Source organism: Mesorhizobium sp. PUT5 (assembly GCF_052216645.1).
Lineage (GTDB): Bacteria > Pseudomonadota > Alphaproteobacteria > Rhizobiales > Rhizobiaceae > Mesorhizobium.
This window is the reverse complement of sequence record NZ_JBQOSO010000003.1, coordinates 2,237,620-2,681,954: the sequence shown is the minus strand read 5'-3', so window position 1 is coordinate 2,681,954 and position 444,335 is coordinate 2,237,620. Positions and strand designations below refer to the sequence as shown.

The following is a 444,335-nucleotide window of genomic DNA, read 5'->3' as shown; positions in this document are numbered from 1 at the left end:
ATCGGCACGGAAGGGCAGGCCTATATCGCCGGCCTCGGCGTGGCGCTGGTATGCCTGGGTCTCGACAGCGTGGCGCCCTGGTATGTGCTGTTTCCGCTCGCCATCCTCGCTTCCGCCGCCTTCGGCGCGCTGTGGGCGCTGATCCCGGCCTATCTCCAGGCCAGGCGTGGCTCGCACATCGTCATCACCACCATCATGTTCAACTTCATCGCGGCTTCCGTGATGGTCTACATGCTGGTGGACGTCATCAAGCCGCTCGGCTCCCAGGCGCCGCAGACGCGCAATTTCCTGGAAGGCGCGCAACTGCCGCGGCTGAACTGGATCATCGAGCTGTTCGGCGCCAAGGTGCGTTCCGCCCCCTTCAACATCACCTTCCTGCTGGCTCTGGCCATGGCCTGGCTGGTGTGGGTGCTGATCTGGCGCACCCGCCTCGGCTACGAGATGCGCACCTATGGCTTCAGCCCCAAGGCGGCGCGCTATGCCGGCATTTCGGAAACCCGCATCATCATCGTCACCATGATGATCTCGGGCGCGCTGGCCGGCATGATGGCGCTGAACCCCACCATGGGCGACCAGCACAACGTCGCGCTCGACTTCGTTTCCGGCGCCGGCTTCGTCGGCATCGCCGTGGCGCTGATGGGCCGCTCGCATCCGGTCGGCATCGTGCTGGCGGCGATCCTGTTCGGCATGCTCTATCAGGGCGGGGCCGAGCTTGCCTTCGAGATGCCGGCGATCAGCCGCGACATGATCGTCATCATCCAGGGGCTGGTGATCCTCTTCGCCGGCGCGCTGGAGCACATGTTCCGCCCTTACGTGCAGGCGCTGTTCGCCACCCTCAGCCCGAAGACCGCCGGGCTGGCGCCGGCCGGCCAGACGGGCGGTCCTGCCGGCAGGGGGGGCTGACATGGACCTTTTCAACATCGTCGTGCAGACGCTGGGCTCCACCATCCGCCTTTCGGTGCCGCTGCTCTTCGCCTGCCTTGCCGGGCTCTATTCGGAGCGCTCGGGCATCTTCGACATCGGGCTGGAGGGCAAGATGCTGGTGGGCGCCTTCGCGGGCGCTGCGGCCGCGGCGGTGTTCCACTCCGCCTGGATCGGGCTCGGCATGGCCGTGCTGATCTCGGTGGCCTTCGCGCTGGTGCACGGCTTCGCCTCCATCACCCATCGCGGCAACCAGATCGTGTCCGGCGTGGCGATCAACTTCATCGCCGCGGGCTCCACCATCATCCTGGGGCAGGCGTGGTTCCGGCAGGGCGGGCGCACCCCGGCCCTGGCGCCGGGCGAGCGCTTCGAGGCCATCATCTTGCCGGGCGCCGATGCACTGCGCGGCGTGCCCGTCGTCGGGCCGATCTATGCGCAACTCATCTCGGGCCACTCGCTGCTGGTCTATGTCGCGTTCCTCGCCGTGCCCTTCACCTGGTGGGTGCTGTTCCGCACGCGCTTCGGGCTGCGGCTGCGCGCCGTGGGCGAGAATCCGGCGGCGGTCGACACGGCCGGCATCTCGGTGACCTGGCTGCGCTACCGGGCGTTGATCTGCACCGGCATCCTCACCGGATTCGCCGGGGCCTATCTGGCCATGGTGCAGAATGCCGGCTTCGTGAAGGACATGACCGCCGGCAAGGGCTATATCGCGCTCGCCGCCCTGATCTTCGCCAAGTGGAAGCCGGTCAACGCCATGTTCGCCTGCCTGCTGTTCGGCTTCCTCGACGCGCTGTCCATCCGCCTGCAAGGCACGCCGCTGCCGCTGATCGGCAAGGTGCCGGCGCAGTTCATGCAGGCGCTGCCCTATGTGCTGACCGTGGTGCTTCTGGCCGGCTTCATCGGCAAGGCGATCCCGCCCAAGGCGGGCGGCGTGCCCTATGTGAAGGAGCGGTGAGATTACCCGGGCATATGCTTTGATCAAGTTACCCCCACCCCTAACCCCTCCCCACAAGGGGGAGGGGGATCGGCTACGCCGGACTTCTCTGAGGACCGTTTTCAGGCGCGAGCCGCATGCCCGGAAGAATTCCCCCCCTTGTGGGGAGGGGTTAGGGGTGGGGGCCTTCCTAGATCGAGGACATTGTTATGTCGCATGACCTCTTCCTCGCCGCGAAGGCGGCCATGGCCAAGGCCTACGCGCCCTATTCTAAATTCCCGGTGGGGGCGGCGCTGCGCACCGGGGACGGCCGCGTCTTTGCCGGCGCCAATATCGAGGTCGCCTCCTATCCCGAAGGCTGGTGCGCGGAGACCACAGCGCTCGGCCACTACGTCATGGCCGGCGGCGGCAAGATCACAGAGATCGCCGTGGTGGCCGAACGCATGGCCAGATGCACGCCCTGCGGCGGTTGCCGGCAACGATTGGCCGAGTTCACCCAACCCGAAACCAGGCTTTATCTGTGCGACGAGACCGGCGTGGTGGAGACAGTGACCATGGGCGAGATGCTGCCCTACGGCTTTCGCGGCGACATGCTGAAATGAAGGCGGCGGTCGATTTCCTGGTCGAAAGGCTGGGCGGGCTGGCGCCCAAGGTTGCGCTGGTTCTGGGCTCCGGCCTGGGCAATCTGGTCGACGAGGTCGAGCAGGCGGTGCGCATCCCCTATGCCGACCTGCAAGGCTTTCCCCGAAGCGGCGTTACGGGCCATGCCGGTGAACTGGTGGCCGGTCTGCTTTCCGGCCGCCCGGTGGTAATGCTTTCCGGCCGCGCGCACTATTATGAGCATGGCGACGCGGCCGCCATGCGGCCGGCGCTGGAGGTGCTGGCGGGCATCGGCATCACCCACCTGATCCTGACCAATGCCGCAGGCTCCCTGCGGGACGACATGCCGCCCGGCTCGGCCATGCTGGTCACCGACCACATCAACTTCTCCGGTTCGAACCCCTTGTTCGGCGAGCCGACGGACCGCCGCTTCGTCGGCCTGACCGAAGCCTACGACGCCGGCATGCGTACGAGGCTCGAAGCCGCGGCGATCGCCACGGGCACCACGCTGCACCGGGGTGTCTATATGTGGTTTTCCGGCCCGTCCTTCGAGACGCCGGCCGAAATCCGCATGGCACGCACCCTGGGCGCCGATGCCGTCGGCATGTCCACCGTGCCGGAGGTGATCCTGGCGCGGTTCCTGGGCCTCAGGGTGGCCGCCTGCTCGGTCATCACCAATCTGGCGGCCGGCATGACCGGGGCGGAGCTTTCGCACGCCGAGACCAAGGACATGGCCCCGCTCGGCGGCGCCCGGCTGGCCACGGTGCTGAAAAGGGCATTCCACGACGGCATGCTGGACGGGTGAGGCCCCATGCTGCCGCAGGAAATCATCCGCAAGAAGCGCGACGGCCATAGGCTTTCAGGCGAGGAGATCGGCGAATTCATCGCCGGCCTGACGTCGGGCAGCGTTTCGGACGCGCAGGTGGCGGCCTTCGCCATGGCCGTGTTCTTCTGCGGCATGACCCGCGACGAGGCCGTGGCCTTGACGCTGGCCATGCGCAATTCCGGCACGGTGCTCGACTGGTCGGACCTGCCCGGTCCCGTCACCGACAAGCATTCCACCGGCGGCGTCGGCGACAACGTCTCCTTGATGCTGGCGCCGATCGTGGCGGCCTGCGGCGCCTATGTGCCGATGATCTCCGGGCGCGGGCTCGGCCACACCGGCGGCACGCTGGACAAGATGGACGCCATCCCCGGCTACGCCAGCCAGCCGGACCTCGCATTGCTGCGCAAGGCGGTGCTGGAGGCGGGATGCGCCATCATCGGCCAGACCGGCGATCTGGCGCCGGCCGACCGGCGCCTCTATGCCATCCGCGACGTCACCGCCACGGTGGAATCGGTGCCTCTGATCACCGCCTCCATCCTGTCGAAAAAGCTGGCGGCGGGGCTCGGATCGCTGGTGCTGGACGTGAAGGTCGGCAACGGCGCCTTCATGGAACGGCCGCGCGAGGCCGGCGCCCTGGCCACCAGCCTGGTCGAGGTCGCCAACGGCGCCGGTCTCAAGACGTCCGCGCTGGTCACCGGCATGAACGAGCCGCTGGCCTCTGCCGCCGGAAATGCGGTCGAGGTGCTGAACGCGGTGGAGTTTCTCACCGGCCGCGCCCGCAACCGGCGGCTGGAAGAGGTGACCCTGGCGCTCGCCGCCGCGATGCTGCAGGCGGCCGGCATCGCCGCCTCCACGCAGGACGGCATGCGCCGGGCCGTCGAGGCGCTGGACAGCGGCCGGGCGGCGGCCGTTTTCGGCCGCATGGTGGCCGCACTTGGCGGACCTCCCGGCTTCGTCGAGGCTCCGCGCAAATTTCTGCCTTCAGCCCCCGTCGAACTCGCCGTGAAGGCGCCGGAAAGCGGCTTCGTGGCCGGCGTCGCCACGCGCGAGATCGGTCTTGCCGTGGTGACGCTGGGCGGCGGGCGCCGCCGGCCCGAAGACCGGATCGACCACGCGGTCGGCATCACGCGGCTTCTGCCGGTCGGGGCCGAGGTGCGGGCGGGCGAGGCGCTGGCGCTGGTCCATGCCCGGTCGCAAGCGGATGCCGAGACTGCGGCTGCGGCGGTGCGTTCGGCCTATACGCTCGCCGCCTCGAAGCCGCCTGCCGAGAAGGTGGTGTTGCGGCGCGTGCTGCCGCGCTGAAACTAAAGCGAGATGATCTCCTCTGGAAAATCTTTGCCTCGCTCCAAGCTTTTGTTCTCTGAGCATGATCTTGTCCGAAAAGTCTGCAACTTTTCGGGATCATGCTCTATTGCGCCAGAAGCAGCGCGCCGTCCTCGACCTGGTATTTGCCGAGCCGCCTGAGGAAGCTCATGCCGATCAGGTTGGTGCCCAGCGCCTTGTCGTCCAGCACGACGGCTTCGACGTCCTCCAGAGCGATTCTTCCGATCTCCAGCCTGTCCAGCCGTATCACGGCCGCCCTGGTGCGTCCGTTGGCGGTGTCGACTTCGGCGCGGAAATCGGCCGGCGAAAGAGCGATTCCGGCTCGTCGCGCAGTCGAGACGGTGAGTGCCACGAGAGTGGCGCCCGTGTCGATCATGCCGTCGGCCGGGCGGCCGTTGATCTTGAAGGTCGCCAGAAAGTGGCCGCGCGCGTCAGGCTGAAGCAGAACCTTGCGGCCGAGGGGCTGAGAGACGGGTCTTTGCTCGATCGTCGACAGGTCGTCGGGTGCCGCCATCTCGACGGAGGCCGGCCGCAGGAAACGCTCCAGCCTCTGCGGATCGTTCTGGAAGGCGATGGCCAGCGCCGCCGAAGCGACGGCAAAGGTGACGAGGATGAACAGGTTGCGCAGCATGGCCCGGCCTTGTGGAACGCACGAGCTTCAACCCGCAAACGTATGCGCCGCCTTAAGATCCGCGGCGTGGTTCGCGGATTTCAAGGCTGGCGTAAACGCAAGGTAAAATCCGGCTTCGCCAGGCCGTCTTGCTCAACCCGTCTTACCGCGCAGGAAATTGATGATGCCGGAGAAATCCACGCCGGCATTGCCCTGCGCGTTGAACAGCCCGTAGATCTGGGTCGCCTCCGCGCCCAGCGGCGTGGCCGCACCCGCGGCCTGCGCGGCCTCCTGCGAAAGCTTCAGGTCCTTCAGCATCAGGGCGGCGGCGAAGCCCGGCTTGTAGTCCTTGTTGGCGGGGGAGGCGGGCACCGGCCCCGGCACCGGGCAATAGCTGGTCAGCGACCAGCACTGGCCCGACGAGGTGGAGGCGACGTCGAACAGCGCCTGGTGCGACAGGCCGAGTTTTTCGGCCAGCACGAAGGCTTCCGCCACGCCGATCATGGAGACGCCGAGGATCATGTTGTTGCAGATCTTGGCTGCCTGGCCGGAGCCGTCGCCGCCGCAATGCACGATGCGGCCGGCCATGGGCTTCAGCACAGGCTCGGCGCGCGCAAAGGCACCGTCGGACCCGCCCGCCATGAAGGTCAGCGTGCCGGCGGCGGCGCCACCGGTGCCGCCGGAGACCGGCGCGTCGATGGAGGCGTGGCCGTGCTTCTGCGCGATCGCATGCGCCTTGCGTGCCGAATCGACGTCGATGGTGGAGCAGTCGATCAACAGCGCGTCTTTCTTCGCCTTCGGAGCGATGTCGTCGTAGACCGACAGCACATGCTTGCCGGCCGGCAGCATGGTGATGACGACGTCCGCCTCCTTCACCGCGGCGCTTGCATCGGCCATGACGGTGATGCCGTGTTCGCGTGCCACGTCAAGGTTTTCCGGCACGAGATCGAAGCCGAGCACGGCGTGGCCGGCCTTGACGAGATTGGCGGCCATGGGATTGCCCATATTGCCGAGGCCGATGAAGGCGATGGTGGTCATTGGTTGCGCTCCCTTGCTCAGCGGCCGATCAGGTTTCGCGCCACGATGACGCGCATGATCTCGTTGGTGCCTTCCAGAATCTGGTGGACGCGCAAATCGCGCACGAGCTTTTCCATGCCGTAGTCGTGCAGATAGCCGTAGCCGCCGAAAAGCTGCAGCGCGCCGTTGGCGACCTCGAAGCCGGTGTCGGTGACGAAGCGCTTGGCCATGGCCGACCATTTCGAGGCGTCGGGCGCCTTGGCGTCCAGCTTCGATGCGGCGGCGTAAAGGAAGATGCGCGACGCCTGCAGTTCCGTTTCCATGTCTGCCAGGCGGAACTGCAGCGCCTGGAACTGGTCGATCGGCTTGCCGAACGCCTTGCGCTCCGCCGTGTACGCAAGCGCCTTGTCCAGCGCCGATTGCGCGCCGCCCAGCGAGCAGGCCGCGATGTTCAACCGGCCGCCGTCCAGCCCGGCCATGGCGATGGAAAAGCCTGCGCCCTCGTCCGAAAGCAGGTTTGCGGCCGGCACGCGGCAATCCTGGAAGATGACCTGACGGGTGGATTGCATGTGCCAGCCCATCTTGCGCTCATTGGCGCCGAAGGAGAGGCCGGGCGCGTCCTTCTCCACCACGAAGGTGGAAATGCCTTTCGGCCCGTCGGCGCCGGTGCGCGCCATCACCACGTAGAGGTCGGTGTCGCCGGCCCCTGAAATGAACTGTTTCGTGCCGTTCAGCACGTAGTGGTCGCCGTCCCGCACGGCCCTGGTCTTCAGCGCCGCCGCGTCCGAGCCGGAACCCGGCTCGGTCAGGCAATAGCTCGCCAGCCATTCCATGGAGGTGAGCTTCGGCAGGAGGCGTTGCCGCTGCTCTGCGCTGCCGAAGCGGTCGATCATGGAGGCGGCCATGTTGTGGATGGAGATGAAGGAGGAAAAGGCCGGGCATGCGCGCGCCAGCGCCTCGAAGATCAGCACCGCGTCCAGCCGGCCCAGCGCCGAGCCGCCGACGTCGTCGCGGACATAGATGCCGCCGAGGCCGAGCGGGCCGGTCTCGCGGATCACGTCGGCGGGAAAGTGCTTTTCATGGTCCCATTCCAGCGCATTCGGCGCGACGCGCTCGGCCGCAAAGGCTTCCGCCATGGCCTGGATGGCGCGCTGGTCCTCGTTGAGCTCGAACTGGCCGCCGGTTGCCGTGGTGGCTATGTCCATGGCGTCCTCCTCTGGTCCGATGTTTTCGGCTATGCGCAGCGCACAATCTAGACCAATGATGCGGGCCCGCATACCCGACCTTATGGGAACCGGGTGTGCGCAAAATGATATTCCGGAGCAAGCCGTGACGACAAATTTCCATCAACCGTCCGCTGCGTGGCAGGGAGCCTGAGGAATGGCGCGCGCGATCATGCTGCAGGGTACCGGCTCGGACGTCGGCAAGACGGTTCTGGTGGCCGGCCTGTGCCGGGCCGCACGCCGGCGCGGCCTCGTGGTGCGGCCCTTCAAGCCCCAGAACATGTCGAACAATGCCGCCGTCGCCGATATTCCCGGCGAGGCGCAAGGCGGCGAGATCGGGCGGGGGCAATGGCTGCAGGCGCTGGCCTGCGGGGCCGCGCCCACCGTCCACATGAACCCGGTGCTGTTGAAGCCGCAGACCGATGTCGGCGCGCAGGTGGTGGTGCAGGGCAAGGTGTTCGGTCAGGCGGGTGCGCGCGACTACCAGGACCTGAAAGGCCGGCTGATGGCGGCGGTGCTCGATTCCTGGGGCAAGGTGGGCGAGGGCGCCGATCTCGTCATCGTGGAAGGTGCGGGCTCGCCGGCCGAGATCAATCTGAGGCCGCGCGACATCGCCAATATGGGCTTTGCCACCCGCGCGGACGTGCCGGTCGTCCTCGTCGGCGACATCGATCGCGGCGGGGTCATCGCAGCGCTTGCCGGCACGCATCTGATCCTGCCGGAGGCAGACCGGCGCATGATCGTCGGCTGCATCGTCAACAAGTTCCGCGGCGATGTGAGCCTGTTCGACGAAGGGGTTGCGGCAATTGAGAAATTCACCGGCTGGCCCTGCTTCGGCGTGGTGCCGTGGCTGAAGGCGGCGGCACGGCTGCCTTCCGAGGATTCGGTGGTGCTGGAGCGGGCGGCGGCAGGCGGGAAGAAGGCGCTGAAGATTGCCGTGCCGATGCTGTCGCGCATCGCCAACTTCGACGATCTCGATCCGCTGAAGGCGGAGGCGGGCGTCGAGGTGGTTTTCGTCCCGCCGGGCCGCAGCCTGCCGGCCGACGCGCGGCTCGTCGTCATCCCCGGCTCCAAGTCCACCATCGGCGACCTGATCCGCTTGCGCGAAAACGGCTGGGATCGCGACCTTGAAGAGCATCATGCCCGTGGCGGCCATGTCGTCGGCATCTGCGGCGGCTACCAGATGCTGGGGCGTACCGTGCGCGATCCCCACGGCATCGAGAGCGGTGCCACCGAGGCCGAAGGGCTCGGCCTGCTCGACGTCGAGACGGTGATGGAGCCGGAAAAGACGGTACGCAACGTTTCCGCCCGCTCGGTTGCCTTCGATGTGCCGCTGGAGGGCTACGAGATCCATCTCGGCCGCACCGCGGGGCCGGATTGCGCGCGGCCCGTGGCGCTTGTGGACGGCGTGGCGGACGGCGCGACATCGGCCGACGGCAGGGTGTTCGGCACCTATCTGCACGGATTGTTCGGAGCCGACGGGTTCCGGGCCCGGTTCCTGCAGGAACTGGGCGTGGCGGGCGCCGGCATCGACTACCGCGGCGCGGTCGAGGCCGCGCTGGACGAGATCGCGGCCGAACTGGAAGCGTGCCTGGATTGCGACGCGATCTTCGGCCTGGCACGGTAGGCGAGGCCGGCGAAGGCGCTCCGCCTGTTGCGTCCAGGTGCGGGGGAAGGGCCAAGGGCGCGCAGCGGAGGTTCAGCCCTGCTCCTGCATCCTCCTGGCGATGGCCCGGTGCAGGTCGGGTGCCGCGGCCACCAGTTCGCGGGCGGCATCCGAGACCGGATTGCCGAGCACTTCGGCGGTGCGGCCGCGTTCCACGATGCGGCCTTCATGCATGACCATCACCTCGTCGGTGATGGCGCGCGCGACGGTGAGGTCGTGGGTGATGAAGAGATAGGCCACGCCGAGCTTGTCGTTCAGGTCGGCGAACAGGTCGAGAATCTGCGCCCGGATCGACACGTCGAGCGCCGAGACAGGCTCGTCGGCCACCACCAGCTTCGGCCGCGTGATGATGGCGCGCGCGATCGACAGGCGCTGGCGCTGGCCGCCGGAAAATTCGTGCGGATATTTGTCCATGTCGGCCGGGGTGAGCCCCACTTCGGCCAGCGCATGCGCCACCATCTCGCGCCGCTCGGCGCGGCCCGGCTTCCTGTCCAGCACGTGCAGCGGCTCGGCCAGCAGCCTTTCGACCTTCTGGCGGGGGTCGAAGGAACCATAGGGGTCCTGGAACACCACCTGCATGTCGCGTCGCGCCGCCCGCAACTCTCCTTCGTTTCTGTCGGTTATCGTCTCCCCGCGGAAGCGGATCGTTCCCGATGTCGGCCGGTCCAGCGCCAGGACCATGCGCGCCAGGGTGGACTTGCCGCAGCCCGAGCGGCCGACCAGCGCCACGGAGCTGCCGGGCGCGATGGAGAAGGAAACGTCGTCCACCGCGCGCGCCGGCTCGCCGCGCCGGAACAGCGAGGGCCGGCGGCCGGGATAGTCGCGCGTGAGGTTTTCCGCCGCAAGCAGAGGCGGTGCCTGGTTGCTTTGCGCAGGAGAGGGCGAGGCACGGCGCCGTTGCGGCACATGCATGGATGCCTGCGCCAGTTGCCGCGTATAGGGATGGTCCTGCTCCGACAGCGTGCGGGCCGTCTCACCGGTTTCCATCACCTCGCCGTGCCGCAGGATGGTGATGCGGTCGGCCATCTCGGTCACCACGGCAAGATCGTGCGAGATGAGCAGCAGGCCCATGCGGTTTTCCCGCACCAGATCGCGCAACAGGTCCAGGATCTGCGCCTGCAGCACCACGTCCAGCGCGGTAGTCGGCTCGTCGGCGATCAGCAGCTTCGGCCTGAGCGCGCAGGCGATGGCGATGACCACGCGCTGGCGCTGCCCGCCCGACAGTTCGTGCGGATAGCGCGACAGCGGGAATTTCGCCGCGGGCAGGCCGACCCGGTCGAGCATGTTGCGCGCGCGCTCCTCGGCCTCGGCGCGGCCGGCGCGCGTGTGCCGGCGTATGCCTTCCGCCACCTGTTCGCCGATGGTCTTGAGCGGGTTGAGCGCCGTCATCGGCTCCTGGAAGACCATGCCGATGTCGTCGCCGCGCAGCGCGCACATCTGCTCTTCGGTGGCCGCCAGCAGGTCGATGCCGTCGAAGGCCACGCGGCCGGAGGCATTGGCACTGAAAGGCAGAAGCTGCATGACGGTGAGCGCCGTCATCGACTTGCCCGACCCCGATTCGCCTACCAGGCCCATCACCTCGCCCCGGGCGACCGACAGGTCGACGCCCTTGAGGATCGGCACGGCGCCGATCGACAGCGTCAGCTTCTCGATCTCCAGAAGGCTCATCGGCGCCGCCGCGATTTCGGGTCCAGCAGGTCGGCGAGGCCGTCGCCCAGCAGGTTGAGCGCCAGCACGGTCACCACGATGGCGAGGCCCGGAAAGATCGCCATCCATGGCGCCACGGCCATGCGCGTCTGCGCGTCGAACAGCATGCGCCCCCAACTCGGCATCGGCGGCTGGGCGCCCAGTCCGACATAGGAAAGACCGGCCTCCGCCAATATGCCGAGCGCGAACTGGATGGTGCCCTGCACGAAAAGCAACGTGGCGATGTTCGGTAATATGTGCTCCAGCGTGATCAGCGTCTTGCCTTTGCCAGCCGCGCGGGCGGCCAGGATGAACTCGCGCGGCCAGATGGAAAGTGCCCCGGCACGCGCCACGCGCGCGAAGACGGGAATGTTGAAGATGCCGATGGCGATGATGGCGTTGACCGCGCCCGGCCCGAAGATCGCCGTGATCATGACTGCCGAAAGCAGGGCGGGGAAGGCGAAGACGAGATCGTTCAGCCGCATCACCGCCTCGTCCAGAACGCCGCCGCGCGCCGCCGCCAGGCAGCCCAGCGGCACGCCGACGCCCATGCCGATGCCCACGGCCACCAGCGCCACGGCGATGGAATTGCGCGCGCCCAGCATGATCATCGAGGCGATGTCACGGCCGAAATGGTCGGTGCCGAACCAGTGCGCCGGGGAGGGCGCCTGGTTGCGGTCGGCCACGATCAGCCTGGCTACGTCATAGGGTGTCCACAGGAAGGAGATGAGCGCCATCGCCGCAATCAGCGCGGTAACGACGAACCCGATGAGGAAGGAGCGATTGGCAAAGGCCTTTGCCATGGTGTGTCTTGCGCCGGCTTTTTCCTCGGGCAGGGAAGCGGGCAGCGTCATCGGCCGCGCCTCAGGCGCGGGTCGACCAGTGCGTAGGACAGGTCGACGATCAGGTTGACGGCGATGACGCTGGCGACCAGGAGCATGACCACGCTTTCCACCACGATCAGGTCACGCTGGGTGATGGCCTGGAACACCAGCCGTCCGAGGCCGGGCAGGTAGAAGACGTTCTCGATGATGACGGTGCCGGCGAGCAGGAAGGCGAACTGCAGGCCCATGATCGTCACAACCGGGATCAGCGCGTTGCGCAGCGCATGCCGCCACAGCACGGCCCGCCAGGGCAGGCCCTTGGCGCGGGCTGTCCGGATGAAATCTTCCGAAAGCACCTCCACCAGCGCCGAGCGCGTGACGCGGGCCAGGATGGCGGCCTGCGGCAGGGCTAGTGCCACCGCCGGCAGGACGAGCGCCTTCAGCGCCGGGCCGGCACCCGCGCTCCAGCCGGGAAAGCCGCCGGCCGGCACCCAGCGCAGCCACACGGCGAAGAGGTAGACCAGAAGCAGCGCGAACCAGAAATTGGGCACTGCCACCCCGAACTGTGCGGCGCTCATGGCCAGGGCGTCGCCCATGCGGCCGTGGCGGCTGGCCGAATAGATCCCGACCGGCAGCGCGATGGCGGTGGACAGCGCAAGCGCGATCAGTGCCAGCGGCAGCGACACCATCACGCGCTCGCGCACGAGGTCGATCACCGGCACGGAATAGGTATAGGAGCGGCCGAAATCGAGGCGCAGGATGCCGCCGGCCCAGTGGAGATAGCGCAGCAGCAGCGGGTCGTTGAGGCCCATCTGGCTGCGCAATTGCTCAACCTGCCCGGCGCTGGCGTTCATGCCCAGCATCAGCCGGGCCGGATCGCCCGGCACCACCTCCAGCACGGCGAACACCACCACCGACGCCAGCGCCAATGTGACGATGGCGGTGACGAGGCGCTTTGCCAGATAGGCGCTCATGCGGCTGTCCCCTTGCCCTCCCCATCGGGGGAAGGACAGGCGCTCAATCCGCCCATTTCACCTTGGTGAGGTCGTTGGCCTGGATCGGCGCGTTCTGCCACATGCCTTCGAGCTTGGCGTCCCACACGCCCACTTTCGGCAGCTCGAACAGGAAGCCCACCGGGGCGTCGTCGGCCAGGATCTTCTGTGCCTGCTGGAGCAGTTCGGTGCGCTTGGCCTCGTCGGAGGTCAGGTTCAGCTCGTCGATCACCTTGTTGAACTCGGGGTTCTGGTAATTGAAGTAATATTCCGGCCGCGAATAGATATCGATATCGTTGGGCTCGGTGTGCGAAACGATGGTCAGGTCGTAGTCCTTCTTGGTGAAGACCTGATCCAGCCATTGCGCCCATTCCACCGGGATGATCTCGGCATCGATGCCGATCTCGCGCAGTTCGGAGGCGATGATCTCGCCGCCGTCGCGCGCATAGGGCGGCGGCGGCAGCTTCAGCGTCGTCTTGAAGCCGTTTTCGAGGCCCGCTTCCTTCAGTAGTTCCCTGGCCTTCTCGACATCGTGCGGGTAGCGGCCGGTGAGATCGACATAGGCCTTGTTGGAGGGCGCCATGTGCGAGCCGATCGGCACGCCGAACCCGCCCGAGGCGCCGTCGATGATGGCCTGGCGGTCGAGCGCATAAGACACGGCCTGCCGCACCTTGAGCTGGTCGAAGGGCGGCTTCTTGTTGTTCATGGCAAGGATCGTCTCGCCCTCCGTCGCGCCGACGACCACCTTGAGGTTCGGGTCGTCCTTGATCTGCGCCACTGCATCAGGCGGGAAGAAGGGGAATGCCTGAACGTCGCCCGAAAGCATAGCCGGCACGGCGGCGGCTGCGTCCGGGATGATGCGGAACTCGGCCTTGTCGAGGAAAACGGGTTCCCCCCAGTAATCGTCCGATTTCACCAGCGTGATGGAGGCGCCCTTGGCCCAGTTCTGGAACTTGAAGGGGCCGGTGCCTATCGGCTTTTCCTTGTTGGTGTCGGCCGACTTCGGCGAGACGATCACCGCGTCGCCCCAGCCCATATTGTAGAGGAAGGAACCCTGCGGATGCTTCAGCGTGACCCTGACGGTGGCCGGGTCGACTGCCTCGACCTTGTCGATGGCGGCAAACAGGCCCTTTTGCGCGTTCTGGGAATCGGGCGCCATGGCCCGCTCGAGCGAGAACTTCACATCATCGGCCGAGAAATTGGTGCCGTCGTGGAACTTTACCCCCGAATGTAGGTGGAACTCGTAGGTCTTGCCGTCTTCGGAAATGTCCCAACTCCTGGCGAGTGCCGGCAGCACCTCGCCATTGGGGCCGATTCGGGTGAGGCCCTCGAACACGTTGGCATAGAGTACCTCGTCGATCGCAGCCGCGGCTCCCGCCGTGGGGTCGAGATGCGGCGGCTCCAGCACCACGCCAAGCACCAGGTCGGTGCGCACGGCTTGTGCCGCCGTTGCCGACGCAAGGGCGATCGCTGCCGCGCAAAGAGCCGTCTTCCAGATTTTCATGGCCAACTCCCATGTTCCCGAGCCGCGCGGATAGAAGCGTGAAATCGATGCGGAGTAAACCGCATTGTCGCGCGGCGGCGGGTTTGGTTGGGGCTGTCTGGCGCCGCCGTTTTAGTCCGCCCCTCCGCGCAGCAGCACGTTGAGCCCCGTCGCCATCACTTTGGCCGATTGCACCATGTCCTCGATGCCGACCCACTCGTCCGGCCGGTGGGCAAGGTCGAGTATCCCAGGACCGTAGGCGATGCAGTCGTAAAGCCGGCCGATGCGGAATATGTGCTTCTGGTCGTAGGTGCCGGGCGAGATGACATAGTCCGGCTCGCGGTCGAATATCTCCATGATGCCTTGCGCCACCGCCCTGACCACGGGCGCATCGCGGTCGGTCATGGTGGGCTGCACCTCCATGATGTCGCGGATGGCGTAGTCGAAGTTTTTGCGATCGCGCTTCAGCCGGTCGAGGATCGAGACGACCTCCCCCTTCACGTCCTCTATGGTCTCCTCGAGCAGAAAGCGCCGGTCGATGGTCAGCCGGCACGAATCCGGCACGTTGGGCGAGGGCAGGCCGGGCCGGAAGTCCTCGGTCTGGCCGCCATGGACGGAGTTGAGATTGAGCGTCGAGCGCCGTGCCCCGGGCGGCACCACCGGCATGGTCGTGCGCCTGGCGTCGAGCGCCGGGAACAGCTCTTCCTCGAAGGCGGCCAGCACCGCCCCCATGTGCCGCACCGCGCAATCGCCGAGGAACGGCATGGAACCGTGGGCGATCTCGCCTGTGGTCTCGATCTCGGCCCACCACACACCGCGATGGCCGAGGCAGATGCGGTCCTTGTTGAGCGGTTCGGGGATGATGACGTGGTCGACCCTGGGCTTCGAGAAATAGCCTTTTTCCGCCAGATAGCCGACGCCGCCGAAACCGCCCGATTCCTCGTCTGCCGTGCCGGAAATCTCGATCGCGCCGGGAAAGTCGGGAAAAGTTTCCATGAAGGCTTCTGCCGCGATGATGGAGGCGGCCAGCCCGCCCTTCATGTCGCAGGCGCCGCGGCCATAGACCCGGCCGTCCTTCACGACCCCTGCGAAGGGGTCCATCGTCCATCCCTCGCCGGCTTCCACCACGTCGATATGCGAGTTGAAATGCACCGTCTGGCCGGGCACGCGGCCGTCGAAGCGGGCGACCATGTTGACGCGCGGATAGCGGTCGGTGTCGCCCGGCGTGCCCTCGGCACGGATCAGCTCGGCCTCGAAGCCGAACCTGCGCAGACGGGCGGCGAGATACTCCGCGCATGGTCGGTAGGCGTCGCCCGGCGGGTTGACAGTGGGGAAGCGGATAAGATCGGCCGTCAGCGCCACGAGGTCTTCGGTGCGGCGCTCGACCGCTTCGAGCAGTCGTTCCTTCATGGCTTGAGTTGAGCAGGGAAGGGGGGCGCATGGCAAGCCCCGGCCGGTGGAGAAAGCCATCGTTCAAATTCGCCCGCCGGCGGTAAGCATTTCCGCAATGGTTTGTCGCGTACCGTGTCTATCTGCACCGCAAGGAAGCAAAAGCCCGCTGTCGCCAAGAGCATCGGGCGGTTGGAACGAAAAGAGGGACGGGAAAGACGATGAGGAAGTCCATTTTGACGGCCGCGGCATTGGGAGCGATGCTTTTTGGTGCTGTCGCGCAGGCAAGATCGGGTAGCCTGGAAGCGCGGATCGACGTGGGCAGCCAGATCATGACCGTCTCCCGCCAGGGACAGGTGCTGTACCGGTGGAAAGTGTCGACTGCGCGCAAAGGCTATGTCACGCCACGCGGCACATACCGCCCGCAGCGCCTGCATCGCATGTGGTATTCGAAAAAATACGACAACTCGCCCATGCCCTATTCGGTTTTCTACCATGGCGGCTATGCCATCCACGGTACCGGTGCCGTCAAGCAACTCGGCCGCCCGGCCTCGCACGGCTGCGTGCGCCTGAACACGACCCATGCAGCAGCCTTTTATGCGCTGGTGCGCGAGGTCGGCATGAGCAACACCCGCATCGTCGTCACCAACTGAATTAGCGGCGCCGCTCCGCCGATCGGCGGCAGAGAGCATAGGCTCCCTGTTCGACCGGCATTTTGCGGACATATTTTGCGCTTGAAGGTTATTGCCGGGCATTTCCTTTCCCACCGCTGCCCGCTACGACTTGAGCGGGGGAGGAGCTTTGCCGATGAAACCCAGGGAGCGGGTCGCGCTTTCAAGGCCGGTCGCGGACGAGGTGCGCAAGACCACCTGCTACATGTGCGCCTGCCGCTGCGGCATCAACGTTCACATCAAGGACGGCAAGATCCGCTACATCGAAGGGAACCGCGACCATCCGGTCAACAGGGGCGTGCTGTGCGCCAAGGGTTCGGCCGGCATCATGCAGCACTACGCGCCGGCGCGGCTCAGAGCGCCGTTGAAGCGGGTGGGCCCGCGCGGCTCGGGCGAGTTCCAGGAAATCTCCTGGGAGGAGGCGCTGTCACTTGCCACGGAATGGCTGGGAAAGGCGCGCGCCGACGACCCGAAAAAGCTCGCCTTCTTCACCGGCCGCGACCAGTCGCAGTCGCTCACCGGATTCTGGGCGCAGCAGTTCGGCACACCGAACTATGCCGCCCATGGCGGCTTCTGCTCGGTGAACATGGCTGCGGCCGGCATCATGACCATCGGCGGGGCCTTCTGGGAGTTCGGCGCGCCGGACTGGGAGCGGACAAAGCTGTTCGTCATGTTCGGGGTGGCCGAGGACCACGATTCCAACCCGATCAAGATGGGCATCGCCAAGCTGAAGAAGCGTGGCGCCCGCTTCGTCTCGGTCAATCCGGTGCGCACCGGCTATTCGGCGGTGGCCGACAACTGGATCGGCATCCGCCCCGGAACCGACGGGCTGTTGATTCTGTCCGTGGTGCATGAACTGCTGAAGGCGCGTAGGATCGATGTCGATTATCTGGTGCGCTACTCCAACGCCACCTGGCTGGTGATCGACGCGCCCGGCACTGCCGATCATGGCCTGTTCGCGCGCGACGGCGAAGGCAGGGCTCTCGTCCACGAGACCGTGACCGAGCATATCGTGCCCTTCGGCACCAAGGGTGCGCGGGCGGCACTTTCGGGTCGCGTGCAACTGGATGACGGCCGCTTCGCCGTGCCGTCCTTCAAGCTTCTGGCCGAAAAATATCTCGACGAACAATATGCGCCGGAGGTGGTGGCCGAGGAAACCGGGGTGGCGGCCGAAACCATACGCGGGCTGGCTGCCGAGATCGCGCGGGTGGCCTTCGACGAGGAGATCTTCATCGAGCAGCCGTGGACGGACGTGAACGGCCGACGCCACCAGCACTATGTCGGGCGGCCGGTATCGTTCCACGCCATGCGCGGGCTTTCGGCCCATTCCAACGGCTTCCAGACGGCGCGCGCCCTTCACATGCTGCAGGTGCTGATCGGCGCGGTCGACTGTCCGGGCGGCTTCCGCTTCGAGCCGCCCTATCCGAAGCCTCTCTCCGCGCATCCCACGCCGCATGGAAGGGCCGAGCATTTCGGCTCCAACAAGCCGCTTTCGGGGCCGCATCTCGGCTTTCCGCGCGGGCCGGAAGACCTTCTGGTCGACGACAAGGGCCAGCCTGCCCGCATCGACAAGGCGTTCTCCTGGGATGCGCCGATCGCCGCGCACGGAATGATGCACATGGTGATCGCCAACGCCCATGCCGGCGATCCGTATCCGATCGACGTGCTGTTCATGTACATGGCCAACATGGCATGGAATTCGTCCATGAACACGGCCGGCACCATCGAGATGCTGGAGGACAAGGACGAAGCGACCGGCGAATACCGCATTCCGAAGATCATCTATGCGGACGCCTACGCCTCGGAAATGGTCGCCTATGCCGACCTTGTGCTGCCCGACACCACCTATCTGGAGCGCCATGACTGCATTTCGCTTCTCGACCGGCCGATCTCCGAGCCCGACGCCGTGCAGGATGCGATCCGCTGGCCCGTGCTGGAGCCCGACCGCGACGTGCGCGGCTTCCAGACGGTTCTGCTCGATCTCGGCGCACGGCTTGGATTGCCGGGTTTCGCCGACAGCCACGGCAAGGCGCTTTACAAGGACTATGCCGACTACATCGTGCGCCACGAACGTCGCCCCGGCATCGGCCCTCTGGCCGGCTTCCGCGGGCGGGACGGCGACAGGGCGGGGCGGGGTGCGGCCAACCCCGACCAGTTGCGGCGCTATATCGAGAACGGTTCCTTTTTCTCGGCGCATATCCCGATGGAAGCGCAGTTCTTCAAGCACGCGAACCAGGCCTACCAGGACTTCGCCGTGCGCATGGGCTTCTTCGACACGCCGCAGCCGGTGACGTTCCAGCTTTATCAGGAAACGCTGCAGAAATTCCGCCTGTCGGCCGAGGGGATACGCGAGCCGAAGGCTCCGGAAACCCATCGCCGGCGCATTCTCGACGCCTTTTCGCCGCTGCCGGACTGGTATCGCCCGCTCGGCGAGGCTCTGGTCGAGCGCGAAGCCTATCCCTATCACGCCATCACCCAGCGGCCGGCGGCGATGTATCACTCCTGGGGGTCGATGAATGCGTGGCTCAGGCAGATCCACACGAGGAACCCGCTCTATGTGCCGGGGCCGATCTGCGATCGCCTCGGCCTCAAGGACGGCGACTGGGCCTGGGTGCTCTCCCATCACGGCCGCATCAAGGTCGAGGTGGCGCGCATGGAGGCGGTCAATTCCTCGACCATGTGGACCTGGAACGCCATCGGCAAGCGCTCCGGTACGTGGGCGCTGGATGCCGATTCGCCGGAAGCGAGAAAAGGCTTCCTTATGAATCACTTGATCCATGAGCTTCTGCCGCCGCGCGAGGATGGATTGCGGCTTTCCAATTCCGATCCGGTGACCGGGCAGGCCGCCTGGTACGACCTGCGCGTGCGCATCGAAAAGGCCGAGGCGGGCGATGCGATCAGCCTGCCGCATCTGCCGGCCGTCGCGCAGCCGGAACCGGAGCCGCACCCGGCCCAACTGCGCTACGGCCAGGAGTGGGCGCAATGAGTTCACTTATGCACTGGGTGACATGTGGTTCTACCCCTCTCTGGCCTGCCGGCCATCTCCCCCACAAGGGGGGAGAGAAGCTGTCGCGCCGGCTTTCGCTAATCGTTAGCGGTGCAGAAGAAGCGGTGAGGCCGAAGCTGCCAGTCTCCCCCCTTGTGGGGGAGATGGCCGGCAGGCCAGAGAGGGGTAGATTGCGGGGGCAATCGAAATGACCAGCCTTCCCACCCTGCCCACGCCGAAGAAGATGGGTCTCGTCATCGACCTCGACACCTGCGTCGGCTGCCATGCCTGCGTGGTCAACTGCAAGGAATGGAACACCGGCGGCTACGGCGCCGCCCTTTCCGATCAGGACCCCTATGGCGCCGATGTTTCTGGCGCGTGGCTCAATCGCGTGCATTCCTTCGAGGTGTTGCCGGAGGGCGGCGAACTGGTGGGCGAAGCGGGCGAGGCGCGCATCGTGCATTTCCCGAAATCCTGCCTGCATTGCGAGAACGCGCCTTGCGTGACCGTGTGCCCGACAGGCGCTTCCTACAAGCGCGCCGACGACGGCATCGTTCTGGTGGACGAGGACATGTGCATCGGCTGCGGCCTGTGCGCCTGGGCCTGCCCTTACGGCGCGCGCGAGATGGACCTCGCCGCCGGCGTCATGAAGAAATGCACGCTGTGCATCGACCGCATCTACAACGAGACGTTGGAAGAAGCGGACCGCCAGCCGGCCTGCGTGCGCACCTGCCCGGCCAATGCCCGCCATTTCGGCGATCTCGGCGATCCGAACTCGGCCGTTTCCATTCTTGTGGCCGAGCGCGGCGGCATCGACCTTATGCCGGAGCAGGGCACGCGGCCGGTCAACAAGTACCTGCCGCCGCGCCCGCGCAAGGCGTTGACCGAAGCTGCGCATGGGCTGCCGAAGGACGACATTTCCGGCGCCACCGGCTTCTTCGCCTGGCTGGACAACATGCTGGACCGTATCTGACATCATGCATCCAGCGCTTTCCATCATCGTCTTCACCACGTTTTCGGGTCTCGGCTACGGACTTGCGGCCGTGCTCGGGCTCGGCCTGCTGGACCCGACGGCGGTGGCCACCAAACTGGCTCACCTTCTGGCGCTCGCGCTGATCGGCGCGGGCCTTTTGTCCTCCACCGCCCATCTCGGCAATCCGCAGCGCGCCTGGCGGGCGCTCAGCCAATGGAAGTCGAGCTGGCTGTCGCGCGAGGGGGTGATGGCCATCGTCACCTTCGTGCCGCTGGTCGTTTCAGCCTGGCTTTGTGTCTTCGAAGGTCGCTATCTCGCCCTGCCGGGCCCGCTCGGCGCTGCGCTGTGCCTTGTGACGGTCTATTGCACGTCGATGATCTATGCCTCGCTGAAATCCGTCGATGCGTGGCATACGCCCCTCACGCCGGCATGCTATCTGCTGTTTTCGCTGGCAGGCGGTTTGCTGGCCGCAGGCTTCTTCGCGCTGTGCGCCGGGGCCTCCGGGCGGGGCCTGGTTTTCGCCGCGCTCGTGGCGCTGGCGGCGGCATGGGCGGCAAAAAACGCCTGGCGGCGAAGGATGGAGGCGCTGGTGCCGCTCTCGTCGCCGGAAACGGCCACCGGCCTCGGCCCCATCGGCAAGGTGCGCCTGTTCGAGCGGCCGCACATGACCGAAAACTATCTCACCCGGGAAATGGGTTTTCGCGTGGCGCGCAAGCATGCGGCGAAGCTGTGGAAGATCGCATTTGTGCTCGGCGGCGCGCTGCCGGGCCTTATCCTGCTTGCTCTATTGATGGTCGGGCAGGGCGGTGGCGTGTCGGCTTTCCTGGCAGGGGTGGCGCTTCTTGGCCATGTCGCCGGCGTTCTCACCGAACGCTGGCTGTTCTTCGCCGAGGCCCGCCACGCGGTGATGAATTATTACGGCGGCTGAAGAAGAGGTCAGTGCCGCGGCTGCACGTTGCGCGGTTTGCCGCTGATCTGCCAGCGCTTGTGGAACCACATCCACTGGCCAGGGTCTTCGCGCACCCAGCGCTCCACCACGTCGGCGAGCATCTGCGTGGTGGCCGCCACATCGACATTGCCGCGCGGGCCGCGCGGCAGGGCAAGCTTGTCCTCGATCTCCAGGCGGAAGCGGTTGCCCGGCAGGCGCACGCAGCGCGCCGGATAGACGTCGCAGTCGAACTGGCGCGCCAGCATGCCCAGCACCGGGTTGCTCTGGCAGGTGCGGCCGAAGAAGGTGGTTTCCACGCCGCGCGTAAATTTCTGGTCCACCAGCACGCCGATATTGCCGCCCTTTTCCAGCACCGAAGCGAGCGCGAAGGAGGCGCCGGTTGCCGAAGGCAGCAATTCGCCCATGGTCGAGCGGCGCGTCGACAGGATGTATTCGGCCAGATACGGGTTGTTGGGCGGGCGGAAAAGCGCCGTGATCTTCATGCCGAAGGTGGCGGCGGCCACGGGCAGAAGTTCGAAATTGCCGAGATGGCCGGTGAAGACGATATGAGGCTTGTCGTCGCCGGCAATGCGCTCGAAACGCCTGATGCTTTCCTGGGACACCTCGATGCGGCCGTGGACCTGCGCGGCGGGATCGAAGTCGAAGAGCTGGTCGAGGAACACATATTCGGCGGCAAGGCGGGCCATGTTGCCCCACATGTCGAGCGCGATCGCCCTGATCTCTGCCTCGCTCTTGTGCGGATAGGCCTGCCGCAGATTGTCGAGCGCCACGCGATGGCGGCCGACCAGAGGCCCGATGCGGCGCGCCACGCGGTCGGCAAAATCAAGCGCGCTGTCGGGCGGCAGCCGGCGCAGCAGGGCCATCGCACCCATCGCCACCTTGGCCACCAGCCAGTAGTTCAGCTTGCCGAGGCGCAGGCCCAGGCCGAACCTGAGATCCCTGGAAAGCTTGGCGAGAGAACCGCCGCTCAACGCGTGTCAGCCGACATTGAGGATGATCTTGCCGAACACGTCGCGGCCTTCCATGCGCTTCAGCGCCGCGTCGATGCCGTCGAAATCGACGGCCGTGTCGATGACGGGGGCCACCAGCCCCGCCGCCATCTTCTGCATGGCGTTGGCCATGTTCTCCATGCGGCAGCCGAAGGAGCCGAGCAGTTTCAGTTGCTGCTGGAACAGCATCATCAGGTTCATCTCGGTCGAAACGCCGGAGGTCGAGCCGCAGGTGACGAGGCGGCCGCCACGCTTCAGGCACAGCATCGAACCGGCCCAGGTGTCCTTGCCGACATGCTCGAACACCACGTCGACACCCTTCTTCTTGGTCAGCTTGCGCACCACGCCCTCGAAGCGGTCCTGGCGGTAGTTGATGACATGGTCGGCGCCGAGCGCCTTCGCCTTCTCGATCTTGTCGTCGGAGCCGACCGTGGTGATGACGGTGCAGCCCATCTTCTTGGCAAGCTGGATTGCTGCCGAGCCGATGCCCGAGCCGCCGGCATGGATGAGAATCGTCTCGCCCGGTTCCAGTTTCGCATTGTCGAACAGCATGTGCTCGACCGTGCCGAAGGTGACGGGCGCGACCGCGGCCCCTATGGCGTCGACGCCGGGAGGGGCCGGCACAAGAAGGCGCGCGGGGAGATTGATTTTTTCCTGGGCAAAGCCGTCGAGATGAAAGCCATGCACGCCCGAGACATGCTCGCAAAGATTGTCGCGGCCCTCGCGGCAGGCGCGGCACAACCCGCAGGTGCGCGCCCCGTAGATGGAGACGATCTGGCCCGGAAGTAGGTTCGACACGCCGGGACCGACCGCCTCGACCTCGCCGGAGGCTTCCGCGCCGACGGTGAGCGGCAGCTTGCGCTTGGCGAACGCCATGCCGCGCCAGCCCCACACGTCGATATGGTTGAGAGCCACCGCCCTGATCCTCAGCGTCACTTCGCCCAGCCCGGGGGCGGGCGGCTCGGCGATGTTGACCGTCTCCAGCCGACGATCTTCGATGAGTTGCAATGCGCGCATGAGGCTTACCGGGCGAATGGTGAATAGTGAATGGTGAATGGCAGACAGATGTCCAGCCCGAACGCCAGCGGCAACCGTCCCGCTTCCTTCATCCGGCCATTTACCATTTTACCGTTCACCATTCACTTTTCGCCATGACAAGGCAGGTGTTCTGGCCGCCGAAGCCGAAGGAATTGGACAAAACCGTGCCGACCTTGGCTTCCCGCTTCACATTCGGCACCACGTCGAGCGCGATGGCCGGATCGGGGTTGTCGTAATTGATGGTGGGCGGGATGACGCCCTCGCGCATGGTCATGAGCGAGAAGGCGGCCTCGATAGCGCCGGCGGCCGACAGCGTGTGCCCGATCATCGACTTGTTGGACGAGATCGGGATGCGGCTGATGCGCTCGCCGAACACGGTGGAGAGCGAAAGATGCTCCATCTTGTCGTTTTCCGGCGTCGATGTGCCGTGGGCGTTGATGTAGTCGATCTCGTCTTCACTCAGGCCGGCATCGGCAAGTGCGGCCTTCACCGCGCCGATGGCGGGCGAGCCGTCGGGCTTGGAGCGGGTGCGGTGGAAATCGTCGGCCTTCTCGCCGCAGCCGCGAAGGATGCCGAGCACGGTGGCGCCGCGCGCCAGCGCGCTTTCCAGCGATTCCAGCACCAATGCGGCCGAGCCTTCGGCCAGGACGAATCCGTCGCGATCCTTGGAGAAGGGTTTTGAGGCCTTCTCCGGCGCATCGTTGCTGGTCGAGAGCGCCGACAGCAGCGAAAAGCGGATCAGCGCCTCGGCGGTCGCCGAGCCATCGGCGCCGATGGCAAGCGCGCGGTTCGCCTCGCCGCGGCGGATCGCTTCCACGCCGAGCTGGATGGCGGTGGCTCCGGAGGCGCAGGCGGTGGAAAGCGTGATCGGCAGGCCGGCGGCGCCGAAGCGCTCGGCCAGCCGGTCGGCGATGAAGCCGAATTGCGAGGTGTCGAACATGTCGAGCGAATTTTGGCTGCGCGCCACTTCCAGCAGGCGGGCGGACGCGTCTTCGTTGGTGCCGCCCTTGTAGAGCGCCAGCCGATCGTGCCAGTCCAGCTCCACCGGCGGGGAGGCGAGGAACAGCGGGCCGCCGAAATCCTCCAGGTCGAGCCCGGCTTCGGCGATCGCCTCCTCGGCGGAGGTTTCCGCCAACTCATAGGTCAGCGCGCTGGCGCCCTTGCTGCTGGAGGCGAGGAAGTTGACCGTGCCGGCGATGCGCGTGTTGAGATGCTCCACCGGAAAACGGGTGATGGGGTGGATGCCCGACCGGCCGGCCGTCAGCGCCGCCCAGTTTTCCTGCTTGCCCTTTCCGAGCGACGTGACCAGGCCGATGCCGGTGACGGCAACGACGGGCCTGCCCAGGTGATCCTTCAACTTGGTCATTTCGACACCTCAACCGGCGGCGGAGACGAGCGCCAGGCCCTCGAACTGGTGATAGCCGATCGCCGTCGCCAGCACGTGCTCCGGCACGCCTTCATATGGGCGCTCGGACGCCGCGTCGAAAGCCGGGTAGGGCTCCTTGTTGGCCACGGCCAGCGCCGCCAGCGCCACCGCGAAGGGGAATTGCGCCTCCTTCAGATGCCCGGTCAGTGTACCGAAGCCCCGCACGGCGAGGCCGGTACGCGCGTCGAGCGCGGCCTTCTCGGCAGCGGTGGCGGCATGGCCGCCCGAGGCGCCGGAGACGGCCAGCAATTTTCCGGCCGGCAAATTCGCCGCATCGAGCATGGCGGAAATCGTTCCGCCAAGATCGCCGCGGGTCCGGCGGGCGCGTCCGGAGGAAATGGGGCCGAGTCCGGCGTAGATCTTGCGGCCGCGCGCCTCGGCATGGGTGCGGCTCTCGAGAACCAGGAAAGCCGCGCCCGAGCCCGAGACCACGCCGCCGCCCTGCATGCCCTGGCGCTGCCAGACCGGCTTCCAGGCATCGCGGTGCAGATATCCGGCAAGCTCGTAGCCCAGCAGCATATCGGGATGTTCGGTCTGGAAAGCGCCGCCGACCAGCATATGCGTGGACTGGCCGGAACGGATGCGCGCGGCGGCCGTCTCCACTGCGGCAACCCCGGCGCCCTCTTCGCCCATGAAGGTGCGCGACGAGCCGGTGACCTTGTGGACGATGGAGATGTTGCCGGCGAGCAGGTTGGAAAGCTGGGCCAGGAACAGGGTAGGGCGCAGCTCCGTGGTCAGCTTCTCGTTGAGCAGGACGTCGAAGTCGGGACGGCTTTCGGATGCGGCAAGGATGGTGTTGTCCACCGCCACGTCGCGCTCGCCGCCGCCGGCGGCCACCACCATGTCCATGCTGGCGCACAGGGCTTCGTCGCCCTTTATGCCGGCGTCGTCCAGCGCCAGGCCCGCGCTATAGGTGCCGAGCCTCTGCCAGGTTTCCATCTGGCGCTGGTCGCCGCGCTTGGCGATCTGCTGGTTCCAGTCGATCTCCGGCAGCGGATGCACGATGTAGGGTGAAAAGCGCGCGGCATCGAACACCGGCTCCGGAGCCGGGGCGGTCAGCGCGCGCCAGTGCGCATCCGGGCCTTCCCCCAGCGAGGAGACAAGGCCGATGCCGGTGATGACGACGTCTTGGGAATCCATGGAGGGCTTTGTGGGTCAGCGGGCGGCGCCCGTCAAGGCGACAGCCGCGATTGAGGGCCGCAGCGGCGCGCCGCCGCCGTCAGGCGTTCTTGGCCGCGACCAGTCCGTCGATCTTGGCGCACAGGTTCTTCATGACGAAATACTCGTCGGTCGAGACCTTGCCGTCGTTGACTTCCTGCGTCCATTTCTCGAGCGGCACCTTGATGCCGAACTCCTTGTCGATGGCGAAGACGATGTCGAGGAAGTCGAGGCTGTCGATGCCCAGATCGTCGATCGTGTGGCTTTCTGGCGTAATCGTGTCGAGGTCGATCTCGCTGGTGTCGGCGATGATCTTGGCGACTTTTTCGAACGTGGTGGCCAAGGTTTCTTCCTTCGATTGCAGGCGGTTCGGTCCGGATATGTTTTGCGCTGTCTAGTCGGTTTTTCCTGGCAGGAAAAGGCCGAATATGCTGGCTGCCCGGCGGCATGCGGCGCGGGCGGCGTCCCGTGCGCCTAGAAGGCGATGCGGCCAAGCACCCGAAGTCGCTCGCCGTCGGCCTCCACGATGACGGCTTCGCCCTCGCGCGGCGAGATGCCGGTCAGTTCCTGGATGTCCTCCAGATGGGTGACCATCACCAGATTGTCGGCGCCGGAAAAGTCACGGACCTCGTCGACGATCGCCGCGATCTGCGCGGGTCTGGCCGTGTCGTCGGCGGGGGGCGGATCGAGCGGGGCAAACTGCTCGGGTTCCTTGCCGAAGGCGATGCGGGCTGTTTCCAGGCAGCGGCAATAGCGGCTCGACAGGATGCGCTCGACAGGAGCGGCGCGAGCAGCGAACAGCGCGCCGATCTTGCGCGCCTGCTGGCGGCCGCGGTCGGAAAGGTTGCGCTGGGTGGCGCATTTGTCGATGTCGAAATTGGCCGATTCCACCGTGCCGGTGATATTGGCGTGGCGCAGGAGCACCACATGGCCGCCGTTGCGCAACAATGCCCAGCCGGCCTCCGTTGCCTTGGCAGGCGCCAGCGCCAGAAGCAGAATCAGCAGGGTCGTTGCTACGCGCATCCATCTTTCCCACATGGTTCGCCGGTATAGGGATGGGAAAGCCACGGGAAACGCAAGGCGTCACATTGCCATGCGTGGCTATCGCGCCGGGCGTCGCTGGACCATCAAGTCATGGTATAAGGCGATTGATCCAGATGTCGGGCGCGGGTTATGAGGTGGCGGGCTTGCGGGCAACGCCATATATTGGTGGCATATCGCGCAACCATCGACCGGACGAATGCCTGCGGGCCAGCCTGCCGGCCGTGATGAATTCCAGAAGATCCGGCATGTCGCGACGCCGGACGAGAGGCGAGACGAATGCTCCAGAAAACCAGTCATTTCATGCGCCAGGCAAACCTCATCAACGGCGAATGGGTGCAGGCCGATTCCGGCAAGACCGTGGACGTGGTCAATCCGGCCACCGGCCTCGTCATCGGCACGGTGCCCTATTCGGGCAGGGCTGAAACGCGACGCGCCATCGAGGCCGCGCACCAGGCCTTCCTCTCCTTCCGCAAGACCTCGGCCCTGGAGCGCTCCAAGCTTTTGCGCAAGCTTCACGACGCCATCATGGACAATCAGGACGCGCTGGCCGAGCTTCTCACCCTGGAGCAAGGCAAGTCGCTCACCGAAGCCAAGGGCGAGATCGGCTCCTCGGCCGCCTATGTGCTGTGGTTTGCCGAGGAAGCGCGCCGCGCCTATGGCGACGTGGTGCCTTCGCCGTGGGCGGATCGTCGCGTTCTGGTGACGCGTGAGCCGGTCGGCGTCATTGCCGCCATCACGCCGTGGAACTTCCCCTCCTCGATGCTGTCGCGCAAGATCGGCCCGGCGATCGCCGCCGGCTGCACGGCTGTCGTCAAGCCGGCCACGCAGACCCCCTATTCGGGCCTTGCCTGGGGCGCGCTGTGCGAGGAGGTCGGCATCCCCAAGGGCGTCGTCAATATCGTGACCGGTGCCGCCGGCGAGATCGGCGACGAGGTTTGCACCAATCCGCTGGTCAAGAAGATCACTTTCACCGGCTCGACCGAAGTCGGCAAGATGCTGATCGCCAAGTCGGCCTCGACCGTGAAGAAGGTTTCTATGGAGCTTGGCGGCAATGCGCCGTTCCTGGTCTTCGACGACGCCGATCTCGACCGTGCCGTCGAGGGCGCCATCATGGCCAAGTACCGCAATTCGGGCCAGACCTGCGTGTGCACCAACCGCTTCTTCGCGCAGGCCGGCATCTACGACAAGTTCGTGGAGAGGCTGGCCGAGGCTTCCAACAAGCTCAAGGTCGGCCCCGGCGTCGAGGCCGGTGTGCAGCAAGGCCCGCTGATCGACGTCAAGGCCGTCGAGAAGGTGGAGGAGTTTATCCAGGACGCCACCGCCAAGGGCGGCAAGGTGGTTGCCGGTGGCAAGCGCCACGCGCTGGGCGGCTCCTTCTTCGAGCCTACCGTCATCTCCGGCGCCACGACCGAGATGAAGTTCATGAAGGAGGAGATTTTCGGCCCGATCGCGCCGGTCTTCAGGTTCGAGAAGGAGGAAGAAGCGATCGCGCTCGCCAACGACACCGAATTCGGCCTTGCCGCCTATTTCTATACCGGTGACCTCGGCCGCGCCTTCCGTGTCATGGAAGGGCTGAAATACGGTATGGTCGGCGTCAATGAAGGCCTGATCACCACGCCGGAAGCGCCTTTCGGCGGCGTGAAGGAGTCCGGTCTGGGCCGCGAGGGTGGTCATCAGGGCATGGACGACTATCTCGACACCAAATATGTCTGCATAGGCGGCCTCGGCCTCTAAGCGACCTGTCGGTAGGGCGGACCTCCTTGCGAGGACCCGCCCTGCCTTTGACTTCGGCTGACTTTACGGGTCGCGGATTCGGGTAGATTCTCGGGGACGAAACCGGCTGCAAGGAATGGCGTGCATGAAGGATGGCGAGGTCTTCGGCACGACGCAGACGGGCGAAGCGGTACGGCGCTTCGCCATTCGCGGCGGTGGCCTGAGCGCCAACATCATCGGCTGGGGCGCCGCCGTTCAGGATCTCCGTCTGGACGGGCACGATGCGCCGCTGGTGCTCGGCTTCGACCGCTTCGAACCCTATGAGGCCGATCAGGCCTATTTCGGCGCAATTGTCGGCCGCTATGCCAACCGTATCCGCGACGGGAGGTTCGTCCTTGCCGGCCGGCATCATCAGACGGACCGGAATTTTCTCGGGCGGCATACGCTTCACGGCGGCTCGTGGGGCTATTCCCGGCGCCCATGGACGGTATCCCTGCATGGGCGGGACTACGTCACGCTTTCCCTTCACGATCCGGCGGGCACGATGGGCTTTCCCGGCTCGCTGGAGGTGACGTGCACCTATCGCCTGAAGATTCCCGGCACGCTTGCCGTGGAGATCAGCGCGACCTGCGACGAGCCCACGCCATGCAATCTGGCGCAGCACTCCTATTTCAACCTCGATGACGGCGGCGCCGGTGACGTGCTCGACCATCGTGTGGCGATCTTTGCCGGCGCCTATCTGCCGACCGATGCCGACCAGATACCCACCGGCGCGGTGCTGCCTGTGGATGGCACATCGCTCGATTTCCGTCAGGCCCGGCCGATTCGTCTCGAGGGTGAAGCCGGCCACGTCCGCTACGACCACAATTTCTGCCTGGCGCCGGCGCGCGGCCCGCTCAGGCAGGCGGCCTGGGTGCAAGGCGCGACCTCCGGCGTCGAAATGGAGGTGTGGACCACGGAACCGGGCGTCCAGTTCTACACCGGCCAGCATATCGGGGCCCGCGCGCCGGGACTCGGCGGGACCGGCTACCATCCGTTCTCGGGCTTCTGCCTCGAACCCCAGGTGTGGCCGGACGCGCCGAACCGGCCCTATTTCCCGCAGGCGACGCTATTTCCCGGCGATGTCTATCACCAGGTCACGGAATATCGTTTCCGGCTGCCGTGACGCAGCCGGCTCACGGTCGTGCTGCGAAAGCCGCCCTCAGCACCTCGAACGGAGCCAGCGCGCCGCGCACCTGCACCACCGCCGCGGCAACGCGATGCGCCCGCCGAGTGGCTTCGGCCGGCTCGTGATCGGCCAGGCGTGCCGCCAGATAGCCGCCGTTGAAGGAATCGCCCGCGCCCGTGGTGTCGACCGCATCGGCGACATGCACGGCAGGCACCTGCTGTGCCCCGCCTGGGGCAGCGACCAGTGCCGGCGCCTCGCCGTTCTTGACCACCACTTCGCCGACCTGCCGCGCCAATCTTTCCACGGTTGCCTGCGGGTTGGCGTCGCCGAACAGCGCCTGCTCGTCGGGGAAGGTGGGCAGGGCGATGTCGACGACGGCAAGCGCCGCGGCGACGGCGGCTTGCGCCTCCGCGCGGTCGCGCCACAGGCCTGGCCGGTAGTTCGGGTCGAAGGCGATCAGGCTGCCCGCAGCGCGTGCGTTGCCCACCGCCCTCAACAGGACCTCGCGGGCCTCCGCTTCGAGAATTCCCAGGGTGATCCCGGAGAAATACACCAGCTTCTGGCCCTCAAGGCTTTTTGCCAGGGCGGCCGGATCCGACGCCAAGCGGCGCGCGGCGGCGTCCGAGCGCCAGTAGGTGAAGGAGCGCTCCGCTCCGGTCAGCGTGATTGCATAGAGGCCCGGCCGCGCGCCGGGGATGATCGGGCTTGCGCCGATGCCGACGCCGTTCTCCCTGAAGAATGCGATCTGGTCGCGCGAGAATGGGTCGTCGCCAAACGCCGAAACATAGGTGGCGGGTCGCCCGTCGCAGAGCGCCGTAAGCGCCCATAGGGTGTTGAACGTATCGCCGGCAAAACCCATGTGCCATTGGCTGCCGCTGCGACCCGACAGTTCCAGCATGCATTCGCCGATCGAGGCGATTCCGGTGCGAGACAAGCGACCCTCCTGTTTTGTTTCCGCTGTAGCTTCTCGCCGGCTTCGACGCCATGCTTGATGTGGCGGATTCTTGTTCCGCTTCGGCGTGCACGGGAGGGGCCGGTGCATTCGCCGGCAGGAAAGGAGCAGCGTGACACGGTTCTGGCGTTACATTGCAGCGGCGCTCGGGCTTGCGGTGGTTCTGGCAGGTGTAGCGGCGGCGATTCATCTGGCGGCGCCCGGTCGGCAAGGATCGGATTTCTCGCGCTCCAAGGCCACTGTCGCGGGCCTGTTCGTAGTCACTATCGGGCCGGAGGGCGGGGCAGTGCGGCTGGGCGAATCACAAGCCTGGACGCTGAGGCTCAGCACGCCTCAAGGCGCGCCGGTCGAAAACGCAGCCATCGACGTCTCGGGCGGCATGCCGCAGCACGCTCACGGATTGCCGAGCAGCCCGCAGGTGACGGAGTATCTGGGCGACGGCCGCTACCGCATCGAGGGCGTGAAATTCTCGATGCATGGCTGGTGGCAATTGCGGGTAGGCGTCTCGGCGGCGGCCGGTTCGGACACGGTGGTCTTCAACATCGCCCTGTAGCCTCCCTTACCCGCCGGTTGCGATGGTCAGCACCTTGAACGGCGTGGTGACGATGATCTCGGCCACCGAGCCCACGGTCTTGCCGATGCCCTGGCCCAGCGTGTCGATGGGCTTTGCTTCGATCTGGTCGGAGGCCAGGCCGGCCGGCATGTTGAGGCGCTCTCCCAGCAATTGCACCAGGAAGGGGTTGTTTGCGAACTTGGTGTGGTTGAGCCGGTCGCCGCCCTTGGTCTGGCTGAGATCCGCAACCGTCACGCCGTAGGCGGCGAGATCGGCGGCGTCGCCATAGTCGCCCACGCGCGGCTTGTCGCCGGAGATCAGGCTCGACAGCCGCAGGGCCCGGTCGTCGCCTGACAGCAACACGGTGAAGGGTCGGTCCGGCTTGCCATAGCGAAGCATCTGCTTCTTGAACACGTCCACATCGATGTCGGGCGAGGCCAGAACCACGTTGCCGAGCTTGCCGGAAAGGTTGCGGTCGCCTTCGATGGCGAGCTGGCGCAGCGCCTCCATCGTTACCCACGTGCCCATGGAATGGGCGATGATGTCGATGCTTTTCGCGCGCGTGCGCGCCAGCATCTTGAGCGTGGCCTCCAGGTCGTCGCGGGCGGCGTTGGCGCTTTCCTTGTCGTAGATGTAGCCGGTTGTGGCACCGGCCGACGCCCAGGAAAACAGCACCGGCGTGCCCGGATAGCCGGTATCGTGGACGATTTGCGTGACGCGGTAGACGCCGTCGTCGAAGCCGTTGTTGAAGCCATGCACGAACACCAGCACGCGACCGCCGCGCCTGGCGACGTCTGCGCCGACCGCGTTGGCGAACACCTGCGCGTCGCGATAGTAGGCCACTCGCGCGGCGGCGAAATGCTTGGCGGGATCGTTGGGGGCGGCACCGGCGGCGCGCTCGATGCGGCCGGCCTGGTGCAGCTTCGGCACCGTCATGTCGACACGCGCATAGCTGGTGGTCAGCGAGCGTTCCCCGTCGAACACCTGCCGCGGTTCCTTGGCGGCGCGCTTGCGCGTCGTGGCCACGAAGACCTCGTGCGCGGCCGCGATCTCGGAAGCGGGAGCCTCGATCGCCGTGTGGTTTAGCAGGTCATGCGTGCGCGAGCCCATGCAGCCCGCCAGCGTCAGGGCCATCGTGACGAGGAGGAGGGTCTTTGCGCGCATTGATCCGGCTCCCGCTGCCGGCGCCCGTAGCAGCGCCGAATATCCGAATGGGAAAATCCCGAATAGGGCTTGCCTGCCGCGGCGTCCAGTGCGGACAACCGCAAATCCTAGAAGATACCGCTTCTCGCCTGCTGGTTGAGAAGGTTGATGCGGTCGGTGACCTCGCGGTCGGAGGCGAAGCCGTCATCCGCGCGCAGCCGCTGGCCGAGCTGCCGCACCAGGGCCGGGTTGTCGGCGAACTTGGTGTGGTTGAACGTATCGGCGCCCTTGGCGCTGGTGAGGTTGACCACGGTCACGCCGTAGTCGGCCAGGTCGGCGGCGTTGCGATAGTCGCCGACGCGCGGCCGCGAACCGGCCAGCAGCCCCGACAGCTTCAGCGCGCGGTCGTCGTCGGAAAGCAGCAGGATGAAGGGCTTGTCCGGCTTGCCGTAGCGGCGCATCTGGCTCTTGAACACGTTGACGTCGATGTCGGGCGAGGCGAGCACCACGTCGCCCAGCTTGCCGGAAAGGTCGCGGTCGCCGGTGATGGCGAGCTGGCGCAGCGTTTCCATCGTCACCCACGTGCCCATGGAATGGGCCACGATGTCGATGCGGCGCGCGCTCGTCTGAGCCAGCATCCTCAGCGTCACCTCGAGCTGGTCGCGCGCGGCGCTGGCGCTTTCCTTGTCGTAGACATAGCTGGTGGTGGAGCCGCCCGAAGCCCAGGAAAACAGAACCGGCGTGCCGGGATAGCCGGAATCATGGACGATCTGCGTGAGGCGGTAGACGGCGTTGTCGAAAGAGGTGTTGTAGCCGTGCACGAACACCATGACGCGATCGCCCCGCGCCGCCGTGTCGGCGTTGAGCGCCGCCTGGAATTTCGGGCCCGTGTCGTAGCCGGTTGCCGCCGTGGCCGTGAAATACTGGGCCGGGTCGTCCGGTTTGCCGCGCCCCTTGCGTTCGATCTGGCCGGTCTTGTGGACGTTCGGCACGGTGACGTTGACGCGTGCGAAATTGAGCGTCGCCGAGCGTTCGCCTTCGAACACCTTGCCCGGATCTGCCGAGTGCTTGCGCGTGGTGGCGATGAAGATGGCATGGCTGCCGGCGATGTCGGTGACCGATGCCGTGACGATGGCGCTGCCGAGCAGCGCCTCGGAGCGCTGCCCGACGCAGCCGGCGACAAGCAGCGCCAGAAGGGCAATGATGATCGTCTTGGAATGCACTGTCGGGAAATGCACTTTCGGGCCGTCCTGAATCCGCCGTTGTCCCCGCGATCCTCTGGGCCGTGCGGGCGAAGACCTTGCCAGCGGCCAAGTGCGGCGGAAGCAAGGCGAATGCCCTCAAAAAGCGGTACGGCGCGAAATGCGGGCCGGGCACTGTTGCACAAAAGCCGAAATGGCGGCAGGAACCGCGGGCATCGTCAACGAAGGATGGCCATCATGAGCTTTGCCGAAAGGGTCTCCGCTGCGGCCGAGGCCGTGCGAGGCCTCTTCCCCGAGACGCCGCCGCTGCAGGAAAACGACTACCTGTCCAGGAAGTTCGGCGCGCATGTGTACCTGAAGCGTGAAGACCTGACGCCGGTGCGCTCCTACAAGATCAGGGGCGCCTTCAACTTTTTCCGCAAGGCGCTTGCCGCAGGCAACAAGGCGGAACTGTTCGTCTGTGCCTCGGCCGGCAACCACGCGCAGGGCTTTGCCTATGTGTGCCGGCATTTCGGCAAGCGCGGCGTAGTGTTCATGCCGGTGACGACGCCGCAGCAGAAGATCGACAAGACCCGCCTGTTCGGCGGCGAGTTCGTCGAGATCCGGCTGGTGGGCGACTTCTTCGACGATTGCTATCGCGCGGCTTTCGATTTCACCGAAGAGTCCGGAGCGCACATGGTGCCGCCCTTCGACCACAAGGACATCATCGAGGGGCAGGCCACCGTCGGCTGGGAGGTCGCCGCGCAGATGCCGGGCGGGCGCATGCCGGACCTGATCGCGCTGCCGATCGGCGGCGGCGGGCTGGCCGCCGGCATAACGCACTATTTCGCCAGCATGCGCCAGGAAACGCGCTTCCTGTTTTGCGAACCGGCAGGGGCGCCGAGCCTGAAGGAGAGCCTTGCCGCCGGCAAGCGGATCAAGCTCGCCAAGGTGGATAATTTCGTCGACGGCGCGGCGGTGGCCGAGATCGGCCGCGAGCCGTTCCGGCACCTGAAGGAATTCTCGGCCGACAGCGTGCGGCTGATCCCGGAGAACCGGCTCTGCGCCACCATGATCGAGATGCTGAATGTCGAGGGGGTGGTGCTGGAACCGGCCGGCGCGCTGGCCATCGATGCGCTGAAGGATTTTTCCCGCAAGGAGATCAGGGGCCGCACCATCGTGGCCGTGGTGTCGGGCGGCAATTTCGACTTCGAACGCCTGCCCGACGTGAAGGAGCGCGCGCTTCGTTTCGAAGGGCTGAAGAAATATTTCGTCATCCGCTTCCCGCAGCGGCCCGGCGCGCTGCGGGACTTTCTGGATATGCTCGGCCCCGACGACGACATCACCCGCTTCGAGTACCTGAAGAAGTCGGCACGCAATTTCGGTTCGGTGCTGATCGGCATCGAGACCAAGGACCGCCGCAACTTCGATCTGCTCAAGGCGAATTTCGACGCAGAGGGCGTGCAGTATCAGGACATCACCGACAACGAGACGCTGGCGGGTTTCATCATATGACGGAAAAGGCCGGAGGGACGTTCGTCGCGCTGTTCTCCGGCATCAATGTCGGTGGCAACCGCATCGTGAAGATGGCGGAACTGCGAGCTTTCTTCGAGGATCTGGGCTTCAGCGACGTCTCCACCTACGTGCAGAGCGGCAACGTGGTGTTTTACGCGGCACAAGGCGATGCGGCCTCATTGCAGCGGGATCTGGAAGCGGCCTTCGAAAGGCGCTGGGGCTTTGCTTCGCGCATCATGGTGTGCGACGGCGCGCGGCTGGAGCGGCTGGTCGCCGAAAACCCCTATCCCGAGGTCGCGGCCGAGCACACCAAGCTGCATACGTATGTGCTGGAGCGCGAGCCGACGTCCGAGGAGATCGCCAGGCTCGCCGAAACATGCACCGGCCCCGAGCGCTTCGAGGTCAGGGGCGAGGTGCTCTACCTGCATGCGCCGGACGGGCTCGGCAGGTCGAAATTCGCCGGGGCGCTGCCGCGGACCCTGAATGTGCCAGGCACGGCGCGTAACTGGCGCACCGTGCTGGCACTGCTGGAGATGGTGCGGAAAGCGTCATCGGCGGCCACGGCCCCCTGAGGGTCACCAGCTTCCGGTATTGGCCATGGAGGCCCAGGGCTCGGCCGGTTCCTTGGCGTCGCCCTTCTGCAGAAGCTCGATCGAAATGCCGTCGGGCGAGCGCACGAAGGCCATGTGGCCGTCGCGCGGCGGGCGATTGATGGCGACACCCGCGTCCATCAGCTTCCGGCAGAGCGCGTAGATGTCGTCCACCTCGTAGGCGAGGTGGCCGAAATTGCGCCCGCCCTGATAATCTTCCGGGTCCCAGTTGTAGGTCAGTTCGACGAGGGGCGCCTTTTCGGAGATGCCGGCCTTCTCGTCCTCGGACGCCGCCAGGAAGACCAGCGTATAGCGGCCTTTCTCGTTGTCCATGCGCCGGACCTCCTTGAGGCCGAGCTTGTTGCAGTAGAAGTCGAGCGAGGCGTCGAGATCGGCGACGCGGACCATGGTGTGGAGGTAGCGCATGTTCTTACTCCGATGGGGACCTTGCGGCGAACATAGGGGCGCTCGCCTGCCGGGGCAACCGGCCAAGCAGGCTCTCGGTCGACGCCAAGCAACGGGCGAGTAAATTCTGAATGATCCGTAAAAAAGCCGCGCGAGGTCTTGCCACCGCCGGAAGCTGCGGTGTTAATCTGATGTCAAGAATCAGTGTGCGGCAATTTCGACGAAAGGGGGCGTCTCATGGGGGAAAAGGCCTCTTTGACAGGCCGTAACGTAACCGTTGGCGGAGCCGTGAAGCAGGACGAAGGCAGCGAGGCTGTCGATCTGATCGAAGTGTCCGGCGCCATAAAATGGTTTGACGTGGCCAAGGGCTACGGCTTCATCCTTCCTGACAGCGGTGTTTCGGGCGACGTTCTCCTCCATGTCACCTGCCTGCGCCGGGACGGCTTCCAGACGGCGCTGGAGGGAGCGCGGGTGGTATGTCTGGTGCGGCAGGGCGAACGCGGCCTGCAGGCGTTCCGCGTGCTTTCCATGGATACGTCCACGGCCGTGCATCCGGCCGAGATGCAGGAACCGCGCACGCATGTCACGGTGACGCCCGAAAGCGGGCTGGAGCGCGCGCTGGTGAAGTGGTTCAACCGTACCAAGGGCTTCGGCTTCCTGACGCGGGGCGACGGCACGGAGGACATCTTCGTCCATATGGAGACCCTGCGGCGCTATGGCATCACCGAGTTGAGACCCGGCCAGGTGGTGCTGGTGCGCTTCGGCCGGGGCGAGAAGGGCCTCATGGCTGCCGAGATTCACCCCGATATGGGAACCCTGCCGGTCTCGCACTGACGGCGTGCCGGCCGACCAGGCCGGGTTTTCTCCGGCAAGCGCGTGCCGGAATGGAATTCACATGGTCCGAAAGATTTCTCCGGCGGCGTTCAGGCTTTGCGTGGTGGCCGCCTTTCTGGCGTTGGCCGCCGGCTTCGCTGCGCGGCAAACCGCATCGGCCGGCGGTGAGGCGATGATATTGCCCACCGATCCTGCGCCGCTGGTGGTGGAAACCGCAAAGGGTGAACACAGCTTCACCATCGAGGTCGCCAGCGAGCCCGCCCAGCGATCGGCCGGGCTTATGTTCCGCCGCGCCATGGCCGACGACCACGGCATGCTGTTCGTGTTCGAGCGGACACAGCCGGTCGGCTTCTGGATGAAGAACACGCCCATGCCGCTCGACCTGATCTTCATCGGAGAGGACGGGCACATCGCGGCCATCGGCCGGGGCGAGCCGCAATCGGAAGCCGTCATCTCCCCGGGGGCGCCGGTGCGCTTCGTGCTGGAACTGAAGGCCGGCACCGCCGCGCGCGAGGGCATCGCCGATGGCGATGCGGTGAAGCATCCGGCGATCGCCGCCGTCTCAGGCGCCGAGTGACCATGGCGCAGGAGACCGGGATGCAGTTCTTCCGCCATGACGGCTTCGAGATCGCCTTTCTCGACCGGCAGCCGGCGTCGGGGCATGGCGATCCGGTGCTGATGATCCACGGCTTTGCTTCCAGCCACTATGTCAACTGGGTGTCGCCGGGTTGGTTCAAGACGCTCAACGACGCCGGCTACCGGGCCATCGCGCTGGACAACCGCGGTCATGGCGCGTCCTCCAAGAGCTACGACGAGGCCGACTACACGCCGGCCAGGATGGCTTCGGATTCGGCCGCGTTGCTGGACCATCTCGGCATCGGGCGCGCCCATGTCATGGGCTATTCGATGGGCGCGCGGCTTGCGGCCTTCCTGGCGCTTTCCAATCCGGACAAGGTGGCCACTCTGGTGCTTGGCGGACTCGGCATCGGCATGGTCGACGGCGTCGGCGACTGGGACCCGATCGCCGACGCGCTGGTGGCGGAGGATCCCGCGGCGATCACCCATGCGCGTGGAAAAATGTTTCGCGCATTTGCCGACCAGACCCGCAGCGACCGTCATGCGCTCGCCGCCTGCATCGCCACCTCGCGCGAATTGCTGAGCGAGGACGACGTGGCGCGCATTTCCCAGCCGACATTGATCGGCGTGGGCACCACGGACGACATCGCCGGCTCGCCCGACGAGCTTGCCGCCCTGATGCCGAACGCCGTGGCTTTCCACATCGAAAGCCGCGACCATATGCTGTCGGTGGGCGACAGGAGCTTCAAGCAGCGCGTGCTGCAATTCTACGCCGACAATCCGCTATAGGCAGACCGGCCGCTATAGGCGACTTGGCCGCTATGGGACTTGGCCGGCGTCCAGCACGGCCAGCGAGCAGGTCATGTTTTCGCGCGCCTGCCGCTCGAAGCGGTTCCTGAACTCCCTGGTGTGGAAGATGTGCGGACGGGCCAGGAAGGTTTTCAGCACCACGGCGCGCCCGGCGCGCCATGCGGGCTCCGCCACCCACCCATATTCGCGCCGCACCGCCTGCTCGTAGGCGTCGAAGGTGGCCGGCGCGGCGCCGAGGATGGACAGGTCCATGTCGAGGAAGAGGGCCGCGTCGCGCCTTGCGGCCGCGTCGGCAAGGCCGGGCACCTCATGCGTGGCGGTGGCCTCGATCATGACGGCGATGCGCGCCAGCCGCTCGCCCGCGATGCGTGGGGCCAGCTTTTCTAGGGCCAGGGCGGCGCTGCGCGCCTCGTTGTCCTTGGCGCGGCTGTCATAGATGGCGTCATGGAACCAGATGGCGGCCTCGACGGCCTCCGGGTCGGACAGGGCAGTGCGGTATTCGCCGGCTAGTGCCAGCAGCGCCTCGATATGCGCAAGGCCATGATAATGCCGGTGCTCCGTCCCGTATAGCGCCGACAACTCGCGCTTCAGGTCCTCGTCCAGGAGCGGAGCGTTCATCGGCCGGAGAACTCCGGCGCACGCCGCGCGGCAAAGGCGGCGCGGCCTTCCGCATAGTCGGCGCTGCGGAAGGTGGCCGCGCCCGCTTCCCGGGCTGCATCCGCATCCGCCGCCTCGCCGCTCAATACGGAACGGATCGCCAATTTCGAGGCATGCACGGACAGCGGTGCATTGGCGGCGATGGCGCTCGCGATCTGCGCCGCCCGAGCGTCCAACTGCCCGTCGGCAACGACTTCCAGCAGGAAGCCCGCGGCCAGCGCCACATCCGCATATATGCGCGCGCCGGTGAAGGCCAGATAGCGTGCCATTTGCGGGCCGGCGGAAAAGACGATGTCCTGCATGGCGTCCTGGGGATAGGCCAGACCGAGCTTCGCGGCCGGCACGCAAAACTGCGCGCCATGGGCCGCCAGGCGGATATCTGCCGCAGCGGCAAGCCCGAAGCCTCCGCCGAAGCAGATACCGCGTATGGCGGCGATCACCGGCACGCGGCAAGTGCGCACCGCCGCAAAGGCGGCAGAATTGGCGACCTCGTATTCGCGCGCATTGTCGGCGTCGCGCAGCGTTGCAAACTCGCCAATGTCGGCGCCGGCGGAGAAATCGGCTCCGGCGCCGCACAGCACGACGACGCGAACATCGGGGTCGGCGGAAAGCGTCCCAAGCTCTGCGGCGAGCCGCCGCCACATCTCCTGCGTGATCGCGTTCTTCTTGTGCGGCCGGTTGAGCCTTATGTGGGCGACGCCGGCGGCAACGGTCACGATCAAGGTTTCAGCTTCCATGGCCTGTCGATTTCCCGGGAACCACGTCCATTTGAATCTGCGCTCAGGAAAATTGAGTTCGCTCGCGCCGCAAATTGACTTATATGAGCAACCGGGGAAGGCAAGCCGGAACCGGAGGCAGTCATGAACAGCATCACCCTCGCGCGTCAAGGCGCGTTGCAGCCCGTGGACCCGATCTGGCGCTCTATTCGCGAGGAGGCCGAGGAAGCGGTCGCGCGCGACCCTCTGCTGGCCGCCTTCGTCTATGCCACCATCCTCAACCAGGAGAGCCTGGAGGACGCGGTCATCCACCGGCTGGCGGAGCGCCTGGCGCACCAGGACCTGGGTGCCGACCTGATCCGCCAGACCTTCGCGGCGATGCTGGCCGACGAACCCGATTGGTCGGCCATCGTGCGCGTGGACATCCAGGCCTATTACGACCGCGATCCGGCCTGCGACCGCTTCATCATGCCGGTACTCTATTTCAAGGGCTTCCACGCCATCCAGACGCACCGGCTGGCGCATTGGCTGTGGAACAAGGGGCGGCAGGATTTCGCGCTCTATCTGCAAAGCCGCTCCTCCTCCATCTTCCAGACCGACATCAACCCGGCCGCGCGGATCGGCAAGGGCATCTTCCTCGACCATGCCACGGGGCTGGTCGTGGGCCAGACGGCGGTGATCGAGGACGACGTGTCGATCCTGCATGGCGTGACGCTCGGCGGCACCGGCAAGGCCGGAGGCGATCGCCACCCGAAGATCCGCCACGGCGTGCTGATCGGCGCGGGCGCCAAGATCCTCGGCAATATCGAGATCGGCCACTGCTCCAAGATCGCGGCAGGCTCCGTGGTGCTTTCGCCCGTCCCGCACAACAAGACCGTGGCGGGTGTGCCGGCGCGTGTCGTCGGCGAGACGGGCTGCGAGCAGCCGTCGCGCCAGATGGACCAACTCCTGCCGGCACCCTCGGCCGAGCATCCCATCAGCTACGACATCTGACCGCCAATTGCCGGTGGGCATCCGATCGAGGATGTCGCCCGGCATCTGTGGTCTTGTCGCGGGCTTGCCTTTACATCGCCGTGTTCACCGTGCCAGAAGCGGTTCCAACGCAAAGCACGGCCGTATCCGGAGTAAGTCTCTTGAAGCCCGACGAAATCAGAAAGCTCGACGCCTATTTCAAGCGCGTCTTCCAGAATCCGCAACTGCAGGTGAAGGCGCGCCCGCGCAAGGAGGATTCGGCCGAGGTCTATGTGGGCGACGAATTCCTCGGCATCGTCTTCAAGGACGAGGATGATGGCGACTACAATTTCTCCATGGCCATACTGGACGTGGACCTGGGCTGATTCGCCCGTCGGGCGGCTGCCTGTCACTGAGGGCCGGCGCCCGTCTGCAGGACGCGGGCGGCTTGTGCGGCCACGGCTGCGTCGAGCGCGTGCCAGTCTGCCAGCAGTTGTTTCGGGAAGCGGTAGGTGAGGCTTAGCCGCTCGCCCACCAGCAGGTCGCGCTCGCAGGGCGCCAGCGACTGCTCGGCGCTGGCGCCGGCAAGGCAGCGGGCCACGAAAGGCGTTGCGCCCGGACGGTCCGCAACGACCAGCGTCTCGTTCAGATAGCCCGACTTTTCCGAAAAATCGTGGATCGTGGTTCCGCCGGGGCCGGGGGGTCCCGGCTGCACGATGAGCGCGCTGTAGATGGGTGCGAAGCGGCCGCTCATGTCGCGCGACATGATCTGATCCTCGAACGACAGGAAGATGATGTTCCTGCCCGAGCCGGTGCGGTTGAAGTCGGTACGGGTGGCCTCGCTGTAGCCGTCCATCTCGGGATAGCGCAGATAGAGGTCGAGGCGCGAGGCGACGCCGTCATGTCGGGCGCGCTCGAAGCGGATCATGTTGGCCGGGACGTGGATGACGTTGTTGCCGATGACGATCTCGCGCGGGCTGGTGTCTTCCGTGTGGCCGCCCATGGCGATCGAATGGCCGAACCACTTGCCGGCAAGGCTGATGCCAGCAGAGAGAAGGGCCATCGCCGTAAAGGCGAAAAACACCTTGCGCATCAATTTCGAGTCGACGACCCGGAAAGCCGTGGCTTCCGCGGCGGCTGGGCTTGCCATCATGCCTCCTGTGGCGACGGTGGCATGGCCGCGATCACGGCCGGTGCCGGAGGCGACTGTGCTGCTTCATGGTAAATGCGAGGTAAAGAAGCCGCCGTCGCCGTTGCATCCCCACGCGCGGGCACCTACAACGGCCGCAGCCGAACGGGAATTGATGTCGCCAGGAGAGAAGATGCCGATTTATGCGATTGACGACAAGTCGCCGCGCTTCGAGGACGCCGACAGCAACTGGATCGCGCCCGATGCCGTGCTGATCGGCAATCTGGAGATCGGCCGCAATGCCGGTTTCTGGTTCGGTGCCGTGCTGCGCGGCGACAACGAGCCGATCGTGATCGGTGCGGACACCAACATGCAGGAGCATGTGGTGGTGCACACCGACCCGGGCTTTCCGGTCACGGTGGGGCAGGGCTGCACCATCGGCCACCGCGCCATGCTGCACGGCTGCACCATCGGCGACAACAGCCTTGTGGGCATGGGCGCCATCGTGCTGAACGGCGCGCGCATCGGCAAGAACTCGCTGGTCGGCGCCGGGGCGCTGGTCACGGAAGGCAAGGAGTTTCCGGATAATTCGCTGATCGTCGGCTCTCCCGCGCGCGCGGTTCGCTCCCTGGACGAGGCGGCGGTCGAGCGCCTGCGCGCCTCGGCGGCGCACTATGTGGCCAACGGCGCCCGCTTCAGGCGCGGCTTGCGGCCGGCCTGAGCGTCTTTTCCGAACCGGCTCCGACCGGCTGCCAAAAAAAGCGGAGCCGGCCCGGGGACGGGGCCGGCTCCTTGACCCGGTCGTTGGGGACGGGGAGGGTGGGGACTCGACCGGGTGTTCCGTTTCGCCCCGGAGCTTGCGCTACCGGACGCTGGCGACCGCGTCGGCGTTGCCGTTGTTGATCGTCACCCAGACCCCGGAATTCGTCTGCGATTGGCGCTTGAGATAGGTGTAGGGCGTGTCGGCCCAAGCCTGGACGCGCGGCTCCAGATTGTCGAGGATGAACTCGCCCATGCTGGTGCGCACGGTGAGCACGGCGTGCCCGTCGCCGTTCGGCTGCCGCACGACCGTGATGAGCAGGTCGCCGGCCGGCATGCCTGCCCGCATGAGTTGCCGGCGCTTTTCCAGCACGTAGTCTTCGCAATCGCCATAACCGCTGTCGGGATAGGCCCAATATTCCTCGACACCATAGATTTCCATGTCGGTGCGTGGCTGCACCTTGGTGTTGATGCTGTTGTTGACCTCGACGATCTGCGCCCACAGATTGCGCGTCATCTCGGTCGGCGCCCGTTTCGGTGTCGTCTGCCGGCATTCCTGCGGCAAACGCTGGCAGAACTCGTAGTGACCGACCGGCTGCGTGGTTCGTCCGCCGATCTGCATGAAGCTGCCTGCGGCCTGTGCGGCGCCCCAACTGCCGAATTGCATCGCGGCGGCCACAATCAGCAGCTTGCCCCAAGTCTTGAACATGTTCTTGTCTCCCCGTTTGAAGAGACAATGACAGGCTCGGCTTTATTTGACGCAAAGGTGCGATGCAGAGATTAAATAAAACCCCGAGTTACTTTTCGCAAATGTTGAACAGAACAAATATAAAATAAGAATAGAATTTGCCTAAAATTGTAACGATCGGCCTGCGAGGCGGGCCGCAGACGGGCGGCGGCCGACCGGCCGTGGGAAACGACCGCGCAGTGCGAATCCCGTGCCGCCAGGCAGGATCAGGGATTGGACTGATTGAACTCGGAATCGAGCGTTTCGGGACGCTGGACCACGGCGAATTCGATGGCGACGCCGTCCTCGAAATGGCGCACGACCTGGCCGCGCATGGTGCCCAGCACCACCTGCACGCCGATGGCCGGCTTGACGTCGATCTCCACGGCGGCGCCCGACAGCGACAGGTCGACGATGCGGCACTGGTATTGGCGCCCGTCGGCCAGTTGCAGCACGCTCAAGGGGTTGCGCGGCGCCACGCGCTCGTGGCGGCGGTCTTCCGGCAGATCCAGTTCGTGCTTGTTGGCCAGCCAGGTGAGCTGCGCGGCCAGCTTGTCCTTCTTGCGCTCCGAGGCGATGACGGTCATGGCGAAGCCGTCCTGCAGGGTGCGCGTCACCACCCCTTCGATGCGGCCGATATGGTCTATATAGGCAATGACCTTCTCGCCCGGCTCGCCGACACGGTCGGTGCGCAACGCCACGTTGCCGGGTGACATGTCGATAACCTGGCACGGGTGCTCCGTCCGGTCCTCCAGCATGAAGCGGCCGTAGATCTTGACCCGTACCCGTTGAAAGCTGCGCCTTTCAACATTGGACGGCGCGTGATCGAACGCCGCTAGCCTCATTGCCTGCACCCCGTTGGCATTTCCGCGCGCATGCTCGGAATTTCTTTCGGAAACTACGGCAGGAAAGGTTAATAAATCGGGAAAGCGGCGCCTTGGCCGTTTACTCGTCGCGTCCGCCCTCGAACACGACAAGATGGCGCACCCGCCGGGCGCGGCCGAATTCGGAAATGGTTTCGGGCGCACCCAGTTCGGCCGGCGCGAGAGAAGGAACCGCGATTTCGGGGCGGGTTTTCAGGAACATGGGCTCGGCGTCCGGATCTATGACGCGGATGGAATCGACGAGCGCGTCGACGATCGGGTCGGCGCCATGCCAGAACGGCCTCTCAACCGCGGAGATCGCGCCGAGGCAGCGCGGATGCTGCGCGCCGCCGTCCAGCGGCAAAGCCAGCAGTTCGAACCTGCTGGACCGCCCGGTGCCGCTGAAACCCTCATAGGCGATCAGCACCACCGACTTCTGCTGGAACACGCCGTGAATCAGCCGGGCGATCAGCCTCTGGTCGCGGACGCGCCAAAGCGAGGGGAAGGAAAAACCCTTCAGCTCGCGGCCGTAGACGGCGCACAGCCGGGTGCCGGCGAGCCGGAAGACGGCCTCGCCACGGGTGTCTTTTTCCAGGATGAAGGTGTCGGCGAGCAGGCTCTTGATATTGGCGGGCTCGACTTCCGTGCGCCGGGGGGCAGGGCGCCCGTGGCGCAGCCGGTTCCAATATTGGAACAGTGCGATCGATCCTTCGAGTTTCATCTATGACCCGCTCCGCGCGTTCCGCCGTCTCTGATGTGCCATCGGTGAACAGAAGGACGCCTTTCGGTGACCTACATGCGGTGCCCAGCAGGTTGCGTGCCAGCCTGGATAGGAATTGTTAACGGGTGGGGGCCATTAAGGTTAACGAAGGGTTTACGTTGCTTTTTGCCTTTCGCCATGGTTGATTGATTTCACTCCAGTTTTCGCTGCGGCGCCACGGCGCTCAGGCCAAAAGTTCTTGGGGGAGCCAGGGGGGCTCGACCGGCCGTCCAGGAGAAATCCTGGACGGCTTTCTTTTGATTCGAGCCGCGATTCGTCATTTGTGAATCGCCTGCGCCTGCCTTACATGCCGAAAATCGGCAAATCGGACCCGGAGCGGACATGAACAGACCGGCAGGCAGCGAACCGGCGAAATCGGAGGCCGGCGACAGGGGTGCGCCCGAGCCCCGTGCGCCTCGCGAACCGGTGTTCAACATGCCGCCGGTCGTGCTGGCGATCATCGCGCTGTGCATCGGGGTGCATCTGCTGCGGGTCTACTGGCTCACGCCGGACGAGGATTTCGCCTTCCTGGTCCGCACGGCGTTCATCCCGGTCCGCTATTCGGGCCATTTCGAAATGGATGTGTGGACCTTCACCAGCCCGTTCACCTATACCTTCCTGCATGGCGGTGTGGCCCATCTGGCCGTCAACATGGTGTGGCTGGCCGCTTTCGGCTCGCCGCTGGCGAACCGCTTCGGGGCGCTGCGGTTCTCGCTGTTCTACCTTGTGACGGGCCTGGCGGCGGCCTTCTTCTTCTGGGCCATCCATCCGCTCCTGCCGGTGCCCCTTATCGGCGCGTCGGGTTCGATCTCGGGGATGATGGGGGCTGCCGCGCGTTTCGGCTTCCAGATCGACCGCAGCAGCGGCCGGCCGGCCTTCGCGGGGGCCCCGCTGCCGTTTTCGCAGGTGTTCCGCTCGCGTGCGGTGGTTGCCTTCCTCGGCGTGTGGATGATCATCAACCTGGTCACCGGCCTGGCCGGCTTCGCGCCGGGGGTGGAGGACCAGATCGCCTGGGAGGCGCATATCGGCGGTTTCCTGGCGGGTTTCCTCGGCCTGCGCCTTTTCGACAGGCCGCGGCGCGGCGCAGCCCTTCCCGGCACTTGAAATGCAACCAAGCTCGGCGCACCATGTTCAAGGAAATGTGAGCGCCGGGGAAGGCAGGCTCCGGCAGGAATGCAGAGGAGGTCGCCATGACGGTCAAGGCAATTCTTGCGGCGAAGGGGCATGACGTCGTCACGCTCGGGCCGAACGAGAAGCTTGCGGAAGCCATCCGCATACTCGCCGAGCGCAAGATCGGCGCGCTGGTCATCACCAACGGCGACCGTAAGATCGTCGGCATCCTCTCGGAGCGCGACGTCGTACGGGTGATCGCCAAGGAGGGCGTGGCTGCGCTCGACATCACCGTTCGCGCCGCCATGACGCCGAAAGTCAAGATCTGCAACGAGAACCACACGGTCAACGAGATCATGGAGATCATGACCACGGGTCGCTTCCGCCATCTGCCGGTGGAAAAGGACGGGCTGCTCGACGGCATCGTCTCCATCGGCGACGTGGTCAAGCGACGTATCGAGACGGCCGAGCGCGAGGCGGAGGAGATCAAGGCCTATATTGCGACGGCGTAGGCCGCCTGGGCGTTGTCGGTGGGCGAATGCGCCCGCAAACCGGCGATGGGGGAGGGCTGCCGATGCAGCCTGGCCCTTGCCTCGCATGGCGCTTTGCACTAGCGAAGTCGCATATCGAGATTGCGTTCGCGCAATCCTCCCAACAGCGATTTCGTAGGCGCTCATGACCATCATCGACACCCGCACGCCCGACCCCAAACGTCTGATTCCCGGCGCCACCGGCGACTGGGAAGTCGTCATCGGCATGGAAGTGCACGCGCAGGTCACCTCCAACGCCAAGCTGTTCTCGGGCGCTTCCACCGCCTTCGGCGCCGCGCCCAACGCCAACGTGTCGCTGGTGGACGCGGCCATGCCCGGCATGCTGCCCGTCATCAACGAGGAATGCGTGAAGCAGGCCGTCCGCACAGGCCTGGGACTGAACGCGCAGATCAACCTGAAGTCGGTCTTCGACCGCAAGAACTACTTTTATCCCGATCTGCCGCAGGGCTACCAGATCTCCCAGTTCAAGCAGCCGATCGTGGGCGAGGGCACCGTCACGGTTTCGGTCGGCCCGGACCGGGAAGGCAAATTCGAGGATATCGACGTCGGCGTCGAGCGCCTGCATCTGGAGCAGGACGCCGGCAAGTCCATGCACGACCAGCACCCGACCATGTCCTATGTCGATCTAAACCGCTCGGGCGTGGCGCTGATGGAGATCGTGTCCAAGCCCGACATGCGGTCTTCCGACGAGGCCAAGGCATATCTGACCAAGCTGCGCACGATCGTGCGCTATCTCGGCACCTGCGACGGCAATATGGACGAAGGCTCCATGCGCGCCGACGTGAACGTATCGGTGCGCAAGCCGGGCGGCGAATTCGGCACGCGCTGCGAGATCAAGAACGTCAACTCGATCCGCTTTGTCGGCCAGGCCATCGAATATGAGGCGCGCCGCCAGATCGCTATCCTGGAGGACGGCGGCTCGATCGATCAGGAAACGCGTCTGTTCGACCCCAACAAGGGCGAGACGCGCTCCATGCGCTCCAAGGAAGAGGCGCACGACTACCGCTATTTCCCCGATCCCGACCTGCTGCCGCTCGAATTCGACCAGGCCTATGTCGACGCGCTGGCGGCCGACCTGCCGGAACTGCCGGACGACAAGAAGAACCGTCTGGTCGACGCACTCGGCCTGTCGGCTTACGACGCGTCGATCCTCGTCTCGGAAAAGGCCATTGCCGACTATTTCGAGAAGGTCGCGGCCGGCCGCGACGGCAAGGCGGCGGCCAACTGGGTGATCAACGATCTTTTGGGTGCCTTGAACAAGGCCGGGCGCGACATCGACGACGCGCCGGTTTCGCCGGAGCAATTGGGCGCGGTCATCGACCTCATCAAGGAAGGCACCATTTCCGGCAAGATCGCCAAGGACCTGTTCGAGATCGTCTGGAACGAGGGCGGCGACCCGCGCGAGGTCGTGGAAAAGCGCGGCATGAAGCAGGTGACCGACACCGGCGCCATCGAGAAGGCGGTTGACGACGTGATCGCCGCCAATCCCGACAAGGTGGAGCAGGCCAGGGCCAAGCCGACGCTTGCCGGCTGGTTCGTTGGGCAGGTGATGAAGGCCACGGGTGGCAAGGCGAACCCGCAGGCCGTCAATGACCTGGTGAAGGCCAAGCTGGGCCTGGAATAGGATGTTCGTGCGCACCGCCGGCGAGCGTGACCTCGAGGCGGTCCGTGCCTTGCTGGTGGAGACATGGCACGCGACCTATGACGGCATCTACGGCCATGATGGCGTTCGCGCCATTTCCGAACGCTGGCACTCGATAGTCTGGCTCAGGCAGTTGCTGCGCCGGCCGCGGTCGGAATTCGTGGTCGCCGATACCGGCGCCGAACTGGTCGGGATGGCCTATGCCGCTATCCCTGAAGGCGATCCGGATGCCGTGGAGGTCGAAGAACTCGACGTGCGGCCGGGCAGGCAGGGCACCGGCGTGGGCAGCCTGCTTCTCGGGGAATTGGAGGCTTCATTCCCGGAGAGCCGGCTCATGCGGCTGGAGGTCGAGGCCCGAAACAGCCGGGCCCTGAATTTCTATCGAGGCAAGGGATTTACGGAGCGTGGCCGGCGCGCCGCCACCCAATGGGTCGATGCGACCATCGTCACGCTGGAGAAGCGGTTTTGCTGATCGTCGCGCCGCTCGTTGCCGCAATCATGCTGCCGGTGAAGTCTCGGCAGCGATGCCGGTTCATATTTCCAGATTGTCGATCAGGCGCGTATTGCCGAGGCGCGCGGCGGCAAGTATGCGGCCGGCGCGGTCGCGCTTCCAGGGCGTAAGTGTCAGGCTTTCCCGCGCTTCGACATAATCCACCGCGTCGAAGCCGGCATCCAGTATTCCCTGCCGTGCCGTTGCAAGCGTATCCGCTGCCTGGGCGCCTGAGCGGAGCGCTTCGGCTGCCCGCCGAAGCACCTTGTTCAACTGGCGGGCGATGCCGATTTCGGCCGGCGAGAGATAGGCGTTGCGCGAGGACATTGCGAGCCCTTGCTCGTCTCTCACCGTGGGAGCGCCGATGATCTCGACGGGGATATCGAGGTCGCGGCACAGTTGCCTGACCACGCAGAGCTGCTGGTAGTCCTTCTCGCCGAAAACCGCACAGTCCGGCGCGGCCTGAAGCAGCAGCTTGGCGACGACGGTTGCGACGCCCTCGAAGAAGTGCGGCCGGAAATCCGTCTCCAGGCCTGCTGACGGGCCACCGACCGAAATTCTGGTGGCGAACCCTTCCGGGTACATTTCGGCGGCCGACGGCGTGAACGCCACATGGACGCCTGCATGTGCGAGGCTGTCGAGATCGGCGGCGAGTTGCCGCGGATATTTGTCGAGATCTTCCGTCGGAGCGAATTGCGTGGGATTGACGAAGATGGACACGATGCAGCGGTCGGCGCGCTGCAGGGCAAGCTTCGTCAGCGAGATGTGGCCGGCATGCAGCGCGCCCATCGTCGGCACCAGGCCAACGCGCAATCCCTCCTGGCGCCACGCTGCCACCGTGGCGCGCAGGTCGGCAATCGTTTCCACTGTCTGCGGGCGTGTCATGGCGCGGACTTGCCTTTTGGCTGGAAGACATGCTCCGGACCGGGAAAGCGGCGGGCGCGGACATCGGCGGCATAGCGCTGGGCGGCATCGGCAACGGCGCTGCGCAGATCGGCATACTCCCTGACGAATTTGGGCACCCGGTCGACCGTGAGGCCGACCGCATCGTCGATCACCAAGATCTGCCCGTCGCATTGCGCGCTTGCGCCTATGCCGATGGTGGGAATGGAAAGCCGGCGGGTGATGTCGGCCGCCACCGGCTCGACCGTGCCTTCGATCACCACGGAAAACGCGCCGGCCTTTTCAACCGCCTGCGCATCGGCCAGCAGCCGTTTCGAGTCTTCCTGCGTGCGGCCCTTGATCTTGTAGCCGCCTTCCTTCTCGACGGATTGCGGCTGGAGGCCGATATGGCCCATGACCGGAATGCCGGCATAGACGATCGCGGCGATCCGGTCCGCCATGTCGGTGCCGCCCTCCAGCTTCACCGCGTGGCAGCCGGTTTCGTCCATGATGCGGCGCGCGGAGGCGAGCGCCTGCCCGGCGGAGTGTTCGTAGCTGCCGGCCGGCATGTCCACCACCACGCAGGCACGCCGGCAACCGCGCATGACGGCCTGACCATGCATGATCATCATCTCCATGGTGGCGCCCAGCGTGGTGGCATGGCCGTGCAGCACCATGGCCACGCTGTCTCCGACCAGCAGCAGGTCCGCATGCGGGTCGAGCAGCCGTGCGATTGGATAAGTGTAGGCGGTCAGGCACACGATCGGCGCGCCGCCCTTGCGGCCGCGAATGGCCTCGGGCGTGATCTGCACTTCGGCTGGATGCTCCGCCATGGTCTTCCTCCCCGGCCAGGAATGCGCCGTCGGCAGTCAGCCGGCCCGGCGCATCGGTCGAACCGTTCCAATTCGTCACAACGACCTAGAAGCATCGGCCTCGCTTGACAAGATGTTGCAGTGCAATAAGGAGCGGCGGGCAGGGGCAAAAGCCTTGCCTTCCGGCCAAGGTGGCGCCATAAGCAGGGCGACGGAGCACGCCCGCGAGGACCAGCATGAAAGCCTTCCTTCTGCAGTTTTTCACCTGGTGGAACGGCCAGACGCTGAACACCCGCTGGCATACCTGGCGCCATGGCAAGGAAGTCGGGCGCGACGAGTTCGGCAACATCTATTACGAGGGCGGCGTCAACTCCGACGGGCTGACCCGGCGCTGGGTGATCTACAATGGCCAGTCGGAGGCCTCCGCCATCCCGCCTGGCTGGCATGGCTGGATGCACTATCGCGTGGACACGCCGCCTTCGGCCGAGACCTACAAGCCGCGCGAATGGCAGAAGCCGCACCAGCCCAACCTGACCGGCTCGCCGGCCGCCTATCGCCCCAAGGGCTCCCTGCTGGGCAACCGGCATCGTCCGCAGGTGACCGGCGACTATGATGCCTGGACGCCAGGGTCCTGATACCGGCAGCCGGGTGTTTTGTCGCCACAATTGACGTTTAGCTGCTTGTGCGGATGGCCGTCAGGGATAGCCTTGGCGGCGGCGAATCATTGTGGGCATGTTTTTGCATGAGCTTTTGGGGTCGAATTTCCTTGGCGGCGATGCTGGCGGCGGCCTCGACCAGCGCGTTCGCCGCGGCGGCCACGGACGCGCCGCGCGTCAATAACCCCGTTGCCGAATTCACCGGGGTCGACAAGATCACCGGTCGCATCATCACTTTCGACGTCTACATCAACGAGACGGTGCAGTTCGGCGCGCTGCAGGTCACGCCGCGCGTCTGCTACTCGCGGCCCGGCGCGGAGGAGCCGAAGACGGATTCCTTCGTCGAGGTGGACGAGATCACGCTGGACAGGAAGATTCGCCGCATCTTCACCGGCTGGATGTTCGCCGAAAGCCCAGGCCTCAATGCCGTCGAGCACGCGGTCTATGATGTGTGGCTGAAGGCCTGCAAGCAGAAGTCGGATGTGCCGGCGCCGGGCGCGGCCGAAGCGGGAAGCGCTGGAACCGACTGATCTCTCGCATTAACTTTGGCGGCTATGCGTTGCGCTATGGCGCGAAGACCGCCTGCCCCTGCAGAGCTTCCGCCAGCATCTTCTCATAGCGCGCGCGCGGCACGTCCACTGCGCCGAAGCGCTTCAGGTGCTCGGTTGTGAATTGCGTGTCGAGAAGGCTGAAGCCGCGCGCCTTCAGGCGCTCCACGAGGCTGACCAGACAAACCTTGGAGGCGTCGGTTTCTCTGGAGAACATGCTTTCGCCGAAGAACACGCGCCCCATCGACACGCCGTAGAGCCCGCCGACCAGACGGCCGTCGCGCCACGCTTCGACCGAGTGGCAATGGCCCATGCCGTGCAATTGCACATAAGCTTCGCGGATCGGCCCGTTGATCCAGGTCGAGCGGCGGTCCTCCCTGCTTTCGGCGCAGGCCTCGATGGTCGCTTCGAAATCGAAATCGAAACGGATCTCGAACAGCCCCTTTCGGATCGTCTTCCTCAGGCTTTTCGGGACATGGAAGGAGCCCAGCGGAATGATGCCCCGGGTTTCCGGCCTCACCCAGAACACCTCCGGGTCGGACGCGCTTTCGGCCATGGGAAAGACACCCGACGCATAGGCCTTCAGCAGGAGGTCGGTCGGGATGCGGAAACCGGGAGCGAAGGGACGAGCCATGACGCCCCTGTGATCAGCCCTGCTCGGACGCAGCCAGATATTTTTCCAGCCAGTGGATGTCATAGTCGCCGTTCGCGATGTCGGGATTGCCGACCAGATCGCGGAACAGCGGCAGAGTGGTCTGGATGCCGTCCACCACGAATTCGTCAAGCGCTCGGCGCAGGCGCATCATGCATTCCACCCGGTTGCGGCCATGCACGATCAGCTTGCCGATCAGGCTGTCGTAGTAGGGCGGGATACGGTAGCCGGAATAGACGCCCGAATCGACGCGGATGCCCAGGCCGCCCGGCGTGTGGAAATGGGTGATGGTGCCGGGCGAGGGGGTGAAGTTGCGGGGGTCTTCAGCGTTGATGCGGCATTCTATGGCGTGGCCCTGGAAGCGGATGTCCTCCTGCCGCACCGACAGGCCTCCGCCCGAGGCGACGCGAATCTGCTCGTGCACGAGGTCGATGCCGGTGATGGCCTCCGTTACCGGGTGCTCCACCTGGAGGCGGGTGTTCATCTCGATGAAATAGAACTCGCCGTCCTCGTAGAGGAATTCGATGGTGCCGGCACCCGAATAGCCGAGATCAGCTACCGCCTTGGCGCAGATATTGCCGATACGGGCGCGCTGGGATTCGTTGAGGGCCGGGGAGAGGCCTTCTTCCCACACCTTCTGGTGGCGGCGTTGCAGGGAGCAGTCCCGCTCGCCGAAATATACGCCGGCGCCGGCGCCGTCGCCGAACACCTGTAGTTCGATGTGGCGAGGCTTCTCCAGATATTTCTCGATGTAGACGGCATCGTCGCCGAAGGCCGCGCCGGCTTCGGAGCGGGCGGTGTTCAGCGCCATCTCCAGTTCGGCTTCGCTGCGTGCCACCTTCATGCCGCGGCCACCGCCGCCGGCGGATGCCTTGATGATGACCGGATAGCCGATATCGGCCGCGATGCGCTTGGCTTCGCGTTCGTCCGACACCGCGCCTTCGGAGCCGGGCACGACCGGAATGCCAAGGCGCCTGGCGGTGCGCTTGGCCTCGATCTTGTCGCCCATGACGCGGATGTGGTCGCCCGAAGGGCCGATGAAGGTGATGTTGTGGGCAGCCAGTATATCGGCGAACTTGGCGTTCTCGGCCAGGAAGCCGTAGCCGGGATGCACGGCATCCGCACCGGTGATTTCGCAGGCGGCGACGATCTGGTGGATGTTGAGGTAGCTGTCGCGCGAGGGCGGAGGACCGATGCACACGCTCTCGTCGGCGAGGCGCACATGCATGGCGTCGGCATCGGCGGTAGAATGCACCACCACGGTCTGGATGCCGAGTTCCTTGCAGGCGCGCAGCACCCGAAGGGCGATTTCGCCGCGGTTGGCGATGAGGATTTTCTGGAACATCCGCCCCTTCCCGGCCTATTCGACCACGATCAGCGGCATGCCGTACTCAACCGGCTGGGCATCCTCCACCAGGATGGCGGTGACGGTTCCGGCGCGCGGCGAGGGTATCTGGTTCATCGTCTTCATCGCCTCGATGATCAGCAGCGTCTGGCCTTGCGTGACCTTCTGCCCCACCTCGATGAAGGGCCGGGCATCGGGCGCGGGCGCCAGATAGGCGGTTCCGACCATCGGCGAGGGCACGGCGTTCTTCGACGCGTCCGCAGCCGGAGTTGCCGGGGCGGATGCCGGCGCCGCGCCTTGGGCCGGCGGCGGGGCGAAGGCCATGGGTGGGGCCGCCACGGCGTGGACGGCTGCCGCATGGCGCGAGACGCGCAGCTTGAGATCGCCCAGCTCGACCTCGATCTCGGTCAGGTTGGTGTCGTTCAATATGCCTGCCAGATCGCGGATGAGCTGCTGGTTGACGTCGGTTTTCCTTGAGGTCATGATCGGCCTTTCCTTTTTCCGCCCGGTCAGAGGCGGGCGGCGAGTGCCCGCAGCGCCAGCACGTATCCGAGCGGGCCGAAGCCGCAGATCATGCCCAGTGCGTGCGGCGCGACCTTGGATACGTGGCGGAACGGTTCCCGCGCGTGAATGTTCGAAAGATGCACTTCCACCACCGGCACGGGCTGGGCCGCGCGTATCGCGTCGTGGATGGCGATGGACGTATGGGTGTAGGCGCCTGCATTGAGCACGATGCCGGCCGCCTTTTCGGTTGCTTCCTGGATCCAGGTGACGAGATCACCCTCGTGGTTGGACTGGCGGAAGTCGATCGAAAGCCCCAGTTCGGTTGCGGCCTTCCGGCAGTCGGCGGCGATGTCGTCCAGCGTCTGCGTCCCATAGATCGATGGCTCGCGCCGGCCGAGCATGTTGAGATTGGGACCGTTCAGAACGAAAATCGTTTTCAAAGTAGACCTTTTCCGGCGCCTGCCGGCGCGCAAACCTCCATCAAGAGGCCTCTATAAAGGGCATAGGCCGCTGCGAAAAGAGCACAAGTGCCTTCTCGCGCTGTCCACAGCGGCTCGCAACAGGCGAACCGGGCCGTCAAAGCGAAGGCTTGGCCGCCGCCTCGATCTTTTCGGCCAACACGTCCTTGCCGAGTGCGCCGAACACCACCTCGTTGCCGATCACGTAGGAGGGGGTGCCGGTGATCGCCAGCTTGGTGGCAAGTTCGTAAGTCCGGGAGAATTCCTCGTTGATCGCGGGGTCCTTCATGGCCTCCCGCAGCTTCTTCTCGTCGGCGCCGAGCGACAGCGCCACCTTGATCGCCGCCGCTTCGGTGGCGCGGCCTTCGCTGCCCAGAAGCGCGGTGTGGAATTCGCCGTATTTTTCCGGCATCAGCTTGTGGAAGGCCTGCGACACGATGCTGGCCTTGTGCGAATCGGGGCCGAGGATAGGAAATTCCTTGAGCACGAAGCGCAGGTCGGGATTCTCCTTGGTCAGCGCCTGCATGTCCTCCATCGCACGTTTGCAGAAGCCGCAATTGTAGTCGTAGAACTCGACGATCGTGACCTTGCCCTGGGGATTTCCGACGACCCCGTCAAACGGGGAGTTGAATATCTCGTCCTTGTTCTGGGTGATGACGCCGAGCGAGGCGAGGCGCTGTTCTTCCCTTTGCTTGGCCTCCAGCGCGTCCTGCACTTCAAGCATGATCTCGGGGTTCTTCAGCAGGTAGTCGCGCACGATGGCCTCGATCTGGGTTCTGTCGATCGTGCCGTCGGGCGAAACCTGCACCGACGCCGTGGCGCTCCCGGCGCTTGCCGTGCCGGGGCTCCCCGCAGTGAACCCGAACGCCAGCATCGCAAGGGCGGCCACAGAGGCTGTGGTGCCCGGAAGTAGCGTTTTTCTCATCTTTTTGATCCTTCAGTCGGTGCCGCCCCGCAGGCGGGGGCGTTCACTTGGTCTTGCCCGTTTGCCTGTAATTTATGATGTCCTGGGCCCGCACCCAGCCGGGCTCGCCCTGCTTGAGACCCCGTTGCGCGCGCAGCGCGAAAATCTTGGCGTCCTGGTAGGCGCCGCCGTAGTAATAGCCCTCCGCAGTGGCCAGGTCCGCCTTGGAGATTTCGCCCAGTTCGCCGTAAGCCTGGGCAAGGTAGCGATAGCCGGCCGCGTTCTCGCGATCCCGCTCCAGCCCGGATGAGATCTGCCCCACCGCCTTCTTGAGGGCGTCGGGCGTGCCGACGGCCATCAGCGCCTGGCCGTAGGAGACGGGCAGCAGGCCGGATTTGACCGGGTCCAGGCTGACGGCCTTGGCGTAGGCGCTGGCGGCGTCGGCGGGCTTGTTGGCCTTCATCAGGATATCGCCGCGCAACTCCTGGAAATAGGGGTTCTTCGGCTGTTTCTTGAGGAGCGCATCGGTCTTGGTCAGCGCCGAGCGCGGGTCGCCGTTCAGGTAGGTGGAGATCGCGTCGCCATATTGCACGGCGAGCGGGTCGGGGCTCTTGCGCAGCAGGCGCGAAGTGGCCGCCTGGCCTTGCGTGAAGGCCGAGATCTTGACCCGCATCATGTCGTGGCGTTGCTGAAGGGCGGCAGGATCGGTCTTGCCGAAATACGGGCTCTTTTCGACCAGCGTCTGCAGGCTGGCGATGCGGTCCTGCGGCATGGGATGGCTGATGCGGTAGGGGTCGATCTGCGCGCCCGAAAGCGAAAGCGCGCTCTGAAAGCGCTCGAAGGTCTTCAGCATGCCCTTGCCGGATTGACCGGTGGCGTTGAGATAGGTGATGGCCGAGCGGTCGGCAGTGGTCTCCTCGCCGCGCTGGTAGGTGAGCAGAGAGCGGCGGGCCAGTTCGCTGCCGCCGGTGGCCAGCCCCATGCCGGCGCCGGCAAGGCCGCGATTGTTGCTGGCCGCGCCCGCGGCGAGGGCTCCTGCGCCGAGCAGGCCGGCCACGATGGCCATGGTCTTGGCCCGTTCGAGCTGGTCGCGCAACCTTTGCTGGTGTCCGCCGGCCAGATGGCCGCATTCGTGCGCGATGACGCCGATGATCTCGTTTGGCGTCTCGGCCTGCAAAAGGGCGCCGGTGTTTATGAACAGGCGGCGACCGGCGACGAAGGCGTTGAAGGTCGGGTCGTTCACCAGGATGATCTGGATGCCGGCGTTGGAAAGGCCGGCGGCCTTGAAGATCGGTCGTGCATAGTCGCGCACCAGCGCCTCGATCTCGGCATCGCGGACCACCGGCACGCCCTGCGCGAAGGCGCTGAAGGAGGCGGAAACCGCCATCGCGGCGCCGAGCGAAAGAGTGGCCAGGGCGCGGACTGCCCTTGCGATCACATATGCGGGTCTTGGCAGGCTCGACATGATGCGCTCACTGGTAGACGACGTGGCCGGGGATGAAAAGCCGGAACGGGAATCTTCCTCGCCTTGTGATCCTCACATCAATCGGGCATTTGTGCGGCGCCGGCACGAACGGCCGGGTACGAGTGAGGTCGAAATGGTCATATCGCTTTCGCGGCGCGGCGCAGTCGAGCCTTTCCACGCCATGGATGTCCTGGCCGAGGCCAACCGGCTGATAGCGCAGGGGCACGACGTGATCTCCATGGCGGTGGGGCAGCCTTCCGATCCCGCGCCGCTGGCCGTGCGCGAGGCGGCGGAGCGGGCGCTGCAGGCCGGCCGCATCGGCTATACCGACACGCTCGGCCTTCCGGCATTGCGCAAGGCGATCGCGGCGCACTACGCCGATCATTACGGCGTGCATGTGCCGGCACGGCGCATCGCCGTCACCACCGGCTCTTCCGCGGCCTTCAACCTGGCGTTCCTGGCCATGTTCGATGCCGGGGACAGGGTGGCGATCGCCGCGCCCGGCTATCCGGCCTACCGCAACATCATGAAGGCGCTCGGTATCGAGGTCGTCGAGATCGAACTGGAAGGCGAGGCATGGCTGCATGCCGGGCATCTGGAGGCGGCCCATCGCGAGAAGCCGCTGAAGGGCGTGCTGTTCGCCAGCCCGGCCAATCCGACCGGCGCGGTGGTCCCGCCGGACGAATTGAAGAGGCTTCTGGAGACCGCCGAAGGCCTCGGCATCGCTGTGATCTCCGACGAGATCTACCACCGGCTGGCCTATGATGCGCCCGACATCACCGCGCTTTCGCTCGACCCGAACGTGACGGTCATCAATTCCTTCTCGAAATATTACTGCATGACGGGCTGGCGCGTCGGCTGGATGGTGCTGCCGGAAAAAGCCGTGCGGCCGGTCGAGCGCATCGCTCAGAGCCTCTACATCTCCGCGCCGGAACTTTCGCAGGCGGCGGCCATCGAAGCCTTCGGTGCCACGCCCGAACTGGAAGTGGTGAAGCAGCGTTACGCCGAAAACCGCATGCTCCTGATGAGCCGGCTGCCAGAGTTGGGCTTTGCGCTCGCCGCCCCGATGGACGGCGCTTTCTACGCATTCTGCGATGTCACGCGCCACACCAACGACAGCATGGAATTTGCGCGCCGCATGCTGGCCGAGGCGCATGTCGCGGCCACGCCCGGTCGAGATTTCGATCCGCTGCAAGGGCACCGCACCATGCGCTTTTCCTATGCCGGCAGCCATGACGAGATGGTCGAGGCGCTGGCCAGGATCGAACGCTGGATCGGATAGGCCGTCACCGAACGTTGCAGCCGTTCACAAAGCCGCGATTGGTACGGAACCGAGCGGTTCCGCCTTGCGTTTCTGGTCAGGCAACATCGAACTCATGGAGGCACCAATGCGCGCCATGAACCTTATCACCTTGATTCTCGTCATCATCGGCGGCCTGAACTGGCTGGTGATGGGGATTGCGAACTTCGACGTGCTGGGCGCCTTGTTTGGCGGCGCTGGCGGCCATGTGGCCCGCGTGGCCTATGTGATCGTCGGCCTTTCCGCCGTGTGGCAGCTCATGCCTTTCGTCCAGGCCTTCAGCGAGGGCGAAGTCTCGGCGGAACGCCACATCCGGCATCAGTGAAGTGATCGCGACAGAATGACGAACGGCGGCGAAGCCTTGCTCCGCCGCCGTTCTTTTACTGGTTTCCCGCCAGATCGCCATGCGATCCTAGGGCCCCGATATTCCCGACTCAGAAAAATCCCTTGCGCTGCCACCAACCGACCCGCTTGGGCTTTTCCCCGGTCGGCTGTCCGGCCCCAGGCTCGGCATCGCCGGTCGAGGAAACCACCACCGGCTCGACCGGAGCGGCCGCTGCCGCTTTGCGGCGCGAGGCGCGGGCCTTGGGCTTCTCGGCGGCGGCAACCGCCTCCGGCTCCTCTTTCGCGGCCGGCTCTTCTTCCCTGGGCGCTGCCTCCTCGGCAGTGGCCGCTGCCGGCTCGGCAGCGGTTTCGGTCGCCTCCACCGGCACCTCGGCGGTCTTTTTCGCGCGGGTGGCGCGGCGCGGCTTCTTCGGCTTTTCGGCCGCCGCCGGGACGTCGTCATCGGCCGGGACGGGCGCCTCGACCAGCGTTTCCGTCTCGATCTCGGCCGCTGCCGCGGCCTCCCCGGCGGTGGCGGCCTCGGCCGTCATCTCCGGCTGGACGGGCTCGCTCCCTTCCTCGGCCTCGGCGCCATCGGCGAGTGCCGCCTCGTCCGTTTCCTCGTGACGGTTGCGCTTGCCGCCGCGCTTGCCGCGCCGCCGCTTCTTGGCCGGGCCGCCATCCTCGACGGCTTCGCCGGCCGGCTCTGCTTCGGCCGCGGCCTCGGCGGCGGCTTCTGGCTCCAGTTCCTCGGCATCCTCGGCGAACCCTTCGGGCCCTTCCGATACGGTCTCGCCATCGCCGTTGGCGGCTTCGGCATCCTGCCCGTGGTCCTGGTCACGATCGCGGCCGCCGCGGCGGCGCCGGCGCCGCTTGCGTTTGCGCTGGCTGTCACCGTTCTCGCCGGAAGGAGCCTGCTGCTGGGGCTGGGAAGGTGCCGCTTCCGCTGCTTCTTCCTCGTCCTCCTCGGCGACGATTTCCTCCTCCGGCTCTTCCGGCTCGATATAGACCGGCTGCGGCTGGATCGGGACAAAGCCTTCCGGCTTCTCGGCCAGCGCGCCGCGAGAGATGGCGTAGTGCTGCGAGCCGATCGAATCGTCGGCTTCGATGGTGATGGTCAGGCCGAAGCGGCGTTCCAGTTCCGTCAGCGTGCTGCGCTTGTGGTTGAGCATGTAGAGCGCGGTGGCGATCGGCGTCCGCACGATGATGTGGCTGCGCGAATCCTTCAGCAGGAAGTCCTCGATCGCGCGCACCACCAGCAGCGCCACCGACGAATCGGAGCGCACATGGCCGGTGCCGCCGCAATGCGGGCAGGGCTTCATGGTCGATTCCAGCACGCTCGCGCGGATGCGCTGGCGGCTCATCTCCATCAGGCCGAAATGCGAGATGCGGCCGACCTGGATGCGCGCGCGGTCGTTGCGGAGGCAATCCTTCAGCTTTTTCTCGACGGCGCGGTTGTTGCGGTTCTCCTCCATGTCGATGAAGTCGATGACGATGAGGCCGGCAAGGTCTCGCAGCCGCAATTGCCGCGCCACTTCCTCGGCCGCTTCCAGATTGGTCTGGAGGGCGGTGTCCTCGATCGAGTGCTCCTTGGTGGAGCGGCCGGAGTTGACGTCGATGGCGACCAGCGCTTCCGTCTGGTTGATGATGATGTAGCCGCCGCTCTTCAGCGTCACCTGCGGCTGCAGCATCTTGTCGAGCTGCGCCTCGATGCCGTTACGGGCAAATATCGGCGAAGTGTCGCGATAGGGCTGCACCACCTTGGCATGGCTGGGCATCAGCATGCGCATGAAGTCCTTGGCCTCGCGATAGCCCTCCTCGCCGGAGACGAGAATCTCGTCGATGTCCTTGTTGTAGAGGTCTCGGACGGAACGCTTGATGAGTGAGCCTTCCTCGTAGACGAGGGCAGGGGCGCTGGACTGGAGCGTGAGGTTGCGCACGTTCTCCCACAGCCGCATCAGATATTCGTAGTCTCGCTTGATCTCGGCCTTGGTGCGGCTTTCGCCGGCCGTGCGCAGGATGACGCCCATGCCCTGCGGCACGTCGAGATCGGCCACCACTTCCTTCAGCCGCTTGCGATCCTGTGCGTTGGTGATCTTGCGCGAGATGCCGCCGCCGCGCGCCGTGTTCGGCATCAGCACGGAATAGCGGCCGGCGAGCGACAGATAGGTGGTGAGCGCGGCGCCCTTGTTGCCACGCTCTTCCTTGACCACCTGCACCAGGAGAATCTGGCGGCGCTTGATGACCTCCTGGATCTTGTACTGGCGGCGCGGCGGCTTGCGGCGGTTGCGCACCTCTTCCAGCGCGTCCTCCGCTCCGACCGATTCGATCTCGTGATCGTCGTGGTGGGGCTGATGCACCTCCTCGACCATGCCGTTGTAGAGGCCGTTGTCGCCCTCGCCGGAAGTCATGGCCTCGGCCGAAACCTCCTCCGAGACCACATGGGCGTCGGCTGAGGCGGCCATCGAGCCATTGGTCTCGGCCTCGACGACGGCGTCTTCGGAGCCCTCGGCTTCCGGTGCCGTCCCGGTTCCGGCGTCGCTGGCGGCTTCAGCTGCCGCGGGCTGTTCGCCGGGCGCTTCCACCGTCTTAGGCTCGTCGCCGGGCGCCTCCGCCGCGACGGTTTCCTCGCCGACGGTGTCCGCCGCTTCCGCCTGCTCTACGCCGGCTGCCTCGCCGTTGTCGGCGGCCTCGACCTGCTCGTCGGCGGTTTCCGATTCGCCGGTGTCGCGCTTGTGCTCTCCGCGCTCGCGGTTGCGGCCGCGACGGCGTCCGCGCCGTCCGCGGTTGCGGTCGTCGTGTTCGTCGCCATTCTCGTCATCGTCGTCCTCGTGCTCTTCCGCCTCGGCGCGCAGCAGCGCCTGACGGTCGGCGACCGGGATCTGATAATAGTCGGGATGGATTTCGCTGAAGGCGAGGAAGCCGTGGCGATTTCCGCCATATTCGACGAAGGCCGCCTGAAGGGAAGGTTCGACGCGGGTTACGCGGGCGAGGTAGATGTTTCCTTTGAGCTGCTTCTTGTCCTGAGATTCGAAATCGAATTCTTCGATACGGTTACCGCGAACGACGACTACGCGTGTTTCCTCCGGGTGGGAGGCGTCGATTAGCATCTTGTTGGGCATTACTTCGTTTCCCGCCGGCGGCCGTCGGCTGCGGCCCGCGAGGCAAGGCCCGCTGCCGTGAAAGCCAATTCTGACGGATGCCGGACAATTGGATGGCCGCTGCGGGATGGCTCGGCGTAAAGGCGGTACCGCCCGCTGCCACGGGGGCGCGGTTTGACGCGGACCTTTCCAAGATTGCGCCTGATGCCATCTGGACCCAGCGGACCTTTTTGAACCTAGGCCCGGAAAAACCGGACCAGCTTGTTGCTCATACAGAGCCGGCAAGGGAAGACCCTCGCCGTTTTCCTGAACGCAGGCGCTCGCCCCGTCACGGGTGCGCGCCTGCGGAATTCATCGCGATCGCCTGATGCCTTTTTCGCTCAATGCGAATGGAACCGTCCAGTGAGGGGCCTGCGGCAGAAGTTGCGCAGGGAGACGGATCCAGGATTGCAGCGATCCACCATCGCTTTTATGATTTGGCAGGAGGGAAGGCAACCCCGATTTCCATGCCGGCAAAAGCCCTGCCGCCGCAAACCGCCTGCGAAAAGGCTTGGTTAACCTTCTCTGGATACCAATCGTTAATCGACTTTGCGGACGTCCGCATTTCGCCGGAATCACTGCCCGCCTGCCGAATCGACGCGACTGGAACTGAGATGGGGTTGAAGACGATCGTAGACAAGGTCTTTGGCACATGCCGCCGGGCTGCGCCGTGCCTGTTTGCGCTTTTTCTGGTGTTTGCCTGCATGGCGGCCGTGCAGCGGGCGCAGGCGGCGGACGCGGGGGCAGGTGCCGTGCAACCAGTGCGTGCCGTCGATTACAAGATGGCCGGCGATGCGGTGAAGGTCCGCGTCGTCGTCGATTTCGACCGGGAACCCATCCCCAGATGGTTCCTGCTGCGCAGCCCGCATCGCCTCGTCATCGACCTGCCCGATACCCAGATGGCGCTCGATCCGAAGGACTTGAAGGCACACGGGCTGGTGAGCGGCGTACGCTACGGTCCGGTCGGCGAGGGCATGTCGCGCCTCGTCCTGGCGGGGAAGGGCCCCTTCAAGGTAGACAAAATCGACGTGCTGAAAAATCGGGAGGGTGCGGGCTACCGTCTGGCCGTGGACATTTCGGCAGCGTCCGACCGGGAATTCGATGCCGCGCTGGCCGACCAGGCGCTCACCACGGCTTCCACCGTGTCGACCGAGAAAAGCGCCAGGGTCGGCAAGGGGCCGCTCAGCACGGGCCATCGCTTCACCGTCGTGCTCGATCCGGGCCATGGCGGCGTCGACGGCGGCGCTGAGGGCCCCAACGGCACGGTCGAGAAGGACGTGACGCTGGCCTTCGCCCGGGAATTGCGCGACAAGCTCACCGCCACCGGAAAATACGACGTGTTCATGACGCGGGACGCGGACGTCTTCCTGCGCCTTGACGAGCGCGTGCGCATCGCGCGCCAGCATGGCGCGGACCTGTTTATCTCCGTCCATGCCGATACGATCAGCCTCAAGGGCATTCGCGGCGCCACCGTCTATACAGTTTCCGACAAGGCCTCCGACCCGGAAGCGCAGGCGCTGGCCGATCGCGAGAACCTGTCCGACCAGTTCGCCGGCATGGAGATCAAGGACGACAGCCAGGAGGTGACGGATATCCTCATCGACCTTATCCGTCGCGAGACCCATTCCTTCTCCATGAGCTTCGCTCATACGCTGGTCGGGCAATTGTCCACGACCGTCGGCCTCATCAACAATCCGCATCGCTCCGCGGGCTTCAGGGTGCTCAAGGCTCCAGACATTCCCTCCGTGCTGGTCGAACTCGGCTACCTCTCCAATGCCAAGGACGAGGCGCAACTGGCCGATCCGAGCTGGCGCGGCAAGGCCGCCGAGAGCATCACCAACGCGATTGCGCTGTTTGCCTCGGCAAAGGCCGCCAAGACCGATACCGGCGGCTAGGGAGCGGGCAGCGCCATGATGCAACCGGAAGAGGCGTTGCGCATGGACAACATCCCCCGATATTATTGCGCGCTGCGGCGGCCGAATTCCATTCTTGCCGCATTTTGCCCACATCGTCGCGACATTGGGCGTGAAATGCGCAAAGGGAGGCTCCGGAAACCTTGCGCGACCTGCTGCATGGTTTAGGCAGTCCCCCGACCACGGACTGGAGTGGGCATGATTCGTCTTATCGGTTATTTCTTCGGCATCGGCACCACGCTGGCGCTCCTGATTGCGGCGGGGGCGGCGATCTACGTCGGCCATCTGACCAAGGGCCTGCCTGACTACGAGGTGCTGGCCAAGTACGAACCGCCGGTCACGACCCGCATCCATGCCACGGACGGCTCGCTTATGGCCGAATATGCGCGCCAGCGCCGGCTCTATCTGCCGATCCAGGCCATACCCGACCGCGTCAAGGCGGCGTTCCTGTCGGCCGAGGACAAGAGTTTCTACAGCCATCCCGGCGTCGACATCACCGGCCTCGGCCGCGCGATCATCGTCAACCTGCAGAATTTCGGTTCGGGCCGCCGCCAGGTCGGCGCCTCCACCATCACGCAGCAGGTGGCCAAGAATTTCCTGCTCACATCGGACCAGACCTACGAGCGCAAGATCAAGGAGATGATCCTGGCCTTCCGCATCGAGCAGGCCTATCCGAAGGACCGAATCCTCGAGCTCTATCTCAACGAGATATTCTTCGGCCTGGGGGCTTATGGCGTGGCGGGTGCCGCCCTGACCTATTTCGACAAATCGGTCAACGAGTTGACCGTGGCGGAAGCCGCCTATCTCGCCTCGCTTCCCAAGGGGCCTTCCAACTATCACCCCTTCCGGCATCCCGATCGCGCAATCGAGCGGCGCAACTGGGTGATCGGCCAGATGGTCGAGAACGGCTATGTCAGCAGCGAGGAGGGCGAGAAGGCCAAGGCCGAGCCCCTCGGCGTAAAGCCGCGCCGCAACGGCACCTATCTGTTCGCCGGCGAGTATTTCACCGAGGAGGTGCGCCGGCAGATCATCGCGCGCTACGGTGAGAATGCGCTCTACGAGGGCGGGCTTTCGGTGCGCACCACGCTGGACCCGAAACTGCAGCTCTTCGCGCGCAAGGCCATGCAGAACGGCCTCATCAAGTTCGATACGCTGCGCGGCTATCGCGGGCCGGCGAGCCATATCGACGTCTCCGGCGACTGGGGCGAGGCGCTCGGCAAGGTCAAGGGGCTCGACGACGTGCCCGAATGGTCGCTTGCCGTGGTGCTGGACAGTTCCGATTCCGGTCTTTCCATCGGGCTCCAGCCCGCGCGCCAGGCGTCGGGCGAGCTGGTCAAGGAGCGTGTCGAGGCAACCGTCGCCAAGGAGGACATGGCCTGGGCCATGCGCTACAAGCAGGGCGGCAAGACGCTCAAGGCCAAGTCCCCCGCCGAGGTGCTGAAGCCGGGCGACGTCGTCTTCGTCCAGAAGAAGGGCGATTCCGGCAACTACCTGCTGCGCCAGGTGCCGGAGGTGGAGGGCGGCCTTGTGGCCATGGACCCGCATACGGGCCGCGTGCTGGCCATGGTGGGCGGCTTCTCCTACGCCGAATCCGAATTCAACCGTGCCACGCAGGCCATGCGCCAGCCGGGCTCCTCCTTCAAGCCGATCGTCTATTCGGCCGCGCTCGACAACGGCTACACGCCGGCCTCCGTCATCATGGACGGGCCGATCACCATCCAGAGCGGCAACACCACCTGGACGCCGAAGAACTATGACGGCCGCACCGCAGGTCCGGCCACGCTGCGCTCCGGCATCGAGCGCTCGCGCAACCTGATGACGGTGCGGCTCGCCAACGACATGGGCATGAAGCTGGTGGCCGAATATGCCGAGCGCTTCGGTGTCTACGACCATCTGGCGCCATATCTGCCGATGGCGCTCGGCTCGGGCGAGACGACGGTGATGCGCATGGTCACCGCCTATTCGATCATGGCCAACGGCGGCAAATCGATCAAGCCGTCGCTGATCGACCGCATCCAGGACCGCTACGGCAAGACCGTGTTCAAGCAGGACGAGCGCACCTGCGAGAACTGCAACGCCGCCGAATGGGACAATCAGCCGGAACCGGAGCTGGTCGACAATTCCGAGCAGGTGCTGGACCCGATGACGGCCTACCAGATCACCTCGATGATGGAGGGCGTGGTGCAGCGCGGCACCGCCGTGACCGTGTCCGAGCTGGGCTATCCGCTCGCCGGCAAGACCGGCACCACCAACGACGAGAAGGACGCCTGGTTCATCGGGTTCACGCCGAACCTCGTGGTCGGCCTCTATATGGGCTACGACACGCCGCGCCAACTCGGCAAGGGCGTGACCGGCGGCGGCCTGGCGGCGCCCGTGTTCAAGGATTTCATGAAGGACTACCTCGTCGGTCAGCCGAAGATCGAGTTCAAGGTTCCGGAAGGCATGAAGCTGATCGCGATCGACCGCAAGACCGGCATGCGCGCCGCCGACGGCGCGCCCGGAACCATCATCGAGGCCTTTAAGCCCGGCACCGGCCCGGCCGACAGCTACTGGGTCATCGGCATGGGCGAGGACGGTTCCAACGGACCGGGCGGCGAGCTGTCGCCGCAGGCTTCGCAGGCCATCCAGTCGGGCGGCGGCGGCCTTTATTGATGGTTCCTAGGCGTGCCGGGGGCCTGGCTTTGCCCGGGCCATCCGGCGGGACCTGCCGGCCGCAGGTCCATTTCGCTTTACACGCTCCGGCGCGCTGCCTATGTATCGCGCCGACCAGTCAACCCCTTGCAGCAGGACAGCATCGTGCGCGCGGAAACGCAGACCATCGTCGACGAAATCAAGCAGGCCATAAGCCTGCTGAGGAGGCATCTTTGACTGGGATCAGGCTGTAAAGCGGCTTGAATATCTCAATGTCCGGGCCGAGGACGCAAGCCTCTGGAACGATCCGGCCGAAGCGCAGAAGCTGATGCGCGAGCGCCAGAACCTGGAAGACGGGATCGGCGCGGTGAAGGGCCTGACGCAGGCGCTTGAGGACAATATCGGCCTGATCGAGCTCGGCGAGGAAGAGGACGACGGCAGCGTCGTCGCCGATGCCGAGGCGGCGCTGCGCTCCATGCTGGGCGAGGTCAAGGCGCGGCAGGTGGAGACGCTGCTCTCCGGCGAGGCCGATGCCAACGACACCTATCTGGAAATCCACGCCGGCGCCGGCGGTACCGAGAGCCAGGACTGGGCCTCCATGCTGCTGCGCATGTACACGCGCTGGGCCGAGCGCCGCCGCTTCAAGGTGGAGGTGCTGGAAGTTCACGAGGGCGAGGAGGCCGGAATAAAATCCGCCACCGTGCTCATCAAGGGCCACAACGCCTATGGCTGGCTCAAGACCGAATCGGGCGTGCACCGGCTGGTGCGCATCTCGCCCTACGATTCGAACGCGCGGCGCCACACCTCCTTCGCCAGCGCCTGGGTCTATCCGGTGATCGACGATTCGATCGTCATCGATATCCCGGAATCGGAAGTGCGCATCGACACCTATCGCTCGTCCGGATCGGGCGGCCAGCACGTCAATACCACCGACTCGGCGGTGCGTATCACCCACATCCCGACCGGCATCGCCGTGGCCTGCCAGGCCGAGCGCTCGCAGCACAAGAACCGCGCCAAGGCGTGGGAGATGCTGCGCTCGCGCCTCTACGAGGAGGAGTTGAAGCGCCGCGAGGCGGCCGCCAACGCCACCGAGGCGACCAAGAGCGACATCGGCTGGGGCCACCAGATCCGCTCCTACGTGCTGCAGCCCTACCAGCTGGTCAAGGACCTACGGACCGGGGTCGAGAGCACCAGCCCGTCGAATGTCCTCGACGGCGACCTCGACGACTTCATGGAGGCGTCGCTTTCGCAGCGTATCGAGGGCAGCTCGGGCCAGCCCGTGGCCGATCTGGACTGAGCGGCGGCGCGCAAGTCGCCCGCCGGATCACTTGCGTCTAAATTAGAAGGCAGGAACCTAAGGCGGAAAGGAGCGTTCTTCGGACGGGCGATGGCTTCATGCTCGTTCGAAAGGATCGAACCATGTCCGCTGCCTCGACGCAACCGGTCACCCGGGTTTTGCGCGCTGTGCTGGCGGCTGCGGCCGTCTTGTCTGTCGGTCCGGTGGCGGCCCATGATGCTCCGCCGACCGCCGCGCAACCGCTGGGATGGCGGTATCCCTTCTCCTGCTGCGCCGGTTACGACTGCCGGGCCGCGACCAAGGGCGAGATATTGGAGCGGCCGGAAGGCTACGTCATCACCGACACCGGCGAGGTGGTGCCGATGACCGACAGGCGCGTCAAGGACAGTCCCGACGGTCAGTATCACTGGTGTGCCCACCGGGCGGGGCTCGATGCAGGGCGGACGATCTGCCTGTTCGTGCCGCCGCATTCGTTCTGATGGGCGCGGAAATGTGCACGCGAAATGTGCGCTCCAGGAAAATCAGGCATTCGCACCCGCCACCTATGGAAGCTCGTCGGGCGCGCGCTATGATTTTCAGGACAGGGCGTTCAGGGGCCGAAAAAACCACCTGACTAGGAGGTTGCCATGAGGCATCAGACACTGGATCAACTGCACAAGGTAGCCGAGATCCAAACCGAGCCGTCTTCCCGGGGAATGGATCGTACCCAACGTCTCCAACGTTGGGCTGAACTTCTGGAACGCCAGCCGGCGCGTCTTTTGTCGGCGCTTCCAGGCACCGAATACTATCCGCTGCAGGAGCGCGACCTGATGCGCTGCCACGGCTCGCCGTTGTCGGTGGCCTTCGAGGACCCGCTGCTGCGCACCGAAGGGCTGCAGAACGATAGCTACGGGGAAGCCAAGCGCTTCTTCGAATTGAGCGATGGGCAGCTTCACAACATCGTGTGCCATTGTCATGTCGGCGAAACCATGCACGCCTCGCGCGCTGCGCTGTGCGTGCGCGCCGCCATCGGCGGTCGCGGCCTTCTGGCCAGCCTGTGGGCGCTGTTCCATTGGCCGGCACACCCGGTGAGCCGGGCGGGCTAGCAGGACGGCGCGCAAGCGCGAACGAAAAGCGGATTCCACAGGAGTCCGATGCCCAAGCAACATGTGACGGCGTGCGGGCGTATGCGCACGCCGCGCTTCTTGGTTTTCTGCGGCCCGTCGATCGACCGCACGCAAGCCGAAGCCAAAATTATTCTGGCTTGAACATACCGGAATGCCTATACACGCCGAGCCCAATTTCGGGCTGGGGGTAATTTGCATGAAATCTTGGATATTCGCCACGACGGTCGCGGCCGCGGCTGCTGTCGGCGTCAACGTGGCCAAGGCCGATGATCTTGTTTTCGTTTTGAAAAACGGGACCAACTCGGTCATCAACGCATTCTACACGTCGCCCGTGGGTGAAAACAGTTGGGAAGAGGACGTGTTCGGCAAGGACGCGCTCGCCCCCGGCGAGAGTGTCCGCATCACCGTCAAGGACGGGCGACGCGCCTGCAAATACGACATGCGTTTCGAGTTCCAGGGCGATGATCTGGAAGACCTTGAAGATACCCAGGACCTCTGTGAACTGGGTGAATACACCGTTACGGAATGATACCGAGACAAACGGGCCGCCCGTGACCGCCATGGGAGCCTGAGGAGGTCAGTGGGAGACCCTGGGTAGCGTCCTGCAAGTTCTTCTTCTGGAAGGACCGAGCCGGGGGAGATCTGGGGTTTGCCCATTGTCTTTGCCGAGATTTACCAGCCCCCTGTGCAGGGGAGGGGCGACTACAGGCCTTTGAGGTCAGGCAACTCTTTGAGCCGACATGGAATTGGAAAAGGCTGGTGCGGATGAAGGGACTCGAACCCCCACGCCTTTCGGCACCGGAACCTAAATCCGGGGCGTCTACCAATTCCGCCACATCCGCATAGGCGGGAAATCCCACGTAGCCATCATTCTGTCAATGTCGGCGGCAGGAATGAGCCGGCGGTAACGGCAGGCGAGCCTTGGCCGAACGCGAAGATGGTTGAAAATAGGTCAAGCCTGTGACAAAAGGCGTGTCGAATGTGACGGGATGCTGCGATCCGCTTCTATGAAATGTGAAAAGAAGTAGGAAAAACAAAGACTTATTCACATTTTGGAGCGTCGTTTGGAGTTTGTGAACCGCGCATGCGGTCTTCTCTCCGGGACCCGCGCCACAGCCATCCTGGCCAAGACTGTCCGGCAGGCTGCGAACGGCGAGGCCGTTTGGCGGCCTCATTGGTGAAGATAAAGGTTTGATATGCAGGTCACCGAAACGCTCAATTCCGGCCTCAAGCGCGAGATCAAGGTCACTGTACCTGCCGACGACATGGAAGCCAAGCTGATGGCGCGGCTGTCGGAGGCCAAGGACAAGGTCCGCATCAACGGCTTCCGCCCCGGCAAAGTGCCGGTGCAGCACCTGCGCAAGGTCTACGGCAAGTCGTTCATGGCCGAGGTGGTCAACGAGATTCTGAACGATTCCCGCAGCATCATCACCGGCCGTGGCGAGAAGGCGGCCATGCAGCCCGAGGTCATCATGACCGAGGACGAGAAGGAAGCCGAGAAGATCCTGGCCGGCGGCGCCGACTTCGAATTCAGCCTGAACTACGAGGTCATCCCGGCGATCGAGATCAAGGACTTCTCCGACGTCAAGGTGACGCGCCCGGTTTATGACGTGCCGGAGAGCGAGATCGAGGAGCAGGTGAAGCGCATCGCCGAATCGACGCGCTCCTTCGAGCCCAGGGACGGCGCGGCGGCCGAGGGCGACCGCGTGACCATCGACTATGTCGGCAAGATCGACGGCGAGGCATTCGCTGGCGGCGCCGGCAGCGACCAGCCGCTGGTGCTGGGCTCCAAGGAATTCATCCCCGGCTTCGAGGACCAGCTTGTCGGCGCCAAGGCCGGCGAGGAAAAGACCATCACGGTGACCTTCCCCGAGGAATACCAGGCGCCGCACCTGGCCGGCAAGGAAGCCACCTTCGACGTCACCGTCAAGGAAGTGGCCAAGCCCGGCGAACTCGAGATCAACGACGAAACGGCCAAGGCGCTCGGCCTGGACTCGCTCGACAAGCTGCGTGAGATCGTTCGTGGCCAGATCGAGAGCCAGTTCGGCTCGATGACCCGCCAGAAGGTCAAGCGCCAGCTCCTCGATCAGCTCGACGCCGCCTACAAGTTCGAGGCGCCGTCCAAGCTCGTGGACGCCGAGTTCAACAACATCTGGAACCAGGTCAACCGCGACCTGCAGGCTGCCGGGCACACCTTCGCCGACGAGGAGACCACCGAGGAAGAGGCGCGCGAGGAATACACGCGCCTTGCCGAGCGTCGCGTGCGTCTCGGGCTGGTGCTGGCCGAAATCGGCGAGAAGGCGGGCGTGACCGTTGCCGACGAAGAGTTGCAGCGCAGCCTGTTCGAGCAGGTTCGCCGCTTCCCGGCCAACCAGCAGCAGGAAGTGTTCGAATTCTACCGCAGCAATCCTGAGGCGCTGAACACGCTGCGTGCGCCGCTGTTCGAGGAGAAGGTGATCGATCATCTGCTCGGCCAGGTTTCCGTCACCGACAACAAGGTGAGCAAGGAAGAGCTGATGGCCGAGGATGACGAGGCCGAGGGCGAGAAGAAGGCCAAGCCGGCCAAGAAGGCCGCGGCCAAGAAGGCGGAAGAAAAGCCGGCCGAAGAGGCCGCCGACGAGTCGAAGAAGAAGGCGGCTCCGAAGAAGAAAGCCGCCGCCAAGGACGCCGAGTAAGAATCGGCAGTTGTTGCGAAAAAAAGGCCGCCCTGAGCGGCCTTTTTTTTGTGGCTTCGCTGCGGTGCTTCAGCCGGCCAGCGCCTGTCTGATCTTGTCGGCATTGGCCGCCAGCACCTCCGGCTTTTCCATAGCGCCCGTATGCGGCTTCAGCGGCACCCCGTCGAAACGGGGGATGACGTGGACATGCAGGTGGAACACGGTCTGGCCAGATGCCGGTTCGTTGAACTGCATGACCACGACGCCGTCGGCGGCGAAGGCTTTCTTGACTGCCTGGGCAATCTTGCGCACGGCGGCAAAGAGGGGCCCCAGCGTCGCGGGATCGGCGTCGAGCAGGTTGCGGGAGCCAGCCTTCGGGACCACGAGCGTGTGTCCCGTGCCCTGGGGCATCACGTCCATGAAGGCGATCACCGCCTCGTCCTCATAGACACGGTGCGAGGGCAGTTCGCCACGCAGGATCTTCGCGAAGATGTTGGTATCGTCGTAGTTCATGGTCTGCCTCTCGCCGTTCATGCGTCGATGTCCTATTCGTGGCGGCCATATCATCCGGTGCGTCGCACCAAATCAATGGGCTTCGAACGTCGCATGTCGTGGAATTACGTCTACCTTCTGGTCGCCATCCTGTTCGAGGTGCTGGCAACCACGGCGTTGAAGGAAACGCATGGCTTCACCCGCCTCGTGCCGTCGCTGGTGACAGTGACCGGGTATGCGCTGGCCTTCTATTTCCTGTCGCTGACGCTGCGCGTCATGCCGGTGGGCATCGTCTACGCTTTGTGGAGCGGCGTCGGCATCGTGCTCGTCACGGCCATAGGGTGGGCCTGGTTCCGCCAGGCGCTCGATCTGCCGGCGCTGGTGGGCATAGGGCTCATCATGGCCGGCGTCGCCGTCATCAACCTGTTTTCCAGGACAGTCGTGCACTGAGGCCGGTCAGGCGATGTCTGAAGGGTCTTCCTTGCGGAACGGCGTGTGCTCTTCCAGATAGGCGCCCATATGGGCGACCTCCCGGCGCTCGCGTTTGAGATAGTCCTCAACGGCGCGCCGCAGGCCGGGATGGGCGATATAGTGGGCCGAGTGCATGGTCACCGGCCGGTAGCCGCGCGCCAGCTTGTGCTCGCCCTGCGCGCCGGCTTCGACCACCCTCAGCCCCTTGTCGATGGCGAAGTCGATGGCCTGATGGTAGCAGACCTCGAAATGCAGGAAGGGGTGGTCCTCGATGCAGCCCCAGTTGCGGCCGTAGAGCGCATCGGAGCCGATGAAGTTGATGGCGCCGGCGATATAGCGGCCGTTGCGCCTGGCCATGACCAGCAGGATGTCGTCGGCCATGCGCTCTCCGACCAGCGAGAAGAAGCTGCGATTGAGGTAGGGGCGCCCCCATTTGCGGCCGCCCGTATCCATGTAAAAGGCGAAGAAATCGTCCCAGACGCGTTCGGTGATGTCCTTGCCGGACAGCCAGTCGATGGAGATGCCGTCGGCCAGCGCCTCACGCCGCTCCTTCTTCAGCGCCTTGCGCTTGCGCGAGGCGAGAGTGGCGAGGAAATTGTCATAATTTGCAAAGCCTTCGTTGAAGAAATGGAACTGCTGGTCGGTGCGGTGCAGATAGCCGGCCGCTTCCAGAACTCCCACGTCCTGGTGGGGCAGGAAGGTGATGTGGGCCGACGAGATGCCGAGCTTGTCGGTGACCGCCTTGAGTGCGGTGGCCAGCCCGGCCTTTACGGATGCCTCGTCTTCGCCTCGCGTGACGAGAAGACGAGGGCCGGTGACCGGCGTGAACGGAACCGAGCATTGCAGTTTCGGATAGTAGTGGCCGCCGGCCCGCTCCAGCGCGTCCGCCCAGCCATGGTCGAAGACGTATTCGCCCTGGCTATGCGACTTGGCATAACAGAGAATGGCGCCGAGCAGGCGCCCCCCTGCGGTTTCCAGCCGGATGTGGTTGCCCTGCCAGCCGGTGCGCGGCACGGCGCAACCGGACTCTTCCAGTGACGTCAGAAAAGCATAGGAAAGGAAAGGGTTGTAGCCGGATTCTGAAGTCCGGCCGGTGCCGGTCAAGCCATTCCATTCGGCTTTGGTGAAGGCGCTTACGCCAGCGGCGACGCGCACCACAAAGCCCGCGTCGCCTTCATGCCTGCTGCCGTCGCCCACATCCATGCGGCTTTACTTAAGCGCCATTCTGCCGCGCGCAAGGCCGCAGTTCATGCCGTGGCGGCCGCTTGCGGCTCGAAGCCCTCGAAAGTCATCTGATCGGCATAGCGGAAGGTCAGATCCACCGCCGGCTGGTCGCGCACCGTCCAGGTGATGACCGGCATCGCCAGTTTCTCGCGCACGAAGCTGATGAAGCGGTTCGGCAGATCGCCGGCCGCATAGGAGACGAAGGCGATGTCGTGCGCAAGCATGGTGAAATGCGCCTCGATGTCCTGGTTGCGGGTGCCGCAGGCGGTGAGTCCGCCCGGAATGCCCGGCGCTTCCGCGGAAAACTGGCGGATCAGCCAATGGTCGAACGACATGATGGCGGCCATGCCGTCATAGGTCGCCAGACGCTGCGCGACGGCGGACACAAGCCCGTCGTCGCGGCCGGGCGTGCCCTTCAGCTCGACAACCAGTGGCACGCGGCCGTTCACCAGCGCAAGCAGCTCATCCAGCGTCGGCGCATGATCGGCCGTGCCTCCGATGCGCAGGGCGGCCATTTCGGCCGCCGTGCGCTGCCACACATAGCCGTCCTGGCCGGCAAGGCGCCCGAGATCGTGGTCGTGGAAGACCACCGGCACGCCGTCCGAGGTCAGGTGCACGTCGCATTCGATGGCGTAGCCCTTGTCGGCGGCGCGCGCGAAGGCCGACAGGGTGTTCTCCCAGCACGCCTTGTTGAGGTCGTGCAGGCCGCGATGCGCGATCGGGCGGGCGGTCAGCCAGGAAAGATCGGTCATGACAGGTTACTCTACCTCGATGACGGCGTCGATCTCGACGGCTGCGTTGAGCGGCAGCACGGCCATGCCGATCGCGGCGCGGGCGTGTTTGCCACGCTCGCCCAGAACCTCGGCCAGAAGGTCCGACGCGCCGTTGGCGACCAGATGCTGCTCGGTGAAGTCGGGGGAGGAGGCGACGAAGACGTTGATCTTCACCAGCCGGCGAATCTTCTCGAGATCGCCCAATGCGGCCTTTGCCTGAGCCAGGATGTTGATGGCGCACAGCTTCGCCGCTTCCTTTCCTGCGGCCGTGTCGAGGTCGCGGCCGAGCAGGCCGGCGGCGGCCAGCTTGCCGTCCTTCATGGGCAACTGGCCCGACGGGAACAGCAGGTTGCCGGTGCGCACGAAAGGCACGTAGTTGGCTGCCGGTGCTGCCGCCGCGGGCAGGGTGATGCCGAGATCGGCCAGCCGCTTTTCGATTGTCTCGCTCATGGTAATTCCCTATTGCTTGAAGCTGCGGTGTCGGTGGGGCCGAAATTGCTGTTTTTGCCTCGCTTCCGCCACGACTTTTTTTAAACTTGGCCCTCTGCGGTCCTGCCCGGACCGCGCGACCGGAGTCCATTCATGCAGGCAGTGCGCCTCCTTTTCAATGCCGCGCTGCTGGCGGTCGTGTCGACGGCACCTGCCCTGGCCGTTCCCATGCTGCAGCCGCACCGGGCCGTCTACGACCTTTCCCTCGACAACGCGTCCGACCGCTCCGACATTACCGGCATCACCGGCCGCATGGTCTACGAGTTCAACGGCTCGGCCTGCGAGGGCTACACGGTGAAATTCCGCTTCGTCACGCAGATCAGCACCAGCGACAACAGCCAGGTGACCGACCAGCAGACGACCACCTTCGAGGACGGGAAGGGCAAGACGTTCTCCTTCGTCACCAAGTCCTTCATCGATCAGAATCTCAACAAGGAGGTCAAGGGTACCGCGACGCGGGACGCCAAGGGGCTGCGGGTCGATCTCGACAAGCCCAAGCCGAACACGCTGGAGCTTGCCGCCACCCAGTTTCCCACCCAGCATCTGGTCGAATTGATCGACAAGGCCAAGAAAGGCGACACCTTCTACGAGACCAGCCTGTTCGACGGCTCGGAGGACGCCGACAAGGTCATGACCACCACCGTGATCGTCGGCAAGCCGGTGGCCGTGGCCAAGGACGATCCGGAGCGGACCGCGCTGGCCGGGCTTGCCGAGGACAAGTACTGGCCCGTCGACATCGCCTATTTCGATCCCACCGACACGTCCTCGGGCGAAGAGGTGCCGCAATACCGCATCTCCTTCAAGCTGAACGAGAACGGCCTGACGCGCGATCTCGTCATGGACTATGGCGACTTCTCGATGCGGGGGAGGCTGGTCAATCTGGCGCTGTTCAATTCCGCGCCGCAGAAAACCTGCAACCAGTAGGCCGCGCGCGGCGGCCGGCTCGATGGCGGTCTATGTCGATGCCGCGATCTGGAAGCATGAAGGCCTCTTGTGGTGCCACATGCTCGCCGACGACCTGGCGGAACTGCACCGGTTCGCCACACACCTCGGCCTCAAGCTGTCGTCCTACCAGGGGCCTCCCAAGACCTCGGCGCCGCACTACGACATTACCGGCTTCGAGCGTGACCGGGCGGTTCGGCTGGGCGCCGTCGAATGCAGCCGCGAGGAGATCGTGGCGGTATTCCGGCGCGTGAAGGTGCCGAACGGCAAGGCCATGCGATAACCGCCGCGCCCGGTGGGACGCGGCGGTTGGTTGCAGGAGGGCCGGCAGTCATCCGGCCTTCATCGTCTGATGCGGGGCGGGGGGCGCCGATCCCGTGCGCAGCACCGAATGATTGCGGCCGTATGAGAAGTACACCACGAGCCCGATCACCAGCCACACGACGAGCCGCATCCAGGTTTCGATCGGCAAACCGGCCATCAGCAGCAGGCAGAACAGGATACCCAGGATCGGCACCACCGGCACGCCGGGGGTGCGGAAGGGCCTGGCCACGCTGGCGTCGCTCCTGCGCAGGTAGATGACGGCGCCGCACACCAGGATGAAGGCAAACAGCGTGCCGATGCTGACCATCTCGCCGAGGATGCCGATCGGAGTGAGCGCGGCGACGATGGCGACGATGGTGCCGATCATCATCTGGCTCTTCCACGGCGTCCTGCGCACGGGATGGACCTCGGAGAACACCTGCGGCAGCAGGCCGTCCTTGGCTATGGTGTAGAAGATGCGGCTCTGGCCGTAGAGCAGCACCAGTATCACGGTGGTCAGTCCGGCCAGCGCGCCGATCTTGATCAGCACCGAGAACCAGGTGAGGCCGATGACGTCCACCGCCTTGGCGATCGGGTCGGCGACGTTGAGCTGTCCGTAGGGCACGATGCCGGTGAGCACCGCAGAGACGGCGATATAGAGCACGGTGCAGATGAGCAGGGAGCCCAATATACCGATCGGCATGTCGCGCTGCGGGTTCCTGGCCTCCTGGGCGGCGGTGGACACGGCGTCGAAGCCGATGAAGGCGAAGAACACCACCGCCGAGCCGCGCAGCAGGCCGCTCCAGCCGAAATGACCGAATTCGCCGGTGTTGGCCGGCACCAGCGGGTGCCAGTTGGCCGAGACGACATAGGCCGAGCCGACCAGGATGAAGGCCAGCACCACGGCGAGCTTCACTGCCACCATGATGTTGTTGACACGTGCCGATTCGCGCGTGCCCATCACCAGCATGTAGGTCAGGATCGCGACGATGAACGCCGCCGGCAGGTTGACGATGCCGTGCACAATCGTGCCGTTGGCCAATGTTTCGGCCACCGTGCCTGGCGCCGCCGCATAGGCCGGCGGGATGTGCATGCCGAAATTGGCCAGCAGGCTGACCACGTAGCCCGACCAGCCGACGGAGACGGTCGCCGCGCCCATGGCATATTCCAGCACCAGATCCCAGCCGATGATCCAGGCGACCAGTTCGCCCAGCGTCGCATAGGTGTAGGTATAGGTGCTGCCGGCAACGGGCAGCAGCGCCGCCAACTCGGCGTAGCAAAGGCCGACGAAGGTGCAGGCGATGCCGCCGAGCACGAAGGACAGCATGATGCCCGGCCCCGCATATTGCGCCGCAGCAGTGCCGGTCAGGACGAAAATGCCGGCGCCGATGATGCAGCCTATCCCCAGCGAGGTGATGGAGAGCGCCCCCAGCGTCGGCGCCAGTACGTGTTGTTCCGCTTCGCCGACAATGTCGGCGATCGGCTTCCTGTGCATATATTCTGCGATCGACATGGCAATTATTCCTCCGCATAGGGCGCCATGCCGCATGCGGCCATAGCCACCCGCCGGTGGTGAAACCGCCTGATGTCGATCGCCTTCGAACGGCCTTGCCCTGGAAGATGCAGATCTGTCGTTTCGGGCCGTTCGATTCTGGATTGCTTCTTGGGAGCGTTGCCGGACCGCGGAAGGCTTGGCGGGCAATTGGGCGGCTTGCACCACGAGTTGCGCATCTTCGTCGCGTTCAACTCGCCCGTTTCATCCGGGTTCCGCCCGGTTGGACCGATATCGCGGTTTCGTGTAGGCAGCATCGCGAAATCGTGTGGCGCGGCAGGCCAAGGTGGGCGGGTTCCGCCTGGCGGCTTGCATTTCGGCGCCATCCCTTCTATATGCCGCCGCATTCCACACACGGGCTTCGGTGTCCGGCCGGGAGAAATCCGGCGGAGACCTCCGGTGGCGGCGCAGGCGAACCTTCCGAAAAGCTCGAGCTTTCGTTTCGGTTTTCCGAGGCCGTCGGATGCCCGTGGAGGCCAACCGGAAAGGAAACAGAGAATGGCTCTGCCTGATTTCAGCATGCGCCAGCTTCTTGAAGCTGGCGTTCACTTCGGCCACCAGACCCACCGCTGGAACCCGAAGATGGCGCCCTACATCTACGGCGCCCGCAACAACATCCACATCATCGACCTGTCGCAGACGGTGCCGCTGCTGCACCAGGCGCTCAAGCAGGTTTCCGACGTCGTCTCCCGCGGCGGACGCGTGCTGTTCGTCGGCACGAAGCGCCAGGCGTCCGACATCGTCGCCGACGCCGCGCAGCGCTCTGCGCAGTACTACGTCAACTCGCGCTGGCTCGGCGGCATGCTGACTAACTGGAAGACGATCTCCAATTCCATCCAGCGCCTGCGCAAGCTCGACGAGATGCTGGCCGGCGAGGCCCAGGGCTTCACCAAGAAGGAGCGTCTCAACCTCGACCGCGAGCGCGAGAAGCTCAACAAGGCCCTCGGCGGCATCAAGGACATGGGCTCGACCCCGGACCTGATGTTCGTGATCGACACCAACAAGGAAGCGATCGCGCTTCTGGAGGCCAAGCGCCTGGGCATTCCGGTGGTGGCCATCGTCGATTCCAACTGCGATCCGGACAAGGTCGATTTCCCGATCCCCGGCAACGACGACGCCGCCCGTGCCATTCAGCTCTACTGCGATCTTATCGCCAGGGCTGCCATTGACGGCATCGCCCGCCAGCAGGGCGCGCTCGGCATCGACGTCGGCGCCTCGGCCGAGGCGCCCGCGGAGCCTGCGCTGGACGATGCTCCGGTCGCCGGGGAAGGCGCAGGCGAGCAGCCGCAGGCCTGACGCGGAGGCCGCGCCGCGGCCTTCATTCTGGTGAAGTTCTGACGCCGCAAGGCGTCGTATCGCGGCGCATCGTCGGGTTCGATGGTGCGCCTGCGCTGTTAAAGACAAAGAGGCGACTATGAGCATTTCAGCAGCACAGGTCAAAGAACTGCGCGACCTGACCGGCGCGGGCATGATGGACTGCAAGGCAGCCCTGGCCGAGACCAACGGCGACATCGAGGCGGCGGTCGACTGGCTGCGCAAGAAGGGTATCGCCAAGGCCGACAAGAAGGCCGGCCGCACGGCCGCCGAGGGCCTGATCGGCGTGGAGCAGGGCCTGCGCGAAGCAGCCGTGGTCGAGGTCAATTCCGAGACCGACTTCGTTGCGCGCAATGCCGCCTTCCAGGAGATCGTCAACAACGTCGCCAAGGTCGCGCTGGCCTTCGGCGACACCGAATCGGTCGCCAACGCCAAGTATCCGGGCTCCGACAAGAGCGTCACCGACACCATCAAGGACGCTGTCGGCACGATCGGCGAGAATCTGGGCTTCCGCCGTTCGGCCAAGCTCACCGTCCCGCATGGCGCGGTGGCGAGCTATGTCCACAACTCCGTCGCCGACAATCTCGGCAAGCTCGGCGTGCTGGTGGCCGTCGAGACGACGGGCGACGCCCACAAGGCCGGCGCGTTCGCGCGGCAGGTCGCCATGCACGTGGCCGCCACCAACCCGCTGGCGCTGAACGTGGACGAACTCGACCCCACCGAAATCGAGCGTGAGAAGGCCATCTTCTCCGATCAGGCGCGGGCCTCGGGCAAGCCGGAGAACATCATCGAAAAGATGGTGGAGGGCCGCCTGCGCAAATTCTACGAGGAGGTCGTGCTGCTCAAGCAGGCTTTCGTCATCAATCCCGATGTGACCGTGGAGCAGGCGCTGAAGGATGCGGAGAAGGAAATCGGCGCGCCCGCCAAGATCGTCGCCTACCTGCGCTATGCGCTGGGCGAGGGCATCGAGAAGGACGAGAGCGATTTCGCCGCGGAAGTCGCGGCTGCCGTCAAGAAGTAACGGCGCTTCGGAAGGTTTCCGGAATTTCCGGCAGACCGGACATTTTGGACAGCATTGCGAGGGGCGCCGCGTGACATCGCGGCGCCCTTCGTGTATCGGGACGCACATCATGACGAGTGTGGCGGGAACGCCTGTGCCGGTGTACGGCAGGGTAGTTCCGCGGGCGGTTTCGAGGACCAGATGACGGACAAACCCCTTTACCGGCGCGTGCTGTTGAAGGCGTCGGGCGAGGCGCTCATGGGCGAGCAACATTTCGGCATCGACGTCTCCGTCGTCGACCGCATTGCAGCTGACATCGCCGAGGCGCGCTCGCTGGGCGTCGAGGTGGGCGTGGTGATCGGCGGCGGCAACATCTTCCGCGGCGTGGCCGTCGCTTCCAAGGGCGGCGATCGCGTCACCGGCGACCATATGGGCATGCTCGCCACCGTCATCAACTCGTTGGCGCTGCGGACCTCGCTCATCAAGATCGGTGTCGAAGCGGTGGTGCTGTCGGCCATCGCCATGCCGGAATTGTGCGAGAGCTTCTCGCAGCGGCAGGCAACGGCCTACATGAACGAGGGCAAGGTGGTGATCTTCGCCGGCGGCACCGGCAACCCGTTCTTCACAACCGATTCGGCCGCGGCACTGCGCGCCGCCGAGATCGGCGCGGATGCGCTGTTCAAGGGCACGCAGGTCGACGGCGTCTATTCGGCCGACCCCAAGAAGGATCCTTCCGCGGAGCGCTTCGAGCGCATCACCCACGAGGAGGTCATCCGGCAGGGGCTGTCGATCATGGACACCGCCGCAATTGCGCTTGCACGCGAAAACAACATTCCGATAATCGTCTTTTCCATCCACGAGAAGGGCGGGTTCGGAAAGATATTGAAAGGTGGCGGCCGTTGCACGATCGTTGCCGACAATTGATCCACAGGGTTTTCCCTGAAGCACAGTGCCTGTCGGGAACAGGCCGGGGAGATAGCGATGAGTAACGACTATGACGATCTGAGGCGGCGCATGGATGGCGCGATCGGCGCCTTCAAGCACGACCTCGCTTCGCTGCGCACGGGGCGCGCGTCGAGCAACCTTCTGGATGCCATCCAGGTGCAGGCATATGGCACGGCCATGCCCATCAACCAGGTGGCGACGGTCTCGGTGCCGGAACCGCGCATGCTGTCCGTTTCGGTGTGGGACAAGTCCATGGTGGGTGCGGTCGACCGCGCCATCCGCGAATCGAACCTCGGCTTCAACCCGATCGTCGACGGTACCAACCTGCGCATTCCGCTGCCGGAACTGAACGAACAGCGCCGCAAGGAACTGGTGAAGATCTCGCACAACTATGCCGAGAACGCGCGCGTGGCGGTGCGTCATGTGCGGCGCGACGGCATGGACTTCCTCAAGAAGGCCGAAAAGGACGGCGATATCAGCGAGGACGATCACCGCAAGGAGGCCGACCGCGTCCAGAAGCTGACTGACGAGACGATCGGCACCATAGACAGCCTGCTTTCCGAGAAGGAAGCCGAGATCATGCAGGTTTAGGCCGGTCGGCCTTTTAGCGTGGCCGCGCAAAGCCGGCTCGAAAGCGAGACCATGACGACACTGGGGGCAATGCCCGCGCATGTCGCGATCATCATGGACGGCAATGGACGCTGGGCCAAGGCACGCGGCCTGCCGCGTGTTGCCGGCCATCGGGCGGGTGTGGAGGCGCTGCGCCGCACGGTGCGTGCCGCGCCCGGCTTCGGCATTTCCTGGCTGACGGTCTATGCCTTCTCCTCCGAGAACTGGTCGCGCCCGAAATCCGAGGTCAGCGACCTGATGGGGCTGCTCAAGATCTTCATCCGCCGCGATCTCGCCGAATTGCACCAGAACGGTGTGCGGGTGCGCATCATCGGCGACAGGCAGGGGCTTCAGCCCGACATCAAGGCGCTGCTGGAGGAGGCCGAATCGCTTACCGCTGGCAACGCGGCGCTGACCCTGGTCATCGCGTTCAACTATGGCGGCCGGGACGAGATCGTGCGGGCGACACGCAAGCTGGCCGCCGCCGCCGCGCGCGGCGAGATCGAACCTGAAGCCATCGACGCCGACATGTTCGCGGGTGCGCTGGACACGGCGGGCATTCCCGAACCGGAGCTTGTGATCCGCACCAGCGGCGAACTGCGGCTTTCAAATTTCCTGCCTTGGCAGACTGCCTACAGCGAACTGGCCTTCCTGCCCTGCTACTGGCCCGATTTCACGCGCGAGCATCTGGTGGAGGCCTTGCGCGATTTCGCCGGTCGCGAGCGCCGATTCGGCGGTCTGGCAGCGCAAGACATCGCCCTGTGAGCGGCATGAGCAATCTCCAGCTCCGAATCGTTTCGGCCGTCGTGCTGGCGGCGGTCGTGCTCGGCCTGACTTTCCTCGGCGGGCTGCCGTTCCGGCTGCTGTCGGCGCTGATCGCGGCGGCGGTCTTCTACGAATGGACGCGCATGTCGCGCCCCGGGACAGTCTCCGGCGGGGCCGGACTTGTCTTCGACCTGATGATGGCGGTGTTCGTCGCCGCACTTGCATGGGGCCTGCCGGCGGCGACGCTGCTCGTGCTGCTGGCCGTATTGGCGGCCGTCTGCGCTGGCGTGACGGCCTTGCGCGGGGCAGGGCGCTGGGAAGCTCCCGGCTTGCTCTATGCAGGCCTGTCGGGCTTCTGCCTGGCGCTGCTGCGCGACGGCGACCGCTCCGGGCTGGTGGCGATCCTGTTCCTGTTCGCGGTGGTGTGGGCGACCGACATCTTCGCCTATTTCGTCGGTCGCGCCATCGGCGGGCCGAAGCTGGCGCCGTCGATCTCGCCCGGCAAGACCCAGAGCGGCGCGCTGGGCGGGCTGGCGGGCGGCGTTGCGGCGGGCGTTCTGCTGGCGGCGGCGGCGGGTGCCGGCAACCTTGCGGCATTGGGGCTGGTGGCGCTTTTCCTGTCGATCGTCTCGCAGGCGGGCGATCTCTTCGAATCCTGGATCAAACGGCGCCACGGATGCAAGGATTCGGGCGCCGTCATCCCCGGTCACGGCGGCGTGATGGACCGGGTGGACGGGCTTGTCGCGGCGGCGCTCGCCCTGTACGTCATCGGCTGGATCGCGGCTTCGGCCGAGAATCCGGCGCACGGGCTGTTTCCTGCCTGAGCGCCGGCGCGGCGGCTGTCACGGATTTGCCTGGTTTGGCACGAAAGACCGACCGTCAGGAAATGAGGGCTTGAATTGAGCGAAATCCTGCGCGCGGCATTCGGCACGGAAAGCCTCATCATCGGCACGCTGGTGCCTTTCCTTTTCGTGCTGACGGCGGTCGTATTCGTGCACGAGATGGGCCATTATCTGGTCGGACGCCTGTGCGGCATCGGCGTGCGGGCGTTCTCGATCGGCTTCGGCCCCGAATTGATCGGTTTCAACGATCGCCACGGCACGCGCTGGAAACTGTGCGCCATTCCGCTCGGCGGCTACGTCAAGTTCGTCGGCGACGTGAGCGCCACCTCCTCCCAGCCTGGCGCCGAAGAAGCCGAGACGCTGAGCGAGGAAGAACGCAAGGTCGCCTTCCACACCCAGCCGGTATGGAAGCGCGCGGCCACGGTGGTCGCCGGGCCGCTCTTCAATTTCCTGCTCACCATCGTGGTCTTCGCGGTGCTGTTCGGTGCCTATGGCCGCTACGTGGCAGAGCCCATGGTGGCGGAGGTGACCGCCGGCAGCCCGGCCCAGGCGGCCGGCATCGAGCCCGGGGACCGCTTCGTCAGCGTCGACGGCGAGAAGGTGGAGTCCTTCGCCGACGTCCAGCGGCTGGTCTCCGGCCGGGCGGGCGACACGCTCACCTTCGTCATGTTGCGCGACGGCAAGGAGATCACCGTCAGGGCTACGCCCCGGCCGGTCGAGCAGGAGGATGCGCTCGGCAACAAGGTCAAGGTTGCGGTGATCGGCGTCGTCAACAACAGGGAGGTCGGCCAGCCGCGGCACATCGCCTACAGCCCGGGCGGCGCCGTGGTGGCGGCGGTGGAGGAGACAGGTTACATCATTTCCCGCACCGGCCAGTTCCTGAAGCGATTCGTCGTCGGCCGCGAAGACAAGTGCCAGCTCGGCGGTCCGGTGAAGATCGCCGGCATGGCCGGCCAGGCCGCCAAGCTGGGCTTCGAATGGCTGGTGCAGCTCGTGGCGATGCTGTCGGTCGGCATAGGCATACTGAACCTTCTGCCGATTCCGCCCCTCGACGGCGGGCACCTGGCCTTCTATGCGGTGGAGGCGGTGATCCGGCGTCCCGTATCGGAACGGGTGATGGAAGCGGTTTATCGCACCGGCCTGTTCCTGGTGCTCTGCTTCATGGGATTCGTATTCTGGAATGATCTGTTTGGGTGCTGAAATCATGAAGAAATTCGATTTCGGCACTCCCTCTGGCAAGACCGCGTTTACCATGACCGGGGATATGCGTGACGCGAAAGCCACGCCGCATGGGGAAGTAAATGCAAATTAACCAGAAGCCTTGCGTGTAGGGAAAATCCGGTTAATACGGTACGAGAATTGACCCGACGTCCGGTTTTCTCGCCGTGGGGACTTCGAGAAAAAGGTTAAGTAGCCCGATGAAGGCAGCATCCAAGTTTCTGAGCGCCGCGTCCGCGGCGGCGTTGTCCGCCGCTGTGGCCCTGCCCGGTTCGCTCGCAGTACAGTTTGTTGCCGTCTCGACCGCCGAGGCCGCGGTGGTCAGCCGCGTGGAGGTGCAGGGCAACCGGCGCATCGACGCCGAAACGATCCGCAACTATGTGCAGATCAAGCCTGGCAAGTCGTTCTCCAGCGCCGACATCGACGCGGCCGTGAAGGCACTGTTCGGCACCGGTCTGTTCTCGGACGTGCAGATCACGCAGGTCGGCTCTGCGCTGGTCGTCAAGGTTTCCGAGTACCAGGTGGTCAATCAGGTCCTGTTCCAGGGCAACAAGAAGATCAAGGATGCGCAGCTCTCCATGACGGTGCAGCTCAAGCCGCGCAGCTCTTTCTCGCAGGCCGCGCTCGATGCCGATGTCGAGGCGATCAAGGCAGCCTACCGTCATATCGGGCGCGACGACGCGCAGATCACCACCCAGGTCATGGATCTGGGCGAAAACCGCGTGAACGTCGTCTTCCACATCAACGAAGGCGGGCGCACCAAGATCGCGGCGATCAACTTCGTCGGGAATCACGCCTATTCGAGCCGCCGCCTGGCCGACGTCATCAGCACCAAGCGCTCGAACGTGCTGTCCTTCATCCTGCGCGACGACGTGTATGACGAGGACAAGCTGCGTGCCGACGAGGAGCAACTGCGTCGCTTCTATTACAATCACGGTTATGCCGACTTCCAGGTCGTGTCCGCCTTCGGCGAACTCGATGAGGCCACCAACCAGTACACGATCACCATCACCGTGCAGGAAGGCGACCGCTACACCTTCGGCGACGTCAGCGTCAACAGTTCGATTCCCGAGGTCGACAGCAATGCGCTCATGTCGGTGGTCGAGACCCGCAAGGGCGACGTCTACAATGCCAAGGATGTCGAGGATTCAATCATCGCGCTGACCGAGAGGGTGGCCGGCCAAGGCTACGCCTTCGCCCAGGTCACGCCGCGCGGTGACCGCAATTTCGAGAATCACACCATTTCGGTGGTCTATACGATCGACCAGGGCGCCAAGGCCTATGTCGAGCGCATCGAGATTCGCGGCAACAACCGCACGCGCGACTACGTCATCCGCCGCGAGTTCGACGTGAGCGAGGGCGACGCCTTCAACCAGGTGCTCATTCAGCGCGCGAAGAAGCGGCTGGAAGCGCTTGATTATTTCGAAAAGGTCGACATTTCCACGGCCCCCGGCTCCGAGCCGGACCAGGTGATCCTGGTGGTCGATGTCGTCGAGAAGTCGACGGGCGAGTTCTCGATCGGCGCTGGCTATTCGACCGGCGGCGAGACCCCCGGCGCCACGATCTCCGGCTCCATCACCGAGCGCAACTTCCTCGGCCGCGGCCAGTTCATCCGCCTGTCGGCGGGCGGCGGCAGGCACTCGCGTGATTACGCCATCTCCTTCACCGAGCCCTATTTCCTGGGCCGTCGCATTGCCGCGGGCTTCGATATCTACAGGTCGACGCGCCGCTACAATTACACCTACGATTCGGAGACGACCGGCGGCACGGTGCGCTTCGGCTTGCCGATCACGCAAAACATCACCACCCAGGTCGCCTACAATCTCTCCAAGGAAGAGTATAAGTACGACGATAGCTGCCTGAACGAGTTCGGCGTGTTCGATCCCGCCAAGTGCAACATCTCGCAGGCGATTCAGGACGCAATCATCGATCCGACCACGGGCGAGGCGCGCGGGCCCTGGATCAAGTCGTCGGTCAGCGGCAACGTGATCTACAACACGATCGACGACATGAAGAACCCGCACTACGGCATCTATGCCAATGCGGGCGTCGAGGTGGCCGGTCTGGGCGGCGACGCCAAGTTCGTGAAATACACGGCACGCGGTTCGGTTTACCAGACCCTGTCGGACGAACTGGACATCGTCGGCCTGGTGTCCGGCGGTGCCGGCTTCATCCAGGGTTACGGCCACAACGGCCTACGGGTGTTCGACCACTTCGAGAACAGCGATCGCATGATTCGCGGTTTCGACTACAACGGCATCGGGCCGGTCGCGTCCAACGGTGCGGGCGGGTTCGACCACCTGGGCGGCACGACGTATTTCAACGCATCGGCTGAAGCGCAGTTTCCGCTGCCCGTCGTGCCGGAGAGCCTCGGCTTGCGTGGTGCGGTGTTTGCCGATGCGGCGACGCTCTACGGCAACAAGGTCGCTGGCGTCGATCCTTCCAGCGTCGGCATGAAGTGGCGCGCGTCGGTTGGTATCGGCCTGATGTGGGCCTCGCCTTTCGGGCCGCTGCGCATCGACTATGCGAAGCCGGTCAAGAAGGAAGCGACCGACGACGTTCAGGAATTCAATTTCGGCATATCGACCCGCTTCTAATTTGCGGGTATAGCGGCGCGACCGGGCCATGTGGCCCGGGACGCAGCCACGCGATCCAGCAGGATATTGCTCTGGAATGACCGATCCGGTGTTCTTTGTGCCTTCGCGCCGGTACACGGTAGCTGAAGTCGCGAGTCTGACCGGGGCAGACCTGACCAATCCCGCCTATGCCGACGCCGGCATCGCAACCATCGCTTCTGCGGGCGACGGGGGCCAGCATGCGCTGGTCTTCGTGGACGGCAAGCGCAATGCCGCGCTGATGCCGGGATTGAAGGCGACCGCGGTGCTGTGCACCTTGGAGATCGCGGACAAGGCTCCTTCGGGGGTTGCCGTCCTCGTCCATGCGCGGCCGCAACAGGCGTTTGCCATGATCGGCCGCCTGCTTTTCCCCGCTGCCGCCACGCCCGTGCCGCTGACGTCGGAAACAGGCATTTCGGACCGTGCCTTCATCGATCCTCTCGCCAAGGTGGAAAAGGGCGCCGTGATCGAGGCCGGTGCGGTCATCGGGCCCCATGTCTCGATCGGCAGCGGTACCGTCGTGGCCCCGAACGCCGTGATCGGAAGCCAATGCCAACTCGGCCGCGATTGCTACGTCGGGCCGGGGGCCAGCCTGCAATACGCGCTGCTCGGCAACCGTGTCATCGTCCATGGCGGCGCCAGGATCGGCCAGGACGGCTTCGGTTTCGTGCCGGGCGCCAAGGGGCCGGAGCGCGTGCCGCAGATCGGCCGTGTCGTCATCCAGGACGACGTCGAGATCGGCTCCAACACCACGGTGGACCGCGGTGCCATGGCCGACACGGTGATCGGCGAAGGCACCAAGATCGATAATCTGGTCCAGATCGCCCACAATGTGCGCATCGGTCGCGGCTGCATCATTGCCGGCCATTGCGGCCTTTCCGGTTCTGTGACATTAGGCGATTTCGTCATGCTGGGCGGCAGGGTCGGCATCGCCGACCACATCACCGTGGGGGACCGGGCGCAGGTGGCGGCGTCTTCCGGCCTGATGTACGACATTCCGGCAGGTGAGCGCTGGGCGGGCCTGCCGGCACAGCCGATGCGCGATTTCTTCCGCGAGCTTTCGGCGATCCGGGCCTTTACCAAGCACGGAAGAGGGGACAAGAATGGCTGATCCGGCCGGAACCACGCTTGAAGCGGCCGACATATTGGGGCTGATGAAGCTCCTGCCGCACCGCTACCCGTTCCTGATGATCGACCGCATCATCGACATCGATGGCGACGATTCCGCGATAGGCGTCAAGAATGTCACCATCAACGAGCCGCATTTCCAGGGTCATTTCCCCGAGCGGCCGGTAATGCCCGGCGTGCTCATCGTGGAGGCGATGGCCCAGACTGCAGGCGCCATCTGCATTCGCGCAGCCGGCGCGACGAAGCCTTCGCTGGTTTATTTCCTGACGATCGACGGAGCCAAGTTCCGCAAGCCGGTCGTCCCCGGAGACCAGCTGATGCTGCATGTGCGAAAGCTGAAGAAGCGCGGCAACCTGCTCAAGTTTGCCTGCGAGGGGATCGTGGACGGCGCGAAGGTGGCAGAGGCCGAGATTCAGGCCATGATGGTCGACGACGACTGAGACAAGGGTGTTCATGAAGACCGAGACCGTCATCCATCCCTCGTCCGTCGTGGAGCCGGGCGCGCGCCTCGGGGCCGGCGTGCGCATCGGCCCGTTCTGCCATGTGAGCGCCGATGCCGTCCTTGGCGATGGCGTCGAGCTCGTCAGCCACGTGGCGGTTCGTAGCGCTACGACCATCGGCGCCGGCACCAAAGTCTATCCCATGGCAACCCTTGGCGCGCCGCCTCAGAACATGCGCCACAAGGGCGGCCGCACGACGCTGACCATCGGGGCCAACTGCACGATCCGCGAAGGCGTCACCATGCATGTGGGCACCGACAGCAGCCGCGGCGCGACAGAGGTGGGCGACAACGGCAACTTCCTCGCCTATGCGCATATCGCGCATGACTGTATAGTCGGGAAAAACGCGACCTTCGCCAATGGCGCCACGCTCGGCGGCCATTGCGAGATCGGCGACAACGTCAATATCGGCGGGCTGACTGCAGTGCACCAGTTCGTTCGCGTGGGCGACAATGCCTTCCTCGCCGGTTGCTCGGCGATCGTGGGCGATGTCATCCCGTTTGCGATCGCGTCCGGCAACCGGGCCAAGCTGCGCGGCCTGAACATCATCGGCCTGAAGCGCTCCGGCCTTTCGCATTCGGAACTCCACTTGCTGCGCCGGGCCTACCGCACGGTATTCGACCGCTCGCATCTCATCGCGGAAAACATCGTGCGGGCCAGGGTCGAGTTCGCGGACTCGCCGTCCGCCATGAAGATCATCGACTTCATCTCCAGCCGCGGCAAACGGCAATACACGATGCCGCCGCTGAAGGCCGGTGCCGATGACGATTCCGACGACGACGTCTGACGGCTCCGATCTCTTTCGGCTGGCGCCCGGCGCCAAGGTCGGCATCATAGCCGGCGGCGGCAAGCTCCCCATCGAAGTCGCCGATGCATTGGCCGTCCAGGGCCATCCCCCCTTCGTGCTGGCGGTTCAGGGCGAGATGGATCGCGTCGCCGAACTCGCCAGGCACGAGCATGTGGTGATGCCGCTTGAGGAGATCGGGTCGCTGATCGGCGTGCTGCGCCGCCATCGCGTCACCCATGTGGTGCTGGCGGGCGAGATCCGGCGGCGCCCGCGGCTTCGCGCCATGCGCATCAATGCCGGGCTTTTCGCCATTGCCCTACACGTGGTGTCGGCGCTGGCGCGCGGCGGCGACGACGGCCTGCTGAAGGTGGTGGTGCGCGCCTTCGAGGCGCGGGGCTTCAAGGTTGTCGGTGCGCATGAGGTGGTGCCCGAGCTGGTCGCCAGCGAGGGATTATGGACCAAGGCCGCGCCGCAAAAGGCCGACTGGCGCGACATCGAGGCCGCCCGTGCGGCAGCCGAGGCGATCGGCGCACTGGATATCGGCCAGGGCGCCGTGGCGATAGGCGGACGCGCCATCGCGCTGGAGGGCATCGAGGGCACGGATGCGATGCTGGAGCGGGTAAGGGACCTGCGTGGGCACGGCCGTCTCGGCGGAAAGGCGCGCGGCGTGCTGGTCAAATGCGCAAAGCCGGGACAGGAGATGCGTGCGGACATGCCGGCCGTCGGTCCCCAGACCGTCGAAGGCGCGCATGCCGCCGGTCTCGCCGGCATTGCGGTCGAGGCGGGCTGCTCGCTGGTTCTGGACGGGCCGCAGATGATCGCTCATGCCGATCGGCTCGGCCTGTTCGTGCTTGGTCTGCCGGCGAAGGGCAAGCCGCATGACGGATGAGCGGCCGCTGAGGATAGCCATCGTCGCCGGCGAGGAATCGGGCGACCTGCTCGGCGCCGATCTTGTAGCGGGGCTCCAGCGTGCCACCGGCCGCCGGATAGAGCTTATCGGGCTGGGCGGCAGGCATCTGGAGGCGTTGGGCCTCGTTTCCCTGTTCGATGCGGGCGAGATCGCACTGATCGGCGTCAGCGCCATATTGCGCGGCCTTCCGCGGCTGATGCGGCGGATCGGGCAGGCCGCCGCCGCCATCGCTGCCGCCAGGCCCGATTGCCTCATCACCATCGATAGCCCGGATTTCTCGCTGCGCGTGGCAAGGAAGGTCCGTGCCGCCGATCGCACGATCCCCATCGTTCACTACGTTTGCCCCAGCGTGTGGGCCTGGCGGCCGGGCAGGGCGCCAGCCATGCGCTCTTATGTCGATCGTATCCTGTGCATCCTGCCGTTCGAGGTGCGGGAACTGGAACGGCTTGGCGGCCCGCCAGGCACCTATGTGGGCCATCGCTTGCGGCATGACGACAATGTCGAGGCCGCCGCCGCCGCGCAAGCCGGGGCCCGCGACCTGTCCGACGCCCGCGTCAAGACGCTTCTGCTTCTGCCGGGCTCGCGAAGGAGCGAGGTCGGGCGACTGCTCGGGCCGTTCGGCGAGACGGTCTCCCTGTTGCGCGCGCGGGGCCATCGTCTGCGGCTTGTCTTGCCGACCGTGCCGCACGTTGCCGAGGCAGTTCGGGCAGGGGTGGCGGGCTGGGCCGAGAAGCCGCAGATCGTCACGGATCCGGCAGGCAAGTGGCGCGCCTTCGGCGAGGCCGACGCGGCCCTGATTTCTTCCGGGACGGTTTCGCTGGAACTGGCTTTGTCCGGCGTGCCGATGATTTCGTGCTACAGGCTGGACCCGATCATGCGCCTGGTGGCGCCGCATCTTCTCAAGGTCTGGTCGGCCTGCCTGCCGAACCTGATCGCTGATCGCGCCCTGGTGCCTGAATTCTACGACCAGTTCGTGCGGCCGCAGATACTGGTCCGCCAGATCGAGGCGCTGTTCATGGACGACGGCATGCGCGCCTGGCAGAAGGCGGGCTTCGCCGAAGTGCGCCGACGCATGGACACGCCACGGCCGGCCGGCGAGATCGCGGCCCAAGCGGTGCTCTCGCACATCAAATGAAAAAGCGCCCCGAAGGGCGCTTTTTCCTTTTCGTTTCACCGCTTGGCGATCGGCACGTAGTCGCGCTCGGTCGCGCCGGTGTAGAGCTGGCGCGGACGGCCGATCTTCTGGCGCGGGTCCTCGATCATCTCCTTCCACTGCGCGATCCAGCCGACGGTGCGGGCCACCGCGAACAGCACGGTGAACATGGTGGTGGGGAAGCCGAGCGCCTTGAGCGTGATGCCGGAATAGAAGTCGACGTTCGGGTAGAGCTTCTTCTCGATGAAATATTCGTCGGTGAGAGCGATCTTCTCAAGCTCCATGGCGATGTCGAGCAGCGGATCGTCCTTGATGCCCAATTCGCCCAGCACCTCATGCGCCGTCTTCTGCATGATCTTGGCGCGCGGATCATAGTTCTTGTAGACGCGGTGGCCGAAGCCCATCAGCCGGAAGGGGTCGTTCTTGTCCTTGGCGCGGGCGATGAATTCGGGGATGTGGTCGACATGGCCGATCTCGGCCAGCATGTTCAGGGCCGCCTCATTGGCGCCGCCATGGGCCGGGCCCCACAGGCAGGCGATGCCGGCCGCGATGCAGGCGAAGGGGTTGGCGCCGGAAGAGCCTGCCAGGCGCACGGTGGAGGTGGAGGCGTTCTGCTCGTGGTCCGCGTGCAGGATGAAGATGCGCTCCATGGCGCGCGCCAGAACCGGGTTGACCTTGTATTCCTCGCACGGAACCGCAAAGCACATGTGCAGGAAGTTGGCGGCGAAGTTCAATTCGTTCTTCGGATAAACGAAGGGCTGGCCGATATGGTACTTGTAGGCCATCGCCGCGATGGTCGGCATCTTGGCGATCAGCCGCATCGACGCGACCATGCGCTGGTATGGATCGGATATGTCGGTGGAATCGTGGTAGAAGGCCGAAAGCGCGCCGACCACGCCGCACATCACCGCCATCGGGTGCGCGTCGCGGCGGAAGCCGGTGAAGAAGCGCGACATCTGCTCGTGCACCATGGTGTGGCGCGTGATGCGGTAGTCGAAATCGTCTTTCTGCGCCTTGGTGGGCAGTTCGCCGTAGAGAAGCAGGTAGCAGACTTCCAGGAAGTCGCCGTGCTCGGCCAGTTGGTCGATTGGATAGCCGCGGTGCAGCAGCACGCCGGCGTCGCCGTCGATGTAGGTGATCTGCGATTCGCAGCTTGCGGTGGAGGTGAAGCCGGGGTCGTAGGTGAAGGCGCCGGTTGCCGCGTAAAGCGAGCTTATGTCGACGACGTCCGGTCCGATCGTGCCGCTTCGCACGTTGAATTCGTGAGTTTTGCCGCCCAGTTCCAGTTTCGCAGTCTGTTCGGTCATTGCAAACTCCTTCTCATGTTCTCTTGCCCGCAAGGCAAAACCATCCTGCATCGCAATTGCTGGGAACTCTCGAAAATCGAAAATGCCCCTCGGCCGGGGCCTAACTCGATTGGTCCAGCGCTAATGTTGCACCGCAAAATGCGCGTTTCAATGTCAATCTTCTTGGTCCAGAATTCCTAATCGATTTGATCCCTGAGGCGGCCGAGGCTTTCCTCGCGCCCCAGCACGGCCAGCACATCAAAGACACCGGGCGACGTGCTGCGGCCCGTCAGCGCGGCACGCAAGGGTTGCGCTACTTTGCCGAGCTTCAGTCCGGCGCCCTCGGCATAGACGCGCACGACTGCCTCGGTGCTGGCGGCGGTCCATTCGCCGAGCGCCTCGAAGGCGGGCAGAACCGCCTTGAGCACCGCCCGGGCGTCCGTATCGAGGATGGCCTGCGCCTTCTCGTCGAGCTTCAGGGGGCGGTCCGCGACGATGAAGCCAGCGCTGTCGGCAAGTTCGACGAGGGTCTTGGCGCGCTCCTTCAGCCCCGGCATGGCCTGGAGAAGCTGGGCCCTGGCGTGCGCGTCGAGCTTCGCCGTCAGAGCCGCGCCGTCGGGCAGGTGCGGCAGGGTCTCGATCAGCAGGCGAGCGAGTTTCTCGTCGTCCATGGCGCGCATGTGCACGCCGTTCAGCGCTTCCAGCTTGGCGAAGTCGAACCGCGCGGCGCCCTTGTTGACGTCGACAATATCGAACCAGTCGATCATCTGCGGGATCGACATGACCTCGTCGTCGCCGTGGCTCCAGCCGAGCCGGGCCAGATAATTGAGCAGCGCTTCCGGCAAATAGCCCATGGCGCGGTAGGCTTCCACGCCGAGCGCGCCGTGACGCTTGGACAGCTTCGCCCCGTCGGCGCCATGGATCAGCGGGATATGCGCCATCTTCGGCACCGGCCAGCCCATGGCGTCGTAGATCACCGTCTGGCGGGCGGCGTTGGTGAGGTGGTCGTCTCCCCGGATGATGTGGGTGACGCCCATGTCGTGGTCGTCCACAACCACCGCATGCATATAGGTGGGGTTGCCGTCGGAGCGCAGGATGATGAAATCGTCCAGGTCCTTGTTGGGGAAGCGCACCTCACCCTGCACGAGGTCGTGCACCAACGTCTCGCCCTCGGAAGGCGCCTTGATTCGGATGGCGCCGCGCACGCCCTTCGGCGCTTCGGACGGGTCGCGGTCGCGCCAGCGCCCGTCATAGCGCGGCGGGCGCCCCTCGGCGCGGGCCTTCTCGCGCATCTCGTCCAGCTCGGCCGGCGTGGCATAGCAGTAATAGGCCTTGCCGAGGCGCACGAGTTCCTCTGCGACCTCGCGGTGGCGAGGCGCCCGCTCGAACTGCGACACTGGCTCGCCGTCGCAGTTCAGGCCCAGCCACGACAGGCCCTCGAGAATCGCTGCCGTTGCGGCTTCGGTGGAGCGTTCGCGATCGGTGTCTTCGATGCGCAGCAGCATGGTGCCGCCGGTGTGCCTGGCATAGAGCCAGTTGAACAGCGCCGTTCGCGCGCCGCCGATATGCAGGAAGCCGGTGGGCGAGGGGGCGAAGCGGGTGACGACCTTGTCGGACATGGGGCTCCCGGTGGGGCGGGTGGAGGTATGAGCTTTCGAAGCTCGGGCGTTCATGTAGCATAGGAGGTCGGTGGCGCAAGGGGCGAGACCGTGGCCGGAGGGGACCGAGGCACGGATTGGAGCGGAAACGCGGCGGCGAACGACGTCAGCGAGCGCGATCTGCTTGGCCGCGGGCCGGGGGCGGCGGTTTTGTTTGCTCCGGTTTCCCCGCCTGTGCCGAACCGCGGTCCCGCGCAGGAGGCGACGCCATCCGCCCAGGAGGCCAGGGCGTCATTCCTGAAAGCCGTGCACGGCCGTCGGAGCCGGCTTTCCGTCAGGCGTCTGCGGGCCGGCGTGGCCGAGGCCGCCGAACTGGAACTTGACCGTGGCGCGGCCTTCCTGCTTGTGCCGGTGTTTTTGGGCGCAGGCATAAGCTGGTATTTTGCGCTGCCGCAGGAGCCCGGTTTCCTCCAGCCGGTGGCGATCTCGCTGGCGCTGGCCGTGATCGCATTCACGGCGCGGTCGCGGCCGCGTGCGTATCTGCTGTCGATGGCCGCGTTGATGTGCGCGCTGGGTGTGCTGGCCGGCAAGCTGGAAACCTGGCGTATGGACACGGCCATGCTGGGCGCCGAGATTTCGACCAGCGTCACCGGCAGGGTTGTTTCCATCGATCGGATGGCGAGCGGCCGGGTTCGGCTGACCGTCGACGTGACGCAGACGGCCCGGCCCAAATTGCGCTACGCGCCCGAACGGGTGCGGCTTTCGGCGCGCAAGGTGCCGGATGGACTGCGGCCCGGTATGACCGTGAGCGGCTTCGCCCGGCTGCTGCCGCCCACCGGGCCGGTGCGGCCAGGCGGCTATGACTATTCCTTCCAGAGCTTTTTCGACGGAATAGGTGCAACCGGTTTCTACCTGACCGACCCCAAGCTGCTGGCCTCGACCGACATTCCTGCCCGAGCGTTCATGTCCACCGCCATCGAGAGCGCGCGAGAGACCGTCGCGGCTCGCATCCGGGCCGGCATCGGCGGCCCCGAAGGCGAGATCGCGGCTGCGCTGATCGTGGGCGTGCGCGCCGGCATTCCGGAAGAGATCAATGAGTCCATGCGGCGCACGGGCATCTATCACATCATCTCGATCTCCGGCCTGCATATGGCGCTGGTGGCCGGAACGATCATGGGTCTGCTGCGCGGGGCGTTCGCGTTATTCCCGGAATATTCCTCCCGCCATCCGGTGAAGAAATATGCGGCTTTCGCGGCGCTGGTCGCCACCGCCGCCTATTTGCTGATCTCTGGCATGGTGGTCGCGGCCGAGCGCAGCTTCGTCATGCTGGCGGTGATGCTGGTGGCCGTGCTGTTCGATCGCGCGGCACTCACGCTGCGGAACCTTGCCATATCGGCACTGGTCGTCATCCTGGTTTCGCCCCATGAAGTGGTCGGGCCGAGCTTCCAGATGTCGTTTGCGGCAACCGCGGCACTGGTGGGCGGCTTCGCAGCCTGGACGGACTATCGGGCCGGGAAGGTTCGCCGGGTCCGGGCACACGGGCCAGGACGCGGATTGGCGGGCGTCGTCGCCGGCTGGTTCTGGAAGAGCCTGCTTGCGGCAGCGGCCACCACGATCGTCGCCGGTACCGCCACCACGCTCTACGCGGCCTGGCATTTCCAGCGGGTGTCGCCGCTCAGCCTGTTCGCCAATCTCGCCGTGATGCCGGTGGTGTCGCTCGTCGTCATGCCCTTCGCCGTGTTCAGCGCCCTTTTGATGCCGTTCGGACTCGACTGGCCCTTCCTCTACGTGATGGGCAAGGGGCTGGCGGCGATGATCGCCATCTCGAACTGGCTGTCGGAGCGTTCTCCGGTCGACGGCATCGGCCTGATCTCGCTCGAATCGGTGCTTCTGACCACGGTGGCGCTGGTGATCGGCACCATGGCCACGACGCGGCTGCGACTGGCCGCGATACCATTCGTGGTTCTCGGGCTGCTGACGCTGCGCGCGGTGCAGGCACCCGACGTGCTGGTCTCGGAAGATGCACGGCTCGTCGCAGTGCCGATCGGAGGCGGGGAGATCGCGGTCAACCGGGAGCGGCCGAACGCGTTCACCATGGAGAATTGGAGCCGTGCGCTGAATGCGGAGATCGCCGTCCCGCCGGAGGCGCTGAAAGGGCGCGACCTGCGCTATGCGGGCGAGGGTGCGCCGGACCTGCCGCCGGGATCGCCCTTCATGTGCGCCGCCCGATCGTGCGTGGCCCGCCATCCTTCGGGGGCGATTGTCGTGCATGCGGCAAATACGGCAGCGGCGCGGCCGGCCTGCGCGTTTGCCGCGCTCATCGTCATAGATGACGCGACGGCGGCCGATCCCTGCAGCGATCCGCTCGTGGCCGTGCTGACCAAGCGCGATCTCGCCCGGTCCGGCAGCGCGGCCATCCGCTTCGACGCGAATTCCGCTGCCGCGCCTGCCGAAATCCGGTTCGCAGTCGAAAACGACTATCGTCCGTGGCATCTCCAGCGCCGGTTTTCGCGCGAGGCGAGAGGTCTGGCGCCCTATCAGGCCAATTCCGGCCCCAGAAGTCGCGCTCAAGGAATCTCCAGAACGGCCAACCGCAACGAGAACAGTTCCAAAGCGCCCCATGGCAGCCAGGGCGATCGCGGCCGAGGCGATGACGAAGCCGACGACGGCTGAGATGGCAGGCGCATCGAGCAACCTTCCAGGCCGGTGGTGGAGGGAGCCTCGCGCTCTGAACGATATCAAGGGACGTATCGGCATGCGGACGGCAAGAGAGCCCGCCCGATAGCGCTGCCAGCCACATTCGCTGGCTGCCTGAGCCCGCAGCTAGGCAACAACACGGGGCAATCACGGGGCAATATGGAATCTCTGCCCGTGATTTCCGCGCGCAAGGGACCGGACGGCCCGGAGAACCTCCCGAATGGGGCAGGCCATCGGCAACTGTCGTCAATATCGCCGGATCAGCCCGACCAGCTTGCCCTGGACCTTCACCCGGTCCGGCCCGAAAATGCGCGTTTCATAGGCGGGGTTAGCCGCTTCCAGCGCAATCGACGCGCCCTTGCGGCGGAAACGCTTCAGGGTAGCTTCCTCCTCGTCTACCAGCGCCACCACGATTTCACCCGGATTGGCGGTGTTTGCGTTGCGGATGATGACCGTATCTCCATCGAAGATGCCGGCCTCGATCATCGAATCGCCCTTGACCTCAAGCGCATAGTGCTCGCCGCCGGCGATCATGTCCGGCGGCACCGAGATGGAATGGGTCTTGTGCTGGATGGCGTCTATGGGCACGCCGGCTGCGATCCGGCCCATAACCGGGATGGAAATGGAGGCCGTGGCCTCGTCGTCGTTGCCCGGCGCCTGCCGCGGCGCCTCCCTGGCCGGCCGGCCGAGACTGCCCTGGATGACGCTGGGCGAGAACTTGCGCGCGGCATTGAGGCCCGGCGCGATCGAATCGGGCAGCCGCAGCACCTCAAGCGCGCGCGCGCGGTTGGGCAGCCGGCGGATGAAGCCGCGCTCCTCCAGTGCCGTGATCAGCCGGTGGATGCCTGATTTCGACGCAAGATCGAGCGCTTCCTTCATTTCGTCGAAGGAAGGCGGAATGCCGCTCTCCTTCAATCTTTCGTGAATGAAGAGGAGAAGCTCGTGTTGCTTGCGCGTCAGCATGGTGCCCCCGAATGATCGGAATCGGAAAAACAAACCCGGAACAAACACTATCTGTTCCAGTTGTGTTCCGCAACGCTTAAAGTTCGATGAATGTTTGGGAGGGCGGGTGGCATTATCCTGCGCCGAGGCTCCGCCAGAGGCCCGGCTCCGTCCGGTCCCTTTCGCCGGTCGCCGAGCCGCTTCAAATCATCGTGAAGTAGCCGGGAGGGCAAGAACCGGCCGGTGCGCGCTCTAGCTATTCGTCCGGGGGATTTCCAGAGGTGCCATCTTTCACAGGAGAATAGCATGATCAAGACAGTTCTGATCGCTGGTTCGCTGACGGCTATTGCCGCCTTCCCGGCATTTGCCGCAACGGATTACTGGGTGGCGCAGGATGCCGGCACCAAGAAGTGCCAGGTCGTGTCCAGCAAGCCCGACGGCAAGAAGATGATGGATGTCGGCAGCAAGATGTATACGGCCAAGGCGAATGCCGAAAAGGCCATGAAAATGCTGTCGGCTTGCAAATAGCCTGCTCCGTGCCTGCCCGGCTATGCGCGCCTATGCGCCGGCCGGGCTTCTCGTCTGTGCTGCAGGACGCTTGGCCGATGGGCCGCGCAGGCGCATGATAGGCTCCCATGCGGGTCGAACTGTTGGAAAGGCGGGCGGTGCGATGGTCAGGCGTTTGGCATGCATAACGGCTGCGGCACTTGCCGTCGTTCCGGCCTCCATGGACGGTGCCCGCGCCGGCGACACCGTTGCGGCCATGGAGACCGCCCGGCCGGGTTCGCCGGATGCAGGCGTTCCGGCTGGAACGAAACTAACCACCTACACCGGCCCGATGACGATCACGCAGGCTGGAACCGTCATCGAAGGGCAGATCATCAACGGTTCTCTTCGGATTACTGCTCCCGACGTCATCATCAAGAACTGCGTCATCAACTATGATGGCTGGTGGGGCATCGACGCCGAAGGCGCCAAGAACATCACCATCCAGAACTGCGAGATCACCGGCCCCGGCTATGCCAAGAACGCCAATGCGGCCATTCTCGGCAGCGGCAACTTCATCGGCAACGACATCTCCAAGTCGGAGAACGGCATTGTCCTGACCGGCGGCGCCAGCACGGTGAAGGGCAACTATATCCACGACCTCGCCGCCGCCGGCGCCGACCCGCACTATGACGGCATCGCCGTGCAGGGCGCCCAGAACGGAGTGCTGATCGAGGGCAACACGGTGATCGGCCGCGATACCTCCGACATCTTCATCAAGAACAATTTCGGGCCGATCAACGACGTCACCGTCAAGGGCAACCTGCTGCTCGGCGATGCCGGCTATCAGGTCTATGTCGACGGCCGTGACAAGGGCGGCGCCATCACCGGCGTCACCATCGCAGACAATTACGTGCAGAAGGGGGGATATGGCTATTATTCGGTGGACAACAGCAAGCCCCTGATTTCCGGCAATGTCGAATTCCTGCCGGGTAAGATGCCGCGTTCGATGCTGGAAACGGGAGTGCATCCGGCTGGGTGGCCGGCAACGCCCGAATAAAAGATGAGGTCCGGCGCCACCGGGCACGCTTCGGCAGAAGCGCCCCGGTGCGGCGCGTGACCATCGCGAAAATAGGCAAGTTGACTCCCGAGCAGGCGCGATAGGTCGCAAAGGATTTGCTGGCGTCCGTAAGGCGACGTCGGTGCTGCCCGCGGATATTGCAAGTTTGCATTTTTCCTTGCGGAAGAAGCCGACAACGGCGAACCGTGTGGGCAATCATTGGTGCCATGTATTCAGAGCGACTACTGTCCCCGCCGGACGCTTCCGTAAGGCCCCGAGGGGCACAATTTTTCGAAGCCGTAAAAAGGGCGTGCTTAAATGCGTCTCACATTGAGACGTTTGACCCGGACACCGCCTTGCCTTTGGCTTAAGTCAGTCACACCCGCCGCCCCAATTCGGGGTGCCACCGCCGATTGCGCAGGCAAAGTCGTCTTGCGACTGCCGCATTTCCCAATAATTCCGCTCGTCGCGCAGGCGGTCGGCATAGAGTTCTGTGTCGGCCGATGGCTCGCCTTCGGTTGCGGGATTTGCAATCGCAATGGCCATGACCAGCCCGACGATGGCCATCGATACCAGGACCGGATCGATATCTCCTGCCTTGGTTCCGGCAACTGTTTCGGGAGGCTCGGAATAGGAGTCCGCGAATGGCGTACCGATGGAAATCCCATAGCGTTGACTGAGCCTGGTCGATGCATAGCGGTCGCCCAGCTTCGCCGCTGCTGTCAGCCATGCCACCGCCTTCTTGTCATCACCCGTGTCGGAAAAATACTTGCCGACGCGTTCCATTGCCCGTGAGTGGCCGAGAAGTCCTGCGCGCTCATGCAGGCCGAGTGCCTCTTTCTCCGTATCCTTGAAGACAAGCCCGTCGCGTCTGCCCTGCGCTCTGCCTTTATCCCTATCGAGGTCGTAAAGCGTCGCCAGCATCTCCATGGCGTCGATGTCGCCCTGGGCCGCTGCGGCTTTCAACAGCCTTTCGGCGAGCGCCGCATCCTTGGGGATGCCAAGGTGGTCGGTGATGCTGTCGTAGTCGGGGATGAGGAAGCGCGCCGCGGTGGCCTCCGCCATGGCATCGTTCTTCTTTATCAGGGGATCGAGCCCGTTCCACGCCTTTGCGAGGTAATTGTCGCTGGTTTGTCGGTCGAAAGCCGGCGCTCCCGCCAGCGGATCACTGTTCCCATACATGAGCCCAAGCCGGTAAGACGCCTCAGGCCGCCCCTGCGCGTCCGCCTTGGATAGCCAATAGAACGCCTTCGCGGCATCGACCGGCACACCTATGCCGTCATAATACATCACACCAAGCGCGCCCTGGACCGCCGCGTTTCCTTCCATGGCCGCTTTCGCGAAAGCAGCGTTCGCATCCACCGGGCGCTTGTCGGTCAAGGCCTGCAACGCGATATCGATGGAGTTCTCGCCTTGTCCCGCAGCTGACGCGAATGTTTCACCCGCGAGCAACACAAAAGCCGCCATCACAGGGATGCATCCGGCATGATGGAGCGCCTTGGCGGCACGACGGATTCTCATCTCGCTTTCCTCCAAAGCTTAGCCAAGAACCGTCCTCGCCCGCTGAGCCAATCGCATCGTAGCCACCAACGGGCGGGCACCGACCACGTTAGCCATTTCCGCGCGCGGTGGCCTTAAATGAGGTCATGATCCATGTCAGGGCCAGGCCCAGAAAGGCTCCCAGAACCGCCCACACCAAAATCGACCAGATCGAGAAGGGCGAATTCAGGCGACTGGCGGTATTCAGAAGGGTCATGTCGATAAAATTTAGGACGATGGCGCCAACTACGGCGGCCCGTGCATATCTCGATCGATCGCCACGAGGCCGGCTGACAGCTTCCGTCGCCGTTTCGGGTGCTGGCCCTCTAATGAATCTATTTCGTATCCATACAATTATGGACGCAATTAGCGCTCCCCCTATGGCTGATCCAAACACCGACCCCGGCGTAGTTATCACTTCGGTACTGCCGGAAGGTTCAAAGTATGGAGATAGCAGGTTTATTGCGGCTCCAACTGCCGCACCAGCTATCGCGGGCCACTTATAATTCCATCTCATCTGGATTCGGTCCCCACACGCGACGCCTCGATGAAGAGCGCATTTCCGGCCAATACGTCGCCAAACCGGCTCAAGGAGACCCCCGCCGCCGTTCCATCAAATTCGAGTCGCCGAAATGAAATGATCTGAGGGCCGGCAAGCCCCATCGCAATACGGTAGGCGCGGGGCCGGCATCGCGCAATAAATCGTGGCTAGACTTTTCGGGCTACCGCTTCGCCTTGTCCAACCCCGTCGCCCGCAAGCATAGGGCTTGCCCCTGGCGTCCTTGCCGCCTCGCAGTTCGCTCCGCTCTCCAGGAGATGGATATCCACCTGCGATACCTCTTTTGAGCATGCTGTTGGAGAACCGATTATCGGTCAATGTAGCCCGCGCTAAAATTCCGCTACGCAAACAGAACATTCAAGGGGGCAGAATGTCAGCGTCTGAATGGATCGGCGCCGCCATCATCGTCGGCGGGCTTGCGATGACAAACCCGACAGTCGAGGATACAGAAAGCGAAGTTCGCCAGCTAATACTCGCCGAGATTGCCAACACCGGCATAACGCAAGATGCCGATGCCGGCACCAACATCGTAACCGGCCTTTGCAAGTTGGCGATAGAAGACTGTTACAACCTCATCCGGGCAACACTGACCATAGAAACACGAAGTTTCTTCGTCGCAAAAGACATCACGATCCACGGCGCGGGCGGCATCAATCTCCGCTGCATCGGTGCTATTAAACACCTTTGGTGCCCAAAGTTCCTGAACGATAGTCCGGCGTCGAAGCAAACTTGATTTGGCAGACAACAAGAGCGAAGCTATATGGCGAGGCTGCCGGCTCCCGGTTTCAGCACGCAGCATATGGACACTTGCCGCCGTCGCTGTTCGCGTCGTGATGGATGGGCCGCCGTCGGCGGGTGGGGCTGACAACGCACGCACCCACCTTGCCCGTGCAACAGCGCACGGGCAATCCGTGTTACCTCCCTCAATACCCGGCCGCCATCTTTGGGGGTGGTAGTATGCGGGTGAGGTGGCCCGGGGGCGACTGATCACGGCGACGGCAAGGGCGAAGGTCTTCAGCGGCGCGGCGCGCCCTGGTAGAGTTCGGCGCGGCTTTCGGCAGAGGCTCGGGCGACGCGAATGTCAGTGGTCCATGAGAGTCCGTAGGCTCGCCTGCACCGATTTGGAAATCCTTCGCCTCGTACAGGATTACGTCGCCTCCCCCTTGCGATATGGTGGCAAGAGCGCCAGCAAGCCCGTCGCAAGTGCAACGTCGTCGCCGACACTGGAGCGAAGCGTATCCCGTCCTGCCGCCATACCGCCACGAAACGGCACCTAAACCCCGCAGGGGCGTTCACGCCAGCAAGGCGCCTGAATGGCCGCCTGCCAATGCGGCGAGGTTTCTGCGCAGTACGCGAGGATGGCGACCGGGGCCGCCCGCCACTACGCCCGCCTGTCGCAGCCCATTTCTCGGATCGCCAGCGACCGGCCGATGTCACTATCCGAAAATCGAACACTGAACTTTTTGCCACGACGATTGGAGGCAAGTCGCCGGGGATGTGGGCGCATTGGCAGGTTGCCATGAATTACGCGCGGTATTTGAAGCCGCTATTCGCCGCGCACCCGCTTGCAAGGCGGAGCGCCCGCTGATGCGGCTGGTGCTTTGACGCACACTGCGCCAACGTGGCTCACCATTGCCCGGTGCGGTGCCACTTCCAGCGGGAGTAGCGGAACCGCAGCCCGCGCGCGACCCGCTCGGCGACATGGACGGGATGGCGTCGCGCACGCGCCGCGCTCATCGCGATGCGGCGCTCCAGGCCCGCCCATCCGGGAACGGCTTCGATATCGGCGGCAAGCGAGCGCGCCATGTCGCGCAGCCTGTCGATTTCGCCGCGGTCGGGCAGGCCGCGGTCGTACTGGCGCACGGCCAGTTCCACCGCCTGCGCCGCCAGGGCGGCTCTTGCCGCTGCGTGGAGCGACGCAGCTTGCGCAATCCCAGCCGCCTTTCCGTGGAAGAGGGTGTCGAAGGCGTCCCTGCGTTCGGCAAGGTCGCGAAAGCTGTCCACCTCGCGTGCCGACAGGCTTTGCGGATGCTCGCGGTGCCAGGCCTGGTCCGCGCCCTGAATATAGGCGACGTCGGCGAATGCCGCGATGCGCAGCCACATCTCCATGTCATGGGTGTGGGCGAGCGGCATCTGCCCCCCGATCACGTCGACGACGGATCGGCGCATCAGTACCTCGGGCGAGGTGATGGCGTTATATCCGCTCCGGCAGCGCGCGGCGAGCCAGTCGCGGCCGGGCCAGACGGCCCATGAGGTCGCCCTGTCCCTATGTGCCGGAAGCGCGCCATCGATGAAATGGATCGGGTGCCCGTAGGCCAGCCCCACGCTGGGAAAGTGCTGCATGACCGCAAGCGCCCGCCGCAGGGAACCGGGGGTCAGCATGTCGTCGGCGTCCAGGCGCACCAGAAACTCGCCCCGGGCGGCCGCTAGCCCGTCGTTGAACGTTTGCACCGGCCCGGCATTCGACTCGTGCGCGATGACGCGGACGCGCGCGTCGGCATCTGCCAGTTCCCGTGCGACCGCCAGGCTGTCGTCCGTAGACCGGTCGTCCACGACGATCACATCGACATCGGCGGCCTCCTGCGAAAGGGCGCTTGCCACGGCCGCCGGCAGGTATCGCGCGTAGTTGTAGCACGGGATGACGACGGTGACCGTCGCCGGCATGGCCGACGGAACGGCCCTGACTTTCAGCTTGGAGGTCATCGGTGCCGGGGCGGCGGGGCTGGAGTCCCTATCCGCAGGCACCGAGGCGGGTTTTGCGAGTTCCGCATGCATCCATAGCCGCTCCAATGCAGCGCAGTCTAGCCGCCGCCGGGTATCGCAGACAGGTTGTCCTTTAGGCGACCCCGCGAGCGGCATCGCCATGGCGATACCGCTAAAGGGTTAGCGGCTTGGCGCTTGTTTCGGGCGCCCGATCCTCCACAATCCGCTCGCTGGCGCGGACAATGGGCGAACACGGTATGGCAACGGTCCAGGTTCTGGTTCCCTGCTACAACTACGCACGCTATCTGGAGCAGTGCGTCGAGAGCGTCCTGAGCCAGACAGGCGTCGGGGTCGATGTCCTCATCATCGACGACTGCTCGCCCGACAACACGCCCGAAATATGCAGCCGGCTCATGAGGCGGGATTCGCGTGTTCGCGTCATCCGCCATGAAACCAACCGGGGACATATCGCCACCTACAACGAAGGGATCGCGCAGATCCGCGGCGATTATTTCGTGCTGCTGTCGGCGGACGACCTTTTGACGCAAGGCGCGCTTGCGCGGGCCACTGCGCTGATGGAGGCGCATCCGAAGGTGGGTATGACCTATGGCCAGCCGATCTCGTTCACCGATGCGCTTCCGCCCGCGCGCATATCGTCCACCGGCATGTCGGTCTGGAACGGCCGTAACTGGATGCGGCAGGTCTGCAGGTCGGGAAAGAACTTCATCGTCTGCCCGGAGGCGGTGGTTCGCACCGAGGTTCAAAAGCAGATCGGCGGCTACAATCCTGAGCTTCCGCATTCGGGCGACATGGAGATGTGGCTGCGCATCGCTGCCATATCCGATATCGGGCGCGTGCGCGGGGCGGACCAGGCCTATTATCGCGTGCATGCGCTCAGCATGCAGCAGACCGTCCACGCCGGCTTTCTGTTCGACCTCGTCGGCCGGCACCGGGCTTTCCAGTCCGTGTTCGAGAAGGAGGGCGCGTCCTTGCCGGAGCGTGATGAACTCTACGGCCTGGCGAAGCGGGCGCTGGCCCTGACGGCGATCCGGCGTGCGCGCAGGCTCTGCGACTTCCCGTTCGAAGACGACCTGCCGCCGGCAAAGTATCGCGATTTCGCCGTTTCGCTCTGGCCGGAAATCGTCGGTACGTTCAGCTATCGCGCGCTGCAGTCTGCCGAGAGCCGGGACAGCACGGCCGGCGGGTTCCGAAGAAGCGTGGCCCGCCAAGCGGCGCGGTTCCGCAAGTTCGTGGACGGCGAGATATTCAACAGGATCGAATGGCGCTGGGCGCGATACACCGGCACCTACCTTCCGCGCCATTTCTTCTGATAGCCTCAAGACAAGCCGTGCTGCGGCATCGGACGTTTTTTTGCGCTGGGCCGTCGGGCTGGCTGCGGCAAGGCATGCCACCGGCTGGCTGACCCGAGTCGAACATTGCTCTTCAGACGAATGGGCCCAGGCGGGAACTGAGAAGGCAGACGGTTCGTAACTGGTATGAGATTGCCTGTGCCGAAGTTCGGCTGCCGTGGCGGCGGCTACAGCCATTTTGCCGAGATTGTTCCTCGGGGTGCCCCGAATAAAGATGAGGTCCGGCGCCAGATTGGCGCCGTTTCTCAATCTCTTGATTTCTCAAGGAGAAAAATGGTCGGAGTGGCGGGATTCGAACCCACGACCCCTTGACCCCCAGTCAAGTGCGCTACCGGGCTGCGCTACACTCCGAACCGCTGGCGATGTACGTGACAACCACGCCGCGGTCAACCGAATTCGGAAACCGTTTCAACAGCCGGCGCGGCGGTGCGCAAATGCGGGCGTGTTTGCCGCTGATGCCGGTATTCCAGGGCGATCGCGCCCCAGATCAGGCCGAGCAGCAGGTAGAAGTGGCGCCAGTGGTCGGTGTCGATCACGGTGCCGAGCCCGATATGGCCGACATAGACCACATAGGCGCATAGCAGATAGGGCTGCCAGGGACGGTCGCGCAGCAAAAGGCGGAAACCCGCCGCCAGCGTCCACAGCGTCAGGGCGAGGTAGGACAGGAAGCCGAGCCAGCCATAGTCCATCAGTGCCTTCAGCCAGATGTCGTGGGTGTCCTCGCCGTAGATCTGGCCGAACACCAGCGGGCCGATGCCGAGCGGCTTTTCCAGTGCGAGCTGGAAGCCGATGGCGTAGCGGGCGAAGCGCCCCAGCCGGGCCGAATCGTAGTCCTGCGTCAGCTTGGCGCGCACGGTCAGCATCTCGGCCACGCTGGGGATTTGCAGAAGCACGATCAGCGTGAGCACGAGGAGGGCGATCGCCGCGACGGTCATCACCACGATGCGGAGCTTGAACGCGCCGCTACGGCTCTGCAGGAATAGCGCGCCGGTAAGCAGGATGGCGGCCACGCCGAACAGCCCCCATGCGCCGCGCGAGAAGGAGAGGAAGATGCCGGCCAGGATGACCAGCAGGGGCATGGCCACCACGGGCATGCGGTGCACTGGTCCGGTCAGCAGCCGGTGCAGCAGATAGATGCCGGGCAGGACCAGGAAGGGGCCGAACACGTTCGGGTCCTTGAACACGCCCGTGGCGCGGTCGTAGCGGGTGAATATCTCGGCGCCGGGAAAGAGATGGAAATAGCCGGCGATGCCGAACAGCGAGGTAACCACCGCCGAGACCACATAGGCATTGAGGATCAGGCGATAGGTTTGGGGCCGCGCCTCGGTGACGGCAGCGTAGAAAACCGCCGTGAGAGCCAGGAAGAAGGAGACCGCCAGGTAGAACGGCGTGTCCATCAGGTTCTGCATCTGGGTCATGGCGATCAGCCCGCCGACGTTGAACAGCACGAGCAGCCCAAGCAGCGGTGTGATGGCGCGCGAGATGCGCAGGCCGAACAGCGCCCACATGCCCATGAGCCCGGCCATGTAGATGTCATAGGGCGTCGGTTCGCGTTGCACGAAGCCGGAAAGCAGGATGCCCAGCACGATCGCACCCGAAGCGACCAGCGAGATCAGCTTGGCGTTGATCGCCTCCCGCGGGAAATCGTGGGTTGCCGCGCTCAATAGGCGTTTTCCGTGTCGAGCAGGCGGATCGGGGTGAGCAGCAGAATCTTCAGATCGAACAGCATCGACCAGTTCTCGATATAGAAGAGGTCGTATTCCGTGCGCATCCGGATCTTTTCGTTGGTATCCATCTCACCGCGCCAGCCATTGATCTGGGCCCAACCGGTGACGCCCGGCTTGACGCGGTGGCGGGCGAAATAGCCGTCGACAACCTCGTTGTAGAGCAGGTTATGCGATTGCGCGGCCACGGCATGAGGGCGCGGGCCGACGAGCGAGAGCGAGCCGAATAGGGCATTGAAGAACTGCGGCAACTCGTCGATGGAGGTCTTGCGGATGAAGCGGCCGACGCGCGTGACGCGCGGATCGTTCTTGGTCACGGTCTTTTTCGCCGTCGGGTCGGACTGGTCCGCATACATGGAGCGGAACTTGTAGACCTCGATCACCTCGTTGTTGAAGCCGTGGCGCTTTTGCTTGAACAGCACCGGCCCTTTCGAGTCGAGCTTGATGGCGATGGCGGTGGCCAGCATCACCGGCGAGAAGAGGGCGATGCCGATCAGGCTGAAAACGATGTCGAACGCACGCTTGGCGACCGAATCCCAGTCGTTGATCGGTTTGTCGAAGATGTCGAGCAGCGGCACCGAGCCGATGAAGGAATAGGAGCGCGGGCGGAACTGGAGCTGGCTGGAATGGGCCGAGAGACGGATGTCCACCGGCAGCACCCACAGCTTCTTCAGAAGCTGCAGCACACGCCTTTCTGCCGTGATGGGCAGCGACACGATCAGCATGTCGATGTGCGCCACGCGCGCGAATTCGATCAGTTCGGGAACGGTGCCCAGCTTGGGGTAGCCGGCGACGATGGGCGGCGAGCGGCGGTCGTCGCGGTCGTCGAAGATGCCGCAGATGCGGATGTCGTTGTAGGGCTGCTTCTCCACGGCGCGGATCAGCGTCTCGGCCGCCTTGCCCCCGCCGACGATGACGGCGCGGCGCTCCATGCGCCCGTCGCGCGCCCAGCGCCGAATCAGCAGCGACAAAATCAGCCGGAAGCCGAAAATCGACGCGATGCCCGCCACGAACCAGATGCCGAACAGAAGCCGCGAATATTCCCCCGACATCTTCATGAGGAAGGCTGCCAGCGCCATCAATCCGAAGCTGGTTGCCCACGCCAGGAGCAAACGTCCGAAACTGGCCAACGGCCGCATCAGCGCCGCCACCTGATAGCCGTCCGCGACCTCGAACAGCACGACCGCGAGCGCAGAAGCAAGCCCTATGACCAGCGGATACTGCCATGCCAGGTGCGTGAAAAAGCCGATATAGCCCCAATACACGGCAAGGCCCGACACAAACAGGATCGCGAACTCGGCCAGCCGGAGCACGCCGCCGACCATGGCAGCCGACATGGTGTCGCGCCGGTACTGCGTGGCGACCTGCCGTGCGACCTCGTTCATGCCGCCGGCATGCGGTTGTTCCGCAGGCGCCTCGAATTTGCGCACCGCGTCCATGGAAAAGCGGCGCGCAGGGTCGATTTCGTTCATGGCCGTGTCCGTGGGTTCGCTCCCTTGCTACCAAAAGAGAGCTAAGAAAGGCTTGCGGCAACGAATTGCTTTGGAACGGTTTTTGCTCAGGCCTGCAGGCGGCTATTGCTTCAGCGCAGCGAAATAGGCCTGCTCGATCCGTGCGGCCATAACGTCCGCGCCGAAACGCGCCTTGAGGCTCGCCGCGTCAGGCATGAGATCGCTATAGGCGCCGAGGTCGGCCAGGGCGGTGACCATCTTGCCGCCGATTTCGTCGGCGGTTGGCCGCACGAGAGCAGGGGAACCCGCGCCGAATATCTCCGGTATGCCGCCGACCGCGGTGGCAACCATCGGCTTGCCGGCCGCCAGGGATTCCAGCACGATATAGGGCATGGCCTCCGCGCGCGAGGGAACGACCACGAGCCTGGCCAGGGCGAAGGCCCGGCGGGCCGGCATCGGCGGCAGGAAACGCACCCGTTCGGCCAGGCCCAGGCTTTGCGCCTGTGCGCGATAGCGCGGCAGGTCGTCGCCGGCGCCGACCATGACCGCGGCGAGAGTGCGGCCGAGGCGCGCTTCGGCGAGCGCCAGTGCGTCGAGGAAGAGGTCGGGGCCCTTCAGGTCGCGCATCATGCCGATATAGAGCATATCCGCGGCGTCCGGCCCCGCCGGCACGGGCTCGAACTCGGCCGCCAACAGCCCGTTATGGACCTGGGCGTTGGGAATCGGCGGCTCGCCGATCTTGCGCCGGTAGGCACGCTGCTCGTAGTCCGACACGAACAGCAGGCAGTCGGTGAAGCGTGCCATCGCCCGCTCGATGGCGAAGAACAGCTTTCCCGTCGCCGTGTTCTCGTCATAGTGCAGGCTGCCGCCGTGCGGCGAATAGAGGCGGGCTACGCGAGACCTTGAAACCCGCAGGAGTGAGCCGAACAGACGCGCATAGGTGCCGCCCTTGGCACCATGCCCGTGCAGCACGTCCGGCTTCAATTCCTTGATGATGGTGTATGTGCGCCATGCGGAAGCGGCGTCGCCCGGCCCAATGTGGCGCTGCATGGGCGTGCGATGGATGCCGAGCGCAAGGTGGGGTCGTATCTCCTCGAACAGGCGTTCCTCGAACGTGCCCCCGGTGGTGGAATCGCACACGATTCCCACCGCGTGCCCCTGTGCCACCTGCGCCTCGGTAAGGTCGCGTACATGGCGAAAGATGCCTCCCACCGGCGACCGGAAGCAATGGACGACGCGCAGCATGCCTGTCACGACGTCAGAACAGGCGCTCGCGGACGTAGATGGTGTCGCCTGGCAGCAAGGGGTCGGAGGTGCGCACGCGGCCGGTCATCACCTTGCCGTTTATGTCGCGCGTGATGTCGACGCTTTCCTGGTTGGCGCGCGGCGTGTAGCCGCCGGCGATCGCCACCGCCTTCTGCACGGTGAGGCCCGGCACGTAGGAATATTGGCCGGCCGCGCCCACCTCGCCCATCACGAAGATCGGCCGATAGCGGTCGATCTCGACCGAGACGTCGGGATCGCGCAGGTAACCCTGGCGCAGCTTGGTCGCTATCTCGCCTTCCAGTTGCTGTGCCGTATGCCCGCGAGCCGGAATGGCGCCCACCAGCGGGAAGGCGATGTAGCCCGACTGGTTGACGCTGTAGGTGTTGGTCAGACCCTCCTGCTCGAACACCGTCACGCGCACGCGGTCGCCTGCGCCGAGTTGGTAGGGGTGGTCCAGCACCTCGTGGAAGGCGGCGGGGGTCGGCCGGTAGCTCGAGCAGCCCGCCAGCAGCGAAGCTGCGAGCATTGCGCGAAACAGCGGAGCAAAGCTTTTCATGGCCGGACACATACCTTCGGCTGACGGCCCGCCGTTCCGGCAGGCATCAAGATCACGTCCGTTATCGTCCTATTAGGGTTAATGGGCGGTAAAAGGGAGCGCTGTCGCCACCTGCGGCGGCCGTGTCGGCGGCTTCGACATCTTAACCAGCAGGTTACCATGATTGTTTACTGTGGCCCGTGCCCAATTCGGGAGCGGAAGACATGTCAGGCATGCAATCAACGGTAGCGGATCTCGACGTCGATCTGAGGCAGCTTTTTGCCTCTCTGGCGCGGCATTGGAAGCGCATAGCAGCGGTAACGCTGGCGGTGACGGCGGTGGCGTTCATCGGTGCATGGCTGGCGACGCCACATTACAAGGCCGAGACGCGCCTTTTGATCGAGGCGCGCGAATCGGTCTTCACCCGGCCGAATGTCGGGCCCGAAAGCGACCGGCCCATTCTCGACGAGGAGGGCGTGACCAGCCAGGTGGAGGTGGTCTCCTCGACGGAGATCCTCAAGCAGGTGGCGCAAAGGCTCGGTCTTTCGAAATTGCCGGAATTCGACGATGCCGCCGCGATGTCGCCGTTGGGAAAGCTTCTGGTCACCGCCGGTTTGAAGAGCGACCCGGCCGAAATCCCGCCCGAAGAGCGGGTGCTCAAGAAGATGCGCGAGAAGCTCACCGTCTATCGGGTCGAAAAATCCCGCGTCATCGTCATTGAATTCTCCTCCGAAGATCCGGTGCTGGCAGCGGAGATCCCCAATGCCATTGCCGACGCCTATATCGCGGTCCAGCGCAGCGCCAAGCAGCAATCCAACTCCGAGGCCACCGATTGGCTGGCGCCCGAGATCGCCGATCTGTCGAAGCGGGTGAAGGATGCGGAGGCCAAGGTCGCGGCCTATCGGGCCCAGGCGGACCTCTTGATCGGCCAGAACAATTCGGTTCTGGCCACCCAGCAACTTTCGGAAATGGCGAGCGAGCTTTCGCGCGTGCGTGCAAGCCGTGCTGCAGCCGAGGCTACCGCCCAGAGCATGCGCAGAGCGCTCCAGAGCGGCGGCTCGATCGATGCGTTGCCCGAGGTGCTGTCGTCCGGTCTGATCCAGCGCCTGCGCGAGCGGCAGGTGCAGTTGAAGGCCGATATCGCCGACCTGTCGACCACGCTGCTCGACAATCATCCGCGTATCCGCGCGCTGCGAGCCCAGCTTGCCGATCTCGATCGCCAGATCCGCGCCGAGGCGGGGAAAGTGCTGGCGGGGGTCGACACCGAAGCCCGCACCGCGCAGGCGCGGGAGAACCAGCTTGTCGCCGATGTCAACACGCTGAAGGCGCAGTCGGCCCAGGCCGGCGAGCAGCAGGTGGAACTGAACGCCCTGGAGCGCGAAGCTGCCGCACAGCGGCAGTTGCTGGAATCCTACATGACCCGCTATCGCGAGGCCTCCTCGCGCGAGGACCGCAACTACCTGCCGGTTGACGCGCGCATCTTCTCGCGCGCGGCGACGCCTGTGGAGCCCTATTTCCCGAAGATCGCTCCCATCGTCGGCGCCGCCTTCATCGCTTCGCTGCTGCTGACGGCTATAGTCACGCTTCTGCAGGAACTGTTCTCCGGCCGTGCCCTGCGCCCTGCCGCCGGCACGCAGCCGGAGCCGGTAAGAGAGGTGGTGATAGCTGAGGCGCCGCAGGCGCGGGAGACAATGCCGGAACCTGTGCCGCCTCCGGTCGCGACGAGCGAACCCGTGCGTGACGAAGCGGCAGAACGCCAGGAAGCGGAAGCGTCCGCACAAGCCGAAGCTGCCCGGCCCGATCTTGGGCAGGTCGGCATTGAAAAGGCAGCTGAGAAGATCGTGGCCGGCGGCGCTTCCTGCGCGATCTTCGTGTCTCCCGAGGGCGACGAGGCTGCGGCCAGCTCGGTTCTGGTGGCGCGCGAGATCGCCGACGGCGGCTTGCGCGTGCTCCTGCTCGACCTCACCGTTTCGGGCGCGGCATCGCTGCCTATGCTGGAGACCGGCCGCCTAGCCGGAATCACCGATCTTCTGGCGTCGGAGGCGCAGTTTGGCGATGTGATCCACGGCGATCGTTATTCGGACTGCCACGTCATCCCGACCGGAACGGCCGATCCCGCGCGCGCCATGCGCGGCGCCGACCGGCTGCCGATCATCATGCAGTCGCTTACCACGGCCTATGACGTGGTCGTGGTGGAGTGCGGGCCGACCGGCGCGGAGGGAATCCGGCGGCTGGTCACAGACGGCACCGCGGTCTTCGTCAGCATGGTGGAAGCCAGCGATGCGGTAGCGGATGCAGCAGTCAGCCTGATCAGCAGCGGCTATCCGGACCTGACGCTGGTCTCGCCGGCGGGCCATGACAAGCCCAAAACGCCGGACCGCTCGGCGGCATGACCCCGGACCCGGCCGGGACTATTCCTCGCCTGGAATTGGCTCCCTGCCGGCCGCCCTGCGGCGCAGCTTCTTGGTAAGCTGCCAGATGACGGGGCTTTTCTTGACGAAGGATTTCAGCCTCGCGTCCTGCCGGAGCAGGAACGCAAGGGCGCGGCCCTTCGCCGTCAGCGGCACCAGAACGTCGAGGTGCTGGGTCTCCAGATCGCACCACTGTCGCTTGTAGGGTTCGTCGCCGACGGAAAAGTCGTAGATTTCCAGCCCTTGCGCGCAGGCCTCCTCAATATTGGCGAAGAACAGGAAGTCGCCCGGGCTGGCGAAGGCCAACTCGTCGTCGGCGATGGAACCGAATTCGCAGATGAGGCGCATTCCGGCGCGGCTCGAGCCGGTCACCGCGCGCAGCTTGCCGGCCACATCCAGCCCGTGCAACACGAAGGGCGGGGGCCTTTGCGCCAACGCGCCCGCAAACAGCGCTTGGAAGAAGGCTCGTACCTTCGCGTCGCCGAACACATTGGCGATGCCCATGCGCCGGAAGCGCGCCTCCTTCATGGCGAAGAAGGCTTCCAGCAAGGCGTTCACTTCCTGCGGGCTTGTCGCCTCGATGCGGCGGAAGCCGCCGGCAGCCTCGAGCTTGCGCATCTGCGAGCGGTTCTTCTTGCGCTTGCGCTTGCCGCTGGTGCGCGAAAGCACCGCCTCGAAGCCGCCCGTCAGATCGATCGCCAGCGACGGGTTCGGGCTGGCAAAGGCCGGCAGCGCCGCCAGCGGGTTGGCCACGCCTTCCAGTTCGGGCGCCAGCCGCTGGAGCGCAACCACGTCGACATCCGGACGGGCCTCGGCGATCGCGTCAAACAGCGGCCGCAGCGTGCGGCAGGTGAGCGCCTCGGGCCGGGCCGCGTCGATCGGGGCGAAATTGCCGTTGGCATGCCCGCCTCCCATGAAGCGGGCGACGCGGAAGGGACCGGAGCGCTCCACCTCCAGCGCCAGCGCCAGCAGCGGGCGCCCGTCCAGATTCGAGGTGGCGAGAATGGCGTCGGGACCCATCGTGCCGGCCCAGTGGCGCACCCACAGCCCGCTCTGGGCCGGTGCGAACAGAGCGGTGCGGCAGAAGGCGTCATAGGCCGCCAGAGCTTCCGGCGAGGCGGGCGAGACGGCGGCAGCGGTCGCTCCGTCCGCTACCCTGGGGTACGGCGTGGTGTCGGCCCCGAGGCCGCTGCCGTCGAATGACGCTGTCGCGTTGACCATCTCATTCGCCTCTGGAGCCTGTTTCCCGGGGTTTCCGGAAGGCAGATCGCGCGGGCAGGCTAGGCGCAAAAGATGAACGAATAATCGACGGGCCGATGGGAGTGCGGGCCTTTCAGCCTTTCGGCTTGGGCTCCAGGATCAGCCACTTGATGATGGCCATGGCCGGCAGCACCCACAAGAGGCCGCTGATCAGGAAGAAGGCGAGATGGACGAGTGGCCCGGATTGCGAAAGCTGTGCCACGGCCACGATGGTGGCCACCACGGCATAGATCACCACCAGCGCCACCAAGAGCACGGTTCCGATGAGCTTCTTCAGGCGAATGGGCACGGGCGCGATCCTTTCACCGGCGTCTCATAGCTCATGAGGCCGGCATCTGGAAGCGATACTATGGCGCCGCGGCGCGACGGCGTGCCGCGCTGGCTGGCCTTGCCAGCATCGGCGCGATGGTCCATCTCGTCGCAGATCTTCAAAGCCGGGAACATGCCATGGCCGCCATTGCCGAGACTGTCGCTTCGCCTGCTGGCCGCGACCCGCGCAACCGTGCCCTCGTGCGCGGCTGGCTCTATGTGGTGCTGGTGGTGCTGGTGGCGCTGGTCATGGTCGGCGGCGCCACCCGCATGACCGGATCGGGCCTGTCCATCACCGAATGGAAGCCGATCCACGGCGTCGTTCCGCCTCTCAACGATGCCGAATGGCAGGAGGAATTCGCCAAGTATCAGCAGATCCCGCAATACCAGCAGATCAACAAGGACATGACGCTGGGCGAGTTCAAGCACATCTTCTGGTGGGAATGGGCGCACCGCATTCTCGCGCGCGGGGTCGGCTTCCTGGTGGCGCTGCCTCTCGCCTTCTTCTGGCTGGCCGGGCGCCTCGAGCGCGGGCTGAAGCCGCGGCTGGTGGGCCTGCTGGCGCTTGGCGCCCTGCAAGGCGCCATCGGCTGGTGGATGGTCGCCTCCGGTCTGGTCGAGCGCGTGTCGGTGAGCCAGTACCGGCTGGCCACGCATCTGACCATGGCGTGCGTCATCGTCGTGGCGGTGGCCTATATCGCGCGCGGTCTGGCCACCTATTCCCAGGGGCCTGCAATACGGAGCGTGCAGCGCTTCGCCGGCATATTGGTGCTGATGGTGCTGGTGCAGATCTATCTCGGCGGCCTGGTGGCTGGCCTGCATGCCGGCCTGACCTACAACACCTGGCCGCTGATGGATGGCGCCGTCATTCCGGGCGACCTGTTCGCGATCGAGCCCGCGTGGCGCAACCTGTTCGAAAATCCCAAGACCGTGCAGTTCATCCACCGCATGTTCGCCTACGCGGTGCTGGCGGCGGCGCTCTGGCATGCGGTGGCGACCTCACGGGCGCTGCCGGGTTCCACCCATGCGCGGCGCGCCTGGGTGCTGGTGGCCATGGTCGTCGTGCAGGCCGCGATCGGCGTGGCCACGCTGCTCATGCAGGCACCCATCGATGTCGCGCTGACGCATCAGTTCGTCGCGCTGCTGGTGCTGATTTTCGCCACCGCTCACTGGCGCGGCACCAAGGGCGCCTACGAATTGCCGTCGCAGGCCGCCCTGGTGCGATAGGACAGCGCCGTCAGCGGCGGCCGGCGAGCATCAGGTCCAGGTTCTGCACCGCCGCGCCCGAGGCGCCCTTGCCGAGATTGTCGTAGACGGCGACAAGCAGCGCCTGCGCCCTGTCGTCGTTGGCGAAGACATGCAGCTTCATGCGGTTGGTGCCGTTGCAGGCCTCCGGCTGGAGATCGGGCACGCGCTCGACGACCTCGTAAGGGGCCACTTCCACCACGCCGCCCTCGATGGCCGAGAAATGATCGGCAAGCGTCGCATGCAACTCCGCACCCTTCGGCACGCGGGGCAGGGCGCCGAGCTGGAGCGGCACGACCGTGATCATGCCTTGCGCGAAATTGCCGACCGCCGGCTGCATGATGGGATCGCCTGAAAGTCCCGCATATCTGCGCAGTTCCGGCAGGTGCTTGTGCTTCAGGGTCAGGCCGTAGAGCAGGAATTCGGGGGCCTCGTCGCCCCTGGCCTCGTAGTCTTCGATCATCGGCCGGCCGCCGCCGGAATAGCCGGAAATGCCGTTGACGGTGACGGGATAGTCCCCCGGCAACAGGCCGGCGGCGATCAGCGGCCGCAACGTCGCGATCGGGCCCTGCGGCCAGCAGCCGGGATTGGCGACACGCATGGCCGCGGCGATCCTGGCGGGCTGTTCCCGGTCCATCTCGGCGAAGCCGTATTCCCAGCCATCCGCCACGCGGTGCGCGGTCGAGGCGTCGATCACGCGCGTGGTGCCGTTGGAAATCAGCGACACGCTTTCCCTGGCCGCATCGTCCGGCAGGCAAAGGATCGCCACATCGGCGGCGTTGAGGAATTCGGCGCGCGCGGAGGCTTCCTTGCGGCGCTCGGCCGGAACCGAGATGATCTCGAGGTCGGCGCGGTCGGCCAGCAGCGCCCTGATCTGCAATCCGGTCGTGCCGTGCTCGCCGTCGATGAAGATTTTCGGTTTCATTTTCCTGTAATTCCCGGGATGTCGTCAGATGTCGATGCCGTTGTTGGTGCCGCCTTCCTCCTGCCGTGCCTTGCGCTCGGCGAGAAGGCCCAGATAGTGCATGGCGACGGTCGATCCGGCGATGGCCGTTATATCGGCATGATCGTAGGGCGGCGCAACCTCGACCACGTCGGCGCCGACGATATCGACCTGGGTGAGCTGGCGCAGCACCGAAAGCATCTTGGCGGAGGAGGGGCCGCCGGCCACCGGCGTGCCCGTGCCCGGCGCAAAGGCAGGGTCCAGGCAGTCGATGTCGAAGGTGACATAGCTCTTCTTGCCGCCGGTGCGCTCGACGATGGCGTAAGCGATGTCGGAGGTGCGCATCTCCTCGATTTCGTGGCCGTAGAGAATCTTGATGCCGCAGGTGTCCGGCGCATGGGTGCGGATGCCGATTTGGATCGAGCGGTCGGGGTCGATCAGCCCTTCCTTGACCGCGCGGCCGACGAAGGAGCCGTGGTCGATGCGCCTGCCATCGTCCGGCCAGGTGTCCTGATGCGCGTCGAACTGCACCAGCGCCAGCGGCCCGTGGATCGCGGCATGGGCCTTCAATAATGGCCAGGTGACGAAATGGTCGCCGCCGAGCGTCAGCAGGAAGGCGCCGGATTTCAGGATCTTCGCGGCCTCGCGCTCGATCGTTGCCGGGGTTTTCGTGTGGTTGCCGCTGTCGAGCAGGCAGTCTCCATAGTCGACCACGGCGAGCGTCTCGAACAGGTCGCGGCCGAACGGATATTGCGGGTCGTTGTCGAGGATGACGGAGGCGCGGCGGATGGCCTGCGGCCCGAAGCGTGCGCCGGGCCGGTTGGTGACGGCCGCATCGAAGGGGATGCCCCATACCACCGCGTCCGCGCCCCTCACGTCCTTGGAATAGCGCCGTCGCATGAAGGACAGCGCCCCCGCATAGGTCGGCTCGAATGAAGCGCCGGTGCGGGCGCGGGCCGTGAAGGCGTGATCGATGTTGCGGTTCGCCATGCGCAGATTCCCCTGCTTCACTGAAGGGTGAACAACTACAGAATTGGCATGCGACTTGCCAGTGCCGTGATGGCCGGCGCGGCCATGCGTGCCGCACAAAGCGCTTCCGAAAAAATGCGCGGCAGGTGATAGGCTGCGCGAGCCTCAGATGCGGAGCCCACGAACATGTCCCAGGCCGAAGCGAGCAGCAGTGCCTTGACGGCGACTGCCGACAATGACGCCAAGCTGAAGGCGCTGCGGTTTACCAAGCTGGTCGCCACGGCTGCGCTGGCGCTCTGCGTTGCCGTTTTCGCCGTCGCCAAATCCTTCGAGGCCCGCCATCCCTGGCTCGGCTTTGTCGCCGCCTTCGCGGAGGCCGCCACGATCGGCGGCCTTGCCGACTGGTATGCCGTGGTGGCGCTGTTTCGCCGACCGCTCGGGCTGCCCATTCCCCATACCGCCATCATCCCCAGGAACCAGGAGCGCATCGCCGACAATCTCGGCCGCTTCATCGAGGTGAACTTCCTGGCACCCAGCCCGGTGCGCGAGAAACTGGAAGAGGTGGATTTTTCCGCCCTCGTCGCCGACTGGCTCGCCGACAGGAGCCGCGCCGAGGGCCTGTCGCGCTTCGTCGTCAAGCTGGTTCCGCAGGCGCTCTCTGCCATCGGCCAGTCGGGCCTGCGCGACTTCGTTTCCGCCCGCATGCTGGAACAACTGGACAAGGTGCAGGTGGCGCCGCTGGCGGCCGACCTGTTGACCGCCTTCACCGACGACCGCCGCCACCAGAAGCTGTTCGACCAGCTTATCCGGGTGCTCGGCCGCTTCCTCAAGGACGAGCAGGCGCTGGAAGCGCTGCGCGGCAAGATCCACGATGAATTGCCGACGCTGTTCAACCTGTTCAGGGCCGACGCCTATCTCCTGAAGAAGATCGTGGCCTCGGCCGGCGCATTGCTGGAGGAAGCGGGCGCCGACCCGCATCACCCGCTGCGCGAGGAATTCGACCGCTTCGTCATGGGCTTCATCGACAGCCTGAAGACCTCGAAAGCCTATGCGCGGCGGGCCGAGCAGTTGAAGCGCGGCCTGCTCGAGCGGCCCGAGATACGCGACCTTGCCCGCGACATGTGGGAAAGCCTCGGCCGCTTCGTCGAGCAGGATTCCACCCTGCCGGATTCGTCCGTGCGTGCCCATCTGGCGGACCTGTTGGTGGAAGCCGGACGCCAGCTTTCCCGAGACGAGCAGATCCGGGCGGACATGAACCAGGGTTTTGTCGTGGCGCTGTCGGCCTTCGTGGAAACCCAGAAGAGCGGCGTTTCGCAGTTCATCGCGGACCAGGTTAAGCGCTGGGATCTTGCCCAACTCACCCGCCTGATCGAGGTCAATATCGGCCGCGACCTGCAATATATCCGCTTCAACGGCATGATAATCGGCGGGCTTGCGGGGTTGGCGCTCTACAGCTTCGAGCGTTTCGTGCTCTGCGGTTGACCCTGGGGATGACGCCTCTATTCCTGACTGGCGCATCGAACGAATCGGCGGTTTCGACCGTTGATGCTTCGAAAGGCAAAAAAGGGAGAGAAAGGGCGGCATGAACAAGCCACCACCGACATTCGAGCAACTCAGGGCCATGACCGGCCAGGAACTCGGCGTTTCGGACTGGGTCGTCATCGACCAGGACCGCATCGACCGTTTCGCCGACTGTACCGAAGACCGCCAATGGCTGCATGTAGATGCCGAGCGGGCACGGCGCGAAAGCCCGTTCCGTGCAACGATCGCGCATGGCTATCTCAGCCTTTCGCTCATCGGCGGCCTGAGCCAGACGTTGAACGTGGTGCCCGAAAACACCCAGGCCGTCTTCAACTACGGGTTGGACCAGGTGCGGTTTCTCAATCCGGTCAAGGCCGGTGCGCGGGTCAGGCTGCGCGCCACGCTGCTTTCGGTCGAGGACAGGGGGCCGGGCCAGTATCTGATGAAATTCTCCAACGCCATCGAGATCGAGGGAGGCGAGAAGCCTGCTTTGATCGCCGAGACACTGGCCATGTTCTACGAGCGCCGCAGGAAGACGGCGGGCTGAAGCCTCGCCTCGATGCCGGGGGATAGCCGGGAATGACGGACCCCGGCGCGATGGCGCCGGGGTCCGTCTTTTTGTTCGGTCGTTCAGACCGAGTAGTACATGTCGAACTCGACCGGGTGCGGGGTCATCTCGAAGCGCATCACCTCGGCCATCTTCAGTTCGATATAGGAATCGATCTGGTCGTCGTCGAACACGCCGCCGGCCTTCAGGAAGCCGCGGTCCTTGTCGAGGTTCTGCAGCGCCTCGCGCAGCGATCCGGCGACGGTCGGGATCTTCTTCAGTTCCTTCGGCGGCAGGTCGTAGAGGTCCTTGTCCATCGGCTGGCCGGGATGAATGCGGTTCTTGATGCCGTCGAGACCGGCCATCAGCAGTGCCGCGAAGCCGAGATAGGGGTTGGCGCCCGGGTCGGGGAAGCGCACTTCAAGCCGCTTGGATTTCGGCGACGAGCCGAACGGGATGCGGCACGAGGCCGAGCGGTTGCGGGCCGAATAGGCCAGCAGCACCGGCGCCTCGTAGCCCGGCACCAGCCGCTTGTAGGAGTTGGTCAGCGGGTTGGTGAAGGCGTTGATGGCCTTGGCGTGCTTGATGACGCCGCCGATGAAGTAAAGGCAGCTTTCCGACAGGCCAGCATATTCGTTGCCGGCGAAGGTCGGCTTGCCGCCCTTCCAGATCGACATATGCACATGCATGCCCGAACCGTTGTCGCCGAAGATCGGCTTCGGCATGAAGGTGGCGGTCTTGCCGTAGGCGTTGGCCACCTGGTGCACGACATACTTGTAGATCAGCATCTTGTCGGCGTTGCGCACCAGCGTGTCGAACCTGATGCCAAGCTCGTGCTGGGCGGCGGCCACCTCGTGATGGTGCTTTTCCACGCGCACGCCCATGTCGGTCAGTACGGTGAGCATCTCGGAGCGCATGTCCTGGCACGAATCGATCGGCGGCACCGGGAAGTAGCCGCCCTTCATGCGCGGACGGTGGCCGAGATTGCCGGTCTCGTAATCGGTGTCGTCGTTGGAGGGCAGTTCGGTGGAGTCCAGCTTGAAGCCCGTATTGTACGGATCGGCCTTGTACTTCACGTCGTCGAAGACGAAGAACTCGGCCTCCGGGCCGACATAGATGGTGTCGCCGATACCCTCGGCCTTCATATAGGCTTCCGCTTTCTTGGCGATGCCGCGCGGGTCGCGATTGTAGGCTTCGCCGGAGACCGGGTCGAGGATGTCGCACAGGACGACCATGGTCGACTGGGCGAAGAACGGGTCCATGTGGACCGTCTCGGTGTCGGGCATCAGCACCATGTCGGACTCGTTGATGGCCTTCCAGCCGGCGATGGAGGAGCCGTCGAACATGACGCCGTCGGCGAACATGTCCTCCTCGACCTCGGCGACGTCCATCGTCAGATGCTGGAGCTTGCCCCGCGGGTCGGTGAAACGCAGATCGACGAACTTCACGTCGTTGTCCCTGATCTGCTTCATGATGTCGGCGGCTGTGGTCATTTCAGGCTTTCCTGTACGTTGGGAGGGAAGGAAATTGCTTTGAAGGGTAATGGATCAGATGGCGTCGAGGCCGGTTTCGCCGGTGCGGATGCGGATGACTTCCTCGACATTGGACACGAATATCTTGCCGTCGCCGATGCGGCCGGTCTGGGCCGCCTTGCGGATCGCCTCGATGGCGGCCTCGACGGCGTCGTCGGCCAGCACCAGCTCGATCTTCACCTTGGGCAGGAAGTCGACGACATACTCGGCCCCGCGATATAGTTCGGTGTGACCCTTCTGGCGTCCGAACCCCTTGGCCTCGGTGACGGTGATGCCTTGTAGGCCGGCCTCCTGAAGCGCTTCCTTGACCTCGTCGAGCTTGAACGGCTTGATGATCGCCTCGATCTTCTTCATCGAACTGAACCTCCGGATTGGCAATGCCGGGCGCAGGGCCCGCTCGCGCATCCTGAAGCATGTCTCGTGCCAGTTCGTGGAAACATCGTTTCACACGCTTTTCGCCCGCCTATATTGGATCAATATAGTCCGACTGCATAAATTATGTGCAACTGCCTATTGTAAGGGCATACGATGCCGGCTTGCCGGAATGCCCGCGATTTCAGGACTTCCACGGAGAGACGAGTTCGATCTCCACCGCGCGGAAATCCGCCAGATTGCGGGTGGCGAGCCGTCCGCCATTGACCGTGGCGATGGCGGCGATCATGCCGTCGGGCGCCGACATCGATGTGCCGTGATGCGCCGCCCGCCCCATGATCTCGCCATAGGCCAAGGCCGCCTCTTCGGTCAGCCCGAAAATGCGGTCGGCAAACCGACGCCGCCAGTCGGCAAGCCCCTGCTCCAGGCGCAACGCACGTTCGTCCGGACGGATTTTGGCAATGCCGTAGGCAATTTCGGCAATAGTTACGGTCGGCAGCGCGAGTTCGGCATCATGTCGCACGAGCCAGGCGATCACTCCTTTATCCGGCGACTTTCGCAGCGTCTCCGACACGACATTGGTGTCGAGGAAGATCAAAGCTCCGGTCCCTTGTGAGCGCGCCGCGCCTCGCGGATGATCGTTTCGAGGTCTATGTCTGTCCCGTGTACGGTCGTCAGCCGCGAATAGAAATCCACGGCCGGTTCGCGTCCCGCCTCGCGGGTCTCATACGCTTCCAGCGCCCGCTCGACGATGTCGGCGACGGTACGGTTCTCGCGCCGCGCAAGGCGATGGGCAAGGTCCCGCGCTCGGGCGCTTCGGACGGAAAGTTGCGGTTCAGCCATGCGAACTTCCTTAATCTGATAGTAGAGTAATACTCCCCGTGTCTGCCATCAAGATGGCAGGCCGTGTCTAGCCAACCCTCACTCAGGACAGCGAGTCATGCGCATCGAACTCCTCTCCCCGGCGGAAATGGCCGAGGCCGACCGGCTGGCCATCGCTGCCGGGCCGTTCGAAGGCATCGGCCTGATGCGCAATGCCGGTGCTGCGGTCGCCTCCGAGGTGCTGGCGCGTTTTCCGGCGGCCGCGCGCGTGCACGTGCTGGCCGGTCCCGGCAACAATGGCGGCGACGGATACGTCGTGGCGCGCCTTCTGGCCGAGAGCGGCGTGTCCGTTTCGCTGTGGACGTCCGGCGAGCCGCGCGCTGGCAGCGACGCTGCGCTGGCCGCCGGCGAATGCCCGGTCGCGGCCTTGCCTTTGGGGGATTTTGCGCCAGGCGCGCGAGAAATCGTCGTCGACGCTCTTTATGGCGCCGGCCTGTCCAAACCGCTGGAAGGAGATGCGGCCCGCGCGGTCGATCTGGTGAACGGGCTCGGCCTGGCGGTCGTGGCCGTGGATTTGCCCTCGGGCGTGTCGAGCGCGAGCGGCCAAGTGCTGGGCCGTGCCTTCCGTGCCGCCGTCACGGTGACGTTCGCGCGCAAAAAGCCCGGCCATCTGCTCCTGCCCGGCAGGGAAATGTGCGGCGAGACCGTATTGGCCGATATCGGCATCGGCGACCGCGTCATCGCGGGCGTGGGCGCGCGCACCTATGAGAACGTTCCGCTTCTGTGGAGGAAGATGCTGCCCTTTCCGGCCGTGGACGCGCACAAATACAAGCGCGGCCATGTCGGCGTCTTTTCCGGCGGGCCGGCGGCCACCGGCGCGGCACGCCTGTCGGCGCTGGCGGCGGCACGTGCGGGGGCGGGCGCGGTCACCGTGCTGTCGCCGCCGGCCGCCATGCAGGTGAACGCCGCGCACCTCACCTCCGTCATGCTGCACAGGGTCGGCACGCCGGAAGAACTGGGCGCCTTTCTCGACGACCGGCGCCCCTCCGCCTTCGTGCTCGGCCCCGGCTTCGGCGTCGGCGAGAAGGCGCGCGATTTTGCGCTCGCGGTGCTGGAGGCGCGCAGCGGCGCCGAGGGGCTGGTGCTGGATGCGGATGGCATCACCTCGTTCCGCGACGCGCCTGCTTCGCTGTTCATCACGGCTGGCGCGGCCGGTGCGCCGGCGCTGGTGCTGACGCCGCACGAGGGCGAATTCGCCCGGCTTTTTTCCGACATTGCGGCGGATGCTGCGCTGTCGAAGCTGGACAAGGCGCGCAAGGCGGCCGCGCGGGCGCATGCCGTGGTCGTCTACAAGGGCCCCGACACGGTGATCGCCGCACCGGACGGCCGCGCCGCGATCAATTGCAACGGTGCGCCGTGGCTTGCCACCGCCGGCTCCGGCGACGTGCTGGCGGGGCTGGCCGCAGGGCTGATCGCGCAGGGCATGCCGGCCTTCGAGGCGGCCTGCGCCGGCGTCTGGCTGCACGCCGAAGCCGGCAGCCGTTTCGGCCCCGGCCTGATCGCGGAGGACTTGCCTTTGGCGCTGGTGCCGGTACTGGCGGAACTGCTGGGCGCGGCTCGCGGTTGACTTGAAGCCCCCCTTCCGATTTACCGTGGCCGGCAAATTCCCCGACAGTTCGGACCCTTTTCCATGCTCGAAAAAACCTACGACGCCAAAACCGTCGAGCCGAAGATCGCCAGACTCTGGGACGAGGCGGACGCCTTCCGTGCCGGCGCCGGTTCGGAGGAGGGGGCGGAAGCATTCGCCATTGTCATTCCGCCGCCCAACGTCACCGGCTCGCTGCATATGGGCCACGCGCTGAACAACACGCTCCAGGACATTCTGGTGCGCTTCGAGCGCATGCGCGGCAAGAACGTGCTGTGGCAGCCCGGCATGGACCATGCCGGCATCGCCACCCAGATGGTGGTGGAGCGCCGGCTGATGGAGAAGCAGATCCATCGCCGCGACCTCGGCCGCGAGGAATTCATCGAGAAGGTCTGGGAATGGAAGGCCGAATCCGGCGGCGCCATCTTCAATCAGTTGAAGCGGCTCGGCGCTTCCTGCGACTGGTCGCGCGAGCGCTTCACCATGGACGAGGGCCTGTCGAAGGCCGTGCTGGAAGTGTTCGTCACGCTCTACAAGCAGGGGCTGATCTACAAGGACAAGCGCCTCGTCAACTGGGACCCGAAGCTTTTGACGGCCATCTCCGACCTGGAGGTCGAGCAGAAGGAGATGGACGGCAATCTCTGGCACTTCCGCTATCCGGTCGAGGGCGTGGCCTTCGATCCGGAGAACCCGGCGACCTATATCACCGTCGCCACCACGCGGCCGGAGACGATGCTGGGCGATACCGGCGTTGCCGTTCATCCGGAAGACGAGCGCTACAGCCGGCTCGTCGGCAAAAATGTCGTCCTGCCGCTGGTCGGGCGCAGGATACCGGTCGTGGCGGACGAATATTCCGACCCGGAAAAGGGCACCGGCGCGGTCAAGATCACGCCCGCGCATGACTTCAACGACTTCGAGGTCGGCAAGCGCCACAAACTGCCGGCGATCAATATCCTCACCGTCGAGGCGGCGGTGAAGCTCAGCGACAACGAGGAGTTCCTCGAGGGCCTGGAACCGACGGCAGAGCAGCGCGCCATCTGGGACGAACTGGACGGGCTCGACCGCTTCGCCGCCCGCAAGCGCATCGTCGAACTGATGGAGGAGGGCGGCTTCCTCGCCAAGATCGAGCCGCACCGGCACACCGTGCCGCATGGCGATCGCGGCGGCGTGCCCATCGAGCCGTTCCTGACCGATCAGTGGTACGTCAACGCGGAAGAACTCGCCAAGCCGGCGATCGCCTCGGTGCGCGAGGGGCGCACGAACTTTGTCCCGAAGAACTGGGACAAGACCTATTTCGACTGGATGGAGAACATCCAGCCCTGGTGCATCTCGCGCCAGCTCTGGTGGGGCCACCAGATTCCCGCCTGGTACGGCCCGGACGGGCAGGTCTTCGTGGAAAAGAGCGAGGAGGAGGCGCTGGAGGCCGCCATCCAGCACTATCTCGCGCTCGAAGGCCCGTGGAAGGCATGGGTGGAGGAGAAGCTCGAAAACTTCAAGCCGGGCGAAATCCTGACCCGTGACGAGGATGTGCTCGACACCTGGTTCTCCTCGGCCTTGTGGCCGTTCTCCACGCTCGGCTGGCCCGACAGGACCCCGGAACTGGAAACCTATTACCAGACCGACGTGCTGGTGACCGGCTTCGACATCATCTTCTTCTGGGTCGCCCGCATGATGATGATGGGCCTGCACTTCATGCACGAGGAGCCGTTCCACACGGTCTACGTGCATGCGCTAGTGCGCGACAAGAACGGCGCCAAGATGTCGAAGTCGAAGGGCAACGTCATCGACCCGTTGGAACTGATCGACGAATATGGCGCCGATGCGCTGCGCTTCACGCTGGCCATCATGGCCGCGCAGGGCCGCGACGTGAAGCTCGACCCGGCCCGTATCGCCGGCTACCGCAATTTCGGCACCAAGCTGTGGAATGCGACGCGCTTCGCCGAAATGAACGGCGTGGCGCGCAACGACGACTTCTGGCTGAACGACGCCAAGCTGACGCTCAACCGCTGGATATTGACCGAACTGACGCGCGCTGCGCACGCCGTCACCGAGGGTATCACCAGCTATCGCTTCAACGAGGCGGCGGCCGCGGCCTACAAGTTCGTCTGGAACCAGTTCTGCGACTGGTACCTCGAACTGCTGAAGCCGGTGTTCATGGGCGACGACGAGGCCGCCAAGGCCGAGAGCCGCGCCTGCGTGGCCTTCGTGCTGGACGAGATCTACAAGCTGCTGCACCCCTTCATGCCGTTCATGACGGAGGAACTGTGGGCCGAGACAGCTGGCGAGGACCGGGAGCGGTCGTCGCTGCTGTGCCACGCCACATGGCCGGCGCCGGATTTCGAGGACGCGGAGTCGGCCGCCGACATCAACTGGCTGATCGATCTGGTCTCCGGCATCCGCTCCGTGCGCTCGGAGATGAACGTGCCGCCGGCCGCTATCGCTCCTCTGGCGGTGGTGGATGCCAGCGAGGCGACGCGCGAGCGCCTTGCCCGGCACGACGCCGCCATCAAGCGGCTGGCGCGCGTCGGCGACATTTCGCTGGCCGATGCCGCCCCGAAGGGCTCCGCGCAGATCGTGCTCGGCGAGGCGACGGTCTGCCTGCCGCTGGGCAGCCTGATCGACCTCAAGGCCGAAGCCGCCCGCCTGCAGAAGGAGGTGGCCAAGGTGACCGAGGAGATCGCGCGCCTGCACAAGAAGCTGTCGAACGAGAAGTTCGTGGCCAACGCACCCGACGAGGTCGTGGCCGCCGAACGCGAGAAGCTGGCCGAATATGGCGAATCGCAAGCCCGTTTGGCGGTGGCCCTGGAACGGGTGCGTGACGCGGGCTGACGGCCGTTTCACGAGGGTTTTTCCGCCGCGATCCGTCGCGAGACAGGCCTTCCGCAAGGTGAGCTTACGTAAACGGAAAAGAATTGGCCCTGTTGTTGCCGTAATGTAACAATGGGGCCGAAACCTCCGAAAGCCGAGGGTTTCCACGGCGCTCGCCGCCCAATTCCCATCCCCATCGGGCCGGAAAACCTGAAAAATCGCAGGTTTCCAGCCCTTGTCGCCCTCGCGGTCCGTCCTTCGGTCTAGTTTTGCAAGGGCGTTGTACTTGTACGCGGGAAAATCGTTATTGCTTCGTAAAGATGATTTGGCTCTAGCTTGAAGAACTGATTTCGGGGAGAGGTTTTTCATGAGCAACTCGCATTTGGGGGCACTTCTGGGGGCAGGGTGCGTCTTGCTGGCGGTTGTGGGTGCCGTCCAGGCCGGCGGTTTTTCGCGTGGCAACGCCGATACCGACATTCTGTTCGATTCCGGCAATTTTAACATGCGCGCCGGCGTCACCTACGTCGCCCCGCACCGGGAATTCGACAAGAGCCCCGTGGCCGGGCTCCTGGGCACGAGCTATACGGAAGACTATGCCATCCCCTCCGCTGCGGCGAAATTCAATCTGGCCGACAGTTTCCGCTGCGCGGGCACCATGGTGGACAACAATGGCGGTTCCGCCAGATACGCCGTGCCCAAGCTCAGCGGCAAGCTGATCGAGGACTTCACCACCAACGAGAAGGCGCTGACCTGCGGCGTGAAGTTTCAGGCCGGGCAGGGCAATTTCTGGCTGCTCGGCGGCGGCTTCATGGAAGATTTCAGGTATCACCGCGAGAATGCGCTTGGCTCCCTGCCGGGACCGACGGGCCCCGTCGCCCTTTCGAACATCAATCTGAACTTGGACGGGAAGGAGTATGGCTACCGGATCGGCGCGGCCTACGAGATTCCCGATATCGCGCTGCGCGCGCAGGTGATGTACCGCTCCGGCACCAGTTATGGCGCGACCGGTTCCGTGGTCATGCCCGCGGCCGCGCTGTTCGCCGCACAGGCCAAGTCGCTGCAAGCGCAAGCGGAGGCCGCGCTGGCAACCGGCAATGTGGCGCAGGCCCAGCAGCTCGGTGCTGCCGCCCAACAGGCGCTGCAGCAAGCGTTGGGTGCCGCGGCGGCTGGCATCGACCAGGAATATGATGCGATCGGCGTCGGCAATCTGCCGCAGAGCGTCGAGTTCAAATTGCAGAGCGGCATTGCGCCGGGCTGGCTGGCCTTCGGCGCGGTCAAGTGGACCGACTGGAGCGTGCAGAAGGAGCTTCTGGTCCGGACCGCGAACCCGATGATCGGCAGCGAGGACATCTACAACTGGCGTGACGGCTGGACCGTGACCGGCGGCGTCGGCCATGCTTTCAGCGATCGCGTTTCCGGCCTCGTCAGCTTGACCTGGGATCGCGGCGTCGCCACCGGCTGGGATCTTTCGAGCGATTCCTACACTCTCGTGCTCGGTGGGCTGGTCAAGGATTCCCTCGGCGGCGAACTGCGCGGCGGCGTCGGCTTCAGCTATCTCGCCGCGGCTCACGAGACGCAGTATTTCGGCGCCAACGGCGAGGATTTGAACCAGTCTGTGAAGGCGGGTTACGCCGTGGCTCTGAACCTCGGCTACAACATCAGATGGTAAGCGCTTGGCATATCTGAAGGAAAAGGCCGGATCGTCCCGGCCTTTTTTGCTTATGGCGCTTCTTGCGGCTGCGGCCGGCTCACGAATTGTTGCGTTTCGGCAACATCTGCCCGGCAACGCTGCCGAGGGGCGCCGCCGGGCATGGCAACCGCCCCTTTCCCGCCATAAACCCGGAGCACTTCGATAGGGGTCCGGGAACGTACCGTTGGGTGCGCTGAAGGGACGGCCGCAACCCCTGCGGCAAGGATGAAGATGAACGCCAGATCGAGTTCCCTTTCCGGATTGTTCGAGTGTGTGGCCGAGGCTTCGGAACGCGCTCCTTCCGGCACTTGTTGCGCGTGGGCCTGCGTTTTGCCTGCCGCAGACGGGGCGATCGGGCCGCATGACGGCGGCGCGGTGTTATGCGCATAGCCGGTTCCCCCCGCGCCTCGCTGCTGTCGGCGCTGGCGTTCCTGGCGGTGCTCGCTGCCGCCGACAGCGCGCTTGCCTTCGATGACAAGGTGTTCGACGACAAGATCGGCATCAAGCCCCAGTCGAATCCCTGGGCCGTGTTCCAGTTCGGTTTTTCCGCCTACAAGAACGGCCACAAGGACCAGGCTGTAGAGGCTTACAAGTATGCGGCCGAGAACGGCCAGATCGGCGCCACCTGGAAGCTGGCCCGCATGTATGCGGAAGGCGACGGCGTCACGCAGGACGACTACGAGGCCTTCAAGTTCTTCTCGGAAATTGCCGACCAGGACGTCGAGCCCGGCTCGCCGGAGGAAAGCTACGTGTCCGACGCGCTGGTGGCGCTGGGCAACTATCTGATGACCGGCATTCCCGGCACGCCGGTGGGGGCCGACGAGGTGCAGGCGCAGGAATACTACATGCGCGCCGCGGCCAACTACCGAAACCCGAACGCCCAGTTCGAGATGGGCCGCATGTTCCTGAAGGGCGAGGGGGGCGTGAAGGCCAGCATCAAGCAGGCGGCGCGCTGGTTCCAGCTTGCCGCGGAAAAGGGACACGCCGGCGCGCAGGCCACGCTCGGCAACCTCCTTTTCCAGAGCGGCAAGATGGTGCGCGGGCTTGCCATGATGACGGCGGCGCTGGAACGGGCCGCTCCCGCCGACCGGCCCTGGATCCGCTCCATGCAGGAGGAGGCATTCGCCGTGGCGCCCGAGGCCGACCGCCGCACGGCGATCTCGCTGGCTGACGACATCCTCACCAAGGGCATCAACCAGTAGGCACGCGCCGTCCGAGCCGCAAAGGCGGCCGGCCGCTATGCCGCCGCGAGGTCGAGTTCGACCGCCACCGGCACATGGTCCGATGGCTTTTCCCAGGCCCGCACGTGCTTTTCGATCGAGGCGGACGAAAAGCGGTTGGCTGCCTCGGGCGATAGCAGCAGATGGTCGATGCGGATGCCGTTGTTCTTCTGCCAGGCGCCGCCCTGATAGTCCCAGAACGTGAAGGTGGCGGGGGCGTCGGTCACGGCGCGAATCGCCTCGGTGAAGCCGAGATGCTTCAGGCGCCGGAACGCCTGCCGCGTCTGCGGCTGGAAAAGGGCGTCGCCCACCCAGTTTTCCGGGAACCTGGCGTCGATCGGCTCGGGAATGACATTGTAGTCGCCGGCCAGCACCAGCGCCTCCTCCAGCGCCAACCGTTCCGCCGCCCAGGCTTCCAGCCGCGCCATCCACGACAGCTTGTAGGGAAACTTGACCGGATCGTCGATCGGGTTGCCGTTGGGCAGATAGAGCGAGGCGACGCGCAGGCTTCCCCTGTCGGTGGAGAACACGCCCTCGATGAAGCGCGCCTGCTCGTCCGCCTCATCGCCCGGCAGGCCGCGACTGACCTCGTCGAAGCGCAATTTCGACAGGATGGCGACGCCGTTGAAGCCTTTCTGGCCGTGGGTCTCGACATTGTAGCCCAGCGCTTCCACCTCGGCGCGCGGGAACTGCTCGTCGACGGACTTGATCTCCTGCAGGCACACGATGTCGGGCTGGCTCTCGCCCAGCCAATGCGTGAGATTGCCGATGCGGGCGCGCACGCCGTTGATATTCCACGTCACGATTTTCATGAAAATCCCGGAAGAATCCCGATTGCCGGCGGCGATCCTGCATCATCGCCGCCGTGATTGGAACCGGCTTTCGCCGAAACTTGTCGGAAGCTCAGACCGAGAAACTGGTGCCGCAACCGCATGAGGCGACGGCATTGGGGTTCCGAATCTGGAACGACTGACCCATCAGGTCGTCCACGAAGTCGATGACCGAACCGCCCATGTAGACCAGCGAAAGATCGTCGATCAGCACGGTCGCCCCATCCTTCTCGATGGCAACGTCGTCGTCGTTGCGGTGATCGACCAGGTCGAATTTATAGGAAAAGCCGGAGCAGCCGCCGCCTTCCACCGACACGCGCAACGCCGTCTTGCCGGGTTCTTTGGATACGATCCCCGCTATCCGCCTTGCGGCGGCATCTGTCACTTCTACATTGATTGCGGTGCTGGCATCCGCGCTCATCGGCTTCACCTTGCGTTCGGTTGCCCTTGATAGGTATGAAGCATGGGCGGCCAAGTCAACAAGCTCGATGACGGGTGGCGGCGTCCGCCGACGGGTGAGATCATGGAAGAGCGGCAGGCCGGGCAAGGACTTGGCGATATCGGCTTCGGCTATCGTCCCCGTGTGCCCTACGCCTGCGACCCGGCCCGCTCTAGGGGGCGGCTGGTCGACGAGGCCGAGAGCCCGACCCGCACGCCTTTCCAGCGCGACCGGGACCGTATCGTCCATTCCACTGCCTTCCGCCGGCTGAAGCACAAGACGCAGGTGTTCGTGGCCCACGAAGGCGACCACTACCGCACGCGGCTCACCCACACCATCGAGGTGGCGCAGATCGCGCGTGCCCTGGCGCGTGCCCTGCGCGGCGACGAGGATCTCGCCGAGGCGGTGGCGCTGGTGCACGATTTCGGCCATACGCCGTTCGGCCACACCGGCGAGGACGCGCTGAACGAGAAGATGGCGCCGTGGGGCGGCTTCGACCACAATGCGCAGTCGCTGCGCGTGGTGACGCGGCTGGAACGCCGCTATGCCGAGTTCGACGGCCTCAACCTGACCTGGGAAACGCTGGAAGGGCTGGTCAAGCACAACGGCCCGCTGGTCGACCATCAAGGCAACGGCTTGCACGGGCCGCTGCCGCGCACCATCCGCGACTATTCGGCCCTGCACGACCTCGAACTCGACCGCTTCGCCAGCCTCGAAGCGCAGTGCGCGGCGATCGCCGACGACATCGCCTACGATACGCACGACATCGACGACGGCATCCGCTCCGGGCTGCTCAGCCTCGACATGCTGGAAGGGCTGGCCTTGCCGGGCTCGATCCTGAAGGCGGTGCGCCAGCGCTATCCGGCCCTCGACCTGGTGCGCACCGGCCACGAACTGATGCGCCGCCAGATCACCGCCATGGTCGAGGACGTGATCGCCACGGCGTCGGCGAATCTGGCGCGGCTCAAGCCGCAAAGCCCGGACGACGTGCATATGGCCGGGGAGGCCATCGTGACCTTCTCGCCGCGCATGGCCGAGGAGGAAAAAGAGCTGAAGGCGTTTCTGTATACGCATCTTTACCGCCATCCCGACGTGATGCGTGAGCGCGTCGGCGCCGAAAGGATCGTGAAGGACCTGTTCGACGCCTATTTCGCCGACCCGCGCGCCATGCCGGAAGGCTGGCGCGAGGGGCTGGACCGGGCCGACGACCGCGTCAAAGCGCGCTCCGTCGCCGACTTCCTCGCCGGCATGACCGATACCTATGCGCTGAAAGAACACCGGGGTCGGTTTGACCGCACGCCGGAATTGGGTTAGCGCGGTAAAAAACAAGTCTTAGCAGACATGTCACGCGAATGTTGACAGTCCGAACCGTTTCAAAGCTTGAAGAAAGCCCGACATGAACATCTTCGCCGAGTTCACCGTGCGGATCATCAGGGCCGTAGAAGCCCTTGATCTGAAAGACAAGGAGGGTGGTGCGCCCGACCTGTCGCGCCTTGCGGTCGAGCCGCCGCGCGACGCCAGCCACGGCGATCTCGCGACAAATGCGGCTATGGTTCTGGCCAAGCCGACGGGACAGAACCCGCGCGCATTGGCCGAAAGGATCGCCGAGGTGCTGCGCGGCGACGAAGACGTCGCAGTCGCCGAGGTCGCCGGTCCCGGCTTTGTCAACCTCCGGCTCAAGGACAGGTTCTGGCAGGCGCATCTGGCCGATATCCTGGGCGAGGGGCGGGACTACGGCCGCTCGACGGTCGGGGGGAATCGCAAGGTCAACGTCGAATACGTCTCGGCCAACCCGACCGGGCCGATGCATGTCGGCCATTGCCGCGGCGCGGTGGTCGGCGACGCGCTGGCCAATCTGATGGCGTTTGCCGGCTACGAGGTGACCAAGGAATACGTCATCAACGATGCCGGAGCGCAGATCGACGTGCTCGGCCGTTCTGCGCTGCTGCGTTACCGCGAGGCGCTGGGCGAAGACATCGGCGAGATTCCGGCTGGCCTCTATCCCGGCGACTATCTCGTTCCGGTCGGGCAGGCGCTGGCGAAGGAATTCGGCCGCAAACTCCTGGACATGCCCGAGGAGGAGGCGCTCGCCCTGGTCAAGGACCGTACCATCGACGCCATGATGGCGATGATCAAGGAAGACCTGGCGCTGCTCAACGTGCATCACGATGTGTTCTTCTCCGAACGCACGCTGCACGCCGACAACGCCGCGAAAATTCGTTCCGCGATCAACGACCTGACGCTGAAGGGGCACATCTACAAAGGCAAGCTGCCGCCGCCCAAGGGCGAGAAGCCCGACGACTGGGAGGATCGCGAGCAGACGCTGTTCCGTTCCACCGAAGTCGGCGACGACCTCGACCGGCCGCTGGTGAAATCCGATGGCTCCTTCACCTATTTCGCCGCCGACGTGGCCTACATGAAGGACAAGATCGACCGCGGTTTCGAGGACCTGATCTATGTGCTGGGTGCCGATCACGGCGGCTACGTCAAGCGGCTGGAGGCGCTGGCCCGCGCGCTGGCAGGCGATCGCGTGAAGCTGACCGTGCTGCTTTGCCAGTTGGTGAAGCTCTATCGCGGCGGCGAACCGGTGCGCATGTCCAAGCGTTCGGGCGACTTCATCACGCTGCGCGAGGTGGTGGAGGAGGTGGGGCGCGACCCCATCCGCTTCATGATGCTCTATCGCAAGAACGACGCGCCGCTCGATTTCGACTTCGCCAAGGTCACCGAGCAGTCGAAGGACAATCCGGTGTTTTATGTGCAGTACGCTTCGGCGCGCTGCCACTCGGTGTTCCGCCAGGCAGGCGAACAGTTTCCCGGCGAGGTTTTCTCCCGAGAACGGCTCGGAAGCGGACTGTCTCAGCTTACGGACGAAGGCGAGATCGGTCTGATTCGCAAGCTGGCCGAATATCCGCGTTTGATCGAGCAGGCGGCGCTTTCGCTGGAACCGCACCGGCTGGCCTTCTACCTCTACGACCTCGCCAGCACCTTCCATGCGGCCTGGAACAGAGGGCACGATGCGCCGGACTTACGTTTTGTTAAGGTTAACGACCCACAATTGACCATTGCCAGACTAGGGCTGGTGCAGGCTGTATCGGATGTTCTGACGTCCGGCCTGACGCTGATAGGAGCGGATGCGCCCACCGAGATGCGTTAGGCTGCACTGAAAAACCTGTCACCTTTTGCCCACATTGCGCTGGTAGGGCCAACCCTGCGCGACGTCCATGGCGTCCGATTGAGTGCGAGTTCGGGAACGACAATGGCAGACAGACCCCAACGCAAGATCGCCGATCACAACGACATCGCCTCCGACGATCCCTTCGCGGAACTGACCAGGATCATGGGCTTCGACCCGCGCGAGCCTGTCGCTCCACGCGCGGAGCCCCGGCTCGTCGCCATCGAGCCCGCCCTGGACGATTTCGACATCGACCTGGAAAAGGAACTGATGGGCGAATTCGGCGATTTCGAGGCGCCGCAGGCGCTGTCCGCCGAGGTCGCGGCGCCGCAGCCGCCGGCCATTCCTGAGGCGATCGGCGAACCCACCGTGTATGATGCCCCCGCAATGGATGACCACCTCGCTCCGGCATCGGGCGAGGATTTTGACCTCGACGAGGATTTTTCCCGCGAGGCGGATGTATACGCCGCCCACGGCGCCGATGACGTCGCCGGCCGGGAATTCGATCATGCTGTCGCCGAGGCGTTCGGTGAACTCCACGGCGAAGCCGAAATCGGCCACGAGAGCCACGGCCATGCGTCCGCCGAAGTCGAGGATTTCGACGCGCATTTCGACCAGGCGATGGCCGCAGCCGAGATGGATTTTCCCGCTGCTGCGATAGAGGCGCATGAGCCGGTTTCGCCATCGGAGGCGCATGAGCACGAGTGGCGGCAGCCGGCAACGCCCGAGCCTGTTGCCGAAGTGGCCATGCCGGTGCAGGAGGCCGTGCCGGCCCCGGCCGCTGCTGTCGCCGGCTCGGACAGTCTGGAAGACGAACTGAATGCGCTGCTGAATCGCATGAGTGCGCGCCCCGTCATGGCTGCGTTCTCCGATCTGCCTGCCGACGACCGATCGGCCGCACCGGTCGACCAGGAGCCGGCAAACACCGACGAGCTGGACTGGGCGCTAGATAAGGCGGCGATGGAGGCCGAAGGCGAGCCCGCGGAACCGGATTTCGAGGCTGAGCTTCTGGCCGGTCTCGAGGCGGAGGCTTTCGAGGATGCTCCGGAAGAGGGCGACCGGTACCGGCCCGAACATTCAGAGCAGGAAGCGCCTCCTGTGGAAGCGTATGCCGATGTGCATGCGTCCGACGAGGCGGCCGAGGAGGAGGAGGCATCGTTCGACGGCGAGGCTTTCGATGCCGCACTTGCCGCGCAGATGTCGGCCGAGGACGAAGCGCCGGTCGATCCGGTCGCATCGGACGAGCCCGAGGACCCGATCGAATCGCTTCAATGGCTGAGTTCCCGTCCGGCGCCGCAATTCGTTGCGGAGCCGCCGGCACGGGTCTGGGGCAGAGGCACGCCTGTCGCGCCGGTGAGCAGTCCGGCGGAGGCGCCGGTGCGGGCCGAAGCCCAGGCACCAGCGGCTGCGGCGCCTGTCGATGCCTACGATTACGCCGCGCCCGAACAGGACGAGACCGAGGCCTTCGAGGAGCCCGCGGCCGAAGCCGCTGCCGGCTACGACGACGTGCCCGATATCGAGACCGTCGATGTGCCTGAGCGCGTGGTCGCATTGGCCGACGATCTCGACATTCCCGAGCTTGCCTTCGAGGAAGATCAGGCGGAAGCGCCTGCTTTCGACGATCTCGACGCCGAGTTTGCCAGCCTGCTCAACGAGATGAACGCCGCCGAGCCGGTGCAGGCCCAGGCACGCGCCACCTCATACGAGGACGAGCCCTATGCCGCAGGTTTCGGCCGCCACGCCGCCGACCAGCGCGCCTATGCCGATTTCAGTGCCGCGGTTGCACCGGTCGCGGCCGCCGCGGCTGCCACGGGGCTTTCCGGTGGCGGTGCCCCGCGCGGGTTCGCCGCGCAGCAATTTGCGGGCGGGCAGGTTCCGGCCGAGGCCGATCCCTTCGCCGTCACCGACGATCTCGACTTTGATCCCGACCTCGAAGAGGCCATGGCCATTCCCGCTGCGGCGCAAATGGAGGCTGCCGGATCCTCGCGCCGGCGCGGCCTGCTGATCGCCGGTGTGATCGGTGCCGTAGCGGTCGTGGGCGGGCTCGGCGCATTTGCCCTGTCTTTCGGCGGCAAGGGCGCCAGTGATGCGCCGGCCATCGTCAAGGCCGACAACCAGCCCATCAAGGTCAAGCCGGAGAATCCGGGCGGCACGGTCATCCCGAACCAGGACAACAAGGTTTACGACGCCGTGGCAAAGGGCGCCAAGCCGGCCGCGCCGGCCCAGCAGACGCTGGTTGCCAAGGCGGAAGAGCCGGTGGACGTCACCGCACAGGAACCGCAGGCGCGCATCGTCAACCTTTCGGCGCAGGAGGAAGTCGACGCCGCAGCTCCGACGATGCCGGCGCAGGCAGGGAAGTCCGAGGATCGCATCGTGCAGACCGACGACGCTGCTGCCCCGGCCGGCCAGGACACGCCTCTCGTGACCCCGCGCAAGGTGCGCACCATGGTGGTCAAGCCCGACGGATCGCTGGTTCCGCGCGAGGAGGCTGCGCCGGTGCAGGTCGCTGCGGTCGAGCCGATCGATCCGGCGCCCCAGCATGTGGCCGCACCGGCTGCGCAGGATGCCGATGCCGTCGCTCCCGCCGCGCAGGCGCCGGCAAAGCCGGCCGCGCAGTCCCAGTCCGTCACGCCCGCGCGTGCGCCGGTGGCGCCGCAGCGCCCGTCCGACCAGCCGGTCAACGTCGTGGGCGAGGTCAAGCCCGACCAGGTGGCTTCGATCGATTCCGGTGCCGCCGCTGCCGGTTCCTGGTCGGTGCAGATCGCTTCCCAGCCGACCGCCGAAAGTGCCCAGGCCACTTACGACGACCTTGCGCGCCGCTATGCCGGCGTGCTGCAGGGCCGCAGCGCCAGCATCGTCAAGGCCGAAGTCGCGGGCAAGGGCACCTTCTATCGCGTGCGCGTCGCCACCCAGTCGCGCAACGACGCCATCGCCCTGTGCACGAGCTACAAGGCCGCCGGCGGCAACTGCTTCGTGTCGAAGTAGCCCTGTCTTCCATTGACTGCAACGGCGCGGCCTCTGCCGCGCCGTTCTGCTTTCCGGGCCGAGACAATCGCTTCCGGCGAGGCTAAAATCTGTCGGAATTGCCGGGGCTCGTGCGTCATTTGTCGTGATGGCGCACGATCCGCCGTGCGCCCCTTGCGGTTTGTCCAAGGGAGACAAATGACATGGGCACTTCCTATCGCTGGGTGATTGTTGTCGCCGGCGCGCTGATGACGTGCGTGGCCCTCGGCGCGATGTTTTCGCTGGCCATTTTTCTGGAGCCGATGGCGGCCGGAACCGACTGGTCGCGTGCCGGCATTTCAAGCGCCATGACGCTGAACTTCCTCGTCATGGGCGCAGGCGGCTTCGCCTGGGGCGCGGCCACCGACCGTTTCGGCCCGCGCATCGTCGTGCTGAGCGGTGCGGTCCTGTTGGGGTTCGCGCTGGTGGTGGCCAGCCGGGCCCAGTCGCTGCTGGCGTTTCAATTGACCTACGGCGTGCTGGTCGGGCTTTCCGCCAGTGCTTTCTTCGCGCCGATGATCGTGGCCACGACGGCCTGGTTCGACACGCATCGCAGCCTCGCCGTTTCGCTGGTTTCGGCGGGCATGGGCGTGGCGCCCATGACCATCTCGCCTTTCGCGCGCTGGCTCATCACGGCCTATGACTGGCGCACGGCCATGTTCGTCATCGGCGTGATGGCCTGGGCGCTGTTGGTGCCCGCCGCACTTCTCGTGCGCGGCGCCCCCGCCGCGGCTCATCCCGAGGCTTCGGCGGCACAAGCCCCGCAAGAAGCGGGAATGACGCTGCGGCAGGCCTTCGGCTCCGTGCAGTTCCTGGTGCTCGCCATGACGTTCTTTGCCTGCTGCGCGGCGCATTCCGGCCCGATCTTCCACATGGTCAGCTATGCCATGGCCTGCGGCGTGGCGCCGATGGCCGCAGTAAGCATCTACAGCGTCGAAGGCCTTGCAGGGCTGGGCGGGCGCATATTGTACGGGGTTCTCGGCGACCGGATCGGCGTCAAGCCGGTTCTGGTCGTCGGCCTGCTGGTCCAGGCGGCGGTGATCGCGGCCTATCTCACGGTTCGCAATATTGGGGAGTTCTATGCCCTGGCCGTCATCTTCGGCGGCACCTATGGTGGGGTGATGCCGCTCTATGCGGTTCTGGCGCGCGAATATTTCGGGCCCCGCATCCTCGGCACCGTATTCGGCGCTGCCACCATGGTTTCCAGCCTCGGCATGGCCATCGGCCCGGTGGCGGGCGGCTGGGTGTTCGACGCTTATGCCAGCTATTCCTGGCTGTTCGTCGGTTCGGCGCTCGTCGGGCTGGGCGCGGTGGCGATCGCACTGGCCTTCCCGCCGCTGCCAAGGACGCGTCTCCAGCCAGCGTAGGGCGGCGCCGGGGCGGGAGGGCCGGTTCGCGGGCGCGATTTTCTTTGCGGCCGCGACCTTCTAGACTTCGTCCATGACCGAATCACAAACGCTCATCCTCGGCTGTTCCGGAAAATCGCTCACCCGCGAGGAACGGACCTTCTACCGCAACGAATGCCCCTGGGGCTTTATTCTGTTCGCGCGCAATGTCGGCGAAGCGGAACAGATCCGCGATCTCGTGGCCGACATGCGCGACTGTGTCGGCCGCGAGGATGCGCCCGTATTCATCGACCAGGAAGGCGGCCGGGTGCAACGCCTGCGCCCGCCGCTGGCGCCGAATTATCCCGCTGCGGGTGCGCTGGGAGCGCTCTACCGTGACGACGAGGAGGCCGGCCTGCGCGCCGCCTGGCTGCTGTCGCGGCTTCATGCCTTCGACCTCAGGCGCTACGGCGTCAGCGCAGATTGCCTGCCGGTTCTCGACGTGCCGGTGGACGGCGCCAGCGACGTCATCGGCCAGCGCGCCTACGACAGGGAGCCGAAGATCGTGGCGGCCATGGGCCGCGCGGCGGCGCAAGGTCTGATGGATGGCGGGGTGCTGCCGGTCATGAAACACATTCCCGGCCACGGCCGCGCCACTGCCGACACCCATTTCGAACTGCCCACCGTCACCGCGTCGTTGAAGGAATTGCTCGACCACGATTTCGCCCCCTTCCGGGCGTTGAACGATCTGCCGATCGCCATGACCGCGCATGTGATCTACAGCGCTGTCGACCCGCGCAACCCCGCTACCACTTCCGGAAAGGTGGTGGAGGAAATCATTCGCGGCGAGATCGGCTTCGACGGGCTTCTGGTCAGCGACGACACCTCCATGAAGGCGCTTTCTGGGGATTTTCCGACGAAAGCCGCATCGATCCTTGCAGCCGGCGTCGATCTGGTCCTTCACTGCAACGGCGTGATGGAGGAAATGGCGGCGGTCGCGTCGCGGGCGAAGCCCCTGGAGGGTATGGCGCTGGCGCGCGCCGAGCGTGCGATGGCCTCGGTCAGAGACAGCGACGGCAGCGACGAGGCCGAGATTAGGGCCGAGTTCGCGCAATATTTCGAGGCGAACGCAAAGGCGGCAGGGAGAACGGACGGACGAGGTGGCGCAGGCAGTTGACCAGAAGGCCGCGAAGGCCGTGCCGATGGATCGCCTGTGGGCCGAGGGCGACGGCTCGCGCGCCGTCAGCGACCCAGAACTGGTGGTCGATGTCGACGGCTTCGAAGGCCCGCTCGATCTTCTGCTCCATCTGGCCCGCAACCAGAAGGTGGATCTGGCGCGCATCTCGGTGCTGGCGCTGGCCGAGCAATATCTCGCTTTCGTCGAGAAGGTGAGAGCGATGCGGCTGGAACTGGCCGCCGACTATCTGGTCATGGCGGCGTGGCTGGCCTTTCTCAAGTCCAGGCTGCTGATCCCCAAGCAAAAGGGCGAGGAGGGCGAGAGCGGCGAGGAAATGGCCGCGTTGCTCCAGTTCCGCCTGCAGCGGCTGGAAGCCATGCGCGAGGCCGCCGCCCGCCTGGTCAACCGCAACCGGCTGGGCCGCGACGTGTTCGCGCGCGGCATGCCGGAAATGGTGATCGTGGAGAAGCGCAACGAATTTTCCGCCACGCTCTATGACCTTCTCACCGCCTATGCTTCGCAGCGCCAGCGGCGCGCCGTCACCAATGTGCAGATCGCCAAGCGCGGGGTGTGGTCGCTCAAGGAAGCGCGCGCCATTTTGACGCGGCTGGTCGGCTCGCTGTCCGACTGGACCGCGCTGGACGCTTTCCTCATCGACTACCTGGCCAGCCCGCAGGACAGGCGCACGGCTGTCGCCAGTTCGTTCGCCGCGACTTTGGAACTGGTACGCGAGGGCACGATGGAGATGCGCCAGGAAGAGGCTTTCGCGCCCCTCTATCTGCGCGGGCGACGGCGCGCTAAAGCGGCCGAGACCGCATCATGAGCGAGGGCGGAAAGGCTTCCGTCGTTCCTTTCCGTACCGGCGGCGCGACGCCGCAGGACGAGTTGCCGGCGGGCGACGCCGTGGCCCGGCTGCGCCTTGCCGAGGCCGTGCGCATGGCAGAGGCGATCGTCTTCGCCAGCGCCGAGCCGGTCAGCGACAAGCAGCTTGCCGCGCGCCTGCCGGAGGGCGTGGACGTGCCGGCGGCCATGGCCGAATTGCGGCAGATCTATGCGCGCCGCGGCGTCAATCTGGTGCGCGTGGGCGAGGCCTGGGCCTTCCGCACCGCCGGGGACCTGGCATTTCTGATGAGCCGCGATGCCGTGCAGCAGAGGAAGCTGTCGCGCGCCGCGCTGGAGGTGCTGGCCATCATCGCCTACCACCAGCCGGTGACGCGCGCCGAGATCGAGGACATACGCGGCGTCGAGACCTCCAGGGGCACCTTGGACACGCTGCTGGAGACGGAATGGGTGAGGATGCGCGGCCGTCGCAAGACCCCCGGCCGGCCGGTGACCTACGGCACGACCGAAAAATTTCTCGACCATTTCAATCTTGAGGAGATTCGCGATCTTCCGGGCATCGAGGAACTGAAGGGCGCGGGCCTGCTGTCGGCCCGCATGCCGTCCAACTTCTCGGTGCCGCTGCCTCCGGCCGATCCGGACGAACTGACGGAGGACGAGGACCCGCTGACCGACATCGACCTGGAGGAACTCGGCCTTTTGACGCCGCGCGTCACGGAAGAGTGAGCGCTTCGGGGGCACGAATCCGGCCCCTGCGGCGATCATACACAGGCTCGGTCGTAGTTCCGTTTGAATCGGAATGAAAAAACGCATAGATCAGGTCGAGGGAAGCAGTTCGAGAGAGACATACAATGGGTTCGTTTTCGATTTGGCACTGGCTGATCGTCCTGGTGATCGTTCTTCTGGTGTTCGGCCGTGGCAAGATCCCGGAACTGATGGGTGACATGGCCAAAGGCATCAAGAGCTTCAAGAAGGGCATGGCCGACGACGATGAAGAAACCGTCGATGCCAGCCGCACCGTCGAGCACCGCGCCGACGAAACCGTGACGACGGCGAAGGAAAAGGCCAGCAAGAGCTGAGCCTGTGAACGGTTTGCTTCTGGTCGGAACGGTTAGCCATGTTTGAAGTCGGCTGGAGCGAGATGCTGGTGATCGCGGTCGTCATGATCGTGGTCGTCGGCCCCAAGGACTTGCCGAAAATGCTGCGGACGATGGGCCGCATGACGGCGAAGCTGCGCGGCATGGCCGGCGATTTCCAGCGCCAGTTCAACGAGGCGCTCAAGGAAGCCGAACTCGACGACGTCAAGAAGTCGGTCGATTCCCTGCGCAGCCTCAACCCGATGGCGGAGATCAGGAAGCAACTCAATCCGTTTGAAGATGCGGCCGCCGACGTGCGTGCCGGCCTCGATCAAGCCATGAAGCCGAAGCCTGCCGAGCCGACCGTCCCGGACGCCACCGAGGCGGCGCAGCCCGCCGAGCCGCTCAAGAACGGCGCCGCCGCGCTGCCCGACGGGCTCGATACGCCGGCGCCGCAGCCGCAGGCAACTCCTGCGACGCCGGCACAGGCGCCTGCTGCGCCGGCCGTTGCCGTGGCACCGGAGCCGGCGAAGAAGGGCAAGGCGGCCTCTGAGAAGGCAGCGTCTTCCGGCCCGGCGCCTGCCGCCGCAAGGAAAGCAAGGGCCACGGCCGCGAAATCGGCCGCCGTCACATCTGCCGGCAAGCGCGCTGCGCCTGCGGCCAGGAAAGAATCTGCTGCGAAAGTCGCCGAAAAGGCTGGCAAGGCCGAAAAGGCCGGCAAGAGGGAAGCTAAGGGAACCCCCAAGTGAGCCTTACCGAACGCGACAAGGAAGAGATCGAGAAATCGTCGGCGCCGCTCATCGAGCACCTGATCGAGCTGAGGAAGCGGCTGATCTGGTCCATCGTCGGCTTTTTCGTTGCATTCCTGGTCTGCTTCTTCTTTGCCAAGAAGCTGTTCAACCTGCTGGTCATCCCGTTCAAATGGGCGACGCAATGGGCGGGGCTCGACCCGCACAAGGTCGAGCTGATCTATACCGCTCCGCAGGAATTCTTCTTCACCCAGATCAAGCTTGCCATGTTCGGTGGCATGGTCATCGCCTTTCCGCTGATCGCCACGCAGATCTACAAGTTCATCGCGCCCGGTCTCTACAAGAACGAGCGCGCCGCGTTCCTGCCCTTCCTGATCGCCTCGCCGATCCTGTTTTTGATGGGCGCGGGCCTCGTATATTTCTTCTTCACGCCCATGGTGATGTGGTTCTTCCTGGCCATGCAGCAGACCGGCTCTGACGGGAACGTCCAGATTTCGCTGCTGCCCAAGGTGTCGGAATATCTCAGCCTCATCATGACGCTGATCTTCTCCTTCGGCCTCGTGTTCCAGCTTCCCGTGGTCACCAGCCTGATGGCGCGGGTCGGCTTGCTGTCGTCGCAGGCGTTGGCCGACAAGCGCAAATGGGCGATCGTGCTCGCCTTCGTGGTGGCCGCGGTGCTGACCCCGCCCGACCCGATGAGCCAGATCGGCCTCGCCGTGCCCACCATCCTGCTCTACGAGGTGTCGATTTGGGCCGCTCGCATGATCGAGCGCGACCGCGCCCGCCAGCAGGCCGCTCGCGAGAAGGAAGATAACGGCTCTTCCGCTTCCTCCACCTGACCGGGACGACGCTTCACGCTTGCCAGTGAGGCGCGAACCGGCTTGCATCCGCCGCGTATGCGGTTTACCCCCGCGCTTGCGCCGGTTGAGGATGGGACAATGCTTGACATAAAATGGATTCGCGAGAACCCGAAGGCCCTTGCCGAGGCGCTGCTGCGGCGCTCGTGGTCGCCGGCGGAGGCGCAATCCACGGTTGCTTCCCTGGTCGATGCCGACGAGGCGCGGCGCGCCCATGTCGTGAAGCTGCAGCAGATGCAGGAACGTCGCAATGCCGCCTCCAAGGAGATCGGCAATGCCATGCGTACGGGCGATGCCGGCCTCGCAGAGAAGCTGAAGGCCGAGGTCGGCGAGATCAAGGCCTTCATCCAGAACGGCGAGGCCGAGGAACGCCGTCTCGACAAGGAGTTGAACGACATCCTTGCCGTGTTGCCCAACGTGCCGCTGGACGATGTGCCGGTGGGCAAGGACGAGCACGACAATGTCGAGATCCGCAAGGTCGGCCGCGTGCCGCCGCGCCCCAACTGGGCAAGGGAGCACTTCGAGATCGGCGAGGCGCTCGGCATGATGGATTTCGAGCGCGCGGCGAAGCTGTCGGGCTCGCGCTTCACCGTGGTCAGGGGTCAACTGGCGCGGCTGGAGCGTGCGCTCGGCCAGTTCATGCTCGACCTGCACACCACCGAGCACGGCTACACCGAGGTGCAGCCGCCGCTGCTGGTGCGCGACGACGCGCTGTTCGGCACCGGCAACCTGCCCAAATTCGAGGAGGATTTGTTCTTCGTGCGCCACGGCGAGGGCCGGCTGGGCCTCATCCCCACCGCGGAGGTGCCGCTGACCAACCTGGTGCGCGAGGAGATCACCGCCCACGAGAAGCTGCCGCTGCGGCTCACCGCGCTCACGCCCTGTTTCCGTTCCGAGGCAGGTTCCGCCGGGCGCGACACGCGCGGCATGCTGCGCCAGCATCAGTTCAACAAGGTCGAGCTGGTGTCGATCACCGATGCGGAAAGCTCGATCGCCGAGCACGAGCGCATGACCGAATGCGCCGAAACGGTGCTGAAACGGCTCGGCCTGCCGTTCCGCACCGTGGTGCTTTGCACCGGCGACATGGGCTTCGGCGCCCGCAAGACGCATGACATAGAAGTATGGCTGCCCGGCCAGAACGCCTATCGCGAAATCTCGTCCTGCTCAGTCTGCGGCGACTTCCAGGCGCGCCGCATGAACGCCCGTTACAAGGACAAGGACGGTAAGGGCAACCTGTTCGTCCATACTCTGAACGGCTCGGGCGTGGCCGTGGGCCGCGCGCTGATCGCCGTCATGGAGAACTACCAGAACGAGGACGGCAGCGTAACCATTCCTGAAGCCTTGCGGCCTTACATGGGCGGGCTGGAAAAGATCGAAGCGAAATAATGCGCATCCTGCTCACCAACGACGACGGCATCCATGCCGAGGGCCTTGTTTCGCTTGAGCGCATCGCCCGCACGCTATCCGACGACGTATGGGTGGTGGCGCCGGAGACCGACCAGTCCGGCTACGCGCATTCGCTGTCCATCTCGGAGCCGCTGAGGTTGCGGCGCATCGGCGAAAAGCACTTCGCCGTGCGCGGCACGCCGACCGACTGCGTCATCATGGGCGCGCGCAAGATCCTGCCGGACCTGCCCGACCTCATCCTGTCCGGGGTCAATTCCGGCGCCAATGTCGCCGACGACGTCACCTATTCCGGCACGGTGGCCGGCGCCATGGAAGGAGCGCTGCTGGGCGTGCGCTCGATCGCGCTCAGCCAGTCCTACTCCTATGTCGGCGAGGATCGCATCGTTCCCTATGCCACGGCCGAAACATTGGCCCCCGCCTTGCTGGAGCGCCTGATCGCCACGCCGCTGCCGCACGGCGTGCTGCTCAACGTCAACTTCCCCAATTGCGCGCCGCAGGAGATTGCCGGCACGGTCGTGACCTCGCAGGGCAAGCTGGTGCACAGCCTGTGGATCGACGAGCGCCGCGACGGGCGGGGCATGCCCTATTTCTGGTTGCGTTTCGGTCGCGAGCCGGCGGAGGGCAAGGCCGGCACCGACCTGCACGCCATGCGCAACCGCCTGGTTTCGGTGACGCCGCTGCAACTCGATCTCACCGCGCACGAGCTGCGCGACCAACTCGCCAAGGCGCTTGCATGAACCAGGGCCTGGCCGACGAAGAGGATCGCGAAGGCTTTGCTGCCTTCCTGCTGAGGCTTCGGGGCAAGGGCATCGTTCCGAAGCCGCTCGTCAGCGCTTTCGAGGCAACGCCCCGGCGCGCCTTCCTGGCGGCCCAGTTCCATTCCGTCGCCTGGACCGACCGCATGCTGCCGATCGAGTGTGGCGAGGCCATGGAAGGCGCCGACCTGCAGGCGGCGGTGATTGCGGCGCTGGCGCCGGAAGCAGGCAGCCGGGTGCTGGAGATCGGCACGGGGTCCGGCTTCACCGCCGCCGTGATGTCGAGGCTGGCCGGACGCATCGTCACCATCGACCGCTACAAGACGCTGGTGGAGCAGGCGAGGCAGCGCTTCGAGGCGCTCGGCATCACCAATGTCATCGCGCGCCAGGCCGACGGCTCCAACGGCCTGGTCAACGAAGGGCCTTTCGACCGCATCGTCGTCTGGGCGGCTTTCGAGAGCCTGCCGCGTTTCCTGCTGGAGCAACTGTCCAGCGGCGGCACGGTCATTGCTCCGATCGGCCCGGCAGAGGACGAGCAGGTGGTGGCAAAGCTCACCAAGGTCGGCAGCCGCTTCGAACGCGAAGACATCGGCACCGTGCGCCTGCAGCCTGTGCTGCCGAGCATGGCCGCGGTCATGTGACCACATGTTTTAAGAAAATTTTCGCCTGATTCTAACAGCTTAACCGACAAGTAACATTAACGCGCTTTAATCATACCCAGTCAGTACCGGGTATGCGGGTTAAAGCGATGCGACTCAGTGTTTTGAAGGCCAACGGACGCAACCTGGCGCGTAGCTGCGCCATGCTGGTCGTCGCCGGCGCCCTGGCCGGGTGCAGTTCCGGGGTTGCGCGGTTCAGCGACGCCGTCGACGGAATCTCCACCGGCTCGACCGCCAACCAGCGCTCCATCATCAACAAGCAGCCGGTCAACCAGCCATATCCGGGCGACACCTGGGCGGCACCGTCACCCGCATTGGCGCCTGCGCCGGCGGACCCCAGCTACAGCCATTCGGTCGCCCGTTCCAGCTTGACCCCCGTTACCGCCCAGCCCGTTGCAAGCGCTCAGCCCGCGCCGGCGGCCGCAGCCGCAGTGGCGGCCGGCCCCGCCAAGCTCGACAAGACCGTGACCGGCACCGTCAACGCTGCACAGCAGCCGTTCAAGAGCGCGGAACCCGAGGCGGTGCGTGCGGCAAGTGCCGCCGGTGCTGCGCATGGATGGTCCAGCGTCGGCGGCACGGTGATCACCGTCACTGACGGCGAGACGCTTACCGGGCTGTCCCGCCGCTTCAACGTGCCCGCCGATGCCATCAGGTCGGCCAACGGCATGGGGGAGGCCGGCGTTCTGAAGTCCGGCCAGAAAATCATCATACCGGTGCCGGCGAAGGCCGGTTCGGCCGTCGCGGCTGCCGGCAAGGCAGACGAGGCGCCCGGCAAGGCGCCGCTGCCGCAGAAGGCACCCGCCCAAGACGTGGCCGTGCTGCCGCAGCAGCCCAAGCCGAAGGAGGTCAAGTCGGCGCCGCCGGTGGATGCCGCCGCCGATGCCAAGGACCCGACGGCCAAGCCGCAGGTGGCAAACGCCGCTGGCCAGGCCAAGGGCACCTATACCGTCCAGCAGGGCGATACCCTGTCTGCAATCTCGCGCAAGACCGGCGTCAGCGTCCCGGCGCTCAAGCAGGCGAACGGCATGCAGGACGGCCTCGTGCGGATCGGCCAGGTGCTGAAGGTCCCTGCCGCCGGGGCCGCCGCTCCTGCTGCGGCAGTCGCCGCGGCCAAGCCCGCCGCGCCGGTCGATCCGGTGCAGACGGCTTCGACACCGAGCCAGCAGAAGGCGACGCCGAGCGAGACGCTCGCCTCCTATACGCCGCCGAAGAAGACCGACAAGGTCATAAGCCAGGCCGAGCAGGAAGACGTTGCCGCGCCCGACTCCACCGGCATCGGCAAGATGCGCTGGCCCGCCCGCGGCCGCATCATATCCGGTTACGGCAAGGGCAGCGACGGCATCGATATCTCTGTGCCGGAGGGCACGCCGATCAAGGCCGCCGAAAACGGCGTCGTCATCTATGCCGGCGATGGGCTCAAGGAGTTCGGCAACACCGTGCTGGTGCGCCACGAGGATGGCCTCGTCACCGTCTACGGCCATGCCAACTCACTGGAGGTCAAGCGCGGGCAGAAGGTCAAGCGCGGACAGGAGATCGCCACATCGGGCATGAGCGGCAGCGCGGATGCGCCGAAGCTGCACTTCGAAGTGCGCAAGAATTCCGCGCCTGTCGACCCGAGCAGCTATCTCGAATAGAATAAATAATAAAATTGCGGGCCGCCGGGACCTCCAGTCCGGCCCGCCGGCTTTGCCCGTTCCGCAAGGAGCGGGCTTTTTCACATCGAATGTGGCCTTGTGCGCCGCGACCTCGCGGAAACGCCGCCGAAGCCTACAGCGGCTTGCCGAGCCGGCCGGCCAGATCCTGCGTGAACTGCCAGGCGACGCGTCCGGAGCGGCTGCCGCGTGTCGTCGCCCATTCCAGCGCCTCGGCGCGCAGCCGCTGGCCGTCGATGTCGAGCCCGTAGTGGCGCACATAGCCGTCGACCATGTCGAGATAGTCTTCCTGCGAGCACTTGTGGAAGCCGAGCCACAGGCCGAAACGGTCTGACAGCGACACCTTCTCCTCCACTGCCTCGGACGGGTTGATGGCGGTCGAGCGCTCGTTGTCGATCATGTCGCGCGGCAGCAGATGGCGGCGGTTGGAGGTGGCGTAGAATATGACGTTGGCCGGCCGCCCCTCCACGCCGCCCTCGAGCGCAGCCTTGAGCGACTTGTAGGAGGTGTCGTCGTGGTCGAAGGACAGGTCGTCGCAGAACAAGATGAAGCGATGCGGTGCGGTCTTCAGCAAGGCCATCAGCTTCGGCAGCGTATCGATATCCTCGCGATGGATTTCGATGAGCTTGAGCGGGCCTTCCGTCTTGCCGGAGGCGTTGATGGCGGCATGCACGGCCTTGACCAGCGAGGACTTGCCCATGCCGCGCGCGCCCCACAAGAGCACGTTGTTGGCGGCGAAGCCGGCCGCGAAGCGCTCGGTGTTGTCGAACAATATGTCGCGCACGTGGTCGACGCCTCGGATGAGGCCGATGTCGACGCGGTTCACCCTGGCGACCGGGTCCAGGAAGCCGCCCTCGGCCTGCCACACGAAGCAGTCGGCCGCCTCGAAATCGGGGGCAGGGGCCGCGGCCGGCGCCAGCCGCTCCACCGCCGCGACCAGCCGGTCGAGCTTTTCGGACAGCGCTGCGATGCTTTTGTCGGGCATGATCGTCCTCGGAAATGAATTGGCGGAAGGTGCGCTTGCATGCGTACCGTACGGTACGGTTCTCTCATAGCGTTTCGCCTTTTGCAAGCGGCTGCGTCGCCGTGGCCATTTGCCCCCGCAAGAGCAGGAGAACAAGGCACGCGAACGGTTGCATTGGCGGCTTGACCGACTATATTCCGCGCAAATTTCATGGGCCGGTTGCGGCTTTCCTCATGTTTCAGGAGTTCTTGATGTTCGTCACACCGGCATACGCCCAGGGCGTCGGCGCAACGCCTGATGTTTTCATCAGCGTCTTGCCGTTTGTGCTGATCTTCGTGATCATGTATTTTCTCATCATCCGGCCGCAGCGCACCCAGATGAAGAAGCGCGGCGAGATGCTTTCGGCCATCCGTCGCGGCGACACCGTGGTCACCGGCGGCGGATTCGTCGGCAAGGTGACCAAGGTGATCGACGACAACGAACTCGAGGTCGATCTCGGCGGCGGCACCAAGGTCACGGCGCTGCGCTCTACGATCGCCGAGGTGCGGGTCAAGGGCGAGCCGGTGGCGAACCAGAACGCCAAGAAGTGACCGCCGGAAATTTGCCGCATTGGCGGCGGATTTGCGCCTGAACGGATAACAGCACATGCTCTATTTCTCGCGCTGGAAGACGATCTCGATCTGGGCGGTCGTCCTGCTCGCAGTCCTGTTCGCGCTCCCCAACATCTATCCGCAGAAGCTGCTCTCGGCTTTGCCGGACTGGGTGCCGAAGAAGCAGCTTACACTGGGACTGGATCTGCAGGGCGGTTCTCATATCCTGCTCAAGATCGACGCCAGCGATCTGATCAAGGAAAGGCTGAATAGCGCCCGCGACGAGATTCGCGTGCAACTGCGCGACGCCAAGATCGGTTATACCGGCCTGTCCGGGACAGCCAAGGCCGTACAGGTGCGCATTCGCGATGCTTCGCAGATCGATGCCGCAAAGCAGGCGCTGAAGTCGCTGACGGATCCGGTCTCGTCCGGCATGTTCACCGGCGGCTCCATCTCCGAGATGACCATGGACGAGCCGGAGCCGGGGCTCCTGCGCTTCACGCTGACCGATGAGGGTATCAAGTATCGCACCTCGACCGCGCTGAGCCAGTCGATCGAAGTCGTCGGCCGCCGCGTCAACGAACTGGGCACTACGGAGCCCATCGTGCAGCGCCAGGGCGACGACCGTATCCTGGTTCAGGTTCCCGGCCTTCAGGACCCGCAGCGTCTGAAGGATATTCTGGGCCAGACCGCCAAGTTGACCTTCCAGATGGTCGACCAATCCGTGCCGGTGCAGGAAGCCGTCAATGGCCATGTGCCGCCCGGCGATACGATCATGTATTCCAAGGACGATCCGCCGGTTCCCTACCTGATAGAGAACCGGGTCATCGTTTCGGGCGAGAATCTCGTCGATGCGCAGGCGACCTTCGACCAGCGGACCAACGAGCCGGTCGTTTCCTTCCGCTTCGATTCCAAGGGTGCCACGCGCTTCGGCCAGGCAACCCAGCAGAATGTCGGCAAGCTGTTTGCCATCATCCTCGACAACCACGTGATTTCCGCGCCCCAGATCCGCGAGCCGATCCTGGGCGGAACAGGGCAGATTTCCGGCAACTTCACAGCCCAGAGCGCCAACGATCTCGCAGTGCTGCTGCGCGCGGGCGCGTTGCCGGCGACCTTGACGGTGGTGGAGGAGCGGACGGTCGGTCCGGGCCTCGGCCAGGATTCGATCCAGGCAGGCAAATTGTCGGCGATCGTCGGCTCGATCCTGGTCGTCCTCTTCATGGCGGTCGCCTACGGCCGGCTTGGCTGGATTGCCAACATCGCCTTGGCCGCCAACGTTGCGATGATCATCGCCGTGCTGACCCTGGTGGGCGCCACGCTCACATTGCCCGGCATTGCCGGTATCGTGCTCACGATCGGCATGGCGGTCGATTCCAACGTGCTGATCTACGAGCGCATTCGCGAGGAACGGCGCGAAGGACGCTCTATCGTTCAGGCCCTAGACGCGGGCTTCTCCAGAGCGCTCGCTACGATCGTGGATTCCAACCTCACCACGCTGATTGCGGCGGTCGTGCTGTTCTTCCTCGGTTCGGGACCGGTCCGCGGCTTCGCCGTGACGCTGGCCATCGGCATCATCACCACCTTGTTCACGGCGTTCACGCTGACGCGCTGGCTGACCGCGGAATGGTTCCGCCGCTGGCGGCCGAAGGAAATCCCGAAAGGATATATCCGCCTCGTCCCGGAGGTGACCCGGATACCGTTCATGCGGGTCCGTATCCAGGCGTTCTTCCTTTCGGTCATGCTGTGTGTGGCCTCCGTCGCGCTGGTGTTCACGCATGGCTTCAACCTGGGCATCGACTTCACCGGCGGCACGCTGATCGAGGTGAGGGCGAAATCGGGCGAGGCCGATGTCGGCGACATTCGCTCGCGCCTGTCGCAGATCGGGGCGGGCGAAGTCCAGGTTCAGGGTTTCGGGGACCACAGCGACGCGCTCATCCGTATCGGCGTGTTGCCGGATTCGGGTGAGAATGCCGGCGATACCGTCGTCCAGAAGGCCCAGGCGTCGCTTGCCTCCGACTATGACATAAGGCGCACCGAACTGGTCGGGCCCACAGTTTCCAACGAACTGGCCTGGACGGCCATCCTGGGCACACTGGCGGCCATGGGCGGCATCCTCATCTATGTCTGGGTGCGTTTCGAATGGCAATTCGCCATCGGGGCGATCACATCCACGGTCAACGACATCATACTGACATTGGGCTTCCTTTCGCTCACGGGATTGCAATTCGACCTGTCGACGGTTGCGGCGATATTGACCATCGTCGGCTACTCCCTCAACGACACGGTGGTCATCTACGACCGCGTTCGCGAAAACCTGCGACGCTTCAAGAAGATGCCGCTCGGGCAATTGCTCGATCTTTCCGACAACGAGATGCTGGCACGAACGGTCATGACCTCGGTCACGACGTTCCTGGCGCTTCTTGCGCTGTATCTCCTCGGGGGTGAGGTCATCCGATCCTTCGTGGCGTCGATGTTGTTCGGTGTCTGCATCGGCACCTTGTCGTCGATCTTCATCGCGGCTCCGGTCCTGATCTTCTTCCACCTGCGGCCGGTGACGCAGAAGGAGATGATCGCCGCCGAGAACGCCGCGCATCAGTTGCCGGCCAAGTGATGGCCGGCCGCGGCATCATCGTCCGGGAAGCCCATTTCCCGGGCCGAGCGGCGATCGAAGCCTACGGCAACGGCGGCTTCCGCTTCGCCGACATGTCGCATCGCGGCTCGCTCCTTTGCCTGCCTTCCGGCATCCATGGCTGGGAGCCGGCCGACCCCGCCGCCCTGACGGTGGACGATTTCGCCGCTGTGCTGGCCGAGGCGCATGGGATCGAGATCCTGCTGGTGGGAACGGGAACGGAGCTGCGGCCTCTGCCCGCAGCCCTGCGCGCGGCGTTGAAGGACGTCCGCATCGCCGCCGAGCCGATGTCGACGGGCGCGGCCGTCAGGACCTACAACGTGCTTCTGGCCGAAGAGCGCGCGGTGGCGGCTGCTTTCGTTGCCGTGGACTGACGTGAGCGACGGTGTCGATGTCGTGACCGAGGCGGTTCGTACCGCCGACCACGACCGTTATCTGTCCGCGCTCTATGCGCCGCAGGGCAAGCGCGGCGCCTTGCTTGCCCTTTATGCCTTCAACGCCGAGATCGCCGGAGTACGCGACCGTATCCGCGAGGCACTGCCGGGCGAGGTGCGTTTGCAATGGTGGCGCGACGTCATCGCCTCCGACGACGCGGATGCCGGCGCCGGCAATCCGCTGGCCGAGGCGTTGAAAGCGGCGACCGTCGCCCACAACCTGCCGAAGGCGGCCTTCGACAACTATCTCGAAGCGCGCATTTTCGACCTCTACGACGATCCCATGCCCTCGCGCACGGACCTGGAAGGCTATTGCGGCGAGACGGCGTCGGCGCTGATCCAGCTTTCTTCGATGGTGCTGGACCCGGCCGCCGCACCGGATTTCGCCGAACTGGCGGGCCGGGCGGGATGCGCGCAGGCGATCACCGGACTGCTGCTTCTGCTGCCGCGGCACCTGGCGCGCGGCCAATGTTTTATTCCGGCCGATCTGCTGGCTGCGGTGGGCACCTCCCGGGAAGAGTTCCTGTCGGGCGACGGCGGCCCGGGCGCTGCCCGCGCCGTTTCGGCCATGATCGCGCTGGCACGCGAGCATCTGGGCGCCTTCGAGCGGGATGCTTCCCGCCTGCCGCAATCGGTGCGGCCGGCTTTCCTGCCGCTTGCCCTTGCCGGCGCCTATCTCGACCGCATCGAGCGGCCCGGCTTTTCCGTGCTGAAGCAAACGGCGCGGCTTTCCACGCTGCGCCGGCACTGGCTGCTGCTGCGCCGCGCCACCAAAGGGTGGTAGGTCTATTCTGCACGCATCAGCGTCTCGAAATCACGACCGCCATAGAAGATGTTGATGATACGCACGCCATCTTCATCGATCACATAGGCGATGACCGCAGAGCGCTCGAAAGGCACGACGCGCAGCCCGGGAAGCAGGTCGTCGCGCGACTGTCCGCCGCGCGGCGCATCGCCGATCTTCTGGCACCGATCTTCGATCCGCAACACAAAGCCCAACGCGGCGTTGGGGCTACCCCCTCGTTCAACTATGTATGCGAAAATATCGGCAAGGTCCTTTTCGGCACTGGCGCTGTAGCTTACCTCAAGCCGCTGTATCATCGTTGCCGCGCGATTGTCGGTCGAATAGGCCTTGAAGGCGAGCGCGGACTTCCGAACTGGAAAGGGAGGGGCTCTTATCCTCTATCGATGCCTTGAGGCGCGCCTTGATCGCGGCAATGCGCTCGGCACGCTCTTCCTCCTCCCGCTGGAGGGCACGTAGAGCTGCGCGCACAACCTCACTGGCTGAGCCGAAGGAGCCGTCCGCGACTTTCTCGCGGATCATGCGCGCCATGGCCGGCGTGACGGTAACGGAAATCTTCTCGGCGGATTCCATGCGGCAATCCTCAGCACAATGAAGTAGGATAATATCCGACTTCGCTCGCGCAACCAAGCTCGCGCAGTCAATCGTAGCGCCTCTACTCCGCCGCCTGCGCCGGTGCGGCAAGCCCCAGCCATGCCCGGCAGTCGGCAAGCGCACGCGCCGTCGTCGCCTTCTTCTTGGCGACGGTCTTTTCCTTGCCGCGCAGGCGCTTGCCCTCGGATTTCGGGGATTCGACGGGCGGAAACAGGCCGAAATTGACGTTCATCGGCTGGAACGAACGCTTGCCGGGCTCGTCGTCGGACAGAATATGGCCGCCGGTGATGTGGTTGAGCAGTGCGCCGAAGGCTGTCGTGGCCGGCGGTGGCGCAATCGGGCGGCCGAGCCGCTCGGCGGCGGCGAAACGTCCGGCCAGCAGTCCGATTGCGGCGCTCTCGACATAACCCTCGCAGCCGGTGATCTGGCCGGCGAAACGCAGGCCGTGCCGGCCCTTCAATTGAAGCGTGCCGTCGAGCAGGGAAGGCGAATTGATGTAGGTGTTGCGGTGCAGCCCGCCCAGCCGCGCGAACTCGGCATTTTCCAGTCCCGGAATGGTGCGGAAGATGCGCACCTGCTCGGCATGCTTCAGCTTGGTCTGGAACCCGACCATGTTGTAGAGCGTGCCGAGCGCGTTGTCCTGACGGAGCTGCACGACGGCATAGGCCTTCACGGTGGGATTGTGGGCGTTGGTGAGACCCATGGGTTTCATCGGCCCGTGCCGGAGCGTTTCACTGCCGCGCTCGGCCATCACCTCGATCGGCAGGCAGCCGTCGAAATAGGGCGTGCCTTCCCACTCCTTGAACTCGGTCTTGGCACCGGCAAGCAGGGCCGCCACGAAAGCTTCGTATTGCGGCTTGTCGAGCGGGCAGTTGATGTAGTCCTTGCCCGTTCCGCCGGGCCCGACCTTGTCGTAGCGCGACTGGAACCAGGCCACGTTCATGTCGACCGTGTCGAAATGCACGATCGGGGCGATGGCGTCGAAAAAGGCAAGCGCATCGGCGCCGGTCTCGGCCGCAATCGCTTCCGCCAGCGAAGGGGCCGTCAGCGGGCCGGTGGCGATGATGGCCTGGCCCCATTCGGGCGGGGGCAATCCGCGGACCTCCTCGCGCACGATGGTAACGAGCGGATGCGCCTCCAGCCGTGCCGTAACGGCCTGCGAGAAGCCGTCGCGGTCGACGGCAAGCGCGCCGCCCGCCGGCACCTGATGCGCATCGCCGGAGGCCATGATGAGCGAGCCTGCCAGCCGCATCTCGGCGTGCAGCAGGCCCACCGCATTGCTCTCGGCGTCGTCGGAGCGGAAGGAATTGGAGCAGACGAGTTCGGCCAGCCCTTCGGTCTTGTGCGCTTCGGTGCCGCGGACGCCGCGCATCTCGTGCAAGATCACGGGCACGCCGGCCTCGGCCGCCTGCCAGGCGGCTTCCGAACCGGCAAGGCCGCCGCCGACGATGTGTATGGGGTCGATGCTCATGCGGCGGGAGATAGTCTCTTGGCTGCGCGAATGCAATCGGCGTCGGGGGGAAGGGCGCGGACAAAAAACAACACCCGCCGGGGGAGGAGGTCCGGCGGGTGTCGTTTTGGTGGTCGACCTCAGGGAGGAGGAGGAGGTCGACCGTATTCGCCATCGCCGGGGAGGAGGTCGGCTCTGGCGAAATTCTCTTCGCCGTTTGAAAGGGGGCGAAACCCTTTTTAGAACAGCGCCCGCCGAGGGAGGAGGTTCGGCGGGCGCCGTTTTGGTGGTCGACCTCAGGGAGGAGGAGGAGATCGACCGTATCCGCCGGGCTCTGGGAGGAGGTAGACCCCGGCGAAATCCGTTGTCAGATCACCTGACGGGCGATCTGCTTGATCTCGGAGCGCTTGATGCCGAGATCGTCGAGTTGGCGGTTGGAAAGGCGACCCAGTTCGTTCACAGTGTCGCGGTAAGCGCGCCAATTGCGATAGTTGCGGATCAGGTTCATTTTCGTACTCTTGTCAGGGCCCCGTCATTCGGCCCGGGAAATTCAGGAAGCCTTGCGGGCGACGAAGGGGATGTCGCTGCGGCTGATGCCGAGATCGTTCAGTTCGCGGTTGCTCAGGCGGCTCAGTTCGGACACCGTCTCGCGGTAGCGGCGCCAGTTGCGGTAATTGCGGATCAGGTTCATGGTCGTTTCTCGTCTGTCTTCTTCAGGTCGCTTCATCTGTGTACGAAGCCTAGATAGGACCGACCGCTTTCATTTAAAAGTGTCGTTGGTGCATGGCAGCAATGCAAATTGTGCAATGCAACATTAATGGGCTTTCACGCCTTTGACACAAAGATGCCCGAATCGAAAAATGCTTTCAGGTCAGGCGCTTGCCGAAGCACTCTGATCCATGCCTAGCTGACGTTGGGAGACGCGAATGGCCAACTATGCCTCGAAGGTCCGGCAGGACATCATGCGCTGGCAGCAGGCCGGCCTGGTGGACGCTGCCACGGCCGCAACGCTTCTGTCGGACGTGGAAGCGAACGAGCGCAGGGCGCTGAGCTTCGGTGCGATCCTGGCCATGATGGCCGCCTTGCTGCTGGGGGCGGCGATCCTGATCTTTGTCGCCGCCAACTGGGAAGCGATCCCGCGTCTGGCGCGGGTGCTTCTGCTGTTTGCGGTCATACTGGCCGGTTATGTCGGCGGCGCGCTGCTGAAGCTGCGCGGCCAGGCGGCTGCTGGCGAGGCGCTCTGGATCGTGGCCGCGGCAGCCTTCGGCGGCTCCATCGCGCTGATCGGCCAGATGTATCATCTGCCCGGCGACGAAACCTCGGCGCTGGTCACATGGGGCATCGGCACGGCCGTGGCGGCCATTGCACTGCGTTCCAACCCGCTGACGGTTGCCACGGTGGGCATTGCCGATGCATGGCTGGTGCTGAAGGTCGCGTATGGCTTCGACATGTATCGCAGCTTCGCGTTTCCGCATCTCTTCGTCGTCATGGCGGCAGCGCTCTACGGCATCTCCTTCTGGACACGCAGCCAGCAGGCGCGGCATCTGATCATGCTGTCGCTCATTCTTTATGCCGTGCTGCTGGCGCTGGACCACGACACGCTGGTGATCGCGATCGGGCTTGCGGTCGTCTCGGCCGCCACCTTTGCCGCCGCAGTGGCGGCGCCGGAGCCTGTCGAGCGCATCGTCGGGCTTGGCGGGCGACTGCCCCTGCATGGGTTCATCGGCTTCCTCACGGCCCTGGTCATCATCCAGTTCGACCGGGCGGCCGGCAGCGGCTTCGGGTTGGCTGCCGCCGTGGCATTGGCGGGCATTGCCGCCGCGATCGTGTTCGGCGGGCGTGAAAGCCGGGGGCTGCGCTGGCTGGCCTATCTCGGCTTCGCCTTCGAACTGCTCATCATATACGGCGTCATGATGGAAACCATGCTCGGCACCGCGGGCTTCTTCCTGGCCGCAGCCCTTATCCTGGGGCTGCTGGCCTTCGTCATCATCCGGGTGGAGCGGCGCATGGCGGGCGAGGCAACGCAGGCAGGAGCAGCGCAATGACCGGAAAGAGACTGATCGCCGCCGCATTGATACTGGCGCTTGCCCAGATCGGCTTCCTCGGCTGGATCATCGCGGGCAGGGCCGCGATATTGCGCGACGGCAAGGAGGTGCTCCTGAAGGTCGAGCCGGTCGATCCGCGCGATCTCCTGCGCGGCGACTATGTCAACCTCGGCTATGACATCTCCAGCATAGCACCGGACCTCATCGCCAACCGGCCGACAGGCCAGCCCACGAGCAGCGACGGCTGGCTGACTGTGCGGCTGAAGAAGGGGGACGACGGCTACTGGCGGCCCGTCACGGCATGGCTCGGCAGGGCGCCGTCCCCGGCGGCGTCGGACGACGAGGCAGATATCGCCGGCCATATCGCCGCCGGCTGGGACCTTGGCGGCAACGCCCCGATCTCGGCCGACTACGGCATCGAGCGCTTCTATCTTCCGGAAGGCGAGGGCATCGCGATCCAGAACGACATGCGCGTGCGGCCCTTCGGCATGCGTGTCGCCCTGGCCGGGGACGGGACGGCGCAGATCAAGGCGCTGGTAGATGGGGACAGGACCCTGTTCGAGGAGCCGCTTTATTAAAGCGGGTGTCACAGCGCGCGACGAAAAGCGAAAAAGGCGGTTTTGGGGTTCCGTTTTTCGCCGCATTTCGTGTTACAAGGCGCGGAAAGGACGGCCAGGCGCGCATTCTGCGCAGCCAAATTATGGAGAGGGACCATCCTATGAAGAAGACCGTGATCGCCGCGGTGGCGATGGCTGTGTTTGTCGGGGGCTGCACCACAGACCCGTATACGGGCGAGCAGAAGGTTTCCAACACGGCCGGCGGCGCCGTTATCGGCGCACTGGGCGGTGCGGCCCTCGGCACGCTTGCCGGCGGCAATGACCGCCGCAACGCGCTGATCGGCGCGGGCATCGGCGCGCTTGCCGGCGGCGCCATCGGCTCCGTCATGGACCAGAACGAGAATGAACTGCGCGCGCAGCTTCAGGGAACGGGCGTCAGCGTCACCCGCGTCGGCAACCAGATCATCCTCAACATGCCGTCCGACGTTACCTTCAATGTCGACCAGGATGCGGTGAAGCCGGAGTTCTACTCGGTGCTGAATTCGGTGGCGCTGGTGTTGAAGAAATACAAGCAGACCACCGTCGACGTGTTCGGCCATACCGATTCGACCGGCAGCGCCCAGCATAATTTCGACCTGTCGCAGCGACGGGCGCTGTCGGTGGCGAATTATCTCACGGCGCAGGGCGTCGATTCGCGGCGCTTTGCCGTTACCGGCTTCGGCAAGACGCGACCGATCGCATCCAACGATACGGCGCAGGGCAGGGCCCAGAACCGCCGAGTCGAGATCCAACTCACGCCGCTCACCTGAGACGGCGGCCCGGGATACGAAAACGGCCCCGTTCGGGGCCGTTTTTTTTTGGATATATGCCGGAAGAGGTCAGACGCGGCCTGCGACGAGCATGAACGCCGGCACGTCGTCGCCGAAGCCGACGACCTTGTCATCGTCCTCGTCGCGGTGCTTACGGCCGAAATGCGCGGCACCGCGCTCCTTGTGCCCCGTGCCCTTGCCTTCGGCTCCCCTGCGCTCTGCCCCCTTGCGCTCTGCATTGTCGGCGCGGATGGCGTCCCTGCGGCTGTGCCGGCCCTCGGCTTCCGCCGGTACGGCCTCGGCGGTCTCGGCATCGCCGCCGCGGGCAGTCGCCTTGCGGCTGCCGTGCCTGCGCTCCCCGTCGTCCTTGCGGCCGGCCCGGCGCGGGGCGCCGCGACCCCGGCGGGGTGCGTCGTCCTCGCTTTCGTCGGCTGCGGTCAGGGTCGAAAGATCGCCATCGTGCCATTCGATGCTCTTGCCGATCAGTTTCTCGATGGCATCGATATATTTGCCGTCGGACTTGGTGGCGATGGTGAAGGACTTGCCCGAACGGCCGGCGCGGCCGGTGCGGCCGATACGATGGACGTAATCCTCGGCATGAATCGGCACGTCGTAGTTGAAGACGTGGCTGACGTCGGGAATATCCAGCCCGCGTGCGGCGACATCCGAGGCGACCAGCAGCTTGAGCTTGCCGTCGCGGAAATTGGCCAGCATTGTCATGCGCGCGCGCTGATCCATGTCGCCGTGCAGGGCGCCGGCGTTGAAATCGTGCTTCACCAGCGAGCGGAACAGCTCCGACACCTCGACCTTGCGGTTGCAGAAGATGATGGCGTTCTTCAACCCGTCCTCTTCCTCGCGGATGAGCCGGCGCAGCACCGCGCGCTTGTCCCACGGCTTGGAGCCGGACTTGACCAGCCGCTGCGTGACGGTGGAGGCAGTGGTGGCGGCCTTGGCTACCTCGACACGCACCGGCGCATGCAGGAACTGCTCGGTGAGCTTGGTGATCTCCGGCGGCATGGTGGCCGAGAAGAACAGGGTCTGGCGCGTGAAGGGGATGAGCTTGCAGATGCGCTCGATGTCGGGGATGAAGCCCATGTCGAGCATGCGGTCGGCCTCGTCGATAACGAGGATGTCGACGCCGGTCAGCAGCAGCTTGCCGCGCTCGAAATGATCGAGCAGGCGGCCTGGCGTGGCGATCAGCACGTCGGCGCCGCGTTCAAGCTTGCGCTCCTGATCGTCGAAGGAAACGCCGCCGATCAGCAGGGCGACGGTGAGCTTGTGGTTCTTGCCGTATTTGACGAAGTTCTCCTCCACCTGCGCGGCAAGCTCTCGCGTCGGCTCCAGGATGAGCGTGCGCGGCATGCGCGCGCGCGCCCGGCCCTTTTCCAGGCGGGTGATCATCGGCAGCACGAAGGCGGCCGTCTTGCCGGTGCCGGTCTGGGCGATGCCCAGCACGTCCTTGCCGGTGAGCGCATGGGGGATCGCGCCCGCCTGGATCGGCGTCGGTTGCGTGTAGCCCGCGTCGGTGACTGCGGAAAGCACCTTCGGCGAGAGGCCGAGGTCTGTGAAGCTCAAAGCTTCCTGAGCGGTCTGCGTGTCTGAGGACAAGTGTCTTGGCTGTCTTCGGCTGTTTCGGGAGCGTGGCGGCTACCGTCGCGGCAAGCGCCTCGCGCTTGCAATATGCTGCATTGCGATAGGCGCAAGCCCACGATTTGTCAACAGAAACAACTCCATTGACGAATGGTGCGGCGATATAACCTTAATGGCAATGATTAATCGCGTCGAGGAGCAGTATCAATACCTGAATTGCTCGGTCAATATGCGCTCATTCCACGAATGGCTCGGATCGAACAGGAGCGTGGCCGTGGCGCTGGGCGATTCGCGCACGGTCACCGTCGTCACCGCTTTCACCTCCGTATGGTCGGCGGCGGCGTTCACCGGGCGCTTGTCGGCTTCGAGGATGTCGAAACGCACCGTGGACCTGTTCGACAGCAGCGCACCGCGCCAGGCGCGGGGACGGAACGGACTGACCGGGGTCAGCGCCAGAAGCGGCGCATCCAGCGGCAGGATCGGGCCGTGCGCCGACAGATTGTAGGCGGTTGAACCGGCGGGCGTGGCCACCATCACCCCGTCGCAACTCAGTTCCTCCATTCTGACCTGGCCGTCGACCGAAATGCGGATCTTGGCGGTCTGGTACGATTGACGCCACAACGCCACCTCGTTGATGGCGAGCGCGGAGACCTTCTCGCCGCCGGAGGTGACCGCTTCCATTTCCAGCGGGCGGATGGTTTCAGCCTGGGCGGCGGCGATGCGCTCGGGCAGGCCTCCGACGCGATATTCGTTCATGAGGAAGCCGATGGTGCCGCGGTTCATGCCGAACACCTTCTTGCCGGTGCCCATCGTCTCGCGCAGCGTTTGCAAAAGGAATCCGTCACCACCCAGGGCCACCACGATGTCGGCCTCGGCCACCGGTCGTTGGCCGTAGCGTGCCGACAGGTTTTCCAGCGCCGCGCCGGCGTCGGGCGTATCGGAAGAGACGAAGGCGAAACGGCTGGCTTTGCTCATGGCTCCCCTGGCCGGGCTGTCTGGGAAGGCGTCCCGGCGCTGGTGCCCGGGCGCGCCGACCGCGCCGAGGTAGCATGGCCGCACCGCTCCTGCATAGCCGGTGGGCCACGGTGCCTTGCCGGGCCCGGCCATGTGTCGCTTCATCGGGTCGTTTCGTTCTGCATTCCGGCGGTCACGCCATCGTAAAGCCGCATCGTTTGTGTTAGCTGGGTACAACGGGTGGCGGGGGCGGCCCGTTTGGGGAGCGGCCATTGGTCTTGGCGCGTCTTTTGATCGTAGTCCTGCTGTTGGGAAGCTTCGCTCTGGGCTTCACCGAGCTCCTGCGCAAATCCGATGCGCTGAGCACAAGGCCGCTGTCGACTGCCGCGACGTGCGGCGACGCCGTGGGGAGGCCGTGCCCAACCCAGAAGGAATTGTGAACCGCGGCCAGCCGGAATCGAAAGACCGGGCGCAGGCGCCCGGTCCAGCTTCAAGCGCTTGTGCCATATCCCGCGGAAGGGCATGGCGTGCGTCTGGAAATTTCTATTTCAGCCGCTTCGGCCGCGGGTCGGCAAGTTCGCCAGCCAGCCGACGGTCGAGGTAGTCCGAGCATTCCTCGATCAGCAGTTCGGCATCGTTGGCGAAGAAGTGGTTGGCGCCGGGCAGGATCTTCTGCGTAATGGTAATGCCCTTCTGGGTGTGCAGCTTGTCCACCAGCCCCTGCACGTCCTTGGCGGGCGCCACCTTGTCGGCATCGCCATGGATGATGAGGCCGGACGAGGGGCAGGGCGCCAGGAACGAGAAATCGTAGATGTTTGGCTGCGGCGCGATCGAGATGAAGCCTTCGATCTCGGGCCGGCGCATCAGCAATTGCATGCCGATCCACGAACCGAAGGAATAGCCGGCCACCCAGCAGCTCTTGGAGTCCGGGTGCAGCGATTGTACCCAGTCGAGCGCGGCGGCGGCGTCCGACAATTCGCCGGTGCCGTGGTCGAACTCGCCCTGGCTGCGGCCGATGCCGCGGAAATTGAAGCGCAGCGTGGTGAAATCGCGCTTCTGGAACATGTAGAAGAGGTCGTAGACGATCTTGTTGTTCATCGTGCCCCCGAACTGCGGGTGCGGGTGCAGGATGATGGCGATCGGCGCGCTCTTTTCCTTGGAGGGCTGGTAGCGACCTTCCAGGCGACCGGCCGGACCGGCGAAAATGACCTCTGGCATCGATAACTCCACTTGCCGTACTATGCGCGGCGGCGGTCCGAACAACCCTGCCTCCGGCCGTTCCGGGGCCTTGACGGCGGGTGAACGTCTTCTTAGAAGCTAGTTTAGAATTGTTCAAAACTTGGCGGCCAAGTCATGCGTCTGGCCACCCGTGCCGCAAAGCGCGTAGATAGGATGGGTCGCCTTGGAATTTCAAGGAAATAACGCGTCCTCCTCGCCAAGCGGTCGATAAAAAGGAAACATCGGACGGAAATGGCCGGCCAACGCGCCTATCTCGACTACAATGCCAGTGCGCCGCTACTGCCGGCGGCGCGCGAGGCGATGGTCGCGGCGTGGGGCGCGGCCGCCAATCCGTCCTCGGTCCACGCAGAAGGACGCCTCGCGCGCCGCCTTGTGGAAGATGCCCGTCGCGACGTGGCGGCGCTGGTGAACGGCAAGGCGGCGCATGTGGTGTTCACCTCCGGCGCCACCGAGGCGGCGACGATGCTTCTCACCCCCGACTGGCGCATGGGCCGCGGCGCGCTCCCCATGGGCAGGCTCTATGTGTGTGCGGCCGACCACCCCTGCCTGCTCGGCGGCGGCAGGTTCCCGCCGGAGATGGTGACGCGCATCGGCGTGGATGGCGAGGGCCTTCTGGACTTCGATGAATTGAATGGCGCTCTGGCCGGACATGACAAGGCAGGGGGCCTGCCGCTGGTGGCGGTGCACGCGGCCAACAACGAGACCGGCGTGATCCAGCCGCTGGAGCGCATCGCCGGGATCGTCAAGGCTGCGGGCGGCGTTCTGGTTCTCGATGCGGTGCAGGCAGCGGGTCGCATTCCGCTCGATATGTCAGCGCATTGCGCCGATTACCTGATCCTTTCCTCGCACAAGATCGGCGGTCCGCAGGGCGTGGGCGCCATCGTCGCGGCTTCCGACCTGATGATGCCGGTGCCGCTGATAGTCGGCGGCGGGCAGGAGAAGGGTCATCGCGCCGGCACAGAAAACCTCGCCGCGATCGCCGGCTTCGGCGCTGCCGCGCGCGAAGCGCTGGGCGGGCTTGCAGGCCGATCGGCCGTGCGGGGGCGCCGCGACGGCATCGAAGAGATCTTGCTTTCGCTCGTGCCGGACGCAGAGATTTTCGGCGCCGGCGCGCCGCGACTGGACAACACGACCTTCTTCGCCGTTCCGGGCCTGAAGGCGGAGACGGCGCAGATCGCCTTCGACCTTGCCGGGGTGGCGCTGTCGGCCGGCTCGGCCTGCTCGTCGGGCAAAGTGGGACCCAGCCATGTGCTGAAGGCCATGGGGCGCGGCGAGGGGCAGGGCGCGTTGCGCGTGTCCATCGGCGCGGCCACCACAGCGAGCGACATCGAATTGTTCCAAAAGGCGCTCGCGGGCATCGCCTCGCGCCGCGCCGGCCGGAATGAAGCCGCCTGAAGGCGGCCGAGTGCAGGCTTCGGCCTGGTAGAGCGGTGCGGACCTTTTGGCCGGGTGCATTTCCGGTCGGGAAGCACTATATGGAACTTACGCTGCCTCGGACGGCGCATTTGCGCTGTCCTGCGGTGCCATAGTTTGAAAACGGCCGGGCCTTGACCCCGGCATGGACGGAGAACGCTGATGCCTGCAGTGCAGGACACGATCGATCGGGTCCGCCAGATCGACGTCGACCAATATAAATACGGCTTCGAGACAGAGATTGAAACGGAGAAGGCACCCAAGGGCCTCTGCGAAGACACCATCCGTTTCATCTCGGAGAAGAAGGGCGAGCCGGAATGGATGCTGGAATGGCGCCTGGGCGCCTACAGGCGCTGGCTGACGTTGGAGGAGCCGACCTGGGCGCGGGTCGAATATCCCAAGATCGACTTCCAGGACATCCACTATTACGCTGCGCCGAAGAACCATGCCGGACCGAAATCCCTCGACGAGGTCGATCCTGAACTGCTGCGCACCTATGAGAAGCTCGGCATTCCGCTCCGCGAGCAGGAAATCCTTGCCGGCGTGCAGAAGCCTTCCGCCGATGGCGAGGCGAGCGGAAATGTCTATGCGTCCGGCCGTGTGGCAGTGGACGCGGTGTTCGATTCCGTTTCCGTCGTCACCACCTTCAAGAAGGAACTGGCCAAGGCCGGCGTCATCTTCTGCTCGATTTCGGAGGCGATCCGCGAGCATCCCGAACTGGTGAAGAAATATCTCGGCTCGGTCGTGCCGGTCACGGATAATTTCTACGCCACGCTGAATTCGGCGGTGTTCACCGACGGTTCGTTCGTGTTCGTGCCCAAGGGCGTGCGCTGCCCGATGGAGCTCTCGACCTATTTCCGCATCAACGAGAAGAACACCGGCCAGTTCGAACGCACGCTCATCATCGCCGAGGAAGGGGCATATGTCTCCTACCTGGAAGGCTGCACCGCACCGCAGCGCGATGAAAACCAGCTTCACGCGGCCGTGGTCGAGCTGATCGCGCTGGACGACGCCGAGATCAAATATTCGACGGTGCAGAACTGGTATCCGGGCGACGCACAGGGCAAGGGCGGCATCTACAATTTCGTCACCAAGCGTGGCGACTGCCGCGGCGACCGCTCCAAGATTTCCTGGACCCAGGTCGAGACCGGCTCCGCCATCACCTGGAAGTATCCGTCCTGCATCCTGCGGGGCGACGACAGCCAAGGCGAATTCTATTCGATCGCAGTGTCGAACGGCTACCAGCAGGTGGATTCCGGCACCAAGATGATCCATCTCGGCAAGAACACCAGGAGCCGCATCATCTCCAAGGGCATTGCCGCCGGCTTCAGCCAGAACACCTATCGCGGCCAGGTTTCGGCCCACCGCAAGGCCACCAATGCGCGCAACTTCACCAATTGCGACAGCCTGCTGATCGGCGACCAGTGCGGCGCGCACACCGTTCCCTACATGGAAGCCAAGAACGCGACGGCCCAGTTCGAGCACGAGGCGACCACCTCCAAGATTTCGGAGGACCAGAAGTTCTACGTCATGCAGCGCGGCATTCCCGAAGAGGAGGCCATCGCGCTCATCGTCAACGGCTTCGTCAAGGACGTCATCCAGGAACTGCCGATGGAGTTCGCCGTGGAGGCTCAGAAGCTCATCGGCATCAGCCTCGAAGGCTCGGTCGGCTGACCCAACGAATTTTCAGGAAGAAGAAATGCTTGAGATCAAGAACCTGCACGCCCGCATCGTCGAAGACGGCACCGAGATCATCCGCGGCCTGAACCTTACCGTGAAAGCCGGCGAGGTCGCCGCCATCATGGGCCCGAACGGGTCGGGCAAATCGACGCTTTCCTATATCCTCGCCGGCCGCGAGGACTACGAAGTGACCGAGGGCGAAATCCTCTACAACGGCGAATCCATCCTGGAGATGGACCCGGCCGAGCGAGCCGCCGCCGGCATCTTCCTTGCCTTCCAGTATCCGATGGAGATACCGGGCGTGGCCACCATGGAGTTCCTCAAGGTGGCCATGAACGAGCAGCGGAAGGCGCGCGGCGAGGAGCCCTTGAAGGTTCCGGAATTTCTGAAGCGCGTGAAGGACGTGGCCGGCACGCTGGAAATGGACATGGCCATGCTGAAGCGGCCGCTCAATGTCGGTTTTTCGGGGGGCGAGAAGAAGCGCGCCGAAATCCTGCAGATGAAGCTGCTCCAGCCCAAGCTCTGCGTCATGGACGAAACCGATTCGGGCCTGGACATCGACGCGCTGAAGATCGTTGCCGACGGCGTGAACTCGCTGCGTTCGCCGGAGCGCGCGATCATCGTCATCACCCACTACCAGCGCCTGCTGGAGCACATCGTGCCCGACAGCGTGCACGTGCTCTACAAGGGCCAGGTCATCAAGTCGGGCGACAAGTCGCTCGCGCTCGATCTGGAAGCCAACGGCTATGCCGGCGTGATCGGCGAGGCCGCTTGAGGGGAACGCCATGAATATCCAGATACAACCCCAGCGCACGGCGGCGGAAGCGGCCCTGGTCGACGCTTTCGGTGAGCGGCTTTCGTTGCTGCCGGGCAACGGCGAAGTGATGCTGAAGCGCGACGCGGCGATCGAGGCGCTGAAGGCCGGCCTGCCGACGCGCCGCATCGAGACCTGGCACTACACCGATCTGCGCCGCCTGCTCACCACCGTTCCGGCCTTCGAGCCGACTGCCGAGGCCAAGGCTGTCGCACCGCTCGTCGAGGGATCGTCAGTGCTTGCGCTGCTGAACGGCGCCGCCGTCAAGGCCGCCACCATAGACGGCGTCAAGGTCTCGCCGGTTTCCGAAAAGCTCGGCGACGGCACTTATGCACCCGCGCTCGGCCCCCAGGGCGCCGACGACGCCATCGGCGCGCTGAACAGCGCCTTCGTTGCCGACGGCTGGCTGCTGGATATCGCGGACGGCACCGTGCTGGACAAGCCGGTCGAGCTTCAGAACGTTCAGGCCGGAGGGCAGGTTCATGCGCGGCTCGCGGTCAAGGTGGGGGCCGGCGTGACGGCCACCGTCGTCGAACGGCAGACCGGCACAGGCGCTGCGTTCGTCTCCTCGGTCGGCAATGTGACGATCGGCGAAGGTTCGGACATCACCTGGGTGATCGTGCAGGAGCAGCCGGAGACGGCGACCTATCTCGGCCAGTTCAACGCCTGGATCGGCAAGGATGCCCGGCTGACGCTGTTCGTGATGAACGCCGGCGGCAAGCTTGTGCGTCAGGAGATCCGTGTCGTCGCAAAGGGCGAAGGCTCCGATTTCCAGTTGCGCGGCGTCAACCTTCTGGCCGGCGACACGCACACCGACGTCACCATGGTGCTGGACCACGCGGTGCCGCATACGGGCTCGCGCGAGATCGTGCGAAACGTGGTTACCGGCAAGGCGCACGGCGTCTTCCAGGGCCGTATCAACGTGCATCAGAAGGCCCAGAAGACCGACGCCAAGATGGCCTGCAACACGCTGCTTCTGTCCGACGACGGCGAGTTTTCGACCAAGCCGGAACTGGAGATCTTCGCCGACGACGTGCAGTGCGGCCATGGGGCCACCGTCACCGAGATTCACCGCGATCATCTGTTCTACCTGATGGCGCGCGGCATCGAGGAGAAGACGGCGCGCGGGCTGCTGGTGCGGGCCTTCCTGGCCGAAGTGATCGAGGAACTGGAAGACGAGGCCATCGTCGAGACCCTGGAGGAAAAGCTGGTCGAGTGGTTCCAGCGCCATGGCTGATCTGCCGGTATCGCTCGATCACTGCGTGATCCATGTCTCGGACTGGGATCGAGCGAAGGCGTTCTATACTCGGGTCATCGGCGCCGAGGCGATCGCACGTGGCGCGGGCTATGTGTTCCGCCTCGGCGACCGCCAGTTGAATTGCCACGGCAAGGGCGTTCATGCCGAGCCGGTGGCCCGCTTGCCGGTCCAGCCCGGGAACAGCGACCTCTGCTTTTGCTGGGACGGCCCGATCGAGGACGCGATGGCGCATCTGGCCGCGCATGACGTGGCGATCGAACTCGGGCCGGTGCCGCGGTTCGGCGGGCAGGGGAATGGCATGAGTGTCTATTTTCGCGACCCGGACGGTTCGCTGATGGAGTTCATCAGTTATCATGGATGATCGGCGCACGATTGCTGCCTACGACGTCGAGGCGATCCGCCGCGACTTCCCGATCCTTGCGCGCGAGGTCTACGGCAAGCCCCTGGTCTATCTCGACAACGGCGCGTCGGCGCAGAAGCCACAGGCCGTGCTCGATGCCGTCCAACGCGCCTATGGCATGGAATACGCAAACGTCCATCGTGGCCTGCATTTCCTGTCCAACGCCGCCACCGACGCCTACGAGAAGGCTCGCGAGACGGTGCGCCGCTTCCTCAATGCCGGCAGCGTGGACGAGATCGTCTTCACCTCCAATTCCACCGCCGCCATCAACACGGTGGCCTATGGCTGGGGCATGCCCCATATCGGCGCCGGCGACGAGATCGTCGTTTCCATCATGGAGCACCATTCCAACATCGTGCCGTGGCATTTCATCCGCGAACGGCAGGGCGCAAAGCTGGTGTGGGTGCCGGTGGACGACCTCGGCGCCTTCCATATCGAGGATTTCGAGAAGAGCCTGACGGCAAGAACGAAGCTGGTCGCCATCACCCACATGTCCAACGCGCTGGGCACGGTCACGCCGATCAAGGAGATCTGCCGCATCGCGCATGCGCGCGGCATCCCGGTGCTGGTGGACGGCAGCCAGAGCGCCGTGCACATGCCCATCGACGTGCAGGACCTCGATTGCGACTGGTTCGTGTTCACCGGCCACAAGGTCTACGGGCCTTCCGGCATCGGCGTTCTCTACGGCAAGAAGGAGCGGCTTGAGGCCATGCGTCCCTTCATGGGCGGCGGCGAGATGATCGAGGAGGTGACGGAAGATGTCGTCACCTACAACGAGCCGCCGCACCGTTTCGAGGCCGGCACGCCGCCCATCGTACAGGCGATCGGGCTCGGGGCCGCCCTGGAATATATGGAAAGCGTCGGCCGCGAGCGTATCGCGGCGCATGAGGCGGACCTCAAGGATTACGCGCATGAACGCCTGCGGGCGATCAATTCGCTGCGCATATTCGGCGACGCGCCCGGCAAGGGAGCCATCGTTTCCTTCGAACTGCAGGGCATCCACGCGCATGACGTTTCGATGGTCATCGACCGCCAGGGCGTGGCCGTGCGCGCCGGCACCCATTGCGCCCAGCCGCTGCTGAAGCGCTTCGGCGTCACCTCCACATGCAGGGCGTCGTTCGGCATGTACAACACCAGGGCCGAAGTCGACGCCCTGGCCGACGCATTGGAAAAGGCGCGGAAATTCTTCGGGTGATGATGATGGAAGACGCAAGCATCGAAACTGCCGCTCCCGCTTCGGCCCCGGCCATTCCCGCCGACGAACTGGCGCGGCTGACCGACGACATCGTCTCGGCGCTGAAGACGGTCTACGACCCGGAAATCCCGGCCGACATATACGAACTCGGCCTGATCTACAGGATCGACATCGAAGACGACAGGTCGGTCAAGATCGACATGACGCTGACGGCCCCCGGCTGTCCGGTGGCCGGCGAGATGCCCGGCTGGGTGGAGAATGCAGTGGGCGCGGTGGAGGGCGTTTCCAGCGTCGAGGTCAAGATGGTGTTCGATCCGCCGTGGACGCCGGACCGCATGTCGGAAGAGGCGCAGATCGCCGTCGGGTGGTATTGAGCGCCTTGCCGCGGGTTGAAATCTTCACCATCTTAGGCGCAGAACCGTTCCGTGGGCCTTGAACCCGCGCGAGAGTGGAGAGCGATATGGGCTTCGCCGTCATGAGCATGACCGACCGGGCCGCCGAGCGGGTATGCGAGATCGTTGCGACGCGCGAGAACGCACAGGGCATCCGTGTCGGCGTGAAGAAGGGCGGTTGTGCCGGCATGGAATACACGATCGATCTCGTCACCGAGCCCAACCCGAAGGACGACCATGTCGAGCGTGGCGGCGCCCATGTGTATGTCGCACCCGAGGCCGCGCTTTTCCTGCTCGGCACGGAGATGGATTTCGAGGTCACCACGCTGCGCACCGGCTTCACCTTCCGCAACCCGAACCAGTCTTCCGCCTGCGGCTGCGGCGAATCCGTCGAACTCAAGCCCGCAGACCTCAAGGCGCTGGCAGAGGCGAGGGCGGCCGGGTGACGGGCGGCCGGATGGAGTGAGGCAGATGCGTCACTCCACCCACATGCCGGTTCGTCGGTGCCAGCCGGCGATCGATTCTTGCGGGTAGAGGTCGAACGCCTTGTCGCCCCGCCGAATATCAGGTTCCACCCAGTTGGCCTTGTATTTCAGCATCAGGTGCGTGCGCTCCCTCGGCACCGGCAGGTCGGTATCGATCGCGGACGCGAAGGGATGCACCAACTCCGGCCAGGTCGGGTCGTAGAGCCATAGGGCCGAGCCGCATTTCGTGCAGAAATTGCGTTCGCCGGTCGAGGTTTCGCATACCGGCCTCTCCTCGTCCTCGATCTCCGCGCGATAGACCCCAAGGGCGTCATCGCCCATGACCTCCAGGGTTGCCGAATCGGCGCCCAGGTTGATGGCATATCCGCCGCCGCCCTGCTGCTTGCGGCAGATGGAGCAGTAGCAGAGCTGGTAGGGCACGGGCGTGTGGCTCCGCACGCTGAAGCGCACGGCGCCGCAGCGGCAGGAGCCTTTCAGCAGAAGCGGCATCTCATCGACTCCGGGCTTGCAACAGGTCAAGCCAATATGGTTGCCTCCTGCTGGATGACAAGCTGTGGAAACCCATGGACAATGAGCGCATCGCCGAGCTTTTCGACGGCCTCGGCCCGGTCACCATCACGCGCCTGTTCGGCGGCAAGGGCATCTACCATGGCGGCGTCATCGTTGCCATCGTGCTGCACGGCGAGCTGATGCTGAAGGGAGACGACCTGATCGGCCACGAATACGAGGCGGCCGGAAGCAGCCGCTGGACCTATGTGGGCAAGCGGCACGGCAAGACCGTCGCCATGCCCTACTGGACCGTGCCGGACGGCGCCTTGGACGATCCCGACGAGATGACCCGCTGGGCGCGAAAGGCTTACGAGGCGGGACTGAGGACGGGAAAGTGAACGGCAGCTCTACAGCGCGCCTGCGATCCTTGCGGCCAGCCGGGCGTTGTTCTCCACCAGCGCGATGTTGGTTTTCAGGCTGCGGCCGCCGGTGAGCTCGAGGATCTTGCCCAGCAGGAACGGCGTCACCGCCTTGCCGGACACGCCCCCGGTTGCGGCTGCCTTCTGGGCGTCGGCGATGTAGCCGGCCATTTCCGCTGACGGAATCTCGTCCGCGACCGGTACGGGATTGGCCACCAGCATGCCGCCTTGCAGGCCGAGCGCCTGCCTCGTCATGTGGAGACGGGCTATCCCTTCCGGTGCGGCGAGCGTCAGCGGCGCCCTGAACGGCGACTGCCTGGACCAGAAGGCCGGCATCGTCTCGCTGCCATAGCCGATGACCGGCACGCCGCGGGTTTCCAGCACCTCCAGCGTCTTTTCGATGTCGAGGATCGCCTTGGCGCCGGCTGAAACCACGATTACCGGGGTGCGCGCCAACTCGTCCAGATCGGCGGAGATGTCGAAGCTGGTTTCGGCGCCCTTGTGCACGCCCCCGATGCCACCGGTGGCAAACACCGTGATCCCGGCCAGATGCGCGCAGATCATGGTGGCGGCGACGGTGGTGCCGCCGGTGCGCTCCTCGGCGACTGCGAAGGCGAGGTCGGCGCGCGACAGCTTCATGGCGTCTTTGGCCTGGGCCAGGTCCTCGCGCTCGGCATCGGAAAGCCCGATCTTGATACGCCCGGCCACCACCGCGATGGTGGCCGGCACGGCGCCCTCGTCGGCGATGATCGTTTCCACGTTCGCCGCCATGGCGGCATTGTCGGGATAGGGCATGCCGTGGGTGATGATGGTGGATTCCAGCGCCACCACGGGTCGGCCGGCGGCCAGCGCTTCGGCCACGGGCGGGTGGATGTCTATGAAGGAACTCGCGGTCTCGGGCGTCATGATCGTCTCCGGCAGGGGCCGTTCATCGATAAGGATTGCGCCGTCATGTCATGTCCTGCGCCTGCGGCACAAGGGCGAGCGCGGCCTCGAATGTCGTGGGCGTGAAATCCGGAGCGGCTTCGGGGCTTTCGATGGCGAGCATCGCCGCCGCCGCGCCTTCGCGCAAGGCCTGACGCAACCCGAGCCCGCGCATGAGCGCCGCCGTGGTCGCGCCCGCCAGGGCGTCGCCGGCGCCGGTCACGTCCGCAACGTGGCGGGGGAGAGGCGGGGCCAAGGTGAAGGAGCCTGGCGCGTCGAAGCCGATGACCGGGCCGCTGCCGGAGGTTATCACGCCAGCTGCGAGCCCCGCTTCGCGCAGGGCGGCAACCATGTCCCGGGCCGGCGCGTCCTGCGCACAGCCCGCGAGCGCCGCCGCCTCGCGCCGGTTCATGAACAGAAGCGCCAACCCCTCGGCAAGCGGCTTCAGCCGCTCCACCTTGGCCGGCGAGACGGCGATGGCGAAGACCGGCTTTTGCGCCGCCAGCGCTGCCAGATGCTCCAACGCCGCAGCCGGCAGGTTCGCGTCGACCAGCAGCGCGTCTGCCGCCGCGACGGCCTCGCGCACCTTGGCGCGCCGCACCTGCCGTGGAAACGCCAACTCGTAGAGGCCCATATCGGCAAAGCCGGCGATCAGCTCGCCGTGGCGATCGAGCAGCGCCGTATAGCTCGGCGTGTTGCGGTCGAGGAAGACGGCCGAAAGGTCGCCGATGCCGGCGCGTTCGATCGCGCGCGCCACCGTCTCGCCGGCGCCGTCGCCGCCGCGCACAGAAAGCAAGGCGGCGGCCATGCCGCGCCGCACCGCCGTGCGCAATGCGTTGAAGACGCCGCCGCCGACATCCTCGCGCATCGTGCCGGGATTGGAGGCGGCCGGCACATAGGTGCCGGAAACCTGACCGCGCCGGTCGATATGGGCGCCGCCGGCGGCGAAGATGGTCAAAGGCTTGCTCATGCCGGCTGAATATCCCCTGGCCGCGTTCGCGTACAGGCTACCCGGCTTCGCCGCGCCACGGCAAGCAAGGGGCGATTCGCTCGCCATGCGCATGCCGCTTTGTCAGGAGGCATCTCGTGCCGGCGACAGCGGTTCATGGCAAAACAAAAAAAGAACAAATAGATATTATCAATTTTTTACAAAGACTTGCGAGTCTTGCCAAAATGGAACAAAAGAGGTACATATTTGTGAAGATCACCGGGATGTCCGGCCTTCATTGACGACCAAGGGGTGATGTATCATGGCTCAGAACAGTTTGCGGCTCGTAGAGGACAAATCGGTGGACAAATCAAAGGCTCTGGACGCGGCGCTGTCGCAGATCGAGCGCGCCTTCGGCAAGGGCTCGATCATGCGGCTGGGTGCCAACGAGCAGGTGGTGGAAATCGAGACGGTGCCGACCGGCTCGTTGGGGCTGGATATCGCGCTCGGCGTCGGCGGCCTGCCGCGCGGCCGCATCATCGAGATTTACGGGCCGGAAAGCTCGGGCAAGACGACGCTGGCGCTGCACACGGTGGCCGAGGCGCAGAAGAAGGGCGGCATCTGCGCCTTCGTCGACGCCGAGCATGCGCTCGACCCCGTCTATGCCCGCAAGCTCGGTGTCGATCTGGAAAACCTTTTGATCTCGCAGCCCGATACCGGCGAGCAGGCGCTGGAGATCTGCGACACGCTGGTGCGTTCGGGCGCCATCGATGTGCTGGTGGTGGACTCTGTCGCCGCTCTCACCCCGCGCGCCGAGATCGAGGGCGAGATGGGTGACTCGCTGCCGGGCCTGCAGGCCCGCCTGATGAGCCAGGCGCTGCGCAAGCTGACGGCGTCGATCTCGCGTTCCAACACCATGGTCATCTTCATCAACCAGATCCGCATGAAGATCGGCGTCATGTTCGGCTCGCCCGAGACCACCACCGGCGGCAACGCGCTGAAGTTCTATGCCTCCGTGCGGCTCGACATTCGCCGCATCGGCTCCATCAAGGACCGCGACGAGGTCGTGGGCAACCAGACGCGGGTGAAGGTGGTCAAGAACAAGCTGGCGCCGCCCTTCAAGGTGGTCGAGTTCGACATCATGTATGGCGAGGGCGTGTCCAAGACCGGCGAACTGATCGACCTGGGCGTCAAGGCCGGAGTGGTGGAGAAGTCCGGCGCGTGGTTCTCCTACAATTCGCAGCGTCTCGGCCAGGGCCGCGAGAACGCCAAGCAATTCCTGCGCGACAACCCCGAAGCCGCGCGCGAGATCGAACTGGCGCTGCGCCAGAACGCCGGTCTGATCGCCGAAAAATTCCTGGAGAATGGCGGCCCGGGCGAGGACGGTTTCGAGGGCGAGGCCGACGTAGGATAGACCGGGCGGTCCGGCCGGACGGTTTCGGAACGAGTTGTGGATCGCCGGTCATGATGGCCGGCGATTTTCTTTTTCCTTCGCCCGTTTCGCGTTCTCGACGGGACTTCGGAATTCGGCAGCCCCGTGTTTCTGGACAGCGGTCGGGCCGGCGGATAAAAGGCCGTGTTCGGTACGCTGGCGAGGCCGGCGACTTTCGCGAAAAGGCAGCTTTTGATGAGTGGCGTCAACGAGATCCGGTCGGCATTCCTCGACTATTTCCGCAAGGAGGGCCACGAGGTCGTCCCGTCGAGCCCGCTGGTGCCGCGCAACGACCCGACATTGATGTTCACCAATGCCGGCATGGTGCAGTTCAAGAACGTCTTCACCGGGCTGGAGACGCGTTCCTACAGCCGCGCCACCACCTCGCAGAAATGCGTGCGCGCCGGCGGCAAGCACAACGACCTCGATAATGTCGGCTACACTGCCCGCCACCATACTTTCTTCGAGATGCTCGGCAACTTTTCCTTCGGCGACTATTTTAAGGATCGCGCCATCGAGCTGGCGTGGAACCTGATCACGCGCGAATTCGGCCTGGCGAAGGACCGCCTGCTGGTCACGGTCTACCATACCGACGACGCGGCCGCCGAATTCTGGAAGAAGATCGCCGGCCTGCCGGACGAGCGCATCATCCGCATTGCGACCAGCGACAATTTCTGGGCGATGGGCGATACCGGCCCCTGCGGCCCCTGCTCGGAAATCTTCTACGATCACGGCGAGGGCATCCCCGGCGGCCCGCCCGGCAGCCCGGATGAGGACGGCGACCGCTTCATCGAGATCTGGAACCTCGTCTTCATGCAATTCGAGCAGGTGACGAAAGAGGAGCGCATCGAACTGCCGCGTCCCTCCATCGACACGGGCATGGGGCTCGAGCGCATTGCCGCCGTCATGCAGGGCGAGCATGACAACTACGACATCGACCTGTTCAAGGCGCTGATCCGCGCGTCGGTCGAGGCGACGGGCGTGCCGGCCGAAGGCAAGAACAGGGCCAGCCACCGCGTCATCGCAGACCATCTGCGGGCTTCGAGCTTCCTCATTGCCGACGGCGTTCTGCCGTCGAATGAAGGGCGCGGCTACGTGCTGCGCCGCATCATGCGCCGGGCCATGCGCCACGCTCAGTTGCTGGGCGCGGCCGAACCCCTGATGTGGCGTCTGGTGCCGGCGCTGGTGCGCGAGATGGGCCAGGCCTATCCCGAGCTGGTGCGCGGCGAAAGCCTGATCACCGAGACGCTGAAGCTGGAGGAGACCCGCTTCCGCAAGACCCTGGCGCGCGGCCTGGTGCTGCTCAACGACGCCACCGAGAGCCTTACGGGAGGCGCGCGGCTGGACGGGGAGACCGCCTTCAAGCTCTACGATACCTATGGCTTCCCGCTCGACCTTACGCAGGATGCGCTGCGCCAGCGCGGCATCGGTGTCGACCTTGAAGGTTTCGATGCCGCCATGGCCCGCCAGAAGGCGGAGGCGCGCGCCAACTGGGCCGGCTCAGGCGAGGCGGCCACGGAGGCCGTGTGGTTCGGCCTGCGCGAGAAGGTCGGCGCCACGGAGTTCCTGGGCTACGAGACCGAGCAGGCGGAAGGGATAGTCCAGGCGCTGGTGCGCGACGGCGCTGCGGTCGACAGTGCGAGCGCCGGCGACACGGTCGGCGTGATCGTCAATCAGACCCCGTTCTACGGCGAATCCGGCGGCCAGATGGGCGACACCGGCACGATTTCAGGAGAGAACTTCGCCATCGAGATATCCGATACGCAGAAAAAGGCCGACGGCCTGTTCGTGCATTTCGGCAAGGTCGTGCGCGGCACGGCCAGTGTGGATGCTGCGGTGGAGCTGAAAGTCGATCACGCCCGCCGCACGGGGCTGCGCGCCAACCATTCGGCCACGCATCTGGTGCACGAGGCGCTGCGCGAGGTGCTGGGCACGCATGTGGCGCAAAAGGGCTCGCTCGTCGCGCCGGAGCGGCTGCGCTTCGATTTTTCCCACCCCAAACCCATCTCGGCGGAAGAGCTTGAGAAGGTGGAGGAAATGGCCAATGAGATCGTGGTGCAGAACACGCCTGTCGCCACGCGGCTGATGAGCGTCGACGACGCCATCGCCGAGGGCGCCATGGCCTTGTTCGGCGAGAAATATGGCGACGAGGTGCGCGTGGTCTCCATGGGCACGGCGCTGCACGGCGACAAGGCGGGCAAACCCTATTCGGTGGAACTGTGCGGCGGCACCCATGTCCGTGCGACCGGCGACATCGGCCTGGTCCGCATCGTGACCGAGGGGGCGGTCGCCGCCGGCGTGCGCCGCATCGAGGCGCTTACCGGCGATGCCGCCCGCCACTACCTCGACGAACAGGAGCGGCGGCTGAAATCGGTGGCCGCCACGCTGAAGATCTCGCCGGCCGACGTACCGGCGCGGGTCGAAGCGTTGCTGGAGGAGCGCCGCAAGCTCGAGCGCGAGCTTGCCGATGCGCGCAAGAAATTGGCGCTCGGCGGCGGCAGCGGCGCGGTCGGGGCGGATTCCGACATCAAGGAAGTCGGCGGCACGAAATTCCTCGGCAAGGTCGTGGAGGGCGTGGCGCCGCGCGACCTGAAGTCCCTGGCCGACGACGGCAAGAAGTCGCTCGGTTCCGGTATCGTCACCTTCGTCGGCGTAGGCGAGGACGGCAAGGCCAGCGTCGTGGTCGCCGTCACCGACGATCTGACAGCAAAATTCTCGGCGGTCGATCTGGTGCGCAAGGCATCCGCCGCGCTCGGCGGGCAGGGCGGCGGCGGCCGGCCTGACATGGCCCAGGCCGGCGGGCCGGAAGGAGCCAGGGCTGGTGCCGCGCTGGCGGCGGTGTCGGAGGCGATCGCCAGCGCCTGACCCCTATCGGCAATGATCCCGATAGCAAAAAAAAAGGCGGTCCTTCGGCCGCCTTTTTGTTGTCATGGGCAGGGCGGCTCACTCGTCGCCGAAAAGCACTTTCCACACGGCCGCGCCAATGGCGGCACCGATTATGGGCGCTACCCAGAACAGCCAGAGCTGGCCGATCGCACCCGTCTCTGCAAACAGCGCCGCGCCGGTGGAGCGCGCCGGATTGACGGACGTGTTGGTGACCGGGATCGCAACGAGATGGATCAGCGTGAGCGTCAGTCCGATCGCCAGCGGCGCAAACCCGGCCGGCGCCCTGGGTGCCGTGGTGGCCAGGATGATGAAGATGAAGAAGGCGGTCATCACCACTTCGATGACCAGGCCGGAGAGCAGCGAATATTTGCCGGGCGAAAGGTCGCCGTAGCCGTTGGAGGCGAAGCCGCCGGCCTCGAAACCCGGCTTGCCGGAGGCGATAAGATAAAGGACCGCAGCCGCCGCCACCGCGCCGACCACCTGCACGATGATGTAGCCGATCAGTTCACCAGCGGGCAAGCGGCCGCCCACGGCCATGCCGACCGAAACGGCGGGGTTGAAATGGCCGCCCGAGATGCCGCCGACCGCATAGGCCATGGTCACGACGGTAAGCCCGAACGCGAGCGCCACGCCGAGAAAGCCGATACCGAGATCCGGAAAGGCGGCTGCGAGCACCGCGGCGCCGCAGCCGCAGAAAACAAGCCAGAATGTGCCGAAAAATTCGGCGGCGAGCTTCTTTTGCATACTTCCCTCCTCGTGACAGAATGTCGCGGACGGAACTTATGCTGAGTCGCGATGCCCGCAAAGCGGGTGTGGCGCGGGCCCGCAACCTCCGCGCGCCCTATTTTATTAGCATAATCTAAGATAACTTAGGAAATCCAGTTCCCGCTGCCCCGACCCGCCCCGTCGCCGGCTTGCAAATGGCGGCGCCTTCCTTTACGTCCCCGCAATGATCGTCACCGTCCGTTTCGCCCCGTCGCCGACCGGCCGTATCCATATCGGCAATGCCCGCACTGCGCTGTTCAACTGGCTTTTCGCCCAGAAGCATCGCGGGCGCTTCATTCAGCGCTTCGACGACACCGACACCGCCCGTTCGAAGCAGGAATTCGCCGACGCGATCCTCTACGACCTGCACTGGCTGGGTATTTTCCAGGACGCCACCGAATATCAGTCCCGGCGTATCGGCGCCTATGATACGGCGGTGGAGCGGCTCAAGGCGGCGGGTGTCCTTTATGCCTGCTACGAGACGCCGGAGGAACTCGACCTGCGCCGCAAGGTGCGGCGCACGCGCGGCCTGCCGCCGGTTTATGGCCGCGAATCCCTTGCACTGACGCCCGAAGAGATTGCGCAGCACGAGGCCGACGGGCGCCGGCCACACTGGCGCTTCCTGCTGCCCAACTTCACCTCCGACCCCGCGCAGCCGGAGCGCACGGACATTCACTGGAACGACCTCGTGCGCGGGGAAGAGACGGTGGACCTCGCCTCCGTGTCGGACCCCGTGCTGGTGCGCGAGGACGGCACCTACCTTTACACATTGCCTTCGGTGGTGGACGACATCGACATGGGTGTGACCCATGTGATCCGCGGCGACGACCACGTCACCAACACAGGCGTGCAGATTGCGCTGTTCAGGGCACTGGGTGCGCAGCCGCCGGTGTTCGGCCACCACAATTTGCTGACCACCACGTCGGGGGAAGGACTTTCCAAGCGCACCGGCGCGCTGTCGATCGAGGGGCTGCGGGAGGCCGGGATAGAGCCGATGGCGGTGGCGTCGCTGGCGGTGCTGATCGGTACGTCGGAGAATGTCGAAGCGGTGCCGACCATGGCGGAACTCGCCCGGCGCTTCGATCCCGCGGCAACGTCGAAATCCGCCGCCAAGTTCGATCCGGACGAGTTGCAGGTGCTGAATCGCGCGCTGCTGCATCACATGCCCTTCGGCCAGGTCCGCGACCGGCTGATGGTGCTCGGTATTTCCGGCGAGCGGGCGGAGCCGTTCTGGATGGCCGTGCGCGGCAATCTCGACAAGCTCGCCGATGCGGCGTCCTGGTGGCGCATCGTCAATCAGGGTCCGCAGGAGCAGCCGGATTTTTTGGAAGAGGACCGCGAATTCCTGCGCATGGCGTTCGACCTCCTTCCCGAGGAGCCGTGGAGCGACACGATCTGGAAGGACTGGACGGCGAAGGTGAAGGAAGAAACGGGCCGCAAGGGCAAGGCGCTGTTCATGCCGATGCGACTGGCGCTCACGGGGTTGCCTTCGGGGCCGGAGCTTGCGGATCTGCTGCCGCTCCTGGGTCGGGAAGGAACGCTGGCCCGACGACCCTGACCTTGCGGTCTTCTTCGGCCGGCGGCAGAAAAACCGCCGGCTTTTTCGCCAGCGTGCGCAATGCGTCGAGGTCGAGTCCGCCATCGCGGTTGGCGAGCGTTTCCGGATCGGCGGCCGGGTCCGGCCGTGCGACAGGAACGGGCAGGAACGACGACAGTTCCTGCGCGTCGGACCGGCGCGAAGGCTCCGTTGACGGCTTGCCGGCGATGACGCGGAAATCCTGGGCGGCGGCGTTGCAGCCGCAGCCCGGCGGAACGGAGGCGCCCGGCCGTTTGTACAGATAGGCGGTCGATAGATTGCCATAGGGCTCGCCCGTGGCGGTAGAGATCATAGTGGCCGAATCCGCGCCGATGCCACGCGCGTAGAAAAGCTGCATGCGCGTGCCGGGGCAACTCGCCTCGCAGTTCTTCTGGTCGCGCTCGAAATTGCCGACTGACGCGGCATTGGACATCGGGAAGAAGTACCCATCGCAGGTGCGTACGCACATCGTGCGGTATTCGCCAGGGGCTATCCGTGCCGCACCCTGCCATTCGATGACGGTGCCGCTTACCGAACCATCGCCGAGAGGCTGCGGCGAGGTCAGGTCCATGCCGCCGCCGTGGATGCGTACCTGCTGCTCCGGCCAGCTCGCAGCGGCGGCCGCTTCCGCTCCAGGCGGGTTGTTGCAGCCATTTGCGTCGAGCTGGGCCCGAATCCGGGCGCGATCGCGGCGCGAGCCGCTTCCAGCAAGCGCGGCGCGCTTCCTTTCCAGGGCGTCCAGATTGCGGTTCATGCGGTCCTGCGCCGCGTTCAGCGCTGCGCATTGGGCGACGGTGCCGCCCAACAGGAAAAAGCCGCAGCCGGCGGCGCGGGCCCGCGAACGGGCCTTTTCCAGTTCGCGCCGCTGCCTGGCGATGGCGTCGTCATATTTGGCCAGCAGTTTCGGCCCGCCGCTGCCCTGCGAGGAGACCGATGCGAGTTCGGCCTGAAGCTGGCGGCAGACGGACGGTGCGGCTTGGGACCGGGCGATGCCGGCCGAGAAGGCGGCGACGCCAACAAGCGCGCCCGCTACCGCCAGCTTCCAGTCGATACCCCGCATGAGCCCCGTTCCACGGCCTGTTCGGCCGGGAGTCTATCGTCGGCCGGGTTAACTCTTTGCTTACCTCGCCGCGCCGCCGGGCGGGATCGCATCGCGGCTGGCCTGCTGGGTCGCCTGCGCGCGATGGGAGCACTCCGCAACCGCGATCGCGGTCATGTTGACGATGCCGCGGGAGGTGACGGAAGGGGTCAGGATGTGCGCCGGCATGTCGGTGCCGAGCAGGATGGGGCCGACATGCAGTGCGTCCAGCATGGTGCGCAGCGCCGACATCGTGATGTTGGCGGCGTCGAGGCTGGGGAAGACCAGCAGGTTGGCCTCACCCTTGAGCCGGCTGTGCGGATAGACCCGCTGGCGCAGGGAGACGGAAAGCGCGGTGTCGGCATGCATCTCGCCGTCGCATTCGAGATCCGGCGCCATGCGGGCCAGGAGAGCCGCGGCCCTGGCCATCTTCTGCGCGCTGGGCGCCTCGTGCGAACCGAAATCGGACAGCGAAACCAGCGCCGCCTTCGGCTCGATGCCGAAGCGGCGGATTTCCTCGGCCGCCAGCATGGTCATCTCGGCGATCTGCTCGGCCGACGGATCGACCGTGACATAGGTGTCGGTAAGGAACAGCACGCCACGCTGCGAGATCAGCATGGACAGCGCCGAAAGCTCCTTGACGCCTTCGCGCAGGCCGATCAGCCGGTTCACGTTGCGCAGGTGGCGGGCAAAGCGCCCCTCCAGGCCGCAGATCATGGCGTCCGCCTCGCCACGTTTCATAGCAAGGGTCGCGATCACCGTCGGGTCGGTGCGCACCATGTTGCGGGCGGCTTCCTGCGTGATTCCGCGTCGCCCGCCCAGTTCGATAAGCAGATCGACATAGTGGCGGTAGCGTGGGTCGTCCTCGGGGTTGATCAGCCCGAAATCGACGCCGGGCCGGATGCGCAGGCCATAACGCTTCAGCCGCACCTCGATGACATGCGGGCGGCCGATCAGGATCGGCTCGGCGAGCCCTTCCTCCAGCACCACCTGGGCCGCGCGCAGAACGCGCTCGTCCTCGCCGTCGCCATAGATGACGCGCTTGGCGCTCGCGGTCTTGGCGGCGGAGAACACGGGCTTCATGACGAGGCCGGAGCGGAAGACGAAGCGGTTCAGCTTGTCGATATAGGCGGCCATGTCGGTGATCGGCCGCGTGGCGACGCCGGTCTTGCCCGCGGCTTCGGCAACGGCCGGCGCCACGCGCAGGATCAGTCTCGGATCGAAAGGCGAGGGTATGAGGAAGTCCGGACCGAAGCCGGGCGTTTCGCTGGAATAGGCGCGGGCTGCGACGTCGGAAGGCTCTTCGCGCGAGAGCGCCGCGATCGCCCGCACTGCGGCCATCTTCATCTCCTCGTTGATGGCGCTGGCGCCGCAGTCCAGCGCGCCGCGGAAGATGTAGGGAAAGCAGATGACGTTGTTGACCTGATTGGGATAGTCCGAACGGCCGGTGCAGATCATGGCGTCGGGCCGCGCCGCGCGCGCCACCTCGGGCATGATTTCAGGCGTCGGATTGGCGAGTGCCAGGATGAGCGGCTGCGGGGCCATCGATTGCAGCAGTTCCGGCTTCAGCACGCCGGCGGCCGACAGGCCCAGGAACACGTCCGCCCCCGGCAGCACGTCGGCCAGGGTGCGATGCGGCGTGTCCTTGACATAGGTGTCCTTCCAGCGGTCCATCTCTTCGGTGCGGCCACGCCAGGCGACGCCGAAGCGGTCGGTGACCCAGATGTTTTCGACCCTGGCGCCGAGCGAGACGAGAAGGTTGAGGCAGGCGAGTGCGGCCGCGCCCGCTCCGGAGGTGACGATCTTGATGTCCTCGATCCTCTTGCCGGCCAGTTCGAGCCCGTTGAGGATGGCGGCGGCCACGATGATGGCGGTGCCGTGCTGGTCATCGTGGAAGACCGGAATGCGCATGCGCTGCTTCAGCTGCTCTTCGACCTCGAAGCATTCGGGCGCCTTGATGTCCTCCAGGTTGATGCCGCCGAAGGTCGGCTCCAGCGCCGAGATGGTGCCGACCATGCGCTCGATCTCCGGCGCGTCGATCTCGATGTCGAACACGTCGATGCCGGCGAACTTCTTGAACAGCACCGCCTTGCCTTCCATCACGGGCTTTGAGGCCAGCGGGCCGATATTGCCGAGCCCGAGCACGGCAGTGCCGTTGGACACCACGGCCACGAGATTGGCGCGCGCGGTGTATTCGGCGGCCATGGCCGGATCGTCGCGGATGGCAAGGCAGGGAGCCGCCACACCGGGCGAATAGGCCAGCGCAAGGTCGCGCTGGTTGCCGAGCGCCTTGGTGGCCTGGATTTCGAGCTTTCCGGGCGTCGGATACTTGTGGAAGAAGAGCGCCGCCTCGTCGAGATCCGAGTTTGCCGCTGTTTCGCCTTCACTTCTCATGCTGGCCCGTCCTCACTGGTTCCGTATTCCTTAGCATGCCGGGTCGCTTTTCGAGACGTGAAAACGCTACCCTGGGCGTCGTCTGTGCTGCCAGAAAAGCATCCGTGATCAGCAACTTGCCGCCAAAAGCTGCGGAAATGAATCAGGCTTTTGGCCGCAGCCTCAGAATGCGCTGACGTAGAGGCCGCCGTCTACCGGAATGTTCTGGCCAGTCAGGTATCCGGCATGGACCGAGCACAGGAACGCGCAGATCTGTCCGAATTCCTCCGGCGTGCCGAGCCGTTTGGCCGGAATGTCGGCGCTGATGCGCGTCTTGCGGGCGGCGGCCGCTGCCGGATCTTCCGGCGTGCCGGCCTCGTGCGGGCCGCGAAGCCGGTCGGTGTCCAGCTTGCCGGGCAGCAGGTTGTTGATGGTGACGTTGCGGTCGGCCACGGTGCGGGCCACCCCGGCGAGGAACGAGGTGAGCCCGGCGCGGGCGCCAGAGGACAGGTCGAGGCCCGGGATCGGCGTGTAGACCGACAGCGAGGTGATGTTGACGATGCGGCCGAAACCGCGCGCCGCCATGCCGTCGAGCACTGCTTTGACCAATTCGATCGGCGTCACCATGTTGTTGGTCACGCCTTCCAGGATTTTTGCCCGGTCGAGTTCGCGGAAATCGCGGAAGGGCGGGCCGCCATTGTTGTTGACCAGTATGTCGGGCTCGGGGCAGGCGGCGAACAGGGCGGCCTGCACCTCCGGCCGGGAGACGTCGCCAACCACCTCCGCCACGTTGACGCCCCAGCTTTGCCGCAGGTGCTGCGCGGTGCTTGCCAGCACCTCGGCATTGCGGCCGTTGACCACGAGGTCGCAGCCGGCTTCGGCAAGTGCCGCAGCGCAGCCTCGCCCCAGCCCCTTGCTGGAGGCGCACACGATCGCCTTCCTGCCGCGAATGCCGAGATCCATCTTCAAATCCTCCGAGGTTTCCTTGCAGGCCGTTGCAGACTTACTCCTTGTGCTGGTGCAGGGGCAACCGCCAAGGGCGCGGCCCTTTGCGGCTGTTAATCGACTAGGGTCAGGACCTGTTAATTTGGCTGGAATGGCGTTCGAGATGGCAAGAGATGCGAGGAAAAGTCCGAAGAGCGGGGTGGTTCCCCCGGTCGAGGACTTTGACGCGGCAGATCGACGCCAGCTCGATCGTCCTTCGGATCGGGCGGATTTGCACGGGCTGCTTTGTCGCAAGGCCTTGAAAGGCTCCAGCCTTCCTGCGGCCTTGCTTCGCGCATCCGCACAAATCCGCTCCGACCATTCCAACCAAATTAACAGGTCCTGACCCTAGGCCAGGCAGTTTCGCGGTAATCGGGGCCATGCTATGCGGATGCCGCGCTGGCCGGCCCGGAACCGCGCCCGACGGTACAGATTTGCGATGCTCCTGCCGCCGCTTTCACCGCAACAGAAGATCAAGCCGCGCTGGTTCGAGCCACGCATGGCGGCGCTTTTCTTCACGCTGCTGGTGCCGGGCGGCATCTATCTGCCTTATTTCCCGCTCTGGCTGGAAGCGAACGGCTTCGGCCCGGAAAAGATCGCCGTCATCCTTTCGGCGCCGATGTTCCTGCGTGTCGCCACCACGCCGCTGCTGACCGCGCTTGCCGACAAGGTGCGCGACCGGGCCGACGTCTACATCGCGCTGGTGGCGGCGTCGGTGCTCGTCTCGGCGGGGTATTTCCTGGCACCGGACTATGTCGTCGTGCTGGCGGTCTCGCTCGTGCTTGCCGTGGTGTGGACGCCGCATTCGACGATCGCCGACTCTTTGGCGCTGTCCGGCGTGCGCCGCTTCGGCTCGAACTATCCGGCCATGCGCATCTGGGGCTCGATCTCGTTTCTCTGCGCCAACCTCGCCGGCGGCCTTATCCTGGCCCATACGGGTGCCGGCGCGGTTCCCGGCGTCCTGTTCCTGTCGTTCTGCGCCGCGTTGGCCGCTGCCCTGTTCACGCCGCGCCTCGGCCGGCCGCGGCTGGCCTCGCCGCTTTCGGCTGCCGACATGCAGGACCAGGCGCCCAAGCTGCTTGAGCCCTACTTCCTCTATTTCGTCACCGGCGCCGGCGTCATCGTCGGCAGCCACGGCTTCATGTACGGTTTCGCCTCCATCTACTGGAAGTCGATCGGCATCGGCGATTCGATGGTCGGTTTGCTTTGGGCGTTCGGCGTCGTGTGCGAAGTGTGGATGTTCATGGTGTTCAACCGCATCTTCGGCGCCGTTTCCGTGGAAAGGGTCATGGTGATCGCCGGAATCGGCGCGGCGGTGCGTTGGGTCGCCTATCCGCTGGTCTGGCCGATGGGCCTCGGCCTGCCGGGCTTCTTCGCGGTGCAGGGGCTGCACGCGTTCTCCACCGCCCTGATCCTGATCGGCTTGCAGAAGATGATCGCCGAGACCATTCCCGAAGAACGCACCGGGGCTGCCCAGGGCATCGCCTATTTCGCCAATGGCGTGTGCATGGCCGGCGCCACGCTCGCCTCCGGCCCGCTCTACGACCGTCTGAACGTCGGCGGCTTCTGGGCCATGGTGCCGGTGGCGCTGGCGGGCCTGTGGCTGATCTGGCTTGCCGCGCGTTCAGCCCCACAGCGCCGGAAAGGGCGGTGAGACCAGCGAACCTTCATAGGCAAGGCCGGGTTCGCGGTCGCGGGCAAGCAGCAGCGGCCCGTCCAGATCGACATAGTCGGCGTCCTGCGCCAGCAGCAGGGCGGGCGCCATGGCCAGCGATGTGCCAACCATGCAGCCCACCATGACGCCGAAGCCCATTTCGCGGGCCCGCTTGTGCAGGGCGAGCGCCGCCGTAAGTCCTCCGGCCTTGTCGAGCTTGATGTTGACCGCGTCGTAGAGGCCGGCCAGCCGATCCAGATCGCCCGCCTCGTGCACGCTTTCGTCGGCGCAGATCGGGACAGGGCGGTCGATGCGGCCCAGGATTTCGTCCTGCCCGGCCGGCAGCGGCTGCTCGATCAGTGAAACGCCCAGCGCAGCCGCCGCAGCCATGTTCGCGGCGATGTCGTCCTCGCTCCAGCCTTCGTTGGCATCAAGAACGAGGCGGCTTTGCGGTGCTGCTGCCCGCACCGCACGGATGCGGTCGATATCGTCTTTGCCGCCGCCGAGCTTGACCTTGAGCAGCGGGCGCGCCGAATTCGCGCGTGCCTGGGCGGCCATCGCCTCAGATGCCGCGAGCGACAGGGTGTAGGCGGTTTCGAGTCTGCGTGGCACGCTGCCCAGCCGTTCGGCCACGGAGATGCCGCTGGCCTTCGCCTCCAGATCCCACAAGGCGCAATCCACGGCGTTGCGTGCCGCGCCGGCCGGCATCGCCTGCAGCAACTCCACGCGCGTCATGCCTGCCGACAGCGATGCGCGCGCAGCCTCGATGGCCGCCGCCACTCCCGCGCTCGTCTCGCCATAGCGCCGGTAGGGAACGCATTCGCCGCGTCCGGCGTTGCCGCCTTCGCGGATCGTGCAGGTGACGACTTCCGCCTCCGTCTTGGAACCGCGCGAAATGGTGAAGCTGCCGGCAATGGGAAAACGCTCGATCTCGACCGAAATGACACGCGGCATGTTTTTCTTCTCCGGCGACGACGCTGGCGGATGGTGTCGAAATCGACAGGCAGCTTGCGTCGGGCTAAACAGGGCGCCATGTTGACCATCGGCAAACGCGACGCAAGCAGCAAGTCGGCCGCGCAGGACGCGCGCCAGCCGCGCGTCGTGACGGGCAGGGAAGATGACGTGCTCGGTTGCGCCTTTTCCGGCAACTGGATCACGCGCCGGGTCGCAGCGGTCGATGCCGACATGCGCAGCATCGAAAGGCAAGGCGACTTCAAGCGCCTGGCGCTCGATTTTTCCAATGTCGGCAAGATGGACACTGCTGGTGCCTGGCTGGTCGACCGGCTGATTTCCTCATGCAGGCAACGCGGCGTGGAGGTGAGCATCCAGGGAGAGAGCCAGACGATCTCCACATTGCTCGATGCCGTGAATGAAGCGGTTCACGGCCGTGACGCAGTTCAGGTCACCCAGCAGCCCAACATCGTCATCAGGCTGCTGGAAAGGACAGGGCGGCGCGTCTGCGAGATGGGCGAGGATTTCCTGGCTGCCATGAACATACTGGGCGCCACAATCGGCGGCGCGCAGTTGAAGCTCGGCCGCGGCCACGCGATCAATCCGGCCGCCATCTTCAACCAGCTCGACCGCATGGGCGTGGGCGCCGTTCCGGTGGTGGTGCTCATGTCGTTCATCGTCGGCGCCATCGTCGCGCAGCAGGGCGCCTATCAACTGCGCTATTTCGGCGCCGACATCTTCGTGGTCGATCTGGTCGGCGTTCTGGTGCTGCGCGAACTTGGGGTGCTGATGACGGCGATCATGATCGCCGGCCGCTCCGGCAGCGCCATCACGGCCGAGATCGGCTCGATGAAGATGCGCGAGGAGGTGGACGCACTCAAGGTCATCGGCCTCAACCCGATCGGGGTTCTGGTGTTTCCGCGCCTGGTGGCGCTGGTGATCGGGCTGCCATGTCTGACGATACTGGCTAATTTTGCGGCGCTCGCCGGCGGCATGCTCGCGGCGTATCTGTATTCGGACATCCCGCCGGCCGCCTTTCTCGACCGGCTTCGCGCGGCGATCGACCTCAGCACCATTTTCGCCGGTCTCATCAAGGCTCCGTTCATGGCCATCATCATCGGCACGATCGCCTCGGTCGAGGGCATGAAGGTCGGCGGCAGCGCCGAATCGCTCGGCAGGCATGTGACCGCCTCCGTGGTGAAGTCGATTTTCGTAGTCATCATCCTCGACGGCTTGTTCGCCATCTTCTACGCGGCGATCAATTTCTGACATGGCGGCGGCGGCGGAGAAGCAGACAGGGATGGCGGAAGAGACCGGGCATGAGGAGATCGTGCTGTCGGCCTCCGACATCACCGTGGCGTTCGGCGACAACGTCATCCTCGATGGGCTCTCGCTGGACATCAGGCGCGGCGAGATCCTGGGCTTCGTGGGGGCCTCCGGCGGCGGCAAATCGGTGCTGCTGCGCACCATCCTGGGCCTGGTGCGCAAGCGCTCGGGCACGATCCGTCTGTTCGGCATCGACGTGGAGAAGGCGAGCGACGCCGAGCGGCTGGCCCTCGACATGCGGCTGGGCGTGCTGTTCCAGCAGGGGGCGCTGTTCTCCTCGCTGACGCTGAAGGAAAACGTGCAGGTTCCGATGCGCGAATATCTCGACCTGCCGAAGAAGCTGATGGACGAGCTGGCGCTGCTCAAGATCGAGCTGGTCGGCCTGTCGCCGAACGATGCCGCAAAATATCCGTCGGAGCTTTCCGGCGGCATGATAAAGCGCGCAGCACTGGCGCGGGCACTGGCGCTCGATCCCGACATCGTCTTCCTGGACGAACCGACCTCCGGGCTCGATCCGATCAGCGCGGCCGAGTTCGACGAGCTGGTGGTGAAGCTGCGCGATACGATGGGGCTCACCGTCTACATGGTCACCCACGATCTCGATTCGCTGTTCACCACATGTGACCGCGTGGCCGTGCTCGGGCGCAAGAAAATCCTGGTCGAAGGCACGATCGAGGACATGCTCAAGAGCGAGGAACCGTGGGTAAAGTCGTATTTCCGGGGCAAACGGGCGCGGCAGCTTGATCTTGCCGCCCGGCAGTAGCGATAAGTAAGCGATGGAAACCAGAGCCAACTACGTCATTGTCGGCATCTTCACGCTGGTGGCGATCCTCGCCGCGTTCGCTTTCGTCTACTGGACCGCCGGTATTGGCGAGCGGGGGGAGACAGCAATGCTGCGCGTGCGCATTCCCGGCTCCGCCTCCGGCCTTGGCCGCGGCAGCTTCGTGCTGTTCAACGGCGTGAAGGTGGGCGACGTGCGCCGCGTCTACATCGACGTCAACAATCCGACCGTCGCCATCGCCGACACGGAAATCGACCGAAACACCCCCATCACCAAGTCGACCCAGGCCGACATCGGGCTGGCCGGCTTGACCGGCCAGGCGAATATCGAGCTCAAGGGCGCAAATCCGAAGGAGCCCAAGCTGCTGGACGAGGCCGAGGAAGAGGGAAAAGTGGCGGAGATCGTTGCCAACCCCTCGGCGGTCACCAACCTGCTCCAGTCGGCGCAGGACATCTTCAACCGGGCCGACAAGGTCCTCACCAATCTGGAGGGCTTCACCCAGGACGTGCGGGGGCCGCTGACGCAGACCGTTCAGAACGTCCAGAAATTCTCCGACGCGCTGGCGCGCAATTCCGACGGTGTCGACAAGTTCCTGACCAGCGTCAGCGCGCTTGCCAATGAGTTGCAGGGCGTGTCCGGCAAGCTGGACGGCACGCTGAAGGCGGCGGAGGGGCTGCTCAACGCCGTCGACAAGGACAAGGTCCGGGAGATCGTGGCCAATATCGACGCGGTGAGCGCCAATCTGAAGCAGACCAGCAGCCAGCTCGACGGAATGCTCGACAACGTCAACAGGGCGGTGGGATCGATCACCGACTTTTCCCAGAAGACCCAGGGCACGCTGGCCAAGGTGGACGGCCTGCTGGACAGCGTCAATCCGGACGACGTGCGCACCGCGCTCGCCAATATCAAGCAGGCGAGCGAGAGCGCCGACAAGGCCGCCGCCGATATTGCCAAGGTGACGGAAAAGGTCGGCAATCGCGCCGACGACATCGACCAGACAATCAAGGATGCCCGCCAACTCGCCCAGCGCCTCAACGACGCCTCCGTGCGCGTCGACGGCATTCTGGCCAAGGTCGATCAGTTGCTCGGCTCCGGCGAGGCCAATGGCGTCATGGCCGACGCCAGGGCCACGCTGAAATCCTTCAAGCAGGTGGCCGACACGCTGAATGCGCGCCTGGGCACCATAACCGACAATCTGGCCCGGTTCTCGGGGGCGGGGCTGCAGAACATCGAAGCCCTGGTGCAGGACAGCCGCCGCTCGATCAACCGCATCGAGCAGACGGTGACCGATCTGGGGCGCAATCCGCAGCGCATCCTTACCGGTGGGGAAGGCGAGGTGCGCCAGTATGACGGGCGGGCGCGGCGTTGATGTCGATGTCGGCAGAAGGGGCGGGTCCGGGCGCGCTACCTGGAGTTGACATCGAGCCGGGCGCGCCGCAAAAAACCAAGGTCGACGCGCCGGCAACGGCGGCGCGACCGACGCACAAACGGGGATCGCGCGTGAAGTCCATCGTGTCCGGATCGGGAGCGGCATTGCTGGCGCTTGCCATTGCGGGCTGCGCCGCCTTGCCGGGCGGCGGGCCGCCGCCGCTCGACACGTTCGAGCTTTCGGCGGCCAGCGTTGCCGGGCAAAGGCATAGCAGGCGGCAGATACTGATCGCCGAGCCTTCGGCGCTGAAGGCGCTGGACAGCCAGAACATCGTCATCAAGACGGGCGCCCGCTCGATCGAATACCTGAAGGGTGCCCAGTGGGCGGACCGGCTGCCGCTGGTCGTGCAGGCCAGGCTTGCCGAGACCTTCCAGCGCTCCGGCAGCTTCGCCGGCGTCGGCAAGCCGGGCGAGGGGCTGGCCATCGACTATCAGGTCATCACCGAAATCCGAACCTTCGACGTGCGCGTCGGGCGAGGCGAAAACCGCGCCGTGGTCGAGCTTTTCGTGCGTCTGCTCAACGACCGCAACGGCGAGGTTCGCGCGCAGCGCTCCTTCACCGCGAGCGCGCCGCTGTCGGGCGCCGGCAACCCGGCCTATGTCGCGGCGCTCGACGCCGCATTCGGCCAGGCAGCGCAGGACATCGTGCGCTGGACCGATTCCACCATCTGACTGCGCCTGCTGACTGCCGGCACGCATCCGGTATTGTCCCCCCCAACGACACGGCAAGGGCTGTACCTCATGAAAAAAGGCGGGGAATTTCCCCGCCTTTTTCTTGTTGCTCATGCTTCCGGTCAGCGCAGGCGGCCGCTGGCGTGCGCCAGCATGGTGTAGACCTTGCCGGTGTCGGAGGACAGGTAGGTCTGCGTCATGACATTGTCGCGGTCGTTGCGCGACACATCCTTCAGCAGCTTCTCGAAGTCGTCGCAATAGCGGTCGACCGCAGCGCGGAATTCGCCCTCGGCCTGATATTTGCGGCGGATCTCGTCGAACGTCTGCTGGCCCTTGAGCGTGTAGAGACGGCGCGTGAACACATCGCGCTCGCCGCGCCGGTAACGGTTCCACAATTCGATCGAGGCTTCGTGGTCGATCGCCCGGGCAATGTCCACCGAGAGCGAGTTGAGCGATTCCACGACATGCAGCGGCGAACGCTGCACAGGCGTGGCGCGCGGCGCCTCCGTCGGCACCGGCCGCGGCTCTTCCTCGCGCGACGCGCCGCTCAGCAGGTCGCGCACCCAGGCGCCTTGCTGCGGACGCTGGGCGGGCTCGCGCGGGCGAAGCGTCGTTTCCGTGGCCGTGTCCAGCGATCCGCGCAGCGGGGCTGCAGCCGCTGGCGGCTGCGGGGCAGGCGCCCGGCGCGGTGGCTCGGGCGTGCGTGGCGCCGGAGGCTGCGGGGCAGGGCGCAGGCTGCGCGGCTCGGAAACGTTGACGGTCCGCCCCGACTTGGCGACGATCTCGGACAGTTCCTTGAGCGCGTTGATCTGCTCGGAAACCGCCCGGCGAATCGCGCTGGTCGATTCCTTGGCCTCCTGCGGCATCTCCACCACGCCCTTCTTCAATTCGGCGCGGGTGAGATCCAGCTCGCTCTTGATGGAGCCGGCGGTGCGCCGCATCTCCTCGGTCGCGTCAGCGAAGCGCCTGGTGGCCGATTCCATGACCTCGGCGATGGAGGTGCGGATCTTGTCGGCCGATTCCAGCGTGCGGCCTTCGGCCTTCTGCAAGGTCTGGCCGACCAGCCCCTCGAAGGAGCGCATGACCCGTTCCAGGTCTTCCGACTTCTTGACCAGGCCGACGGCGAGGTCCTCGAGCGAGGACTGACGCTCCAGAGTGTGCTCCAGATTGCTCTGTGCCGAGGACAGAAGCTCGGATGCGCTGGCCAGCAGGCGGCCATGCTCGTCGAAGCGCGTGGCGATCGAGGCCACCTCGCGCAGCGTTGCCGAGGACAGCTCGGTGAGCCGCGACGTGTTGGAGTCGACCAGACGCGCCGAACTGGCGAAGGTCTGAGCCGCCTTTTCCGTCGTTGCCGCGAAGCTCTGCGTGCTGCCGGTGAGCTGGCCCTCGACCCGGCCCAGATTGGCGGCTGCCTTCCCGATCAGATCGTTGAGCTGGGCGCTGGATGTGGACATGCGGCCGATGAGGTCGGTGACATTCTCGGCCAGCGTCGAGCGGGCGCCGTCCACGGCCGAAAGGGTTTCGGCGGTGCGGCTGGCGAGCGCGTCGACCAGAACCGCATTTTCCCGGCGCAGCTTCTCGGTGGCGCGTTCGGTGGCTTCCTCCATGGATCGCTGCAATTCGGCGCCGCCATCGGCAAAGCGCTCGACCAGGGGTCGTGCGGTCTCGTCGAGAATCTTCGACAGTTCCGCCGAGCGGGCAGCCAACATGGAATTGAGCTCGCGCGTGTTGGCGCCGATCGTGCGGGCCGCCTCGTTCGTGCTCTGGCCGATATGCTGGCCGACCGCGGCGAAGGTCTCGGCGATGACGTTGGCGCGCGACGCAAGCTGGGTCTCGGCCAGGGAGACATGCTCGCCGAGCTTCTGGCCGGCGGCTTCTGCCGAGCTTGCCAGGCGGTTTTCGGCGCTTGCCACATGCTCTTCCACGCGGGCGGCTGTTGCCGCGGCGTTGGCTGCAAGCCGCTCGTCGGCGCCCGCCAGCGTCTGCTCGATACCGCGCGCATGAATTGTCAGTTGCTCGCCCGTCTGCCGCACACGCTCCGCCACGCGCTGTTCCGTTTCGGCAAAGGCGCCGACGATCTTCTCTGCGTGGCCATCGAGCGCGGAGGCGCTGTCGGCAATGCGCGACACCAGCCGGCTGTCGGCCTCCTCGAACACGCGGCCGATCTCCGAGGCGCGACCGGACAGGTTTTCGGCGCCTTCGGCGATGCGCATGGCGAGTTGCCGGTCGGCGTCGTCGAAGATGCGGCCGAGATCGCTCGCACGCGCGGCGAGCGCCTCTGCCGATTCGCCGATACGCGCGCCAAGCCGCTGGTCGGCATCCTCGAAGTTGCGCAGGATTTCGCCTGCGCGCGTCGCCAGCGACTGGGCGGTTTCGACAGCGCGCGCCACCAGGCGCTGGTCTGCGGTGTCGAAGGTGGCGGCGATCGCCTGAGCGCGGGCGGAAAGCTCTTCCGCGCTCTGTTCGGCCCGCGCCAGCATGGCGTCCGACGTGCCCTGGGCGCGTGCCGCCAGCCGGTTGTCGGCTTCCTCGAAGGTGCGGGCGATGTCCTCGGCTCGCGCCATGAGTGCTGCCGATGTCTGCTCGGCCCGCTCCGCGATGCGGCGGTCGGCGTCGCTGAAGGTGGCGCCGGCCTGCTCGTGCAGCGCCGCAGTAACCTCCAGGACCTTGTCACGCAGTTGGGCGGCGACGACCACGGCGCTCTGTTCCAGCGCACCGCGGATATTCTCGACGCCGGCAGAAAGCGCGCGCTCCATCGTGCTCGCGCGCTCCTCGATGACACCGGTCTGCCGGCTGAACGCGTCTTCGATCCTGCCGATATCGGCAGCGATGGCGTCCGAGACGCGCGTGCTGCTGGTGGCGATCCGGTCGATATGACCGGACACGGCAGCGTCGATCTCGCGGCGCGCATCGGCCAGCTTGCCCAGATCGCCCTCCAGCACGCGGGTCAGCATGTTGCGGCCCTCGGCAAGCTTGCCGACGTGGCTGGCAATAGCTCCGTCGATGTCGCCACGGGTTTCCCCGATCTTTTCGAGATCGGCTTCGAGCGCGCGGCGCAGGATATCCCGGCCTTCGGCCAGTTTCTCGACCTGGCCTGCGACCAGCCCGTCTATGCTCTGGCGGCTCTCGGCCAGTCTGGCGAGGTCGTCCTCCAGCGCCTTGGCTAGCAGCGAACGCTCGGAAACCAGCTTTTCGGCGTGGCCGCTCACCAACTCGCTGACGCCGCGGATATCTTCCTCCAGCGCCTGCGAGAAGCGGGCGCGATCGTCGGCCAGCGTGCGCGATTGCGCCGTGACGGTGTCCTGGATGGTGGCGAGATCGCTTTCCAGGGCGCGCTTGAGGATATCGCGGCCTTCGGCGAGCTTCTCGACCTGGCCGGCGACAAGGCCATCGATGCCCTGGCGGCTTTCGGCCAGTCTGGCGAGATCGTCCTCCAGGGCTTTCGACAGCGTGGCGCGGTCGGCGGACAGCCTTTCCATGTGGCCGCCCACGAGAGTGTCCACCTTCTGGAGATCGCCTTCGAGGGCGCTCGAGAATTCGGCACGGTGGTCGGACAGCTTGCGCGCGTGTTCGCCAAGCGCATCCTGAACAGTAGCGAGATCGCTTTCCAGGGCGCGTCGCAGGATATCACGGCCTTCGGCGAGCTTCTCGACCTGGCCGGCGACAAGGCCGTCGATGCTCTGGCGGCTCTCGGCCAGCTTGGCGAGATCGTCTTCCAGCGCTTTGGAAAGGGTCAAACGGTCGGCCGCCAGCCTGTCGGCGTGCTCCTGCACGACAGTGCCGACATTCTGCAGGTCGCCATGCAGCGCCGCCGAAAACTGGGCATGATTCTGGCTCAGCCGGCGCGACTGGTCGGCGATCGCTCCCTGGATGGTGGCGAGGTCGTTTTCCAGCGCGCGGGCAAGGATGTCGCGGCCTTCTGCGAGCTTCTCCACCTGGCCGGCGACCAGGCTGTCGATGCCCTGGCGGCTCTCAGCCAGCTTGGCAAGATCTTCCTCCAGCGTCTGGGAGAGGGTGGAGCGATCGGCGGCCAGCTTCTCCCTGTGCTCCTGGACGAGCGCATTGACGCTCTCAAGGTCGCCTTCAAGGGCGCGGGAGAATTCGGCCCGATCGCCTGCCAGCCTGCGTGAATGGTCTGCGATCGCGTTCTGGACAGTGTCGAGATCGCTCTCGAGCGCGCGCTTGAGGATGTCGCGGCCTTCGGCCAGCTTCTCGACCTGGCCGGCGACAAGGCCGTCAATGCTCTGGCGGCTCTCGGCCAGCTTGGAGAGGTCTTCCTCCAGCGACTGGGAAAGGGTGGAGCGATCGGCGGCCAGCTTCTCCATATGCTCGTGGACGAGCGCGTTGACGCTGCGGAGATCGCTTTCCAGGACATGCGCGAACTGGGCGCGGTCGTCGGTCAGCTTGCGCGACTGGTCGGCTATGGTTTCCTGGATGGTGGCGAGGTCGCTTTCCAGCGCGCGCCGCAGGATGTCGCGGCCTTCTGCCAGCTTCTCGACCTGGCCGGCGACAAGCCCGTCGATGCTGGACCGGCTCTCGGCCAGCTTGGCAAGGTCGGATTCCAGGGTCTGGGAAAGCAGGCCTCGCTCATCGGCCAGCCGGTTCGCATGTTCCTGAACGGCCTGGCTGATACGTGAAAGATCGCTTTCCAAGGCGCGGCCCAGCACGTCGCGATCCTCGCCAAGCTTGACGGAGTGGTTTTCCATCAGGCCTTGAATGCGGCCGACGTCTGCTTCCAGCGCCCTGGCCAGCACCGCACGGCCCTCGGCTATCTTCTCGACCTGGCCGGCGACGAGGGCATCGATGCCGGACCGGCTCTCTTCAAGCTTCGTGAGGTCGGCCTCCAAGGCGCGCGCGAGGATGTCCCTGCCTTCGGCCAGCTTGCCGACGTGGCCGGAAACCATTTCATCAATGATGGTGCGAGTTTGAACCAGTTTTTCAGAATCATGGTTCAATGCCTCGGTCAGCCGCTTGCGACCATCCTCCAGACGTTCGAGATGATCGCCGAGCGAAGCGTCGATCGCCGCGCGGGTCTCGTTGACCTTGCGGAGGTCCTCTTCCAGGGCGCGCGCGATGAGGCCTCTGCCTTCGGCCAGCTTCTGCACCTGGCCGGTGACGGCGGCGTCGATCTCGGCGCGGCCCTCGGCGAAGCGGGCCAGGTCCTCATGCATGGCGGCCGCCATGCGCTCGCGGCTTTCGGCCATCTCGCGGCTGTGATGCTGGACGGCTTCCTCGATGCCGGAGCGGGCTTCGGCAAGCCGCTGGATATCGGTGTCGAACGCACGTGAGACGCTCTGCCCGGCAAGCTCGAGGCGACCGGTGAAATCGCTGGCCCGCGCCTCCAGCATGGCCGAGGTCGAGGTGACCATGTCGGCCATATCGGAACTGATGCGGGAACGGCTCTCGTCGATCAGCGCCGAGAGCGAATCCTTGCCGTGGGTGAAGGTGTCGGCGATCTCGCGGGCGCGTTCGACAAGCGTCTCGTTGATCTGGCGGGCACGGGCTTCGAGGGCGGCGTTGAGCTTCTGGGTGCCGGTGTCGAGCGCTTCGGCGCGCGTCTCGAACTGGCTGATGAGCGATTGGCCGCGTTCGGCCAGGGTGCGCTCGATGCCCGAAAGGCTGGTCTCGAATTCGGCGCTCAGCGTGCGCGCGGCGCCGCCCAGGAGGGAGACCATGCCGGCGGTGCGGTCGTCGAGAAGTTCGGTGAGCGACCGGGTGAGGCCGTCGGTGGAATCGGTAAGCTTGGCGATACGCGTGTCGAGCAGGCTGGCGAACGCCTCGCCGGACGTGGACAGCCTGTCGGTGATGGAATCGAGACGGCTCTCCATCGAATCGAAGACCGACATGGAGCTTTCATTGATCCGGTCGATCAGCGAGTCGCCGGAACTGGTGATGGTCATCGACAGCTTGGTCGAGGCGCCCTGGATGCTTTCGCGAATGAGGTCGCCGGCCGAGCTGATCTCGTCGCGCAGCGTCTCGTGTGCGCCGGCGATCGACGCGCGCACGCGTTCGGCATGGCCGACAACGGCCTCCCGCTCGCTGCCCAGGCCATCCACCAGCGAGCGGATGCGGGCCTCGTTCTCGGAATAGGAGCGTTCGAGCTGGCTGACCTCGCTATGGACGAGCGTCTCGAGCTCGACGGCGCGCGCCAGGGTCCGCTCGATGCCTTCGCCCATGGCGGCCACCTCGCGGCGCACCGCCTGGCCGATCATCATCACGCGGTCCTGCGCAAGGTTTTCCGGTTCGGCAAGGCGGAAGGCCACCTCCGTCATCGACTGGGCGGCCAGGCGCATGTCCTGCGCGCGGCGAATCATGGCGGCAAACGCCCAGAACAGGATAACCGGCACCAGCGCGGCAACGGCCATGCCGATCAATTCGGGGCGGGCGAGCAACTGGCCGACCGAGCGAATCTGCCAGATGCCGGGACCGAACAGAAGATGCGCAAGGGCTGCGGCACCGGCGATCCAGGCGACGGAGATGAGGGTGACGATCCAGTAGACGGTGTTGGAAGCGCGGCGGTTGAGGCCGTGGAGGAGGGTGCGGTAGTCCTTCTGGCGATCGTCATTGGCCGGCGCGAAGCCGGCCGGCTGGCCGCCATTCGGTTCGGCGGGGCGCAACTCGGCCGCATTGGACTGGCTGGCCGCAGGTGCGGGCTGCTGGGGGGCGGAGCTTTTTCCGGCGCGCGCAAGTTCGTCGGCAGCCTGGGAAATCTGCGCCTCCAGATCCTCCATCGAGGCGGCGATGTCGAGGTCGCCGCTGTCGGCCTGGGCGAAGTCCAGATCCAACGCCTCCTCGAGTTCGCGGGCGACGTCGCTGTCGAGCGTCTTGCTTGTGGTTGTCTTCTTCGCCATGCGTTCGCTACCCTGTACTGGCCGCTGCGGAACGTATTATTGTGACTTTAAGTGCCCCGCGCCTGAGGCTGAAAATCGACCTTCGTATCGTAATGACACAGGGGGGTAAAGAAAACATGCATTCGGCCGCATACGTAAAACTTTAAATATAAGGTTAACGAAGGCGTGAGTTGGGCGTGTCGGCCCAACATTTTTCACATGCCCGCATTAACGCCTTGTCCATCGTGTTTGACGAGGATGGACGGCTGCCATGCCACAAGAGAGGTTTCATGCGTGAAGAGGACGATGCGGCTTTTTCCAGGCCCGGCGGCGAGGCGTGTGGGGCAGCGCCCGCGCGACCCATCGATCTCGCCCATCTGGCGCGCCAGACCCTGGACGACCGCGACCTGGAGCGCGAGGTACTGGGGCTGTTCGTCCAGCAGGCGATTTCGGTCCGCGACAGCATCGCGGACGCCGACACGCAACAGCGGCGCCTGTTGGCACACGGGTTGAAGGGAGCCGCACGCGGTGTTGGCGCCTTCGTCATCGCCGATTGGGCCGCCGAGGTGGAGAAGGACCCGCAGGACGTTTCGGTCCTGCCGCGCCTGGGCGAACTGATCGAGCAGGTCCGCGATTTCATCGCCGCCATCGACCGCTGACCGCATTTTTGGAAAAGCGTCACCATACGGCGATTTTGCGCCGCAGTTGACTTGTCCGTATGAGCGATTATCTCGGGCGCGGATCTCCATCAGGTGACGGAATGACTAAGCTGACCTACATCGCCTTCGACGGCACTCGCTATGACGTGGAGGCCGAGAACGGCTCGACCGTGATGGAGAACGCCATTCGCAACGCCGTCCCCGGCATCGAGGCGGAATGCGGTGGTGCCTGCGCTTGCGCTACCTGCCACGTCTATGTCGACGAGGCGTGGACCGAACTGGTCGGCGAACCGGAGGCCATGGAAGAAGACATGCTGGACTTCGCCTATGACGTCCAGCCCAATTCGCGGCTGTCCTGCCAGATCAAGGTGCGCGACGAACTGGACGGGCTCGTGGTGCGCATCCCCGAGCGGCAGGGCTGATCCCGCTATTCGACAAGCACCGGGCTTTCCGTCTGGTTGCTGCCGCGCAGCGGCTTTTCCGGCATCAAGAAGAACGCGATCAGCGAGGCAACCAGCATCGCCGCGCAGACCAGGAAGATCATCGCGAAGGGGGCGGCGGAGGCGAGCGAGATGCTGATCTGGACGCCTTCGCCCATCAGCGGCAGGTCATAGGCCAGCGCGACCGCGCCCAGCAGGGCCACGCCGAGCGCGGCGCCCAGCGAGCGCAGGAATGTAAGCACGCCCGTCGCCACGCCCAGGTGCCTTTGATCGACCGCGTTCTGAACCGACACCGTGGCGACCGGGAACGTGGCGCCGGTGCCGATGCCGACGCCCACGGTCAGGATTTCCACAACCGTCAGCGAGGCACCATCGGCCAGATAGGCCAGCCCCAGCAGGCATACTATGGCGAAGGCGGCGCCGAAGATCGCGATTCGCTTGTAGTGCACGAAATGCGCAACAAGGCGTCCGCTCATGGTGGCGCCGAACACGGTGCCCAGCAGCAGGCCGAGCAGGGCCGTGCCCGATTCGCTGGCGGTGAGATTCAAATAGGACTGAAAATAAACCGGCAGGTAGACGGCAAGGCCGACATTGGCCGCCTGCAACACGAACATCGACAGCGTGCCGGCCAGCACGATCGGATTGCCCAGCACTTCGAGCGAGATCAGCGGCTCGACCGCATGCATGACGCGCAGCGCAAAACCGGCCCAGAACAGCGCCGACAGGCCGATCAGGCCGAGGACCTGCGGTGAACCCCAGGCATAGGTGGCGCCGCCCCAGTTGAGCGCCAGCAACAGCAGCGCGGTGGCAACGACGAGCAGCAGCGCCCCCAGGCCGTCGATGCGGTGGCGGTGAGCCGCCACCGGCAACTTCTTCAGCGGGTTGTTGATGATGGCCATGGCCAGCATGCCGAGCGGAATGTTGATCCAGAAGATCAGCGACCAGTGCAGATGCTCGGCGAAGGTGCCTCCCAGCAACGGCCCGGCAACGCTTGCGACGGCCCATGTGCCGGAAATCCACGCGGCATAGCGCGCCCTTTCGCGCGGTGGGACGAGATCGCCGATGACCGTCTGCGACAGTGCGAAAAGGCCGCCGCCGCCAAGGCCCTGCACCGCGCGGCCGATGATCAGCACGAGCATGTTGGGCGCCAGCGCGCTCACCAGCGATCCCGCGAGGAAGATCAGGATGGCCGCATAGATGGTGGGGCGGCGGCCGTAAACGTCGGAAATCTTGCCGTAAAGCGGAGCCATGGCGGTGGCCGTCAGGAGATAACCGGTCACGATCCAGGGCAGATACTGCGCGTGACCCAGCGCGTGGGCGATGGTGGGCATGGCCGGCGCGACGATGGTCTGGTCCAGCGCGGCCAGGAGCATGGACAAAAGCACGCCGCCGATGATGGCGTTCTTCTCGCTTTCCGTTATCGCCGGTGCCGCCCCGGCGGGGGCCGCATTCTGTCTGACGGGCTTGTCCATCGATTCGTCTGCCGCGCTGTTCGTCCACTGTCCGATGCGGGTTGCCCAAGAGCCTATGCGGCTCATGGGACCGGCACATGGTCTTGGCTGTGGGCCTCGCAAGGGACACGAGGCTTCGAATCCCTCGGCGGGATCGCCGGACTACCAACCGGCGCGCGTTTCCTTGAAACAGCGGCGCGGGAGATAGCAGACCGGCGCGGGAGTGTCGAGAACGGCTTCGGCCGCGTGCCGAAAACGTGACTCCGGCCCGGCTTGTTCCAAAATGGCTCAGGTCCCGAAGGCGCCGACGGGGTGCTGCACCTGTCATGGTGCGGTTTCGGCAGGCCAGGCTGGCGTTTTCGGAGTCCGGCCCGGCACTTTTTGTTCAAAAAGAAGTCATCGTGCCGCCACACCCTACAGCGACGGCCGTAGCACCCTAGTTGTGTGGGCAAGGCCCCGCGGTCCTCTCATCGTCATATTTTACCGGCCGCGCGTCTATGGATTGCCCAGGAACAAATCGGAAACATAGAGGAGATTGACCATGATCCGGGATCGTGAAGACGACACGTGCGGGCAGGCTCTGGCCGCCACGCGGCGCACGCTGCTGCAGGTTGCGCTCGGTGCCGGCGGGGCTGCCACGCTCGCGGCGCTGGGCGCCTTGCCGGCCTCCGCTGCGGCCGCCGCCAGGGAAGGAGACTTTCCCAAGCACAAGGAGTGGAAGTTCGCCTTCGTCAACCACGTCACCACCAATCCGTTCTTCGTGCCGACGCAATACGGCATCGCCGATGCCTGTGCGTTGCTCGGCTGCACCTCACAATGGACGGGCTCGCAGAAGTCCATCGCTTCCGAAATGGTAAATGCCATGAATACCGCCATTGCCGCCAAGGTGGACGGCATCGCGGTCTGCCTCGTGGACGAGCACGCCTTCAACGATCCGGTCAAGAAGGCGCTGGACGCCGGCATCCCGGTGTTTGCCTATAATGCCGACGCCAAGGGCAACGGCCGGCTGGCCTATATCGGCCAGGATCTTTATCTCGCCGGCAAGGCGCTGGGCGAGCGCATCGTCAGCCTGGTGGACGAGGGCGAGGTGGTCGGCTTCATCGCCACACCCGGCCAGCTCAACATCCAGCCGCGTCTCGACGGCGCCGCCGACGCCATCAAGGCTTCGGGCAAGAAGATCAACTTCACGCAGATCGCCAGCGGGCCGACCGTCAACGAGGAGGTTTCGCGCGTCGACGCCTACTATGTCGGCCACAAGGACGTGAAGGGCATGTTCGCCGTCGATGCCGGCAGCACCATGGCGGTGGGCAAGACGATGGAGAAATACGGGCTGCACGGCAAGGGCGTGCGGGCCGGCGGCTTCGACCTGCTGCCCGAGACCCTCGATGCCATCGACAAGGAGCATCTCGACTTCACCATCGACCAGCAGCCCTATCTGCAGGGTTTCTACACGGTCATGCAGATGTTCCTGTTCCAGATGTCGGGAGGCCTTACGGGACCCGCCGACATCAATACCGGCCTGAAGTTCGTTACCAAGGACGGCGTCCAGCCATATCTGAAGACGAAGAGCCGCTACGAGGGCAATTCGAAGGAAGAGAAGCTGGTCGAGCGCTCCGGCCCGATCGCCGGCTGAGGATGCGCAGATGAACGAGGACGGCCGCGTCGGGCTTCGGCAGAGCGAGGGGAGCCGCGCAGCCGACGTGAACGGGGCAGGGCAGGGCGGCCTGCCCCCGCAGCGCGGGGCCTGGAGCCGTGTCGCGGCCGCGGTGTTCCGCTACCGCGAGGCCAGCATCGTGATCGCCGGGCTGCTGCTGGTCGTCTATTTCCAGTATTCCAGCGCGGCCTTCCTGTCCCCGGACAATTTGCAGAATCTCGTCCAGTTCACTGCTACCACCGCCATCATCGCCGCCGGCGAAGTCATGGTGCTCGTGTGTGGCGAACTGGACCTGTCGGTGGGCATGGTTTACGCGCTGTCGCCCTTCATCATGTATTTCGCCGCCGACGCCGGCGTGCCGGACTGGCTGGCGGTGGTCGCCGGAGTGGCGGCCGCGGGCGTGGTGGGCGCCCTCAACGGCTTCATCACCACGTTCCTGCGGTTGCCCTCCTTCGTCACGACGCTGGGCATGCTCTTCCTCATCAACGGCTTCACGCTCACCATTTCGGGCGGCTTCCCCGTGCAGCCGCAGGCGGGCGACACCTTCACGCAGATCTTCGGCGCCAATCCGTGGGCGGAATTGGCCTGGGCGGTGGCCATCGCCCTCGGCCTGCAATTCGTGCTGATGAAGACACGCTGGGGGCTGCACACCATCGCCACCGGCGGCAACCCGACCGGCGCGGCCGAGGTCGGCATCAAGATACGCGTCATCAAGACCGGCAATTTCATCCTGTGCAGCGCGCTTGGCGGCTTCGCAGGCATTCTGGATGCCTTCCGCATCGGTTCGATCGACCCGCTGGCCGGAGGCAACGAGATCATGTTTGCGGCCATCGCCTCGGCGGTCATCGGCGGCACGCTGCTGACCGGGGGACTGGGCACCACGGTCGGCGCTTTCCTCGGCGCGCTCGTGCTGGCCATTCTGAAGGACGGCTTCACGCTTCTGGGCGTCAGCGCCTTCACCTTCGACATGATCCTGGGGGCTGCGATCCTGGTGACGATGGCGATCAATATCCATCTCAGCCGGTTGCGCGATTAGGGAGGCACCGATGGAAAAGGCGGTTTCAGGCGAGGTGCTGCGCGCCGAGCATGTGGCCAAGCGTTTCGGCCAGGTCACCGCGCTGCGGGACATAAACCTGCGGTTGATGCGCGGCGAGGTTCTGGGGCTTCTGGGCGACAATGGTGCGGGCAAGTCCACGCTGGTCAAGATATTCACCGGCTATCTGCAACCCACCAGCGGCCAGCTCTATCTCGACGGCGTGCCGGTGACGTTGCGATCGGTGGCGCATGCGCGCAGCCTCGGTATCGAGGCGGTCTACCAGGACCTTGCGCTGGTCAACGAGCTGAACGTTTACCGCAACATGTTCCTCCAGCGCGAGGCCGTGTTCGGCGGCCCGCTCGGCATCCTCGACGACAAGACCATGCGGCGCGCTGCGCTGGCGCATCTGGAGCGCATGGGCGTCAACATCCCCTCGGTGGACGCCGAAGTGTCGCGGCTGTCGGGCGGGCAGCGCCAGGCGATCGCGGTCGCCCGTTCGGTCTACCAGAAGGCCAGGATATTGCTTCTTGATGAGCCGACGGCGGCGATGGGCGCCAAGGAATCGGCGCTGATCCTCGACGTCATCCAGCAACTGAAGGAAGACGCGGACATGGGCATCGTCATCATCGCCCACAATTATGCCCAGATTTTCGATGTCTGCGACCGCATCAACCTAATCGAGGGCGGCACCATCGTTTTCGACAAGCCGACCTCCGAGACTTCCGTGCAGGAACTGACCGACATGGTGGTGCGCGAATATCGCAGCGCGCGCCGCAGCGTGCGGGCCGGCCGCTGATTCGCCGCGATTTCATCGCCCACAATGATTGAGGGGACCGGAGACGCCGCATGGCGCCACCACAAGCGGGTCACGGCCCCGGCTGCGGGTCGACTGCGGCACTTCCGCTTGCCTCGGGGCGGGGAACCGGGTAGGCGCCGTCCGGTATTCCGCAGGATTCGGGACGATGACACCGCGACGGGCTTTTGTGTTTCCCAGGGAAAACCTCGCCGTGGCGGGCATCGCGATCATGCTGCTCGGCTATTTCATGTTCGCCCTGAACGATGCGATGGGCAAGTGGCTGGTGGCGAGCTTTTCGGTGGGGCAGGTTCTTGCCGTCCGCTCCCTAGGCGCATTCGTCATCCTTGCCCCGATGATCGCCAGGCAGGGGCTGTCCAGCCTCACGCGCCACGAACGCCCTGAACTGCAGTTCCTGCGGGTTGTGTTCGCCACCGCAGATACCGCGCTGTTTTATGCCGCGGTCGTCTATCTGCCGCTGGCCGACGTGATGACCTTCTACATGGCCGGGCCGATCTACATTGCCGCGCTGTCGCACGTCTTTCTCCGCGAGAAGGTCGGCTGGCGGCGCTGGCTGGCCATCGTCGTGGGTTTCGGCGGCGTGGTGGTGGCGCTCAGGCCGTCGACGGCGTCCCTGTCGCTGCCGTCGCTCTTCGCGCTTGTCGGCAGCGTGTCCTTTGCCATCTCGATGATCCTCGGCCGGCGGCTGCGGGGAACCAGCGACACGGCGCTGGTGACGTGGCAGACCCTGGGCTCGCTCGTGCTGGGGCTCGCGCTGGCGGCCACGGACTGGCGCGGCGCCGACGCGCTCGACTGGTCTGCCATGCTGCTGCTCGGCATAGTGTCCTGCCTGGCGCATCTCATGATCACGCGTGCGCTCAAGCTGGCACCGGCCTCGACGCTTGCTCCCCTGCAATACACGCTGCTGCTGTGGGGCATCGTCTTCGGTTTTGTTTTCTTCGGCGATGTGCCCGACAGCCAGTTGCTCGTCGGCTCGGCAATCATCGTGCTGGCGGGCCTGTTCATCTTCCACCGCCGCAAGGTGCGGGCGCAAAGCTCGCCTGAAGACGTCCAGCGTGGTGCGCACTGAAACGGGAACTTCCGCGTCAGAGGTAGTTCTCGATCTTCTTGCCGACGGCGAGAAAGCGCAGCGGATTGATCGCCTCGCCGTTGCGCCGCACTTCGTAGTGCAGATGCGGGCCGGTCGAGCGGCCGCTGCTACCGGTCTGGCCGATCACGTCGCCCGCTGCGAGCTGTTGGCCGACCGAGACCAGGATGCTGCTCAGGTGGCCGTAGCGTGTCGTGAAACCCTGGCCGTGGTCTACCTCGACCATGCGCCCGTAGCCGCCGTTCCAGCCTGCCTTGACGACGATGCCCGGTGCCGTGACCCTGGCTTGCATTCCGGTAGGGGCACGGAAATCCATGCCCGAATGCAGCGCTGCCGTGCCTAGCAGCGGATCGGTGCGCACGCCGAAGGGGCTGGTGACGGCATGGCCCGGCGCCGGGTTGGCGAGCGGCAGGCGGCGGGCCTCGTGCTTGAGCCGGTCGAGCGCGTCGAGCGCGTCGTCCAGTTCCTTCACCTTGGTGTCGAAGACGGCGGAGGGATCGAGCGGCACCAGCGGCCCGCCGACGTCGGTTTCGCTCTTGCCGAGGTCGTTGTCCACCGGCAGGCCGGCCGCTTCCAGCGCCTCCGAGATGGCGTCGGCGTTTTCGTAGGCTGAATCGGCCAGTCGGGTCAGCCGGTCGATTTGCTCGTTCTCGATGCTGCGCAGCGAGCGGTTGATGGATACGAACAGCTTGTCGGCGCGATCCACAGCACTTTCGCCCGCCGGGAGCTGGCCGCGCGTGGACCAGAAGGCGAACGGCCGCGCCTCGCCGGTGGCGAGGCTGGCAAGCTGCGCCTGCGGAGCGGCGTCGTCGATCGTCGTCGTCTGCGCCCGCACGTCGGGTTTTTCGCCGGGCGCCGGCACGGCATCCGGCAACATTTTCCCGACCTCGCTTTCGGCGCGCTCCAGCAATGGTCCGAGGCGGCCGTGGCGTTTGGAGAGCTGCGTCTGGCGCTCCAGCAATTCGCCGACCTTGGTTTCCATGATCTGCTGGTCGAGGAGCTGGCGGCTGGTGATGCGGTCGACCTGCGCGCGCAGTGCGGAGATGCGGTCCTCATAGGCCTGCTGCATGCGCGCCTGCCTTGCGTCGGCCGCGCCGATGAGGTCGTCTCGGAATACCAGATAGGAGGTGGCCAGCAGATAGCCGACCGCTGCGGCGGCCAGCGCCGAGCCGGCGAAGGTCGCCAGCCACGGGCGCACGGTGAAGTGCCTGATTTCGTCGCCGCGCGCGATGATGACCGTGTGCGGCTCCTTGCGCTTGCCGAATACCGCGGACTGACCGGATGCGTTCACGGGAATCAAGCTTTCGTATGCAACGTAAAACGATGGCTTGATTACAACCCGTTAAGGTTAACAAAGCTTTGCCGGTTGCATCTCACGACGCGAAGGCTGTCGCTGCATGAGGCGTCAGAGCGCGCGCACGGCCTCCAGCACTGCTTCGGCGTGGCCCTTGACCTTCACCTTGCGCCAGATGCGGACGATCCGCCCGTCCGCGCCGATCAAGAATGTGGCGCGTTCGACGCCCATATAGGTGCGGCCATAGAGCTTCTTTTCCACCCACAGTCCATAGGCTTCGATCGCTTCGCGTTCCTCGTCGGCGACGAGATCGACGCCGAGACCGTGCTTGGCCTTGAATTTGTCATGTTTTCGGGTGCTGTCGGGAGACAGGCCGATGACGGCCGCGCCGGCTTTCTCGAAATCCGGTTTGAGCCGGCTGAAATCGAGCGCCTCGGCGGTGCAGGAAGGTGTATCGTCGGCCGGGTAGAAATAGAGCACGACCGGTCTGCCGGCGAGGCCTGTAAGAGCCAGCGCGCCGCCGCCGTCGCGTGGAAGGTGAAAATCGGGCGCCGGATCGCCCACCTCGAGATTTGCCATGCCCAGTATCCTGCTTCTGGAACCCGCCAGGTTGCGTGTAAGGGGCATCGATATATGGTCGATCGGGGATTCGTCCACAGGTCCGGGATGATGATGCGGAAGCGCTTGGATAGGAAGCTTGGATAAGGAGCCGCCCCGGCACGAGAAGATCAGGTTCAGGCGCGGCGAGATCGCCGATCTCGGCGCTTTGCCTTCGGCCTGCGTGGTGCCGCCGCTCGGCAAGGCGGCCATCGGCCGCCGAGCGCGTCTGCTTGCCCGTCTGGCGCTTGCGGCAGGCGGGTTCGTGCTGCTTCTGGCGCTGGCCGTCTATGCGCTCGGGGCTTCCGGCATCGGTGCCGAGCGTCTCCGGACGGAGGCCGAGGCGGCCATCGAGAAGATGGCGGGTGTCGATGTCGCAGTTTCGCTTGGAGCGGCACGCATCACGCTCGACGGGTCGAGCTTCCTAGCGCTCCAAGTTCGCGACGTCACATTGAAAACGGCTGCTGGTGTGCCTGTCGCGGAGGCCGGTCTGGTGCGTTTCGGCGTGCGCCTCATGCCGCTGCTGTCGGGCGAGATCAGGCTGACCAGCGCCAGGGTTGCGGATGCCCGCTTCTACGTCGATGCCATACCTTCCAGCAGGGGAACCGACTGGCTGGCCGATCTGCGCAATCACGACGGTCTCGTCGATCCCGACAAGGTGATCGCCGCCGTGTTCGGCTGGGCCAACGGAGCGCTGGACGCAGTGCGGCTGGATTCCCTGCGCGAGGTGCGGCTCAGGCGGGTGGTCTTCGTGCTGCCGCAGGACACGCCTCTCAGGCAACTCGCCATCGCCGACGCGACCCTTTCGCAGAGCGGTCGCGACCGGATGGAGCTATCCACCGACGCCGACATCGACGGTCGCGCCGTCACCCTCGATGCCGCCGCCGAGCGCGACCCCCAAAGCCGCCGCGTGACGTTGCTGAACGCCGAACTGGACATCGAAGGGCCGGGGGACACCGTTCCTGGCGGTGGCCGCATGGGCACGTTTGCGTTGCGGCTGTCCGGCTCGGAAGGGGGCAGCACTTCCCCGTCGAAGCTGGCCATAGCAGTGTCGTCTGCGGGCTCGGTTCTCGATCTCGGCAAGGAGGGCCTTTTCAGCGCCGACATCGATATGGCGGCGGCGCTGGAGGCGGGCAGCGGAAAGCTTTCCGTTGATCGCCTGCAGGTGACGAGCGGGCGCTCCCGCTTCGATTTCGAAGGCTCGATCGGGCCGAAGCCGGCAGAAGGAACCCCGGGAGAGGAACCTTCCTACCGCTACGATTTCGTCACCAACGCCTCGACGCTTGCCCCGGCGGATTCGCCCGAACCGGCGATGCAGTTCATTGCGCGCGTCGCCGGCAACTATGCGACGGCGAGCCATGTGCTTTCGGCCGACGATATCGCCTTGAAGACGGGAGCGGAGGGCGGTGTGCTGGGCCATGCCCAGGTCGACTTCGCCGATGCAGGCTCGCCGGGCATCCTGCTCGCGCTCACCGTGCACAATATGCCGGTCTCGCATGTAAAGCAGCTCTGGCCCTGGTTTTCCGCCACCGGCGCCCGCAAGTGGGTCATGGAGAACCTGTTCGGCGGCCGCGTGGCGGAAGCCCAGCTCCAGTACAAGGTCGCGCCGGGTCGCCTCGGCAATGGCATTCCGCTGAGCCGGGACGAGGTGTTCGGCCGCTTCGAGGTCGAGGGATCGCGCTTTGACACCGCCGGCCGCATCCCGCCGGTGCGCGATGCGGTGGGCGCGGTGGAATTCCACGGCAGCGATGTCGAGATTTCGCTGAAGTCGGGCACGGTCTACATGCCGAGCGGGCGCACGGTTGCGGCCAGCGCCGGCACGCTGAAGGTCCAGCAGGCCCATGTGCGTCCGGTGATCGGGGCGCTCGATATCGACGTGGCAGGCGAGGCGCCGGCGGTGGCCGAACTCGCCTCCTACGAGCCGATCAATGCCATGCGCCGGGTCGGTATCCTGCCGGAAGAGCTGTCGGGAACGGTTACCGGCAACGTCAAGGCCGACATTCCCTTGCAGGCCGGCGTAGACAGCGACCGGCTCGGCTGGCTGGTGGCGCTGGATTATCAGGGCCTTTCGCTGGCCAAGCCTGTCGATGGCCAGACGGTGACCGCCGCCGACGGCTCGATCGTGGTCGATCCCGACAAGGCGGTGATCAAGGCCGGGGCCAGGCTCAACGGTATTCCCGCCGAGATCGATCTTGTCGAGCCGCTGGCGCCGGAGGGGCCGCCGCGCAGTCGCAAGGTTGCGCTGGTGATCGACGACAAGGCACGCGAAGCCTTCATGCCGGGCCTTTCCGCGCTGGTGTCCGGCACGATCAAGGTTGCGCTGGACAAGCGGCAGGACGGCAGCCAGAAGGTGGCGGCCGACCTCACCGGTGCACGGCTTACCATTCCCTGGGCCGGCTGGAGCAAGGGGCCGGGTGTGCCGGCCGACGTCTCTTTCACGGCGAGCAGTTCCGGCAGCACCACGACGCTCTCGGATTTCGGCCTGCAGGGCAAGAGCTTCGCCATCGACGGCTCGGTGTCGCTGTCGGGCGGTAACCTGGCTTCGGCCAATTTCAAGCGTGTGCGGCTGAACCGCGGCGACGATGTCGCTGTCTCGGTGCAGCGTTCGGGCGGCGGCTATGCGGTGAAGATCAGTGGAAATTCGCTCGATGCGCGGCCGCTCATCAAGCAGTTCCTGTCGGACGGCCAGACCGCCACCAAGGCGGCGGGCGGGGAGAGCATATCGGTCAGCGCCAATGTAAATGCGCTGACCGGCTTCCACGACGAGCAGCTTTCGGACCTGTCTCTGAGCTACAGCGCCGCCGGTGCGAAAGTGAACGGGCTGAAGGTGAGCGCGATGGCGGGTTCGGGCGGGGCAGTCACCCTTTCCGATACGTCCGGCGCCGATGGCCGCACGCTGAACATGCGATCGGCGGATGCCGGCGCGATCCTGCGTTTCCTCGACATCTATCCGCATATGCGCGGCGGCGGCATCGCGCTGAAACTGTCAGGTGCCGGGGCAGGGCCGCTGCACGGCAGCGTGGATGCGCGCGACTTCCTCATCGTCGACGAACCCAAGCTGGCCTCGATCGTCTCAACCCCGCCCGCGGGCGATAACCGCAGCCTCAACCAGGCGGTGAAAGGCAGCATCGATACGGCGAAAGTCCAATTCGAGCGCGGCTATGCCGAGATCGAGAAGGGGCATGGCTACCTCAAGCTCGCCAACGGCGTGCTGCGCGGGCCGCTGATCGGCACCACCTTCCAGGGCACGCTCTACGACGAGAACGACCGCATGGACATGACCGGCACCTTCATGCCGGCCTATGGCATCAACCGCATATTCGGCGAGCTGCCCCTGGTGGGCGCGCTGCTCGGCAACGGCCGCGACGGCGGCCTGATCGGCGTCACCTACCGGCTGAAAGGCGACGCCAGCAAACCCGACCTGCACGTCAATCCGCTGTCGGCGATCGCGCCGGGCATCTTTCGTTCGATCTTCGAATACCGGTGAGAGCGGCGGCGCTCAGGCCGCCCGCACCAGAATGTGCTTCTTCTTGCCGAGGGAAAGCTTTATCGCGCCTTCCTCACCCAGATCCTGAAGGGTGACCATGCGCCGCTCGTCCGTGACCGGCGCGTCGTTGAGGCGCACCGCGCCGCCCTGCACATGCCGGCGGGCTTCGCCGTTCGAACCGGCAAGCCCGGCCTTCACGAACAGGGAAAGCAGGCCGATGCCGGCCTCCAGTTCGGCGCGGGGAAGGTCCACGCCGGGCAGCGTGTCGGCGGTGAGGCCCTGCTCGAAGGTCTGGCGCGCGGTTTCCGCTGCCTGTTCGGCCGCGGCCCGGCCATGCAGCATCGCCGTCACCTCGGTGGCCAGCACTTTCTTGGCCTCGTTGATCTCGGCCCCGCCGAGGGCGGCCAGTTTCGCGACCTCATCGAGCGGCAGGGTGGTGTAGAGCTTGAGGAAGCGGCCGACGTCGGCGTCCTCCGTGTTGCGCCAGTATTGCCAGAAATCGTAGGGGCTCAGCATGTCGGCATTGAGCCAGACAGCACCGGAGAGCGACTTGCCCATCTTGGCGCCGGAGGCCGTGGTCAGCAGCGGCGTGGTCAGCGCGTAGAGCTGCGGCGTGCCCAGCCGATGGCCGAGGTCGATGCCGTTGACGATGTTGCCCCACTGGTCGGAACCGCCCATCTGCAGGCGCACGCCGTAGCGCCGGTTCAGTTCGACGAAATCGTAGGCCTGCAGGATCATGTAGTTGAATTCGAGGAACGACAGCGACTGGTCGCGCTCCAGCCTCAGCTTCACCGAATCGAAGGAGAGCATGCGGTTGACCGAGAAATGGCGGCCCACGTCGCGCAGGAATTCCAGGTAGTTGAGGGGCAGCAACCACTCCGCATTGTTGACCATGAGCGCGTCGCGCGGGCCGTCGCCGAAGGTCAGGTAGTTGGAAAACACCCTCTTGATGCCGTCGATGTTCGACTGGATGGTCTCCGGCGTCATCAGCTTGCGCGCCTCGTCCTTGAAGGAGGGGTCGCCCACCATGCCGGTGCCGCCGCCCATCAGTGCCACCGGCCGATGGCCGGTCTGCTGCATCCAGTGCAGCATCATGATCTGGATCAGCCCGCCGGCATGCAGGCTGGGCGCGGTCGGATCGAAGCCGATATAGGCCGTCACCGTCTCCTTCGCGAACAGCTCGTCGAGGCCCGCCTCGTCCGAAATCTGGTGGAGGAAGCCGCGCTCGCTCATGATGCGCAGGAAATCGGATTTGAAGCCGGACATCTTTGTCGTTCCCGAAGAGTGCCGGCATGGCGGGCCGGCATGGCAAGTGTGATGGCGCGCGTTTAGCATCTGCGGGCAAGGAATCACAAGGACGGCGGCATGACCTGCGCGATAGGGCTGATGAGCGGCACCTCCATGGACGGCATCGACCTGGCCATGTTGCGCACCGACGGCGAAAGCAGCGTCGAACGCGGCCCGGCCTTCTTCGTGCCCTACGAGGCTGAGTTCCGTCGCCGTCTCGAAGCAAGCCTGGAGCCGGCCAAACGGATCGAGCGGCGCGAGGAGCGGCCGGACGGCCTGGCCACGCTGGAGCGCGAGATCTCGCTGCGCCATGCCGAAGCGGTGAAGACCTTCCTCCAGGGGGCGGCAAGGGAGTGGGGACGCCCGGACGTGATCGGCTTCCATGGCCAGACGGTGCTGCACCGTCCGCACCTCGGTCTCACCGTCCAGCTCGGCGACGGTCCGCTTCTTGCGAAGCGCACCGGCCTGCCGGTGGTCTACGACATGCGCGCCAACGACATGGCCCATGGCGGCCAGGGGGCACCGCTGGTGCCGGCCTATCACGCGGCGCTCGCCCGCGGTCTGCCGCAACCCCATGCGCGGCAGTTTCCGGTCGTGTTCGTCAATATAGGCGGCATCTCCAACATCACCTGGGTGCCGGAGCAGGGCGATCCCGTCGCCTTCGACACCGGCCCCGGCAATGCGCTGATCGACCAATGGGTGGCGCGCGAGGCGGGCATTCCCTTCGATGCCGGCGGCGCGATCGCCAGCGAGGGCGGGGTGGTTGCGGAAGTGGTGGCGTGCTATCTGAACAAGCCATTCTTCGGAAGATCCGGCCCCAAGTCACTGGACCGCAACGACTTTACCCTCGCCGACGCCGAAGGCATGGGCCTTTCCGACGGCGCGCGCACGCTGGCCGCCGTGTCGGCTGAAGCCATCCTGGAATCGGCCCAGCACCTGCCGCTGCCGCCGAGGCTTTGGATCGTGTGCGGCGGCGGGCGCAAGAACCCGCACATCGTTGCCGACCTGCGCGAAGGCGCGCAGAAGACCGGCGCCGATGTCGTTCTGGCCGAGGATGTCGGCATGGACGGCGACGCGACCGAGGCGGAAGCCTGGGCCTATCTGGCGGTCCGCTCCCTGGCCGGCCGGCCGCTCACCTTTCCGACGACGACCGGCTGCCGCAAAGCCGTGACCGGCGGCGTATTGGCGAAACCCTGATCCGTCAGGTGCCGCGCCTGTCCTTGGCGTCGCGTTCGTCGCTGTAGCGGCGCACCAGTTCGGCCATTTCCGGCGCCTCGTCCGCAAGCCCCGCCACCACGCCTGCGCGGTCTGCGGCCGGGCGGTTCTGGCTCACCTTCCACTTTCCCTGCAACTCGACGATCTCGATTTCGAGCCCGATGATTCCCTTGATCTGGGCCTCGATGTAGGAGGCCGGGGCATCCGTAACGTGCCATTCCTCTGGCTTGCGGCCATTCTCGTGGCCGCGGGTCAGTTCGTCGATCTGGGCGGCGAGCCAGTCGCGGTCGTCCACCACGCGCGCCCTGCCGCGCGCCTGCACCATGGCATAGTTCCAGGTCGGCACCACCTTGCCGGTCTCGCGCTTGGTCGCGTACCAGGAAGGGGTGATGTATGTGTCCACGCCCTGGAAGATCACCAGAACCGGCGTGTCCGGGTTGGCCGCGATCTCGCGCCACTGGCCGTTGGCGCGCGCCATATGGGCGCGCAGCCGCCCCTTCGGCCCGGCATCCGCATCGAGCAGGAAGGGCAGCGCATTCGCGGTCGGCCCCTGCGGGCCGGCGGAAACGAGCAGCCCCAGCGGATGCGCGCGGATCAGCGCGTGGATGACCTCGAGGCGGTCTTCGACATGGTGGGGTGGCTGGTACATCTTGCAGGTTCCTTTAGAGGGCGAGCATACACCCATTCGGACCTGCCCGCTTGGGCCTGGGGCCGCAGGCGGCCCGGCCAACCGCTCCATTCGCGCGGGGTGCGCTTGCGTCGCATTTCCCGCTGGCGTAATGGTGCGCCGCCTCGAAACATTCGCGGCATCATGAGCATCGGGCCGGCGTGCGCGCGGCGCCCATCGCAATCGGACAGCCGGCGAGCGGACCACGAACCTCATGGCGGATGCGCTGATTTCCATTGTCATTCCCTGCCGCAACGAGGCGGCGAACCTGCCACTGCTGCTGGACGAGATCGCCGTGGCCATGCAGGGACGCGATTTCGAGGTCGTCGTCGTGGACGACGGCTCGACCGACGACTCTGCGGCGGTGCTTGCCGCCCAGGCGGCGTCACGGCCGTTTCCGGTCCGCCATCTGCGGCACGAGAAATCCTGCGGGCAGAGCCTGGCGGTGCGCTCGGGCGCCTGGGCCGCGCGTGGCAGCATCGTCGCCACCATAGACGGCGACGGGCAGAACGACCCGCAATACATTCCCGTATTGGTCGATGCGCTGGTGGAGGCCGGGCCGCAGGCGGGCGCTGCACAGGGCCAACGCCTGAAGCGCCGCGATTCGAAAGCCAAGCAGCTTGCCTCGCGCTTCGCCAACTGGCTGCGCAACGCCATCCTTCACGACAAGACGCGCGACACGGGCTGCGGGCTGAAAGCGGTGCGCACCGACGTGCTGCGCAGGCTGCCCTTCTTCGACGGCACCCACCGCTTCGTGCCGGCGCTGGTGATCCAGGAGGGGCTCGCCGTCGTTCACTGCGACGTGCTCGACCGGCCGCGCCGTCACGGTAAGTCGAATTACGGCATATTCGACCGCGGCCTGCAGGGCGCGCTGGATCTCGCCGGGGTGTGGTGGCTGCGGCGCCGACGCCGGCGCATGCCGAAGGTAGAGGAAATCAGCCATGGGTAGCGTGTTGCAAGGCCTGCTCGACTGGCTTCACCAGGTCTTCATCCTGCAGTTCGACGGCTGGGTGCTGCTCGGTTTCGTCGCGCAGTTCTTTTTCACCATGCGCTTCGTGGTGCAGTGGCTGGCTTCGGAGCGGGCGAAGCGCTCGGTGGTGCCTGTGGCTTTCTGGTTCTTCTCGCTGTTCGGCGGCGGCCTGCTGTTCGTCTATGCCATCCAGCGGCGCGACCCCGTCTTCATCGCCGGGCAGGGGCTGGGACTGGTCATATATATCCGCAATCTGTGGCTCATCGCCAACGAGCGCAAGGCAGCCATGAGCAAGGTCGACTGAGCAGCCGGGGACGGCGGACGGGGAGGCGCGATGAAGACGCGGTATCTGCTGCTTTTCCTGTTCAGCCTGCTGCTTTCGGCGTCGGGGCTGGCAAGCCTGCCGGTGGTGGACCGTGACGAGGCGCGCTTCGTGCAGGCCACCAAGCAGATGGTGGAGACCGGCGACTATGTCGATATCCGCTTTCAGGACCAGGCGCGCTACAAGAAGCCCATAGGCATCTACTGGCTTCAGTCGGCCGCGGTCGGGCTGAGCGGGCAGGGGGCGCAAGCGCCGATCTGGATCTACCGGCTGGTGTCGGCTTTCGGCATCGCGCTTTCGGTCGTGGCTGTCGCCTGGACCGGCGCGCGATTGTTCGGCGCGGCTGCCGGCGTGGCGGCCGGGCTGGTGCTGGCCGCACTGTTCGCCGTAGCCTTCGAGGGCCGCATCGCCAAGACGGATGCGGTGCTTTTGGCCTGCTGCGTGGCAGCCCAGGGAGCGCTGGCCCAGATCTATGTGGCCTCCCACCGCAACGAGCCCGTGGCCGGCTTCCTGCCCTGGCTGTTCTGGGCCGCGCAGGGGTTTGGCATCCTCGTCAAGGGGCCGATCGCGCCGCTGCTGTCGGCGCTGACGGTGGCCACGCTGTTCGCCTTCGAACGCGACGGCCGCTGGCTGAAGAAGCTGAAGGCCGGGCGCGGCGTCCTGCTCGCCGCGATCATCGTTCTGCCCTGGCTGGCGCTGATCACCTGGAAGAGCGGCGGCGCCTTCTGGCAGGAGGCGGTGGGCAAGGACATGCTGGGCAAGGTGGCGCAGGGCGAGGAATCGCACGGCCAGCCGCCGGGCTTCTACGTGCTCACCTATTCGCTGTTCATGTGGCCGTTCGGGCTGGCGGCGATCGGCGCCGCGCTGGTTGCCCTGAACCAGGTGCGCAAGGATGTTCGCCTGCGCTTCTGCCTGGCCTGGTACATTCCTTTCTGGCTGCTGTTCGAACTGATCCCGACCAAGCTGCCGCACTACGTGCTGCCGGCCTATCCGGCGCTGGCGCTGCTGATCGGCTGGCTGCTGGCGGCGCCGCCAGGCATGGCGCAGGAGAAGCTGAAGCGGTGGCAGACCCTGCTGTGGTGGGCGACGGCCTTCGGCCTTGCCGTGGTCACGCTGGGGCTCGCCGCAATCTGCATAGGCGCGCCGCTCTATCTCGACCATGCCTTCAATTTCTGGAGCATCCCGGCCGCGGTGGCCGTGCTCGCCGCCGGCTGGCTCGCTTTCCCGCGGCCTGCGCCGCTGTCCATCAGCCGAATCGGAGCAGCGGCCGCCGCCGCCGGCATCGGCTATGCGTTGCTGTTCGGCACGATCGCTCCCTCGCTCCAGCCGATCTGGCTCAGCCCGCGCATCGAGGCGGAGGTGCGCGCCTACAGACCGTGCGAGACCACCGTGCTGGCGGCATCGGGCTACCATGAGCCAAGCCTGGTATTCCTGGCCGGAACCGATACGGTGCTGACCGACACGCAAGGCGCGGCCGCGCATCTGGCCTCCGATCCCGCCTGCGCGCTTGCGCTGGTGCCGGTGGGCGAGGAGGGTGAATTGACGGCGGCGCTCGCCGCATCCGGCAGGACCGTGGCGCGGCTGGCCGAGATCGACGGCGTCAATTATTCCTCGGGCAAGGCATTGGCGCTGGGGCTCTATCATGTCGCCGGCCAGTGAAGCGGAGCACCCGGTTTCGTCGCCTCCGGCAGGCGTGATCGCGCGCTCGCTCGCCAATCTTGTGGACACGTGGCGCATCGTGCGCGGCCGTTTCGCCCGACGCCCGGGTTTCTATCCGCGCCTGCCATGGGGGACGTGGATCGCCGCCGCGGCCATTCTGGCGGCGTTGAGCGCGATCTTCCTCGATTCGCGGGCCGGGCAATATGCAGGCGGCTTGCCGGAGGCGTTTCGAACCCTCGCGAATGTCTTCACCTTGCTGGGGCTGGGGCAATGGTATCTGCTTCCGGCAGCGGCCTGGCTGCTGGTGGCAAACCAGATCGACTGGCGCCGCTTGTCGCGCCGCCAACTCATGGCAGCCTATGAAAGAACCTGCCTGGCCTTCTTCGTTCTGGCCGCGGTGGGCGTGCCAGGCATTGTCGTCAACGTGGCGAAGATCTTCGTCGGCCGGGCGCGCCCCACGCTTTTTGCCGAACTCGGCGCGTTTTCCTTCCATCCCTTCGAGATGACCTATCGCTATGCCTCCTTCCCGTCGGGCCATGCCACGACGGTGGGATCGGTGGCGGCGGTGCTGGTCCTGCTGTTTCCGCGTGCACGCTATGCTGCGCTGCTCGTCTGCATCTGGATCGCCTCGACCCGCGTGTTCGTCGGCGCGCACTATCCGAGCGACACCGTTGTCGGATTCGGGCTGGGCTACGGCCTTGCGGTGCTGACGGCGCTGGTGTTTGCCCGGCTGGGCTTCCTGTTCCGGCAAATGCCGTCCGGCCTGCCGGTGCTGCGCAGGAGCTTCAGACCGCGCCGGGATTGATTGCGTCGTGCCCGACAGGGTCGGCGCCGCCGGTCGCCATATATTCTGGGAACGACGCCAAACGCCGCCTAGCCTTGGAACTACTCCAGGGCAGTCGATTGGCGTCAGCTTCTTGGAAAGTGGCTCGCCAGGTCTGGCGAAACCTTACAATACGAATGCGTGATCCCGCTACCCACGAACCCGCGCAAGCGCGAAGGAGTGCGCAAACGGGACCGTGATCGCGCAGAGGTTCTACGACTGGCCGGTGGCCGGAAACCATCTCTTAGGGAGCGCGCAATTGCGTTGATTCGTGCGAAATGAACCGCCCCGGGTTTGCCGGAGGCCTTCTGGTTTAAGTTATGCCGCGATGGCCGGTTCTTCCAGCATGGCGTAGTAGCGTTCCTCGGCTTCGGCCGGCGGGATGTTGCCGATGGGTTCCAGCAGCCGGCGATTGTTGAACCAGTTGACCCAGGTCAGCGTGGCGAACTCGACCGCCTCGAAGCTTCGCCATGGTCCCCGGCGATGGATGACCTCGGCCTTGTAGAGGCCGTTGATCGTCTCGGCCAGTGCGTTGTCGTAGCTGTCGCCGACACTGCCCACAGACGGTTCGATGCCGGCTTCGGCGAGACGCTCGGTGTAGCGGATGCTGACATATTGCGATCCGCGGTCCGAATGATGAACCAGACCACCGCGATGAACGGGTCGGCGTTCGTGCAAGGCCTGTTCGAGAGCGTCGAGCACAAAGCTCGCATGGGCGGTCCTGCTCACCCGCCAGCCGACAATACGACGGGCGTAGGCGTCGATGACGAAGGCCACGTAAACGAAGCCCGACCAGGTGCTGACATAGGTGAAATCCGAAAGCCAGAGCATGTTCGGGGCCGGCGCGTGGAAGACCCGGTTCACGCGGTCAAGCGGGCACGGCGCGGCCTTGTCCTGCACCGTGGTGCGGATCGGCTTGCCGCGAATGACGCCGTGAAGGCCGAGGTCGGCCATCAACCGCTCGACCGTGCAGCGCGCGACATCAAAGCCCTCGCGCAGCATCTGCCGCCAGACCTTCCTCGCGCCGTAGACCTCGAAGTTCTCGGCGAAGACGCGCTCGATCTCCGGCTTCAGCGCGAGGTCCCGCTTCGCCCGCGTCGACAGCTTCTCGGGATCGGCGCGCTTGGCGACATGATCGTGGTAGGTCGACGGGGCGACCGGCAGCACCCTGCAGATCGGCTCGACCCCATGCGCCTCGCGGTGATCGTCGATGAACGCGATCATCGTTTGAATGGGCGGTCGAGCTCCGCCTGGGCAAAATAAGCGCTCGCCTTGCGCAGTATCTCGTTGGCCTGCCGAAGCTCCCGGTTCTCCCGCTCAAGAGCCTTCATCTTCTCGGCCATGTCTGTCGGAACGCCGGCTCGCTTGCCAGCATTAATCTCGGCCTTCTTCACCCAATCCAGCAGCGTGTGCGCCGAGCAGCCGATCTTTGCCGCTATCGACTGGCAGGCAGTCCAGCGCGAAGAATGATCAGCCTCGTGATCGAATACCAACCGCACCGCACGCTCGCGCACCTCAGGGGAAAACTTGTTCGTCGTTTTGCTCATCATGGCTCCATCCTATTGGGAAGTTGGAGCCTCCGGCAAACCCGGGGCGGTTCAAAAGGCGAAGTGCGTACTGCGGAACTGGCAGCCATTGGCATTCCAAGGTGCTATCTCTCGCGTATGTGCGAGGAAGGCTTGATTGTGAGGGTGGCGTATGGGCGCTATCGTTTGGCCGTACCGAAAGCGGCTTAATGCATCCCCGCTTTCGATGAGGCTCGAACTTCCACCCATGCGGGATCGCGAGAGGGATAAAAATACGAGTGCCAGATCGTCAAATTGCAGAATCTCCTTCACGTTCACAAGTTGTTTAACGGAGATTTGGTTTTATAGTTCTGCCTGTCTATGGAAGGAGGCTGTCGATCGAGGGAGGGCGGACCAGCAATCATGACCAGCAGTACCGTGGCTCCCGGAGTCGCTTCCCAAACCTTTGCCACTCGCGCGCGAACGATCGACCATCTCGGACGCGAGCAGATTGCCGACTGCCCTACCGCGGTATCCGAGCTCTGGAAGAATTCCTGGGACGCATATGCTCGCAACGTCAGGCTACGAGTCTTTCCCGAAGAAGCTCCGGTTGCGGTGCTGACCGATGACGGTCATGGCATGCGGCAACGAGATTTGTTCGAGCGCTGGCTCGTCATCGGCACCGAGAGCAAAATTTCCGATGCTCGGCCTACGCCGCCCGACGATCGAAACGGGTTGCCGATCCGAGCGCGGCAAGGGCAGAAGGGCATCGGTCGCCTGTCGAGCGCGAAGCTCGGATCAATACTCCTTCTGATAACCAAACATCGCAGTGAGGATTACGTCGCCGCGCTCATTGATTGGCGAATGTTCGAGAACCCGTATGTGAACCTTTCCGACGTCGCTGTGAGGTGGACCCGCTTGGTGAGACAGTTTGGCGGCTTGGCTAAGGTGGATCGGGTTGGTTTTTACGCCGCCAATTTCTCCATCATTTCTGCCGTAGCATAGACCTCGTCGGGTGTCCTGCCGCCGAAGGTCGAGTGTGGGCGTCGCCGGTTATAGTAGTCGATCCAGGAGCCGATGCCGCTGCGAGCTTCGCTTCCGGTCTCGAAGGCGCTGAGGAAGACGCACTCGTATTTGAGGCTGCGCCACAGCCGCTCGATGAAGACGTTGTCCATCCAGCGGCCTCGCCCGTCCATGGAGATGCGGATGCCGGCATCCTTCAACGTCGTGGTGAAGGCGAAGCTGGTGAACTGCGATCCCTGGTCGGTATTGAAGATGTCGGGCCTGCCGTGGCGGGCGATCGCCTCTTCCAGAGCAGCGACGCAGAAGTCGGCTTCCATCGTGTTCGACAGCCGCCAGGCCAGCACCTTGCGGCTGAACCAGTCCATGATGGCGACAAGGTAGAGGAAGCCGCGCCGCATCGGAATGTAAGTCACATCCGCACACCAGACGTGATTGGGCCGCTCGATCGCCAGATGCCGCAGCAGGTAGGGATAGATGCGGTGCTGGGGATGCGGCTCGCTGGTCTTCGGAGCCTGGTAGATCGGCGACAGCCCGATCTTGCGCATCAGCCGTCGAACCCGCTTGCGGCCGACACACCAGCCTTGACGCCGCAGATGCCGCGCCATCTGCCTGGAGCCATACCAGGGCATTTCCATGAAGGCCTCGTCGATGATGCGCATCAGTTCCAGGTTCTCGAGCGTCTCGCCGGCAGGCTGTCGATAGAACGACGCCCGCGAGATCGAGACCAGTTCGCACTGGCGGCGGATCGAGAGCCGGTTGTGATCGGGATCAATCATCATTCTCCTCCGATCCAGGCTCAGCGATCGAAGGCCTTGGCCAAAAAATCCCGCTCCACGACGAGCTGGCCGATCTTGGCGTGCAGCTTCGTCACCTCGGCTTCCCGGCCGACCTGCGCATCCGAAGCCCTGTCGTCGAACGCCTTGGCCAGGTTCTCAATGGCCTGCCGTTTCCACTGGGTGATCTGGTTGGGATGAAGCTGGTGCTTCGTCGCCAGCTCCGAAATCGTCCGCTCGCCGCGGATCGCCTCAAGCGCGACCTTGGCCTTGAACTCGGCCGTAAACCGTCTGCGTGTCTTCATGCTGGATCGTCCTTCTCATCGGAAGATCCACCTTAGGCCCCTGTCTCGGAAACCGGCACCACCTCAGACAGCTTGCATCAACCCTTCGAAGGGCCGCTTCGTGCATCCCGTTGAACACCACGGCATCACCGCGCGTCAAGCCGCGCGTTTGCAGACTTTCCCGGACGATTTCGTATTCGACGGTGGGCTGATGGCCGCTGGCGTGCAGATCGGAAATGCAGTTCCGGTGCTGCTTTCGCAGGTTTTGTGTGAGCATTTGCGTGCAATGCTGGAAAGGCCGTGATCGTACTCTAAGGGTTTATGAGGCGTTGCAGCTACCATATCGCTTAACGGATTGACTAATTTCGAATCAGTCTTTTGCCGCAGCGACCTGGTGCAGGGCGCTAACTATGTCGCTCATAAAGTCACGAGATGCTTTCAACTCGCATGTCCATATAGTTAGGACCTGCCAGCCGCGCGCTTCCAGTGCTTTTTTGTTGCGTGCGTCGCGCGCTTGATTACCGCGAATTTTGGTTTCCCAGAACTCTGTTCTCGTCACCGGGAGCCGGCCCCGAGGGCAGTCATGCCCATGCCAGAAGCAGCCATGTACGAATATTGCGGATCGATAGCGCGGCAAAACAATGTCCGGCGTTCCCGGTAAGTCGCGGCGATGAAGTCGAAATCTGTATCCTGCCGCATGTAGTGCCTTGCGAACGGTAAGCTCGGGTGCAGTGTTTTTTCCGCCGATGCGAGACATTAGGCGTGATCGGGATTCTGAAGTAAGCTTGTCGGGCATCTAGCCAAATCCTTTCAAAGCCGACGTTATTGGCAGAAGCGCTTCCTTATACAGCATCTCTGGAAAGTATGATGTGCTGTTTACCGCGAATGGTGCGTGATCGCCTCCGACGCATCGATAATACCGGAAGACGGCTCGAACCTCCGATTTTAGATAGCAGATCAACCTTTCCCTTCCAGCTCCGCATATGCTCAAGCCGGATCAGTTTGCTATGGGCTCCGCCCTCGCGCACCACAAGAAAACTCCCCGGCCTTTCGCGGCATAAACGGCTCGCCCCCGCAAGCGGGTCCCCTCCATTTATTCCACGGTGCCAAAGACTTTCCTTGCGCCTTGCTACCCCGGTCTCGCCGACGGGCAAGGGTTCAGGAGCGGCGCTTCGCTGCTCTGAACCTCCAAACCCGAAAGGAAAAAGCCATGACCGGAACCGCCAACACATCCCGCAACGTGATCTTCAACGCCGATTGCATCCAGGCGATGCGCTCTTTCGACAGGGGATCGGTTGACTTCATCCTGACCGACCCGCCCTACATCGTAAACTATCGCGGCCGCGACGGCAGGAAGGTGGCGAACGACGACAACGCCCGTTGCCCGGAGGGTCACCTCAAACTCCCCCACCTTTGGTCGGGTCAAACTCCTCCACCTGCAGCAGGACGCAGAAGGTTTATTTCGATGTTGCTTGGCGAGCAAGAGCCTCGGCGGCTTCCTTGAGGCGATAGCTTCGGCCTTCGAACTCGAGCAGGTGGCAGCGATGCATGAGGCGGTCGAGGATGGTGGTGCTCATCGTGTTGTCGCGGAGGTAGGTTCCCCAGTCCTGCACGACGCGATTTGACGTGACCACGACGCTTCGGTGTAGCTTGTAGCGCTGGTGGATCAAGGTCTGCAGTAATGCGCCGGCCTCGTCGGGGATGGAGCGTGCGAGGAACAGGTCGTCGAGCACGAGCAGGTCGGCATCGATGACGCTGCGCAGCCGCGCTTCCCGTTGCGGGGCTGGCGAGAGGAGATGGCGGTTGAAGAAGTCGTCGGCCTCCAGATACTGGACCTTGTGGCCCTGTATGACGGCCTGGTAGGCGATGGCCTTGGCGACATGGGATTTCCCGGTGCCGGGTTTCCCGATCAGCAGGGCGTTCTCGCCGGCGGCGATGAACGTCAGCGTCAGCAACTGGAAGCAGGCTTGGCGCGGCAGCTTCGGGTTGAAGGACCAGTCGAACTCAGCGAGCGTCAGCTTCTCTTCGAGTCCGGACTGCTGATAGCGGCGTTCGATAAGCCGGGACTGTCGGCGATCGATTTCATCCTGCAGGATCAGGGAGAAGGTCTCGAGGAAGGGCTGGTTGGTGCCCTGAGCCTGCAACACCCGCGTCTGCAGGGTGTCGCGGATTCCAGGGAGGCGCAACTGTCGTAGGGCGCGCTCGATTTCAGGCATGGTCATCGTCATAGGCTGGTGTCTCCGTTGGATTGAAGGGTGTTTTGCGCGGCCGCTACGACGCGCGGGGCTGGCGTTCGCATCGGCGGAGCTGGTCAGGGGTGCGCAGCCGATGCGAGCGCGGTTGGGTCGAGCCCGGCGTTTGTGTCGTCGTTGGCCGCGCGCTGGGCGCCGAGGCTGAAGAGATCGCCGTATTCCGCCGCGTGGCGGATCAGGGGATGCTCCTGCGTCAGCGACGAAGTCGGTTCAGGTGCCTGTTCGACCCGCGCCGCTGCTTGCGCGAACAGCCGCTCGACGAGCGTGCGCACCAGCTTGTAGCGATAGATGCGGTCCCGAACGGCGAGCTCGCAGGCCTGCTCGATGAAGCGAGCGGGATACTTTCGGTTCAGCCCGACAATACCCCACATCGCGCGCTGCCTGACCCGGCCCTCGGCTTCGAACAGATGCTGGCACAGCGCCTTGGTTTTCGGGCCGATCTCGCCGGCTTTCGCGAGCAGGAAGTGCGTTTCACGGGTGGGGTTAAAGGGACGCTCGTCATAGGGCAGGTTCACCGATCCTCGATGCGTGGCCCGCTCATGGATGCGCAGCAGCGCCTGTGTCGCACGATCCCTGATCTCGATCGTCGAGGTGTAGACACGCACCAGAACCTTGCTGCCGATCGGGGCCGGCCGCGCCGCGTAAAAGCTGTCGTCAACGCGTATCGTGGTGTCGTCGTAGACGGTCCGGATTTCCTCCTTGAAGTAGCGGAAGCGCTCGGCCGGCAGCGGTCGCAGATGCGGCTTCTCCTCCTGGAACATGGCCTCGACCTGCCGCTGCGTGCTGCCATGGATGCGCTTCGACGCCCACTTCTCCTCCCAGTGCATCAGGAAGTCGTTCTGGGCCTCGATCGTCTCGAAGCGCCGGCCGCCAAGCGCAGTTCCCTGGGTATGTTGAATCGCATTTTCGACGGACCCCTTGCGATTCGGATCCCGCACCCGCGCCGGGTCGGCGACGACGCCGTAATGCTCCAGCATCGCGGCGTAAAGGCGGTTGAGCTCGGGCTCGTACAGGTCGGGCTTGACGACGCCTTCCTTCAGATTGTCGAGCACCACGTAATTCGGGCAGCCACCAAAATAGCGGAAGGCTTCATCGTGAAGCTGTGCCCAGACCTGCTGGCTCGATTGCCAGACCACGCGCCGGAAGCTGCGCCGTGAGTATCTCAGCGTCATCACGAACAGCCGCGGCCGGCGATAGCGCCCAGTCTTCGGGTTCAGCGTCAGCGCACCCTCGCCGTAATCGACCTGGGCTTCCTCGCCGGGCAAAAATTCCAGACGGTCAAACTGATGCGGCGCCTCTCGCCGCAAGCTCTGCAAAAACCGCTTCACGCTCGAATAGCTGGCGCCAAAACCAAGCCGATCCACCAGGTCCTGGTAGATCGCCTGCCCGTTCCGTTTCAGGCGAACCTGCTGCTCGATCCACGCCCGGTGCGGCTCGCAAGCCGAGGTCGTGCCTTTGCTCGGCGCCAAGGTCGGCCCTTCCCGAGCCGGCGGTCGGGGTGGGGGTATTTGCCCCTTCTCATGCCCAGAGCCGGCGGTCGCCCCGGGGGAATTTGCCTCCGCCGTCGGCTCCCTTCGCAGGCTCTGGTAGCGGCGGATCGTTTTGCGGTCGACGCCCGTCAGACGCTCGATCTCGCGCTGGCTCTTTTGACGGTCAAGCAGTGTCAGGACTGTGGTTTTCAGGTGCGGTTTCAAGACGTTCACTCCAAGTTCCCTCTGCAAAAGGGAACGAAATATCCGTCCTGCTTCGACAGCCCAGGAGGTCGAAACCCTCCTCAGTCGACCGTCAGGTCAGGCGGGGGAGTTTGACCCGACCCAAAGTGGGGGAATTTGCCCGACCCGCGGGGGTTGGCTTCACCCCGCTTTCAACCAGATGCACCGCGTTTTGAAGGATGGCGGTTTCGCGGTTTCGTTCTACGGCTGGAACAAGGTCGATTTGTTCATGGACGCATGGAAGGCGGCAGGCTTCCGCGTCGTCGGCCATATCGTGTTCCGCAAGCGTTATGCGTCATCGTCGAAGTTCCTGCGCTACCAGCACGAACAGGCTTACTTGCTGGCGAAGGGCAATGTTTCCCTGCCCGAAAATCCCATCCCGGACGTGATCGACTTCCCCTATGCGGGCAACAAGCTGCATCCGACGCAAAAGCCCGTCGAAGCACTGGCGCCGTTGATCGAGGCTTTCACGAAGCCCGGCGATCTTGTGCTGGACCCGTTCAGCGGCAGCGGTTCGACACTGGCGGCAGCACAGCAGCTTGGCCGCGACTGGATCGGCATAGAGTTGGACAGCCGACACCACCAGACGGCCAGTAAGCGGCTCGCATGGATGCAGCAGCAGGACGGAAGGGCGGCAGCATAGGCCGCCCCTTTCCCCGACATATGCGCCCGTCCAAGCGGCGGGCGCTTCATCCCCACAATCACATGAAAGGGCATGACATGCGCTGGATCGTTACGACAGACCATCACGGCGGTTGCATCGGATTGGGAGAGGACGTTAACGGCGCTCCGCACGCGGCACCCCTGAACAGGGCGACGCCCTGCCGATGGAGTTTCGGCTTCACCTCGCAAGCGGCGAAGTGCTGTTCGAGGGCCGGTGCGGCGACATTGACGCCGACTGGTGGCATGGCTTCGAGCCGTTGAACTACCTATGGAACCCATTCCGATGCCGTCGCCTGTCCTATCGGCGTGCAGGAACGGATGAGCTGTGGCGCTGGCTGCGGCCGTAAACCGATCGCCCCATCTTGAACGCCGCCGCCGATCCCCATCGGATCGGCGGCCGTCGCGCGTCCTAAAGGCCGCGCGAAAATCGCGCTCGCCGGACACGTCCGGCTCGCGAAAGATGCAGACGCCCGCACGGGCGACTTCTATGCGGAGTAGATGATGTCAGCTCTCGTCTTTGCCATCAGGACGAACGAGGTCGACATGGCTCACGCCGAGCGCCTGCGCCAGCTCGTAGAGCGTGATGATCGTCGGGTTGCGGCGGCCTCTTTCGAGGCTGCTCAAATACTGCTGGCTGAATCCGGAAATCGACTCGATCTGTTCTTGCGTCAGACCTTTTTCCCGACGCAGGCGTGCAAAATTCCGGCCAACAAGCTCACGCATGTCCATGCGTTTACGAGTGGCCAGTTACGCACTATAAGTTTATCAACTATAGTGCGTAAAATCGGCTTTGAACGGCGTTGCCAACAGTTCTTGCAGCCCGCGGCGGCCATGCGTCCGCTCCCGCCATCGTGGCGGGAAAAGGCGGCAAGCGCAAACCCCTGCGAATGATCGAAGCGCAGCGCATCATGGGAGCATGAACATGCCGCCCGAATCCTCCAGCCGACCCGGCGTGGCCGAAGAAGCCCCATCCTCAGAGACGTTGCAGAATTACGATCTGCTCCACCTCGTCACCTATCTGCGCCTGCTCGATGCGGATGCGGAGGGAGCGGATTGGCGGGAAGTGGTCCGAATAGTGCTTGGTATCGACGCCGGAACCGATCCGGGCCGCGCCTGGCGCTCCTACGAAACGCATCTCCAGCGTGCCCGCTGGCTGGCGGAGCACGGCCATGCCGGGCTGCTGGAAACCGCAAGACGGCATTGAGCCGCCGCGATCCATTCCACCGGGGTTGCAGGCGGCCGGCATCGACAATCGCTGGGCGATAATCGAGCCTGCTCCTTTCGCAAGACAATTCGGAGACAGGCCATGAAACGCCCCGACTGGCGGTCCGCAGCCGCCTACGACCCTTTGCGTGCCCTTTCACCAGCCGATCTGGCTTGGGAGTTCCTGCGGCGCAACCGCGAGTATCGTCAGGACTACCGGCGCTTCATGCGCTCGCTGTCGCAGGAGGAAGCCAAAGCGCTCGGCGACAAATGGGGGGTGCGATTTCCCCGCTGATCCCGAGCAGGACGCCGCGAGCACCCGCATTCTCTGGCGGCCGGACTGGCACGCCGCGAGCATCGTTCTGGACCGCGCGTCGGCAATCTTCCCGTCCGCACTGCGCTTCGACCCCGCCGTCATGCCGTGGAGCGAGCAGTCGGCAACCGACGATGGCTATTATGTTCGTGCCGGCAGCGTTGCCGGCATCGCCTCCCTGCATATCCTTATGCTGCCCGGCGATCGACCCGGCGCAGCGCATGTCGTCGTCATTCCGCTGGACGACCATTTCCTGCTTCGGCTGCAGGCCGCCGGCTGGTTCTGGACGCTGTTCTTCGGCGATGGGGATACAGTTTCCGACCTCCACCCGCTCGCCGACCATCTGCGCCAGCGCCTGATCGCGATCCTGCGCGCGCTCGATGCGAAAGCAGATGGCGCGTCCCACAGGATCATCGGCCATATCGTGCTGGGCGCTCCTCTTCTCCGCGCGATCGAATGGAAGGACCACAGCGCCCGGAGCCAGCTCCAGCGCCTGTTCATCGAAGGCAACGCCCTTGTCGACTGGGGCTACCGGCATTTCCTCCTCCCTGCCATCGGCCGATCCTGACCGTCGTTCGCCTAGCGTTCAGGGGATCGCGCCGGCCCGACAATTCCGATCCCTCCCTGCGCGGATGGACTTCGCCACCGTTGCCCCGAACCCGCTGCCCTTCGCGGCGGCACGCAAACGGCACACGGAGGCACCATCCCATGCGACAGCCGAACACCCTTCCGCCACGCTATCTCACCACGCCCGAGGCCGGCCGCTTCCTTGGCCTGTCGGGCCGCACCCTCGAAAAGCACCGGACCTTCGGCACAGGCCCTCGCTACAGGAAGATCGTCGGCCGCGTCATCTATTCGATCGACGATCTTCAGGCGTGGGCGGATGGAACGGCACGTCATTCGACGGCCGATCCGGACAGCGAGCCTCTCCTGTCCACGAAGCCTTTCCCCGCCGATGATTCCCTCGACGTGCAGCCGGGGGACCGCTGACCGTGCGGGCGTCTCTGTCCCGACGAAGGCCGACGAACGGCAGCGCGCAGCTCGAACTGTTCCACGCCCGGCCCGGCGACATGGCTCCGCGCGATGCGCAGGACCTCATGTCGTGGCCGTTCTTCTCGCTCGCCAAGACCCGCCGAACCAAACCGATCGACTTCCGGATGGGCTCCACCGCGATCCGTGTCGAGGCGACCGCCGAGCACGGCATGGCGACGATCTGGGACGCCGACATCCTGATCTGGGCCGCGTCGCAGATCATCGATGCGCGCGATCACGGCCTGCGCACGTCGCGCCACATGGCGGCGACGCCGCATGAAATCCTAACCTTCGTGGGCCGCGGCACGTCCGCGCGCGAATATCATCTCTTGAAATCGGCGCTCGATCGTCTCCAGTTGACGACGATCGCCACGACGATCCGTCAGACCAGCGAACGGCGGATGCACCGCTTCTCCTGGATCAACGAATGGAAGGAGCGGGCCGACGAGAAGGAACGGCCGCTCGGCATCGAGCTTGTTCTTCCCGACTGGTTCTATGCCGGCGTCATGGTCGACGCCTTTGTGCTGACGATCGACCGGGCCTATTTCGACCTGACGGGCGGCCTCGAACGCTGGCTCTACCGGCTCGTGCGCAAGCATGGCGGCCGCCAGCATCATGGCTGGTCGTTCCATCTGCGCCATCTGCACGCAAAGTCCGGCTGCCTCTCCGCCTACAAGCGCTTCGCATTCGACCTCCGCGAGATCGTCGGCCGCCAGCCGTTGCCCGGCTACCGGCTGACGATCGGACAGGATCGCGCGGGCGAGCCTCTGCTGTCCTTCAGGCCCTGCCACGCGCCCCAGCTTTCGCGACTTGCGGAACGCCTCGCGCGGAAAGGCGCGGCGGGGGAAAAGCTGTGAATCCGTTCGTCATTTCGGGAACCCACGAGGACGGGATTTCGGGAACCCTCCGCACGTCATTTCGGGAACCCGCTGGCCATGCAGCCGTCTGCGGCGGCTGCATAATCCGTTCTGCTAACATTCCTAACCTGAAATCCTATGGATTTCTTCTAACGCCTGCCGCTGAAAAGCGAATTTGTGGACGACTGACCGATCCGCGACGGCGAGCCTGCGCGGACCCCGCGATGCCTTCCGCATGGAGCGTGCGGCCATGAGGACGGGCGATTACGTTCCGGCCTTTACCTCCAGCTCGACCGTCGTCGAGCTGACATGGCGCGAGAAGCGGATCGAGCACTGGCTTCGCTTCGGCAGGATAGTTGGCGAGCAGCGGATCGACCGTCATCGCCGCATCGCCGTCTTTGCGCCGGGAAATGTTTTCGCCTTCGTCCGCTGGGCCGGCAACGAACACGGCACCACCATCTCGCGCGTAGACATCGTGCGCACGGTCGATCGAGGCGAGCCGTATCAGACGCTGCCCTTCGTGCGGCCGGGCGGGGAAATCCTCCTGCGCATCACCGGCTGGCCGAAGGTCGAGACCGTGCTGAAGGCCGTGGACGCGATCGAGGCGAGCGGCATCGGCCCCGCCGACGTCGCGCCGGACCACTGGCGGCACATCCACAACCGCCTGTCCGTCAACGAGCCGTTCCGCGCCTATGGCCGGGAGCAGCATCGCGCCTGGCTGCGCCGCCGCGAGGTGACGCCATGATGGGCCTCATCACAGGGCGCCGCTTCACCGTCCTCGACCTGTTCAGCGCCGCGGCGGGCGGCTGGTCGCTCGGCCTGCACCGCGCCGGCTTCGTCACCGTCGCCGCCTGCGAGATCGTCGAATGGCGGCGCTTCCTCTATTTGGAGAATTTTCCGCATGTCCGGCTGTATTCCGACGTCCGCACCCTCACGTCAGCTCGACTTGTTTCCGATCTCGGATACCTGCCAGACATCATCGTCGGGTCGCCACCCTGCCAGGACATCTCCAGCGCCAACACGAAGGGCCAAGGGATCGACGGCGAGCGGTCGGGCCTCTACCTCGAAGCTGTCCGCCTGGTCGGAGATTGCCGCCCTCGCTGGTTCGCTTTTGAGAACAGCAGTAACCTCCGAACTCGCGGCGCTGACCGGCTGCTCGGCGAGCTGGAAGCGCTCGGCTACGCCTGCGAACCGTGCGTGGTGGGTGCTGACAATGTCGGCGCCAACCATGTCCGCAAGCGATCATGGCTCATCGGCTTCGATCCGATCCAGCTTGCCGACGCCGCGGAAATCGGACGCGGATCGCGGCGGCCGGGGCGATGTGCTCAGCCAGCTTCAGGGCCACGCCAGCCACCATGCCGGCATGATGCCGACCCCGGTGAAGCCGAACGGCGGTCGCAGGTTGAGCGCGCAGGAGATCGAGACGGGCAAGCGGTCGAACGGCGCGAAGGCGCAGATCGACACGCCGAACCTGCTGCTCCACGCGGCGGAAATCCTTCCCACCCCGACGAAGCGCGACAGCCGCATGGACGGCTGGAGCCCGGCCTACGACCGCAGGAAATCCCCGACGATGGACGCGGTGATGGACGGCGCGATGACGGATCGCGCGCCGGACAAATGGGCGGGAGCGCGGGCGCTGGCGGCGATGCTGAAGAGCCGTGGGCTGACTGGAACGGCGGCCTTGCCCGTCACCTACGGCTGGATGATGGGCTTTCCGCCTGGGTGGCTGGCACGCGCATTGCGCTCGGCAGTCGCAAGGGGACGCCTGCTGCCAGCCTGATCGTCGAGGCGTTCGGCGACGCGGTCGTGCCGCAGATACCCGAAGTCATCGGCCGCGCCATCCTGCGCACCGAGGCGGCGCTGGAGATGGTGCTGGCGGCGTTCCCGCCCGGCATCATCCGCCACGGGCATGACGAGCCGGATGAAGAGCCGGAAAGCCGCGCATCCGGAGACGGGGACGCGCCATGACCGCGCGCCGCGTGACGCTCATCACCATGTTCGCCGGGGCGGCGCTGATCGTGGCGCCGGCATGGAGCCGGCCCGATCTCCGCTTCATCTGGAACGCATCGGCCAGCGTGCCGGTCGGCCTCTACCGCATCGTCCCGGTCGAGCGCATCGAGGTGACGGACCTTGCCGTCGTCATGCCGCCGGACGAGCTGGCGGCCTTCCTCGACGAGCGCGGCTACCTGCCTCGCGGCCTGCCGCTCATCAAGCGCGTGCTGGCGCTCGGCGGAACCGAGGTCTGCCGGCACGGCGCGCAGATCATCGCCTACGGCGCGAGCTACGGGCAGGCGCGCGAGCGCGACACACGCGGCCGCCCGCTGCCCGTCTGGCAGGACTGCCGCACGCTCGGCGACGGCGACGCCTTCTTCATGAACTGGGACAGCCCCGACAGCTTCGACAGCCGCTATTTCGGGCCGCTCCCTCTCTCATCCGTCGTCGGCCGGGCGATCCCCGTCTGGACCACCGACGATCCCGATCCGGCCGCGGAAGCCTTCCGCGAGCCGGTCTCCGACGAGCCGTGACGGCTCGCATCCCCAACCACATGGAGTGCTCAGCAATGGCCCAGATCGGCACCTTCACCCGCAACGACGACGGCTTCTTCGGCCGCATCCGCACGCTCACCCTCGACGTCGAGGTCGCCATCCTGCCGGCCGACGACACGGACGCCGAGAACGCGCCCGAGCATCGCGTCTTCCTCGACGGGCTGGAAGTCGGCGCGGCGTGGGACCGCACCGGCGACAAGGCTGGCAGCTACCTGTCGCTGACCATCGACGATCCGTCCTTCCCCGAGCCGATCCGCGCCCGGCTGTTCGAGGCCGACGCGAAGAAGGGCGCATGGAACCTGCACTGGACGCGCAGGAAGAACAACGATGGCGAGGCATGAAGCCATGCGATCCCGTCGCTCTTATCGTCCTTCAGGCTCAATCCCCTTGATCGATCGAGCGCCGGTCAATCCCCTCGACCCGATCGCCCACGAGGCGGCCGTCGCGCGCAGCGCAGGTCACGGGCGGCGGCCTGTTTTCCGACCGGCGAGCATATCATCATGCGTCGCCTGTGAGGAAAACTCAGGCCGGCGGCGAAGCCTTGCCCTTGACCGGAGCGAGCACGATGGCAGACTGGTGGGTGTTCGGGACGGCGGTTCCTGCGCTGCCGTCCGCACGGTCACGGCGATGCTGGCCGCATGCGCGATTGTCGTCGTAACGGCGGCTCCGGCATCGGCCGATCCGCCGCGCGACGAGGCCGCATCGGCTGTCGCATCGACGCCGGATGGATCGTCCCGCCGTTCGCCCGTCGTCGTATCGCCGGCCGATCCGTGGGCGGCGCATATCACCGATGCCGCCCGTCGCTTCGACGTTTCGGAGCGCTGGATACGCGCGGTCATGGCCGTCGAAAGCGTCAACGGCCCGGCCGCGCTTTCGCCCAAGGGCGCGATCGGCCTGATGCAGGTCATGCCCGCCACATGGGACGAGCTGCGTGCAAAGCACGGTCTCGGCGACGACCCGTGGCGGCCGCGCGACAACATCCTTGCCGGCACCGCCTATCTGCGCGAGATGCATGACCGCTACGGCTCGGTCAGCGCCATGCTCGCCGCCTACAATGCCGGCCCCGGCCGCTACGACAGCCATCTCGCGACCGGCCGCCCGCTGCCGGCCGAGACCGTCGATTACGTCGCGAAGATCATGCCGATGATCGACGGAACGGGCGCCGTTGCGCGCTCTGCTGGTCGCCCGGCGGCACCATCATGGTCGCGCGCGCCGCTCTTCGCTGGACGCTCGAACGTCCAGAATGAGGACGATCCGGCATCTGCCGGTCTTCCTTTCGGAAGCAGGCCCGACGCGTCGGCGATCGTCGATCTGTCGGCACTCGGGCCGCCGTCTGACGGCCTGTTCGTGCCGCGATCGGCTCAGGTTTCCCGATGACGGCCGGTCCCGGCAGTGATCGTGCCAGAGCGCGCCCTGTCGCAGGAATGGCGGCGGGAGAGGCACCGGGCGGAGGGACTGGAGGAGGATTGCAGGATAAAGGGCCGCGATGTGCGGCTCGGTCGGGGTGTGTCGTTTCAATGGGTTAGCGAGCTGTTTTGCGATGTGCATTGAATTTGCGCGAGGTGCGCTTTCGCCATTCCGCGAATGATTTCAACAAAAGGTACGAGGTGCGAGGGAGGATCATGAGCCGCGATGACGATTTCGGTGTCCGCCCTGGACGCATCCGGTCAAGGGGAGCCGCGCAGCGCGCCCGTCCGTTCGTCTCGCAGGCGCTGGCGGCCGCGCAGCGCGCCGGCGGGCACATATCGCGTAGCGGCCGCATCCTCTCGCCGCGCAGCTCCACATTCGGACGCGGGCGGGTTGCCAGCCTGCGCGCCAATCGCCTGCTGACCGGTCGTTCGCGCGGCGCGGTTATCAAGACGCGCGTGGTCAGGCAATACGCATGGTCCTCGCCGCTCTCCGGACATCTGCGCTACCTCCGGCGCGAGGGCGTCACGCGCGACGGTGAGAAGGCGCAGATGTTCGGCCCCGAAACCGACGAGGCCGATCACGACGCCTTCGCCGACCGCTGCAAGGAGGATCGCCACCACTTTCGATGCATCGTCTCGCCCGACGACGCGGCCGAACTCGGCGACCTCAAGACCTTCGCCCGCGATCTCATGACCGATATGGAACGCGACCTCGGCACGAAACTTGACTGGATCGCCGTCGATCACTGGAACACCGAACATCCGCATGTCCATATCCTCGTGCGCGGCGTCGCCGACGACGGGGAAAATCTGGTTATCTCCCGCGACTACATCAGGGAAGGGATGCGCGACCGGGCGCGGGACATCCTCACCCAGACGCTCGGGCCGCGCACCGATCACGACATCCGCAAATCCGTGGAGCGGCAAATCGAGTCCGAACGCTGGACCCAGCTCGACCGCCAGCTTGTCCGCGATGCCGATCGCTACGGCGTCATGGATCTCACGCCGGCCGCCGACCGTCAGCCCGACGAATTCCTCACCCTGAAGGTCGGGCGCTTGCGGAAGCTGGAAAGCCTTGGTCTTGCCCATTCGATTGAGCCGGGTCGATGGATCATGGCGGAGGAAGCCGAATCCACTCTGCGCGAACTTGGCCAGCGCGGCGACGTTATCAAGCGCATGCACAAGAGCCTGTCGGAGCACGGCATCGAGCGCGGGACCGAACGCTATGTTCTCGCCGCTGAAACCAATGGCGAGCCTGTCATCGGCCGGCTGCTCGAACGCGGCCTTGACGATGAGCTGCGCGGCTCGGCCTATGCCATCGTCGACGGCATTGACGGACGCACGCACCATATCCGGTTCACCGATCTCGACGCGACCGGCGATTCCCCGCCTGGCTCGACTGTCGAGTTGCGCCGCTACGAGGACGCGAAAGGGCGAAGCCGCGTGGCGCTCGCGGTGCGTTCCGACCTCTCCGTGGAGGAGCAGATTCACGGACAAGGCGCGACATGGCTGGACCGCCAGCTTATTGCCCGCCAGCCGGCCGATCTCGGCGAAGGCGGCTTCGGACTGGAGGTGAAACAGGCGCTGGAGGCCCGCGCCGAACACCTTGTCGATGAAGGCTTCGCCCGTCATCAGGGGCAACGGGTGATCTTCGCCCGCAACCTGATCGACCGCTCGCGTCAGCAGGAGGTGGATGCGCTCGGCCGGCGGCTGGCCGGCGAAACCGGCACGGATTTCGTCAAGGGCGGCGACGGAGACTATGTGTCCGGGATCTACAGCCGCCGCTTCTCGCTGGCCTCCGGCCGCTTCGCGATGATCGACGACGGGCTTGGCTTCCAGCTCGTGCCATGGACGCCGGCGATCGAGAAGCACATCGGCCAGCATGTTTCCGGTGTCGCGCGCCAAGATGGCGGCGTGGACTGGAGCTTCGGCCGGAAACGCGGCCTCGGGCTTTGAGGGGCTGAGAAATCCGAGACGCCCCTGTTGCGGCGGATTCATGTGTCCGCCGCACCCAGCCGGTTCCCATCGTGTAGGCGCTTCTGTCCTAGTAGCCGACCTCAGCCCAAAAATTCGCGTCCCGCTGTTCCCTCAACTCTTCAATCGGAACGTCGATGCGTTTGAAGTCGAGCCGATACATCGGCAACTGCCAACGGTGCATCAGATGTGTTGCCTGCTCATCAGTAGCATGTTCCGTGATGAGCTTGGCGCCCTCCAATCCGACAAGGGTGCGGTAGGTCAGGTCTGATGCTTCCCGAAATGATTCCGTACCTGAAAAATCGACAGCTGCCCACGTCGAGGAAACAATGTCGAGGCCGGCGCGCGTGAAGGCGCCAACTGCCTGCAAACCCTGACATGTCTTCCAAGGACTTGGATAACGCGGGAAAAGAGGGCTGACGGGGTCATCGTAGCTCGGACTGCTCCAGATCGGATCGCCTTCCTCATACGCGATGATGTCAGCGTAAAGCAGCGCCTCGCGAGACGAAATCGTGGAATTCGGGAGGATGTATTCGCCGATATGACCTTCGAGGTAGTGGGATCGGCGCTGCTGATCGACATAGCCCCGAAGATCGTTCAGGTCCATCGGCCGCCAATCCTGGGCTTCGATATAGAGGAGCCTTGGAAGGTGTTCGTAAAACCAAGACATCATGGGTCCGATGCGCGATGGCCGGACCTTTGGCGGACACCTGACGATGTCTAGGAGGATCAGAATCTTCGCGGCTTCCTCGAGGCCATGACCCTCCAGTATCTTGGAGGCGCGCGGATGGCCCGTCATCTCGTTAGCGGCATCGATCAGATCGCCCGCGCTCATCATCAGGATCGGCAAGCCTTCGGCGATCAGGTCGAGTTGCTTGTCTGCCGGCAGGTTCGCGATTGCACGTCCGCGTTTCATGCCAATGTCACTGGACTTTTGCGCTTCAGGCATCTGCGCTGTCCGTCATTCCCTGCTGGGCTTCAACGATGAGGCGCGCGCGCTGGAAAAGTTCATCGAACGTCACAACCTCCGGCCGCAGCAGATTCCTACGGTAAAGCTCGAACGACCTGAATTTCCGATCGTTCACACCGGGATTCGTCTGGAATTCAGTCAGGCTCCCGCAGATCACGTATGATCGTGGTTCAGCGGTGAATAGTATCTCACCAGTAGGGTTCCCGTCGGCATCGTGGACGATTTCCTGCGACGACCAATGTTCCAGGGCGGATGCTACCGTTCCCTGAACCTGGGCCACAGCTCCGGATAGTTCCTTGGATGGTTGCCAGATTCCGGGACGGTACTGATTCTCGCCCACGAGAGCAGTATCGTGCCGTTTGATCTCTACGAAGCAGGTTGTTGAAATCACCGCATGCGAGCGGAGCAGGGCATCTACGCGCTTGCCGGAGCTGGCCACTGAGAATCCCCTGACGACCTGTTCCATCTTCCGTCCATCCAATGGCCCGAAATGAATCAGTGAGAGGCTGACCCCGAATATCCAAGGGTTTCGTTCAAAGAACTGCTGCCACACCGCCTCTGGCGCTAGGGCTCGCTGTTCCTGTGTTGCCGTGAAGAAGGCGGGTTCAGCCAAAAGCCGCTCGAAGATCCGCAACTGACGCTTGCGATACCCAAGAGCGATGACGTCCTCGGTGGTGACTTCCGTACGCGCAAGGGCCGCCAATAGCGGCTGATTATCAGCCGCGACCCGCTTCATTTGCTCGGGACTCAGAAGCAATTGCTCTAAGTCAGTGTCCGAAATGTTGATTTTGCCATCGTCCGGAAAATTGATTCGCTTGATATCGGTGAGGAACTTGAGAAGCCGGGTGATCTCCCCCGGCAGAAACGTGAAGTATTCCTTGCCGCCGTTTTTCGTGAATTTCTGAATTGTGAGTGTCTGTATCCCTCGGGTAGATTCTGCGAATGTGGCCTTAATCTGGAAGCGCCCGGCTGGCGTTTCCCGGACAATGATCTCATCCTTGACGATGGCGTATTCGTAGCCTCCCTGATTATCGATGACCTTATTGGCGATCCTGATCTTTTCGCCGGCGAATCCCTTAAACGCCGGACTGACATAGGTTTTATCAGCCCTCATTCGGAGATGGATTTCCTGCTCACTCACGTCGTCCATGTGCGATTCCTTCGGATTTTCACATCATAGCAGAGTTCAAATGTGTGAAAGACTCTCCGTTACGAATTCTGCCGGGGATTTCTCATCGCTTGCTTCAAATACTGGCTGCATTTCGAGGTAACGCTCATAAGAATGGCTGGATCGGCGATCGGCTTCTGTCGCAAAGGCATCACCGCATCCTGTAAGTATTTCTACGATTGGCTACTATGACGTCCCCGCAGGCGAGCTTTCTTCTTGCTCCGATGGGAAACGTGCATTTCTTATTCGTCCCCGATTGTTCATCGGGGAGAAGCCTTGTCGGCCACCAGAATTCTTTGGGGTCAGATTCTAGTCGTCCTGACCATTGTGCTCGTGGCCGTCTGGGGCGCGACCCAATGGACCGCGTGGCGCTTGGGCTATCAGTCCCAGCTTGGCGAACCTTGGGCCGAAATCGCCGGATGGCCGATCTATCCGCCGCCGGCTTTCTTCTGGTGGTGGTATTTCTACGACGCCTATGCGCCGTCGATCTTCCTTGAGGGCGGTGCGATCGCCGCATCCGGCGGCCTGATCGCTATTGTTGTCGCGATTATGATGTCCGTCTGGCGGGCGCGCGAGGCGACCGACGTCGCAACCTTCGGCTCGGCACGATGGGCTACCCCAGCGGAAATCCGCGAAGCCGGTCTGCTCGATCCCGATGGCGTCGTGCTCGGCCGCTACGTCAAGGACTATCTGCGCCACGATGGGCCGGAGCATGTGCTTTGCTTCGCCCCGACACGTTCGGGCAAGGGCGTCGGCCTGGTGGTTCCCTCACTCCTGACTTGGCCGGCCAGCTCCATTGTCCATGACATCAAGGGGGAGAACTGGGAACTGACCGCTGGGTGGCGGTCGCGCTTCAGCCGCGTGCTGCTGTTCGACCCGACCAACGCCGCGTCGGCCGCCTACAATCCGCTGCTAGAGGTGCGGCGCGGCGAATGGGAAGTCCGCGACGTGCAGAACGTGGCCGACGTGCTGGTCGACCCGGAAGGTTCGCTGGAGCGGCGGAACCATTGGGAGAAGACCTCCCACGCCCTGCTGGTAGGTGCGATCCTCCACGTTCTCTATGCCGAGAAGGACAAAACCTTGGCCGGCGTCGCAAATTTCCTGTCCGATCCCGGCCGGCCGATCGACAAGACCCTGCGCACGATGATGCTGACCCGCCATCTCGGCGCGTCAGGTCCGCATCCCGTCGTTGCTTCCGCCGCCCGCGAGTTGCTCAACAAGAGCGAGAACGAACGGAGCGGCGTGCTGTCGACGGCAATGTCCTTTCTCGGCCTCTATCGCGATCCGGTCGTGGCCGCCGTCACCTCGCGCTGCGACTGGCGCATAGCCGACCTGGTTGAAAGCGAACGGCCGACCACGCTCTACCTCGTGGTTCCGCCTTCCGACATCTCCCGCACGAAACCGCTGATCCGCTTGGTGCTCAACCAGATCGGGCGAAGGCTGACGGAAGACCTGCACGCGAAGGAGCGCCGCCACCGCATGCTCATGATGCTGGACGAGTTCCCGGCGCTGGGCAGGCTGGATTTCTTTGAATCGGCGCTGGCCTTCATGGCGGGCTACGGCATGAAGGCATTCCTGATCGCCCAATCGCTCAATCAGATCGAGAAGGCTTACGGGGCGAACAACTCCATCGTTGACAATTGCCATGTGCGCGTCAGCTTTTCCAGCAACGACGAGCGCACCGCCAAGCGCGTTTCGGATTCTCTCGGTACGGCGACCGAGATGAGGGCCATGCGAAACTACGCCGGGCATAGGTTGGCGCCGTGGCTCGGTCATATCATGGTATCGCGGCAGGAGACGGCGCGCGCCCTCATGACGCCGGGCGAGATCATGCAGCTTCCGCCGACCGACGCCATAGTCATGGTGTCCGGCATCCATCCGATCCGCGCCACCAAGGCCCGTTACTACGCCGATTCCCGCCTGGCCGAACGCGTGCTGGCACCGCCGATCGTCATGCAATCGGTCGAACGCCGCGCCGACGACTGGACCGATATTCTGCCGCCCGAACGACCTGCGGCTTCGGATCGAACGAAGCCGGCCCCCGAAGCGCCAGACATGAAGGATGGCGACCCCGCCAATGGCGGTATCCGTCGCCAGCCCGAACTTCCGGAACACGAGGACGTCGCCCCGGAAACGGAACCGAAGCCCGAAAACGAATTCGATTTCGATGACGAGGATACGGGCGCCGTGCGCCGCCGGGCGATCGACCGGGCCATGCACCGTACGGCCCGTCAGGCCGCGCTCGACCCCAACGATGGAATCGAACTCTGACCATGCGCAAGAAACGCTTATCGGCCTATCTCGACAACGATGTCATGGACGCGCTGGAGGATTATGCCGCTAGACGCGAAGTTTCCCTTTCGCTGGTCGCCGAGGCCGCCATCGCGTCCTTCCTGTCTCCCGACGCGGCCGATCGGCGGGAGGCAGCCGTCACCCGCCGTCTCGACCAGATCGACCGGCGCGTCCAGCGCGTCGAGCGGGACATCGGCATTGCGATCGAGACGATTGCCCTATTCGTCCGCTACTGGCTGTCCTCGACGCCAGCGCTGCCGGAGGCGCAGCGGGCCGAAGCGCGGGCCAAGGGGATTCAACGCTACGACGGTTTCGTGGACGCGCTCGGCCAGCGTCTGCGCAAGGGGCCGAAGCTTAGACAGGAAATCGCCGACGATGTACCGCCGGCCCGGCCTGTGAGCGACGCTGATTCGGCCGCCGACTAGGTTCTTCGCAGTATCGGTGAATCGTCAGGACCGCATCCTGCAAGTTTCTCCACGATCCGGCACTATGACGACACGTAGCTTGTTGCAAAGCTCGATTTCCTGCCTCTTCTAATCATCCCCGTTCGCGGCCCGAATGTCTTCGCCGCGAGGAACGGGGGTCTTTGTGGCGCTTCATCATGACGGACAGGTCGTTTCACGCGGCGCGCGGATGCTGCGCACGGCGCTCGGCCCCGCCATTGCCCGCTATCTCGAAGACGCAGGCATTGTCGAGGTGATGCTGAACCCGGATCGCCGCCTGTGGGTAGACCGTCTGAAGGAGGGGCTGGAAGACACCGGGGACAAGTTGTTGCCGGCCGATGGCGAACGCATCGTGCGCCTGGTCGCCCATCACGTCGGCGCGGAAGTCCATCCCGGCAATCCGCGCGTCTCGGCCGAGCTGCCCGAAACCGGCGAGCGGTTCGAGGGGCTATTGCCACCAGTCGTCACCGCGCCCGTCTTTGCGATCCGAAAGCCGGCGGTCGCGGTCTTCACCCTGTCGGACTACGTCGCCGCCGGCATCATGACCAACCAACAGGCCGACGTGCTGCGGCTGGCCGTCGAGAAGCGGAAGAATATTCTGGTCGCCGGCGGCACGAGCACCGGCAAGACGACGCTCACGAACGCGCTACTCGCCGAGGTCGCCAAGACTGCGGATCGCGTTGTGCTGATCGAGGACACGCGCGAGCTGCAATGTGCAGCGCCGAACCTTGTCGCGATGCGGACCAAGGACGGCGTGGCCTCACTCTCCGATCTGGTGAAGTCGTCGCTGCGCCTGCGGCCTGACCGCATCCCGGTCGGCGAGGTGCGCGGCAGCGAAGCGCTTGACCTGCTTAAAGCGTGGGGGACGGGCCATCCGGGCGGCATCGGCACCATCCACGCGAATACGGCCATCGGCGCGCTGCGGCGGCTCGAACAGCTCGTGCAGGAGGCCGTCATCACGGTCCCGCATGCGTTGATCGCCGACACCATCGACCTCATCGCCGTCTTGTCCGGCCGCGGCTCCGCGCGCCGGCTGGCCGAAATCGCCCTTGTCGATGGGATCGATTCCGTCACCGGCGACTACCGCACTCTTAACGCGCACCTTCCTCCCGACCATCAACCGCTCCCGAAAGGAAAGCCTGTATGAGCCTGCATGTCTTGCCTGTCGCTCCGAACGACACCGTGGCGATCATCACGTCCACCATACCCGGCCGGCTGGAATCGTCAGCCGATCCAATCGAACCGTCCCGCCCGGTTTTGCCGGCCGCGCCGAGGCTGTCCATGCTGCGCGAGGCCCGCCAGCACCTCGCCAGCTTGGCGGCGCTTGCCACGATCATGGTGACGGCCGCCATGCCCGCTCACGCCTCCGGGTCCTCGATGCCGTGGGAAGAACCTCTGCAACAGATTCTGGAGAGCATCGAAGGGCCGGTCGCCAAAATTGTCGCCGTTATCATCATCATCGCCACCGGCCTCGCGCTCGCTTTCGGTGATACAGGAGGAGGTTTTCGCAAGCTGATCCAGATCGTCTTCGGTCTGTCCATCGCCTTCGCCGCGTCGAGCTTCTTCCTGTCGTTCTTTTCTTTTGGCGGCGGGGCGCTGGTATGATGGAGGAAGAGGTTCGCGGCTTCTTCGCGCCTGTCCACCGGGCGCTCACAGAACACATCCTGCTCGGCGGCGCTCCCCGCGCCGTGGCCATCGCCAACGGCACGCTGGCCGGCGCGGTCGGGCTCGGTCTGCGCCTCTGGATAGCCGGACTGGTGATCTGGGCCATCGGCCATTTCGCCGCTGTGTGGGCGGCGCGGCGCGATGCGCAGTTCGTCGACGTGGGCCGTCGGCACCTGCGCTACCCGGCGCATATGGACGTGTGAGGGGGATTCGACATGATGAACCTGGCCGAATACCGCAAACGCTCCGCCAGCCTTGCCGACTTCCTGCCCTGGGCCGCACTGATCGCGCCGGGAGTCGTTCTGAACAAGGATGGCAGTTTCCAGAGGACCGCCCGTTTCCGGGGTCCCGATCTCGACAGCGCCACGCCGTCGGAGCTGGTCGGCACGACCGGGAGGCTGAACAACGCCTTGCGCCGTCTCGGCTCCGGCTGGGCGATCTTTGTCGAGGCGCAGCGCAACCCCGCCACCGATTATCCGGATAGCCGTTTTTCGGATTCGGCGTCCGCGCTTCTCGATCTCGAACGTCGCGAGCAGTTCGAGGATAGCGGCGTTCTGTTCGAGTCGAGCTATTTCCTCACCTTCGTATGGCTTCCGCCGGCAGAGGAAGCATCGCGCATGGAAAGCTGGCTCTACGAGGGCCGCGAGCGCTCCGGCGTCGATCCGTGGGAATTGTTGAAGGGCTTCATCGATCGGACCGACCGCGTTTTGCACCTGGTCGAAGGCTTCGTGCCGGAAGCCGGCTGGCTCGATGATGCGGAGACGCTGACCTACCTGCATTCCACGGTCTCGGTATCACGGCATCGCGTGCGCGTGCCGGAAACACCCATGTATCTCGATGCGCTTCTGGCCGATCAGCCGCTTGCTGGCGGGTTGGAGCCAAGATTGGGCAATTTCCACCTGCGCACGCTGACGGTGATCGGTTTCCCGACTGTCACGTTCCCCGGCATCCTCGACGACCTCAACCGGCTCGCCTTCATGTACCGCTGGTCGACGCGGGCGATCATGCTCGACAAGACCGACGCCACGCGGCTGGTAACGAAGATCAGGCGGCAATGGTTCGCCAAGCGGAAATCCGTCGCCGCCATCCTGAAAGAAGTACTCACCAACGAGCAATCGGTTCTCGTGGACTCGGACGCAGCCAACAAGGCGGCCGACGCCGACGCGGCCTTGCAGGATCTTGGATCGGACCAGGTCAGCGAAGCCTATGTTACGACGACCATCAGTGTATGGGACGCCGATCCGCGCATTGCCGACGAAAAGCTCCGCCTCGCCGAGAAGGTCGTCCAGTCGCGTGACTTCACCTGCATCGTGGAGACGGTGAACGCGATCGAGGCATGGATTGGAAGCATTCCTGGCCATGTCTATGCTAACGTCCGCCAACCACCCATCAGCACGCTCAACCTCGCGCACATGATGCCGCTCTCGGCTGTCTGGGCCGGGCCGGGGCGCGACGAACATCTCGACGGGCCGCCACTGTTCTTCGCCAAGACCGAAGGGGCGACGCCGTTCCGCTTCGCGCTCCATGTCGGCGACGTCGGCCATACGGTGATCGTCGGCCCGACCGGCGCGGGCAAGTCCGTGCTGCTCGCTGTGATGGCGCTTCAGTTTCGGCGCTATCCGCGCAGCCAAATCTTCGCCTTCGATTTCGGGGGCTCCATCAGGGCCGCCACCTTGGCGATGGGCGGCGACTGGCAGGACTTGGGCGGCTCGCTTTCCGACGACACGGCGATGATGAATACCGTGTCTCTCCAGCCGCTGGCCGGCATCCACGACACGCCCGAACGGGCATGGGCGGCCGACTGGCTGGTGGACATTCTGATCCGCGAAGGCGTGGAGATCACGCCGGACGTGAAGGAACACCTCTGGACGGCGCTGACCTCGCTCGCCTCCGCGCCGGTCGCGGAGCGGACCATCACGGGCCTGACCGTGCTGCTGCAATCGTCGGCGCTGAAACAGGCATTGCGTCCATACTGCATCGGCGGTCCCTACGGCCAGCTGCTCGACGCGGAGCATGAACATCTGGGCATCGCTTCCGTGCAGGCGTTCGAGACGGAAGGGCTGATCGGCACCGGCGCGGCCGCCGCCGTGCTGTCCTACCTGTTCCATCGGATCGAATCCCGCTTCGACGGTCGGCCCTCGCTGCTCATTATCGACGAAGGGTGGCGGGCGCTGGACGATGGCGGCTTCGCCTTCAAGATCAAGGAATGGCTGAAGACGCTCCGCAAAAAGAACGTTGCGGTCGTATTCTCCTCGCAGTCGCTCGCCGACATCGAAGCCTCGCCCATCGCGCCGGTCATCATCGAAAGCTGCCCGACACGCATCTTCCTCGCCAACGAACGGGCGATCGAACCGCAGATTGCAGCCGTCTATCGCCAGTTCGGCCTCAATGATCGGCAGATCGAGATCGTCGCCCGCGCGACACCAAAGCGAGATTATTATTGCCAATCGCGACGCGGCAACCGGCTGTTCGAGCTCGGTCTTGGGTCGATCGCGCTGGCACTCTGCGCGGCCTCCGACAAGGCCGCCCATGCGCTGATCGACGAACTGCTCGCCGATGGCGCGCGGCCGTATTTCCTCGAAGCCTGGCTGGAAGCCAACGGCCTCAAGTGGGCGGCCGATCTCATTCCCGACCTCACCAATGTCATCGACCAGTCGGCTGCGTCGGCTGGCGAGCCGCTGCCTTTTTCCCCGTCGACAGAAGAGGAGTCATCATCATGAAAATTGCCGTTCGCACTGGCCGCACCAGCAGCCATATCCGCGCGCTCGCCGGCGTCGTCAGCGCCGCCGCGATCCTGCTGCCTGTCGTTCTGCCTCTGGCGCCGACCCCGGCGCTGGCGTGGAAGATCGTCTATGATCCCACGAACTACACCCAGAACCTGCTTTCGGCCGCCCGCGCGCTGGAGCAGATCAAGAACCAGGTCACGTCGCTCCAGAATGAAGCGCAGATGCTGCTGAATCAGGCGAAGAACCTGACCAGCCTGCCGACCTCCATGCTCTCGCAGATCGAGGGCAATTTCTCCGAAATGAAGTCGCTTGTGAACGAAGCGGACCAACTCGCCTACAATGTCCAGAACATCGACGCGCAGTTCAACGCGACCTATCGCGATTTTGCTTCCGGCGACCGCTCGGCGACACAACTGATTTCCTCGGCGCAACAGCGCTGGCAGCAATCAGTATCGGCCTTCGAGCATGCGCTGAAGGCTGGCGCTACGGCCGTCACCAATATCGAGGGGACGCAGCGTCAGACGAGCGAGTTGGTCGACGCCAGTCAGTCGGCGGTCGGTGTGCTTCAGGCGACGCAGGCCGGCAACCAGCTTCTCGCCGTGCAGGCCGCTCAGTTTGCCGATCTGACCTCGATGCTGGCAGCGCAGGGTCGGGCCGAAGCACTGGAGCATTCGCGCCGCGCGGCAGCGCAGGAACAAGCCCGCGAGCAGTTCTCCCGCTTCGTGGCTGGCTCCGGCTACAGTTCGTCCAGCGTCCGCATGTTCCACGATTGAGGAGCATGGGGACGATGGACTTGAAGATCGCCGCCCGGACGGTCGCCGTCATCGCCATCGGCGCGGGCCTGACCGCCGCCATCAGCGCCCTGCGCGACGATGATGCGCCCGATGCCGACGCCCCCAGCATCGTGCGTCCGGGCGGCGAGCCTGATCCTCGCCGTGAGCTAACTCGCTGCCGCGATCTCGGCGCGGCGGCGCTGGAGGACGCAGCCTGCCGAAAGGCATGGGCGCGAAGCCGCCGCCGTTTCCTCCAATCGGACAAGCCGGCACGCCCGGCCATGCCGAAGCCGGAACGGTTCGGCGCGGTTCCCACGCCGACCGAGGAGGTGCCGTCGCGATGAACAATACCGGCGTCATCGACCGCTTTCTGGAGACTTTCACCAGCTATATCGATTCCGGCTTCGGCCTGCTCGGCGGGGAAATCGCCTTCCTCACCTCGACGCTGATTGTCATCGACATCGTGCTTGCCGGTCTGTTCTGGGCGTGGGGCGCGGATGAGGACGTGCTGCAACGTCTTATCAAGAAGACGCTCTATATCGGCTTCTTCGCCTTCATTATCGGCAACTTCAACAGCTTGGCGAAAATCGTCTTCGAGAGCTTTTCCGGGCTCGGATTGAAAGCCGGCGGATCGTCGCTGTCGGCATCCGAACTTCTCCAGCCCGGCCGTGTGGCGCAGGTCGGTATCGACGCCGGCAATCCGCTGCTGACCGCCGCCGGCGAACTGACCGGCTACATCGCGTTTCTGGAGAACTTCGTTCAGATCATCGTGCTCATGGTCGCGTGGGCCATCGTCGTGCTCGCCTTCTTCGTCCTCGCCATTCAGATCTTCGTCACGCTGATCGAGTTCAAGCTGACCACATTGGCGGGATTCGTGCTGATCCCCTTCTCACTGTTCGGCAAAACCGCCTTCCTCGCGGAAAGGGTGCTCGGCAACATTGTTGCCTCCGGCGTCAAGATTCTCGTGCTGGCGGTCATCGTCGGCATCGGTTCCGGCCTGTTCGGCGAGTTCACCGCCGGCTTCTCCGAGCAGCCGACCATCACTGAAGCGCTCTCCGTGATGCTCGGGGCGCTGGCGCTGATGGGCCTGTCGATCTTCGGTCCCGGCATCGCCACCGGCCTTGTCTCCGGGGCTCCGCAGCTCGGCGCGGGTGCTGCTGTCGGAACCGGCCTTGCCGCCGCCGGCCTTGGTGCTGCCGGTTACATGGGGGCGCGTGCCGGTGCCGGCATGGCGGCTGGTGCGATCGGCGCGACGGCGCGTGGCGGCGCTGCGCTGGCCGGAGGCGTTCGCACGGCCTACGGTCTCGGGGACGCTTCCGTTGGAACGACCGGGACAGGCGGCGGTGCGGCCGCTTTTGCCGGAGTCGCTAAGACGGGAGCTGGCCTTGTCCTCAGCAAGGGCAAGGAGACGGCTGCACGCTCCTCCGAATCCATGCGCACCAGCTACCGTTCCGGGCAGGCAGCAGCATGGAAGGCGACGGGCGGCAAGAACGAGGTCAATCCCGGCCATGCCGACGGCGGCGGCGATGCAGCTTCCGGCGGCCCGTCTTCCGCAACCTCCGGTGTTGGAACGGGCATCGGAATCAGCTCCGGTTCCAATGCCCCGCAGCCCGATTGGGCCAAGCGCATGAAGCGTGGCGGCACCATCAACCACGGCGTCAGCACAGCTGCTCATACGATCCGCTCCGGCGATCACGGCGGCGGTTCGATGTCGGTCAATCTCAATCAGGATGATCGCAAATGAACCTCTTCAAGCGTCCGACGGTGCGCTATGCGCGCACGCCCGAACCGGAAACCCCTTACCAGAAGGCGGGCCAAGAATGGGACAAACGGATTGGAGCCGCTAGCGCGCAGGCCCACAACTGGCGGCGGGCCGCCTTCTGCTCGATGGCGCTGGCGGCCGGTTGCGCCGGCGCTCTTGTCTGGCAGTCCACGCGCGGGACCGTGGTTCCGTGGGTGGTGCAGATCGACCGCTTCGGCGAGGCGCAGGCTGTCGCGCCGGCCGTGGCCGACTATCGGCCGACCGATCCGCAGATCGCGTGGCATCTGGCGCGGTTCGTTGAGCAGGTCAGGAGCATCCCGGCGGATGCGGTAATCGTCCGGCAGAACTGGCTCAGAGCCTACGAGTTCACGACCGATCGCGGCGCGATAGCGCTGAACGACTATGCGCGCTCTAACGACCCTTTCACCAAGGTCGGCAAGGTGCAGATCGCGGTCGAGGTGTCGAGCGTCATCCGAGCCTCGCCGGACTCTTTCCGCATCGCATGGACGGAACGGCGCTTCGAGAACGGCCAACTCGCCGGCACTGAACGCTGGACCGCCATCCTGACCGTCGTGATCCAGCAGGCGACGACGGCCGAGAAGCTGCGCGTCAATCCGCTCGGCGTGTTCGTCAATGCAATCAACTGGTCGAAGGAGATGGGTCAATGAGAGGGGCCAACAGGAAAATGACATTCGCGCTGGCGGCCACGCTGGTATCCGCCACGGCGCTTGCCGGCTGCGCCAAGAAATACATCCCCCCGGAAATAGATTATGACGACGCGGCTCCGGCCGTGCGGACTTCCGATCCGGTCGGCCCCGTTAAGGTGGTCGAGGTTCCCAAAACCCTGCCGCTGCCCGGCCAGTTGAAGCCGGTCGACGGTGGCAAGGCGAAACCGGAATCTTCCGACCCGAAACAACGGATCAGCGCCGCAAACGAGGCCGCCCGCATGCAGCCGGTGCGCGACGGCTTCATCAACGCGGTGCAGGTCTATCCGTTCGCGGCTGGCGCGCTCTATCAGGTCTATGCCGCGCCGGGACAGGTGACGGACATCGCGCTTCAACCCGGCGAACAGCTTGTCGGCTCCGGCCCGGTGGCGGCGGGCGATACGGTTCGCTGGATTGTCGGGGACACCGAGAGCGGCACAGGCGACAGAAGGCAGGTCCATATCCTCGTAAAGCCGACGCGGCCGGATCTCCAGACCAACCTTGTCATCAACACCAACCTGCGCACCTATCATTTGGAGCTGCGATCCACGGAAAAGACCTACATGGCCTCCGTCTCATGGCAGTATCCGCAGGACCAGTTGATCGCGCTGCGCCGCCAGAATGTCCGGGCGGCGCAGACTCAAGCCGTCGCATCGGGCGTCGACATCTCGAAGCTGAATTTCCGCTACCGCATAGAGGGCGATTCCGCGCCCTGGCGGCCGCTGCGCGCCTTCGACGACGGGTCCAAGGTCTATATCGAGTTTCCGTCCGGCATCGGTCAGGGCGAAATGCCGCCGCTATTCGTCATCGGCGCTTCGGGTAATTCCGAACTGGTGAACTATCGCGCCCGGCAGAACTACTATGTCGTGGATCGGCTGTTTGCCGCCGCCGAGCTTCGCCTTGGCGACAAGGACTCGCAGCGCCGGGTTCGCATCGTCCGAACCGATGGTCGGCCAGCGGCGAAGCGCACGGCGTTGTTTTCGCGAGGAGGGGGCCGATGACCGACGCTCCCGATCTAAGGGCGCAATTACGCCTGCGTCCTGAACCACGCCGTGTCACGCGCCTTTCTCGCAAGGTGCTGATCGGCCTCGGCGGTATCGCCAGCGTTGCCGTTGCTGCCGCGCTGTTTTGGGCGCTCGACACCGGCCGGCGCGGCAATCAGCCCGCAACCGAACTCCACAACACGGAAAACCGCACGCCCGCCGATGGGCTGGCGGGCCTCCCGAAGGACTACACCAACACCCCGAAGCTCGGTCCCGCTCTACCCGGCGATCTTGGCCGGCCGATCCTGCGTGCGAGGGAGGAGGGCAGGCCAGTGACGTCGCCGGCGATCCAGACGCCGCGCGCCGATCCCGAAGAAGAACGCCGGCTGGCCGAAATGGAGGCCGCACGGCTGGCGAAGCTGTTCACCGACAGTCGGGGGGTGCGTGCGAGTGATAGCCAGACAGTTCCGGTCGATACAGCGACAGCTTCCGGCGTCGATCCGGCAACCAGCCTGCCGGTTCCGGCCGAAACACCGCCGCTCGATTCCGGTTCGGCGCAGAACATGCAGGATCGCAAACTGGCCTTCGTCAACGCGGCGAGCGACAAGCGCACGGTTAGCTCCGACCGCGTGCAGGAAAAGGTATCGCCCTACATCGTGCAGGCCGGCACGGTCATTCCCGGCGCGCTCATCACCGGCATCAAATCCGACCTGCCGGGACAGGTCACGGCGCAGGTGACGGAACACGTCTATGACAGCCTGACCGGCGCGCATCTCCTGATCCCGCAAGGCTCGCGCCTGATCGGCCAGTATGACAGCCAGGTCGCGTTCGGCCAGTCGCGTGTGCTGCTGGTCTGGAATCGACTCATCATGCCGGACGGCACCTCCATCGTGCTCGAACATCTGCAAGGGACCGATCCGCAAGGCTTCTCCGGCCTCGAGGATGGCGTCGACTACCATTGGGACCAACTCTTCAAGGCCGCTGCGCTCTCGACACTTCTCGGCGTCGGCACGTCGATCGGCAGCAACAGCAGCGAAAACGAAATCGCCAAGGCCATCCGCGAAAGCGCACAGGGCAGCGCCGAAGACGTCGGCCGCCAGATCGTGCGCCGCCAACTCAACATTCAGCCGACGCTTACCGTCCGTCCGGGTTTTCCGATCCGGATTATCGTCCAGCGGGATCTCATCATGCAGCCGTGGGGCGCGGCGAAGGAGCCGACATGACGAAACTGAAGCTCTCCGCCATTCCCGACGACAAGCCGATCAAGATCACGGTCGAGCTTCCCGCGCCGGTGTTCAGGGATTTGCAGGCATATGCCGCGATCCTCGCCAAAACCTTCGGCGAGGCCACGCCGCTCGATCCGGCCAAGCTGATCGCTCCGATGGTGGCTAGATTCATGGCTACCGACAAGGGGTTCAGCAGGGCAAAAAAAGCTGCGCCCTGAAATGTCGGTCAGTCCGCTGCGCCTTTCAGGAGCTTCGCGATGGCGCGCCGTTCCTTTCCAGCCATGATCTTCGCGAAGCTCAGCAGCCGCCGAAACGCATAATTGTCATTCTCCTTCGACCAGATTGCACTGTAGGGAATACTGTCCTGCGCTCCCGCTATCGGACGGAATATCAGCCCCGGAAGATGGATTCCGGTGGCCGCTTCACCGACAAGGCTAATTCCGCGCCCCATCCCCACAAGGCCGAGCATGATGTCGCGCGTCACGTCCATCGGCTCGATCTCCACGCGGCTTGCGAAGTCGCTCAGCTTTCGGATCAGGAAATCGTGGACAACCGGCCCCGATCCGTTCCGGGTCACAATGAAATGCTCCTGCGCCAAATCCTCCCATGCAACCGTGTCTGCCTGGACGAGTTCGTGCGTGTTGCTGACCGCGATATAGGCGTCTTCACCCCACATAGGCAGCGTTTCGCACCCGGCGACTGCGGGTTCCCCGATTAGAAATGCAATATCGATCCTGCGGCTTTGCACTAGCTCAATGTTCTCGTGCATGGAGCCGTCGCTGACGACGAGCCGAACACTCGCATGTCTTTTCGAGAAGCGAAGCAGCAGATCATACAGGAAGCCCGTTGAAATCGATGCGATGACGCCGATACGAACGGTTCCCTGATCCACACGGCCGGCAAGCGCAGCCGTCCGTTGGGCAAGCTCGATCTGCTCCATTGCTGGCGCGATCCTCGCAAGGAAGGCTTTACCAGCTTCGGTCGGACGAATCCCTCGCGGACTACGCTCGAAAATGGTGATGCCTATTCGATTCTCCAGCGTCCGAACGGATTTACCGACTAGCGATTGATCGATCCCGAGCGATTCGGCTGCGCCGCGGAAGCTGCCGTGTCGGATGGCTGCGAGCGCATAGCGTAGTTGACGAAACTCCATGCAAGTCTCCCTCCTGCATGCGACTGGTGCCGCTGTAATGTTCCGACCTGTGCGAGACGGCCGGCGACGGCCAACGACGAAAAGCTCATGAGGTATTCCTTGCGGGCAAGTTCACCGAACGCCAGCGTTCGGGGCGTGGTGGTTGGCTCGCAGAACGTCAGCCAGAGATCCGCCATCGCGGCCGGTACATAAGCCACCCGACCTTCAGCGATCTGAAACACGAAACCGAACAGCGGACCGAGCGCCGTCATTTGCGGCCAGCATCGCGATGGACAGCAGCGATATCGCCTTTGTTGCGCGATCTGGCTTGATGATCGTGACGCTTGTCCAGTTCATCCGCCTGTTCGCGGGTTAACCCGAGATCCGCAAGCTGATGGTCGTCGAGCCTGGATAGCGGCCGATTTCTTTGAGGACTGCGCTGTGGGCGCAATTTGCGCCAAAGCGCCGCCATGGCCGCGCGGATCAGGCTGCCTTTCAAGGCAGTACCGCCCAAATCCAGTCGAAAACATATCCGATCGCCAGCGAGCCAACTACGGCAAGCGTCACGAACAGCGCGATCGTCGAGGGCCGGAGAACCGCCACCACGGCCATGACACCCCAGATGCTGACCGCGCCACCCGACACGAGAAAAGCCATCGCAGCGCCTGGCGACATGCCAAGGTCGAGCAGCCCGCGAACCAGCGGTAGCGCGGCGTAGCCATCCAGATACATCGGCGCACCGACCATAACGGCGAGCGGGATCGCATAGATGGAACCTTCCCCGACATAAGTTGCGACGAGATGCGGCGGCAGGAGATCACGCAGCAGAAATTCCGCTGAAAAGGCGAAGGCGAGGCATAGGGCGATCAGCCTCGTCATCGACAGGAGCTCCCGGTGAAAAATTCGCATCCGGGCGGGTTCCTGCCAGATGCGGAATGCGAACTCGGCTGGAGCGCAGGTGCCACATTCGCTGCCAGTCGTGATCCATGACGCGCGTAGCGGACGCTGGACCATGTTTGTGCCTGTGAGCGCCGCCGTTCCTGCTCCCGCGAACAATCCAAGCGCAAAAGCCGCGACCATCTTTCCAATGGCGAAGGCAGGTCCGAGAACAGCCCACGTGACCGCGAACATTGCCGGGTCGGTGACAGGCGAGGAAAGCCAAAACGCCATGATCGGCGCAAGCGGCACCCCTGCGGCAAGGAATCCGGTCATCAGAGGGAGTACGGTCACGCCGCAAACTGGCGTTACGGAACCAATTGCGGACGCGATCACGATAGTCGAGGCAGGTCGGCCCTCGAACCATTTTGACGTGACGGCGCCGGCTCCGCTCGCGGCGACCCACGCCGAGAGGATAATCCCGATGGCGATCGTCGGTGCCACGCTGACAAAGCTCTCCAGCACGAAGCGCACCGTCTGCTGTGCCTTCTCCGGCCAGAGAACCACGACCGCGACCGTGGCAATGGCCGCCGTCGCCCACATGATCGGCTTTTGTGGATTCGGAAGCGCAATGTTCATGACCACCATCCTGTTGATAGGCAGTCTAAGGAGAACGCTTCCATTTATGAAACGAATAGTATAAATACTTGCTATGAGCCAAGACGATACCACGTTTCCGCAACTCGATAGCGATCTGCTGCGTAGCTTCTTGGCGGTTGCCAAGGCCGGCAGCGTCAGCGGCGGCGCGGCGCGTCTGCTCCGCACGCAATCGGCCGTCAGCCTTCAAGTGCAAAAACTCGAGGAGATTGTCGCCCAGCAATTGTTTGATCGGCATGGGCGAGGCGTTTCTCTTACGACGCGTGGCGAACAGTTGCTGCCGATCGCGCGTCAGGTCGTTGAATCGCTCGATCAGGCCGTCATCGCAATGCGGGGGCCGGACAACAAGGGTGAAATTCGCCTCGGCATGCCCGAAGAATACAGCGACACCCTGCTTCCTTCGATCTTGTCCGGATTCTCGCAAGAGCAACCCGGCGCTCGCATCCTCTTGCGGTGCGGCGCGAGTGTTGAGTTTCCTGCTGCGCTCGCAGCGGGCGATCTGGATATTGCACTTCACGCACCCGAGAATGTCGCGTCTGACGACATTGTCGTTCACCGTGAAGCCGCCATTTGGGCCGGTTCGGCTTTTCATGAAGTCGAGCACCGTCGCCCGCTGCCCGTTGCCCTGTTCGATCGGGCATGCTGGTGGCGGGAACGCTGCCTCGATCTGCTGCAACGGGCGGGAGTGAGCTATGAGATCATCTGCACAACCGAAAGCGTCGCCGGTGTTCGAGCCGCTATCTCGGCCGGCATCGCTGTCGGCGTCCTGCCGCAAGGCGCATTCACCGATCGAGTCAGGCGACTTTCCGATGCCACCCTTCCGCAACTCGGGGAAACCGCCCTCGTACTTACCCGATCAGCCGCCGCGCCAACTCGCCTTGCAGACAGCCTAGCCGCGATCGTGTCGAAGATGGTTCGAGCGAACGAGCCAACAGCCTAGCCGCAGCAAGGCTTTTGGATCGCTGGCCCACAACATGCAGCGTCGGCCGCCGTGTGAGCTGCCCGATGCCTCGGTTTGCAGATGGCGGGGCGGGGGGCGAGGCGCAAAACAACCCTGTCGGCATCAAAACGCAGGGTGTCAACATCGAACACCTGCATGGGCAGCTCTGGCGGGCCAACCTCGAAAGTCAGCCGGGCGTCGGGGTCGAGCGTGACGCGCTCGGCCACCTTGGCGAGTATCCCCCGGAACTTGCCAACCGCCATGAACTCATGCTTGCCCTCGGGGCCAAGGTCTTCCACCTGCAAAATCGTCTCGCGCCAGGCGTCGGGATTGCCGCCGCAATCGAGCGTGACGAACGAACCGGCCTTGACCTCTGTAACGTGATAGCCTGGGCGGATCGTTCGGCCGCCATAGTCGAGCACAAGCGGCTTCTCGCCATAGCATTCCAGCGCGGCCAGGATCGCGCCGAGCGAGGCGTCACCATCAAATTCGATAACTGCGGGGGTAGCGGGGGCGTTCATGTTGATGTATCCATGATTCAATAACTCTTGAGATATTGAGACGATCATGGATGAAAAGCAAGCCCTCTCCGCCTTCGCCGCGCTCTCGCAGGAAACCCGGCTACGCATCGTGCGCCTGCTGGTGACGGCCGGCCCCGAAGGGATGCCGGCCGGCGCGATCGGGGAAGCGATGGACAGCGCATCGTCGTCGCGCATGTCCTTCCATCTAAGCCACCTTGAACAAGCCGGCCTCGTAGAGTCGCGCCGCGACGGGCGCTCGATCATCTACAGCGCCTCCTATCCGGCGCTTTCCGGTCTGCTCGACTTTCTCATGCGCGACTGCTGCCAGGGCCACCCGGCCGTGTGCAACCCGGTCGCGAGCAAGCTCATCGCCTGTTGTGAACCCGCCACGGAAACCGCCCATGCCTGACAACGCCACGCCCGAACGCATCTTCAATGTCCTGTTCCTCTGCACCGGGAACTCGGCCCGCTCGATCTTGGCCGAAAGCATCTTGAACAAGGATGGCGCGGGCCGCTTCCGCGCCTACTCGGCCGGAAGCCAGCCCAAGGGGGCGGTCAATCCGCTCGCCATCACGACCCTCGCTAATTTCGACTATCCCACCGAGGGCCTGCGCTCGAAGGCATGGAACGAATTTGCGGCCCCTGACGCCCCGGTCATGGATTTCGTGTTCACCGTCTGCGACAACGCCGCTGGCGAAGCCTGCCCGGTCTGGCCGGGCCAGCCGATGACGGCGCATTGGGGGATCGAAGACCCCGCCGTCGTCGAAGGTCCGGAGATTGCCCGGCAAACGGCCTTCGTGACCGCGTTCCGCTATCTGAGGAACCGCATCGCGATCTTTGCCGCGCTCCCCTTCGCCAGCCTCGACAAATCGACGCTGCGCACCCGCCTTGTCGAAATCGGCCAGTCCGAAGGCGCAAGCTCGCCACGCGGCAGCGCGGCATGAGGCGGTAATGAGCGTCGTCATCTACCACAACCCCGATTGCGGAACCTCCCGCAACACGCTCGCCCTGATCCGGCATTACGGCCTTGCGCCCCAAGTGGTCGAATATCTCAAGACGCCGCCGACACGTTCGGAGCTGGCCGACCTCATCGCGCGCGCGGGGCTGACCGTCCGGGCGGTCCTTCGCAAGAAGGGGGCGCCTTATGGCGAACTCGGACTGGACGATCCGGGCTTGAGCGACAGCGATCTGCTCAATGCGATGATGGCGCATCCCATCCTTATCAACCGGTCCCTCGTCGTGACGCCGAAGGGCATAGCTCTTTGCCGGCCATCGGATGTTGCCACCGATCTGCTGCCGGATGCGCCTGTTGCGAGTCTCCTGAAGGAGGAAGGTGCGCCCTTCCTCAAGGATCAGCTCGTCGCCGCCAATGATGCGGGTCTTGTCGGCGCACTGACGGCCGAAGGCTTGCCGGTGGACGATCTCACCAATGCGGGACGCACCTTCTATGTTTTCTCGACGCTCGACGGTGCAACCGTGGCCTATGGCGGCCTCGAGCTCCTTGGCGAACATGTCCTGCTACGCTCGGTCGCCGTCCTGCCGGCGTTTCGCGGCAAGGGCATTGGCCGCAACATCGTGCCGCTGCTGCTCTATCGCGCCTATCGTGAGGGCGCGCGCACCGCATGGCTGCTGACAAGCTCGGCGGCACCTTTCTTCGAGAAGATCGGTTTCAAGGTCGTGGGGCGGCAAGCCGCGCCGGCCGCCGTGCTGGCGATCCGGCAGGCGGCGAGCCTGTGCCCGGCAAGTGCGCCGCTGCTCTCTCGCAGCATTGGTTTCTGAGGATTCCCCATGTCCACTTTTGAACGCTACCTCACCCTTTGGGTGGCCCTCTGTATCGTCGTCGGCATCGCGCTTGGACATTGGTTCTCCGACGCGTTCCAAGCTGTCGGCGCGCTCGAAATCGCCAAGGTCAATCTGCCCGTCGCGGTGTTGATCTGGCTCATGGTCATTCCCATGCTGCTCAAGATCGACTTCGCCGCCCTCGGTGAAGTCGGCCGGCACTGGCGCGGCATCGGCGTGACGTTGTTCATCAATTGGGCGATCAAGCCCTTTTCGATGGCGCTGCTCGGTTGGCTGTTCATCGGCTGGCTGTTCCGGCCATATCTGCCAGCCGACCAGATCGACAGCTATATCGCCGGCCTCATCATCCTGGCGGCCGCGCCCTGCACCGCAATGGTGTTCGTCTGGTCCAATCTGACCAAGGGCGAGCCGCATTTCACGCTGAGCCAGGTTGCGCTTAACGACGCGATTATGGTGGTGGCCTTCGCCCCCATCGTCGGCCTGCTGCTCGGCCTCTCGGCGATCATCGTGCCGTGGGGAACGCTGGTCCTGTCGGTCGTGCTCTACATCGTCATTCCGGTGATCGTGGCGCAGATCATCCGGCGACGGCTGCTCGCCACCAGCGGCCCGGCGGCGCTCGCCGCGTTGCTGGCGAAGCTCGGGCCGCTGTCGCTGGTCGCCCTGCTGGTGACGCTGGTGCTGCTGTTCGGCTTCCAAGGCGAACAGATCATCGCGCAACCGCTCATCATTGCCCTGCTGGCGGTTCCAATTCTGATCCAGGTCTATTTCAACTCGGGGCTGGCCTACCTGCTCAACCGCGCCGTGGGCGAACAACATAACGTGGCCGGCCCCTCGGCCCTGATCGGTGCATCCAACTTCTTCGAGCTGGCGGTTGCCGCCGCCATAAGTCTGTTCGGATTCCACTCCGGGGCCGCGCTGGCAACCGTGGTTGGGGTGCTGATCGAGGTGCCGGTCATGCTCTCGGTCGTCTGGATCGTGAACCGCTCAAAGGGGTGGTATGAGCGCGGCGGCCATAGCTCCACCCCTATCGAGGCGGAACGATTGGCCGCGAGGCTCCCGCGTGAATAGTCCTGTCTCGGAGCCGGTGGCGACCACATCGCCTATGCCAAGCCTGCTGGTCGTCATTCCGGTTCTCGGCGTGGCGCAGATTCTGGCGTGGGGATCGTCCTACTACCTGTTGGCGGTTCTTGCGCAGCCAATTGCGAGCGATACCGGCTGGCCGCTTGCCTGGGTCGTCGGCGGTCTGTCGCTGGGCCTGCTGGTCGCCGGCATCGTCTCGCCGCGTGTGGGCGACACTATCCAGCAACTCGGCGGCCGCCTGGTCCTTGCTGCGAGCGCCGTCTTTCTTGCTCTCGGTCTGGCCGGCCTCGCGCTGTCTCCCAATCTGCCGCTCTACGTGATTTCTTGGCTGGTGCTCGGGATTGGAATGGGTGCCGGCCTATATGATGCGGCGTTCGCGACCCTTGGCAGGCTCTACGGCCAGCGCGCCCGCACGGCCATCGCTACGCTGACATTGTTTGGCGGGTTTGCCAGCACCGTTTGCTGGCCGCTCTCGGCCCTTTTCGTATCCGAATTTGGCTGGCGCAACGCCTGCCTGATCTATGCCGGCATTCATATCGCCGTGCTGCTGCCGCTCTACGTCTTCGCCCTACCGAAAGAGCCGAAGCGTGATTTCAAGATCGTTGCGGCAGTCGAGAGCGGCGAAGTCACGACGCGCGTGCGGCCGATACCGGCGGAATCGCGCCTGGTGTTCGTGCTCGTGGCATTAGTCATCACTATTGGCTCGGTAATTTCCGCGACTCTTTCCGTTCATTTGCTGACGATCCTTCAAGCCCGCGAGATTGCCCTTGCGGCCGCCGTCGCGCTCGGCGCGATAGTCGGCCCTTCGCAGGTCGGCGCTCGCGCTATCGAAATGCTCATAAGCCGATTCCATCATCCCATCTGGACCAAGTTTGCATCCGCCATTTTCGTCGCGATCGGCGTCGGTCTTCTTTGGGGTGGCTTTCCGGTCGTGGCCGCTGCGCTCATCTTCTACGGCATGGGTATCGGCATCGAGTCGATTGCCCGCGGCACGCTTCCGCTCGCCATCTTCGGAGAAGATCGCTATGCCTCGATCATGGGCCGTATCGCCATGCCGAGCCTTATCATGCAGGCGGCGGCCCCGTCTGTCGGTGCGTTGCTGATTGATGGCTTTGGGGCAGATGGCGCTCTTGCCGTACTTTTCGTCGTTGCCATCGCGAACGTGCTGCTGGTGCTGGTTCTCTTTGCCCTGCTCAAGCGAAATTGACATGCACTGCCCTTACCGCGGCTGGCCCAACCGCATTCTTGACGTGAGGAGAATTGCGCATTACTTTGTTCCTTACACAGGGTAAGGATTTAAGTTATGCCAACGGCTACCATCACCTCCAAGGGGCAGATTACGATTCCTCAGCAGGTCCGGTCCGATATGGGCCTGACCACCGGAGATCGAGTAGATTTCATCCGGATGGAGGACGGCCACTACGCTGTCGTGCCTGCTTCTTATTCGATCAAATCGCTGAAAGGGATCGTTCCGCGTCCTGCCAAGCCCGTCAGCCTGGACGACATGCAGGCGGCGATCGTGGCCGGAGCGACCGGCGAATGATCGGCGTCGATACCAATATCCTCGTCCGCTACCTCGCGCAGGACGACGAGGTTCAGTCGCCCGCCGCCTCGCGGATCATCGACGCCTTTACCCCGGATGCGCCGGGCTTCATCTCGCAGGTCGTGCTTGTCGAGACGGTATGGGTGCTGACGCGCGCCTACAGGATGTCGCGGCAAGCTATTGCCGACACGGTGGAAACGCTGTTGCGCGCACGAGAGATCGTGGTCGAGCGCACCGATGCCGGCTATCTGGCGCTGGCAACCTATCGGGCCACGAAAGCGGACTTTTCCGATGCGCTGATCGCCCATGCCGGCCGTCTGGCCGGATGCAGCGAGACGCTCACCTTCGACAAGGGCGCGGCCGCCGATGCGGACATGCGCCTGGTGAGGACCTGACGATGGTCATGACCCGCGACATTGCCGGCAAGTTTCTCGGCTACGCGGCGGCGCGCTACGTTTCGATCTCGCAGCCGTTCGCGCGATCCTGCGCGCTTGGGCGCGATTCCGGCGACGGACTGGTGGAGCGGTTGGAGCTTGCCGTCCTGGCGCTTTTGCCCACGATGGACGGATGGCACGCCGTCCGGACAGGCTGGGGAAGACCTTTGGCGATGTGGTCGATCTTTTCGACTACAAGCGCAAACCTGTTCCTGCGCGCCGGCCTGCCGGTCGCAAGAAGGAATGGCGGCCCGTCGTCACTGACGACTGGCCGCAGGACATCCCGATCACGGACGCCGAACTCGACATTATCGAGGTGCATTTCGCCGACCTTCTGGACGAGCTTTTCGGCCCCCGTCGCTGAAGTGCGAGGTGCATCATGACGAATACCGAAAGCGCAACCGACGCCGATGGCCGCATACGCGCCGTCCTCTATCTCCGCGTCTCGACCGGGCGTCAGGCCGAGCACGACCTGTCAATCCCCGACCAGCGCCGGCAGGCGTTGTCCTTCTGCGAAGGCAAGGGCTGGCGCGTCGTGTCCGAATATGTCGAGCCGGGCGCGTCGGCCACCGATGACCGCCGGCCGGAATTCCAGCGCATGATGGACGCTGCGGCGGCGCGGCCGCCGTTATTCGACGTGATCGTCGTCCATTCCTTTTCGCGCTTCTTCCGCGACCAGTTCCAGCTTGAGTTCTACGTCCGCAGGCTCGCCAAGAACGGCGTCCGACTGGTTTCGATCACACAGGATCTCGGCGACGACCCGATGAGCGTCATGATGCGGCAGATCATGGCTCTCTTCGACGAGTACCAGTCGAAGGAGAACGCCAAGCACACGCTGCGGGCCATGCGAGAGAATGCCCGGCAGGGCTACTGGAACGGTTCGCGGCCGCCCTTTGGCTACCGCGTTGTCGAAACAGAGCAGCGCGGGACGCGGACCAAGAAGAAGCTGGAGGTCGATCCGCTGCGCGCCGATCATGTCCGCCTGATCTTCCGGCTTGCCCGCGTCGGCATCGGCGAGAGCGGCCCGATGGGTGCGCGCCAGATCGCCGGACACCTCAACGACAAGGGCATCCGCACCGCCACCGGCGGGCGCTGGGGCCTCGGCATGATCCACGAGATACTGACCCGCACGACCTACATCGGCATCCACCGCTTCAACGTCTATAGCTGGCGCAAGAAGCAGGCGAAGCCCGAGGATGAGGTGGTGGAGGTTCAGGTCCCGGCCATCATCGACAAGGACGAGTTCGACGAGGTTCAGGAGATGCTGCGCGAGCGAAGCCCGCAACTGAAGGCTCCGCGCTTCGTGACCGGCCCGACGCTTCTTGGCGGCATCTGTTTCTGCGCCGATTGCGGGGGAGCGATGACGCTTCGCACGTCGGGCAAGAAGGCCGACTATCGCTACTACACCTGCTGCACCAGGGCGCGGCAGGGGGAGACCGGCTGCCCAGGCCGCACGGTTCCCATGGACCGGCTCGATGATCTGGTTGTCGAGCATATCGAGCAGCGCGTCTTGGCCGGCGACCGGGCGGCGAACATTCTGGCCGGCCTTCTGGAGCGCCGCAGGCACGACGCGGACGACGCGAGCGATCGCATCGCCCAGCTTAAGCGGCAGGCCAACGATGCCGATGCCCGCCTGACGCGTCTCTATGGAGCGATCGAGGACGGGATCGCGGACCGGACGGACGAGAACCTCAAGGGCCGTATCGCCGAACTGAAGGCGATTCGCGATTCGGCGCGCGCCGACGTGGAGCGTGCCGAAGCGAAGGACGGCAACAGGCCGATCGAGATCACGCCGGAGATGGTGCGCCGTTTCGCGGCGGAGGCGAAGCGCAAGCTGCGCACCTCCGGTGGCGGCTACGCGCGCCACCACGTCCAGAAACTCGCCCAGAGGGTCGAGGTCAGTGACAGCGAGGTCAGGATAGTGGGATCGAAGCTCTGGTTGTTCGATGCGCTTCTTGCGGCCGGAGGCGTAGTGTTAACTCGCAGGCGCGAAGTTCGCAGTTTTGAACCGAAGTGGCTCCCCGGGCCGGATTCGAACCAGCGACCAACCGGTTAACAGACGTGTGGGGTGCCTTTTTGCCGTATTTCGCACCGTTGCGCCTTGCATCATAAACCATAGATATTTCAATGCGATGATGCTGTACGGCTTTTCGTTGTGTTGCATCTGGCAACATGGTATTTCACAGAAAATGTTGCCAGAATGTTGCCACGGGAGCCTGCGGCATGGAGAAGCGATCCTATAGCACTGACCGCGAATTGAAGGCGCTGCGGCCGGCCGATAGCTTGTCAATGACCGTGGAATCGGGACCCTGTATTTTCGTGCAAAAGGGACCCCGGTTTTGGGGTTGATGAAGGGCACGGCGGTTAGCGCCCGATCAGGCGAAGCTGGTCGGGGTTGCACAGCCTGATCGGGTGCGGTTCGTTGGTTTTTGGCTTTAGCTTTGAGAGCGGCTCTTGAAGCGCCAGGATTCGTTTCCGGTCTCGACGATCTCGCAGTGATGCGTCAGGCGATCGAGCAGCGCAGTGGTCATCTTGGCGTCGCCGAAGACGGTGGGCCATTCGCCGAACGCCAGATTGGTGGTGATGATGACGCTGGTGCGCTCGTAGAGTTTCGAGACGAGATGGAAGAGCAACTGCCCGCCGGCCTGGGCGAAGGGCAGATAGCCCAGTTCATCGAGCACGACGAAGTCGAGCCGGGTCAGGTGATCGGCAATGCGCCCCTGGCGGCCGGCACGGGTCTCGGTCTCCAGCCTGTTGACCAGGTCGACGACATTGAAGAAGCGGCCGCGCGCGCCGTTGCGGATAAGCGCCCGGGCAATGGCGATGGCTAGATGGGATTTGCCCGTGCCGGTGCCGCCGACCAGGACGACGTTACGCTGATCGGCGACAAAGGCTCCGCCGGCAAGATCGCGGATCAGGCTCTCGTTGACGGGCGTGCCGGTGAAGTCGAAGTCATCGACGTCCTTGGCCAATGGCAGCTTGGCGACGGTGAGCTGGTATTTGATGGAGCGGGCCTGCTTCTCCGATATCTCGGCCTGCAGCAGATCGCCGACGATCTTCGGAGGTTCGTGCTGCCGCTTGATGGCGACGCCCATGATCTCGTCATAGGCTGATCGCATCCCGTAGAGCTTCAGCGTGCCCATCAGTTCCAGAACCTCGGTGCGTTCCATGATTATCTGCTCTCCTTAGACGGTCATAGCGGGCGCAGTCGGCGATCGGCTCGTGAGCCAGCTTCAGCGCCTGGGGAATGGAAAGGATCGTGCCCGGCGCCGGGTCGCGGCGGCGGGCCAGGATGTTGAGGATCACCGCCGCCGACGAGACGCCGTGATCGAGCGCCTCCTGACAGGCCGCCTCGACCGCGTTCAATCCGTCGCTCAGCACACAGGTGAGGATCGACACCATCTGCCGGTCGCCGTCATCGGCGGCCTTGAGCTTGCGGCGCACCTTCTCCATGGCCGACGGCAGAACCCAATTCTTGAACGGTGCGCCGTTGCGCAGTCCACCGGGCTTGCGGGCCAGCACCGGGACGTAATGCCAAGGGTCGTAGATCACCTCGTTGCGGCCGAAGCAGCGGGCATGTTCGCCCACGACCACGCCGTCCTGGCGGATGACGATCCGATCGGCATAGGCATGGATCTCGACCGGCCGGCCGACGGCGCTCGACAGCACCGAGTATTTGTTGTTGTCGAAGCGCACCGTGCAGGTCTTCGACACCGAGGCGGGAATGCAGTGGAAGCCGTCGAAGCGCCCGGCATAGGGGATGAAGCTGCCGCGCTCCTCCTCGAACACCTCCCAGATCGTGCGGCCGTCCTGTTCGGGGTGCCGGTGCGCCTTGGCGTAGGAGACGCATTTGTCGGCCAGCCAGCCGTTCAGGTCCTCCAGCGTCTTGAAGCGCAGCCGCGGCGTGAAGAAGCGCTCGCGCACCAGCCCGACCTGGTTCTCGACCTGGCCCTTCTCCCAACCCGACGCCGGCGTGCAAGCTTCCGGTTCGACAAGGTAATGTCCGCACATCTGCGCGAAGCGGCGGTTGTAGCGGCGATCCTTGCCGATGAAGATCGCGTCCACCGCCGTCTTCATGTTGTCGTAGATGCCGCGCGTGCAGGTTCCGCGGAAGAAGGCGAAGGCCCGATCATGGGCGTCGAACACCATCTCCTGCGTCTCGCGCGGATACGCCCGAACAAAGAACATGCGGCTATGACAGAGCCGCATGTGCGCCACCTTCACCGTAACCGTCACGCCGTCCAGCAGGACGACCTCGTGACTCCAGTCGAACTGATAGGCTTCGCCGGGCGCAAAGCTCAGCGGGATATAGGCCTCGGCCGCGGCGCTGCCGCGTTGCTCTTCCCAATCCTGCGCATGCCGCCACACTGAGCTGTAGCTGCCGTCATAGCCGAGGCCGCGAAGCTCCTCGAAGATCCGGATCAGCGTCAGCCGTTCCCGCTGCGGCTTCGCTGCATTCGCCGACAGGAGCCCGTCCAGCTTCTCGCGCCAGGCCCCCATGCGAGGATAGGACTGATGCTTGCGCTCGTACCGGAACTCCGTCTCGTCCGAGCGCAGCACCTTGCGGACCACTTTCCGCGAGATCTTCAGCTCCCGGCAGATCGCCTTGATCGACTTCCCCTGCACCAGCGACAGCCGGCGTATCTTTGCAATCGTCTCCACAACCAACATCCAAAACACAAATGCCTCCGATCAAACCGGAGGCACTTTGATGACCCCACGTTAAGGGGTCCCGTTTGGACGAAAATTACCCCTCAAACAGGGTCCTCATTCCACGAAAAATCACATGCGGGAAGCCCATCCGCAGCCGCTCGCCTTTTGGGCAGCGTCCATGGCTGCGGGTCATGTTGGTGGTGGTCCATGTTTCGTCGATGAACACAAGACGCTCCGGTTCCAGATCGATCTGGCCGTCGAACCAGGCCCGGCGCTGCTTCAGGATATCGGGACGGTCTTGCTCGACGGCATGGCCAGTCTTTTTTTGCGCGTCATGCCACGGCGCGCGAAGAAGCGGTGGAGCCCGGCGATCGAGACGTGCAAGCCGATCTCGATCAGCGCCAGGCGCAGTTCCTCAAGCGAGGTGTCCCTGCGCGCTTCCCAAATCGCCAGGATGTCCGCCCCACGCTCCTCGATCCGGCGTGACCGCATATCGCCGCCCTGTGGTTTGGGAGAAAAGTCGCCAGTTTCCCGGCGCTGCGCCTGCCAGCGGATCGCCGTCGATGGTGCAACGCCAAAGCGAGCGGCTGCCGCACGGCAGCTCATACCATCATCAACCGCCGCCAGAAGCCGCGAACGCAAATCCATCGAAAGAGGTTGGCCCATCCATGCCGGCCTCCATCACCAGCACGGATCCTGAATCAGAAATTACGCTCCGAGGGAATCCACTCTCGATTCATAACGGTCGAAATCCGCTCTAATAATTATGTGCAGGCCCTTGCCGCTCGGAGAGAACTCCGAATAGCTGTTGAATTCCTCGAATATCTTCTGTTGGCGAGCAACGATAACCGGGTCGTCGCTATGATCTAGGTCGATGCCGCAATAGGGATCGTCGGCCGTGAAAACGAAGCCAATGCCAGCATAGCGACCGTTGCCGCACTGGAATGCCGTTACGGCTTCGTCAAACGAGGACCACGTTTGCGGATCGGTGACGCTAGCAGGTTTGCCGGTTCTCGCGCAGCATGGGATTTTTGACGGTTGCCACACTACCCATTGCACACGCTGGCGCAATTCGTCGGGAATTTTGTCAAAGCTCATGGAATTGGCTCGCCGCGCAAGAAGGGCTTGAATTTGCGGGCGATAAGGATAAATTCCTATTTGTCACCGTACCCGCATCTCGCACAAGAAGGAGCCGCCCTTTGCTAGAGGGCGGCTTTCCTTTTTGCGTCAGGCCGCATCGTTCCGTTCCGCGATCTTCCGTTGCAGGTAAGCGTCTATCTCGCTTTCAACCCACAGGTTGCGCCCGCCGCCCCCCAGTTTCACCGGGCGCGGAAACTCCTTCGCTTTCATGAGCCGCCACAGGTGGGGGCGGCTGTAGCGGATGCCCCTTGCTTTCAGGGCGGCATAGTCGAGAAGCTGCATATTTCACCTCGCACTCGGTTCTAACGATTTGCGAAGCTATCAGCGGACCGATCCGCGTCTTCGACATAAGTGCAGATTTTTCGGTGGGGTTTTGTCGAATCGGGCCGCGACCGAAGGATGGGCCGAGTTGGCAAAGATGTTGCCAAAACGTTGCCATAAATCAAGAAAGGCGCTTCGCGCGCCACGCTTAAATTTCAGCTAAGTGCTTGATTTTAAAGTGGCTCCCCGGGCCGGATTCGAACCAGCGACCAACCGGTTAACAGCCGGTTGCTCTACCGCTGAGCTACCGGGGAACAGGTGCTCTCATGCGAACGGCGCAGCCTATAGCAGGCCCGTTTCGCGTTTGCAAAGAAGCAATTCACATTTTCCCGCTTTTTTCCGCCAGTCTTTTCCCTCGCCCGGCAAATGACGTTACCATGCCTTGCGCGCCGGCATTGCGGCCGCGGGCACAATGTGGTCGGACGGACCCGGCAACGACGATGATCCGACGCGGGCGAGGCGGCTCAAGCATGAAAGGACCAGACCCCGGCATGGCAGCAGACAGCGACGTTTCCGAAACGCCACGGCGCCGAATTTCTCTTTTCGGACGGGAGTTCGTTCTGCCGCGCTCGCGCCGTCTGCGCATCGCGATCGGCGTCGTTCTGGTCATTCTCGGTTGTTTGGGTTTCCTGCCCGTGCTCGGTTTCTGGATGATTCCGCTGGGGCTGCTCGTGCTGTCCTACGAATATGGCTGGGTGCGCCGCCACAGGCGCCGCGTGGTGGTGTGGTGGGAAAGGCGCCGCCGCCCGCGCGACGGCTGAGGAATGCCGGTACCCGGCCGTGCCTCGGGTGCTGCGGCAGTCCGCCTGTGATAAATAGCCGTCTGCCGCTTGACGCCCATTTGCCTCCAACCTATTGAGTTCGCGTGGAACGCCGGAGCGATCGAGGCCTCGTGGCGGAGTGGTTACGCAGAGGACTGCAAATCCTTGCACCCCGGTTCGATTCCGGGCGAGGCCTCCAAGATCCCGGACCGGCGCGCAGCGCCGGCATGTTCCTGAAGAAGGCATGGCGCCGTGGCGCGCCGGAAGCGGGATTGTTGCGACATGGATGCTGATTTCGCCGAGCGCCGGGTGAAAATGGTCGACGGCCAGATTCGCACCGTCGACGTAACCAGCGCTCCCTTGCTGCAGACCATGCTGACGGTTCCGCGCGAATTGTTCGTCAGCCCCGACTTGCGCGACCTGGCCTATATAGACGAGGACGTGCGCATCGCCGGCGGCCCGGGCAGCGCTCGCTACCTGATGGAGCCGTCGCCGCTGGCCCGCCTGATCCAGCTCGCGGAGGTCGGCGCGCAGGACAACGTTCTGGATGTCGGCTGCGGCACCGGCTACTCGGCCGCGATCCTGTCGAGCCTGGCGCGGTCGGTCGTGGCCCTGGAAAGCGATTCGGCGCTGGCCGAGACGGCGCGCTCGATTCTTGCGCAGCTCGATTGCAGGAATGCCGAGGTCGTCACCGGGCCGCTCAGGGAAGGCCATGCCGCCAGCGCACCCTATGACGCGATCCTGATCGGCGGCAGCGTCGAAGAAGTGCCGGAATCACTGTTCGAGCAACTCGCCGAAGGCGGGCGTCTTGTCGCCGTCGAGGGAAGCGGCAATGCCGGCATTGCGCGCCTTTATCTCAAGACGGCCGGGGTCGTTACGGGGCGGCGCACCTTCAATGCGGCAATAAAGCCACTACCGGGATTTGAACGCATGCATGCATTCGAGTTCTGAGCGTTTTTCTGTTGCGGCCGGCATCGTGGCATGTTGGCTATCGTTTTCAAACGACGCTGCCTGGCCTGGTTCTGCTCAAAGCAGCTCCGGCGGCAGGGGAACGGGAAACGCGGCGCCGGCCACCTTTCGAGGATGGCGGAGCGGCGCAGTTCCCGTGAACGAATGAGGGATACGCCGTGCGATCTGCCAAAAAGAGCCTTCTTGCCGCCCTGTTCGTTTCGGTGGCCGCGCTCTCACTGCCGGCATCGGCCGAAACCATCCAGGGTGCTCTGGCCAAGGCCTACAAGAACAACTCGTCGCTCAATTCTGCCCGGGCCGGCGTGCGCGTCACCGACGAGGGCGTGGCCATCGCCAAGTCGGGCTACCGTCCAACGGTCGCAGGCTCTGCCAGCATCGACTATTCGGCCTCACGCAGCAGCGGCGGCGGCACGACGCGTCTGACCCAGGGCAATTTCGGGGTGCAGATCAACCAGACGCTGTTCGACGGCTTCCAGACGAAGAACAATGTGTCGGCCGCCGAGGCGCGCGTATCGGCTTCGGTTGAAAGCCTGCGCAATACCGAGGAAAACACGCTCTTTTCTGCCGCCCAGGCTTATATGAACGTGATCCACGACCGGCAGGTGGCCAAGCTGACGGAGCAGAACCTCAAGGCGCTGACCGAGCAGGTGCGCGCGGCACGCTCGCGCTTCGAGGTCGGCGAAGGCACGCGCACCGACGTCGCGCAGGCCGATGCCGCGCGCTCCAATGCCGTTGCCCAGCTCAGTGCGGCGCGCGCGCAGGCGCTCGCCAGCGAAGCGGCCTATCGCCAGATCGTCGGCGAACAGCCCGGTACGCTGAAGCCTGCGAGCCCGCTTACCAAGCTGATTCCGAACAATCTCGAATCGGCCTTCGCGATCGCCGCGAATGAGCATCCCGCCATTCTTGCCAACCAGCATCTGGTGGATGCGGCCGCTTTCTCGGTGAAATCCGCCGAGGGCACGCTGCTGCCTTCGGTCACCGCATCCGCGGGCGTCTCGTACAACGATCAGTACGCGAACGGTTTCGGCGCTTCGCAGCTCAACACCGGCGCCCAGACCTCCGCCAGCATCGGCGCGACGCTGACGGTGCCGATCTATCAGGGCGGGCGGGCTTCGGCGCAGGTGCGCCAGAGCAAGGAGCAGCTCGGCCAGGCCCGGATCGAAGTCGATGTCATGCAGGACCAGGTGCGCAACGCCGTTGCCGCCGCCTGGACGTCATATACGGCCGCGCGCGAAGGCGTCGATGCCAACCGCGCCCTGGTCGCGGCGGCGCGGCTCGCCCTCAATGGCGTCATCGAGGAGCGCAACGTCGGCCAGCGCACCACGCTGGACGTGCTCAACGCGCAGAACGATGTCGTCAATGCCCAGATCAACCTCGCCGGCTCCGAGCGCGACGTGGTGCTGGCCAGCTATGCGATCCTGCAGGCCACCGGCCGGCTGTCGACCGAGCGGCTGGCGCTGAATGTGGTCAAGTACAAGCCGCAAGAGCACTACAATGCCGTCAAGGACAAGTGGTACGGCCTGCGCACGCCTGACGGACGCTGATTTCGGGCCGATTGCGGCTGTCGGCGTCGCGCCCGGCTATCCTGTTGAAATCCGCCGAACCCCGAGATTGGGGATTCTCGTCGGCTCATCGGTCAGTTACGCTTGGTGACGTGATTCGATCCGGCAGATTTCCGGTTCGGCGACGCAACAGGTCACAAGGGCGGCGAATGTGACGATGGCCACGGCGAGCAGCGCACAGCGCGAACCTTCGATGGAAGAGATACTGGCCTCCATCAGGAGGATCATCGAGGACAGCGATTCCGGTCGCCGGCCGGCCGAGTCCGGCGAATTCCCGCACGCGTCCGAACTCGAAGAGGCGCAGGATGCGGCGTTGCCGGAGGTGGATGCGTTTCGGGCCGAACTGCAGGCCGATCCGCAACCCTTCGGACAGATCACGCTCGCCGAAGTGCAGGCGCAATTGCAAGTCCCGGATGCGGCCGATGCCGCTGCGGCCGAGGGCGAACGCGCTCCGATCTCGCTGGCCGAGATCGGCAACCGCATCGCGCAGGAAAGCCAGCCGGCCGGCGACCCGGCTAGCGCGGCGGAGAGCGATCCGGCCGGGATGGTTTTCGAGCGACACGAGCCGGAACTGGAATATGGGCAGCCGTCGCCGGTAACGGTCGAGGCGGAAGCCGCTGCGCCGCCGACGGAGACTTCGCCTGACATGTCCGCAGAGGCATTGTCCGCGCGGCCGGCCCTGGTGTCGGAGCAGACCAGCCGGCAGGTGGCTGCCGCCTTCGAGGAGCTTTCCGAGGCCTTTGCTAGCCGCAGCCGCAAGACTTTCGACGAGATGGCGCAGGAAATGTTGCGCCCGATGCTGCAGGACTGGCTGGACAACAACCTGCCGACGCTGGTCGAGCGGCTGGTGCGCGAGGAAATCGAGCGCGTGGCGCGCGGCGCAGGCGCCTGATGCCGCTGCTGCCTGCCGGGCAGCAAAACAAGATCCTGCCTGATGCCGTGCTCAGCCTTTTTGTGCCACGCGCGACATCAACGCCATCGCGCCGAACGGTGCACGGACCTTTCCCTCGGTGATGAAGTAGACGAACACGTCGCGCGGCTTCACGGGCGCCTGCGCGGCCGGGTCGGCGCGTGGCAGGTCTTCGGGCACCTTGCCCTCGGCCCAGATCCTGGCCCGCGCGGCCCATTCGTCCAGTGAAGCGGGCGTGTAGCAGTCGGGATTTTCGTCCTTGCCCGTTTGCAGCCGGGCATAGACGAAATCGCCGGTCACATCGGCGATGGCCGGATAGGTGGCATGATCGGCATAGACGATCGCCGCACCGTATTTGCGCGCAAGCGCCACGAATTCCGGCACCACGAAGGAAGGATTGCGAACCTCCAGCGCATGGCGCAGCTTTACCCCGTCCTGGCTTTCGGGCAGCAGCTTGAGGAAGGCCTCGAAATCGTCCGGGTCGAACTTCTTGGTCGGGGCAAACTGCCACAGGATCGGGCCGAGCTTGTCGCCGAGAGCGGCCACTCCGGACTCGAGGAAGCGCATCATCGATTCGCCGGCTTCCGCCAGCACGCGGCGGTTGGTGATGAAGCGGTTGCCCTTCAATGAGAATACGAAGCCGTCCGGCGACTCGGCTGCCCATTTGACGAAGGTCGGCTCCTTGAAGCTTGAATAGTACGTGCCATTGACCTCGATGGTCGGAACCTGCCGCGAGGCGTAGTTCAACTGCTTCGCCTTGGCCAATTTTTCGGGATAGAAGGCCGTGTCCCACGGTTCGAAGGTCCAGCCGCCCATTCCTGCCCGGATGGTTCCCGACTTGGCCATGCGCTCCTCCTCCAATTCGTCCGCATCATTCGTGCTAGTGCAATAAATCCGGCACGGTCCGTCAGGCCGGTCCGGGGATAGGCGGGGTCTACGGCTCGATGTCGGTTGCGACGCCCGCTGCGTTTTCCAACCCTTTCGCCAATGCCTCCACGGCTTGTCCGCTCGTCGCGCCGAGCCCGTGCCGGCCGGCAATCCACTCCGCCGCGTTATAGGAAAGCCAGACCCTGCCGGTCTCGTCCTCCCAGGCCAGTGCCTTGACGGGCAGGTCGATACCGGCAATCTGCCGGTCCTGCATCAGCGGCGTTCCGCCCTTCGGGTGGCCGAAAATGAGCAGTTGCGTGGGACGCAACGGCATGTCCGCCTGCGCCGCGCCAGCGGCATGGTCTATGCGGGCAAAGACCGTAAGGCCGGCTTTCGTCACCGTTTCTACCAGCCGGTCGATCGTCTCGGCGACCCCGAAACGGCTTTCGATCGAAACGATGCCGTTCTCGCTCGTCACTCGGCGGCTTCCCGCTTGCTGCCCGGCCGCCGCTCCAGAAGTTCCTTCAGGAACTGGCCGGTGTAGCTGCGCGGTTCGGCAACGATGTCCTCGGGCGTTCCGGCCGCGACCAGTTCGCCGCCGCCGTCGCCTCCTTCCGGCCCCAGGTCGAGGACCCAGTCGGCGGTCTTGATGACCTCCAGATTGTGTTCGATGACCACAACGGTGTTGCCCTGCTCGACCAGTTCGTGCAGCACCTCGAGCAGCTTGGCCACGTCATGGAAATGCAGGCCCGTGGTCGGTTCGTCCAGAATGTAGAGCGTCCTGCCGGTGGCCTTGCGCGACAGTTCCTTGGCCAGCTTGATGCGCTGCGCCTCGCCGCCGGACAAGGTCGTGGCCTGCTGCCCGATATGGATGTAGCCCAGGCCGACCTGCTTCAGGGTTTCCAGCTTGTCGCGCACGGCCGGAACCGCGGAGAAGAATTCCACGCCTTCCTCCACCGTCATGTCCAGCACATCGGCGATCGACTTGCCCTTGAAGGTGACGTCCAGCGTCTCGCGATTGTAGCGCTTGCCATGGCAGACGTCGCAGGTGACGTACACGTCGGGCAGGAAGTGCATCTCGATCTTGATGACGCCGTCGCCCTGGCAGGCTTCGCAGCGCCCGCCCTTGACGTTGAAGGAGAAACGGCCGGGCTGGTAGCCGCGTGCCTTGGCCTCCGGCAGGCCGGCGAACCAGTCGCGGATCGGCGTGAAGGCGCCGGTATAGGTGGCCGGGTTGGAGCGCGGCGTGCGGCCGATGGGCGACTGATCGATGTCGATCACCTTGTCGAGGAATTCCAGCCCTTCGATGCGATCGTGCTCGGCCGGATGCTCGCGCGAGCCCATGATGCGGCGTGAGGCGGCCTTGAACAGCGTCTCGATCAGGAAGGTGGACTTGCCGCCGCCCGAGACGCCGGTAACCGCGGAAAACGTGCCGAGCGGAATCTCGGCGGTCACGTTCTTCAGGTTGTTGCCGCGCGCGCCCACCACCTTGATGCGCTTGCCTTTCTTGCCGGGTCGGCGCTGGTCCGGAACCGCGATTTCCAGTTCGCCCGACAGATACTGGCCGGTGATGGAGTTCGGGTTCGCCATGATCTCGGCCGGCGTTCCCTGCGCGATCACCCGGCCGCCATGGATGCCGGCGGCCGGGCCGATGTCGACCACATGGTCGGCATGCAGGATGGCGTCCTCGTCGTGCTCGACCACGATCACCGTGTTGCCGAGGTCGCGCAGGTGCTTCAGCGTATCCAGCAGGCGGGCATTGTCGCGCTGGTGCAGGCCGATGGACGGTTCGTCGAGCACGTAGAGCACGCCGGTGAGGCCCGAGCCGATCTGCGAGGCGAGCCGAATGCGCTGGCTCTCTCCGCCCGACAGCGTGCCGGAATTGCGGGCAAGGGTGAGGTAGTCCAGCCCGACATCGTTGAGGAAGCGCAGCCGTTCGCGGATTTCCTTCAGGATGCGGACCGCGATCTCGTTCTGCTTGTCGTTGAGCTGGGCCGGCAACTCTTCAAACCAGCCATTGGCCTTGCGGATGGAAAGCTCCGTCACCTCGCCGATGTGCTTGCCGGCGATCTTGACCGCCAGAGCCTCGGGTTTCAGCCGGTAGCCCTTGCAGGCCGGGCAGGGGGTGGCCGACATGAAGCGCTCGATCTCCTCGCGCATCCATGCCGATTCGGTCTCCTTCCAGCGCCGCTCCAGGTTCGGGATCACGCCCTCGAAAGTCTTGGTGGTCTTGTAGGAGCGCAGGCCGTCGTCGTAGTGGAACGTCACCTCGCGCTCGCCGGTGCCGCGCAATATGGCCTGCTGCGCCTCGGCGGAGAGGTCCTTGAATTTGTCGCCGAGCTTGAAGCCATAGGCCTGGCCAAGCGCTTCCAGCGTCTGCGCATAATAAGGCGAGGTCGACTTCGCCCAGGGTGCCACGGCGCCGCTGCGCAGCGTGACATTGTCGTCGGGAACGATCAGGCTCGGGTCGATGGCGCGCTGGCTGCCCAACCCGTCGCAGGTCGGGCAGGCGCCGAACGGATTGTTGAAGGAAAACAGCCTGGGCTCGATCTCGGGGATGGTGAAGCCCGACACCGGACAGGCGAATTTTTCCGAGAACAGGATGCGCTCATGCGTCTCGTTCTTGGATTTGTAGGCCGATTCCTCCGAGGTTTCGCTGGCCGGCAGGGGCCGGTCCGCGAATTCGGCCACGCACAGCCCGTCGGCCAGCTTCAGCGCCGTCTCGATGGAATCGGCGAGCCGCGTGGCGAGATCCGGGCGCACGACGATGCGGTCCACCACCACGTCGATGTCATGCTTGTACTTCTTGTCCAGCGCCGGCACGTCGGCGATCTCATAGAAGATGCCGTCCACCTTGACGCGCTGGAAACCCTTCTTCTGCAGTTCGGCGAGTTCCTTGCGATACTCGCCCTTGCGGCCGCGCACCATCGGGGCCAGCATGTAGAGACGGGTGCCTTCCTCCAGCGCCAGCACCCGGTCCACCATCTGGCTCACCGTCTGGCTTTCGATCGGCAGGCCGGTGGCAGGCGAATAGGGCACGCCGACCCGGGCAAACAGGAGCCGCATGTAGTCGTAGATTTCGGTGACGGTGCCCACCGTCGAGCGCGGGTTGCGCGAGGTGGTCTTCTGTTCGATGGAGATGGCGGGAGAAAGCCCGTCGATCTGGTCGACATCCGGCTTCTGCATCATCTCCAGGAATTGTCGCGCGTAGGCCGACAGGCTCTCGACGTAGCGCCGCTGCCCTTCGGCATAGATGGTGTCGAAGGCAAGGGAGGATTTTCCCGAGCCTGACAACCCCGTCATCACGACGAGGGAGTCGCGAGGCAGGTCGAGATCGACATTCTTGAGATTGTGCTCGCGCGCGCCGCGAATGGAAATGAACTTATGGTCGGCCATTGCCGGTCCGCCGCCTCAGAACTGGAATTTCGGATTGGCGGGGATTCCCGGCCGCTCCACATATAGGTCGTTTTGACGTCGCGTCGAGAAACGCATGCCTTGCGTTTAAGCGCCTTTTGCCCGGAGCGGCAAGCGAAAAGAACAAAGGTCGAACATGCTCCTGACAAAGGGGACGGCTACCGCGTTTGTGGCGACGATCACATTTTTCCCGACAGGCTCCCAGGACTTGACGCAGCGGAAACCAGGGGCCACATTCAAGGCGTCCCCGGAACCGATCGCCCTGATGTGCGATCTTCGTGCCGAACAGGCGGCCTGCGAGGCGCCGCAGGCCAGCGAATCAGAGCTCCGGACGGCAGAAGGAGCAACGAACAGAGGAGTGGAGGCATGAGTCCACCGGACAGTTACCTGAGGCTCCACCTGCATGTGGAGCCGCGGTCGGCCTAGGCACCGCAGGGCTTTTCGGCTTGGCGGCAAGCCGGTCAACCGTTCCCCAACAATCAGAGACTTCTGTCGGATCGTCGGCTGAGCGCCGCGGAGCATCCGAAATCCAAAGCCGGTTAAATATCCCGGTGAAAGTGATTGGAACTGATCATAAGGCCCCGGCCGCATTGCACAAGCAGCGGCGGGGCCGTTCTCGTTTGATGCGACATTCCTGCGTAGCGTGGCAAGTGGGGCAACTCGCGCCCTGACGGAGGCCGTAGCGTTGGTGCTGCCATGTGCCGCGGCGGGGGCTCAGGCCTCCCGGTGTCGCCCCAATGTGTCAGTGTCGGCAAGTCGGGATGCGACGCCGTTGGCTCAGTGACGTGGGGGGTGCAGCGAGCCGACGCCTATATCGACGGTGATCGAGCCGGAAACACGCACCTCCATGTCGCCGATGTTGAAGCGCGTGCCCGGTGCAGTCTCTTCCAGTTCAGGCGCGGGCCTGACGATGCGGTATGCAAATTCCGAGGGATGTCGCCCCCCGATCCCGAAATGATGCCGCCCCCTCGTTCCGAGAAATAGTCGCCCCCTGATTCCGAGATGAAGCCGCCCCCTTGGATGCGGCGTTTGGGCCGGGCGCTCTGCTGGTGAAAGTTCCTTCTTTGGCTTGTCCGAGGGAAGGAACGAGATGCCGGCGGAGAGATTGGCGATGCGGCGTGTCCGCGAGATTTTGCGATACCGATTTGAGGAAGGCCTTGGCCACAAGGCGATCTCGTACCGGGTGGGCGCTGCACCTTCGACGGTGCGCGAGACGCTCCGGCGCGCTGCGACTGCCGGATTGACCTGGCCGCTTGGCGAGGAGGTCACGGACACGGTTCTGGAGGCGGCGCTCTATAAGGCATCCGGAAAGAAGACAGGACACCGCCGTAGCGTCGAGCCGGACTGGGCCGAGATCCATCGCGAGCTGAAGCGCAAGCATGTGACGCTGCAGATCCTGTGGGACGAATACATCGCGCTCCATCCCGACGGCTACCGCTATAGCCGTTTTTGTGACCTCTACAGGGGGTGGGCGGCAAACCTGCCGGTAACGATGCGGCAGAACCATGCCGCCGGCGAGAAGCTGTTCGTCGACTATGCCGGCGACACGGTGATGGTGGTCATAGATCGGCTGACGGGCAAAATGCGTGCTGCGCATCTGTTCGTGGCGGTGCTCGGCGCATCGAGCCTGTCCTATGCCGAGGCGCGCTGGAGCGAGACGCTGCCGGACTGGATCGGCTGCCACGTCAATGCGCTGGAGAGCTTCGGCGGCGCGCCGGCTCTGTTCATTCCCGACAATGCCAAGGTGGCGGTGATCAAGGCCTGCCGTTACGATCCGCAGGTCAACCGCACCTATGCCGGGATGGCGGCGCATTACGGCAGTTCGGTGCTGCCGACCCGACCGCGCCGTCCCCGAGACAAGGCAAAGGTCGAGGCGGCGGTGCGCATTGTCGAGCGCTGGCTTCTGGGTCGGCTACGCCATCGCGTCTTTTACAGTCTGGCCGAGGTCAATGCGGCGATCGGCGATCTGCTCGTCGATCTGAATGATCGCCGGGTGCTGCGCCGTGTCGGGCGCACGCGGCGGCAATTGTTCGAGCAGATCGACCGCCCGGCACTCCGGCCGCTGCCGGCGGAACGCTATGTCTTCGCCGAATGGCGGATCCGGCGTGCCGGCCTCGACTACCATGTCGAGATCGATCGGCATTATTACTCCGTTCCCTGGCGCTTCGCGCGCGAGCAGATCGAGGCCCGCATCACGGCGAGCACCGTCGAGCTGTTCCGCAAGGGCGAGCGGATCGCCGCCCATATGCGCTCCAGCGGCAATGGCCGGCATACCACCGTCCCCGAGCATATGCCGTCGTCGCACCGCCGCTTCGCCGACTGGACGATCGAGCGGATCAGCCGCGAGGCCTCGGCGATCGGTTCTGACGCGGCGCTCCTGTGCGAGAAGATACTGGCCGACCGGCCGCATCCCGAGCAGGGCTTCCGCGCCTGTCTGGGCATCATCCGCCTGGCCAGGGGCTTTGGCCGGGAAAGGGTCAACGCCGCCTGCGGCCGCGCGCTTGAGATCGGCGCGCGGACCTACGGCTCGGTCCGCTCCATCCTGGACAACCATCTCGACCGGACGACCGCCCCGCGGACGGCGTCGGCCAAGCCCATCGACCACCCCAATATCCGCGGTTCCCGCTATTACCACTGAAGGAGAAAGGCATGCTTGCACATCCCACCCTCGATCGCCTGAACGCCATGGGCTTCACCGGCATGGCCCGGGCATTCGACGAACTCACCGCCAATGCCGAGGCCGAACAGCTCAGCCATATCGAGTGGCTGGGTCTGCTGCTCGACCGGGAATGGAGCTGGCGCTACGATCGCAAGCTCGCGGGCCGCCTGCGCTTTGCAAAGCTGCGTCACCAGGCCGCCCCCGAGGATGTCGACTATCGCAGTGAGCGCGGTCTTGATCGGGCCCTGTTCCTCAAGCTCATCGCCGGCGACTGGATCGATGCCCACGACAATCTGGCGATCTGCGGCCCGGCGGGCGTCGGCAAGAGTTGGCTCGCCTGCGCGCTTGGCCACAAGGCTTGCCGCGACGACCGCTCCGTTCTCTACCAGCGTGTGCCCAGACTGTTCGCATCCCTGGCGCTGGCGCGCGGTGATGGCCGCTACCCACGCCTGCTGCGCAAGCTCGGCAGCGTACAATTGCTGATCCTCGATGATTGGGGCCTTGAACCCCTCGACGATCAGGCCCGTCACGATCTCCTCGAAATCCTCGAAGATCGCTACGGGCGGCGCTCCACCATCATCACCAGCCAGCTACCCGTGTCGGCATGGCACGACGTAATCGGCAACCCGACCTATGCCGACGCCATTCTCGACCGGCTCGTCCACAATGCCCATCGTATCGATCTGACCGGAGAAAGCCTGCGCCGAGACCAGCAGCGAAAGACTTGACACAAGCGCTCGACGAAATGACAACAATCACTGCCAGCATAGCCCGGTCCCTAGGGGCGAGATCATCTCGGAATCCGGGGGCGAGATCAAATCGGAATGAAGGGGCGGCTTCCTCGGAATCGGCATGCGGTAGTCGCCGTCGACGCCAGGCAGAGCGCTGCCTTGCTGTGCGGTGTTCCCTGCGGAGACAGCCTGCGGCACGAGAGCGGCAACGAAAACGCCAAAAAAGACTTCCCGCGAAAAAGGCATGGCAAATGGGGTTCGTTTCATGGCCGCGAGCATACAGGCAACCGCGCGACAAAGCCAGTTAGCACGCCGGCGGGCGATAGCTGGCCTTGATACAGGTCCATCCATCTTCTCGCTGAACCGCTTGACGGCTGAGTCATCAATGATTAGAACATAAAGAGAACAAAAAAATTGTATGGGGAAAGAGCGGTCTGAAGTGGGCGCATTTGGCCGCAGACTGTAAGGTGCGGCGAAATCTGGTTTCGGACGAGCGTGGAGAAGTATCATGGCTGGCAGCGTGAACAAGGTCATCCTGGTGGGCAACCTGGGGGCCGACCCGGAAATCCGGCGGCTGAACTCGGGCGATCCGGTCGTCAATCTGCGGATCGCCACGTCGGAAAGCTGGCGCGACAAGAACAGCGGCGAGCGCAGGGACAAGACCGAGTGGCATAATGTCGTGATCTTCAACGACAATCTGGCCAAGGTCGCCGAGCAGTATCTGAAGAAGGGCATGAAGGTCTATATCGAGGGTCAGTTGCAGACCCGCAAATGGCAGGACCAGAACGGCCAGGACCGCTACACGACTGAGGTGGTGCTGCAGAAATTCCGCGGCGAACTGCAGATGCTGGATGCGCGCGGGCAGGGCGAGGGCGGCCAGGTCGGCTATTCCGGCGGCGGCCGCGGCGACAGTTTCGGCCAGTCCGGGCCCAGCGACTATGGCCGGGCCGGCAGCGGTGGAAGCCGCGGCGGTGGCGGCGGCACGTCGCGCGAACTGGACGACGAAATCCCGTTCTGACAGCCCCTGATACGGCCGGGCGACGTGTCGCCCGGCGCAGAGAACTCCGCATTGCGGTGTGACGTCGGGCCGGTGTGTCCGTCTGACGTCCCCCTGCCGCCAAGGGCGGGGATGCGGCTCTACAGCGCGTTTGCCAGCCGGACGAATTCCCCGACCGTCAACGTCTCCGGCCGGCGGGTCGGATCGATTTCGGCCCGCGCAAGCAGTTCTTCGCCGCCGAGGCTTTTCAGGCTCTGCCGCAGCATCTTGCGGCGTTGGCCGAAGGCCGCCTGGGTGAGCCGGCCGAGCGTAGTCACATCGACCGGCAGCGGCGCCGTGCGCGGGACGAGATGCACCACCGAGGAGGTGACCTTGGGCGGCGGCGTAAAGGCCTGGCGCGGCACGTCGAAGGCGATCCTCGCCTGCGTGCGCCACCCGGCCAGCACGCCGAGGCGTCCATATGCTTCGTCGCCAGGCCCCGCCACGATGCGCTCGGCCACTTCACGCTGGAACATCAGCGTCAGCGACTGGTAGTAGGGCGGCCACTCGGCCACCGTCAGCCAGCGCACAAGAAGCTCGGTGCCGATATTGTAGGGCAGGTTGGCCACGATCCTGGTCGGGGTGCCGTCTGCAAGCGCCGCGAAATCCGTCTTCAGCGCGTCTCCCGAAATCACCTCCAGCCGGCCGGGATAGCGGGCCGCGATCTCTGCAAGCGCGGCAAGGCAACGCTCGTCCCGCTCGATGGCGACGACGCGCCGGGCGCCGTGCATCAAAAGCGCTCGTGTCAGGCCGCCGGGCCCGGGCCCGACCTCGATCACCGTCACCTCGGACAGATCGCCCGCCGCGCGCGCCACCTTGCCGGTGAGGTTGAGGTCGAGCAGGAAATTCTGGCCGAGCGCCTTGCGGGCCTGCAGCCCGTGGCGTTCGATGACCTCCCTGAGCGGCGGCAGGCCATCGGCGCTCATGCGGCTGCCGTTGCGGAGGCGGGGTCGGCAAGCCGGCGGGCAAGCTTCAAGGCGGCGATCAGGCTGTCCGGCCGCGCCATGCCCTTGCCGGCAATGTCGAAGGCGGTGCCGTGGTCCGGCGAGGTACGGACGAAGGGCAGGCCCAGCGTCACGTTCACCGCCTCGTCGAAGGCAAGCGCCTTCGCCGGAATCAGCGCCTGGTCGTGATACATGCAGATCGCCGCGTCGTAACCGGCCCGCGCGCGCGGATGGAACATGGTATCGGCCGGCAGCGGGCCGAACGCGTCGATGCCTTCCGCGCGCAGCCTGTCGATGGCCGGCTGGACGATATCACGGTCCTCCAGGCCCATGGAGCCGCCTTCGCCCGCATGCGGGTTGAGCCCGGCGATGGCCAGCCGTGGCCTGGCGATGCCGAAACGCGCTTCCAGATCATGGGCGGTGATGCGTGCGGTCGTCGCGATCAGTTCGGCGGTAAGCGCCTTCGGCACGTCGGCCAGCGCGATATGGATGGTGACGGGGACGGTGCGCAGATCCGGTCCGGCCAGCATCATCACCGGCACGACCGCGCCGCCCGTGTGGCGCTCGGCCAGATGGGCCAGATATTCCGTGTGGCCGGGAAACCGGAAGCCGGCGTCGTAGAGCGGCTTTTTCGCGATCGGGCAGGTGACGACGGCGGCGGCGCGGCCCGCAAGGCAATCGGCCACGGCGCGGTCGATCGCCTCGATCACGCCCTCTGCATTCGCAGTGTCCGGGTGCCCCGGGGCATCGGTGAAATGCACTGCGAGCGGCACGACGGGCAGGGCGTCCGCAAACGTCCGGGTCGCCTCTTGCGGCGTCGTTTCCCGGATCGGGATATCAACGCCAAGCAGGCGCGAGCGGGCGGCAACGAGCGTCGGATCGGCCAGCAGGTAGAAGGGCGGCGATTGCCTCTCGTTGCGGAGATGCCATGCCGCAATGGCGATCTCCGGGCCGATCCCGGAAGGATCGCCGCAACTGACGGCCAAGGGGAGGAGGTTCGGCACGGTCAGCGCTGTACGATGCGGGCTCGCTTCTTCAGGTCTTCAAGATATTTCTTGGCGAGCGCGTCCGCCTTGTCGTCGTTGCCACCGGCATTCTCGCTCTGGAACATCATCTGCGCGACCTTGTCGTCGGAGACTTCGCGTGCCGAGCAGATGCCGATGAATTCAACGCCTCGGCCCGTCTCGCGCAATGCGGTGGCGGAGCCGACCTTGGTTTTCTTGATCTGGTCGGCCCAGTCCGAGGGAAGCTGCGGTGCCAGGACACGGCCCAGGTCGCGCACGGTGACGTCAAGAAGGCCCTTGGCGAACTCGCGGGTGGTGTTGCAGCCGTTGAAGCGGGCGCGCATGGCTTCCGCCTCGCGCTTGCGCTTGGCCATCGAGGCGCTGCGCTCTGCAGCCGGCACCACGAAGATGATTTCCTGCAGCATGTATTCCATGGCGGTGGGCTTGTTGCCGCCATTGTCGAGCATGCGGCGCACCGCATCCTGCTCGCTCATGCCGCCGCCGCCCTGCTCAGCCCGGAATCGCGCGCCCACGGCCTGGTTCCACGCCATCTGGGCGCGGATGAACTCCTTGAAATGCTCCCTGGTGACACCCGACTTGGCCATGATGCCGTCGAGCTGGCCGAGCTGCATCTTGTTGGACGAGGCAAAGCGCGCGTAGGCTTCATCGACCTGGCTGTCGGAAATGCGGATACCGAGGCGCTTGGCCTCGGCAAGGCGCAGCGTCTGGTCGATCATCTCCTGCGCGGCATCGCCCTTGCGGCGCTGAAGGCGCAGGAAGGCGGCCCGGTGCTGGATGTCGCCGGTGGTGATCGGGACGTCGTTGACGATATACTTGATCGTGCTGGCGAATGCCGGCGGCGCCATGACGGGCAGCGATACGGAGCCTGCCGCGACCAGCAGCGCAAGGCTTGCCGAAAAGAGATATTTCCTCATTGCGGACATTCCATGTGAAATCCGGCTTCGTGAAACCCAGTCGTCTGCATTCCGGTCCCCGGCTCCGGCAAACAATATGCCACGCTTGCCCGCCCTATGCGGCGAAACCATGTCGCTCCCGTGCAGGGTCACTGATTGAAGCTGCTCTTGGTCGACCCGAAATCGCCCAGGGTGCGGAACGAGATGTTGAAGCCGAAGCTCTGCGTCAGCTCCCTCGTGTCGCGATTGCGGCTCTGGGACAGGGTCATCGTATAGCTGAAGCACTCGTCGTCATAGGCGAAGCCGAAGCCGTCATTGGTGAAGAGGTTCTTTTCCAGGTCGTAGGTGCCGGAGCCGAAGATACGCCAGTACTGGCCGAGCTTGGCCGAGCTTCCGAAAGACAGTTCCTGCAGGTCTTCCGGCACCCCGTAGGACGGCTGGGCCTGGATGAAGGTGTAGCGGGCCGAAAGGGAAACCGGCGTGCCGCTGTAGGCGGCCTTCACCTCGGTGCGCCGCACGTCGAGCGTCCGTTCGTCAAAGCGCCCGCTGACGGAAGCGGAGAAGCCGCCGGGCGTGCTGAAGCCGGCCAAGCCGACATAGTCGGACTTGCTGGTTTCCAGCCCCGAATCGGCGCCGGCATTGACCAGATCCGGCTGGGCGAAGGAGTTGACGCCCGCGACCTGATAGGACTGGCCGAACAGGGCGTTGGTGGCCCAGCCATTGTCGAAGCTGCCGGAATAGCGCAGGCCGAGATTGGCGCGCGTACCGCCTTCGATACGGTCGTAGCCGGAAAACTTGTCGCGCTCGAACAGCGTCGTGGCGTCGAAGACGAAGCTCTGCGCATCCTCGTTGGGAACCGCGAGGCCACCCACAAAAGGCTCGTTCGGGCGCGCGAAGAGCTGTGCCGTCGGCTCGACGATGTGCGATGAACCGACGCCGGTGAACAGCACCGGCCAGCGCAATTCAAGGCCGGCGGTGGCCATGAAGCGGGCGAAGGAGGAGCGCATGTCGTCTTCCAGGCCGCGCGCGGCGGCCATGTCGCTGATCGCCTGCAGCGAACCCGAGTTGGCGTTGAGGAAGTCGCCATCGGCCTGGAAGGCGAGCAGCGGTGTTATCACCAGACCGCCATCGGTGATGATATTGCGCTTCCACTCCGCCTCGCCGGTCAGCCGGCCCGATTGGCCCTCGATGCCGCGGACGCGCTGCACGCCGCTTCCCGGCACGTTGGGGATGAAGAAAGCCTCGTCTATCTCGTTGCGGACAATACCGCGGGCGTTCAGGTTGACGGAAAGCTGCCCTCCGGCCAGGGGGGCGTCCGGAATGTAGGCATAGTCGAGGGAAGGCAGGACCCATGGCTGGGATTCGTTGCGGGCGCCGATATCGCCTTCCAGCGTGTTCTCCTGCACCTGGAAGCGCATGGCACGCAGGTCGAAGTAATTGCGGTCGTTCAGACCGGTCAGGTAGACCTCGGAGCGGTGGACATAGTCCGTGTAGCCCTGGATGTCATAGGTGTTGGAGAAGTTCTTGTCGGTCTGGAGGAGCACGTTCCAGCCGAAATCCCAACGTTCGTTGATGGCAAACTGACCCTTGGAGCCCATCATGCCGCGAAACCGCGTCGGCTCGCCCGGATTGCCGCGATCGACCGTGTTGAGATCGAAGGCGTCCGGGTTCTGCTGGCGCATGCCGGCGATCTTGAGGCTGTACTGGCCGTTGTCGAAGCGCTGGCGCCATTCCGCCTCGCCCAGGAAACCCTGCTTGGTATAGTAGGTGCCGCGGGCGGTTAGATCGTAGGTGGGAGCCAGCGCCAGATAGTAGGGAATGCTGAAGCCGGCGCCGAGATGGCTCTTGAAGGCGAGGCCAGGCATCAGGAAGCCGCTCTTGCGCTTGACCGTCGGGTCGGCGATCTCGAAAGCCGGCAGATAGGCGATCGGGAAGCCGAAGAACTCGAAATTCGAGTTCTCGAAGCGCACCGTCTTCTTTTCGCCGTTCCAGATGATCTGGCGCGCCTTCAGACGCCAGATCGGTGCCTTGTCCGGCTTTTTTTCGCAGGGCTCGCAGGCGGTGTAGACGCCGTTGAAGAAAGTGGTCAGCACGCCGCCCATGCGCTCGGCGCTTTCGGCGCCGAAATAGGTCTTTTCCGTGGTTTCCACACGCAGCGCGTTGACGAAGCCATCGCCGAAGTCGTCGGTGAGGTCGATGTGCTCGGAATTGATCTTGGTACCGTCGCTCTGCACCAGTTGGGCGTTGCCGCTGGCGACGAGACGCCGTGTCTTGCGATCGTATTGCACGCGCTGGGCGACCAACCGGTTGCCGCCATAGTCGATCTGCACGCCGCCGACAGCCGTAACGGTCTGCTTGTCGTTGTCATAGACGAGCGTGTCTGCTTCCAGCAGCATCTGCGTGCCGGCAGGCACGCTGGGCGCAAGTTCCTCCACGCTCTGGGCTGCGGCCGGCGCGGCAAGGCCGGCGGCGACCAGGCATGCCAAAGCGCTCGCCCCACACAGGAGCGCTGCCCGGATCGACCTGCGGCTGCTGAAAACCGCCCCCCTCACTAGCCGTCTTCCTTATACAGCAGGAACGTTACCCCAAAGAACATCGCAACGACAACCGGAAACCATGCAGCTACGGTCGTCGGAACGAACCCCGCCACCCCAAACGCCTTGACTAGGACCGAAACGACATAAAGCAGAAACCCGGCCACGACGCCACCCAGAATCATTGTAGCGGACTGCCCCATCCTCGCAAACCGCATGGATACCGTCGCCGCGATCAGGGTCATGGCGACCATCAGGAAGGGCAGGGCCACCAGCGAATCGAACTGCATGGCGAAGGCATTTGCCCTGAGGCCGAAGGAACGGGCAACCTCGATTGTGCGCGGCAACTCGTAAAAGGGTATGGTTTCCGGCCGCGCCAGTCTCTCCTGAACGAATTCCGGCTTGAGGTCGGTGGGCACGCGGTCGCTTTCTTCCGCGACCGAGGCGCCGCTGTTGTCGATGACCTTGACGCCTTCCAGTTCCCAGTACCCGTCGCGCAGATAAGCATGCCTTGCATCCTTGCGCACGACGATGTTGCCTTGCGGATCGAGCAGGAAGAAGGAGGCGTCGGCCATCTCCAGGCCCTGGTTCAGGATGGCGCGCGCACCGATGATGGCGTCGCCCGAGGCCGTCTTCTGCCTGATCCAGGGCACCGAATCGTTGGAAACCGGGTTCGACTTGCCTGCACGCAGCATGCTTTCGATTCGCTCGGACTGCGAGAAGCCATGCGCCGCGAGAGGATTGAGGACGCCGACGGAGAGCACGCCGAACAGCAGCGCACCGGCACAGAACGGCAGCAGGAACTGCCATGCCGAGATGCCTGCGGAGCGCGCAACGACCAGTTCATAGCGGCGATTCAGCGAGACCAGCGTGGCCATGGCCGAGAACAGGCCCACGAACGGCACCGTCTGCAGCATGATCATCGGCACGCGCAACGCCGAAATGGCCAGTCCCGTACCGTAGGTGAAGCCCGGAAGCCCGCTGATGCGGCTGGTCGATTCCGTGAAATCGATAAGGAACACGAGCGCGAACAGGCCGAGGAAGATCCACAGCGTGATCCCCAGATAGCGAAGGAGGAAGTAACGGCGCAGCGTCCAGCCCATCAGGAACTGCCCTCGCGCCGGGCCGCCGCGCCGGAAAGGCGCAGCCGTACATTGGTCAGCCCGTCGCCTACAGAGGCGCCGAGCGACGTCAGCCGGTCGGCCCAGTTCATCGGCAGTTCCATTCGCCGGTTGGCATAGATGAACCACGCCGCCACGACCGAAGCCACCACCGGGACGCCAAAGATCATGTAGTTGAAGGCCGGCATGGTGACGGCCTTGCCCGCGGCGAAGAAGCCCAGCCAGCGTACGAAGAGCGCGATGCAGACAGCCGTGACGAGTGGGTGGATCCGCGCTTCGCGATGGGAACGGGCGTCGCCGGCCACCGCAAGCGCGATCAGCGCGAAGGTGAGGGAATAGAGCCAGTCCGAAAGGCGCTGGGAAAGCTCGGCACGAAAGGCGTTGGGCTGCTGCTGGAACACACGGTCGTTGGGATCGGGGTGAAGCAGGTAGGACGTGCTCTGGTCCTTTGGCAGCAAGGTCGCCTCCGAAGCGGCCGCCGCAAAGGCGGACAGGTCGAAAGCGTAGGAGGCGAAGTGAATGACCGAGACGTCGCCTTCCTGCGTCCTGCGGTTGACGATGCCGTCGCTCATGAGCAGGACTTTCAGCGGTCCCTTGTCGATGACGGCGCCGTTCTTTGCGTAGTAGACCAGCTCGGTGCCTTCCTGGCGAGAGTCCGCCACGAATATCTGACCGAGGCGGTTGTCGGGAAAGCGTTCGCCGATCTGCACGAACAGGCCGTCCTCGACCTTGCGGAAGGTGCCTTCCTGAATGATCAGCGACAGGAAATCCGCGCGGGCGTTGGCGACCAGTTCGCGGTTGCGCTGCCGCGCATAGGGGTCGAGCCCGTTGTCGACCGCCAGCGAGAACAGGCTCGCGCACAGCGCCAGGATGAGGATGGGGCGAACCACCGTCAGCCGGGAGGCGCCGGAGGCGTTGATGACCACCAGTTCGGAATCGACGTTCATCACCGAAAGCGTCTGGGCGACCCCGACCACGAGCGCGAAGGGCACGACGATCGGGATGATGGAGGGCAGGATGAGCCCGGCGACCTCGAAGAAGGTGAGGGCTGACTGGCCGCTGTCGGTGACGAGGTCGATGCGCGTCAGAACCTGCGTCGTCCAGACGATCGTCAGCGTCCAGGCCAGTGCCCCGATGAAGAGCACAAAGGCCCGGCGCATGATGTAGCGTTCAACGACGTTCATCCAGGCACGTACTTTCCGATTGCGTTCGACAGGCATCCCGTCCGCGGACAAAATATATGCCCGTCCGGACCCGCACAACCGGCGCGCCCTGGTTACATCAACGCCCCTGGCCGCCGCCAGTGTCGGCGGGAATGGATAAGAATCGGCAAAAAGGCGTGGTTAATGCCCGGTTGCGGCCGGGGCGCGGCGGCGCGACGGAAAAGACGGGCATTTGGCCGCACGTCTTGCCAAAAGGGACAAAACCGCGAAATGTCGGATTCCGTCCTGCCTCCAGTCCCGCAAAAGTGGAAATCCATGTCATTGAAGCCTTCGATCACCTTTGCAAAATTCTCCGCACCCCGGAAGGGCACCGTTTTCGTCTTGTCCGCCGAGGGGGAGGGATTGGCCGGGGCAGCGTCGGCCTGCGATCCGGAAAAGGTGCTGGAGCGCGCCTTTGCGGCTGCCGAATTCTCCGGAAAGTTCGGTGCCCTCGTGGAGGTGCTGGCCCCGCAAGGTAGCCAGTTCGACCGGCTCGCCGCCATCGGCACAGGCCAGGTTTCCGAGTTGGACGAACACGCGTGGATGAAGATCGGCGGCGCGATTGCGGCGGCCTTGCGCAATGCCGTGGAGGTGGCCGTGGTGCTCGACCTTCCCGGTCTTTCCATCGGTGGCGCGGAAGCCGCCGCGGTCGGCGCGGGTATCCTGATGCGCAGCTACGCTTTCGACAAATACAAGACCAAGAAGGATGGCAACGGCCAGTCGACGCCGAAGAAACCGGCGAAAATCGTCATCCAGACCGCGCACCCGGCCGATGCGAAAAAGAAATTCGCCGACGCCGAGGCCGTGGTAGGCGGCGTTCTCCTGGCGCGTGACCTCGTCAACGAGCCGGCCAACATGCTGGGGCCGGTGGAGTTCGCTGCGCGTGCCGGTGCGCTGGAGGCGCTTGGCGTCAAGGTCGAAATCCTCGCCGAAAAGGAGATGCGGAAGCTCGGCATGGGGTCCCTGCTCGGGGTTGCGCAGGGTTCGCCGCGCGGCGCGCGCCTGGCGGTCATGCAGTGGAACGGCGGCAAGGCGAAGGACAAGCCTGTCGCCTTCGTCGGCAAGGGCGTCACTTTCGACACCGGCGGCAATTCCATGAAGCCGGCCTCCAGCATGGAGGACATGAAGGGCGACATGGGCGGTGCGGCGGCAGTGCTGGGGCTGATGCATGCGCTCGCCGCCCGCAAGGCCAAGGCCAATGTCGTGGGCATCATCGGTCTTGTCGAGAATGCGGTGGACGGCAATTCCCAGCGGCCGGGCGACATCGTCACCTCCATGTCGGGACAGACGATCGAGGTGCTGAACACCGATGCGGAAGGCCGCCTCGTGCTGGCCGATGCGCTGTGGTACTGCCATGACCGCTTCCAGCCGCAATTCATGATCGATCTGGCCACGCTCACCGGCGCCATCATGGTGGCGCTCGGTCAGCATCATGCCGGGCTGTTCTCCAACAATGACGAATTGGCCGGCCGGCTGGCCGAGGCCGGACAGGCGACGCAGGAACGGGTTTGGCGCATGCCGCTTGGCCCGGACTACGACAAGCTGATCGATTCCAGGAATGCCGACATGAAGAACATCGGCGGCCGCTATGGCGGCGCCATCACCGCGGCCCAGTTCCTCCAGCGCTTCGTCAAGGATACGCCCTGGGCGCATCTGGACATCGCCGGCACGGCGATGGGTGCGCCGGCCAGCGAGATCAACCAGTCCTGGGGAACGGGCTTCGGCGTGCGGCTGCTCGACCGGCTGGTGCACGACCACTATGAAGGCTGAGGCGACGGCGCGCCGGAACGACATGGCCGAAATCCTGTTCTACCACCTGACCGAATCGACGCTGGAGGATGCGCTGCCCGGCCTCTTGGAGCGCAGCCTGGAGCGCGGCTGGCGCGCGGTGGTGCAGACCGGCACGGAGGAGCGGCGCGACGCGCTCGACCAGCACCTGTGGACCTTCCGCGACGATTCTTTTCTTGCCCACGCCACCGATCGCGAGCCTCATCCTGCCGAGCAGCCGGTGTTGCTTACGACCGGGCAGGACAATGCGAACGCGGCCCAAATCCGCTTCCTTGTCGATGGCGCCAGCCCGCCCGACCTTTCCGGCTACGACCGCGCGGTCTTTCTCTTCGACGGCCACGATGCGGCCCAGATGGAGGCCGCACGCGGCCACTGGAAGAATATCAAGGCGGCCGGCCACGCCGTCACCTACTGGCAGCAGACACCCGATAGACGCTGGGAGCGCAAGGCGTGAGGGGCCGGCGGCCCGCGACCGGGAGCGCCGGCCCCGGGCCGCTATTGCCCGCCCATCTCCTTCTTGAACGTACCGAGGTCGACCTGCATGCCGTTGAAGACGGTGCTCCAGTGACGGGTCAGGGCTGAGACGGCCACCGCCTCCTGGATTTCCTCGTCCGTCGCGCCATGGCGCCTGGCATCCTCGGTGTCGGACCAGATGCAATAGCTGCACGGGATTTGCGCGGCGACGGCGAGCGAGATGAGCGACTTGACCTTGGGCGACAACGCAGTCTTGTCGCTGAGTTCCAGCGCCTTGACTTCCGCCCAGGCGCCGGGCAGCGCCGCCTTCGGGAACTGCTTCACGAAGCCGGGCACGCCACCCATGGTGGACTGGATTTCCTTCATCGCCGTCTCGTAGTCGTCGGCGCGTGCGGAAGCCGGCACCAGTGCGGATGCACAGGCCGCAGCCAACAATGGAATGCGGAAAGCATGAGTGAAATCATGAATGCAAGATGCGATCTGCGACATGGTATTCTCCTCTGGCCTTTAACATCCTTACGATGTAAGGTTATTAGAGTTGAACCTTACGGCGTAAGTTGTCAAGCGAATCGGCGAGGAGCGCGATGGATCGGCCGATCAACAAAAAGAGAGCACGCGGGCGGCTTTCGCCCGACATCATCATGGATGCGGCGTTCGAAGTGATCGAGAAGGAAGGGCTGGACGGCTTTTCCACCCGCAAGCTCGCCGCCGTGCTCGGTTGCGAGGCAATGAGCATCTACCATCACTTCCCGTCAAAGGCGCATCTGTTCGAGGCGCTCGTCGACCGGCTGATCGCGTCGCTGGCCATTCCGACGCAGGATCTTCCTTGGCGCGAGCGCATGCGCATGGCCATGCAGGATTTTCGCCGCATCGGGCGACAGCATCCGTCCTTCGCGCCGTTCCTCGTCACCTACCGGATGAATTCGCCGGCCTGCCTTGCCTGGCTGGATGGCATCATCGGCCTCTTTCTCGATGCCGGCTTCGATCGCGAAACGGCTGCGCGTCTTTTCAGGACCACCGGCTACTATCTCATGGGCGCCATACTCGACGAGACGGCAGGCTATGCGCGTGGCCCTTCAGCGACCACGACCGTGAGCGAGGAGCAGATGGCGCGCGACTTCCCCAATGTCGCGCAGGCCGGCCGGTATTTCGGCACGGGCGAATTCGACGCCACCTTCACTCTCGGCGTGGAAATGCTACTGGACGACATGGAGCGGCTGCGGCAGGCCGCCGGTTCGGAATGAGCGTGCTTGCGCTGCCTCAGTCCTCGAACTTGCTCTCCAGGAAGATTCCGTCCGGGCCGGGGCGAAGCGGATCGATCTGAAAGATGAACTATCGCCACGCCTACCATGCGGGGAATTTCGCCGATGTCGTCAAGCATGTCGTGCTGGCGCGGCTCGTCGAATATCTGAAGCGCAAGGACAAGCCGTTTCGTGTCATCGACACCCATGCGGGCATCGGGCTTTATGATCTTTCCTCCGCCGAGGCGCAAAAGACCGGCGAGTGGCGGGGCGGTATCGGCCGCCTGATGGAGGGCGCGCTGGATGCGCAAGAAGCCGTCCTTGCCGGGCCCTATCTGCAAGCCGTGCGCGCAACCAACCCGGAAGGCGGGCTGGCCGCCTATCCCGGTTCGCCGCTGCTCGCGCGGCATCTGCTGCGCAAGCAAGACCGGCTGTCGGCGCTGGAGTTGCACCCGCAGGATGCGGCGCGGCTGAAGGTCCTGTTTGCCGGGGACATCCAGACCAGGGTAACCGAACTGGACGGCTGGCTGGCGTTCGGCGCGCATCTTCCGCCGAAGGAAAAGCGCGGCCTCGTGCTGGTCGATCCGCCCTTCGAGGAGGAGGGCGAGTTCGCGCGCCTGCTGGACGGGCTGAAAAAGGCATACCGGCGCTGGCCGGGCGGCATCTACGCGCTGTGGTATCCGATCAAGGACCGCGCGGCGGTCGCAGCCTTCCGCCGGGACCTCGCCGAATCGGGCGTGCCGAAGCTGCTCGATATCGCCTTCGAAATCCGCCCGGCCTCGCAGGAACCCAGGCTCGACGGCACCGGCCTGGTGGTGGCCAACCCGCCCTTCGTTCTGGAAGAGGAACTGCGCATCCTGCTGCCGGCCTTGCACAGGTTGCTGGTGCAGGAGCGCGGCGCCGGCTGGTCGCTTACCTGGCTCGCGGGCGAAAGCGTGGCCGCTACGGGTGCGCAATAGACACCGGGCGGGCCGAGCAGCCCGCGGCGGCGATGGCCAGGCGGCTTTTGCCGTATTGTTTTCGTTTGCATCTTGCCTTCTGCATGCCGAGCCACTAGAGCAATTCCTCGAAAAGCGGGAACCGGTTTTCCGTTCGGAATTGCGTAAAAACAAAAAGATAGAGCGTTTTCGCGATTTGGAAAAAGCGGAAATGCTCCAGTGGAAAGCCACGCCGCGGCGCGGCGGTCCGGAGTGTAGCGCAGCCTGGTAGCGCACCTGATTTGGGATCAGGGGGTCGCAGGTTCGAATCCTGCCACTCCGACCATCATTTCCCTGTCCGGCCCGGAGATATAGGTGGCAACCTCGTGCCGAACGGGTTGTCGATGGTCTGCAGGGTTCTTTGTTCCAAGTCGATATATCCGAGATCATAGCGCATGAAGCTCAACAGCCGAATGCCGTCGTCAACTGATGAATTCGCCGGGCTGCGGCCAGCGGCCCGCGTTCATGCGGCGATTGCAACATGGTCCGATGCCGTGCCGACCACATGAAAAGCATCCCAGCGAACGCGGTGTAAGGGCAGCGCGGAGGCGACTTTTTTGCCGGAACAAGAGCAATGCGGAAACCGTACGCAACACAAAACGGCGCCGAAGCTATGAGTTAAGTCGCTGAATTCGTTGAATAATTTGATGGCTGGGGAACCTGGACCCTGCACGGCCAGCTTTTCAGCCCGAAAACCTCAATGAAATCAGCACATCGCGATAGGAAATGGTTTGAGAATTGTAGCAGTCGATTGGATCGCTGCAAGAGGCTCTGCGCCGCTATCCCAAAGGTCGTGCTCCCTTGTCGTAAAGATAGACGGTGACGGCGAAAGGCCAGTCTCGCTCGGCTTTCAGCAGGGCCTCGCGCACCGTCGTGTCGACCGAATCCAGCACATGGAAATAGGCAGGATCGGCCTCCGCCTCCTCCAGCACGAACCAGGGACGCCCGTTCGGACGTCTGGCATTGTCATGGGCGGAGGGTTCGAAGACGGCATCGCATTCGGGGGTGCTGCGGTCTGTTCGGTGATCGATGATGTTGCCGAGCATGAAGGCTGACCTACTGGAGCGGAACGGGTGAAAGATCGGAAACAATCGTCAGGATAAACTGGACGATCTCCTCGTCCGACACCGTGACCCGATTATAGGCCATGCTCTCGATTCCGGCAGCAGGACCATTGAAGACACCGATAACCCTGCCGTCCTTGACAGGACCGTCCAGCACCACGAACTGGATGGCATATTCTTCGTTTCGGCGCGTCAACGCATCGTTGCCGCTGGCGCGCATGACGAAGGTATCGACGTCGACCACCTCCCACACAATCTCGTAGTTGAGCCCCTGCAAGTAGTTCGTAAGCTGGCCGAGCGTTATCTGCGCGCTGACGAACGGCCGCGCAGCGGCGACTTGTCGGCTGAACATATCCTGCGTCGGTTGGCCGCCTGGCAGCAGGCGGGACATTCTGGCCTGCGCAATGCGCGTTGCAGTGTCGGGGCCGAAGATGGCCTTGTATCCGGAAACACCAACAGTAACGACCGCGGCGACGAGCAAAGCCCCACGCCAGGACTGAAAAAACTGAGCGTTCATGGAAAATCCTGTGATGAAAGAGGTCAGGCGGAAATCGGTTTCAAGAGGTCGATACGAAGCCAGCGATTGCCGGGAATGCCTTTGGTCGCGGCACGTCCGCTGTAGCGGGTGCCATCGCCTGAGCGCGCCTCGACGGTGTAGATGACCAGAAAGTCCCCGTCGAAATAGACGTCGTAAGCCTCGACCAGCCGACCGGTGCCGCGTGTAACGATGTCGATTGCCTTTCTCGACGGCGTGGTTTCGACTTGCTCGCGATCCATGACGGTCGTGCCGATGCCGGATATCGCCACCTCAAGGAGGTCATTCTCCGTGGCGTTGGCAAGGTAAAGCGGTACATAGCCGTGCGTCCATTGCTTGCCGAAATACAGGGCGACGGGGAACGGGCAATGATCCAGTGGGATCGTCTCAGGCCACTCATATGCTTTCCGATAGGCGACCTCATAGGGAACATCGGTAAAATCCGGCGTGAATACCTCACCGTCTCCGATGGCATCCGTCGTGCCGATGAAAAGGCGTGCCTTCTGCTCGCGGCAGAGCGCAAGCGCCTGCTGGAGCTGCGGGCGCTCTGCCGAAGGAAGCGGCTCGGTTTCCACAAACTCGGCCAGCACAATGGCGGATCGCAGCATCTTGCGGATTTCTCGCCGTTGCTTTTCCAGAAGGGCTTGCGCTTCCTCGGGGCCAGCGGGTGCGCGAAAATAGACCACGACATTCCGGGATCGTGCCCAGCTTTCGCGGGTGGCCTCGTCGGGGTCTTCCAAACGGACGACTTCCAGCCCGTCTTGCGAAATGGGCGCGAAGCGTTGTCCAGCGAGTGCCTTGGTCGTGGCGATCAGCACAGCGGCTCGCTCGCGGCTCGCTGCCTTCCGGGCAGCGCCATAGGCAGGGCGGCGGCCTGATCCATCCTCCATCTCCGTGAAGGACGCGACGACAACACCCTGCTTTTCCATCAGCCACCGATTGGCTGAGTGAAGCTGGACAAGAATTTCCGGTCCCGCATCGGCCATCGCGTCCGTATCAAATTGGCTGAACAGGGGAACGGGCTGTTCATCCTCGTCTTCGGTCCAATGGGTGATGAGAGGATATGTCCTGGCGACGGTTCCGCCTGCCTGACGAAAATAGACGACAACTTTCATGGGCTCCCCATCGTGATTTCTCATGATGCGGCTCCCTCGGGCGATGAACCGCCCCACGTATTCACGTCAGTCTCGTTTGAATTGCTCCGAATTCGCAAGAAAGTCCCACTGTTACCGATTGAACACAGTTGTCCGGGTCGGATTGCCGATGGCCCTTACCCGCCCCGGTATCGCAGCCTGGAGTTTGGCGAGATGTTTACCCCAGGTGAGGTCGTCCCGCTGGGCCTTGTCGAACCCGTAAATGATGAGATGGGGAAGCGTGTCGATAAGGGGCACTGAGCCCGTTTCGAGAATCTGTCGGATCGCCGGTGCAACACTGCGGGCGGCGCTCTCTCCGAACGCCTGCATGCGCATGTCGTTGAAACGAAGCAGCGCCCTTGCCGTCTCGACATATCCTGCCGAAAGCTCGGCCCTATAGGCTTCCAGCGCCTTATGGTAATCCGTGATCTGACGAACCACATCGGGGAGATTGTCACCGCTGGCGCGTAGGGCCGAATTGGTGAAGTGCTTGGCTTCGTAGAAGCGGATCGTCGGCACATCGTTTTCAAGGGTGGCAATCGCCGCGTCGATACGATCCTGCCTTCGGTCGGATGGGGCAATCTCCTCCTCGCCATCGTCGTCCGGCGAAGACAGGCGCGTCAGGGCGATCTCGGCATCGATCACATCGGCATTGCCGGCGAGCATGGGATGAAGGCCGGCTTTCTCCGCGCCGGCATACCGAGATGCGGCCCTGCACATCTCGTTCAAGGTTTCCATACCCAGATACGTCTTTTGAAGCACGTCGCGGGCGTCGAATTGGAATTCACCGCGTTCCAGGGCAACATAGGTCTGCGCTGGCCGAACAAGATATTTGGCGTGGGTGAACGGGATCACCTGGCCCGGTTTCCAGCCGATACGAAAGATGGAAGCGCCTCTATAGTAGGCGTTGATGGAGTTGCGCCGGACGGCGAGAACAAGGTCGGGATGCTGGAGCACATCACGCCACCAGTTGCCTGTGCTGTCGGTCGCCAGTTCCTCCAGCGCATCCAGGAAAGCTGGATCAAGCGCGCGGTGCGGAGCTATGAAGGGTGTCATGCCGCGACCTCCCACCATTCACCGTCGTTCTTCTGCTGGGCAATGGTTCCGAAATGATCAGGGAAGCGGTGCGGTTCGAACGTATGGATCGGCACCAGCATCCGGGGCGCCAGCGCTGTGGCAAGCCGCTTGAGGTCGGCAATGCTGGCATGACCGGAGGTGTGGGCATGTTCGAGGGGAATACTGCGCGCATGCAGCGCCTCGGACACCTGCATACCCTTTTCCTGGTTCAGATAGCCGTCCCATTGCGACCAGACGGCCACTGCGCCATCCAGGCATTCGGCCCGGTCGAGATCGGACAGCATGGCGGGACGAAAGAGGAAGGCGGCTTTCGGGGCGAGCGCCTTCAAATCCTCCGCGAAGATGCGGTTGGCCTTGTGAGGTTCGAGGAGGTCGAAACGCTCGGTCTGCTTGATGCGGACACGTTGGTAATGCGGCACATAGACGGCGATGTTCGGCCAGTCCGAGTGCGGTATGTTGGCATTGCCTGTAGCGCGCAGGACTTCGGCGGCATAGAGGTCGATAACCAGGGTACGGCCAGTCCGCTTGCAGGCACGGTAAAGGCTCACCATCCGGTCGATGTTCTGCGCGGATGCCGCCACCAGCGCCATGCCGGGCGTTGCCCGGAAGATGTCGATGAGACGCGCCTCGATCTCGGGTTCGGTCGGAAACTTGTGGTCGGCGTCGAGTCGTCCCAGCGTGGAACCTTCCATCAACAGCAGATCGACGTTGCGAGGCGGGTTTGCAACTAGTTTCTCGAACAACGCGGCTTTGCGTCCATGGGCGCGGAAGTCGCCCGAATAGAACAGCTTCTTGCCGCCCGCCTCGACTTCCAGAGCATAGGCGTCATAGGCCGAATGATCGACCAGATACGGTGTCACCTTGAAGGGGCCGAACGACATGGGCGTCCGGTCGCGAAGCTCCAACGTGTTTTCGGGGATATAAGATCGCGGCAAAAATGGTGCCGCCGCCTGGAAGATGCGATGGGTTGCGGCACCCAAAGCGACGGGCAGTTCCTTACCGGCGAGATGCGCCAGCCCCCAGTGATCGAGATGGCCATGCGACAGGACAAGCGCCCGAAGGGAGTCTTGCCCGTCCAGGCCGTCAATAGTGGGGTGAACCGAAATATCTTCCGGGTCACCATCCAGGGGCAAGCCCAGATCGAGCAACAGCCTTTCGCTGCCTGCCTCAAGCTCGATACACGAGCCGCCGATTTCCTTGGTGCCGCGATGAATCCTGACCCGCATTCCCCCTCCGGTTCGACCAGGGAGGGTGTAACTTGGCTATGGTTCGCTCCGCTTGGTTTCGGCGCAACCTAGAATCTTCCTGTGGCTATAGCCAGTGGTTTCTTTGGCAACATGAATGCTGTCCTCGTCTGATGAACGGACGGGCGCTGGTCGCATGGAATCTCAGGCGGATAAGGGTCGGCCAAGGCATCTCGCAAGAGAAGCTGGCCGCCGATGCTGGCGTGGATCGCGCGTATCTGGGTGGTTTGGAGCGGCAGACGGAAAACCCTACCGTTGACCTGTTGGACAAGGTGGCCGGGGCGCTGGCGGTGTCTGTGAGCGAATTCTTTATGGTGCCAGGGCCGGGGGATCACCCGCCGAAGCCGCTGCGGAGTGGGCGGCGGAAGGAATAGTGTGTGAGCCGAATGGGGTGGGAAGCCAACAGTCCGCTGTTGGAGAGCGGACAAGATTAGCAGACATCCGCCGGGTACTACATCGCGTCGATAGCAGAGTGTCCGCTTTGACGTCGCAAATCATTCGGAAAGCTTTATAACGTCGATTTTGGTATTACGAAACGAATGGGGGCGACGCATTTCATGACACTAGCACATACGCTCGCCAAGGCTCGCACGGAGGAAGACGTCAAGGACGCCTATATTTCGGCCTTGGGACTCAAGGGTGTTTCCAAGAACCTTGTCGATATTCAGACGCAGGAAGTCTGGTTCGAAGCAAAGGCGGTTTCGACACCGCCGATTGTTATGTTTGCGCAACTGATGTTTTATGTCCGTGCCGCAAAGAAGCGGGGCGAACCGATTCCAGCTTTCTTGGCCGTGATCGACCGCGAAAAGGCGGCGATCATGCCAACCGAGAAGGCACTGCCGTTGCTCGACGACAAGAGCATTGTCTGGCCAAAATCCGGATCGGGCGCCGGCAAAGCGTTGGGCACTCAGATCGCGCCATACGTGCAGACGCACATCGTTGAATATGAGATTGCGCACGACGAGGCCGCATTCATCTTGGCGGTAAAGGACGCGATCAAGAAGCGGCAAATCATTCGTACGGCGATCACGCCTGATAATCTGCGGCAGGTTTTCGACCGCTGGGTTTCGATGATCGGCGGGGAGCTGGGCGTGAAAGCTCAGGCGGATTACGCCGTCCTGTTTTTCGCCGATATTATGCATGATGGGCAGCGTGAGGCGATAAACAATCTGCCTGCGCGACTATTGATGACCGCTGCTGGGCCGACGTTCCTCCTGAACGGCCAAACTTACGAATTGGCCAACGATCGCGGCTACCGCAACTTTTGGGCGATTTATCACCGCCCACCCGAACAGAAGCACCGCCATTATCTACTTGAAAGGCGCGATAGCCTTCTCCCCATCGATGAGCAGAAATTCAAGGGTGCGTATTACACTCCCCTGCACATCGTCGACAAAGCCTATGATCAGCTTCGTGCCACGCTGGGAGAGAAATGGCAGGACCGCTATATAGTTTGGGACATGTGTGCAGGGGTGGGCAATCTCGAGGCGAAGCACAGCAACCTGCGCAATGTGTTTATGTCAACGCTCGACCAAGCCGACGTGACAATCATGAGATCGAACCCGGCTTTCGCGGGTGCGGAGATTTTCCAGTACGATTATCTCAACGACGACGTTACCGACTTCGGCGAGGTCGACTACAGTCTGTCCAATAAGCTACCCAAGGCGCTGAGACAGGCGATTGACGATGCCCGCAATGGGAAAAAGGGCGCGAAGCCGATCCTGGTCCTGATTAATCCGCCTTATGCGGAGAGCGGGTCTGGAATCGGCAAGGGCGACGAGAACAAGATCGGTGTGGAGAAGACGCGCATCAACGGGTGGATGCGCGAAATGAACTTGGGCTACGCTAGCAAAGAATTGTTCGTACACTTCCTAATTCGCATCCGACAGGAATTGCCCGGTGCAACGCTAGCGATGTTCAGCAAGTTGAAATACGTCAATGCTCCCAATTTCGAAGCATTTCGAAGGGTTTGGCAAGCGAAGTATCTAGGCGGCTTTGTTGTCCACAGCCGCGCCTTCGAACTGAAAGGCGAATTCCCGATCGGCTTTTTGATATGGGACCAAAGCGTAAAAGACCAAATCGGCGACATCACAGCTAATGCGCTAGATAAGGCGGGAATGTTGGTCGATGAGAAGACTTTTGCGGTTCATCCCGCGTCCACATTCTTGAATGCGTGGATCGTAGCTCCCAAAGCTAGAGGAGAATTGGCACTCCCGCTTTCGAACGCGCTCACGCCGTCAAGAAATCCCCGTAGGAAGCGCTCGTGCGAGGGCGCTCTAGGATATCTGTTTGCAGGTAACAACGATCTGCAGAACGCCTCGACCGGGACAGTCCTTACCTCGTCCATTTATACTGGTAGGAATGGCGGCGGCACTTACGTCACACCGGACAATTTGTGGCAAGCTGCTGTCGTTTTCAGCGTCCGCCGCCTGATCAAACCGACTTGGCTCAACGATCGTGATCAATTCCTGCAGCCGAGCAAGCCGCTGACCGACGAGTTCAAGTCGGACTGCCTTGTCTGGATGCTGTTCAACAATAGTAATTTAACCGCCGGGGCCGACGGCCTTCACTGGAACGATCAAGACTGGAGCCTAGTCAATCACTTCATCCCCTTCAGCGAGGCCGACGTTGGCGCGAAGGGGCGATTTGAGAGCAACTTTTTGGTACGCCACTTGCAAGGCATGTCCTTTTCGCCGGAGGGGCGAGCGGTGCTCAAAGAAGGCCGGAAGCTCTGGGCGCGCTTCCATGCCACTAAATTCCCACGCAAAATTCGCGACGAATACAAGCTCGGGCGGCCAGACGCCGGATGGTATCAGATTCGACGTGCACTCGAAGCATATGGTGACACCGAGCTGACCGACTTCGATCCATTGAGGGCCGCGTATGCAACGCTAACCACGAAGCTTCGCCCAAAGGTTTATGCGTTGGGCTTCCTGCCCAACTGAGTTACTAGGGCCGGAGCAGCGTTCCGGCCTTTTAACGAGCCTTGTGTTTCAACCAGCCAGCGTCCCGGACGGCGAACCGATCAGCACCTCGGCACGAACCTGATCCTCGGCGTCGAGATAAGCGTCGATCATCTGGTCGATCCGCGCGAAATCGGCGTAGCGTTGATGAAGCCGTTGGGCGTAATCATGCTCTCCGGCGGTTCCGATGGCTTCAATAAAGCGCTCAAGGAATATGCCGGTGAAGGTGGGCTGACCCGGTTCCGGTTTCTTGAGGTGGCTGGCATAGGCCGCGATCCCGTTCTGTACATGCCAATTCAGGCGAGGGGCGATGACGATGAGGTGTCCGTCATCATAATTGCCGCGCTGGATCATGCTGGCGGCGAGCAGATGTTCCCGCCATAGCTGCTGGCATGGGCTGGACCTCAAACTGGAAGCATTGGGGTCTTTGTACAGGCCGGATTGCTCGGAAAGCCTGTCGAGATGGGGCCGGGTCGGCTGCGTCGTTTCCTGGAGGGTTTCGGTGTATTTCTGCTCGACGAAAACGAACCCGCGTCGGCCATCCTCGGTGCGGTAGCGAACTAGGGCGTCGGCTGCGGTGTAGTCGGCGGAAAAGGCCGGGTTTCCCCGTCCGGGGCTGTGCTCGAACAGGATGTTTGTGACCGTCCCGTTGAAGCCCGGCAGGACCAGACGCATTACACGGGTCGCAAGGTCAAGATCGCGTTTGAGCGGGCCGAAGAGATTGAACACCAGCGGCATGGATGAAAGCAGGTTGCGGAAGAGGCGGTCGGCGTCGATCAGTGCGCCGATCTCGCGATAGACCAGTTCACGACGAACCAGCGAAGCGATGGCCGGATCGAGGAAGTTGGCTCCGGCGCGGCCTGCCGACATGGTAAGACGAGAGCCGATCTGGCGCGTTTCCCCTGACGGACTGCGGTGGCGACCGACCGGCAGGTTCTGATCCTGCCGCCAAAGGGATTGCAGCAGGCGGGCAGCGGCGGTGAACCTTGAGGCGTCGGGTTCCAAGCAATGATGCTGGCGCAGGATGTCTTCGGGAATGAGTGGGATGGTTTCGTTTACGTCGTCTTGGTCGAAGGGTGTAGGATGGACGTTGGCCTGGGGCATTCAGGAAAATCCTCGATCTCTGAAATGAACGAGGATGATTCAGACGAGCCAGATGCAAGTTGCTATGAATTGTTGATGAAATGGTCGAATTAACATTAATCGAGTACGCTACGATTGAGCATTGAATAGGTATCTGATGCCAGTAAGCCGGGACAGCAAGAAGCTGAAAAAGCCGCGTCGCGGTGGCCAATCAGGAACCTTTGGCATGGGAAACTCCGGCATAAGACGGAGCGATTTTCTTTCGAATGATGATTATGCGCGGGCGGTCCACGAAGCCGGAGGGCCTGGGGCCGACGAGGTGTGCGCGTCGGATGGCTTTGGACCGCATACCTTGCTTTTGCAGGCAATCCATGGCGCGAATCTTGATGATAAGTACGAAATTTTCCAAGCCGAGTTCGCGAGTGAAGTCGTCGACCGGCCCCATGTCTTTGTGAAAAAATGGAAGGGTCGTCTCCGGGGCGGCTATCTGAAGGCCAGTGCACCATCTGAAACCGTTGTGGAAACTCGCACTAACCCTGATGGGGCGGCCCGGCAAGTGCTTGTTATGCCGAAATCAGACCAGGCATCACGGCTGATCGATGAGGCAGAGTTTGCGGAATTGTATTCCGCCTGCGAGTTCGCTCATGAGTTTGGACTGCCGCTCGATACGATGATCACGATTACATGGTCGCTCTTGGATTGCCGAAGTGACAACGACGTGAAGAAGGGCTTCCAATCGCTACTGAAGTGCATCGGGGATTGGTTGGGGCAGCGAGGTTGGCCGTGTGCATACATCTACTGCCACGAGAACAGTGCTGCGCTCGGCCTCCATTCCCACATCGCGTTATTTGTACCGGGCGGCTCGCCACCAGGCTTAAAGCGTTTGTCCGCCACGGAGCATCCCAGGCGGCAGTTTAAGGCCTATCTGAAGAAGTGGGTGGAGCGGCGGTTTGGTGGCGTGGCAAGAGGTTCGGTCAGGATAACGGGTGCCTTGGTGGAGCAGCCTTGGCTAACGTTTCTTCGTCTCGGCTACATTTCGAAAGGCTTCGAGCGTGGGGCCCTGGTCCAATCTGCTAAGTATGCCCCCGATGGTCGAGATGTTTTCCTGGGAGACCTCATTCCTTTCCGATGGCGAGACCCTGGTCCTGTCAGCGTGAAGCGGTGCGGCGTCTCGCAGAGTTTGGGGCCGACCCAGCGACGAACGGGTGTGCCAGGTGGCCTGGAGCGGTTCTATGCCGATCCGGTGAAACTTGGAGGCGACTTGAAGCTATTAGGGGTATCTGCTGTTGATGCTGGCAAGGCACGCTCCGACCTAGACATTTGGATGAAAGCGGATCGACGCCCGGCAAAGCCGAAGCGGTTCAAATCTGCATATGAACGGGGGATTCGCGACGTTCGTGAGCTTTATCCGCAGGATTTCGTAGACCGATTGAACTTGTACCGGTGACGAAACTGACCACTACGGCAGGTAACTTGGGCTGCATAGTCTGCCAGTTTCTTTTTTGGCAGATCAAGGGGTTTCGGTAAGTCTGAATAATTGTTTGTTTATAGGCGTTTAAGTGGTTTCCCCAATCGAGCATTTGTGACTATTTGCGCGATCTCATCCCGTAGGATGCAGGTGGGGGCGAGGGCCGAGGGGTAGGTCTGATTTGAGATGGGTTGCGCTTGAGGCGGCTCTCCCATTTTCAAGTATATTTCAATAGGTCTCGAAGCCGGGCTCTTGCGGCGGGCGCTGTACGATGAAGGCGCCAGGATCATCAACAACGTCTATGGGCTGGGCGGTGGCCAGCCCGGCCTCTCGCAACAACCGGATGAAGACAGCGAGACCAAGGTTGGCGCCCTTTTTGCTGCTGTCGTCGCGACTGACCTTGCCGGTCGAGGGCCAGAAATTGAAGACTTGGACCTTGAGATGAAATGGCGAATGGCGCACGAACTTGACTCCGGCGCGGGTCAGCGCGGCCTCGGCTTCGGCCATGGCCTGGGTGGCGTCGATGCGGCGTTTGGCTGGCATGGGCTTATCTCCTCGGTTGGTTTCCCTGCTTTTGATTTGTTTCCCGATTGAAGGATCAGGGAATGCAGAGAGGAAAGGGAATGGAGGGAGAGGGAAGAGAGAATGATTGGATCGATGGGATCGATCATTCTCCCCTTCGCGATAAAGTCAGAAGCGGCCAGCTTCGCCAGCCGAATTTTTGCCTACGCCCGGAGCGTTTCGGGCTCCGGGTGCATTTTCAGCGGTCGTTATGAAGGTGTGCCAGGGCAAGTCCCGGCTTGATGGCCTCTATCGCGGCGGCAAGCTGTTGCAAGGTCGATCCCTTCGTGTATCGCGCGGTTTCCCCAGGCGTGCTGTGACCTGTCAGGTGATCAATGACATTTGTCGGGACATCGGCTTGGTGCATCAAGGTCGTCGCAGTATGCCGCAGGGAATGGAAATCGAGGTTCTTGCGATAAACGCCGATGTCCTGCCGGTAGCGGGTGAACCATTTTGTAAAGCCATGGCCGAGTTTGTCGTCCGCTCCGCCCGGTTTCAGGGCCGGAAACACCGGCTGCGATCCCTTTCCAAGCGTCTTGACGTAGGCCAGGAAGCCCATGTGGATCAGATCGCTATGGATCGGGACGCGCCGAACGGCGTTCTTGTTCTTCAACTGGCGCGGTGGACGGTCGTTGATGTCGAAGAAGGAAATGCCATTTTCCTCCCGAACATCATCGGTGCGAAGCTGGCAGATTTCCTCCAGCCGCATGCCGCTTAACAGGGTTATAAGCGGTATCCAGAATTTGTCGTCGCGGATGATTTGCTGACCGGGCTGTGAGCGACGGCCTGCGGACAAGCATCCCGACCAGACGGGGGAGCCGAACAACGCCTTGAGTTCCGTACCGGACCACTGGTCCCGCTCATCGACAGCCCTTTTGACGGCGGCGAATTTGAAGCCGGAGAAGATGTTTTCCGTGGCCTTGCCGGTGGCCACGGCCTCACTCCACATCGCAGAAAGAGCCGAGAAATGGCGCTTGATGGTTTTCTGCGTTAGCAGCGGTGGCTTGCGCTCGACCGGCAGCTTTTCATAGGCGCGGATGATCTCTTCGGGCGTGAAATTCTTGTAGGAAGCGGCCTTGCCGTAGTCGGAAGGCATACGCTCCGCCGTTGCGCGGAATTGGGCGGCGTCCGGCCGTCTATACTGGCTTACCGGCTTGTCACCGCAAATCTGGATGAATAGCCTATAGGTGGCGTCTGCTTGGTTGCCTGTCTGCTGACGCCATTCGCCGCGCCGAAGCTGGTCTTCGATGTAGCTCGGATAGACAGTAGAAAATAGCGGCTCTGCCTGCGCCCTTGATTGCGTCTGATGAAGGGGAGCGGCAGTAGGGGGAACTTCAGCCAAAGCTTGGCGAAGCAACTTGCTCTTGGGCTCGAACTCGAAGTCGCCTTCATATCGGGCTTTCAGCGCTTCTGCGAGGTCGATACCGGCACGGTGAACGACTTCCTTGCATTGATGCCGCTCGGCTTCGTTCAGATCATCCCAACTCAGGCCAGCCAATCGGGCCGACATTCGGGCTGCGTCTGATCCGTGATCCAGAGTGTTACCGCCCAACGAATCTCGGACCTGCTCCGCGACGTTCCCCCAGTAGTTCGCTCGGGCAACGCGGCCGTCTTTAGTGAGATACATGCCGGATGCTCGCACCGCGCCTTCCCGTTCCAGGACGTGGTTGTAGAAACTCTGGGCAAGGCGGGCGAGTTGATCCTGGGTCAGCATGGGGTTTGCACGGGCCGTTTCGAAAAGTTGCTCGGAGAGCCAATATAGTTCATCGGCTCGTAGCCGAGCGCTCCTTGGGCCGCAAGCACCGAGGCTGCGAACCAGTTCGCGGCGTTTCAGCCTGTCGCGCAAATCTGCCGGAACGGCTCGTCGGAAATGAAATATGCGTCCGCGCTGGACGATATTGGAAGGAGCTGCCACGCCGCTTCGCTCGCTCTTTGTAGCAGCGGTTTGTAGCAAAATGCTTCTTCCCGCCTGAGGTGGCGCGACGCACTTAAATGATTTCAATGAGTTAGGAGGAAAGTGGCTGGGGAACCTGGATTCGAACCAGGACTAACGGAGTCAGAGTCCGCTGGTCTACCGTTAACCTATTCCCCAAAGAGCATCCGTTGCGGATGCTTTGGCCAAACGGGCAGAAACTGCGTCGAAATCTGGTATGTCCAAATCCGGCGCCTTGGGTGGCAGCGCCCGTTTCGGCTGCCTTGTAACCACCATCGTGAAATAGTCAAGCCCGCTTTGAATTTCAATTCGGCGCGGTTCAACTCTGGCGGCGTCCGAACTGGGAGCGCTCGAAAAGAACCACCACCACCAATGCGATCAGCAGCGGGACGATCAGGTAAAGCAGCCGAAACACCAGCAGTGCGGCCACCACGCCGGCCTGGTCCATGTTCGACAGTCCGGCCAGGCAGATGAACTCGAACACGCCGAGCCCGCCCGGCGCATGCGAAATCTGGGCCAGCGAGAACGCCACCAGGAACACGCCTAGCACGACCAGATAGCCGGGGTTCGCCTCCGCCGGAAGGGCGAAATAGAAGATGCCGGCGGCGGCAAGCAGTTCAGCCGGCCCGATCGTCAACTGCCGCGCCACGATTGGCAGCCGCGGATATTGCAACTGGAAGCGGCCGATGTTCAGTGGCTTCAGGTGCAGCCAGCTTCCGAACACATAGGCGACGACCAGCAGGAGCATGAACAGGCCGGCGCCGGCGGAGAATCCGCCATAGCCGATGTCGGAGAATCGCTCGAACAGGTCCGGCTCCAACAGCAGCACCACGCCCGCGACAAGCAGCGTCGACAAGACGAAGGTGATCCAGCAGATGCCCACCAGCACGCCGACTTCCTGGCCGCTCAGGCCGCGCGTGCCATAGGCGCGGTAGCGTATCACCGCGCCTGAGAACACCGAGCCGCCGATGTTGTGCGACAGCGCATAGGTGGTGAACGAGCACAGCATCACGAACGGCCAGGACACCCGCTTGCGCAGGTGCAGGAGCGCGATGCGGTCGTAGCCGGCCAGCGCGGCATAGGCGCAGATCGCGCTCGCCGCCGCCAGGAGCCAGCGGTGGTTGGGAATGGCCTCGAGCCCCGCCCACACATCGTCGAGCGATATGCCGCGCAATTCGCCCACCAACAGCCAGATCGAAAACGCGACGGCCGAAAGACCGACGGCGGGCCAGAAATAGCGCGTCCATCTCATGCTGCGACGATCATCGGCATCTCCATTACCTGCGTTCGAAATCCGTTCTGCCGCGGCGGCAGGGAATCCATGCAAGGCCATATGGTTAAGGAATGCCTTATTGGCGCTGCCTGTTCAACAACAGGCGTGGATGCGTTTTCGCTTTGCGCTTGGTGATCGGCTGCAGCGCTGCTAGTCTGACCACAACTTACGGGAAAGATGCGCCTGCGGCATGGCAAGCACCGGTTTGCGCGGCGCTGGAAGGATCGACAGTGGAAGACCGCGATACCGGCGTTCGGGCGCCGGAAGCGGGAACGTCCGGCAATGTTTCGGCGCAGAGCGTGCCGCAAGCAGCGCCCACAGGCCGGAAGCCGAGCCGCCCGAAGGCGGGCTCGCGCGGTCCCGGGCAGGTGGCGGACGCAACCCCGCTCCAGAACAAGGGCTCATCCCAGGACGGGGGCCCACCCCAGAGCCAGGGTTTGCCACAGGGCAAGGGCCGGAAGCGGCGAAAGCGCAAGCGTGGCCGCAAGGTCTTTGCGCGGCCGGATCCAGCCCGGGACGGGGCCGAGCCCCCGGAAGCGGCGGCCGGCGTATCTGCCTTGGCCGCCTCCGGCCAGGCCGACATCCCTGCCGTGTCGCGCCGTACGCCGGCGGCCGCGCCACCCGCACCTGCGATCCGCGTGGGCGATCCGGGGCGGCGCCGGTTCCCGCAAGACCTGCCCGTGTTCGCCGCCCTCGACCTCGGCACCAACAATTGCCGCCTGCTGGTGGCCGTGCCGACCCGCAACGGGCAGTTTCGCGTCATCGACGCCTTTTCGCGCATCGTCAGGCTGGGCGAGGGGCTGTCGGGTAGCGGCCGGCTGGCCGGACCTGCCATGGACCGGGCGCTGGAGGCGCTGAAGGTCTGCGGCGAGAAGCTGCGCAATCGCAAGATCAGGCGCGCGCGCCTGATCGCCACCGAAGCCTGCCGCTCGGCCGGGAACGGCGCCGAGTTCCTGGAGCGGGTCGAGCGCGAGGCCGGACTGAAGCTGGAGGTCATCGACCGGCAGACGGAGGCGCGGTTGGCGGTTTCCGGCTGCGGCTCGCTGGTCGAGCGCGATACGCGCGGCGTGGTGCTGTTCGATATTGGCGGCGGCTCGTCCGAGATCGCGCTGATCGACGTCAGCAAGCCCCGCTCGCAGCGACTTGCGAATCATATCGTATCGTGGACCTCGCTGCCGGTGGGCGTGGTCTCGCTGGCCGAGCGCTTCGGCGGCCGCACCGTCACGCGCGAGACCTTCGCCGCCATGGTGGAAGACGTGGCCACGCGGTTGAAGGCGTTTCATGAGCGCGACCGGCTTGACCATCTGGTCGCCGGCCCGGACTTTCACCTGCTCGGCACGTCGGGCACGGTGACCACGTTGGCGGGCGTACATCTGGAACTGGAACGCTACGATCGTCGCCGGGTGGACGGGCTGTGGATGGACCGCGACAGCGTCGACCGCATGATCGAGAAGCTACTCGGCTGGGATTTCCAGCAGCGGGTTGCCAATCCCTGCATCGGCGCCGACCGCGCCGACCTTGTTCTGGCCGGCTGCGCCATACTGGAGGCGATCCGCGGCATATGGCCGTCGGAGCGGCTCAGGGTTGCCGATCGCGGCCTGCGCGAAGGCATATTGAGCGAGCTGATGGCCGACGACGGCGTCTGGCGCGACAGATGGCGCGACCGTGCGCATAGCGAGGGAGGCCGGCGATGAGCAAGAAGCCGCAAGGCCCGGCGGGTGCGGGCACCCGCGTGCTGCGCACCAGGGTAAAGAAGAAGAGCGGCCTCAAGGAGTCTTCCCGGCGCTGGTTGGAACGGCACCTGAACGACCCCTATGTCCAGCGCTCCAAGGCCGATGGCTACCGTTCGCGCGCCGCCTACAAGCTGATCGAGATCGACGACAAGCACCAGTTGCTGAAGCCCGGCATGCGCGTCATCGATCTTGGCGCGGCACCCGGCGGGTGGTGCCAGGTGGCCGCCGCGCGCACGAGGTCGACGCCCGAATCGCCGCATGTGGTGGGCATCGACTATCTGGAGATGGACGCGGTTCCGGGCGCGACGGTGCTGGAAATGGATTTTCTCGATCCCGAGGCGCCTGGCAGGTTAACCGAGGCGCTGGGCGGTGAACCCGACATCGTGCTTTCCGACATGGCGGCGCCCACCACCGGGCACCGCCGTACCGATCACCTGCGCACCATGCATCTGTGCGAGGTCGCGGCCGACTTTGCCATGCAGGTGCTGCGGCCGGGCGGCCATTTCCTGGCCAAGACGTTCCAGGGCGGCACCGAGGCCGGCCTTCTGGATGCGCTGAAGCGGAATTTCCGCTCCGTGCATCATGTGAAGCCGCCTGCCTCGCGTGACGAATCGGTCGAACTCTATCTGCTGGCCAAGGACTTCAGCGGGCGGCAGCCGCAGGATTGAGACCGGGGGTCCGCCGTCTCATCTGCCGGAGGTCGCGGAAGTCACCGTCTCCATCCGCTTGGCCTGGCGACCCTTGTGGCCTGAAACGGCGTTGCCGGCATCCGGCGAGAGGCGCAGGAAAGACAGGCAGGCCAGCGCCGAGACGAAGGCGACCAGGTAGAACGCGATGTGAAAGTCGGCCAGCGTCAGCGGGCCGCCGTGGATCTTGGTCTGCACCTCGAGGATGCTGCCGGCCAGAGCCACGCCGAGCGCGATGCAGAGCTGCTGGCCGACCGCGGTGATGGGAGTGGCCTTGCTGGTATCCTCGGGCGGAATGTCCGCATAGGCCAGCGCATTGATGCCGGTGAAGAACATGGAGCGGATGAAGCCACCGGCCAGAATGACGGCCAGCATCACCGCATAGGGCGTGTCCGGCGTGAAAAGACCGTTCACGGCGACCGTTGCGGCCGCCAGAAGCGAGCCCCAGATCAGCACGCGCCGGAAGCCGAAGGCGCGGAACACCCAGGTCGTGGCGAGCTTCATGCCGAGCGCGCCGATCGCGGTCACGAAGGTGATCATGCCGGACTGGAACGGTGTGAGCCCGAAGGTGAGCTGAAACATCAGAGGAAGCAGAAACGGCACTGCGCCGATTCCGATGCGGAAGAGCCCGCCGCCGAGCACGGAGGAACGGAAAAGCTGGTTGCGGAACAGATCGAGCGCGAGAAGCGGGTTGGCCACGCGACGGGCGTGCAACAGGTAGAGCACGCCGCACAGCAGCCCGACCGCGACGGTTGCCAGGCCCACGGCCGGCGGCAGCGCGGGAAGGCCGGCGACCGAGAGGCCGAATACCACGCCCGAGGCTGCAAGGCCGGACAGCACGAAGCCCGCGAGATCGAGGCGCGGCGTCTTCACCGGCGGGGTCTCGGGCAGGTAGCGGGTCGCAAGGCCGATGCCGATTATGCCGATCGGCACGTTGATCAGAAATATCCAGTGCCAGGTGAAGTAGGTGGTGATGAAGCCGCCGATCGGAGGCCCCACCAGTGGCCCCACCAGGGCGGGAATGCTCAGCCACGCCATGGCCGCCACCAGCTCGTTCTTGGGGGTGGCGCGCACCAGAACCAGCCGCCCGACAGGCGTCATCATGGCGCCGCCGATGCCCTGCAGGAACCTCGACACCACGAATGCAGGCAGGGAATTGGAGACGGCGCAGGCGACCGAGCCGACCACGAAGACCGCGATTGCCGTGCGGAAGACATTCTTGGCGCCGAAACGGTCGGCCATCCAGCCGCTGATCGGAATGAAGATGGCGAGCGACACGAGATAGGAGGTCAGCGCCAGCTTGAGAGCGATCGGGCTCGTCTCGATGTCGATGGCGATCGCCGGCAGCGAGGTGGCGATCACGGTGCTGTCCATGTTTTCCATGAAGAGCGCGACCGCGAGTATCAGCGGGATGATTCGATTCACGGGCGGTTCCGGTTGGTGAGTTTCGGAAAGCGTTGAAAAGCCGCGACATAAGATCGTCGATGGAGCGGAAAAGTCCAGCGGCACGCCCGGTAGCATACGCGTGAACGCATGTCGCGGCAGAACGGCGTCACATTTGCGCGACTCCGGCTGCATGCGACGCCATCCCCTCGAAGCGGGCGCTTTTCATACGCGCGTGGACGTGTTACCAGCCAGCGCCATCCTGAAGGATAGAAACGAGTCGGCGCGGACCTGCTGGTCGCAGCGCTTTTCCTGCATTTTCCGAGGAGCGGCATGGCCAAGATCATCGAAACGTCCACCGGCGCGCTGGCGCTCACCTTTGACGACGTGTTGCTGCAGCCCGGCCATTCCGAGGTGATGCCTGGCGAAACCGACGTCGCCACGCGCATCGCCGGCGATATCGACCTCAACGTGCCGATCCTTTCCGCCGCCATGGACACGGTGACCGAGGCACGCCTTGCCATCGCCATGGCGCAGGCCGGCGGCATCGGCGTCATCCACCGCAACTTCACCCCGGCAGAGCAGGCCGAGCAGGTGCGGCAGGTGAAGAAGTTCGAATCCGGCATGGTTGTGAACCCGGTGACAATCGGACCGGATGCCACGCTGTCGGATGCGCTGGCGCTGATGAAGGCGCATGGCATATCCGGTATCCCGGTGGTGGAGAACGGCGGCGCCGGCGGCCAGAAGACGGGCCGGCTGGTCGGCATATTGACCAACCGCGACGTCCGCTTCGCCTCCGATCCGGCCCAGAAGGTCTATGAGCTGATGACCCGCGAGAACCTGGTCACGGTCAAGGAAAACGTCAGCCAGGACGAGGCCAAGCGCCTGCTGCACCAGCACCGCATCGAGAAGCTGCTGGTGGTCGACCGTCACGGCAACTGCGTGGGCCTCATCACGGTCAAGGACATGGAGAAGTCGCGGCTCAACCCGAATGCGTGCAAGGACGCGCATGGGCGCCTGCGCGCGGCCGCCGCCAGCACCGTGGGCGAGGATGGCTTCGAGCGCGCGGAGCGGCTGATCGATGCCGGCGTCGACCTTCTGGTCATCGATACCGCCCACGGCCATTCGCAGCGGGTGCTGGACGCGGTGACGCGCGCCAAGAAGCTTTCCAATTCCGTGCGCATCATGGCCGGCAACGTCGCCACGGCCGAAGGCACCCAGGCTCTGATCGATGCCGGTGCCGACGCAGTCAAGGTCGGCATCGGGCCGGGCTCGATCTGCACCACCCGCATCGTGGCGGGGGTGGGCGTGCCGCAGCTCTCGGCCATCATGGCAGCGGTGGAAACGGCGCAGAAGGCCGGCGTGTCGGTGATCGCCGACGGTGGCATCAAGTTCTCCGGCGACCTTGCCAAGGCGCTGGCCGCCGGGGCAAGCGCCGCCATGATCGGCTCGCTGCTGGCCGGCACGGACGAGAGCCCGGGCGAGGTCTATCTCTACCAGGGCCGTTCGTTCAAGGCGTATCGCGGCATGGGCTCGGTGGGCGCGATGGCCCGCGGCTCGGCCGATCGCTATTTCCAGGCGGAGGTGCGCGACACGCTGAAGCTGGTGCCCGAGGGCGTCGAGGGGCAGGTGCCCTACAAGGGGCCGGTGGCCGGCGTGCTGCATCAGCTTGCCGGCGGCCTGAGGGCCGCAATGGGCTATGTCGGAGCGCGCGATCTCGCCGATTTCCGCGAGCGCGCCACCTTCGTGCGCATCTCCAATGCAGGACTTCGCGAAAGCCATGCCCATGATGTCACGATCACCCGGGAAAGCCCCAACTATCCCGGCGGAGCCTGAGGACTGCTGCGCGCGGACCATTGCGCCGGTCGGGCTGATGTCGCTCGACCTGCGCTCTATGGGTATCGCCGCCGGCAAGGGCGTGGCGACCGCGCGCGGGAGGCGCCGCGCCTGAACGGGCCAGGGGAGGAGGAGCGACCATGAACCAGACGGCGATCCTGTGGCCGATGATCGCGCATGCCGCGCTGGTCTGCTTTGTCTATGCGCTGCTGGGGTGGCGCCGGCGGGTGGCCATGCGGAGCGGCGGCGTCAGGCCGGACACATTCAAGCTCAACCGGCAGGAGCCCGACGCCAGCGCCGTGGTGGCCAACAACCTGGCCAACCAGTTCGAACTGCCGGTGCTGTTCCACGCCGTGTGCCTGGCTCTGCTGGCCGCGGGTGGCGTTTCTTTCGTCACCGTCACCCTGGCGTGGCTGTTCGTGCTGCTGCGCTACGTCCACGCCTATGTGCACGTCACCAGCAACGATCTGCGCTACCGCAGCCCCGTCTTTGCCGCCGGGTTCGTGGTTGTCGTGGTGATGTGGGCCATGCTGGCTCTCGACCTCCTGGCGGTGGCCTGAGCGCAAATCAGCGCTCGACCTCGAACACGGCGATCTTGCGATTGTCGAACCTGATGGCGATCTCGCCGCGCACCAGCCTTAGTGCCGTCTCGCCGAACACGGCGCGCCGCCAGCCATGGAGGGCCGGTACGTCCGCCTTTTCGCCCTCCGCCGCGATGTGGTCGATATCGTCGCTGGAGGCCAGGACCTTGGCCGCGACACCTTCCTTCTCGGCCACGATCCTCAGCAGCACCTTCAGCAACTCGGCCGCCGCGCTGGTTCCCTCCGGCGGCTGGAAGGGTTTTGGCAGCTTCGGCAGGCTCTCCTTCGGCAACGCCAGGGCGGCGTTGACGGCGGCGAGCAGCGAGGCGGCGGCGGAGGATTTTTCCCAGCCCTTGGGTGTGGTGCGCAGTCGGCCGAGCGCCTGGACGTCGCTCGGCGCCTGCTGGGCGATCTCGTAGATGGCGTCGTCCTTCAGTACGCGCCCGCGAGGCACGTCGCGCTCGCGCGCCTCGCGTTCGCGCCAGGCTGCGACGGATTGCACCACGGCGAGTTCCTGCGGCTTGCGCAGCCGCATCTTGAGGCGCTTCCAGGCGTCTTCGGGGTGTGGCACGTAGGTCTCGCGCGCCGTCAGCACACGCATTTCCTCGTTGAGCCAATGGGCGCGGTTCTCGCGCTTCAGCTCGGCGCGGAGATATTCGTAGACGTCGATCAGATGCGTGACGTCGGCCAGGGCGTAGTCGAGCTGCTTTTCCGACAGCGGCCGATGCCGCCAGTCGGTGAAGCGCGAGGATTTGTCGATACGTGCGCCGGTGACCTTCTGCACCAGTTGGTCGTAGGAGACGCTGTCGCCGAAGCCGCAGACCATCGAGGCGATCTGTGTATCGAACACCGGGTGGGGAATCAGATCGCCGAGATGCATGATGATCTCGATGTCCTGCCGGGCTGCGTGGAAGACCTTGGTGACGGCCTCGTTCGCCATCAGCCTGAAAAAGGGCTTGAGATCGATCCCGGGCGCCAGCGGGTCGATCAGCGCGGTCACGCCCGGGGCCGCCATCTGAATCAGGCACAATATCGGCCAGAAGGTCGTCTCGCGGATGAACTCTGTGTCGACCGTGACGAAATCCGACTTTTCGAAGGCGGCAATGGCCGCATCGAGGTCGCCTTGGGTGGTAATGACGTGCATCAAATCGCTTTTGACAGAAACCGAACCTTTCTTCCATTTCAGCCGCGGGAGGTTTCGTCAAGCGCGTGAAGTATCGGCTTTGCCGGTTTGTCGCGCGTTGCCTTGACAAACCCGGCCCGCCATGCGCTTTTCGCGCCGGCTTCTGGGCCGGATTCAGCGTTCCGGCCCGTCTGCAACTCCTGACCGGAATTTCGATATGCATCGTTATCGCAGCCATACCTGCGCTCAATTGAAAAAGGCCGACGTCGGCGCCACTGTTCGACTGTCCGGCTGGGTGCACCGCGTGCGCGACCACGGCGGTCTCCTCTTTATCGACCTGCGCGACCATTACGGCATGACGCAGATCGTGGCCGACCCGGATTCGCCTGCCTTCAAGGCCGCCGAGAGCGTGCGCGGCGAATGGGTGATCCGCGTCGACGGCGAGGTCAAGGCCCGCGCCGCCGAGGCCGTCAATCCCAACCTGGCGACCGGCGAGATCGAGGTTTTCGCGCGCGAGATCGAGGTGCTGTCGGCGGCCAAGGAACTGCCGCTGCCGGTTTTCGGCGAGCCCGACTATCCCGAGGACATCCGCCTGAAATACCGCTTCCTCGACCTGCGCCGCGAAACGCTGCACAGGAACATCGTCGCGCGCACGAAGATCATTTCCGAGATGCGCCGGCGCATGGAAGGCGCAGGCTTCACCGAATTCTCGACGCCGATCCTGACGGCTTCCTCGCCGGAAGGGGCGCGCGACTTCCTGGTGCCGAGCCGCATCCATCCCGGCACCTTCTACGCGCTGCCGCAGGCGCCGCAGCAGTACAAGCAGCTCATCATGGTGTCGGGCTTCGACCGCTATTTCCAGATCGCGCCCTGCTTCCGCGACGAGGACCCGCGCGCCGACCGGCTGCCCGGCGAGTTCTACCAGCTCGACCTGGAAATGAGCTTCGTCGAGCAGGAGGACGTGCTTTCCACCATGGAGCCTGTCATGCGCGGCGTGTTCGAGGCGTTCGCCGACGGCAAGCCGGTGACGCCGAAGTTCTCGCGCATCCCCTATGACGTGGCGATCCGCAAATATGGTTCGGACAAGCCGGACCTGCGCAATCCGATCGAGATGCAGGACGTGTCGGAGCATTTCCGCGGCTCGGGCTTCAAGGTGTTCGCCAACATCCTCGCCAATGATCCCAAGGCCGAAGTCTGGGCCATTCCGGCCAAGACCGGCGGCTCGCGGGCTTTCTGCGACCGCATGAACTCCTGGGCGCAGGGCGAGGGCCAGCCGGGCCTCGGCTACATCTTCTGGCGCAAGGAAGGCGAGGCGATCGAGGGCGCCGGCCCCATCGCCAAGAACATCGGCGAGGAGCGCACGGATGCCATCCGCACCCAGCTCGGGCTGGAGGACGGCGACGCCGCCTTTTTCGTGGCTGGCGATCCGAACAAGTTCGCCGCCTTCGCGGGTGCTGCGCGCACGCGCGCCGGCGAGGAACTGAATCTCGTCGACCGCGACCGCTTCGAACTATGCTGGATCGTGGATTTCCCCTTCTACGAGTGGAACGAGGACGAGAAGAAGGTGGATTTCGCCCACAATCCGTTCTCCATGCCGCAGGGCGGCATCGATGCGCTGAACGGTTCCGATCCGCTGTCGCTCAAGGCATTCCAGTATGATCTGGTCTGCAACGGGTTCGAGATCGCTTCCGGGGGCATCCGCAACCACCTGCCGGAAACCATGGTCAAGGCGTTCGAGATCGTCGGGCTGGACCGGGCCACGGTGGAGGAGCGGTTCGGCGGCCTATATCGCGCCTTCCAATACGGCGCGCCGCCGCATGGCGGCATGGCGGCCGGCATCGACCGCGTGGTGATGCTTCTGGTCGGCGCGAAGAACCTTCGCGAGGTCACCATGTTCCCGATGAACCAGCAAGCCTACGACCTGTTGATGAACGCGCCCGCCGAGGCGACGCCGCAGCAGCTTCGGGAATTGTCGCTGCGCGTCGTGAGCCAGAAGAAAGACGCCTGACAGGCCCTTGTTCCTGCAAGTGAATTAAATAGAAAGGCCCCGCCAAGCGGGGCCTTTTCGCATCCGTAGCTTCAGTGTCGCGATTGCCGCTTCGGTCCGTAGCTGCCGTCAGGGCGCTTCTCGAACAGCTCGCGCACCTGAGGGTGGCGCACCGGTTCGTCGGACTCGTCCGCCTGGAGGTTCTGTTCCGAGACATAGGCGATGTACTCGGTCTCCGAGTTTTCCGCGAGCAGGTGGTAGAAGGGCTGGTCCTTGCGCGGGCGCACCTCCGCGGGAATGGATTCGTACCACTCCTCGGTGTTGGCGAACTGCGGATCGACGTCGAAGACGACGCCACGGAACGGGAACAACCGGTGGCGCACCACCTGGCCGATCGAAAACTTGGCCGTCTTTACTTTGTTCACCACTTCCATCGAAACCCTTCAACCAATTGGCCTTATCTGGCGCAGACACGGTCGCAATTCAATCCCGCCGGTGCCCGAGTTCGGCTTGACGCGCTCTGGTGCGGCCTTTAGCCGGGGGCGCGACAGCGAGCGGGAGAACCCATGTCGGACATCGTCGGTCTCGTTCTTCCGTTCTTCGGCCTGATCTTCATCGGCTTCATGGTGGCGCGCATCAGCCGCCAGCCGGTGGAGGCGCTGGGCTGGATGAATACCTTCGTCATCTATGTCGCGCTGCCGGCCTTGTTCTTCCAGCTTCTGGCCAGGACGCCATTCGAGCAACTGACCGAGTGGGGTTTCATCTTCGGCTCGGTTTTTTCGACCTATATCGTCTTTTCGCTGATGTTCGTGGCATCGATGCTGCTGTCGCGCGGCGAGATCGCCGAATCGACCATCAAGGGCCTTGCTGCAGCCTATGGCAACATCGGCTATATGGGGCCGGGGCTGGCGGTGCTGGCCTTCGGAGAGCAGGCTGCCGTGCCTGTTGCGCTGATCTTCTGCTTCGAAAACATCATGCACTTCACCATCGCCCCGATGATGATGGCCCTGGCGGGCGACGACAAGCGGCCACTTCCGCAAGTGGCCGCAGGCATTGCAAGCAGGATCGCGCTGCATCCCTTCATCGTGGCCACCGCGATCGGCGTTGCGGCCGCCTATTTCGAATTCCGCCCGCCGGTGCCGCTGGAGCGGCTGCTTTCCTACCTTTCCGGCGCCGCGGCTCCCTGCGCGCTGTTTGCCATGGGGGTGACGCTGGCGCTCCGGCCGCTCAAGCGCGTGCCGCACGAGATCGCGCCGATAGCTGTCCTCAAGCTCGTCGTGCACCCTCTGCTATGCTACGTGATGCTGAGCTGGATCGGTCATTTTTCCGAGATATGGGTGTTCTCGGCCGTGCTGCTGGCGGCGCTGCCGACAGCGACGAACGTATTCGTCATCGCCCAGCAATATGGGGTGTGGGTGCAGCGCGCTTCGGCCAGCATCCTCATCACCACCTGCATGTCGGTGGTGACGGTCACCGGCCTTCTCTACGTGATCCGGCATGGCATGTTACCGCCGGATCTGTTCCCTTAACGCACCGGCGAGCGCCGAGAAGCCGCTGCCCGGACGCAGCCCCTCGCGCATGAACAGGGCGCGCAGCGGGCCGAATCCGCCGAGCAGGGCAAGGCCGGCGCTGCGCACCACCTGCGCCGGCAGCATGTCGGAAAGCAGGGAACGGTTGAGCAGGTTCACCGCGTTGGTCCGCGCCAGGATGTCGGGGCGCCGCCTGGCATCGTAGGCGGCGAGCGCGGCGGGCGTTCCGGGGTCCTCGCGATGGAGGCCGGCTATTGCGACCAGGTCGGACACGTCCCTGATGCCGAGATTGAGGCCCTGTGCGCCGATCGGCGGAAACACATGGGCTGCCTCGCCGATCAGCGCCACCCGCCGTGCAGCGAAGCGGCGGGGCGTGGAGGTCGACAGCGGGTAGATCTGGCGGCCGCCTTCGACGGACACTCGGCCCAGCATCGACTGCATGCCCTCCTCTATGCGCAGGGAGAGGGCGGCGGCGTCGAGCGCTTTGAGCTGCTCGGCCGTTTCCGGTTTCACCACCCATACCAGGCTGGAGCGGTTGCCGGGCAGCGGCACCTGCGTGAAGGGTCCGGTCCCGGTGTGGAACTCGGTCGAGATGAAGCCGTGCTCGCTGCGGTGGGAGAAGTTGAGCACGAGCGCGGCCTGCGGATAGGAATGCGAAGAAATCTCGATGCCGGCGGCCCGACGCGCGGGCGACAGGCGGCCGTCGGCGGCTACAGCCAGCGAGGCTGAAACGGTGCTTCCGTCGGCCAGGGTCGCGACGGCCTGCTCGCCGCCGAGGTCCCACGCCTCCACGAGGGCCTTGCGCCATTCGATGCCCGGCTCGGCCGAAACGGCTTCGGCCAGCACCTTGTTGAGCACGGCGTTGGGCATGTTCATGCCGAACTGTTCCTCGCCGATCTCGCTGGCGCGGAAGGTCACCGTCGGACTGCGGATCAGCCGTTGCGTGGCGTCTATGATGCGCATGACCTTGAGCGGGGCCGCCTGCCGCTTCACCGCCTCCAGCACTCCGATGCGGTCGAGCATGGCCAGCGCCGGGTTCATCAGCGCGGTGGTGCGGCCGTCGCCAGTGGCCGTTTCCGGCCCGGCCAGCGTCACCTTGAAGCCGGCGCGCGACAGCGCAAGCGCTGCGACGAGGCCGGCCGGCCCGGTTCCGGCGACGAGAACATGCGCGTAGGGCAAAGTGCTCAACTCGACTTTTTCTCCCGAAGGCGGCTCCGGCTTTGCGGTCCGCGACCAAGTCTGCATATAGGGCAGCGCGCGGTATATGATCAACGCGGCGATTCACCCCAGCGGAGTGTGGTAGAGCCACATGGCCATGCGGCACGACGATTTCAGCCATCTCGACCCGGCGGCGCGTGCGGCGGCGGAAATAGCGCGCCATCCGCGGGCGGCGGTCATCGTGGCGGTGACGGCGGCGGTCATGCTGTCGTGGGCCATGCTGGCCGCCATGGCGATCGGAACCGTCGAGACCCAGCCTCCGGGCGCCGGGGCGCCGGGCGACACGCTGCTGCGGCAATTGCCGGCTCTGCCGCTGCCGGACCTGCTGCGAGGTTTCGTGGCGCTGTGCCTGACACCGACGCCGCTTCAGGGCTTGGCGGGGACGGCCGTGCAGGCATCGGTTCTGGTTGCCATGTGGTTCCTGATGGCGGTGGCCACCATGCTTCCGTCGGCCGCGCCGATGATCCGAACCTATTGCGAAATCGCCGACACGGCCCGGCGGAAAGGCGAGGCCGCGGTGCATCCACTGGTTCTGGTGGCCGGATACCTTGCGGTATGGCTTGCCGCATCCATCGGCTTCGCGGGCCTCACGCTTGCGCTCCATGCCCTGGCGCCGGGGCAGGCTACGCTGGGTCCGGCGGCAGGGCTGGCCGGGGCGGCGGCGCTGTTCGTCGCCGGCGCCTACCAGTTCACCGGGCTGAAGCATGCCTGCCTGACCAAATGCCGCAATCCCTTCTCCGTGCTGTTCGGGCGCTGGAGCAGCCGGCCGGCCCATATCCTGCGGCTGGGAGCGGAGCAGGGGCTATGGTGCCTGGGCTGCTGCTGGGCGCTGATGCTGGTGATGTTCAGCGTCGGTATCATGAACCTTTTCTGGATGGCGCTGATCGGCTTGTTCAGCCTGGTGGAAAAACAGCTTGCAGGCCGGTTTGCCACTTGGACGGCCGGTGCGATACTGCTTGTGTGGGCGGCGATGCTGCTAATAGTCTCGCTTTGACGGAGGAAGCAAAAAAATGGCCGATCGAAGCTGGGCTTTGAAGGGAGAGCTGGTGCTCTCCTGCAATTGTACGGTCTTCTGCCCCTGCGTGCTTTCGCTCGGCAACCATCCGCCGACCGAGGGCTATTGCCAGACCTGGGCGGGATTTCGCATCGATGCCGGTCATTTCGGCGATGTGGACCTGTCCGGCCTTAACCTCGGGCTGGTCATGGAGATCCCCGGCTATATGAGCCGCGGCAACTGGACGGCGGGTTTGTTCGTCGACAAGCGCGCCTCCATCCATGCCGCCAAGGCGTTCGGGCGGATATTCACCGGCAGGGCAGGGGGAACCACCTCGCTGCTGTCGATCCTCGTCGGAAAATTCCTGGGCGTGGAGCAGGTGCCGATCACCTACGAGACGCAGGACAGGACGCGCATCTTCCAGATCCCCAAGGTCATCGACGGCGCGGTGACGCCGATCGCCGGCAAGGACAAAGACAAGGATACCGTCATCACCAATTCGCAATACTGGATCGCGCCTGAGGTGATCGTGGCGAAATCCGACCGCAGCAAGATGCGCGCCTTCGGTCGCAACTGGAATTTCGCCGGCCGCTCGGCCGAGATCTGCAAGCTGGACTGGCGTGGGCCGTGAGCAAGAGCGCGACAACCAAGAAGCTCACCGACCGCATCCCGCGGCCGAAGAAGAAGGTCACCTGGCCGCAGGCACGCGCCTTTTCCGTGCACCTGCTGACGGCATCGGGCTCGTTCCTGGCGTTCCTGTCGCTGGTGGCGGCGGCCGAGCAACGCTGGACGGCGATGTTCTGGTGGCTCGGCCTGGCGCTGTTCGTGGACGGTATAGACGGGCCGATCGCGCGCAAGCTTGAGGTGAAGGAAATTTTGCCGACATGGTCGGGCGAGTTGCTCGACAACATCATCGACTATGTCACCTATGTGCTGATACCGGCATTTGCGCTCTACCAGTTCGGGCTGATGGGCGAGAAGCTGTCCTTCCTGTCGGCGGCCATCATCGTGGTGTCCAGCGCCATCTACTATGCCGACACCGGAATGAAGACGAAGGAGAACTTCTTCAAGGGCTTTCCGGTGGTCTGGAACATGGTGGTATTCACCCTGTTCGTGGTCGGACCGGGAGAATGGATATCGTTTGCCGCGGTGGTGATCGCCGGATTGCTGACCTTCGTGCCGATCAATTTCCTGCATCCCGTGCGCGTCAAGCGGCTGCGCCCCATCAATCTCGCCATCACGCTGCTGTGGTGCGCGTTCGGCGTGCTGGCGCTGGCGGAATCGGCACTCGCCGAGTTCTACAACCAGATCGGTGTGCTGGCCGAGAATGTCAGCCGCTTCACAAAGATCGGCATAACCGTCACCGGGCTCTATCTTTTCTGCATTGGCGGCATCATGCAGCTCTTTCCGAAACTCGGCGCAGGGAGCACGCAACAATGAGCAAGGCAATCCGCATTCACGCTCATGGCGGGCCCGAGACGCTGCGCTACGAAGAGGTCGACGCGGGCCGGCCCGGTGCGGGAGAGGTCCTGATAAGGCACACGGCCATCGGCCTCAACTTCATCGACGTCTACTATCGCACCGGGCTTTATCCCGCTCCGAACGGCCTGCCGCTGATCCCGGGCGCAGAAGCGGCGGGGGTCGTGGAGGAGGTGGGGCCGGGAGTCGACTGGCTCCGGCCGGGTGACAGGGTGGCCTACGCGGCGGCGACCGGCGCATATGCCGAGAAGCGGGTGATCGCGGCGGACCGGCTGGTGAAGGTGCCGGACGGCATCGGCGACGAGCAGGCTGCGGCGATGATGCTGAAGGGCATGACGGCGGAATACCTGCTGCGGCGCACCTTCAGCGTGAAAGAAGGCGACACCATACTGTGCCACGCCGCGGCAGGCGGCGTCGGGCTGATCCTCGGGCAATGGGCCAAGCATCTGGGCGCCGTCACCATCGGCACCGCAGGCTCCCCCGACAAGGTCGAATTGGCGAAGGCGCACGGCTTCGACCATGTCATCGACTATCGAAAGCAGGATTTCGTCGCCGAGGTCACTGCCATCACGGGCGGCAGGAAGTGCGACGTGGTCTATGATTCGATCGGCAAGGACACTTTCCCGGGCTCGCTCGACTGCCTGCGGCCGCGCGGGATGTTCGTGTCCTTCGGGCAGTCGTCGGGCCCGATCCCGCCCTTCGACATCGGCTTGCTGTCCCGCAAGGGCTCGCTGTTTGCGACGCGACCGACCCTGTTCACCTACAATGCCGGGCGCGCCGATCTCGAGCAGTCGGCCGCCGCGTTGTTCGAGGTGGTTCTGAGCGGCGCCGTCGAAATCAGCATCAATCAAAGATATGCTCTGGCAGATGCGGGCAAGGCCCATGCGGATCTTGAAAATCGCCTTACGACGGGAGCCACGATCCTTGTCCCGTGAGGCTGGCGATGCTCACATGTTTACTCTGAAATTCTTGAAGCTCTTTCAAACGGTGGCCTGCTTTGCGGCCGGAGCGCGGCCCGCTTACGATAGGTGTGGGAACACAGAACATGTCCGGTATGCCGGATGGGAGGCACTGTGAGCACAAGCCACGATGCCGCGAACCTTTTGGAGGTCCGCGGCCTGACAAAGATATTCGGTACGCTGAAGGCGTGCGACAATATCGACCTGACCATAGCCAAGGGTGAAATCCACGCGCTGCTCGGCGAGAACGGCGCGGGCAAGTCCACGCTCGTCAAAATGCTGTTCGGCTCGCTGGAGCCCCATTCCGGCCAGATCTTCTGGGACGGCCAGCCGGTGCGCATCACCAGCCCCGGCGTCGCCAAGAAGCTCGGCATCGGCATGGTATTCCAGCATTTTTCGCTGTTCGAGGCGCTGACTGCGGCCGAGAACATCGCGCTTTCGCTGGATGACGGCTCGCCCATCGGCACCATCGCCGCCAAGGCCAGGGCGCTATCCTACAGCTACGGCCTGCCGCTCGATCCGCAGTCGCTGGTGGGCGACCTGTCGGTCGGCGAGCGCCAGCGCATCGAGATCATCCGCTGCCTGCTGCAGACGCCGCAACTGATCATCCTCGACGAGCCCACCTCGGTGCTGACGCCGCAGGAGGCCGACAAGCTGTTCGAGACGCTGGAGCGGCTGCGCGAGGAAGGAAAATCCATTCTCTACATCTCCCATCGGCTGGAGGAGGTGAAGCGCCTTTGCGACCGCGCCACCGTATTGCGCCACGGCAAGGTGGTCGGCCATTGCAACCCGGGCGAAGAAACAGCCTCGTCGCTGGCGCGCATGATGGTCGGCAACGAGGTCAAGGCGGTGGTGCGTGCACCGGTCGAAGGCATCGACAAGGCCGCCTCGCTGCTGGAAATCCGCAATCTCAGCCGCAAGCCGGCAACGCCGTTTTCGATCCCGCTGCGCGACGTCAGTCTGACGGTGCGTGCCGGCGAGGTGATCGGCATCGCGGGCGTGGCCGGCAACGGCCAGGGCGAATTCTTCGAAGCCGTCTCGGGCGAGGTCAGGCAACAGGATGCCGGCTCGGTGCGCATCCGCGGCAAGGACGCGGGTGCGCTGGGGATAACCGGACGTCGTCTGCTGGGCGCTGCTTTCGTGCCGGAGGAGCGCCTCGGCCATGGTGCGGCCCCGCGCATGAAGCTGTCGGAAAACCTGCTTTTGTCGCGCCACGCCACGGACCACAAGGCTTTCGTAGGTCCCGGCGGCATGGTCAGGAGCGCCGCAGTCTACAGCGCCGCCCAGCGCATCATCGAAGTGATGGACGTGCGCAAGAGTGCGCCCGATCCGGAAGCCGCGGCGCTTTCCGGCGGCAACCTGCAGAAATTCATCGTCGGACGAGAACTGGACCGCAAGCCAACGGTCATGGTTGTGAACCAGCCGACCTGGGGGGTCGATGCGGGCGCGGCCGCCCATATCCGCCAGGCGCTGATCGAACTGGCGCGCAGCGGCTCGGCCGTGCTGGTCATCAGCCAGGATCTCGACGAACTGTTTGAAATCTCCGATGCGATCGCCGTGATGCACAATGGCGAACTGTCGAGGCCGATGCCGATCGCCGAGGCGACCTTCGAGAAGATCGGTCTGCTGATGGGCGGCGCCGAGTCCGGCCATGCCGCGCACGCCGAGGACGAACCGGGATTGGAGACCGCCTGATGCGCCTCGAACTCGTGAAGCGACCACAGCGCTCCGCGCTGTTTTCCATCCTCTCGCCCTTCATAGCCTTCGCGCTGACGATGGTGGCGGGCGGCATCATGTTCGCGTTGCTCGGTATCAATCCGGTCACGGCGTTCCGAACCTATTTCATCTCGCCGGTCACCGAGATTTGGCAATTGCACGAACTGGCCATCAAGGCTGCCCCGCTGATCCTGATCGCCGTCGGCCTTGCCGTCTGCTATCGCGCCAATATCTGGAACATCGGTGCCGAGGGCCAGTTCATCATGGGCGCCATTGCGGGCTCGGTCATCCCGGTGCTCTACCCGACCTTCGAGAGCCCGATCGTGCTGCCGCTGATGCTGATCATGGGTATGATCGGCGGCGCCGCCTATGCAGGCATCCCGGCCTTCCTGAAGACGCGCTTCAACACCAACGAGATCCTGACCAGCCTTATGCTGGTCTATGTGGCGCAGCTTTTCCTGGACTGGATCGTGCGCAGCCCCTGGCGCGATCCCAAGGGCTTCAACTTCCCGCAGACGGTGCAGTTCAGCGACGCGGCCACGCTGCCGATGCTGTTTCCTTCTGCCGGCCGCGCCAATGTCGGCTTTGTCTTCGCGCTGGTGGCCGCCGTGCTGGTGTGGATCCTGATGAGCCGCATGCTCAAGGGCTTCGAGGTGCGGGTGCTGGGCTCAAGCCCGCGCGCGGGGCGCTTCGCCGGATTCGGCTTCAACCGCATGGTGTTCTTCGCCTTCATGCTGTCGGGCGCGCTGGCGGGACTTGCAGGCATCTCGGAAGTGTCCGGCGCGATCGGCCAGCTTCAGCCTTCCATCTCACCCGGCTATGGCTTCACGGCCATTATCGTGGCCTTCCTCGGCCGGCTGAATCCGCTCGGGATCGTGGCTTCGGGCCTGGTGCTGGCGTTGACCTATCTTGGCGGTGAGGCGGCGCAGAGCGCGCTCGGCATCTCCGACAAGGTCGCACGCGTGTTCCAGGGCATGCTCCTGTTCTTCGTGCTCGGCTGCGACACGCTCATCCACTACCGCATCCGCCTGGTCGGGCTCGGCGCACCGAAGCTCGATGTCGCGGCCAAGCTCGAGGAGGCGCACTGATGGACATCGCCGTCAACATACTGATGACCGTGGCCACGGCCGCCACGCCGCTGCTCATCGCCGCGATCGGGGAGTTGGTGGCCGAGCGGTCGGGCGTGCTCAATCTGGGCGTCGAGGGCATGATGATCATGGGCGCCGTCGGCGGTTTCGGCGCCGGCTACCTGACCGGCTCTCCCTGGATCGGCCTCCTGGCGGCAATCGCGCTCGGCGCCGTCTTTTCGCTGCTGTTCGCCTTCCTCACCCTCACCATCGCCACCAACCAGGTGGCGACCGGCCTGTCGCTGACACTGCTCGGCCTCGGCCTGTCGGGCATGATGGGCACCAGTTTCGTCGGCCTGCCCGGCGAGAGGCTCCCCAATCTCTACATTCCCATGGTGACCGACCTGCCGGTGGTGGGCAAGCTGCTGTTCGGCCAGGACCCGATCTTCTATCTGTCGATCGCGCTCACCGCGGGCGTGGCCTGGTTCCTGTTCCGCACCCGCACCGGGCTTACCCTGCGCTCCATCGGCGACAGCCATGGTTCGGCGCATGCGCTCGGCATCCACGTCATCCGCTACCGCTATCTCGCCGTCATGTTCGGCGGCGCCTGCGCGGGGCTGGCAGGCGGCCACCTTTCGCTCGTCTATACGCCGCAATGGGTGGAGAACATGAGCGCCGGCCGCGGCTGGATCGCGCTGGCGCTGGTGGTGTTCGCTTCCTGGCGGCCGTGGCGGGTGCTGATCGGGGCCTACATATTCGGCCTGATCTGGATCGGCCAGCTCCACGTGCAGGCCATAGACCTGCAGCAGTTCGCCGGAATGCCCTGGATCGTCTACAAGCCGATAGAATTGCTGAAATCGGTGCCGACCCAGTTTCTTTCTTCGCTGCCCTATCTGGCAACCGTCGTGGTTCTTGTTCTAATCTCGCGCAACAAGCGTCTGACGATGATGAACACGCCGGCCTCGCTGGGGCAGCCATTCGTGCCGGATCGCTGACAACGGAACACTCAGGTTAACACGGAGAAATAGCGTCATGAAAAAACTGCTCATTGCCCTGATGACCACGGCGGCCGCGGTGTCACTCGCCGCGACCGCCGAGGCTCAGGAAAAGCTGAAGGCCTGTTGGGTCTATGTCGGACCGATTGGCGACTTCGGCTATTCCTACCAGCACGATCAGGGCCGCCTCGACGTCGAGAAGGAACTCGGCGACAAGGTCGAGACCGCCTACCTCGAAAACGTGGCGGAGGGGCCGGACGCCGAGCGTGCCTTCGAGCGTCTGGCGCGCGAGGGCTGCAAGATCATCTTCGGCACGTCCTTCGGTTTCATGGACGCCGAGGTCAAGGTCGCCAAGCGCTTCCCCGACGTGAAGTTCGAGCACGCCACCGGCTACAAGACGGCGGACAATCTGGGCATCTACAATGCCCGCTTCTACGAGGGCCGCTATGTGATCGGCCAGATCGCCGCCAAGGAATCGAAGACGGGCGTTGCGGGCTACATCGTCTCCTTCCCGATTCCGGAAGTCGTGATGGGCATCAACGCCTTCATCCTCGGCGCGCATTCCATCAACCCCGACTTCAAGATCAAGGTCGTATGGGTGAACTCCTGGTTCGATCCGGGCAAGGAAGCGGACGCCGCCAAGGCGCTGTTCGACCAGGGCGCGGACATCATCGTCCAGCATACCGACTCGACCGCTCCGCTGCAGGTGGCGCAGGAGCGCGGCCTGCACGGCTTCGGTCAGGCGTCCGACATGGCGAAGTTCGCGCCGAAGGCTCAGTACACGGCCATTGTCGACAACTGGGGGCCCTATTATGTCGAGCGCGTGAAGGCGGTTCTCGATGGTACCTGGAAGCCTGACGATGTCTGGCTCGGCATCAAGGACAAGGCGGTCCACATGGCGGAATTCGCCAATATGGCCGACGATACCAAGGCCATGGCCGAAGCCACCGAGAAGAAGATCGCCGACGGCTGGAACCCCTTTACCGGCCCGATTGAAAAGCAGGACGGCTCGCCCTGGCTCAAGGACGGCGAGGTGGCAGACGATGCCACGCTGCTGGGCATGAACTTCTACGTCAAGGGCGTGGACGACAAGCTGCCGCAGTAACGCAAGGCACGGCATGAATGAGAAAGGGCGCCCTCGCGGCGCCCTTTTTTTGACATCCATGACGCCGTCATCCCGATCCGCCTACGGATGGCGGCGTCGAGCGCACCACAATGGCCTCTCCTGACAAGAAGCTGTCAGGAGGGGTTTGGTAGGAAGCCCCGAAGCGAGCGAAAGGGAGATCCGGATGCTGAAATTCTACTGCGCACCATGGTCGCGGGCGTCGGGCGTGTTTTGGCTGCTGGAGGAACTCGGCCAGCCCTATGAAATCGAGCTGGTCGACATCCGGGCGCCGGGTGGCGTTCCCGAGAGCTATCGGGCCATCCAGCCGAACAAGAAGGTTCCGGCGGTCGAGCATGACGGCTTCGTCATCACCGAGCGCGCGGCGATCACAATGTATCTGGCGGATGCGTTTCCGCAGGCCGGGCTTGCTCCACCGATCGGCGATGAGCGGCGTGCCGCTTATCTCACCCGTCTCGTCTATTGCGATTCGGTTTTCGATCCGGCAATTGCCGCACGGGCGCAGGGCCTGAAATACGGAGGCAACGGCTTTTCGTTCGGCACGTTCGAGGACATGGTCGCCAACGTCGAGAAAATCCTTGCCGGCCAAGCCTATGCTGTGGGCGACAGCTTTACCGCTGCGGACACGCAGCTTGCTTCCGGTATCCATTTCACCATGAACATACTGAAGGTGCTGCCGCCGCTCGACGTATTTGGCGATTATTTGGCCCGCGCCACGGACCGTCCCGCTTATCGCAGCTACCAGGCCAAGGAGGCCGAACTTGCCAGGCGGGCGACACCGGTGCAGTTCAAAGCCCCGCGCAACGCGTAGCAGGATGCGGCAGATTAGGACCTACACCGCCTACACCGCCTACACCGCCTGGCCGTACAGGTCGTAGGCGTCGGAACGGTCGATCTTTACGGTCACGATGTCGCCGGCGCGCAGCGGCCGCCGCGACTGGATATGCACGGCGCCGTCGATCTCAGGCGCGTCGTAACGGGTCCGGCCCTTGGCCGAGGTGCCGTGCGCCTCGTCGATGATGACAGGCAGGCGCTTGCCGACCTTTTTGGCCAGCTTCGCGGCGGAAATCTTCTGCTGGCGCTGCATGAACCGGTGCCAGCGGGCCTCCTTGACCTCCTGCGGCACCTGTTCGAGCCCGAGATCGTTGGAGCGCGCACCCTGCACCGGCTCGTACTTGAAGCAGCCGGCGCGGTCGATCCTGGCTTCGTCCAGCCAGTCGAGCAGCGTCTGGAAATCCTCTTCCGTCTCGCCGGGGAAGCCGACGATGAAGGTGGAACGAATGGCGAGGTCGGGGCAGGTCCCGCGCCACGAGCGGATGCGCTCCAGCGTTTTTTCGCCATGGGCCGGACGGCGCATGTTCTTCAGCACCTGCGGCGAGGCATGCTGGAAGGGGATGTCCAGATAGGGCAGGATTTTCCCCTCGGCCATCAACGGGATTACGTCCGCGACATGCGGATAGGGGTAGACGTAGTGCAGGCGCACCCACACGCCGAGCTTGCCCAATTCCTCGGCCAGGTCGAAGAATTTCGCCCGCACCTCGCGCTCCTGCCAGAAGCTGGGCTGGTATTTGACGTCGACGCCATAGGCGCTGGTGTCCTGCGAGATCACCAGTATTTCCTTGACGCCGGCCTTGGCGAGCTTTTCGGCCTCGCGCAGCACGTCGGCGGCGGGCCGCGAGACAAGGTCGCCGCGCAGGGCAGGGATGATGCAGAAGGTGCAGCGGTTGTTGCAGCCTTCTGAAATCTTCAGATAAGCATAGTGGCGCGGCGTCAGCTTGACGCCCTGCGGCGGCAAGAGGTCGACATAGGGGTCGTGGGCCGGAGGTGCCGCCTCGTGGACCGCGGCCATGACGCTCTCATAGGCCTGGGGGCCGGTGATGGCGAGCACGTTGGGGTGTTTTTCGCGGATCAACTCGGGGGTCGCGCCCATGCAACCGGTGACGATGACCTTGCCGTTCTCCTTCAACGCCGTGCCGATGGCGCCGAGGGATTCGTCCCGGGCCGAATCAAGGAAGCCGCAGGTGTTGACCACGACGAGGTCGGCGCCGTCGTGCTTGCGGGCGATCTCGTAGCCTTCCGCGCGCAGCCGCGTAATGATGCGCTCCGAATCGACGAGCGCCTTCGGGCATCCGAGGCTGACGAAACTGACGCGTGGGACGGGCATGGACGGCTCTTCCGGCGATTTGGAAGGCGGCGCAGTATCACAATTCCTGCGCGGTGCAAATCGTCAGATGATGAAGTCGTCCACATGCGGCCACACCTCGAACGCGCCGCGCCAGATCATGTCGAGCGCCACATAGAGGATGATGAGCAGGCCGATATAAGCGATCCAACGGTGACGATGGAGCAGCTTGGCGATGAAGCTGGCGGCGAGTCCCATCAGGGCAACGGACAGGATCAGGCCGATGACCAGCACCGGGAAATGGTCGCGTGCCGCGCCTGCCACGGCGAGCACATTGTCGAGCGACATGGATACGTCGGCGATGACGATCTGCAAGGCCGCCTGGCCGAGCGTCTTGCGGGGCTTGGGTGCCGCACCGGCTTTGGCCTTTGCGGGGACAGGGTCGCTGGCCAGAGATTCGGCAGCCTCGCGCTCGTCCTCCTGTGACGTGCGCAGTTCGCGCCACATCTTCCAGCACACCCACAAGAGCAGGATGCCGCCGACCAGCAGGAGGCCCAGTACCGCAAGCAGTTTCACCGCGATCGCGGCGAAGCAGATGCGCAGCACCGTGGCGGCTGCTACGCCGATGAGGATGGCCTTGCGGCGCTGGTTGGCCGGAAGACCGGCTGCGGCAAGGCCGATGACTATGGCGTTATCGCCCGCCAGGACCAGATCGATCGCAATGACTTGCAACAGCGCCGATATGCCGGCGGCAGTGAAGATTTCCATCGTCCGGGCTTTCGGATGTCGATGTGGATGTCGGTTACCAGAACGGCGTACGAGGCTGCCCGGAATACGTCAAGGGCCGGAGCACGGGGCGCGGGGCTTTGACGTATCCTGATGTCGGTCGCGCAAACGGAAGTCGTCCGCCCCGGATCGGCACAGGCCGGCGACCCGTCAGGGATAGAGGTCGTGTTTCGACCAGTCGTCCCGGGGAATACGCTCTCCGATCCGATAGCGAAGCTTCAACACATCCATGTGGTCGGGCGCGGTCTCGCATCTGAACTTGAGCCGATACCATTCACCCTTGCTGCGGAATGCCGCGCCGCTGCTTCTGATGGAATCGCGGGCGATCTGCGGCGCTGAAAACGTGTAGGCCACCACCCTGTCGGCGTCGAAGCCGTGGTTTTCGCTGGTAATGCGCTCGAGGACTTCCGCGTCGCAGCGCTGTTCAAGCCGGGTCTGCGGATCGAGTTTGAGCAGCCCGGCCCTCAGCCGGCTGTCGAGCGCATTGGCCGGCGCCGCAAATGCCAGCAGGGCTGAGGCCGCGAGGCAAAGTCGTCTTTTCATGGGCGGGGAAAGCATCATGTCCGGTTCGAAAAATCAAGCGCGACGCGACCGGCGGCCGTCGTATTCCGCCGGCTCCGACATCCGGTTCGGCGGGCCCGCGTGCTGCACGCTCGAGGCGAGGCACAAAAAGAAGTCTGCTGCACATGCGTGCAGCACAGGTGCCTCGTAACGAGCCATGCAAGACCAGATGCTTCTGGAATATCGACAGGATGGAATGGTGCTGCCAGAGAGGATTGAACTCTCGACCTCTCCCTTACCAAGGGAGTGCTCTACCACTGAGCTACGGCAGCGCCTCGAATGCGGCGGACTTCTGCCACATCAAATCGGGAAGCGCAAGGCATGTCTGTCAGTCTGTGCAAAGCTGGGCTTGCGGACATGGCCGTGCCATAATTTGCGCTATGCATCGAGGTACGGGACGATGGGGCCATGACTGGCAAAGCCAATCCGCCAGGCGCGAAGGAAGAGGCACCGAAGGGCGACCGGAGGGCAAGGCTGGCGGCGGAACTGCGCGCCAATCTGGCCAGGCGCAAGGCGCAGACGCGTTCGCGCCGCGGCGGCGAGGGAGATACGCGTCCCGAAGGAATCGGTATGTCGGGGGAAGGGACGTCCGGCGAGGACGGCGCGCAGGAGAGCTGATGGCCGTCACGGCGGTGGGCGTCATGTCGCCGCACCCGCAGGGAGGGGGCGAAAAAATGCAGTTTCTTGAACCGGCCCGGCCGATGGTTTAGACGGGCAGATCACACTCAAACGATTGAAAGCGGCCATTCCGGCCGAGGGACGCTTCTTCATGGATCGAATCAGGATCGTCGGCGGCCAGGAGCTGACCGGCACCATCCCTATCTCTGGCGCCAAGAACGCGGCGCTGCCGCTGATGATCGCCGCGCTGCTCACCGACGAGACGCTGACACTGGAGAACGTGCCGCATCTGGCCGATGTGGAACGGCTCATCCGTATCCTCGGCAATCATGGCGTCGACTATTCGGTCAACGGCAAGCGTGACCACCAGAACGGCGCCACCAGCTACGCCCGCACGCTGAACTTCACCGCGCGCGACATTGTGGACACGACGGCGCCCTACGACCTGGTGTCGAAGATGCGCGCTTCGTTCTGGGTCATCGGCCCGCTGGTGGCACGCATGGGTGAAGCCAAGGTCTCGCTGCCGGGCGGCTGCGCCATCGGCACGCGGCCGGTCGACCTGTTCATAGACGGCCTGCAGGCGCTGGGCGCCGATATCGACGTGGACAATGGCTATGTCATCGCCAAGGCCAGGAAGGGGCTGAGGGGCAATCGCTACGTCTTCCCGAAAGTGTCGGTCGGCGCCACGCATGTGCTGATGATGGCCGCGACCCTGGCACGCGGCGAGACGGTCCTGGAAAACGCCGCCTGCGAGCCGGAGGTGGCCAACCTTGCCGAATGCCTCAACGCCATGGGCGCGAAGATTTCCGGCGCTGGCACGCCCACCATCACCATCGAAGGCGTCGACGGGCTTTCGGGCGCCAGCGTTCGCGTCATTCCCGACCGCATCGAGACCGGCACCTACGCCATGGCCGTGGCCATGACTGGCGGCGACGTGCTGCTGGAAGGCGCGCGGCCGGACCTGCTGGAATCGGCATTGGACGTGATCGTGCAGACCGGGGCAGAAATCATCCCCACCAATGAAGGCATCCGCGTCAGGCGCAATGGCGCCGGAATCGCGCCTGTCGACGTGACGACTGCACCGTTTCCGGGCTTCCCGACCGACCTGCAGGCGCAGTTCATGGGCCTGATGACCATGGCGCGGGGGAAATCGCGGATCACCGAGACCATCTTCGAGAACCGCTTCATGCATGTGCAGGAATTGGCCAGGCTGGGCGCGCATATCACGCTGTCGGGTCAGACGGCGATCGTGGAAGGCGTTTCCAAGCTCAAGGGCGCACCCGTGATGGCGACGGACCTGCGCGCTTCCGTGTCGCTGGTCATCGCCGGGCTGGCGGCCGAGGGAGAGACGACCGTCAATCGCGTCTACCATCTCGACCGAGGTTTCGAGCGTCTGGAGGAGAAACTCTCCGGCTGCGGCGCGGTGATCGAGCGCATCAGCGGATGAAGGGCAGGGGAGTGGCACGGTAGGGCATCGCTCCCCTACAGTTGCATGAGCCCGAAAGACCGCCTAACAGAAGGTTCGTGTCATAAACCTTCGCAGATGCGGAATCCGCATGGACGCCCTCAAGCTGGTCGCGCTCGACGTCGAGGATCTGAAGATCTTGTCCGCCCACGTGCAGGACGCGGTCATGAAGGTCGGCGAGCTTGAATTCCTTCCGGCCGCCAAGCGGTTCATCGTGCCGATGAACCGCTTCGTCTGGGAGAAGAAATCCGGTTTCTTCCGCCAGCATAACGAGCGCCGCCGCGCGGTTCTACATTTCGACCGTGTGCTGGGCGTCAAGTCCAGCGGCATCGCCCGCAACAATCGCGAGGATGTGCTGTCGCTTCTGGCCGTCAGCTTCGTGCCGCTCGACCCGCCTTCCGGGCTGATCGAGCTGGTGTTTTCCGGCGGCGGCACGGTCGTTCTGGACGTCGAATGCATCGAGGCGCGACTGGCCGACACCGGCGGCGCCTGGCAGGCCACGTCCCGCCCCCTGCATAAGAGTTGAGTTTTCCAATGGCAGTCACGCTTCACCAGGCCGATCCCGACTTCGAAACGCGTTTCGGCGCCTTTCTCGCCACCAAGCGCGAGGTTTCGGCCGATGTCGATGCGATCGTGCGCGACATCGTCGGCCGGGTGCGGGCCGAGGGAGATGCGGCGCTGGTCGACTACACGCGCCGTTTCGACCGCACCGACCTTGCCGCCCTCGGCATGGCGGTGACTCGGGCCGACATCGAAAAAGCCTATGCGGAAGCGGATGGTGCCACCGTGGAGGCGCTGAAATTCGCGCGAGACCGCATCCACGCCCATCACCGGCGGCAGCGGCCGAAGGACGAGCGCTATACCGATGCCGCCGGCGTGGAACTGGGCTGGCACTGGACGCCGGTCGAATCCGTCGGGCTCTATGTGCCCGGCGGCACAGCCAGCTATCCGTCTTCCGTGCTGATGAACGCGGTGCCCGCAAAAGTCGCGGGCGTCGAGCGCCTCGTCATGGTGGTGCCGGCGCCGGACGGCCGGCTCAACCCGCTGGTGCTGGTGGCCGCCGACCTTGCCGGCATTTCCGAAATCTACCGTATCGGCGGGGCGCAAGCCGTGGCGGCCCTTGCTTACGGCACCGGGACGATCCGCCCGGTGGCCAAGATCGTCGGGCCCGGCAACGCCTATGTGGCGGCCGCCAAGCGGCAGGTGTTCGGCACAGTCGGCATCGACATGATCGCCGGGCCCTCGGAGGTGCTGGTGGTGGCCGATGGGTCCAACGATCCCGACTGGATCGCCGCCGACCTTCTTGCCCAGGCTGAGCACGACGTCTCGGCGCAGTCGATTCTCATCACCGACGACGCCGCGTTCGGCGAAGCGGTGGAAGCGGCAGTGGCACGGCAGTTGCAGACCCTGCCGCGCGCCGAAACGGCCGCCGCGAGCTGGCGCGACTTCGGCGCCGTCATTCTGGTGGACAGCTTCGAGGCCGCGCTGCCGCTGGTGGATCGCATAGCCGCCGAGCATGTGGAACTGGCCATCGACGACGCGGAAGGTTTTCTGGCACGCATGCGCAACGCCGGTGCCGTCTTTCTCGGCCGGCATACGCCCGAAGCGATCGGCGACTATGTCGGCGGCTCCAACCACGTGTTGCCGACGGCGCGCTCGGCGCGCTTTTCCTCCGGCCTGTCGGTGCTCGATTTTCTCAAGCGCACCTCGATCCTCAAGCTCGGTCCCAACCAGCTCAAGGCGCTGGCGCCGGCGGCAATCGCGCTGGCCAAGGCGGAGGGGCTCGACGCGCATGGCCGTTCCGTGGCCGTGCGGCTCAATCTTTAGGCGGGGGCGATGTCGGCACCCGGGCAGCAGCGCGCCAGGCTGGTCGACGTCGAGCTGGACGAGACGATCGGCCGCTCGACGCCAGATGTCGAGCACGAGCGGGCCGTGGCGATCTTCGACCTGATCGAGGAGAACAGTTTCCGTCCGGTCAGCGACGACGGCATCGGACCTTATCGGCTGAAACTGTCGCTGGTCGATTCGCGCCTCGTCTTCGCCATCAGCCGTGAGGACACCACGCCCGTCGTCACTCATATCCTGTCGCTGACGCCGTTCCGCCGCATCGTCAAGGACTACTATCTGATCTGCGAAAGCTATTATGACGCCATCCGCTCCTCCACGCCGAGCCATATCGAGGCGATCGACATGGGCCGGCGCGGCCTTCACAACGAAGGCTCGCAGACGCTGATGGACCGGCTTTCCGGCAAGATCGACGTCGATTTCGACACAGCGCGCCGGCTGTTCACGCTGGTTTGCGTGCTGCATTGGCGAGGCTGACCTGGCCGCCGCCGGCCCGCCCCGCTCCATCCTGTTCATGTGCGGCATGAACGCCGTGCGCTCGCCCATGGCCGAGGCGCTGGCGCGCCGCGCGTTGCCAGCCGCCACCTTCGTCGCGTCGGCAGGCGTTCGCAGCGGAGAGCGCGACCCCTTCGTGGATGCGGTGCTGGCGGAGGAAGGGCTGTCGCTGGGCGAGCACCATCCCCGGACCATCGACGAGCTGGAAGACGACTATTTCGACCTGATCGTGACGCTGGCGCCGCAGGCGCACCATGCCGCGCTGGAGCTGACGCGCTCCATGGCCGTGGAGGTGGAATATTGGCCGATGCCGGATCCCACATCCGCCACGGGAACGCGCGAGCAGATCATGGCCGCCTATCGCGAGGTGCGGGAGCGGCTGAAGGCGCGCATCGCCGAACGTTTCGGGCAGGACCGGATCCGCGCCGAATAAGCGTGTTCACAAAAGGCGGATAATCGGATAGGTTCCGCGCCAAGTCCGGCGGGCCGCCGGAAATCATCCATGCAAAGGTATCGAATGCCGAAGGAAGAAGTCCTCGAGTTCCCTGGTGTCGTCACGGAATTGCTGCCGAACGCGATGTTCCGGGTCAAGCTCGAAAATGAACACGAGATCATCGCCCACACCGCCGGGCGCATGCGCAAGAACCGGATTCGCGTGCTGACCGGAGACAAGGTCCTGGTCGAAATGACGCCTTATGACCTGTCCAAGGGCCGCATCACCTACCGTTTCAAGTAGCCGACGCCGGCCCTTCCGGGGATCGCGATGAGCAATCCGCATCCGCTCGTTCTTGCCTCCGGCTCGCCGCGCCGAATCGAGCTCCTGCAGCAAGCCGGCATCGAGCCGGACCGAATCCTGCCGGCGGACGTCGACGAGACCCCGCAGCGGGCCGAGCATCCGCGTTCGCTGGCCAAGCGGCTGGCCAAGGAGAAGGCCGAAAAGGCGCTCGCCTCGCTCAGGGCCGAATCCGGCCACGTGCCGGCCTATGTGCTCGCCGCCGACACGGTGGTGGCGGTGGGGCGACGGATCCTGCCCAAGGCCGAAACGCTGGACGATGCCGCCTTCTGCATGCAATTACTTTCGGGCCGCTCGCACCGGGTCTATTCCGGCATCTGCCTGCTCACGCCAGACGGCAAGCTGCGCCAGAAGCTGGTGGAGACGCGCGTGCGCTTCCGGCGGCTGCCCCGCCGGGAGATCGACAGCTACGTCGCCTCGGGCGAGTGGCGCGGCAAGGCGGGCGGCTATGCCGTGCAGGGGCTTGCCGGAGCCTTCGTGGTGAAGCTTTCCGGCTCCTACACCAATGTCGTCGGCCTGCCGCTTTACGAGACGACGGCGCTGCTCGCGGGCGAGGGCTACGACATCCACCGGCGCTGGCCGGCGGAACCCGTCTCGTGAGCGCGGCATCGGCGCGGACAATGCCATGACCGGCAAGGACAGCACCGTCACTCCTCTGCGGCCCCGCCGACCCTGCCCGGAATGCGGCCGGCCCTCGGCGCGCGAAACCTTTCCGTTCTGCTCGGCGCGCTGCAAGGCCCTCGACCTCAATCGCTGGCTGAAAGGCGCCTATGCCATTCCGGTCCGCGACGAGGAAGAGGAAGACGAAAAGCCTTCGCCGGACCGCCCCGCCGACTGATTCCTGGCATGCAAAACGGCCGGTCCGGGCGCGCGCGGCGCGGGCTGCTCATGCTTCTGCAAGGTGTTTTCTCTTCTCGTTGAAAATCGTCACCGCAGCGCTGGACAGGGCCGATTCTCGTGCTATAAGCCACCTGCTTTCGAGGGACGCCTTGGCGCTTTCGAAGACCGACGGGCGACACGCCCGCGGAGCGAGGCCCAGGTAGCTCAGTTGGTAGAGCAGCGGACTGAAAATCCGCGTGTCGCTGGTTCGATTCCGGCCCTGGGCACCATCCTGAATAGTCCCGCTACCGTTCAAATCTTCCGGCGCGGCTGGAACTTCTTCTTGCAGCCATGCAGGCGGCCTCGGTGCTCCTTCCGCCGGGGACCATGACCGGTCGGACGGCAATATTTGTGCCTGCCGATTGCGTTTTGCAGCGCTTTGGCTAAGACGGCGGCATCGAAACTGATCGCATCGGGGACCCGCCATGACCGCCATCGTCGATATCGTAGGCCGTGAAATCCTGGACAGCCGGGGCAACCCCACGGTCGAGGTGGACGTGGTGCTGGAAGACGGTTCCATGGGCCGCGCCGCGGTTCCTTCCGGCGCCTCCACCGGCGCGCATGAGGCGGTCGAGCTTCGCGACGGCGGTTCCCGCTATCTCGGCAAGGGCGTGGAGCGCGCGGTCGAGGCCGTGAACGGCGAGCTGTTCGAGGCGATCGGCGGCCTGGAGGCGGAGAACCAGCTTCAAATCGACCAGACCATGATCGAGCTGGACGGCACGCCCAATAAGAGCAGGCTCGGCGCCAACGCCATCCTGGGCGTGTCGCTGGCCGTGGCCAAGGCGGCGGCCGAGGCTGCCGACCTGCCGCTCTACCGCTATGTCGGCGGCGCCGGCGCCCATGTGCTGCCGGTGCCGATGATGAACATCATCAACGGCGGCGCGCATGCCGACAACCCGATCGACTTTCAGGAATTCATGATCATGCCGGTCGGCGCCTCCTCGCTGCGCGAGGCGGTGCGCTGGGGCGCCGAGATCTTCCATACGCTCAAGAAGGGCCTGAAGGACGCCGGCCACAATACCAATGTCGGCGACGAGGGCGGCTTCGCGCCGAACCTGAAGAGCGCGCAGGCTGCGCTCGACTTCATCATGGGTTCGATCGAGAAGGCCGGCTACAAGCCGGGCGAACAGGTCGCGCTCGGCCTCGACTGCGCCGCCACCGAGTTCTTCAAGGATGGCGCCTATGTCTATGAGGGCGAGAAGAAGACGCGTGACCCGAAGGCGCAGGCGAAATATCTGGCCAAGCTCGCCGCCGACTATCCGATCATCTCCATCGAGGACGGTATGGCCGAGGACGACTGGGACGGCTGGAAGGTGCTGACCGACCTATGCGGCGACAAGGTTCAACTCGTCGGCGACGATCTGTTCGTGACCAATTCGGCGCGCCTGCGCGATGGCATCCGCATGGGCGTGGCCAACTCCATCCTGGTCAAGGTCAATCAGATCGGCTCGCTGTCGGAAACGCTGGACGCAGTCGAGACCGCCCATCGCGCGGCCTACACGGCGGTGATGTCGCATCGTTCCGGCGAGACCGAGGACGCCACCATCGCCGACCTCGCCGTGGCCACCAATTGCGGGCAGATCAAGACCGGCTCGCTGGCGCGCTCCGACCGGCTCGCCAAATACAACCAGCTCATCCGCATCGAGGAGGAACTGGGCAGGCAGGCGCGCTATGCGGGCACCTCGATCCTGCGGGGCTGAGCGAGGCATTTTCGTCGACAGGCGAAGACAGGGAAAGGGCGGCGCGGGCCGCCCTTTTTCGTTTCGACCTGCCGCTGCGGCTGCGCGGCGTAACCGTCCATTAAGCACAATGGGTGAGAAAGGCTGGGGGCGAGAAAGGACCGGCAAGGAACTGGGTCGATGTGGACACGTCAGCACAAGCAGAGAAATACCGGACGGCTGATCGTGCCGCTGCTGTGCGCGGCCTTCCTGGCCTATTTCGGCTTCCATGCCTATCACGGCGAATTCGGCATTTATTCCAAGTACAGGCTTCAGGCACAGGCGGCCGAACTGGAGGCGCAGCTGGCGTCCATCAAGGCCAGGCGCGTGGAGATGGAACAGCGCGTGCAATTATTGCATGACGGCAGCATGGAAAAGGATATGCTGGACGAGCAGGCGCGTCGGGCGCTCAACCTTTCGCTGCCCGACGAAGTCATCGTCATGGTGCCTCGGAATGGCGATTAACCGAAAGTCGGTTAATCGTTATAATCCCTAATGATTTTAACAGTTTGCATGCATGCCAGCCATGCGTTTTTCCGCATGGCGCAAGGCTGTTTTGCATGCTAGCCTTGCTCATTCTGTGGAGAGGGTTCCCTCTCCCAATGTCCTTAAAGAGACGTCTATAGGGAGTGACGCATGGCAAACGCCGCGAGGAAAGCGCCTGCCAAATCCAGAGCCGACAGCAAGGCGTCGGCGCCATCGACCCCCAAACCGGCTGAATTCACCAAGGAGCAGGAGCTTGACGCCTACCGGCACATGCTTCTGATCCGGCGCTTCGAGGAGAAGGCCGGCCAGCTCTACGGCATGGGCTTCGTCGGCGGTTTCTGCCACCTCTATATCGGCCAGGAGGCCGTCGTTACCGGCATGCGCATGGCCATGAAGGAGGGCGATCAGATGATCACCGCCTATCGCGACCATGGCCACATGCTGGCCATGGATATGTCGCCGCGCGGGGTGATGGCCGAGTTGACGGGGCGCCGCGGAGGCTACTCCAAGGGCAAGGGCGGCTCCATGCACATGTTCTCCAAGGAGAAGAATTTCTACGGCGGTCACGGCATCGTCGGCGCGCAGGTGCCGCTTGGCACGGGGCTGGCCTTCGCCAACAGCTATCGCGGCAACGATCATGTGTCGGTGACCTATTTCGGCGACGGCGCCGCCAACCAGGGGCAGGTCTACGAAAGCTTCAACATGGCCGCGCTCTGGAAGCTGCCGGTGATCTACGTCATCGAGAACAACCGCTATGCGATGGGCACGTCGGTGACCCGCTCTTCTGCGGAGACGGATTTTTCGCAGCGCGGCGCGTCCTTCAAGATTCCGGGCATCCAGATCGACGGCATGGACGTGCGGGCGGTGAAGTCGGCCGGCGATCTCGCCACCGAGTGGTGCCGCTCCGGCAAGGGACCGATCATCCTGGAGATGCAGACCTATCGCTATCGCGGCCACTCCATGTCCGATCCGGCAAAATACCGCACCAAGGAAGAGGTGCAGAAGATGCGCTCCGAGCATGACCCGATCGAGCAGGTCAAGCTGCGCCTGATTTCGAAGAAATGGGCCGACGAGGACGAGTTGAAGGAGATCGACAAGCAGGTCCGCGACGTCGTCGCCGATTCGGCCGAATTCGCGCAGAACGATCCCGAGCCGGATGTCTCCGAGCTCTGGACCGATATCCTGATCTGAGGGAGGGCAGGACATGCCGATCGAGATTCTGATGCCCGCCCTGTCGCCGACGATGGAAGAGGGCAATCTTTCCAAGTGGGTGAAGAGGGAGGGCGACAAGGTCGCTCCCGGCGACGTCATCGCCGAGATCGAGACCGACAAGGCGACCATGGAGGTCGAGGCCGTCGACGAAGGCACGCTGGGCAAGATCCTCATTGCCGAGGGCACCGAGGGCGTGAAGGTCAACACGCCGATCGCCGTGCTTCTGGCGGATGGTGAAAGCGCTGCGGACATCGGCAAGTCGGTCGCTGCCCCGGCCAAGGCCGAGGCTCCGGCTGTCGCTCCAGTCGAGGCGCCCGCGCAGCCGGCGCCGCAGGAGGCCGCCCCGTCGCCGGTGGCCGCGCAGCCCAAGGCCGAAGCCGCAGCCGATCCCGACATTCCGGCCGGAACCGAAATGGTTTCCATGACCGTTCGCGAGGCGCTGCGCGACGCCATGGCCGAGGAAATGCGGCGCGACGCGGACGTGTTCGTCATGGGCGAGGAGGTTGCCGAATACCAGGGCGCCTACAAGATCACCCAAGGCTTGCTGCAGGAGTTCGGGTCGCGCCGTGTCGTCGATACTCCGATCACCGAGCATGGTTTCGCCGGCGTCGGCGTCGGTGCGGCCTTTGCCGGCCTGAAGCCGATCGTGGAGTTCATGACCTTCAACTTCGCCATGCAGGCGATCGACCAGATCGTCAACTCGGCCGCCAAGACGCTCTACATGTCGGGCGGCCAGATGGGCGCGCCGATCGTCTTTCGTGGTCCGAACGGCGCTGCCGCGCGGGTGGCTGCCCAGCACAGCCAGGACTATGCCGCCTGGTACGGCCACATTCCGGGCCTCAAGGTGGTGCAGCCCTACACGGCAGCGGACGCCAAGGGTCTGCTGAAGGCGGCGATCCGTGATCCGAACCCGGTCATCTTTCTCGAAAACGAGATTCTCTACGGCCATTCCTTCGACGTGCCGAAGCTGGACGATTTCGTGCTGCCCATCGGCAAGGCGCGCATCCACAAGGCCGGCAGGGATGTGACGATCGTCTCCTGGGGCATCGGCATGACCTACGCCGTCAAGGCCGAGGCGGAACTGGCCGAGTTGGGTATCGACGCCGAGATCATCGACCTGCGGACAATCCGCCCGATGGACCTCGACACCGTCATTGCCTCGGTGCGGAAGACCAACCGGCTGGTCACGGTCGAGGAAGGCTTCCCACAGTCCTGCGTCGGCGATTTCATCGCCAACCAGGTCTCGCGCCAGGCCTTCGACTATCTCGACGCGCCGGTCGTCACCATCACCGGCAAGGACGTGCCGATGCCCTACGCGGCCAATCTCGAAAAGCTCGCCCTGCCCAATGTGGCCGAGGTGGTCGAGGCCGTCAAAGCCGTGACGTATCGCTGAGCCAGGCGGGAGGACGAAATGCCCATCAACATCACCATGCCTGCGCTTTCGCCCACCATGGAGGAGGGCAACCTCGCCAAGTGGCTGGTCAAGGAAGGCGACAAGGTTTCGCCGGGAGACGTCATCGCCGAGATCGAGACCGACAAGGCCACGATGGAGGTCGAGGCGGTCGACGAAGGCACCGTGGCCAAGCTCGTCGTGCCGGCAGGCACCGAGGGCGTGAAGGTCAATGCCCTGATCGCCGTACTTGCCGGCGAGGGTGAGGATGCGGCGGCCGCCGCGAAGTCCGGCGGCGAGGCCGCGCCGCCCAAGGCGGAGGCGAAGCCGGTGGCGGATACTTCGAAGGCGACGCCTGCAAAGCAGGACGCGGCCAGCACGAAACCGGCCGCACCTTCTGCGCATACCCAGGTTACGGCTGCAAACGGTGCCGCGGCCCCGGCGTTGGGCACCGAGCGCGTCTTCGCTTCGCCCTTGGCGCGCCGCATCGCCAAGGAAACGGGCGTGGACGTGTCGGCCATCAAGGGCTCCGGTCCGCATGGGCGCGTGGTGAGGGCCGACGTCGAAGCAGCCGTCGCCGGCGGTGCCGCCGCCCAAGCGCCACAAGCCAAGGCGGCTCCGGACGCGCCTGCGGTCGCGCCGAAGCCGATGTCGGACGAGGCGGTGCTCAAGCTGTTCGAGGAAGGGTCCTACGATCTCGTTCCGCACGACAATATGCGCAAGACCATCGCGCGCCGCCTCGTGGAAGCCAAGACGACGATCCCGCATTTCTACCTGACGCTCGATTGCGAACTGGATGCGCTGCTTGCGCTGCGCAAGCAGTTGAACGACGCGGCACCCGTGCGCAAGACCGAAAAGGGCGAGGTGCCGGCCTACAAGCTTTCCGTCAACGACCTGATCATCAAGGCGATGGCGCTCGCCCTGCGCGAGGTGCCCACGGCGAACGTGTCGTGGACCGAAAGCGCCATGGTGCAGCACAAGCACGCCGATGTCGGCGTGGCCGTCTCGATCCCGGGCGGTCTGATCACCCCCATCGTGCGCAAGGCCGATGAAAAGAGCCTGTCCACCATCTCCAACGAGATGAAGGACATGGCCAGGCGCGCGCGCGAACGCAAGCTGAAGCCGGAAGAGTACCAGGGGGGCACCACGGCGGTGTCCAATCTCGGCATGTTCGGCATCAAGGACTTCGCCGCGGTGATCAACCCGCCGCATGCGACGATCCTGGCGGTGGGGGCGGGCGAGGAGCGTGCGGTGGTGAAGGGCGGCGAGATCAGGATCGCCACCGTCATGTCGGTCACGCTGTTGACCGACCACCGTGCGGTGGACGGCGCACTGGGGGCGGAACTGCTCGGCGCCTTCAAGCGCATCATCGAAAATCCGCTCGCCATGCTCGTCTAGACGGCGCGGGACGGAGGCTTCGATGAAGAGCGTCCTTTGCTATGGCGACTCCCTGACCTGGGGCTACGACCCCGAAGGGCCGGGCCGGCATGCGCTGCAGGACCGGTGGCCGAGCGTGCTGCAGGCAGAGCTTGGCGTCGGCGTGCATGTCGTCGCCGAGGGGTTGAACGGCCGCACGACGGCCTTCGACGATCATCTGGCCGGCGCCGACCGCAACGGCGCGCGTATCCTGCCGACGGCGCTCACCAGCCATGCCCCGCTGGACCTCGTGGTCATCATGCTGGGGGCCAATGACATGAAGCCCTGGATCCACGGCAACGCGATTGCGGCCAGGCAGGGCATGGAACGGCTGGTCGACATCGTGCGGGGCCATGACTACCCGCTCGGCGAGCCTGCACCGAAGATCCTTCTCGTTGCGCCGCCGCCGCTCTGCCCGACCGACAGTTTCGAGTTTGGCGAGATGTTTTCCGGCGGCGACAAGACCTCGCGGCATCTCGCGCCGCTCTATGAGGCTCTGGCGCAGGAGACCGGCTGCGGCTTCTTCGACGCCGGCACCGTGGCCGAGACCTCGCCGCTCGACGGCGTCCATCTCGACGCGCAAAACACCCGCAGGATCGGCGCGGCGCTGGCCCCGCTGGTGCGGCGGATGCTGGAACTTTGAACTGGGGACATGCACGTGGCTGAGAACTACGACGTCATCATCATCGGCTCCGGCCCGGGCGGCTATGTCACGGCGGTGCGCTCGGCCCAGCTCGGCTTCAAGACCGCGATCGTGGAGCGCGAGCATCTGGGCGGCATCTGCCTGAACTGGGGCTGTATCCCCACGAAAGCGCTGCTGCGCTCGGCCGAGATCAAGCACTATGCGGACCATCCCGGCGCCTACGGGCTGAAGATCGACGGTACCGTGTCGGCCGACATGGCCGCCGTGGTCGACCGTTCGCGCAAGGTGTCGCTGCGGCTCAACGGCGGCGTCGGCTTCCTGATGAAGAAGAACAAGGTCGACGTCATCTGGGGCGAGGCGAAGCTCGGCAAGGCCGGCGAGGTGGTGGTGAGCAAGACGGCCAAGAAGCCGATGGAGCCGCAGCCGCCGGTGCCCAAGGGCACCAAGGGGGAGGGCACCTACACCGCAAAGCATGTCATCGTCGCCACCGGCGCGCGGCCGCGCGTGCTTCCCGGCCTGGAGCCGGACGGCAAGCTGGTCTGGACCTATTTCGAAGCGATGGTGCCGCCGGAGATGCCGAAGTCGCTCGTGGTCGTGGGCTCCGGCGCCATCGGCATCGAGTTCGCCCATTTCTACCGCACCATGGGCGCCGAGGTGACCGTGGTGGAGGTTCTGCCGCAGATCATGCCGGTGGAGGACGCGGAAGTCTCCAAATTCGCGCAGAAGCAGTTCGAGAAGCAGGGCATGAAGTTCCTGCTCGAGGCCAAGGTCACCAAGGTCGAGAAAGGTGCCAATTCCGTCACCGCCCATGTGCAGAAGAAGGACGGCACAGTCGAGAAGATCACGGCCGAGCGCATGATCTCGGCGGTCGGCGTGCAGGGCAACATCGAGAATCTCGGCCTCGAGGCTCTGGGCGTGAAGACCGATCGCGGCTGCATCGCGGTGGACGGCTACGGCCGCACCAACGTGCCGGGCATCTATGCCATCGGCGACGTGGCGGGCCCGCCGATGCTGGCCCACAAGGCCGAGCATGAGGGCGTCATCTGCATCGAGAAGATCGCCAAATTTCCCGGTGTCCATGCGCTCGACAAGTCGAAGATTCCCGGCTGCACCTATTGCAGCCCGCAAGTCGCATCAGTCGGTCTGACCGAGGCGAAGGCGAAGGAAGCCGGCTACGACATCCGCGTCGGGCGGTTCCAGTTCGGCGCCAACGGCAAGGCCATCGCGCTGGGCGAGGACCAGGGCTTCATCAAGACCATCTTCGACAAGAAGACCGGCCAGCTTCTCGGTGCGCATATGGTGGGCGCGGAGGTGACCGAACTGATCCAGGGCTTCGTCGTGGCGATGAACCTGGAGACCACCGAGGAAGAGTTGATGCACACCGTGTTCCCGCACCCGACGCTCTCCGAAATGATGAAGGAAAGCGTGCTCGACGCCTATGGCAGGGCGCTTAACGCCTGAGGATGGAACCGAGCTGCGGCGACGAGCGTTTCATGATGCATTTTCACCCGGCACAAGAGGAGAGGGCATATGCACATGAACGGCGTGGGCTGGATCGCGGCCATCATCGTGGGCGGGCTGGCCGGATGGCTGGCCGAAATGGTCATGAAGACCAATACCGGTATCTTCATGAACATCATTCTGGGCATCGTCGGCGCGGTGGTGTTGAACGCCATCCTGCAAGCGTTGAATATTCAGGGGTTTGGCGTCGGCTGGGTCGCCTATCTGATCACCGGCTTCATCGGCGCCTGCATATTGATCTTCGTCGGGCGTCTGGTGCGCCGGTAGCAGCACCGCGACACCCTGGTTTCGGAAAGGTCGTGACCGCTTGCGGCGCCACGGCCTTTTTCTTTGCGTCGAAAAGGCTTAGATGACGCGCATCAGTTGCGGTGCCACCGGGGCACGCAGATCGGAAGGCATGTAGATGGTCACCGTTCTCGACACTGTCGCCAACCCGCCGCGGCCGCGCCATCCTGAGAAGGCGCACCGGCCCGACCAGGAGGTGCTGCGCAAGCCGGACTGGATTCGTGTCCGGGCGCCGGTGTCGAAGGGCTATGCCGAGACGCGCGAGATCGTGAAGTCGAACAGGCTGGTGACGGTGTGCGAGGAGGCCGGCTGCCCTAATATCGGCGAGTGCTGGGACAAGAAGCACGCCACCTTCATGATCATGGGCGAGATCTGCACCCGCGCCTGCGCCTTCTGCAACGTGGCGACCGGCATTCCGCTGCCGCTCGACGCGGGCGAGCCGGAGCGCGTCGCCCATGCGGTGAAGACCATGGGGCTCACCCATGTCGTCATCACCTCGGTCGACCGCGACGACCTGGCCGACGGCGGCGCGCAGCATTTCGCCGATGTCATCCACGCCATCCGGCGCACCACGCCGGCCACGACCATCGAGATCCTGACGCCGGATTTCCTGCGCAAGGACGGCGCGCTGGAGATCGTGGTGGCGGCCAAGCCCGACGTGTTCAACCACAATCTGGAGACGGTGCCGTCCAATTACCTGACGGTGCGGCCGGGCGCGCGCTACTTCCATTCGATCCGCCTGCTGCAGCGCGTGAAGGAACTGGACCCCTCGATCTTCACCAAGTCCGGCATCATGGTGGGGCTGGGCGAGGAGCGCAACGAGGTGCTGCAACTGATGGACGACCTGCGCTCGGCCAATGTCGACTTCATGACCATCGGCCAGTACCTGCAGCCGTCGAAGAAGCATCATCCGGTGGTGCGTTTCGTCACGCCCGAGGAATTCAAGTCGTTCGAGACGATCGGCCGGACGAAAGGTTTCCTGCTGATGGCGTCGAGCCCGCTGACCCGCTCCTCGCATCATGCAGGCGAAGATTTCGCGCGCCTGCGCGCCGCGCGCGCGACACAACTCGAGAAATCGGCCGCAGCGACCGCCTGAATGCCGAAATTCGAAGCAACGCGCCGTGTGGCGCACACACCGGACGAGATGTTCGCGCTGGTGGCGGACATCGAGAACTATCCGCAGTTCCTGCCCCTGTGCGAGGCGCTTGCGGTACGTTCGCGCAGGGAGCGCGACGGACGCACGCTGCTCATTGCCGACATGACCGTGGGCTACAAGGCGATCCGCGAAACCTTCACCACGCAAGTGCTGCTGAAGCCGGACGAGAAAGTCATCGACGTCAAATATATAGACGGCCCGTTCAAATATCTCACCAACGAGTGGGCCTTCGAGCCGGCCAGCGACGGCTGCTTCGTGCGTTTCTTCATCGACTACGAATTCAAGAGCCGCATCCTCGGCGTGATGATGGGATCCATGTTCGACCGCGCTTTCCGCATGTTTTCCGAGGCGTTCGAGAAGCGCGCCGACGCCGTCTACGGCAGGGCCTAGGCGCCGAGCGCTTCAAGGCCCATGGCGAGCGCGTGTCCGACCGTTTCGCGGCGGATGAAGTCGCGGCCGCGATTATCGAAGACGCGGCTCTCGACAACCGTGCGGCTGCCCTTCATCGCCAGGCCGAACCAGACAAGTCCGACCGGCTTTTCGGCGCTGCCGCCATCCGGGCCGGCGATGCCTGTTACGGCAAGTGCGATCCCGGCATGCGAGCGCGCCAGCGCCCCTTCGGCCATTTCCTGCGCCGTCTGGGCCGAAACGGCGCCGAAGGCATCGAGCGTTGCCGCCGTGACGCCCAGCATCTCCATCTTGGCTTCGTTGGAATAGGTGATGAACCCACGGTCCACCACGGAGGAGGAGCCGGCAATGTCCGTCATCGCGGCGATGATGAGGCCGCCGGTGCAGCTTTCCGCCGTCGCGGCAAGGATTTTGTGGCGCGTGCAGGCTTGCAGGAAACGGTTGGCGAGATCGCCGTCCTTCGGTTCTTCGCTCATGCCGGTACCTCTCCGGGATAGATGACGCTTGCGGTCGCGATGGCCGCGATGCCTTCGCCGCGGCCGAGAAAGCCGAGCTTTTCATTCGTGGTCGCCTTGACCGAAACCCGTTCGAGTGAAATGCCGAGCATCGCCGCCAGCGCCGCGGTCATCGCCTCGCGGTGCGGGCCGATTTTCGGGGCCTCGCAAATCAGCGTGACGTCGGCGTTGGCGATGCGTCCGCCGCGCGCGCGCACCAGTCCGGCCGCATGCTCCAGGAAGATGTGCGATGCGGCGCCTTTCCATTGCGGATCGGAGGGCGGGAAATGCGTGCCGATGTCGCCGGCGCCACAGGTAGCCAGCAGCGCGTCGGTCAGAGCATGCAGCCCGACATCGGCATCCGAATGGCCGGACAGCTTCCTGTCGTGAGGGATAGCAACGCCGCACAGCATGACATGGTCGCCGGCCTCGAACGAATGCACGTCGTAGCCATTGCCGGTGCGGATATCCGGAAAGCTCGAACGTTCCAAGCTAAGCATTTGGTTTGCCATTGAAATGTCTCTCGCCCAGGTGAGCTTGACGTTGTCGGGCGAGCCCGGCACCAGCCGGACGGGGATCCGCGCCCATTCGGCGATCGCCGCGTCGTCGGTGAAGTCGTCGCGTCCGGCACGATGCGCCTGTTCATGCGCGTCGAGGATCGGGCCGAACGGAAAGCCTTGCGGCGTCTGCGCGGCATGCAGGCCGGCGCGCGGTACCGTGGCGTCGATCGTTCTGTCTGCGCCCTCCCGCTTGAGCGTGTCGGTAACGGGCAGGGCGGCCAGCGCCCCGCTGCGCTCGTCGATGGCGTCAATCACACGGTCGATCAGGGCCGCATCGACGAAGGGTCGCACCGCGTCGTGGATCAGCACGCTGGCCGGGCGGCTATCTTGCAGGGCCAGCAGCCCGAGCCGCACGGAAGCCTGGCGCGTCGGCCCGCCGGTGACGGCTACCACGCGCGATGTGTCTGCGCCTGCCGCCTGCCGGAACAGGGCCGCATCGTCGGCATGGATGGCGACCACGACATTCGCGATGCGCGGGTGGGCCAGGAAAGGTTCCAGCGTGCGCGACAGGATGGAGCGGCCGCCGATTTGCCGATATTGCTTGGGCCCGTCGCCCCGGCCTGCGCGTTCGCCGCGGCCGGCCGCCACGATGACAACCGCGATGTCGCGGTCGGCTTGCCCATGCTGATTTCCGCTCTGCTCTGCCATGGGCAGAGGCTTAGTCGGGCGCGATGCGGAAGGCCAGCCTTTTCCCAAATACGCCGCAAAGTGCGCTCATATCGCGTTGCACAAAGCCGCCTGCATGGCTACAGAATGTGCATCGAGAAAGCTTGCTTGGTTTTTGTGCATGATTGATCTGGCCGCGCTTGCCCGACCGCTCCTGATCGGCGGCGTCGAAATTCGCAACCGCGTATTCCTGGCGCCGATGTCGGGCATCACCGACGCGCCTTTCCGCCAGCGCGCCCATGCGCATGGCGCCGGACTGGTCGTGTCGGAGATGGTGGCGAGCGGCGAGCTTGCCCGCGGCCGCGCCGGCTTCGACCTGCGTATCCGCCATTCCGGCCTGCCGGTGCACATGGTCCAGCTTGCCGGGCGTGAAGCTGGCCATATGGCCGAGGCAGCCCGCATTGCGGCGGGCGAGGGCGCCGACATCATCGACATCAACATGGGCTGCCCCGCCAAGAAGGTAACCGGTGGCTATGCCGGCTCGGCGCTGATGCGCGATCTCGACCACGCGCTTTCGCTGATCGAGGCCGTTGTCGGTGCGGTTTCCGTGCCGGTCACCGTCAAGATGCGGCTGGGATGGGACGAGGAGGCGCTGAATGCGCCTGTGCTGGCCCGCCGGGCCGAGCAGGCCGGCGTGCGGATGGTGACGGTGCATGGCCGCACGCGCTGCCAGTTCTACAACGGCAAGGCCGACTGGCGCGCGATTCGCCGCGTCAGGGACGCCGTTTCCATCCCCGTGGTGGCCAATGGCGATGTCGGCACCGCGGCCGACGCGGCGACGATCCTGGAGCAGTCAGGCGCGGATGCGGTGATGGTCGGGCGCGCGCATTACGGCGCTCCGTGGATGGCCGCCCACATCGCGGCGGAAGCCGCAGGCGCTGTTGCCGCCGGCGTGCCGGAAAGCCCGGCGGCGATGGCCGACTATGTCGAGGCCCATTACGAGGACATGCTCGCCCTCTACGGCACCGAAAGCGGGTTGCGACAGGCGCGCAAGCACCTGGGCTGGTATCTGGGCCGATGCACGGCGGCGGTTCCGGATGATTTACGCAAGCGAATCCTGACCTCGCGCGAGCCGAAGGAAGTGGTCGCGCTGCTGCGCGATGCGTTCCTGTCGGCGACGAACGGCGCCGGGGCTTTGCGGAGCGCGGCATGAGCCTGGCTGCGTCTCCTCCGCCTGCCGACAGGGCAAACGCCGCCCAGATCGTGCTCAATACCATCCGCCGGCCGGTGGTCATGCTGGGGCCGGACAACGTCATCACCTATGCCAACGCCGATGCGGAGGATTTCTTCCGCTCCGGCGCGGCCCTGCTGGCGCGCAGCACGCTGGACAGGTTCATTCCCTTCGGCAGCCCGTTGCTGACGCTGGTCGAGCAGGTGCGCGAAAGGCTGGCGCCGGTCAACGAATACCGCGTCGACATCTCCTCGCCGCGACTGGGCATCGACAGGATCGTCGATCTCTATGCCGCGCCGGTGCCGGAATATCCGGGCTCCGTGGTGGTGATGTTTCAGGAACGATCCATGGCCGACAAGATCGACCGCCAGATGACGCATCGCGGCGCCGCGCGCTCGGTGACGGGCCTTGCCGCCATGCTGGCGCACGAGATCAAGAACCCGTTGTCGGGTATCCGCGGCGCGGCACAGCTTCTGGAGCTTTCCGCTTCCGACGAGGATCGCGCGCTGACGCGCCTCATCACCGACGAAACCGACCGGATCGTGGCGCTGGTGGATCGCATGGAGGTGTTTTCCGACGAGCGGCCGATCGAGCGCTACCCGGTCAATATCCACGTGGTGCTCGATCATGTGAAGGCGATCGCCAAGAACGGCTTTGCCGGCAGAATCAAGATCGTGGAGGACTATGATCCTTCATTGCCTCCGGTCTATGGCAACCGCGATCAGCTCATCCAGGTCTTCCTCAACCTGGTTAAGAACGCGGCAGAGGCCGTAGGCAGCGATCCGCTGGGCGAGATCGGGCTGTCCACGGCCTTCCGGCCGGGCATCCGTGTTTCGGCACCGGGTTCGCCCGATCGCGTATCCCTGCCGCTGGAGTTCTGCGTGCACGACAACGGTCCGGGCGTGTCGGAAGACATCCAGCCGATCCTGTTCGACCCCTTCATCACCACGAAGGCCAACGGCTCGGGCCTGGGATTGGCGCTGGTGGCCAAGATCGTGGGCGAGCATGGCGGCGTGGTCGAATGTGAATCCAGCCCGCGCGGCACCACCTTCCGCGTGTTGATGCCGGCCTGGAAGGAGGAACGGGCGTGAGCGCGAGCGGCACCATACTCGTCGCCGACGACGACGCCGCGATCCGCACCGTGCTCAACCAGGCGCTGTCGCGCGCCGGACATGAGGTGCGCGTCACCTCCAACGCGGCGACGTTATGGCGCTGGGTGGCTGCGGGCGAAGGCGACCTGGTGGTCACCGACGTGATGATGCCGGACGAAAACGCCTTCGACATGCTGCCGCGCATCAAAAAGGCACGGCCCGAGCTGCCCGTCGTGGTGATGAGCGCGCAGAACACCTTCATGACGGCGATCCGCGCCTCCGAGGCCGGCGCCTACGAATATCTGCCCAAGCCGTTCGACCTGACCGAACTGCTCAACATTGTCGGCCGTGCGCTTGCCGAGCCACGGCGCCCCAAGGTCGAGGCGCGGCCCGAGGACCAGCCCGAAAGCATGCCGCTCGTCGGCCGTTCCGCCGCCATGCAGGACATCTACCGCGTGCTGGCGCGCATGATGCAGACCGACCTTACCGTGATGATCAGCGGTGAATCGGGCACCGGCAAGGAATTGGTCGCACGCGCGCTGCATGAATATGGCCGCCGGCGCAACGGCCCCTTCGTGGCGATCAACATGGCGGCCATCCCGCGCGACCTGATCGAATCGGAACTGTTCGGCCACGAAAAGGGCGCCTTCACCGGCGCGCAGAACCGCTCCACCGGCCGCTTCGAGCAGGCCGAGGGCGGCACGCTGTTCCTGGACGAGATCGGCGACATGCCGATGGAGGCACAGACGCGGCTGCTGCGCGTGCTCCAGCAGGGCGAGTATACCACCGTAGGCGGCCGTACCCCAATCAAGACCGACGTGCGCATCGTGGCGGCCACCAACAAGGACTTGCGCGTGCTCATCAATCAGGGCCTGTTCCGCGAAGACCTGTTCTACCGGCTCAACGTCGTGCCGCTGCGCCTGCCGAACCTGCGCGAGCGTGCGGAAGACATTCCCGACCTCGTGCGCCATTTTTTCAAGCAGGGCGTCCGCGAAGGCCTTCAGGCGAAGCGGATCTCGGCCGCCGGCATCGAACTGATGAAGCGCTACGCATGGCCGGGAAATGTGCGCGAGCTGGAAAATCTCGTGCGCCGGCTGGCCGCGCTCTATCCGCAGGACGAGATTTTGGCCGAGATCGTCGAGGCGGAACTGAAGGCGGGCGAGGAACCCGTAACGCTGGAACCGGGCATGCCGGTGCCCGATAATCTGCCGATCGGGCAGGCGGTGGAGCGCTACCTGCAAGGCTATTTCGCCTCGTTCGGCGCAGACCTGCCGCCGGCCGGCCTCTATGACCGCATCCTGGCCGAAGTGGAGTATCCGCTCGTGCTCGCCGCGTTGGCCGCCACCCGCGGTAACCAGATCCGCGCCGCCGAGCTGCTGGGGCTCAACCGCAACACGTTGCGCAAGAAGATCCGCGATCTCGGCGTCAACGTCTACAAGGCGTCCAGGCCGTAGCGGCATCCGTCTGCAACCGATTCGAGCGGTTGAAAACCGGACTGGAAAGATTTTGGTCCCTGGCCGGCTTGTTGCATAATCGCCACAATGCGTTGCATAGATGTGACTCGACCATGACACACACCGGCGAAATGGCGATACAGGTACCGACGCTGAAAATACCGCTCTTCCGCAGATCCGGCATACAGGAAGGCCGGCGGCTGATGGCGTTGCCCGGCATCATAGCCATCGTGGGCGCGCTGCTGACCGCCGCCATCTCCTTCGCCATCCTGATCGGCGCCACCCCGATCGCGCCCGATCGTACGATCACGTTGATCCTGATCGCGCTCAATGCGGTCTTCATCCTGTTCCTGACCATCCTGATCGGCCGCGAGGTGCATCGCATCCTGACCGCGCGCCGCGTCGGGCGGGCGGCCTCGCGCCTGCATGTGCGTATCGTGGCCATGTTCGCGCTGGTGGCGGCCATCCCCGCCATCATGGTGGCGATCGTGGCTTCCGTCACGCTGAACGTCGGCCTCGACCGCTGGTTCGAGATCCGGACCAAGACCATCATCAATTCCTCGCTGTCGATCGCCGACGCCTACGTGCAGGAGAACGCGCGCAACCTCCAGGGCACCACCCTGTCGATGGCCTATGACCTCGACAACGCCCGCACCCTCTACGGCCTCGACCGCACCGGCTTTCTCGACCTGCTGACCAAGGAGGCCGTGGGGCGCGGCCTCGCTCATGCCGCGCTGGTGAAGCCGGACGGCTCCTTCGTGATGAGTGCCAGGACCAGCGCCGATTTCGCCATGCCGGAGCCGCCGGAGGGGTCGGTGCAGGAGGCGGAAAACGGCCAGCCGCTGCTGATCGCGCCCGAGACCCGCAACATCATGGGCGCCATCATCAAGCTCAAGGAACTCGACGGGCTCTTCCTGTACACGATCAAGCTCGTCGACCCCGAAGTCATCAAGGCTCGCCAGATCGTGCGCGCCAACACGGACGAGTATCGCGGGCTGGAAGCCAACAGGCGCCCCTCGCAGATCGCTTTTGCGCTGCCTTACCTGTCGCTCACGCTCATCATCATCCTGTCGGCCATCTGGACCGGAATCGCCGTGGCGGACCGGCTGGTGCGCCCGATCCGACAACTGATCGGCGCGGCTGCCGAGGTGGCGACCGGCAACCTCGACGTTTCCGTGCCGGTGCGTGCGTCAGACGGCGACGTCGCCTCGCTTGGCGATACCTTCAACAAGATGCTTCTGGAACTCCGATCCCAGCGCAACGAGATCCTGGCCGCCAAGGATCTCATCGATGAGCGCCGCCGCTTCTCGGAGGCGGTGCTCGCCGGCGTGACCGCAGGCGTCATCGGCGTCGACCATGACGGCATCATCACCATCGTCAATCCCTCGGCCGAGGCGCTGCTTGTCACCTCGACGGCGGCAGCGGTGGGAGAGAATCTGTCCAAAGTGCTGCCGCATGTGGGGCGCGTCTTCGAGATCGGCCGCGAATCCGGCAAACCCGTATATCGCGAGCAGGTGACTTTCTTCCGCGCAGGCGCGGAACGCACCTTCAACGTGCAGATCACCGTCGAGGAGGACGAGGACGACACGCAGGAGAATTCCTACGTCGTCACGGTGGACGACATCACCGATCTCGTGCAGGCACAGCGCTCGTCGGCCTGGGCGGACGTGGCGCGCCGCATCGCCCACGAGATCAAGAATCCGCTGACCCCGATCCAGCTTTCCGCCGAGCGCATCAAGCGGCGCTACGGCAAGGTCATCACCGAGGATCGCGAGGTTTTCGACCAGTGCACGGAAACCATCATCCGCCAGGTGGGCGACATCGGCCGCATGGTGGACGAATTCTCCGCCTTCGCGCGGATGCCGAAGCCCGAGATGAAGGCCATCGACCTGCGCGATCCGTTGCGCGAGGCCTCCTTCCTCGTCGAGGTCAGCCATCCCGAGGTCACCTTCGAGCGTGCTTTCGGAGACGAGCCTCTGACGGGCACATTCGACACCCGGCTTCTGGCGCAGGCCTTCGGCAATATCGTCAAGAACGCCGCCGAGGCTATGGAAGGCGCCGACCGCAGCGACGGTTCGCACGGCATCATCCGCATCCAGGCGCAGCGGCAGGGCGATGCGATCCGTGTCGACGTCGTGGACAACGGCAAGGGCCTGCCGCGCGAGAACCGGCAGCGGCTGCTGGAGCCCTACATGACGACGCGGGAGAAAGGCACCGGTCTCGGCCTCGCAATCGTCAAGAAGATCGTGGAGGACCATGGCGGCCGGCTGGAACTCCATGACGCGCCCGAAGAGTTCCACGGCGGGCGCGGTGCGATGGTTTCCATCATACTGCCTTCCACGTCCGGCCGGGGCGGGGAAGCGAACCGGAAAGAAACGGAAAAGGTCGATAATGGCGTCTGACATCCTTATCGTCGATGACGAGGAAGACATCCGCGAGCTGGTCGCCGGCATCCTGAGCGACGAAGGCCACGAAACCCGAACGGCGCACGACGCGGACAGCGCCCTGGCGGCGATCGCCGACCGTGTGCCGAGGCTCGTGTTCCTGGACATCTGGCTGCAGGGCTCGCGTCTCGACGGGTTGGCGCTGCTGGACGAGATCAAGACCCTGCACCCGCATCTGCCGGTGGTGATGATCTCCGGCCACGGCAACATCGAAACCGCCGTGTCGGCGATCCGACGCGGCGCCTACGATTTCATCGAGAAGCCGTTCAAGGCCGACCGGCTGATCCTGGTGGCGGAACGGGCGCTGGAAACCTCGAAGCTGCGCCGCGAGGTCTCCGACCTGCGGCAGCGCAGCGGCGAGACCTTCGACCTGATCGGCATGTCGTCGGCGATGAGCCAGTTGCGCCAGACGATCGAGCGCGTGGCGCCGACCAACAGCCGCATCATGATCATCGGGCAGTCGGGTTCGGGCAAGGAGATGGCGGCACGCGCCATCCACGCGCTGTCGGCGCGCAAGAGCGGCCCGTTCGTGACGCTGAGCGCGGCCACGATCACGCCTGAGCGCATGGAAATCGAACTGTTCGGCACCGAATCGAACGGCACGGAGCGCAAGGTCGGCGCGCTGGAGGAGGCGCATCGCGGCATCCTCTATATCGACGAGGTTGCCGACATGCCACGCGAGACGCAGAACAAGATCCTGCGTGTTCTGGTGGAACAGCAGTTCGAGCGCGTGGGCGGCACCAAGCGCGTCAAGGTGGATGTGCGCATCATTTCCTCGACCTCGCAAAACCTGGAGGGGATGATCGCGGAAGGCCGCTTCCGCGAGGATCTCTATCATCGGCTCGCGGTGGTGCCGGTGACGGTTCCGGGGCTGGCCGAACGACGCGAGGACATTCCCTATCTGGTGGACAGCTTCATGAAGCAGATCGCCCGGCAGGCGGGCATCCGGCCGCGCCGCATCGGCGACGACGCCATGGCGGTGCTGCAGGCGCATAACTGGCCGGGCAATGTGCGCCAGTTGCGCAACAATATCGAGCGTCTGATGATTCTGGCGCGCGGTGACGATGCCGATGCACCCATAACGGCCGAGTTGTTGCCGTCCGAGATTGGCGACGTTATGCCGCGCACGCCCAACCAGTCGGACCAGCACATCATGGCGCTTCCGTTGCGCGAGGCGCGCGAGCAGTTCGAGAAGGACTACCTCGTCGCCCAGATCAACCGCTTCGGCGGCAACATCTCCAAGACGGCCGAGTTCATCGGCATGGAGCGCTCGGCCCTGCACCGCAAGCTGAAATCGCTGGGCGTGTGACGGGGCCGCTTACGCCAGGTGCGGAATCGCATAAGAGAGATCGGAATTGGGGGGCTGCCATGCCGCGCATCGCCTATGTAAACGGACGCTATCTCGCTCACCGTGACGCCACGGTGCATATCGAGGATCGCGGCTACCAGTTCGCCGACGGCGTCTATGAGGTGTGCGAGGTGGCGCAGGGCTTCATCGTCGACATGACACGCCATCTCGACAGGTTGAACCGCTCGCTCAACGAGCTCGCCATCGGCTGGCCCTTGCACCGCTCTGCGCTGGTAACGGTGATGCGTGAAGTGATCCGCCGCAACCGGGTCGCCAACGGGCTGGTCTATCTGCAGGTGACACGCGGCGTAGCCCCGCGCGACCACGCCTTTCCGCCGGCAGGCACGCGGCCGTCGCTGGTGGTGACGGCCAAGAAGAGCGACCCGGTCGCTGCCGCGGCAAAGGCCGAGGGCGGGGTCAAGGTCATCACCGTTGCCGAAAATCGCTGGGACCGCGTGGACATCAAGACGGTGGGCCTGCTGCCCAACGTACTGGCCAAGCAGCAGGCCCGCGAGAAGGGTGCGCATGAAGCCTGGTTCGTGGATGCCGGCGGCAACGTCACGGAAGGTGCCTCCACCAATGCTTGGATCGTGACCAGGGATGGTGTGCTGGTGACGCGGCCGGCCGAGCACGGCATCCTTCGCGGCATCACCCGCACCACGGTGTTCGACGTCGCCAGGAAGCACGGGCTGGCAATCGAGGAGCGCGGTTTTTCCGTGGAGGAGGCACGGACCGCACGCGAAGCCTTCATTACGTCGGCCACCTCGATCGTCATGCCGGTGGTGGCGATAGACGAGCATTCCGTGGCCAATGGCCAGCCCGGCTCCATTGCACTTTCGCTCAGGGCGGCATTTTTTGACGTTGCGGAAAAAAGTCCGGCCTGATAACCGCAGTCTGAAGGTAGTTAATTTATTCTCACGTGCCTTGCCGTCTGGACGGCGGGGTCGGTAGCAAGCTTGACATAGCCTGAGTATTTTGGCGCACTGGCGTGTCTACCGAAGGGGATCGGCGAAAGACAAGAACAATGGCAGAGCGTTCGCAAAATCTTCAGGATCTTTTCCTGAATTCGGTTCGCAAGAGCAAGAATCCGCTCACGATCTTTCTGATCAATGGCGTGAAACTGACAGGCGTGGTCACTTCATTCGACAATTTCTGCGTGCTGCTGCGGCGTGACGGTCACTCGCAGCTCGTCTACAAGCACGCCATCTCCACGATCATGCCGAGCCAGCCGGTTCAGATGTTCGACGGCGAGGAAAGCCAAGGCGGCTAATTGGCACGGAACGGCAACGCGCGTCCGGGGGCACACCCCGGGGACAACGCCAGGAAGGGCGATGTGAGCACCGAGGCCGAAGGGCCTACCCGCGCCGTGGTTGTGGTGCCGCTATTGCTGCGCGGGCAGGCCGGCGAGGATGATTCGGGCCGGCCGCGCCTTTCGCGCTCGCCGGAAGCACGCCTCGAAGAGGCGGTCGGGCTTACACGCGCCATCGATCTCGACCCGGTCCATTCGGCGGTCGTCACCGTTGCCGAGCCGCGGCCGGCCACATTGCTGGGCAGCGGCAAAGTGTCCGAGCTTGCGCAGATCATGAAGGAAAGCGGCGCGGAGCTTGCCATCATCGATCATCCGCTGACGCCGGTGCAGCAGCGCAATCTCGAAAAGGAACTGGACGTCAAGGTGCTGGACCGCACCGGGCTGATCCTGGAGATTTTCGGCGAGCGTGCGCGCACGAAGGAAGGCGCACTGCAGGTCGAGCTTGCCCATCTCAACTACCAGAAGGGCCGGCTGGTGCGGAGCTGGACCCATTTGGAGCGCCAGCGCGGCGGTGCCGGTTTCCTCGGCGGTCCCGGCGAGACCCAGATCGAGGCCGACCGACGCGTGCTGCAGGACAAGATCGTCAAGCTCAAGCGCGAGCTGGAGACGGTGCGGCGCACGCGCGATCTGCACCGCGCCAAGCGCAAGAAAGTGCCGTTTCCGGTTGTCGCGATCGTCGGCTACACCAATGCCGGCAAGTCCACGCTGTTCAACCGCCTGACGGGAGCGGGCGTGCTGGCGCAGGACATGCTTTTCGCCACGCTCGATCCCACATTGCGACGCGTGCGCCTGCCGCACGGCACCCCGATCATCCTGTCGGATACGGTCGGCTTCATCTCCGACCTGCCGACTCATCTGGTCGCCGCCTTCCGCGCCACGCTGGAGGAGGTGGTGGAGGCCGACCTCGTGCTGCACCTGCGCGACATCTCCGATCCGGACACTGCCGCCCAGGCCGAGGATGTAGAGGAAATCCTTGCCGATCTGGGCGTGGATGCCACCGATTCCCGCCGCGTCATAGAGGTCTGGAACAAGATCGACCTGCTCGACGAGGCCCATCGCGCGCGGCTCCTGGCCGATGGCGCCGAGGCCGCGCCGCATGTAGCCGTCTCGGCGGCGACGGGCGAGGGGATCGATGCGTTGCTGGCGCTGATCGAGACGCGCGTGTCGGGTGAATTGCGCCCGCTCAGCGTGACGCTGGCCCCTCGCCAGCTCAGCCACCTCGACTGGCTCTACCGCAACGGCGACGTCACCGCCCGCACCGACAATGAAGACGGCAGCGTGTCGCTGACGCTGCTGGCAACGCAAAGCGCGTGCGAGGAGATCGAGCGCAGGTTGCGCAGCAGCGGATAAAGCGGCCGAGCAAGAAAGCGACGCCCAGTTTTCCGGATAACCGGTGCTTGTCTCAGACAGCGGAACAGTTCGCCCTCACGGGTCCGTTCGGCCGGCCGTCTTGGCCTGCTGCCAGAGCGCTTCCATCTCCTCCAGCGAAGCTTCCTCCAGCGAACGGCCCTGATCGGCCAGGGCACGCTCGACATGGTGGAAGCGCGTGCGGAACTTCTCGTTGGTGCCGGTAAGGGAAGCTTCCGAATCGAGCTTCAGGTGACGGCCGAGATTGACGAGCGCAAACAGCATGTCGCCGAACTCGTCCTTGATCGCGGCCGTGTCGCCGCCGGCCAGGGCCTCGCGCAACTCGCCGATCTCCTCTTCGATCTTGTCGAGGATGGGCGCTGCCTCGCTCCAGTCGAAGCCGACGCGCGCGGCCTTTTCCTGCAGTTTCAGCGCACGGGTGAGAGCAGGCAGCGCGAGCGGCATACCGTCGAGAAAACCCTTGCCGTGGTCTTCGGGGTCGAGCCCGCGCGCCAGGCGGGCTGCGCGCTTTTCGGCCTTCTCCTCGGCCTTGATCTTTTCCCACATGCCCTTGGCCATGCCGGCGCCGCGCGCGGCCGCGTCGCCGAACACATGCGGATGCCGTCGGATCATCTTGGTGGTGATGGCCTCGACCACGTCGCCGAAGGCGAATTCGTCGGCTTCCTCCGCCATCCGGGCATGGAAGACCACCTGGAGCAGAAGATCGCCCAGTTCCTCGCGCAGATCGTCGAGGTCGCCGCGCTGGACGGCGTCTGCCACCTCGTAGGCTTCCTCGATCGTGTAGGGAACTATGGTGGAGAAGGTCTGCTCGACGTCCCAGGGGCAGCCGGTGCCCGGCGTGCGCAACGCCGCCATGATCTCGAGCAGCCGCGAAATGTCCCGGGACGGCTTCATCGGCACGCTCAGTCCAGCACCGAGACGATGGCCGTGGCCAGCCGGTCCAGCCTGTCTTCCGGCAGGCCGGCGACGTTGATGCGGCTGTCGCCCACCATGTAGACGGCGTGCTCATCACGAAGGCGGGCGACCTGCGCTTCGGTGAGGCCGAGGCGCGAGAACATGCCGCGATGGCGCGCGATGAAGTCGAAGCGGTCGGAGTTGGACTGGCGCCGCAACGCCTCGGCGAAGCCGATGCGAAGCCGCAGCATGCGCTGGCGCATGTCTTCCAGCTCCGCCTCCCAATCGGCACGAAGCTCGGGATCCGCCAGGACGAGCCGCACGGCGGCGGCGCCATGGTCCGGTGGCATGGAATACATGGTGCGGGCCGCCGCCAGCATGTGGCCCATGGCGGTCTCCGCCTGCGCCCCCGTGGCCGCCATCACCATGGCCGCGCCGACGCGGTCGCGGTACACGGCGAAATTCTTCGAGCAGCTTGCGGCCACCACCATTTCCGGCACCCTGGCTGCGACGGTGCGCAGGCCGGCCGCGTCGGCCTCCAGCCCCTCGCCGAAACCCTGGTAGGCGATGTCGATGAAGGGCAGCAGCTCGCGGTCGGCAAGCAGGTCGGCCAGCTTGGCCCATTGTGCGGTGTCGAGATTGGCGCCCGTCGGATTGTGGCAGCAGCCATGCAGCAGCACCGCGTCGCCACGCGGTGCCTGGCCGAGGGCCTCCAGCATGGCCTCGAAGCGAACCGCGCCGGATGCGGCGTCGAAATAGGGATAGGCGCGCACGGAAAGCCCTGCGCCGCGCATCATCGGCACATGGTTCGGCCAGGTCGGGTCCGACACCCAAACGGTGATGTCGGGCCGCGTGCGCTTGATGAGTTCTCCCGCCAGCCGCAACGCGCCCGAGCCGCCGGGTGCCTGCGCAGCCCGCACACGCGCCGCACCCACCGATGCGCCGAAGACGAGGTCGGCCATGGCGCTGTTGAAGGCGAGATCGCCGGCGAGGCCGAGATAGGTCTTGGTGGTCTGCGTCTCCAAAAGGCGCCGCTCGGCCTCGCGCACCGCGCGCATGACCGGCGTGTTGCCGTCGCGGTCCTTGTAGACACCGACGCCGAGATCGAGTTTTTCCGGGCGCGGATCGGCGCGGTAGAGGCCGATCAGGGCAAGGATCTTGTCGGCGGGGGCGGGCTGGAGTTCTTCAAACATCGCGGCGGGGTCCGTGGCGTCGTGCGGGTGTGATACGCAAATCGCGGCCCCGGCGCCAGCGCTTTCGGCTTATCCGCCCGACGCGGGCAATGGGCCGCCGGCGAGGCTGCGGGCGAAATAGCGTACGCGCTTCTCGCCGGCGTGGATTGACGCCTCGCCCACCTCGCCGAAGCCCAGTGCAGCATGAAAGGCGTCCGACGCAGGGTTTGGCGGGTCGGAATTGACCTCGCAAGTGACGAGCGTGTGGCCGGCGCATTGCGCGGAGGCGAACAGATCCGTGTAGAGCCGCCGCGCATGGCCGCGGCCGCGGGCGCCTGGCGCCACCACCACGCGGTCGACATAGACGAAGCGGGGATAGCGCGCGCGGAACCACAGGAAGTTCGGGCTGTCGTAGACGGCATCCTGGTCGAAGGTCATGATGAAGGCCTCCAGCGTGCCGATGCGGCGCGCATAGAAGGCTCGCCCGAGCAGGAACGACAACCGCTCGGGTTCCAGCCACGACAGTTCGGCCGCATGCGCGTTGTTGAGCGCCAGTACCGCCGGCTCTTCCAGCGCCGAAACGGGCTCGATCAAGGGCGGCTTTGCGGTTGCGGCGGGCACGGCGAAATCTCCATGGGGCGGCCTGAGTCTGTAGCACCCGGCCAGGCGCGAGGAAAGCAGCCAGGTCCGGGTTGCGGCGCGTTCTTTGACTTGGACGCCCGCGATCGCTAGATCACAGAACTCCGCTGCCAGAAGAAGCAATTGAAAAACTATCGTCACCCTCTCGCCATTGCGCCCATGATGGACTGGACGGATCGGCATTGCCGGTTCTTCCATCGCCAGCTCACGCGGCGCGCATTGCTCTACACGGAGATGGTCGTTGCCGATGCCGTCATCCACGGCCCGCGCGAGCGGCTGCTCGGCTTCGATGCCGCGGAGCATCCGGTGGCGCTCCAGCTCGGCGGCTCCGATCCGGGAAAACTCGCCGAGGCCGCGCGGATCGGCGAGAGCTTCGGCTATGGCGAGATCAACCTCAATGTCGGCTGCCCGTCCGACCGCGTGCAGTCGGGCACCTTCGGCGCCTGCCTGATGAAGGTGCCGGACCTCGTGGCCGACTGTGTTTCGGCGATGAAGGCGGCGGTCGAGATCCCGGTCACCGTCAAGTGCCGGATAGGCGTCGACGACCAGGACACCGAAATCGCCCTCGACACGCTTGCCGCCGGCGTCTTCGCCGCCGGCGCGGACGCGCTGTGGGTGCATGCCCGCAAGGCCTGGCTGCAGGGTCTGAGCCCGAAGGAGAATCGCGATATCCCGCCGCTCGACTACGGCCGCGTCTATCGACTCAAGGGGAGTTACCCGAACCGATTCATAGGGATAAACGGTGGCATTCAGACTCTGGACGAAGGGATACAGCATCTGGGCCATGTCGACGGTGCGATGCTTGGCCGCGCCGCCTACCACACGCCGGGGCTGTTGGCCGGGGCTGATTCCGCCTTCTACGGCGAAGCGCCGAAGGAGTTCGAACCCGCGGCGCTGATCGAGGCAATGGCCGCTTATGCCGCGCGCCATATCGCGCAGGGCGGCCGCCTTTCCCATATTACCCGCCATATGGTCGGGCTGTTCCACGGCCTGCCCGGCGCGCGGCGCTGGCGCCAGATCCTGTCCACCGACGCGACCCGGGCGGACGCGGGTCCCGACGTGCTTTACGCTGCCTTTGAGGCGGTGGACCTGCAGGCTGCCGGGGAGGCGGCCTGAGCCGTGCTCAGTCGCGCAGGACCATGCGGTCGCCGCGCACGTCGAAGCCCGACAGCGAGCCGATGAAGTTCATGCCGAGCAGGCTCTGCGGCAACGTGCCGGGGGCCGCGACCAGCACGGTGACGTTGCGGCGCGAGATGGCGCCGATCGAAAGTTCGCCGACGCGCACGGCAGCCGCGCGGGTCACCCCGTTCGCAGTGGCCACCGGCACGGTGTAGTTCAGCGTCGAAAGGTCGATGCCGGCCGCACCCGCGTCCTGCGCGGTGAGCACCGTGGTGGTGGCGCCGGTGTCGACCAGGGCAAGCACGGGGTGGCCGTCGACCTGGATGCGTGCCTCGAAATGGCCGCTGGTGCCCTTGTCAAGCGCCACCGTGGCGCGGCCGTCCTGCGTGCCCAGCGCCAGCGGGCTGCCGGGAACGAGGCCGGCGGTGACGCGGCTGGCGAAGTCCTGAAGCTCGTAGCGGTACTGATAGCCGGCGATCAGCGCCAGCACGATCAAGGCCCAGCCGCCGAACTGCCGTGCCGCGGTGCCGAACGACCTGCCCGAGCGCAGGATACCGGCACCGATGACCAGCGCCAGCGCGCCGAGCCAGATCAACTGGCCGAATCCGTCATTGTCGATACCGAAGGTGCTGCCGGTCGAATCGTTGAAGATCAGCAACACGGCGCCGAGGCCGATGACGCCCAGCACGATCCAGAGCAAACGATCCCTACCGCTCAAGATGCCTCGCCACGTTCGCGCGCCATGCGGGCGCGCCGGGTTTCGCGCCGCGGCCTGCGTTCTACCGTCTCCAGCCGTGTCGGCAACTCGGACATGACCTGCCGGCGCATTTCGGCGGTCATGCCGATCCAGTCCGAGATCTCGTCGCGCGTGCGGCCGCAGCCGAAGCAGTAACCGGTCTTCATGTCGATCGAGCAGACCAGGATGCAGGGCGATTCGATGGCTGTCATTTGATTTTCCAAGCCTGACCACCACATGGTGCAACAGAATGCGCAATGCAAGCCTGCAGCTTTGCGTCGCAGCCTGCGTCGTTCGCGCCATCCGGCTTGTATGAAAAGGGCTGGGCGGGTAAGCCGCTCGCAAGGCGGGAAGAAACACATGACCAGCGCATTGCCCTTCGACGATTTTCGCGAGCTTCTCGGCCGGCTGCCGCCGGCCGACAAGGAGGCGGGCGCGCGGGTGCGGGCGCTTTTCGAAAAGGCGGGCAGGCCGGACCGTTCGCTCGGCCGTGTGGAGGACATATCCGCATGGCTGGCGGAATGGAGCGGCCAAGCGCCGCCGGCCGTGAGGAAACCGCTTGTCGCCATCTTTGCCGGCAACCACGGCGTGGCCCGCCACAACATCTCGCCGCGCCCGGTCGCGGCGACCGCGGCGATGGTGGAAATGTGCGCGGCGGGCGGTGCGGCGATCAACCAGGTCTGCATCGCCTACGATCTCGGGCTGCAGGTCTTCGATCTCGCCCTCGACCTGCCGACCGGCGACATCACCGTCGAAGCGGCGCTCGACGAGCGCGGCTGCGCCGCCACCATGGCCTTCGGCATGGAGGCGCTGGCGGGCGGCACGGATCTGTTGTGCCTGGGCGACCTCGGGGTGGGCAACTCCACCGTAGCCGCGGCCCTGCTGGCGGCGCTGTTCGGCGGCACCGGCGCGGACTGGGTGGGCTCGGGCTCAGGTGCGGATGCAGCCATGATGGTGCGCAAGGCGGTTGCCGTCGACGATGCACTGGCTTGCCATGGCGCGCATCTTTCGGACCCGCTGGAAGCGCTGCGCCGGGTCGGAGGGCGCGAGTTCGCGGCGATTGCGGGCGCGATCCTTGCCGCGCGCCTGCAGAAGGTGCCGGTCCTGATCGACGGGCTGGCGACGCTGGCGGCGGCTGCCGTGCTGCATGTGGCCAATCCGGCCGCACTCGACCATTGCATGTTGGCGAGCCGGCCGGTGGAGCCGGAAGGCGCCCGCACGGCCGAACGCCTCGGCCTTGCGCCGCTGCTCGATCTGCGCATCAGCCATGGCGAGGCGGTGGGGGCAGGGTTTGCCGCAGGAACGATCAAGGCCGCCGCTCTGGTTTGTTCGGGCATGGCCGCTGCGGCGCGGTAGGGAAGCCTCGGGGCAAGCGTCGCGTTTTACCGCCGCCGCCCGCCCGCAGCCGCCATTTTCATCGGCACGGCCGGCAGCTCTTCCATCACGCGGGTCGGCGGGAATATGGCGATGGCCTCGGTTCCTTCGCGCAGTTTGGATTGCAGGTCGAACTCGCCGCCATGCATGGCGATCAGGCCCTGCACGATCGGCAGGCCCAGGCCCGTGCCCTGCTCGGCGCTTTTGATGGCGATCGAGCCCTGGCCGAAGGCAGACAGCACCACCGGGATCTCGTCAGGCGGAATGCCGGGGCCGTTGTCCTTCACGGAGACATATTGTCCGCCGCCGGCGGTCCAGCCGGCGCGCACGCGTATCTCGCCGCCCGTGGGCGTGAACTTGATGGCATTGGACAGAAGATTGAGTGTGATCTGGCGCACGGCGCGTTCGTCGGCGAACAGGCGCGGCAACTCGGGCTCGAAGTCCTGCACGATGCGGATGTCCTTGTTGCGCGCCCGCAATTCCATCATGTGGCAGCAGTCCTCGACGATGGAAAGCAGGTTCACCGGCTCCTCGTTGAGCAGGTAGCGGCCGGCCTCGATGCGCGACAGGTCGAGGATCTCGTTGATAAGGTCGAGCAGGTGCCGGCCGGAATCGTGCACGTCGCTGGCATAGTCGCGATAGGTCGGGTTGCCCATGGGGCCAAGCACTTCGCTGGCCATCACTTCGGAAAAGCCGAGTATGGCATTGAGCGGCGTGCGTAGTTCATGGCTCATGGAGGCGAGGAAGCGCGACTTCGCCAGGTTGGCGTCCTCGGCGCGCCGGCGTGCCTCGTCCGACATGGCCTTCGCCGTCTCCAACTCGGCGATCAGCGCATCCTTTTCCGTGCGGAAGGACAAGAGCATCACCGTGGAGCGGTTGAGGTGGCGCGCCACGTAGGCGAAGAACAGCAGCGCGACGGCCAGGAGCGCCACCATCATGGCTTCGACCGGCAACATCAACTGCACCCCGAACCAGCCATAGACGACGACGGGCAAGGCAAAGGTGGCAAGCAGGGCGCCGCTGAGCGAGGAGGCCATGATGGCCGTTGCGGCCATGGCCAAAAGCAGGATCACGGCCTTGACGACCGGGAACTGGTCCACGGCGCAGGGCGCACAGCCCAAGGATGCGAAATAGGCCCAGCCGATCCCGCTCAGGAAATGGGCGAGGAGAAAGGTGTGCCGCGTGTGCGCCGGCCTGATCCTGGCCGCCTCCATGCGGTCGACGCGCCGGGCGATGAAGGCGAGGCCGGTGTAGCAGCTCATCGTCAGCAGCGCCCAGACCAGTATGTCGCCGCTCATGCCGGCAAACAGTCCGGCGGCCATGATGGCGACCACCAGGAGCGGTATCGCCGCCACGCTGCCGACCATGGCGCGCGCGTGCAGCTTCAGCATCTCGCGGTCGAAATCGGGATTGCCTGCCTGCTGGGACAGACGGTCGCGCGTCTTCTTCACGGCGCGCGCGACGTCGCTGTTGCGGTGCCGCTTGCTGCGATCCACAATGTTCTTGTCCGCTGTGTGCGAGCGTTGCAGTGGCATCCGAACTTCAATCTGTACGGGCAGCGCTGCCCGACCGCCAATGCTACGGGGCAATGATTAAGAAGCTGTTTTCCAGATGAACTGGCAGCGGCGGCGCGGCACGCGACGGGGAGGGCGCCTGCGCATGGCAGGCGACCTTGTCCTGATGATGCTGCTGTTTGCCGCGCTGGCGGCGCTGGCCGTGCGGCTCGACGCCAGGCAGGCGCAGGAGAGGCAGGGCGTGCCCACGGTCGCGGACGGGGATTCGCTCACCCTCGCCGGCCAGCGCGTCCGGTTGCGCGGCATCGACGCGCCGGAATACGGGCAGACCTGCCGCAGGGCAGGGGCCGACTATCCGTGCGGCAAGCTGGCGCGGCAGGCGCTGGTGCAGGCGATCGCGGGACAACCGGTATCGTGCAGCGGCAGCCGTCACGACCGTTACGGCCGCCTGCTCGGCGATTGCCGGGCCGGCGACGTCGATCTCAACCGCGCCATGGTTGCGTCAGGCTGGGCCGTCGCCTACGGCGACTTTACGGCCGAGGAGCGGGCCGCGCGGGAGGCCGGCCTCGGCATCTGGGCCGGCGATTTCGAGCAGCCGCAGGACTGGCGCAGGCGCCGCAACGGCATGGACGAGCCGCGACACGACCTGCTGGCCGCGATCGGCGACTGGCTGCGGGAATTTTTCCCCTTGCCGTGATGGGGTCCCTGTTGTTTGTGGTAGCTGCTTCAAGCTTGCATCGGAGGCCCGGATGAAACTGTTCGATGGCGGACGCGCGCCCAATCCGCGCCGGGTACGCGTGTTCCTTGCCGAAAAAGGCATCGAGGTGCCGCTGGTGCCGGTCGATATGGGAGCCAACGAGCACAAGCAGGAAGCGGTCGGCTCGCGCAATCCGTTGCGGCGGCTGCCGGTACTGGAACTCGACGACGGCACGATCCTGACGGAGACGGTGGCCATCTGCCGTTATTTCGAGGAGTTGCAGCCGGAGCCGGCGCTGTTCGGCAAGGGCCCGCTCGGCAAGGCGCTGGTGGAGATGTGGCAGCGGCGCATGGAACTCAATCTGTTCCTCCCCGTCGGTTTCGCCTTCCGCCATCTCCACCCGGCCATGAAGGGTTGGGAGGTGCCGCAGATTCCCGAATGGGGCGAGGCCAACAAGCCAAAGGTGGTGGAATTCCTGCACCTGCTGGATGGCGAGCTGGCCGGGCGCCGCTTCGCCGCCGGCGATGCCTATTCGATTGCCGATATCACCGGCATGATCGCCATCGACTTCATGAAGCCGGCGCGCATCGAGGTGCCGGCGGAATGCAGGAACGTGCGGCGCTGGTACGGCGAGGTTTCGGCGCGCCCGAGCGCTTCGGCCTGAGGATATGCGGGCGCTGGCGATGGGTGTGGAACTGGACCGGCTGGTGGGGCAGATCCGTGCTTGCCGCATCTGCGTGGAACGGCCGGTCGGCCCGCCGCTGCCGCACGAGCCGCGCCCGGTCGTGGTGGCGTCCGCCACGGCGCGCATCCTCATCGCCAGCCAGGCACCCGGAACCAAGGTGCATCTCTCCGGCCGGCCTTTTACCGACGCCTCCGGCGACCGGCTGCGGAGCTGGCTCGGCGTTACGACGGAAGAATTCTACGATCCGGAAAAATTCGCCATCGTGCCGATGGGGTTCTGTTTTCCCGGCCAGGACGAACGCGGGGCCGACCTGCCGCCACGACGCGAATGCGCGCCGGCCTGGCGCGCGCCGCTGATGGCGCTGATGCCGCAGATCGACCTTGTCCTGACGATCGGCCTTTATGCCCAGAACTGGCACATGGGCACGGCGCGCCGTCCTTCCCTGACCGAGACGGTGAGCGGCTGGCGCGCGATCTGGGAGGCGCCGGGCGTTCCGAAGGTTCTGCCGCTGCCGCACCCTTCCTGGCGCAATACGGGCTGGCTGAAACGCAATCCCTGGTTTGAAACGGATTTGCTGCCTTTCCTCAAGGCGCAAATCCGTGATCGGATCGGCTGAGTTCGGCGCAAAATATCACTCGTTTTCGCACCGACCGGCAGAATTTCTTTCTTGGCGTTGCAGCGAAGAAAGTGGATGATGCAAATCATTTTCCACGGGGAAGCCGTTATGGACCGTCTCGATAGAAAAATTTTGCGTTTGCTTCAGGAAGACGCGACGCTCGCGGTCGCCGACGTGGCCAAGAAGGTGGGGCTTTCCACCACGCCCTGCTGGCGCCGCATCCAGAAGCTGGAGGAAGAGGGCGTCATCAGGCGGCGGGTGGCCGTGCTCGACCCCGAGAAGATCAATGTGCGGGTCAATGTGTTCGTCGCCATCCGCACCAAGTCGCACAGCCTGGAATGGCTGCGTCGTTTCTCGGAAGTGGTGCAGGAATTCCCCGAAGTGGTCGAATTCTACCGCATGAGCGGCGACGTGGACTATCTTCTGCGCGTGGTGGTGCCCGACATCGCCGCCTACGACGCCTTCTACAAGCGGCTGATCGCCAAGATCGAGATCCACGACGTGTCGTCGTCCTTCGCCATGGAGCAGATCAAGTACACGACCGAGATGCCGCTGGACTACATGGTGCTGGATCGCGAATCGGGACAGAGCGCGGCCTGAGTTCGCAGATGGCCGGAGGAGGACCTATTTCTTCTCCAACCGCGCCATCAGCGAGCAGGTGTCCCAGCGCCCGCCGCCCATCTTCTGCACGTCCTTGTAGAACTGGTCGATCAGCGCCGTCACGGGCAGGGAGGCGCCGTTGCGGTCGGCTTCCTCCAGGCAGATGCCAAGGTCCTTGCGCATCCAGTCGACGGCGAATCCGAATTCGTAGCGTCCTTCGTTCATGGCCTTGTGGCGGTTTTCCATCTGCCACGAACCGGCCGCGCCCTTGGAGATCACCTCGACCACCTTTTCGATGTCGAGCCCGGCCTTCCGGCCGAAATGAATGCCTTCGGCCAGGCCCTGGACGAGGCCGGCTATGCAGATCTGGTTGATCATCTTGGTGAGTTGGCCGGCGCCTGCCGACCCCATCAGCCCCACCATGCGCGCATAGGCCGAAATCACCGGCCGGGCGCGCTCGAACACGGCCTCCTCGCCGCCCACCATCACCGTCAGCACGCCGTTTTCCGCGCCGGCCTGCCCGCCGGAGACCGGCGCATCCAGGAAGGCGAAGCCGCGCTGCGCCGCTTGCGCTGCCAGTTCGCGCGCCACCTCGGCCGAGGCCGTGGTGTTGTCGATGAAGACCGAGCCCTTCTTCATCGTCTGGAAGGCGCCGTCCTTGCCGATCGTGACAGCGCGCAGGTCGTCGTCATTGCCGACGCAGGCAAACACGAAGTCCTTGCCCTCTGCCGCTTCGGCCGGAGTCCTGCCCAAGCTGCCGCCATGCTCGGCGACCCATTTTTCAGCCTTGGCGGCGGTGCGGTTGTAGACCGTGACGTCGTGGCCGCCCTTGTGCCTGAGATGCGCGGCCATCGGGTAACCCATAACGCCCAGACCGAGAAACGCCACTGCCGCCATTGTCTTCGAATCCTTCCAGTTCGCCTGTCCGGGGCGTTCTTAGCCCATGGAACAGGGTAAGTCAGCGCTTGAGATGGCGCGTGATGCGGCGCTCGATCCACTCGATGGCATGGCGCAGCACTTCGACGATGATGAGATAGATGATCGCAGCCCAGATATAGGTCTGGAAGTCGAAGGTGCGCGAATAGGCCAGCCGCGTCACGCCCATCAGGTCGTAGACCGTGATGATGGCGACGATGGCCGACCCCTTTACCATCAGGATCACCTCGTTGCCGTAGGGGCGCAGCGCCACGATCAGCGCCTGCGGCAGGATGATCTTGCGCATCGTCTGCATTTTGTGCAGGCCGAGCGCGGCCGCGCCCTCCCATTGGCCCTTCGGCACGCTTTCGATGGCGCCGCGCAGGATTTCGGCCTGGTAGGCGGCGGTGTTCAGCGAGAAGGCGAAAATGGCGCAGTTGAAGGCGTCGCGGAAGAAGCCCCACAGCCCGAGCGCCTGCAATTCGGGCCGGAAGGAGCCGACCCCATAATAGACGAGGAAAGTCTGAGCCAGCAGCGGCGTGCCGCGGAAGAAGTAGACATATGCATAGGCGAGCACCGCGAGAACGCGGTTCTTCGACATGCGCGCATAGGCTATCGGGACCGAAATCACTGCGCCCGCCACGATGGAGATGGCGACCAGCGCCAGCGTCACCTTCACGCCCGACCAGTAGGTCGGCGCATATTTTTCGATGATCTCCGGGTTCCAGGAGGTGGCCAGGAACCAGATCATGCCGAAGGCGAGCAGCGCCCACAAGCAAAGCAGGACATGGCCCAGAATGCGCGTCCGCGGCCAGCCATGCGCCGGCGGCGGCGGGCGCGTGACCTCGACCGAATGGGCGGCGGCGCTCATCGGCGCACCTCGCGGCTGCTGACGGCGCGTTCGATGGCGCCGATGCCGATCGAAGAGATGATGGCCAGAGCGAGATAGAGCAGGGCGGCAAAGCCGAAGAACAGGAAGGCGTGCTTGGTGACGCGCGCCGCCACGCCGGCCTGCCGCAATATGTCGGTGAGCCCGATGGCCGAGACCAGCGCGGTGTCCTTGAGCAGGATCAGCCACAGATTGGCGAGGCCTGGCAGGGCGATGCGGATGAGTTGGGGCAGCACCACCAGCCGCATTGTCTGCCATGCCGACAGGCCGATGGAATAGCCGCCCTCATACTGGCCGCGCGGTATGGCGCGGAAGGCCGACAGAAAGACCTCGCTGGCATAGGAGGAAAAGACCACGCCCAGCGCGATCATGCCCGAGATGAAGGCGTTGACCTCGATGGTGGCACCAGGCTGGAAAAGCTGGAACAGCTTCTGCAGGCCGATCTGCGCACCGTAGAAGACAAGAAACAAGGTCAGGAGTTCCGGCAAACCGCGGAAGATGGTCGTGTAGACGTTTCCGGCCAGTCTGAGCGACCGTTCCTCCGACTGCTTGGCCAACGCGACCAAGAAGCCGATCGCCAAGCCGACCGGCAATGTGGCGAGTGCAAGCGAGACGGTGACGAATACGCCATAGGCGATACTCTTCAGCCACCCCTCAGGCCCCCAACTAAGCAGCGTCCACGCGCTTTGCATCGGCGCGCCCGTCCTTCCCATTTTTCGATCAGATGGCGGCGCGTTCCCCGAAAGCGCCTCGCGATCGTTCAGATTCGTCTGCCGCGCCTTAAGCGATTGTTTTTACGCATGTCCTTGTCCCGAACGGCCTTCACTTTCGGGAGACATGCGCTTGGCGCCTACCCCATGATGCGAGAACGGCAGGGAATCTCCCCGCCGTTCTGCTTGTTTCCGTGGTCAGGATTCGCCGCCGTAGACGTCGAACTTGAAGTACTTGTCGTTGATTTCCTTGTACTTCCCATTGGCGCGAATGGCCTTGATGGCCGCATTGAAGTCCTCGCGCAGCTTGTCCTCGCCCTTGCGTATGGCGATGCCCGCACCCGGGCCATGGATCTCGACCACCGGTGTGATGGTGCCGATCAGCTTGCAGCAGGCGCCTTCGGGCGAATCGAGGAACTCCTGAATCACCACCACGTCGTCATTGGCCGCGTCGAGACGGCCGTTCTCCAGGTCGAGCTGGTATTCCTGCGCGGTCGGATAGGGCTTGATGGTGGAATCGGTATAGGTCTTGGTCGAATAGTTGAAATGCGTGGTCGAAGCCTGCGCGCCGATGGTCTTGCCGGCGAGGTCTTCCTTGGTCACGCCCTTGATGTCGCTGTCCTTGGGCGCCACGATGGCCGGCGGCGTGTTGTAGTACTTGTCGGTGAAGTCGACCTTTTCCTTGCGCTCCGGCGTGATCGACATGGAGGCGATGATGGCGTCGAACTTGCCGGCCTGCAGAGCCGGGATGATGCCGTCCCAATCCTGGGCGACGAACTCGCACTTCACCTTCATCTCGTCGCACAGCGCCTGGGCGATGTTGACGTCGAAGCCTTCCAGCTTGCCGTCTGCGGTGAGATTGTTGAACGGCGGATAGGCACCCTCCGTGCCGATCTTCAGGACCTTTTCCTGGGCCTGGGCAGCGCCCAACGTCAGCATGGCGGCTGATGCCGCAAGCGCGATACGCAGTGCAATACGCATTGTGTTCCTCTCTGCATGGACCGGCCGTCGTTCCGACGGCTTCTCGTGAGCGGCACTCCCGTCCGCCCGCTGGCCGGATACTCCCACTCTTTCCGGCAAAAAAGCAACTGCAAAACAGCCGCACCGCGCAGGCCGCATCCTGCCGCAGCGTCAGGCGCCAGAAAAAGATTTCAGCCGGCCAGGCCGCAGGTGCGCTCCACGAAATCGGCGATCGAGGCGATGTCGTCGAGGTCGAAGACGGGCAGGGACTCGCCCTCCTGCGGAGAGTCCGCGGCCACCGCCACGATATTGGGATCATTCGCCGAAAGCGGCGTGCGATCTTTGGCGCCCAGTCGCCGGGTCTCGATCTTCTTGTGCGCTTCGCGCTTGTAGCCCTCCACGATGACGATATCGGCAGGAGCGAGGCGGGAGAGGATCGCCTCCAGCGAGGGCTCCTCCTCTCCGCGCAATTCATGCATCAGCGCCCAGCGCCGGCCCGACACCACCGCCACTTCGGTTGCGCCGGCAAGACGATGGCGCAGGGAATCGGTGCCTTCCTTGTCGATATCGAACTCGTGATGCGCGTGCTTGACGGTGGAGACGCGGCGTCCTCGGCGCACCAACTCGGCCACCAGTCTCTCGGTCAGCGTGGTCTTGCCCGAATTCTTCCAGCCGGTGATACCGAAAATGCGGCTCGTCATGGTTCCAGTCCTTGCAGGATGGTCTGTGCCTGGGCGAAGTCGCCGGGCGTATTGATGTTGAAGAACGGATCGAAGCCGAGGCCGCTGCCGCCACCCGGCTCGAACTCCACCGTGACCGCTTCCCGCTGCTCGATGAAGGAGAGGACGCGGCGATTGCCGCCGGCCAGAAAGCTTTCCAACTCCGCCCGCACCGCCAGCGGCCAGAGCGCGAAGGTGGGGTGCTGTCGCCCGCAGGATGCGGCGAGCGCGATGGCGCCGGGCCGCTCTGCGGCCGCTGCCTGCAGGCGTGCGGCCAGATCCTTTGGGAAGAAGGGCGTGTCCCCGGCCACGGTGAGCGCGGCCGTACAGCCGCCATGTGCGGCGGTCCATTCAAGCCCGGCGAGGATGCCGGCGAGGGGCCCCTGGAAGCCATGCATCGTATCGGGAACGACCGGCAGGCCGAGGTCGCGGAATCGGGCGGGACCGCCATTGGCGTTGAGCGCCATCGCACCCACCTGCGGCCTGAGCCGGGCCGCGATATGCGCCAGCACCGGCCGGTCGCCGAGCACGAGCAGACCCTTGTCGCCGCCGCCCATGCGCCGCGACAGCCCGCCCGCAAGGATGATGCCCGCAATCCGCTCGTTCATGTCCGTTGTGCCGCAATGGGCCGTGCCTGCCGTCTATATGCCTTCCGGTTCGAGCGCCGGTCCAGCATTTTTGAGGGCGCCGCGCGGCCTTGCCGCGAGGCGCTCGCGGTAGAGCGTATAAAGACCCGAGCCGACAATGATGATCGAGCCGAGGATCATCGGCATGTCGGGCCGTTCCGAGAAGACGGCAAAGCCGAGGAAGATAGACCAGATCAGCGATGCGTAGCGGAAGGGTGCGATAAAGGAGATGTCGCCGGTGCGCATGGACATGATGATGAACTGGTACCCGATCACCACCAGCACGGCCGCGAGCGCCAGCAGGCCGGTGCTGGCGCCCGTCATCGGTGTCCAGCCGCCCATGGGCTGGAGGAGCAGGGCGCCCATCGTCACCATGGCGAACGCCGTTGCGGTGGATACCATAAGCGAGGGAACCTGCTCGGGAATGCGCCTGGTGGCAAGGTCGCGCACAGCGCAGAAGGCGACGCAGGCAAGTGCCATCAGCGAATAGAGGCTGAAGCCGTCGGAGCCGGGCCTGACGACGATGAGCACACCGCCGAAGCCGATGGCGATCGCCAGCCAGCGGCGCCAGCCGACATGCTCGTTCAGCACCAGGGCTGCGCCCATGGTGACGGCCAGCGAAAGCGATTGCAATATGGCCGAGACGTTGGACAGGGGCAGATTCGCGAGCGCGATCAGGAAGGTCACCGAGGCGGCCGCCTCGGCCACCACGCGAAGCGCCACGAGGGGATGGAGCATCAATTGCGGCGAAGCCAGTGCGCCGCGATGCCAGGCCAGCAAGACGACGAGAATGGCTGCGAAGACGCCTCGCACCAGCATGACCTGCGCCATGTTCATGGATTCGGAGCAGAACTTGGCGATCGCGTCATTGGTCGAGAACCCGACCATCGAAACCATCATGAACAGCGCGCCGCGAAAATTGTGGGAAACGGGCAAGAAAACGCCTCCGGTGGCTTCCCGCAAGCTGTATCAAGGATCTTCGAAACAGCAACGGCAAACGGCTGGTCCACGGCGCGGTGCGCCGGGCCGGACGTGGTTGGGGAAAGGGCAGGCGGGGGATCAGCCGCCGGTGACGCTCATGTGGCGCGACACCGATGGACGACGGGTGCGGCGGTCGATGACGAAATCATGCCCCTTGGGCTTGCGGCCGATGGCCTCGTCGATCGCGGCCGCGACGAGTTCGTTGCCTTCCGAAGCACGCAGCGGCGCGCGCAGGTCGGCTGCGTCCTCCTGGCCCAGGCACATATACAGCGTGCCGGTGCAGGTGAGCCGCACGCGGTTGCAGCTTTCGCAGAAATTGTGCGTCATCGGCGTGATGAAGCCGAGCCGGCCGCCCGTCTCCGCCACTTGGACATAACGCGCCGGCCCGCCGGTCTTGTAGGGGATGTCGGTCAGCGTGAACTGCCGCTCGAGCGTCGCGCGCAACAGCGACAGCGGCAGATACTGGTCGGTGCGGTCGGCTTCGATCTCGCCCATCGGCATGGTCTCGATCAGCGTCATGTCCATGCCGCGCCCATGCGCCCAGCGCAGCATCTCGGGAATCTCCGCGTCGTTGAAGTCCTTCAGCGCGACGGCGTTCAGCTTCACCTTGAGCCCGGCCGCCAGCGCGGCATCGATACCGGCCATGACCTTGTCAAGATGACCCCAGCGCGTGATTGCGTGGAATTTCTCCGGGTCGAGCGTGTCGAGCGAGACATTGATACGCCTGACCCCACAATCCGCCAGCTCGGCGGCGAAGCGCGAAAGCTGCGAGCCGTTGGTGGTGAGCGTCAGCTCTTCCAGAGCGCCGCTTTTCAGATGCCGCGACAATTCGCGCACCAGATGCATGATATTCTTGCGCACCAGCGGCTCGCCGCCGGTCAGCCGCAGCTTTTTCACGCCCTTGTCGATGAAGACGGTACACAGCCGGTCCAGTTCCTCCAGCGACAGAAGGTCCTTCTTGGGCAGGAAGGCCATGTCCTCGGACATGCAATAGACGCAGCGAAAATCGCAACGATCGGTCACCGACACGCGCAGATAGGTAATCGTGCGTCCGAACGGATCGACCATGTCCATGCTGCGTTTCCTCGCCCGCCGCGCTTTCGAGCGCTCCGTTATATACTGCTATGTGATACGAACCGGCGCGGCATTCAAGATAGGCTGCCATGGTCTTTGGTCACATCCCGGCGGCGACATCGGCTGTCCGCGACACGAAAGCGCCTTTGCGTGCCGGCCGAAGCGGGGTAGGGGAATGAGACCACCGGAGTATCGCGCCATGACCCCTCCGAAGGAACTCAGGGTTTCCAAGGATCGCAAGCTTCTGACAGTCATCTTTCCCGGCGAGGCGCCGATAGAGCTGCCGGCCGAGATGCTGCGTGTCCTTTCACCATCGGCGGAGGTGCAGGGCCATTCGCCGGAGCAGCGGGTGACGGTGCCCAACAAGCGCAATGTCGCCATCCGCAAGATCGACCCCGTAGGCAACTACGCCGTGCGCATCACCTTCGACGATTTTCACGACACCGGCATCTTCACCTGGACATACCTGGCCACGCTGGGGCGGGAGAAGGAGACACGCTGGCAGTCCTATCTGGACGAGTTGCAGCAAAAAGGCCTGTCGCGCGGCTGACGAAAGGCCGGTCACGAGCCGTTCAGGGCATCCGTGATCTTGCGCATCTGCTCGCCGATCATGTCGCATTGCTCGGGCGTGGACTGGCTCATCGCCAGCTCTATCAGCTCCATGTGAACCTTGAGCGCCTCCATCAGCAGCGCCACGCCCGCGTCGGTCAGGGTAAGGCGCAGCACGCGGCGATCCTTCTCGTCGCCTTCGCGGCGCAGCAGGCCGCGCGATTCGAGCTGCGGCAAAAGCATGGTGATGTTGGAGCGGCCGACCAGCAGCCGGCGGGCAAGGTCGTGCTGCGACAAGCCGGGGTGGCGGTAGAGGTTCATCAGCACGTCGAGTTGCGCCGGCTTGAGATCCAGGGGCCCGAGCCTCGCCGTCAGCGTGCGCTCCAGCACGTGGCAGGCGCGCGCCACCGCCACCCAGTTGCGGAAACGCGGATTGTCCCAAGGCAGTTCTTGCTTATTGTTCATACTTGAACTATTTTGTGTTCATACCTGAACGAGATATCAGTCGACACTATGGCATCGTTTGGATTGCAGGTCATCCGCGGCCTGTTCGGCCTTGGCGAGCATGTCGCTCCGTCTCTGGCAGGCCGCGCGGCGTTCGAGCTTTTCTGCCGCACCCCGAACGTCAAGCGGCCGACCGAGGGCGAGCGCAGGGCGCTTGCCGGCGCTGCGGGCTTCATGACCGAAGCTCGCCATCATCGCCTGAAGCACGGCGCCGGTTGCATTGCGGTGCATGAATTCCGTCCCGAGCCGGGGAGGGCGTCCGGCGCCACGGTGCTGGTCATTCACGGCTGGCGTTCGCGCACGGAATATATGCGCGCGCTGATCGAGGGGCTTCGCGATGCCGGCAACCGGGTGATCTCGCTCGACCTGCCGGGACACGGCCGGTCGAGCGGCCGCAGGCTTACCTTGGCGAGCGCGGTCGAGACAGTGGCGTTGGCGCAGCAATGGTTCGGTCCTTTCGCGGCCATCGTCGGCCATTCCTTCGGGGGCGCCGTCGCCGTCAACGCCGTGTCCGGGTTCGTCAGGGGGACCGCGCCTGTGCCGGTGCAGAGACTGGTGCTGATCGCGGCACCCTGCGCCATACCTGCGATCTTCACCGGCTTCAGCGACATGCTCAATGTCGGGCCGCGCGCACGGGCGGCGATGTCCCGAACGGTCGAGCGCGTCGCCGGCCGCCGGCTGGAGGCGTTCCAGGGCGACCGGCAACTCGCGGCCGTGCCGGTTCCGACCCTGGTCGTTCACGCCCGTGACGACCGCGAGGTTCCCGCCTGGCATGCCGAACAATATGCGGACGCCGGCGGCCATGTGCGGCTGTGCTGGGCGGACGGGCTCGGCCATCGACGCATACTGGCCGACGGCGGGGTGGTGGGAGAGGCCGTGCGCTTCGTGGACGCTGCAGGCTCTGATTCAAGCAACTGAGGCCGGCTATCGTTGCCTGTCGCCGGTTTCGACGGGCAGGCCGGCGGCCTTCCAGGCGGAAAAGCCGCCCAATATGTGCTTGACCGGCTCCAGCCCCATATCCTGGGCGGTCTTGGTGGCAAGTGCCGAGCGCCAGCCGCCGGCGCAGAAAAAGACGAAGCTCTTTCCCGACGCAAAGAACGGCTTGTGGTAGGGGCTTTCAGGGTCGATCCAGAACTCCAGCATGCCGCGCGGCACGTGCTTTGCACCGGGAATGCGGCCTTCGCGCTCCAGTTCGCGCTGGTCGCGCAGGTCGATGAAGACGGTCTCCTCGTCTTCGAGCAGGTTTGCAGCCTCGTCCGGCGAGATCGCCTCGATCTCGGCGTTGGCCTCGTCGAGCAGTTCCCGAAAGCCCTTCTTCATCGGTCGTCTCCGCGCATCGCAAACTCAGTGCGGATTTGATGCCATATGCAGGGTCGCGCCGCCATCGGGATTGCATCGCGGCATGAAAATTTGCGGGCCGGGAGCATGCGCCGGCTTTCACGGTGTCGTGAAGCCGTTCTGCAACACAGGCTTCGAAATTCATCGAAGCTTAACCAAATCGGTATGAATCGATATCATCGCGTCATACACCGCCGGCGATCTGGCGGGTTCGTTTCGCGGCGGAACGGGATCCGGCAAATACCGGAGCGGGTGATCTATGAAATCGTTCGGGAAGAGAGGCGTCAGGCTGCCTTTGACGGCGTTAGCGGCGATGCTGGCGCTGGGGGCTCCGCAGGCCGGCGCTCAGGGTTTCCTGGACATGCTGCTCGGCGGCAATGCACAGCCGGCGCGGCCGCCGCGGGGTGAATTCCCGCCGCCGCCGAAGCCGCGGAGCACGCCGCCTGCGGCCGCCTCTCCCAAGATCAGCGCGCCGACCTACAACACCTATAAGGCCACGCCGCTGGTGCGGGTCGATTTTTCACCGCTGGTTTCCCTGCCGCAGAATGCCGCCTTCACGCCGGCGCTGGCCGGCACGACCTTCCGCGAGGCGCTGACGGGGCTGGACGGCTACACGCTTCTGGCCGAGCCGGACATCGCCAAGGCGCTAACTGCCTACTATGCGGCCAACCCCGATTTCATCTGGGTGAGCGGCTGGAGCGCCAATGGCCGCGCGCAGGAGACCGTGAGGGTGCTGAGCGAAGCCGACGGCTTCGGCCTCGCCGCTTCCGACTATGCCGTGGACGTGCCCCCGGCCGGCTATTCCATGGACGATACCGTCGGCCGCATGCGCGACCTCATCCGCTTCGAGATGATGCTGTCGGCGCGCGTGCTGCGCTATGTGCGCGATGCCCAAGGCGGCCGCATCGACCCGAACCGCATATCGGGCTACTACGATTTCCCGCCCAAACCGCTCGACGCGGAAGGGGTGCTGAAGGCGATGGCGCACACGCAGGAGGCGCGCACCTATCTCGAATCGCGGCATCCGCAGAACCCGGAATACCAGGCGCTGCGGGTCGAACTGGAAGCGCTGCGGGCGAGTGAGGAGAACGAGATCGTCATCGATCCCAAGCTGCTGCTGAAACCGGGGCAGACCAGCGCCGAACTGCCGAAGCTTCTGACGCTGATCGGCCGCGACGGCGAGCTTCAGGACGCCTATGGCGAACTGCTGGCGCGTTTTTCCGGCGTCGAGGCCTACGACCGCGAACTGGTGCCGCTGATCGAGGCGGCACAGAAGAAGGCGGGCCTTGCGGGCGATGGCGTGATCGGCCCGCGCACCGTGGCCGCCCTTGCCGGCACGTCCAAGGCCGACAGGCTGGCCAAGGTGCGCTATGCGCTGGAAGAACTGCGCTGGCTTCCGTCCGACCTCGGCAGCCCGCGCGTCTTCATCAACCAGCCGGCCTTTACCGCCAGCTACATCGAGGGCGGCGAGGAAAAGCTGAAGACCCGCGTCGTCATCGGCAAGGTCACAAACCAGACCTCGTTCTTCTACGATCGCATCAAGCAGGTGGATTTCCACCCCTATTGGGGTGTGCCGCAGTCGATCATCGTCAACGAGATGCTGCCGAGATTGCGCAGCGACCCCGGCTACCTCGACCGCGCCGGCTATGAGGTGACCGATTCGCGCGGCCAGCGCATTCCCTCGTCTTCCGTCGACTGGGCGGCCTATGGCACGAAAGTGCCTTACAGCGTGCGCCAGGCGCCGAGCGAGGCCAACGCGCTCGGCGAACTGAAGATATTGTTCCCCAACAAGCACGCCATCTACATGCACGACACGCCGCAGAAATCGTTCTTCCAGCGTGACGCGCGGGCGCTCAGCCATGGCTGCGTGCGCCTGCAGGACCCGCGCGGCATGGCCGCAGCCGTCCTCGGCACCTCGGTCGATGCGATCAAGGACAGGCTGAAGAAGGGCCATTCCACCGAGAAGGTGGAACGCGACATCCCGGTCTACGTGGCCTATTTCACCGCCTGGCCCGATATGTCGGGCAAGGTCGAGTATTTCGACGACGTCTATGGCCGGGACGAACGCCTGCAGCAGGCCCTCGATGCCACCGAGGCGGCGCGCAGCCCGCAAAGCTGACATGTATGGCCGGTCGAAACGCCCGGCCGCCGGCTTGGCGACTCTTTCGCGGGGTATCGAAACAAAGTCGGTTGACTTCATTGGCGCTGCTCCCGTATATCCCCGGCGCGCTTGACCCTTTCGGGTCTCAGGCGGGCGATTAGCTCAGCGGGAGAGCACACCCTTCACACGGGTGGGGTCGCAGGTTCAATCCCTGCATCGCCCACCATCTCCCTTTCAGGATACCTTTTTTCCATTCGCGCTTTCGATCAGCCGTGCGGCGAGGTCGAGCGTCAGCTCGTCGAAATGCGAGATGATCGCCGAAGGCTCGAATTCGCGGACATGCCGGTCGGTATAGCCGAAATCGACCGCCACCACCGGGATGCCGGCTGCCTTGGCCGTGTCGATGTCCGTTTGCGAATCGCCGACCATCAGGGCCCGGGTGGGATCGCCCCCCGCCAGCTCGATGGTACGGGTGAGATGGCGCGGGTCCGGCTTGCGGAACGGAAAGGTGTCCTGGCCGGCAATGGCGGTGAAGTGCTTCGTCAGCCCCAGCGCCTCGATGAGTTGAAGCGAGTTGGCCTCATATTTGTTGGTACATACGGCCAGCGCGTAGTCGGCTTGCTCGAAGCGGGCGATCGCTTCCAGCACGCCGGGGTACGGCTGCGACCTGCCGGGAATGTTGAGCGTGTAGTGGTCGAGGAATATTCCGAACAGCCTGTCGTGCTCGTCAGCGACGAGAGTCTTGCGCTGGGCCGTATATGCGCGCTCGATCATCACGCGGCCGCCATGGCCGACGAAGCGCCTGAAGCCGGTCTCGTCCACTGCCGGCAATTGTCCGGCTGCGAGGGTATGGTTCAGGCTGTCGAGCAGGTCAGGCGCCGTGTCGATGAGGGTGCCGTCCAGATCGAACACGATGATGGGGCGCGTCATGATAGGTCCTTTCGATAATCTTCCTGCCAGGCGATAGCCCCCGGATACCGATCGGGCAAGGCGCCAGCCCGGCATCTCCCTTTGACCGGACGGGCAAAAATGCTAGAGCGGCGCACGAAGAATGCGCGAAGCGAGGGCACTCAGATGGACGCGAGGCAATTGAAAGTCGAAGCCGCGCGCGCCGCGCTCTCCCATGTGCGTGACGGCATGCGGCTCGGCATCGGCACGGGCACGACGGCCGAGGAGTTCGTGCGCCTGCTGGCCGAAAAGGTCGGCGCCGGCATGAATGTCGTCGGCGTGCCGACCTCCGAGCGTACCGCCGCCCTTTGCATGGAACTCGGCGTGCCGCTCACCACGCTGGAGGAGACCCCAGAACTCGATCTTACCATCGACGGTGCCGATGAGATCGATCCGTCGCTCACCCTCATCAAGGGCGGCGGCGGCGCGTTGCTGCGCGAAAAGATTGTGGCTGCGGCCTCTTCGCGCATGATCGTCATCGCCGATCGTTCCAAGCTGGTGGAGACGCTCGGGCGTTTCCCGCTGCCTGTCGAGGTCAACCGCTTCGGCCTGCGGGCCACGGAAATTGCCGTGAGCAAGGCCGCCGCCGCGCTTGGCCTTGAGGGCCCGATCGCATTGCGGATGACGGGGAGCCAGCCTTTCGTTACCGATGGCGGCCATTTCATTCTTGATGCATCTTTTGGCCGCATTCCGGATACAAGAGCGCTCTCCGATGCTCTTCATGCCATTCCGGGCGTGGTCGAGCATGGTCTTTTCATCGGGCTGGCATCTGCGGCCGTCATCGCCGGCGACGACGGCATCGAGACCGTCTACGCCACCCGATAGCCACATCCGACGAAACAGGCCTGAAAAAACAGGGGAGTCCTACCGATCATGAATTTGCATAAACGGGTTCGCCGCCTTTCCGCCGTTCTAGCTGCATCGGCCGTCCTGGCGCTGTCGTCGCCCGCGTTGTCGCAGGACATTTCCGAACCGCACATGAAAGCCTCGCGCGCGGCCATTGCGGCGATCCACGCCACCGACAGCTTCGACGGCATCCTGCCGCAGGCCGCGGCGGCGCTGGAGCAGCAACTCATCCAGAAGAATCCCGACATGCAGGAGCTGATCTCCAGGACCGTCAGCGAAAAGGCGCTGGCGCTCGCCTCCCGCCGGGCGGACCTGGAGAAGGAAGCGGCGGTCGCCTATGCCAAGGTGTTCTCGGAGCAGGAACTGAGCGACATCGCCGCTTTCTACAATTCCGAAGCCGGCAAGAAGCTGCTCGACAGCGGGCCGATCGTGACGCGCGAACTGGTGAAGGCGGCCGACATTTGGCAGAATGGCATCGCGCGCGATCTGGCCCAGCAGGTGGGCGAGGCGCTTCAGGCCGCGGCGGGAACCAAGGCGCAGCCTGCCCCGGCAGACGGAGCCGACACCGGCTCGCAGAACTGACCTCGTAGCGGCGCCCTGACGGCCCGGCCGATCAGGCTGGGCTTTTCATCTGGCACGCGGCGGCCTACCTGTGACCGCAACTGCACCGAACGGAGTCCGTCATGAGCGCTTACGACTATGATCTCTTCGTGATCGGCGGCGGCTCCGGCGGGGTGCGGGCGGCGCGCGTTGCCGCAGCCCTCGGCAAACGCGTCGGCATAGCCGAGGAATACCGGTTCGGCGGCACCTGCGTCATCCGCGGCTGCGTGCCCAAGAAACTGTTCGTCTACGCCTCGCAGTTTCCCGAGCACTTCGAGGATGCCGCCGGCTATGGCTGGACGGTGCCGAAGGCCGGCTTCGACTGGCCGACGCTGATCGCCAACAAGGATCGCGAGATCGCGCGTCTCGAGGCCATCTACCGCAGGAACGTAGAGGGCGCCGGTGCCGAGGCCTTCCATACCCGCGCCGAACTGGTCGACCGGCACACGATCCGGCTCGCGGGCGAGGGGCGCAGCGTGACGGCCGAGACCATTCTCGTCGCCACGGGTGGCCGGCCGGCGGCGCATCCGGCGCTGCCCGGCCACGAGCTGTGCATCAGCTCCAACGAGGCATTCCATCTCGAAAAATTGCCGGAGGCCATCGTGATCGAAGGCGGCGGCTATATCGCGGTTGAATTCGCCAACATTTTCCACGGCCTCGGCGTGAAGACCACGCTGGTCTACCGCGGCACGGAAATCCTCAGCCGCTTCGACATGGATCTGCGGCGCATGCTGCACGAAACCATGGAGAAGAAGGGGATCGATATCCTCTGCCACGCAACCTCCGAGAAAGTGGAGCGGCGGCCCGACGGCCGTCTCGACATCACCGTCACCGGCAAGCGGAAGCTCGGCGCCGACCAGATGATGCTTGCCATCGGACGTGTTCCCAACGTGGAAGGGCTGGGCCTCGATGCCGCGGGCGTGGAGACGGTGAAAGGCGGGGCGATCAAGGTAGACGCCTATTCGCGCACCAGCGCCGACAATATCTGGGCGATCGGCGACGTCACCAATCGCGTTCAACTGACGCCGGTGGCAATCCACGAGGCGATGTGCTTCGTGGAAACGGCCTTCAAGGGCAATCCCACCGCGCCCGACCACGACACCATCGCCACGGCCGTGTTCTCGCAGCCGGAGATCGGCACGGTCGGTCTGTCGGAGGACGAGGCCGTCAAGCGCTATCCCGAGCTGGAAATCTACCGCGCCTCGTTCCGGCCGATGCGCAACACGCTGTCGGGCCGCGACGAGAAGATGCTGATGAAGCTGGTGGTGGACGCCGCCACCCGCAAGGTGCTCGGCGCCCATGTGCTGGGGCCCGATGCGGGCGAGATGGCGCAATTGCTGGGCATTCCGCTGAAGGCGGGCGTGAGCAAGGATGATTTCGACCGCACCATGGCCGTCCATCCGACCGCGGCGGAGGAACTCGTCACCATGTACAAGCCGACCTACCGGGTGAAGAACGGCGAGCGGATCGACTGATCCGCCCGCCGGCCGCCTCTGCCTAGAGCAATGTTCCGCGCAGGATCATCAGCGCCACCGTGAAGTAGATGGCAAGGCCAGTCACGTCGACCAGCGTGGCCACGAAGGGAGCGGACGCGCTGGCTGGGTCGAAGCCTATGCGTTTCAGCACGAAGGGCAGCATGGAGCCGGTCAGGGAACCGAAGGTGACGATGCCGACCAGTGCGACGCCTACCGTAGCGGCGATCAATTCCCAGTGCGGGCCGTAATCGTAGAGGCCGAGGGTCTGCCACAGCGTGATGCGAACCACGCCGACGAGGCCAAGCATCGTGCCCAGCACGACGCCGCTGGGCAGTTCGCGCATGACCACCCGCCACCAATCGGCCAGTGAGATCTCGCGCAGCGCCAGCGCACGAATGACCAGAGAGGTCGCCTGCGAGCCGGAATTGCCGCCCGAACTCATGATGAGCGGGATGAACAGAGTGAGCACGATCGCCTTTTCGAGCTCGACCTCATAGTGCTGCATGACGCTTGCAGTCAGCATCTCGCTGAGGAACAGCGCGCACAGCCAGCCGCCGCGTTTACCGATCATGGAGAAGAAGCCCATCTTCATGTAGGGCTCGTCCAGTGCTTCCATGCCGCCGAAACGATGCACGTCTTCCGTGTTTTCTTCGATCATCGTGTCGAGGACGTCGTCCACGGTGACGATGCCGAGGATTTTCTCGTCTTCCACCACGGGCACGGCAAGCAAATCGTACTTGCGGATGAGGTGGGCCACCTGCTCGACATCCATCAGCGGCGAGACCGTGACCGGCGAATGCTCCGGGGCGATATCGATGATGCGATCCTCCGGGGCGCCGGTGATCAGCCGACGCAAGCCGAAGGCGCGCAGCAGGTTGCGTGTCAGCGGGTCCACCACATAGATCGCATAGACGGTCTCGCGGGTCCGTTCCACCTTGCGGATGTATTCCAGCGTGGCGCCTATGGTCCAGTCCGGCGGTACGCTGACATATTCGGTGGTCATGATCGAGCCGGCGCTGCCTTCCGGATAGCCGAGGATAGCCAGCAGCGAATGCCGCACCCCCGGTGCCAGCGCATGCAGCAATTGGGACCGTGCAGGCTCGCTCAACTCGCGCAGCACGTCGGCGGCGCGGTCGGCGGACATGGCGGCCAGCAACTTGGCGGCACGCTCGCGCGGCAGCGATTCGACCAGCTCCGGAGCCTCTTCAAGCTCGGGCTGGTCGAATATCTCGACCGTTCTTTCGAAGGGCAGCTCAGCGAGCAGTTCCGACGCCAGCTCACGGGGCTCCTGGTTCAGGGCCTCGACGACGTCGGCAACGTGATCGTTGGCGAGAATGCGGGCGATGGCGACGGCATCGTCGTCAGCGACGGGCGAAGATTCGTTCATGGCTCACTCCTGGCCGTCCGCCAAGCGTGAGCCGAGAGGTCACGTCAGGCAGACGGCGATTGCATTCGACTGTGACTGTCGCCAGGCATGGCGGGTTGACCTTTCCGCTTGCAGGATTGGTTCGGCTTTGCAAGCCAGCGCAACATAGGAGCGCGCCACCTCAAGTCAACAGAAATGAGGCGCCTTCGCGTCAGCTCCGGTTGGATGCCCGCAGGCGCAGCCGCGGGATTCGCAGCCAGCCGTCGTCCAGCGCCGGCGGGCGGGTGAGAATGGTGGTGATTTCGGCTGGAAGGCTCGGCGCCAGCGGCCTCTTGGATGCCACGCCGTCGGCGATCGAAAGCACGCTGTGGTAGAATTCCTGACCCGTGGCCGAGCGCGGCGGCACCGCCTCGTGCATGACGCTGATGACGGTCGCATCGGGGCAATTGTCCTTGATCGCCTGATGGAAGGCGACCTTGCCTTCCGGGTCGAGCGCGCCGGTGGCCTCGTCCAGGAACAGCAGCCCCGGCTTCTGCAAGAGGATGCGGGCGACCACAAGTTTCTGCTTCTGGCCGCCGGAAAGGGTCTGGTCCCAGCTCTTGCCCTGGCGGTTCTCGTCATGCAGGTTCTCGATGAATTCGCCCAGCCCGGCCTTGTGCAGGGCGGCGGCGGTCTGCGCATCGCCATGACCGTCCGGCGGCTCCGGCAAGCAGACCAGTTCCTTGAGCGACAGCGGAGGCAGCTTCACCTCCTGCGCGGCATAGAAGCTCTTGATTCCCTCCGGGAAGACGACGGTGCCGTGCCCGTAGGGCCACAGGCCATTGATCGCCTTGATCAGCGAGGTCTTGCCGCAGCCCGATTCTCCCTTCAGGAAGGTCCATTCACCACGCCGGAAGCGCAGCCGCTCCGTGGTCAGGAAAGGCGCGGTATCGTGGCCCCGATGCATCAGCTCCAGGTGCTGGACGGTCAGCCCGAAAACGGGATTTTGTCGGGAATAGGTGAATTCGGACCTGCCGGTCTGCCGGTAGAACTCGGCGGGCTGCTGCACGTTCTCGATGGCTTCGGCAAGCTCGATGACGCGACGGCCGTTGGCTCTTAGCGTGGCGATCGCCGGCATGACGTGGATGAACCACGAGCACTGGCTGATCAGCGAATTGACCAGCTCCGCCCCGGTTATGTAGCCCTTGAGGTCGAGCCTGCTGTGGATGAAGGGCACCAGGCCAGGCGCATAGGCGACCACGCGTGCGCCGATGAAATTGTACACCATCTCGAAGGCGGAATAGCCGGTGTTGACCACGATCAGCTGCGACCATGTGCGATCGATGTCGACATAGAGCCGGTCGTGCATCGACTTCTGCATGTGTTCTCCGCGCGAGGCGGCGACGTGGAAGGAGCGGCGCAGGAACGTCGTCAACTCGCCACGGTAGCTTCCCTCGGCTTGCTGCATGCGGATGCTCAATCGCTCCAGCAGCCCGCCGAGCTTCACGGCGATCCAGGTGTTGACGGGCACGTAGGTGGCCACCGCCACCAGCGCCAGCACGGCGCTGCCGTATTCGCCCAGGAACTCCAGCCCGGCCACCTCGGTCGAGGTTTCCAGCAGCTTCTGGCCGACGAAGAAAATGGAGGTGGCAACTGCCATCACCCCCATGGCCAGGCCGATGGCGCCGCCGGTCAGGCTCTTGATGGATTCCTGCACGCGCTGGTCGATATTGTCGGGCGCGCTGGCCTCGCCGCCGTGCTGGGTATGGAAATGCGTGTGGTTGGGATCCAGTAGCGCCTCGTTGAAGCGGCCGTTCAGCCACCCGCGCCATTTGCGGTGCAGGGTGGCTGAAACGAAACTGCGCGCGCCGGTGATGCCGGCATCCTTGAGCACGACCAGCGCCACGAGCGCTGCCGCATTCTCCAGAAGGCTCTTCAGCGGGGAGGTGTTGGCGGCGTCGTGGAAGAAGGCGATGGAATTCACCAACTCGCCCGAGGCTTCCGCGAACCAGACACCGGCCTTGCTGGACAGCGCCGTCAGCAGGGCGATCACCACCGCAAGCAGCCAGGCTTCCTTCCACCTTTCGGAAAACCAGTAGGCCCGCATGAGGCCCCAGAAGCTGCGCATCGAAGAAACCGGCGTCCTGGCAGGTGGCGCATCTGCGCCGGGCGGAGATGGCTTCAGCACTGAATGGAATGGTCTGCCGACCCGAATCACTATCCGTCCAAACCTTTTTTGTTTTGTTACGGATCGTAACACCAATTGATCATTTTCAATTAGTTTTCGTTTGCGCGCACAAACGCAATTCGACGCGTCGTTGCTGCGGCGCAACAGAAGCCGTACGCCGAACGACAACCCACCCGGTGACGGGCCGAATCAAATCCGGACTGGAATGCGCGGCCGGCTTCATGTAAGGGAGCGCGGTCCCCATATTGAGTGGCAGGCTTGCGGGCAATGGCGTCCGCAGCAGCAAGCGTTGGATTGTGACGATGACGAAGTGGTCCCCGAACTCGTGGAGAGCAAAGCCGGTCAGCCAGGTTCCGGCCTATCCGGACGCGGCTGCGTTGAAGAGCACGGAGGCCCAGCTTGCCAGTTTTCCGCCATTGGTATTTGCGGGCGAGGCGCGCAAGCTGAAGAAGCAACTTGCCAGCGTGGCTGCCGGTGAGGCGTTCCTGCTTCAGGGAGGCGACTGCGCCGAGAGCTTCGCCGAGCACGGTGCCGACAATATCCGCGACTTCTTCCGCGTGTTCCTGCAGATGGCAGTGGTGATGACATTCGCCGGCTCGCAGCCTGTGGTGAAGGTCGGACGCGTTGCGGGCCAGTTCGCCAAGCCGCGCTCCGCCGACAACGAGACCAAGGGCGGGGTAACGCTGCCCAGCTATCGCGGCGACATCATCAACGGTCTGGAATTCGACGAGAAGTCGCGCGTGCCCGACCCGCAGCGGCAGGTGATGGCCTATCGGCAGTCGGCGGCCACGCTGAACCTTCTGCGCGCCTTCGCGCAGGGCGGCTACGCCAGCCTGGAGAATGTGCATCGCTGGATGCTGGGCTTCGTTTCCGGCAGCCCGCAGGCCGAGAAATACGAGTCGATCGCCAACCGCATCACCGAGACGATTGACTTCATGAAGGCCGTCGGCATCACCTCGGAAACGAACCATGCGCTGCGCGAGACCGACTTCTACACCAGTCACGAGGCGCTGCTTCTGGGCTACGAAGAGGCGCTGACGCGCGTCGATTCGACCACGGGCGACTGGTACGCCACCTCCGGCCACATGATCTGGATCGGCGACCGCACCCGCCAGCCCGACCATGCGCATATCGAATATTGCCGCGGCATCAAGAACCCGCTGGGCCTGAAATGCGGACCCTCGCTGACGCCGGACGGGCTGCTCGAACTGATCGACCTGCTCAACCCCGAGAACGAGCCGGGCCGCTTGACGCTGATCGCCCGTTTCGGCGCCGACAAGGTGGCCGATCATCTGCCCAAGCTGGTGCGCGCGGTGCAGAAGGAAGGCCGTTCCGTCGTGTGGTCGTGCGACCCCATGCATGGCAACACGATCACCGCCGCCGGCTACAAGACCCGACCGTTCGAGCGCGTCCTGTCCGAGGTGGAGACCTTCTTCGAAGTGCATCGCGCCGAGGGCACGCATCCGGGCGGTATCCATATCGAGATGACCGGCAAGAACGTCACCGAATGCACGGGCGGCGCGCGTGCCATCACTGCCGAGGAACTGCAGGACCGCTACCACACCCATTGCGATCCGCGGCTCAATGCCGACCAGTCGATCGAGTTGGCCTTCCTGGTCTCGGATCTGCTGAGGAAGAGCCACGTGATCCCGCAGCGGCAGGCTATCGCCGGCTGAGAGCGGACGGCTCGGGAAGAAATGCTGAAGGCGCCGGCGAAATCCGGCGCCTTTTTCCTTTCCAGGCCGATCGGGGAGGCTTCTGCCCGGTGAGGGCGTGCCGAAGGTCACTCGGTCTTGTAGAGCATCCAGTTCTTGCCCGGCCGGCCGGGCATGGAGGAGTGCCTCGTGACGCGGTTGCGGCCTTCGACCTTGGAGCGATAGAGCGCGCGGTCGGCCTTGGCGTAGAGCTCCTCGGGGCCGCTGGCTTCGGAGGCCATGCAGATGCCCATCGAAATCGTGACGGGGCCGCAGTCCGTCCCGGCCTTGTCGCAGGTGAAGCACGTCTGTTCCACCAGCGTACGGATGCGCTCGGCGATCTCGAAGGTGGCGTCCTCGGTGGCGCCATCCACGATGAGAGCGAATTCCTCACCGCCGGTGCGCGCCACGAACATACCGGCGGGCACGCTGGAGTGGAATATCGAGGCCACGCTCTTGATGATCTTGTCGCCGGCGGGATGGCCGAAACGGTCGTTGATGTTCTTGAAGGAGTCGATGTCGGCCAGGATCAGCGCGTTGAACAATATGCCTCGGTTGCTGTTGTATATCCTGGCGATCTCGGTATCGAAGGCACGGCGGTTCCAGATATGCGTCAGCGGATCGGTATCGGCCAGGCGCTTGTATTCCTCCAGCTTCGACTTGACGGTTTCCAGCTCGTTCGTCTTGTCGTTCAGGGCGGTTGCCACCCGCCGGCCGTGGTCCAGCGTGGATGCCGTGGCGGTCGATATCGCCCCGACGATCTTCTCCAGCAATTCGCGCGACAGCACGTTGCGCTCCTTCAGCCCGCTGGAGGTTTCGTCCAGGATCCTGCCATATTTCTCGATGTGCGTCCGCTCGGAGCGCAGCATTGCGGCCACGTCCTCCAGTTCGCGCGCCAGCACGTCCCGCGCCTGCTCGACGATACTGCGGGTGTGGTTGTGGGCGAAGAATTTCTGGCCGATCCGGTCAAGTTCGTCCTGCGTCGGGCGATTGCTGAGCGCGATGACCGACAGGCTCAGTTCCGGGCTGGTGCCGGCGAGTGCCTCGTAGAATATCTCATAGTTGCGCGGTAGGCCCATGATGCCGAGCTGGCGCATCATCGTGACAACCGTAGTCGCCAGATCGGTACTGCGTTCAGGAGGAACTGCTGCCGGCTGCATGAGTGTTCCCTGCGTCCGGCGTGACTGGGTTTGCCGGAAAGGGGGCGTCCTGACTGGTCAGCGCTTCGGCGAAGATGGCACCCCCTTTGCGATCTTCGCTTGTAGAACATAGAAGCATTCTAGCTAAAGTTTTCTTAATTGCTTGTTTCTTTCGGATCAATCCCTGCTTGCAATTGCCGGCTACCGATCGTCTGGCACCTTCGATCGAGGTTGCGGAAGGCGGAGGGACGCGACATAAGCGCTTCATTCCGCCAGCAGGAGGAAATGACCTGCCGGCGGTGCGGAAAGGAGCGGGGATGAAGCGGCTGATCGATGCCTTTCACAATTCGGTGCGCGCCTTCCGCCGGCTGGCGGGCAGCGAGGCGGCCTTCCGGCAGGAACTGGCGCTGCTGGGGCTGGCATTGCCGATCGGCTGGTTCGCCTCCACGTCCTGGAGCGGCTATGCGCTGCTTCTCGGCGCGGTGCTGGTGCTGATCCTCGTCGAGGTGCTGAACACCGGCATCGAGGCTGCCTGCAACGCCGTCAGCCGCGAATTCGATTCCGACATCCAGCTTGCCAAGGATTGCGGCTCGCTTGCCGTGCTGATCGCTATCGTGCTGGCCGCGGGCGTCTGGCTCGTCGCCATCGGCGAGCGCTTGGCCGGCCTGCCGTTCTGATTTCGCCGGTTCAATCGGTTTCTTTGGCGCGCTCGCGCTTTGCGATGTAGTGCGCGACGAGAGCTGCGACGATCACCACTGCCAGCCCGATGCCCAAGGCGATCAGTAGACGCTGGTGGTGGAGCAGGGCGCGACCGACGATTTGCTCCGCGCCCAGCCCGAAGACATAGCCAAGCGTGACGAACAGCAATGCCCACACCAGCGAGGAAAGGGCGTTGAGCAGGACGAAGCGCCAGACGGGTATGCCCGAGAGGCCGGAGGCTACGCCGCCGACGAGGCGCATGCCGTAGATGTAGCGGTTGGACAGCACGAAGATGTTCGGATGTTTGCGCACCAGACGGTAGGCGTGGTTGAAGCCGGGCCGCCTGCGCAGGCGGCGGACCCAGCGATGCTCGGCAAAGCTGTGGCCGAGGAAGAAGAAGAACGTGTCGCCGACGAACGCGCCCAGGAAGGCAGCCAGCAGCGCCTGCCAGATGACGAAGACATGCTGGTGCGCGAAGAAACCGCCCAGGATGGCGGCGCTCTCGCCTTCGGCCATGCAGCCCAGGAACACGGCGATCAGCCCGTATTGCTCGATCAGGTGGTGGATGACCTGTGTCATTGCCTTCCCTTGCCGCACTGCCGCCAGTGGTAGTGGCTGGCGAGGCACTCGGGAAGTGCTAGTTTCAGCGCGAATGTGAGGAACCCATGGCTGATTTCCAGAAGATCCGGGCGCGCGCGGCCGCGCGCAAGGGCGGCGACGAGGTGCTGGCGTCGCTGCTGGGTGCCGTGCCCGACAATGCCGCGCTGGCCAGGGTCGGCGACGACCGCATCCTGTCCACCATGAGCGAGCGCGTCTTTTCGGCCGGCTTCGTGTGGAGCGTGATCGAGCAGAAATGGCCGGGCTTCGAGGAAGCCTTCCTCCGCTTCGAGCCCAAGCGGCTTCTGTTCCAACCCGACGACTTCTGGCACGAACTGGCTGCCGACAAGCGCATCGTGCGCAATCCGCAGAAGATCAGGTCCGTGCGCGACAACGCCGCCTTCGTCGAGCGCGTGTCGCAGGAGCATGGCGGGTTCGGGCGCTTCCTCAGTCAGTGGCCGGCCGACGACCAGGCTGGCCTGACGGCCTTCCTAGCCAAGCACGGCAGCCGGCTGGGCGGCAATACGGGTCAGTATGTGCTGCGCTGGCTGGAATGGGACACATATGTGCTCTCGGCCGACATGGTGGCGGCATTGCGCGACGCCGGCCTCGACATCGCCGAAACCCCGACCTCCAAGCGCGACATGGCGAAAATCCAGGCCCAGATCAACCAGTGGGCGGGCGAGGCGGGGCTGTCGCGCAAGCACATCTCGCGAATTCTGGCCATGTCGATCGGTCCGAACAATCCGCCCGAGACGCTCCGTCATTACACCGCAGAGTAGGGCCGGCCGTAGCCGACGCCATTGCCGGTCGCGGCCGCCCACGCTAAACCCGTGGCATGACGAAGACATCCGCTCCCGACACCTTGCGCATCGCCATCGCCCAACTCAACCCGACCGTCGGCGACGTCGCCGGCAATCTCGCCAAGGCGCGCGAGGCCAGGGCGGAGGCGGCCCGGCAGGGCGCCGACCTGGTGCTGTTCACCGAGCTGTTCCTGGCCGGCTATCCGCCGGAGGATCTCATCCTCAAGCCGGCTTTCCTCAATGCCTGTGAGCGTGCCGTGGCCGAGATTGCCGCCGATACGGCCGATGGCGGCCCTGGCGTCGTCATCGGCACGCCGCTGAAACGCAAGAGTGGCACGCACAATTCCGTCATTGTCGCCGATGGCGGCAAGGTGATCGCCGAGCGCTTCAAGGTCGACCTGCCGAATTATGGCGAGTTCGACGAAAAGCGCGTGTTCCAGGCAGGCCCCGACCTGCCGGGGCCTGTGAATTTTCGCGGCGTGCGCATCGGCATTCCCATCTGCGAGGATATCTGGGGCGACCATGGCGTCTGCGAGACGCTCTCGGAGAGCGGCGCCGAAATGCTGCTGGTTCCGAACGGCTCCCCTTACTATCGCGGCAAGATGGACGTGCGCCAGCAGATCGTCATCCGGCAGGTGATCGAAAGCGGCCTGCCGCTGGTGTGGGCCAACCAGCTCGGCGGGCAGGATGAACTGGTGTTCGATGGCGCCTCCTTCGCCATCAATGCCGACAGGACGCTCGCCTTCCAGATGAGTCAGTTCGAGGAAGCGCTGGCCGTCACGACCTGGGTGAGGGCCGATCGCGGCTGGGTCTCCACCGAAGGCCCGATGTCGAGACTGCCGGACCACGAAGAAGCAGACTACCGCGCCTGCATGCTGGGCCTGCGCGACTACGTCAACAAGAACGGCTTCAAAAACGTCGTGCTCGGCCTTTCGGGCGGCATCGATTCGGCGATCTGTGCGGCGCTTGCAGTCGACGCGCTGGGCGAGGAGCGGGTGCGCTGCGTGATGATGCCCTATCGCTACACGACGCAGGCATCGCTGAAGGACGCCGAGGATTGCGCCCGCGCGCTCGGCTGCCGATACGACATCGTGCCGATCCAGGAACCGGTGGAGGGGTTCCAGCACGCGCTGACCCAGCTTTTCGAAGGCACGAAGGAAGGTATCACCGAGGAGAACCTGCAGTCGCGGGCGCGCGGCACCATCCTCATGGCGATCTCGAACAAGTTCGGCTCGATGGTGGTCACCACCGGCAACAAGTCGGAAATGTCGGTGGGCTACGCCACGCTCTACGGCGACATGAACGGCGGCTTCAACCCGATCAAGGATCTCTACAAGATGCAGGTCTACGCCCTGTCGCGCTGGCGCAACGCCCATGTGCCGCCGGACGCGCTCGGCCCGTCCGGCGAGGTGATTCCGACCCACATCATCGACAAGGCGCCGTCTGCGGAATTGCGCGAGAACCAGACCGACCAGGATTCGCTGCCGCCCTATCCGGCGCTCGACGACATCCTCGAATGCCTCGTCGAGAACGAGATGGGCGTGGACGAGATCGTCGCTCGCGGCCATGATCGCGCCACGGTGACACGGGTGGAGAACCTGCTCTACATTGCCGAATACAAGCGCCGGCAAGCGGCTCCCGGCGTGAAGATCACCAGGAAGAATTTCGGCCGCGACCGGCGCTATCCGATCACGAACCGCTTTCGCGACGGCCGGTAGCCGGCCTCAAACCCGACATTGGAAAGCGGACATATGGCATTGCTATTCCAATAGGGTTCCAGGTTTGCCAATCCGCCGTCACGCGATACGCCGGCCCTGCGCGTCGAGCAGCACGCAGGCGGCGGGGTCGAATCCGATCTCTACCGTCTCGCCTTCGCGCGCGACCTTTCCGTCGATCAGCGCGTAGGCGCGCACGACCGAGCCCTGGCCGATGTCGATCTCGTAGACGGCGCTGCCGCCGAGATAGGAGGTCGACACGATCTTGCCGGCCAGTCTGTTCGCGCAGGCACCGGCGGCCGCAACCTGAAGCTTCTGCGGCCGCACGACCAGCGTAATGCTTTCCCCCGGCGCCAGCACGCGCGGCGAAAGCGCCGTGACGCTCCGGCCTGCGGCCAGGGCGATGGTCGCCACGAGGCCGTCCACCGCCGCCACCGTGCCCGGCAGCATGTTGGCCTTGCCGAGGAAGTCGGCGACGAAAGCCGTCGCGGGCTCGGCATAGACCTGCTCGGGCGTGCCGATCTGCTCGATCCGGCCGGCGTTCATCACCACGATCTGGTCCGACATGGACAACGCCTCTTCCTGATCGTGCGTGACGAAGATGGCGGTGATGCCGGTTTCCTTCTGGATCTTTTTGATCTCGACGCGCATTTCCTCGCGCATGTTGGCGTCGAGCGCCGACAGCGGCTCGTCCATCAAAAGCACCTCGGGCTCGAAGACGATGGCGCGGGCGAGCGCGATGCGTTGCTGCTGTCCGCCGGAGAGCTGCGACGGCAGCTTCCTTTCGGAACCGGGAAGCCGAACCATCTCCAGCGCCTTGCCCACCCTGCGCGCGATCTCGGGCTTGGACACCTTGCGGTATTTCAGGCCGAAAGCGACGTTGTCGAACACGCTCTTGTGCGGGAACAGCGCATAGCTCTGGAACACCAGGCCGATATTGCGCTTGTAGATGGGCACATCGTCCACCCGCCGGCCGCCGATGGATATCTGGCCTTCGGTGACGTCCACGAGGCCTGCTATGGAGCGCAGGATGGTGGTCTTGCCGCAGCCTGACGGGCCGAGCAGCGTGACGAAGCTGCCCTTTCTGATCGCAAGCGAGAAGTCCCGCACCGCCATGAACCTGCCATAGGCGATGGCGATGTCGCGGAACTCGACCGCCGGCTGTCGCACGGGTGCGAGATCGGTGCCGGGCAGGGCCCCGGCCGCAGCCGGCCGGGGCGATGTGTGCAGGCTGTCATGCACCTTTGGAAATCCTATCCCACTGCTTGGTCCAGGCGTCCTCGTTCTTCGCCCAGTAGATGGGGTCGGCGAAGGTCAGCGCCTTCATCGAGCCGGTCGGGTCGAAGGCGGGAAGCTTCTCGATCTTCTCGGTGAGCTTCACCTTGGTGGGGTCGAGCGATGGCGGATAGTTCTGGCCTTCGGCCACGGCGATCGAGGTCGCGGGATCGAGCATGAAGTTGATCAACTCCTCGCATTCGGCCATCGGCGCGCCCTTGAGCACCAGCATGTCCTCCATCCAGGCGTAGGAGCCCTTCGGGTCGAGATAGCCGATGGGGTGGCCCTGCTGCTGGAGGGCCGCGACGCGCCCGGACCACGCATCGGTGACCACGATCTCGCCTTTGGACAGAAGGTCCATCAACTCCGCGCCGGAACTCCAGAATTTCTTGGCCAGATCGCGATTCTCGCGCACCTTGGCCCAGACCGCATCCATGTCCTTGATGTCGTTGGGGTCCTGGCCGGTTTGCAGCGCGGCATACCAGACGCGCGTGGTCATGTCGGAATAGCCGCCCACCTTGCCCTGGTATTTCTTGTCGAACAGCAGACCGACGCCCTTTTCCTTGGCCTCCTCATCGGAGATGACCTTGTTGTTGTAGGCGATGCCGGTGGTGCCGTAGTCATAGGGCACGGCCGAGATCTTCGGCGTGATCTTGCGGAACGGCTCGATCATCGGCTCGAGCACGTTCTTCATATTGGGAATGTTGGCCTCGTTGATCTCCGTGTTCACGCCCGCATTCACGTATTTGATGTAGTAGTTCACGCCGGAGGAATGGACGACCTGATAGTCGCCGGGCTTGGAGGTCTTGATCTTGGTGATGATCTCGTCCTCGTCGCCGAATGTACCCTGCACCACCTTGATGCCGGTCTTTGCCGTGTAGGGCTGGAAGGCGTACTTATCGATCGCCTCCTGCACCACGCCGCCCCAGCCGTCGAAGCGGACTTCCGTCGCTGCGGCCAGCGCGCGCCCCATCCAGGGCATGGAAAGGCCCGTCGAGGCCGCGGCGGCGGCCGTCAGCGTCAGGAATGTCCTGCGGCTGATGTCGCCGTTCTGATAGCGCTCGCTCAGGCGTTCCAATCTTGTCGTATTGGACATTTTCATGCTGCACTCCCCTTTCTACCGACACGTTTCCTCAACTGCGTGAGGCTTTGCAGGATAAGGCCGCCAATGAGCGGGATGCCGACGGTCACGAGGACCATGACCGTGCCGAGCGCGTTCACTTCCGGACTTATCGAGATCTTCAGCATGGACAGGATCTGGGTCGGCATGGTCTCCACGCCGGCCGGCCTCCAGAACAGGCTGGCGGAGGTGTTGTCGAATGAGATGGTGAAGGCCAGCAGCATCCCCGCCGCCACCGCCGGTATCAGCAGCGGCAGGGTGATCTCGCGGAACGTGGCGATGCGCGCCGCACCCAGCGAAAGCGCTGCCTCCTCATAGGTGCGGCTGATGCCGATCATGCGCGCCTGCACCACGAGCACCACATAGGGCAGCGCCAGCAGGATATGGCCCAGCAAAAGCAGCCAGATGGTGCGGGGCTGGTCCACGGCCTTGATGAGCACCAGAAGCCCCACGCCCAGGATCGTCTCCGGCACCAGTGCCGGCAGGATGACCAGCGTGCCGAAGGTCTGCTTTCCGGGGAACTGGAAGCGTACCAGGGCAAAGGCCACCATGATGCCGAGGAGGGTGGTCACCGCGGCTGTGACGAGCGCGATCCACATCGATGTGCGGAAGGCGGCGAGCACCGGCTCGTTGGTCATCAGCTTGGCGTACCATTGCAGGCTGAAGCCGGTGAGGGGGAAGCCGCCGAACATCGAGGCGTTGAAGGACAGCACGACCGTGGCCACGATTGGCGCGAACAGGAAGATGTAGACGAGCAGGGTGACCAGGCCGGTGATGCGCCAGGCCCAGATGCCCTGGCGATCGTGCCGCAGCGCCGTCATCCACCCAGCCCCTTCATGATCTGCGACATGCCCATGTAGCGTGTGTAGGTGGCCGCGACGCAGCCGAGCAGCACGAACAGCACGATCGACAGCGTGGCGCCCATCGGCCAGTTCAACTGGCTCATGATGGTGTCGTAGATCAGGTTGCCGAACAGCGCGTCGCGCCCGGAGCCCAGGAGCTGGGGCGTCACATAGCTGCCGGCGGCCAGCACGAAGCACAGCAGCAGACCCGCCGCCAGCCCCGGCAGCGAAAGCGGCAGCGTGACCTCCCGGAATGCCTGCGCGCTGGTACAGCCCATGGACTGGGCGGCCGAGATCAGCGTGCGGTCGATGCTTTCAAGGCTCACATAGACGTTGAGGATCATGTAGGGCAGCAGAAAATGCAGCAGGCCCATGATGACGGCGCCCTCGGTATAGAGCATCGGCAGTGGTTCCGAGATGAGGCCGAGCCTGAGCAGCACGACGTTGATGACGCCCTGTTCGCCCAGGATGTTGATCCAGGAGAAGGTGCGGATGGTGAAGGAAATCCAGAACGGCACGATGAGCAGCAGAAGCAGGAGCCATTTGTGCCGGAAGGACGTGGCCCAGATGAAATAGGCGGGAAAATAGCCCAGGACCGCGCAGATGATCGCGGTGATGGCGCCGACGCGCACGGTCTTCAGCAGGAAGCCGTGATAATAGCTGTCGGTCAGGAACTCGGTCCAGTTGGCCAGCGTCAGCGCGCTCGATTCCACCCCGGCGGTGACGAAGGTGAAGAAGGTGTAGACCGCCATGACGAGGATGGGCAGCAACAGGAACACGACCAGCAGCAGCAGCGTCGGGGCGATGAGGGCCCACGCCAGCCGAGCGTCGTAGAGTGTCCACCCCTTGATCTTTGTCATCCGGATCTTAGCGCCCCGGTTGGGCCGGCTGCTTCTGCCGGTCTGAATGCCAGATTGGGCGATCCGCGCGCAGTTGTCTACCGGTCAGAGGTGAATTTTCTTCGCGCTTTTTCACGGGCAGGCAGGCTGGCGGCCGCCTCCGGCCACCGTGAAGGCGAGTTAGAACCGTGTCACCACGCCAATCCCGATGCCTGCGAACGTGTCCATCGCCATCAACGCGGCAGGGGCCTCCTCCAGGCTCATGGTGCGGCCGATCAGCAGTTCGGGCTTGAGCTTGCCCGTCCCTATCATCTCCATCATGGCACCGTAGCGGAAGGCCTGCATGCCGTGGCTGCCGAGGATTTCCAACTCATAGGCGATCACCTTCGACATCGGCACCGCCGCCCTGGCGTGCTCGCCCAGCATGAGGCCGACCTGCACGTGGCGGCCGCGCCGACGCAGGCAGGAAATCGAATTGAAACAAGTAGTTGGATGACCGAGCGCATCCATCGACATATGTGCGCCGCCATTGGTGATCTGCTTGATGGCCTTGACCACATTTTCGGCTTGGGCGGCATTGACGGTCGCAACCGCGCCGATCTTGCGGGCGAAATCCAGCTTGTCCTCGGCAAGGTCCACCGCCACCACATTGGCGCCCATGGCCGACGCGATCATCACCGCCGACAGGCCCACGCCGCCGCAGCCATGCACGGCCACCCACTCGCCCGGCGTCACCCGTCCCTGGTCCACGACGGCACGGAAGGACGTGACGAAGCGGCAGCCGAGGCTGGCGGCGGTGGCGAAATCCATCGTTTCGGGCAGGCTGACGAGATTGGTGTCGGCGAAGTCGATGGCCACATATTCGGCGAACGAGCCCCAGGCGGTGAAACCCGGCTGGAACTGGTGCTCGCATACCTGCTGGTTGCCGCTGGCGCACTCGAAGCAGCGGCCGCACGCAGCCACGAACGGCACGGTGACACGCTGGCCCGCCTTCCACCGGCTCACCCGCTTGCCGGCGGCCACGACCGTGCCGGCGAGTTCATGCCCGGGCACATGCGGCAGGTGGATATCGGGATCGTGCCCCATCCAGCCATGCCAGTCGCTGCGGCACAGTCCCGTCGCCTCCACCTTGATGACCACGCCTTCCGGTGAGGGCGTCGGGTCGGGTACGGTGCGCAATTCGGGTTTTTCACCGAATTTCTCGAACAATACGGCTTTCATCGGGGGTCCTTACAATTGTTCGGCGTCGATCTGGTTCTGCGGCGCGGCCTTCAGGAAGGCCGGCAGGTCCATGCAGGCGGCGTGGATGCGCGAGATCGTCGGATAGGGGCTCATGTCGACATGGAAGCGGGCGTTGCTGGCCACCTGGGCCACCAGGCATATGTCGGCGAGGCCGGGTATCTCGCCATGGCAGAAAGTGCCCGTCTGCGACGAAGAAGAAAGCATCTTCTCAAGAGGTTGAAACCCTTCATTCACCCAATGCCGGAACCAGTTGGCGACATCCTCGTCGCCCGCGCCGAACAGGGCGCGGAGGCTGGTCAGCACCCGCAGATTGTTCACCGGATGGATGTCGCAGGCAATCATCTGCGCCAGCATGCGCACACGCGCCCGTCCGGCCGCGTCACGCGGCAGCAACGGCGGCTCGGGCGCCGTCTCGTCGAGGAACTCGATGATGGCCAGCGACTGGCCAAGCACGGCTCCGTCCGTCCAGATCAGCGCCGGCACCAGCCCCTGCGGGTTGACGGCCAGGTAATCCGGCTCGCGATGCTCGCCGAAGCGCAGGTGATGCGGCACGTAACGGTAAGAAAGGCCCTTCATCTCCAGCGCGATCCGCACCCGGTAGGAGGTGGAGGAGCGCCAGTAGTTGTGAAGGACGATTTCGCTCACTGCGGCTGTCCGATCGTCAATTCGACCGTGCCGATGCCCTCGACCTCGCCGCTGGCGCGGTCGCCGGGCTGGAGGGCGCCGACGCCGGCCGGCGTGCCGGTGAAGATCAGGTCGCCCGGCTGGAGTTCCATGGCCTCGCTGCAGATGGCCACGATGTCGGCAACCGGCCAGATCATCTCGGTCAGGTCGCCGTCCTGGCGGACCTCGCCGTTGACGGCCAGCCGGATACGGCCCTTGCCGGGGTGACCAGCCTTTTCGACGGGCATCAGCGCGCCGCACGGCGCGGAGCGGTCGAAGGCCTTGGACCAGTCCCAGGGGCGCGCGGCCTTCTTGGCCACGTCCTGGAGGTCGCGCCGGGTAAGGTCGATGCCCACGCCGTAGCCCCACACGTGATCGAGCGCCTCCGCGCGCGGGATGCGGAAACCTCCCTTGCCGATCGCCACGACCAACTCGATCTCATGATGCAGGTTCTGCGTCAGGGGCGGATAGGGGATGGTGGCGCCCGAATCGACCACGGCATCAGCCGGCTTGGTGAAGAAGAACGGCGGGTCGCGCTCGTCATTGCCCAGTTCGCGCGCATGGGCCGCATAGTTGCGGCCGACGCAGAAGATGCGGCGCACCGGAAAGCGCGCCTTGCTGCCGGCGACGGCAAGCGAGGGCGGAACGGACAGGGGAAGGACAAAATCGGTCATGCTCTCAGGCTTCATCGGTTGCGACTCGTTTTCACAATCGGCCGATTTGGGCGGGTGGGCAAGCATGGCGTTCGCAAACTTTGCCTGCCTCCGGGATCGCTATACTATTTGGCAATAACGCAGCGCGCCTAAGGCGCTATCCTTGCCCAACCATCGGCCGCACGCCGCAAGACGGGAGCTTGAAAGCCCGACCAATGTCAGCCGCCAGTGAAGCCGCCCGGTTCCTCATCATCGACGACCACCCGCTGTTCCGCGAGGCCCTCCACAGCGCCGTGCACAGCGCTTATCCCGAAGTCGACACGGTCGAGGCGCGTTCGATCGCCGAGGCCCTGGACATGCTGGCCGGCCAAAAGCCCTTCGATCTGGCGCTGCTGGACCTGTCCATGCCCGACGTGCACGGATTCGAGGGCCTGCTCCAGCTTCGTACCCGCTATCCGCGCCTGCCGGTGCTGGTCGTATCGGGCCACGAGGATGCCAAGATCATCGCCGAGGCGCTGTCTTACGGGGCGGCGGGCTTCGTGCCGAAATCGGCGCGCAAGGACGAGCTTGCCGCCGCCATCCGTTCGGTGATCGAAGGCGCGGTCTATGTGCCGGATACCTACGAGGGCAGCCAGCCCGATGCCGACAGCGCCGACCGCGCCGACATGGTGCAGCGCCTGGCGAGGCTGACGCCACAGCAGTTGCGGGTCCTGCAGATGTTGCGCCAGGGCATGCTGAACAAGCAGATCGCCTTCGAACTGCAGGTGGGCGAGACGACCGTGAAGGCGCATGTCTCGGAGATCCTGCGCAAGCTCAACGTCTACTCCCGGACCCAGGCGGTGATCGAGGTGTCCAAGCTCGACAGCGCCGAACTGTTTCGCGACCAGACCGGACTTTGACCGGCCGACAGCCGCAATCTCGGACGGAGCCGCGGATCGGCACTCCGCGCATCGTTCGTGCCAGATTCCGGCATGACAGGGGAAAGCGGCATGCCGGAAGGAACCTACGCCAGCAGATGCGCCAGCAGCGCGCGAAGCTGCGCCGGTTTCAGCGGCTTGCGCATGACCTCGATGCCGGCCGCGCGGGCGGCTGCGGCGATTTCGTCCGAGGGGTCGGCGGTGACGATCAGCGCCGGCACCGGCCGGCCGAGATATTCTCGTACCTCCGCGATGGTGCTGGTGCCGAGATCGCCGAGATCGAGATGCTGGTCGGCTATGACGATGTCGGGAATCCAGGCGGTGTCGCCCAGCGCGTCCAGCGCGTCGTCGGTGGAGGCGGCGCCGCGCACCGCGCATTGCCAGCGCTCCAGCAGCGACGTCATGGCGCCGCGCACGTCGGCGTCGTTCTCCACCAGCAGCACCTTGGAGCCGAACAGCCCGTAGCCGGGCGGACGCTCCATCTCACCCGCCGCTAAGACGGGTTCGGCGGCGACGCCCTCGGCCAGCGGCACGTCGATGTGGAAGATGGTGCCGCGCCCGATGCGCGAGGAGAAGGTGACCGGGTGGCCCAGCGCTCCGGCCATGCGCCGCACGATGGCAAGCCCGAGCCCCAGTCCTGCGCTCTGGCCGGCATCGCTTCCGGCGGCCGCCCGGTGGAATTCCTCGAACACGGCCTCGCGCTCGTGGTCGGGAATGCCGCAACCGGTGTCGGCGACGTCGATCCTGACGGTCGCGCCGCGCCGGCGGATGCCGACCAGCACGCCGCCCGCCTGGGTGTAGCGCAGGGCGTTCGACAGCACGTTCTGGAGGATGCGGCGCAGGAGGGTGCGGTCGGAGCGTACCATGACGCCGGCCGGCCGGAACTTCAGCTTCAGCCCCTTCATCCCGGCCATCGGCTGGAAATCCGAGCGCAGCGCCGAAAACAGCGTCTCCAGGTTGACGTCGGAGATTTCCGGCTGGACCACGCCCGCATCCAGCTTGGAAATGTCCAGCAGCGTGCGCAGCAGGTCGCCCATGGTCTCCAGCGAGCGTTCCACCTGCCGCACCAGCTTGCGGCCTTCGTCGCTGGTCTGCACCTCGGCCAGCGCCGAGACGGAAAGATGCGCGGCGTTGAGCGGCTGTAGCACGTCGTGGCTGGCTGCCGCGAGAAAGCGCGTCTTGGAAAGGTTCGCCTGCTCGGCGCTTTCTTTCGCGGCGCTCAACTCGATATTGGACTGCTCAAGCCGCCGCAGGGTCTGCTGCAATTCCTCCGTGCGCGTGCGCACCCGGTTCTCCAGCAGGATCGCCGTCTGGAACAGGGAAAAGGCGTTGCCCTGCTGGTCCATCGACCGCTCGACGCGGCTGACGAGGGCGGCGTTGATCTTCTTCAGCCTTTCGATGTCGTCCACGTCGCCCAGCGCCATGACGGCCCCCGCTATTCCGCCGCCTGCCGCTGGCCGAAGGCAATGCCGGTGAAGGTCTGGTTGAGGTGCATGGAGCGGTACTGTTCGCCATAGGTGCCGAAGCCGATCACCCGGTTGGTTCGGTACAGTTCGGAAATATCCCGGAAAACCTGCCGGTTGCGCGCGTCGAGCCGGCGCAGCACGCAGTCGAAGCCGAGGATCAGGTCGATGCCGTCGAGCCGCGCCTCCACTTCCCTCAGCGCCGCGCGCGTCGATTCCACCATCCCCTTCGGCTGGGCGATGGACAGCACCACCCCGTCGTCTATGGCGCAGAAGAAGGACAGCGAGCCGTCCGGATTCACCTTCTGGATCGAGCGGCAGTAATATTCGCCACCCACCTTCACCACGACCGGATGCGAGGCGAAGCTCATCGGAGTGAGCGTGTGCGGCGTCATGCCGACCGAGGCGGCATATTCCTGCGCAGCCACGCCGGCGTTGAATTCGCGCACGATGCGGCGCTCGGGGTCGGAGGCGGTCACCACCAGCTTCTCGCCGGTCGGGACGAAATTGTCGGTCTTGAAGACGTGGAACGGGATCGGCGTCGCCACCAGCACGATGATGGCGCTGTCGGTAGTCACGCGTCCGTCGCGGATCAGGCGCGTGGTCTCGAACTTCAGGTCGTCGCCGGCCGAGCCGCCGATGAGGGGAATGTCGTCCAGCCCCCAGTGGATGGCGGAGGTGACGGCCTCCTCGGCATAGGACAGGCCGTCGATGAAGCAGAGCGCAAAGACGTTGCCGCCAGGTCCGGCGTCCGCTCCGTTGCCCGCGGGCGCACGCAGCCTGCGCCGCAGCGCCTCGACCTCGGTGGTGATGCGGTCCATGCCGGAGGTGGAGATGCCTTCCACCATGGCGCTGGCGACGGTGAAGGCGGCGGAGGGGAACAGCATGGCCAGGACGTGGCCATCCTCCAGCCCCCGGGGCGTGATCTCGCCGGCGGTCGAACAGCCGGCATGGGCAAGCGCGGGAGCATGGGCGCGCAGCGCGGCGGCCAGGACTTCGGCATCCACGAGGCTCTGGGAGAAGAACAGCAGCGCGAAGCCGGCGCCTGCCGCCTCGGCCTCCTGCGCCAGCGCGCAGGCAAAAGCGTCCATGTCGGGCTCATCGGTGGTGAGCGCCGTCAGGCCGCATCCATAGCGCGTGCGAAGACAGGCCAGCCCATTCCTCCCGCGGTCGCCCCGGCATTGCCGGCGCAACATTGTTGCCGCTGCGCATGCGCTTGGCAATGGCCGCGCGCCGGCGCGCATGACCGAAAGTACAATATACGGCGTCCGGGGCCGATAGCATTCTCGTGAGCAATCGAGGCAGGGCTGGCCTTGCCGGTCGTTATGCGAGATAAGAATAGCGGTGTGCCGGTGAGGAGGGCGTGCCCGGCGGCCGATACCAAGGTTCAGCACCCAGGGAGGCTTCATGTCTGACGTGACGTTGACAGTGAATGGAAGACGGGTCAGCGCGACCGTCGAAGACCGCACGCTGCTGGTCCATTTCTTGCGCGAGCACCTGGGGCTGACCGGCACCCATGTCGGCTGCGACACCTCGCAATGCGGCGCCTGCGTCGTCCATGTCGACGGCAAGGCAGTGAAATCCTGCTCCATGCTCGCCGCGCAGGCGTCCGGCTCGACCGTGGTGACGATCGAAGGTCTGGCGGACGGCGCCGATCTGCACCCCGTTCAGGCCGCCTTCAAGGAGCATCACGGCCTGCAATGCGGGTTCTGCACGCCCGGCATGATCATGACCGCCACCGATATGATCCGCCGCCACCCGGAAGGGCTCGACGAAACGACCGTGCGGGCCGAACTGGAGGGCAATATCTGCCGCTGCACCGGCTATCACAACATCGTCAAGGCGATCCTCGCGGCGGCGAAGGCGATGGCGGGCGAAGGTACGGCGAAGGCGGCTTAGTGAATGGTGAACAGGGAATGGCCTGAGGGGTACGTTTCGGCCATTCACCATTTTCCCATTCACCGGATTCCGGGAGGAAGATTCTGATGGGTATTGAAGGCATCGGCGCCCGCGTCGCGCGCAAGGAAGACAAGAGATTCATCACCGGTGCCGGCCGCTATGTCGACGACATGGTCGTGCCGGGCATGAAGCATGCCGCTTTCGTGCGCAGCCCGCACGCGCATGCCGAGATCGTCGGCATCGACGTGGACAAGGCCCGCGGCATGCCGGGCGTGATCGACGTGCTGATCGGCAAGCAGCTCAAGGCGGATGGTATCGGCAACCTCATCTGCGGCTGGATGATCCACTCCAAGGACGGCACGCCGATGAAGATGGGCGCATGGTCGCCGCTGGCTGTCGACCGGGTGCGCTATGTCGGCGACGCGGTCGCCATCGTGGTGGCCGACACCAAGGGCCAGGCGCGCGATGCGGCCGAGGCGGTCGAGATTGCCTACAACGAGCTTGCTTCGGTGGTCGATGCCTCCAAGGCGATGGACGCCGGGGCGCCGCAGATTCATCCTGAGGCCGACAACAACCTGATCTTCGATTGGGAGATCGGCAACGCCGCCGAGACGGAAGCCGCCTTCCAGAAGGCCGCGCATGTCGTCAAGATGGACATCGTCAACAACCGGCTGGTTCCGAATGCCATGGAGCCGCGCGCCGCACTTGGCGTCTACGACAAGGCGGAGGACCACTACACCTGCTGGACCACCTCGCAGAATCCGCATGTCGCGCGCCTGGTCATGAGCGCCTTCTACAACGTGGCGCCGGAAAACAAGCTGCGCGTCATTGCCCCCGATGTCGGCGGCGGCTTCGGTTCCAAGATCTACATCTATCCGGAAGAGATCGTGTGCCTGTGGGCCTCGAAGAAGACGGGCGTGCCGGTCAAATGGGTGGCCGACCGCACCGAAAGCTTCCTGACCGACGCTCATGGCCGCGACCACCACACCCATGCCGAAATGGCCTTCGACCAGGACTACAAGATCATCGGCTTCAAGGTGGAGACCAAGGCCAATCTGGGCGCCTACATGTCGCTGTTCTCGTCGGCGACGCCGACCTATCTCTACGCCACGCTCCTGTCGGGCCAGTACGATATCCCGGCGATCCACGCCAACGTGAAGGCGATCTACACCAACACCGCGCCGGTCGATGCCTATCGCGGGGCAGGGCGCCCCGAAGCCGCCTTCAACGTGGAGCGCATGCTGGAAGTGGCGGCGCGCCAGTTCGGCATGTCGCCGGCCGAATTGCGGCGCAAGAACTTCGTCACCACCTTCCCGCACCAGACGCCGGTCATCATGAACTACGATGCCGGCGACTTCGCCGCCTCGCTCGACGCAGCGATGAAGGCCGCCGACTATGTGGGCTTCGAACAGCGCCGCGAAGCGGCGAAGAAGGCGGGCAAGCTGCGGGGCATCGGCTTCAGTTGCTATATCGAGGCCTGCGGAATCGCGCCGTCGGCGGCCGTCGGCAGCCTGGGCGCCGGCGTCGGTCTCTGGGAAAGCGCGGAAGTGCGGGTCAATGCCGTCGGCACGATCGAGGTCCTGACCGGTTCCCATAGCCACGGCCAGGGTCATGAAACGACCTTCGCCCAGCTTGTCGCGCAGCGTCTTTCCGTTCCGATGGACTCCATCTCGATCGTCCACGGCGACACCGACAAGGTGCAGATGGGCATGGGCACCTATGGCTCGCGCTCGGGCGCGGTCGGCATGTCGGCCATCGTGAAAGCGCTCGACAAGGTGGAAGCCAAGGCGCGCAAGATCGCCGCCCATCTGCTGGAGGCGGATGAAAGCGACATCGTCATCGAGGACGGTGCGCTGAAGGTCGCCGGCACGGACAAGTCGGTGCCGTGGTTCCAGGTGGCGCTTGCCGCCTATACCGCGCACAACCTGCCCGCCGGCATGGAGCCGGGGCTCAAGGAAACGGCCTTCTACGATCCGGCCAACTTCACCTTCCCGGCCGGCTGCTACATCTGCGAGGTCGAGATCGACCCCGAAACAGGCATGACCGACATCATCCAGTTCGTGGCGGCAGATGATTTCGGCAACATCATCAACCCGATGATCGTCGAGGGCCAAGTGCACGGAGGCGTCGCGCAGGGCATCGGCCAGGCGCTTCTGGAAGGGGCGAACTACGACGACGGCGGCCAACTCCTGACGGCCAGCTATATGGACTACACCATGCCGCGCGCCGGCGACCTGCCGTCGTTCAAGGTGTCCACGACCAGCACGCCGTCGCCGTCCAATCCGCTCGGCCTCAAGGGCTGCGGCGAAGCGGGTGCCATCGGCTCGCCGCCCGCCGTCATCAACGCGATTACGGATGCGATCGGTTCGGAGGACATCACCATGCCGGCCACCCCGCAAAAGGTCTGGGCGGCGATCCGCGCGGCGAAGCACTGAGGAGGACGCCATGTATTCGGTCAATTATCACCGTGCCGCCTCGGTCGAGGACGCCGCCAAGCTGCTCGGCAGCGGCGAGGCGAAGCTGCTGTCGGGGGGCATGACGCTGATTCCGGCCATGAAGACGCGGCTTGCCGCGCCCTCCGATCTGGTCGACATTTCACGTATCGACGCCTTGAAGGGCGTCACGATTTCCGGCGACACCGTCACCATCGGCGCGGCGACCACGCATTACGAGGTGGCCAACGACGCCGGCCTCAATAAGGCATGCCCGGCACTGGCGCATCTGGCCTCGCTGATCGGCGACCCCGCCGTGCGCCACAAGGGCACCATTGGCGGTTCGGTGGCCAACAACGACCCGGCCGCCGACTATCCGGCCGCGCTTCTGGCGCTCGGGGCCACCATCGCGACCAACAAGCGCAGGATCGCGGCCGACGACTTCTTCACCGGCCTGTTCGAGACGGCGCTGGAGGACGGCGAAATCATCACCTCCATTTCCTTCACAGCGCCTGCCCGCGCCGCCTATGAGAAGTTCCGCAACCCGGCATCGCGCTACGCCATCGTCGGCGTGTTCGTGGCAAGGGGCAAGGACGGAGCCGTGCGCGCCGCCGTGACCGGTGCCGGAGGCGACGGCGTGTTCCGCTCGGCCGAAATCGAGTCCGCTCTGGCCGGCAATTTCGATGCCGCCGCCGTGAACGGCGTCACCATCCCGGCCGATGCGCTCATGACCGACATCCATGCCTCGGCCGAATACCGCGCCCATCTGGTGGCAGTGATGGCAAAGCGCGCGGTGGCTGCCGCCAGCGCCTGACGCTTGTCAGTCCAAAGCCATGGACGGCCGGCTCCCACGCCGGCCGTTTTCATGTCCTGCATGCCTGGCAGGTATCAATCGGGAAAGAGCAGCGAGACGCTTGCGCCCGCATGGCGCTCCAGCCGGCCGGCAAGGTCCAGTTCCAGCAACACCATAAACACCTGTGCGGGGTGCAGGCCGGTGTGGCGAATGATCTCGTCGACCCCGACCGGCACAGGACCGAGCGCCTCGATCACGCGTGTACGATCGTCGTCGCCGGGCGGCGGCGTAGCAGCAAAGTCGGGTGGCTCCTCCAGCGTGTGCGACAGCGACCGTTCCGCTCCCGCCAGCGGCGCCAGCGCCTGCATGATGTCGGCGGGCTCCGTGGTCAGGATGGCACCGTCCTTCAGAAGCCCGTTGGTGCCGCCGGCGCGGGGGTCGAGCGGCGAGCCCGGCACGGCGAAAACCAGACGGCCCATCTCGGCGGCGAGCCGTGCGCTGATGAGCGAGCCGGAGCGCTTCGCCGCCTCGACGACCAGCAGTCCGAGCCCGAGGCCGGCGACGATGCGGTTGCGACGCGGAAAATCCTGCGCGCGCGGCTGCCAGCCGAACGGCATTTCAGAAACCACCGCGCCGCGCGCGGCGATCTCCTCGAACAGTTCCGCGTTCTCGGGCGGGTAGGGCATGTCCAGCCCGCCGGCCAACACGGCCACGGTGCCTGTGGCAAGGGCGCCCTGGTGCGCGGCCGTGTCGATGCCGCGCGCCAATCCGGATATGATGGAATAGCCTTCCCGCCCGAGTTCGGCGGCGAAATTACACGCCAGCTTGATGCCGGCCAGCGAAGCGTTGCGGGAGCCGACGATCGAAACCCCGGGCAGATGAAACACATCGGCGTTGCCCTTCACCGCGAGTACAGGCGGCGGATGATCGACCGCCTTCAGGATCGGCGGATAGTCCGGTTCGCCGAGGCAGACGAAGCGGCACCCAAGGCGGTCCGCGGTGTCCATTTCCGCTTCCGCCTCGTCCACGGAAGGGATGCGGATGCGCCGCATGGCGCCGCCCGCAAGAGTCAGCTCCGGCAGCATGGCGATGGCGTTTTCCGCCGAGCCATATCGGTTGATGAGGTCGCGGAACGTCGCAGGCCCGACATTGGGCGTTCGGATCAGGCGCAGCCAGGCACGGCGCTGCCGGTCGCTCAGGCGCGGACCGGCGGCAGCGGCGCTCATCCCTTGGCCCCGATCTTGCCCTCCGTGCCGGCTCTGAGGCGCGCGATGTTGGCGCGGTGCCGGTAGAAGACCAGCACGCTCATCAAGGCGAAAGCAAGCGCGAACTCGTAGCGGCCCAGTGCGGCCAGCGCGACCGGCACGGCCACGCACGCCGCCAGCGCGGCGAGCGAAGAATAGCGGAACAAAAGCGCCACGAGCAGCCAGACGGCGGCGAAGATCAGCGCAACGCTCCACGCCAACCCGATCAGCACGCCGAGATAGGTGGCCACTCCCTTGCCGCCCTTGAAGCCCAGCCAGACCGGAAAGAGGTGGCCGACGAAGGCGCCGAAGCCCGCCAGGGCACCGAGAGAGGCACCGTAACGGGCGGCGATCAGGGCCGGCAGGAGCCCTTTCAGCGCATCCAGCAGCAAGGTCGCGGCGGCAAGACCCTTATTGCCGGTGCGCAGCACATTGGTGGCGCCGATATTGCCGGAGCCGATCTTGCGCACGTCGCCGAGCCCGGCCGCACGCGTCAGCAGCAGGCCGAAGGGTATTGAACCGCACAGATAGCCGGCGACGAGCGCGTAGAGCATGGAAAGCGTCATTGGTCCCCCGTCGCCTGCAGCTTCTGTTCGGCAGCTAGGCAGCAAACACTGTGCGGCCCGCGACCATGGTTTGCAAGACCCTGCCTTGCAGCCGGGCGCCCTCGAAGCAGGTGTTCTTCGAACGCGAGCGGATGCCGGCTTCGCTGACGATCCAGGGTTCGTCGAGGTCGACCAGCGCAAGATCCGCGGGAGCGCCTGGCTTCAGCGTTCCGCCCGGCAGGCCGAACAGCCGGGCAGGGGCGGTGGACAGCACTTCCACCAGCCGGAGCAGCGGCAGATCGCCATTGTGGAAAAGCCTGAGCGCCACCGAAAGCAGCGTCTCCAGTCCGATCGCGCCGGCGGCGGCGTCGGCGAAGGGCAGGCGCTTGGTGTCGACGTCCTGCGGGTCGTGCGAGGAGGAGACGAGGTCGATGGTGCCGTCGCGTAGCGCCTCTACCATCGCCAGCCTGTCCTCCTCGGCGCGCAGCGGCGGGGTGAGGCGGAAGAAGGTGCGGTATTCGCCGACGTCGTTCTCGTTGAGCGCAAGGTTGTGGATCGCCACGCCCGCCGTTACGTCGGCGCCATCGGCCTTGGCGCGGGAAATGGCCGCCGCCGACATTGCGGTCGAGATCTTGGCGGCATGGTAGGTGCCGCGCGTCAGCCGGGCCAGTGCCAGATCGCGCTCCAGCGGGATGGTCTCGGCCTCGCGCGGGATGCCCGGCAGCCCGAGCCAGCTCGCATAAAGCCCTTCGTTCATGACGCCGGCCGAGGCGAGATCGGCGTCTTGCGTCTCATGCACGATGACGGCGCCGAAGTCGCGCGCATAGGTCAGCGCCCGGCGCATGACCAGGGAGTTCGCGATCGTATGGCGCCCATCGGTGAAGGCCACGCAACCCGCTTCGCGCAGCAGGCCGAATTCCGTCATCTCGCGGCCTTCGAGCCCTTTGGTGATGGCCGCGGCCGGGAAGACGTTGACGAGGGCGGTGTCGCGCGCCGTGCGCAGCACGAATTCCACCAGCGCCACATTGTCGATGGCCGGGTGGGTGTCCGGCATCATCACCAGCGAGGTGACGCCGCCGGCGGCGGCAGCGACGCTGGCCGAGGCGATGGTCTCGCGATGCTCGCCGCCCGGTTCGCCGATGAAGACGCGCGAATCGACCAGCCCGGGCATGATCGTCCTGGCCGTGCAGTCGATGACGCCGGCACCTTCCGGCGCACCCTGGTTCAACGCAGAGGCGCCGGCGGCTGCGATCTTGCCGCCTTCCACCACGACGGAGCCGATCTCGTCGATGCCGCGCGAGGGATCGACGATGCGGGCGCGTTCAAAGACCGTGACCGTCATGCGCCGCGCCCTTCCTGGTTGCGGCGCGGGTCGAGCAAGGCTTCCATCACCGCCATGCGCACGGCCACTCCCATCTCCACCTGTTCCTGGATGACGCTCTGCGGCCCGTCGGCGATGGCCGAGGCGATCTCGACGCCGCGGTTCATCGGGCCGGGATGCATGACCAGCGCGTCGGGCTTGGCCGCTTTCAGCTTGTCTGCGTCGAGGCCGAAATAGCGGAAATATTCACGCACCGACGGCACGAAGGCACCTTCCATGCGCTCGCGCTGCAGGCGCAGCATCATCACCACGTCGGCGTCCTTCAGCCCTTCGGCCATGGACCGGTGGACGATCACGCCCATCTGCTCGATGCCGGCTGGCAGCAGCGTGGAGGGCGCCACGACCCGCACCTGGGCGCCCAGTGCGTTGAGCAGGATGATGTTGGAGCGAGCCACGCGCGAATGCAGGATGTCGCCGCAGATCGCCACGATCAGCTTGGAAATGTCGCCCTTGGCGCGGCGGATGGTGAGTGCGTCGAGCAGCGCCTGGGTCGGATGCTCGTGCGTGCCGTCGCCGGCATTGACCACCGAGCAGCCGACCTTCTGGGCCAGCAACGCCGCCGCGCCCGCCGACTGATGGCGGATGATGAGGATGTCGGGGCGCATGGCGTTCAGCGTGATCGCTGTATCGATCAGCGTCTCTCCCTTCTTCACCGAGGAGCTTGCCACCGACATGTTCATGACGTCGGCGCCGAGCCTTTTTCCCGCCAGTTCGAAGGAGGACTGCGTGCGGGTGGAGGCTTCATAGAAGAGGTTGATCTGCGTGCGGCCGCGCAGGGCCGACGTCTTCTTCTCCGGCTGGCGCGAGATCGCCACCGCGCGGTCTGCGCGCTCTAGAAGCAATTCTATGTCGGCTGGGGAAAGCTCGCGTATGCCGAGCAGGTGGCGGTGGGGGAAAAGCGGCAGGGGCGCGGCGTCTGTCATCACAAGCGGCTGCTATAGGGCCGGTGGCCGGCGCGGGCAAGCGCCGGTTCTGGATTGCGGGATTTTCTCCCGGTATTTTTACCGCTCCTGCGCTATAAACCGGGCGCCGGCCGCGGATTCGCGGGCGTCGCCGAGAAAAGGATGAGGCGTGACAGAAGAGGTAGCGAACCAGTCCCCGCCGCTGACGGGCGGCAACGCATGGCGGGGCGATCCGTTGCTGATCCAGCTTGCCGAACGCTTTTCCGAACCGGTGCGCAAGGAATTGGACGGGTTGGGCCGCTTCGTGCTGAGCCAGGAAGCGCAGGAGCTGGCCCGGCTGGCGAATATCGAGACGCCGAAGCTTCGAACCTACGACCGCCAGGGCCGCCGCATCGACCAGGTGGAATACCATCCGGCCTATCATGCGCTGATGCGCCGCTCGGTCGCGTCCGGCCTGCATTCCTCGGTGTGGGAAAATGGCGAGGCCGAGACAGGCCGCCGGCACCAGGTGCGTGCTGCCCGGTTCTATCTGACGGCCGAGCTGGAGACCGGCCATCTGTGCCCCATCACCATGACCAGCGCCTCGCTCGCGGCGCTTATGGCCAATACCAAGCTGTTCCGGGAATGGGCGCCGCGCGTGACGACGCGCAAATACGACCATTCGCAGAAGCCGCCGGTGGAAAAGGCGGGGCTTACGCTCGGCATGGGCATGACCGAGAAGCAGGGCGGCACCGACGTGCGCGCCAATGTCACCAAGGCGGAGCGCGCCGGCTCCAGCGGCTTTTACAGGCTTTCCGGCCATAAATGGTTCATGTCGGCGCCGATGTCGGACGCCTTCCTGGTGCTGGCGCAGGCCCCCGAGGGCCTGTCTTGCTTCCTGGTGCCGCGCGTGCTGGGCGACGGGTCGGGAAACGGCTTCCGTTTCCAACGGCTGAAGGACAAGCTGGGCAACCGCTCCAACGCGTCTTCGGAGGTGGAGTTCGAGAACGCCATCGGCGAGATGGTGGGCGAACCGGGCGCCGGCGTCCGCACCATCATGGACATGGTGACGCTGACGCGGCTGGATTGCGCGGTCGCCTCCTCGGCGATCATGCGCGCGGCCCTTGGCGAAGCGGTTCACCACACACGTCATCGCAAGGTGTTCGGCGCAAATCTCATGGATCAGCCCCTGATGCAGCGCGTGCTCGCCGACATGGCGCTGGACGTGGCGGCGGCGACCGCATTGTCGTTCCGTCTCGCCCGTTCCTTCGACGATGCCGCGAGCGACCGCGGCGAGGCGGCATTCGCGCGGGCCATGACCCCCGTGGTCAAGTACTGGGTTTGCAAGATCGCCCCGGCGCTGATCTACGAGGCCATGGAATGCCTGGGCGGCAACGGCTATGTCGAGGAGGCGCCGCTCGCCCGCTACTATCGCGAGGCGCCTGTGAACGCGATCTGGGAAGGATCCGGCAACGTCATGGCGCTGGACGTGCTGCGCGTGCTTTCGCGTGCGCCTGCGCTGTTCGAGGAGGTGCTGGCCGGCATCGATCGCGACCTCGGCACCGGCGGGCGCGGCACCATCGGCGTGCTCAGGGCGGCCATGCAGGTGGCGGCGTCCGACGAGGGGTCGGCGCGGCTTCTGACCGAGCAGCTCGCCCTGTCGGCGGCTGCGGCGGAATTGCGGCGGCTCGGGGCAGGGCGCATCGCCGACGCCTTCGTGGAGACGCGACTGGGCGGCCAGTGGCGCACCACTTACGGCATGCTCGATTCGCGCCACGATGCGCGCATGATCCTCGATACGCTCTATCCGCCATCGGTCTGAGCACGGTTTGGGCATGCGACAAGGCCCGGCTGTGGATTGCCGTTAACCTTAACAAATAGTTTCCATTGCGGCGGCGGCCGGCAAGGCCCACTGTCCGGCAGTCGAAGCAGGAACGGCCATGCGGCAGCGCCCTCCATCTTTCCCGATCTCAAGCCGGGCGCGTTTCTGCGCCCTGCGGACAGGTGAGCGTTGATGCGGACGCTGCTTCTGTTGTGGGCCGCCCCGCTGGCGCTGTTCTGGGGCTGGTTCTTCCTGTCGCTCAACGACATCAATTTCGGCTATGTGATGCTGAGCCGGCCGTTGCACGACCTCGTCTTCCAGCTCTACGGCGACATGCTGGGCATCGACCCGGCGCTCATTCCCGGCATGGTCGCCAAGGCCTGCATCGTCGATTCGCTTCTGGTGCTGGCGATATGGGCTTTCCGCCGTCGCCGCACCATCATGGGCTGGGTCAGGGGAATTGCGGCTCGTCGCGGCCAATCGCCTGAAGGCGGTCCAGAACTCCCTGCAGAATGAAGGCGGCGGCGGCCGAGTCGATTTTCTGAGCCCGCTTGCGCCGGGAAAAATCCATCTCGATGAGCGTCCGTTCGGCGGCGACGGTGGACAGCCGTTCGTCCCAGAAGGCGAAGGGAAGGGCGCTCAGCGGCGCCATGTTGCGCACGAACGCGCGCGACTTCTGCGCGCGCGGCCCTTCCGACCCGTCCATGTTGACGGGCAGCCCGATGACGGCGGCGCCGACATTTTCCTTTTCCAGCGCCGCCAGAAGGGCGGCCGCGTCGAGCGAGAATTTTTTTCGCATGATGACCGGGCGCGGATGGGCGAAGGAAAGGCCCCGGTCCGAGACGGCAACGCCGATGGTCTTGTCGCCCAGGTCCAGCCCGGCAAGCACGCGTCCGCCGGCCAGATGGCGCCTCAGTTCTTCGATCGCGACGACACCCACGCGCTTTCCTTTGACATGGCCGGCCAGCGCTCTATCCTTCCATACCTCGATACATGAAGGAATTCACTGGCAATGAAACTCACCTGGTACGGTCATTCCGCTTTCCGCGTCGAGACGCAAGGCGCCACCATCCTGATCGACCCGTATCTGGTGGGCAATCCTTCCTGGAATGGCGGCTGGGAAGGCCCGGCCGAGGGCGTCACCCACGTGCTTGTCACCCATGGCCATGACGACCATATCAGCGGCGCCGTTGAGGTGCTCAAGAAATCCGGCGCCATGCTGGTCGCCAATTTCGAGATCTGCATGTATCTGGTCGGCAAGGGCGTCGGCCAGGACAAGATAAACCCCGGCAATATCGGCGGCACGGTCGATTGCGGCGCCTTCACCACCACTTTTGTCCAGGCGTTGCATTCCTCCTCCTCGCAGGGGCAGGGCGGCGCCAACACCTATCTGGGCAATCCGGGCGGGCTGGTGTTGCATTTCCCGAACGACAAGACGCTCTACCACATGGGCGATACCGATATCTTTTCCGACATGGCTCTCGTCAACGAGCTGCACGAGCCGAAGATCGGCATCGTGCCGGTCGGCGACCGATTCACCATGGGCGGCGCGGTGGCGGCCCTTGCCTGTCGCCGCTTCTTCAAGTTCGAGACCGCCATACCCTGCCATTTCGGCACGTTCCCGCTGCTGGATCAGACGGCCGACAATTTCGTTTCCGGGCTGGAAGGCTCCGGCACCAAGGTCGCGCTGCCGAAGATCGGCGAGCCGTTCACCTTGTGACGCGGGGCCTCGGCTGCCCGGCGTAGCCGGTTGCGCCCGCCGCGCCGGGCCGCTATAGCGCGAGCAGGTTTTTCCGAGGCAATGATATGTCCGTAGATCGAGAGACAGTGAAGCGCGTGGCGCGCCTCGCCCGCATCGCGGTGAGCGAGGAAGATGCCGAGCGCATGACCGGCGAGTTGAACGTGATTCTCGGCTTCGTCGAGCAGTTGAACGAGGTCGACGTCACCGGCGTAGAGCCGATGACCTCGGTGGCGCCCATGGCCATGAAGAAGCGGCAGGACGTCGTCACCGACGGCAACAAGGCCGCCGACATCGTTGCCAACGCGCCGGCCACGGAAGAGAATTTTTTCCTTGTCCCCAAAGTGGTGGAATAGCGTCGCTTTTCCCGCTTCGGCCGCCCCGCTCCTGTAAAAAAGACCCTGTCCGATGACCGACCTGACCCGACTGACGATCGCCGAAGCGCGCAGCAAGCTGAAGGCCAAAGAAATCCGCGCCGTCGAGCTGACGGACGCCTATCTGGCGGCGATCGACCGCGTCAACCCGGCGCTCAATGCCTATATCGCGGTCACCCACGACAAGGCGCGCGATATGGCGGGCGCCTCGGACGTGAAGTTGGCGAAGGGGCAGGGCGGCGCGCTGGAAGGCATCCCGCTGGGGATAAAGGACCTGTTCGCCACCGAAGGCATCCACACGCAGGCGTGCAGCCATGTGCTGGACGGCTTCAAGCCGCATTATGAATCGACCGTCACCAGCAATCTTTGGGCCGACGGCGCGGTCATGCTGGGCAAGCTCAACATGGACGAGTTCGCGATGGGCTCGTCCAACGAGACGTCCTATTATGGCCCGGTGGTCAATCCCTGGCGGGCGGAAGGCTCCAACAAGCAGCTCGTGCCGGGTGGCTCCTCCGGCGGCTCGGCCGCTGCCGTCTCGGCTTTCCTGTGCGCGGGCGCCACCGCAACCGACACCGGCGGTTCCATCCGCCAGCCGGCGGCGTTCACCGGCACGGTCGGCATCAAGCCGACCTACGGACGCTGTTCGCGCTGGGGCATCGTGGCCTATGCCTCGTCGCTCGACCAGGCCGGGCCGATCGCGCGCGACGTGCGCGACGCCGCGATCCTGCTCAAGTCCATGGCCTCGGTGGACCCCAAGGACACCACGTCGACGGATCTGCCGGTGCCCGATTATGAAGCGGCGATCGGCCGCCCGGTGAGGGGCATGAAGGTAGGCATTCCGCGCGAATACCGCCTGGACGGCATGCCGCAGGAGGTCGAGGCGCTGTGGCAGAAGGGCATCGCCTGGCTGAAGGAGGCGGGAGCCGAGATCGTCGACATCTCGCTGCCGCACACAAAATATGCGCTGCCGGCCTACTACATCATCTCGCCGGCCGAGGCGTCGTCCAATCTCGCGCGCTATGACGGCGTGCGCTACGGCTTGCGCGTGCCGGGCAAGGACATCGTGGAGATGTACGAGAACACCCGCGCCGCCGGCTTCGGCCGCGAGGTGAAGCGCCGCATCATGATCGGCACCTATGTGCTGTCGGCCGGCTATTACGACGCCTACTACCTTCAGGCGCAGAAGGTGCGCACGCTCATCAAGAAGGATTTCGAGGACGCCTTCGCCGCCGGCGTCGACGTCATCCTCACGCCCGCCACGCCTTCGGCCGCCTTCGGCCTGGCCGACGAGGAGATGAGCGCGGATCCGGTCAAGATGTACCTCAACGACATCTTCACGGTGACGGTGAACATGGCCGGCCTGCCGGGCATCGCCGTGCCTGCGGGGCTCGACGCCAAGGGCCTGCCGCTGGGGCTGCAGCTCATCGGCCGGCCCTTCGACGAGGAAACGCTGTTCCAGACCGCCCATGTCATCGAACAGGCGGCAGGCAGGTTCCAGCCGCAGGCATGGTGGTAGCCGCGCGCGCTCCGGTTTCGCCGGTCGGCTGATTGTCCGCACGTCGCGGTGCGGCCGGCCAAGATAACCGGTTTGCAGGCGCGTGCGCAAAACGGCAGCCGGATGGCGCGAATTCCGTCGCGCGCTGTTGCCGGTTTCCTATATGTAGGCCAACGCTTGCTTTGGGAGATCCTCGCGTGTTCCTTTCGGTTTTCGACCTGTTCAAGATCGGCATCGGCCCGTCCTCGTCGCACACGATGGGGCCGATGACGGCGGCCACGCGCTTTCTTGCCGAATTGCTGTCGGACGACTGGCCGCGGCCAGCCGGCGCGAAGGTCGACCGCCTTGGCGCCAGCCTGCACGGCTCGCTGGCCTATACCGGCATCGGCCACGGCAGCGACCGCGCTGTCGTGCTGGGCCTGACCGGGCTCACTCCACAAAGCGTCGATCCCGACCATGTCGATACCATCATCGCCAAGGTGGCGGCCGAGAAGCGAATCGCTCCGCCCGGACACCCCTCCTACCGCTTCGATCCCGGCAAGGATCTCGTGCTGGACAAGAAGACGCCGCTGACCGGACATGCCAACGGCATGGCCTTCTATGCCTATGATTCCGGCGACCGGCTGCTCCTGAAACGCATCTATTATTCCATCGGCGGCGGCTTCGTGGTTTCCGAGGAGGAGTTGCAGCGCATGAAGACGCGCGGCTCGGTCAACACCGAGGGAAAGAAGGTGCCTTATCCCTTCAAGACGGCTGCCGAGATGCTCGCCATGGCGGCCAGGAGCGGCCTTTCCATCGCCGACATGAAGCGGACCAATGAGGAGACGCACATGCCGCGCGCGGAGCTCGATTCCGGCCTGGACGCGATCTGGGGCGCCATGCGCGGCTGCATCGAGCGCGGATTGACGCAGGAAGGCATCATGCCGGGCGGCCTGAAGGTGCGCCGCCGCGCCCGCCAGTTGCACGACAAGCTGCAGGAGGAATGGCAGCAGAACCGGCCCAATCCGGTGCTGGCCAACGACTGGCTGTCGATCTACGCCATGGCGGTCAATGAGGAGAATGCGGCAGGCGGGCGCGTGGTCACCGCACCGACGAACGGGGCGGCGGGAACGCTGCCGGCCGTACTGCGCTACTGGCTGCATTTCCACCCGGAAGCGGATCAGGCCAGCATCCGCGACTTCCTGCTCACCGCCGCGGCGGTCGGCGGCATCATCAAGACCAACGCCTCGATCTCCGGTGCCGAAGTCGGCTGCCAGGGCGAGGTGGGATCGGCTTCGGCGATGGCCGCCGCCGGCCTGTGCGCGGTCATGGGCGGCACGCCCGAGCAGGTCGAGAACGCGGCGGAGATCGCACTGGAGCATCATCTGGGCATGACCTGCGACCCCGTAGCCGGATTGGTGCAGGTGCCCTGCATCGAGCGCAACGCTCTCGGCGCGGTCAAGGCGGTGACGGCCGCCTCCCTTGCCATCAAGGGCGATGGAACACATTTTGTTCCGCTCGACGCGGCGATAGAGACCATGCGCCAGACCGGGCTGGACATGAACGAGAAATACAAGGAGACCAGCCTGGGCGGCCTTGCGGTCAATGTGGTGGAGTGCTGATGCGCCGCATGTGGAGAAACGGTTCAGGCCGTTGACGCGCGTCGGCGGCGGGCTAACGTGAAGCCATGGCTCTCAACCTGATAAAATTGTGCGTCGGCTGCGACAGCGTCGAGGACCTTGAGGAGTGGATCGCCTTCAGGCTCGACGAATGCCGACGGGCCGGGCAGCCCGTGGAGCAGTACCATACCACCCGTATGGTGCCGACGCGTGGCGCCGAGATCGTGGACGGCGGCTCGCTCTACTGGGTCATCAAGGGCTCGGTGCAATGCCGCCAGCTCATCACGGAGATCCGGCCCTTCACCGATGCCGAGGGCATCGGCCGTTGCCGCCTCGTGCTCGATCCGCATGTCGTGCGCACGCAGTGGCAGCCGCGTCGGGCCTTCCAGGGCTGGCGCTATCTGAAGCCTGAGGATGCGCCCGCCGACCTCGGAACGGGGCGCTCGGCGCTGGCCGAGATGCCTGCGAAGCTCAGACAGGACCTGGCCGAACTCGGCCTTCTGTGAGGCGCCGGCCTGGGGGCCATAACAAAAAAGCCGCCCCGAAGGACGGCTTTTTTGTTTTCGGCGGAAACCCCGAATTACTTGATCTTGGTTTCCTTGAACTCGACGTGCTTCTTGGCGACCGGATCGTACTTGCGAAACGACAGCTTCTCGGTCTTGGTGCGGCTGTTCTTGCTCGTCACGTAGAAGAAGCCGGTATCGGCGGTCGAAAGAAGCTTGATCTTGATGTTTGCGGCTTTGGCCATGATGTCAGTCCGTTGATGTCTGGGGTTCGAGCCGCAGGAGCACGGGCACGGCGCCCGGGCGCGGGAAACTTGGCGCGACACATAAAGAATGCGCCCGGAAAGTCAAGCCTTCGTGTCCCTCGTCGCCCGGCCGGACCGGCTCTCAGCTTGTGTGGGCAATGAGCTTGTTCACCGTCTCGGGGAAGAAATCGGGGCCGGCGCGGCGCTTGCCGAACATCATGTCGTATTGAAGGTAGCGAAAATCGCGGATCGCCGGGTCGGTCTCCTTTTGCTGCGCCCAGTCGGGCGTCGCCTCGCCATTGGCGTCGAAGAGCACGTTGCGGTCGACGATGCGGTAGCGTTCGCTGAGCGCGCCGAGGAAGCCCGTGTAGTAGGGGTGGGTGATGCCCGCCGCCTTGAGCACGTGGAAGGGCAGCAGGGCAGGGCTGATCGCGCCGGTCTGCTCGACCGGGCCGGTCCTGTTCGACCACAGCACCAGCGGGGTATTGTGGTGCCTGAGCATCTGGTCGGGGGCTTCCTTGCGGGGCGCGACGTTGTTCTTGAGGAAGCCGGTCTCGACATAGACGGGGCCGAGCGGGGGCAGGTGGTCGCCGAAGAAAGCGATCACGGTCGGCCGGTCGCGATTCTTAGCCCAGTCGATCAGGCGCTGCAGGCCGCGGTCGGCATCGGCTGCGCCCTCCGCATAGCTCTGCAGCGAATCGCGTGCCCACTGACTGGTGGAAGCCTGCACTGCGTGGGCGGCGTCTGGGTAGCGATTGGGCTCGTAAGGCCCATGGTTCTGGAGGCTTACGGCAAAGAAGAAGAACGGCGCGTCCGTCTCCTCGCCCTCGCGGATGATCTCGTCGGTCATCGATTCGTCGGAGGCCAGCGGCCCGCGCTTGATCATGGGCGGCAGGTTCTCCTCCGACTTGAAATCGTCGAAGCCGAAATCCTGGTAGACGTTGCCACGGTTCCAGAACCAGTTGGTGCCGGGGTGAATGGCCCGCGCCTCGTAGCCCTCGCTCTTCAGGAAGGTGGCCAGCGAGGGAACCGGCGCGCGCACATATTGCTGGTAGGGAATCGAGCCGGCCGGCAGGAACGCGTTGGAAAAGCCCGTCAGCGCCTCAAACTCGACATTGGCCGTCATGCCGCCGAATTCCGGCGAGAACACCGAACCCGATTGCAGCGACCGCACCGTCGGAATCGGGTCCGGCGTGATGGTGACGCCCGGCAGTTCCGTCGGATCCCAGAAGGATTCGCTCATCACGATAATGATGTCCGGCTTATCCGCCGGCACCGAGGCTGTGACCTGGGGCTTGGCGATGGCCGCGATGGCCTTGTCGGAATAGCCGGCGGGTGCCGTGACATGCGCCATCGGCACGTTGAGCGCGAAGGCCAGCGCGAACCCGTTGGAGTTGTAGTTCTCCTTCTGGTCCCACATCATCGGGATGATGTTCAGCCGGTCTCGCGTCCACGAGAATGTGGCGTAGTCCATGATGGAGACGAAAGAGGCCAGCAACGGGATGCACAATGCCAGCCGGGCGGCACGGCCCCGGTAGCTCATGACGCGGATTCGGCGGCAGCACTGACGCCAGGCGAAGATGAGCAGAGCCAGGACGCCTGCCAGCCCGGCGACCATGGCCAGGCCTGTCAGCGGCCTCTCACGGACCAGAAGCGGCAGAAGGTCGACGATCTGGCGAGCGAAGAGGAAATCGGTCGGATAGAGCGGATCGCCCAGATAGTGCGATTTCTGATGGCCGATGAAGGCCAGCGTCAGCGTCAGCGGCGCCACCAGGATCAGCGCCTGATATGCGCGGCCCAGCAACGCGTCCAGCGCGATCACCGTCAGCGTGAAAAGCACGATCGTCGTCCAGCCCGGCTTGAACGGCTGCAGGAAGAAGCCGGTCGTGGAGCCGAAATCACCCCGAAAAATCAGTTCGATGGCAAAGACGAGGGTGGCCGAAGCCAGAAGCGAATAGAAGCCGTAGCGGGCTGCGGGCCAAATCCGTGCGCTCCGCATTCCGGCGCGTGGCGGAATGCTCGTGCCCGCAGATGCGGCCATTGCTGTGTTTGCTCTGCCCGTCGCCAACTCCAACTCCCGGAACGCACGCGAAAATATGTCATTTAACTGTCATGAAACCGTCACGCAAACCCGGCGGTTGCGGCAAAAGCGGGACAAGCCGGCAAAAAATAGTGTCTGCCTTTAATCATGCGTGAGCGGCCCACGGCCTGCCGGCCGGCGGGACCCCGGCCGTCGGCGGGCTTGACTTGGCGGGGCCGCTTGCGCCACAGGCAGGCATCGAGAGACGGAACGGGGTCAGCAACATGGCGATCGCATTCACCTTTCCCGGACAGGGCAGCCAGGCCGTCGGCATGGGCAAGGACCTGGCCGATGCGTTCCCCGAGGCGCGGCGCGTCTTCGAGGAGGTCGACGAGGCGCTGGGCGAGAAGCTTTCCGCCGTTATCTGGGAAGGCCCGGAGGAGACGCTGACGCTGACGGCCAACGCCCAGCCGGCGCTCATGGCGGTTTCGCTCGCTGCCGTCAGGGCGCTGGAAGCGCGCGGCTTTTCGCTGAAGGACAAGGTCTCCTACGTCGCCGGCCACTCGCTCGGCGAGTATTCGGCGCTTGCCGCCGCAGGCTTCGTTTCCGTGGCCGATGCGGCGCGGCTCCTGCGCATCCGCGGCAACGCCATGCAGTCCGCCGTGCCTGTGGGCGAGGGCGCCATGGCCGCCATCATCGGGCTGGAGCAGGCCGACGTCGAAGCCGCCTGCGCCGAAGCCGCGAAGGGATCGGTTTGCCAGGTGGCCAACGACAATGGCGGCGGGCAGCTCGTCATCTCCGGCGCCAGGGCGGCGGTCGAACTGGCCGCCAGGCTGTGCACCGAAAAGGGCGCCAAGCGCGCGTTGATGCTGCAGGTGTCGGCACCCTTCCATTGCGCGCTGATGGCGCCGGCCGCCGAAGCGATGCGCGAGGCACTGGCCGGCGTGAAGAAAATTGCGCCGGCCGTGCCGGTCGTGTCGAACGTGTCCGTTGCGCCGACGAGCGATCCCGAAACCATCGCCAGCCGCCTGGTCGAGCAGGTGACGGGCCGCGTGCGCTGGCGCGAGACGGTGGAATGGTTCGGCGCCAACGGCATGACTACGCTCTACGAGGTGGGCGCGGGCAAGGTGCTGTCAGGCCTGGCCCGGCGCATCAACCGCGACATCGCCACGGCTTCCGTCGGCACGCCTGCCGACGTGGACGCGGCGCTGGCGACTTTGGGCTGACCTGTTACATTCGACCTCTCTTACCGGGAGAGCGTTCCAAGGAGACAACAATGTTCGATCTGACCGGCCGCAAGGCGCTTGTCACCGGGGCGACGGGTGGCATCGGCGAAGCGATCGCGCGCGTGCTGCACGCGCAGGGAGCGACCGTCGGGCTGCATGGCACCCGCATGGAGAGGCTCGAGGCGTTGGCTGCCGAACTGGGCGACCGGGTGAAGCTCTTCCCGGCGAATCTGTCCGACCGCGACGAAGTCAAGGCGCTCGGCCAGAAGGCGGAAGCCGAACTGGAGGGAGTGGACATCCTCGTCAACAACGCCGGCATCACCAGGGACGGGCTGTTCGTGCGCATGTCCGACGCGGACTGGGATTCGGTGATGGAGGTGAACCTGACCGCCGTGTTCCGCCTGACCCGGGAACTCACCCATCCGATGATGCGCCGCCGCCACGGCCGCATCATCAACATCACCTCCGTGGTCGGCGTGACCGGAAACCCTGGCCAGGCGAACTATTGCGCTTCCAAGGCCGGCATGATCGGCTTTTCCAAGTCGTTGGCCCAGGAGATCGCGACCCGCAGCGTGACCGTCAACTGCGTCGCGCCGGGCTTCATCGAATCGGCCATGACCGACAAGCTGAACGACAAGCAGAAAGAGGCCATCATGGCCGCCATCCCCACCAGGCGGATGGGGACCGGCGCCGAGGTCGCCTCGGCGGTCGCCTATCTCGCTTCGGACGAGGCAGCCTATGTCACAGGCCAGACGCTGCACGTCAACGGCGGCATGGCGATGATCTGACCGATCCGGCATTGGTCGAGGCAAATCCGGAGTAGCAACCCTGGGGACAGGAAACGACGGGGCGGGGAAAAAGCCCGGCCCCGCTTGGAGCCAGCGACGTTTTCGTGTAATGCGGCCCGCAACCCGGGGGTTTTCGGGCGACCGTGGCCAGCCTGGCAGCGTTTCCGGCAGGCCCATCTTTCAGCTTGATTAGGGGCAACATGCCCGCTAACGAAGACAAACAAACTTGAAGACGAGGATGCCCATATGAGTGACACCGCAGAGCGCGTCAAAAAGATCGTCATCGAACATCTTGGCGTCGACGCCGATAAGGTGACGGAGCAGGCCAGCTTCATCGACGATCTGGGCGCAGACAGCCTCGACACGGTCGAACTTGTCATGGCGTTCGAAGAAGAATTCGGTGTCGAGATCCCGGACGATGCGGCCGAGACCATTCTCACGGTCGGCGATGCCGTGAAGTACATCGACAAGGCTTCGGCCTGATTTCCAACGCAGTCGCCGCTGAAGAGTATCTGCGATGAGACGCGTCGTCGTTACGGGTCTCGGCCTGCTGTCGCCTTTCGGCGTCGGGGCCGAGCACGGTTGGAAAGAGCTTCTGACCGGCCGCAGCGCGGCAACGCGCGTCACCAGCTTCGAGGTGGACGATCTTGCCTGCAAGATCGCCCACGTCATACCGCGGGGCGACGGCTCCGGCGCCACCTTCAATCCCGAATCGGTCCTTGAAGCCAAGGAACTGCGCAAGATCGGCGACTTCATCCTCTATGGGATCGCGGCCGCCGACGAGGCGCTGAAGGATTCGGGCTGGCAGCCGAAGACGCATGAAGAACAATGCGCCACCGGCGTCATGATCGGCTCCGGCATCGGCGGCATCGAAGGCATCGCCGAGAACGCGCTCATCCTGCATGATCGCGGCCCTCGTCGTATCAGCCCCTTCTTCATTCCCGGCAACATCATCAACCTGGTGTCCGGGCAGGTCTCGATCCGGCATGGGCTGAAAGGCCCGAACCACGCCGTGGTCACCGCCTGCTCCACCGGCGCGCACGCGATCGGCGATGCGGCGCGGCTGATCCAGTTCGGCGATGCCGACGTGATGCTGGCAGGCGGCGCCGAGGCGCCGGTGACGCGGCTTTCTCTGGCCGGCTTCGCGGCCTGCCGCGCGCTCTCCACCGAGCGCAACGACGCGCCTGAAAAGGCGTCGCGCCCCTATGATCGCGACCGCGACGGCTTCGTCATGGGCGAGGGCGCCGGCGTCGTGGTCCTGGAGGAACTGGAGCACGCCAAGGCGCGCGGCGCCAAGATTTATGCCGAGGTTACCGGCTACGGCATGACCGGCGACGCCTACCACATCACCGCTCCGGCCGAAGATGGCGACGGCGCGTTCCGTTGCATGAGCGCTGCACTGAAGCGTGCGGGACTGAAGCCCGCCGACATCGACTATATCAACGCCCACGGCACCTCGACCATGGCCGACACGATCGAGCTCGGCGCCGTCGAGCGCCTGGTCGGCGATGCCGCCCCGAAAGTGTCGATGTCGTCCACCAAGTCGTCGATCGGCCATCTGCTCGGTGCGGCGGGAGCGGCCGAGGCGATCTTTTCCATTCTGGCCATCCGCGACAACATCGCGCCGGCCACCATCAATCTGGACAATCCCGAGCGCGAGACGCAGATCGATCTCGTGCCGAACACGCCGCGCAAGCGGCAGATCGACGTCGCGCTCTCCAATTCCTTCGGCTTCGGCGGCACCAACGCCTCGCTCGTCTTCCAGCGATACAATGGCTGATCCGCGTGCCGGGAAGGCCCTGCCGGAAATTTTGCCATATTCCCTCCTACTCTGCAGTCGGGGAATCGCCGGAAGAACAAGCGGTAGGGTGCCATGAACACCAGTCCTGCGGACAATGAGGGAAACGCCCGTCCCGCTGCGCCCTTCGTGCCGAAGACGGCGAGCGAGGCGTTGCGGCCCGAGGCCGGCACGCCCCCTCCGCCCAGGCGCTCGCGCGCGTCGCGCAGCCAGACGGTGGTGTTCCTGAATTTCCTTTTTTCCTGCATCGTTCTGGTCATCCTGGCGGTGGGCGCCGCGCTTTATTTCGGCCGACAGGCCTTCAACGAACCCGGCTCTTCGGCCGGTGGCGGCACCGTGCTGGTCAAGCCCAGCATGCGGGTGGCCGAAATCGCCGACCAACTGGAGCGGCGCGGCCTCATCAGCGACGCGCGCATATTCCGCATCGGCGTGCGTGCCTATGGCAATGATTCCGCGTTGAAGGCAGGCGAATATGCGATCGATCCGCACGCCTCGATGCACGACATCATGGACCTGATGAAAAGCGGCAAGTCGGTGATGTATTCGTTGACCATCCCCGAGGGACTGACGGTCGAACAGGCATTCGAACGCATCGCGTCCCAGGCCGAATTGACCGGCGACATGCCGGCTGAGTTGCCGCAGGAAGGCAGCCTCGCCACCGACACGCTACGTTTCACGCGCGGCGCCACGCGCCAGCAGATGGTCGACAAGCTGCTGGCCGACCAGAAGAAACTGGTGGAGGAGGTATGGACGCGTCGCGTGCCCGACCTGCCGATCGCCAATGTCGAGGATTTCGTCACCCTGGCTTCGATCGTGGAGAAGGAGACCGGCCGCAGCGACGAGCGTTCGCGCGTCGCCGCCGTGTTCCTGAACAGGCTGGCCAAGGGCATGCGCCTGCAATCGGACCCGACCATCATCTACGGGCTGTTCGGCGGCAAGGGCAAGCCGGCCGATCGGCCGATCTATCAATCCGACATCGACAAGGCCACGCCCTACAACACCTATCAGATCAATGGCCTGCCGCCGACGCCGATCGCCAATCCCGGCCGCGCGGCGTTGGAAGCCGTGGCCAATCCATCGCAGACGAAGGACCTCTATTTCGTCGCCGACGGTAATGGCGGGCATGTATTCGCAGCCACGCTCGAAGAGCACAACCAGAACGTCGCCCGCTATCGCGCGCTGCAGAAGAAGCAGGCCGAGGAAGCCGCCAAGGCCGCAGCGCCGCAACCCGGGGCGGACGGCGGCGGTCAGTCCGGCGCACAGCCCGACACCTCGCAATAGCCGCCGGCATTGCGAATTTGTCGGGGCAGAGGTGCCAAGGGGGTGCCATGAACTTGCAGAGCATGACCGGTTTTGCGCGCGCTTCCGCCGATCATGCGGGCGCCGCGATCGCGTGGGAAGTGAAATCCGTCAACGGCAAGGGCCTTGAGATCCGGTTGCGCCTGCCGCCCGGTTTCGAGCGGCTTGAGCCTATGCTGCGGCAGGCCGTGCAGAAGCGCTTTGCACGCGGCAGTTTCCAGGCCGCGCTGGCGGTATCGCGCACGGGTGCTGCGCAGGGGCAGCCGGTCATCAACGAGGCATTCCTGAAGGATGTGGCCGGTCTGGCGCAGCGGCTGCAGGAGCAATTCGGCGCCGCGCCCGCCACCGCCGACGGTCTGCTTGCCTTGCGCGGCGTGCTGGAGATGCCCGATGCGGTGGAGAGCGACGACGAACGTGCCGCGCTGGACGCGGCGATCGAGGCCGCCCTGGCTGATGCGCTTGCCGGCCTGGAGAACGCCCGCCGCGGCGAGGGCGCGGCGTTGGGCGATCTGCTTGCCGGCCATCTCGATGCCATCGAGGCGTTGACGCTGCGGGCCGAGGCCGATCCTTCGCGCGAGCCTGCCGCAATCCGCGAGCGCATTGCCGAGCAGGTGCGGCTGCTTATGGACGCCTCGGCCAATCTGGACGAGGCGCGGCTGCATCAGGAAGCCGCGTTCCTGGCCACCAAGGCCGACATACGCGAGGAGATCGACCGGCTGAAGACGCATGTGGCCTCGGGCCGTGCATTGCTTGCCGCGGGCGGCGCCGTCGGTCGCAAGCTCGACTTTCTGGCGCAGGAATTCAACCGCGAATCGAATACGCTGTGCTCGAAGTCGAACGCCGCCGCCGTCACCGCCGTCGGGCTGGAACTGAAGGCGGTGGTCGACCAGTTCCGTGAACAGGTCCAGAATCTGGAGTAGCTTATGGTGCCCAAGGACACCGGTTCCCGCATCCGCCGCCGGGGCTTGATGCTCGTGCTGTCCTCGCCTTCGGGCGCTGGCAAGTTGACCATAGCGCGCAACCTGATCGAGAGCGATCAGGGCTTCGAGCTTTCGGTGAGCGTGACTACGCGGCCGCGGCGCGGCAGCGAGATCGACGGCATCCATTATCATTTCCGCACGCAACGGGAATTCGAGATCCTGCGCGACAATGACGAGCTGCTGGAGTGGGCTGAGGTGCACGGCAATTTCTACGCCACGCCGCGCGAGCCGGCCGAGCGCGCGATGGCCGAGGGCCGCGACATGCTGTTCGACATCGACTGGCAGGGCGCCAAGCAGCTCAAGGAGAAGATGCGCGGCGACATCGTCTCCATCTTTATCCTGCCGCCGTCCATGAAGGAACTGAAGGCGCGGCTGAAGCGCCGCGCCGAGGACCAGGAAGCGGTAATCGAGACGCGGCTGAAGAACGCGCGCGACGAGATCGAGCACTGGACGGAGTACGATTTCGTCATCGTCAACGACGATCTCGACCGCGCCTTCTCGGAGGTGCGTGCGGTCGTCGCCGCCGAGCGGTTGCGCCGGGACAGGCGGCCCGGCCTGTTCGATTTCGTGTCGGGCTTGCTCGCCGAGGACGTGGATTAGAGCGTTTCCGCTTTTCTCCGAATCGCGGAATTGCTCTAACCCTTTGTTTTGACGCAATTCCGAACGCAAAACCGCTTCGCACTTTTGCTGGAATTGCTCTAAGGGCGACCGACCGGGGCGGCATGCCGACCCGGATGGAATCGGCGCCGCGGAAAATCCGGCCCGATCAGGACCGGATGTCTGTGCGAATCGGGCGAGGACGATCGGGAATCAGGGCGGGCATTTCGACGAACGCTGATTCGCCCTGCACAGGCTCCTGTCGCTGGTTGCGCGTAAACCAGATGGAGCCGGCCCACGATAAAGACCGTGACTGGAGCCTGCTCGATCCTGCCGCTGAGGCCCGATTCGGACATAACGATTCTTTGGAAGAAATGGCGCGAGTGACGGGGCTCGAACCCGCGACCTCCGGCGTGACAGGCCGGCACTCTAACCGACTGAGCTACACCCGCGCTGCGACGAACACGTGTCAGTCGTGTGCGTCGATGGGCGCTGGATAAGGGGTTCGCCGCAGGGTGTCAAGCGGCCCGCGACGGCATAATTGAAAAGCTGCAAAGGTTTTTTTGCGCTGCGGAGGATGGGGCGTCAAAGGGTTGCCGGCAAAGGCGGCGCAGCGCGGTCATTTGACCTTGCGAAGCCGTTTTGAACCCCTTAAAGGTCCGGCCAGGCGGGCGATTAGCTCAGTTGGTAGAGCGCTTCGTTTACACCGAAGATGTCGGCGGTTCGAGTCCGTCATCGCCCACCATTCATTTCCCGCCCGGACGTTCGGACAAGATACGTGGTTCTGGTCGGCGCTTCTTTCCAACTGACGCTGCCCGCAACGCAAACGCCGCCGGCGGCCCTTGCTTTGCACAGGCCACCAGCGCCTCGGGCGACGCCGGCAAACCTGCTTACCTGAAGCCCAGGAATGACAGGATGGCCACGAGGGCGACGGCGAAGGTGCCCGCATAAACCATATACTGCATGGTTTTCTCCCCAAATCTGCGCTGTGCGTTTTGCGATTGACTAGCTGGTTCGGGATCGGGCCACGTTGCGCCGGAACAAATAAACCTTGTCGAGCCGGCGCTTTGGGGGCGTCAGCACCGGTGCCGCCTTTGCGGCCGGGATTCGCCATCCTTGCGGAACCGACGGCATTCCCGCGCCCTTGCACGGGGCCGGGGAATAGGGCACACCGCCGAGACCATGAATTCCGCCCATCCGCTCGACCACCTCGTCCTGCCGGTCGCCGATCTAGACGCGGCGCGCGCGCGCCTGTCCGCGCTCGGCTTTACCGTCGCGCCGAATGGCGAGCATCCTTTCGGCACGCGCAATTGCTGCGTCTATCTCGCCGACGGCACCTTCATCGAACCATTGGCGGTGGGCGATCTGGCCGCTGCCGACGCGGCGGTGCGCGCCGGCAACGTGTTCGTCGCGCGCGATCGGACCTACCGCCAGCGTCTAGGCGAGGAGGGCTTTTCGGCCGTGGTGTTCGGCACTGACGACGCCGACGCCGACCATGCCCGCTACGTCGATGCCGGCATTTCGGCCGGCGACCGGCTCGACTTCTCGCGCCCGTTCATCGACGCCGCCGGCCGCAGCGATCGGGCATCGTTCAGCCTGGCCTTCGCCTCGGGGCACGACACGCCAGACGCCTTCGTCTTCGCCTGCCAGCGCATCAACGTGCCGAAGGTCGACCGCGCCGCCTTGCAGGCGCATGAAAACGGTGCGACGGCCATCGCGGAAGTCGTGGCCACCGCCGACGACCCCCGCTCTCGCCTTGCACTGCTGGCCGTGGCGGCGGCCGCACCGGCGGCTGCCGTCGCGGGCGGGCGAGTAGCATTGCCGAATGCGGAGATCAGCGTTCTCCAGCCGGCGGCCTTCGCCGCGCGCTTCGGCATTGATGCTGGCGCGCCCTCGGCCCTGCGCTTCGCCGCGGTCGTCTTGCGGGTCGCGGCGTTGGGTTCCATGGCTGGGCTGCTTGCGAAAAACGGCGTCGTTCACCATTTGCAGGATGACAGGCTCATCGTTCCGCCGGCGTACGGCCAGGGCGTTCCCTTCGTCTTTGAGGAGCAAGCATGAACAAGCCCAATGCGTCCGTCGCGGCTGGCCGGGTCGTCTTTGATAACAGCGCGCCGCTCGCGCTGATCGCCGGTCCGTGCCAGCTCGAATCGCGCCAGCACGCCTTCGACATGGCGGGCAGGCTGAAGGAAATGGCGCGAACGCTCGGCATCGGCCTCGTCTACAAGACCAGCTACGACAAGGCCAACCGCACCTCGCTGTCGGGGACACGCGGCGCCGGGATCGACGCGGCGCTGCCCGTGTTCGACGATCTGCGCCGTGAGTTCGGCCTGCCGGTGCTGACCGACGTTCATACCGAGGAGCAATGTGCGCTCGTCGCTCCGCATGTCGATGTCCTGCAAATTCCGGCCTTTCTTTCCCGCCAGACCGATCTTCTGATTGCGGCTGCGAAGACCGGCAAGATCGTCAACATCAAGAAGGGTCAGTTCCTGGCGCCCTGGGACATGAAGAACGTGGTTGCCAAGGTTACCGGCTCAGGCAACCCCAACGTGCTGGTGACGGAGCGCGGAGCTTCGTTCGGCTACAATACGCTCGTGTCCGACATGCGCGCGCTGCCGATCATGGCCGAGATCGGCGCTCCGGTGATCTTCGACGCCACCCATTCGGTGCAGCAGCCGGGCGGGCAGGGCGGCTCCTCCGGGGGCGAGCGGCGTTTCGTGGAGACGCTGGCGCGCGCGGCAGTGGCCGTCGGCGTGGCCGGTGTGTTCATCGAAACCCATCAGGACCCGGACAATGCCCCCTCCGACGGCCCAAACATGGTGCCGCTGAAGGACATGCCGGCTCTTCTGGAAAGGCTGATGAGCTTCGACCGCATCGCGAAAGCTTGAGTCTCCCGGCGCTTGTGGTGGTTAGGCGGGGACTGTACGCTGTCCTGGCGAAAGTCACTCATCGACAGGAGCAGGCCATGTCAGTCGCACGTGTCACCGAGATCACCGCGTCTTCGCCGACCAGCTTCGAGGATGCCATCCAGAAGGGCATCGATCGGGCTTCCAAGACCTTGAAGAACGTCGAAGGCGCCTGGATCCAGGAGCAGAAGGTGGTCGTCGAGAACGGCAGGATCATTGCCTACCGCGTCAATATGAAGGTCACGTTCATTCTCACCGACTGACGTCTGCACCGCCTTCCCGGCATGCTACGGACACCGGGTCCAGCCGCTTGACCGGGCCTTCGCGAAACCTCACACTGCATCGTTACAGATGAGGTCGATATGACTCGCTTCGCCAAGTTCTTTCTCGCGGCCGTCACCGGCCTCAACATTTCTTTCGCCGCCCCTGCGGTTCAGGCGGCGGACCTTTCCGGCACCTATTGGCAGGATTCCGGCGTCTGTGCTGAATCGTGGGTGTTGAACAAGATCACCCACCGCTTTCGCCATCAGGTCCGCCATGTGCCGAACCTGCCCCAGGTCGACATTGTCGATTTCCGCGGCATTCGGGAAAGCCGCTATCAGCCGGCCAGCGAGGAATGGCCGATCGGCCGGCGCTATTGCCATGCCAGGGTGGCGCTCTCCAATGGCCATGACCGGACCATCTGGTACCTGATCGAAGAAGGTCAGGGCTTTGCCTCGATCGGCGACAATGTCGAGTTCTGCGTGGCCGGCTTCGATCGCTGGATGGTCTATGACGGCGGCTGCCGTATCCTGCGCTGATGCCGTCATGAGCCGGAAAGGCCGCAGGCTTGCGCCGGCACTTGCCCTGTGCATGTGCGTGGTGCTTGCCTTTTGCGCGCAGGACGCGCTCGCGGGCGGGCGCAACGGGTGGAAGGCAGGAACCTCATCCGCCAAGGACTTCGATTTCTATGTGCTGTCGTTGTCATGGTCGCCGAGCTATTGCGCGGCGGAGGGCGCCGACGCCAACCGCCAGCAATGCGAGGCGGGACGCCCCTACGCCTTCGTGGTGCATGGCCTCTGGCCGCAATTCGAGCGCGGCTATCCCAGCGACTGCGCGGCGGGCACTGCCAGGGTGCCGGGCGCCCTGACGCGGTCGCTTCTGGACATCATGCCGTCCCCGGGACTGGTGCGCCATGAATGGCAAAAGCACGGCACCTGTACGGGGCTCAGCCAGACGGACTATTTCCGCATGCTGCGCGCCGCACGTCAAAAGGTGGCGATCCCGGACGAATACCGCCGCCTCGACGGATATCGCATGGTTGCGCCGCAGGAAGTGGAAGACGCCTTCTTGCGTACCAATCCCGGGCTGCGGCCCGATGCCGTGGCAGTCACCTGCGACCGGCGCTACCTGCGCGAGGTGCGTATCTGCATGACACGCGATCTCGGCTTCCGCGCCTGTCCGCAAGTCGACCGGCAGGCTTGCCGCCAGCCCAGGGTGGTGATGCCGCCGGTTCGCGGCGGTTAATTCGTCGCCACGGCCGGCAACGCTTCCATTGCCGGTCTTTCCGGTTTGCTGTTCGTGGCCGTTGCCTTCCCGCGCCCGCGCGGTAAAGAGGTCTGGCCCTCGAACAGGAATCGACCATGTCCAAACTGCTTTACGCCTCCGCCTCGCCCTACAGCGCCAAGGTCCGCATGGCCGCCGCCTATGCCGGCATCGCGCTGGAGCCGGTGCCGGTCAAGACTGACGAATCGCCGGCCGAACTTCTGGCCGCCAATCCGCTGGGGAAGATTCCCGCGCTCGTCTTCGACGACGGCGGCTCCATTTTCGACAGCCGGGCCATCACCCAGCATCTCAACCGCGTTTCCAAGAACGCGTTGTTTCCGCGCAATGCGGACAAGCGCACCGAGGCCGAGGTTCTGGAGGCGCTGGCCGACGGCATCTGCGACAGTGCGCTGCTGATCGTCTACGAGAAGCGCTACCGGCCCGAGGAGATGATTTCGCAGCCGTGGATGGACAAGCAGTGGGGAAAGGTCACGCGTGCGCTCGATCTTCTCAACGCCAATCCGCCGAAGCTGCCGAAGAAGATCACGGCCGGCCAGATCGCACTGCGCGCCACGCTCGGCTATCTGGCCCTGCGCTTTGCCGGAAAATGGGAGAAGGGCCGCAGCCGTCTGGTACGCTGGGCGGCGCGCTTCGACGAGAAATTCCCGGAACTGAAAGCCTGCCTGCCTTCGTAAACGCAGGCATGATGCAAAAAAGCCGGGCGCAGGGCCCGGCTTTTTCGTGTTGGCTTGTTGCCGCGATCAGAACTTCATGCCGACGCCGAAGGTGATGCGGTTGTCGGAGTCCTTGATGCGGCTGCCGATGGCATCGAAGTTCTTCGAGCCGTAGTCGGTATAGCGGTACTCGACGCGGCCGAACACGTTGTCGGTGAACTTGATGTCTGCGCCGGCGCCGGCCGTCCAGCCGAACATGCCCTTGCTCTGGCTGATGTCGAAAAGCTGGTCCTGGACCTTCAGCTTCTCTGCAGCGCCACCGATGGTGCCGTAGAGCAGGATGTCAGGGCTCACAGTGTAGCCGAGACGGGCGCGGATGGAGCCCTCGAGGCCCGATTTCGACCTGAAGTCGTTGTCGGTGCCACGGTTGCCGTTGTAGCCGAGTTCACCTTCGACGCCGTAGACGAAGTTTTCCTGCTGCCAGTTGTAACCGACGAAACCGCTGCCAATAAATCCATCGGTGTGGATGCTGGTGTCGAAATCACGGACCTTGGTGCGGCCGGCGAAACCGTAGCCGAGATTGATACCGGCATAGGGGCCGGCCCACGAAGCCACGGGAAGCTCGGCGATCGGGGCGGGTGCCGGCGGCTCTTCCTGAACCACATCCGCGGCAAAGGCGGGGACGGTGCCGAGCAGTGCGACAAGCCCGATAGCGGCTGCGGCCGGCCGAGCGAATTTGAGATTGGCGTGCATGTTCTACTCTCCTTGAGCCACAGAAACTGGCTTGCTCATCATGAACGACCGGACCCCGCCTGGGAGAAAACGGGCTCGCCGCTCATCGGTTCCGGAATCTGGTGAGGAAATGCGGCTGAACCGAACCTGAATTGAGGTCTTTTCCCGACGCAAATACGGCGGAAGGATGGCGTTGCCGATTTGCAACAAACATGTCAGGAGATGGCTTTCCTTAACGCTGAAACCGGCTTGGTGCAAGGGGTTGTCCCGCCCTATATTGAGGTGGCGGCGAACCGGCCGACCCTGGATCAGGCCGGCAATCTGGCCGTTTCGCCACAATGCTGCCGCAGGAAAGAACAGGACTTTACCAGGGGCTGCCAAAATCGCTCCTGCGCGAAAAGAGGACAAGCAATGATTGAAGCCGCCGGGACGGCGCTGGTGACCGGGGGAGCGAGGCGAATCGGCAGCGCGATCGTGGAGGATCTGGCTGCGCACGGCTTTGCCGTTGCGATCCACGCCAATGCCTCCCGCAGCGAAGCGGACGAACTGGCCGCGCGTATCGCCGGCGCCGGCGGTCGCGCCGCCGTGGTCACTGCGGACCTCACCGACATGGAGGCTGCGGGTGCGTTGGTGGCCGCGGCGGAGGCCGAATTGGGGCCGATCTCGCTGCTGGTCAACAACGCCTCCGTGTTCGACGACGATTCGATACTCGATTTCGACGAGGCCGCCTGGGACCGGCACTTCGCCATCCACGTGAAGGCGCCGGCCGTGCTGGTGCGGGCCTTTGCTTTGGCGCTGCCTGCCGGTGCCGATGGGCTGGTCGTCAACATCATCGACCAGCGCGTATGGAAGCCCACCCCTCACTACTTTTCCTACACGCTGTCCAAATCGGCGCTCTGGGCGGCCACGCAGACCATGGCAATGGCGCTGGCGCCGCGAATCCGGGTCAATGCCATCGGCCCCGGACCGACGCTGAAGAACGCGCGCCAGGACGACGCCGATTTCCAGGCGCAGTTGGACGGGCTGGTGCTGCGGCGCGGCCCGGAACTGTCGGAATTCGGCGCCACCATCCGCTATCTGTGGCAGGCAAGGTCGGTGACGGGCCAGATGATCGCGCTCGACGGCGGACAGCATCTTGCGTGGCAGACGCCGGATGTGACAGGCATGGCGGAATGAATTCCACGGATTCCAGACGCAGGACGCGCGGCCTGCCCGCAGGCGACGACCTGCCCGACGTCGACCTCGACGAGGAGGGCGCGGACGAGATCGCCGTGCCGTCCGGCCCCGATATTGCCTTCACTGCGCTCGACTGGGCGGCGGAAGAGGGCGAGGACAGGGCGGGGGCCGAGGTCATCCAGGCCGTGGTCAAGCGCCTGCCGAACCGGCCGGGCGTCTATCGCATGATGAATGCGGCCGGCGATGTGCTCTATGTCGGCAAGGCGCGCAGCCTCAAGAAGCGCGTTACCCAGTATGCGCAAGGGCGTTTCCACACCAACCGCATCGGCCGCATGGTGCGCGAAACGGCGACGATGGAATTCGTCGTCACCCGTACCGAAATCGAGGCGTTGCTGCTCGAGGCCAACCTCATCAAGCGCTTGCGGCCGCGCTTCAACGTGCTTTTGCGCGACGACAAGTCCTTTCCCTACATCCTTTTGACGGGCGACCATCCCTCTCCCGGAATCTACAAGCATCGCGGCGCACGCTCGCGCAAGGGCGACTATTTCGGCCCCTTCGCCTCCGCACAGGCGGTGGACCGCACGATCAATGCGCTGCAGCGCGCGTTCCTGCTCCGCAGTTGCACGGATTCCTTCTATGAGAACCGCACGCGTCCGTGCCTGCTGTTCCAGATCAAACGCTGCTCTGCACCTTGCACCGGTGAGATTTCCCATCACGACTATGCCGCGCTGGTGGCGGAGGCGAAGGACTTCCTGTCGGGGCGCAGCCAGAAAGTGAAGACGGAAATCTCGTCGGCCATGCAGCAGGCCGCGGAGGAACTGGATTTCGAGCGCGCCGCCATCCTGCGCGACCGGCTGGCCGCGTTGAGCCATGTGCAGAGCCATCAGGGCATCAACCCCCAGTCGCTGGAGGAGGCGGACGTCTTCGCCATCCATCAGGAAGGCGGGCAGGTCTGCATCCAGGTGTTCTTCTTCCGCACGGGCCAGAACTGGGGCAACCGCGCCTACTTCCCGAAGGCGGACCCGGCGCTGGAGGCAGCGGAGGTTCTGGGCTCGTTCCTGGCGCAATTCTATGATGACAAGCCAGCACCGCGCGCCATCCTGCTGTCGCATGGCGTGGAAGAGCAGGAACTCCTGGCCGAGGCGCTGTCGACCCGGGCCGGCCGCCGGGTGACGATCTCGGTGCCGCAGCGCGGCGAGAAGAAGGACCTCACCGACCACGCGTCGCAGAATGCGCGCGAAGCGCTCGGCCGCAGGCTGGCCGAGACCTCCACCCAGGCGCGGCTGCTGTCGGGATTCGGCGAGACCTTCGGGCTGGAGAAGGCGCCGGTGCGCATCGAAGTCTACGACAATTCCCACATCATGGGCACCAACGCGGTCGGCGCCATGATCGTGGCCGGGCCGGAAGGCTTCGTGAAGAACCAGTACCGCAAGTTCAACATCCGCTCGACCGACATCACGCCCGGCGACGATTTCGGGATGATGCGCGAGGTGATGGAGCGGCGCTTCTCGCGCCTGGTGAAGGAACACGGCAACGGAGAGGCCCCGCATGACGCGCCGGACGACGACATGTCGAACGGTTTTCCGGCGTGGCCGGACGTGATCCTGATCGACGGCGGGCAGGGGCAGATGACGGCGGTGCGGAAGATCCTGGTCGAACTCGGCATCGAGGATCGGGTGGCGGCGATCGGCGTGGCAAAAGGCCAGGACCGGGACGCGGGACGCGAGCGCTTCTTCGTGCGGGGCCGGGACTCCTTCACGCTGCCGGTACGCGACCCGGTCCTATATTTCGTCCAGCGGCTGCGCGACGAGGCGCACCGCTTCGCCATCGGATCGCACCGCGCCCGCCGCAGGAAGGAAATGGTCAGGAGCCCGCTCGACGAGATCGCCGGAATCGGGCCGGCGCGCAAGCGCGCGCTGCTTCTGCATTTCGGTACGGCCAAGGCGGTCAGTCGGGCGGCGGTGGAGGATCTGATGACCGTCGACGGCATTTCCGAATCGATCGCCACGCTGGTCTACGATCATTTTCACGAGAAATGACGGCGCAGGGGCCGCTGGCGCCGGCCAGTCGGTTTTCTTTTGTTGCCCCCCATGGCCGGTTCTGGTTTGAGATATGTCAAACCTGAGTCGGCGAGCCATGTCGAAACGAGCTTTCAACCTGCCTAACATACTCACCTACGCCCGTATCGTCGCGGTGCCGCTGGTGGTGCTGTGCTTTTTCCTCGAAGGCCATCTGAAATCCAGCGACTTCGCGCGCTGGTCGGCGCTCGCCATCTTCGTGCTGGCCAGCATCACCGACTATTTCGACGGCTATCTGGCGCGTGCCTGGCAGCAGACCTCCAACATTGGCAGGATGCTGGACCCCATCGCCGACAAGCTTCTGGTCGCGACCTGTCTGCTGCTTCTGGCGGCCGACACCGACCATCGCGGCGGAATCGCCGGCTGGTCGTTGTGGGCGGCGATCATCATCCTGTGCCGCGAGATCCTGGTGTCGGGGCTGCGTGAATACCTGGCCGCCCTCAAGGTGTCGGTTCCCGTCACCCAGCTTGCAAAATGGAAGACGACGATCCAGATGATCGCCATAGCCTTCCTGCTTGCGGGTCCGGCGGGTGACAAGATCTTCCCGTTGACGACGCAGGTGGGACTGGTGCTGCTGTGGGTCGCGGCGATCGTGACGCTTTATACCGGCTACGATTATTTCCGGGCCGGGCTGAAGCATATCGTGGACGAGTAGGATCATGAGGCTGATCTATTTCGCCTGGGTAAGGGAACGGATCGGCAAGTCGCAGGAAGATGTCGAGCTTCCGGCAGGCGTCGACACGGTGGCCGACCTGCTGCGCTGGCTGAAGGCGCGCGGCGACGGCTACGAGCTGGCGCTGCAATTTCCCGAGGTGATCCGGGTTGCCATCGACCACGAGCATGTCGAGCACGGCCAGCGTCTCGAAGGAGCGCGCGAGGTAGCCCTGTTCCCGCCCATGACCGGAGGCTGACGCCATGACCCCGGCGCCTGTTCCGACAGTGGTGCGCGTCCAGGCCGGCGACTTCGACATTGCGGCCGAGATCGCCGCGCTGGCGGCCGGCCGTACCGACATCGGCGCCGTCGTCACCTTCACCGGCCTGTGCCGCGACGAAGGCGGGCAACTCGCCGCCCTGGAGCTGGAGCACTATCCGGGCATGGCCGAGGCCGAGATTTCCCGCATCGCCGCCGAAGCGGTGGCGCGCTGGCCGCTCCAGGGGCTCACCGCCATCCATCGCTACGGGAAGATCGAGCCCGGCCAGAACATCGTGCTTGTGGTCTGCGCCTCCAGCCACCGGCAGGCAGCGTTCGAGGCTGCCAACTTCCTGATGGACTACCTGAAGTCGCGCGCGCCCTTCTGGAAGAAGGAACATGCCGCCGACGGCTCCCAGGGCGGCTGGGTGGCGGCGAAGGAGGCTGACGACGAGGCCGCTGCCCGCTGGCGCGAGCGGTCGCGCTGATCCTTAATTCCGCTTAAGGAATCGTCTCGAACAATCCTTTGTCCGGCCACGGTTTGTCCGCATTCCTGCGGCCAATTGAGAACCTTTCGGGAGGGGCGTCGCATGTTGGACAGAATTGCCGAATTCTTCATCTTCGGCTTCGCGCCGCTGGTCGTGGGCATGCTTGCCACGCCCGACTTCGCGCTGGCCGCGCAACGCACAGTGAAGGGCGAGGCCACCTACCGCGAACGCATCGCTCTGCCGCCGGATGCCGTGCTGGAGGTGCAGCTCGCCGATGTGTCGCGGGCCGATGCGCCGGCAACGATCGTCGCGGAGCAGAAGATCAGGCCCGCCGGCCAAGTGCCGATCCGCTTCAAGCTGAAATTCGACCCCTCCGCCGTCCGGCCGCATGCGTCTTATGCCTTGCAGGCGCGCATAACCGTGGACGGCAGGCTCTGGTTCGTCACCGACACCCGCCACCAGATCGACCCGCTGCGCACCGATCGCGCCACGCTGATGCTGACCCGGGTCTCGCAGGCGGCCGGCCCGCCGCCGCGCATCTTCGATACGACGTGGCTGGCGGAAGACATTGCCGGACGCGGCGTGATCGACACCGCCCGCTCGACGCTTCGCATCGAAAGGAGCGGGCGCGCCAGCGGGCTGGGCGCCTGCAACCGGTATTTCGCTTCGGCGAAGATCGAGGGAAGCAGCGTTTCCTTCACCGGCGTCGGCGCCACCATGATGGCCTGCGCGCCGGCGATGATGGATCAGGAGCGCAAATTGTTCGAAGCGCTGCGCAAGGCTGCTTCATTCCGCTTCGAGCAGGGCAAGCTTCATCTCGACGATGCGAAGGGGCGCGACCTGGCGCGGTTCGCAAAGGACAAGTGACACAATGAAAAAGCCGGGGATTGCGCCCCGGCTCTCAAATATCTGCAATGGCTTATAGCCAGTATATAAATCGGTGCCTTAGCCGACGATCTCGGTGTCCGAGAACCAGTACCTGATTTCCTGGGCGGCGGTCTCGGGCGCGTCCGAACCGTGCACCGAATTCTCGCCGATCGACAGGGCATGCACCTTGCGGATGGTGCCGTCGGCGGCCTGGGCCGGGTTGGTGGCGCCCATCACTTCGCGGTTCTTGGCGATGGCGTTCTCGCCTTCCAGCACCTGCACGATGGTGGGGCCGGACGACATGGATTCGACCAGTTCGCCGAAGAAGGGGCGTTCCTTGTGAACGGCATAGAAGCCCTCGGCTTCGCGGCGGCTCATCCATACGCGGCGCGAGGCCACGACGCGCAGGCCGGCATCTTCCAGCATCTTGGTGATGGCGCCGGTCAGGTTGCGGCGGGTGGCATCCGGTTTGATCATGGAAAAGGTGCGTTCGAGCGCCATGGGTCGTCCTTTTGAGATATGGGGATTGTCGTGTGGCGGGCTCTATACAGGCCACCCGGCGCGTTGCCAAGAGGACGCCGTCGGCGGGCACTCGCCAAAGGGGATTGGCGTTGCCGGCTCCGGACGGTAGAGCTGGACGATCGATGAGGCGGGAGAATGCGGATGAAGCGGCATTTCATGATGTTTGCTGCCTATAACCGATGGGCCAACGGCCGCATCTACGATGCCGCTTCGGACCTGCTGGACGAGGAGTTCAACCGCGACGTCGGCGCCTTCTTCGGCTCCATGATGGGCACGCTCAATCACATGCTGGCCGCCGACCGCATCTGGATGAAGCGTTTCACCGGGGAGGGCGATGCCCCTGCCCAACTGGACGCGATCATGCACAAGGGCCTGCCGGCGCTGCGCGTCGCCCGCGAGGCCGAGGACAAGCGCATCGTGGACTGGGTGGAAAACCTTGCTCCCGAGGACTTCGCCGGCCGTTTCACATATCTGACAGTGACAGACATGCGCACCATTTCGCAGCGGCTGTCGCCGGCGCTCGACCATTTCTTCAACCACCAGACCCACCATCGCGGCCAGGCGCACATGATCCTGACCGTGCTTGGACGTCCTTCCGTGCCGCTGGATCTGATCTATTTCCAGCGCACGGAGGAAGGCAGGGCATTCGCGTGATCGAGGCGGAGTCCTCGCCGCCCCTTGCCATTGCCTCGCGGGCAGGCCAAAACGCGCCGCCATGCTGATCATCAACGACCTTTCTCTGCGCATCGCCGGACGCCTGCTCCTCGACCATGCCTCGCTGACCCTGCCTGCGGGCACCAAGGCGGGGCTCGTCGGGCGCAACGGTACCGGCAAGACGACGCTGTTCCGCGCCATCACCGGCGACCTCTCGGCCGAGACGGGCTCCGTCTCGTTGCCCAAGAGCACGCGCATCGGCCAGGTGGCGCAGGAGGCGCCGGGCACCGAGGAGCCGCTGATCGAAATCGTGCTCAAGGCCGACAAGGAGCGCGCGGCGCTGCTGGAGGAGGAGAAGACGGCGACGGACCCGCACCGCATCGCCGAGATCCACATCCGGCTGGCCGATATCGACGCGCACTCCGCCGAGGCGCGCGCGGCCACCATACTGGCCGGTCTCGGCTTCGACGAGGAGGCGCAGAAGCGGCCTGCCTCGTCCTTCTCAGGCGGCTGGCGCATGCGCGTGGCGCTCGCCGCGGTGCTGTTTTCCGAGCCCGACCTGCTGCTCCTGGACGAGCCGACCAACTATCTCGACCTTGAAGGCACGCTGTGGCTGGAGAACTACGTCGCGAAATATCCGCACACCGTGCTGCTGATCTCGCACGACCGCGACCTGCTCAACCGGGCGGTCAATTCGATTGTCCATCTCGACCAGAAGAAGCTGACCTTCTGGCGCGGCGGCTACGACCAGTTCGAGCGGCAATTGGCCGAACAGCGCGAATTGCAGGAAAAGAGCCGCGTCAAGCAGGAGGTGCAGCGCAAGCACCTGCAGTCCTTCGTCGACCGGTTCCGCGCCAAGGCGTCCAAGGCCAGGCAGGCGCAGTCGCGCATCAAGGCGCTGGAGAAGATGAAGCCGATCGCCGCCCTGGTGGACGATACGGTCCGGCCGTTTTCCTTTCCCGAACCGGTGAAGACGGTCGCCTCGCCGATCGTTGCCCTGAACGGCGTCAATGTCGGCTACGAAGCAGACAGGCCGATCCTCAGGAAGCTCGACCTGCGCATCGACAATGACGACCGCATCGCGCTGCTCGGCGCCAACGGCAACGGCAAGTCAACCTTCGCCAAACTGCTGGCGGGCCGGCTGAAGGCGGAGGCGGGCACGATGACGGTCGCCCCCGGCCTGAAGGTGGCGATCTTCGCCCAGCACCAGATGGACGACCTGCGACCGGAGGAAAACGCCTACGAGCATGTGCGGCGACTGATGCCGGATGCGCCGGAAGCGAAAGTGCGGGCACGGGTCGCGCAGTTCGGCCTTTCGACCGAAAAGATGAACACGCCGGCCAAAGATCTGTCCGGCGGCGAGAAGGCGAGGCTCCTGATGGGCTTGGCGGCCTTCGACGGGCCGAACCTGTTCATCCTCGACGAGCCGACCAACCACCTCGACATCGATTCGCGCGAGGCGCTGGTCTATGCGCTCAACGATTTTCCGGGCGCGGTCATCCTCATATCGCATGACCGCCACCTGCTGGAGGCGACAGCCGACCGGCTCTGGCTGGTCAAGGACGGCACGGTCAGGGCCTATGATGGCGATCTGGACGACTACAAGACTTTGGTGACGGGCGTTTCGGGCGACCGGCGCGAGAAGCGCGAGGCGGAAAAGGCTTCCAAGGCCGATCGCCGCCGCGAGGCGGCCCAGCGCCGCGCGGCGTTCGAACCGCTGGCCAAGCAGATCCGCGCCACTGAAGGGCTGATGGACCGGCTTCGCAAGCGCATCGACCTGATCGAGGACGAACTCGGCAATCCCGTGCTCTACGAGAAGGACCCGATCAAGGCGACGCGGCTGGCCAAGGAACGCTCCGAGCTTTCGGCGCAATTGAACGGCCATGAGGAGAGATGGCTGGAAATGTCGACCGAATATGAGGAAGGCGTCGCCGAATAGGCCGGGCCGAGGCGTGCTGCCTGGCACTATGCGCCGGCTTCGCGGCGCGCTAAGAAACGGCATGAACCAGCACGCCAAGCTTCGTATCGGGCATTCCGCCTGCCCGCACGACTGTCCGTCCACCTGCGCGCTCGATGTCGAGCTTCTGGGACCGGATCGCATCGGCCGAATCCACGGGGCGAAAGCCAACAGCTATACGGCCGGCGTGGTCTGCGCCAAGGTCGCGCGCTACGCCGACCGCGTCCACCACCCAGACCGACTGCTGAAGCCGCTGGTGCGCGCCGGCGCCAAGGGCGACGGGCAATGGAAGGAGGCAAGCTGGGAAGCCGCGCTCGACCTCGTCGCCGAGAAATTCGAAGCAGCCGAGGAAAAATACGGGTCCGAGACGGTATGGCCCTATTTCTACGCCGGCACGATGGGCCTGGTGCAGCGTGACGGTATCGAGCGGCTCCGGCACTCCAAGAAATATTCCGGCTTCTTCGGTTCCATCTGCACCAATCTGGCCTGGACCGGCTGGATGATGGGCACGGGCGCGCTGCGCGGCGTCGACCCGCGCGAGATGGCCAAATCGGACTGCGTGGTGATCTGGGGCACCAATGCCGTGGTCACCCAGGTCAACGTGATGACGCACGCCATCCGCGCCCGCAAGGAGCGCGGGGCCAAGATCGTCGCCATCGACATCTATGAGAACGCCACCGTCAAGCAGGCCGACATGGGGCTGGTGCTGAAGCCCGGCACCGATGGTGCGCTGGCCTGCGCTGTCATGCATGTGCTGTTCCGCGACGGCCATGCCGACCGGGCCTACCTCGAAAAATACACGGACGACCCCAAGGGACTGGAAGCGCACCTTGCCACCCGTACGCCGCAATGGGCCGCCGCCATCACCGGACTTTCGGTGGAGGAGATCGAGGCCTTCGCGCGGTTGATCGGCACGACGAAAAAAACCTTCTTCCGGCTCGGCTACGGCTTTTCGCGCCAGCGCAACGGCTCGGTCAACATGCATGCGGCGCTTTCGGTCGCCGCCGTCACCGGCTGCTGGCAGTACGAGGGTGGCGGCGCCTTCCACTCCAACTCCGGCGTGCTGAAGTTCAACACCGATGTGCTGGAGGGCACGCGGCTGCGCGACCCGAAGATCCGTTACCTCGATCATTCGCGCATCGGCCCGGTGCTGGTCGGCCGCGAAGATGCGCTCTATGGCGGGCCGCCGGTGACGGCCATGCTGATCCAGAACACCAACCCGGCCAATGTCGCCCCCGAGCAGCGGCTGGTGAAGCAGGGCTTCCTGCGCGAGGACCTTTTCACCTGCGTCCACGAGCAGTTCATGACCGATACGGCCAAGCTGGCCGACGTGGTGCTGCCGGCGACGATGTTCCTCGAGCATGACGACATCTACAAGGGCGGCGGCAACCAGCACGTCACGCTGGGGCCGAAGCTGATCGATCCGCCGGAAGGCCCGCGCACCAACCACTTCGTCATCGAGGAACTCGCCAAGCGCCTCGGCGTGGCGGACATGCCGGGTTTCGGGCTCACCGAGCGGCAGCACATCGACATCATGCTGGGCAAGAAGGGGCTGGGCAACTTCGACACGTTCCGCCAAGAGCGCTGGGCCGATCTTCAGCCGGCATTCGAGGAAGCGCATTTCCTCAACGGCTTCGGGCACAAGGACAAGAAATTCCGTTTCCGTCCGGATTGGACCGGCCAGGCCGCGCCCAACAAACCGCCGGCCAGCATGGGCGTGTTCGGGCCTTATGATCGCCTGCCGCAGTTCCCCGATCATATCGACCTGATCGAGGTGGCCGATGCGGAACATCCCTTCCGGCTGGCGACTTCGCCGGCGCGCAATTTCCTCAACTCCTCCTTCTCCGAGACGCCGGTTTCCAAGTCCAAGGAAGGCCGGCCGCAACTGCTGATCCACCCCGAAGATGCCGCGGCGCTTTCCATCGTGGACAGCGACCGGGTCGAGATCGGCAACACGCGCGGCGAGGTGGTGCTGCATGCCACGCTGTTTGCCGGCGTCCGGAGGGGGGTCGTCATCGCGGAAGGCGTGTGGCCGAACAGCGCGCATGAGCGCGGCGAGGGCATCAACGTGCTGACCGGCTCCGATGCACCGGCGCCTTATGGAGGTGCTGCCGTGCATGACAGCAAGGTGTGGGTGCGGCCGGCGACGTGAGCCGGGTCGGCTGTCTCTTCAATCGAGATCGCGCGGCCGCAGGAAATCCGTCAGCCTGGCGGAGCGCTCGCCGAGATTGCACCAGGCGCCTTCCACTTCCAGGCCCGCAAGTGCCGCGGTCGGGAATTTGGCGGCGAGCCGCTGCATGGCGGCGGGATCGGAATCGGGCCCAGCAATCTCCCGGGTGAGCATTTCCAGCCCCGGATTATGGCCGACCACCAGCAGGCGGCGCACTCCGTCCCCGGTCTTGCGGATTTCGGCCAGCAAGTCGCGCGGATGCGCTTCATAGATCGTGTCGGTGAAGCGTGCCTCGCACGGCGGAGCGGGCCATTGCGCGGCCACCAGTTCCCATGTCTGGCGCGTGCGGACCGATGTAGAAACCAGTGCGAGATCGGCAATCCAGCCGCGCCGCGCCATTTCCGCGCCCATCAGCCGCGCCGCCTTCATACCGCGCGTGGCCAGCGGTCGATCGAAATCCGCCAGGGTCGGGTCGTCCCAGCTCGACTTGGCGTGGCGCAGCAGAAGCAGGCGGCGCATCGCAATCGAAGCTCAAGGCGTGAAGCGTGCCAGCGCTTCGAGATCGACGGCGTCGCGCAGCGCGCCGGGCGAGAAGAGCGAACTGGCCTCGCCGGCAGGGTCTTCCGCCAGGCCGGAGAATACCGCCCGGCCGCCTTGCATGCGAACCTTCCCCTCCGCCACCAGCCGGAGCGCCTTGGGATATAGCCGGTGCTCGGCCTTCAGCACGCGCGCGGCGAGCGCATCTTCGTCGTCGCCAAGCATCACCGGCACCGCCGCCTGCGCGATGATGGGGCCGTCGTCCATTTCCGGCGTGACGAAGTGAACCGTGCAGCCGTGCACGCGCATACCGGCTTCCAGTGCGCGGCGGTGCGTGTCCAGCCCTTTTAAGGAGGGCAGCAGGGCAGGGTGGATATTGATCATGCGGCCTTGCCACTTCTCCACGAAGGGCGCCGTCAGCAGGCGCATGTAGCCGGCCAATGCCACGATCTCGGCGTCGAGCTTCGTCAGCGCCGCGTCGATGGCGGCATCATGGGCGTCCTTGCTTGCATGGTCCGCACGGGCGATCGCCTGCGCCGGCACGCCGCGCGCGGCGGCGATGCCGAGCCCGGCAGCGTCGGCCTTGTCGGACACGACGCCTACGATCTCGGCCGGATAGTCCGGATCGGCCGCCGCGGCCAGCAGGGCGCTCATGTTGGAGCCGCGCCCGGAAATCAGGATCGCGACGCGTTTCTTTGTCAAGGTGCTCATAGGCCGATCGATCCCCGGTAGATGACGCCGACGTCGCGCCGCGGCACGATCCGGCCGATGGTCGTCACCGTCTCACCGGCTTCCTGGAGCACGGCCGCCACCTGTGCGGCCTGGCCCGATGCGACCGCCACCACCATGCCGATGCCACAGTTGAAGGTGCGCATCATCTCTTCCGCCGCAACGCCGCCGGTCTTGGCGAGCCATGAAAAGACGGGCGGCACCTCGATGGCGTCGAGGTCGAGTTCGGCGGAAAAGTCCTTCGGCAGCACGCGCGGGATGTTGTCGGGGAAGCCGCCGCCGGTGATATGGGCCAGCGCCTTGATGCCGTGCGTGTTGCGGATCGCCCGCAGCACGGATTTCACATAGATGCGGGTGGGTTCCAGCATGGCCTCGGCCAGCGTCGCATCGGCGGCGAAAGGTGCGGGCGCGTCCCAGGCCAACCCGCTTTTCGCGACGATGCGGCGCACCAGCGAAAAGCCGTTGGAATGCACGCCCGAGGAGGCAAGCCCCAGCAACACGTCGCCCTCGACGATGTCGTCG

General features: G+C 64.8%; 427 protein-coding genes, 11 tRNA genes, 2 pseudogenes and 1 other annotated feature (2 of these 441 only partly in view). Of the genes and pseudogenes, 265 read left to right on the top strand and 175 right to left on the bottom strand.

Features of this window, described 5'->3' with window-relative positions; all coding sequences use genetic code 11:
* The 5 genes from ACTDI4_RS14605 to deoA form a co-directional block, all read left to right on the top strand.
* Window positions 1-903: the 3' portion of an ABC transporter permease gene (locus ACTDI4_RS14605; RefSeq protein ID WP_442841836.1), read on the top strand. It extends 255 nt beyond the left edge of the window; the window shows 903 of its 1,158 coding nt (coding positions 256-1,158); its start codon lies off the left edge, out of view; the stop codon is at window positions 901-903.
* A gap of 1 nt (window position 904) precedes the next feature.
* A complete protein-coding gene (locus tag ACTDI4_RS14600) occupies window positions 905-1,876 on the top strand; it encodes an ABC transporter permease (RefSeq protein ID WP_442841835.1) in 972 nt (323 codons plus the stop codon).
* A 188-nt stretch (window positions 1,877-2,064) separates the two neighbouring features.
* Complete coding sequence (gene cdd / locus ACTDI4_RS14595) at window positions 2,065-2,457, top strand: cytidine deaminase (protein WP_442841834.1); 393 nt, start codon at window positions 2,065-2,067, stop codon at window positions 2,455-2,457.
* Window positions 2,454-3,260: a purine-nucleoside phosphorylase gene (locus ACTDI4_RS14590; RefSeq protein WP_442841833.1), complete on the top strand. Its 807-nt coding sequence runs from the start codon at window positions 2,454-2,456 to the stop codon at window positions 3,258-3,260. The genes cdd and ACTDI4_RS14590 overlap by 4 nt, the downstream gene beginning before the upstream one ends.
* Window positions 3,261-3,266: 6 nt before the next feature.
* Window positions 3,267-4,583: a thymidine phosphorylase gene (deoA, locus tag ACTDI4_RS14585; RefSeq protein WP_442841832.1), complete on the top strand. Its 1,317-nt coding sequence runs from the start codon at window positions 3,267-3,269 to the stop codon at window positions 4,581-4,583.
* Window positions 4,584-4,689: 106 nt separating this feature from the next.
* Here the strand turns inward: deoA and ACTDI4_RS14580 are convergent, their stop codons facing one another.
* The 3 genes from ACTDI4_RS14580 to ACTDI4_RS14570 all read right to left on the bottom strand — a co-directional run bounded on the left by ACTDI4_RS14580 (window position 4,690) and on the right by ACTDI4_RS14570 (window position 7,436).
* Window positions 4,690-5,235 carry a TIGR02281 family clan AA aspartic protease gene (locus tag ACTDI4_RS14580; protein WP_442841831.1) on the bottom strand — a complete coding sequence of 182 codons (546 nt, stop codon included), beginning with the start codon at window positions 5,233-5,235 and terminating at the stop codon, window positions 4,690-4,692.
* A 132-nt stretch (window positions 5,236-5,367) separates the two neighbouring features.
* Window positions 5,368-6,252, bottom strand: coding sequence for a 3-hydroxyisobutyrate dehydrogenase (gene mmsB, locus ACTDI4_RS14575; protein WP_442841830.1), 885 nt, complete (start codon window positions 6,250-6,252; stop codon window positions 5,368-5,370).
* Between the two features lie 17 nt (window positions 6,253-6,269).
* Window positions 6,270-7,436 carry an isobutyryl-CoA dehydrogenase gene (locus tag ACTDI4_RS14570; protein ID WP_442841829.1) on the bottom strand — a complete coding sequence of 389 codons (1,167 nt, stop codon included), beginning with the start codon at window positions 7,434-7,436 and terminating at the stop codon, window positions 6,270-6,272.
* A 175-nt stretch (window positions 7,437-7,611) separates the two neighbouring features.
* On the opposite strand from ACTDI4_RS14570, the gene ACTDI4_RS14565 reads away from it, so the two are divergent.
* Window positions 7,612-9,081 (top strand): cobyric acid synthase, encoded by a 1,470-nt coding sequence (locus ACTDI4_RS14565; RefSeq protein WP_442841828.1) that lies wholly within the window; start codon window positions 7,612-7,614, stop codon window positions 9,079-9,081.
* A 72-nt stretch (window positions 9,082-9,153) separates the two neighbouring features.
* Here ACTDI4_RS14565 and ACTDI4_RS14560 read toward each other — a convergent pair whose 3' ends face one another.
* From ACTDI4_RS14560 to ACTDI4_RS14540, 5 genes are all read right to left on the bottom strand, one after another.
* Window positions 9,154-10,788, bottom strand: coding sequence for an ABC transporter ATP-binding protein (locus ACTDI4_RS14560; protein WP_442841827.1), 1,635 nt, complete (start codon window positions 10,786-10,788; stop codon window positions 9,154-9,156).
* Entirely contained in the window at window positions 10,785-11,660 is an 876-nt protein-coding gene (locus tag ACTDI4_RS14555) for an ABC transporter permease (RefSeq protein WP_442841826.1), read from the bottom strand. The genes ACTDI4_RS14560 and ACTDI4_RS14555 overlap by 4 nt, the downstream gene beginning before the upstream one ends.
* Entirely contained in the window at window positions 11,657-12,604 is a 948-nt protein-coding gene (locus ACTDI4_RS14550) for an ABC transporter permease (protein ID WP_442841825.1), read from the bottom strand. The genes ACTDI4_RS14555 and ACTDI4_RS14550 overlap by 4 nt, the downstream gene beginning before the upstream one ends.
* 43 nt (window positions 12,605-12,647) lie before the next feature.
* Window positions 12,648-14,126 carry an ABC transporter substrate-binding protein gene (locus ACTDI4_RS14545; RefSeq protein ID WP_442841824.1) on the bottom strand — a complete coding sequence of 493 codons (1,479 nt, stop codon included), beginning with the start codon at window positions 14,124-14,126 and terminating at the stop codon, window positions 12,648-12,650.
* Window positions 14,127-14,237: 111 nt separating this feature from the next.
* Window positions 14,238-15,515 carry an acetylornithine deacetylase/succinyl-diaminopimelate desuccinylase family protein gene (locus ACTDI4_RS14540; RefSeq protein WP_442841823.1) on the bottom strand — a complete coding sequence of 426 codons (1,278 nt, stop codon included), beginning with the start codon at window positions 15,513-15,515 and terminating at the stop codon, window positions 14,238-14,240.
* Window positions 15,516-15,715: 200 nt separating this feature from the next.
* Between ACTDI4_RS14540 and ACTDI4_RS14535 the strand changes: the two genes are divergently transcribed.
* From ACTDI4_RS14535 to ACTDI4_RS14520, 4 genes are all read left to right on the top strand, one after another.
* A complete protein-coding gene (locus ACTDI4_RS14535; RefSeq protein ID WP_442841822.1) occupies window positions 15,716-16,147 on the top strand; it encodes a L,D-transpeptidase in 432 nt (143 codons plus the stop codon).
* Window positions 16,148-16,301: 154 nt separating this feature from the next.
* On the top strand, window positions 16,302-19,151 hold the full coding sequence (locus ACTDI4_RS14530; protein ID WP_442841821.1) for a molybdopterin oxidoreductase family protein: 2,850 nt from the start codon (window positions 16,302-16,304) through the stop codon (window positions 19,149-19,151).
* Window positions 19,152-19,359: 208 nt separating this feature from the next.
* Window positions 19,360-20,124: a 4Fe-4S dicluster domain-containing protein gene (locus tag ACTDI4_RS14525; protein ID WP_442841820.1), complete on the top strand. Its 765-nt coding sequence runs from the start codon at window positions 19,360-19,362 to the stop codon at window positions 20,122-20,124.
* 4 nt (window positions 20,125-20,128) lie between these two features.
* Window positions 20,129-21,052, top strand: a complete 924-nt coding sequence (locus ACTDI4_RS14520) for a dimethyl sulfoxide reductase anchor subunit family protein (RefSeq protein ID WP_442841819.1) — start codon at window positions 20,129-20,131, stop codon at window positions 21,050-21,052.
* 8 nt (window positions 21,053-21,060) lie between these two features.
* Here ACTDI4_RS14520 and ACTDI4_RS14515 read toward each other — a convergent pair whose 3' ends face one another.
* From ACTDI4_RS14515 to ACTDI4_RS14490, 6 genes are all read right to left on the bottom strand, one after another.
* On the bottom strand, window positions 21,061-22,044 hold the full coding sequence (locus tag ACTDI4_RS14515; RefSeq protein WP_442841818.1) for a lipid A biosynthesis lauroyl acyltransferase: 984 nt from the start codon (window positions 22,042-22,044) through the stop codon (window positions 21,061-21,063).
* 6 nt (window positions 22,045-22,050) lie between these two features.
* Window positions 22,051-23,079, bottom strand: coding sequence for a zinc-binding dehydrogenase (locus ACTDI4_RS14510; RefSeq protein WP_442841817.1), 1,029 nt, complete (start codon window positions 23,077-23,079; stop codon window positions 22,051-22,053).
* Window positions 23,080-23,194: 115 nt separating this feature from the next.
* Entirely contained in the window at window positions 23,195-24,466 is a 1,272-nt protein-coding gene (locus ACTDI4_RS14505; protein ID WP_442841816.1) for a beta-ketoacyl-ACP synthase, read from the bottom strand.
* Window positions 24,467-24,475: 9 nt separating this feature from the next.
* Entirely contained in the window at window positions 24,476-25,666 is a 1,191-nt protein-coding gene (locus ACTDI4_RS14500; protein ID WP_442841815.1) for a beta-ketoacyl-ACP synthase, read from the bottom strand.
* A gap of 79 nt (window positions 25,667-25,745) precedes the next feature.
* The gene (locus tag ACTDI4_RS14495) at window positions 25,746-26,027 is read right to left on the bottom strand and encodes an acyl carrier protein (RefSeq protein ID WP_442841814.1); all 282 of its coding nucleotides are present in this window, start codon (window positions 26,025-26,027) and stop codon (window positions 25,746-25,748) included.
* Window positions 26,028-26,158: 131 nt separating this feature from the next.
* Window positions 26,159-26,707 carry a histidine phosphatase family protein gene (locus tag ACTDI4_RS14490; RefSeq protein WP_442841813.1) on the bottom strand — a complete coding sequence of 183 codons (549 nt, stop codon included), beginning with the start codon at window positions 26,705-26,707 and terminating at the stop codon, window positions 26,159-26,161.
* A gap of 297 nt (window positions 26,708-27,004) precedes the next feature.
* On the opposite strand from ACTDI4_RS14490, the gene ACTDI4_RS14485 reads away from it, so the two are divergent.
* Both ACTDI4_RS14485 and ACTDI4_RS14480 read left to right on the top strand, forming a co-directional pair.
* Window positions 27,005-28,462, top strand: coding sequence for an NAD-dependent succinate-semialdehyde dehydrogenase (locus ACTDI4_RS14485; RefSeq protein ID WP_442841812.1), 1,458 nt, complete (start codon window positions 27,005-27,007; stop codon window positions 28,460-28,462).
* Between the two features lie 124 nt (window positions 28,463-28,586).
* Window positions 28,587-29,606 carry an aldose epimerase family protein gene (locus ACTDI4_RS14480; protein ID WP_442841811.1) on the top strand — a complete coding sequence of 340 codons (1,020 nt, stop codon included), beginning with the start codon at window positions 28,587-28,589 and terminating at the stop codon, window positions 29,604-29,606.
* Between the two features lie 10 nt (window positions 29,607-29,616).
* On the opposite strand, the gene ACTDI4_RS14475 is transcribed toward ACTDI4_RS14480, so the two are convergent.
* Window positions 29,617-30,507, bottom strand: coding sequence for a sugar kinase (locus tag ACTDI4_RS14475; RefSeq protein WP_442843359.1), 891 nt, complete (start codon window positions 30,505-30,507; stop codon window positions 29,617-29,619).
* 166 nt (window positions 30,508-30,673) lie between these two features.
* On the opposite strand from ACTDI4_RS14475, the gene ACTDI4_RS14470 reads away from it, so the two are divergent.
* Window positions 30,674-31,114 carry a FixH family protein gene (locus tag ACTDI4_RS14470; RefSeq protein WP_442841810.1) on the top strand — a complete coding sequence of 147 codons (441 nt, stop codon included), beginning with the start codon at window positions 30,674-30,676 and terminating at the stop codon, window positions 31,112-31,114.
* A 6-nt stretch (window positions 31,115-31,120) separates the two neighbouring features.
* Here ACTDI4_RS14470 and ACTDI4_RS14465 read toward each other — a convergent pair whose 3' ends face one another.
* Together ACTDI4_RS14465 and ACTDI4_RS14460 are read right to left on the bottom strand one after the other, a co-directional pair.
* Complete coding sequence (locus tag ACTDI4_RS14465; RefSeq protein WP_442841809.1) at window positions 31,121-32,278, bottom strand: alpha/beta hydrolase; 1,158 nt, start codon at window positions 32,276-32,278, stop codon at window positions 31,121-31,123.
* A gap of 107 nt (window positions 32,279-32,385) precedes the next feature.
* Entirely contained in the window at window positions 32,386-33,495 is a 1,110-nt protein-coding gene (locus ACTDI4_RS14460) for an alpha/beta hydrolase (protein ID WP_442841808.1), read from the bottom strand.
* Window positions 33,496-33,693: 198 nt separating this feature from the next.
* Between ACTDI4_RS14460 and ilvA the strand changes: the two genes are divergently transcribed.
* Together ilvA and ACTDI4_RS14450 are read left to right on the top strand one after the other, a co-directional pair.
* Complete coding sequence (gene ilvA / locus ACTDI4_RS14455) at window positions 33,694-34,953, top strand: threonine ammonia-lyase IlvA (RefSeq protein WP_442843358.1); 1,260 nt, start codon at window positions 33,694-33,696, stop codon at window positions 34,951-34,953.
* A complete protein-coding gene (locus ACTDI4_RS14450; protein WP_442841807.1) occupies window positions 34,950-35,525 on the top strand; it encodes a DUF1697 domain-containing protein in 576 nt (191 codons plus the stop codon). The genes ilvA and ACTDI4_RS14450 overlap by 4 nt, the downstream gene beginning before the upstream one ends.
* A gap of 3 nt (window positions 35,526-35,528) precedes the next feature.
* On the opposite strand, the gene gloA is transcribed toward ACTDI4_RS14450, so the two are convergent.
* A complete protein-coding gene (gene gloA, locus ACTDI4_RS14445) occupies window positions 35,529-35,969 on the bottom strand; it encodes a lactoylglutathione lyase (RefSeq protein ID WP_442841806.1) in 441 nt (146 codons plus the stop codon).
* 216 nt (window positions 35,970-36,185) lie between these two features.
* On the opposite strand from gloA, the gene ACTDI4_RS14440 reads away from it, so the two are divergent.
* The 3 genes from ACTDI4_RS14440 (at window position 36,186) to ACTDI4_RS14430 (ending at window position 38,147) form a co-directional block, all read left to right on the top strand.
* The gene (locus tag ACTDI4_RS14440; protein WP_442841805.1) at window positions 36,186-36,782 is read left to right on the top strand and encodes a cold-shock protein; all 597 of its coding nucleotides are present in this window, start codon (window positions 36,186-36,188) and stop codon (window positions 36,780-36,782) included.
* A 61-nt stretch (window positions 36,783-36,843) separates the two neighbouring features.
* Window positions 36,844-37,359, top strand: coding sequence for a DUF192 domain-containing protein (locus ACTDI4_RS14435; protein ID WP_442841804.1), 516 nt, complete (start codon window positions 36,844-36,846; stop codon window positions 37,357-37,359).
* Between the two features lie 20 nt (window positions 37,360-37,379).
* Complete coding sequence (locus ACTDI4_RS14430; protein WP_442841803.1) at window positions 37,380-38,147, top strand: alpha/beta fold hydrolase; 768 nt, start codon at window positions 37,380-37,382, stop codon at window positions 38,145-38,147.
* Between the two features lie 30 nt (window positions 38,148-38,177).
* Here ACTDI4_RS14430 and ACTDI4_RS14425 read toward each other — a convergent pair whose 3' ends face one another.
* Together ACTDI4_RS14425 and ACTDI4_RS14420 are read right to left on the bottom strand one after the other, a co-directional pair.
* The gene (locus ACTDI4_RS14425; RefSeq protein WP_442841802.1) at window positions 38,178-38,786 is read right to left on the bottom strand and encodes an HD domain-containing protein; all 609 of its coding nucleotides are present in this window, start codon (window positions 38,784-38,786) and stop codon (window positions 38,178-38,180) included.
* On the bottom strand, window positions 38,783-39,562 hold the full coding sequence (locus ACTDI4_RS14420; protein ID WP_442841801.1) for an enoyl-CoA hydratase-related protein: 780 nt from the start codon (window positions 39,560-39,562) through the stop codon (window positions 38,783-38,785). The genes ACTDI4_RS14425 and ACTDI4_RS14420 overlap by 4 nt, the downstream gene beginning before the upstream one ends.
* Window positions 39,563-39,685: 123 nt before the next feature.
* On the opposite strand from ACTDI4_RS14420, the gene cysE reads away from it, so the two are divergent.
* Together cysE and ACTDI4_RS14410 are read left to right on the top strand one after the other, a co-directional pair.
* Window positions 39,686-40,534, top strand: a complete 849-nt coding sequence (gene cysE, locus ACTDI4_RS14415) for a serine O-acetyltransferase (protein WP_442841800.1) — start codon at window positions 39,686-39,688, stop codon at window positions 40,532-40,534.
* Between the two features lie 140 nt (window positions 40,535-40,674).
* A complete protein-coding gene (locus ACTDI4_RS14410; RefSeq protein ID WP_442841799.1) occupies window positions 40,675-40,878 on the top strand; it encodes a DUF3126 family protein in 204 nt (67 codons plus the stop codon).
* Window positions 40,879-40,901: 23 nt separating this feature from the next.
* Here the strand turns inward: ACTDI4_RS14410 and ACTDI4_RS14405 are convergent, their stop codons facing one another.
* Window positions 40,902-41,642, bottom strand: a complete 741-nt coding sequence (locus tag ACTDI4_RS14405) for a hypothetical protein (RefSeq protein WP_442841798.1) — start codon at window positions 41,640-41,642, stop codon at window positions 40,902-40,904.
* A gap of 172 nt (window positions 41,643-41,814) precedes the next feature.
* On the opposite strand from ACTDI4_RS14405, the gene ACTDI4_RS14400 reads away from it, so the two are divergent.
* Window positions 41,815-42,342, top strand: coding sequence for a gamma carbonic anhydrase family protein (locus ACTDI4_RS14400; protein WP_442841797.1), 528 nt, complete (start codon window positions 41,815-41,817; stop codon window positions 42,340-42,342).
* A 141-nt stretch (window positions 42,343-42,483) separates the two neighbouring features.
* Here the strand turns inward: ACTDI4_RS14400 and ACTDI4_RS14395 are convergent, their stop codons facing one another.
* The 3 genes from ACTDI4_RS14395 to ACTDI4_RS14385 form a co-directional block, all read right to left on the bottom strand.
* Window positions 42,484-43,089 carry a transglutaminase-like cysteine peptidase gene (locus ACTDI4_RS14395; protein WP_442841796.1) on the bottom strand — a complete coding sequence of 202 codons (606 nt, stop codon included), beginning with the start codon at window positions 43,087-43,089 and terminating at the stop codon, window positions 42,484-42,486.
* A 245-nt stretch (window positions 43,090-43,334) separates the two neighbouring features.
* Window positions 43,335-43,952 carry a PilZ domain-containing protein gene (locus ACTDI4_RS14390; protein ID WP_442841795.1) on the bottom strand — a complete coding sequence of 206 codons (618 nt, stop codon included), beginning with the start codon at window positions 43,950-43,952 and terminating at the stop codon, window positions 43,335-43,337.
* 100 nt (window positions 43,953-44,052) lie between these two features.
* On the bottom strand, window positions 44,053-44,691 hold the full coding sequence (locus tag ACTDI4_RS14385) for a PAS domain-containing protein (protein WP_442841794.1): 639 nt from the start codon (window positions 44,689-44,691) through the stop codon (window positions 44,053-44,055).
* A 381-nt stretch (window positions 44,692-45,072) separates the two neighbouring features.
* Here ACTDI4_RS14385 and ACTDI4_RS14380 point away from each other — a divergent pair, with 381 nt between their 5' ends.
* The 4 genes from ACTDI4_RS14380 to ACTDI4_RS14365 all read left to right on the top strand — a co-directional run bounded on the left by ACTDI4_RS14380 (window position 45,073) and on the right by ACTDI4_RS14365 (window position 48,505).
* Entirely contained in the window at window positions 45,073-45,834 is a 762-nt protein-coding gene (locus ACTDI4_RS14380; protein ID WP_442841793.1) for a rhomboid family intramembrane serine protease, read from the top strand.
* 86 nt (window positions 45,835-45,920) lie between these two features.
* On the top strand, window positions 45,921-46,352 hold the full coding sequence (locus tag ACTDI4_RS14375) for a CBS domain-containing protein (protein ID WP_442841792.1): 432 nt from the start codon (window positions 45,921-45,923) through the stop codon (window positions 46,350-46,352).
* 163 nt (window positions 46,353-46,515) lie between these two features.
* A complete protein-coding gene (gene gatB / locus ACTDI4_RS14370) occupies window positions 46,516-48,015 on the top strand; it encodes an Asp-tRNA(Asn)/Glu-tRNA(Gln) amidotransferase subunit GatB (protein WP_442841791.1) in 1,500 nt (499 codons plus the stop codon).
* Between the two features lies 1 nt (window position 48,016).
* Window positions 48,017-48,505, top strand: coding sequence for a GNAT family N-acetyltransferase (locus ACTDI4_RS14365; RefSeq protein WP_442841790.1), 489 nt, complete (start codon window positions 48,017-48,019; stop codon window positions 48,503-48,505).
* Window positions 48,506-48,565: 60 nt separating this feature from the next.
* On the opposite strand, the gene panC is transcribed toward ACTDI4_RS14365, so the two are convergent.
* Both panC and panB read right to left on the bottom strand, forming a co-directional pair.
* Window positions 48,566-49,408 carry a pantoate--beta-alanine ligase gene (gene panC / locus ACTDI4_RS14360; RefSeq protein WP_442841789.1) on the bottom strand — a complete coding sequence of 281 codons (843 nt, stop codon included), beginning with the start codon at window positions 49,406-49,408 and terminating at the stop codon, window positions 48,566-48,568.
* Entirely contained in the window at window positions 49,405-50,238 is an 834-nt protein-coding gene (gene panB / locus ACTDI4_RS14355) for a 3-methyl-2-oxobutanoate hydroxymethyltransferase (RefSeq protein ID WP_442841788.1), read from the bottom strand. The genes panC and panB overlap by 4 nt, the downstream gene beginning before the upstream one ends.
* Before the next feature lie 215 nt (window positions 50,239-50,453).
* Here panB and ACTDI4_RS14350 point away from each other — a divergent pair, with 215 nt between their 5' ends.
* On the top strand, window positions 50,454-50,852 hold the full coding sequence (locus ACTDI4_RS14350) for an NADH:ubiquinone oxidoreductase subunit NDUFA12 (protein WP_442841787.1): 399 nt from the start codon (window positions 50,454-50,456) through the stop codon (window positions 50,850-50,852).
* 107 nt (window positions 50,853-50,959) lie between these two features.
* Window positions 50,960-51,403 (top strand): DUF2155 domain-containing protein, encoded by a 444-nt coding sequence (locus tag ACTDI4_RS14345; protein WP_442841786.1) that lies wholly within the window; start codon window positions 50,960-50,962, stop codon window positions 51,401-51,403.
* Between the two features lie 34 nt (window positions 51,404-51,437).
* Here the strand turns inward: ACTDI4_RS14345 and aat are convergent, their stop codons facing one another.
* The 6 genes from aat to ACTDI4_RS14315 form a co-directional block, all read right to left on the bottom strand.
* Window positions 51,438-52,055 (bottom strand): leucyl/phenylalanyl-tRNA--protein transferase, encoded by a 618-nt coding sequence (gene aat / locus ACTDI4_RS14340; RefSeq protein ID WP_442841785.1) that lies wholly within the window; start codon window positions 52,053-52,055, stop codon window positions 51,438-51,440.
* 13 nt (window positions 52,056-52,068) lie between these two features.
* A complete protein-coding gene (gene accC, locus ACTDI4_RS14335) occupies window positions 52,069-53,418 on the bottom strand; it encodes an acetyl-CoA carboxylase biotin carboxylase subunit (protein ID WP_442841784.1) in 1,350 nt (449 codons plus the stop codon).
* 15 nt (window positions 53,419-53,433) lie between these two features.
* Window positions 53,434-53,901: an acetyl-CoA carboxylase biotin carboxyl carrier protein gene (accB, locus tag ACTDI4_RS14330; protein WP_442841783.1), complete on the bottom strand. Its 468-nt coding sequence runs from the start codon at window positions 53,899-53,901 to the stop codon at window positions 53,434-53,436.
* A gap of 26 nt (window positions 53,902-53,927) precedes the next feature.
* A complete protein-coding gene (gene aroQ / locus ACTDI4_RS14325) occupies window positions 53,928-54,362 on the bottom strand; it encodes a type II 3-dehydroquinate dehydratase (RefSeq protein ID WP_442841782.1) in 435 nt (144 codons plus the stop codon).
* Between the two features lie 136 nt (window positions 54,363-54,498).
* Window positions 54,499-55,305: a DsbA family protein gene (locus tag ACTDI4_RS14320; RefSeq protein ID WP_442841781.1), complete on the bottom strand. Its 807-nt coding sequence runs from the start codon at window positions 55,303-55,305 to the stop codon at window positions 54,499-54,501.
* Between the two features lie 43 nt (window positions 55,306-55,348).
* Window positions 55,349-56,749, bottom strand: coding sequence for a M48 family metalloprotease (locus ACTDI4_RS14315; protein ID WP_442841780.1), 1,401 nt, complete (start codon window positions 56,747-56,749; stop codon window positions 55,349-55,351).
* A 133-nt stretch (window positions 56,750-56,882) separates the two neighbouring features.
* Between ACTDI4_RS14315 and ACTDI4_RS14310 the strand changes: the two genes are divergently transcribed.
* Both ACTDI4_RS14310 and ACTDI4_RS14305 read left to right on the top strand, forming a co-directional pair.
* Complete coding sequence (locus ACTDI4_RS14310; RefSeq protein WP_442841779.1) at window positions 56,883-58,031, top strand: pyridoxal phosphate-dependent aminotransferase; 1,149 nt, start codon at window positions 56,883-56,885, stop codon at window positions 58,029-58,031.
* A gap of 106 nt (window positions 58,032-58,137) precedes the next feature.
* Complete coding sequence (locus tag ACTDI4_RS14305; RefSeq protein WP_442841778.1) at window positions 58,138-58,374, top strand: DUF378 domain-containing protein; 237 nt, start codon at window positions 58,138-58,140, stop codon at window positions 58,372-58,374.
* A gap of 109 nt (window positions 58,375-58,483) precedes the next feature.
* Here ACTDI4_RS14305 and ACTDI4_RS14300 read toward each other — a convergent pair whose 3' ends face one another.
* Window positions 58,484-61,495, bottom strand: a complete 3,012-nt coding sequence (locus ACTDI4_RS14300; protein WP_442841777.1) for an Rne/Rng family ribonuclease — start codon at window positions 61,493-61,495, stop codon at window positions 58,484-58,486.
* A gap of 632 nt (window positions 61,496-62,127) precedes the next feature.
* Here ACTDI4_RS14300 and ACTDI4_RS14295 point away from each other — a divergent pair.
* From ACTDI4_RS14295 to ACTDI4_RS14270, 6 genes are all read left to right on the top strand, one after another.
* Window positions 62,128-63,408 carry an N-acetylmuramoyl-L-alanine amidase gene (locus ACTDI4_RS14295; protein ID WP_442843357.1) on the top strand — a complete coding sequence of 427 codons (1,281 nt, stop codon included), beginning with the start codon at window positions 62,128-62,130 and terminating at the stop codon, window positions 63,406-63,408.
* Window positions 63,409-63,624: 216 nt separating this feature from the next.
* The gene (locus ACTDI4_RS14290; RefSeq protein ID WP_442841776.1) at window positions 63,625-66,078 is read left to right on the top strand and encodes a penicillin-binding protein 1A; all 2,454 of its coding nucleotides are present in this window, start codon (window positions 63,625-63,627) and stop codon (window positions 66,076-66,078) included.
* Window positions 66,079-66,222: 144 nt separating this feature from the next.
* Window positions 66,223-67,354 (top strand): peptide chain release factor 2 gene (gene prfB / locus ACTDI4_RS14285; RefSeq protein WP_442841775.1). Its coding sequence is split into 2 segments (ribosomal slippage): window positions 66,223-66,288 and window positions 66,290-67,354, totalling 1,131 coding nucleotides; the frame shifts between segments, so codons are not numbered across the junction.
* A 122-nt stretch (window positions 67,355-67,476) separates the two neighbouring features.
* Window positions 67,477-67,833, top strand: coding sequence for a hypothetical protein (locus ACTDI4_RS14280; RefSeq protein WP_442841774.1), 357 nt, complete (start codon window positions 67,477-67,479; stop codon window positions 67,831-67,833).
* Between the two features lie 147 nt (window positions 67,834-67,980).
* Window positions 67,981-68,439 carry a hypothetical protein gene (locus tag ACTDI4_RS14275; protein WP_442841773.1) on the top strand — a complete coding sequence of 153 codons (459 nt, stop codon included), beginning with the start codon at window positions 67,981-67,983 and terminating at the stop codon, window positions 68,437-68,439.
* Between the two features lie 217 nt (window positions 68,440-68,656).
* Window positions 68,657-68,989 (top strand): hypothetical protein, encoded by a 333-nt coding sequence (locus ACTDI4_RS14270; RefSeq protein WP_442843356.1) that lies wholly within the window; start codon window positions 68,657-68,659, stop codon window positions 68,987-68,989.
* Between the two features lie 228 nt (window positions 68,990-69,217).
* On the opposite strand, the gene ACTDI4_RS14265 is transcribed toward ACTDI4_RS14270, so the two are convergent.
* Window positions 69,218-69,302, bottom strand: a tRNA-Leu gene (locus ACTDI4_RS14265).
* A 354-nt stretch (window positions 69,303-69,656) separates the two neighbouring features.
* Here ACTDI4_RS14265 and tig point away from each other — a divergent pair.
* Window positions 69,657-71,135 carry a trigger factor gene (gene tig / locus ACTDI4_RS14260; RefSeq protein ID WP_442841772.1) on the top strand — a complete coding sequence of 493 codons (1,479 nt, stop codon included), beginning with the start codon at window positions 69,657-69,659 and terminating at the stop codon, window positions 71,133-71,135.
* Window positions 71,136-71,204: 69 nt separating this feature from the next.
* Here the strand turns inward: tig and ACTDI4_RS14255 are convergent, their stop codons facing one another.
* Window positions 71,205-71,648 carry an HIT family protein gene (locus ACTDI4_RS14255; RefSeq protein ID WP_442841771.1) on the bottom strand — a complete coding sequence of 148 codons (444 nt, stop codon included), beginning with the start codon at window positions 71,646-71,648 and terminating at the stop codon, window positions 71,205-71,207.
* A gap of 72 nt (window positions 71,649-71,720) precedes the next feature.
* Here ACTDI4_RS14255 and ACTDI4_RS14250 point away from each other — a divergent pair, with 72 nt between their 5' ends.
* Window positions 71,721-72,056: a DMT family transporter gene (locus ACTDI4_RS14250; RefSeq protein WP_442843355.1), complete on the top strand. Its 336-nt coding sequence runs from the start codon at window positions 71,721-71,723 to the stop codon at window positions 72,054-72,056.
* A 6-nt stretch (window positions 72,057-72,062) separates the two neighbouring features.
* On the opposite strand, the gene ACTDI4_RS14245 is transcribed toward ACTDI4_RS14250, so the two are convergent.
* The 3 genes from ACTDI4_RS14245 to ACTDI4_RS14235 are packed head-to-tail and all read right to left on the bottom strand — an operon-like array spanning window position 72,063 to window position 74,524.
* A complete protein-coding gene (locus tag ACTDI4_RS14245) occupies window positions 72,063-73,280 on the bottom strand; it encodes a GNAT family N-acetyltransferase (protein WP_442841770.1) in 1,218 nt (405 codons plus the stop codon).
* 44 nt (window positions 73,281-73,324) lie between these two features.
* Window positions 73,325-74,053, bottom strand: coding sequence for a glycerophosphodiester phosphodiesterase (locus ACTDI4_RS14240; protein ID WP_442841769.1), 729 nt, complete (start codon window positions 74,051-74,053; stop codon window positions 73,325-73,327).
* A 6-nt stretch (window positions 74,054-74,059) separates the two neighbouring features.
* On the bottom strand, window positions 74,060-74,524 hold the full coding sequence (locus ACTDI4_RS14235) for a RidA family protein (RefSeq protein ID WP_442841768.1): 465 nt from the start codon (window positions 74,522-74,524) through the stop codon (window positions 74,060-74,062).
* Window positions 74,525-74,656: 132 nt separating this feature from the next.
* Between ACTDI4_RS14235 and ACTDI4_RS14230 the strand changes: the two genes are divergently transcribed.
* Both ACTDI4_RS14230 and ACTDI4_RS14225 read left to right on the top strand, forming a co-directional pair.
* Window positions 74,657-75,487, top strand: coding sequence for a cell envelope integrity EipB family protein (locus ACTDI4_RS14230; RefSeq protein ID WP_442841767.1), 831 nt, complete (start codon window positions 74,657-74,659; stop codon window positions 75,485-75,487).
* A gap of 22 nt (window positions 75,488-75,509) precedes the next feature.
* A complete protein-coding gene (locus ACTDI4_RS14225) occupies window positions 75,510-75,788 on the top strand; it encodes a DUF4031 domain-containing protein (RefSeq protein ID WP_442841766.1) in 279 nt (92 codons plus the stop codon).
* A gap of 48 nt (window positions 75,789-75,836) precedes the next feature.
* Here ACTDI4_RS14225 and ACTDI4_RS14220 read toward each other — a convergent pair whose 3' ends face one another.
* Entirely contained in the window at window positions 75,837-77,321 is a 1,485-nt protein-coding gene (locus ACTDI4_RS14220) for an amino acid permease (RefSeq protein ID WP_442841765.1), read from the bottom strand.
* Between the two features lie 537 nt (window positions 77,322-77,858).
* Between ACTDI4_RS14220 and rpsB the strand changes: the two genes are divergently transcribed.
* The 13 genes from rpsB to lpxB all read left to right on the top strand — a co-directional run bounded on the left by rpsB (window position 77,859) and on the right by lpxB (window position 91,128).
* Window positions 77,859-78,656, top strand: coding sequence for a 30S ribosomal protein S2 (gene rpsB, locus ACTDI4_RS14215; RefSeq protein ID WP_442841764.1), 798 nt, complete (start codon window positions 77,859-77,861; stop codon window positions 78,654-78,656).
* A gap of 118 nt (window positions 78,657-78,774) precedes the next feature.
* On the top strand, window positions 78,775-79,695 hold the full coding sequence (gene tsf, locus ACTDI4_RS14210; RefSeq protein WP_442841763.1) for a translation elongation factor Ts: 921 nt from the start codon (window positions 78,775-78,777) through the stop codon (window positions 79,693-79,695).
* A 180-nt stretch (window positions 79,696-79,875) separates the two neighbouring features.
* On the top strand, window positions 79,876-80,598 hold the full coding sequence (gene pyrH / locus ACTDI4_RS14205; protein WP_442841762.1) for a UMP kinase: 723 nt from the start codon (window positions 79,876-79,878) through the stop codon (window positions 80,596-80,598).
* A 57-nt stretch (window positions 80,599-80,655) separates the two neighbouring features.
* Window positions 80,656-81,210: a ribosome recycling factor gene (gene frr / locus ACTDI4_RS14200; RefSeq protein WP_442841761.1), complete on the top strand. Its 555-nt coding sequence runs from the start codon at window positions 80,656-80,658 to the stop codon at window positions 81,208-81,210.
* 51 nt (window positions 81,211-81,261) lie between these two features.
* On the top strand, window positions 81,262-81,993 hold the full coding sequence (locus tag ACTDI4_RS14195; RefSeq protein ID WP_442841760.1) for an isoprenyl transferase: 732 nt from the start codon (window positions 81,262-81,264) through the stop codon (window positions 81,991-81,993).
* Window positions 81,994-81,998: 5 nt separating this feature from the next.
* A complete protein-coding gene (locus ACTDI4_RS14190; protein WP_442841759.1) occupies window positions 81,999-82,817 on the top strand; it encodes a phosphatidate cytidylyltransferase in 819 nt (272 codons plus the stop codon).
* Between the two features lie 75 nt (window positions 82,818-82,892).
* A complete protein-coding gene (gene rseP / locus ACTDI4_RS14185) occupies window positions 82,893-84,035 on the top strand; it encodes an RIP metalloprotease RseP (RefSeq protein WP_442841758.1) in 1,143 nt (380 codons plus the stop codon).
* A gap of 218 nt (window positions 84,036-84,253) precedes the next feature.
* Complete coding sequence (gene bamA / locus ACTDI4_RS14180) at window positions 84,254-86,650, top strand: outer membrane protein assembly factor BamA (protein WP_442841757.1); 2,397 nt, start codon at window positions 84,254-84,256, stop codon at window positions 86,648-86,650.
* Window positions 86,651-86,726: 76 nt separating this feature from the next.
* On the top strand, window positions 86,727-87,779 hold the full coding sequence (gene lpxD / locus ACTDI4_RS14175) for a UDP-3-O-(3-hydroxymyristoyl)glucosamine N-acyltransferase (protein ID WP_442841756.1): 1,053 nt from the start codon (window positions 86,727-86,729) through the stop codon (window positions 87,777-87,779).
* Window positions 87,772-88,236, top strand: a complete 465-nt coding sequence (gene fabZ, locus ACTDI4_RS14170) for a 3-hydroxyacyl-ACP dehydratase FabZ (RefSeq protein ID WP_442841755.1) — start codon at window positions 87,772-87,774, stop codon at window positions 88,234-88,236. Before lpxD ends, fabZ begins: the two co-directional genes overlap by 8 nt.
* A gap of 13 nt (window positions 88,237-88,249) precedes the next feature.
* On the top strand, window positions 88,250-89,083 hold the full coding sequence (lpxA, locus tag ACTDI4_RS14165; RefSeq protein WP_442841754.1) for an acyl-ACP--UDP-N-acetylglucosamine O-acyltransferase: 834 nt from the start codon (window positions 88,250-88,252) through the stop codon (window positions 89,081-89,083).
* Entirely contained in the window at window positions 89,058-89,972 is a 915-nt protein-coding gene (locus ACTDI4_RS14160; RefSeq protein ID WP_442841753.1) for an LpxI family protein, read from the top strand. Before lpxA ends, ACTDI4_RS14160 begins: the two co-directional genes overlap by 26 nt.
* The gene (gene lpxB / locus ACTDI4_RS14155) at window positions 89,962-91,128 is read left to right on the top strand and encodes a lipid-A-disaccharide synthase (RefSeq protein WP_442841752.1); all 1,167 of its coding nucleotides are present in this window, start codon (window positions 89,962-89,964) and stop codon (window positions 91,126-91,128) included. The genes ACTDI4_RS14160 and lpxB overlap by 11 nt, the downstream gene beginning before the upstream one ends.
* A 35-nt stretch (window positions 91,129-91,163) precedes the next feature.
* On the opposite strand, the gene gltA is transcribed toward lpxB, so the two are convergent.
* Window positions 91,164-92,453, bottom strand: coding sequence for a citrate synthase (gltA, locus tag ACTDI4_RS14150; protein ID WP_442841751.1), 1,290 nt, complete (start codon window positions 92,451-92,453; stop codon window positions 91,164-91,166).
* Window positions 92,454-92,629: 176 nt separating this feature from the next.
* Complete coding sequence (gene gltX / locus ACTDI4_RS14145; protein ID WP_442841750.1) at window positions 92,630-94,051, bottom strand: glutamate--tRNA ligase; 1,422 nt, start codon at window positions 94,049-94,051, stop codon at window positions 92,630-92,632.
* A 90-nt stretch (window positions 94,052-94,141) separates the two neighbouring features.
* Here gltX (ACTDI4_RS14145) and ACTDI4_RS14140 point away from each other — a divergent pair, with 90 nt between their 5' ends.
* Complete coding sequence (locus tag ACTDI4_RS14140) at window positions 94,142-96,703, top strand: ComEC/Rec2 family competence protein (protein ID WP_442841749.1); 2,562 nt, start codon at window positions 94,142-94,144, stop codon at window positions 96,701-96,703.
* Window positions 96,704-96,973: 270 nt separating this feature from the next.
* Here the strand turns inward: ACTDI4_RS14140 and lexA are convergent, their stop codons facing one another.
* Window positions 96,974-97,690, bottom strand: a complete 717-nt coding sequence (gene lexA, locus ACTDI4_RS14135) for a transcriptional repressor LexA (protein ID WP_442841748.1) — start codon at window positions 97,688-97,690, stop codon at window positions 96,974-96,976.
* Window positions 97,691-97,975: 285 nt separating this feature from the next.
* Between lexA and ACTDI4_RS14130 the strand changes: the two genes are divergently transcribed.
* Complete coding sequence (locus ACTDI4_RS14130) at window positions 97,976-98,197, top strand: hypothetical protein (protein ID WP_442841747.1); 222 nt, start codon at window positions 97,976-97,978, stop codon at window positions 98,195-98,197.
* A gap of 142 nt (window positions 98,198-98,339) precedes the next feature.
* Window positions 98,340-99,215: a right-handed parallel beta-helix repeat-containing protein gene (locus ACTDI4_RS14125; protein ID WP_442841746.1), complete on the top strand. Its 876-nt coding sequence runs from the start codon at window positions 98,340-98,342 to the stop codon at window positions 99,213-99,215.
* A gap of 372 nt (window positions 99,216-99,587) precedes the next feature.
* On the opposite strand, the gene ACTDI4_RS14120 is transcribed toward ACTDI4_RS14125, so the two are convergent.
* The gene (locus tag ACTDI4_RS14120) at window positions 99,588-100,736 is read right to left on the bottom strand and encodes a tetratricopeptide repeat protein (protein WP_442841745.1); all 1,149 of its coding nucleotides are present in this window, start codon (window positions 100,734-100,736) and stop codon (window positions 99,588-99,590) included.
* A gap of 860 nt (window positions 100,737-101,596) precedes the next feature.
* Between ACTDI4_RS14120 and ACTDI4_RS14115 the strand changes: the two genes are divergently transcribed.
* Window positions 101,597-102,046: a hypothetical protein gene (locus tag ACTDI4_RS14115; RefSeq protein WP_442841744.1), complete on the top strand. Its 450-nt coding sequence runs from the start codon at window positions 101,597-101,599 to the stop codon at window positions 102,044-102,046.
* A gap of 893 nt (window positions 102,047-102,939) precedes the next feature.
* Here the strand turns inward: ACTDI4_RS14115 and ACTDI4_RS14110 are convergent.
* Window positions 102,940-104,016 (bottom strand): glycosyltransferase family 2 protein, encoded by a 1,077-nt coding sequence (locus ACTDI4_RS14110; RefSeq protein ID WP_442841743.1) that lies wholly within the window; start codon window positions 104,014-104,016, stop codon window positions 102,940-102,942.
* Between the two features lie 257 nt (window positions 104,017-104,273).
* Between ACTDI4_RS14110 and ACTDI4_RS14105 the strand changes: the two genes are divergently transcribed.
* Window positions 104,274-105,347: a glycosyltransferase family 2 protein gene (locus ACTDI4_RS14105; protein WP_442841742.1), complete on the top strand. Its 1,074-nt coding sequence runs from the start codon at window positions 104,274-104,276 to the stop codon at window positions 105,345-105,347.
* 313 nt (window positions 105,348-105,660) lie between these two features.
* On the opposite strand, the gene ACTDI4_RS14100 is transcribed toward ACTDI4_RS14105, so the two are convergent.
* The 5 genes from ACTDI4_RS14100 to ACTDI4_RS14080 form a co-directional block, all read right to left on the bottom strand.
* Window positions 105,661-105,737: transfer RNA gene (locus ACTDI4_RS14100), tRNA-Pro, on the bottom strand.
* Between the two features lie 35 nt (window positions 105,738-105,772).
* Window positions 105,773-107,050 (bottom strand): O-antigen ligase family protein, encoded by a 1,278-nt coding sequence (locus ACTDI4_RS14095; RefSeq protein ID WP_442841741.1) that lies wholly within the window; start codon window positions 107,048-107,050, stop codon window positions 105,773-105,775.
* Window positions 107,047-108,549 carry an undecaprenyl-phosphate glucose phosphotransferase gene (locus ACTDI4_RS14090; RefSeq protein WP_442843354.1) on the bottom strand — a complete coding sequence of 501 codons (1,503 nt, stop codon included), beginning with the start codon at window positions 108,547-108,549 and terminating at the stop codon, window positions 107,047-107,049. The genes ACTDI4_RS14095 and ACTDI4_RS14090 overlap by 4 nt, the downstream gene beginning before the upstream one ends.
* A gap of 135 nt (window positions 108,550-108,684) precedes the next feature.
* The gene (locus ACTDI4_RS14085) at window positions 108,685-109,806 is read right to left on the bottom strand and encodes a glycosyltransferase family 4 protein (protein WP_442841740.1); all 1,122 of its coding nucleotides are present in this window, start codon (window positions 109,804-109,806) and stop codon (window positions 108,685-108,687) included.
* 13 nt (window positions 109,807-109,819) lie between these two features.
* Window positions 109,820-110,383, bottom strand: a complete 564-nt coding sequence (locus ACTDI4_RS14080; RefSeq protein WP_442841739.1) for a polysaccharide biosynthesis/export family protein — start codon at window positions 110,381-110,383, stop codon at window positions 109,820-109,822.
* A gap of 203 nt (window positions 110,384-110,586) precedes the next feature.
* Between ACTDI4_RS14080 and ACTDI4_RS14075 the strand changes: the two genes are divergently transcribed.
* Window positions 110,587-112,755, top strand: a complete 2,169-nt coding sequence (locus ACTDI4_RS14075; protein ID WP_442841738.1) for a GumC family protein — start codon at window positions 110,587-110,589, stop codon at window positions 112,753-112,755.
* Between the two features lie 18 nt (window positions 112,756-112,773).
* On the opposite strand, the gene ACTDI4_RS14070 is transcribed toward ACTDI4_RS14075, so the two are convergent.
* From ACTDI4_RS14070 to ACTDI4_RS14060, 3 genes are all read right to left on the bottom strand, one after another.
* Window positions 112,774-113,994, bottom strand: coding sequence for a GNAT family N-acetyltransferase (locus ACTDI4_RS14070; protein WP_442841737.1), 1,221 nt, complete (start codon window positions 113,992-113,994; stop codon window positions 112,774-112,776).
* Between the two features lie 112 nt (window positions 113,995-114,106).
* Complete coding sequence (locus tag ACTDI4_RS14065; RefSeq protein ID WP_442841736.1) at window positions 114,107-114,322, bottom strand: DUF2842 domain-containing protein; 216 nt, start codon at window positions 114,320-114,322, stop codon at window positions 114,107-114,109.
* Window positions 114,307-114,477: a hypothetical protein gene (locus ACTDI4_RS14060; protein WP_442841735.1), complete on the bottom strand. Its 171-nt coding sequence runs from the start codon at window positions 114,475-114,477 to the stop codon at window positions 114,307-114,309. Before ACTDI4_RS14060 ends, ACTDI4_RS14065 begins: the two co-directional genes overlap by 16 nt.
* A gap of 3 nt (window positions 114,478-114,480) precedes the next feature.
* Between ACTDI4_RS14060 and ACTDI4_RS14055 the strand changes: the two genes are divergently transcribed.
* Window positions 114,481-115,569 (top strand): COX15/CtaA family protein, encoded by a 1,089-nt coding sequence (locus ACTDI4_RS14055; RefSeq protein ID WP_442841734.1) that lies wholly within the window; start codon window positions 114,481-114,483, stop codon window positions 115,567-115,569.
* A gap of 10 nt (window positions 115,570-115,579) precedes the next feature.
* Here ACTDI4_RS14055 and argC read toward each other — a convergent pair whose 3' ends face one another.
* On the bottom strand, window positions 115,580-116,512 hold the full coding sequence (gene argC, locus ACTDI4_RS14050) for an N-acetyl-gamma-glutamyl-phosphate reductase (RefSeq protein ID WP_442841733.1): 933 nt from the start codon (window positions 116,510-116,512) through the stop codon (window positions 115,580-115,582).
* Between the two features lie 24 nt (window positions 116,513-116,536).
* Window positions 116,537-117,520: an agmatinase gene (gene speB, locus ACTDI4_RS14045; RefSeq protein WP_442841732.1), complete on the bottom strand. Its 984-nt coding sequence runs from the start codon at window positions 117,518-117,520 to the stop codon at window positions 116,537-116,539.
* A 165-nt stretch (window positions 117,521-117,685) separates the two neighbouring features.
* On the opposite strand from speB, the gene ACTDI4_RS14040 reads away from it, so the two are divergent.
* Both ACTDI4_RS14040 and ACTDI4_RS14035 read left to right on the top strand, forming a co-directional pair.
* Window positions 117,686-118,981, top strand: coding sequence for a DUF445 domain-containing protein (locus tag ACTDI4_RS14040; protein WP_442841731.1), 1,296 nt, complete (start codon window positions 117,686-117,688; stop codon window positions 118,979-118,981).
* Between the two features lie 100 nt (window positions 118,982-119,081).
* Window positions 119,082-119,567 (top strand): MaoC family dehydratase, encoded by a 486-nt coding sequence (locus tag ACTDI4_RS14035; protein WP_442841730.1) that lies wholly within the window; start codon window positions 119,082-119,084, stop codon window positions 119,565-119,567.
* A gap of 83 nt (window positions 119,568-119,650) precedes the next feature.
* Here ACTDI4_RS14035 and glnA read toward each other — a convergent pair whose 3' ends face one another.
* The 4 genes from glnA to ACTDI4_RS14015 all read right to left on the bottom strand — a co-directional run bounded on the left by glnA (window position 119,651) and on the right by ACTDI4_RS14015 (window position 122,314).
* Complete coding sequence (glnA, locus tag ACTDI4_RS14030; RefSeq protein ID WP_442841729.1) at window positions 119,651-121,060, bottom strand: type I glutamate--ammonia ligase; 1,410 nt, start codon at window positions 121,058-121,060, stop codon at window positions 119,651-119,653.
* A gap of 54 nt (window positions 121,061-121,114) precedes the next feature.
* Complete coding sequence (locus ACTDI4_RS14025) at window positions 121,115-121,453, bottom strand: P-II family nitrogen regulator (RefSeq protein ID WP_442841728.1); 339 nt, start codon at window positions 121,451-121,453, stop codon at window positions 121,115-121,117.
* A 202-nt stretch (window positions 121,454-121,655) separates the two neighbouring features.
* Window positions 121,656-122,069 carry a type II toxin-antitoxin system VapC family toxin gene (locus tag ACTDI4_RS14020; RefSeq protein WP_442841727.1) on the bottom strand — a complete coding sequence of 138 codons (414 nt, stop codon included), beginning with the start codon at window positions 122,067-122,069 and terminating at the stop codon, window positions 121,656-121,658.
* On the bottom strand, window positions 122,066-122,314 hold the full coding sequence (locus ACTDI4_RS14015) for a plasmid stabilization protein (protein WP_442841726.1): 249 nt from the start codon (window positions 122,312-122,314) through the stop codon (window positions 122,066-122,068). Before ACTDI4_RS14015 ends, ACTDI4_RS14020 begins: the two co-directional genes overlap by 4 nt.
* Window positions 122,315-122,411: 97 nt before the next feature.
* Between ACTDI4_RS14015 and ACTDI4_RS14010 the strand changes: the two genes are divergently transcribed.
* From ACTDI4_RS14010 to ACTDI4_RS13995, 4 genes are all read left to right on the top strand, one after another.
* On the top strand, window positions 122,412-123,920 hold the full coding sequence (locus ACTDI4_RS14010) for an NAD(P)H-hydrate dehydratase (RefSeq protein ID WP_442841725.1): 1,509 nt from the start codon (window positions 122,412-122,414) through the stop codon (window positions 123,918-123,920).
* 63 nt (window positions 123,921-123,983) lie between these two features.
* Window positions 123,984-126,767, top strand: coding sequence for a valine--tRNA ligase (locus tag ACTDI4_RS14005; RefSeq protein ID WP_442841724.1), 2,784 nt, complete (start codon window positions 123,984-123,986; stop codon window positions 126,765-126,767).
* A gap of 346 nt (window positions 126,768-127,113) precedes the next feature.
* Window positions 127,114-128,415 (top strand): outer membrane protein transport protein, encoded by a 1,302-nt coding sequence (locus ACTDI4_RS14000; RefSeq protein ID WP_442841723.1) that lies wholly within the window; start codon window positions 127,114-127,116, stop codon window positions 128,413-128,415.
* A 401-nt stretch (window positions 128,416-128,816) separates the two neighbouring features.
* Complete coding sequence (locus ACTDI4_RS13995) at window positions 128,817-129,638, top strand: tetratricopeptide repeat protein (RefSeq protein WP_442841722.1); 822 nt, start codon at window positions 128,817-128,819, stop codon at window positions 129,636-129,638.
* Window positions 129,639-129,673: 35 nt separating this feature from the next.
* On the opposite strand, the gene xth is transcribed toward ACTDI4_RS13995, so the two are convergent.
* Complete coding sequence (gene xth / locus ACTDI4_RS13990) at window positions 129,674-130,468, bottom strand: exodeoxyribonuclease III (protein ID WP_442841721.1); 795 nt, start codon at window positions 130,466-130,468, stop codon at window positions 129,674-129,676.
* A gap of 91 nt (window positions 130,469-130,559) precedes the next feature.
* A complete protein-coding gene (gene erpA / locus ACTDI4_RS13985; protein ID WP_442841720.1) occupies window positions 130,560-130,907 on the bottom strand; it encodes an iron-sulfur cluster insertion protein ErpA in 348 nt (115 codons plus the stop codon).
* Window positions 130,908-131,009: 102 nt separating this feature from the next.
* Here erpA and ACTDI4_RS13980 point away from each other — a divergent pair, with 102 nt between their 5' ends.
* The 14 genes from ACTDI4_RS13980 (at window position 131,010) to ACTDI4_RS13915 (ending at window position 147,579) form a co-directional block, all read left to right on the top strand.
* Window positions 131,010-132,239, top strand: coding sequence for a deoxyguanosinetriphosphate triphosphohydrolase (locus ACTDI4_RS13980; protein ID WP_442843353.1), 1,230 nt, complete (start codon window positions 131,010-131,012; stop codon window positions 132,237-132,239).
* Window positions 132,240-132,321: 82 nt separating this feature from the next.
* Window positions 132,322-134,079, top strand: coding sequence for an arginine--tRNA ligase (argS, locus tag ACTDI4_RS13975; protein ID WP_442841719.1), 1,758 nt, complete (start codon window positions 132,322-132,324; stop codon window positions 134,077-134,079).
* Between the two features lie 102 nt (window positions 134,080-134,181).
* The gene (locus tag ACTDI4_RS13970) at window positions 134,182-137,082 is read left to right on the top strand and encodes an SPOR domain-containing protein (RefSeq protein WP_442841718.1); all 2,901 of its coding nucleotides are present in this window, start codon (window positions 134,182-134,184) and stop codon (window positions 137,080-137,082) included.
* Between the two features lie 182 nt (window positions 137,083-137,264).
* A complete protein-coding gene (locus ACTDI4_RS13965; protein WP_442841717.1) occupies window positions 137,265-138,467 on the top strand; it encodes an MFS transporter in 1,203 nt (400 codons plus the stop codon).
* A 73-nt stretch (window positions 138,468-138,540) separates the two neighbouring features.
* A complete protein-coding gene (gene nagZ, locus ACTDI4_RS13960; RefSeq protein WP_442841716.1) occupies window positions 138,541-139,602 on the top strand; it encodes a beta-N-acetylhexosaminidase in 1,062 nt (353 codons plus the stop codon).
* A 25-nt stretch (window positions 139,603-139,627) separates the two neighbouring features.
* Window positions 139,628-140,425, top strand: coding sequence for a segregation and condensation protein A (locus tag ACTDI4_RS13955; RefSeq protein ID WP_442843352.1), 798 nt, complete (start codon window positions 139,628-139,630; stop codon window positions 140,423-140,425).
* A complete protein-coding gene (gene scpB, locus ACTDI4_RS13950; protein WP_442841715.1) occupies window positions 140,422-141,168 on the top strand; it encodes an SMC-Scp complex subunit ScpB in 747 nt (248 codons plus the stop codon). Before ACTDI4_RS13955 ends, scpB begins: the two co-directional genes overlap by 4 nt.
* A 125-nt stretch (window positions 141,169-141,293) precedes the next feature.
* The gene (locus ACTDI4_RS13945) at window positions 141,294-141,521 is read left to right on the top strand and encodes a twin-arginine translocase TatA/TatE family subunit (protein WP_442841714.1); all 228 of its coding nucleotides are present in this window, start codon (window positions 141,294-141,296) and stop codon (window positions 141,519-141,521) included.
* Between the two features lie 38 nt (window positions 141,522-141,559).
* Window positions 141,560-142,267, top strand: coding sequence for a Sec-independent protein translocase protein TatB (gene tatB / locus ACTDI4_RS13940; protein ID WP_442841713.1), 708 nt, complete (start codon window positions 141,560-141,562; stop codon window positions 142,265-142,267).
* Entirely contained in the window at window positions 142,264-143,106 is an 843-nt protein-coding gene (tatC, locus tag ACTDI4_RS13935; RefSeq protein ID WP_442841712.1) for a twin-arginine translocase subunit TatC, read from the top strand. Before tatB ends, tatC begins: the two co-directional genes overlap by 4 nt.
* 99 nt (window positions 143,107-143,205) lie before the next feature.
* Complete coding sequence (gene serS / locus ACTDI4_RS13930) at window positions 143,206-144,510, top strand: serine--tRNA ligase (RefSeq protein WP_442841711.1); 1,305 nt, start codon at window positions 143,206-143,208, stop codon at window positions 144,508-144,510.
* Window positions 144,510-145,268 carry a 5'/3'-nucleotidase SurE gene (gene surE / locus ACTDI4_RS13925; RefSeq protein WP_442841710.1) on the top strand — a complete coding sequence of 253 codons (759 nt, stop codon included), beginning with the start codon at window positions 144,510-144,512 and terminating at the stop codon, window positions 145,266-145,268. Before serS ends, surE begins: the two co-directional genes overlap by 1 nt.
* Window positions 145,265-145,927 carry a protein-L-isoaspartate(D-aspartate) O-methyltransferase gene (locus tag ACTDI4_RS13920; RefSeq protein WP_442841709.1) on the top strand — a complete coding sequence of 221 codons (663 nt, stop codon included), beginning with the start codon at window positions 145,265-145,267 and terminating at the stop codon, window positions 145,925-145,927. Before surE ends, ACTDI4_RS13920 begins: the two co-directional genes overlap by 4 nt.
* Before the next feature lie 107 nt (window positions 145,928-146,034).
* Window positions 146,035-147,579, top strand: a complete 1,545-nt coding sequence (locus ACTDI4_RS13915; protein WP_442841708.1) for a peptidoglycan DD-metalloendopeptidase family protein — start codon at window positions 146,035-146,037, stop codon at window positions 147,577-147,579.
* Between the two features lie 133 nt (window positions 147,580-147,712).
* Here ACTDI4_RS13915 and ACTDI4_RS13910 read toward each other — a convergent pair whose 3' ends face one another.
* The gene (locus ACTDI4_RS13910; RefSeq protein ID WP_442841707.1) at window positions 147,713-148,582 is read right to left on the bottom strand and encodes an ATP-binding protein; all 870 of its coding nucleotides are present in this window, start codon (window positions 148,580-148,582) and stop codon (window positions 147,713-147,715) included.
* 230 nt (window positions 148,583-148,812) lie between these two features.
* Here ACTDI4_RS13910 and yajC point away from each other — a divergent pair, with 230 nt between their 5' ends.
* From yajC to ACTDI4_RS13890, 4 genes are read left to right on the top strand one after another with little or no spacing between them, the layout of a single operon-like run.
* Window positions 148,813-149,151: a preprotein translocase subunit YajC gene (gene yajC / locus ACTDI4_RS13905; RefSeq protein ID WP_442841706.1), complete on the top strand. Its 339-nt coding sequence runs from the start codon at window positions 148,813-148,815 to the stop codon at window positions 149,149-149,151.
* Window positions 149,152-149,206: 55 nt separating this feature from the next.
* Window positions 149,207-151,762, top strand: a complete 2,556-nt coding sequence (gene secDF, locus ACTDI4_RS13900; RefSeq protein ID WP_442841705.1) for a protein translocase subunit SecDF — start codon at window positions 149,207-149,209, stop codon at window positions 151,760-151,762.
* A complete protein-coding gene (locus tag ACTDI4_RS13895) occupies window positions 151,762-152,154 on the top strand; it encodes an Mth938-like domain-containing protein (protein ID WP_442841704.1) in 393 nt (130 codons plus the stop codon). Before secDF ends, ACTDI4_RS13895 begins: the two co-directional genes overlap by 1 nt.
* 1 nt (window position 152,155) lies before the next feature.
* Window positions 152,156-152,998 carry a phytoene/squalene synthase family protein gene (locus ACTDI4_RS13890; RefSeq protein ID WP_442841703.1) on the top strand — a complete coding sequence of 281 codons (843 nt, stop codon included), beginning with the start codon at window positions 152,156-152,158 and terminating at the stop codon, window positions 152,996-152,998.
* A gap of 2 nt (window positions 152,999-153,000) precedes the next feature.
* Here the strand turns inward: ACTDI4_RS13890 and ACTDI4_RS13885 are convergent, their stop codons facing one another.
* The 5 genes from ACTDI4_RS13885 to ACTDI4_RS13865 all read right to left on the bottom strand — a co-directional run bounded on the left by ACTDI4_RS13885 (window position 153,001) and on the right by ACTDI4_RS13865 (window position 155,751).
* The gene (locus ACTDI4_RS13885; protein WP_442841702.1) at window positions 153,001-153,315 is read right to left on the bottom strand and encodes a type II toxin-antitoxin system RelE/ParE family toxin; all 315 of its coding nucleotides are present in this window, start codon (window positions 153,313-153,315) and stop codon (window positions 153,001-153,003) included.
* Window positions 153,299-153,589 (bottom strand): type II toxin-antitoxin system ParD family antitoxin, encoded by a 291-nt coding sequence (locus tag ACTDI4_RS13880; protein WP_442841701.1) that lies wholly within the window; start codon window positions 153,587-153,589, stop codon window positions 153,299-153,301. The genes ACTDI4_RS13885 and ACTDI4_RS13880 overlap by 17 nt, the downstream gene beginning before the upstream one ends.
* Before the next feature lie 82 nt (window positions 153,590-153,671).
* Window positions 153,672-155,081: a methylenetetrahydrofolate--tRNA-(uracil(54)-C(5))-methyltransferase (FADH(2)-oxidizing) TrmFO gene (gene trmFO / locus ACTDI4_RS13875; RefSeq protein WP_442841700.1), complete on the bottom strand. Its 1,410-nt coding sequence runs from the start codon at window positions 155,079-155,081 to the stop codon at window positions 153,672-153,674.
* A gap of 346 nt (window positions 155,082-155,427) precedes the next feature.
* Entirely contained in the window at window positions 155,428-155,568 is a 141-nt protein-coding gene (locus ACTDI4_RS13870; RefSeq protein ID WP_442841699.1) for a DUF1127 domain-containing protein, read from the bottom strand.
* Between the two features lie 42 nt (window positions 155,569-155,610).
* Window positions 155,611-155,751 (bottom strand): DUF1127 domain-containing protein, encoded by a 141-nt coding sequence (locus ACTDI4_RS13865; RefSeq protein WP_442841698.1) that lies wholly within the window; start codon window positions 155,749-155,751, stop codon window positions 155,611-155,613.
* A gap of 235 nt (window positions 155,752-155,986) precedes the next feature.
* Between ACTDI4_RS13865 and ACTDI4_RS13860 the strand changes: the two genes are divergently transcribed.
* The 3 genes from ACTDI4_RS13860 (at window position 155,987) to ACTDI4_RS13850 (ending at window position 158,471) form a co-directional block, all read left to right on the top strand.
* Window positions 155,987-157,105, top strand: a complete 1,119-nt coding sequence (locus ACTDI4_RS13860) for a DUF2157 domain-containing protein (RefSeq protein ID WP_442841697.1) — start codon at window positions 155,987-155,989, stop codon at window positions 157,103-157,105.
* Window positions 157,102-157,683, top strand: a complete 582-nt coding sequence (locus tag ACTDI4_RS13855; RefSeq protein ID WP_442841696.1) for a GDYXXLXY domain-containing protein — start codon at window positions 157,102-157,104, stop codon at window positions 157,681-157,683. The genes ACTDI4_RS13860 and ACTDI4_RS13855 overlap by 4 nt, the downstream gene beginning before the upstream one ends.
* A gap of 140 nt (window positions 157,684-157,823) precedes the next feature.
* Complete coding sequence (locus ACTDI4_RS13850; protein WP_442841695.1) at window positions 157,824-158,471, top strand: OmpA family protein; 648 nt, start codon at window positions 157,824-157,826, stop codon at window positions 158,469-158,471.
* Between the two features lie 69 nt (window positions 158,472-158,540).
* Here ACTDI4_RS13850 and ACTDI4_RS13845 read toward each other — a convergent pair whose 3' ends face one another.
* The 3 genes from ACTDI4_RS13845 to ACTDI4_RS13835 form a co-directional block, all read right to left on the bottom strand.
* Entirely contained in the window at window positions 158,541-160,079 is a 1,539-nt protein-coding gene (locus ACTDI4_RS13845) for a DEAD/DEAH box helicase (RefSeq protein WP_442841694.1), read from the bottom strand.
* Between the two features lie 186 nt (window positions 160,080-160,265).
* Entirely contained in the window at window positions 160,266-161,036 is a 771-nt protein-coding gene (locus ACTDI4_RS13840; protein WP_442843351.1) for an NAD kinase, read from the bottom strand.
* A gap of 522 nt (window positions 161,037-161,558) precedes the next feature.
* The gene (locus ACTDI4_RS13835) at window positions 161,559-162,233 is read right to left on the bottom strand and encodes an alpha/beta hydrolase (RefSeq protein ID WP_442841693.1); all 675 of its coding nucleotides are present in this window, start codon (window positions 162,231-162,233) and stop codon (window positions 161,559-161,561) included.
* 252 nt (window positions 162,234-162,485) lie between these two features.
* On the opposite strand from ACTDI4_RS13835, the gene ACTDI4_RS13830 reads away from it, so the two are divergent.
* From ACTDI4_RS13830 to sufA, 8 genes are all read left to right on the top strand, one after another.
* On the top strand, window positions 162,486-163,649 hold the full coding sequence (locus tag ACTDI4_RS13830; protein ID WP_442841692.1) for a cysteine desulfurase family protein: 1,164 nt from the start codon (window positions 162,486-162,488) through the stop codon (window positions 163,647-163,649).
* 180 nt (window positions 163,650-163,829) lie between these two features.
* Complete coding sequence (gene sufB / locus ACTDI4_RS13825; RefSeq protein ID WP_442841691.1) at window positions 163,830-165,341, top strand: Fe-S cluster assembly protein SufB; 1,512 nt, start codon at window positions 163,830-163,832, stop codon at window positions 165,339-165,341.
* 25 nt (window positions 165,342-165,366) lie between these two features.
* Entirely contained in the window at window positions 165,367-166,122 is a 756-nt protein-coding gene (gene sufC, locus ACTDI4_RS13820; RefSeq protein WP_442841690.1) for a Fe-S cluster assembly ATPase SufC, read from the top strand.
* A 10-nt stretch (window positions 166,123-166,132) separates the two neighbouring features.
* A complete protein-coding gene (sufD, locus tag ACTDI4_RS13815) occupies window positions 166,133-167,398 on the top strand; it encodes a Fe-S cluster assembly protein SufD (protein WP_442841689.1) in 1,266 nt (421 codons plus the stop codon).
* Window positions 167,391-167,780, top strand: coding sequence for a VOC family protein (locus tag ACTDI4_RS13810; protein WP_442841688.1), 390 nt, complete (start codon window positions 167,391-167,393; stop codon window positions 167,778-167,780). The genes sufD and ACTDI4_RS13810 overlap by 8 nt, the downstream gene beginning before the upstream one ends.
* Window positions 167,773-169,014, top strand: coding sequence for a cysteine desulfurase (locus ACTDI4_RS13805; protein WP_442841687.1), 1,242 nt, complete (start codon window positions 167,773-167,775; stop codon window positions 169,012-169,014). The genes ACTDI4_RS13810 and ACTDI4_RS13805 overlap by 8 nt, the downstream gene beginning before the upstream one ends.
* A gap of 5 nt (window positions 169,015-169,019) precedes the next feature.
* Window positions 169,020-169,388: an SUF system Fe-S cluster assembly protein gene (locus tag ACTDI4_RS13800; RefSeq protein WP_442843350.1), complete on the top strand. Its 369-nt coding sequence runs from the start codon at window positions 169,020-169,022 to the stop codon at window positions 169,386-169,388.
* Between the two features lie 86 nt (window positions 169,389-169,474).
* Window positions 169,475-169,852, top strand: a complete 378-nt coding sequence (sufA, locus tag ACTDI4_RS13795; protein ID WP_442841686.1) for a Fe-S cluster assembly scaffold SufA — start codon at window positions 169,475-169,477, stop codon at window positions 169,850-169,852.
* A 30-nt stretch (window positions 169,853-169,882) separates the two neighbouring features.
* On the opposite strand, the gene ACTDI4_RS13790 is transcribed toward sufA, so the two are convergent.
* On the bottom strand, window positions 169,883-170,380 hold the full coding sequence (locus tag ACTDI4_RS13790; RefSeq protein ID WP_442841685.1) for a GFA family protein: 498 nt from the start codon (window positions 170,378-170,380) through the stop codon (window positions 169,883-169,885).
* A gap of 74 nt (window positions 170,381-170,454) precedes the next feature.
* Here ACTDI4_RS13790 and ACTDI4_RS13785 point away from each other — a divergent pair, with 74 nt between their 5' ends.
* Window positions 170,455-170,778: a TfoX/Sxy family protein gene (locus ACTDI4_RS13785; RefSeq protein ID WP_442841684.1), complete on the top strand. Its 324-nt coding sequence runs from the start codon at window positions 170,455-170,457 to the stop codon at window positions 170,776-170,778.
* Between the two features lie 9 nt (window positions 170,779-170,787).
* On the opposite strand, the gene ACTDI4_RS13780 is transcribed toward ACTDI4_RS13785, so the two are convergent.
* Both ACTDI4_RS13780 and ACTDI4_RS13775 read right to left on the bottom strand, forming a co-directional pair.
* Complete coding sequence (locus tag ACTDI4_RS13780) at window positions 170,788-171,705, bottom strand: pseudouridine-5'-phosphate glycosidase (protein ID WP_442841683.1); 918 nt, start codon at window positions 171,703-171,705, stop codon at window positions 170,788-170,790.
* A gap of 43 nt (window positions 171,706-171,748) precedes the next feature.
* Window positions 171,749-172,693: a carbohydrate kinase family protein gene (locus tag ACTDI4_RS13775; protein ID WP_442841682.1), complete on the bottom strand. Its 945-nt coding sequence runs from the start codon at window positions 172,691-172,693 to the stop codon at window positions 171,749-171,751.
* A 116-nt stretch (window positions 172,694-172,809) separates the two neighbouring features.
* Between ACTDI4_RS13775 and ACTDI4_RS13770 the strand changes: the two genes are divergently transcribed.
* From ACTDI4_RS13770 to alaS, 3 genes are all read left to right on the top strand, one after another.
* Entirely contained in the window at window positions 172,810-172,953 is a 144-nt protein-coding gene (locus ACTDI4_RS13770) for a hypothetical protein (protein ID WP_442841681.1), read from the top strand.
* A gap of 20 nt (window positions 172,954-172,973) precedes the next feature.
* On the top strand, window positions 172,974-174,065 hold the full coding sequence (gene recA, locus ACTDI4_RS13765) for a recombinase RecA (protein ID WP_442841680.1): 1,092 nt from the start codon (window positions 172,974-172,976) through the stop codon (window positions 174,063-174,065).
* Window positions 174,066-174,278: 213 nt separating this feature from the next.
* A complete protein-coding gene (alaS, locus tag ACTDI4_RS13760; RefSeq protein WP_442841679.1) occupies window positions 174,279-176,948 on the top strand; it encodes an alanine--tRNA ligase in 2,670 nt (889 codons plus the stop codon).
* Between the two features lie 78 nt (window positions 176,949-177,026).
* Here alaS and aqpZ read toward each other — a convergent pair whose 3' ends face one another.
* Window positions 177,027-177,713, bottom strand: a complete 687-nt coding sequence (gene aqpZ, locus ACTDI4_RS13755; protein WP_442841678.1) for an aquaporin Z — start codon at window positions 177,711-177,713, stop codon at window positions 177,027-177,029.
* Window positions 177,714-177,918: 205 nt separating this feature from the next.
* On the opposite strand from aqpZ, the gene gltX (ACTDI4_RS13750) reads away from it, so the two are divergent.
* A complete protein-coding gene (gene gltX, locus ACTDI4_RS13750) occupies window positions 177,919-179,292 on the top strand; it encodes a glutamate--tRNA ligase (RefSeq protein WP_442841677.1) in 1,374 nt (457 codons plus the stop codon).
* On the opposite strand, the gene ACTDI4_RS13745 is transcribed toward gltX (ACTDI4_RS13750), so the two are convergent.
* The 3 genes from ACTDI4_RS13745 to ACTDI4_RS13735 form a co-directional block, all read right to left on the bottom strand.
* A complete protein-coding gene (locus tag ACTDI4_RS13745) occupies window positions 179,210-180,370 on the bottom strand; it encodes a DUF2865 domain-containing protein (protein WP_442841676.1) in 1,161 nt (386 codons plus the stop codon). The two genes, gltX (ACTDI4_RS13750) and ACTDI4_RS13745, sit on opposite strands and share 83 nt — an antisense overlap.
* Before the next feature lie 60 nt (window positions 180,371-180,430).
* Window positions 180,431-182,782 (bottom strand): NADP-dependent malic enzyme, encoded by a 2,352-nt coding sequence (locus tag ACTDI4_RS13740; protein WP_442841675.1) that lies wholly within the window; start codon window positions 182,780-182,782, stop codon window positions 180,431-180,433.
* A 162-nt stretch (window positions 182,783-182,944) separates the two neighbouring features.
* The gene (locus ACTDI4_RS13735; protein ID WP_442841674.1) at window positions 182,945-183,724 is read right to left on the bottom strand and encodes an SDR family oxidoreductase; all 780 of its coding nucleotides are present in this window, start codon (window positions 183,722-183,724) and stop codon (window positions 182,945-182,947) included.
* 460 nt (window positions 183,725-184,184) lie between these two features.
* Between ACTDI4_RS13735 and ACTDI4_RS13730 the strand changes: the two genes are divergently transcribed.
* A complete protein-coding gene (locus ACTDI4_RS13730; RefSeq protein ID WP_442841673.1) occupies window positions 184,185-185,399 on the top strand; it encodes an MFS transporter in 1,215 nt (404 codons plus the stop codon).
* Here ACTDI4_RS13730 and dgcA read toward each other — a convergent pair.
* Window positions 185,370-186,353 (bottom strand): N-acetyl-D-Glu racemase DgcA, encoded by a 984-nt coding sequence (gene dgcA, locus ACTDI4_RS13725; protein ID WP_442841672.1) that lies wholly within the window; start codon window positions 186,351-186,353, stop codon window positions 185,370-185,372. The genes ACTDI4_RS13730 and dgcA overlap by 30 nt on opposite strands.
* A gap of 78 nt (window positions 186,354-186,431) precedes the next feature.
* On the opposite strand from dgcA, the gene ACTDI4_RS13720 reads away from it, so the two are divergent.
* The 4 genes from ACTDI4_RS13720 (at window position 186,432) to ACTDI4_RS13705 (ending at window position 190,557) form a co-directional block, all read left to right on the top strand.
* A complete protein-coding gene (locus tag ACTDI4_RS13720; RefSeq protein WP_442841671.1) occupies window positions 186,432-187,619 on the top strand; it encodes an MlaE family lipid ABC transporter permease subunit in 1,188 nt (395 codons plus the stop codon).
* 31 nt (window positions 187,620-187,650) lie between these two features.
* Window positions 187,651-188,439, top strand: coding sequence for an ABC transporter ATP-binding protein (locus ACTDI4_RS13715; RefSeq protein WP_442841670.1), 789 nt, complete (start codon window positions 187,651-187,653; stop codon window positions 188,437-188,439).
* A gap of 13 nt (window positions 188,440-188,452) precedes the next feature.
* Window positions 188,453-189,826, top strand: coding sequence for an MlaD family protein (locus tag ACTDI4_RS13710; protein ID WP_442841669.1), 1,374 nt, complete (start codon window positions 188,453-188,455; stop codon window positions 189,824-189,826).
* Window positions 189,827-189,957: 131 nt separating this feature from the next.
* Window positions 189,958-190,557, top strand: a complete 600-nt coding sequence (locus ACTDI4_RS13705; RefSeq protein WP_442841668.1) for an ABC-type transport auxiliary lipoprotein family protein — start codon at window positions 189,958-189,960, stop codon at window positions 190,555-190,557.
* Between the two features lie 122 nt (window positions 190,558-190,679).
* Here ACTDI4_RS13705 and ACTDI4_RS13700 read toward each other — a convergent pair whose 3' ends face one another.
* Window positions 190,680-197,408, bottom strand: coding sequence for a kinesin (locus ACTDI4_RS13700; RefSeq protein ID WP_442841667.1), 6,729 nt, complete (start codon window positions 197,406-197,408; stop codon window positions 190,680-190,682).
* A 269-nt stretch (window positions 197,409-197,677) separates the two neighbouring features.
* Here ACTDI4_RS13700 and ACTDI4_RS13695 point away from each other — a divergent pair, with 269 nt between their 5' ends.
* Together ACTDI4_RS13695 and ACTDI4_RS13690 are read left to right on the top strand one after the other, a co-directional pair.
* Window positions 197,678-198,046, top strand: coding sequence for an Hpt domain-containing protein (locus ACTDI4_RS13695; RefSeq protein WP_442841666.1), 369 nt, complete (start codon window positions 197,678-197,680; stop codon window positions 198,044-198,046).
* Between the two features lie 101 nt (window positions 198,047-198,147).
* Window positions 198,148-198,468, top strand: coding sequence for a 2Fe-2S iron-sulfur cluster-binding protein (locus ACTDI4_RS13690; RefSeq protein WP_442841665.1), 321 nt, complete (start codon window positions 198,148-198,150; stop codon window positions 198,466-198,468).
* A 5-nt stretch (window positions 198,469-198,473) separates the two neighbouring features.
* On the opposite strand, the gene ACTDI4_RS13685 is transcribed toward ACTDI4_RS13690, so the two are convergent.
* Window positions 198,474-199,958, bottom strand: coding sequence for an MDR family MFS transporter (locus ACTDI4_RS13685; RefSeq protein ID WP_442841664.1), 1,485 nt, complete (start codon window positions 199,956-199,958; stop codon window positions 198,474-198,476).
* Between the two features lie 520 nt (window positions 199,959-200,478).
* On the opposite strand from ACTDI4_RS13685, the gene ACTDI4_RS13680 reads away from it, so the two are divergent.
* The 4 genes from ACTDI4_RS13680 (at window position 200,479) to ACTDI4_RS13665 (ending at window position 204,510) form a co-directional block, all read left to right on the top strand.
* Complete coding sequence (locus ACTDI4_RS13680) at window positions 200,479-201,570, top strand: sugar ABC transporter substrate-binding protein (RefSeq protein WP_442841663.1); 1,092 nt, start codon at window positions 200,479-200,481, stop codon at window positions 201,568-201,570.
* Between the two features lie 10 nt (window positions 201,571-201,580).
* A complete protein-coding gene (locus ACTDI4_RS13675; protein WP_442841662.1) occupies window positions 201,581-202,627 on the top strand; it encodes an ABC transporter permease in 1,047 nt (348 codons plus the stop codon).
* Between the two features lie 10 nt (window positions 202,628-202,637).
* The gene (locus ACTDI4_RS13670) at window positions 202,638-203,423 is read left to right on the top strand and encodes an ATP-binding cassette domain-containing protein (protein WP_442841661.1); all 786 of its coding nucleotides are present in this window, start codon (window positions 202,638-202,640) and stop codon (window positions 203,421-203,423) included.
* 166 nt (window positions 203,424-203,589) lie between these two features.
* Entirely contained in the window at window positions 203,590-204,510 is a 921-nt protein-coding gene (locus ACTDI4_RS13665; protein ID WP_442841660.1) for a DMT family transporter, read from the top strand.
* 16 nt (window positions 204,511-204,526) lie between these two features.
* Here ACTDI4_RS13665 and ACTDI4_RS13660 read toward each other — a convergent pair whose 3' ends face one another.
* On the bottom strand, window positions 204,527-205,819 hold the full coding sequence (locus ACTDI4_RS13660) for a M23 family metallopeptidase (protein ID WP_442841659.1): 1,293 nt from the start codon (window positions 205,817-205,819) through the stop codon (window positions 204,527-204,529).
* Window positions 205,820-205,933: 114 nt separating this feature from the next.
* Window positions 205,934-206,401: a peroxiredoxin gene (locus ACTDI4_RS13655; RefSeq protein ID WP_442841658.1), complete on the bottom strand. Its 468-nt coding sequence runs from the start codon at window positions 206,399-206,401 to the stop codon at window positions 205,934-205,936.
* A 118-nt stretch (window positions 206,402-206,519) separates the two neighbouring features.
* On the opposite strand from ACTDI4_RS13655, the gene ACTDI4_RS13650 reads away from it, so the two are divergent.
* A complete protein-coding gene (locus ACTDI4_RS13650; protein WP_442841657.1) occupies window positions 206,520-209,906 on the top strand; it encodes a hypothetical protein in 3,387 nt (1,128 codons plus the stop codon).
* A gap of 12 nt (window positions 209,907-209,918) precedes the next feature.
* On the opposite strand, the gene tyrS is transcribed toward ACTDI4_RS13650, so the two are convergent.
* On the bottom strand, window positions 209,919-211,172 hold the full coding sequence (tyrS, locus tag ACTDI4_RS13645; RefSeq protein WP_442841656.1) for a tyrosine--tRNA ligase: 1,254 nt from the start codon (window positions 211,170-211,172) through the stop codon (window positions 209,919-209,921).
* Window positions 211,173-211,271: 99 nt separating this feature from the next.
* On the opposite strand from tyrS, the gene ACTDI4_RS13640 reads away from it, so the two are divergent.
* Window positions 211,272-212,390, top strand: a complete 1,119-nt coding sequence (locus ACTDI4_RS13640) for an anhydro-N-acetylmuramic acid kinase (RefSeq protein WP_442841655.1) — start codon at window positions 211,272-211,274, stop codon at window positions 212,388-212,390.
* Between the two features lie 4 nt (window positions 212,391-212,394).
* Here the strand turns inward: ACTDI4_RS13640 and ACTDI4_RS13635 are convergent, their stop codons facing one another.
* The gene (locus tag ACTDI4_RS13635; RefSeq protein WP_442841654.1) at window positions 212,395-213,057 is read right to left on the bottom strand and encodes an FMN-binding negative transcriptional regulator; all 663 of its coding nucleotides are present in this window, start codon (window positions 213,055-213,057) and stop codon (window positions 212,395-212,397) included.
* Between the two features lie 232 nt (window positions 213,058-213,289).
* Between ACTDI4_RS13635 and ACTDI4_RS13630 the strand changes: the two genes are divergently transcribed.
* Genes ACTDI4_RS13630 through ACTDI4_RS13615 form a run of 4 tightly spaced genes read left to right on the top strand, consistent with a single transcriptional unit; the run spans window position 213,290 to window position 216,831 of the window.
* Entirely contained in the window at window positions 213,290-214,024 is a 735-nt protein-coding gene (locus tag ACTDI4_RS13630; RefSeq protein ID WP_442841653.1) for a glycosyltransferase family 2 protein, read from the top strand.
* On the top strand, window positions 214,017-214,349 hold the full coding sequence (locus tag ACTDI4_RS13625) for a lipid-A-disaccharide synthase N-terminal domain-containing protein (protein ID WP_442841652.1): 333 nt from the start codon (window positions 214,017-214,019) through the stop codon (window positions 214,347-214,349). Before ACTDI4_RS13630 ends, ACTDI4_RS13625 begins: the two co-directional genes overlap by 8 nt.
* A 30-nt stretch (window positions 214,350-214,379) precedes the next feature.
* Window positions 214,380-216,026: an ArnT family glycosyltransferase gene (locus tag ACTDI4_RS13620; RefSeq protein WP_442841651.1), complete on the top strand. Its 1,647-nt coding sequence runs from the start codon at window positions 214,380-214,382 to the stop codon at window positions 216,024-216,026.
* Window positions 216,010-216,831, top strand: a complete 822-nt coding sequence (locus ACTDI4_RS13615) for a phosphatase PAP2 family protein (protein ID WP_442841650.1) — start codon at window positions 216,010-216,012, stop codon at window positions 216,829-216,831. The genes ACTDI4_RS13620 and ACTDI4_RS13615 overlap by 17 nt, the downstream gene beginning before the upstream one ends.
* Window positions 216,832-217,167: 336 nt before the next feature.
* On the opposite strand, the gene ACTDI4_RS13610 is transcribed toward ACTDI4_RS13615, so the two are convergent.
* Window positions 217,168-218,396 (bottom strand): IS3 family transposase gene (locus ACTDI4_RS13610; protein ID WP_442843261.1). Its coding sequence is split into 2 segments (ribosomal slippage): window positions 217,168-218,108 and window positions 218,108-218,396, totalling 1,230 coding nucleotides; the frame shifts between segments, so codons are not numbered across the junction.
* Window positions 217,999-218,115, bottom strand: a sequence feature (AL1L pseudoknot). It overlaps the preceding gene by 117 nt.
* Here ACTDI4_RS13610 and ACTDI4_RS13605 point away from each other — a divergent pair.
* Both ACTDI4_RS13605 and ACTDI4_RS13600 read left to right on the top strand, forming a co-directional pair.
* Window positions 218,316-218,585 (top strand): type IV toxin-antitoxin system AbiEi family antitoxin domain-containing protein, encoded by a 270-nt coding sequence (locus tag ACTDI4_RS13605; RefSeq protein ID WP_442841649.1) that lies wholly within the window; start codon window positions 218,316-218,318, stop codon window positions 218,583-218,585. The two genes, ACTDI4_RS13610 and ACTDI4_RS13605, sit on opposite strands and share 81 nt — an antisense overlap.
* 192 nt (window positions 218,586-218,777) lie before the next feature.
* The gene (locus tag ACTDI4_RS13600; RefSeq protein WP_442841648.1) at window positions 218,778-219,359 is read left to right on the top strand and encodes an ATP-binding protein; all 582 of its coding nucleotides are present in this window, start codon (window positions 218,778-218,780) and stop codon (window positions 219,357-219,359) included.
* Here ACTDI4_RS13600 and ACTDI4_RS13595 read toward each other — a convergent pair.
* A protein-coding gene (locus ACTDI4_RS13595; RefSeq protein ID WP_442841647.1) for an IS3 family transposase occupies window positions 219,320-220,455 on the bottom strand; the annotation gives its coding sequence in 2 pieces (ribosomal slippage) (window positions 219,320-220,203 and window positions 220,203-220,455; 1,137 coding nt in all). The genes ACTDI4_RS13600 and ACTDI4_RS13595 overlap by 40 nt on opposite strands.
* Here ACTDI4_RS13595 and ACTDI4_RS13590 point away from each other — a divergent pair.
* Complete coding sequence (locus tag ACTDI4_RS13590) at window positions 220,454-220,738, top strand: DNA cytosine methyltransferase (RefSeq protein WP_442841646.1); 285 nt, start codon at window positions 220,454-220,456, stop codon at window positions 220,736-220,738. The two genes, ACTDI4_RS13595 and ACTDI4_RS13590, sit on opposite strands and share 2 nt — an antisense overlap.
* Window positions 220,739-220,804: 66 nt before the next feature.
* Here the strand turns inward: ACTDI4_RS13590 and ACTDI4_RS13585 are convergent, their stop codons facing one another.
* The gene (locus ACTDI4_RS13585; protein WP_442841645.1) at window positions 220,805-221,230 is read right to left on the bottom strand and encodes a very short patch repair endonuclease; all 426 of its coding nucleotides are present in this window, start codon (window positions 221,228-221,230) and stop codon (window positions 220,805-220,807) included.
* Between the two features lie 414 nt (window positions 221,231-221,644).
* Between ACTDI4_RS13585 and ACTDI4_RS13580 the strand changes: the two genes are divergently transcribed.
* A complete protein-coding gene (locus ACTDI4_RS13580; RefSeq protein ID WP_442841644.1) occupies window positions 221,645-221,938 on the top strand; it encodes a hypothetical protein in 294 nt (97 codons plus the stop codon).
* Here the strand turns inward: ACTDI4_RS13580 and istB (ACTDI4_RS13575) are convergent.
* Complete coding sequence (gene istB / locus ACTDI4_RS13575; RefSeq protein WP_442843349.1) at window positions 221,892-222,662, bottom strand: IS21-like element helper ATPase IstB; 771 nt, start codon at window positions 222,660-222,662, stop codon at window positions 221,892-221,894. The two genes, ACTDI4_RS13580 and istB (ACTDI4_RS13575), sit on opposite strands and share 47 nt — an antisense overlap.
* Window positions 222,663-222,737: 75 nt before the next feature.
* A pseudogene (gene istA / locus ACTDI4_RS13570) lies at window positions 222,738-224,422 on the bottom strand (IS21 family transposase); the annotation flags it as partial.
* Here istA (ACTDI4_RS13570) and ACTDI4_RS13565 point away from each other — a divergent pair.
* Entirely contained in the window at window positions 224,358-225,041 is a 684-nt protein-coding gene (locus tag ACTDI4_RS13565; protein ID WP_442841643.1) for a DNA methyltransferase, read from the top strand. The pseudogene istA (ACTDI4_RS13570) and the gene ACTDI4_RS13565 sit on opposite strands and share 65 nt — an antisense overlap.
* A gap of 524 nt (window positions 225,042-225,565) precedes the next feature.
* Here the strand turns inward: ACTDI4_RS13565 and ACTDI4_RS13560 are convergent.
* Complete coding sequence (locus ACTDI4_RS13560) at window positions 225,566-225,790, bottom strand: helix-turn-helix domain-containing protein (protein ID WP_442841642.1); 225 nt, start codon at window positions 225,788-225,790, stop codon at window positions 225,566-225,568.
* 187 nt (window positions 225,791-225,977) lie between these two features.
* Between ACTDI4_RS13560 and ACTDI4_RS13555 the strand changes: the two genes are divergently transcribed.
* The 11 genes from ACTDI4_RS13555 to ACTDI4_RS13505 all read left to right on the top strand — a co-directional run bounded on the left by ACTDI4_RS13555 (window position 225,978) and on the right by ACTDI4_RS13505 (window position 234,377).
* The gene (locus tag ACTDI4_RS13555) at window positions 225,978-226,265 is read left to right on the top strand and encodes a DUF2285 domain-containing protein (RefSeq protein WP_442841641.1); all 288 of its coding nucleotides are present in this window, start codon (window positions 225,978-225,980) and stop codon (window positions 226,263-226,265) included.
* 102 nt (window positions 226,266-226,367) lie between these two features.
* Window positions 226,368-226,559, top strand: coding sequence for a transcriptional regulator domain-containing protein (locus ACTDI4_RS13550; RefSeq protein ID WP_442841640.1), 192 nt, complete (start codon window positions 226,368-226,370; stop codon window positions 226,557-226,559).
* A gap of 121 nt (window positions 226,560-226,680) precedes the next feature.
* Entirely contained in the window at window positions 226,681-227,145 is a 465-nt protein-coding gene (locus ACTDI4_RS13545; RefSeq protein WP_442841639.1) for a DUF2285 domain-containing protein, read from the top strand.
* Between the two features lie 140 nt (window positions 227,146-227,285).
* Window positions 227,286-227,567: a helix-turn-helix transcriptional regulator gene (locus ACTDI4_RS13540; protein ID WP_442841638.1), complete on the top strand. Its 282-nt coding sequence runs from the start codon at window positions 227,286-227,288 to the stop codon at window positions 227,565-227,567.
* Window positions 227,568-227,647: 80 nt separating this feature from the next.
* Window positions 227,648-228,466, top strand: a complete 819-nt coding sequence (locus ACTDI4_RS13535) for a replication initiator protein A (protein ID WP_442843348.1) — start codon at window positions 227,648-227,650, stop codon at window positions 228,464-228,466.
* A 250-nt stretch (window positions 228,467-228,716) separates the two neighbouring features.
* Window positions 228,717-229,211 (top strand): DUF2840 domain-containing protein, encoded by a 495-nt coding sequence (locus tag ACTDI4_RS13530; RefSeq protein ID WP_442841637.1) that lies wholly within the window; start codon window positions 228,717-228,719, stop codon window positions 229,209-229,211.
* Window positions 229,208-230,434 (top strand): DNA cytosine methyltransferase, encoded by a 1,227-nt coding sequence (locus tag ACTDI4_RS13525; RefSeq protein ID WP_442841636.1) that lies wholly within the window; start codon window positions 229,208-229,210, stop codon window positions 230,432-230,434. Before ACTDI4_RS13530 ends, ACTDI4_RS13525 begins: the two co-directional genes overlap by 4 nt.
* Complete coding sequence (locus tag ACTDI4_RS13520; protein ID WP_442841635.1) at window positions 230,431-230,991, top strand: S26 family signal peptidase; 561 nt, start codon at window positions 230,431-230,433, stop codon at window positions 230,989-230,991. Before ACTDI4_RS13525 ends, ACTDI4_RS13520 begins: the two co-directional genes overlap by 4 nt.
* Before the next feature lie 35 nt (window positions 230,992-231,026).
* Complete coding sequence (locus ACTDI4_RS13515) at window positions 231,027-231,353, top strand: DUF736 domain-containing protein (RefSeq protein WP_442841634.1); 327 nt, start codon at window positions 231,027-231,029, stop codon at window positions 231,351-231,353.
* A gap of 235 nt (window positions 231,354-231,588) precedes the next feature.
* Entirely contained in the window at window positions 231,589-232,389 is an 801-nt protein-coding gene (locus ACTDI4_RS13510; RefSeq protein ID WP_442841633.1) for a lytic transglycosylase domain-containing protein, read from the top strand.
* Between the two features lie 245 nt (window positions 232,390-232,634).
* The gene (locus tag ACTDI4_RS13505) at window positions 232,635-234,377 is read left to right on the top strand and encodes a relaxase/mobilization nuclease domain-containing protein (RefSeq protein ID WP_442841632.1); all 1,743 of its coding nucleotides are present in this window, start codon (window positions 232,635-232,637) and stop codon (window positions 234,375-234,377) included.
* Window positions 234,378-234,465: 88 nt separating this feature from the next.
* On the opposite strand, the gene ACTDI4_RS13500 is transcribed toward ACTDI4_RS13505, so the two are convergent.
* Window positions 234,466-235,344: a hypothetical protein gene (locus ACTDI4_RS13500; RefSeq protein WP_442841631.1), complete on the bottom strand. Its 879-nt coding sequence runs from the start codon at window positions 235,342-235,344 to the stop codon at window positions 234,466-234,468.
* Window positions 235,337-236,515, bottom strand: coding sequence for a Shedu immune nuclease family protein (locus ACTDI4_RS13495; RefSeq protein ID WP_442841630.1), 1,179 nt, complete (start codon window positions 236,513-236,515; stop codon window positions 235,337-235,339). The genes ACTDI4_RS13500 and ACTDI4_RS13495 overlap by 8 nt, the downstream gene beginning before the upstream one ends.
* A 294-nt stretch (window positions 236,516-236,809) precedes the next feature.
* Here ACTDI4_RS13495 and ACTDI4_RS13490 point away from each other — a divergent pair, with 294 nt between their 5' ends.
* The 13 genes from ACTDI4_RS13490 (at window position 236,810) to ACTDI4_RS13430 (ending at window position 249,325) form a co-directional block, all read left to right on the top strand.
* Window positions 236,810-238,804, top strand: coding sequence for a conjugal transfer protein TraG (locus tag ACTDI4_RS13490; protein WP_442841629.1), 1,995 nt, complete (start codon window positions 236,810-236,812; stop codon window positions 238,802-238,804).
* A gap of 2 nt (window positions 238,805-238,806) precedes the next feature.
* Window positions 238,807-239,250: a CopG family transcriptional regulator gene (locus tag ACTDI4_RS13485; protein ID WP_442841628.1), complete on the top strand. Its 444-nt coding sequence runs from the start codon at window positions 238,807-238,809 to the stop codon at window positions 239,248-239,250.
* Window positions 239,251-239,458: 208 nt separating this feature from the next.
* Window positions 239,459-240,415, top strand: coding sequence for a P-type conjugative transfer ATPase TrbB (gene trbB, locus ACTDI4_RS13480; protein WP_442843347.1), 957 nt, complete (start codon window positions 239,459-239,461; stop codon window positions 240,413-240,415).
* A 134-nt stretch (window positions 240,416-240,549) separates the two neighbouring features.
* Window positions 240,550-240,873 (top strand): TrbC/VirB2 family protein, encoded by a 324-nt coding sequence (locus ACTDI4_RS13475; RefSeq protein WP_442843346.1) that lies wholly within the window; start codon window positions 240,550-240,552, stop codon window positions 240,871-240,873.
* Window positions 240,873-241,136, top strand: a complete 264-nt coding sequence (locus ACTDI4_RS13470) for a VirB3 family type IV secretion system protein (protein ID WP_442843345.1) — start codon at window positions 240,873-240,875, stop codon at window positions 241,134-241,136. Before ACTDI4_RS13475 ends, ACTDI4_RS13470 begins: the two co-directional genes overlap by 1 nt.
* Window positions 241,137-241,148: 12 nt before the next feature.
* The gene (trbE, locus tag ACTDI4_RS13465; RefSeq protein WP_442841627.1) at window positions 241,149-243,653 is read left to right on the top strand and encodes a conjugal transfer protein TrbE; all 2,505 of its coding nucleotides are present in this window, start codon (window positions 241,149-241,151) and stop codon (window positions 243,651-243,653) included.
* Window positions 243,650-244,432 (top strand): P-type conjugative transfer protein TrbJ, encoded by a 783-nt coding sequence (gene trbJ, locus ACTDI4_RS13460; protein WP_442841626.1) that lies wholly within the window; start codon window positions 243,650-243,652, stop codon window positions 244,430-244,432. The genes trbE and trbJ overlap by 4 nt, the downstream gene beginning before the upstream one ends.
* 14 nt (window positions 244,433-244,446) lie before the next feature.
* Window positions 244,447-244,776, top strand: coding sequence for a putative entry exclusion protein TrbK-alt (gene trbK-alt, locus ACTDI4_RS13455; RefSeq protein WP_442841625.1), 330 nt, complete (start codon window positions 244,447-244,449; stop codon window positions 244,774-244,776).
* Entirely contained in the window at window positions 244,773-246,176 is a 1,404-nt protein-coding gene (gene trbL, locus ACTDI4_RS13450; protein WP_442841624.1) for a P-type conjugative transfer protein TrbL, read from the top strand. Before trbK-alt ends, trbL begins: the two co-directional genes overlap by 4 nt.
* On the top strand, window positions 246,173-246,862 hold the full coding sequence (gene trbF / locus ACTDI4_RS13445; protein ID WP_442841623.1) for a conjugal transfer protein TrbF: 690 nt from the start codon (window positions 246,173-246,175) through the stop codon (window positions 246,860-246,862). Before trbL ends, trbF begins: the two co-directional genes overlap by 4 nt.
* Window positions 246,859-247,899: a P-type conjugative transfer protein TrbG gene (gene trbG / locus ACTDI4_RS13440; protein WP_442841622.1), complete on the top strand. Its 1,041-nt coding sequence runs from the start codon at window positions 246,859-246,861 to the stop codon at window positions 247,897-247,899. Before trbF ends, trbG begins: the two co-directional genes overlap by 4 nt.
* Complete coding sequence (locus tag ACTDI4_RS13435; RefSeq protein WP_442841621.1) at window positions 247,896-249,104, top strand: TrbI/VirB10 family protein; 1,209 nt, start codon at window positions 247,896-247,898, stop codon at window positions 249,102-249,104. Before trbG ends, ACTDI4_RS13435 begins: the two co-directional genes overlap by 4 nt.
* Window positions 249,101-249,325: a DUF2274 domain-containing protein gene (locus tag ACTDI4_RS13430; RefSeq protein WP_442841620.1), complete on the top strand. Its 225-nt coding sequence runs from the start codon at window positions 249,101-249,103 to the stop codon at window positions 249,323-249,325. Before ACTDI4_RS13435 ends, ACTDI4_RS13430 begins: the two co-directional genes overlap by 4 nt.
* 8 nt (window positions 249,326-249,333) lie before the next feature.
* Here ACTDI4_RS13430 and ACTDI4_RS13425 read toward each other — a convergent pair whose 3' ends face one another.
* Genes ACTDI4_RS13425 through ACTDI4_RS13410 form a run of 4 tightly spaced genes read right to left on the bottom strand, consistent with a single transcriptional unit; the run spans window position 249,334 to window position 251,754 of the window.
* Window positions 249,334-250,260, bottom strand: a complete 927-nt coding sequence (locus tag ACTDI4_RS13425; protein WP_442841619.1) for a LysR family transcriptional regulator — start codon at window positions 250,258-250,260, stop codon at window positions 249,334-249,336.
* Window positions 250,167-250,511, bottom strand: coding sequence for a hypothetical protein (locus tag ACTDI4_RS13420; protein ID WP_442841618.1), 345 nt, complete (start codon window positions 250,509-250,511; stop codon window positions 250,167-250,169). Before ACTDI4_RS13420 ends, ACTDI4_RS13425 begins: the two co-directional genes overlap by 94 nt.
* On the bottom strand, window positions 250,508-250,738 hold the full coding sequence (locus ACTDI4_RS13415; protein ID WP_442841617.1) for a DUF1127 domain-containing protein: 231 nt from the start codon (window positions 250,736-250,738) through the stop codon (window positions 250,508-250,510). The genes ACTDI4_RS13420 and ACTDI4_RS13415 overlap by 4 nt, the downstream gene beginning before the upstream one ends.
* Window positions 250,735-251,754, bottom strand: coding sequence for a permease (locus ACTDI4_RS13410; protein WP_442841616.1), 1,020 nt, complete (start codon window positions 251,752-251,754; stop codon window positions 250,735-250,737). Before ACTDI4_RS13410 ends, ACTDI4_RS13415 begins: the two co-directional genes overlap by 4 nt.
* Before the next feature lie 73 nt (window positions 251,755-251,827).
* Here ACTDI4_RS13410 and ACTDI4_RS13405 point away from each other — a divergent pair, with 73 nt between their 5' ends.
* On the top strand, window positions 251,828-252,712 hold the full coding sequence (locus ACTDI4_RS13405; RefSeq protein WP_442841615.1) for a LysR substrate-binding domain-containing protein: 885 nt from the start codon (window positions 251,828-251,830) through the stop codon (window positions 252,710-252,712).
* Here ACTDI4_RS13405 and ACTDI4_RS13400 read toward each other — a convergent pair.
* Window positions 252,709-253,233: a DUF6428 family protein gene (locus ACTDI4_RS13400; protein ID WP_442841614.1), complete on the bottom strand. Its 525-nt coding sequence runs from the start codon at window positions 253,231-253,233 to the stop codon at window positions 252,709-252,711. The two genes, ACTDI4_RS13405 and ACTDI4_RS13400, sit on opposite strands and share 4 nt — an antisense overlap.
* Window positions 253,234-253,279: 46 nt before the next feature.
* Between ACTDI4_RS13400 and ACTDI4_RS13395 the strand changes: the two genes are divergently transcribed.
* From ACTDI4_RS13395 to ACTDI4_RS13355, 9 genes are all read left to right on the top strand, one after another.
* A complete protein-coding gene (locus tag ACTDI4_RS13395; protein WP_442841613.1) occupies window positions 253,280-253,642 on the top strand; it encodes an ArsR/SmtB family transcription factor in 363 nt (120 codons plus the stop codon).
* Window positions 253,635-254,177: an arsenate reductase ArsC gene (locus ACTDI4_RS13390; RefSeq protein WP_442841612.1), complete on the top strand. Its 543-nt coding sequence runs from the start codon at window positions 253,635-253,637 to the stop codon at window positions 254,175-254,177. The genes ACTDI4_RS13395 and ACTDI4_RS13390 overlap by 8 nt, the downstream gene beginning before the upstream one ends.
* A gap of 7 nt (window positions 254,178-254,184) precedes the next feature.
* Complete coding sequence (gene arsN2 / locus ACTDI4_RS13385; RefSeq protein ID WP_442841611.1) at window positions 254,185-255,012, top strand: arsenic resistance N-acetyltransferase ArsN2; 828 nt, start codon at window positions 254,185-254,187, stop codon at window positions 255,010-255,012.
* A 9-nt stretch (window positions 255,013-255,021) separates the two neighbouring features.
* Entirely contained in the window at window positions 255,022-256,101 is a 1,080-nt protein-coding gene (arsB, locus tag ACTDI4_RS13380) for an ACR3 family arsenite efflux transporter (protein WP_442841610.1), read from the top strand.
* Window positions 256,102-256,135: 34 nt separating this feature from the next.
* Window positions 256,136-257,320: an MFS transporter gene (locus ACTDI4_RS13375; protein ID WP_442841609.1), complete on the top strand. Its 1,185-nt coding sequence runs from the start codon at window positions 256,136-256,138 to the stop codon at window positions 257,318-257,320.
* A gap of 96 nt (window positions 257,321-257,416) precedes the next feature.
* Window positions 257,417-257,656 carry an AbrB/MazE/SpoVT family DNA-binding domain-containing protein gene (locus tag ACTDI4_RS13370; protein ID WP_442841608.1) on the top strand — a complete coding sequence of 80 codons (240 nt, stop codon included), beginning with the start codon at window positions 257,417-257,419 and terminating at the stop codon, window positions 257,654-257,656.
* Window positions 257,653-258,051, top strand: a complete 399-nt coding sequence (locus ACTDI4_RS13365; RefSeq protein WP_442841607.1) for a PIN domain-containing protein — start codon at window positions 257,653-257,655, stop codon at window positions 258,049-258,051. Before ACTDI4_RS13370 ends, ACTDI4_RS13365 begins: the two co-directional genes overlap by 4 nt.
* A 172-nt stretch (window positions 258,052-258,223) precedes the next feature.
* A complete protein-coding gene (locus tag ACTDI4_RS13360) occupies window positions 258,224-258,454 on the top strand; it encodes a hypothetical protein (protein ID WP_442841606.1) in 231 nt (76 codons plus the stop codon).
* Between the two features lie 15 nt (window positions 258,455-258,469).
* Window positions 258,470-260,146 carry a recombinase family protein gene (locus ACTDI4_RS13355; protein ID WP_442841605.1) on the top strand — a complete coding sequence of 559 codons (1,677 nt, stop codon included), beginning with the start codon at window positions 258,470-258,472 and terminating at the stop codon, window positions 260,144-260,146.
* A 379-nt stretch (window positions 260,147-260,525) separates the two neighbouring features.
* On the opposite strand, the gene istB (ACTDI4_RS13350) is transcribed toward ACTDI4_RS13355, so the two are convergent.
* From istB (ACTDI4_RS13350) to ACTDI4_RS13325, 6 genes and pseudogenes are all read right to left on the bottom strand, one after another.
* A complete protein-coding gene (gene istB / locus ACTDI4_RS13350) occupies window positions 260,526-261,260 on the bottom strand; it encodes an IS21-like element helper ATPase IstB (protein ID WP_442839287.1) in 735 nt (244 codons plus the stop codon).
* On the bottom strand, window positions 261,193-262,761 hold the full coding sequence (gene istA / locus ACTDI4_RS13345) for an IS21 family transposase (RefSeq protein WP_442839288.1): 1,569 nt from the start codon (window positions 262,759-262,761) through the stop codon (window positions 261,193-261,195). The genes istB (ACTDI4_RS13350) and istA (ACTDI4_RS13345) overlap by 68 nt, the downstream gene beginning before the upstream one ends.
* A gap of 91 nt (window positions 262,762-262,852) precedes the next feature.
* Window positions 262,853-263,409, bottom strand: a pseudogene (locus tag ACTDI4_RS13340) (helix-turn-helix domain-containing protein); the annotation flags it as partial.
* Window positions 263,410-263,451: 42 nt separating this feature from the next.
* Window positions 263,452-263,841, bottom strand: coding sequence for a hypothetical protein (locus tag ACTDI4_RS13335; protein ID WP_442841604.1), 390 nt, complete (start codon window positions 263,839-263,841; stop codon window positions 263,452-263,454).
* Window positions 263,842-263,970: 129 nt separating this feature from the next.
* Window positions 263,971-264,165: a helix-turn-helix transcriptional regulator gene (locus tag ACTDI4_RS13330; RefSeq protein WP_442841603.1), complete on the bottom strand. Its 195-nt coding sequence runs from the start codon at window positions 264,163-264,165 to the stop codon at window positions 263,971-263,973.
* Window positions 264,166-264,383: 218 nt separating this feature from the next.
* Window positions 264,384-264,458, bottom strand: a tRNA-Asn gene (locus tag ACTDI4_RS13325).
* A 216-nt stretch (window positions 264,459-264,674) separates the two neighbouring features.
* On the opposite strand from ACTDI4_RS13325, the gene ACTDI4_RS13320 reads away from it, so the two are divergent.
* From ACTDI4_RS13320 to ACTDI4_RS13300, 5 genes are all read left to right on the top strand, one after another.
* Entirely contained in the window at window positions 264,675-264,965 is a 291-nt protein-coding gene (locus ACTDI4_RS13320; protein WP_442841602.1) for a PGPGW domain-containing protein, read from the top strand.
* Between the two features lie 125 nt (window positions 264,966-265,090).
* A tRNA-Cys gene (locus ACTDI4_RS13315) sits at window positions 265,091-265,164 on the top strand.
* A gap of 83 nt (window positions 265,165-265,247) precedes the next feature.
* The gene (locus tag ACTDI4_RS13310; protein ID WP_442841601.1) at window positions 265,248-265,916 is read left to right on the top strand and encodes a protein-L-isoaspartate O-methyltransferase family protein; all 669 of its coding nucleotides are present in this window, start codon (window positions 265,248-265,250) and stop codon (window positions 265,914-265,916) included.
* 176 nt (window positions 265,917-266,092) lie between these two features.
* The gene (locus ACTDI4_RS13305) at window positions 266,093-267,478 is read left to right on the top strand and encodes a TolC family outer membrane protein (RefSeq protein WP_442841600.1); all 1,386 of its coding nucleotides are present in this window, start codon (window positions 266,093-266,095) and stop codon (window positions 267,476-267,478) included.
* Window positions 267,479-267,689: 211 nt separating this feature from the next.
* The gene (locus ACTDI4_RS13300; RefSeq protein WP_442841599.1) at window positions 267,690-268,388 is read left to right on the top strand and encodes a PopZ family protein; all 699 of its coding nucleotides are present in this window, start codon (window positions 267,690-267,692) and stop codon (window positions 268,386-268,388) included.
* 51 nt (window positions 268,389-268,439) lie between these two features.
* On the opposite strand, the gene ACTDI4_RS13295 is transcribed toward ACTDI4_RS13300, so the two are convergent.
* From ACTDI4_RS13295 to uvrA, 3 genes are all read right to left on the bottom strand, one after another.
* On the bottom strand, window positions 268,440-269,252 hold the full coding sequence (locus ACTDI4_RS13295) for a DUF72 domain-containing protein (protein WP_442841598.1): 813 nt from the start codon (window positions 269,250-269,252) through the stop codon (window positions 268,440-268,442).
* Between the two features lie 88 nt (window positions 269,253-269,340).
* Window positions 269,341-269,751 carry a DUF302 domain-containing protein gene (locus ACTDI4_RS13290; RefSeq protein WP_442841597.1) on the bottom strand — a complete coding sequence of 137 codons (411 nt, stop codon included), beginning with the start codon at window positions 269,749-269,751 and terminating at the stop codon, window positions 269,341-269,343.
* The gene (uvrA, locus tag ACTDI4_RS13285; protein WP_442841596.1) at window positions 269,748-272,669 is read right to left on the bottom strand and encodes an excinuclease ABC subunit UvrA; all 2,922 of its coding nucleotides are present in this window, start codon (window positions 272,667-272,669) and stop codon (window positions 269,748-269,750) included. The genes ACTDI4_RS13290 and uvrA overlap by 4 nt, the downstream gene beginning before the upstream one ends.
* A gap of 1,129 nt (window positions 272,670-273,798) precedes the next feature.
* On the opposite strand from uvrA, the gene istA (ACTDI4_RS13280) reads away from it, so the two are divergent.
* The 3 genes from istA (ACTDI4_RS13280) (at window position 273,799) to ACTDI4_RS13270 (ending at window position 277,095) form a co-directional block, all read left to right on the top strand.
* Window positions 273,799-275,325, top strand: coding sequence for an IS21 family transposase (istA, locus tag ACTDI4_RS13280; RefSeq protein ID WP_442841595.1), 1,527 nt, complete (start codon window positions 273,799-273,801; stop codon window positions 275,323-275,325).
* A gap of 11 nt (window positions 275,326-275,336) precedes the next feature.
* Complete coding sequence (gene istB, locus ACTDI4_RS13275; RefSeq protein ID WP_442841067.1) at window positions 275,337-276,074, top strand: IS21-like element helper ATPase IstB; 738 nt, start codon at window positions 275,337-275,339, stop codon at window positions 276,072-276,074.
* Window positions 276,075-276,585: 511 nt separating this feature from the next.
* Window positions 276,586-277,095, top strand: a complete 510-nt coding sequence (locus tag ACTDI4_RS13270) for a single-stranded DNA-binding protein (protein ID WP_442841594.1) — start codon at window positions 276,586-276,588, stop codon at window positions 277,093-277,095.
* 119 nt (window positions 277,096-277,214) lie between these two features.
* Here ACTDI4_RS13270 and rsmA read toward each other — a convergent pair whose 3' ends face one another.
* The 6 genes from rsmA to lptF all read right to left on the bottom strand — a co-directional run bounded on the left by rsmA (window position 277,215) and on the right by lptF (window position 284,814).
* Entirely contained in the window at window positions 277,215-278,039 is an 825-nt protein-coding gene (gene rsmA, locus ACTDI4_RS13265) for a 16S rRNA (adenine(1518)-N(6)/adenine(1519)-N(6))-dimethyltransferase RsmA (RefSeq protein ID WP_442841593.1), read from the bottom strand.
* The gene (pdxA, locus tag ACTDI4_RS13260; RefSeq protein ID WP_442841592.1) at window positions 278,036-279,043 is read right to left on the bottom strand and encodes a 4-hydroxythreonine-4-phosphate dehydrogenase PdxA; all 1,008 of its coding nucleotides are present in this window, start codon (window positions 279,041-279,043) and stop codon (window positions 278,036-278,038) included. Before pdxA ends, rsmA begins: the two co-directional genes overlap by 4 nt.
* A gap of 20 nt (window positions 279,044-279,063) precedes the next feature.
* Window positions 279,064-280,005 carry a SurA N-terminal domain-containing protein gene (locus ACTDI4_RS13255; RefSeq protein WP_442841591.1) on the bottom strand — a complete coding sequence of 314 codons (942 nt, stop codon included), beginning with the start codon at window positions 280,003-280,005 and terminating at the stop codon, window positions 279,064-279,066.
* 119 nt (window positions 280,006-280,124) lie between these two features.
* A complete protein-coding gene (locus ACTDI4_RS13250; protein ID WP_442841590.1) occupies window positions 280,125-282,527 on the bottom strand; it encodes an LPS-assembly protein LptD in 2,403 nt (800 codons plus the stop codon).
* Window positions 282,527-283,615 carry an LPS export ABC transporter permease LptG gene (lptG, locus tag ACTDI4_RS13245; RefSeq protein ID WP_442843344.1) on the bottom strand — a complete coding sequence of 363 codons (1,089 nt, stop codon included), beginning with the start codon at window positions 283,613-283,615 and terminating at the stop codon, window positions 282,527-282,529. Before lptG ends, ACTDI4_RS13250 begins: the two co-directional genes overlap by 1 nt.
* Window positions 283,612-284,814 (bottom strand): LPS export ABC transporter permease LptF, encoded by a 1,203-nt coding sequence (gene lptF / locus ACTDI4_RS13240; protein WP_442841589.1) that lies wholly within the window; start codon window positions 284,812-284,814, stop codon window positions 283,612-283,614. The genes lptG and lptF overlap by 4 nt, the downstream gene beginning before the upstream one ends.
* A 294-nt stretch (window positions 284,815-285,108) precedes the next feature.
* Between lptF and ACTDI4_RS13235 the strand changes: the two genes are divergently transcribed.
* Window positions 285,109-286,602, top strand: a complete 1,494-nt coding sequence (locus ACTDI4_RS13235) for a leucyl aminopeptidase (RefSeq protein ID WP_442841588.1) — start codon at window positions 285,109-285,111, stop codon at window positions 286,600-286,602.
* Window positions 286,603-286,624: 22 nt separating this feature from the next.
* On the top strand, window positions 286,625-287,074 hold the full coding sequence (locus ACTDI4_RS13230) for a DNA polymerase III subunit chi (RefSeq protein WP_442841587.1): 450 nt from the start codon (window positions 286,625-286,627) through the stop codon (window positions 287,072-287,074).
* A gap of 41 nt (window positions 287,075-287,115) precedes the next feature.
* Here the strand turns inward: ACTDI4_RS13230 and ACTDI4_RS13225 are convergent, their stop codons facing one another.
* Complete coding sequence (locus tag ACTDI4_RS13225) at window positions 287,116-287,583, bottom strand: carboxymuconolactone decarboxylase family protein (RefSeq protein ID WP_442841586.1); 468 nt, start codon at window positions 287,581-287,583, stop codon at window positions 287,116-287,118.
* Window positions 287,584-287,678: 95 nt separating this feature from the next.
* On the opposite strand from ACTDI4_RS13225, the gene ACTDI4_RS13220 reads away from it, so the two are divergent.
* The 3 genes from ACTDI4_RS13220 (at window position 287,679) to ACTDI4_RS13210 (ending at window position 289,598) form a co-directional block, all read left to right on the top strand.
* Window positions 287,679-288,338, top strand: a complete 660-nt coding sequence (locus tag ACTDI4_RS13220) for a TetR/AcrR family transcriptional regulator (RefSeq protein WP_442841585.1) — start codon at window positions 287,679-287,681, stop codon at window positions 288,336-288,338.
* Window positions 288,339-288,421: 83 nt separating this feature from the next.
* Window positions 288,422-289,294 (top strand): 23S rRNA (adenine(2030)-N(6))-methyltransferase RlmJ, encoded by an 873-nt coding sequence (locus ACTDI4_RS13215; protein WP_442841584.1) that lies wholly within the window; start codon window positions 288,422-288,424, stop codon window positions 289,292-289,294.
* A 227-nt stretch (window positions 289,295-289,521) separates the two neighbouring features.
* Window positions 289,522-289,598: transfer RNA gene (locus ACTDI4_RS13210), tRNA-Pro, on the top strand.
* Between the two features lie 493 nt (window positions 289,599-290,091).
* Here the strand turns inward: ACTDI4_RS13210 and ACTDI4_RS13205 are convergent.
* The 5 genes from ACTDI4_RS13205 to ACTDI4_RS13185 form a co-directional block, all read right to left on the bottom strand.
* Entirely contained in the window at window positions 290,092-290,358 is a 267-nt protein-coding gene (locus tag ACTDI4_RS13205) for a hypothetical protein (protein WP_435996108.1), read from the bottom strand.
* 10 nt (window positions 290,359-290,368) lie between these two features.
* Window positions 290,369-290,893, bottom strand: coding sequence for a hypothetical protein (locus ACTDI4_RS13200; protein ID WP_442841583.1), 525 nt, complete (start codon window positions 290,891-290,893; stop codon window positions 290,369-290,371).
* A 23-nt stretch (window positions 290,894-290,916) separates the two neighbouring features.
* Window positions 290,917-292,026, bottom strand: coding sequence for a hypothetical protein (locus ACTDI4_RS13195; RefSeq protein ID WP_442841582.1), 1,110 nt, complete (start codon window positions 292,024-292,026; stop codon window positions 290,917-290,919).
* Between the two features lie 111 nt (window positions 292,027-292,137).
* Complete coding sequence (locus ACTDI4_RS13190; RefSeq protein WP_442841581.1) at window positions 292,138-293,100, bottom strand: hypothetical protein; 963 nt, start codon at window positions 293,098-293,100, stop codon at window positions 292,138-292,140.
* A complete protein-coding gene (locus ACTDI4_RS13185) occupies window positions 293,097-294,347 on the bottom strand; it encodes an MBL fold metallo-hydrolase (protein WP_435996104.1) in 1,251 nt (416 codons plus the stop codon). Before ACTDI4_RS13185 ends, ACTDI4_RS13190 begins: the two co-directional genes overlap by 4 nt.
* Before the next feature lie 131 nt (window positions 294,348-294,478).
* Here ACTDI4_RS13185 and ACTDI4_RS13180 point away from each other — a divergent pair, with 131 nt between their 5' ends.
* Window positions 294,479-294,739, top strand: a complete 261-nt coding sequence (locus ACTDI4_RS13180) for a helix-turn-helix domain-containing protein (RefSeq protein ID WP_442841580.1) — start codon at window positions 294,479-294,481, stop codon at window positions 294,737-294,739.
* 183 nt (window positions 294,740-294,922) lie between these two features.
* On the top strand, window positions 294,923-297,310 hold the full coding sequence (locus ACTDI4_RS13175; protein ID WP_435996103.1) for a hypothetical protein: 2,388 nt from the start codon (window positions 294,923-294,925) through the stop codon (window positions 297,308-297,310).
* Window positions 297,311-297,358: 48 nt separating this feature from the next.
* On the opposite strand, the gene ACTDI4_RS13170 is transcribed toward ACTDI4_RS13175, so the two are convergent.
* Window positions 297,359-298,432 carry a PGN_0703 family putative restriction endonuclease gene (locus ACTDI4_RS13170; RefSeq protein ID WP_442841579.1) on the bottom strand — a complete coding sequence of 358 codons (1,074 nt, stop codon included), beginning with the start codon at window positions 298,430-298,432 and terminating at the stop codon, window positions 297,359-297,361.
* Window positions 298,433-298,553: 121 nt separating this feature from the next.
* Here ACTDI4_RS13170 and ACTDI4_RS13165 point away from each other — a divergent pair, with 121 nt between their 5' ends.
* Window positions 298,554-299,858 carry a hypothetical protein gene (locus ACTDI4_RS13165; RefSeq protein WP_442841578.1) on the top strand — a complete coding sequence of 435 codons (1,305 nt, stop codon included), beginning with the start codon at window positions 298,554-298,556 and terminating at the stop codon, window positions 299,856-299,858.
* A 249-nt stretch (window positions 299,859-300,107) separates the two neighbouring features.
* Here ACTDI4_RS13165 and ACTDI4_RS13160 read toward each other — a convergent pair whose 3' ends face one another.
* The 4 genes from ACTDI4_RS13160 to ACTDI4_RS13145 all read right to left on the bottom strand — a co-directional run bounded on the left by ACTDI4_RS13160 (window position 300,108) and on the right by ACTDI4_RS13145 (window position 303,625).
* Window positions 300,108-300,422, bottom strand: coding sequence for a hypothetical protein (locus ACTDI4_RS13160; protein ID WP_435996100.1), 315 nt, complete (start codon window positions 300,420-300,422; stop codon window positions 300,108-300,110).
* A gap of 217 nt (window positions 300,423-300,639) precedes the next feature.
* A complete protein-coding gene (locus ACTDI4_RS13155; protein ID WP_442841577.1) occupies window positions 300,640-302,355 on the bottom strand; it encodes a tyrosine-type recombinase/integrase in 1,716 nt (571 codons plus the stop codon).
* Between the two features lie 103 nt (window positions 302,356-302,458).
* Window positions 302,459-302,532, bottom strand: a tRNA-Gln gene (locus ACTDI4_RS13150).
* A 160-nt stretch (window positions 302,533-302,692) separates the two neighbouring features.
* On the bottom strand, window positions 302,693-303,625 hold the full coding sequence (locus ACTDI4_RS13145) for a lysylphosphatidylglycerol synthase domain-containing protein (protein WP_442841576.1): 933 nt from the start codon (window positions 303,623-303,625) through the stop codon (window positions 302,693-302,695).
* A 251-nt stretch (window positions 303,626-303,876) separates the two neighbouring features.
* Between ACTDI4_RS13145 and ACTDI4_RS13140 the strand changes: the two genes are divergently transcribed.
* Both ACTDI4_RS13140 and ACTDI4_RS13135 read left to right on the top strand, forming a co-directional pair.
* Window positions 303,877-305,340 carry a Ppx/GppA phosphatase family protein gene (locus ACTDI4_RS13140; RefSeq protein WP_442841575.1) on the top strand — a complete coding sequence of 488 codons (1,464 nt, stop codon included), beginning with the start codon at window positions 303,877-303,879 and terminating at the stop codon, window positions 305,338-305,340.
* Window positions 305,337-306,047, top strand: coding sequence for an RlmE family RNA methyltransferase (locus ACTDI4_RS13135; RefSeq protein ID WP_442841574.1), 711 nt, complete (start codon window positions 305,337-305,339; stop codon window positions 306,045-306,047). Before ACTDI4_RS13140 ends, ACTDI4_RS13135 begins: the two co-directional genes overlap by 4 nt.
* Window positions 306,048-306,065: 18 nt before the next feature.
* Here ACTDI4_RS13135 and ACTDI4_RS13130 read toward each other — a convergent pair whose 3' ends face one another.
* Window positions 306,066-307,490 (bottom strand): DHA2 family efflux MFS transporter permease subunit, encoded by a 1,425-nt coding sequence (locus ACTDI4_RS13130; RefSeq protein ID WP_442841573.1) that lies wholly within the window; start codon window positions 307,488-307,490, stop codon window positions 306,066-306,068.
* A gap of 291 nt (window positions 307,491-307,781) precedes the next feature.
* Here ACTDI4_RS13130 and guaB point away from each other — a divergent pair, with 291 nt between their 5' ends.
* Together guaB and ACTDI4_RS13120 are read left to right on the top strand one after the other, a co-directional pair.
* Window positions 307,782-309,284: an IMP dehydrogenase gene (gene guaB, locus ACTDI4_RS13125; protein WP_442841572.1), complete on the top strand. Its 1,503-nt coding sequence runs from the start codon at window positions 307,782-307,784 to the stop codon at window positions 309,282-309,284.
* A 140-nt stretch (window positions 309,285-309,424) separates the two neighbouring features.
* On the top strand, window positions 309,425-309,844 hold the full coding sequence (locus ACTDI4_RS13120; protein ID WP_442841571.1) for an MAPEG family protein: 420 nt from the start codon (window positions 309,425-309,427) through the stop codon (window positions 309,842-309,844).
* A 7-nt stretch (window positions 309,845-309,851) separates the two neighbouring features.
* Here the strand turns inward: ACTDI4_RS13120 and rnd are convergent, their stop codons facing one another.
* On the bottom strand, window positions 309,852-311,009 hold the full coding sequence (rnd, locus tag ACTDI4_RS13115) for a ribonuclease D (RefSeq protein ID WP_442841570.1): 1,158 nt from the start codon (window positions 311,007-311,009) through the stop codon (window positions 309,852-309,854).
* A gap of 196 nt (window positions 311,010-311,205) precedes the next feature.
* Here rnd and aspS point away from each other — a divergent pair, with 196 nt between their 5' ends.
* On the top strand, window positions 311,206-312,996 hold the full coding sequence (gene aspS, locus ACTDI4_RS13110; RefSeq protein WP_442841569.1) for an aspartate--tRNA ligase: 1,791 nt from the start codon (window positions 311,206-311,208) through the stop codon (window positions 312,994-312,996).
* Between the two features lie 71 nt (window positions 312,997-313,067).
* On the opposite strand, the gene hspQ is transcribed toward aspS, so the two are convergent.
* Window positions 313,068-313,409: a heat shock protein HspQ gene (hspQ, locus tag ACTDI4_RS13105; RefSeq protein WP_442841568.1), complete on the bottom strand. Its 342-nt coding sequence runs from the start codon at window positions 313,407-313,409 to the stop codon at window positions 313,068-313,070.
* 132 nt (window positions 313,410-313,541) lie between these two features.
* Here hspQ and ACTDI4_RS13100 point away from each other — a divergent pair, with 132 nt between their 5' ends.
* A complete protein-coding gene (locus tag ACTDI4_RS13100; protein ID WP_442841567.1) occupies window positions 313,542-314,504 on the top strand; it encodes an AEC family transporter in 963 nt (320 codons plus the stop codon).
* Here the strand turns inward: ACTDI4_RS13100 and ACTDI4_RS13095 are convergent.
* Window positions 314,481-315,749, bottom strand: coding sequence for a UbiH/UbiF family hydroxylase (locus tag ACTDI4_RS13095; RefSeq protein WP_442843343.1), 1,269 nt, complete (start codon window positions 315,747-315,749; stop codon window positions 314,481-314,483). The two genes, ACTDI4_RS13100 and ACTDI4_RS13095, sit on opposite strands and share 24 nt — an antisense overlap.
* Before the next feature lie 64 nt (window positions 315,750-315,813).
* Here ACTDI4_RS13095 and ACTDI4_RS13090 point away from each other — a divergent pair, with 64 nt between their 5' ends.
* The 9 genes from ACTDI4_RS13090 (at window position 315,814) to ACTDI4_RS13050 (ending at window position 324,866) form a co-directional block, all read left to right on the top strand.
* A complete protein-coding gene (locus tag ACTDI4_RS13090) occupies window positions 315,814-316,716 on the top strand; it encodes a DUF2182 domain-containing protein (protein ID WP_442841566.1) in 903 nt (300 codons plus the stop codon).
* 16 nt (window positions 316,717-316,732) lie between these two features.
* Window positions 316,733-317,347, top strand: a complete 615-nt coding sequence (locus tag ACTDI4_RS13085) for a DUF1326 domain-containing protein (protein WP_442841565.1) — start codon at window positions 316,733-316,735, stop codon at window positions 317,345-317,347.
* Window positions 317,344-318,156, top strand: coding sequence for a phosphatidylcholine synthase (pcsA, locus tag ACTDI4_RS13080; RefSeq protein ID WP_442841564.1), 813 nt, complete (start codon window positions 317,344-317,346; stop codon window positions 318,154-318,156). The genes ACTDI4_RS13085 and pcsA overlap by 4 nt, the downstream gene beginning before the upstream one ends.
* Complete coding sequence (locus ACTDI4_RS13075) at window positions 318,153-319,130, top strand: quinone oxidoreductase family protein (RefSeq protein ID WP_442841563.1); 978 nt, start codon at window positions 318,153-318,155, stop codon at window positions 319,128-319,130. Before pcsA ends, ACTDI4_RS13075 begins: the two co-directional genes overlap by 4 nt.
* A gap of 126 nt (window positions 319,131-319,256) precedes the next feature.
* Complete coding sequence (locus tag ACTDI4_RS13070) at window positions 319,257-320,849, top strand: ABC transporter ATP-binding protein (protein WP_442841562.1); 1,593 nt, start codon at window positions 319,257-319,259, stop codon at window positions 320,847-320,849.
* Window positions 320,846-321,958 (top strand): ABC transporter permease, encoded by a 1,113-nt coding sequence (locus tag ACTDI4_RS13065; protein ID WP_442843342.1) that lies wholly within the window; start codon window positions 320,846-320,848, stop codon window positions 321,956-321,958. Before ACTDI4_RS13070 ends, ACTDI4_RS13065 begins: the two co-directional genes overlap by 4 nt.
* On the top strand, window positions 321,958-322,932 hold the full coding sequence (locus tag ACTDI4_RS13060) for an ABC transporter permease (RefSeq protein WP_442841561.1): 975 nt from the start codon (window positions 321,958-321,960) through the stop codon (window positions 322,930-322,932). Before ACTDI4_RS13065 ends, ACTDI4_RS13060 begins: the two co-directional genes overlap by 1 nt.
* A 37-nt stretch (window positions 322,933-322,969) precedes the next feature.
* The gene (locus ACTDI4_RS13055; RefSeq protein ID WP_442841560.1) at window positions 322,970-324,037 is read left to right on the top strand and encodes a BMP family ABC transporter substrate-binding protein; all 1,068 of its coding nucleotides are present in this window, start codon (window positions 322,970-322,972) and stop codon (window positions 324,035-324,037) included.
* Between the two features lie 184 nt (window positions 324,038-324,221).
* Entirely contained in the window at window positions 324,222-324,866 is a 645-nt protein-coding gene (locus ACTDI4_RS13050) for a glutathione S-transferase family protein (protein WP_442841559.1), read from the top strand.
* Between the two features lie 39 nt (window positions 324,867-324,905).
* Here the strand turns inward: ACTDI4_RS13050 and rimO are convergent, their stop codons facing one another.
* The 4 genes from rimO to ACTDI4_RS13030 all read right to left on the bottom strand — a co-directional run bounded on the left by rimO (window position 324,906) and on the right by ACTDI4_RS13030 (window position 327,796).
* Window positions 324,906-326,219: a 30S ribosomal protein S12 methylthiotransferase RimO gene (rimO, locus tag ACTDI4_RS13045; RefSeq protein WP_442841558.1), complete on the bottom strand. Its 1,314-nt coding sequence runs from the start codon at window positions 326,217-326,219 to the stop codon at window positions 324,906-324,908.
* Window positions 326,220-326,282: 63 nt separating this feature from the next.
* Complete coding sequence (locus ACTDI4_RS13040; RefSeq protein ID WP_442841557.1) at window positions 326,283-326,945, bottom strand: TerC family protein; 663 nt, start codon at window positions 326,943-326,945, stop codon at window positions 326,283-326,285.
* A gap of 168 nt (window positions 326,946-327,113) precedes the next feature.
* Complete coding sequence (locus tag ACTDI4_RS13035) at window positions 327,114-327,524, bottom strand: DUF930 domain-containing protein (protein WP_442841556.1); 411 nt, start codon at window positions 327,522-327,524, stop codon at window positions 327,114-327,116.
* Between the two features lie 197 nt (window positions 327,525-327,721).
* Window positions 327,722-327,796 (bottom strand) — tRNA-Thr (locus ACTDI4_RS13030).
* 136 nt (window positions 327,797-327,932) lie between these two features.
* On the opposite strand from ACTDI4_RS13030, the gene ACTDI4_RS13025 reads away from it, so the two are divergent.
* The 20 genes from ACTDI4_RS13025 to ACTDI4_RS12930 all read left to right on the top strand — a co-directional run bounded on the left by ACTDI4_RS13025 (window position 327,933) and on the right by ACTDI4_RS12930 (window position 343,836).
* A complete protein-coding gene (locus tag ACTDI4_RS13025; protein ID WP_442841555.1) occupies window positions 327,933-328,142 on the top strand; it encodes a hypothetical protein in 210 nt (69 codons plus the stop codon).
* 151 nt (window positions 328,143-328,293) lie between these two features.
* Window positions 328,294-329,589: a UDP-N-acetylglucosamine 1-carboxyvinyltransferase gene (gene murA, locus ACTDI4_RS13020; RefSeq protein ID WP_442841554.1), complete on the top strand. Its 1,296-nt coding sequence runs from the start codon at window positions 328,294-328,296 to the stop codon at window positions 329,587-329,589.
* Between the two features lie 109 nt (window positions 329,590-329,698).
* Window positions 329,699-330,133, top strand: a complete 435-nt coding sequence (locus ACTDI4_RS13015) for a DUF2948 family protein (protein ID WP_442841553.1) — start codon at window positions 329,699-329,701, stop codon at window positions 330,131-330,133.
* A gap of 8 nt (window positions 330,134-330,141) precedes the next feature.
* The gene (hisD, locus tag ACTDI4_RS13010; protein WP_442841552.1) at window positions 330,142-331,434 is read left to right on the top strand and encodes a histidinol dehydrogenase; all 1,293 of its coding nucleotides are present in this window, start codon (window positions 330,142-330,144) and stop codon (window positions 331,432-331,434) included.
* Between the two features lie 9 nt (window positions 331,435-331,443).
* A complete protein-coding gene (locus tag ACTDI4_RS13005) occupies window positions 331,444-331,929 on the top strand; it encodes a UPF0262 family protein (RefSeq protein ID WP_442841551.1) in 486 nt (161 codons plus the stop codon).
* Between the two features lie 46 nt (window positions 331,930-331,975).
* Entirely contained in the window at window positions 331,976-332,380 is a 405-nt protein-coding gene (locus ACTDI4_RS13000; protein WP_442841550.1) for an arsenate-mycothiol transferase ArsC, read from the top strand.
* An 84-nt stretch (window positions 332,381-332,464) separates the two neighbouring features.
* The gene (gene infA, locus ACTDI4_RS12995) at window positions 332,465-332,683 is read left to right on the top strand and encodes a translation initiation factor IF-1 (protein ID WP_347969974.1); all 219 of its coding nucleotides are present in this window, start codon (window positions 332,465-332,467) and stop codon (window positions 332,681-332,683) included.
* 27 nt (window positions 332,684-332,710) lie between these two features.
* Window positions 332,711-333,340 carry a Maf-like protein gene (locus ACTDI4_RS12990; RefSeq protein WP_442841549.1) on the top strand — a complete coding sequence of 210 codons (630 nt, stop codon included), beginning with the start codon at window positions 332,711-332,713 and terminating at the stop codon, window positions 333,338-333,340.
* A 25-nt stretch (window positions 333,341-333,365) separates the two neighbouring features.
* Entirely contained in the window at window positions 333,366-333,578 is a 213-nt protein-coding gene (yacG, locus tag ACTDI4_RS12985; RefSeq protein WP_442841548.1) for a DNA gyrase inhibitor YacG, read from the top strand.
* Between the two features lie 195 nt (window positions 333,579-333,773).
* Window positions 333,774-333,849: transfer RNA gene (locus ACTDI4_RS12980), tRNA-Phe, on the top strand.
* Window positions 333,850-334,044: 195 nt separating this feature from the next.
* Window positions 334,045-335,319 carry a phosphopyruvate hydratase gene (eno, locus tag ACTDI4_RS12975; protein WP_442841547.1) on the top strand — a complete coding sequence of 425 codons (1,275 nt, stop codon included), beginning with the start codon at window positions 334,045-334,047 and terminating at the stop codon, window positions 335,317-335,319.
* Between the two features lie 159 nt (window positions 335,320-335,478).
* A complete protein-coding gene (locus tag ACTDI4_RS12970; protein WP_442841546.1) occupies window positions 335,479-335,802 on the top strand; it encodes an FtsB family cell division protein in 324 nt (107 codons plus the stop codon).
* Between the two features lie 171 nt (window positions 335,803-335,973).
* A complete protein-coding gene (pdhA, locus tag ACTDI4_RS12965) occupies window positions 335,974-337,014 on the top strand; it encodes a pyruvate dehydrogenase (acetyl-transferring) E1 component subunit alpha (RefSeq protein ID WP_442841545.1) in 1,041 nt (346 codons plus the stop codon).
* 13 nt (window positions 337,015-337,027) lie between these two features.
* A complete protein-coding gene (locus ACTDI4_RS12960) occupies window positions 337,028-338,428 on the top strand; it encodes a pyruvate dehydrogenase complex E1 component subunit beta (RefSeq protein WP_442841544.1) in 1,401 nt (466 codons plus the stop codon).
* An 18-nt stretch (window positions 338,429-338,446) separates the two neighbouring features.
* Window positions 338,447-339,823, top strand: coding sequence for a pyruvate dehydrogenase complex dihydrolipoamide acetyltransferase (locus ACTDI4_RS12955; RefSeq protein WP_442841543.1), 1,377 nt, complete (start codon window positions 338,447-338,449; stop codon window positions 339,821-339,823).
* Window positions 339,824-339,845: 22 nt separating this feature from the next.
* A complete protein-coding gene (locus tag ACTDI4_RS12950) occupies window positions 339,846-340,484 on the top strand; it encodes an SGNH/GDSL hydrolase family protein (RefSeq protein WP_442841542.1) in 639 nt (212 codons plus the stop codon).
* A gap of 15 nt (window positions 340,485-340,499) precedes the next feature.
* Window positions 340,500-341,945, top strand: a complete 1,446-nt coding sequence (gene lpdA, locus ACTDI4_RS12945) for a dihydrolipoyl dehydrogenase (RefSeq protein WP_442841541.1) — start codon at window positions 340,500-340,502, stop codon at window positions 341,943-341,945.
* Between the two features lie 69 nt (window positions 341,946-342,014).
* Entirely contained in the window at window positions 342,015-342,272 is a 258-nt protein-coding gene (locus ACTDI4_RS12940; protein WP_442841540.1) for a GlsB/YeaQ/YmgE family stress response membrane protein, read from the top strand.
* Between the two features lie 136 nt (window positions 342,273-342,408).
* Window positions 342,409-343,386, top strand: a complete 978-nt coding sequence (gene lipA, locus ACTDI4_RS12935) for a lipoyl synthase (protein ID WP_442841539.1) — start codon at window positions 342,409-342,411, stop codon at window positions 343,384-343,386.
* Window positions 343,387-343,836: a type II toxin-antitoxin system RatA family toxin gene (locus ACTDI4_RS12930; RefSeq protein WP_442841538.1), complete on the top strand. Its 450-nt coding sequence runs from the start codon at window positions 343,387-343,389 to the stop codon at window positions 343,834-343,836.
* Here ACTDI4_RS12930 and ACTDI4_RS12925 read toward each other — a convergent pair.
* Both ACTDI4_RS12925 and ACTDI4_RS12920 read right to left on the bottom strand, forming a co-directional pair.
* On the bottom strand, window positions 343,833-344,330 hold the full coding sequence (locus ACTDI4_RS12925) for a CinA family protein (RefSeq protein ID WP_442841537.1): 498 nt from the start codon (window positions 344,328-344,330) through the stop codon (window positions 343,833-343,835). The two genes, ACTDI4_RS12930 and ACTDI4_RS12925, sit on opposite strands and share 4 nt — an antisense overlap.
* Window positions 344,327-345,556 (bottom strand): bifunctional 2-C-methyl-D-erythritol 4-phosphate cytidylyltransferase/2-C-methyl-D-erythritol 2,4-cyclodiphosphate synthase, encoded by a 1,230-nt coding sequence (locus tag ACTDI4_RS12920; protein ID WP_442841536.1) that lies wholly within the window; start codon window positions 345,554-345,556, stop codon window positions 344,327-344,329. The genes ACTDI4_RS12925 and ACTDI4_RS12920 overlap by 4 nt, the downstream gene beginning before the upstream one ends.
* Window positions 345,557-345,695: 139 nt before the next feature.
* Here ACTDI4_RS12920 and dusB point away from each other — a divergent pair, with 139 nt between their 5' ends.
* From dusB to hflX, 8 genes are all read left to right on the top strand, one after another.
* A complete protein-coding gene (gene dusB / locus ACTDI4_RS12915; RefSeq protein ID WP_442841535.1) occupies window positions 345,696-346,727 on the top strand; it encodes a tRNA dihydrouridine synthase DusB in 1,032 nt (343 codons plus the stop codon).
* Window positions 346,724-347,836 carry a two-component system sensor histidine kinase NtrB gene (locus tag ACTDI4_RS12910; protein WP_442841534.1) on the top strand — a complete coding sequence of 371 codons (1,113 nt, stop codon included), beginning with the start codon at window positions 346,724-346,726 and terminating at the stop codon, window positions 347,834-347,836. Before dusB ends, ACTDI4_RS12910 begins: the two co-directional genes overlap by 4 nt.
* Window positions 347,833-349,290, top strand: a complete 1,458-nt coding sequence (gene ntrC, locus ACTDI4_RS12905; protein ID WP_442841533.1) for a nitrogen regulation protein NR(I) — start codon at window positions 347,833-347,835, stop codon at window positions 349,288-349,290. The genes ACTDI4_RS12910 and ntrC overlap by 4 nt, the downstream gene beginning before the upstream one ends.
* 131 nt (window positions 349,291-349,421) lie before the next feature.
* The gene (locus tag ACTDI4_RS12900; protein ID WP_442843341.1) at window positions 349,422-351,692 is read left to right on the top strand and encodes an ATP-binding protein; all 2,271 of its coding nucleotides are present in this window, start codon (window positions 349,422-349,424) and stop codon (window positions 351,690-351,692) included.
* A complete protein-coding gene (gene ntrX / locus ACTDI4_RS12895; RefSeq protein WP_442841532.1) occupies window positions 351,682-353,043 on the top strand; it encodes a nitrogen assimilation response regulator NtrX in 1,362 nt (453 codons plus the stop codon). Before ACTDI4_RS12900 ends, ntrX begins: the two co-directional genes overlap by 11 nt.
* Before the next feature lie 59 nt (window positions 353,044-353,102).
* Window positions 353,103-353,966, top strand: coding sequence for a D-amino-acid transaminase (locus ACTDI4_RS12890; protein ID WP_442841531.1), 864 nt, complete (start codon window positions 353,103-353,105; stop codon window positions 353,964-353,966).
* A gap of 140 nt (window positions 353,967-354,106) precedes the next feature.
* Window positions 354,107-354,352 carry an RNA chaperone Hfq gene (gene hfq / locus ACTDI4_RS12885; protein WP_018428055.1) on the top strand — a complete coding sequence of 82 codons (246 nt, stop codon included), beginning with the start codon at window positions 354,107-354,109 and terminating at the stop codon, window positions 354,350-354,352.
* A gap of 63 nt (window positions 354,353-354,415) precedes the next feature.
* Window positions 354,416-355,741: a GTPase HflX gene (gene hflX / locus ACTDI4_RS12880; protein ID WP_442841530.1), complete on the top strand. Its 1,326-nt coding sequence runs from the start codon at window positions 354,416-354,418 to the stop codon at window positions 355,739-355,741.
* A gap of 75 nt (window positions 355,742-355,816) precedes the next feature.
* Here hflX and mazG read toward each other — a convergent pair whose 3' ends face one another.
* From mazG to ACTDI4_RS12865, 3 genes are all read right to left on the bottom strand, one after another.
* On the bottom strand, window positions 355,817-356,653 hold the full coding sequence (mazG, locus tag ACTDI4_RS12875; RefSeq protein WP_442841529.1) for a nucleoside triphosphate pyrophosphohydrolase: 837 nt from the start codon (window positions 356,651-356,653) through the stop codon (window positions 355,817-355,819).
* A gap of 8 nt (window positions 356,654-356,661) precedes the next feature.
* The gene (locus ACTDI4_RS12870) at window positions 356,662-357,846 is read right to left on the bottom strand and encodes an amino acid aminotransferase (RefSeq protein ID WP_442841528.1); all 1,185 of its coding nucleotides are present in this window, start codon (window positions 357,844-357,846) and stop codon (window positions 356,662-356,664) included.
* A 69-nt stretch (window positions 357,847-357,915) separates the two neighbouring features.
* Window positions 357,916-358,446: a GNAT family N-acetyltransferase gene (locus ACTDI4_RS12865; RefSeq protein ID WP_442841527.1), complete on the bottom strand. Its 531-nt coding sequence runs from the start codon at window positions 358,444-358,446 to the stop codon at window positions 357,916-357,918.
* 141 nt (window positions 358,447-358,587) lie between these two features.
* On the opposite strand from ACTDI4_RS12865, the gene dusA reads away from it, so the two are divergent.
* On the top strand, window positions 358,588-359,580 hold the full coding sequence (gene dusA, locus ACTDI4_RS12860; protein WP_442841526.1) for a tRNA dihydrouridine(20/20a) synthase DusA: 993 nt from the start codon (window positions 358,588-358,590) through the stop codon (window positions 359,578-359,580).
* A gap of 7 nt (window positions 359,581-359,587) precedes the next feature.
* On the opposite strand, the gene ACTDI4_RS12855 is transcribed toward dusA, so the two are convergent.
* Both ACTDI4_RS12855 and ACTDI4_RS12850 read right to left on the bottom strand, forming a co-directional pair.
* On the bottom strand, window positions 359,588-360,301 hold the full coding sequence (locus tag ACTDI4_RS12855; protein ID WP_442841525.1) for a TIGR02281 family clan AA aspartic protease: 714 nt from the start codon (window positions 360,299-360,301) through the stop codon (window positions 359,588-359,590).
* Window positions 360,298-360,531, bottom strand: coding sequence for a DUF1289 domain-containing protein (locus ACTDI4_RS12850; protein WP_442841524.1), 234 nt, complete (start codon window positions 360,529-360,531; stop codon window positions 360,298-360,300). Before ACTDI4_RS12850 ends, ACTDI4_RS12855 begins: the two co-directional genes overlap by 4 nt.
* A 148-nt stretch (window positions 360,532-360,679) precedes the next feature.
* On the opposite strand from ACTDI4_RS12850, the gene ACTDI4_RS12845 reads away from it, so the two are divergent.
* The gene (locus tag ACTDI4_RS12845; protein WP_442841523.1) at window positions 360,680-361,675 is read left to right on the top strand and encodes a nicotinate-nucleotide--dimethylbenzimidazole phosphoribosyltransferase; all 996 of its coding nucleotides are present in this window, start codon (window positions 360,680-360,682) and stop codon (window positions 361,673-361,675) included.
* A gap of 26 nt (window positions 361,676-361,701) precedes the next feature.
* Here ACTDI4_RS12845 and ACTDI4_RS12840 read toward each other — a convergent pair whose 3' ends face one another.
* The gene (locus ACTDI4_RS12840; RefSeq protein WP_442841522.1) at window positions 361,702-363,228 is read right to left on the bottom strand and encodes an ATP-binding protein; all 1,527 of its coding nucleotides are present in this window, start codon (window positions 363,226-363,228) and stop codon (window positions 361,702-361,704) included.
* Between the two features lie 124 nt (window positions 363,229-363,352).
* Between ACTDI4_RS12840 and ACTDI4_RS12835 the strand changes: the two genes are divergently transcribed.
* The 4 genes from ACTDI4_RS12835 to ACTDI4_RS12820 all read left to right on the top strand — a co-directional run bounded on the left by ACTDI4_RS12835 (window position 363,353) and on the right by ACTDI4_RS12820 (window position 365,805).
* Entirely contained in the window at window positions 363,353-363,904 is a 552-nt protein-coding gene (locus ACTDI4_RS12835) for a thermonuclease family protein (protein ID WP_442841521.1), read from the top strand.
* Between the two features lie 52 nt (window positions 363,905-363,956).
* On the top strand, window positions 363,957-364,568 hold the full coding sequence (locus ACTDI4_RS12830) for a glutathione S-transferase (RefSeq protein ID WP_442841520.1): 612 nt from the start codon (window positions 363,957-363,959) through the stop codon (window positions 364,566-364,568).
* Between the two features lie 19 nt (window positions 364,569-364,587).
* Window positions 364,588-365,205 (top strand): uracil-DNA glycosylase family protein, encoded by a 618-nt coding sequence (locus ACTDI4_RS12825; protein ID WP_442841519.1) that lies wholly within the window; start codon window positions 364,588-364,590, stop codon window positions 365,203-365,205.
* Window positions 365,206-365,313: 108 nt separating this feature from the next.
* Complete coding sequence (locus ACTDI4_RS12820; RefSeq protein WP_442841518.1) at window positions 365,314-365,805, top strand: Lrp/AsnC family transcriptional regulator; 492 nt, start codon at window positions 365,314-365,316, stop codon at window positions 365,803-365,805.
* Window positions 365,806-365,829: 24 nt separating this feature from the next.
* On the opposite strand, the gene ACTDI4_RS12815 is transcribed toward ACTDI4_RS12820, so the two are convergent.
* From ACTDI4_RS12815 to moaA, 8 genes are all read right to left on the bottom strand, one after another.
* Complete coding sequence (locus ACTDI4_RS12815; RefSeq protein ID WP_442841517.1) at window positions 365,830-366,702, bottom strand: NAD(P)-dependent oxidoreductase; 873 nt, start codon at window positions 366,700-366,702, stop codon at window positions 365,830-365,832.
* Between the two features lie 61 nt (window positions 366,703-366,763).
* On the bottom strand, window positions 366,764-367,591 hold the full coding sequence (locus tag ACTDI4_RS12810) for an ABC transporter permease (protein ID WP_442841516.1): 828 nt from the start codon (window positions 367,589-367,591) through the stop codon (window positions 366,764-366,766).
* Entirely contained in the window at window positions 367,588-368,301 is a 714-nt protein-coding gene (locus tag ACTDI4_RS12805) for an ABC transporter permease (RefSeq protein WP_442841515.1), read from the bottom strand. Before ACTDI4_RS12805 ends, ACTDI4_RS12810 begins: the two co-directional genes overlap by 4 nt.
* Window positions 368,302-368,517: 216 nt before the next feature.
* Window positions 368,518-369,300 (bottom strand): ABC transporter substrate-binding protein, encoded by a 783-nt coding sequence (locus ACTDI4_RS12800; RefSeq protein WP_442841514.1) that lies wholly within the window; start codon window positions 369,298-369,300, stop codon window positions 368,518-368,520.
* A gap of 170 nt (window positions 369,301-369,470) precedes the next feature.
* Window positions 369,471-369,980, bottom strand: coding sequence for a molybdopterin-guanine dinucleotide biosynthesis protein B (gene mobB / locus ACTDI4_RS12795; protein WP_442841513.1), 510 nt, complete (start codon window positions 369,978-369,980; stop codon window positions 369,471-369,473).
* Complete coding sequence (gene mobA / locus ACTDI4_RS12790; RefSeq protein WP_442841512.1) at window positions 369,977-370,606, bottom strand: molybdenum cofactor guanylyltransferase MobA; 630 nt, start codon at window positions 370,604-370,606, stop codon at window positions 369,977-369,979. Before mobA ends, mobB begins: the two co-directional genes overlap by 4 nt.
* A gap of 33 nt (window positions 370,607-370,639) precedes the next feature.
* Complete coding sequence (locus tag ACTDI4_RS12785; protein WP_442841511.1) at window positions 370,640-371,560, bottom strand: DMT family transporter; 921 nt, start codon at window positions 371,558-371,560, stop codon at window positions 370,640-370,642.
* A 123-nt stretch (window positions 371,561-371,683) separates the two neighbouring features.
* Window positions 371,684-372,679, bottom strand: coding sequence for a GTP 3',8-cyclase MoaA (gene moaA / locus ACTDI4_RS12780; protein WP_442841510.1), 996 nt, complete (start codon window positions 372,677-372,679; stop codon window positions 371,684-371,686).
* A gap of 199 nt (window positions 372,680-372,878) precedes the next feature.
* Between moaA and ACTDI4_RS12775 the strand changes: the two genes are divergently transcribed.
* Window positions 372,879-373,229: a gamma-butyrobetaine hydroxylase-like domain-containing protein gene (locus tag ACTDI4_RS12775; protein ID WP_442841509.1), complete on the top strand. Its 351-nt coding sequence runs from the start codon at window positions 372,879-372,881 to the stop codon at window positions 373,227-373,229.
* Between the two features lie 11 nt (window positions 373,230-373,240).
* Here the strand turns inward: ACTDI4_RS12775 and ACTDI4_RS12770 are convergent, their stop codons facing one another.
* A complete protein-coding gene (locus tag ACTDI4_RS12770) occupies window positions 373,241-373,693 on the bottom strand; it encodes a MarR family winged helix-turn-helix transcriptional regulator (protein ID WP_442841508.1) in 453 nt (150 codons plus the stop codon).
* Window positions 373,694-373,741: 48 nt separating this feature from the next.
* Here ACTDI4_RS12770 and ACTDI4_RS12765 point away from each other — a divergent pair, with 48 nt between their 5' ends.
* Window positions 373,742-374,650: an alpha/beta fold hydrolase gene (locus ACTDI4_RS12765; protein ID WP_442841507.1), complete on the top strand. Its 909-nt coding sequence runs from the start codon at window positions 373,742-373,744 to the stop codon at window positions 374,648-374,650.
* Between the two features lie 6 nt (window positions 374,651-374,656).
* Here the strand turns inward: ACTDI4_RS12765 and ACTDI4_RS12760 are convergent, their stop codons facing one another.
* Window positions 374,657-375,052: a rhodanese-like domain-containing protein gene (locus ACTDI4_RS12760; protein ID WP_442841506.1), complete on the bottom strand. Its 396-nt coding sequence runs from the start codon at window positions 375,050-375,052 to the stop codon at window positions 374,657-374,659.
* Between the two features lie 277 nt (window positions 375,053-375,329).
* Here ACTDI4_RS12760 and ACTDI4_RS12755 point away from each other — a divergent pair, with 277 nt between their 5' ends.
* Window positions 375,330-377,189, top strand: a complete 1,860-nt coding sequence (locus ACTDI4_RS12755; protein WP_442841505.1) for a L,D-transpeptidase family protein — start codon at window positions 375,330-375,332, stop codon at window positions 377,187-377,189.
* 133 nt (window positions 377,190-377,322) lie between these two features.
* Window positions 377,323-377,397: transfer RNA gene (locus ACTDI4_RS12750), tRNA-Val, on the top strand.
* A gap of 8 nt (window positions 377,398-377,405) precedes the next feature.
* Here ACTDI4_RS12750 and ACTDI4_RS12745 read toward each other — a convergent pair.
* The gene (locus ACTDI4_RS12745; protein ID WP_442841504.1) at window positions 377,406-378,101 is read right to left on the bottom strand and encodes a phosphoglycolate phosphatase; all 696 of its coding nucleotides are present in this window, start codon (window positions 378,099-378,101) and stop codon (window positions 377,406-377,408) included.
* A gap of 144 nt (window positions 378,102-378,245) precedes the next feature.
* On the opposite strand from ACTDI4_RS12745, the gene rpiA reads away from it, so the two are divergent.
* From rpiA to gor, 3 genes are all read left to right on the top strand, one after another.
* Window positions 378,246-378,944, top strand: coding sequence for a ribose-5-phosphate isomerase RpiA (gene rpiA, locus ACTDI4_RS12740; protein ID WP_442841503.1), 699 nt, complete (start codon window positions 378,246-378,248; stop codon window positions 378,942-378,944).
* 48 nt (window positions 378,945-378,992) lie between these two features.
* On the top strand, window positions 378,993-379,547 hold the full coding sequence (locus ACTDI4_RS12735; protein WP_442841502.1) for a DUF2059 domain-containing protein: 555 nt from the start codon (window positions 378,993-378,995) through the stop codon (window positions 379,545-379,547).
* 101 nt (window positions 379,548-379,648) lie between these two features.
* Window positions 379,649-381,040: a glutathione-disulfide reductase gene (gor, locus tag ACTDI4_RS12730; protein WP_442841501.1), complete on the top strand. Its 1,392-nt coding sequence runs from the start codon at window positions 379,649-379,651 to the stop codon at window positions 381,038-381,040.
* A 22-nt stretch (window positions 381,041-381,062) separates the two neighbouring features.
* Here the strand turns inward: gor and mgtE are convergent, their stop codons facing one another.
* Together mgtE and ACTDI4_RS12720 are read right to left on the bottom strand one after the other, a co-directional pair.
* On the bottom strand, window positions 381,063-382,427 hold the full coding sequence (gene mgtE, locus ACTDI4_RS12725) for a magnesium transporter (protein ID WP_442841500.1): 1,365 nt from the start codon (window positions 382,425-382,427) through the stop codon (window positions 381,063-381,065).
* Between the two features lie 190 nt (window positions 382,428-382,617).
* On the bottom strand, window positions 382,618-384,513 hold the full coding sequence (locus ACTDI4_RS12720) for an ABC transporter ATP-binding protein/permease (protein WP_442841499.1): 1,896 nt from the start codon (window positions 384,511-384,513) through the stop codon (window positions 382,618-382,620).
* 362 nt (window positions 384,514-384,875) lie between these two features.
* On the opposite strand from ACTDI4_RS12720, the gene ACTDI4_RS12715 reads away from it, so the two are divergent.
* Complete coding sequence (locus tag ACTDI4_RS12715; RefSeq protein ID WP_442841498.1) at window positions 384,876-386,249, top strand: class II 3-deoxy-7-phosphoheptulonate synthase; 1,374 nt, start codon at window positions 384,876-384,878, stop codon at window positions 386,247-386,249.
* A gap of 107 nt (window positions 386,250-386,356) precedes the next feature.
* Here the strand turns inward: ACTDI4_RS12715 and ACTDI4_RS12710 are convergent, their stop codons facing one another.
* On the bottom strand, window positions 386,357-387,367 hold the full coding sequence (locus ACTDI4_RS12710) for a GGDEF domain-containing protein (RefSeq protein WP_442841497.1): 1,011 nt from the start codon (window positions 387,365-387,367) through the stop codon (window positions 386,357-386,359).
* Window positions 387,368-387,723: 356 nt separating this feature from the next.
* On the opposite strand from ACTDI4_RS12710, the gene ACTDI4_RS12705 reads away from it, so the two are divergent.
* Window positions 387,724-388,083, top strand: coding sequence for a diacylglycerol kinase (locus tag ACTDI4_RS12705; RefSeq protein WP_442841496.1), 360 nt, complete (start codon window positions 387,724-387,726; stop codon window positions 388,081-388,083).
* A gap of 10 nt (window positions 388,084-388,093) precedes the next feature.
* Here ACTDI4_RS12705 and ACTDI4_RS12700 read toward each other — a convergent pair whose 3' ends face one another.
* Complete coding sequence (locus ACTDI4_RS12700; protein WP_442841495.1) at window positions 388,094-388,684, bottom strand: DedA family protein; 591 nt, start codon at window positions 388,682-388,684, stop codon at window positions 388,094-388,096.
* An 86-nt stretch (window positions 388,685-388,770) separates the two neighbouring features.
* On the opposite strand from ACTDI4_RS12700, the gene ACTDI4_RS12695 reads away from it, so the two are divergent.
* Together ACTDI4_RS12695 and ACTDI4_RS12690 are read left to right on the top strand one after the other, a co-directional pair.
* Window positions 388,771-389,484, top strand: coding sequence for a DNA-3-methyladenine glycosylase I (locus ACTDI4_RS12695; protein ID WP_442841494.1), 714 nt, complete (start codon window positions 388,771-388,773; stop codon window positions 389,482-389,484).
* Window positions 389,485-389,540: 56 nt separating this feature from the next.
* A complete protein-coding gene (locus ACTDI4_RS12690) occupies window positions 389,541-391,223 on the top strand; it encodes an NAD+ synthase (RefSeq protein ID WP_442841493.1) in 1,683 nt (560 codons plus the stop codon).
* Window positions 391,224-391,301: 78 nt separating this feature from the next.
* Here the strand turns inward: ACTDI4_RS12690 and ACTDI4_RS12685 are convergent, their stop codons facing one another.
* The 7 genes from ACTDI4_RS12685 to ACTDI4_RS12655 form a co-directional block, all read right to left on the bottom strand.
* The gene (locus ACTDI4_RS12685; protein ID WP_442841492.1) at window positions 391,302-392,462 is read right to left on the bottom strand and encodes an ABC transporter ATP-binding protein; all 1,161 of its coding nucleotides are present in this window, start codon (window positions 392,460-392,462) and stop codon (window positions 391,302-391,304) included.
* The gene (locus ACTDI4_RS12680) at window positions 392,455-393,597 is read right to left on the bottom strand and encodes an extracellular solute-binding protein (RefSeq protein ID WP_442841491.1); all 1,143 of its coding nucleotides are present in this window, start codon (window positions 393,595-393,597) and stop codon (window positions 392,455-392,457) included. The genes ACTDI4_RS12685 and ACTDI4_RS12680 overlap by 8 nt, the downstream gene beginning before the upstream one ends.
* Window positions 393,594-394,436: an ABC transporter permease gene (locus tag ACTDI4_RS12675; RefSeq protein ID WP_442841490.1), complete on the bottom strand. Its 843-nt coding sequence runs from the start codon at window positions 394,434-394,436 to the stop codon at window positions 393,594-393,596. The genes ACTDI4_RS12680 and ACTDI4_RS12675 overlap by 4 nt, the downstream gene beginning before the upstream one ends.
* A complete protein-coding gene (locus ACTDI4_RS12670) occupies window positions 394,433-395,317 on the bottom strand; it encodes an ABC transporter permease (protein ID WP_442841489.1) in 885 nt (294 codons plus the stop codon). The genes ACTDI4_RS12675 and ACTDI4_RS12670 overlap by 4 nt, the downstream gene beginning before the upstream one ends.
* 159 nt (window positions 395,318-395,476) lie before the next feature.
* Window positions 395,477-396,517, bottom strand: coding sequence for a zinc-dependent alcohol dehydrogenase family protein (locus ACTDI4_RS12665; protein ID WP_442841488.1), 1,041 nt, complete (start codon window positions 396,515-396,517; stop codon window positions 395,477-395,479).
* 9 nt (window positions 396,518-396,526) lie between these two features.
* On the bottom strand, window positions 396,527-397,183 hold the full coding sequence (gene maiA, locus ACTDI4_RS12660) for a maleylacetoacetate isomerase (protein WP_442841487.1): 657 nt from the start codon (window positions 397,181-397,183) through the stop codon (window positions 396,527-396,529).
* The gene (locus ACTDI4_RS12655; protein WP_442841486.1) at window positions 397,180-397,875 is read right to left on the bottom strand and encodes a fumarylacetoacetate hydrolase family protein; all 696 of its coding nucleotides are present in this window, start codon (window positions 397,873-397,875) and stop codon (window positions 397,180-397,182) included. The genes maiA and ACTDI4_RS12655 overlap by 4 nt, the downstream gene beginning before the upstream one ends.
* Before the next feature lie 194 nt (window positions 397,876-398,069).
* On the opposite strand from ACTDI4_RS12655, the gene ACTDI4_RS12650 reads away from it, so the two are divergent.
* Window positions 398,070-398,753: a response regulator gene (locus tag ACTDI4_RS12650; RefSeq protein ID WP_442841485.1), complete on the top strand. Its 684-nt coding sequence runs from the start codon at window positions 398,070-398,072 to the stop codon at window positions 398,751-398,753.
* Window positions 398,754-398,857: 104 nt separating this feature from the next.
* On the opposite strand, the gene ACTDI4_RS12645 is transcribed toward ACTDI4_RS12650, so the two are convergent.
* Together ACTDI4_RS12645 and ACTDI4_RS12640 are read right to left on the bottom strand one after the other, a co-directional pair.
* Entirely contained in the window at window positions 398,858-400,195 is a 1,338-nt protein-coding gene (locus tag ACTDI4_RS12645) for a hybrid sensor histidine kinase/response regulator (RefSeq protein WP_442841484.1), read from the bottom strand.
* An 11-nt stretch (window positions 400,196-400,206) separates the two neighbouring features.
* Window positions 400,207-401,430: an FIST N-terminal domain-containing protein gene (locus ACTDI4_RS12640; RefSeq protein WP_442841483.1), complete on the bottom strand. Its 1,224-nt coding sequence runs from the start codon at window positions 401,428-401,430 to the stop codon at window positions 400,207-400,209.
* A 211-nt stretch (window positions 401,431-401,641) separates the two neighbouring features.
* Between ACTDI4_RS12640 and ACTDI4_RS12635 the strand changes: the two genes are divergently transcribed.
* From ACTDI4_RS12635 to ACTDI4_RS12625, 3 genes are all read left to right on the top strand, one after another.
* Window positions 401,642-402,133, top strand: coding sequence for a (2Fe-2S)-binding protein (locus tag ACTDI4_RS12635; RefSeq protein ID WP_442841482.1), 492 nt, complete (start codon window positions 401,642-401,644; stop codon window positions 402,131-402,133).
* Between the two features lie 86 nt (window positions 402,134-402,219).
* The gene (locus ACTDI4_RS12630) at window positions 402,220-404,568 is read left to right on the top strand and encodes a xanthine dehydrogenase family protein molybdopterin-binding subunit (RefSeq protein WP_442841481.1); all 2,349 of its coding nucleotides are present in this window, start codon (window positions 402,220-402,222) and stop codon (window positions 404,566-404,568) included.
* Window positions 404,569-404,578: 10 nt separating this feature from the next.
* The gene (locus ACTDI4_RS12625; RefSeq protein ID WP_442841480.1) at window positions 404,579-405,379 is read left to right on the top strand and encodes an FAD binding domain-containing protein; all 801 of its coding nucleotides are present in this window, start codon (window positions 404,579-404,581) and stop codon (window positions 405,377-405,379) included.
* Window positions 405,380-405,453: 74 nt separating this feature from the next.
* Here ACTDI4_RS12625 and dprA read toward each other — a convergent pair whose 3' ends face one another.
* Genes dprA through ACTDI4_RS12605 form a run of 4 tightly spaced genes read right to left on the bottom strand, consistent with a single transcriptional unit; the run spans window position 405,454 to window position 409,451 of the window.
* Window positions 405,454-406,584, bottom strand: a complete 1,131-nt coding sequence (gene dprA / locus ACTDI4_RS12620; protein WP_442841479.1) for a DNA-processing protein DprA — start codon at window positions 406,582-406,584, stop codon at window positions 405,454-405,456.
* Window positions 406,581-407,168 (bottom strand): glycerol-3-phosphate 1-O-acyltransferase PlsY, encoded by a 588-nt coding sequence (gene plsY, locus ACTDI4_RS12615; protein WP_442841478.1) that lies wholly within the window; start codon window positions 407,166-407,168, stop codon window positions 406,581-406,583. Before plsY ends, dprA begins: the two co-directional genes overlap by 4 nt.
* Window positions 407,169-407,202: 34 nt before the next feature.
* Window positions 407,203-408,489 (bottom strand): dihydroorotase, encoded by a 1,287-nt coding sequence (locus ACTDI4_RS12610; RefSeq protein WP_442841477.1) that lies wholly within the window; start codon window positions 408,487-408,489, stop codon window positions 407,203-407,205.
* The gene (locus tag ACTDI4_RS12605; RefSeq protein WP_442841476.1) at window positions 408,486-409,451 is read right to left on the bottom strand and encodes an aspartate carbamoyltransferase catalytic subunit; all 966 of its coding nucleotides are present in this window, start codon (window positions 409,449-409,451) and stop codon (window positions 408,486-408,488) included. Before ACTDI4_RS12605 ends, ACTDI4_RS12610 begins: the two co-directional genes overlap by 4 nt.
* 148 nt (window positions 409,452-409,599) lie before the next feature.
* Between ACTDI4_RS12605 and ACTDI4_RS12600 the strand changes: the two genes are divergently transcribed.
* The gene (locus ACTDI4_RS12600) at window positions 409,600-411,231 is read left to right on the top strand and encodes an acyl-CoA dehydrogenase family protein (protein WP_442841475.1); all 1,632 of its coding nucleotides are present in this window, start codon (window positions 409,600-409,602) and stop codon (window positions 411,229-411,231) included.
* Window positions 411,232-411,423: 192 nt separating this feature from the next.
* Complete coding sequence (locus ACTDI4_RS12595; protein WP_442841474.1) at window positions 411,424-411,747, top strand: DUF6105 family protein; 324 nt, start codon at window positions 411,424-411,426, stop codon at window positions 411,745-411,747.
* Here the strand turns inward: ACTDI4_RS12595 and ruvX are convergent.
* The gene (ruvX, locus tag ACTDI4_RS12590) at window positions 411,683-412,171 is read right to left on the bottom strand and encodes a Holliday junction resolvase RuvX (protein WP_442841473.1); all 489 of its coding nucleotides are present in this window, start codon (window positions 412,169-412,171) and stop codon (window positions 411,683-411,685) included. The genes ACTDI4_RS12595 and ruvX overlap by 65 nt on opposite strands.
* A gap of 72 nt (window positions 412,172-412,243) precedes the next feature.
* Between ruvX and ACTDI4_RS12585 the strand changes: the two genes are divergently transcribed.
* The 5 genes from ACTDI4_RS12585 (at window position 412,244) to ACTDI4_RS12565 (ending at window position 416,942) form a co-directional block, all read left to right on the top strand.
* Window positions 412,244-412,951, top strand: a complete 708-nt coding sequence (locus ACTDI4_RS12585) for a metal-dependent hydrolase (protein WP_442841472.1) — start codon at window positions 412,244-412,246, stop codon at window positions 412,949-412,951.
* A gap of 86 nt (window positions 412,952-413,037) precedes the next feature.
* Window positions 413,038-413,325, top strand: coding sequence for an Asp-tRNA(Asn)/Glu-tRNA(Gln) amidotransferase subunit GatC (gatC, locus tag ACTDI4_RS12580; RefSeq protein ID WP_442841471.1), 288 nt, complete (start codon window positions 413,038-413,040; stop codon window positions 413,323-413,325).
* Window positions 413,326-413,377: 52 nt separating this feature from the next.
* Entirely contained in the window at window positions 413,378-414,859 is a 1,482-nt protein-coding gene (gene gatA, locus ACTDI4_RS12575) for an Asp-tRNA(Asn)/Glu-tRNA(Gln) amidotransferase subunit GatA (protein WP_442841470.1), read from the top strand.
* 176 nt (window positions 414,860-415,035) lie between these two features.
* The gene (locus tag ACTDI4_RS12570) at window positions 415,036-416,439 is read left to right on the top strand and encodes an L-serine ammonia-lyase (protein WP_442841469.1); all 1,404 of its coding nucleotides are present in this window, start codon (window positions 415,036-415,038) and stop codon (window positions 416,437-416,439) included.
* 65 nt (window positions 416,440-416,504) lie between these two features.
* Window positions 416,505-416,942: a DUF1489 family protein gene (locus ACTDI4_RS12565; RefSeq protein WP_442841468.1), complete on the top strand. Its 438-nt coding sequence runs from the start codon at window positions 416,505-416,507 to the stop codon at window positions 416,940-416,942.
* Window positions 416,943-417,016: 74 nt separating this feature from the next.
* On the opposite strand, the gene rpmG is transcribed toward ACTDI4_RS12565, so the two are convergent.
* Complete coding sequence (gene rpmG, locus ACTDI4_RS12560) at window positions 417,017-417,184, bottom strand: 50S ribosomal protein L33 (protein ID WP_019173400.1); 168 nt, start codon at window positions 417,182-417,184, stop codon at window positions 417,017-417,019.
* 142 nt (window positions 417,185-417,326) lie between these two features.
* Window positions 417,327-419,183, bottom strand: coding sequence for an LTA synthase family protein (locus tag ACTDI4_RS12555; protein ID WP_442841467.1), 1,857 nt, complete (start codon window positions 419,181-419,183; stop codon window positions 417,327-417,329).
* A 305-nt stretch (window positions 419,184-419,488) separates the two neighbouring features.
* Here ACTDI4_RS12555 and fabD point away from each other — a divergent pair, with 305 nt between their 5' ends.
* The 7 genes from fabD (at window position 419,489) to gmk (ending at window position 425,895) form a co-directional block, all read left to right on the top strand.
* Window positions 419,489-420,430, top strand: coding sequence for an ACP S-malonyltransferase (gene fabD / locus ACTDI4_RS12550; protein ID WP_442841466.1), 942 nt, complete (start codon window positions 419,489-419,491; stop codon window positions 420,428-420,430).
* Between the two features lie 50 nt (window positions 420,431-420,480).
* Window positions 420,481-421,218: a 3-oxoacyl-[acyl-carrier-protein] reductase gene (gene fabG / locus ACTDI4_RS12545; RefSeq protein ID WP_442841465.1), complete on the top strand. Its 738-nt coding sequence runs from the start codon at window positions 420,481-420,483 to the stop codon at window positions 421,216-421,218.
* Between the two features lie 246 nt (window positions 421,219-421,464).
* The gene (locus tag ACTDI4_RS12540; RefSeq protein ID WP_006203723.1) at window positions 421,465-421,701 is read left to right on the top strand and encodes an acyl carrier protein; all 237 of its coding nucleotides are present in this window, start codon (window positions 421,465-421,467) and stop codon (window positions 421,699-421,701) included.
* Window positions 421,702-421,735: 34 nt separating this feature from the next.
* Window positions 421,736-422,998: a beta-ketoacyl-ACP synthase II gene (gene fabF / locus ACTDI4_RS12535; RefSeq protein WP_442841464.1), complete on the top strand. Its 1,263-nt coding sequence runs from the start codon at window positions 421,736-421,738 to the stop codon at window positions 422,996-422,998.
* Between the two features lie 93 nt (window positions 422,999-423,091).
* Window positions 423,092-424,297, top strand: a complete 1,206-nt coding sequence (mltG, locus tag ACTDI4_RS12530; RefSeq protein WP_442841463.1) for an endolytic transglycosylase MltG — start codon at window positions 423,092-423,094, stop codon at window positions 424,295-424,297.
* A 47-nt stretch (window positions 424,298-424,344) separates the two neighbouring features.
* On the top strand, window positions 424,345-425,235 hold the full coding sequence (locus ACTDI4_RS12525) for a YicC/YloC family endoribonuclease (protein ID WP_442841462.1): 891 nt from the start codon (window positions 424,345-424,347) through the stop codon (window positions 425,233-425,235).
* A 3-nt stretch (window positions 425,236-425,238) separates the two neighbouring features.
* On the top strand, window positions 425,239-425,895 hold the full coding sequence (gene gmk, locus ACTDI4_RS12520; RefSeq protein ID WP_442841461.1) for a guanylate kinase: 657 nt from the start codon (window positions 425,239-425,241) through the stop codon (window positions 425,893-425,895).
* A gap of 372 nt (window positions 425,896-426,267) precedes the next feature.
* On the opposite strand, the gene ACTDI4_RS12515 is transcribed toward gmk, so the two are convergent.
* Window positions 426,268-426,344: transfer RNA gene (locus ACTDI4_RS12515), tRNA-Asp, on the bottom strand.
* A 217-nt stretch (window positions 426,345-426,561) separates the two neighbouring features.
* On the opposite strand from ACTDI4_RS12515, the gene ACTDI4_RS12510 reads away from it, so the two are divergent.
* From ACTDI4_RS12510 to ACTDI4_RS12480, 7 genes are all read left to right on the top strand, one after another.
* Window positions 426,562-426,637, top strand: a tRNA-Val gene (locus ACTDI4_RS12510).
* A gap of 437 nt (window positions 426,638-427,074) precedes the next feature.
* Window positions 427,075-427,950 (top strand): VOC family protein, encoded by an 876-nt coding sequence (locus tag ACTDI4_RS12505; protein WP_442841460.1) that lies wholly within the window; start codon window positions 427,075-427,077, stop codon window positions 427,948-427,950.
* Window positions 427,947-428,777, top strand: coding sequence for a 3-deoxy-8-phosphooctulonate synthase (kdsA, locus tag ACTDI4_RS12500; RefSeq protein WP_442841459.1), 831 nt, complete (start codon window positions 427,947-427,949; stop codon window positions 428,775-428,777). The genes ACTDI4_RS12505 and kdsA overlap by 4 nt, the downstream gene beginning before the upstream one ends.
* Window positions 428,778-428,854: 77 nt before the next feature.
* Complete coding sequence (locus tag ACTDI4_RS12495) at window positions 428,855-429,058, top strand: dodecin family protein (RefSeq protein WP_442841458.1); 204 nt, start codon at window positions 428,855-428,857, stop codon at window positions 429,056-429,058.
* A 99-nt stretch (window positions 429,059-429,157) separates the two neighbouring features.
* On the top strand, window positions 429,158-429,595 hold the full coding sequence (locus ACTDI4_RS12490; protein WP_442841457.1) for a hypothetical protein: 438 nt from the start codon (window positions 429,158-429,160) through the stop codon (window positions 429,593-429,595).
* A gap of 7 nt (window positions 429,596-429,602) precedes the next feature.
* Window positions 429,603-430,301, top strand: a complete 699-nt coding sequence (locus tag ACTDI4_RS12485; protein WP_442841456.1) for a ribonuclease T2 family protein — start codon at window positions 429,603-429,605, stop codon at window positions 430,299-430,301.
* A 116-nt stretch (window positions 430,302-430,417) separates the two neighbouring features.
* On the top strand, window positions 430,418-431,014 hold the full coding sequence (locus ACTDI4_RS12480) for a glutathione S-transferase family protein (RefSeq protein WP_442841455.1): 597 nt from the start codon (window positions 430,418-430,420) through the stop codon (window positions 431,012-431,014).
* A 66-nt stretch (window positions 431,015-431,080) separates the two neighbouring features.
* On the opposite strand, the gene ACTDI4_RS12475 is transcribed toward ACTDI4_RS12480, so the two are convergent.
* Entirely contained in the window at window positions 431,081-431,746 is a 666-nt protein-coding gene (locus ACTDI4_RS12475) for an outer membrane protein (protein ID WP_442841454.1), read from the bottom strand.
* Window positions 431,747-432,136: 390 nt separating this feature from the next.
* Here ACTDI4_RS12475 and ACTDI4_RS12470 point away from each other — a divergent pair, with 390 nt between their 5' ends.
* The 6 genes from ACTDI4_RS12470 to ACTDI4_RS12445 all read left to right on the top strand — a co-directional run bounded on the left by ACTDI4_RS12470 (window position 432,137) and on the right by ACTDI4_RS12445 (window position 437,244).
* Window positions 432,137-432,901: an SDR family oxidoreductase gene (locus ACTDI4_RS12470; protein ID WP_442841453.1), complete on the top strand. Its 765-nt coding sequence runs from the start codon at window positions 432,137-432,139 to the stop codon at window positions 432,899-432,901.
* A complete protein-coding gene (gene uvrC, locus ACTDI4_RS12465; RefSeq protein WP_442841452.1) occupies window positions 432,898-434,940 on the top strand; it encodes an excinuclease ABC subunit UvrC in 2,043 nt (680 codons plus the stop codon). The genes ACTDI4_RS12470 and uvrC overlap by 4 nt, the downstream gene beginning before the upstream one ends.
* A gap of 97 nt (window positions 434,941-435,037) precedes the next feature.
* A complete protein-coding gene (pgsA, locus tag ACTDI4_RS12460) occupies window positions 435,038-435,634 on the top strand; it encodes a CDP-diacylglycerol--glycerol-3-phosphate 3-phosphatidyltransferase (RefSeq protein WP_442841451.1) in 597 nt (198 codons plus the stop codon).
* 4 nt (window positions 435,635-435,638) lie between these two features.
* Entirely contained in the window at window positions 435,639-435,890 is a 252-nt protein-coding gene (moaD, locus tag ACTDI4_RS12455; protein ID WP_442841450.1) for a molybdopterin converting factor subunit 1, read from the top strand.
* A 4-nt stretch (window positions 435,891-435,894) separates the two neighbouring features.
* Complete coding sequence (locus ACTDI4_RS12450) at window positions 435,895-436,377, top strand: molybdenum cofactor biosynthesis protein MoaE (RefSeq protein ID WP_442841449.1); 483 nt, start codon at window positions 435,895-435,897, stop codon at window positions 436,375-436,377.
* Between the two features lie 102 nt (window positions 436,378-436,479).
* Entirely contained in the window at window positions 436,480-437,244 is a 765-nt protein-coding gene (locus ACTDI4_RS12445) for a YbaY family lipoprotein (protein ID WP_442841448.1), read from the top strand.
* Between the two features lie 78 nt (window positions 437,245-437,322).
* On the opposite strand, the gene ndk is transcribed toward ACTDI4_RS12445, so the two are convergent.
* Window positions 437,323-437,745, bottom strand: a complete 423-nt coding sequence (ndk, locus tag ACTDI4_RS12440; protein ID WP_442841447.1) for a nucleoside-diphosphate kinase — start codon at window positions 437,743-437,745, stop codon at window positions 437,323-437,325.
* A 162-nt stretch (window positions 437,746-437,907) separates the two neighbouring features.
* Here ndk and ACTDI4_RS12435 point away from each other — a divergent pair, with 162 nt between their 5' ends.
* The 3 genes from ACTDI4_RS12435 to ACTDI4_RS12425 all read left to right on the top strand — a co-directional run bounded on the left by ACTDI4_RS12435 (window position 437,908) and on the right by ACTDI4_RS12425 (window position 442,529).
* A complete protein-coding gene (locus tag ACTDI4_RS12435) occupies window positions 437,908-438,420 on the top strand; it encodes a DinB family protein (RefSeq protein ID WP_442841446.1) in 513 nt (170 codons plus the stop codon).
* 61 nt (window positions 438,421-438,481) lie between these two features.
* On the top strand, window positions 438,482-440,359 hold the full coding sequence (locus tag ACTDI4_RS12430; protein WP_442841445.1) for an ABC-F family ATP-binding cassette domain-containing protein: 1,878 nt from the start codon (window positions 438,482-438,484) through the stop codon (window positions 440,357-440,359).
* A gap of 61 nt (window positions 440,360-440,420) precedes the next feature.
* On the top strand, window positions 440,421-442,529 hold the full coding sequence (locus ACTDI4_RS12425; RefSeq protein WP_442841444.1) for a molybdopterin oxidoreductase family protein: 2,109 nt from the start codon (window positions 440,421-440,423) through the stop codon (window positions 442,527-442,529).
* Window positions 442,530-442,547: 18 nt separating this feature from the next.
* Here ACTDI4_RS12425 and ACTDI4_RS12420 read toward each other — a convergent pair whose 3' ends face one another.
* The 3 genes in view from ACTDI4_RS12420 to purM are tightly spaced (at most 12 nt apart) and all read right to left on the bottom strand, a layout consistent with a single transcriptional unit that may run on beyond the window.
* Window positions 442,548-443,066 (bottom strand): SixA phosphatase family protein, encoded by a 519-nt coding sequence (locus tag ACTDI4_RS12420; protein ID WP_442841443.1) that lies wholly within the window; start codon window positions 443,064-443,066, stop codon window positions 442,548-442,550.
* Window positions 443,067-443,078: 12 nt separating this feature from the next.
* Window positions 443,079-443,795, bottom strand: coding sequence for a phosphoribosylglycinamide formyltransferase (gene purN / locus ACTDI4_RS12415; protein WP_442841442.1), 717 nt, complete (start codon window positions 443,793-443,795; stop codon window positions 443,079-443,081).
* Window positions 443,792-444,335: the 3' portion of a phosphoribosylformylglycinamidine cyclo-ligase gene (gene purM / locus ACTDI4_RS12410; RefSeq protein ID WP_442841441.1), read on the bottom strand. Its footprint extends 521 nt past the window's final position; only the last 544 of its 1,065 coding nucleotides appear in the window; its start codon lies beyond the right edge, outside the window; its stop codon occupies window positions 443,792-443,794. Before purM ends, purN begins: the two co-directional genes overlap by 4 nt.

Bases quoted from the DNA above. Each gene is read 5' to 3' on its own strand.
- ACTDI4_RS14600 (WP_442841835.1), top strand. From the start codon at position 905: ATGGACCTTTTCAACATCGTCGTGCAGACGCTGGGCTCCACCATCCGC.
- cdd (WP_442841834.1), top strand. From the start codon at position 2,065: ATGTCGCATGACCTCTTCCTCGCCGCGAAGGCGGCCATGGCCAAGGCC.
- ACTDI4_RS14590 (WP_442841833.1), top strand. From the start codon at position 2,454: ATGAAGGCGGCGGTCGATTTCCTGGTCGAAAGGCTGGGCGGGCTGGCG.
- deoA (WP_442841832.1), top strand. From the start codon at position 3,267: ATGCTGCCGCAGGAAATCATCCGCAAGAAGCGCGACGGCCATAGGCTT.
- ACTDI4_RS14580 (WP_442841831.1), bottom strand. From the start codon at position 5,235: ATGCTGCGCAACCTGTTCATCCTCGTCACCTTTGCCGTCGCTTCGGCG.
- mmsB (WP_442841830.1), bottom strand. From the start codon at position 6,252: ATGACCACCATCGCCTTCATCGGCCTCGGCAATATGGGCAATCCCATG.
- ACTDI4_RS14570 (WP_442841829.1), bottom strand. From the start codon at position 7,436: ATGGACATAGCCACCACGGCAACCGGCGGCCAGTTCGAGCTCAACGAG.
- ACTDI4_RS14565 (WP_442841828.1), top strand. From the start codon at position 7,612: ATGGCGCGCGCGATCATGCTGCAGGGTACCGGCTCGGACGTCGGCAAG.
- ACTDI4_RS14560 (WP_442841827.1), bottom strand. From the start codon at position 10,788: ATGAGCCTTCTGGAGATCGAGAAGCTGACGCTGTCGATCGGCGCCGTG.
- ACTDI4_RS14555 (WP_442841826.1), bottom strand. From the start codon at position 11,660: ATGACGCTGCCCGCTTCCCTGCCCGAGGAAAAAGCCGGCGCAAGACAC.
- ACTDI4_RS14550 (WP_442841825.1), bottom strand. From the start codon at position 12,604: ATGAGCGCCTATCTGGCAAAGCGCCTCGTCACCGCCATCGTCACATTG.
- ACTDI4_RS14545 (WP_442841824.1), bottom strand. From the start codon at position 14,126: ATGAAAATCTGGAAGACGGCTCTTTGCGCGGCAGCGATCGCCCTTGCG.
- ACTDI4_RS14540 (WP_442841823.1), bottom strand. From the start codon at position 15,515: ATGAAGGAACGACTGCTCGAAGCGGTCGAGCGCCGCACCGAAGACCTC.
- ACTDI4_RS14535 (WP_442841822.1), top strand. From the start codon at position 15,716: ATGAGGAAGTCCATTTTGACGGCCGCGGCATTGGGAGCGATGCTTTTT.
- ACTDI4_RS14530 (WP_442841821.1), top strand. From the start codon at position 16,302: ATGAAACCCAGGGAGCGGGTCGCGCTTTCAAGGCCGGTCGCGGACGAG.
- ACTDI4_RS14525 (WP_442841820.1), top strand. From the start codon at position 19,360: ATGACCAGCCTTCCCACCCTGCCCACGCCGAAGAAGATGGGTCTCGTC.
- ACTDI4_RS14520 (WP_442841819.1), top strand. From the start codon at position 20,129: ATGCATCCAGCGCTTTCCATCATCGTCTTCACCACGTTTTCGGGTCTC.
- ACTDI4_RS14510 (WP_442841817.1), bottom strand. From the start codon at position 23,079: ATGCGCGCATTGCAACTCATCGAAGATCGTCGGCTGGAGACGGTCAAC.
- ACTDI4_RS14505 (WP_442841816.1), bottom strand. From the start codon at position 24,466: ATGACCAAGTTGAAGGATCACCTGGGCAGGCCCGTCGTTGCCGTCACC.
- ACTDI4_RS14500 (WP_442841815.1), bottom strand. From the start codon at position 25,666: ATGGATTCCCAAGACGTCGTCATCACCGGCATCGGCCTTGTCTCCTCG.
- ACTDI4_RS14490 (WP_442841813.1), bottom strand. From the start codon at position 26,707: ATGCGCGTAGCAACGACCCTGCTGATTCTGCTTCTGGCGCTGGCGCCT.
- ACTDI4_RS14485 (WP_442841812.1), top strand. From the start codon at position 27,005: ATGCTCCAGAAAACCAGTCATTTCATGCGCCAGGCAAACCTCATCAAC.
- ACTDI4_RS14480 (WP_442841811.1), top strand. From the start codon at position 28,587: ATGAAGGATGGCGAGGTCTTCGGCACGACGCAGACGGGCGAAGCGGTA.
- ACTDI4_RS14475 (WP_442843359.1), bottom strand. From the start codon at position 30,507: ATGCTGGAACTGTCGGGTCGCAGCGGCAGCCAATGGCACATGGGTTTT.
- ACTDI4_RS14465 (WP_442841809.1), bottom strand. From the start codon at position 32,278: ATGCGCGCAAAGACCCTCCTCCTCGTCACGATGGCCCTGACGCTGGCG.
- ACTDI4_RS14450 (WP_442841807.1), top strand. From the start codon at position 34,950: ATGACGGAAAAGGCCGGAGGGACGTTCGTCGCGCTGTTCTCCGGCATC.
- gloA (WP_442841806.1), bottom strand. From the start codon at position 35,969: ATGCGCTACCTCCACACCATGGTCCGCGTCGCCGATCTCGACGCCTCG.
- ACTDI4_RS14440 (WP_442841805.1), top strand. From the start codon at position 36,186: ATGGGGGAAAAGGCCTCTTTGACAGGCCGTAACGTAACCGTTGGCGGA.
- ACTDI4_RS14435 (WP_442841804.1), top strand. From the start codon at position 36,844: ATGGTCCGAAAGATTTCTCCGGCGGCGTTCAGGCTTTGCGTGGTGGCC.
- ACTDI4_RS14430 (WP_442841803.1), top strand. From the start codon at position 37,380: ATGCAGTTCTTCCGCCATGACGGCTTCGAGATCGCCTTTCTCGACCGG.
- ACTDI4_RS14425 (WP_442841802.1), bottom strand. From the start codon at position 38,786: ATGAACGCTCCGCTCCTGGACGAGGACCTGAAGCGCGAGTTGTCGGCG.
- ACTDI4_RS14420 (WP_442841801.1), bottom strand. From the start codon at position 39,562: ATGGAAGCTGAAACCTTGATCGTGACCGTTGCCGCCGGCGTCGCCCAC.
- cysE (WP_442841800.1), top strand. From the start codon at position 39,686: ATGAACAGCATCACCCTCGCGCGTCAAGGCGCGTTGCAGCCCGTGGAC.
- ACTDI4_RS14405 (WP_442841798.1), bottom strand. From the start codon at position 41,642: ATGGCAAGCCCAGCCGCCGCGGAAGCCACGGCTTTCCGGGTCGTCGAC.
- ACTDI4_RS14400 (WP_442841797.1), top strand. From the start codon at position 41,815: ATGCCGATTTATGCGATTGACGACAAGTCGCCGCGCTTCGAGGACGCC.
- ACTDI4_RS14395 (WP_442841796.1), bottom strand. From the start codon at position 43,089: ATGTTCAAGACTTGGGGCAAGCTGCTGATTGTGGCCGCCGCGATGCAA.
- ACTDI4_RS14390 (WP_442841795.1), bottom strand. From the start codon at position 43,952: ATGAGGCTAGCGGCGTTCGATCACGCGCCGTCCAATGTTGAAAGGCGC.
- ACTDI4_RS14385 (WP_442841794.1), bottom strand. From the start codon at position 44,691: ATGAAACTCGAAGGATCGATCGCACTGTTCCAATATTGGAACCGGCTG.
- ACTDI4_RS14380 (WP_442841793.1), top strand. From the start codon at position 45,073: ATGAACAGACCGGCAGGCAGCGAACCGGCGAAATCGGAGGCCGGCGAC.
- ACTDI4_RS14375 (WP_442841792.1), top strand. From the start codon at position 45,921: ATGACGGTCAAGGCAATTCTTGCGGCGAAGGGGCATGACGTCGTCACG.
- gatB (WP_442841791.1), top strand. From the start codon at position 46,516: ATGACCATCATCGACACCCGCACGCCCGACCCCAAACGTCTGATTCCC.
- ACTDI4_RS14365 (WP_442841790.1), top strand. From the start codon at position 48,017: ATGTTCGTGCGCACCGCCGGCGAGCGTGACCTCGAGGCGGTCCGTGCC.
- panC (WP_442841789.1), bottom strand. From the start codon at position 49,408: ATGACACGCCCGCAGACAGTGGAAACGATTGCCGACCTGCGCGCCACG.
- panB (WP_442841788.1), bottom strand. From the start codon at position 50,238: ATGGCGGAGCATCCAGCCGAAGTGCAGATCACGCCCGAGGCCATTCGC.
- ACTDI4_RS14350 (WP_442841787.1), top strand. From the start codon at position 50,454: ATGAAAGCCTTCCTTCTGCAGTTTTTCACCTGGTGGAACGGCCAGACG.
- ACTDI4_RS14345 (WP_442841786.1), top strand. From the start codon at position 50,960: ATGAGCTTTTGGGGTCGAATTTCCTTGGCGGCGATGCTGGCGGCGGCC.
- aat (WP_442841785.1), bottom strand. From the start codon at position 52,055: ATGGCTCGTCCCTTCGCTCCCGGTTTCCGCATCCCGACCGACCTCCTG.
- accC (WP_442841784.1), bottom strand. From the start codon at position 53,418: ATGTTCCAGAAAATCCTCATCGCCAACCGCGGCGAAATCGCCCTTCGG.
- accB (WP_442841783.1), bottom strand. From the start codon at position 53,901: ATGACCTCAAGGAAAACCGACGTCAACCAGCAGCTCATCCGCGATCTG.
- ACTDI4_RS14320 (WP_442841781.1), bottom strand. From the start codon at position 55,305: ATGAGAAAAACGCTACTTCCGGGCACCACAGCCTCTGTGGCCGCCCTT.
- ACTDI4_RS14315 (WP_442841780.1), bottom strand. From the start codon at position 56,749: ATGTCGAGCCTGCCAAGACCCGCATATGTGATCGCAAGGGCAGTCCGC.
- ACTDI4_RS14310 (WP_442841779.1), top strand. From the start codon at position 56,883: ATGGTCATATCGCTTTCGCGGCGCGGCGCAGTCGAGCCTTTCCACGCC.
- ACTDI4_RS14305 (WP_442841778.1), top strand. From the start codon at position 58,138: ATGCGCGCCATGAACCTTATCACCTTGATTCTCGTCATCATCGGCGGC.
- ACTDI4_RS14300 (WP_442841777.1), bottom strand. From the start codon at position 61,495: ATGCCCAACAAGATGCTAATCGACGCCTCCCACCCGGAGGAAACACGC.
- ACTDI4_RS14295 (WP_442843357.1), top strand. From the start codon at position 62,128: ATGGGGTTGAAGACGATCGTAGACAAGGTCTTTGGCACATGCCGCCGG.
- ACTDI4_RS14290 (WP_442841776.1), top strand. From the start codon at position 63,625: ATGATTCGTCTTATCGGTTATTTCTTCGGCATCGGCACCACGCTGGCG.
- ACTDI4_RS14280 (WP_442841774.1), top strand. From the start codon at position 67,477: ATGTCCGCTGCCTCGACGCAACCGGTCACCCGGGTTTTGCGCGCTGTG.
- ACTDI4_RS14275 (WP_442841773.1), top strand. From the start codon at position 67,981: ATGAGGCATCAGACACTGGATCAACTGCACAAGGTAGCCGAGATCCAA.
- ACTDI4_RS14270 (WP_442843356.1), top strand. From the start codon at position 68,657: ATGAAATCTTGGATATTCGCCACGACGGTCGCGGCCGCGGCTGCTGTC.
- tig (WP_442841772.1), top strand. From the start codon at position 69,657: ATGCAGGTCACCGAAACGCTCAATTCCGGCCTCAAGCGCGAGATCAAG.
- ACTDI4_RS14255 (WP_442841771.1), bottom strand. From the start codon at position 71,648: ATGAACGGCGAGAGGCAGACCATGAACTACGACGATACCAACATCTTC.
- ACTDI4_RS14250 (WP_442843355.1), top strand. From the start codon at position 71,721: ATGTCGTGGAATTACGTCTACCTTCTGGTCGCCATCCTGTTCGAGGTG.
- ACTDI4_RS14245 (WP_442841770.1), bottom strand. From the start codon at position 73,280: ATGGATGTGGGCGACGGCAGCAGGCATGAAGGCGACGCGGGCTTTGTG.
- ACTDI4_RS14240 (WP_442841769.1), bottom strand. From the start codon at position 74,053: ATGACCGATCTTTCCTGGCTGACCGCCCGCCCGATCGCGCATCGCGGC.
- ACTDI4_RS14235 (WP_442841768.1), bottom strand. From the start codon at position 74,524: ATGAGCGAGACAATCGAAAAGCGGCTGGCCGATCTCGGCATCACCCTG.
- ACTDI4_RS14230 (WP_442841767.1), top strand. From the start codon at position 74,657: ATGCAGGCAGTGCGCCTCCTTTTCAATGCCGCGCTGCTGGCGGTCGTG.
- ACTDI4_RS14225 (WP_442841766.1), top strand. From the start codon at position 75,510: ATGGCGGTCTATGTCGATGCCGCGATCTGGAAGCATGAAGGCCTCTTG.
- ACTDI4_RS14220 (WP_442841765.1), bottom strand. From the start codon at position 77,321: ATGTCGATCGCAGAATATATGCACAGGAAGCCGATCGCCGACATTGTC.
- rpsB (WP_442841764.1), top strand. From the start codon at position 77,859: ATGGCTCTGCCTGATTTCAGCATGCGCCAGCTTCTTGAAGCTGGCGTT.
- tsf (WP_442841763.1), top strand. From the start codon at position 78,775: ATGAGCATTTCAGCAGCACAGGTCAAAGAACTGCGCGACCTGACCGGC.
- pyrH (WP_442841762.1), top strand. From the start codon at position 79,876: ATGACGGACAAACCCCTTTACCGGCGCGTGCTGTTGAAGGCGTCGGGC.
- frr (WP_442841761.1), top strand. From the start codon at position 80,656: ATGAGTAACGACTATGACGATCTGAGGCGGCGCATGGATGGCGCGATC.
- ACTDI4_RS14195 (WP_442841760.1), top strand. From the start codon at position 81,262: ATGACGACACTGGGGGCAATGCCCGCGCATGTCGCGATCATCATGGAC.
- ACTDI4_RS14190 (WP_442841759.1), top strand. From the start codon at position 81,999: ATGAGCAATCTCCAGCTCCGAATCGTTTCGGCCGTCGTGCTGGCGGCG.
- bamA (WP_442841757.1), top strand. From the start codon at position 84,254: ATGAAGGCAGCATCCAAGTTTCTGAGCGCCGCGTCCGCGGCGGCGTTG.
- lpxD (WP_442841756.1), top strand. From the start codon at position 86,727: ATGACCGATCCGGTGTTCTTTGTGCCTTCGCGCCGGTACACGGTAGCT.
- fabZ (WP_442841755.1), top strand. From the start codon at position 87,772: ATGGCTGATCCGGCCGGAACCACGCTTGAAGCGGCCGACATATTGGGG.
- lpxA (WP_442841754.1), top strand. From the start codon at position 88,250: ATGAAGACCGAGACCGTCATCCATCCCTCGTCCGTCGTGGAGCCGGGC.
- ACTDI4_RS14160 (WP_442841753.1), top strand. From the start codon at position 89,058: ATGACGATTCCGACGACGACGTCTGACGGCTCCGATCTCTTTCGGCTG.
- lpxB (WP_442841752.1), top strand. From the start codon at position 89,962: ATGACGGATGAGCGGCCGCTGAGGATAGCCATCGTCGCCGGCGAGGAA.
- gltA (WP_442841751.1), bottom strand. From the start codon at position 92,453: ATGACCGAACAGACTGCGAAACTGGAACTGGGCGGCAAAACTCACGAA.
- gltX (WP_442841750.1), bottom strand. From the start codon at position 94,051: ATGTCCGACAAGGTCGTCACCCGCTTCGCCCCCTCGCCCACCGGCTTC.
- lexA (WP_442841748.1), bottom strand. From the start codon at position 97,690: ATGCTGACGCGCAAGCAACACGAGCTTCTCCTCTTCATTCACGAAAGA.
- ACTDI4_RS14130 (WP_442841747.1), top strand. From the start codon at position 97,976: ATGATCAAGACAGTTCTGATCGCTGGTTCGCTGACGGCTATTGCCGCC.
- ACTDI4_RS14125 (WP_442841746.1), top strand. From the start codon at position 98,340: ATGGTCAGGCGTTTGGCATGCATAACGGCTGCGGCACTTGCCGTCGTT.
- ACTDI4_RS14120 (WP_442841745.1), bottom strand. From the start codon at position 100,736: ATGAGAATCCGTCGTGCCGCCAAGGCGCTCCATCATGCCGGATGCATC.
- ACTDI4_RS14110 (WP_442841743.1), bottom strand. From the start codon at position 104,016: ATGACCTCCAAGCTGAAAGTCAGGGCCGTTCCGTCGGCCATGCCGGCG.
- ACTDI4_RS14105 (WP_442841742.1), top strand. From the start codon at position 104,274: ATGGCAACGGTCCAGGTTCTGGTTCCCTGCTACAACTACGCACGCTAT.
- ACTDI4_RS14090 (WP_442843354.1), bottom strand. From the start codon at position 108,549: ATGGACGCGGTGCGCAAATTCGAGGCGCCTGCGGAACAACCGCATGCC.
- ACTDI4_RS14085 (WP_442841740.1), bottom strand. From the start codon at position 109,806: ATGCTGCGCGTCGTCCATTGCTTCCGGTCGCCGGTGGGAGGCATCTTT.
- ACTDI4_RS14080 (WP_442841739.1), bottom strand. From the start codon at position 110,383: ATGAAAAGCTTTGCTCCGCTGTTTCGCGCAATGCTCGCAGCTTCGCTG.
- ACTDI4_RS14075 (WP_442841738.1), top strand. From the start codon at position 110,587: ATGTCAGGCATGCAATCAACGGTAGCGGATCTCGACGTCGATCTGAGG.
- ACTDI4_RS14070 (WP_442841737.1), bottom strand. From the start codon at position 113,994: ATGGTCAACGCGACAGCGTCATTCGACGGCAGCGGCCTCGGGGCCGAC.
- ACTDI4_RS14060 (WP_442841735.1), bottom strand. From the start codon at position 114,477: ATGTTCCCGGCTTTGAAGATCTGCGACGAGATGGACCATCGCGCCGAT.
- ACTDI4_RS14055 (WP_442841734.1), top strand. From the start codon at position 114,481: ATGGCCGCCATTGCCGAGACTGTCGCTTCGCCTGCTGGCCGCGACCCG.
- argC (WP_442841733.1), bottom strand. From the start codon at position 116,512: ATGAAACCGAAAATCTTCATCGACGGCGAGCACGGCACGACCGGATTG.
- speB (WP_442841732.1), bottom strand. From the start codon at position 117,520: ATGGCGAACCGCAACATCGATCACGCCTTCACGGCCCGCGCCCGCACC.
- ACTDI4_RS14040 (WP_442841731.1), top strand. From the start codon at position 117,686: ATGTCCCAGGCCGAAGCGAGCAGCAGTGCCTTGACGGCGACTGCCGAC.
- ACTDI4_RS14035 (WP_442841730.1), top strand. From the start codon at position 119,082: ATGAACAAGCCACCACCGACATTCGAGCAACTCAGGGCCATGACCGGC.
- glnA (WP_442841729.1), bottom strand. From the start codon at position 121,060: ATGACCACAGCCGCCGACATCATGAAGCAGATCAGGGACAACGACGTG.
- ACTDI4_RS14025 (WP_442841728.1), bottom strand. From the start codon at position 121,453: ATGAAGAAGATCGAGGCGATCATCAAGCCGTTCAAGCTCGACGAGGTC.
- ACTDI4_RS14015 (WP_442841726.1), bottom strand. From the start codon at position 122,314: ATGGCTGAACCGCAACTTTCCGTCCGAAGCGCCCGAGCGCGGGACCTT.
- ACTDI4_RS14010 (WP_442841725.1), top strand. From the start codon at position 122,412: ATGCGCATCGAACTCCTCTCCCCGGCGGAAATGGCCGAGGCCGACCGG.
- ACTDI4_RS14005 (WP_442841724.1), top strand. From the start codon at position 123,984: ATGCTCGAAAAAACCTACGACGCCAAAACCGTCGAGCCGAAGATCGCC.
- ACTDI4_RS14000 (WP_442841723.1), top strand. From the start codon at position 127,114: ATGAGCAACTCGCATTTGGGGGCACTTCTGGGGGCAGGGTGCGTCTTG.
- ACTDI4_RS13995 (WP_442841722.1), top strand. From the start codon at position 128,817: ATGCGCATAGCCGGTTCCCCCCGCGCCTCGCTGCTGTCGGCGCTGGCG.
- xth (WP_442841721.1), bottom strand. From the start codon at position 130,468: ATGAAAATCGTGACGTGGAATATCAACGGCGTGCGCGCCCGCATCGGC.
- erpA (WP_442841720.1), bottom strand. From the start codon at position 130,907: ATGAGCGCGGATGCCAGCACCGCAATCAATGTAGAAGTGACAGATGCC.
- ACTDI4_RS13980 (WP_442843353.1), top strand. From the start codon at position 131,010: ATGGAAGAGCGGCAGGCCGGGCAAGGACTTGGCGATATCGGCTTCGGC.
- argS (WP_442841719.1), top strand. From the start codon at position 132,322: ATGAACATCTTCGCCGAGTTCACCGTGCGGATCATCAGGGCCGTAGAA.
- ACTDI4_RS13970 (WP_442841718.1), top strand. From the start codon at position 134,182: ATGGCAGACAGACCCCAACGCAAGATCGCCGATCACAACGACATCGCC.
- ACTDI4_RS13965 (WP_442841717.1), top strand. From the start codon at position 137,265: ATGGGCACTTCCTATCGCTGGGTGATTGTTGTCGCCGGCGCGCTGATG.
- nagZ (WP_442841716.1), top strand. From the start codon at position 138,541: ATGACCGAATCACAAACGCTCATCCTCGGCTGTTCCGGAAAATCGCTC.
- ACTDI4_RS13955 (WP_442843352.1), top strand. From the start codon at position 139,628: ATGGATCGCCTGTGGGCCGAGGGCGACGGCTCGCGCGCCGTCAGCGAC.
- scpB (WP_442841715.1), top strand. From the start codon at position 140,422: ATGAGCGAGGGCGGAAAGGCTTCCGTCGTTCCTTTCCGTACCGGCGGC.
- ACTDI4_RS13945 (WP_442841714.1), top strand. From the start codon at position 141,294: ATGGGTTCGTTTTCGATTTGGCACTGGCTGATCGTCCTGGTGATCGTT.
- tatB (WP_442841713.1), top strand. From the start codon at position 141,560: ATGTTTGAAGTCGGCTGGAGCGAGATGCTGGTGATCGCGGTCGTCATG.
- serS (WP_442841711.1), top strand. From the start codon at position 143,206: ATGCTTGACATAAAATGGATTCGCGAGAACCCGAAGGCCCTTGCCGAG.
- surE (WP_442841710.1), top strand. From the start codon at position 144,510: ATGCGCATCCTGCTCACCAACGACGACGGCATCCATGCCGAGGGCCTT.
- ACTDI4_RS13920 (WP_442841709.1), top strand. From the start codon at position 145,265: ATGAACCAGGGCCTGGCCGACGAAGAGGATCGCGAAGGCTTTGCTGCC.
- ACTDI4_RS13915 (WP_442841708.1), top strand. From the start codon at position 146,035: ATGCGACTCAGTGTTTTGAAGGCCAACGGACGCAACCTGGCGCGTAGC.
- ACTDI4_RS13910 (WP_442841707.1), bottom strand. From the start codon at position 148,582: ATGCCCGACAAAAGCATCGCAGCGCTGTCCGAAAAGCTCGACCGGCTG.
- yajC (WP_442841706.1), top strand. From the start codon at position 148,813: ATGTTCGTCACACCGGCATACGCCCAGGGCGTCGGCGCAACGCCTGAT.
- secDF (WP_442841705.1), top strand. From the start codon at position 149,207: ATGCTCTATTTCTCGCGCTGGAAGACGATCTCGATCTGGGCGGTCGTC.
- ACTDI4_RS13895 (WP_442841704.1), top strand. From the start codon at position 151,762: ATGGCCGGCCGCGGCATCATCGTCCGGGAAGCCCATTTCCCGGGCCGA.
- ACTDI4_RS13885 (WP_442841702.1), bottom strand. From the start codon at position 153,315: ATGATACAGCGGCTTGAGGTAAGCTACAGCGCCAGTGCCGAAAAGGAC.
- ACTDI4_RS13880 (WP_442841701.1), bottom strand. From the start codon at position 153,589: ATGGAATCCGCCGAGAAGATTTCCGTTACCGTCACGCCGGCCATGGCG.
- trmFO (WP_442841700.1), bottom strand. From the start codon at position 155,081: ATGAGCATCGACCCCATACACATCGTCGGCGGCGGCCTTGCCGGTTCG.
- ACTDI4_RS13870 (WP_442841699.1), bottom strand. From the start codon at position 155,568: ATGAACCTGATCCGCAACTATCGCAATTGGCGCGCTTACCGCGACACT.
- ACTDI4_RS13865 (WP_442841698.1), bottom strand. From the start codon at position 155,751: ATGAACCTGATCCGCAATTACCGCAACTGGCGCCGCTACCGCGAGACG.
- ACTDI4_RS13860 (WP_442841697.1), top strand. From the start codon at position 155,987: ATGGCCAACTATGCCTCGAAGGTCCGGCAGGACATCATGCGCTGGCAG.
- ACTDI4_RS13855 (WP_442841696.1), top strand. From the start codon at position 157,102: ATGACCGGAAAGAGACTGATCGCCGCCGCATTGATACTGGCGCTTGCC.
- ACTDI4_RS13850 (WP_442841695.1), top strand. From the start codon at position 157,824: ATGAAGAAGACCGTGATCGCCGCGGTGGCGATGGCTGTGTTTGTCGGG.
- ACTDI4_RS13840 (WP_442843351.1), bottom strand. From the start codon at position 161,036: ATGAGCAAAGCCAGCCGTTTCGCCTTCGTCTCTTCCGATACGCCCGAC.
- ACTDI4_RS13835 (WP_442841693.1), bottom strand. From the start codon at position 162,233: ATGCCAGAGGTCATTTTCGCCGGTCCGGCCGGTCGCCTGGAAGGTCGC.
- ACTDI4_RS13830 (WP_442841692.1), top strand. From the start codon at position 162,486: ATGGCCGGCCAACGCGCCTATCTCGACTACAATGCCAGTGCGCCGCTA.
- sufB (WP_442841691.1), top strand. From the start codon at position 163,830: ATGCCTGCAGTGCAGGACACGATCGATCGGGTCCGCCAGATCGACGTC.
- sufC (WP_442841690.1), top strand. From the start codon at position 165,367: ATGCTTGAGATCAAGAACCTGCACGCCCGCATCGTCGAAGACGGCACC.
- sufD (WP_442841689.1), top strand. From the start codon at position 166,133: ATGAATATCCAGATACAACCCCAGCGCACGGCGGCGGAAGCGGCCCTG.
- ACTDI4_RS13810 (WP_442841688.1), top strand. From the start codon at position 167,391: ATGGCTGATCTGCCGGTATCGCTCGATCACTGCGTGATCCATGTCTCG.
- ACTDI4_RS13805 (WP_442841687.1), top strand. From the start codon at position 167,773: ATGGATGATCGGCGCACGATTGCTGCCTACGACGTCGAGGCGATCCGC.
- ACTDI4_RS13800 (WP_442843350.1), top strand. From the start codon at position 169,020: ATGGAAGACGCAAGCATCGAAACTGCCGCTCCCGCTTCGGCCCCGGCC.
- sufA (WP_442841686.1), top strand. From the start codon at position 169,475: ATGGGCTTCGCCGTCATGAGCATGACCGACCGGGCCGCCGAGCGGGTA.
- ACTDI4_RS13790 (WP_442841685.1), bottom strand. From the start codon at position 170,380: ATGCCGCTTCTGCTGAAAGGCTCCTGCCGCTGCGGCGCCGTGCGCTTC.
- ACTDI4_RS13785 (WP_442841684.1), top strand. From the start codon at position 170,455: ATGGACAATGAGCGCATCGCCGAGCTTTTCGACGGCCTCGGCCCGGTC.
- ACTDI4_RS13780 (WP_442841683.1), bottom strand. From the start codon at position 171,705: ATGACGCCCGAGACCGCGAGTTCCTTCATAGACATCCACCCGCCCGTG.
- ACTDI4_RS13775 (WP_442841682.1), bottom strand. From the start codon at position 172,693: ATGAGCAAGCCTTTGACCATCTTCGCCGCCGGCGGCGCCCATATCGAC.
- recA (WP_442841680.1), top strand. From the start codon at position 172,974: ATGGCTCAGAACAGTTTGCGGCTCGTAGAGGACAAATCGGTGGACAAA.
- alaS (WP_442841679.1), top strand. From the start codon at position 174,279: ATGAGTGGCGTCAACGAGATCCGGTCGGCATTCCTCGACTATTTCCGC.
- aqpZ (WP_442841678.1), bottom strand. From the start codon at position 177,713: ATGCAAAAGAAGCTCGCCGCCGAATTTTTCGGCACATTCTGGCTTGTT.
- gltX (WP_442841677.1), top strand. From the start codon at position 177,919: ATGATCGTCACCGTCCGTTTCGCCCCGTCGCCGACCGGCCGTATCCAT.
- ACTDI4_RS13745 (WP_442841676.1), bottom strand. From the start codon at position 180,370: ATGCGGGGTATCGACTGGAAGCTGGCGGTAGCGGGCGCGCTTGTTGGC.
- ACTDI4_RS13740 (WP_442841675.1), bottom strand. From the start codon at position 182,782: ATGAGAAGTGAAGGCGAAACAGCGGCAAACTCGGATCTCGACGAGGCG.
- ACTDI4_RS13735 (WP_442841674.1), bottom strand. From the start codon at position 183,724: ATGGATCTCGGCATTCGCGGCAGGAAGGCGATCGTGTGCGCCTCCAGC.
- ACTDI4_RS13730 (WP_442841673.1), top strand. From the start codon at position 184,185: ATGCTCCTGCCGCCGCTTTCACCGCAACAGAAGATCAAGCCGCGCTGG.
- dgcA (WP_442841672.1), bottom strand. From the start codon at position 186,353: ATGCCGCGTGTCATTTCGGTCGAGATCGAGCGTTTTCCCATTGCCGGC.
- ACTDI4_RS13720 (WP_442841671.1), top strand. From the start codon at position 186,432: ATGTTGACCATCGGCAAACGCGACGCAAGCAGCAAGTCGGCCGCGCAG.
- ACTDI4_RS13715 (WP_442841670.1), top strand. From the start codon at position 187,651: ATGGCGGAAGAGACCGGGCATGAGGAGATCGTGCTGTCGGCCTCCGAC.
- ACTDI4_RS13710 (WP_442841669.1), top strand. From the start codon at position 188,453: ATGGAAACCAGAGCCAACTACGTCATTGTCGGCATCTTCACGCTGGTG.
- ACTDI4_RS13700 (WP_442841667.1), bottom strand. From the start codon at position 197,408: ATGGCGAAGAAGACAACCACAAGCAAGACGCTCGACAGCGACGTCGCC.
- ACTDI4_RS13695 (WP_442841666.1), top strand. From the start codon at position 197,678: ATGCGTGAAGAGGACGATGCGGCTTTTTCCAGGCCCGGCGGCGAGGCG.
- ACTDI4_RS13690 (WP_442841665.1), top strand. From the start codon at position 198,148: ATGACTAAGCTGACCTACATCGCCTTCGACGGCACTCGCTATGACGTG.
- ACTDI4_RS13685 (WP_442841664.1), bottom strand. From the start codon at position 199,958: ATGGACAAGCCCGTCAGACAGAATGCGGCCCCCGCCGGGGCGGCACCG.
- ACTDI4_RS13680 (WP_442841663.1), top strand. From the start codon at position 200,479: ATGATCCGGGATCGTGAAGACGACACGTGCGGGCAGGCTCTGGCCGCC.
- ACTDI4_RS13675 (WP_442841662.1), top strand. From the start codon at position 201,581: ATGAACGAGGACGGCCGCGTCGGGCTTCGGCAGAGCGAGGGGAGCCGC.
- ACTDI4_RS13670 (WP_442841661.1), top strand. From the start codon at position 202,638: ATGGAAAAGGCGGTTTCAGGCGAGGTGCTGCGCGCCGAGCATGTGGCC.
- ACTDI4_RS13665 (WP_442841660.1), top strand. From the start codon at position 203,590: ATGACACCGCGACGGGCTTTTGTGTTTCCCAGGGAAAACCTCGCCGTG.
- ACTDI4_RS13655 (WP_442841658.1), bottom strand. From the start codon at position 206,401: ATGGCAAATCTCGAGGTGGGCGATCCGGCGCCCGATTTTCACCTTCCA.
- tyrS (WP_442841656.1), bottom strand. From the start codon at position 211,172: ATGTCCGGCTTCAAATCCGATTTCCTGCGCATCATGAGCGAGCGCGGC.
- ACTDI4_RS13640 (WP_442841655.1), top strand. From the start codon at position 211,272: ATGACCTGCGCGATAGGGCTGATGAGCGGCACCTCCATGGACGGCATC.
- ACTDI4_RS13635 (WP_442841654.1), bottom strand. From the start codon at position 213,057: ATGTACCAGCCACCCCACCATGTCGAAGACCGCCTCGAGGTCATCCAC.
- ACTDI4_RS13630 (WP_442841653.1), top strand. From the start codon at position 213,290: ATGGCGGATGCGCTGATTTCCATTGTCATTCCCTGCCGCAACGAGGCG.
- ACTDI4_RS13625 (WP_442841652.1), top strand. From the start codon at position 214,017: ATGGGTAGCGTGTTGCAAGGCCTGCTCGACTGGCTTCACCAGGTCTTC.
- ACTDI4_RS13620 (WP_442841651.1), top strand. From the start codon at position 214,380: ATGAAGACGCGGTATCTGCTGCTTTTCCTGTTCAGCCTGCTGCTTTCG.
- ACTDI4_RS13615 (WP_442841650.1), top strand. From the start codon at position 216,010: ATGTCGCCGGCCAGTGAAGCGGAGCACCCGGTTTCGTCGCCTCCGGCA.
- ACTDI4_RS13605 (WP_442841649.1), top strand. From the start codon at position 218,316: ATGATCAGCCTCGTGATCGAATACCAACCGCACCGCACGCTCGCGCAC.
- ACTDI4_RS13600 (WP_442841648.1), top strand. From the start codon at position 218,778: ATGACCAGCAGTACCGTGGCTCCCGGAGTCGCTTCCCAAACCTTTGCC.
- ACTDI4_RS13590 (WP_442841646.1), top strand. From the start codon at position 220,454: ATGCTGGATCGTCCTTCTCATCGGAAGATCCACCTTAGGCCCCTGTCT.
- ACTDI4_RS13585 (WP_442841645.1), bottom strand. From the start codon at position 221,230: ATGCCCGACAAGCTTACTTCAGAATCCCGATCACGCCTAATGTCTCGC.
- ACTDI4_RS13580 (WP_442841644.1), top strand. From the start codon at position 221,645: ATGACCGGAACCGCCAACACATCCCGCAACGTGATCTTCAACGCCGAT.
- istB (WP_442843349.1), bottom strand. From the start codon at position 222,662: ATGACGATGACCATGCCTGAAATCGAGCGCGCCCTACGACAGTTGCGC.
- ACTDI4_RS13560 (WP_442841642.1), bottom strand. From the start codon at position 225,790: ATGGACATGCGTGAGCTTGTTGGCCGGAATTTTGCACGCCTGCGTCGG.
- ACTDI4_RS13555 (WP_442841641.1), top strand. From the start codon at position 225,978: ATGAACATGCCGCCCGAATCCTCCAGCCGACCCGGCGTGGCCGAAGAA.
- ACTDI4_RS13550 (WP_442841640.1), top strand. From the start codon at position 226,368: ATGAAACGCCCCGACTGGCGGTCCGCAGCCGCCTACGACCCTTTGCGT.
- ACTDI4_RS13545 (WP_442841639.1), top strand. From the start codon at position 226,681: ATGCCGTGGAGCGAGCAGTCGGCAACCGACGATGGCTATTATGTTCGT.
- ACTDI4_RS13540 (WP_442841638.1), top strand. From the start codon at position 227,286: ATGCGACAGCCGAACACCCTTCCGCCACGCTATCTCACCACGCCCGAG.
- ACTDI4_RS13535 (WP_442843348.1), top strand. From the start codon at position 227,648: ATGGCTCCGCGCGATGCGCAGGACCTCATGTCGTGGCCGTTCTTCTCG.
- ACTDI4_RS13530 (WP_442841637.1), top strand. From the start codon at position 228,717: ATGAGGACGGGCGATTACGTTCCGGCCTTTACCTCCAGCTCGACCGTC.
- ACTDI4_RS13525 (WP_442841636.1), top strand. From the start codon at position 229,208: ATGATGGGCCTCATCACAGGGCGCCGCTTCACCGTCCTCGACCTGTTC.
- ACTDI4_RS13520 (WP_442841635.1), top strand. From the start codon at position 230,431: ATGACCGCGCGCCGCGTGACGCTCATCACCATGTTCGCCGGGGCGGCG.
- ACTDI4_RS13515 (WP_442841634.1), top strand. From the start codon at position 231,027: ATGGCCCAGATCGGCACCTTCACCCGCAACGACGACGGCTTCTTCGGC.
- ACTDI4_RS13505 (WP_442841632.1), top strand. From the start codon at position 232,635: ATGAGCCGCGATGACGATTTCGGTGTCCGCCCTGGACGCATCCGGTCA.
- ACTDI4_RS13500 (WP_442841631.1), bottom strand. From the start codon at position 235,344: ATGCCTGAAGCGCAAAAGTCCAGTGACATTGGCATGAAACGCGGACGT.
- ACTDI4_RS13495 (WP_442841630.1), bottom strand. From the start codon at position 236,515: ATGGACGACGTGAGTGAGCAGGAAATCCATCTCCGAATGAGGGCTGAT.
- ACTDI4_RS13485 (WP_442841628.1), top strand. From the start codon at position 238,807: ATGCGCAAGAAACGCTTATCGGCCTATCTCGACAACGATGTCATGGAC.
- trbB (WP_442843347.1), top strand. From the start codon at position 239,459: ATGCTGCGCACGGCGCTCGGCCCCGCCATTGCCCGCTATCTCGAAGAC.
- ACTDI4_RS13475 (WP_442843346.1), top strand. From the start codon at position 240,550: ATGCTGCGCGAGGCCCGCCAGCACCTCGCCAGCTTGGCGGCGCTTGCC.
- ACTDI4_RS13470 (WP_442843345.1), top strand. From the start codon at position 240,873: ATGGAGGAAGAGGTTCGCGGCTTCTTCGCGCCTGTCCACCGGGCGCTC.
- trbE (WP_442841627.1), top strand. From the start codon at position 241,149: ATGATGAACCTGGCCGAATACCGCAAACGCTCCGCCAGCCTTGCCGAC.
- trbJ (WP_442841626.1), top strand. From the start codon at position 243,650: ATGAAAATTGCCGTTCGCACTGGCCGCACCAGCAGCCATATCCGCGCG.
- trbK-alt (WP_442841625.1), top strand. From the start codon at position 244,447: ATGGACTTGAAGATCGCCGCCCGGACGGTCGCCGTCATCGCCATCGGC.
- trbL (WP_442841624.1), top strand. From the start codon at position 244,773: ATGAACAATACCGGCGTCATCGACCGCTTTCTGGAGACTTTCACCAGC.
- trbF (WP_442841623.1), top strand. From the start codon at position 246,173: ATGAACCTCTTCAAGCGTCCGACGGTGCGCTATGCGCGCACGCCCGAA.
- trbG (WP_442841622.1), top strand. From the start codon at position 246,859: ATGAGAGGGGCCAACAGGAAAATGACATTCGCGCTGGCGGCCACGCTG.
- ACTDI4_RS13435 (WP_442841621.1), top strand. From the start codon at position 247,896: ATGACCGACGCTCCCGATCTAAGGGCGCAATTACGCCTGCGTCCTGAA.
- ACTDI4_RS13430 (WP_442841620.1), top strand. From the start codon at position 249,101: ATGACGAAACTGAAGCTCTCCGCCATTCCCGACGACAAGCCGATCAAG.
- ACTDI4_RS13425 (WP_442841619.1), bottom strand. From the start codon at position 250,260: ATGGAGTTTCGTCAACTACGCTATGCGCTCGCAGCCATCCGACACGGC.
- ACTDI4_RS13420 (WP_442841618.1), bottom strand. From the start codon at position 250,511: ATGACGGCGCTCGGTCCGCTGTTCGGTTTCGTGTTTCAGATCGCTGAA.
- ACTDI4_RS13410 (WP_442841616.1), bottom strand. From the start codon at position 251,754: ATGAACATTGCGCTTCCGAATCCACAAAAGCCGATCATGTGGGCGACG.
- ACTDI4_RS13405 (WP_442841615.1), top strand. From the start codon at position 251,828: ATGAGCCAAGACGATACCACGTTTCCGCAACTCGATAGCGATCTGCTG.
- ACTDI4_RS13400 (WP_442841614.1), bottom strand. From the start codon at position 253,233: ATGAACGCCCCCGCTACCCCCGCAGTTATCGAATTTGATGGTGACGCC.
- ACTDI4_RS13395 (WP_442841613.1), top strand. From the start codon at position 253,280: ATGGATGAAAAGCAAGCCCTCTCCGCCTTCGCCGCGCTCTCGCAGGAA.
- ACTDI4_RS13390 (WP_442841612.1), top strand. From the start codon at position 253,635: ATGCCTGACAACGCCACGCCCGAACGCATCTTCAATGTCCTGTTCCTC.
- arsN2 (WP_442841611.1), top strand. From the start codon at position 254,185: ATGAGCGTCGTCATCTACCACAACCCCGATTGCGGAACCTCCCGCAAC.
- arsB (WP_442841610.1), top strand. From the start codon at position 255,022: ATGTCCACTTTTGAACGCTACCTCACCCTTTGGGTGGCCCTCTGTATC.
- ACTDI4_RS13375 (WP_442841609.1), top strand. From the start codon at position 256,136: ATGCCAAGCCTGCTGGTCGTCATTCCGGTTCTCGGCGTGGCGCAGATT.
- ACTDI4_RS13370 (WP_442841608.1), top strand. From the start codon at position 257,417: ATGCCAACGGCTACCATCACCTCCAAGGGGCAGATTACGATTCCTCAG.
- ACTDI4_RS13365 (WP_442841607.1), top strand. From the start codon at position 257,653: ATGATCGGCGTCGATACCAATATCCTCGTCCGCTACCTCGCGCAGGAC.
- ACTDI4_RS13360 (WP_442841606.1), top strand. From the start codon at position 258,224: ATGGCACGCCGTCCGGACAGGCTGGGGAAGACCTTTGGCGATGTGGTC.
- ACTDI4_RS13355 (WP_442841605.1), top strand. From the start codon at position 258,470: ATGACGAATACCGAAAGCGCAACCGACGCCGATGGCCGCATACGCGCC.
- istB (WP_442839287.1), bottom strand. From the start codon at position 261,260: ATGGAACGCACCGAGGTTCTGGAACTGATGGGCACGCTGAAGCTCTAC.
- istA (WP_442839288.1), bottom strand. From the start codon at position 262,761: ATGTTGGTTGTGGAGACGATTGCAAAGATACGCCGGCTGTCGCTGGTG.
- ACTDI4_RS13335 (WP_442841604.1), bottom strand. From the start codon at position 263,841: ATGAGCTTTGACAAAATTCCCGACGAATTGCGCCAGCGTGTGCAATGG.
- ACTDI4_RS13330 (WP_442841603.1), bottom strand. From the start codon at position 264,165: ATGCAGCTTCTCGACTATGCCGCCCTGAAAGCAAGGGGCATCCGCTAC.
- ACTDI4_RS13320 (WP_442841602.1), top strand. From the start codon at position 264,675: ATGAAAGGACCAGACCCCGGCATGGCAGCAGACAGCGACGTTTCCGAA.
- ACTDI4_RS13310 (WP_442841601.1), top strand. From the start codon at position 265,248: ATGGATGCTGATTTCGCCGAGCGCCGGGTGAAAATGGTCGACGGCCAG.
- ACTDI4_RS13300 (WP_442841599.1), top strand. From the start codon at position 267,690: ATGGAAGAGATACTGGCCTCCATCAGGAGGATCATCGAGGACAGCGAT.
- ACTDI4_RS13295 (WP_442841598.1), bottom strand. From the start codon at position 269,252: ATGGCCAAGTCGGGAACCATCCGGGCAGGAATGGGCGGCTGGACCTTC.
- uvrA (WP_442841596.1), bottom strand. From the start codon at position 272,669: ATGGCCGACCATAAGTTCATTTCCATTCGCGGCGCGCGCGAGCACAAT.
- istA (WP_442841595.1), top strand. From the start codon at position 273,799: ATGCGGCGTGTCCGCGAGATTTTGCGATACCGATTTGAGGAAGGCCTT.
- istB (WP_442841067.1), top strand. From the start codon at position 275,337: ATGCTTGCACATCCCACCCTCGATCGCCTGAACGCCATGGGCTTCACC.
- ACTDI4_RS13270 (WP_442841594.1), top strand. From the start codon at position 276,586: ATGGCTGGCAGCGTGAACAAGGTCATCCTGGTGGGCAACCTGGGGGCC.
- rsmA (WP_442841593.1), bottom strand. From the start codon at position 278,039: ATGAGCGCCGATGGCCTGCCGCCGCTCAGGGAGGTCATCGAACGCCAC.
- ACTDI4_RS13255 (WP_442841591.1), bottom strand. From the start codon at position 280,005: ATGTCCGCAATGAGGAAATATCTCTTTTCGGCAAGCCTTGCGCTGCTG.
- lptF (WP_442841589.1), bottom strand. From the start codon at position 284,814: ATGAACGTCGTTGAACGCTACATCATGCGCCGGGCCTTTGTGCTCTTC.
- ACTDI4_RS13235 (WP_442841588.1), top strand. From the start codon at position 285,109: ATGTCATTGAAGCCTTCGATCACCTTTGCAAAATTCTCCGCACCCCGG.
- ACTDI4_RS13230 (WP_442841587.1), top strand. From the start codon at position 286,625: ATGGCCGAAATCCTGTTCTACCACCTGACCGAATCGACGCTGGAGGAT.
- ACTDI4_RS13225 (WP_442841586.1), bottom strand. From the start codon at position 287,583: ATGTCGCAGATCGCATCTTGCATTCATGATTTCACTCATGCTTTCCGC.
- ACTDI4_RS13220 (WP_442841585.1), top strand. From the start codon at position 287,679: ATGGATCGGCCGATCAACAAAAAGAGAGCACGCGGGCGGCTTTCGCCC.
- ACTDI4_RS13215 (WP_442841584.1), top strand. From the start codon at position 288,422: ATGAACTATCGCCACGCCTACCATGCGGGGAATTTCGCCGATGTCGTC.
- ACTDI4_RS13205 (WP_435996108.1), bottom strand. From the start codon at position 290,358: ATGCTCGGCAACATCATCGATCACCGAACAGACCGCAGCACCCCCGAA.
- ACTDI4_RS13200 (WP_442841583.1), bottom strand. From the start codon at position 290,893: ATGAACGCTCAGTTTTTTCAGTCCTGGCGTGGGGCTTTGCTCGTCGCC.
- ACTDI4_RS13195 (WP_442841582.1), bottom strand. From the start codon at position 292,026: ATGAAAGTTGTCGTCTATTTTCGTCAGGCAGGCGGAACCGTCGCCAGG.
- ACTDI4_RS13190 (WP_442841581.1), bottom strand. From the start codon at position 293,100: ATGACACCCTTCATAGCTCCGCACCGCGCGCTTGATCCAGCTTTCCTG.
- ACTDI4_RS13185 (WP_435996104.1), bottom strand. From the start codon at position 294,347: ATGCGGGTCAGGATTCATCGCGGCACCAAGGAAATCGGCGGCTCGTGT.
- ACTDI4_RS13180 (WP_442841580.1), top strand. From the start codon at position 294,479: ATGAACGGACGGGCGCTGGTCGCATGGAATCTCAGGCGGATAAGGGTC.
- ACTDI4_RS13175 (WP_435996103.1), top strand. From the start codon at position 294,923: ATGACACTAGCACATACGCTCGCCAAGGCTCGCACGGAGGAAGACGTC.
- ACTDI4_RS13170 (WP_442841579.1), bottom strand. From the start codon at position 298,432: ATGCCCCAGGCCAACGTCCATCCTACACCCTTCGACCAAGACGACGTA.
- ACTDI4_RS13160 (WP_435996100.1), bottom strand. From the start codon at position 300,422: ATGCCAGCCAAACGCCGCATCGACGCCACCCAGGCCATGGCCGAAGCC.
- ACTDI4_RS13145 (WP_442841576.1), bottom strand. From the start codon at position 303,625: ATGAGATGGACGCGCTATTTCTGGCCCGCCGTCGGTCTTTCGGCCGTC.
- ACTDI4_RS13135 (WP_442841574.1), top strand. From the start codon at position 305,337: ATGAGCAAGAAGCCGCAAGGCCCGGCGGGTGCGGGCACCCGCGTGCTG.
- guaB (WP_442841572.1), top strand. From the start codon at position 307,782: ATGGCCAAGATCATCGAAACGTCCACCGGCGCGCTGGCGCTCACCTTT.
- ACTDI4_RS13120 (WP_442841571.1), top strand. From the start codon at position 309,425: ATGAACCAGACGGCGATCCTGTGGCCGATGATCGCGCATGCCGCGCTG.
- rnd (WP_442841570.1), bottom strand. From the start codon at position 311,009: ATGCACGTCATTACCACCCAAGGCGACCTCGATGCGGCCATTGCCGCC.
- aspS (WP_442841569.1), top strand. From the start codon at position 311,206: ATGCATCGTTATCGCAGCCATACCTGCGCTCAATTGAAAAAGGCCGAC.
- hspQ (WP_442841568.1), bottom strand. From the start codon at position 313,409: ATGGAAGTGGTGAACAAAGTAAAGACGGCCAAGTTTTCGATCGGCCAG.
- ACTDI4_RS13100 (WP_442841567.1), top strand. From the start codon at position 313,542: ATGTCGGACATCGTCGGTCTCGTTCTTCCGTTCTTCGGCCTGATCTTC.
- ACTDI4_RS13095 (WP_442843343.1), bottom strand. From the start codon at position 315,749: ATGCAGACTTGGTCGCGGACCGCAAAGCCGGAGCCGCCTTCGGGAGAA.
- ACTDI4_RS13090 (WP_442841566.1), top strand. From the start codon at position 315,814: ATGGCCATGCGGCACGACGATTTCAGCCATCTCGACCCGGCGGCGCGT.
- ACTDI4_RS13085 (WP_442841565.1), top strand. From the start codon at position 316,733: ATGGCCGATCGAAGCTGGGCTTTGAAGGGAGAGCTGGTGCTCTCCTGC.
- ACTDI4_RS13075 (WP_442841563.1), top strand. From the start codon at position 318,153: ATGAGCAAGGCAATCCGCATTCACGCTCATGGCGGGCCCGAGACGCTG.
- ACTDI4_RS13070 (WP_442841562.1), top strand. From the start codon at position 319,257: ATGGGAGGCACTGTGAGCACAAGCCACGATGCCGCGAACCTTTTGGAG.
- ACTDI4_RS13060 (WP_442841561.1), top strand. From the start codon at position 321,958: ATGGACATCGCCGTCAACATACTGATGACCGTGGCCACGGCCGCCACG.
- ACTDI4_RS13055 (WP_442841560.1), top strand. From the start codon at position 322,970: ATGAAAAAACTGCTCATTGCCCTGATGACCACGGCGGCCGCGGTGTCA.
- ACTDI4_RS13050 (WP_442841559.1), top strand. From the start codon at position 324,222: ATGCTGAAATTCTACTGCGCACCATGGTCGCGGGCGTCGGGCGTGTTT.
- rimO (WP_442841558.1), bottom strand. From the start codon at position 326,219: ATGCCCGTCCCACGCGTCAGTTTCGTCAGCCTCGGATGCCCGAAGGCG.
- ACTDI4_RS13040 (WP_442841557.1), bottom strand. From the start codon at position 326,945: ATGGAAATCTTCACTGCCGCCGGCATATCGGCGCTGTTGCAAGTCATT.
- ACTDI4_RS13035 (WP_442841556.1), bottom strand. From the start codon at position 327,524: ATGATGCTTTCCCCGCCCATGAAAAGACGACTTTGCCTCGCGGCCTCA.
- ACTDI4_RS13025 (WP_442841555.1), top strand. From the start codon at position 327,933: ATGACTGGCAAAGCCAATCCGCCAGGCGCGAAGGAAGAGGCACCGAAG.
- murA (WP_442841554.1), top strand. From the start codon at position 328,294: ATGGATCGAATCAGGATCGTCGGCGGCCAGGAGCTGACCGGCACCATC.
- ACTDI4_RS13015 (WP_442841553.1), top strand. From the start codon at position 329,699: ATGGACGCCCTCAAGCTGGTCGCGCTCGACGTCGAGGATCTGAAGATC.
- hisD (WP_442841552.1), top strand. From the start codon at position 330,142: ATGGCAGTCACGCTTCACCAGGCCGATCCCGACTTCGAAACGCGTTTC.
- ACTDI4_RS13005 (WP_442841551.1), top strand. From the start codon at position 331,444: ATGTCGGCACCCGGGCAGCAGCGCGCCAGGCTGGTCGACGTCGAGCTG.
- ACTDI4_RS13000 (WP_442841550.1), top strand. From the start codon at position 331,976: ATGAACGCCGTGCGCTCGCCCATGGCCGAGGCGCTGGCGCGCCGCGCG.
- infA (WP_347969974.1), top strand. From the start codon at position 332,465: ATGCCGAAGGAAGAAGTCCTCGAGTTCCCTGGTGTCGTCACGGAATTG.
- ACTDI4_RS12990 (WP_442841549.1), top strand. From the start codon at position 332,711: ATGAGCAATCCGCATCCGCTCGTTCTTGCCTCCGGCTCGCCGCGCCGA.
- yacG (WP_442841548.1), top strand. From the start codon at position 333,366: ATGACCGGCAAGGACAGCACCGTCACTCCTCTGCGGCCCCGCCGACCC.
- eno (WP_442841547.1), top strand. From the start codon at position 334,045: ATGACCGCCATCGTCGATATCGTAGGCCGTGAAATCCTGGACAGCCGG.
- ACTDI4_RS12970 (WP_442841546.1), top strand. From the start codon at position 335,479: ATGTGGACACGTCAGCACAAGCAGAGAAATACCGGACGGCTGATCGTG.
- pdhA (WP_442841545.1), top strand. From the start codon at position 335,974: ATGGCAAACGCCGCGAGGAAAGCGCCTGCCAAATCCAGAGCCGACAGC.
- ACTDI4_RS12960 (WP_442841544.1), top strand. From the start codon at position 337,028: ATGCCGATCGAGATTCTGATGCCCGCCCTGTCGCCGACGATGGAAGAG.
- ACTDI4_RS12955 (WP_442841543.1), top strand. From the start codon at position 338,447: ATGCCCATCAACATCACCATGCCTGCGCTTTCGCCCACCATGGAGGAG.
- ACTDI4_RS12950 (WP_442841542.1), top strand. From the start codon at position 339,846: ATGAAGAGCGTCCTTTGCTATGGCGACTCCCTGACCTGGGGCTACGAC.
- ACTDI4_RS12940 (WP_442841540.1), top strand. From the start codon at position 342,015: ATGCACATGAACGGCGTGGGCTGGATCGCGGCCATCATCGTGGGCGGG.
- lipA (WP_442841539.1), top strand. From the start codon at position 342,409: ATGGTCACCGTTCTCGACACTGTCGCCAACCCGCCGCGGCCGCGCCAT.
- ACTDI4_RS12930 (WP_442841538.1), top strand. From the start codon at position 343,387: ATGCCGAAATTCGAAGCAACGCGCCGTGTGGCGCACACACCGGACGAG.
- ACTDI4_RS12925 (WP_442841537.1), bottom strand. From the start codon at position 344,330: ATGAGCGAAGAACCGAAGGACGGCGATCTCGCCAACCGTTTCCTGCAA.
- ACTDI4_RS12920 (WP_442841536.1), bottom strand. From the start codon at position 345,556: ATGGCAGAGCAGAGCGGAAATCAGCATGGGCAAGCCGACCGCGACATC.
- dusB (WP_442841535.1), top strand. From the start codon at position 345,696: ATGATTGATCTGGCCGCGCTTGCCCGACCGCTCCTGATCGGCGGCGTC.
- ACTDI4_RS12910 (WP_442841534.1), top strand. From the start codon at position 346,724: ATGAGCCTGGCTGCGTCTCCTCCGCCTGCCGACAGGGCAAACGCCGCC.
- ACTDI4_RS12900 (WP_442843341.1), top strand. From the start codon at position 349,422: ATGGCGATACAGGTACCGACGCTGAAAATACCGCTCTTCCGCAGATCC.
- ntrX (WP_442841532.1), top strand. From the start codon at position 351,682: ATGGCGTCTGACATCCTTATCGTCGATGACGAGGAAGACATCCGCGAG.
- ACTDI4_RS12890 (WP_442841531.1), top strand. From the start codon at position 353,103: ATGCCGCGCATCGCCTATGTAAACGGACGCTATCTCGCTCACCGTGAC.
- hfq (WP_018428055.1), top strand. From the start codon at position 354,107: ATGGCAGAGCGTTCGCAAAATCTTCAGGATCTTTTCCTGAATTCGGTT.
- mazG (WP_442841529.1), bottom strand. From the start codon at position 356,653: ATGAAGCCGTCCCGGGACATTTCGCGGCTGCTCGAGATCATGGCGGCG.
- ACTDI4_RS12870 (WP_442841528.1), bottom strand. From the start codon at position 357,846: ATGTTTGAAGAACTCCAGCCCGCCCCCGCCGACAAGATCCTTGCCCTG.
- ACTDI4_RS12850 (WP_442841524.1), bottom strand. From the start codon at position 360,531: ATGACAGCCATCGAATCGCCCTGCATCCTGGTCTGCTCGATCGACATG.
- ACTDI4_RS12845 (WP_442841523.1), top strand. From the start codon at position 360,680: ATGACCAGCGCATTGCCCTTCGACGATTTTCGCGAGCTTCTCGGCCGG.
- ACTDI4_RS12840 (WP_442841522.1), bottom strand. From the start codon at position 363,228: ATGCCACTGCAACGCTCGCACACAGCGGACAAGAACATTGTGGATCGC.
- ACTDI4_RS12835 (WP_442841521.1), top strand. From the start codon at position 363,353: ATGGCAGGCGACCTTGTCCTGATGATGCTGCTGTTTGCCGCGCTGGCG.
- ACTDI4_RS12830 (WP_442841520.1), top strand. From the start codon at position 363,957: ATGAAACTGTTCGATGGCGGACGCGCGCCCAATCCGCGCCGGGTACGC.
- ACTDI4_RS12825 (WP_442841519.1), top strand. From the start codon at position 364,588: ATGGGTGTGGAACTGGACCGGCTGGTGGGGCAGATCCGTGCTTGCCGC.
- ACTDI4_RS12820 (WP_442841518.1), top strand. From the start codon at position 365,314: ATGGACCGTCTCGATAGAAAAATTTTGCGTTTGCTTCAGGAAGACGCG.
- ACTDI4_RS12815 (WP_442841517.1), bottom strand. From the start codon at position 366,702: ATGGCGGCAGTGGCGTTTCTCGGTCTGGGCGTTATGGGTTACCCGATG.
- ACTDI4_RS12810 (WP_442841516.1), bottom strand. From the start codon at position 367,591: ATGAGCGCCGCCGCCCATTCGGTCGAGGTCACGCGCCCGCCGCCGCCG.
- ACTDI4_RS12805 (WP_442841515.1), bottom strand. From the start codon at position 368,301: ATGCAAAGCGCGTGGACGCTGCTTAGTTGGGGGCCTGAGGGGTGGCTG.
- ACTDI4_RS12800 (WP_442841514.1), bottom strand. From the start codon at position 369,300: ATGCGTATTGCACTGCGTATCGCGCTTGCGGCATCAGCCGCCATGCTG.
- mobB (WP_442841513.1), bottom strand. From the start codon at position 369,980: ATGACGAGCCGCATTTTCGGTATCACCGGCTGGAAGAATTCGGGCAAG.
- mobA (WP_442841512.1), bottom strand. From the start codon at position 370,606: ATGAACGAGCGGATTGCGGGCATCATCCTTGCGGGCGGGCTGTCGCGG.
- moaA (WP_442841510.1), bottom strand. From the start codon at position 372,679: ATGGACATGGTCGATCCGTTCGGACGCACGATTACCTATCTGCGCGTG.
- ACTDI4_RS12775 (WP_442841509.1), top strand. From the start codon at position 372,879: ATGACCCCTCCGAAGGAACTCAGGGTTTCCAAGGATCGCAAGCTTCTG.
- ACTDI4_RS12770 (WP_442841508.1), bottom strand. From the start codon at position 373,693: ATGAACAATAAGCAAGAACTGCCTTGGGACAATCCGCGTTTCCGCAAC.
- ACTDI4_RS12765 (WP_442841507.1), top strand. From the start codon at position 373,742: ATGGCATCGTTTGGATTGCAGGTCATCCGCGGCCTGTTCGGCCTTGGC.
- ACTDI4_RS12760 (WP_442841506.1), bottom strand. From the start codon at position 375,052: ATGAAGAAGGGCTTTCGGGAACTGCTCGACGAGGCCAACGCCGAGATC.
- ACTDI4_RS12755 (WP_442841505.1), top strand. From the start codon at position 375,330: ATGAAATCGTTCGGGAAGAGAGGCGTCAGGCTGCCTTTGACGGCGTTA.
- ACTDI4_RS12745 (WP_442841504.1), bottom strand. From the start codon at position 378,101: ATGACGCGCCCCATCATCGTGTTCGATCTGGACGGCACCCTCATCGAC.
- rpiA (WP_442841503.1), top strand. From the start codon at position 378,246: ATGGACGCGAGGCAATTGAAAGTCGAAGCCGCGCGCGCCGCGCTCTCC.
- ACTDI4_RS12735 (WP_442841502.1), top strand. From the start codon at position 378,993: ATGAATTTGCATAAACGGGTTCGCCGCCTTTCCGCCGTTCTAGCTGCA.
- gor (WP_442841501.1), top strand. From the start codon at position 379,649: ATGAGCGCTTACGACTATGATCTCTTCGTGATCGGCGGCGGCTCCGGC.
- mgtE (WP_442841500.1), bottom strand. From the start codon at position 382,427: ATGAACGAATCTTCGCCCGTCGCTGACGACGATGCCGTCGCCATCGCC.
- ACTDI4_RS12720 (WP_442841499.1), bottom strand. From the start codon at position 384,513: ATGCGCAGCTTCTGGGGCCTCATGCGGGCCTACTGGTTTTCCGAAAGG.
- ACTDI4_RS12715 (WP_442841498.1), top strand. From the start codon at position 384,876: ATGACGAAGTGGTCCCCGAACTCGTGGAGAGCAAAGCCGGTCAGCCAG.
- ACTDI4_RS12710 (WP_442841497.1), bottom strand. From the start codon at position 387,367: ATGATGCGCCAGCTCGGCATCATGGGCCTACCGCGCAACTATGAGATA.
- ACTDI4_RS12705 (WP_442841496.1), top strand. From the start codon at position 387,724: ATGAAGCGGCTGATCGATGCCTTTCACAATTCGGTGCGCGCCTTCCGC.
- ACTDI4_RS12700 (WP_442841495.1), bottom strand. From the start codon at position 388,684: ATGACACAGGTCATCCACCACCTGATCGAGCAATACGGGCTGATCGCC.
- ACTDI4_RS12695 (WP_442841494.1), top strand. From the start codon at position 388,771: ATGGCTGATTTCCAGAAGATCCGGGCGCGCGCGGCCGCGCGCAAGGGC.
- ACTDI4_RS12690 (WP_442841493.1), top strand. From the start codon at position 389,541: ATGACGAAGACATCCGCTCCCGACACCTTGCGCATCGCCATCGCCCAA.
- ACTDI4_RS12680 (WP_442841491.1), bottom strand. From the start codon at position 393,597: ATGAAAATGTCCAATACGACAAGATTGGAACGCCTGAGCGAGCGCTAT.
- ACTDI4_RS12675 (WP_442841490.1), bottom strand. From the start codon at position 394,436: ATGACGGCGCTGCGGCACGATCGCCAGGGCATCTGGGCCTGGCGCATC.
- ACTDI4_RS12670 (WP_442841489.1), bottom strand. From the start codon at position 395,317: ATGACAAAGATCAAGGGGTGGACACTCTACGACGCTCGGCTGGCGTGG.
- ACTDI4_RS12665 (WP_442841488.1), bottom strand. From the start codon at position 396,517: ATGAAAGCCGTATTGTTCGAGAAATTCGGTGAAAAACCCGAATTGCGC.
- ACTDI4_RS12655 (WP_442841486.1), bottom strand. From the start codon at position 397,875: ATGACCGATTTTGTCCTTCCCCTGTCCGTTCCGCCCTCGCTTGCCGTC.
- ACTDI4_RS12650 (WP_442841485.1), top strand. From the start codon at position 398,070: ATGTCAGCCGCCAGTGAAGCCGCCCGGTTCCTCATCATCGACGACCAC.
- ACTDI4_RS12645 (WP_442841484.1), bottom strand. From the start codon at position 400,195: ATGGCGCTGGGCGACGTGGACGACATCGAAAGGCTGAAGAAGATCAAC.
- ACTDI4_RS12640 (WP_442841483.1), bottom strand. From the start codon at position 401,430: ATGTTGCGCCGGCAATGCCGGGGCGACCGCGGGAGGAATGGGCTGGCC.
- ACTDI4_RS12635 (WP_442841482.1), top strand. From the start codon at position 401,642: ATGTCTGACGTGACGTTGACAGTGAATGGAAGACGGGTCAGCGCGACC.
- ACTDI4_RS12630 (WP_442841481.1), top strand. From the start codon at position 402,220: ATGGGTATTGAAGGCATCGGCGCCCGCGTCGCGCGCAAGGAAGACAAG.
- ACTDI4_RS12625 (WP_442841480.1), top strand. From the start codon at position 404,579: ATGTATTCGGTCAATTATCACCGTGCCGCCTCGGTCGAGGACGCCGCC.
- dprA (WP_442841479.1), bottom strand. From the start codon at position 406,584: ATGAGCGCCGCTGCCGCCGGTCCGCGCCTGAGCGACCGGCAGCGCCGT.
- plsY (WP_442841478.1), bottom strand. From the start codon at position 407,168: ATGACGCTTTCCATGCTCTACGCGCTCGTCGCCGGCTATCTGTGCGGT.
- ACTDI4_RS12610 (WP_442841477.1), bottom strand. From the start codon at position 408,489: ATGACGGTCACGGTCTTTGAACGCGCCCGCATCGTCGATCCCTCGCGC.
- ACTDI4_RS12605 (WP_442841476.1), bottom strand. From the start codon at position 409,451: ATGACAGACGCCGCGCCCCTGCCGCTTTTCCCCCACCGCCACCTGCTC.
- ACTDI4_RS12595 (WP_442841474.1), top strand. From the start codon at position 411,424: ATGCGGACGCTGCTTCTGTTGTGGGCCGCCCCGCTGGCGCTGTTCTGG.
- ACTDI4_RS12585 (WP_442841472.1), top strand. From the start codon at position 412,244: ATGAAACTCACCTGGTACGGTCATTCCGCTTTCCGCGTCGAGACGCAA.
- gatC (WP_442841471.1), top strand. From the start codon at position 413,038: ATGTCCGTAGATCGAGAGACAGTGAAGCGCGTGGCGCGCCTCGCCCGC.
- gatA (WP_442841470.1), top strand. From the start codon at position 413,378: ATGACCGACCTGACCCGACTGACGATCGCCGAAGCGCGCAGCAAGCTG.
- ACTDI4_RS12565 (WP_442841468.1), top strand. From the start codon at position 416,505: ATGGCTCTCAACCTGATAAAATTGTGCGTCGGCTGCGACAGCGTCGAG.
- rpmG (WP_019173400.1), bottom strand. From the start codon at position 417,184: ATGGCCAAAGCCGCAAACATCAAGATCAAGCTTCTTTCGACCGCCGAT.
- ACTDI4_RS12555 (WP_442841467.1), bottom strand. From the start codon at position 419,183: ATGCGGAGCGCACGGATTTGGCCCGCAGCCCGCTACGGCTTCTATTCG.
- fabD (WP_442841466.1), top strand. From the start codon at position 419,489: ATGGCGATCGCATTCACCTTTCCCGGACAGGGCAGCCAGGCCGTCGGC.
- fabG (WP_442841465.1), top strand. From the start codon at position 420,481: ATGTTCGATCTGACCGGCCGCAAGGCGCTTGTCACCGGGGCGACGGGT.
- ACTDI4_RS12540 (WP_006203723.1), top strand. From the start codon at position 421,465: ATGAGTGACACCGCAGAGCGCGTCAAAAAGATCGTCATCGAACATCTT.
- fabF (WP_442841464.1), top strand. From the start codon at position 421,736: ATGAGACGCGTCGTCGTTACGGGTCTCGGCCTGCTGTCGCCTTTCGGC.
- mltG (WP_442841463.1), top strand. From the start codon at position 423,092: ATGAACACCAGTCCTGCGGACAATGAGGGAAACGCCCGTCCCGCTGCG.
- ACTDI4_RS12525 (WP_442841462.1), top strand. From the start codon at position 424,345: ATGAACTTGCAGAGCATGACCGGTTTTGCGCGCGCTTCCGCCGATCAT.
- gmk (WP_442841461.1), top strand. From the start codon at position 425,239: ATGGTGCCCAAGGACACCGGTTCCCGCATCCGCCGCCGGGGCTTGATG.
- ACTDI4_RS12505 (WP_442841460.1), top strand. From the start codon at position 427,075: ATGAATTCCGCCCATCCGCTCGACCACCTCGTCCTGCCGGTCGCCGAT.
- kdsA (WP_442841459.1), top strand. From the start codon at position 427,947: ATGAACAAGCCCAATGCGTCCGTCGCGGCTGGCCGGGTCGTCTTTGAT.
- ACTDI4_RS12495 (WP_442841458.1), top strand. From the start codon at position 428,855: ATGTCAGTCGCACGTGTCACCGAGATCACCGCGTCTTCGCCGACCAGC.
- ACTDI4_RS12490 (WP_442841457.1), top strand. From the start codon at position 429,158: ATGACTCGCTTCGCCAAGTTCTTTCTCGCGGCCGTCACCGGCCTCAAC.
- ACTDI4_RS12485 (WP_442841456.1), top strand. From the start codon at position 429,603: ATGAGCCGGAAAGGCCGCAGGCTTGCGCCGGCACTTGCCCTGTGCATG.
- ACTDI4_RS12480 (WP_442841455.1), top strand. From the start codon at position 430,418: ATGTCCAAACTGCTTTACGCCTCCGCCTCGCCCTACAGCGCCAAGGTC.
- ACTDI4_RS12475 (WP_442841454.1), bottom strand. From the start codon at position 431,746: ATGCACGCCAATCTCAAATTCGCTCGGCCGGCCGCAGCCGCTATCGGG.
- ACTDI4_RS12470 (WP_442841453.1), top strand. From the start codon at position 432,137: ATGATTGAAGCCGCCGGGACGGCGCTGGTGACCGGGGGAGCGAGGCGA.
- uvrC (WP_442841452.1), top strand. From the start codon at position 432,898: ATGAATTCCACGGATTCCAGACGCAGGACGCGCGGCCTGCCCGCAGGC.
- pgsA (WP_442841451.1), top strand. From the start codon at position 435,038: ATGTCGAAACGAGCTTTCAACCTGCCTAACATACTCACCTACGCCCGT.
- moaD (WP_442841450.1), top strand. From the start codon at position 435,639: ATGAGGCTGATCTATTTCGCCTGGGTAAGGGAACGGATCGGCAAGTCG.
- ACTDI4_RS12450 (WP_442841449.1), top strand. From the start codon at position 435,895: ATGACCCCGGCGCCTGTTCCGACAGTGGTGCGCGTCCAGGCCGGCGAC.
- ACTDI4_RS12445 (WP_442841448.1), top strand. From the start codon at position 436,480: ATGTTGGACAGAATTGCCGAATTCTTCATCTTCGGCTTCGCGCCGCTG.
- ndk (WP_442841447.1), bottom strand. From the start codon at position 437,745: ATGGCGCTCGAACGCACCTTTTCCATGATCAAACCGGATGCCACCCGC.
- ACTDI4_RS12435 (WP_442841446.1), top strand. From the start codon at position 437,908: ATGAAGCGGCATTTCATGATGTTTGCTGCCTATAACCGATGGGCCAAC.
- ACTDI4_RS12430 (WP_442841445.1), top strand. From the start codon at position 438,482: ATGCTGATCATCAACGACCTTTCTCTGCGCATCGCCGGACGCCTGCTC.
- ACTDI4_RS12425 (WP_442841444.1), top strand. From the start codon at position 440,421: ATGAACCAGCACGCCAAGCTTCGTATCGGGCATTCCGCCTGCCCGCAC.
- ACTDI4_RS12420 (WP_442841443.1), bottom strand. From the start codon at position 443,066: ATGCGCCGCCTGCTTCTGCTGCGCCACGCCAAGTCGAGCTGGGACGAC.
- purN (WP_442841442.1), bottom strand. From the start codon at position 443,795: ATGAGCACCTTGACAAAGAAACGCGTCGCGATCCTGATTTCCGGGCGC.